Source organism: Actinopolymorpha pittospori, from assembly GCF_014873875.1.
Taxonomy (GTDB): domain Bacteria; phylum Actinomycetota; class Actinomycetes; order Propionibacteriales; family Actinopolymorphaceae; genus Actinopolymorpha; species Actinopolymorpha pittospori.
On the sequence record NZ_JADBEM010000001.1, the window covers coordinates 10,121,918 to 10,562,590 of the forward strand.

Consider the following 440,673-nt stretch of genomic DNA (forward strand, 5'->3'; position numbering starts at 1 on the left):
AATGAAATCCACGAAAGCCACGGAATCCATGGAATTCGGCCACGACTATCGACCGACAAAACTCCCTCACGTTCCCGCAGTGCGTGACTGGTCAGGCGGGCACCCGCGCAGGATCGCACCGCCTGCGCAGAACATTTGTCCAATCCTGCAGCGCACACCGTCGGCGAGGGTGGATCCACCGGGAACCCGGTCCCGCCCCACCCGTGGGACGATCCCCTGGACACCGAGGTACCAGTGAGCAACGTCGACCTGCGCCGGCACCGCGGCACCTACGGCTTCGATGGGGACTTCCGGCTGGTATCCGCGGCCTGGCAGGTGACGATCTTCGGTGCGCTCTGCATCGCCCTGGTGGCGTTCTCCGTTCTCAACATCACCGCGGTCAGAGTCATGGGCGCCGTCATCACCGGCCTGATCACGCTCTGGCTGGTGCTCTCGGCAGCCTCGTACGTCTTCACGACCCGCGTGGGCAAGTTCACGGTGTGGGCGCGCGTCCTCACCGGACTCGGGCTAGGCGGTGACGAGGACCTGCTCGACCTGGGCTGTGGTCGCGGTGCCGTGCTGCTCGCCGCGGCGAAACTGCTCCCCAGGGGACGCGCGGTCGGGGTCGACCTGTGGCGGGCCGACCAGACCGGCAACCCGGCCGAGACGACGCTCCCCAACGCCGAGTTGGAAGGTGTCGCCGGGCGGGTGACGCTGCACAGTGGCGACATGACGAGACTGCCCTTCGACGACCACAGCTTCGACGACATCGTCAGCAGCCTCGCGATCCACAACATCCCGAACGCCGCCGGCCGGGAGGCGGCGATCGACGAGGCCGTACGCGTTCTCCGACCCGGTGGCCGCATCCTCATCGCCGACCTCGGGTCCACCCGGCACTACCTCGCCCGCCTGCGGTCCCTCGGCCTGACCGAGACGGGGCGCCGCAACCTCGGCTGGCGGGTGTGGTGGAGCGGCCCCTGGGCGCCCACCCATCTGGTCACGGCCAGGGCGAAGCAGGCGGTCACCGCCCCGCACGAGGCGGCGTCGTAGGGGTGAGCGAGCGGCTGACGGGACACCCCACCGGCAGGGGGGCGGCCGGCGTCACCGGCTCAGGCCGGAACGAAGTCGGTCTCCCGGTCCCAGTGGCGGTGCTGACGCATCGCCTCGGCGAACATCCGGCAGAAATCCTCCAGCCGGTTCTTGTTCGGGCCGCGCACCTGGGTGACCACTCCCCGGTCACTGATCAGGTCCTCCGCACTGGTGGCCATCCGGACCTCACCGATCGGAGCGACACCCAGCACGTCGAGTCCCTCGGCGACGGCACCCACGGTCTTGCCGTGCTTGAACGCCTCCGCGAGGAAGTGCACCGCGTCGCCGTCCCCGGCGAGCGCACGGGCGGAGTCCGCGCCGCCGGGTACGACCACCGCGTCGTACAACACCGACGACATGGTGGCGATCCGGCGGTCGGCCCGGACAGCGTTGCCGTTCTGGGTCGCGAGCGCTCCGTCGTGCGGTGCCAGTACCTCCACCACCACGCCCATGCCGCCGAGGTTCTCCACGATCGCGTCGACGTGGACTGGGTCGACTCCGTCGCCGGCGAGCAGGGCGACCCTGCGGCTGTCGATGGGGGCGGTCCGGTCCAGCACCTGGCTCAGAGCGGGAGAGGAACGCCCGTGGTTCGGCACGATCTCCCGCTCCGGCGGAGTGACCCCGATGCCGGAGGCCACCATCCCGGCCAGGTCGTGGTCGATGTGGTTGATCTGCTCGACCGCGCGTTCCCTGATCTCCGGGCGGGTGCACTTGCCCAGTTCGAACTGGAACGCCGCGACGATGTGCTTCTTCTCCGGAGCCGTCATGCTGTTCCAGAACAGCGTCGCCTGGCTGTAGAAGTCCTTGAAACTCTCGCTGCGCTTGCGGATCTTCACCCCGTCGACGCGTTCCTGGTAGTGGCTGAACACCGAGGGGTCGGAGCCGGCGCCTTCGGCACCGTCAGGGACCCGCGGATAGTTGCCGGCGACGGAGTTGGGCGAGTAGCTGGACTGGCTGCGGTAGATGCGCATCTGCCCGAAGCCGTCCCGCTGGTTGTTGTGCACCGGGGCGATCGGCCGGTTGATTGGGAGCTGGGCGAAGTTCGGGCCGCCGAGCCGGATCAGTTGGGTGTCGAGGTAGGAGAAGTTGCGCGCCTGCAGCAGCGGGTCGTTGCTGAAGTCGATGCCAGGCACGATGTTCGCGGTGTGGAACGCGACCTGCTCGGTCTCGGCGAAGAAGTTGTCGGGGTTGCGGTTGAGGACGAGCTTGCCGATGCGGCGGACCGGCACCTGCTCCTCCGGGATGATCTTGGTGGGGTCGAGCAGGTCGAAGTCGAAGCTGAACTCGTCCGACTCCGGCACCAGCTGCACGCCGAGTTCCCACTCCGGGAAGTGGCCGCTCTCGATCGCCTCCCACAGGTCACGACGGTTGAAGTCGGGATCCTTCCCGGCCGCCTTCTGCGCCTCGTCCCACACCAGGGAGTGGATCCCGAGCATCGGCTTCCAGTGGAACTTCACGAAGGTGCCACGACCCTCGGCGTTCACGAACCGGAACGTGTGGACGCCGAAACCCTCCATCATCCGGAAGCTCCGCGGGATCGCCCGGTCCGACATCAGCCACATGACCATGTGCATGGCCTCGGGCTGCAAGGAGACGAAGTCCCAGAACGTGTCGTGGGCGGACGCCGCCTGCGGCATCTCGTTGTGCGGCTCGGGTTTCACCGCGTGCACGAAGTCGGGGAACTTGATGCCGTCCTGGATGAAAAACACCGGGAAGTTGTTGGCGACCAGATCGTAGGTGCCGGTCCGGGTGAAGAACTTCGTCGCGAACCCGCGGACGTCGCGCACGGTGTCGGCCGATCCGCGCGAGCCGGCCACGGTGGAGAACCGCACGAACACCGGCGTACGACGTCCCGGCTCCTGCAGGAAGTCCGCGACGGTGTACTCCGCCATCGACTCATACGCCTCGAAGTACCCGTGCGCGCCCGAACCTCGGGCGTGGACCACCCGTTCCGGGATCCGCTCGTGGTCGAAGTGGGTGATCTTCTCCCGGGCGTGGAAGTCCTCCAGGAGCGTGGGACCGCGCTCGCCGACAGTCAACGAGTCGTCGGTGTGGTCGATCCGCACGCCCTGCTGGGTGGTCAGATCGGTGCCCTCGACGTCCACTCGGACCGCCTCGAGCTGCTCGTCCTTGGAGTTCGCTCCGTTCTCGGGCGACGGCTTGGCACCGCTCCTGGTCGGGTCCGCGCTGGGGTCCGCCATCCCAATCCCCTTTCCGTGTGCCAATCTCAGCGATTTCGGTCATGCCGTGACGTCCCGCCCCTACCCAGGTGCCGGGCGGCTACGCCTCACGTCGGCGCGTCGTGCGTCCGAAGGCGGCCAGAGCGGCGTCCTCACCCGACGCGGAACGGCGAGCGGCGGAATCCCTGTGACCGACCGCGAACCTGTGGTGTCGTGAGAGAGAGGAGACAGATCGAGGAACTGGAGGCGGTGTCATGGATTCGGACAAACCGCCCCGCCGCGTGGTGATCGTCGGCGGTGGCTTCGCGGGCCTGTACGCCGCCCGCGCGCTACGCCGCGCGCCGGTGTCGGTGATCGTGATCGACCGGGCCGCCCACCACCTGTTCCAGCCGCTGCTCTACCAGTGCGCGACAGGCATCCTCTCCGAGGGAGAGATCGCCTCCCCGCTGCGCCTGGTGCTGCGCCGGCACAAGAACGTCGAGACACTCCTCGCCGAGGTGGTCGACGTCGACCCCGCGCGCCACGTGGTCATCGCGTTGCGCCCGGGCGGGAGCCGACTGGAGATCCCCTACGACGACCTGGTGTTGACGGCCGGCGTACGCCAGTCGTACTTCGGTCACGACGAGTTCGCGGCCCACGCGCCCGGCATGAAGACGATCGGGGACGCCCTCGCCATCCGGCAACGCGTGTTCGGCGCGTTCGAACTGGCCGAGACCGCCTCCACCGTGGAGGAACGCCGCAAGCACCTCACCTTCGCCCTCGTCGGGGCGGGCCCGACCGGCGTGGAGCTGGCCGGCCAGATCCGCGAACTCGCCACGCACACGTTGCGCAAGGAGTTCCACCGCAGCGCGCCCGGGGACGCGCGGGTACTGCTGTTCGACGGCGGGTCCGAACCGCTCGCGTCGTTCGGGCCGAAACTCTCCGCCCGGGCGGCGGCGGCCCTCACCCACCTCGGTGTGGAACTGCACATGAACTCACGCGTCACCGACGTCGACGCGACAGGTCTGACGGCGCAACGAAAGGACGGCGGCGAGGAGTATCACGAGGCGGGCACCGTCCTGTGGACCGCCGGCGTCGCCGCACCACCTCTGGCGCACGCGATCGCCCGCGCCTGCGGCGTGGAGCAGGACCGGTCCGGGCGGATCAAGGTCCAGCCTGACCTCACCGTCCACGGACATCCCGACATCTCCGTGGCCGGTGACCTGATGAGCCTGGACCGACTCCCCGGCGTCGCCGAGGTGGCCATGCAGGCCGGGCGCTACACGGGCTCCCGGATCCGCCGCGCGGCACAGGGACATGCTCCACCCGGCCCGTTCAAGTACCGCGACCTCGGCTCGGCAGCCTACGTCGCCCGGGGCCGGGCGGTCGTCCTCGTCGGCAGGATACGGCTGAGCGGCTTCCTCGGCTGGCTCACCTGGCTCCTCCTGCACATCGCCTTCCTCACCGGCTTCCGCAACCGCCTCTTCGCCGTCGCGACGTGGCTGGTGGCCTTCACGCGGGAGGTCCGGCCCGAACGCGCGTTCACCACCCGCGAGATCGAGACCGCCCGCAACGTCTACGCCGTCATCGCCGGCGGGGACGCGGCGCGCGCCGGAACCCGGGACACCGGGGCGGGCACCGTGCCGCGCCAAACCACCGCGGAACCCGCGCCGCCGCCGAGCGAGCGGCCGGCCGGCCCCACCAGGCCGGCGGAACGCGGTGGTGTTCAGCGACCCCCGGGGTCCTCCGGGCCGCGGGACACCGGCTCGACGGGCGGCTCCTGAACGTCGACACGTCCACTGAGACGTCCGGCCGCCCCGACCAGGCGCGGCTCGAGATCCCAGACGTAGGCCAACTGTTGGGTGGCCCACAGCTCGTGCAGGGTGTGGGAGATCTGGGCATCACGCTCGGCCGCCCCGACCCGGCGTAGGCATCTCACGATGAACGCGTGGTCGGCCGGGTTGCGCGGCTGGGCCGCGGGAACCGGCATGGCGGGGTCTGCCACGGAGGCGGCGAGGTCGTAGTACCAGCCGCGCAGTGACTCCGACTGACGACCGAGTGGATCAGGGTCGTCAGCCGACCCGGGCGGCTCCCTGTCGTCGATCCGCTCGGCCCGCGCCCGCGCCTGGGTCACGTGGGCGAGCGCGGCCAACGTGTGGCCGGCGAGCAGCAGCCGGTTCGCGCCCGCGACCAGGGCGGCGGCGGCCGAGACCCGCTCGGGTTGGGCGGTCTGCCGGGCGAGGTACTGCCCGAAGGCGTCGTCCAACCGAACGTTGTCGCCACCGGCGGTCCGACTCGCCGACTCGAACGCCGTCCGCGAGTCAGCCGCCCACCCCGCCGCGCGGTCCTTGGACGCCACGAGGTCTCGGACCGCCGCGGTGATGTAGTCGATGCCCGACCGATAGGACTCCGCGACCTGTCGCCACAGCACGGCGTCGGCACCGCGCGGCCACAACATCACGCCGACCAGCAGACTGATCGCACAGCCGATGCCGATGTCCTCCAGGCGGATCAGTCCGACCTGCCAACCGGTCGGACGGACGATGTTGAACAGGATCAACACCATCAGGCTGAAGGAGACCTGTCCCCCGGTGAACGACAGCCCCGGCACGAAACTGGCGAGGAACACCACGAACGGCAGCAGCACCCACAAGAGGACGAGGTGCGGGCCGACGAGGATCACGATGCCCGCGCCGACGACGACACCGATGACGGTGCCCACCAGCGCGCGGAGCACGGTCACACCGGTGCCCGTCGCCGTCGATCGCAGCACCGACAGGGTGGCGAGCACCACCCAGAACGCGTTGCTCACTCCCAGGATCTGGGCGATGTAGACCGCGAGGGCCACACCGACGGCGCCACGGACGCTGTTGCGGAACCACACCGAGTGCGGCGTCAGGTGGCTCAGGGCCCTGACCCAGCGGCCGTTGCCAGGTCTCCGCAGCGGCGGGGTCCTGGCGTAGCGCCCGAGGGGTTCGGCGACCGATCGCTCCCGCACGGTGCTGGCCGCCTCCTCGACCCGGGCCGTACCGCCGGTCGCCCGAAGCGTCGTGGTCGCCACGGCGTACGTCGCGTAGGACAGTGCCCGGATCCGAAGCGGCGGGCCGATCGCGCGAGCCAGGAACGCGTCGTCGTCGATCTCCCGAACGCGCGCGACCACGGCGTTGGCGAGTCTGATCCGGGCGGCGTCCAGCGCCAGGAGGTCCGGCTCTGCCGAGCCGCCCCGCAGCCGGTCGGCGCAGGCGCGGAGAACGGCGACGCACTGGTGGGCGACCTCGTCGTCCTCCCTCGGGGTCAGTGTGGTCGCGGGACTCCGCCCGGCGTCCGCGACGACCCGTACGGTGAGGGAGAAGAGCCAGTCCAGCTCGTTGCCGACGCAGACGAGTGCCCTGTCCCCACCGGGCGTCCTGGACGGCCGGTACGGAGTCGTGACGTACAGCTCCCGCATCTCCGCGACCGTGACGTGGGCGACCCGCGCCGCCTCCCCCGGCTGCCCGCGCACGGTCTTCTCCATCACCTCGGCGATCGCGTCGCAGGCGTTCGCGGCGGCGTTCCACAGCTCGTAGCGGGGGCGGTCGGGCCAGAGGAAGAGCGCGGTGGGGATGGCGACGACGCAGGCCAGCCCCCAGCCGATGAGCCGCGGCGGCACGGCGTCGAGGTTCCCGGGGATCGAGATGGGGAGTACGAAGAGGAGCACCGCTCCGGTCGAGGCCGCCTGGACGTAGCCGTTGAGGACGCCCGCGAAGAGGGCGACGAAGACGATGACCAGCGTGACGATCAACGCGAGCACGGAGTTGCGGGAGGCCAACGTGCCGACCGTGATCAGCACCGCGCCGAGGCCGGCCATCGCGAGATAGGCGAAGAGCCGATACCGCCGCCAGCCTGCCCAGTCGATCAGGACGAGCAGGGCGAACCCGCCGAATGCGGCGAAGACGGAGGCCCGAGGGTCGCCCAGCGCCAGATGGGCCAACCCGAAGGTGAGCGGGATGACGATGGCGGCGCGGGCACCGCGGATGAGCGCGTGCCGGCGTGGGCCGGACAGGTCACGCCACCACTGCCGCCACCACTTCCGCCAGCGCACCGCGTCCTCCTCACCGCCGCCGGGCTCCCCCTCCCAGGCTCTTCCCCGTTTCCCGGGGTCGGCGAGCCGGGGTCGACGAGCCGGGGGCGGGCGAGGGCCTGGGCGGGCGAGGGCCTGGGCGGGGCGAGGGGATGTGCGCTCAGTACATGCGTTTGCCGCCGCCGGCGTAGATCGTCTGACCGGAGACCCAGCGCGCCTGCTCGGAGGCGAGGAAGACCGCGATGTCCGCGATGTCGTGAGGTTGGCCGACCCGGCCGAACGGGCTCAGCGCGTCGGCCTCCGCCCGCATCTCCGCGCTGATCCAGCCGGTCTGCACCGGACCGGGGGCAATGGTGTTGACGGTGATCCCGGCCGAGGCCATCTCCTGGGCGGCCGATCGGCTCAGGCTCTCCAGGGCGTACTTCGTGGCGCCGTAGGACACCTCGCCGGCGAACTGCGGCGCCGCGTCGGTGCTGAGGTTGACGATCCGGCCCCAGCCGCCGGCTCGTTGCAGTACCCGACGGTGGAACTCCGCCATCAGGATCGCCGGGGCGCGGGTGTTGACCGCGAAGTGCGCGTCGAGGTTGGCGGCGTCGACCACGGCGCAGTCGAAGTAGAAGACCGGGTCGCGTTGCGGCACGAACGTGTCCGGGACGCAGTAGGCGGCGTTGTTGACCAGGATCTCGACCGGGCCGAGTACCGCCTCCACCCGGTCGAAGACCTCCACGCACGCCGCCGGATCGGCCAGGTCGACCAGGAAGCGCCGCGCGTCGACATCCGCCTCGTGCAGGCCGGCCAGAACCTCACCGCCGTCGGAGGCGGTCGCGGCGGCGTACATCCGCGCGTCCGGGCCCTCCTCCGGCTCCCCGGCCTGCTCCGGCCGTTCGGCGGTGGGCAGGAAGGCGAGCGCGACGCGTGCGCCTTCCCGCCCGAGCGCGTGGGCGATCGCGGCGCCGATCCCCAGCGGGCTGTTCGAACCGGTCACCATGGCAACCCGCCCGGTCAGTCCGGCATCGATCATGACGCGGACCTCAGCGGACCATGAGGACGTGCTCACCGCGGGGTACGAGTTCGCCGATGACCGGCGCGCCCGGGATCTCGCCCGCGAGCAGCAGCCCACCGGAGGTCTGCGCGTCGGCGAGCAGCAGCGCCTCGTCGGTGCTGACGGCCGACACGTCGGCGTACGGCGCCACCCAGTCGAGGTTGCGCCGCGTCCCGCCGCTGACGTAGCCGTCGCGCAGCGCCTCGCGCGCGCCGGCGAGGTAGGGAACCGCGGCGGCGTCGACGACCGCGCTCACGCCACTGGCCCGGGCCAGCTTGTAGAGGTGGCCGAGCAGTCCGAACCCGGTGACGTCGGTGCCGCATCGTACCCCGGCGTCGACGGCGGCCCGGGACGCCGCCGCGTTGAGGGTGGTCATCGCGGCGACGGCCTCCTCGAAGACCTCACCGGTCGCCTTGTGCCGGGAGTTGAGGACACCGACGCCGAGCGGCTTGGTGAGCGAGAGCGGCTGGCCGGCTCGGCCGGCGTCGTTGCGCATCACCCGGTCGGGGTCGACCAGCCCGGTCACCGCCATGCCGTACTTCGGCTCCGGGTCGTCCACGCTGTGGCCACCCGCGAGGTGACAGCCCGCCTGGCGTGCGACGTCGAGTCCGCCCTGCAGCACCCTGGTCGCGAGGTCGAAGGGCAGCACCTCCCGCGGCCAGGCAAGCAGGTTGACCGCCACCAACGGCGTACCGCCCATCGCGTACACGTCGGAGAGCGCGTTGGTCGCGGCGATCCGGCCCCAGTCGTAGGCGTCGTCGACCACTGGGGTGAAGAAGTCGGTGGTCACGACGACGGCGAGGCCGTCCCGGATCGAGACCACGGCCGCGTCGTCCCCGGAGTCGAGGCCGACCAGGATCTCGCCGGGAGGCTCGGGCACGTCGCCGGCCACGTTGGTGGTGAGGCCGGCGACGATCTCCTCGAGCTCACCGGGGGGAATCTTGCAGGCGCAGCCGCCGCCGTGGGCGTACTGCGTCAGTCGGACCAGGTCACTCGCCGGGGAGGTCGGTGCGGCACTCGTCTGCGTCATACGCCCCATGTTTCCCCTCGGGGCGTATGTGCACCACCGCCGGCCCGCTCACCGCTACGCCGGACGCACGGCTAGCCGAGGTCGTACTCGAAGACGTAGGTGTGGCTACCGTCCTCGTGACGAGTGATCTCGATGTCGCCTCGGAGTCCCCGCAGTTCGCCCGTCCCCGTGTCGGGGACGACGGAGACGTCCGGTGTTCCGGCGCCGTCCTCGGCGGTCATGCGAGCGGAGTGCTGGATCACGAACGTCCCGGCCCGACCGGCGAGGCGCGCGCTCACGCGCTCGATCCCGACGTACGCGGCCGACGTCGGGACCTGGGCGAGAGCGGTGAGCAGGCGGGCGGTGCTCGTACCCTCCAGGTCGCCGTGCCAGTTCTTGCCGACCTCGATGTCGGCGAGTTCGGCGCCCTCGGCCTGGTCGTAGGTGGAGCTGTCCCAGCGGGTGATGTCGAAACTGCCGGTCGCGCGGTGACCCATGGTGGTTCCTCTTCGTCGGTCCGGGTGAACACGCGTCATGCTTCCGCACGTACCTGTCAACTCCTGTCAGGTACGTGCGGTGCCGAGCCGTCTCATTCGGGCCGGGTCAGCGGGCCGGGTCAGCGGGCCGGGTCAACTGGTGCGCGGCCAGCAGCGACGTCCACACCAGAGCGAGCGCGATCGCGACGGCGAGGGCGACGTTGACGGCCCGGGCCCCCTGCAGCCCGAAGAGCGACAGCCAGGTCACCAGGAACAGCGCCCCCGTCGACGCGCTGAAGACGGCCCAGCCGCGGTACCCGGTCGCGGCGAACCGCCGGGCGAACACGAAGCACGCGGCGATGAGGGCGAGGAACGCGACCCCGGAGACGAGGAGGTGCACGACCGCGTGCCAGCTCATGGTCGTCGGCGGGCCGAGCGGCGTGCCAGGCGGGAAACCGTCGGCCGGGTCGGCGGAGAAGCAGCCCGCGGCGACCATCCCGGCCCCGAGGACGCCGATGAGCCGCGGACCCCACGTACCGCCCCGGCCTGCGACGCGACCCAGCATCCGGCGCAGCCCGCTCGCGTACGCGACGAACAGCAGGCCGGTGACCACGAAGGTGGCGATCTGGATCCACCCGCGGTCGCCGTTGCTCAACATGCTCGCCGGGTGTCGGCTGATGTCGAACCCGTCCCTGGTGAGCATCTGCAGGACGACCACGACGACGTAGAGCGGGCCGGCGAGGATGCCGCACGTCAGCAGCGTTCGCGTCGATCTGGCGGCGGCTCTGTCGGGCGCTCTGCCGGCCGTCGTGGTGAGGTTCTCGGTCATCGGTCCGCCTCTCGTCCTCCGGTACCCGCCCGGACGCAGAATGTCAGCGACAACTTATATAAGTCAAGGATGAGTAATCTTGGGACTCGCCGATGCCGGCGCGACCAGATCAGCTCCACACAGCGCCACACAGCGCCAGTGGGTCGCGGCGGTGCGGTGAAGCCGGAGAACTTCCGCGACGCGACATCGGGCCACCGCGAGGTGAGGAGCTGCGACTGGAACAATGTGCGGATGGTTCGTGGAGGCGTCTCCGGCCTGGTGGCCGGCACGGTCTTCAACACCGATGAGCGGCAGGAGCTGCCGCTGGCGGGTTCGATTCCCGTCCGCCTCCGCCACCAGCGGCCCGGCGTCCGTCCGCTACCGCAGGGAGCGCGCCGCCGATGACAGACGCCCGCCGCCACGTCCCGCGCACCGATGTCGTGCTCGCCGATCCCCGGCTTGCCGAGGCGATCCGTGCCCTCGGTCGCACCGCCGTGAAGGCCACGATCGTGGCGACGCAACAGCGCGTACGCGCCGGCGAGGTGCACCCCGAGTCGCTGGTCGACGTCGTACTGTCCGCGCTGCCCGAGCACGCGACGACACTCCGCCGGGTCGTCAACGCCACCGGCGTCATCGTCCACACCAACCTCGGCCGGGCACCGCTGTCGGCGGCCGCTCGCGACGCGCTGGACGTCGCCGCCGGGACGACCGACGTGGAGTTCGACCTGGCCACCGGCGAACGCGCACGACGCGGACGCGGCGCGCTCGCGGCACTCGCCAACGCGGTGCCCGACGCGGGTGCCGTCCACGTCGTCAACAACAACGCGGCAGCGTTGCTCCTCACCGCCCTGACCCTCGCGCCCGGCGCCGAGATCGTGCTGAGCCGAGGGGAGTTCGTGGAGATCGGCGACGGCTTCCGCATCCCCGAACTCCTCGCCGCCAGCGGCGCACGGCTCCGCGAGGTCGGCACGACCAACCGCACCACCCTGCGCGACTACCAGGCGGCGATCGGGCCCGACACCGGGTTCGTCCTGAAGATCCACCCGTCCAACTTCGTGGTCTCGGGCTTCACCGCGAGCGTCGGTGTGCGCGAGCTCGCCACCCTCGACGTCCCCCTCGTCGTCGACATCGGCTCCGGTCTGCTGGCTCCCCACCCACTGCTGCCCGACGAACCGGACGCGGCCAGCACACTGCGGGCCGGCGCGACACTCGTCACCGCCAGCGGCGACAAGCTGCTCGGCGGACCCCAGGCCGGCCTGCTGTTCGGCTCCTCCGAGGTCGTGGAGCGGGTACGCCGGCACCCCGCCGCGCGGGCGATGCGCGTCGACAAGCTGACCCTCGCGGCGCTGGAGGCGACCCTGCGTGGGCCGACCCCACCCGTGCGCGCCGCACTCGACGCGGCCGAGGACGAGCTGCGGATCCGGGCGGAGAAGGTCGCGGCCGGTCTCGCCGGGAGCGGCGTCGACGCCGAGGCGGTCCGGTGCCGCTCGGCGGTGGGCGGTGGCGGCGCACCCGAGGTGGAGCTACCCAGCTGGGGTGTCGCCGTTCCGGCCGCGTGGGGGCAGCGCCTGCGGGTCGGCACACCGCCGGTGGTCGGTCGGGTCCACGGCCACAGGTGTGTCCTCGACCTGCGAACCGTCGACCCGGCCGAGGACGCCACACTCGCCGTCGCCGTGACCGCTGTGGCCGGGGTGGCCGGGGTGGCCGGGGTGGCCGACGGCTCGAGTCACCCGCCCGCGCCGAACCGCGCCGGCGCCCCCGGACCCCGCTGATGCACGTCATCGCGACCGCCGGCCACGTCGACCATGGCAAGTCGACCCTGGTCCGCAGGCTCACCGACATGGAACCCGACCGCTGGGCGGAGGAACGCCGCCGCGGCCTGACCATCGACCTCGGCTTCGCCTGGACGACACTGTCGGACGGGCAGCGACTCGCGTTCGTCGACGTACCCGGCCACGAACGCTTCGTCCCCAACATGCTCGCCGGTGTCGGACCGGTGCCCGCGACCATGTTCGTGGTTGCCGCGGACGAAGGCTGGCGGGAGCAGTCGACCGAACACCTCGCCGCCCTCGACGCCCTCGCCGTCCGGCACGGTCTGCTCGTCGTGACCCGCTCGGACCTGGCCGACCCCGAACCCGCCCGGGCGCGGGCCCTCGAACACCTGGCCGGCACGACGCTCGGCCGGGTGCCCTCCGTCGCGGTGAGTGGCCGCACCGGGGCCGGCCTGGACGAGCTTCGCGAGGAACTCCGCGCACTCACCCGGCGGCTGCCGGCTCCGGATCCGGCGGCCGACGTACGACTGTGGGTCGACCGGTCGTTCACCGTCCGCGGCGCGGGGACGGTCGTCACCGGCACGCTCGCCGCGGGGACCCTCGCGGTCGGCGACGAGCTCGTGGCACACGGGCGCGGAACGCGGCGTGCGGCCGGGGTACGGGTTCGGGTCCGGGGCCTCCAGGCACTCGGGACCGACCAGTCCACCGTCTCCGCGCCGGCCCGGGTCGCGGTCAACCTGCGCGGCGTCGAGCGTTCGGACCTGGCCCGCGGCGACGCCCTCCTCACGCCGGAGTCCTGGGTCACCACCGAGGTCGCGGACGTCATGCTGCGCTACGCCACCGACGAACCACCGGCCGGAACGCTGGTCCTGCACACCGGCGCGGCGGCCGTCCCCGTCCGGGCGCGCCCGCTCGGCCCGGACACCGCCCGGCTCACCCTCGACCGGCCGCTCCCGCTCCGCACCGGAGACCACGGCCTGCTCCGCGACCCGGGCCGGCACGAGGTCGCGGCCGGTGTCCTCGTCCTCGACGTCGCACCCGCGGCACTGCACCGGCGCGGAGCCGCGCGACTGCGGGCCCAGGCGCTGGCCGCCGCGGTGGACGTGGCCGACCGACCCGCCCAACTCGCGGCACGCGTCGCCCACCTGCGGCTACGCGAACACGGCCTCGCCCGCCGCTCCGAGCTGTCGGCCATGGGGCTCCTCGCGGCGGGCCGCGCCCTCGACGAGGAGTGGTACGCCGACGAAGCGCACTGGGCGGAACTGGTCCGCCGGGCACCCGAGGAGCTCGCGGCCTGGCAGCGGGAGCACCCACTGGCCGCGGGCATGCCCGCCGACGTAGTCCGCCAGCGCCTCGACCTGCCCGCGGCGCTGATGTCGACCGTCACCGCGGCGGCCGGGCTCGTGCTGCGTGACGGGCTGGTCCGGCGTCCGGGCGCCGACACGGCGCTGCCCCCACCTGTGGAGAAGGCGGTCCGGGCGCTCGAGGACGAACTCGCCGCCGCACCGTTCGCCGCGCCGGACGCCAAACGCCTGGAGGCGCTCGGACTCGGCACCCGCGAACTCGCCGCCGCCGTCCGCGCCGGACGCCTGGTCAAGGTGGCCGACGGCCTCGTGCTGCTGCCGGACGCGGTGGAGCGGGCCGGGCGCACTCTCGCGACCCTCGATCCGCCGTTCACCCTCAGCCAGGCGAAGAACGCGCTCGGGACCACGCGCCGGGTGGCGGTGCCTCTGCTGGAGCTGCTCGACGAGCGCGGCGTCACTGACCGGCTGTCCGACAGCACGCGCCGACTCCGCTCCTAGAAGCCGCCGGGTCCCACCGGTCGGCACACCGGGGTCTTCGCGGGTCCACGATCAGGTCCGGCCCGACGTCTTTGGGCCCGGGGCGCTAGCCTGGCTACCGCCGGTATCCGGCACGGATCACCCCTCCTGGGTGTTTGTGTCGGTACCGTCCGGGAAGGGTCGACCTCGGGAGGCGATCATGGGCGTACGACAGTGGATCGAAGGTTGGCCCGTCTACCGCCAGCTGACGGGCAGCGACCCGCTCGGCCGCGGTTCGGCGGTGACCTCGGCCCGCACCCGTGAGCTGGAGGCCCGTACGGCGAAGGCCGACTCGGTTGTCCGTTCGGTCTGTCCCTACTGCGCGGTCGGCTGCGGCCAGAAGGTCTACGTCAGGGACGGCCAGGTCACCCAGATCGAGGGCGACCCCGACTCCCCGATCTCCCGCGGCCGGCTGTGCCCCAAGGGCTCCGCGAGCAAGCAGCTCGTCACCAGCCACACCCGCGTCACGACGGTCCTCTACCGCCGTCCGCGCGGGCGCGACTGGGAGCACCTCCCCCTCGACAAGGCGATGGACATGGTGGCCGACCGGGTGATCGAAACCCGCCGGCGCACCTGGCAGCAGGACTTCGAAGGCCGGCGCGTACGCCGCACCATGGGCATCGCGAGCCTGGGTGGGGCGACGCTGGACAACGAAGAGAACTACCTGATGAAGAAGCTCTACAGCGCCATGGGCGCCATCCAGATCGAGAACCAGGCCCGGATTTGACACTCCGCCACCGTTCCCGGTCTGGGAACGAGTTTCGGTCGTGGCGGTGCCACGACGTTCCAGCAGGACCTCGCCAACGCTGACTGCATCCTCATCGAGGGCTCCAACATGGCCGAGTGCCATCCCGTGGGGTTCCAGTGGGTGATGGAGGCCAAGGCCAGGGGCGCGAAGATCATCCACGTCGACCCCAGGTTCACCCGGACCAGCGCGGTCGCCGACACCCACGTCGCGCTGCGGGCGGGCTCGGACATCGTGTTCCTCGGCGGCCTGGTCAACCACGTGCTGAGCAACGGCCTGGAGTTCCGGGACTACGTCACCGCCTACACCAACGCGGGCGCGATCCTGCGCGAGGACTTCCGCGACACCGAGGACCTCGACGGCCTCTTCTCCGGCTACGACCCCGACAACAGGCACTACGACACCCAGTCCTGGATGTACGAGGGCGCGGTGACACCTCCGGCTGCCGGTGAACGCGAGGAGGGCCCGGCCCGGGTCGAACCAGACGGTGACGGGGACACCGGAGGCCAGGGCGCCACGCAGGAGCACGGCGGCGCCCAGCACCGGGCGGCGGCGCGCGCGGAGGCCTACGGAAGTGGTGGGGCCGCCCTGACCACCAAGGCGCGGATCGACCCGACGCTAGAACACCCGCGCTGCGTGTTCCAGGTCCTCAAACGACACTTCGCCCGCTACACACCGGAGATGGTCGAGGAGACGTGCGGCATCTCCCGGGAGCAGTTCCTCGAGGTCGCCCGCGCGATCACCGAGAACTCCGGCCGGGAGAAGACGACGGCGCTGGTCTACTCCGTCGGCTGGACCCAGCACACGGTCGGCGTGCAGTACATCCGTACGGCGTCGATCCTGCAGTTGCTCCTCGGCAACATCGGCCGTCCCGGTGGCGGCATCCTCGCCCTGCGCGGCCACGCCAGCATCCAGGGCTCCACCGACATCCCCACTCTCTTCAACCTGCTCCCGGGCTACCTGCCGATGCCGCACGCCCGTCAGCACCTCGACCTCGATGCCTACGTCGCGACCGACGAGGGACAGACCGGGTTCTGGGGCAACATCCGTAGCTACGCCGTGAGCCTGCTCAAGGCGTGGTGGGGCGACGCGGCCACGCCCGAGAACGACTTCTGCTTCGACTACCTCCCGCGCCTCAGCGGCGACCACGGCACCTACCAGACAGTCCTGAACCAGCTGTCCGGTGAGTGCAAGGGCTACTTCCTGGTCGGGGAGAATCCCGCGGTCGGCTCGGCCAACGCCAAGCTGCAGCGGCTCGGCATGGCCAACCTCGACTGGCTCGTCGTCCGTGACCTGCAGATGATCGAGAGCGCGACGTTCTGGAAGGACGGTCCGGAGATCGAGACGGGTGAACTCGCGGTCGAGGAGATCCCGACCGAGGTCTTCTTCTTCCCCGCGGCGGCCCACACCGAGAAGTCCGGCAGCTTCACCAACACCCAGCGCCTGCTCCAGTGGCACCACCAGGCGGTCGAGCCGCCCGACGAAGCCCGCAGCGACCTGTGGTTCTACTACCACCTCGGCCGGATCATCCGGGACAAGCTCGCGGGTTCGACCGACGAGCGTGACCGCCCGCTGCTCGACCTGACCTGGGACTACCCGACCGAGGGGGAGTTCGACGACCCGAGCGCGGACGCCGTACTCCGGGAGATCAACGGTGTCGGCCCGGACGGCGCCGCACTCTCCTCCTACACCGAGCTCAAGGCGGACGGCAGCACCTCCTGCGGCACCTGGATCTACAGCGGTGTCTACGCCGGCGAGCACAACCACGCCGCCAACCGGCAGCCGGGCCAGGACCAGAGCTGGGTCGCACCGGGCTGGGCGTGGGCCTGGCCGGCCAACCGCCGGATCCTCTACAACCGGGCCTCCGCCGACCCGCAGGGCCGGCCCTGGAGCGAACGCAAGCGGTACGTCTGGTGGGACACCGCGCGGCTGCGCTGGGTCGGCGAGGACGTCCCCGACTTCGAGCCGACGAAGCCGCCGGACTACGTCCCGCCCGAGGGCGCCCGCGCCGAACACGCGCTGGCCGGTACCGACCCGTTCATCATGCAGGCCGACGGCAAGGCCTGGCTGTTCGCGCCCGCCGGTCTGGCCGACGGGCCCCTGCCGGCCCACTATGAACCGGCCGAGTCGCCGATGGACAACCCGTTGTACGGGCAGCAGGCCAACCCGACCCTGCAGGCCTACCCGCGCCGCACCAACCGCTACAACCCGACCAACGGCGAGCGTGGTGCGGAGGTGTTCCCGTACGTCTTCACGACGTACCGGCTCACCGAACACCACACGGCCGGCGGGATGAGCCGGACCCTGCCCTACCTCTCCGAACTCCAGCCCGAGTTCTTCTGCGAGGTGTCACCTGAACTCGCCGCCGAGCGCGGCCTGACCCACCTGGGCTGGGCGACGATCGTCTCCGCGCGGACGGCGATCGAGGCACGGGTGATGGTGACCGAACGCATGAAGCCGCTGCGGATGCGGCGCCGGACCATCCACCAGGTCGGCCTGCCCTACCACTGGGGCCCCAACGGCCTCAGTACCGGCGACGCGGCCAACGAACTCCTGTCCGTCGTCCTGGACCCCAACGTCCACATCCAGGAGTCCAAGGCGGCGACCTGCGACATCCGGCCGGGCCGCAGGCCGCGAGGCAAGGCGTTGTTGAGCATGCTGGCCGACTACCGTGGGCGGGCCGGGCTGCCGACGGACGCCGAGCCGAACGGCGTGGCCGGTGCGGGCGGCACCAGCGGTTTCCTCGGCCGCGGACCAGGGCCGAGCGGGGACACGCAAGGACCGACGACAGGAGGGGCTCCCCGATGAGTAACCGTCTGGCCGGGCCACTGGCCGACCCCGCCACCGACGCCGGCTACCCACCTGACCATCCAGAGCGGGTCGGCTTCTTCACCGACACCTCGGTCTGCATCGGCTGCAAGGCCTGCGAGGTCGCGTGCAAGGAGTGGAATATGTTGCCCGAGGACGGCATCGCCCTCCTCGGGCAGTCCTACGACAACACCGGCGCGCTGGGTTCGAGCACTTGGCGACACGTCGCCTTCGTCGAGCAGCGGGTGTCGGACACCAAAGCGCCCGTCGATCTCGGCATGCCCACCATCGGTACGCCGGGCCGGCTCGACCCGACCACCGCCCGCACCGTCGGCGAGGGCAACGGCGCCGACAGCGGCGCCCTGCGCTGGCTGATGTCGAGTGATGTCTGCAAGCACTGCACGCACGCCGCCTGCCTCGACGTCTGCCCGACCGGTGCGTTGTTCCGCAGCGAGTTCGGCACCGTCGTCGTCCAGGACGACGTGTGCAACGGGTGCGGCTACTGCGTGTCGGCCTGCCCCTACGGCGTCATCGACATCCGGCCCGACAACGGCGGCGCGTTCAAGTGCACGATGTGTTACGACCGGCTCGGCGACGGGCTGGAGCCGGCGTGTGCGAAGGCGTGTCCGACCGACTCGATCCAGTTCGGGCCACTCGACGAACTCCGCGAGCGGGCCCGCGCCCGGGTCGAGACCCTGCGGGAGGCCGGCGTCGACACGGCCCGGCTCTACGGCGAGGACCCGGGCGACGGTGTCGGTGGGGACGGTGCGTTCTTCCTGCTGCTGGACGAACCCGAGATCTACGGGCTCCCGCCCGACCCGGTGGTCACCACCCGCGACATCCCGTCGATGTGGGCACACGCCGCCGTCGCCGCCCTGACCCTGGCCGGCGCGATCGCGGCGTCCTTCCTGGGGCGGCGCCGATGAAGACCCGTGAAGAGCTCCAGGTGCCGAAGGCGGAGTTCCGCTCCTACTACGGCCGTCCGATCCTCAAGCAGCCGCACTGGCGCGTCCCCGACGTACCCCTCTATCTGTTCCTGGGTGGGCTCGCGGGCGCGTCCGCGAGCATGGCGGCCCTCGCCGACCTCACCGGACGGCCGGAGCTGGCCCGGGTCGGCCGGCTCGCCGCGGCCGGTGGGGCCTCGGCCAGCGTGGTGGCGTTGATCCACGACCTGGGTCGACCGACACGGTTCCTGAACATGCTGCGGGTGTTCAAGCCGACGTCCCCGCTGTCGGTCGGTTCGTGGATCCTCGCGCCGTTCTCCGCGGCGGCGACGACCGCCGCGGCCTCCTCGGTCACCGGTCTTCTTCCCCAGGTGGGGCGGGTGGCGGGAATCGGCGCCGGGGTCCTGGGTCCGGCCCTGTCCACCTACACCGCGGTCCTGCTCGCCGACACCGCCGTTCCCGCCTGGCACGAGTACTACCCGGAGCTGCCGTTCGTCTTCGGTGGCAGCGCGCTGGCCAGCGCCGCGGGCGCCGCACTGGTCGCCGCGCCGCCCGCCGAGCAGGCTCCCGCCCGAAAGATGGCGGTCCTCGGCGCCGGCCTGGAACTCGCCGCCATGAGCCGGATCGAACGCCGTGGCGGGGTGGTGGGCGAGCCCTACCGGCAGGGCCGTCCGCACCAGCTGCTGCGCGCGGGTCGGATCCTCACCGGTGTCGGCGCGGGCCTGGCGGTCCTCGGGCGGCGCAGCCGGCTGACCTCGGCGGTCGCCGGAACCGCGCTCCTCGCGGGTGGGCTGTGCACGAGGTTCGGCGTCTTCTACGCCGGGCGGGCATCCGCGGCCGACCCGAGGTACGTCGTCCTCCCCCAGCGCGAGCGGCTGGCCGCCCAGGCGGCCCAGGCCGGCCAGCGCGGGACGGCGGATGGCACAACCCCGTCGAGCACGCCGTAGGTTCAGTGGAGGCAGGATGGGCGGATGCGGATTCGCGCTGTCAGCCCGGACCTCCTGGTCGAGGAGATCGCCGACTCGATCGCGGCACGCCCGGCCGACTCCTGGACTCGGGTGCTGGTCGACGGCGCACCGCCGACCACGCCGGCCGAGTGGGCCGACGCGCTGGCCGCTCCCCTGCGTGCTCGCGGCCGCGCCGTGGTCCGAGTACGCGCCGAGGACTACCTGCGTCCGGCGTCCCTGCGCTTCGAACGAGGCCGCACCGACCCGGACGTGCTCTATGAGGACTGGCTCGACGACCGGGGCCTGATCCGCGAGGTCCTCGAGCCCCTCGATCCGGGCGGCACCGGCCGGATCCTGCCGGCGCTGTGGAACGCCGAGACCGACCGCGCCCACCGCGCCGACTACCTGGTCGTCCCACCGGGCGGCGTGCTGTTGTTGAGTGGCTCGCTGTTGCTGGGTCGCTGGCTGCCGGTCGACCTCGCGGTGCACCTGTCCCTGTCGCCGGCGGCCCTGGCCCGACAGACACCGGAGGAGGAGCACTGGATGCTCCCGGCGTACGACCGCTACGACGCCGAGGTCGAGCCGAGCGAGGTCGCCGAGATCGTCGTACGACTGGACAACCCGCGCCACCCCGCCGTCGTCGAGTCGACCCGCTGAGACCGCGGGCAGCTCCCTCGGGGCCGGAGGCGAGGACGTGTCTGTTCCCGGTCGTTCCCGGTCGACAACGTTGTAATGGCCGCGTACGCGCTACTACGGTGGCACGTCGGAAAGCGCTTCCCGTCCTACGTCGAGCCGCACCGCACTCGCCGGAACCATCGCTGGAGTGATCATGCGCATCCTCGTCCGGGCCACCGCGACGCTGGTCCTCGCCCTCGCCGCTCTCTGGGGAACGGCCGGACCCACCCCCGCCCGACCAGCCGCCGCCGCCCGCCCACCCGCCGTCGAGGGCCAACCCTGTGCCGCGCGGACCGGGGATGACGCCTACCCGAACCCGTTGAACGAGTGCGCCGCGGCCGATCCGGGCATGGTGATCCGGGGCAATACCTGGTACGCGTTCACCACCGGCATGAAGCTCTACAAGTCCAGCGACGCCGGGCACACCTGGAGCGATCTCGGCCGTTTCCTGCAGATCCCGGCCGGCTACGTCGACGCGTGGGCGCCGGAGGTCTACCGGATCGGGAACACCTGGATCTGCTACTTCTCGATGCGTCCGGGCCCGGGCCAGTTCGCCAAGGTGTTCGTCGCGACGTCGGACCGGCTGAAGAGCGGATGGCAGTTGCGGGAGCAGCCACTCGCTGAGGATCCGACCGTCAGCATGATCGACGCCAGCATGTTCCGCGCGCCCGGCGGCCAGCGTTACCTGCTCTACAAGGAGATCGGCAACCGGCGCATCATGATCGACCGACTGTCCGCCGACGGGCTCACCCTCGCCCGCCAGCCCACGCCGATCCTGTCCAACACACTGCCGTGGGAGGGCAACTCCGTCGAGGCGCCGAGCATGGTCTACCGGCGCGCCGACCGGCACTACTACCTCTTCTACAGCGGCAACCTCTACACACCGACCGGCCACTACGGCGTCGGCGTCGCCCGCGCCACCACACCAACCGCGTCCTTCGACGCCGGCAAGCTACCCGAGCCGATCCTGCGCGAGGACGCGGACTTCGCCTCACCGGGCCACCAGTTCCCGACCCAGGCGACGGTCGACGGGCGGCGGACCGACGTGCTCTTCTACCACGCGTACCCACTGCGCGACCCGGCCGGAAACCCACTCCCGAGCCCGGCGCCGCGAGCGCTGATGATGGACGTCCTCACCTGGGGAGCCGACGGCTGGCCGCAGGTTCATGACGGAACGCCCAGCCGGTAGGGGGAGCGCCTGCTAGGGTCCTCCCGTGATCGTGCGCGTGAACGGTTGGTGGTCCGCCTCCTAGGCGGCCCACCCGTTCAGCGCGACACCCAACGGCCGCCTCGACGAGGCGGCCGTCGTCATGTCCGGACCACCATGCCTCGTCGGGCAGGCCCGACCCGAGGATCAGCCGTGACAGCGACAACTCCCCCCGCCGGGACCAGTCAGGAGCCTCGCCCGGCCCCAGGGACCGGCCCGCAGGCCCCTCGCCCAGCGGAGGACCCCACCCACTCCTGGGCCGACCTCGTCACCAGACTGCTTGCCGGCGAGCACCTGAGCGGTGCCCACACGGCGTGGGTCATGAGCCAGGTGGTGAGCGGGATGGCGACCTCCGCCCAGGTCGCCGGGTTCCTGATCGCCCTGCGGGCCAAGGGGGAGACAGGGGTCGAGATCGGTGGGCTGGTCGAGGCGCTGCTTGGTCACGCGACCAGGGTCAGGGTCCCCGGAACGACCGTCGACATCGCCGGCACCGGCGGTGACCGCAGCGGCGCCGTCAACGTCTCCACCATGGCCGCCATCGTCGCGGCCGCGGCTGGGGTCAGGGTGGTCAAGCACGGCGGCCGGGCCGCGTCCTCCTCGACCTCCGGCTCCGCCGACGTCCTCGAACACCTCGGCGTGCGGCTCGACCTCCCTCCGGAGCGGGCCGCCCGGGTCGCCGTCAAGGCCGGCATCACCTTCCTGTTCGCACCGAGATACAACCCTGGACTGCGCCACGTCGCCGCAATACGCCGGGAACTCGCGGTCCCGACGGCGTTCAACATCCTGGGGCCGTTGGTCAACCCAGCCTTGCCCACCCATCAGGTGGTCGGCGTGGCCGACGCGCGGATGGCCCCGGTGATCGCGGACGTGCTCGCCCTGCGCGGCGCCTCGGCGCTGGTCGTCCGCGGCGACGACGGGCTCGACAAACTCACCACGGTGACGACGTCGCGGGTCTGGGTCGTCGGTGCCGGCGTCGCCACCTCGACCCGGTTCGATCCGCGTGCCCTCGCCATCCCGGCCGCGGACCCGGGCGCGCTGCGAGGTGGAGACGCGGCTGAGAACGCGCGCGTCGTCGAGGCCCTGCTGGACGGGAAGCCGGGGCCGGTAAGCGACGTGGTTCTTCTCAACGCCGCGGCCGTCCTGGCCGCGGCCGATCCCACCGGTGCACTCGATCCCACACCCGAGGGGCTGACCGGGCGGCTCGCAGCGCACCTGGTGCGCTGCGCCGAGGCGGTCGACTCCGGCGCGGCCCGCGAAACGCTGCGCCGCTGGGTCGCCGCCACCCACTCCGGGCAGCTGAGGGAGTGAGTGATCCTCAGCTGGCTGCCGGAGGCGGCTCGTCGCCCCCAGCTGATCCGGGTCGGTCACCAGGGCCGAGTCGCTCACCAGGGCCGAGTCGCTCACCAGGGCCGAGTCGCTCACCAGGGCCGAGTCGCTCACCAGGGCCGAGTCGCTCACCAGGGCCGAGTCGCTCACCAGGGCCGAGTCGCTCACCAGGGCCGAGTCGTTCACCGGGATTCGGGCGTTCACCGGGATTCGGGCGTTCGCCGGGACCGGTGTGCTCGCCTGGTCCGGCACGGCCCGGGGGCGGCTCCGCCTCGGCCCCCGTGGGGCCACCTGGTTGGCCGGGAGGAGGCTCGCTCTCCGCCGTGTCCCCCGGCCCGGCACGTCCGGCGGGCGGCGGCATGGAACGGGCGCTCAGCACGTCGCCGATGAACAGGTCGTAGAGCAGCACGCCGATCAGCCCACCGACGATCGGTCCGACGATGGGAATCCAGAAGTACCAACTGAACGCCCCCGCTACCGACCCCGGTAACGCCACGTCTCCCCAGCCCGCGATCCAGGCGAAGAAGCGGGGGCCGAAGTCACGGGCCGGGTTGATCGCGAACCCCGCGTTCGCGCCGAAGGAGATGCCGATCGCACCGACCACCAGTCCGGTCAGCAGCGGGCCCATGTTGGCCTGCGGGGCCATGTTGCGCCGGTCGATCACGGCGACGATCAACAACAGCAGCAGGCCGGCGCCGACCACCTGGTCGATGAAGGGTCCGACCCAACTGCCGTGGAAGTAGGGAGCCGGGAAGGTCGCGAAGATGGAGAACGTCGCGACCGCCTCACCCGACTCCCGTGGGGTTTGCGACGCCGCGTCGAACGCGTTGATCGCCGACCCGTACACCGTGTAGATCACGGCGGCTGCGACGAAGGCGCCGAGCACCTGGGCGACGACGTAGGGGCCGACCTTCCGCCACGGGAAGCGGCGACGTACGGCGAAGGCGATCGTCACGGCGGGGTTGACGTGCGCACCGCTGACCCCGCCGGCGACGTAGACCGCGAACGCCACCGCGAACGCCCACCCGAAACCGATCAGCAGCCAGTCGCCGGGCCCGACGAAGATCGTCGTGGGGCTGATGGTGCGCCCCGATCCGGGGAGTCCGGCCACGGCCATCGCGGTCGCGCCGTCGCCGAGGAGGATGAGCACGAAGGTGCCGAGGAACTCCGCGAGACATTCGCCCCACGTCCCGCCCACCCGTTTGAGCCCGCGCGGGTTCCGCAGAGCGGAGACCTGTTCACTCACCCCTCGCACCTCCCGGGAGCGGCCGGCGCGCGCCTGCCCCGCGCGACACGGGTTCCCCCGATAACTCCCCGGAAGGCACCGACCTAACCGCGTCGGCGTCGTGCGGAGACTCGGGTACGGGTGTGTGACAGCACTTCGACAGCAGCGACGGCGGGCCCCGTCGTCGCGCTCACCAGTCCAGCGGCAGCTCCGAGAGTCCACCTGTCAACAGGTGCCTGCGCGGGTGGAGATCCTCCTCCGACACGGCGAGCCGCAGGCCGGGGAAGCGCTGGAAGAGGGTGCCGAACAGCGCCTCGAGCTCGATCCGGGCCAGCGGCGCCCCGACACAGAACCGCGGCCCGTGCCCGAACGTCAAGTGCGGGTTGTCAGAGCGCGAGACGTCGAAGACGCGCGGTCCGGGGAAGCGGATCTCGTCGTAGTTCGCGTCCTGCAAATCCAGGACTACGAGATCTCCCGCGTTGATCGTCGTACCTTCGACCGTGATGTCGGCGTTGGCGTAGCGGGGCAACCCGTTGGCACCACCACGACCGGCGTCCTGTCCGGGCAGGCCGAACCTCAGCACCTCCTCGACGACCTGCGGCACCACCGAGGAGTCACGCCGGAGTTCGGCGAGCTGGTCGGGGTTGGTCAGCAGCAGGACGACACCGTTGTCGATCGCCGTCACCGTGGTCTCGTGCCCGGCGAACAACAGACCGGCGGCGAGTTGTGCCGCAGCGTCGGTGTCGTAGGCCGGACGCGCGTCGACCTGCGCGGTCACCAGGTCGGAGATCACGTCCTCGGCGGGTTCGGCCCGCCTGGCCTCGACCAGGCCACGCATGTAGGTGTGCAGCGCATCCATGCCCGCCGAGGATCGCCCCGCGTCGGTCATGTCACCGGCGTCGTCGGACCAACGCCGGAAGCGTTCCCGGTCCTCGTACGGCACGCCGAGCAGTTCGCAGATCACGAACGCCGGGAGCGGGAAGGAGATCGCGTCGTGGAAGTCGGCCGGGCGTGACCGCGCGGCGAGTTCGTCGAGCAGGTCCTCGACCACCTGCTGGACCCGCGGCCGCAGCACGGCGAGCCGGCGGGCCGAGAAGGACCGGGCGAGCAGCCGCCGCATCTGCCGGTGCTCGGTGTTCTCCTCGGAGTTCGACTGTTGCGGGCGGCCGAAGACCATCGCGTCGGAGAAGCGGGACGCGTGCTCGGGATCGGGATGGGAACGACCGAGCCTCGGGTCGGCCAGCAGACTCTTCACGGTGTCGTATCCGCTCACCTGCCAGGCAGGATCACCAGCGTGGGTGGTCACTCGACGCACGGTCGTTGTCATCAGTCGCCTCCGGTCCGGGTCGCGATGCCGAGGATGTGCGGGGAACTCGGGGAAGGAATCGTCGTGTCGGGGAACCGCAGACGCGTCAGCCGGTCGATCCGGAAGCCGTTCGCCTCGATCGCGGCGGCGGTGTCCCGGCTGGTGTGGCAGCCCCCGTTCACCACGGGCCACAGGGTCGTGTCGAGCGCTGCCTGCACGTGCCGCAGCCCCGGGGTCTCGGCGCCGACGTGTTCGAGGAAGTACAGCTTCCCGCCCGGGCGCAGCACCCGATGCAGTTCGGCAAGGGCGGCCCGCTGGTCGGACACGGAGCAGAGCACCAGCGAGGTCACGGCGGCGTCGAAGGACGCGTCGGCGCTCGGGATCGACTCCGCCGTCCCGGCCACGAGTTCCACCGGGACGGGCGCGCAGCCCGCCGCAGCGGCGCCGTACTGGGCGAGACTGGGCTCCGGTTCGATGGCGAGCACACCGTTGACGGAGTACGGATAGTGCGGGAAGTTCAGGCCGCTGCCGGCTCCGATCTCCAACACCCTGCCCTGGATACCGGCCAGGAGCTGTTTGCGGTACTCCGCCAGCCCGGCCCGGTCCAGCATCGGTCCCAGCCGCGTCCACAGCCACGCGAAGAACGGGTGCTGCACGTTGTGCGGCGCCGCCGCCTCGCTCTGCTGCCTGGTTGCCGGTTTCGCGGTTGCCTGCGTCGATCTTGCGTCAGCCATCGTCTCGTCCTCAGCGGATCATCGCCCGCCCCCGCAAGCGACCCGGTGGATGCCCTCCTGCACCCGGACTCCGGGTGGCCCAGTTCTCCTCCACTATTGCTCGCCCGACGGACCTGCCAAGCCTGATGTCAGTTGTAGAGACGTCGCCCCGTCGTGGATCCGTCCACCAACGGCCAGGTTATCCACCCCTGTCGATCCCCATTGCGACGTACTCGCCCGGATCGTCACGGTCGTGAGCCGAACGTCGTTCGACACCTATCGACCCGACGCCCGTCGTGGTGGCGGCCGGGCGCGGACGGAGGGTCGGAGCGCGTTCCGGTCACCGGCCGGCGGTCGCGGCTTTAGTCAGGTGAGGGGTTCGTCGGAGGTGAGCCTGGCCGCGGCGGCGGCGATCTTCGCCGGGTCGCCGTGGCTGGGGATCCACGGCAGCCGGCACGGGTCGCCCGGGTAGCGGGGGACCACATGCAGGTACAGATGGAACACCGTCTGCCACGCGGCCGCGCCCGAACTCTGGACGAGGTTGACGCCGGAGGCGCCCAGCCGGTCGCGGAGCAGCCGTGCCATCCGCTGTGCCAGCAGGACGCAGGCGGCGAGATCGGCGGGCTCGGCGCTGAGCAGGTCGCGGGTGTGGGTCCTGGGAACGACGAGCAGGTGACCTTCGGTCGCCGGGAGGACGTCCATGAACGCGATCGCGCGTTCCTCCTCGGCGATCACGGTGCTGGGAAGCTCTCCCGCGACGACCCGGCAGAAGGCGCACTCACTGCTCGCCACCCCCGCAGTGTATGTACGGCCGGACACGGCGGCGAAGACGCGCATGCGCGGCCGCCAGTAGTCCTTACCCGCATGGAGGTCGGGGCCCTCGACCAGGACTCTGGCCGCGACGGCGGCGACGGACCTGCTGGCTCTCGTCGAGGCCGACCGGCTCTGAGCACGCGGCCGGGCACAAAGAGGACAGCACAAAGAGGACAGAAACTGACCGGATCGCCCGCTAGCTTGTGTTCGGGCCCAACGGGGCTCCGTTTCCCCAGCCGGCGCGACCGGCGGACTCGCGGAAACGCCGCGCCTGCACGGAGGAGCCCCGATGGGAAGCGACGACCGCCACTCGAGCGGCCCGGCGAGCACGCTCTCGGCCGCGCCACGTGACCGGGCCGGTGGCAAGATCACCAACCGAGCACTCAACCGGGCTCTGCTCGAACGGCAACTGCTGACCCGGCGTTCGGACCGCACCGCGCTCGCGGCGGTCGAGCAGCTCGCCGGCATGCAGGCACAGGCACCGCAGGCCCCCTACGTCGGCCTGTGGAGCCGGCTTCAGAACTTCCACCCCGACCACCTCGGCGCGCTGATGACCGGGCGCGAGGTCGTCCGGATGGCCATGATGCGAAGCACCGTGCACCTGATCACGGCGGCGGACGCGCTGTCGATGCGCCCGCTGTTCCAGGACTTCCTCGCACGGGGACTCCGCGCCACGGGCTGGGCCCCCGGTGTCACCGACGAGGACCTCGCGAAGGTGGCGTCGGTCGGTCGGGAGTTTCTCGACGAGCGGCCACGGACGAACCCGCAGATCCGGGCGCACCTGGCGGAGTACTGGCCCGACCACGACCCGACGTTCCTCACCCTGGCGGTCCGGAACCTGCTGCCCTGCGTCCAGGTCCCGCCGCGAGGCCTCTGGGGCGCGAGTGGTCAGCCCACCCTGACGACCACGCAGGCCTGGCTCGGCCGACCCGAGGACCCCGAGCCGTCGCCGGAGTGGCTCGTCCACCGCTACCTCGCGGCCTACGGACCGGCCACCGTGCAGGACATGCAGGCCTGGTCCGGGCTGACCCGGTTGGGTGAGGTCTTCGGGCGGCTGCGGCCGAGCCTGCGGACCTACAGCGCCGAGGACGGCCGCGAACTCTTCGATGTGCCCGACGGCCCGCTCCCCGATCCGGACACGCCGGTGCCGGTGCGGTTCCTGCCGGAGTACGACAACTGCCTGCGCTCCCACGCCGACCGCGCCCGGGTGATACCGGAGGACGCCCGAGCCGGCCTGGCCAGCAAGAACGACTCGCCCAGGCCGACGTTCCTCGTCGACGGCCACGTCCGTGGGACCTGGAAGCTGGAACGCAGCCGGACGCGCGCGGCGCTGGTCCTCACACCGTTCCGGTCGCTGTCCAAGCGGCACGCCGCCGAGTTGACCAGTGAGGCCGAGCGCCTCCTGGAGTTCGTCGCGCCCACGACCGGCGACCGCGACGTCCGCCTCACCACGTCCGACTGAACCGAACGTCCGGCTGAACCGAACGTCCGACTGAACCGAACCGCCCGACGCCTGGCCGGCTCCCGTCCGGATCGGCCAAGCAGACTGGGGCGTGTCACATCCGGGCGGGCTGTCTCGTCCACCCGACGTGGTCGATGGCTCGGGCTCGGCGGACATCCGCGGCAGGGACGGCAGAAGCGTGACATCAGGTGAGGATCTGGCCGACACCTTCGACGCGCTCCGACCCCGGCTGATCGCGGTCGCCTACGGCATCCTCGGGAGCGTCGAGGAGGCCGAGGACGCGGTTCAGGACGCCTGGCTACGGCTGACCCGGACCAACCAGAGCGAGATCGAGGACCTCACCGGGTGGCTCATCGTCACGGTGTCCCGACTCGCGGTCGACACGCTGCGCTCGGCCCGGAAACGGCGCGAGGAGTACGTCGGGACCTGGCTGCCCGAACCCATCGTGGCGCGAGACGACCCCGCCGAGCGGGTGACGCTGGACGAGTCGATGAGCATGGCGATGCTGGTGGTGCTCGAGTCGCTGAGCCCGGCCGAGCGGACGGCGTTCGTCCTGCACGACGTCTTCGGCCTGCCGTTCACCGAGGTGGGCAGGGCGGTCGGCCGGACGCCGGCGGCCTGCCGCCAACTCGCCACCCGGGCCAGGAAGCACGTCAGCGCCCGCGCCCCGCGCTTCGAGGTGGACACGGCCGCGCACCGCAGCGTGGTCGAGGCCTTCGCGCGGGCGTCAGCGGGCAGGGACCTGGACGGCCTGCTCGCGTTGTTGGACCCCGACGTGGTGATGCGGAGCGACGGTGGCGGCATCGTGCTCGCGACTCGCAAGCCGGTCGTCGGTGCCACGAAGGTCGCGCGCTTCCTGGTCGGAATCTCCCGCCGCTACGACGGCGCCGGGCGTTCCCTCGTCAACGTCAACGGCTGGCCCGGGATCGTGGTCTTCCGCGGCGACCAACTCGACAGCGTCACCGGCCTGACCGTCGCCGGTGGGCGCATCACCGAGATCGACATCGTTCGGAACCCCGAGAAGCTGAGGAGCATTCAGTGGACAAGCGAATGAGCGTCGTCGACCACGCGAAGAAGGGCTACCAGGCCCTGATGGCGTTGGAGAAGTACCTCCACGACAGCCCTGTCCCGGACGCGACGCTCAACCTGGTGAAGCTGCGGGCCAGCCAGATCAACGGCTGCGCCTTCTGCGTCGACATGCACGCCCACGACGCCAAGAAGGCCGGCGAGACCGACGACCGCCTTTTCACCGTCGCCGCGTGGCGCGAGGCGCCGTTGTTCACCGACGCCGAGCGTGCCGCGCTGGCCCTGACCGAGGCGGCGACGAGGATCGCCGACCAGTCGGCGGGCGTGCCGGACGACGTGTGGGAGGAGGCGAGCAGGCACTACGACGAGGAGTCGCTGGCCGCCCTGGTGATGGCGATCGCGGCGATCAACGCCTGGAACCGCATCAACGTGACCGTCCGGAACCCCGCCGGGTCTCACCGCATGTAGGGACGAGCTGAGGACTCCGTGGCTGTCCGACCGCCCGGCCCGCGCGACCTCTGCGACAAACGCTCCAACGTGGGATCATCGTGCCCTACCGCCATTGCGGGTGCTCATGGCCCGCCCTCGGATGAGGAGGGGCGCACATGAAGTACGTAGGAGTCGTCGTCGCCATCTGGCTGATCATCGGGATCGTCGCGGTCGGCCAGCGCGGATACTTCCGCGGTTCCGACACCAGCTGCGCCAAGGCCGGAACCATCGCCGTCACGGTCGTCGCCGGGCCACTGAACTACCTCGGCGTCAACCCGAAGGTCAGCTGCGACCTACCGGAGCCGTCGTCCTGAGCCGGGTCCGGGTGTCTTGCTCGACTTCGGTGTGCGGTCCGGCTGGGTACGATGCGCAAGCAGCCGACGAAGGCGGCGGCGTGAGTGACCAGCTGACGCACCCGAAGTCGAGGAGTGACCCTCCATGGACGAGAGCACGCTTGCGACCGGGCCGGGCACGGACGGTGACGTGGAGGCTCAGCTCGAGCAGCACCGAGTGGAGCTGACCGCCCACTGCTACCGCATGCTCGGTTCGGCGTTCGAGGCCGAGGACGCCGTCCAGGACACCATGATCCGAGCCTGGCGTGCCTACGACCGGTTCGACGGTCGCTCCGCGCTGCGATCGTGGCTGTATCGCATCGCGACCAACGTCTGCCTCGACATGCTCAACGGCCGGCAGCGGCGGGCCCGTCCGATGGATCTCACCGGTGCGTCGACGGCCAGCTCACCGCTGGGCCCCCCGCTGCCGGAGGTGACCTGGCTGGAGCCCGTCCCTGACGCCCGGGTCCTCCCGACAGACGGCGACCCGGCCGAAGTCGCCGCACTCCGCGACAGCGTGCGGCTGGCGTTCGTCGCCGCCCTGCAGCAACTCGCGCCCCGGCAGCGCGCTGTCCTGATCCTGCGCGAGGTGCTGGAGTGGAAGGCGAGCGAGGTCGCCGAACTTCTCGACACCACCGTCGCCTCCGTCAACAGCGCCTTGCAGCGGGCGCGGGCGACCCTGGCCGCGAGCGGGGCGGCGACCGCCTCGGACCCCATGGACGACGCCCAGCGTGACCTGCTGACCCGCTATGTCGACGCCTTCGAGCGCTACGACCTCGACTCGCTCACCTCGCTGCTGCGCGAGGACGCCACGCTGTCCATGCCGCCGCTGGACCTGTGGTTGCGGGGTGGGGACCAGATCCGCGCCTGGATGCTGGGGCCGGGTCACGGCTGCCGCGGCTCCCGGCTGATCCCCACGATGGCGAACGGTTTGCCGGCCTTCGGCCAGTACCGCCCCAGTGGCCCGGGCGGGGCACACGAACCCTGGGCGCTGCAGGTCATCGAGGTGTCAGGCGGGCGGATCGTCGGGCTCAACTCGTTCCTGGACGTCGCCCGTTGGTTCCCGTTGTTCGGCCTGCCGCTCCGGCTCGACTCCTGACGCCGGAGGCAGCAGAGGTACGACGTCGGCCAGCCCGACCAGCGCCAACAGGTCCTGCAGGCGTGGGCAGGCGCCGCGCAGCCGGATGCGGCACCCGAGCCGCCGGGCGGTGAGCTGCAGCCGCGCCAGGGCCTCGACCGCGGCCGCGTCCGGTTCGGTGAGCGCGCTCACGTCGCAGACGACCCAGCCAGCGTCGGCACCCCGTTCCGGCCCGGACTGCTGAACACCCACCGCACCGCCACGCGGGTCCAGATTCTCGATGTCGCGGGCGCGCGGGACCTCGGCGCGTACCAGCACCCGGAGCCGCTCACACAGGTGCGGGATGTCGGTCCGGTCGATCCGGCCGGGCAGGCTCAGAAACATCACGGTCGCCTCGGCCGGGGAGCGCGGTCGACAGACGGGCCTCATGCACCCGTCCTCTGAACCTGTCGTCCCCGACCCCCCGTGGCGCTGTTCACGCCAAAGAGACTCGCCGGCCGGCGAAAAGTCATCGCTGTGCCGCCAGGTCGTAGCGGCGGGATTTGGCCCCGTGCGCGAGGACGCCTGGCGGCGGGGGCAGGCGATCAGGAAGCTCGCTCTGCTCGCCGGGCCGAACCCCTCGCCGAGCGCGCGGAACACCTGCCAGAAATGCGGTCGAAGAGTTCGAGCGCGGACCGATGAGTTCGGCGCGCTCCCACGGTCCAATGCTTCGACGACGCTTACACCGAAGCTTCCAAGGAGCCACGATGATCGACAGCCCTTCCGCACCGGGCACCCACAGCGCGGCCGCCGCCGGCCACGAGGTTCGCAGCCCGCGGGCGCGCCGCCTGAACGTCACTTTGGGTGATCCAGGTGGCGACCTCGCTCTTCTTCCTCGTCAGTGCGTTCCCCAAGTTGATCGGTCACTCGTCGGAAGCGGTGATCTTCGACAAGATCGGGTTCGGCGACTGGTTCATGTACCTCACCGGCGCCCTGGAACTCGCGGGCGCGATCGGCCTGCTGATCCCGCTGCTGTCGGGTCTGGCCGGACTGGCCTACATCGGCTTGATGGTCGGAGCGTTCATCACCCAGGTGACCGTGATGAACGGCCAGAACGCCGCGACCCCGGTCATCGTCGCGGTCGTGGTCGCCGTCATCGCCTGGGGTCGCCGCCGCAACACCGCAGAACTCTTCGCCCGGCTGACCCGGCGGTAGGCACCGTGCGCTGCCGGAGACGAGCTTCACCGGCACTTCGCGGTCAGCCAGCGCCCCCATCGAATCCGCACCCCATCGAATCCGTCACCCAGTCAGGCCCGCGGCCCGGCAAGAGGGCAGGCCTGACCGGGTGACGGATTCGCCGGGTTCCCGCTGAGAAATGCCGAGGCGCGCGAGCGGCGCGTCAGGCCGTCGGCGTACGGTTGTCAGGTGGGGCGGACGCGCTGCCTGCGGTCCGGCCTGGGGGTCGTTCTGCAGAACCTTTGCGTGGCCGCCGTCTACTACGGCGCCGCGGAGATCGGGCTTGTCCACGCTCTCGACATCGGAGCCATGCGCGTCGTTCGCCCACAGATGGGCGTCGCTGTCGCCGCACTGTTGCTGCTTGGGCTCAGGGTATGGCCAGGCGTGGCGCTCGGGTCCTTCTGCCTCAACCTCTTGGTGCACGACAACGCCGCCGCGTCCCTCGGAATCGCCTTCGGCAGCACGATTGGTGTGGTCTCGGCATGCTTGCTGCTAAAACGCACCGGATTCCGTAACCAGCTCGACCGGCTCCAGGACGCGATCGCCTTGGTCGTCGTTGGCGCACTCGTGTCCGCCGCGGTGAGCGCCAGCGTGGGAGTTCTCCTCCTTGCCGGGTTGGAAGTTCCGGCGGCCTATGGGACGAGATGGCTCGCCGTGTGGATGGGCTCGGCGATCGGCGTCCTGCTTCTCGCGCCGTTCCTCCTCACGATCCGCCATCCACGACTGCCGCCGGGTGCGAGTCCGGTGGAGGCGGCCGGGCTGCTGGTGGTGACGGTCGTGGTCATGGCCCTGGTCAGCAGAAGCTCGATCTCGCTGCTGTTCCTCGCCTACCCGCTGCTGATCTGGGCGGCCCTGAGGTTTCAGGCCCTCGGAGCCGCGACCTGCTCCCTGCTCACCTCCGCCGTGGCACTCTACGCGGCCTCACACGGATGGGGGATCTTCGCCGGTGAACACCTGATCTCCAACCTGATCCTTATTCATGCCTTCATGTGGTCGACGACCCTCACCGCCCTCGTCCTGGCCGCCATCATCGCCGAGCGCAATCGCGCGCGCGTCGAGATCGAATGCGCTGCCGGCCAGCTGTACGCCGCCGTCGAGAAACTCGACCAGTGCCTGCGTCCACCGGGCCTTCCGCCGCAGAGACCGCCGACTCGCGGCCCACGTGAAACCCAGCGTTGACGCATCCCCACTGGATCGTGGCCTGTCCCGTGTGGTGACCGGGCTGGGCCAAAACTCGTTGCGGTGAGGGGAAACCGGCCGTCAGGATGACTCAGTGATTCACGTACGTCCCTACCGTCCGGCCGATCGTCCGCACATCCGTACGCTGCATGACCGAGTGTGGCCCCTGTGGCACAAGGGCCCTGGACCACCCGGGTGGTTCACCGATCTCGAACGCATCGAGGAGTGCTACTCCGCGTTCTGGGTGGCCGTCGAACCACGGGCCGGCGCGGAGGTCCTGGTGGGCATGGTGGGCGCGGACCGGCCCGGGGCCGGACGTCCCGGCTGCCCTGCTGGAGGGGCGCACCGACGTCGTCCACCTCAGCCGGATGCGGATCGCGCCGGAGTGTCGGCGCCAGGGGGTCGGATTGCGCCTGTGTCAGACCCTCGTCGACTGGGCTTACGACAATGGTCTCGAAGCCGTCCTCACCAACACACCGTCCAACAACCCGCCTGCCCGCTCGCTGTACCGCAAGGTCGGGTTTACAGAGGTCGGAACCTCCGTGGTGGGCCCGGCTGAGCTGATGTGGTTCGATCTTCCGCTGCGCGGTGCTGTCAGGACTGCCGTGGCCGCTGGGCTTTCGTGACCGCTGGTCGCTCCTGACTACTTGTCGCTCAGGACGTGACGCGCCTGCCGTCGTGGGAGCGGACCGCCGGACGATCTGATCGGTCGGACAGAGCGTCGAGGACGCGTACGGCATAGACCTCGGCCATCCGTTCGCGGACCTCCGCCACGGTCAACCAGGCGACCTCCGCCGACTCGGCCGTCGGCCGCGGACTGCCGCTGAGAACTTCGCAGCGAAACACCAGCGCGACCACGCCGCGGGCGAGGTTCTCGTAGACCCCGGTGAGCTCGCCGGCCTCGACGAGCAGACCCGTCTCCTCCTCGACCTCGCGGCGCAGTCCGTCGTAGACGGACTCCTCGAGTTCGAGGACGCCGCCGGGCGACTCCCAGTGACCGTTGTCGCGGCGCCGGACGGCGAGGACCCTGCCGTCCGCACCGGTGATCACGGCGGCGACGCTGACGGAGTGGAGCGGGCCGCTCGACATCAGGCCGCCGGGCTGGACGGAGCTACGCGGTCCGTCACGACAGGGTGGTCGTGGGAAGCCCGACGAGGGGGTAAACCAGGTCGGTGTCGAGGTGGGCGTTGATCGCCACGATGCGACCGTCGCGGACCTCGATGACCTGCAGCGCGAACGGCGTGTGGCCACCCTCGGGCCCCGCGGAGCGGTACTGCCCGAACGCCGCGCAGCCGTTGACGGCGACCGGGATGAGCCGCGATCCCTGGCACCCGATCCCCGGGCCGAGCATCCAACGGCCGATGTCAGCCGGGCCGTGCAGCCACAGCGGGAAGGGCGGCATCGACAGGGTGGCGTCTTCGTGCAGCAGCGCGACGAGCGACTCGATGTCGTAGCGCTCGAACGCGTCGACGTAGCGGGCGAGGAGGTCTCGTTGGGCCTCGTCGTCAGGCTGGGTCGACCCCACCGACATGTCACTCGTCGCGAGCGTCGCCCGAGCCCGTTGCAGCGCGCTGTTGACCGAGGCGACGGAGGTGTCGAGCAGGTCGGCGACCTCGCTCGCCCGCCACCGCAGGACGTCGCGCAGGATCAGGACCGCGCGCTGGCGCGGCGGGAGGTAGTGCAGCGTGGCCACGAAGGCCAGCCGGATGGTCTCCCTCGCGACGGCCACCTCGGCCGGGTCACCGCCAGCGGGCACCACCTGGGAGTCGGGGATCGGCTGGATCCACGCGGACTCCGGCAGCGGGGCGGGGAGCGCAGTGTCGAGGGAGGTCCGCGCCGGGCTCAGGTCCATGGGGCGGGCGCGCCGCTGGCTGCCGCTCAGCATGTCGAGGCAGACGTTGGTCGCGATGCGGAAGAGCCAGGTCCGTAGCGTCGATCGTTCCTCGAAGTGCTCGAAACTTCGCCACGCACGAAGCAGCGTCTCCTGGACGGCGTCTTCGGACTCGAAGGCCGAGCCGAGCATGCGATAGCAGTAGCCCGTCAGCTCCAGGCGATGCCGCTCCAGCACGTGTCCAAGCTCCTCGGACCCACGCGGCAGCGCGTCGCGCTCCGCGTGCTCCACGGCCACGAAGTCCGTCATGTCGGACGCTCCTCTCCGCCCCTGTCGCCGGTGACAGGTCGGCACCTCGCACCACCGTAGGTGGCCGCACCGACAACCCGCTGGGAGACACGGGCCGCGGCCGAACCCTTCCGGTGGGCGGAGCGGTCTGGGGCCTGTTTCCGGGGCGCACCCGAGGCTGGATGCCAGATCCTGGACCGACTGAGGCCTCGGCAGCCTTGTCCGCCGGAAGTATTCATCCGGTCCGGGAGGCAGTATTCACTTCCCACCGGTCGGATGCCTCCGTGAACCCACACCCCCAGACCTATCTGGAGACCCTCCGCGCCGCCGCCCTGAGCCGGCACCGGTTCCTGACCGCCACCGGAACGGCGGCTGCCCTCGCGGCGGCCGGCAGCCTGGCCGGCGTCCGCACCGCCGAGGCCGCCACAGGCGGACGCGACCGGCGTGACCTCTTCACCCTCGGCGTCGCCTCCGGCGACCCGCTCCCCGACGCGGTGGTGATCTGGACCCGGCTGGCACCGAGCCCGCCGAACCGTACGGCGGCATGGCCGACCGCGACGTGCCCGTACGGTGGCAGGTGGCCGAGGACGAGAGCTTCCGGCGGATCGTGCGCACCGGTACGGCGACGGCGCGCTCGGCGTACTCCCACACGGTGCACGTGGACGTGCGGGGCCTGCGCCCGTGGCGGCACTACTTCTACCGCTTCCTGGCCGACCGCAAGTTCAGCCCGATCGGCCGCACCCGTACCGCGCCGGCACCGGGCCAGGAGGTCGCGGCGCTGAGCCTGGCGTTCGCCTCTACACCGCGCACGCCGACCTGGCGGCGCAAGACCACGACGTGGTGTTCTTCCTCGGCGACTACATCTACGAGAACGCACTTCCGGCCGACGGCGGAGCGGTGCGCCAGCAGCAGGTCACACCCGACGTGCAGCACGAGTGCCTCTCCCTCGACGACTACCGGCTCCGCTACGCGCACTACAAGCAGGACGTCGACCTCCAGGCCGCGCACGCGTCGGCGCCATGGGTGGTCACGATGGACGACCACGAGGTGCAGAACGACTGGGCGCCGGTCGACTCCGTCGAGTGGACGGTGCGCCAGGCCAACGCCTTTCGGGCCTACTGGGAGCACATGCCGATGCGGCTGGCCCAGGAGCCGGAGGGTCCCGACATGCAGCTCTACCGGCGGTTGACGTACGGCTCGCTGGCGGAGTTCTCCGTGCTCGACACCCGCCAGTACCGCTCCCACCACGACGGCGGCTGGCGCGCGCCCGGCGACGACACCCGCGACCCTGCCCGCATCATCACCGGCGAGCAGCAGGAGCGGTGGATCCTCGATGGCCTGGGCGCCTCGTCCAGCCGATGGAACGTGCTCGTCCAGCAGGTGTTGATGATGCCGCTCGACAACACGGCGGGCGAGGGCGTCGCCTCGCCGATGGGCACCTGGGAGGGCTACTCCGCCTCCCGCGAGCGGGTGCTCGGCGGCCTGGCCGACCGCGGCGTCGACAACCTCGTGGTGCTCACCGGCGACGTGCACGCCAACTTTCGCCGGCGACCTCAAGGTCGACTTCGCCGACCCGGCCGCGCCGGCGGTGGGTGCCGAGCTGGTGGGCACCTCGATCAGCTCCGACGGCGACGGGCCGGCGGAGGACGCCTGGACCCGCACGATCCTCGCGGAGGGCCCGCACCTGGCCTACGCCAACCACGAGCGCGGCTACGTCAGCTGCCGCGTCACCCCGCAGGAGTGGACGGCCGACTACCGCGTGATCGACACCATCGAACGCCCCGGCGGCACCGCCCTCACCCGGCGGACGCTCACCGTGGCCGACGGCGTGCCCGGCATCCAGGCATGAGGCGAGGAGACACGACGATGATCCGACGTACGTCACTGCTCACCGTTGGGGTGGGGGCGCTGGCCGCCCTGACCCTGCTGTCGGTCCCGGGCTCGGCCGGTGCCGCGGAGCGCGACCGCCCGCCCGCCACCACGCCCACGGTCGTGGTCACCGCACCCGAGGTGGTGGAGGCGGCCCAGCCCCTGCCGTGCCTGGCCGGCGGCGCCTTCACCGTCGGACTGACCAACACCTCCGACACGCCGGTGTACGCCAACCTCGACCTGACCGTGGAGGAGCCGCTGAAGCTCTCCCGCCGCCTGTGGTCGACGTACCTGCCGGCGCAGGACCCGGACGTCACCATCACCACGGACGTGGCCGTCGAGGTGCCGGAGGGCACCGAACAGGGCCGCTACCTCGCCACCCTGACCTCCGGCCGCCAGAAGCGGAAGGTCTGGGTCGAGGTCGGGTCCGTCGTCCAGCCCGGCCCAAGCGCCAACCTGGCGCTGGGCCAGCAGGCCTTCGCCTCCTCCACCCACAGCAACGTCCGGCTCTGCGGCGGCGTCGACGGCAACACCGACTCCGGCCAGTGGGGCGCGAGCGGCACCCACGACGCGACCTCGGGGGTCTTCCCGGATACCTACGGCGTCACCCTGGCCGAGCCGGCCGTGGTCGGCCGGGTCGAGGTCTACACGCTCGACTCCACGCAGTACCCCGCCGCCCGGATGGGGGTGCGCGACGTCGACGTGCAGGTGCACACCGCCGCCGGTTGGCAGACCGTCGCCGAGGTACGCGACAACGAGGTGGGCCGGATCACCGCCCGGTTCGAACCGGTCGAGGCCGACAAGGTGCAGGTGGTGACGTACGACTCCAACGACCACAAGTACTCCCGGATCGTGGAACTGGAGGTCTACGCACCCTGAGCCGGGCGGCTCAGGTTCCTTCGATGACGGGGAAGGGCGCTGTCGTGGCCCGCCCGGTCCACGTTCAGCGCGACGAGGCGGACCCTCCGGCGACCTTCTCGTAGTAGGTGCGGGCCCGGCCGATCACCTGGGCCAGGTCGTCGCGGTGGGCGGGTTCGTGGAAGACGCCGTGTTCGGCCGCGAGCTTCTCGAGTTGGGTGAGCCAGTCCAGGCACCATCAGGCGTGCTCGGCACGGGCCACCCGTCGCCCCTCGACGTCGACGTACACCGCGCTCGTGTGTGCCATCGTCTGGTCGGTGAGGACTTCGGGGTGCGACCCGCCGTCGGCCACGGCGACGACGAAGGTGGGTTCGTCGACGGGGAGGGTGACGTCGAGGGTCGCCCCTTCCTCGCCGGGCACGTCGGTTTCAGCGAGGGGACCGTCGGCGGTGTAGATCCGCAGCCGCTGGACGCCCGGGCCGTGCACGGCGGCGTGGACCCGGACCTCCGCGCCGCGGCTCACGTCCACTCGGCCGCCCGGTCCCTGCTCCTGGACCGTGAGCTCGACCCAGGGTCCGTTGGTGGCGATGGTCCGTCCGGCGCGAACGGCGTCCTTGAGCCCGTCGACGCTCAGTGGGCCGTCGACCTGTGCGTACATCCGGGCCCAGCCGGGTGGGTTCGCGTACGTCGAGTCGCGGCGCACCGAGAGCATGCTGTCGGTGCCCACCGTGGCGGCGATCGGGATGCCCGCGCCGAGCAGTCGCCGGAACACCACGGCCGCGCCCTGGTCGTTGAGGTTGGACACGACGTTCATGCCGTCGACCAGGCCGAGCGCGGCGTCCGCGACGAGTTCGCGGCACTCGACGGAACGCACCCGCGCGAAGACGTCGTCCGGGCGTCGACCACGACAGGCTCCGCCAGATGTGAGTCGACCAGGACGTGGCGACGCGTCGGCTCACCGTCCGGAAGCACCCAGGGGAGGACGGCTGGATCCACCTCGACGCCGGCGTCGTTCAGGTGGACCACGGTCAGCTCGTCCGGCTTGCCGTCCTCGCGCACGACGTCACGGACCCAGGCGGGAAACTCCTGGGAGTCGGTCCAGTCCGGATGTTGTCGAACCTGCCTCCACGGCTCCCGACGTCGAGGCTCACCGAGGAAGGGGCAGCGGTAGACGAGGGTTCGCACCCACAGGGCGGCGCGGTCTCCCCACAGCCCGTCCGGGTCACCCTCGCGCATGTCCTGGTAGGACAGGAGCATCGAGGAGACCTCGTCCGGTACGTCGAATCCGATCGGCTCCGTGCAGCACATGTCGGCCTCCGCGTTGAACAGGTGCGAGTCGAGCAGTGTGTCAGAACAGCATGCCCAAGCAGCGTGTCCGAGCAGTCGCCGCCGCGCGGCGCACACCAGGTCGAGGACGGCGGTGCCGCCGTGGGTCAGCCGCGGCGGGTCAGGTGATGCGGCCCCAAGTCTGGTTCCGGGCGCGCACGGTGGACAAGCGGGTTTCGGCCCGGCCGTGAGAAACGTCAGCTCCGTAGGCGGCTCCGGCGGGAACTGAGTACCTGTGCGGATGCCCGCGTGCCATGCGCGCAGGAAAATGACCGCATGACTTCCGAACGTCGCGTGCCGCCGCGGGTCGCGCACACCCGCAGGCCCTTCCCCACGAGTGCCACGCGAGGAGTGCACATGCGGTCGGCGGTGCGCGGGGTCGGAGCTCTGGTGGTGATGCTGGCCATGGTGTTGGTGGCCGGTTGCCAGGCGGACTCGGGGTCGGGTTCTTCGATCCAGGCGAACGCCAACCCGGGCAAGGGGGTAGCGACGCCGAAGAAGACCGTGGCGCCGGCGAAGGTGACCGTCGCACCCGGCGACCGGGCGGAGAACGTGGCGGTGGACGCTCCGGTGACGGTGACGGCCAGCGGCGGAAGTCTGACCCAGGTAGAGGTCACCAACGACGGTGCGCCTGTCCAGGGAACGCTGGACGAGGCCGGGACGTCGTGGTCGACGGCTGCGGGCAGTCTCCTCCCGGACCGGGTCTACCAGGTCCACGCCGTCGCGAAGGACGCCGACGGGCAGGAGACCCAGACCAACCAGACGTTCACCACAGCGAAGCCGGCGAAGGTGCTCGGCACGGACATCCAGCCGCTGAACGGCAGCACGGTGGGTGTCGGTATGCCGATCGTCGTCAAGTTCACCGCGCCGGTGAAGGACCGTGCGGAGGTCGAGAAGCGGCTGGTGGTCGAGACGTCCAAGCCGGTCGAGGGAGCGTGGCACTGGTTCAGCTCGGAGGAGGCTCACTACCGTCCGAAGAAGTACTGGCCGGCCCACACCGACGTCACGCTGAAGGTCAACACCAAGGACGTCAACGCCGGTGACGGCGCGTGGGGCATCAAGGACAAGGTGCGGCGCTTCACCATCGCCAACTCGGTGGTGACCAAGGTCGACCTCGACGACTCCCACAAGGCGCGCGTCTACATCAACGGCGACCTGGCCCGTTCGATCCCGGTGACCGGAGGAAAGTCCGGTTGGGAGACGCGGAACGGCACCAAGGTGGTCCTGGAGAAGCGTCAGAACGTCGACTTCACGAACGAGGCCATCGGGGCTCCGGAGGATTACGACCTGACCGGCCGGTGGGCACTTCGGGTGACCTGGAGTGGTGAGTTCCTGCACTCGGCGCCCTGGTCGGTGGGGTCCCAGGGATACTCCAACACCAGCCACGGCTGCGTCGGCATGAGCACCAGCAACTCCGACTGGCTCTGGCACGTCTCCCACGTCGGCGACCCGGTCGAGGTGGTCAGCAGCAGCGGTGACCAGATGCCGGCCACCGGCAACGGTTGGGGCGACTGGAACGTGTCCTGGAACGAATGGAAGGCCGGCAGCGCGCTATAGATCCGGGACAACGTCTCCGTCTGCTCCGCCGGCGCGCCCGAAACGTCGTGCGAAGAGGTCGAGGGCACGAACAAGTCGAACCAGTCGCGCTGGCGCTGCCCACAGATCACCGCGGTCGGTGTTCCAGTGGTCCAGACGGACCCAGGGCGGGCGGAGATCCTGGCGGCTGGTGACGAAGCCCGAGTAGATGAATCGGCCACAGGCCTCGCAGATTTGCATCGATACGTTCGCATAGTGCACCACGAACCTCGCGTCCGCAGAGTGGCACACGTCGCAGTGAAACGGTGCAGAGCTGGACATCGCCGCCTCCGGAATAGACCCTCCCCCTTCGAATACCTCCACTATCAGTAAGCAGTCTGAGATCAACGTGGGGCCCTTGCGGAATGGGAGCCGTGCCCGCGACCCCAGCCCGCGCTCCCTCGCGACGGTTGAACGGTCACAGCGCCTTCAGGGCTGGTGCTCCTCCCGCAGGAGCGCGTAGATGGCACTGCCGTGGAACGTGCCGTCGTCCTCCAGGGAGTAGCCGCGCCGGATCCCTTCCAGCCGGAAGCCGAGGCGTCGCAGCAGGCGCACCGACGCGTGGTTGTCGGCGATGGTCTCGGTCTCGATGCGGTTGAGCTCCATCTCCTCAAAGCCGAACCGCACCATGGCGGTCGCCGCCTCGGTCGCGAGACCGCGACCGTGGTACGGGCGGGCCAGGTCGTAGCCGATCTCGGCGCGCCGATGGAACCGCTCCCAGTAGTTGAAGCCGAACAGGCCGATCGCCCGGTCCTCGCCCTTGAGGGTGACCGCCCAGTGGATGGCCCGTTCCTTCTCATAGGCCGTGCGCAGCTGCTCGATCAGCGCGCGTGTCTCGGGCAGGTCCTTCACCGGCGAGGTGTTGTACATCTGCTCCACCGGATCGCTGCGGAAGCTGAACAGGTCCTCGGTGTCGGCGTAGGACAGCTCCCGGAGGACCAGCCGGTCGGTCTTCAACGTCGGGAAGGCCGAATACTCGAACGGCATCGCGTCCCCCAACCTCCGCGTCACCACGCGTCGACCTCCGCGTCCGGAACCCTTGTCCCGGCGAACCTGCTCGCATGATGGCAGCGGCGACGGCGTACCTCAAGGTTCATCTCGGACCGGTTGCCCGAACTGTCGTTAGCCGACTAATGTAATCGGACGGGAGGGCTGCCGTCACGGGACGCCGAGCACTCCTCGACCGGCCGACATCCCAGCGCGAAACTTGCCGCGGAAGGAACGCATGACGACCGACTGGAACGCCGAGCAAGTGGACCTTGACGCCTATCTCACCCGGATCGGCTACGACGGCCCGCTGGAGCCCACGGCCCAGACCCTGCGCGCACTGCATCGCGCGCATGCCGCGAGCATCCCGTTCGAGAACCTCGACATCGTCCTGGGACGCACCATCTCCATCGACCTGCCGGACATCCAGGACAAGCTCCTCCGCCATCCACGGGGCGGCTACTGCTACGAGCACAACCTGCTCTTCGCCGGCGTCCTGGCGCGGATCGGGTTCGAGGTGACCGGGCACGCGGCCCGGATCCGGATGGGCAGCGACAAGCTCCGCCCCGCCTCCCATGCCCTTCTGCGGGTTCGCGTCGACGGTACGTCGTGGATCGCGGACGTCGGCTTCGGCGGTGAGGGTCTGCTGGAGCCACTGCCGCTGCGGCCGGGCGAGGTGAGCCAGGGCGACTGGCGCTTCCGGCTCGTCCTCGACGGTGCCGTGTGGCTGCTGCAGTCCCTGCACCCGGAGGGGTGGTTCGACCTGCACACCTTCACCCTGGATCCGCAGTACGCCGTCGACTTCGCGATGCGCAACCACTTCACCTCCACCCATCCGCACTCGCCGTTCGTCACCGGGATCGTCGTTCAACGCACCGGCGCCGCGGCCCGCCACAGCCTCAACCGCGACACGCTCGTAACGAGTCGCCCGGACGGCACCAGCGAGACCCGGACGGTCGAGCCCGCAGACGTGGCCGGGACCCTCTCGGACATCTTCGGAATCCACCTGAGCGAGGCTGATGCCGCACACCTGCGAACGATCCAGAGCCAGGCGAGCGCCCTGACGACCTAGACCCACCGCGGCTCACGGTGTCTCGCGGCCGCCGCCCGCCGGCCTCCGCTGGGAGGATGGCCGGCATGGCGAACGTAGAGACCGCCCACACCGCCGACCTGGGGGTCGCCGCCCGGAAGGCCATCCGTGCACTCCTCGCGGAGGTCTTCGAGGAGGAGGTCACCGAGGACGACTGGGAGCACTGCCTGGGTGGAGTCCACGCCCTGGTCTGGGAAGGGACGGAACCCGGGGCGGAACTCGTCGGGCACGCGTCCGTCGTGCAGCGACGGCTGTTGTATGACGGGCGGGCGTTGCGCGCCGGATACGTCGAGGGCGTCGCGGTGCGGGCCGACCGGCGGCGGCGCGGGTATGCCGCGGCCATGATGGAGGAGCTCGAACGCGTGGTGCGCCACGCCTACGACCTGGGCGCGCTGGGTGCCAGCGACGACGGTGCACGCCTGTACACGGCACGCGGCTGGCAGCGTTGGCGAGGGCCGACCTCGGCGCTCACGCCCACAGGCGTCGTCCGCACACCCGAGGACGACGACTGCGTTTTCGTCCTGCCAGTCGCGACCCGGTTGGATCTGACCCGTGAACTGACCTGCGACTGGCGCGACGGCGAGGTCTGGTGACCTGGCGGCCGTCACCCAATGGGCCGCCCGGATCCCCGGGACCCCCCGGACAACGGCAGCTCCCAGAACATCACCGTCCCACTGGATCCGCCCGACCGCACCGAGCACTCACCACCCAGACGTCGTGCCCTGGACCGCAACTGCGCGAGGGCGCCTTCGATCGGCTGCCGCTCGTCCACCTCACCGTCGTCCCTCACGGTGAGCGCGATCCGGTCGTCTGTCACGCGCACGATCACCTCGGCCTTGGTCACGTTGCGGTGACTGGCGGCGTGGCTGAGCGCCTCGCGGACAGCGCGGACGAGTTCCTGCTGGGGTAGCGGACCGAGGTTTCGGTCGACGGCCCCCTCGACGACGAAGCGGGGCGTGAATCCGAACGTGGCCGCCGCGACGTCCAACTCGTCGAGGACCTTGTCGCTTGCCGACTGTTGTTGCCCGCTGGTGTCGGGGTGCAGGGCGAAGATCGCGGACCGGATCTGCTGGGTCGCATCGTCGAGTCCGTCGATGGCGTGACCCATCAGGTGTTGCGCTTCGTGAGGCTGGACGAGACCAGCGATCCCGTGCAGGTGCGTCCCGATAGCGAAGAGTCGGTCGATCACGGTGGTGCTGAGTTCCTTGGCGATCCGGTCCCGATCCTCCACCACCATGAGACGGGCCTGCACCTGCTGGATGGTCAGCGCCGCCTGACCGGCGAACATCTCCATCATCGGCACCTCGTTGGCGGCGACATCCTCATGCGGCGAACCGCGCCGCCAACCGACCACGAGAACCCCGAGCACCCTGCCTGCCGCGCGGAGCGGGAGATACATGCCCAGCCCGAGCACCGACATCGCCTCGGCCACCTCCGGAGGCGGGTTGTAACCCTCCTCCTCGGTGATGTTGCGGCTGACCACGGGAACACCCGTCGCGACGACCTTGGCGGTCAGTCCCTGCTTGGGCGAAAGCCGTCCGGAAACGTGGTCGACGCCGAGCGTGCCGGCGATCGCCTCGAAGAAACCGGTGCCTTCCGGATAGGCGGGATTGGACAGCCCAATCGCGACATAGTCCGCGCCCGACACGTCGACCAGCCGCTTTGCCACCATCCGCAGCGCATCGCTGCGTTGGGTGTCGGTGTCGGACAGCAGCAGCCGAGAAATGTCCAACGCCGCCTGGAGCCATTGCTCGCGGCGGTATTCGGCACTGTAGGCGTCTACGATGGCGATGGTCCTTTTGTCACTGACGGGCCAGTTCGAAATCGGTCACGAAATGTGGGTCGAATGCCGTTCTGCAGCCGCTTCTTTCCCCATCAAACTGGGCAGGTGCGGACAGTTTGTGCGGACTGAATCGCGCTCTCGCGGGAACCCGACGGTCCGCCTCTCACAGCGATAGGACATTCACGGTATCAGCGCCCACGAACCACCGCTAATACCGTCTGTCGCCGTGGACCGGAGGCCGACGGACAACGTGATGCATCACGGATCCAGCGGCCGGACGCTCCGGTGGGAGTGTCGCCTCACGCGACGGCGGGTACCTCAAGGAGGAGCAGGCAGCCGAGGCGCACCCGTGACGAGAGCGATCAGGTCGATCAAGTGCAGTGCCACTGGCTCCGGCGCTGAGGCGGCCGCCGAAGGGTGTGGGACCGACGGGAGCCGACCGATGGACGCGCAGATCACCCTGCGGATCGACGGGGACGAGCGATCACTCACGGTCGACACCCGCACGACCCTGCTGGACGCGATGCGGGACCGCCTGGGTGTGAACTCCCCGAAGAAGGGCTGTGACCACGGTCAGTGCGGCGCCTGCACGGTCCTTCTCGACGGACGGCGTGCCCTCACCTGCCTGGCGTTGGCGGTGGCGTACGACGGCGCGGAGATCACCACCGCGCACGGCCTGGCGGACGACGAGATCCTCCATCCGATCCAGCAGGCCTTCATCGACTACGACGGATTCCAGTGCGGATACTGCACGCCCGGGCAGATCTGTTCGGCAGTCGGGATGCTGGACGAGCTCAGAGCGGGCCACCCGAGCCACGTCACCGCCAGCCTCACCTCCCTCGCCCAGCTCACCGACGAGGAGATCCGGGAGCGGATGAGCGGGAACCTGTGCCGGTGCGGCGCGTACGCCAACATCGTCGCGGCGATCCGGGAAGGGGTGGTCGCGTGAACCCGTTCGACTACCTGCGGGCGGAGGACGCCGCGAGTGCGGTCGCCACGGTCGCGGGACGCCCCGGCGCCGCCTACCTCGGCGGGGGTACGAACCTCGTCGACCACATGAAGCTCGGGGTGGCGACTCCGGACCTGCTCGTGGACGTCACACGGCTGCCCTTCAACCAGGTCGAGGTACTGCCCAGCGGGGCCGTCCGGATCGGCGCGACCGTACGCAACAGCGACCTCGCGGCGGACCCGATCATCCGCGCGAGGTATCCGGCGCTGTCGCGCGCCCTGCTCGCCGGCGCGTCCGGCCAGTTGCGCAATCTCGCGACCACCGGCGGCAACCTGCTCCAGCGCACACGGTGCGTCTACTTCCAGAACCTCACCACACCGTGCAACAAGCGCGAGCCTGGCTCGGGCTGCTCCGCGATCGAGGGGTACAGCCGCTATCACGCGATCCTCGGCGCCTCGAACCAGTGCGTCGCCGTGCATCCGTCCGACATGGCGGTCGCGCTGGTCGCCCTGGACGCGAGCGTGGTGGTGCTGGGGGCGGCGGGCGAACGCCGGATCCCGGTCGTGGACTTCCACCGGCTGCCCCACGACCAGCCCGAACGGGACACCGTGCTCACCCACGGGGACCTGATCACGGCCGTCGAGGTACCAGAGCTTCCAGAAGGGACCCGTTCGACGTACTGGAAGGTGCGTGACCGCGCGTCGTACGCCTTCGCCCTGGTGTCGGTCGCGGCGGCGGTTCACCTCGACGACGGCATCGTCCGCGACGTCCGGCTCGCGCTCGGCGGCGTGGCGCACAAACCCTGGCGTGCCGGCCGCGCTGAGCAGGTGCTGCGGGGAGGCCCGGCGACGGAGGAGAACTTCCAGCGCGCCGCCGACGCCGAACTGGCCGACGCGCGTCCCCTCGCCGGGAACCGCTTCAAGGTGCCCATGGCCCGCAACACCCTCGTCGCGGTACTGCGCGAACTCGCGCTGGGACAGGGGCGGTGAGCTCTCCGCTCAACATCCACGCCATCGGCCTGGCGTTGCCCCGGCTCGACGGTCCCGCCAAGGTGACCGGGGCCGCGCCCTACGCCTACGAACACGTCGTGGAGCACCCGGCGTACCTGTTTCCCGTCCAGGCGAGCATCGCGCGCGGCCGGGTGGTGGCGATCGACACGAGCGCCGCGGCGGCGGTCCCGGGCGTCCTCGACGTGATGACCCACGAGAACGCTCCGCGGCTGGCCTCCGATGGTGACCTGGAGCTGTGGGTCCTGCAGAGCGACCAGGTGTTCTACCGCGGCCAGTTCGTCGCCGCCGTGACCGCCGAGAGCCCCGAGACAGCCCGTCACGCCGCCGGCCTGGTCCGGGTGGACTACGCACAGGAACGGCACGACGTCGTACTGAACGCCGACAGCGACGAGCTGTACGTCCCCGGCATGCTCACCGTCGGGGAACCCACCGACAGCGACGACGGCGACCTCGACGCCGGACTCGCCGCGGCGGAGATCGTGGTCGACCAGACGTACACGACCCCCATGGAGCACAACAATCCGATGGAGCCGCACGCCGTCATCGCGGCCTGGCACGGCACCGGCGAGGACGCCCGGCTCACGATCTACTGCGGGTCCCAGGGTGTCTCCTGGATGCAGGCCGAGCTGGCCACGATGTTCGGGCTCGAGCCGAGCCGGATTCGGATGGTCTCGCCGTACGTCGGTGGCGGCTTCGGCTCCAAGGCGTTCGTCCACCCGGACACTGTTCTCGCGGCGCTGGCCGCGCAGCGCAGCGGCGGCCGACCGGTGAAGCTCGCGTTGACCCGGCAGCAGATGTTCGCGATCGTCGGCTACCGCACGTCGACGATCCAGCGGGTCCAGCTCGGTGCGGACCGCGACGGACGGCTCACCGCGATCGCCCACGAGGTCGTCCAGCTCACGTCGCGGTTCAAGGAGTGGGTGGAGCAGACGGCCCTCTCGACCCGGACCATGTACGCCGCCCCGAACCGTCGCACCAAACACCGGGTCGCCCGACTCGACCTCCCCCAGCCGACGATCATGCGGGCGCCGGGTGAGTGCCCGGGCATGTTCGCCACCGAGGTCGCCATGGACGAACTCGCGGTCGCCTGTGGCCTGGACCCGATCGAGCTGCGGATCCGCAACGAACCCGACCTCGATCCCGACACCGGCCTGCCGTTCTCCGGTCGGCACGTGGTCGAGTGCTACCGCGAAGGTGCGCGCCGCTTTGGCTGGGAAGGGCGTGATCCCACCCCGCGCGTACGACGCGAGCACGGCTGGCTGGTCGGCACCGGCATGGCCGCCTCGACCTACCCGGCCGTCCGGATGGCTGGATCGGCGGCGTCCATCCGGTTCGGCGCCGACGGGTGCTACGTCGTTCAGATCGCCGCCGCCGACATCGGTACGGGGACCTGGACGACCCTGACCCAGGTCGCCGCCGACGCGTTGGCCGTTCCGGTCACCTCCATCGACCTGCGGATCGGGGACACGGCGCTGCCGCCGGGGTCCGCGGCCGGTCGCTCGTCCGGTATGGCGAGTTGGGGTTCGACCATCGTCGCGGCCGCCTGCGCCTTCCGCGACGCGTACGGCACCGACCCGCCCGTGGACGCCGAGGCGCAGGCGCCGATGCCGGACCACCCCGAGGCGGAGCGGTACGCGGCGCACTCCTTCGGGGCGCAGTTCGCCGAGGTCCGGGTGCACGCCGACACCGGCGAGATCCGGGTCAGCCGGATGCTCGGCGTCTTCGACGCGGGACGGATCGTCAACCCACGCACCGCCCGCTCACAGTTCGTCGGCGGCATGACCATGGGCATCTCGATGGCCCTGCACGAGAACAGTCGTGCTCGACCCGCGGTTCGGCCACGTCGTCAACCAGGACTTCGCCGAGTACCACATCGCCGCGAACGCCGACATCGGCGAGATCGACGCCGTCTGGATCGACGAACCCGACCTGCGTCTCAAGGCGCTGGTTGCGCGTGGCATCGGTGAGATCGGCATCGTGGGCGCGGCGGCAGCGGTCGCCAACGCCGCCTACCACGCCACCGGGATTCGGATCCGTGACCTGCCGCTCACGGCCGACCTGTTCCTGGCGTGAGCGCGCCGGGCCGAGCCGGGCCGAGCGAGCCAAGCCGAGCCGACTGACCTGAGCTGACTCGCCCACCATCGTCAAGGCTCCCTTGACAGTTCGTGCCGCACGGCGGACCGCCGGATTGGTCCCGTTTTGGACAGATCAGGCGGCCCGCGCACGCCCTCGCCCGCTGGCCGGAGGTGTACGCCTGGGGGACAATTGGACCATGACCGAGCGCAAGCCAACGGGGCTCAACTTCGAGAGTTGGGTCGACAAGCAGATCCGCGAGGCCACTGAGCGGGGCGACTTCGACAACCTTCCGGGCGCCGGCAAACCGATCGCCGACCTCGACCGCCCCTACGACGAGGTCTGGGTGACCAACCACCTGCGCCGCGAAGGGCTGTCCAGCGAGGACCTGCTGCCGACACCGCTGCGGCTGCGCAAGGAGGTCGAGCGTTTCCCCGAGACGGCGGCGAAGCTCCGCACCGAAGTTGCCGTGCGCGACGCCGCCGAGGAGCTCAACACCCGGATCATGGCCTGGCTACGCGCACCGTTCGGCCCGCCGATCCCCGTCCGCCCCGTCAAGGTCGAGGAGGCCGTCCAGCGCTGGCGGTCCGACCGGGAGGCGGCGCGCCGCGCCGAACGCCAGGCGGCCCCGACCGCCACGAACACCCCGACCGACCAGCAGGGAAGCACACCGCGACGGCGGCCGTGGTGGAGTCGACTCCTCCGCCGACCGTCCTGACGTTGGACCGTTAGTAGGACTTTGTCATGTCGATCATGGTGGGGCGAGTGCTTCGATGTGGTCGATGGTGACTTCTTGTCGGCAGGTGGGGCATGCGCCGGCGATGAGGGCGAGCACGATTTGTAGCTCGTGTACGACTGCGTACAAGCTCAGGCCGGCGCATCCTGTTTTGGGTCGAGTCTGACCATGGTGCAGAAAGCTTGGGCGATCGCGACGAGTGTGACGTGGCGGTTCCAGCCGGTCCAGGAGCGTCCTTCGAAGTGGTCGAGTCCGAGCCCGGTTTTCAGTTCGCGGTAGTCGTGTTCGATCCGCCACCGGATCTTTGCCAGGTCGACGAGCTGATCGATCGGTGTGTCGGCAGGCAGGTTAGAAAGCCAGTAGTCGGTAGGCTCGTTCGCCTCATCGGGCCATTCGACCAGCAGCAGCTTCGCCGGCAAGGTCCCATCGTCTGCGCGAGGGATGTCGCGGTTGGCCGGACGTACCACGAACACCGCGAACTTCGAGGTCATGGCAGCACTCGGATTACCTTTCGTTTTTCTGGTCCCCTGCCGCCACGCCACCTCCTGGTAGGCATCGCGGCCGGCCGCCATGGCGATCTCGCGCAGACTCGATGCCGGCTTCGGGTAGTGGGGCTTGGGACGTCTGCCAGGACCACCGGTGGGTGGCGGTGTCACCGGCTCCGCTTCGCCGGGGTGGGCGCTGGTGCCGGCTTTGAGTGCGACCACATAGTCCAGGCCACGTTCTTCCACGCCGAGCCGGAACCTGGTGCAATCCCCATATCCGGCATCGGCAACGACGGGAAGCCTCGGCGACCCCCATTCGGTCTGCTCATCAAGCATGTCCAGCGCGAGCCGCCACTTCTCGATATGCCTCACGTCGTCAGGGACTTTGGATTCGGCTCGCTTCCGGCGGACCTTCTCGGCCTGCTCGGGATCATCACAGGCCTTGTCGTCCCAGCTTTCCGGGCAGAACAACCGCCAGTCGACCGCCGCCGAGCAGGTGTCGTTGACCGCGTGAACACTCACCCCGATCTGGCAGTTGGCGGTCTTGCCCAACGTCCCGGAATACTGCCAGGCCACACACGCCGAGGCAGGCCCGTCCTTGGGGAATCCGGTGTCGTCGATCACGTATGCCCGCGGCCCAATCGCCTGCGCAGCCCACGAGCTCAACCTGCGCCGCACCGCGGTGAAATCCCATGTCGAGGAGGTGACGAACTGCTGCAACCGCTGATGATCCACACCCAGCCGCTCCGCCATCGGCTGCATCGACTTACGCCGACCATCAGTCAACAGGCCACGCAGATACAACTCACCCGTGGCACGCTGATCCGAACGCGCAAGACAACCCAGCATGTCGGCTGCGAACTCGCCAAGCCTCGGCCGCAACTCCGCTATCTGATCAGGAGTCATGCACCGACCATGTCAGAACATCAACCACAGAACACGAAACGACACACCTAACAAAGTACTATTAGGGATCCGCCAAGAATCCGCTCGCCACCCTCACTCCGGCGCCCACGCGCGAGATGATCATGATCGCCGTCAGGTACGCCAGCGCCGTCGTGAGGAAGAGGGAGATGTCCGACCCCGCACACCAGCAACGCCAGCACCCCCTACCCAGCCAGGACAACGTCGGGTTGACACCGACCCGAGCGGGTTCCCGGGCGGCGGAGCCGACAGTGGACGGTGTCGAGAAGGAGCTCACCGGCTACGGCGAGTCCGATGACGGCCTGGTGCGGGTCTGGGTGCTGATGGACGGCTCCGTCAAGGACCTCATGATCGATCCCGCGGCGATGGGCCAGAGCGCGGACTCACTCGGCGCCCAGGCGGAAGCCGCACTGGCGCAGGCCTACGGCGACCTCGACCACCAGCTCGGCGGCCGGCAGGCCCGCCAGGACCGGCAACTCCAACGGATCATCGCACTGCTCAGCACGGCCCGCCGCACGACCTGATCCAGAAGCATCCCGCGACCCGCACCGGCCGCGTCCTCCGTGAAGCCGCCGCACTACCCTCGCGCGGCAGCGGACCTCGGAGCCGCGAGCAGCTTCTCCGGAGTCACCGGGAGCTCCCGGACCCGAACGCCGGTCGCGTGGTAGACGGCGTTCACGATCGCCGGCGCGACACCGATCGTGGCGAGCTCGCCGGCGCCCTTGACCCCCAGTGGGTTCACGTGCGGATCGACCTCCTCGACGAACGTGGCGTCCAGTTCGTTGATGTCGGCGTTCACCGGCACGAGGTAGTCGGCGAGGCTGCTGTTGGCGGGCCGGGCGTTGCGTGAGTCGACGACCGTCTGCTCCAGCAGGGCCATGCCGAGGCCCATCACCATTCCCCCGATGCACTGGCTGTGCGCGGTCTTGGGGTTGACGACCCGCCCGATGCCGTACGCACCGACGATCCGCGGCACCCGCACCAGGCCGAGATCCGGATCGACCCGGACTTCCGCGATGACCGCACCGAAGGAGTGCATCGAATAGTTCGCCTGCTGCTCCCCCGCGGTGTTCTGCGCGGTCACCTCGACCGGCTCGCTCAGGGTCCGCATGACCCCGCCCAGGTCGGCCTCAGGATCGGTCACCCCAGCCCGCTCGAAGGCCTGCCGCTTGGCCTGCACGCAGGCTTCCTGGACAGCCGTGCCGATGCTCGCCATGGTCATCGACCCGCCATGCACTGTCGCCTTGGGCAGGCTCGTGTCGCCCAGTTCGAAACGCACCCGATCGATCGACAGACCCAGGGCGTCCGCCGCGACCTGCGTCATCGAGGTGTAGGTGCCCGGCCCCATGTCACTGGACGCGGACGACACGACAGCCGTCCCGTCCGGATGCAGGACCGCCCGAGCGCTCGCCGGAGAGTAGAGGGTCGGGTAGGTGCCGGTGGCACATCCGTAGCCGACAAGGTTGCCTTGCGCGTCGCGCATCGATGCCGGCCTCGGGTCACGCCGGTCCCACCCGAAACGCTCCGCGGCCACGCGATAGCACTCGCGCAGGGAACGGCTGGAGAACGGCAGGTCCCTGTCCTCGTCCCGGTCAGGTTCGTTGCGCATCCGCAGTTCGATCGGATCCATGTCCAGCGCCACCGCGAGCTCGTCCATCGCACACTCGAGCGCGTAGATGCCACTGACCTCACCAGGAGCGCGCATGGCGGTCGGCGTCTGCACGTTCATCGGCGCGAAGCGGTAACGCGTGGCGACGTTCGGACAGGAGTAGAGGTACCTCGTCGGGTTGAGGAGGTTCTCGGCGTACTGCTCGTAGGTGGAGGTCTCGGCCATCCCCTCGTGCCTGATCGCCATCAGCCGGCCGTTCTCGTCGGCGCCGAGCGCGACCCGTTGCACAGTGTGCGGGCGGTAACCGATCAGGTTGAACATCTGCCGTCGCGTCAGGACCAGCTTGACGGGCAGGTCGACGACCCGGGCCGCCATCGCGGCGAGCGCGACGTGCGGCCAGGCTCGTAGCGCCGATCCGAAGGCGCCACCGACGAAGCGGGAAATCACCCGGATGTTCTCGGCCGGAATGTCGAACACCGACGCCATCTCGTCGCGTACGTTGTCGACCCACTGCGACTTGTCCCACAGGATCAGCTGGTCACCCTGCCAGGACGCGATCGTTGCCGGAATCTCGATCGGGTTGTGGTTCTCCCGCGGAATCACGTACTCCGCATCGGTCCGCACCGACGCCTCCCGCATCGCGGCGTCGACGTTCCCGCGGCCCATCTCCTCGCGGAAGCCGAACATGGTCGGCTCCCAGGCGGGATCAGGCGGGAGGGCATGCCTGGCGGCGGCGGCGAACGTCGTCACCGCGGGCTCCTCGTCGTAGGTCACCTCGACGAGTGAGGCCGCGAACGTCGCCTGCTCGAAGGTGCGCGCCACGGCGAGCGCGACCGTCTGGCCCTGGAAGCGGACGCGGTCGTCCTGCAGGTTGTGCAGCCGCTCGCCCGCCGCCGGGTCGACCGGAAGCTGCTGGTGACGCTGGTACGGGAGCCTCGGCGCGTTCTGATGGGTCAGCACCGCCACCACACCGGGCGCCGCCTCCGCGGCCGCTGTGTCGATCGCGGCGATCCGTCCGTTGGCGATGGTGGAGCCGACGATGACGCCGTAGACCATGTCCGGGCCGGGGTCGAACTCCGCCGCGTACGTCGCCCCACCGGTGACCTTCAACCGACCGTCGACCCGGCTCACCGGCTGCCCGACGACGGGACGGACCGCCGCTCCTGGCATGGATGTCATGCGTTACCCCCAACGGTCTGCAGGGCGCGGAACACCGCGCGCCGCATCAGGTCGAGCTTGAACGCGTTGCCCTCGCGCGGCGCCGCGCCGTCGGAGGCCCGTTCGGCGGCCGCCATGAACGCGTCGTCGTCGGGGCGGACGTCGGCGAGCGCCTGCTCCACTCCGCGCATCCGCCAGGGCTTCGCACCCACGCCGCCCATCGCCACCCGGGCCTCGCGGATCCGGTCCCCCTCCATGTCCAGCGCCACCGCCGCGGACACCAGCGCGAACTCGAAGGACGTCCGGTCCCGCACCTTGAGGTAGGTCGAGCGTCGTCCACCCGCGAAGGCCGGTATGTCGATCGCCGTGATGACCTCTCCTCGCCGCAGCACCGTCTCCACCTCCGGTGTGTCACCCGGCATCTGGTGGAGGTCGTCGACGGGGATCACGCGGTCACCCTTCGGCCCGCGGACCAGTACCGCCGCGTCCAGGGCGACCAGCGGTACGGCGAAGTCCGAGGCGTGGCTGGCGATGCAGTGCTCGGAGACGCCGAGAACAGCGTGCATCCGGTTGTCGCCGTCCATCGCCGCGCAACCGGAGCCAAGCTCACGCTTGTTGCACTGCGCGACGCCAGGATCGCGGAAGTACACGCAGCGTGTACGTTGCAGCAGGTTGCCGCCGATGGTCGCCATGTTGCGCACCTGCGCCGATGCGGACAGCAGCAGGGCCTGCGAGACGAGGGGGAAGGCGTCGCGGACCGCGGGGTGGTCGGCCACGTCGCTCATCCGAGCGCCGGCGCCCATCCGGAGCGAGCCGCCGCGTTCGATGCCTATGTGCGCGTCGAGCACACCGCCGTTCAGCGCGACCAGGTGCTCCGGACGCCGGATCTCGTCCGTCAGCAGTTGCATCATGTCCGTGCCGCCGGCGATGAACTCACTGACCGGCGCCGCGCCGAGTTCAGCCGCGGTGGCGAGGTTCGTGGGACGTTCGAGTGTGAACGGATACATCGGTCACGCCTTGTCCTTCGCGGCCGCGCGCGGCTCGGGTACGCGTGGCGCGCGCCCGACCTCGGCGATGGCGGCGACGATATTGGTGTATGCGCCGCAGCGGCACAGGTTTCCGCTCATGAACTCGCTGATCTCTTCCCGGGAACCCGTACGCCCCTCACTCAGCAGGCCCGCGGCGGACATGATCTGCCCGGGCGTGCAGTAGCCACACTGGAAGGCGTCGTGGTCGATGAAGGCCTGCTGGAGTGGGTGGAGTTCGTCGGCACCCGGCGGCGCCATCCCCTCGATGGTCGTGATCTCCTGGTCGTCGTACAACGCGGCCAGCGCGAGACAGGACTTGATCCGGCGGCCGTCCGCGAGAACCGTGCAGGCCCCACACATCCCAAGCCCGCATCCCTTCTTCGTGCCGGTCAGCTTCAGGTGTTCACGAAGCGCGTCCAGCAGGGTGGTGCGCGGGTCGAGGTCGGGAAGAGAGTGTGTCTCCCCATTCACGCGGAGCGTGACCGAGACCGCTTGCGTCACAGGCATACCGGCCTCCCCATCGGTACGGCGGTATTCGTCGAGAGGTCCCGCGACGGGACGTCACCATGAGGGGCCTTCCCGGAACCACCGAGGCATAACCCGTTCCGCCGCGCCACGCCGCCAGACCGAGAAGCCGAGAGGTCGAGAGTTCGAGAAGCCGTACGAAATAAGGCCTGACGCAATCGACGCCGGGACTCCACCCGGCTCAGGCTGGGGGAGAATGTGGTAATGGCCAGGACGTGGAGCGGCGTACCTCTGTTGATGATGGCCGACTACCTCGCCGACCCCATGTGGGTCCGCTCACCCAGTGGACGAGGCGGTCGAATGGTTCCTCTCGAGGAGCTGCCGTTGTCGGCGGACCTGGTGGGACGACTCCGGGCCTGGGCTGGCGTCTTCGACGACTTAGCCCGCACGAACTACGAATGGCCCTCCGCCGAGGCTCATGGGCGCTGGATCGACACGGGCAGGAGCCTGTGCGAGGAGGCGCGCGCCGAACTCGGCGACCTCTACGACGTCACGTACTTCCATGACCGAGATCTCTCGGATCGTCCGGGCGGGTGACGCCTGGCTTCCGCGGCCTGCCGGCACGCGTCATGCTCCGACAGAACGCGGATAGGGTCACCGGAATGCCGCCGCGTCCGCTCGCCCTCCGTCTGCCGTCCATCGCGTTGGCGTGCGTGATGGCGCTGCTCGGGATGCTCACCCTGCCGGCGGCGGTGCTCTACGTGATCGTGTCGAACTACAAGGTGACCCTGGGTCTTCCGGCGTTCCTCGGGTACGCGTTCTCAGGCGTCATGTGGTTCTACTCCCGGCGGACGGCAACGCTGCGCTGGACCTGGCTCCTGGTGGCACTGGGTCTGATCGCGGTGATCGTCGTCTCGTTCGTGCCGGTGAGCGCCTTCGCCCTCGCGGCGTACGACGAATGGAGGGAGACCCAGCCGGGCGGCCGCGGCTACCAGCCCTGAGTGCGACTCAGGTGGTCGAACTCGGGGAGCCGACAGAGATCGTCAGGTGACAGACCACGTGCGGCACCTCGGAACCGACCGCGGCCCACGCGTCCGCGGCGGTGGCGAGGACGTCGGCGAGATCACCGGAGAGCCGGGTCGCGTAGTGCGCCGCCCGCGCGGCCGTTCCCCGCTGCTGGGCGCGCTCGATCGCGCCCTCGATGTGCCGCATGTGCGAGCCGCCTGACGAGCCGCCGTCCAGCAGCGGATACAGCGACCACTGCGCGACCGCGGGCACCCCGGTCGCCGGAACGTCGACCGGAGCCGGCGCGGGGAGACCGGTCACCGAGAGGTCGCAGGTCGCCTCCCCCGGGCAGCCGCGGGACAGCAGCACGTGGGCCACGACGTGGCCGGTGCGGGTACGTCGGGCAGCGGCCGAGATCACGGCGGCGAGGTAGCGGACGAGACGTTCCTCCGCGGGATCCTCCGCCGACCCCACGTAGGTGCTCACGTCGTCGGTCTCGACGACGAGCCGGTCGGTGAGACCCGCGTCGGCGACCTCGGCCAGCGCACCGAGGATGACCTCGACGAAGTCGTCGCAGTGCGGGTGCAGGCTGAAGCGCATCCCGATACCCAGCTCACCCGGCGTGGCGACGGGTAGGGCCGACTCGGCGGTGTGCTGTGTGTCCATCGTCATCCTCGCTCGAACTCGATCGGACCGGGATGGTCGAGACGCGACGCGTGTGACGACACGTGCCCAGCTCCCTACGCCGGTACGAACCGGATCAGGTAAACGGGTCTGCGGACAGGCCGCACTCTCAGCGCCGGAGCGCTCCCCGGGGGACCTGGCCAACATACGACCCGTCGCCGCTGACCCGCGCACCGACCCCGCCGACCCACCTCCACGCAGGGCACCGACGCGCGGACTCTCTGCTAGCTTCGCCCGGCAGTCAGCCGACACGGAAGGATGCTCAGATGAGCGCGCAGCGCAGGTTCGCCGAAGTGGAACACCTCGCCGCAAGGAGGTACGAAGAAGGGCGTCTACCGTCTCCTCCTCGACGACGACTCCTCGGTCATCGTCTACAGCTGGGACACCGGCGAGAACTGCGGCGCGACGTTGGAGTCCCGGCTTCAGGAGAATCCGCAGGCGTCGAGAGCGATCTTGGCGCGTCTTGGTGAGTCGCTCGGCGTGATGCACGAGTGCGCGGCACCGACCTTCGGCAAGGTCGCGTTGGTCGACCGGGGCGGGCGTTCGCGGGGCGGCTCCTGCGAGGAGGTCGTCCTCAGGGGTGCGGTCGACGACCTCGCCGAGGCCGCCTCCCGCGGCCGGTGGATGGCCGGTGCCATGGACGAGTTGGACGACGTCCTCCACAACCTGGCCGCCGAGGTACGTCCGCGTTCACGTTATGGCCTCATCCACGGCGAGCTCGGCCCGGACCACGTGCTGGTGGACAGGCAGGGCGAGCCGGTTCTCATCGACATCGAAAGGTCTTTAATAGTTGAATTTGAGTTGTCATTAGCTGTCGCTAGTTTATAGTAGTGACGTGAACTTGAAGGAATGGGCGACTTCGCAGGGCGTCAGCTACGCCACTGCACTGCGGTGGTACAAGGCTGGGAAGTTGCCCGTTCCGGCGTACCAGGCGGGGCGGTTGATCGTCATCGGTGAGCCTGGAGTCGCTGCACCTGGGACCGTGGCCGTCTATGCCCGTGTCTCTTCAAGCGACCAGAGCGCCGACCTCGACCGGCAGGTAGCTTGGGTGTCGGCGTGGGCCACGACCAACGGCTACCAGGTCGGCAAGATCGTGACCGAGGTCGGGTCCGCGATCAACGGGGACCGTCGGAAGTTCCTCGCGCTGCTCCGTGATCCCTCAGTTTCGACAATCATCGTTGAGCACCGTGACCGCTTCGCCCGCTTCGGTGCCGAATACGTGGAGGCCGCGCTGGCGGCATCAGGGCGCCGTCTGGTCGTGGTGGACCCGTCTGGGGTTGAGGAGGATCTGGTTCGGGACGTGACCGAGATCCTGACCTCATTGTGCGCGCGGCTCTACGGTCGCCGCGGCGCCGCCAACCGCGCGGCTCGTGCGGTTGTCGCCCTCTGCGAGGACCCGGCGTGAGGCTGCTCGCCTACAAGTACGCACTCGACCCGACGCCACGTCAGGCCCGATACATAGCTGGGCACTGCGCGGCCGCGCGTCGCGCGTTCAACTGGGGTCTTGGCCGGGTGAAGGCGAATCTGGACCAGCGGGCAGCCGAACGCACCTACGGCATCCCTGAGGAGTTACTGACCCCTCGTCTCAACTGGTCGTTGTACACGCTACGTAAGGACTGGAACCAGGCCAAGAACGACGAAGCGCCATGGTGGGCCGAGTACTCCAAAGAGTCGTACTCCTCCGGGCTCGATGCTCTGGCGCGTGCCTTGAAGAACTGGGGCGCGTCCCGCACCGGCAAGCGCAACGGTGCCCGCGTCGGGTTCCCGCGGTTCAAGTCCAAGCGACGCGCGGTGCAGTCATGCCGGTTCACCACCGGAACCATCCGCTGTGAACAGCGGCACGCCGTACTGCCGCGCATCGGGCGGGTGAAGCTGCACGAGCACCCGGCCAAGTTGCTCGACGCGCTGAGGGAAGGGTCGGCGCGCATCATCTGCGCCACGATCCGTTTCGAACGTGGCCGCTGGTTCGTGTCCTTCACCGTGGAACAGTCGCTTCCCGAACTCACACCCACTCGGCCCGATGCGGCTGTCGGCGTGGATCTTGGTATCAAGACCCTCGCGACCATCTCCGAAGGCCCACCCGTTGAGAACCCGCGTCACTACATCCAGGCCCAGCAGAAGCTGGCTCGCCTGTCGCGGCGCGTGTCCCGCCGTCGCGGTCCGGACCGGCGTACTGGCCAGGCCGCATCGAAGCGGTGGCAGCGCGCCAACGCCCAGCGCAACCGGGTGCATCACCGTGTCGCTGACCAGCGGCGCGACGCCATACACAAGCTGACCACCCGGCTCGCGTCCACCTACGCCACGGTCGTGGTCGAAGACCTGAATGTCACCGGCATGCTGTCCAACCGCAAACTCGCCCGTCATATCGCTGACGCCGGGTTCGGTGACTTCCGGCGCCAACTGGAATACAAGGCCGAACGGTTCGGCGGCCGGGTAATCGTGGCGGACAGGTGGTTCCCCTCAAGCAAGACATGTTCGGGCTGCGGAACAGTGAAAGCCAAGCTGCTCCTGTCCGAACGCGACTACGTCTGTAACACCTGCGATCTGATCATGGACCGCGACAAGAACGCGGCCAGGAACCTCGCCGCGCTGGCAGTCGCCGCGAGTAGTGCGGAGACACAAAACGGACGCGGAGCCGACCAGAAGACCCGGATTACCGGGCAGGTGGCCGAGAAACGTCAACCGGGCACGGCATCTACCGGTAAGACCCGGACTCCTTTACCAGAAGGTGCAGGTGTATAGCTAATGACTACTCACTTGCAACGGCTGATGTACTTCGACGTCGAGTGGGAGCACGTGTTTCTGCGACTGCGTTTCGACGAGCACTACGACGTGCTGCGCCGGCGTGAACTCGACGAGCATCGCCTGAGGTTCTACCGACTCGCGATGCACATCTCGCTCGTGGCGAAACCGCTGGTCATCCTGGACGGCGACTTCCCGGATCGCCAGGGCATGCTCGACATCGCGGAGCACAACCTCGGGCAGGCGCTGACCTTCCTACGCTGAGTTCGACTCGGGTGCGGGCGGCTCGTCGGGGATGGGCAGCCAGAGGCGCACCTCGTCGTAGCGCACGTCGCCGTGGTCGTGGAAACCGTCCGGGAGTCTTCCCCAGACCCGAAAACCGAGCCCGACGTAGGCATCCTCGGCGTGGGTCCCACCTCGGCAACCGATCTCGAGGATCGAACAGCCCCAGCCACGCACGTACTGGCTGGCCGCATCGAGGATCCGTCGGGCGAGTCCGGTCCCCCGCGATGACGAAGCCACCGATCTCGGCGCGGTGCCGACACATTCGATGCTGCTGCCTGGTCAGGGTGCAGTTGCCGACGACCTCACCGTCGTCCCGCACGGCTACCAGCATCACGGTCTCGTCGTGGTTCTGGTCGGCGAGGGAGGGCTCGACGATCGCCGCGGTCTGCTCGAACGTGCTCTGGGCGAAGCAGTTCCGTCGCAGGCTCTCCGTGTCCTCTTCTCGCACCGGTCGGATGATCATCACCTGACCCTAGTACTCCGGCCGGCCAGAGCCTGCTAATCCAGCTGGCCAGCCGCGCGACGGTGGGGCGCGCGTCGTAGGATCCACCGTTGCTGGTCGACGGAGCACTTGGGAGACGAACGTGGAACGACCCGACGACCGCGTGCCATCCGTCCTGCGCTTCACCACGGAACTCATCGCCTGGGTAGCTACCCCGTGGGCCCTGTTCAGCCACTCATGGCTGCTCGCTGTCGTGGCGGTGGTGGTGCTCATCGGCCTTCCGACCATCTTCGCCACTCCGGGAGACAAGAGGCAGGTGATCATCCCGGTCCCGGGAGCCGTCACGTTCCTGCTCGTGCTGATCCAGCTCGCCGCGGCCGTGACTTTCGCGTGGGTAGCATGGCCCACCCCGGTGGCAGTCCTCGTGTCCGCCCTCGCTGCCGCCACCCTCGTCACGGAGCGCCAACGTTGGCGATGGCTGGTCTCCAAGGATCGACAGATCGCCTGAACAGCTCCTCCTGCGACCACGATCAGGCAGGTTCGAGGAGCAGCGGTTTGCTCAGCGTGGCATCGGTGACGCCCAGGCCGGCCAGAGCCATCCGCACCAAGATGGCCATGCCGCAGCGTCGACCATCGCCTTGCGTCCCTGCTCCCTGCCGCCGTCTCACCTGTCAAGAGGGTGTTGCGAGCGGACCTCGACCCAGGACACACTATGTCCACATATCAAGAGGATTCGTCTCACTATGTAAAACGAGGTGGAGCGTGAGGGACGCGGAGCCCAGCGGTGGCGAGGACGTCGACGTCGTGGTGATCGGCGGGAGTTTCGCCGGACTGCAGGCCGCCCTCACTCTCGGCCGCGCGTGCCGCCGGGTTGTCGTCCTCGACGACGGACGCCCGCGAAACGCGCGCGCCTCCCACGTCCACAACTTCCTCGGCCACCACGATCCCGCGCCCGCTGTACTCCAGGAAGCTGCTCGTACCCACGTCGGGGACTACGACGTGTCTCTCGAGAGCGATCGAGTGGCCAGGGTCGAGCCGGCGGCCACGGATCGTCTCACGGTGACGTCCCAGGACGGCCGGACCTGGCAGACCCGAGCCCTGCTGCTGGCGACTGGTCTGGACGACGAACTTCCCGACGTTCCCGGGGTGAGCGACCTGTGGGGCGAGGACGTCGTGGCGTGCCCGCACTGTCACGGCTGGGAGGTTCGCGATGAACCGCTCGCACAACTAGGATTCCGCGGCATGCCGGCACGAGGGGTCGAGCGCGCGCTGTTGCTGAGTCGATGGAGCCAGGACGTCGTACTCCTGACCGACGGCGACGAGCTCGACACCACGCACCATGCCCGCCTGCGCGCAGCCGGCGTCACGGTGGACACGCGGCGCGTCCGCAGGCTGGTCCACGAGGACGGCCGCCTTCAGACCGTCGAGTTCGCCGAGGGCACCGCCCTCCCCCGGCGCGCCGTCTTCGTCGTCACCCGTCAGCACCAGCAGACCGATCTTGCCCGGCTGCTCGGCTGCGACCACGTGGAGGACGGCCCGGCCGCCTGCGCGGTCGTCACCGACGCGAAGGGCCGTACCAGCGTGCGCGGCGTCTGGGCGGCCGGCACGACGACCCAACCCGCCCTGTTGGCGATCGGCGCGGCCGGGCACGCCAGCACCGTCGCCGTCGCGCTCAACAACGACCTGCTGGAACAGGACCTCCAGGCCGCGACCTCCGCGGCCGATCGCGTGCGGCCCTGACGTGTGTGCGCGCGGATCGTCGGCCTCAGCGGCGAAGTGACTGGTCGGCGACGGCTTCTGGGCGACCGCGATGCCGTTCCCACTCCGGAGCGAGGACGGACATCACGACGTCGTTCACCCACGCGCCGTCGTAGAGAAGGACGTCCCGCTGGACGCCCTCCGCGACGAAGCCGACCTTCTCATACACCCGGCGCGCCCGCGGGTTGAACTCGAACACCGTCAGCGAGATCCGGTGCAGGCCGAGCCGCTCGAACCCGTGGCCCACCATCAGTCTCATCGCCTCGGTACCCAGGCCACGATCCTGGCCCGCGGACGCGAGAGCGATGCGGAGATTGCAACTGCGGTTGAGGCGGTCCCGCTCGTTGAGCACCACCTCGCCCACACAGCCATCACTGGCCTGGTCGACGACGGCGAGGTCGAGCCGGTCCGGCTGATCGTTGCGGGTGTCGTACCAATTCCGCATCCGTTGCTCGGCGACGTCGTTCCAGGGGGCCGCAGCGGAACGGCTGACGCTTCCCGTGAGCCGGGCGACCTCAGGATCCTGGAGGAGCGCCCGCAGGGCGGGCAGATCCTCGTCCAGTCGGAACGGTCGCAGTGTCACCTTCTCGCCGACCAAGGTGGGCTTCGTCGAGAAACTCGCGGCTGCGTCATCGGTCACCGGCTGATTGTCGAGGCGCCCGTACGGTCGCGGCAATCGACTTTCGGCACCCGGTTTCAGGCCGGATGCTGCTGGCTGAGCCAGTGGGCGACGCCGTCCTCGTCGTTGCTGTCGATCACCCCGGTGGCCGCAGCCGTCACCGCCGGGCTCGCGTTGCGCACCGCGTAGGACTCGTCGGCGATGTGGAAGAGCGGGAGATCGTTGTGGTTGTCGCCGAAGCACACGAGCCTGGTCGCACCGATCGACTCGCGAACCGCTTGAACCGCGGTCGCCTTCGTCGCCCCGAGGGGAGTGATCTCGAGCCAGGTGTCAGTCGGGTAGTAGGTGTCGACCTGGACGTTCGCGGTGCAGGCCGAGGTCACCTCCACGGGCAGGGCGGCGGCGAGTTCGGCGATCGGCTCGGCGGCACCGATGATCGAGATGTAGAAGACGTTCCGGGTTGGAAGCTCGTCCCATCCGGTCCTTGGCGACAGGCGCGGATCGCCGGGCCGGTCACGCAGGTAGTTGCGAATGCCCAGGCTCAGCTGGTCGGCGACCCAACACACGTGATCGGCTTCGTGTTCGTAGTGGTAGACGAGCGGAGGAAGACCAAGCCGTCGGCAGTGCGTGATGACGGCTTCCGCGGTCGAGGCCTCGAGGTAGCGGCTGTCGATGACCTTTCCGGTCGTCGCCTCGACGGTGAACGCGCCGTTGTAGACGATCACCGGCAGCCGAAACCGACACTGCGCGAGAATACGGACCGCCGTCGAGTACGACCGGGCAGTCGCGTAGGTCAGGGGAAGCGCCTGATCCTCGATGAGACGGTTGACGGTGTGCGCGGTGAACGGGCTCAACGTCCCCGCCGAGGTGAGGAGGGTTCCGTCCAGGTCCGTGACGTAGAGAGTCTTCGTCATGAGCCTGCTCCTCCTGGCCACCGGGTTCACCAGACGCCGACATCGACGCCCGCCGGGCCGATCGTAGCCCCCACGTACTGTGGCACCGTGACGACGACCGAGCCGATCGAGCCGACAGACTTCCGATGGACGCTCCCGCGTAAGCGGATGGCAGCGGGCGCGCTCCTCTTCGACGAGGACGGCCGGATCCTGCTCGTCGAGCCGACCTACAAGCCGTACTGGGAGATCCCGGGCGGCGTGGTCGAAGCCGACGAGTCGCCCCACACCGCGGCATGCCGCGAGCTGAAGGAGGAGTTGGGACTGGTGCGCTCCCTGCTCCCACTCCTGACGGTCGACTGGGTGCCACCTCACGATGGCCGTCCCGAGGCGATGTTGTTCGTCTTCGACGGAGGTGAGATGTCGGCGGAGGAGATCGCCGGGATCACAGTCCCGTCAGAGGAACTCCACGGCTGGAGGTTCTGCACTCCCGCAGAGGCCGCGCAGCTACTGAAACCCGCGCAGGGTCGCCGGGTGGCCGCGTCCCTGGACGCGCGCGCGGCCAACGAAGTCGTCTACCTCGAGAACGCGTCCACCCTCGACTCACCCGGCCAGCAAGCAGAACCCCTCGGGCCGAAGCGGTGAACGGATCCACGCCCTAGTTGAAGATCCGTTCGACGGCGGCAGCGAACTCGGCGGCCTGCTCGGGCTCGGCGAAGATCTTCGCACCGCTGAAGACCTGGAGTCCCCAACTGCGCCGGCTCGATGCGGCTGTCTCGCGGAGGCTGTCCGGCCCGTCGAGCGCGTCAAGGATGGGTTGCACCTGCCGGTCCTGCGGAACGAACGCCGACGACGCCTCCAGGAACTCCCGCCCCCACGAGCTGTCGCGGCCGCTCTTGGTGCAGTAGATCAGCGGTGTGAAGACGTCGATCGCCGGGGCCAGCAGGGCGTAGTCCTGGGCGAAGATCCGGGTGAGCGCGCGGTCGAACTCATGTGGCTGCCACGGGCACATGTACGCGCCGACGACGCAGTCGGGTAGCTGGGCGTGGATGATGTCGGCGTAGCGGCGGGCGAAGCCGGCGACGCGCTCGCACTTGTGCCGTTCCCACTCCGCGGCGGCGGTGCGGAGGATCTCCTCCGGAGAAGCCACGTCCAGTCCGGTCGCCTCGCAGAAGTCGGCGACGCAAGCTGAGCAGAAGCAGCTGTCCTGCAGGTCAGGGTCGGGTACCTCGAACCAGCCGGCGTAGGTCAGGTAGTCCAGCCAGATCCCCGTGGGACGGAACTGCCGCAGCCCGTCGACGAGGCTGGCCTCGACCTCCGTGAGGTAGTCCTGCTGAGAGAGGCAGACGCCCTGCACGAGTTCGCCGTACCGGATGGGCTTGCCGTCCACTCCGACCGGGATGAGTTCCGGATGGGCGTCGAAGTCGGTCCGTAAGGTCTTGAACTCCACGCACTCCGCGACGTCGTACTTCTGGCACGCTTCGAACGCGGCCGGATCGAACCCGTGAAACCACGCGGCGTTCGCGCCGTACCGCTCGAACCGGTCGGCGAACTCCAGCGCCGGGCTGCCATACGGTCCGAAGAGAGCCGGGACGGTGCTCATGGGTTTCCTCTCACGGGCGGCGCTGTCGGCGGTCAGTATGTCCTACGGGCTCGGCGACCGGCGTGTCCCTTCCCCACCGCGCCCGCCGCCCTCTCCTGCCCCTGTCGACCGTGCACCGACCGCGACCGGATCCGGCCACGCCGCCTACCCGCGACCCGTCGATCGCAGTGCGTCTCGACGAACTCTGACACGATCTGCGGATGGCCGAGCCAGTGTGGGTGCAGCGGTTCCAGGCGACCAACTTCAGCTTCCCCGACGTCGCTCGCGAGGCTCCCGACCGCTACCTCTACCAGTCGAACTCCGGCGGCACCGCCGAGTTGTACGCCTGGGACCGAGGACTCGATCTGCACGCCCAGGTCACCGCGCGTCCTCAGGGGACGCGCATGGGCCGGATCAGTCCGGACGGCGAGTGGGTCTGGTGGTTCGGCGACACCGACGGTGACGAACGCGGTCTCTGGATGCGGCAACCCTTCGACGTGAGCGGGAAGAACAGCACCGACGCGGTGCCTGCCGTTCCCGGATTGGCTCCGGCCCACCCAGCGGGACTCGCGCTAGGACTCCGCTGCGCGGTGGTCGGGCTCTCCGACCGGGACGGGAGCAGGATCGTTCTGCACCGCCACGACGCAGACGACGCCCGGCCCACGACGATCTACGCGGCACCCCGCTACGCGACCGTGGGAGCCCTGTCCTACGACGAGACGTTGGTGGCGATCCAGCACTCCGAGCACGGGGACGCGTTCACCCCCGCCGTTCGGGTCTTCCGGGTCGAGGCAACCGACGGGCCGGGCGCCACGACGGTTGGGGACCTGTGGGACGGCCCCGGGCACGGGCTGCACGTGGTCGGCTTCGCACCCCGCAAGGGGGACGGCCGGCTGCTCCTTCGACACGAGCGCTCCGACCGGTCCGAACCCCTGATCTGGGATCTCCACAGCGACTCCCAGATCACACCGGCCATCGACCTTCCGGGTGAGCTGTACCCGTCGTGGTATCCCGACGGACAGGCCCTGCTGATCCGGCGACACTGGCAGGCACGTGACGAGCTCTACCGGTACGACCTGGACAGCGGGAAGATCACCGCGCTCCCGACCCCGGCGGGAGTCATCGGCGCCTGCGCGGTACGGCCGAACGGCACGGTCGAGTACGCGTGGTCCTCGGGCGAGCGCCCGCGGGTGCTCCTTGCCGACTCGGGTACGCCGGTACTCACCTCGCCGAGGCCGGCCCCGCCGTCGGTGCCGCTGGTCGACGCCTGGGTCGCCGGTCCGGGCGGCCGGGTGCACGCGCTGGTCGCCCGCCCGGACGACGAGCGGCCCGCGGCGACGGTGTTCCTCCTGCACGGCGGACCGGGCGGACAGGTCACGGACAGTTTCTGGCCGGCTCGGGCGGCGTTCGTGGACGCCGGGTATTGCGTCGTCCACGTCAACTACCGCGGCTCTTCCGGCTACGGCGCGAGGTGGCGGGACGCCGACCGCGAGGCGCCCGGGCTGATCGAACTCGAGGACGTCGCCGCCGTCCGCGACTGGGCGGTTCGCAACGAGATCAGCGACCCCGACCGGTGTGTGATCGCCGGGATCTCCTGGGGCGGGTACCTCACGCTGCTCGGGCTCGGTGTCCAGCCGAAGCTGTGGGCCGCCGGAGTCGCCGAGGTGCCGATCGGCGACCTGGTCGCGCTGTACGAAGATGAAATGGAGCCGGTCCGGGAGCACGACCGCTCACTCTTCGGAGGAACGCCTGAGGAGTTGCCCGACAAGTGGCGGCGGTCCAACCCGATCAGCTACGTCGACCACGTAACTGCGCCCGTCCTCGTCCTCGCGAGCCGCAACGACCCGCGCTGCCCCATCCGCGGGGTCGAGAACTACCTGGAGAGGCTCACCGAGTTGGGGAAGGCCTACGAGTCCTACCTCTTCGACGCGGGGCACTTCAGCGTCGTGGCCGACGAACGCATCCACCAGATGCGACTGCAGCTCGACTTCTGCCTCCGCACCGTCCCTCCTCTCGCCCCTGCGACCGACTGACTGTCGATCGGGCCCGATCCCGTTCGTCATGTCGACGAACAGCCCGCACCCCGCGGGCTGCGGGAGGAGAGCCGCACATGGCGAACGGAAGAACCGAACCCCTCACGGTGACCCGCCGAATCGACGCTTCGGCGAGTGACATCTTCGCGATCCTGGTCGACCCCCGCAGGCACGTCGACCTGGACGGTTCCGGGATGCTGCGGGAGGCCGTCTCCGACGGGGTGGTCTCGGCCGTCGGAGACGTCTTCGTGATGAGGATGTACTACTCCGAGCTCGGCGACTACGAGATGAACAACCACGTCGTGGAGTACGAGCCGAACCGGCGTCTCACCTGGGAGCCGGAGGCGGGCCGTCGCCACCCCGACGAACACGCGCCCGACGCCCGGTGGGGTCAACGGTGGGGATTCGACCTGGCCCCCGACGGTCCGGAGGCGACGATCGTGACGCAGACCTACGACTGCTCCGCGTTGCCGGAGAACGAGCGGGTGTCCATGGACGGCGGGCGGATCTGGATCGAGGCCATGACCAGGACCCTGGAGCACCTCGACGAGCTCGTCGCGGGCCGCCGTACGTCGACGAACCCGGCCTAGGGTCCAGGGCCTACGCGCGATACGGCGCCCGGTGGTTGCGGGGGTCCCTCTTGAGCCGGTAGCCGCGCTCGGGCACTGGCAGGGGATCCTCGGCGCGCATCATCCAGGAGGCCAGCTCGGTCAGCAGGTCGACGAGGACTTCGGCGTGCCCGGCCTCGCCCGCCAGGTCGCGGAGTTCGCGCGGATCGGTGTCGAGGTCGTAGAGCCGCACCGACCCCAGCTCGTCCGCGACGAGCTTCCACCGATCCTTGCGGATCATGCGCCGTCGACCGCTCTGGGTGACCGCGTTGAGCTCGTCGAAGCTGGGCGCGTGCGGCCCGCCGTTGTCCACGAGCCCCGGCATCGGATCGGGCACGTCGGCGGCCGTGTAGGGAAGTCCGCCCATCCCCTGTTCGACATAGGCGCTGCGGAACTCGCCGTGAACGTCGTCCGCGCCGACCGCGCCGGTCAGGAACGGCCACAGGCTCCGGCCCTGCACGCCCGGGCCGATCGGAGCACCAAATGCGTCACAGATGGTCGGGTAGATGTCGACGAGGGAGACGTGCTCGGGGCGGGGGCCCTGGTGCGTCACGACCGAGGGGCCGGTGATCAGCAGGGGAACGCGAGTGAGGACCTCGGGCAACTCAGCGCCCTTGCGGACGAGGCCGTACTCCCCCACGTAGTCTCCGTGATCGCTGGTGACCACGATGAGCGTGTCCTCGCTCAGGTGGCGCTCGTCGAGGAACTCCGTGAAGCGGCGCACCTGGTCGTCGATGAGGCGCAGCATCCCGAAGTAACTGGCCCGCGCCCGCGGGACGCGTCCGTCGTAGTCCTCCTCGCCGGCACGACCGAGGTCGTGCAGATACCGCCAGGAGAAGGGCGCGTCCTCGAGCGCGGTCGCGTCGGTGTCGGTGCGCGGAAGGTCGGCTACGGGGAACTGGGAGAAGTACGGTTCGGGAACCTGGAAGGGGTTGTGCGGCTCCGAGAACGACAACAGGAGCGCGAACGGCTGGTCCGGCTCGAGCGAGCTGATCCAGTTCTGTGCATGGTTGACGATCCGCACCGGATTCTGCAGTTCGACCGGGAAGGGCGCGGGCTCGGTGCTCGTCCGGTGGCGCAGCCCACTCAGCCAGCTGTCGAACTCCGCCTCGGCGTCGGTGCACGGGCCGCTGATCTGACCGCCGTGGCTGAACTCGACGAAGGTGTCAACGTCGTCCTTCGTCAGCCACGTGTGGTTCTTGCCGATGAGCGCGGTGGCGCATCCGAGCCCCCGCGCGGTGGAGAACAGGTCGTCCTCGGCAACCGCGAACCTCATGGCCGGATTGGTCGTGACCCGATGTGCGGCCGGGAAGCGGCCCGTGAGCAGGCTCGTCCGGGCCGGGCAGCACAACGGCGAGGACGTGTACGCATGGTCGAACCACGCGCCCTCCCCCGCGATGGCGTCCAGGTGGGGTGTCGTGTCGAGCGCGAACCCCTCCCGCGCGCAGACGTCCGCGCGATGCTGGTCGGTCATGATGACGACGATGTTGCGAGGTGCCCGCACGCTGTCAGCCGATGCCATGAGTGTTCTCCTGTGGTCGATGCGAGTGGGGGACCATTCCGTGCGCCCGCGGGGTTCAGCCGAGGCGGCTCTCGCCGAGGTGGAGATGAAGGTCGATGACGTACGCCTCGCCCGAGCGGATCGCCCAGTGCAGCTGGTAGAGAGTCCAGTGCGCCCAGTACAGGCGAAGGACGTCCGGCTCCAGCGATTCCTCGAGCACGTCGTTCAGCCGGTCGAGTGCCGCGGGGTCGACGTTGCGGCGCCCCTCCTCGGTGGCGAGCGCCCAGGTGAGGTCGAAGTACAGCTTGATCAGGCCGAACCTCCGGTCGCCCCGCGCCAGACCGAGGTTCCAGTCGACCACACCGGTGACCTGGCCGGCGTCGTCGAACAGGACGTTGGGGACGGTGAAGTCGACGTGGACGAGGTCGTCCCCGACCATCTCGTGCGGTTCGCCGCTGCCGATCTCGCGGATGAGGCGCAGCATCCGTCGGCTGCGGTCGCTGTGTTCGGCGAGGGTCTCGTGGCGCGGGAAGACCGGGCCGCTCTCCCGTAGGTGGAGCGGGCGGATCGGCACATCCGGCCGGTCGGCGAGCAGGCCGGCGAACCGCTCGTTCATCGTCACCATCGCCTCGATCACGGCCCGGTCGGTCCGCTTGGCAGGGGAGCCGGGAAGGCGTTCCTGGACAACGGCCACGGCGCCGCCGCCGAGGTCGACCAGGAGGTCGTGGCGTGGGACGGGGAGTCCACGGGAGCGCAGCAGCGCCAACACCTCCGCGTCGTGGCGCGCCTGCTCGATCGAGCGGTCGAAGACGTGGGTCACGACGCCCGCCCGGCCATCCGGCCAGCGCACGTACGCCGCGCCGCCCGTCTCGCCGTGCTCGGCGACGCCGACCAGGTCCAGCCGAGATCCCGTGCGCGCGTTGACGGCCGCCACGAGGTTGCGCGGCCCCGCCTCGCGCGACTCCTCACCCGCCACCGGTCCGCTCCCCTCTCGCGGGTTCCTCCGCCCGCAGACGTAGAGGATCTCAGAGGTTCGTGTTCATCGGTGCGCACCGCATGGTCGGGTTCATTCCTCGACCTCCCCGCCAACGGCACGTAGGTGCTGGCGGAACGTGAGTCCTGGCATTGTCCGTCGCCGCGTGAGGTAGGTGTCAAACCGAACTTGACGGCGCAGGGACACCCCGGCACGGACCTGGTCCGCCTGGCGCCGTTCGGTGTCCCGGATCAGTTCGGCGAGGTGGAAGACGTCCGCCGCGTGGGCGGCGGACACGAAGAGCACGCCGTCGTCGTCGGCGAGCACGAGGTCGTCGTGGTCGACCGTCCACTCACCGACGGTGGCGGATCGCAGCGCGTCGGGGAGACGCTCGTCGAGGCGCCGCGGCCCGACCGGAGTCGCGCCCAGGCTGAAGACCGGTAGCCCGACCGCGTGCAGGTCGGCGGTGTCCCGGTGGAGCCCCCAGATCACCACGCCGTGCAGGCCGGCGGTCTTCGCCCTCGAGCACCACCAGGTCGCCGACGCAGGCCTCGTCGAGTCGTCCATCGTTGTCGACGACGAGCACGTCGCCGGTCGTGGCGTGCTCGAACGCCTCGAGGAAGATGTCCACGCTGCCGCTGTGGCGCGCGGGAAGCACCCGACCGGCGCACCGGCTGCCTGGCACGGCGGCACGGACGGGTGCGGGAGCGCAGCGCACCGAAACGCCCGCACGCGGACAGGCATCGGCCAGATGGGCGGTCGTCAGAGTGGCGAACCGCTGGCGGAGTTCGTGGCGATCCACGCGTCCTCCTCGTTCGTCGTGCGCGCCCCGGACGGCCGAAGCGACTCGGGTCTTCGAGGCACCGGTAGCGCCCACACCCATGGTCGAGACGGGGAGCGCGGGTTCCCAGAGCCAATTCGGCTAGATTGGTTTGCCGATGGATCCAATTGAGCTCACCCAACGCCTGGGCCGCTGGTCGTCAGGCCGTGGCCCGTTGTACGTCCTGCTCGCGACGCGACTGGGCACGCTGATCGACGACGGCGAACTCCGCCCCGACGCCCCGCTGCCTCCGGATCGCGCCCTGGCCTCGGCGCTGGCAGTGGGCCGGAGCACGGTCGTCAACGCCTACGATCGGCTGGCCGTCGAGGGCCGCATCGTGCGGCGACAGGGCAGCGGCACCCGCGTCGCCGGCCCGGCCGGATCCGAGATCCGCGGCACCACCGACGCGCCCGCGTTCCTGCACCTGCTCGAGTCGAAGGACGACGTGATCCTGCTCGCCTGTGCCGCTCCCGACGCGCCACCGCCCGAACTCGTGCAGGCGTACGCGGAGACGCTGCCCGAACTCGCGGCCCTCACCGGCGACATCGGGTACCACCCGACGGGCCACCCGGCCCTGCGTCGCGCGATCGCCGAGCGCTACGAGCGACGCGGAGTCCCGACCACCCCCGAGCAGGTCCTCGTCACCACCGGAGGGCAGCAGGCGCTGTCGTTGCTCGCTCGCGCCTTCGTCAGCCCCGGTGACGTGGTGGTCGTCGAGGCCCCGACCTATCCGGGCGCGCTGGAGGTGTTCCGGGAGGAGGCCGCCGTACTCCGCCCACTCCCCGTCGGGTTGGACGGCCTGGAGACGATCGTCGCCGACCACGACGTGTCGCTCGCGTACGTGATTCCGACGTTCCACAATCCGACGGGCCAGGTGCTGCCGGCGCTGCGACGGCAGCGGCTGGTGTCGACCACCGCGCGGTACGACGTCCGCCTCATCGAGGACGAGGCACTCGTCGAACTCGGGTTTCCCGGGGAGGAACCGCCACCGCCGCTGGCCACGTCCACCGACCAGGTGATCTCGATCGGGTCGCTCAGCAAGGTCGTGTGGGGCGGACTGCGGATCGGCTGGGTCCGCGCGCCGTCGAGCGTCGTCACCCGGCTCGCCCGGCTCCGCGTCGTCCACGACCTTGGCGGCAACGTACCCGCGCAACTCGCGGCCGCGCACCTGCTGGACCGGCTCGACCCGATCCGGCACCGACAGGCCGCCCAACGGCAGGCCCAGTGTGAGCACCTTCGCGCCGAACTCGCCCACCGGCTACCGGAGTGGGAGGTCCCCACGACAGCCCGAGGCGGGCAGACCCTCTGGATTCGGCTACCCCGTGGCGACTCCACGTCGTTCGCGCAGACAGCGTTGCGGAACGGCGTCGCCATCCTGCCCGGACGGGGACTCGACGCGGGCGGCCGGAGCGAGGCGTACCTCCGCATCCACTTCATCGCCCCGCCCGACCAGTTGAGCGAGGCCGTCCGTCGCCTGGCCGCCGCCTGGGCGGACTACGACCCACCGGCGACTCCCAGCCCGTCGGCGCCGGCGATGGCCGTCTGAGGAACGGCGGCCGCGGTCGCGCGCTCGGTGCGCTCAGGAGGTGAGGCGCGCAGCGAGCCGCTTGGCGAGGTCGTCCCGATCCTCGGCGCCGACCTGCTCGTCATCGCCGCGACCGAGCAACCCGAAGATGCCCGGTCCGCGCAGGCTCTGGTCGAGGGCACGCGGGCGTGGGACGACGTGGAAGTGCAGGTGGTAGCCGGGTGCTTCACCGAACTCCGCGACGTAGGTCTTGGGCGCGTCCAGCTCCGCGGCCAGGACGCGAGCGAGCCGCACCTGCCAGGCACCGAGGCCAGCCGCCTCCGCGTCGGTCAGCTCGGCCAACTCCATGACGTGGCGCCGAGGCACCAGGACCAGCCAACCGAGCAGGCCACTTCCGGTCGCGTGGACGACCCGCCAGTGTTCGTCGTAGGCGATGCGCTCCCGTGGCGGCAGCTGGTCGAACTCGGCTTCGCGGTCGCAGGTGTAGCAGCCCGTCGTGGTCATGGGTCGCGACCCTACCGATGGGCGCGGGGCGCGGACCACCGCTCGCGGGCGACCGGGCGGAGGGTGCACCGCGGGCCGCGACAGGCCGGTGGAAACCCGTTGCCCCGCGCAGGGGGAGCACGCTTGGGTGAGCGCATGGGAAACCAGCCGGTCGAGGAGCTACCCGAGCACGTGCGCCGCAACCGGGAGGCGTGGGACACCGACATCAGCGCCTTCTTCGCCGACCGCGCCCGCGCACAGTGGGCAGCCGAGCCGCACTGGGGAGTCTGGGCGATCCCACAGCAGGACCTTCCCGTCCTACCCGCCGACCTCGCCGGTAAGGATCTGATCGAGCTCGGCTGCGGAACGGCGTACGTGTCCGCCTGGGCTGCCCGTGCCGGTGCTCGACCGGTCGGGATCGACAACTCCGAACGGCAACTCGCCGCCGCCCGGGCCTGCCAGGACGAGTTCGACATCCGCTTCCCGCTGCTGCACGGCAACGCCGAGCAGGTCCCCCTTCCGGACGCGAGCTTCGACGTCGCGATCAGCGAGCACGGCGCCTCGTCCTGGTGCGATCCCTACCGCTGGATACCCGAGGCCGCGCGTCTTCTCCGGCCCGGCGGCGAACTCGTCTTCATGCGCAGCTCGGATCTGCTGACGCTGTGCACACCGGCGACGGGCGCGGCCGGCGACACCCTGCTGCGCCCGCAGTTCGGAATGTCGCGGATCGCTGATGATGAGGGCGGGGTGAACTTCGCGCTCCCCCACGGCCCGATGATCCGGCTTCTCCGGGAGAGCGGTTTCGTGCTGGAGGACCTGATCGAGGTGTATCCGGGTGAGAACGCCTCGACCGACTACGACTACGTCGAGTTGGAGTGGGCCCGGCAGTGGCCGAGCGAGGAGGTCTGGAAGGCACGCCGCGTCGCCTCCTGACCGTTGTACGCACGACGACGCGACCCGGCGTGCTACGAGGACGGCGGACCGCCCGGCCATCCGGCACCGAACTGGTCTCCTGGCCTCTCCCCGACGCCCGGGATCTTGTCGTCCTGGCGCCTCCGCTTACGCCGCGGCAGGGCGTTGGCCGCGCCCCACCGGCCGGCGGCGACCAGGGCAACGCCCAGGATCACCACTCCCACAACAATCCACAGGACCATTTCCCAAAGTTGAACCTCGCGACGGGGCACGTCAAGCCCCGCGGGCGGCAGCGTCACGCGTGTGGCAGATGAGGTTCCGACGCGGTCCTACCCGGTCCCACCCAGGCCCTTCAGGGACCGTAGGAGGACATGTCGGACCCGTATCCGGTGTTACTGGAATCACCGGGCCAGTTGCGAAGCGCCCGGACCTGATCGTTGTCGAGTGCGCGTTCGCGCGCGTCGTTCCCCCGCTCCAGCCCACGCCTCCCGCGCACGTAGCCCACGAGAACGAGGACCAGGCCGAGGACGACCACCCCTATCAATATCCCCAAGCCCATGCGAAAAGGCTGAACCTCCTAGCGCCCCGAGTCAATGGGTCGGGCCCGCTCGTTGCACCGGATTCGCGACCACACTGCTGTCGCTGTTCGTGGGATGCTGCAATCGGTTTTCGGTGTGATTCTGTCGGCATGAGCACCGAGCGACCTTCCGACCACGGTCACGGTCACGCTCCTGATCACCACGACGGTCCTGATCCCGGCCACGGTCCTGATCACGGCCACGGGCACAGGCATGGGCACGGGCACGGCTCCCGGTCACGCCCCACCCTGCTGGCGAGGTTCCGGCATCTCCTCACGCCGCACAGCCACGACAGCGCGGACGTGATCGACGGGGCTCTGGAGGCCAGCCGACGGGGCCTGCGCGCTCTGTGGATCTCCTTCGCCGCCCTGCTGGTCACCGCGGTGGTCCAGGCCGGTCTGGTCGTGGTGACCAGTTCGGTGGCCCTGCTGGGCGACACCCTGCACAACGTCGCCGACGCGTTGACCGCCGTTCCGCTCGCGATCGCCTTCGTCCTCGGCCGGCGTGCGGTCACCCGCCGGTTCACCTACGGGCTCGGACGGGCGGAGGACCTGGCCGGACTCGTGATCGTGCTCGTCATCGCGACCTCGGCCGGCCTCGCCGCCTGGGAGGCCATCGACCGGCTGTCCCACCCTCGTGAGGTCACCAACCTCGGCTGGCTGGCGGTGGCGGGCGTCGTCGGGTTCGCCGGGAACGAACTGGTCGCCCGCTACCGGATCAGAGTCGGGCGGCAGATCGGGTCCGCCGCACTCGTCGCCGACGGCCTGCACGCCCGTACCGACGGCTTCACCAGCCTGGCCGTCCTGGTCTCGGCGGGCGGCCTCGCGCTGGGGTGGACCTGGGCCGACCCGCTGGTGGGCCTGGCGATCACGGCCGCGATCGTGAGTGTGCTGTGGAGTGCGGCGCGAGAGGTGTTCGGCAGGCTGCTGGACGCGGTGGACCCCGACCTCTCACGGCTCGCCGAACAGGTCGCGGGCGAGACGTCCGGCGTCCACGCCGTCCAGCACCTGCGTCTGCGCTGGGTCGGACACGCCCTACACGCCGAGGCCGACGTCACGGTCGATGCCAACCTCAGCGTCGTCGACGCCCACGAGATCACCCACGCCGTCGAACACCGGCTCCTGCACGCGTTGCCACGGCTGGCCCGGGCGAGCATCCACGCCAACCCACTCGGGGCCGCCGGGGAGCTTGCCCACTCCCGCGTCACCCACCACAGCCACGCCCGCTGAACCCGGCGGCCGGTCTCAGAACAACCCTTCGGCGATGGGGCCGAGCGACAGTGCCGGCAGGAAGTTGAGCAACGCCAGGATCATGGCGGTGCCGGTGGCGAGGACGACGAAGTTGACGCCCTGAGCCCGCAGCGTGCCCGCGGTCTCGACAACCGGCTGTTGACGGGCGAGTCTTCCGGCCAGGGCGAGCAGGAACACCATCGGAAGGTAGCGTCCGACCAGCATCGCCGCCGACATCAGCAGATTGTGGAAGTCGGTGGCCCCGTTGAAGCCGGCCATCGCACTCCCGTTGCTGTTGACGTTGCTCGTGTAGGCGTAGATGAGTTCGGTGAGGCCGTGTGGTCCGGGATTGCCCATGGAGGACGGTCCGGCCTGGAACGCCACCGCCACCGCGGAGCTGAGGAGGATCGTCGTCGGCGCGACGAGTGCGTACAACACGACGTACCTCATCTCGCCGAAGCCGAGTCGCTTACGGAGGTACTCAGGCGTACGACCGACCATCAGTCCACCGATGAACACCGAGACGAGGACGGCGATCAGCAGGCCGTACAGGCCACTGCCCGTGCCGCCGGGCGCGATCTCGCCGAGCATCATCGCCGACAGCAACACGGCGCCGCCGAAGCTGGAGAAGCTGTCGTAGGAGGAGTTGACCGCGCCGTCCGCGGTGGCGGTGGCGGACACGCCGAACAGTGTGCTGCCAGGGATGCCGATCCGCGTCTCGGTGCCTTCCACCTGACCCCCGACGGCCTCGGTGACCGTACCGTTGTGCGCGCTCTGCGCGAGGTTGGCGGCGAGCAGCAGCAGGCCGAAGAGGATGCCGACGATGGCGAGCAACGTCCACCCCTGCTTGAGACTTCCGATCAGCCGGCCGTAGGTGCGCAGGAACGCCGTCGGGATGAGCAGCATGAGCACGATCTCGACGGTGTTCGACCAGGCCGAGGGGTTCTCGAACGGGTGAGCGCTGCTGACGTTGAAGAATCCACCGCCGTCGCCGGACATCAGCTTGATCGACTCCCACGATCCCACCGGACCGCCGATGAGCGTCTGCTGACCTCCCGCCAGGGTGCTCACGGTGTGGGCTCCGGCGAGGTTCTGCTGGACACCGAGCGCGATCAGACGAGCCCGGAGACGACCGCGATAGGGACCAGGATCCGCAGGATGGTGCGGATCAGATCGACCCAGAAGTTACCGAGTTGGTCGGTGCTGCGACGGACGAAGCCACGCACCAGCGCGAGCGCGACGCAGATGCCGACGGCGGCGGAGGCGAACGCCTGGGTGCCGAGCCCCGCCATCACCGCGAGATGGCCCGTCGTCGACTCACCCGCGTAGTTCTGCCAACTGGTGTTGGTGGTGAAGCTGACCGCTGTGTGCAGGGCCAGCCGCCACGGCATCCCCTCGTGCCCGAGCGACCAGGGAAGTTTGTCCTGGAAGGTGAACAGGGCGAAGAGCGCCGCGATGCTCGCGAAGGTGAACGCGAGCAGCGCGAGCAGGTAGTGGCGCCAGTCCTGTTCCTTGTCCGGATCGACGCCGCACACCCGGTAGATCGCGGTCTCGACCCTGAGGTGACGCGCACCGTCGAGGGCCCTGGCCATGTAGTCACCGAGCGGGACGTGCAGAGCCACGACAAGGGTGACGACGAACAGCGCCTGGATCAGGCCGTACATCTCATGCTCCCTGCACGGGGTGGGTGCGGTCGAGGGCGATGTTCAGCTCGAGCACGTTGACGCTCGGTGCTCCGAGGAAGCCCAGCGCACGGCCGGTGGTGTAGGTGTCGACCAACGCGAGAACGGTCCGCTCGCTGATGCCGCGTTCGCGTGCGACGCGTGCGACCTGCAGCCTGGCATAGGCCGGGCTGATGTGCGGGTCCAGACCGCTTCCGCTGGCGGTGACCGCGTCGGCGGGAACCTTCGGGTCGGCGGGTGCGTCGCCTCGGATCGGCGTGACCACCGCCTGGTGGTAGTCCGCTCCTGGTTGCGCGCACTGGACCGTGACACCTTCGTAGGTGCGGACGAACGGGCGCGCCGGGCATGCCTGGTTGAGGCTGACCACCCGCCGGGCGGTGCCGGTCAGGCCGTCGGCGCGGAAGACGCCGAGGACGGCTCCCACACCGTCCGGCGTACAGAAGGGGCGGCGCCCGTCGACGCGCTCGAGTTCTCCGACCTGCCGGCTCAGCGCGCACACCTGCGTGAGCAGGCTCTGCTTGCCCGAGTCAGGATCATCCGCGCCGGGCAGGGTGTCGACGACGCTTTCCGGACCGAGGTTGCCCGCTGCCGAGGCGGCGGCGTCGTACCCGTCGCCCGCGTTGGACGGCCGCGGCTGGAAGTAGGCGCGCACGGCTTGTCCGTCGGCGTCGCTGAACGACTGACCGATCAGCGAACTTCCGACCTGCCTGCCGTCGGGACCGTCCACCCGCGATCCCTGGGCCCTGGAGCGCAGCCCCGGCACCTGCGCGACGGCGGTCATCGCGAGCGGGTAGGCCAGGCCCACCACCACGGTGATCACCACGACAACCCGGACCGCCGCCAACAACTGGCGGAGCCAGGAGGACTCCACAGACAGACGAGACATGGTCAGATCCCGGGGATGAACGAGACGATGGCGACGTCGATGAACTTGATCGCGAGGAACGGCACGACCAGCCCGCCCAGGCCGTACACCCACAGGTTCCTGGTGAGCAGGTCGGACGCGCCGCTCGGCCGATACAGCACCCCTCGCAGGGCAAGCGGATCAGCGCGACGATGACGACCGCGTTGAAGATGACGGCGGACAGGATCGCCGACGTCGGAGAGTGCAACTGCATGATGTTGACGTTCCGCAGCGACGGGTAGACGCCGCCGAACATCGCGGGAAGGATCGCGAAGTACTTCGCGATGTCGTTGGCGATCGAGAAGGTCGTCAACGCTCCACGAGTGATCAGGAGCTGCTTTCCGATCTCGACGATGTCCATGATCTTCGTCGGGTCGGAGTCGAGGTCGACCATGTTGCCGGCCTCCTTGGCGGCCGACGTCCCCGTACTCATCGCCACGCCGACGTCGGCCTGCGCCAGAGCCGGCGCGTCGTTCGTGCCGTCCCCGGTCATCGCGATCAGGTGGCCGTCGGCCTGCTCGCGCCGGATGAGGGCCAGCTTGTCCTCGGGGGTCGCCTCCGCGACGAAGTCGTCCACGCCGGCCTCGGCGGCGATCGCCTTCGCGGTCACCGGGTTGTCACCGGTCACCATGACGGTACGGATACCCATCCGCCGCATCTCACCGAAACGCGCCGCCAAGCCTGGCTTGACGACATCCTTGAGGTGGATGACGCCCAGCACCCGGGCCGGCTGGTCGTCGACCCGCTCGGCCACCACCAGCGGCGTTCCGCCGGCCGCCGACACCCCTTCGACAAGCGGAGCCAGGGTCGCGGGGACTGTTCCACGACCGCCCTCCACCCAGTCGGCGACGGCGGTCGCGGCACCCTTGCGGAGTTGGTGTCCCTCCGGCAGGTCGACGCCCGACATGCGAGTGGTGGCGCTGAAGGCCACCCAGAGGGCCCCCGGCAGGTTCGTGCCCTCTCCCGACGACGGCGTGCCACGGTGCGCGAGGTCGACGATCGAACGGCCCTCCGGCGTCTCGTCCGCGAGGCTGGACCGAAGCGCCGCGTCCGCGAGCCGCTCCGGGGCGACCCCGTCGACGAGGAGGAACTCCACCGCCTGCCGGTTGCCGTAGGTGATGGTTCCGGTCTTGTCCAGGAGCAGGGTGTTGACATCGCCGGCCGCCTCGACCGCTCGCCCGGACATCGCGAGAACGTTCCGTTGAACCAGCCGGTCCATGCCCGCGATACCGATAGCCGAGAGCAACCCACCGATCGTCGTCGGGATCAGGCAGACCAACAGGGACACCAGGACGATGCCGGTGACCCCGTCGGAGGTCAACGCCTCGGTGTCCCGCGCCGCTCCCATGAAGGCCTTGGAGAAGATCGCCATCGGCTGGACGGTGACCACCGCGACCAGGAAGACGAAGGTCAGCATGACCAGCAGCAGGTTGAGGGCGAGTTCGTTCGGCGTCTTCTTGCGGTTGGCGCCTTCGACGAGGGCGATCATCCGGTCCAGGAAGCTCGCCCCTGGTTCCTGCGTGATGCGTACGACGATCCGGTCGGACAGCACCTTCGTACCGCCGGTCACCGGACCGATCGCCGCCCGACTCACGAATCACCGGGGCGGACTCGCCGCTGATCGCCGACTCGTCGACGCTGGCCACTCCCTCCACGACGTCACCGTCGCCCGGGATGAGTTCGCCGGCCGTGACCAGCACCAGGTCGCCGCGACGCAGGTCGATCGCCGGAACCGTCTCCTCGGCAAGGTCCGACGGCGCGAGGCCTGGCTGCCAGTTGCCGACTCTGCGTCCACTGGTCTGCTGGCGCGTACGCCGAAGCGTGTCCGCCTGCGCCTTCCCACGGCTCTCGGCGACCGCCTCGGCGAGGTTGGCGAAGACCACGGTCAGCCACAGCCACGCGGTGATCAGCCACCCGAACACGCTCGGGTGCACGATGGCGAGGCACGTGGTCAACGCCGCCCCGATCTCGGTGACGAACATGACCGGGTTGCGGATCATGGTGACGGGGTTGAGCTTGCGCAGCGCGGCCGGCAGGGCAAGCCACAGTTGACGCGGATCCAGCAGGCCCGCACCGACGCGGTGCGGGCGCTCCGGTCCCGGCGAGTGGTCGGCCTGGTCGGGCGCGGGCCTCACGGGCGCTGTGGCGCTCATCAGAACCGCTCCGGGACGATGAGGGCGGACAGCAGGTAGCCGGCCAGGACCACGGCGACAACGAGTGCGGCGACGTTTTCGAGAGTCACCAGAACCTCACAGTTACGGGCCAGGTGGGGTTGGCCGGGTTCGGCGCGACGTCGCGCGAACTCCTGACGCCAGAGGTGGTGCGACCGGCCGTCTCCGGCCGGGAGAATCAGGACCCGTACGCCCCGACGCGGCCGGCGCTCGCCCACTCGGGCTCGCCCGGCTGGCAGGAGGCGGAGGGGCTGTTCTTGGCCCGCGCCGCGCGACTCGGATCGGGGGCGGTCGCGGCGCTCCGTCCGGAGGCCTTCACTCCGGGGGCGGCGAACTGTGGGTCCACGGTGACCGTGGCCACGCCCAGTGGTTCGACCATGGCGCGCATCGCGGGCTCGGCGAGCCTGATCCAGGCCTGGTTCTGACCGAGCAGGGCGACGAGGCGCTCCTGGGTGGTGAATCCGACGGCGGTACGACGGCCCAGCGGCGTACGGAAGAGTCGGATCGCACACGAGGCTGAACCCGACCGGACGGGAACGAAGAGCGGCCCGGCCGGGCGCAGTTCCGATGGGTCCGGGTCGTCACTGAGCGTGGCGTCGGTCATGACATGTTCTCCTCAGGTAGCCGAACCCGCCGTCTTCGGCGGGCGCTCCATGACCGTAGAACCGCCGCCCCGACGTGACGCCGACGTTGATACGGCGTTGACGGGCCCGACCGAACCATTGACGGGTTGCTAAGACGGAGCACACTTGCCTAGGACCGAAACGAGGTTGATCAGCTGGGCTGGACGGCGCCAGAGGTGAAGTGGGCGGACGAGCCCTTCACCGGGAATGAGCGCGCGACTCTGGAGGGCTTCCTCGAACGGGGCCGGTCCACCCTCCTCCACAAGTGCGCCGGCCTCACCGCCGAGCAGCTGGCACTTCGGACGGTGTCACCCTCGTCGCTGTCACTGCTCGGCCTGATCCGACACGTCACCGACGTGGAGCGAACCTGGTTCCCTCGACGATTCGCGGGTCGGGACGTCCCGAGCATCTACGGTCGCCCCGACACCCCGAACGCCGCCTTCGATGACGTGGACTCCCCTCACGCCGAAGCGGCGTACCACCTGCTGGTCCGGGAGTGGGAGGTGTCGTGAGGCGGTCCGCGACCGGTCGCTCGAGGAGACGTTCTCCCATCCCCGCTACGGGCCGATGTCCCTGCGCTGGATCATGTGCCACATGTGTTCGGAGTACGACCGCCACAACGGCCACGCCGACCTACTTCGCGAACGCATCGACGGCCGCACCGGTAGTTGAACGCTGCCTCGACGCCTCGTGTGTGGGTCCGCGACTGGCACCAGCCCTGACGCCGTCGGTGGTCACGACCAGGCCTGGCCGTCCACCGGTATGGTCGTCCGGGTGTGTCGCCCGGACGTTCGGAGCGACTCCCGGCGAGACCCGCGACACCCAAGCGTTCGACGTTCAGCCATACGACTGGGAGGTTTCGTGAACCGAGGCTTGCTCCTCAACGGAGTCAACGGCGTCGGAAAGTCCACCATGATCGGCGCGATCGGAGGGGTCCTGACATCGGCAGGCCTTGTCACCGCGGTCGTCGACACGGACGACCTCGCCCAGTTCGGCCCACCACCACCAAGCGGATCGGCCCTGCGTAACGGGTTCTACGACCGGTTGAAGTGCGCGAACCTCGCCGCCGTCTGGCCGAACTACCGGGCGCTCGGCGCCGAGTACATCGTCGTCTCGACCGGCATCGACAGCGCGGCCATGCGAGACGAGTTCGCCAACAGCCTCGGCGACTGCGAGGTTCAGCTGGTCCGGCTCGTTGCCCCCACGGAGCTCGTGCGCGCACGCCTTCGTGGCAGGGACACGGGCGCGCTCCTCGACAGGCAACTGGCACAGCTGACCGAACAGGAGGCGCTGCTCGACGCCGCGGGCCTCGAGGACTTCACGGTGGTCAACGATGTCCGGCCGATTCCGGAAGTCGCGCGCGAGATCGTCGTCCGCGCCGGCTGGATCCAACCGGTCGGCGAGAGCGAGTACGCCAACGCGAGCAGGTGATCGCGCGCCCCGGCCAAGCGGTAGGCGGGGCCGCGCCCCAGGGGTCTTTGGGTGCGGACGTCGCCACAGCCGGCTCAGAGGCGAGTCCGCCCGTCTGCGGCGTTGGCAGCTTCGGTCATGAGGCCGGGGCCCGTTCGCGGATCTCCACCGCCGTCTCGAGCATCTGCTGGGTGTTGGTGAACGAGTCCTGCAGATTCAGATCCAGGATGAGCTCGTTCGCGCCCGCCTCTGCGGCCGTGTGGATGTCCTCCATGATCTGGTCGAGCGTGCCGATGAACGCCGACCGGTCAGGTCCTGCCAGACGGTCGGTGAAGGTGATGTTTCCCACCACGACCATCTCCATCCGGCTCGCGTCCCGGCCGTACTCGGAAGCCATCTCCCGGATGCGGTCCCAGTTCGCGTGCAGTTCCGCGGCTCCGGCCGGCCCGGGTGTGGTGAGGAGCGGCAACCAGCCGTCCGCACGTTTGGCGACACGCTCCATGGCCTTGGGACTGCCACTGCGGCCCAGGTTGGCGGCACCGCCTGCGAGCATCACGGGGATCTTCGAAACGGGCTTGGGCAGGACCGCCGCATTGTTGATGATCACGCGAGGACTCCGGAAGTTCACCAGGTCCGGCCCCCACACGGCCTCGAACACGTCCAGCGTCTCGTCGAGGAAGCGGCCGCGATCCGCTCGGGTGGCGCCGGCCGCCTGGAGTCCGTCGGTGGCCCAGCCTGCGCCCATACCCGCGACCACACGCCCACCGCTGATCTGGTCGATCGTGGCCAGCTGCTTCGCCAGCTGGAGGGGTGTATGGAGAGCGGCGATCAGAACGGCGGTACCGAGGCGGACCTGTTCGGTCACCACCGCTGCCGCCGTGAGGACTGCCAGGGGGTCGGCGGTCTGCCGCCCGCTTTCCGGCCACGGCACGTTCGGCGGAGCATACGGTTCGATGGGCGTCTCGGCGAAGAGGAGCTGTTCATACGTCCACAAACTGGAGTATCCGGCCGCTTCGGCCGTTTTGGCTGCTTCGACCAGGTCGTGTTGCAGGTCGACCCTCAGTCTCTGGGGCAGCCGAAGTCCGAGTTTCATCTGGAGCCTCCGATGTGGTCGTGATTGTCGTGGCCGCCACAGCAGCCGCTCTCGTCACCTCGGGTGCGAGCCTTGAACACTCACACAGATGTGAAGGTCAAGTCGTAGGGTTGAGCAGATGAGAATTGGAGACCTCGCGGAACGTACGGGCGTGTCCCGTCGGCTGCTGCGCTACTACGAGGAGCAGGGAATGCTCACACCCAGCCGCGCCTTCAACGGATACCGCGAATACGAAGATTCACACGTGGACATCGTGGTGCAGATCAAGGGACTGCTCGACGCCGGACTACCGACGCGCATCATCCAGCAGCTCCTGCCGTGCCTGGACAAGCAGCAGACGATCTACGCCACCGACGTGACACCCGAAATGATCGCCACACTGCAACGTGAACAAGCTCGACTGTCCGAACGCATCGAGTGCCTGACCCGCAACAGGGACGCAATGGCCGACTATCTCGACACGGTTCTCAGCGTCAGGTCAGCGAACACCGAGACCACGGCGACATCATGACAGACCCTAACCACACAGCATCAACGTTCAGGCACGCCGCCGTTCGCATCGTCGAGTACGACCCGACCTGGCCGACGCGCTACGCCGAAGAAGCCACACTGCTCACCGAGACACTCGGTTCTCGGCTCCTGCGCGTGGAGCACGTGGGCAGCACGTCCGTGCCCGGCATGCCGGCGAAGCCGATCATCGACATCCTGGCCGCCGTCGCTGGGTACGACGATTTCCCGACGGTGGTAACTGACCTGGAAAAGATCGGCTACCTCTACACGCCCGAGTCCGAGTCCGACGATCCGGATCGACGTGTCTTTCGCAAGGGGCCGGACGACATGACCCGACTCCGGACCCACCACCTGCACGTCACCGAAGCGGGTAGCCCCTACTGGCAGCGCATCGTGGCGTTCCGCGACCACCTCAGACGAACCCCCGAGGTGGCAACCGCCTACGCGGACCTCAAGAAGGGCCTTGCCGCCGAGCACGCGCGGGAACCGCGCAGCTACACGGCGGGCAAGCACGACTTCGTCACCACGGTCGAAAGGATCACTTCGTGACAATGGGGCGGTTTGAGGGATACCGGCAACGCGCGGTTGGCGGCTCAGCTCAGTAGGTTCGGCGCATGGACATCCGAGTCGAACCACTTCACGAGGCGACGGACGAGGCGGTCGAGGCGTTCGGACGCCTGCTGCCACAGCTCTCCTCGTCCGCGACCCCGCTGAGTCACGACGCCCTGGCCACGATCCTGGCCTGCCCCACGAACACCGTGCTCGTCGCCCGAACCGACGATCGGATCGTCGGCGCGCTGACCCTCGTCATGATCCCGATTCCGACCGGGACACGCGCCTGGATCGAGGACGTCATCGTCGACAACGACGCGCGAGGGCTCGGCCTGGGTTCGACTCTCACCACGGAGGCGATCCGCGTGGCGCTGGAGTCCGGGGCCAGGACGGTCGACCTCACGTCGCGCCCCTCGCGCGTCGCGGCGAACCGGCTGTACGAGAAGGTCGGCTTCAAGCGTCGGGAGACCAACGTCTACCGGTTCGAGGTGGCCGACCGTTCGGCCCAGACCTGATCGGTACGGCGGACGCGAGGTTGTGGAGGTTCCCGGCGCCTGACAGGATCGCGTGGTGCTGCCGGCAGACAATCACGTCCACAGCGAATGGTCCTGGGACGCGCTGAACGGGTCGATGGAGCAGACCTGCGCGCGAGCCGTCGAGATCGGTCTTTCCGCGCTCGCGTTCACCGAGCACGTCGATCACACGAAGTGGACGGCGACGGCCGATGACTTCGATGAGGATCTTCGTCCGCTGATCGGGCCGGACGGGCTGCTGACCCCGCCCGTCATGGACGTGGACGGCTACCTCGAATGCATCCAGCGCTGCCGCGAGAAGTTCCCGAGCCTGCGGATCATCTCCGGGATGGAGTTGGGCGAACCTCATCGGCACGAGGCCGCCATCTCCAAGCTGCTCCACGCCGGTAGCTTCGACCGGCTACTCGGCTCCCTGCACTGCCTGCCAGACGGCGACCGTTTCCTCGAGCCGCCAGATCTGTTTCGGAAGCGACCGGCGGCGGAGGTCGTACGCGACTACCTGACCGAACTGCCGCGACTGATCGCGGGCTCCGACGTGTTCGCGGTACTCGCGCACATCGACTACCCGTTTCGCTACTGGCCGGCCGATGCCGGGCCGTTCGATCCGACCGCGTTCGAGGACGAGTTCCGCGAGGCACTGCGGGCGCTCGCTCGCAGCGGTCGGGCGCTGGAAGTCAACACCAACCTGCCCCTCGACCCGCGGGTGGTCCGCTGGTGGCACGAAGAGGGCGGCGAGGCGATCACGTTCGGGAGCGACGCCCACGACCCGACCGGGCTCGCCCGCGGCTTCCGCGAGGCGGCCGCCATGGTCGAGGCCAACGGGTTCCGGCCCGGCCGGCACCCCTTCGACTTCTGGGCCCGTTCAGGCTGACGGCCCACCGGCCGCGGGCCGGCCATCGGATAGCTAGCGAGGGGACCGGTGTCTTTAGGTATGGGGGAATCGCTTGTCTGGGTTGCTCTGGGCTTAACTGTTCCCGCAGGTCTGCATTGTTGATCTCGGCTAGATGTGGGGCGTGTGTATGGTGATCGGATGGCTGTGCCGCGGAGGGTTCGCCGGTACTCCGGTGGTGTGTATGACTTGGGTTTGCACGTGGTGTGGTGCCCGAAGTACCGTCGCCAGGTTCTTGGTGGCCGGGTCGCGGTCCGCCTGCGTGAGTTGATCGAGGCGAAGGCGGCCGAGAAGGGCTGGGAGATTATCGCCCTTGAGGTGATGCCCGACCATGTGCACCTGTTCCTCAAGCACGGGCCGAAGGCTTCCGCCTCCTACGTGGCGAACCAGTTCAAGGGCTTCACTTCCCGCGTGCTGCGCGAGGAATTCCCGCACTTGAAGTCGCGGATGCCGACCCTGTGGTCGTCGTCGTTGTTGGTTGCCTCGGTCGGCGCCCTCAGCGCGGGCACGGTGGAGAAGTACATCGACACCCAGTCCGAACGTCCCTGGGCGAAGGAGCAGGAGGAGGGGCAGGGGTGATACGTGCCTACAAGTTCCTCCTCCGTCCCACTCTCGGGCAGGCGCGGGCTCTCGGTGAGATGCTGGCTGATCACTGCTCCCTGTACAACGGGGCGTTGCAGGAACGCCGCGAGGCCTATCGGCACGTCTCCAAGACCAGCCTCCGGTACGGGGATCAGTCCGCCCAGCTCAAGGAGATCCGCGCCTTCGACCCGGAGCGTCAAGGGCGTTGGTCGTTCTCCTCGCAGCAGGCCACGTTGCGGCGTCTGGACAAGGCGTTCCAAGCCTTCTTCCGGCGGCTGAAGGGCGGGCAGAAGCCCGGTTTTCCCAGGTTCCGAGGCGTGAACTGGTTCGACACGGTGGAGTTCCCCAAGGACGGGGATGGCTGCCGGTGGGACTCCACCCCCCACGATCGCCTCACTCGTGTCCGCCTGCAAGGCGTCGGGCACGTCCGCGTCCACCAGCACCGCCTCGTGAAGGGTCGCGTCAAGACGGTCAGCGTTAAGCGGGAGGGGCGGCAGTGGTACGTCGTTCTCGCCTGCGACAACGTGCCCGCCGAACCGCTGCCCGCCACGGGCGCGGTGACCGGTATCGACATGGGCGTCACGCACTTCCTGACCACCTGCCAGGGTGCCCACGTCGAAAACCCTCGACATGGCAAGCGCAACGCTGACGCCTTGAAGCAGGCGCAGCGGGCGCTCAAGGCGTTCCCCCGAACCAAGCGGGAGAACCGCACCGCCAAGCACCGGCAGACGGTGGAGAAGGTTGCCAAGCTGCTGCGCAAGGTGGCGCGTCAGCGCCTGGACCATGCACACAAGACCGCGCTTGGGCTGGTCCGCGACTACGACCAGATCGCACACGAGCGGCTGAACATTGCGAACATGGTTCGTGCCCCCAGGCCGAAGCCCGACCCCGAGCAGCCCGGCGCGTTCTTGCCGAACGGTGCTGCCTGCAAGGCCGGACTCAACCGCAGCATTCTTGACGCGGGTTGGGGGGTGTTCCTGGGCATCCTCGCGCAGAAGGCTGAAAGCGCCGCTCGCGTCCTGATCCCGGTCGACCCCCGCAACACCTCCCGCACCTGCCCCGAATGCGGGCACGTGGACGGCGAGAACCGCGACGGCGAAAAGTTCCAGTGCACCGCCTGCGACCACCGCGACCACGCGGACCGGGTAGGCGCCTGGAACATCGCGCTCAGGGCCGGGCTGGTCCTTCCCGACGTGGCCTGAGCCACCGACAGGAGAAGCCCACCGGATAAATCCGGGGGAGGAGTCACAATCCGGTGTCCCGGGAACCCGGGTCTGAACTACCGTCCAGCGGATGAGTCCGGAACCCGCGTCCACTCCCCTGTATCTCGTCACCGGCGCAGCCGGAGCCGGAAAGACCACGCTGCTCCCCGAACTCGTCCGGCTCGGGCAGGGCATCGTGGTGATGGACCAGGACGAGCTTCTGGAGGATCGCGCACTCCTCGGCGTACCCATCGCCGTCCCCGAAGCGGCACCGATCTGGCCGGCGTACAACCGGATGTGGGGCCGCATCATCCACATCGTCCGGCGAGCGGGGCATCCGGTGATCCTGCTGTGTCCCACCCCTTCACCCGAGGACGTCATCGCCGGTGCCGACCCGGACGGGTCCGTCCACTGGGTGCTCCTTGACTGCGCCGACGACCTTCGAGAGTCCCGCCTCCATGCCCGCGGCTGGTCCAGCGAGTGGATCGAGGACGCCCTGACCGACGCGGCGCAGGCTCGCGAACTCGTCCCCACCGTGATCACCACGGACGACGAGGACACCGAGAAGATCGCCCGGCGAGTCCTCGCCTGGGTGGAAGCGGAAACACGCTCCCTCCCTAATCTTCCCTATCGATCCCTATTGCGCTCTCTCTGAGGGACGGTTACGGTATTTTCGTGAACGACCGCTTCTACTCCGTCGAACAAGTCGCCGAACGCCTGGGCCTGCACGTGCGCACCATCCGCACCTACGTGCGCGACGGCCGGCTCAAGGCCGTCCGGATCGGCAAGCAGTACCGGATCGCGCACGAGGACCTGGAGGCATTCACCGGCCGCCCGGTTCCGGAGTCCCCCCGCGAGACGGTCGGGCGCCACCGGCGTACCGACGTGTCGAGCATCGTGGAGGTCGACGCGATCAGCCCCGAGACGGCCCACCGCCTGACCACCGCCCTGACGGCCTCGGTCGCCCACCGCGGCCAGGGCGACGAGCCACTGCGGATCGAGACGGCGTACGACGAGGGGCGGGCGCGGATGAAGATCATCATCCTGGGTAGCCCCGGCGACACCGCCCGGCTGCTCGACTACATCGAGGCGGTGCTCGCGTCATGAACACGATCTACAAGTCCGAGGCCGGCGCGAGCGAGATCCAGCGCCGCTACCGGGACATGCTGGCGACCTGGCCGGTCCATGCCGAGCACGTCCGGGTGCCCACCCGCGCGGGTGAGACCTTCGTCGTCGTCTCCGGGCCGCCGGACGCCCCGCCCCTGCTGCTCCTGCACGGATCGGGCGCGAACGCCATCATGTGGGGGGCCGACATCGCCGCCTGGGCCGGGACTTTCCGCACCTACGCCGTCGACCTGATCGGTGAGCCGGGCCTGAGTGCTCCGTCCCGGCCGCCGTTGGCCTCCGACGCCTACGCGTTGTGGCTGGACGACGTGCTGGAGGGACTCGGCATCACGACGACCTCGATCGTCGGGGCCTCCCTCGGCGGCTGGATGGCACTCGACTACGCCACCCGGCGACCGGAGCGGGTGACGAAGCTGGCCCTTCTGTGCCCGGCCGGCATCGGCAGGCAGAAGATCGGATGGCTCTTCAAGGCGCTGCTTCTGCGCCCGTTCGGACGCTGGGGAATACGCCGGTCGGCCCGATCCGTCACCGGCTCGACGACACCCGAGAGCGGAGCTGTCCTCGACTACCTGGTCCTGACGTTCACGCAGTTCAAGCCGCGCATGGATCGCCTGCCCGCGTTCCCGGACGAGGCGTTGCGCCACCTGACCATGCCGATCCTGGTGATCGTCGGTGGCCGCGATGTCATGCTCGACTCCGAGGGAACGGCCCGGCGGGTGCGTCAGTGCCTCCCACACGCGACCGTGAACCTCCTGCCCGAGGTGGGACACGCGATCCTCGGCCAGACCGATTCCGTCCTGGCGTTCCTCCGCGGCTGACCACCGATGGAGCGCGCAACCCCGCCTTGCCACCCACTGGGCCGGCCCATGACCTTCGACATCGACGCGTGTCAGTACCGAGTTGACACCGAACCCGACCACCGTGCGATCGGTGCGGTCGTGGATGCCGAGATCAAGAGGTACTTCATGGGCCGGACCGTGGTGGTGCGCGGCATCGGTTCCCAGGACCATCCCGGCAGGACCGTCGACGAACTCGTCGAGATCATCAGGTGGTCCGGCACCGACCGTTACGACCCGACCCGCAAGGGGCTCGGGTATGAGAACCTCGAGAACAAGCACATCGACCTGTTCGCCATCCGGCGCAAGGTCACACCGCGGATGCGGCTGTTCAAGGACCTGAGCTGGGGCTTCTACCACGGGTCGATCGCCGTTCACGGCAAGCCGACCCGCCTCGACATCCTCACGATCTACGACGCCGCGAAACTCAGGCAGGTACTCCACCAGTACGAAGGTCGGACTGACCGGAAGCGGGACGGGTTCGTGTTCAGGCACCCCGAGCGTCGGCAGGAGGCAGTGCTCGGCATAGCCAAGCTGTCCCGGTGACGGCGTGCCTACCGGCGACGACGCGTCGATCTGGCGAACATGCTCCTCGGAGTGAAGACTCGTGTCCCTTTCTCCGAAGGAGCAGGACTGTGATCGAGAGCGTGCCCCGGCCCGACGTCCGCCGTGACGACCTCGCCGAATGGTGCGCCGTCAACCTCGGCGCCGAAGCGGTCGAGGAGATGTTCGCCACCGGACACCTGTCCCAGGTCGTGGGGCTGCGCCTCGGCGACGGGCGGCAGGTGGTCGTCAAGGTGCGCCCTCCAGCCCCTCGCCTGGCCGGCTGCGTCGAGGTGCAGCACGTCCTGGGGACACGAGGGTTCCCGTGCCCGCGACTCCTTGCCGGACCCACTCCCCTCGGCGCCCACACCGCCACCGCGGAGGCCCTCCTTCCGGGCGGCGCGATCCTCGCCGCGTCACCGGCGACCACTCGGCTGTCCGCGCGGGCGCTGCGGCACCTCATCGTCCTCGCACCAGGCGCCGAGACCGTTCCGACGTTGGAACCCACGCCCCCGTGGGCCGGCTGGGACCACACCGAGGGCGGCGTCTGGCCGATACCCGACGACCGGGCCGCCGACCTCAACGCCCATCCAGGACCGGCCTGGCTCGACACCGTTGGCGAGCGCGTACGAACCCGCCTCACTTCGAGTCCGCTCCCCCACGTCGTGGCCCATGTGGACTGGGAGATGCAGAACCTCCGATGGCGCGGAGAGCACCTGCACGCCGCCCACGACTGGGACAGCGTGGCGGTACGGCCCGAAGCGGGCATCGTGGGCCTGGCCGCAGCCGTTCACACCGTGACCGGCGAACCGTCGAGAGAAGCGAGCGACGACCAGGTCGAGGACTTCCTGCTGGCCTACAAAGACGCACGCCGACGGGCGTTCACGCGAGAGGAACGGGAGGTCGCCTGGGCGGCAGGGTTGTGGGTCCGGGCGTTCAACGCGAAGAAGGACTCACTCGACGGCGACGGGCCAACCCTGGCTCGACTCGCGGCGGAGGCACCAAGGCGGCTGGAGCGCGCTTCCGCCTAGCGGCGTAGGGTGCCGCCGACCAGAACCGGATCTTTCGGCTGCAGCTGCCGGTCGAGGCGGATGATGTCCTCGAAGTCGCCGAAGGAGGGTGCTCATGCGTAAGCCCGACGTGGACCTCCGAGCGCTGGACAGACTGCTGGCGGTGGTCTTCGGCTCGAGCGTCGAGTACACCTGCCGCCGGACGGCGACGGGATCCTCCACCCAGGTCTATCGGGTGGACCGGGGTACGGGAACGTTCTACGTCCGCATCGCTGAGAGCGCGGGGGACAGCTTCGCCCCGGAGGTCGCACTGCACCGGGCCCTTCGTACCGCCGGCGCGAACGTACCCGCGGTCGTCCACTACGAGCCCTTCTGCGCATCGCTTGCCCGATCAGTCATGGTGACCACCGAGATCGCCGGCGGCCCCATGAACAGGTCGACACCGGGGGCCGCGGCAGCGAAGATCGGCCGGGGTGCGGGTCGTGACCTGGCCAGGATCCATGGCGTCGCTGTCCAGGGCTTCGGTTGGATCATGCGCGAGCACGCCACACCCGGCTGGCCCCTGCGCGCCGAACACGCCACCTACGCCTCGTACGTCGACCCGGCGAGTGTCGGCGATCCCCTTCTGGGGATCGGCTTCGACCTCGCCCAGGCCCAGCGTGTCGAGTCGTTGTTGGAGGAAGCCATCGCCGTGGGTCCCGCGGCCGGTGTTGGTCGGGTCGCGCACGGCGACTTCGACACCAGCCACATCTTCCAGTCGCGCGCCCTCTACACGGGGCTGATCGACTTCGGCGAGATCAGAGGAACCGACTACACCTTCGACTTCGCGACCCTGATCCTGAGTTCCGACGAGCACCATCCGGCGTCCCAGATTCGCCGTCACGTCGAAGCCGGCTACTCAGAGATCCGAGCTCTACCTGAGGACCACGAACGTCGGCTCTACCTTGCCTGCATACTCAGCGCCACGCATCGGCTGTGTGGCTGGTTTCGCCGCGACGGACCTGATGCCGCCCGTGGACCGTTCTTCCGGTGGATCCGAGACCGCCTGGCGGACCTTCTCGACAGCGAGCGCCTCGCCGTCCGGGACTGACCCGCTCGGTCGCGGCATCCCGCGGGGCTGGACGTACGCGCGGGTCGATGTAACGATTGCCCGCCTCGCGAACGATGCTGGAACGACGAAGCTGACCAGCTCACGGAGGAGGACTCTGATGCCCGCAGACCCAGGCACGTCGGTGGCGGTGGCCGCCTTGCGCGAGCAGCGTCTCGCGCCCAACGGTTCGAAGCTCGTCCTGGTCGAGTGGACCATCCCAGGCGCCTCGTCCGACTCCCCGGAGTGGGTGGCACCGGTGCACATCCATCACGATGACGATGAGGCGTGGTACGTCCTCGAAGGATCCCTCCGCGTCCGCATCGGCCAGGACGAGCACGACGTAGCCGCCGGTGGCGCGGTGATCGGGCCACGCGGCATACCGCACACCTTCTGCAACCCGGATCCCGCGCCGGCCCGATACATCCTCGTCATGTCCGACCGAACCAGCGCGCTGCTCGACGACCTGCACAGCGGCAAGCGCCTGGAACCAGCGGAGCTTCGCGATCTCTACGCCACCTACGGATGCGAGCTGCTTGGCTGACCAGTGCGCCAGGCACCACTCGTCCCCGGCGGCGACCAGCCCACTGGAGGGATCGTGTACACCCCAACCCCGGAAGTGGTCGCGCAGGCGTTCGACCTCGGGCGTCCGCTCGGTGACCTCGTGCTCGTCAGGCGCGGCGACACCGACACCTGGCGGCTCGACACCGCCGAGGGCAGCTACCTCGTCAAGGGGTACTGGTCGAGCTCAGCCGGACGGTACGCGGGTCGACAACTCCTCGATCAGCTCGAGGCCGCGATGGCCTTCGAGCGCCGTGCACTCGAAGCCGGCATCGACATGGCCGAACCGATCCCGCCGACCGACCCCACGGCGGGTTGGGTGACCCGCCTCGACGAACGGCTCTTCCGGGTCTACCGATGGGTCGAGAACCGAGAGCTTCGACCCGACGACGACCTCGCCGGCTGGCTCGGCCGCACCATGGCGCGGATCCACCAGCTGAAGCCGCTGAGCCAGGTGGGCTTACCGGACTGGTGGCGCTCGCCGGTCTGGCCGCGGGCGACCTGGGAGGAGTGGTTCGCCGAGGCGCGGCGGCGCGACAAATCCTGGTCGGACCTCGCACAGGAACGCCTGCCGTCCATCCTCGAGATGTCGGAACGGATCGAACGTCTCTGCGAAGTCGCTGCGGACTGCGTGACGACGCATGGCGACTTCAAGACGCACAACATGGTCATGGCACCGACCGGCCCGGTGTTGGTCGACTGGGACAGTGTGAGGGTCGACAGCGCGGCCCTGGAGGCTGGTCGGGTCGCCTACATCTTCGGGGCGGCGGGGATCGAACCGATCAGGCGAATCCTGGCCGCGTACGTCGCGGCCGGCGGTGAGGTCAGCTGGGCCGGACGCGACCTCTTCCTCAGTGTGGCAAGGCACGATCTGCAGGTTCTCTTCGAGCGGATCCTGGTCTCGCTCGAACGAGCGCCTGCCGCCCGGTGGATGGGCGACAGCCAGACGACCGAGCACACCATCGGCGAACTGCTGCGTGAGCTGCCCGACACGTTCGAGCACCTGGGCCGTCTCGCCGCGGAGATGAGCGACATCGGGTCAACCGGTCAGATCGGCCGCCCGTAAGCGGGTGGTAGGGACGACCCGGATGTCGGTCAGAATGGTCGGCGGCTTCGTTCACCGTGGACGAGGGAGATCACCGTGGACGAGGGAGATCACCGTGGACGAGGGAGATCACCGTGGACGAGGGAGATCACCGTGGACGAGGGAGATCACCGTGGACGAAGGAGAGAGCGCTGGTGGGTGAGGTACCCGAGATGGAGCGGGGACGGTTCTCGGCGCCCGTACGCCACGGCGACGAGGTGCACCGGCGCCCCGCCCGCGACAACACGCAGGTGCACAGACTCCTGGAGCACTTCGAATCGGCCGGATGCACGCTGACTCCTCGTTTCCTGGGCATGACCGCCGATGGTGCTGAACGGTTGACCTTCATCGAGGGCGTCACGGGATATCCGCCGCTTTCGCAGGACATCCGATCCGAGGAGGCCCTGGTCAGCGTCGCGAAGGCGATCCGGCAGGTCCATGACGTCAGCCAGAGCTTCGTACCGTCCGGCTCCACCGAGTGGCGCGGCTACGAGATCGCCCGCCCTGCCACGATCGACTGCATCGGACACCACGACCTGGCGCCATGGAACTTCGTCTTCGACTCGACGGGCGTACGCGGCATCATCGACTGGGACACCGCGGGGCCATCCAGCCGGGTCTGGGATCTCTCCTACGCCGCGTATCAGTTCGTCCCGTTCCACCCGACCGCTGATCTGCAGGGGTGGGGCTGGTCAAGCGAACCGGATCGGCGTCGACGGCTGCGCCTGTTCCTCGACAGTTACGCGGCGGGTATGTCCTCGGCGGAGATCGTGGACACGGCGGTCACGAGGATCTACAGCATCGGCGCGTACATCGATCGCGAGGTGGCCAGGGGCAACCCCGCGTTCGAGGTTCATGCCCGCGAGGGGCACGCGGCGGGGTACTTCAGGGCGGCTTCCGCACTCATGGCGATGCGGGTGTCCAGGGTCCAGTGACGCCGGCATGAGGAGCGGGGCCGATCCACTGCACGAGTTCGGTCAACACTCGCTCATAGGCTCGGTGAGTCAGGTGCACGCCGTCGGGCTCATGGACGTCGACACTCATGCCAGACAGAGCGAATCGAACGTCAAGCGTCGTCCCGCCGTGCTCGGCGAAGATCGTCGCTGCCGCGGCCGAGTATCGCTGGATCGCAGCGTTCGTCCTGTCACCAGGTCCGGTGGGACCCCGTTCGTCCACGCCGGGCGAAGTGAGGTAGATGAGCCTGGCCTCGGGCAGGTCCGAGAGCAATCTCGTGAGTTCTCTCCTGAAGCGTGGCAGCGGGACCTCTTTCCAGGGCGCCGCGTCGTTCGTTCCCACTGACACGACTACTGTGTCGGCCGGCCGATGGCCGTTGAGCTGGCGTGCCAGATCGAGACTGTTCGCCCCGCCTACCGCGGCATTGACGACCCGCCGGCCGGTCTCGCGCTCGATATGGCGTGTGCGTGCACCACGAATACGGGCGAGGTGGCTATCGCCAAGGAGGAGAACCTCGGACATGCCGAGACCCTAGCTGGATCCAGCCGCCCGTACGTCGTGAAGCTGGCCCTGCGCGGCGGTCCACCAAAGTGGCTCTTCGTAGATCCGTCCGTGTCAGCGATCGCGGCGGGCGTTGATCCGGGCGGCCCGGCGCGTCAGGTGATCGCGTTCGGCGAGGTTGGGTGCCTTCTGCGCCGCCTCGGCGTACAGCCGTGCCGCCGTGGCCAGGTCGCTGTCGCGCTCATGGAGGTACGCCGCCACCGCGGCGCGGCGGGGCAGTGCGTCGTCCAGCGCCGCGAGGGCCGCCAGCCCGGCGCGCGGTCCGTCTGCCTCCCCGACGGCCACGGCGCGGTTGAGCCGGACCACCGGGCTGTCGGTCAGGCGCGCGAGTTCGTCGTACCACTCGACGATCTGCACCCAGTCGGTCTCCTCAGAGGTGGGCGCGTCAGCGTGGAGTGCCGCGATGGCGGCCTGGGCCTGGAACTCGCCCAGCCGGTCGCGGGCGAGGGCCGCCTGCAGGATTTTGACGCCCTCGGCGATCGACCGCGTGTCCCACCGGCCGCGGTCCTGCTCGGCGAGTGGCACCAGGCTGCCGTCGGGTGCGGTCCGGGTGGCGCGCCGGGCATGGTGGAGCAGCATGAGGGCCAGCAGCCCCGCCACTTCGGGGTGGTCGATCGCGGCCGCGAGCTGGCGGGTGAGCCGGATGGACTCGGCGGCGAGGTCGACGTCGCCGGAGTAGCCCTCGTTGAAGACCAGGTAGAGGACGCGCAGCACTGTGGCGACGTCGCCGGGCTGGTCGAATCGCACGTCGGAGACCGTGCGCTTGGCCCGGCTGATGCGTTGCGCCATGGTCGCCTCGGGCACCAGGTAGGCCTGGGCGATCTGGCGGGTGGTGAGCCCGCCGACGGCGCGGAGCGTGAGCGCGACGGCCGAGGACGGCGTCAGCGACGGGTGGGCACACAGGAAGTAGAGCTGGAGCGTGTCGTCCACCGCCGGCGCGGGCCCGGGTGCCGGCTCCTCCGCGACGAGGTCCTCACGCCGGCGGCGGGCGGCATCCGAGCGGGTGGCGTCGAGGAACTTGCGCCAGGCCACGGTGACCAGCCAGCCCTTCGGGTCCCGCGGCGGGTCGGCCAGCCAGACGCGGACCGCCTCGACCAGCGCGTCCTGGACGGCGTCCTCGGCCGCCGCGAAGTCGGCTCCGCGGCGGACGAGGACCCCGAGCACGCTCGGTGTGAGGCTCCGGAGCAGGGCCTCGTTCATCTGAGGTGGCACTCCGTGATGGTGGGCGGCTCGGCCAGGAAGGGGCGCAGCTCGAGCCACTCGTGAATCGGCTCCCCGCCCTTCCCGGGGGCGGCCGACAGCTCCCCGGCCAGCTCGAGCGCGCGCTCGTGGCTGTCGACGTCGATCACCATCCAGCCGGCGATGAGGTCCTTGGTCTCGGCGAACGGGCCGTCGGTGACCGGCGGGCGCCCCTCACCGTCGTACCGGACGAACGTGCCCTCGGGGGCGAGCGCCTGACCGTCGACGTACTCGCCGGTCTGCTCCAGCCGGGCCGCGAAGTCGTGCATGTACTGCACGTGCGCCGAGATCTCCTCCGGCGTCCACTGGTCCATGGGCACGTCGTTGGCCGGAGCCGGGGCGCCGCGGTAGTGCTTGAGCAGGAGGTACTTGGCCATCGTGTGTCTCCTCAGTGCTGGTGGGACCATTTTGGTCACCTTCACCGCGGGGACGGAGCCAGGCTCGGGTTCTCGACATCGCCGGCAAAAAATCTTGCTCCCGTGGCTGAGCCGCCCTCCCCGTGGCGCCTACGAGAAGCGGTCGGCCGGCGGAGGTTCTAGGCTGGTGCGCCTGATGACGGTCTGTGCCGACAGAATCGGGTGATCAGTGATGCGGCTGTATCGGGTGATCGTGCCAGTCCCCCACATCGACCAGGCCGCCGTCTACTACGAGTCTCTGCTCGGTCTTCCCGGCAAGCGCGTCTCATCGGGACGGCACTATCTCGACTGCGAAGGCACGATCCTCGCCTTGTTCAGCCCCCGAGAAGACACCGATCCCTTCGACCCGCGCTCGAACCAGGGACATCTGTACCTCGCCGTGGACGACCTTGCGGCAGTTCATGAGCGCGCCCTCGGCCTGGGTCACGAGGTGGATGAGACGATCGAGACACGTCCCTGGGGAGAGCGCTCGTTCTACCTCGAGGATCCCTTCGGTAATCCGTTGTGCATGGTCGACCAGAACACTCTCTTCACGGGTTGAGAGCGAAGGCTGCCCAACACCAGAGCCGCACCAGCGGCCGACCAGGTCACGGCGGGCCGTCGACTTACTTCAGCCAGTCGATGTCGAGGTCGACGAAGGTGTCGTTGACGGGATCTGCTCCGTACTTCTTGGCGGGGTCGTTGTCGACGTTGAGCTTTTCGAAGCGACCGTTCTCGGAGACCTCACCCATCTTGGAGCCGTAGGCTATGAGCTCCAGGCAAAGAGAACCGACCGTGAGGCCGGCCGCGAGGGCATTGATGCGGGTCAGAACAGTTTGTGCTACCGCTGCGGGTGCCCGGTACAACGGAAACAGCCCCGCCACCCACAAGACAGCCAGCCCTCCGACCGTGATGTAGTCCTGGGTGCGCATCGCGTGTTGAAGGTCCTTGACCGACTCCAGCGTCTGCTCCAGCGCTGCCATCGCGTTGTAGGCAGCCGTCGAGGCATTGTCGACCTCGGTTTCGAAGTTGGCCACCCAGACGTCAAAGGCTTCCCGCGCGTCGTCGTCCCACGCGGTCTTCGGCAGCAGCGCACCGCCACCCTCGCCGGTGAACGTCTTGAGCGTGCTGATCGAGTCGAGTTCGTCCGCGACCGAGAACCACGCCGACTTGGCCCTGCCGATCTCCTCGTCGTCAGGCTGGACGGTCACCCACATGGCCAACGACAGCATCGATCCAGCGAACGGCACGACCATCAGCGGCGCGAAGGAGCATTTCAACAGCGCGGATGCGCGCCACATGAGACGGAGGTAAGCAAACGTCGACCACGAAAAGGCGCGAGAGAGCGGAGAAGCCGGTGATCACGTCCTTCGGCGCGTCGGGTTTCGTGACCGGGACTCGGGGGGTCTTGGTGAGGTCGATCGTGTTGGCCTTCTCCGTGACCGCCATGCGGAAGGCCACCTCGTTCATCCCCGCGATCATCTTCGCGAGTCGGTCCAGGCCGTCCTCGAGGTTCTTGATCTGACTTTCCCTGGCCGGGTTGTAGCGAGGCATCAGAATTCTCGAGGGGACACTGCCGAAAGCGTTCGGACCGAGTGAGGTGTAGTCCTTCGCGTACTGAAGCGCCGCCCTCAGATGCGGATAGTCGTCAGTGGCGACCGCACTCGCCGCCTGCTCGATCCGTGCACGGTCCTGCTTCTTGTCCGCCGACACCTTGACTCCTGTCGTGAACCCTCCAAGATCGCTCCGAAGCCTAACGACTGCATCGCCTCGGCCGCGTGACGCGACGCGCGGCTGTGGACAACCCTTCGCGACCGGCGGTGAGACGGCGACTCCTGTCGGCAACGGCGTCGACGTTTTCTCGCCAGCCGTACGTCGCGGTCGGGCGGTCAGTCGCTTCGGGGTTGGAAGGTCGCGAACATGCCGAGGAGGGCGGCCAGCGAAGCGACCGCCAGGACGGCTCTACCGAGGAGCGGGTGGTGGCTCGCGAGCCCGGCAACACCGGCGAGGGCAAGCGTCGCCACGGTCGCCCCGTAGACGACGCGAGAAGTCATGGGAGGGAGTTTAGGTCATGGCTGTTCCGCCACAGGAAGGCTCCGAGGGGCGGGCGGGTGTGGCCGGTTGGGGTTGTACCGTGGCTCGGTCTGACTGGCCATGCTGGGTGGCGATTCGACGAGGAGGACGCTCGTGCCGCGACGACTACCTGTCACTGCCGATGATGTCGATCGCGTCGTTGATGTCGTACTCCAGTGTCTGCGGCCCGGGACAAACCTTGACTGGACGGTGCCGGCCGGATCTTTGGAGTTGACGTGTCGCCAGACGGTTGAGCACATGCAGGGCCTTCTGGTGTACGCCGGCCAGCTCGCCATCCGGAAGCAGGAGGCACGCTACGTCCGGCTGTTCCCTCGCCCGACGACCGACACCATGCCGCCGAGCGAGCTTCTCGAAGGCTTCGAGGCTGCGGGGCGTTTGCTGGCGATGGTTGTACGAGGAAGCCCGCCGGAGGTGAGAGCCTGGTCGCCGCGAGGCTGTGCCGATCCCGAGGGTTACGCGGGCGCGGGCTGCGTCGAAGCTCTGGTCCACGGCTGGGACGTGGCGACCGGCCTGCGCCTCTCCTACGACCCACCTCGCGACGTCTGCGCACGCGTCCTGGCCAGGATGTTCCCCGACCTGGGGGCCGGAACCGATGATCCGTGGGCCGCGATCTTGTGGGCCACCGGCCGTGCTGACCTGCCGGGCCAGCCCACTCAGACCGAATGGCGCTGGGACGCTACCCCTCAACCGCTTGACTGATCCTCATCGTCCAGCGCTCGTGTCAGCAGTCGCCTCGGCGGGGAGCGACGCGTCCGCTGTGGGTTCCCGCCTGCCGCTCAGCGCCAGCCAGAGGGCCCCCGCGCGGCGCGGGAGCCCTTGGTGTTCAGGTCAGAACCTTCTCCTTCGCTTTCTGATACTCGCCTTCTGAGATGTCACCGTGCTCTCGAAGTTGCGCGAGCTTGGCCAGCTCGTCCGCCCGAGTCGGCGTCCCAGCGGTGGTACGAACGTAGTCCTGGAAGGCCTCCTCGTGCCTCTTCGCCTCATCCATCGTGCGCTCACTCATGGCCTCGCCACGCGCGACCAGGTAGGTGAGGGCTCCGATGAAGGGAAGAACGAGCACGAACAGACACCATGCAGCCTTGCCCCATCCGCGGAGGTCCGAGCTGCGGAAGATATCAACGATGACCCTTACCATGAGGAAGATCCAAAGGACCGCAAACGTAAAGACGGTCACCGTGAGAAGTGCGCCCAAGATTGGATAGTCCATAGCTTTCCCTCCCGAAAGAGATGTCGACGCGAACTGAATCCTTCTTGCTCATGCCGACGCGGCCAACCGCCGGAGGGCGCCGCCACCGGACTTCTCCGTCAGCGTTCGCGCCGCCTCAGCCCGAAGAGGCTGACGAGCAGCCCAAGGACCCAGGCGATCAGCAGTGCACCCCACAACGGCATCGTCACCACGGGAACGAGAAGCCGGACCGTCGTCTCCGCCGTGTTCTCGAAAATGAAGATTAAGGCGACTATGGCGATGAATAACATGCTTAGGGAGCGACGTACGAAGGCAGAACTAAAGAAAGGCTTTGAGCGTGATTGCTGCTCTTGAGTGGCGCGATTCATGTCGTCCCCCAACCAATTGACATCGCGTCTTTATTTAGCATGCGCCTCGCCCACATTGAGTGCAACAGGCGGACGAGCGCCGGTGCGGTCGACGGCGACAGGATGGCGGGACCGCATCGGTGTAGTACGGTGCCCGCCGTGACCAAGGCAGTGATCGTTCCAGGGGGGAGCGTTCGGACCTGCGGCCGGTTTGCTCATGTACGCGTCCGCCGTCGCCCAGCGCCGGGGCGCGGCGATACATCGTCACTCGTGGTCGCAGGCCCGCCCGGATCCGTTCGAACCGGCTGTTGAGGGCTGGGTGCGCGGCGAACTCACGCCGTTGCTCGACGAGTTGGGCGGCAACCCACTGCTGATCGGGAAGTCGCTGGGTACGAATGCCGCGCTGCTCGCCGCCGAACGCTCCCTTCCGGCGGTGTGGCTTACGCCCGTACTCACCGCACCGTGGGTGGTTGCCGCGCTGGGTCGCGCGACGGCGCCTTGCCTTCTCGTCGGTGGGACCGCGGACACGCTCTGGGACGGCGGCTTGGCTCGCCGGCTGTCGCCGCACGTCCTGGAGGTAGACGGTGCCAACCACGGCATGTTCACACCCGGCCCTCTTACCGACTCGATCGCGGTGCTAGGCCGGGTGATCGTCGCGATGGAGGAGTTCCTCGACGCGATCGACTGGCCGGACCGGTCCGCATCCTGAGCCCGCGCGTCGGGTTCCACCCGATCCAGGGCACTCCCACGCCGCGGGGGCCGCAGGCCTCACCAGACGAACGTGAAGTTGCTGATGAGGACGTACCACCCATAGAGAAGGAGCAGCGCTGCGCCCAGTAAGGCGCCAGCCGACCGCGGCGAAGCCGCGTGCCCGCACCCGCATGGTGGCGACAATCCATCTCACCATGGCACCTGCTGCGAGGACGCCGGCAATGAGGGCAGCCCAGATCTCCAGCTCGACCTTGGACCGATGGTTGGCCCGCCAGTCCTGCGCTGAGTTCGCGTAACGCACGGCGAACTCAGCCTGGATGAACCAGTACCACACCAGCGGTGCCAGGACAATCACGGTGAACATCAGCAGGACGGCCCCGCCGTACGACTGCTGCGCCTGCCACCGTGGCTGGCTCCATCCTCGGGCGCCTTCTCCACTGCACGCATCATGCGGTCATCGTGGACGCACGACCCCATCGGGTCTATCCGTACAAGTACCCAGTCCGGCATCTGCGTGGCAGGAGAGTCGGCCTCATCCAGGTGCGACTCTCCTGCCACGAGGGACATGCTCAGGCTCAGGAGGGCTTGTTCTCCCGAGGATTCGGCTTGGTGGCTCGGATGATCGCGGAGTGCATGCCGTCGGCGACCTCATGGGTGGGTTCGACCTGGACGTCGCTGAACCCCGCCCGGGTGAGGCCTTCGTGATACTCGTCGATGGACAGGGCGCCGGCGATGCAGCCGACGTAGGGGCCGCGTTCGGCTCGTTCGGCCGACGTCAGGCGGTCCTCGGCAACAACGTCGCTGACACCGATGCGGCCGCCGGCCTTGAGGACTCGGAACGCCTCTGCGAACACTGCCGGCTTGTCGGTCGAGAGGTTGATGACGCAGTTGGAGATGATCGCATCGACCGTCTCCGCGGGCAGCGGGATGTCTTCGATGGCGCCCTTGAGGAACTCGACGTTGGTCGCGCCGGCCTTGGTCTTGTTGGCCAGCGCGAGGGCGAGCATCTCCTCGGTCATGTCCAGGCCGTAGGCCTTCCCACTGGGACCGACCCTGCGGGCGGACAACAGGACGTCGATGCCGCCTCCGGAGCCGAGATCGAGTACGGTCTCGCCCTCGCGTAGCTCCGCGACCGCGAGCGGGTTACCGCACCCAAGGCTCGCAAGCACCGCTTCGGCGGGAAGCTGGTCCCGGTCTTCCGCGGCGTACAGGCCGGCCCCGAACCCTTCCTCGACCTCCACGCCACCGCAGCAACTTCCCGTCTCGGCCGACCCGGCCGAGGTGTCCCCGCAGCAGCTGGTTGTGGTCGCACTGGCGGTGCCGCAACAACTCGCTTCCGCCGGCCCGGCGTCGCGGGTGGTGACGGCCAGGGCGGAGGCGGCGTACCTCTGCCGCACCTGCTCGCGGAGCTCGAGTTGCTCCGCGCTGACCTCGCTGGTGTCGCTCACGGTCGTTCTCCTCGCAGCCTGATTCGATGTTCGTCTAGATAGATAGTTTGCGCGCTGCTTAGATGGACGTCAAGATAGACGCATGTCGAGGAAAGAACTGCCGTTGGTCGGCCAGGCGGGTTGCTGCACACCCCTGGCGGCGGCGCCCCTCAGCGAGGACGACGCCACCGAGCTGGCACGCGGCTTCAGGGCGTTGGGTGACCCGGTGCGGCTACGACTGCTGTCGCTGATCGCCTCCTTCGCCGGCGGCGAGGCGTGCGTGTGTGATCTGACGGACGCGTTCGACCTGACCGGACCGACGATCTCCCACCACCTTCGGGTGCTGCGGGAGACCGGGCTGGTGGAGTCCGAACGCCGAGGCACCTGGGTCTACTACAAGGTCGTGCCCGAGAAGTTGGCGTCCTTGTCGGTGCTGCTGCAGGTTCCCGAGGCTACCTTGACCGCGACGCCGGCGTGACCGGCACCGAACTCACCCCGGCAGCCCAGGACCGGACCGCCACTCCGACGGATGTGGCGGGCCGCCTGTCGACGCTTGATCGCCTGCTGCCGGTGTGGATCCTGGCCGCGATGGTGGTGGGCCTGGGTGCCGGGCGGGCCGTGCCCGGGCTTGGCGCCGCTCTCGACGCGGTGCAGGTCGATCGGGTGTCGCTGCCGATCGCGGTCGGGCTGCTGGCGATGATGTACCCAGTTCTGGCGAAGGTCCGCTACGACAGGCTCGGCGCGGTCACGGCCGACCGCAGACTGCTCGTGCCGTCGCTGGCACTCAACTGGCTCGTCGGCCCCGCGGTGATGTTCGCCCTGGCCTGGGTGTTCCTGCCGGACCTGCCCGCCTACCGGACCGGGTTGATCGTCGTCGGCCTGGCGCGCTGCATCGCCATGGTGATCATCTGGAACGACCTGGCCTGCGGTGACCGGGAGGCTGCCGCCGTCCTGGTGGCCCTCAACTCCGTCTTCCAGGTGATCGCCTTCGGCGCGCTCGGCTGGTTCTACCTGTCCGTGCTCCCCGGCTGGCTCGGCCTGCCCCAAACAGACCTGGCCGTGTCGGGGTGGGCGATCGTCCGCAACGTCGTCCTCTTCCTCGGCATCCCCCTGGCGCTCGGCTACCTGTCCCGACGGGTCGGAGAGAAGGTCAGGGGTCGCGGCTGGTACGAGGGCCGCTTCCTGCCGAAGGTGGGACCCGTTGCCCTGTACGGGTTGCTGTTCACCATCGTCATCCTGTTCGCCCTGCAGGGCCGGCAGATCACCAGCGCACCCTGGGACGTCGCCCGGATCGCGGTGCCGCTGCTGGCGTACTTCGTGCTGATGTGGTTCGGGTCGTTCGGGCTCGGGCGCCTGGTGGGTCTGGGTTATGAGCGGGCCACGACACTCGCGTTCACCGCGGCCGGCAACAACTTCGAACTGGCCATCGCGGTGACCATCGCGACCTTCGGCGTCACCTCCGGCCAGGCACTAGCGGGCGTGGTCGGTCCGCTGATCGAGGTACCGGTCCTGCTCGGCCTGGTCTACGTCTCTCTCGCCGCCCGCCGCCGGTACCCCCGGACGGCCGCACACGTCATCGCTGCCGCCACATCACAGGTTCAGCGTTCGGAGACCCCATGACCGACACCACCAGCCACAGCACCGGCAGGCCGAGCGTGTTGTTCGTGTGCGTGCACAACGCGGGCCGCTCCCAGATGGCCGCCGGCTGGCTGCGCCACCTGGCCGGCACTGGCGTCGACGTGCGCTCCGCCGGCTCCGAACCAGCCGACCAGATCAACCTTGTCGCCGTGCAGGCCATGGCTGAGGTCGGCATCGACATCACCAGCAACACGCCCCGTCTGCTCGACAACGACGACGTAGAAGCCTCCGACGTCGTGATCACCATGGGCTGCGGCGACACCTGCCCCGTCTACCCCGGCAAACACTACGAAGACTGGGACCTCCCCGACCCTGCCGGAAAGAACCTGGAAGCCGTGCGCCCCATCCGCGACGAGATCGAACGCCGGATCCGACTGCTCCTCGAGCAGCTCGGCACGCACAGGTGAGCCGAACGACGACCGACGGTCAACGGCTTGCTTTGACGAGCTGACCCGCTACGGTCGGCACGGACGAGGGAGGACCGATGATCGACCGGGACCACCTGGCCGAAGCAAAGGCGCGCTATGAACAATCCGTCTACACCGGCGACGTCTCAGTACTGGCCGCCGAGCGCGGACTGGACGCGGTCGAGGCCGATGTAGCGCTGGACCGGGGCCGGCTCCTGCACGCCCGATACCTTGCCGCGCGCGCCACGGAAGGGGCGCCACCGGTCGAGGACCCAGCCGAACTGTCGCTGTTCCAACGCGCAACCAAGCTGTACGCCTCCCTGGGCGCCACCCGCGGTGAGGCCGAGGCCACATTCTGGATCGGCTGCCTCTACCAGGTGGTACGCGGTGACGACGAGACGGCTGTACCTCACCTGGAACGAGCCCGCGACCTGGCCGTACGGGCCGGCGACGCCGCCACCGAAGCGGAAGCGTTGCGGCACCTGGGCATTGCCGCTCACAGGGCCGGCCGGTTGGACCAAGCACGCGACCTGCTGACCGAATCCACCCGACTGCGCCGCGAGATCGGCAACCTCTCCGGAGTTGCCTCCAACATGGTCGGCCTGGCATACATCGCCTCCGCGCAGGGCGAGACCGCCAAAGCCCGCACCGTGCTCGACGAAGCCCACGAGATCGCCACCGTACGCAGCGCCCACGCCGTCATCAGCCACATCGAACAAGCCCGGGCAACCCTCCCCGACTGACCGACAGCCGGCATCCATCGACGTCTGTCGCGCGAGAACGAACGGCTAGGACCTCCGCCGAGTCCCACGCCGACCAAAGCTCCTGCCGGCACATGATCGGCCCTGGCATTGGCACACGGAGGGCTCGCCGACCTTCTGTCGCGGACAGCTGAGTTCGAACGTGCTGGCGCCGGCCAGGACTGAAATCGGGGCGCTCGGGGTCACTGGCTCCATGGGAGGGGATGTGGGAGATCTGTCGCATGTTCTTTGGATCGGCGGCCCGGCTGCTGCTGGCAAGACAACGGTGAGCCGCCTGCTGGCGAGGCGGCACGGCCTGCGCTGGTACAGCGTTGATGCCCACACCTGGCAGTACTGGGACCGGGCCGCAGCGGAAGGTGTGACGTTGCCGAGCAGTGGCCCGGGCGAGTTCGACCGTGGTCCCATGATCCGTGATGACCTGCTGTCTCTCCCCCGGCCTCTGGTCGTGGTCGAGGGCGCCCTCATCACTCCCGATCTGGCCACGCCATCGAGCAACGCGGTGTGGCTGATGCCCTCGCAGGAGGAACAACGAGCCAGGCTCGAAAAGCGCCACCCGGAGGGCGTACACCATGGATATCTGTGGGGCTGGCAGCTGATCCGGACTCAACTCGATGCCGCCCCGGACGCGGCCACGATCGTCGTCGACAACCAGACTGTGAACCAGACAATCGCCGCTGTGGAGCATCGTTTCGCTGAGCTCATTGCGGCCGGACCGACGGCGCGAAGCAAGCGTGAGCGGCAGCACCTGCTGCGCTACGCCAACGAGGTCGCCGTCACTCACTCCTTGACCGGACTCGCGCGTCAGCCAGCACCACCTGATGTCAGCACACTCGTCCGTGCGTTCGACTGCGAATGCGCCGAACCAACCTGTGACGCCCTGGTGGACTTACCCGTCAGTGACGCAGCCGCTGTACTGACCGACCCGCCGCCGGCACTCTTCGCTCCCGGACACTGCGCTCTGTAGGCAGAGTGGACGATCAGGCTCGCGACAGTCCTGATTGGGTGGGCCACCAGCTCAGCGGTTGAAGACCGACCAGCAGATGTCGTTCCGCAGTTGCTGGTCGTCAAGGACGAGTTCGCGAATCGCCTCCGGGAGCAGGTCGCGCTGCCACTGGCACTCGAGTCGACCCGCGGCCTCGGCCTCGCCGTCCGGTGCAGCAGCTCGCGCGGCCTTGATCGCATACGCTGCCGCACCGAGTTCGTGGGCGGCGACGTGCGCCACGGCACCAGCCTGGCCAGCCGCGTACGCGGCGTGCCCTGCTGCCCCTCCCTTGTCTCGCGCTGCCCCCATGGCATGGCCGCCAGCCGCGCGAGACTCCATCATCTTGACCTCGCCACGAACCCAGGCGCGGACATGCTCGATGGCCTGACGCGGACGTGGATCATCAGGGTGAGCGGACTCGAACAGATGCAGGACGTGCTCGGCGCACGAGGCCGCCCAAAGAGCGAGCAGATGATGATCGGAATCCGTCAAGGTCCCCCCGCGGCGGATCGTCACGAAGCGCGGGTCGCGGACCTTTGGGAGGATCATGGTTGGCGCTCCTCTCCGTACGTCCGCCCGACAATGCCATGGCGGCGCGTTCTGATCGACACCGCCTGGTCGAGATGCTCAACCTCGGAGGTGGAGGGTTTGGCCGGTGGCCTGGGCTGGCCCGGGGGGAGCGGTTGGCGTAGTCCGGGCCAACCGAGGTGGCTACAGCCTCCGGCGCGACTGCCGATCTTCGACACGTTCACACGACCGACGCTGCTGCTGGCGAGTGTCCCGGCTCACGTCGTGGCCGAGCGGCTAGGGCATGCCGATCCCTCGATCGCTCTCCGGGTCTCTGCACTCCTCCGCCAGCACGCGGCCGGTGTCGCGGACGTCTTCGCCCGCGCGATCGAGGACGAGGCGGCGGCTGCTGTTGGCAACGGCCTCAGCAAGCTCGCCGCCAGATGAACATGGTTGCCAACGAAGAAGGCCCCCGATCAGGCGTTTTGCCTGGTCAGGGGCCTTCTTGTTGCTGCGCGCTCGGAGGGATTCGAACCCCCAACCTTCTGATCCGTAGTCAGATGCTCTATCCGTTGAGCTACGAGCGCCGGAACGGTTGGAGAGTCTACAGGTACCCCCGCGCGAACACCGAACCAGTTACCCCACCCCGCCCGAAGTGCCCGGTCGGCCCGGGTCTGGCCGGGTCCTCCACTGGTTCCACGGTACGGCGATTCCCCAGGTCAGGGACCTCTGCCCGTACTTATCCGCCCGTACCCCACCACGGAACGCAGTCGGATGTGTACGGCGCTCAGCAGCGGGCAGCACCTCGAACATGCTGGGCAACGCGAGCGCCGAGCGCAGCGCCGGCGCCGCCCCCTCTCGCGTGCTCGTCACCGGAGTGACCGGATATGTCGGCGGCCGGCTGGTCCCCGAACTCCTGCGGCGCGGCCACCACGTCCGGGTCCTCACCCGGTCCACCGGCCGGATCCGGGAGCGGCCCTGGTTCGACCAGGTGCAGGTGATCGAGGGTGACGCCAGCGAGCCCAGGGTGCTGACCCGGGCGTTCAAGGATCTCGACGTCGCCTACTACCTGATCCACGCCATGGGCCAGTCGGGATCGTTCGAGGAACGGGACCGGACCACCGCGACGGCGTTCGCGACCTACGCGGAGCAGGAGCGCGTGGGCCGCATCGTCTACCTGGGTGGCATCACCCCGCAGCGGCGGGACGGCGGCCTGCCGGAGGACCTGTCGCCACACCTGCGGTCGCGGGAGGAGGTCGGCCGGATCTTCCTGGACGGAACCGTGCCCGCGGCGGTACTTCAGGCGGCGGTGATCATCGGGTCGGGTTCGGTGTCGTTCGAGATGCTGCGCTACCTGACCGAGCGGCTGCCGGTGATGGTGGCGCCGTCGTGGGTGCGTACGCGGATCCAGCCGATCGCGATCCGCGACGTCCTGTGGTACCTCGCCGAGGCGCCGCGGCTCTCCTCGGAGGTCAACCGGACGTTCGACATCGGTGGCACGGACATCCTCACCTACGAGGAGATGATGCAGGGCTTCGCGGCCATCGCGGGTCTGAACCGGCGGGTGATCGCGCCGGTGCCGGTCCTCACGCCGCACCTGTCCAGCCTCTGGGTGGGCCTGGTAACGCCGGTCCCGAGCCGGATCGCCATCCCGCTGGTGGAGTCGCTGCGGCACGAGGTCGTCTGCCGGGAGAACGACATCACCGGCCAGCTCGGCGAGCCGCCGGAGGGTCGGCTCGGTTTCCGGCAGTCGGTGGAGCTCGCCCTGAAACGGATCCGCGACGCCGACGTCACGACCCGGTGGTCCTCGGCGTCGGTACCGGGCGCACCGAGTGATCCGTTGCCGAGCGACCCGGACTGGGCGGGCGGCAGCCTGTACGCCGACGAGCGCTCCCGGCCCGTGCACGCGTCCCGGGAGGCGCTGTGGTCGGTCATCGAGGGCATCGGCGGCGACCGCGGCTGGTACTCCGTGAATGCACCGTGGCGGGTCCGCGGACTCCTCGACCGGCTGGTGGGGGGCGTCGGCCTACGGCGGGGCCGGCGGGATCCCGACCGGCTCCAGGTCGGCGACGCCCTGGACTGGTGGCGGGTCGAGGCCCGCGAACCGGGGGAACTGCTGCGGCTGCGCGCCGAGATGCGGCTGCCCGGGCTGGCGTGGCTGGAGTTCCGGATCGAGGAGCCGGAGGAGCCCGCGGAGCCGGAGGGACCCGCCGAGGAGGTGCGGCTGGTCCAGCGCGCCGTCTTCTACCCGCGTGGGCTGCTCGGTCAGGCGTACTGGTGGAGCATCTGGCCGTTTCACGGGCTCGTCTTCGGCACGATGATCACTAACATCGCTGGGGCGGCCGAGGACGGTCGTCCGCGTCCGCTGCGTCTTCGCGAGCTGCGGCCCGGAGGCCTTCCACGGGGAACCGCGCACTACGGCGACCACGGGGACGGTCATCAGCACGAACGTCGAGGGGAACGCCGAGGCGAGAGACGCCGCGGCCAACGTCGAGGCGAGGGAGGACCACGATGAGCGTGCTGCGAACCCGTCGTCCGCGCCGAGTGGTGATCGTCGGCGCCGGACTCGGCGGACTGTCGGCCGCCTGCCATCTCGCCGGCTCCGGCCACGAGGTGACGGTGGTCGAGCAGGCTGACCAGCCCGGCGGCCGGGCGGCCCGGATCGTCAAGGACGGCTTCACCTTCGACACGGGGCCGACGGTCCTCACCATGCCGGAGCTGTTGGAGTCGACGTTCGCGGCGGCCGGGTCCCGGATGGAGGACCTGCTGACGTTGCGTCCGCTGGACCCGTCGTACCGCGCGAACTTCGCCGACGGTTCGACGATCGCGCTGCGGCACGGGCGCGAGGCGATGGCCGCGGAGATCCGCGAGGCGTGCGGGCCGGTCGAGGAGGCCGGCTTCCGGCGGATGTGCGACTGGCTGGAGTCGCTGTACCAGCTCGAGATGCCGGCGTTCATCGACCGCAACTATCAGCGGTTCTGGGACCTCGCGGTGCCGCTGCAACCGGCGCTGCGGCTCTTCCGGCTGGGCGCCGTCCGCTCGCTGGAGGGCGCGATCCGCCGCTACTTCACCGACGAACGCCTGGTGCGACTGTTCAGCTTCCAGGCGATGTACGCCGGCCTGGCGCCGCAGCAGGCGCTGGCGGTCTTCGCGGTGATCACCTACATGGACTCGGTGCGCGGCGTGTACTTCCCCGAGGGCGGGATCGGCGCGGTGCCGATGGCCCTCGCCGCCGCGGCGAAGAAGGCGGGAGCGACGTTCACCTACGGCCGGCAGGTCAGTCGGGTCCTCTACGACGGGAACGGCAGCCGGCGCCGGGGCGGCCAGGTCACCGGCGTACGCCTCATGGACGGGACCGAACTCCCCGCGGACGCGGTGGTCGTCAACGCCGACCTGCCGGTCGCCTACCGCACGCTGCTCCCGGACCTGCCTCCGCCGCCGGTGCTGCGGAAGGCGAGGTACTCCCCGTCGGCGTTCGTCTGGCACGCGGGTGTGCGTGGCCTGCCGCCGGCGCACGCGAGCCACCACAACATCCACTTCGGCGCGGAGTGGTCCTCCTCGTTTCGCACCCTGCTGCACGAGGGACGGCTGATGCCCGACCCGTCGGTGCTGGTCACGGTTCCGACGCTGAGCGACCCGAGTCTCGCGCCGGAGGACTCGTCGGTGCTGTACGTGCTCGAGCCGGTGCCCAGCCTGGCCGGCAAGGTGGACTGGACGAAGGAACGCCGCGCGACCCGGGAGCGTCTCGGCGGGCTGCTGGAACACTGGGGCTATCCGAGCGACGTCATCGTGGAGGAGGCGATGGACCCGACGGACTGGGCGCGGCAGGGCATGGCGCTCGGTACGCCGTTCGCGTTGGCCCACACGTTCTTCCAGTCCGGGCCGTTCCGTCCGGCCAACGTCGACCGGCGGGTGCACGGCCTGGTGTTCGTCGGCAGCAGCACCGTGCCGGGGGTCGGCGTCCCCATGGTCCTGGTCTCCGGCCGGCTCGCCGCCGAACGCGTGGAGCAGCTGTGACCGGACTCGATCCGGCGTTGGCGAGCGCCTACGCGCGGTGCGGCCGGATCGCGCGCGAGCACGGGAAGACCTACTCCATGGCGGCGCGGCTGCTCGACCGTGAGCAGCGTCGGCACGTCCACGCGGTCTACGCCTTCTGCCGGGTCGCTGACGACATCGTGGACGAGGCCGGTGGGCGTGACGTGGAGGAGACGCGGGCGGCGCTCGCGGACTTCGGTGGGAGGTTCCGGGTGGACCTCGCCGCCGGGCACTCGGACCATCCGGTGCTCGCCGCGGTGGTCCACACGGCGAGCACGCTCGGCATCGACCCGGACTGCTTCAGCCGCTTCCTGCGGTCGATGGCGATGGACCTGGACACCGCGAAGTACGCCACGTGGGACGACCTGCTGGACTACATGGACGGGTCCGCGGCCGTCGTCGGGGAGATGATGCTGCCCGTCCTGCGTCCCACGGACGCGGCGGCGCTCGCCCCGGCGCGCGATCTCGGGGTGGCGTTCCAGCTCACCAACTTCCTGCGCGACGTCGGCGAGGATCTCGACCGGGGCCGGATCTACCTGCCCCAGGAGGATCTGGAGAGGTTCGGCGCCGACCCGCAGGCACGCACCACGTCACCGGAGTGGCGTGCGCTGATGCGGTTCGAGATCGCCCGCAACCGGGAGATCTACGCCTCCGCCGACCGCGGGATCCCGATGCTGCCGGACCGCTCCGCCCGGTGCGTCCACACCGCCCGGGTGCTGTACGCCGAGATTCTCGAGCGCATCGAGGCCGCCGACCACGACGTGTTCAGCGTTCGCGCGCGGGTTCCTGGTCGGCGGAAGCTCGCGGTCGCCGTCCGTTCGCTGCTGCGGCCCGCTCCCGGCTCGCCCGGCGATCCCACAGCAGCAGGGTGAGCGTCATGAGGCTGAAGCCGAACGCGAAGTCCTCGACCGGGATGTCCCAGGGGAAGCGGATCCCGCTGGCGTGCTCGTCGGCGTACAGCACGATCGGCGCGCTGAGCTTGGTCAGCCATCCGTCGACGGGGATCTGGAAGCCGAGCACGATGACGACGGTGATCCAGTACGCCGGGCGGCGGAAGAGCCCGGTGCGCAGCAGGAGGAGTTCCAGCGCCACCACCACGACGACGGAGACGACCGCGGCGAGGGTGTACTCAGGCATCGGTGGCCTCGCCTCCGGGTGCCCGTTCCGGCCCGTGCTGCCCCTCGCGCCGGCCACCGCGCCGGGAGCGCAGGACGGTGAGCATCGTGCCGACCGCCTCGTAGGTCAGCAGCGCGCACAGCGGGATCGTCACGAAGAACGCCAACTCCTCCACCGGGACGCCGAACGGCAGCAGCCAGCCGGTGGTGTAGCGGTCGCTGAAGTGCCAGTGCCCGCGTCCCACCGCGATCGCGTCCCAGATCAGGAAGACGACCAGCAGCGGTACGAGGACACGGACGAGCCGGCGGGGCCGTCGGTAGACCCGGGCCCGGAACACGAACTCCAGGGGCAGGGTCAGGGCGAGGCAGGCCGCCATCAGCAGGAGGTACTGGAACCTGTCGATCGGCGCGCTCCTCACCGGTCGTTTCGACGAAGCCGCTCCGTCCCTTCGAGGGTAGTGACCCGGTACGTCTCGCGCGAAGGACCGCCGCCGTGAGTCGGACGACGGTGGTCCTGTTCACCCGTGACCTGCGGGTCCGGGACCATCCCGCACTCGCCGACGCCTGCCGCAACTCCGGGCGGGTGGTGCCGCTGTTCGTCCTGGACGAGAAGATCCTGCGCGGCCCGTTCGCCTCCCCCAATCGCGGGATGTTCCTCGGCGAGGCGCTGGCCGACCTGCGGGAGAGCCTGCGCGAGCGGGGCGGTGACCTGCTCGTCCGGGCCGGCGATCCGGTCGAGGAGGCGCTGCGGGTCGCGTGCGAGGTCGGCGCGGAGCGGGTGGTGTGCAGTGCCGACGTCACGGCGTTCGCCCGGCGGCGGGAGCGGCGGCTGGACCGCGCCTGTGAGGAGGCCGGACTCGAGCTGGGGTTGTTCCCCGGCGTCACCGTCGTACCCGCGGGCGACCTGCGCACCGGCGGAGGCGGGCACCACCAGGTCTTCACGCCGTACTGGCGGGCCTGGGAGGCGGCGACGTGGCGGTCGGTGGTCCGGGCACCCGAGCGGGTCGAGGTGCCCACCGGCCTCGCACCCGGCAGTCTCCCCTCGCGCACCGACCTGACCTGTGGGGGCGAGACCTCACCGAACCTCCCGAAGGGCGGGGAGAGTGCCGCGCGGGCCCGCCTGGACGCCTACGCCCGCCAGCGCACCGACGCCGGCTCCCTCGACCGCGAGAACCTCGCCGCGGACCAGACCACCCGGCTCAGCCCCTATCTCCACTTCGGGTGCGTGTCGCCGCTGACGGTGGCGACCCGGCTGCGTGGGAGCGCCGAGGACGTCGTGCGCCAGTTGTGTTGGCGGGACTTCTACCACCAGGTCACCGCATGCTTCCCCGGTATCGCGCGGCAGGACCTGCGCCCGCGGAGGCGGGAGTGGGTCAGCGATGCGGGCGACGCGATCGAGGCCTGGCGGGCCGGGCGGACCGGCGTCCCGATCGTCGACGCCGGGATGCGACAACTGCTGGCCGAGGGGTGGATGCACAACCGGGCCCGGCTGGTGGTCGGCTCGTTCCTCACCAAACAGCTCGGCGTCGACTGGCGGGTCGGGGCGGCGCACTTCTTCCGCTGGCTGGTCGACGGTGACGTCGCGAACAACGCGGGGAACTGGCAGTGGGTCGCGGGCACCGGCAACGACACCCGGCCCAACCGGGTACTGAACCCGCTGCGGCAGGCGGCCCGCTTCGACCCGGACGGAGACTACGTTCGCCGGTACGTGCCCGAACTCGCCGGCATCGACGGCGCCGCCGTGCACGAGCCGTGGAAGCTGCCCGAGGACGTACGCCGTGGGCTCGACTATCCGGAGCTGCTGATCGACCCCGTGCCGCGCCGCACCGGTTAGCCGGGTCCTGCGGGCACGACGCGTGGGACCGCGAGTCAGGCGACGCGCTTGGAGACATGCCCTAGGGTCGACGGCGTGCCAGGTGAGCTGCAGCGGGCCGAGGTGGTGGCGGGTTTCGACCGGGCCGCACCGGCCTACGACCGGTTGGTCGGCGCGAACCCCGGCTACCACGCGCACCTGCGCAGGTCCGCCGAACGGCTCGGCCTGCCGCCCGGTGACGGCAGCGGCCTGCGGCTGCTCGACCTCGGCTGCGGCACCGGCGCCTCCACCGCCGCCCTCCTGTCGGTGGCGCCGCGGGCCGAGATCGTCGCGGTCGACGGCTCCGCGGGGATGCTCGAACAGGCGCGCCGCAAACGCTGGCCGGCCGGGGTGAGCTTCGTCCAGGCGGACGCGAGCGATCTCGAGGCAGCCGGCGTGCAGGGACCCTTCGACGGCGTGCTCGCCGCGTACCTGCTGCGCAACCTGCCCGACCCCGACCCGACGTTGCGGCAGCTGCTCGGGTTGCTGCGGCCAGGTGCGACGCTGGCCGTGCACGAGTACTCCGTCGCCGACTCGGCGCTGCGACGCGCGATCTGGAACGCCGTGTGTACGACGGTGATCGTGCCGGCGGGGCGGCTGCTGTCCGGCGATCCGTCGCTGTACCGCTACCTACGGCGCAGCGTGCTCGACTTCGACAGCATCGCAACGTTGTCGGCGCGGCTGCGGCGGGCCGGCTTCACCCGCGTCCGGGTCGCCCCGATGTCGGGCTGGCAGCGCGGGATCGTGCACACCTTCCTCGCCACCCGGCCGATGGTCGCGGGCGCCGTGGACCCCGCGACCCGGCCCGTCCGATCCGCCCCGTCCGCCCCGGCGGGTCGCGCGCAGCCCCGGCGTCAGGAGCAGACCGGGCGTCAGGAGCAGACCTGGCGTCGGGGGTATGCGGGACGGCCCGGGCGGGACCGACGCGCCATCCTCGTTCCGACCCCACCCGTCGAGCGCGCCGCCGTCGTACCGGAGCGGCCCCGGGTGGGTGTGGTCGGCGGCGGCATCGCGGGCGTCACCGCGGCGGTCGCGCTCGCCGAGCGCGGCGTCGAGGTCGTGCTGTTCGAACGCGAGCCGCAGCTCGGCGGCCGGCTGGCCGGCTGGCCCACCCAGCTGGCCGACGGCAGCACGGTCACGATGAGCCGCGGCTTCCACGCGTTCTTCCGGCAGTACTACAACCTCCGCGCGCTCTTCGCCCGGATCGACCCAGGGCTCGGCGGTCTGGTTCCGCTGCGGGACTACCCGCTGATGCACGCGAACGGCACGCAGGACAGCTTCTCCGGGGTCCCCCGCACCCCGCCGTTGAACGCCGCCGTCTTCGCCGCGACCAGCCCGACGTTCGCGCCCCGGGACTTCACCCGGCTCGACCCGCGGGCGGCGCTGCCGATGGTCGACGTGACGGTGCCCGACATCTACCACCGGCTCGACGACGTGGACGCGCTGGCGTTCCTGGAGCGGATCCGCTTCCCCGCGGCGGCCCGGGACCTGGCGTTCTCGGTGTTCTCCCGGAGCTTCTTCGCCGATCCGCGGGAGCTCTCCGCGGCCGAACTCGTGACGATGTTCCACCTGTACTTCCTCGGCTCCAGTGAGGGCCTGCTCTTCGACGTTCCGTCCGCACCGTTTCCGCGTGCGCTGTGGGACCCGCTCGGTACGCGGCTGGGTGAGCTCGGCGCGCAGGTGCACCTTGACACGCCTGTGCGGGAGGTCGCGCCCGGCGGGCCGCGTGCGCAGATCGTCCGCACCGACACCGGCAGCCACGACGTGGACGGCGTGGTGCTGGCGGCCGACGTGCCCGGGCTCCGGGCGGTCGTGGAGGGGTCGCCCACCCTCGGGACCCCGCACTGGCGGGACCAGCTCGCCGGCCTGCCGAGCGCACCGGCGTTCCTGGTGTCCCGGCTCTGGCTGGACCGGCCGGTCCGGGGTGACCGGGCGGCGTTCGTCGGCACCGCGGGGTTCGGGCCGCTGGACAACGTGAGCGTCCTGGACCGGTACGAGGACGAGGCGCGGGCGTGGTCACGGCGGGTCGGCGGCTCGGTGGTCGAACTCCATGCCTACGCCGTGCCGTCGGGGGTGAACGTGGCGGACCTGCGGGCAGACCTGCTCGCCCAGCTGCATCGGGTGTTCCCCGAGACGGCGGCCGCGACGGTGATCGACGAGCGGCACGAGTTCAGGGCGGACTGCCCGCTCTTTCCGCCGGGCGGTTTCGGCCGGCGGCCGACGGTCACGACTCCCGACCCGGACGTCGTGGTCGCGGGCGACCTCGTCCGCGTCGACCTTCCGGTGGCGCTGATGGAACGCGCCGCGACCAGCGGACTGCTCGCGGCCAACCACCTGCTGGGTCGGTGGGGACGCGAACCGCACCCGGTGTGGAGCGTTCCGAACGCCGGCCGCTGGCGGGCACTGCGGGCGCTGTCGCGACGCTTCGGCGATGACGCGCACCGGCGACCCGTTCGGACCGCCCGCGCTCGCACGCACCTGCAGGTGCCGGCTGGGCTACTCCGCCCGTAGCCCCCCGGTCTTCTCGGCTGAGGTCACGCGGTCCAGCCCAGGAACACGTCCCCGAACCACAGGACCGCGAACCACCCCGCCAGCCCCAGGAGAGGCAGAGCGAGGGCCAGCAGGGGCCGGCGGCGGAACGATCGTAAGGCGGTGAGGAGCAACAGGCACCAGGCCAGGACGAAGCCCGCCACCGCCCACCATGGCGCGACGAGTCCGCTGACGACGTAGAGAAGCAGCAACGGGACGAGGCCGACCAGCCCCACCCAGCCCAGGGCGACCCGCGCAGGGTTGTTCACCCACTCATGGTGGCGGGTGACCGATCCCGGCGCCAGCGCCGAGCTCCCTGAGATCAGGCCACCGCCTGGACCGTGGTGTAGTCCTCCAGGGTGATGGCGTTGGCGGCCTTGGTGGTCAGCTTGTTGAACACGCCGGCGAGCATCGGTGCGGAGAGCATGCGCCAGGTGAGGTTGCGGCGCCGGATCTTCCCCGCCGTCGCGGGCGCGAGGAAGGGCCCGGCGCCGCCGGCCAGCTTCTGGCAGCCACGCGCGTAGTCCTTGATGCGTTCCTCATAACGCGTGAACGCGATCTGGTGGTCACCACCGGCCCGCGCGAGCTCACCGGCCAGGACGTAGGCGGCGACGATCGCCAGGCCGGTCCCCAGGCCGCCGACGGTGGCGCCGTAGCCGGCGTCGCCGAGAAGCACGACCCGTCCGGTGGAGAAGTGCTCCAGGTGGATCTGGCTGATGGAGTCGAAGTAGAGGTCGGGTGCGTCCCACAGCCCCTCGAGCAGGCGCGGCACCTCCCAGCCCACGCCCGCGTACAGGTCGGCGAGGAGCTTCTTCTGCGCCGCGACGTCACGGCGGTCGTAGTCGAGTAGCTGTGAGCTGAAGACGAGTCCCGCGCCCGCGACGCGTGGGTCCCGGGTGGCGGCCAGGGTCACGCCCTTTCCGGGGACGTTGTAGATGAGCCCGGTGCGGTCGAGGCCGAGGTGGTTGGGCACCTCCCACCCGGCGATGTAGTGGCCGAAGAAGCGGAGGAACCCCGACTCCGCACCGAACGCCAACCGCCGGACGTTGGAGTGCAGGCCGTCGGCTCCCACCACCAGGTCGAAGGTGCGCGGTTCGCCGCGTTCGAAGGTCACGTCCACCCCGTCCGGGGTCTCCCGCATCGAGGTGATGGAGTCGTCGAAGACGTAGTCGACGTTGTCCTTGCTGCGGTCGTACAGGATGCGGCTGAGGTCACCGCGGTAGATCTCCACCTCGCCGCTCATGAACTCCGAGGGCAGGGCGGCGAGACGCCTCCCGGTCTCGTCGACGACGACCTGCTCGCCCATGCCGGTCTGCTGCCTGCGGACCTCCTCCAGGATCCCCATCCGGCGGAGCACGGTCAGGTGCGCCGTGCCGCGGAAGTCGACCGCGAACCCTCCCTCGCGCAGCGCTGGTGCCCGCTCGACCACGGTCGGGCGGAAGCCGTACCTGTCCAGCCAGTAGGCGAGGGCGGGGCCGGCGACGCTCGCGCCGGAGATCAGGACGGTGGGGTTCTTCATGGCTGGCTCCTCGGCTCGCGCTGGTCATTGACGTCCGACGGGGCTTCCCGTGCGGCGCTGTGGCGACTGTACGCAGGATTTGGGCGCTTGCGCAAGACGATTGCCTAATTCGTACGCATCATGCGTTCGCACGAGTGGGCGGGTACGATCCCGCACATGGGAAACCGTGAGGACCTGCTCGCCGGCGCCAAGGCATGCCTGATCGAGAAGGGCTGGGCACGCACGACCGTCCGCGACATCACAGCGGCGTCAGGCGGAGTCAGCATGGCGGCGATCGGCTACCACTTCGGGTCGCGGGAGGCCCTCCTCACCGCGGCGTTCACCGAGGCCATGGACGAGTGGGGGCAGGAGATCGGCCGGGCACTGGCCGGGCAGGCCCGACCGGGCGGGGGTCCCGTCGAGCAGTTCGAGGCGATGTGGTCGCAGATGATCGAGTCGTTCAACGTCCTTCGGCCGCTGTGGCTCGCAAGCGTCGAGGCGCTCGTGCAGGCCGAACACTCCCCCACGCTGCGCCCGTTGATGGCCTCCTCCCAGGCGGAGGGACGCCGGGGCATCGCGGCCTGGTTCACCGGCGTGGAGGAGGCGGCGGTCGACGAGGCGACGGTCCGCACCGTCGGCTCCGCGGGGTTGGCACTGCTGTCCGGGACGATGATGCAGTGGCTGGTCGACCCCGACAGCGCGCCGAGTGGCGCGGATCTGGTGGCCGGCCTACGGACGATCGCGGCTGGTCTGGAGTCCTAGGGCGCGGTCGACGGCGGCCTCGACGTGGATGCGGGTGGAGTCATACATCGGGAGCGCACAGTCCGCCTGGTCGACCAGCAGGGTGATCTCGGTGCAGCCGAGGATGATCGCGTCGGCACCACGCTCGGCCAGCCGCGCCATCACGCCCTGGTACGCGACTCGTGAGGCGGGCTCGACCCTGTTCCTCGTCAGTTCCTCGTAGATCACGTCGTGGACGAGCGCGCGGTCTGGTTCCTCCGGGACGAGCACCTCGACTCCGCGGCTGCGCATCCGCTCGCGGTAGAAGGCCGACTCCATGGTGTAGCGCGTGGCGAGTAGCCCCACCGTGCGATGACCCGCGGCGGCGATCCGGTCGGCCGTCGCGTCCACGATGTGCAGGAAGTCGGCGTCGATCGCCGCGCTGATCACGTCGGCGACCCGGTGCATGGTGTTCGTGCACAGCAGCACCACCTCCGCACCCGCGGCCTCGAGGGTCTTGGCGGCGCCGGCCAGGAAGGCGCCGGCGGTGTCCCAGTCCCCGGCCCGCTGCATGGCCTCGATCTCGGCGAAGTCCACGGTGAGCATCAGACTGGGCGCGCAGTGGTGACCGCCCAACCGACGCCGTACCTCCTCGTTGAGGAGCCGGTAGTACTCGGCGGAGGACTCCCAGCTCATCCCGCCGATCAGCCCGATCGTCCGCATCGACCGCCCCTTTCGCCCATCGCCGATCACGTGAGCGTGATTATCGCCGCGGCCCGGGGCGGCCGCCGCGGCCGAGTGCCCACCGAAACTATCCTGAACACCTCTGTTCAAGTTAGCCGCTTCGCCCTTATTCTTGACACTGGTGTTCAGGTATCGATCTGACCCCGACCTGGTCGCTGTGGGCCGCGTTCCACGGCGTCCCCCAACAGACGTGTGACAGAAGGGAGAGCCCGGATGCAGGCTGTCGTCAACACCCACCAGGCGGAGGCGTGGAACGGTTACGAGGGCGAACACTGGGCCGCCCATCAGGACCGTTGGGATGCTGTCAACGTCGACCTGACGCGGCACCTGTTCGCGGGCGCCGCGGTCGGCGGGCGGGACCGCGTACTCGACATCGGTTGCGGCAACGGGCAGTCCACCCGGCTGGCGGCGCGACGGGCGGTGGACGGACACGCCGTCGGCGTCGACCTGTCCGGACCGATGCTCGGCCGGGCCCGCGCCACCGCGGCGCAGGAGCACCTGACCAACGTCTCGTTCGAACAGGGCGACGCGCAGGTCCATCCGTTCGAGGCCGGCGCGTTCGACCTCGCGATCAGCCGAGCCGGGATCATGTTCTTCGGCGATCCGGTCGCGGCGTTCACCAACATCGGGCGGGCGCTGCGCGCTGGTGGCCGCTTCGTGTTCGTGTGCCCCAGGGACGTTCACCTGCAGGACTGGTTCGTCGCCCCGATGACCGCGCTGCTCGGTCATACGCCTGGGCCGGCCGTACCCGGCGAGCCCGGGATGTTCTCCCTCGCCGACCGGGCCCACCTCGACGACGTACTGCTGCGGGCCGGGTTCGAGACGGTGACGGCGGCCGAGGTCGACGTCGAGATGGCGTACGGGCGAAACGCCGAGGACGCCGCCGACTTCTTCCTCGGGATGGGACCGGCCAGGTTCTCGCTGGGCCAGACCGACCGTGCGGCTGCGGACCTACGCGACACGGTCGTCGAGGCGCTGCGGGCCTACGAGACGGTCGAGGGAGTTGGGCTGCCGGGCAGCTTCTGGCGAGTGAGCGCAACCCGACCTTGACCCGGGGAGACCGTGCGGCCGCCGTATCCTCACCACCATGACCCGGGAGACGGCCAGCCGTCCGGCCGCCCCACGGCGGCGACGCGCCGACGCCGAACGCAACGTCACGGCGATCGTCGAGGCGGCCCTGGACGGGATTCTCGCGGGCGAGGAGGTCACCATGGCGGCCCTCGCCCGGGCGGTCGGCGTCAGCCGGGTCACGCTCTACTCGCACTTTCCCACCCGGGAGGCGTTGCTGGACGCCGTCACCGACCGCGCCGTCACCGACGCCAGGGACATCGCGCGTGAGCTGAGGCTCGACGACGGCCCGGCCCGCGAGGCGCTCGCCCGGATGGTGGGGTCGCAGTGGCAGACGCTGAGCCGCTACCGCGACCTCTACGCCGTCGCCGTGGCCGAGCTACCCCCGGCCCGGCTCCGCGCCCTGCACGCTCCGTTGTTCGGCAGCGTGAAGAAACTCATCACCCGCGGTCAGGCGGAGGGTGACTTCCGCACCGACCTGCCGCGGGACTGGCTGCTCGCCACGGTCTACGCCCTGATGCACCAGGCCGCCGAGGAGGTCAACGCCGGCCGGCTCTCGGCGCGCCGGGCCGGCGACACGGTGACCGAGACGATCCTCTCCGCCCTGCGCACTCCGTGATCACGAACCTGGTCACGGGGTGACGCGGGCGACGGAACCGCTCTCGAGCGCGACCCAGACCGCTCCCGCGTCGTCGACGACGAGACCGTGCGGTTCGTTGCCGGCCGCGGACAGGTCGTACTCCTCGATCGCGCCGTCCGGGGCCAGGCGGCCGAGCCGGTTCGCGCCCCACTCGGTGAACCAGCACGCCCCGTCGCGGTCCAGGGTGATCGCGTGGGGCCGGCAGGTCCGGTCCGGGAGCGGGTGCTCCGTCAGGTCACTGTCCAGGGTGAGCCGACCGACCTGCCCGGCACCGATCTCGGCGAAGTACACCGCGTCCCGACCTGCGCAGATTCCCACCGGGGCCGTGCCCTCCGCGAGCGGGAACAGCGCGAGTTCACCGCCGACGCTCAGCCGGCCGATCGCGGGTGCCTGGTTGAGCGTGAACCACAGCGCACCGTCCGGACCGGCCGTGATGTGGGAGGGCATCGCACCGGTCGTGCCGAGCGGAAACTCCGTGACGTCGCCCTCGACCGTGATCCGGGCGATGCGGTCGACGTTGAGGAGCGTGCACCACAGCGCGCCGTCGGGACCGGCGGTGATGCCGTAGGGGCCGGCGTCGGGCGTTCCGACCGCGAAGTCGGTGAGTTCGCCGCTGGGGTCGATCCGCCCGACGCGGTGGTCGCCGTAGCGCGTGAACCACAGGGCGCCGTCCGGACCGTTCGTGATGACGGTCGGCCCGCCCTTCGCCTCGACCGCATAGCGGCGTACGTCGCCGTCGGGGCGCAGGCGCACGACCTCACCGGATCCCACGAGAGTCACCCACAGGGTGGAGTCGCTCCCGCACGCGATCCCGTACGGCCCGGTGTCCGGTCCGCCGACCTCGAACCAGGCGAGGGAGGGCTGGCCGGGCGAGGTGTTCATCGGACCTCCAGACGATGGGCGGGCGGCGGACCCGCCGCCCACTTAATGCGACGTTTGTTGCGTTAGGATCGTGCCATGAGCGACCGGGACCACGCAAACCCGAGCCCCGACGCCAGCGACCCGACGCCCCTCGGTGACCCGCCACCCCCCAGCGGGACGGCACCGAGGGGGCCGGGCGCGCGGCCGGGCGGACGGAGCGCCCGCAACCGTGCCGCCGTCCTCGCGGCCGTCGAAGGGGAGTTGGTCGAGCACGGGTTCGACGGGCTCACCGTCGAAGGGGTCGCCGCCCGGTCCGGTGTCCACCGGACCTCCGTCTACCGGCGGTGGGGTGACGTCGGCGGCCTGCTCGCCGACCTGCTGCGCGCGGGTCAGGAGGACGATTGGCGACCCTCCGACACCGGCAGCCTCGGCGCTGACCTGGCGGCGCTCGGGCGGGAGGTCCTCACCGCCCTGCACGCCGAGCCGCCAGTGATGCGGGCGGTCGTCGGTGCGTCGTTCCGCTCGGCCGCCGCGGCGCAGGCGCTGCGGGACTTCTGGGCCGACCGCTACCGGCGCTGTCGGGTCGTCGTCGAGCGAGCGATCTACCGCGGCGAGGTTCCGCCCGGAACGGACCCGGACACGGTTCTGGTCGCGGCGACCGCGCCGTTGTTCCACACCGGACTGCTGCTCGGCACGACGTTCACCGACGCCGACGTCCTACGCCACGCCAACGGGACGACGATCGCCGCCCGCGCCGGCGCCTACGCCGACAGTGCGACCGCCGACAGTGCGGCCGCCGACGACGTGAACGGCCACGACGACGCCGTGACCCCGGCGCGCTGAACGGCGACGGCGCCTCGGCTCAGCCGGGCCAGCGGCCCGCGGCCCGCAGCGCGTAGCGCCGTTCGGCGTAGGCCAGGTCGTCCTTCCACAGCCGGCGCGCGGCGGTGCGCATCATCGGTCGCACGGCCGGCGCCAGCCGGCGGGCCAGTGCGAACCCGCGCCGGTCGGAGTACGCGATCGTCGCCTCGATCACCGCCGTCTGGGGGATACCGCGATCGTCCTCGCCGAGTGGGGTGGCGTGGGTCTCCACCACACTGCTCGCGCCCTCGCCGTCGAGGATGTGCATGACGACGGTGCGGGGTTCGGGACAGCTGAACGCCACCGCCACCGGCACCCCCATCCGACCCGCGACTTTGAACGTCACCTCGACGAGGAGCTGGTCCTCGCCCGGCGCCGGGTCGACCGGGGCGTCCAGGACCCGCAGGTGCGCGAAGGAGTACGGGTGGAACCAGGCCCCGTGCCAGGGATCGAGCCGGTTCGCCACCACGTCGGCCGGTTCGCAGCGACCGACCAGGGTGGTGACGGCGCCGATGCTCGCGGGTACGTCGGGGCGGCGGGGCAGGACGGGTGCCGCCAGTGGTTCCTCACCGCCCGGGCCGTCGAGGCGTACCCAGGCGAGTACGCCGTCGTCGTGGGCGGGACAGGGGTCCCAGCCCGGGAAGCCGTTCGGGCCAAGGGCGAGACCGTGCCATCGGCAGATGAGCCGGCCGGCGTCAACCGCGCCTTGGCACAGCGGGGCGCCGAGGTGCGGGCAGGCGCCCGGGCCGACGTGCAGCCGGCCGTCCGGCGTCCGCCAGGCCACCAGTTCCACCCCGGCGACGGTACGACCGAACGGGCGGTCGGCGCGGATCTCGGTGCTCGCCGCGAGGACGTACCAGTTGCCGGAGGGCCGGGCCTCGGCGCGTTTGAGGGCGGCCTCGATCAGGCCGGGGCGGGCGTCGCTCCAGGTCGGGGTCTGCTCGGCCCACCGGGTCGCGGCCATCCTGCGCAGCGGGATCCGGCCCACGCCGGTGCGCCCGGTGCGTCCGGGCGCCGGCGTGTTGGCGTTGGTGGGCCGAAGCGTCGGAGGGTCGCCCGTCCGCCCGAGATCCCCGTCGTCGTTCGTAGGCCCGGCCATGCGCTCACCCTTCGAACTTCCCCACCGCGAGAGCCCACGCTACCCGGTGAGCTGGGTGGCGCTCCGGCCGAAGCTACTTCGCGCCGAGCGTGTCCAGCGCCTTGGCGGCGCCCGCGTTCAGCGGGATCGGCTCGGTCTGCTTCGCGGTGTCCAGCGAGATGTCCTCGGCGGCCGGGTTGACCTTCTCCAGGTCGGCCCGCTTGTCGAAGATCAGCTTGACGAGCTCACCCGCGAGGTCGGGGTCGAAGCCCTTCTTCACCACGAGAACGTTGGGAACGACGATGGTCGGGATGTCCTTGGCCTGTGAATAGGTGTCGGCCGGCAGGTTTCCCGCCTCATAGATCTTGCCGTACTCCTCCTGCAGTCCCGGCAGTTCCTTGGACAGGTCGAGGAACTTCACCTTGTCCCGCAGGGACGTCGTGAGGTCGGTGATGCCGCCGGTCGGCAGGCCACCGGACCAGAACATCCCGTCGATGCTGCCGTCCTTCATGCCGTCCTGGGTCTCGGGCAGGCCGAGGCGCTGCGCCTTCACGTCCTTGGCGGGATCCAGGCCGGCGGCGGTGAGCAGGCGCTGGGCGATCACCTCCGTGCCGGAGTTGGGCGAGCCGGTCGAGATGCGCTTGCCCTTCATGTCGGCGATGGAGTCGATGCCCGCGCCGCTGCGGACGAGCACGTGGGTGTAGTTGGGGTAGAGCCGGGTGAGCGCCTCCACCGGCTGCGGCGAGTTGAAGCTGCCCTTGCCCTCCACGGCGTCGTTGGCGGTGTCGGCGAGGGAGAACGCGATGTCGTAGCGTCCGCCGACCACACCCTGGATGTTCTGCACCGAGGCGCCGGTCTCACTCGCGGTGGCCTTGTAGCCGTCGAGGTTCTGGTCGATCAGGCGGGCCAGGCCGCCGCCGAGTTGGTAGTAGACGCCGGTGGTGTTGCCGGTGGCGATGGTGAGCCGGCCACCGGCGCTGGCCTGCGGACCGCCGCCGTCGGAGGTTTCGGTACCGGTGTCGTTCCGCTTGCCACCGCAGGCGCCCAGCGCGAGTGCGCCCGCGAGGGCGGCAACCGCTATCCGGACGAACTTTCCACGCGGCATGGTCATGTCGTGCTCCCTTGGCTGTCCGCGACCGGCGTACGGATCCGGCGGCGGAGGAGATGGACGGCCACGGCGACGACGAGCAGTGCGACACCGAGACCAACGGTGAGCGGTTCCAGGTAGAGAAGCAAAAGAGCGCCGGCGAAGGCAAGCACCCGCTCCGCGGCGTTCGCGGGTCCGAGGATCCAACCGCCCGCCGCGGCGGCGAGCGCGGCGACGGCGAGGATCGACACCAGCGTCACCAGCAGGATCCGGGGCAGGGGTCCCTGTGCCAGCAGGGCGGAGCCGTTCTCGGTGAGCACGAACGCGAACGGCACGAGGAACGCCGGAAGCGAGTACCGCCAGGTCGCCCACATCGTGCGGATGGCGTTCCCGCCGGTGATCGCGGCGGCGGCCACGGCGGCCAGTGCGGTCGGCGGGCTCACCTCCGACAGCACGGCGTAGTAGAAGACGAACATGTAGGCCTCGGGCCGGCTGACCCCGAGTTCGACCAGCGCCGGGGTGATGATGACGGAGGCGATGATGAACGACGCGGTCACCGGGACCGCGAGGCCGAGCACGGCGACCGCCACCGCGGCGAACACCGCCGTCAGCACCAGGACCAGCGTCGGATGGTCGGAGACCACCTGTGCGGTGTCGATGATGATCCCGGCGAGGTTCAGGCCGAGACCGGTGAGGGTGACGACCGCGACGATGATCCCGGCCGCCGCGCACACCGCCGCGACGGGCAGCACGCTGCGGACACCGGTCGCCAACGCCTCGAGCAGCCGACCGGGCATCATCCGGTGTTCGCGGTCGAGGAAGGAGAACAGGAACTGCATGATCGTGGCGTAGACGACCGCGCGGAACGGCGGGATGTCGGCGGCCATGAACGCCACGATGAGGAACAGCGACAGGAAGTGGTAGCCGAACCGGAGCAGCAGCCGCAGCGCCGACCCGTGCGCGATCTCCACCGCCTGCGCGCCGTGGCGGCGGGCGTCGATCTCGATCGCCAGGATGATGCCGACGTAATAGAGGATCGTGGGGATGATCGCGTAGACGAGGACGGTCAGGTAGCTGGTGCGCAGGAGTTCGGCGATGATGAACGCCGCCGCGCCGAGCGTGGGCGGCGACAGGATCGCACCGATGCCGGCCGCGGCCAGCACCCCGCCGCCCTGCTCCTTGCCGTAGCCCGCGCGCCGCAGGATGGGCCAGGCCACCGAGCCCAGGCTGACCGCGGTCGCCGTACCCGAACCGGAGACCGTGCCCAGCAGGAACCCCGCGAGCGTCACCGTGCGACCCGGCGCGGTGGGCGACTGCCGGCCGCGCCGGCCCTGGAACGCGGCGAAGGACAGGTCGATGAAGAACTTCCCCGCCCCCGACATGTCGAGCACGGCACCGTAGATCGTGAACAACACGATGTAGGTCGCGGCGACCCCGAGTGGCGTACCGAAGAAGCCACTCGTGCCCATGAACAGCTGCGGCACGATCTCGTCGATGTTGAAGCCCACGTGCGCGAGTGACCAGTCGACCGGCAGGTAGCCGCCGTAGTAGGCGTAGCCGAAGAACGCCAGGCAGATCGCCGGCAGCCACCAGCCCGTCGTCCGCCGGCAGGCCTCGAGGATCAGCACGGTGAGGACCAGGCCGGCCACGAGGTCCAGCGTGGTCGGGATCTGGCGGCGTTCGAGGAAGGCGTCGAAGTCCAGCAGCGGGTAGACCGCGACCACGATCGAGAGGACGGCGAGCGCCCAGTCGAGCAGGCCCGGGTTGTCGCGCGGCCGCACGGACGCTTCGCCGGGACGCGAGGATCCGGCGTCAGCGGCGCTGCCCTCGTCGGCTTTGCGGCGCCAGGTGAAGCCCGATCGGTAGCACAGGAACGTCAGCGGCAGCACCGCGGCGAGGAAGATGACCAGGTAGTACTGCGTACCCCGGGCGAGCGGGAAGAAGATCGTGTAGAGGACGAACAGGCTCACCAGCGCACAGATGACGGTGACCGCGAATCCGGTCCGACCAGACAGCCGGCGCGCGGGGCGTTCCTCGTCGTACTCCGCGAGGATCTGGTCGACGTCGGGACGGTCCGTGGCGTCCGGCGGGGTCGCCCCGGCCTGCGTACTACCCGGGCGATCACGCTCTGCCATATGTCACGCTCTCCCCATGAACGAGCTTGCGCACGCGGGACTGGATCCTCGGCCGTTCTCCCGGTGGGCTGGACCGGAACACGAGGTGGTGCCTTCAGGCAAGGTCCTAGTGTGGCTTGCTCGCCACCTCGGTGCGCTGACCGCACGTTCGGCCGTGCCGGTGTCGGTCATTCCCGTCCCGCAGAGCGGGCTACCGGTCGCGGCGGCCGACGCGTTGCGTGCCGTGGTCGGGGCGGACTACGTCGAAGAGGACCCGCGGGCACGGCTGGCGCACGCGGGCGGGCAGTCCTATCTCGACCTGGTGCGGCGCCGTACCGGTCATGACGTGGCGTTGCCGGACGCGGTCGTACGCCCGGGCGATCACGAGGAGGTGGCCGCCGTCCTGACCGTCGCGGGCGAGCACGACATCGCGGTCGTGCCCTATGGCGGGGGTACCAGCGTGGTCGGCGGTGTCGAACCCGTCGACGCGGGGCCCATCGCGCGGTGGTGACGCTCGACCTGTCCCGTATGGCAGAACTCCTCGAGGTGGACGAGACGTCTCGGACCGCGACGTTCCAGCCGGGCATCAGCGGCCCGCGCGCGGAGGAGTTGCTGTCAGCACGCGGGTACACCCTCGGCCACGTGCCGCAGAGCTTCGCCCGCGCGACGCTGGGCGGCTACGTCGCGACCCGTTCCGCGGGGCAGGCGTCCACCGGGTACGGCCGGATCGACGACATGGTGGTGGGGCTGCGGGTGGCGACACCGGTGGGCGAGCTGCGACTCGGTACGGGGACACCGAACGCCGCCGGGCCCGATCTGCGGGCGCTGTTCACCGGGTCCGAGGGCGCGTTCGGCGTCCTCACCGAGCTCACCCTGCGCGTGCGGCCCGAGCCGGCCGAGCGGCGGTACGAGGCGTGGGTGTTCCCGTCGTTCGAGCGCGGGCTGGAGGCGATCCGCGGCCTGGTGCAGGACGGCGAGCCACCGGACCTGGTGCGGCTCTCCGACGAGGAGGAGACCTCCTCCAACCTGGCGTTGCAGGGGCGGAAGGGGCAGGCCGTGACCCTCCTGGCGCGGGCCCGAGGTGTGCGGAGTCCGGCGTTGTGCGTCGTCGGTTGGGAAGGCGCCACCGGCACCACGCGGCGCCGGCGCTCACTCGCCCTCCCGGCGCTACGCGCGGGCGGGGCGAGGTTCCTCGGCGTCCGGGTCGGTGAGGCCTGGCGGCGGCACCGCTTCGTCGGGCCGCACCAGCGCGACGCGCTGCTCGACGCTGGTGTCATGGTCGAGACCGTGGAGACCGCGACCAGCTGGGCCCGGCTGCCGGCCCTGTACGCCTCGGTTCGTTCTGCCCTGCGGGACAGCCTGACCAGCGCCGGCACCCCGCCCCTGGTCTTCACCCACGTGTCGCACGTCTATCCGACCGGGGCCTCGCTGTACTTCACCGTGCTGGCCCGCCAGGTCGAGGATCCCGCCGCCATGGTCGACCAGTGGGAGCGGGCCAAGGCCGCCGCGAGCGAGGCGATCGTGGCCGGGGGCGGGACGATCAGCCATCACCACGCGGTCGGCCGGACCCACGCGCCCTACCTGGAGGCGGAGGTCGGTCCCGTCGGTGTCTCGGTGCTGGCAGCGGTGAAGGCCGCGCTGGACCCGCACGGGATCCTCAACCCCGGCACCCTGGTAGCCGAGGCGCCCCGGCTACGTCCGGAGGCGTAGCCGAGGAAGCGTGGAGGACGCCGGTCGCGGTAGCCGCGGGCACGTCGCGCGGGTGACGCCGACGTCCAGGTTGTTCGGGGATCCTGGTGGTTAGGGACACCCCGACCTAGGAGAGCCTGATGTCCACACGATCGTTCCGATTCGGAGTCGTCGCCGCGCTCGCACCCACCGCCAACGCCTGGGCGGCGACGGCCCGCCGGGCCGAGGACCTTGGCTTCACCAACCTGCTGGTCCCGGACACCCTGGGCACGCTCTCGCCGCTGCCGGCACTGGCCGCCGCCGCGACCGCCACCACCTCGCTGCGGGTGGGCCCGTTCGTGCTCAACACGCCCCTGTACGCACCGGCCGCGGTCGCGCACGACACCGTGAGCATGGACGTCCTGACCGGTGGGCGGTTCGAGCTGGGCCTGGGCGCCGGCCGGCCGGGCGGTGAACGGGACGCCGAGCGGCTGGGCCTGTCCTTCGGTACGCCGGGCGAACGCGTCCGCCACCTCGCCGAGACGATCCGGGTGGTCAAGGCGGCCCTGGACAAGCAGGACGGGGGGTCGCAATCGCCGCTGCGCGCCGTCCAGCAGCCGGGTCCGCCGATCCTGGTGGCGGGGGCGGGACGCCGGCTGCTCACCCTCGCCGCGCGGGAGGCCGACATCGTGGCTTTGGGTGTGGCCCCGCAGGGGACGGAGTACGACCTCGCCGCGAAGGTCGGCGAGCTGCGCGACGTCGCGGGCGACCGGTTCGACGCGCTGGAGCTGAGCGTGAACCTCGCCGGTGTCGGCGCCGACCTGCCGGCGTGGATGGCACGCCAACTCGGCGGGGACCCGGCCGAGCTGGTACGCCGCGGCTCGGCGGCCATCCTCACCGGCACGCCCGCGGAGATGGCCGACACGTTGCTGCGGCGCCGGGACGCCCTCGGGATCTCCTACGTGTCGGTGAACGGGATGTTCATGGAGGAGTTCGCCCCCGTGGTCGAGCGGCTCGCGGGTCGCTAACCTGGGGCCGGCTGTCGCAGGCGTGGCTTTCCGGCGTGTCCTTGTGTCTGGCATTAATCGGGCGGTCGCCGCCACCGCGGGGCATGCTCCCTCATCCGGGATGAACGGCGAAGCTCCGGCTTAGGTATGGCCTGGACCAGACCGGTCAGACCAACTTGCGGATGGCCGCCAGGCTTTCTGACGGGTTCTCGCAAGAGCTTGCGGCCATTTCGCAAGGACCCGTAGGACAGCCCTTTCCAGCTGCCGCCGGTGTCGTTCTGATCTCGTCGGACCTCGCGGTTCGACACCTAGCGTGACCGCATGTCCATCACAACTACGCCGAGCGGCCGGGTGATCGACGCCTGGGGCGACGTACCCGCCGAGATCCCCACCCGACACTCGCGGCTGCGCACCTGGGTCCGCGACATCGCCGAGCTGTGCGAGCCGGACCAGGTCTACTGGTGCGACGGCTCGGAGGATGAGTGGACCAGGCTCACCGCCGAACTCGTCGACGCCGGGACGCTGGTCCGCCTCAACCCGGCGAAGAAGGTCAACTCCTTCTGGGCGCGTACCGACCCCAGCGACGTGGCCCGGGTGGAGAAACGCACCTTCATCTGCTCCCGCCGCGAGGCCGACGCGGGTCCGACCAACAACTGGATGGACCCGCAGCAGATGAAGGCGACGATGATCGACCTGTACCGCGGCAGCATGCGCGGTCGGACGATGTACGTCGTGCCGTTCTGCATGGGTCCCCTCGAGGCGGACAAGCCGCTGTTCGGCGTGGAACTCACCGATTCGGCCTACGTTGTCGCGTCGATGCGCATCATGACCCGGATGGGGCAAGCCGTCCTTGACGGGATGGGTGAGGATGGGGCCTTCGTCCCGTGCCTGCACTCCGTCGGCGCGCCGCTGGAGCCGGGCGACACCGACGTGCCGTGGCCCTGCAACGAGACCAAGTACATCTCGCACTTCCCGGAAACCCGCGAGATCTGGTCCTACGGCTCGGGCTACGGCGGCAACTCCCTGCTCGGCAAGAAGTGCTACTCGCTGCGGATCGCGAGCGCGATCGCCCGCGACGAGGGCTGGCTGGCCGAACACATGCTGATCCTCAAGCTGACCTCGCCGCAGCAGAGCGTCCACTACATCGCGGCGGCGTTCCCGAGCGCCTGCGGCAAGACCAACCTGGCGATGCTCGAGCCGACGCTGCCCGGGTGGAAGGTCGAGACGCTGGGCGACGACATCGCCTGGATGCGGTTCGGGCCAGACGGTCGGCTCTACGCGCAGAACCCGGAGTACGGGCTGTTCGGCGTCGCGCCCGGCACCGGCTGGAAGACGAACCCGAACGCCATGCGCACCATCGAGCGTGGCAACTCGATCTTCACCAACGTCGCGCTCACCGACGACGGCGACGTGTGGTGGGAGGGCTACAGCGACGAGCCGCCCGTCCACCTCACCGACTGGAAGGGCCGCGACTGGACCCCGGCGTCGCAGGAGACCTCCAGCCACCCGAACAGCAGGTTCTGCACGCCGCTGCCCCAGTGCCCGATCGTCGCGCCGGAGTTCGACGATCCGGCGGGTGTGCCGATCTCCGCGCTGTTCTTCGGTGGGCGGCGGGCGACCACGGTCCCGCTGGTCACCCAAGCGCGGGACTGGACGCACGGTGTGTTCATGGGCGCCACCCTGTCCTCGGAGACGACCGCGGCGGCCGAGGGCCAGGTGGGTGTCGTACGCCGGGACCCGATGGCGATGCTGCCGTTCATGGGGTACAACGCCGGCGACTACTTCGACCACTGGATCAGCATGGGCAAGCGGCACGACGCCGCGAAGCTCCCGCAGATCTTCTACGTGAACTGGTTCCGGCGCGACGAGGACGGCTCGTTCCTGTGGCCGGGCTTCGGCGAGAACGGCCGGGTGCTCAAGTGGGCGATCGACCGGATCGAGGGCCGGGCGGAGGCGATCGAGACGCCGATCGGCTACGTTCCGACGCCCGAGGCGCTCGACCTGTCCGGCCTGTCCATCGACCGCGACGCGGTGGAGGCGTTGGTGGGCGTCGCTCCCGAGGAGTGGCGCGCCGAAGTCCCGGGGATCACGGAGTGGTTCGAGGCGATCGGCGAGAGCGTCCCGGCCGCGCTGTGGAGCGAACTGGACGGCCTGAAGCAGCGCCTCAACACCGACTGAGCGCGCTACCTACCTACCCGCCTACCCCCCGCCCCGGACCCGTTGTGCGGTGGGGACGACCACGTCAAGCGTGCGGCGCTGGAGCTCCGGGTCGGGGTAGGAACGGTGAAGGGGGCAACACCAGATGAGCGGCCAAGAACCCGACCAGGTCATGGAGCCGGTCAGGAACCACCACCTCTTCTTCTGCGGCTTCCACGTTGCCAAGAACAACCCCACGTTCCAGGTCACCACCATGCACTACTGCGGGATGCGGGGCGATGGCGACCACGAGATGCACCAGTGCCTTTTGTACGACTCGCCAGGTCCAGGGGCGAAGTTGCTCGGCGTCGAGTACATCGTGTCCGACGAGCTTTTCCGGTCCCTCCCGGATGAGGAGAAGAAGTACTGGCACCCGCACACCTACGAGGTGCTGGGCGGCGGGCTGGTCGCCCCGGTCATGAGCGAGCAGGCAGAGATGGACTTCATGACGTACCTGCTCACCACCTGGGGCAAGACGTGGCAGACCTGGCCCGACCCGACGACCCCGGTGCCAATGGGCGAGCCGTTGCTGATGTGGTCGCTGACCGGCAGCGGCCAGGCGAACACTGAGCTGGTCGCCGAACGGGACAAGGAGTTCGGGGTGTCCACCGCGAAGGTCCAGGCGGAGCGGATCGAGGCCATGGGGTACGAGGTGCCGCAGGTGCCACTGCCGAAGTCCGTCGCAACCATCGGCCGGCAATGGACGGCCAGCGGAGAGGACAGGCCGACGCCCTTCAAGAAGTCCTCTCACTGAGCCCCACCGCCGGGATCGTGATCATGATCACCGGGTCCGCCGGTTCGCCGAGGACACGACCTAGCCCCAGACCCGCTGCGCCGTGGAGACGACCAGATCCAGCTTCCGCCGCTGGTCGTTCCAGGTCAGCGGGTTGCCTTGAACCTCGGAGGCGAAGCCACACTGCGGGCTGACGGACAGGTTCTCGATCGGCACCAGCCGCGACGCCTCCTCGATGCGGCGGAGGAGTTCCTCACCGTCCTCGAGCTCACCCGACTTGGTGGTGACCAGGCCCAGAACGACGCCGGTACCGGCCGGAACGTGCCGGAGAGGTTCGAAGGTCCCGGCGCGCTCGGTGTCGTACTCGAGCAGCCAGTGGTCGACCGGAACCTGACCGAACAGGTCGCGGGCGATTGCGTCGTAGCTGCCCTCGTTGAACCACTGTCCCCGGTAGTTGCCGCGGCACAGGTGCATGCCGACGGTCACACCGGCCTCGCGCAGTCCGGCGACGATCTCGCGGTTCGCGTCGATGCAGGTCTGCAGCAGTTTCCGCGCGTCGATGCCCTCGGCCTCGAAGACGGCCAGCATGGGTTGACGAACGCGGTGAAGCTGGGTGCGTCCAGCTGGATGTGCCGTACGCCGTCTCGGACGAGGGCGTCCACCTCGGTCCGGACGATGCGGGTGAGGTCGTCGACGATGTCGGAGCGCACCGGGTAGTGCCCGCCGCTGACGCCCCGCTCCCAGTTCGCGACGACGAAGTTCGTCGGGTCGGGCAGCGTCACCTTGTAGGGGCCCGGCGCGTGCCGGTCGAGGAAGGACGCCTCCGCCTCGGTGAACCTGTCGCGGTACCGCAGCGGGCCGCCGATCAGGTTGAGGATGGTGTCGTCCTTGCGGCTCTCGCCTTCCGCGGCGTTCCAGTCCAGGACGGGTGCCTCGTTGACGAAGCCGTCGGTGGCGGCGGTCAGGTGGCTCATGAAGTCGTTGCGTCGGTACTCACCGTCGGTGAAGATGCCGATCCCGCTGTCGTGCTGCAGGTCGAGCGCCATCCGGACCGCGTTGTCCTCGGTCTCCCGCAACGTGCCGTCGTCCATGCGACCGGCCGCGTGCTCGGCGCGGGCGTCGAGGAGTTCGGTGGGTCGCAGGAGGCTTCCGACATGCACGGCACGGATGACAGAGGACACGGTGACACGCCTTTCGATGAGCGGGCCCGAAGGTGCGGGGGTGCGGGATGTGCGGGAGGTGCGGGAGGTGCGGATGCGACGAAAGCGCACCGTCCTGAGCGGATCATGGACGTGAAGTGACCGCCTCGGGACGATCCCGGGTCAGGTCTCTGCTCCTGCTGCACGGCTCCCCGCCGCGGCGCTCCCTGCTGCGGCCGTGGGTCCGTACGCGTCCGACCACGCGGTGCCGGTGTCGGTGCCGGTGTCGGTGCCGGGGTCCGGCGGCGGGTTGCCCACAGGGAAGCCTCCCGACCGGCCCGCAACGGCGTCCGGATGCGGCACACTGTGCTCACCTGTGGATCATCGCCGGGGGCACAGGTGCCGGCCCGACCTCACCCATGCCTCACGTGAGCTCGGCTCACACCAACGCGTCGGCCCGGCGGGATCCGCGCCCACGAGCAGAAGGAGCTGCTGCGCGGATGAGGAAAACCGCTGTCCTGGGCCTGGCCATCGCGGTCGCCGCCGTCGGTGTGCTCAGCGGATGCACCAGCATCAACACCCAGCCCGACGAAACCGGTCTCACCTACAACGCCGGCCCCATCTCCGACACGAGGTTCGACGCCTGCGTCACCCCGAGCACCCGCACGTGGGACGGACCAGGCGACAAGCACTACACCTACCCGTTCGGACAGCGCACCTACGACTTCAGCGGGGGCGAGGGCACCGACGGCAACCCGATCAGCGTGGTCACCAGCGACAACGTGACGATGACCGTGACCGGTGTCGCGACGTTCTCCCTCAACACCGACTGCAAGACGCTGCGCCAGTTCCACGAACGGATCGGCATCAAGTTCCAGGCCTGGATGGTCGACGGCCGCACCACCGACGGCTGGCGCACCATGCTCAACGTCTATCTGAAGCAGCCGCTCGACAAGGCGATGGACGCCGTGTCGAAGAAGTACGGCTACAAGGACCTCTACTCCGACCCAGCCATCAAGGAGCGGTGGGAGGACGAGGTGGGCCGGCTGGCCTCGCAGTTCATCAAGGACCAGGCCGGCTCGGACTACTTCTGCCAGCCGTCCTACGCCGGTACCGGTCCGTGCGGCAACGCCGTCCTCACCCTGCAGGCGCCGGTGCCTCCGGAGAACATCCGGGCGGCCCTCACCGCCGAGCAGGAGGCGGTCGCCCAGAACAACGCGCAGAAGCAACGCAACGAGACCGTCCGCACCGAACTCGAGTCGATCCGGGAACTCGTGAAGGTCCTCGGACCCGACGCCTACGTGCTCTACAAGGCGGTCCAGGAAGGCAAGGTCAGCGTGCTGCCCGTCCCGGCCGGGAGCGGCATCGCCATCCCGCCGACCATAGCGGGCGGAGGCGCGCCGGTCGCGCCGGGCGGGGGCGCGGGCGCGCCGGTCGCACCGGCCAGGTAACGACCCAGGTCAGCGGCTCACGACACAGCACCACCCGCTCGGCCCGGCCCCTTCCCTCAGGCCGCAGTGGCTCAGCGCGGACCGGTCTCCCGCAGCGACGCGGCCGGCTCGGGCCGGTGCACACCCTGCGGGTGGTAACCCAGCGCGCTGCTCTCGCCGAGGTAGTCGGCGAGCAGCCAGATGATCGCCAGCCACATCTCGGTGCCCTGCAGGCCGGGCGTACGTTCCCGCTCGTTTCCGTGGCCCAGCGCGAAGGAGAAGCCCTCGCCGTCACGCCAGTGCGACAGGGCCCGCCCCAGCTGCCACCGGGCCCAGACCTCACCCTCGTTCCGGCGGGAGCGGGTCTGCTTGCCCGTGAGCCAGAGCGGGTGGATCACGTCCAGGACGTTGCAGGCGTTGCCCCGGTCGTCGGCGAAGTACGCCGGGTCCTTGCTGTGTGCGAGGACCGTGTCGAGGGCCTGCTCCGGATACGGCAGCGGCAGCCCGAACTGCGCGTAGGTGCCGCGAGTGAGCCGGTAGAAGCCGTTGACCGGCTGCAGCCAGCGCTGTACGGCGTCCGGCTGGCTCCACATGCCGTGGAACCCGTCGGCGTTGGCGAGCAGCCAACCGAACAGCGGCTCAGACGGGCTCCGGACGCCGAAGTCGAGGAGGTTGCGGTAGATCGCGGTGCCGAACGCGTCGACCCAGGCGCCCGAACTCCAGCCCCGGGTGTTCCACGCGAGCCCCTGCAGCCGGGCGATGAGTTCGGCTGGCTCCATCTCCGAGACGGCCCGAATCGGATGCTCGAACGACGTTCCCAGCAGCTGCAACGCGTAACCCACACAGAGAATGTGGTAGCTCGCCCCGGCGTCAAGCGAAGGTTGCCCGGTCTCGGCGTAGTCGGGCAGCAGCCCGCTGTCGGCGTCCTGGCGTGAACGCAGGTGCGCGGCGATCTCCGCACCGGACGCCTGCGGCGGTGCCGTACCCAACAGCAGGTCGGCGATCTCCACCGCGTCGCACCAGGCGCGGACGGTCGGGGCCGCGCCGGGCCGGTCGAGGAAGCGACCGCCGGCGAGGATCCCGGAGGCGAACGGGTCATCGGTGCCGCGCGCGTCCGCAGCCTCGGGCTCAGGCTTCCAGTAGCGGGCCAGCACGTCCTCGGCCTGCGCGCGGGCCTTGTCGCCGAACGCCGCCAGCCGGGACGTGAGGTCACCGGCCGAGCCGGCCGAGCCGCCGGAGGTGCGGCGGACGTCTCGGCGGTCGCGGATCAGGCGGGCCGGGTTGCCACCGACCACCGCCCACGCGGGCACGTCCTTCGTCACCACGGCACCGGCGCCGACGACGGCGTGGTCACCGATGGTCACCCCGTCGACCACGACCACGTGCGAACCGATCCAGACGTCGTCGCCGATCGTGATGCCCTTGGTGGTCACCGGCTGCTTGCACACCGGCCGGTCCGGCGCCATGGAGTGGTTGAAGCCGAGGAGGGAGGTGTGCGCACCGACACGCACCTGGTCACCCATCCGGACCGTACCCCGGACCACGCTGTAGGGGTTGAGGGTGCTCTCCGACCCCATCTCCAAGTCGTCGACCAGCACGTAGGCGTTGGCGGCGATGTAGGAGTTCACCCCGACGTGCAACCGCTTGGGGAAGATGTGGGCCAGGGAGGAGACGAAGGCGCCCTCGGCGAGGACGACATCTCCTCGGCCGAGGAGTTCGGTCTGCCACTCCAGCTGGGCCTTGCGTTCCTGCTCGGTCCCGTCGCGGCGGAATCCCCAAGGCGCGTAGTCGTGGTAGGTGTCGGGTTTCGCCGTGCTGCCGTCGTTCATGGAATCCCTCCGGGAAAACGCTATCCCGTCCAGTTTGGGCCACCGGCATGGTGACCGACAACGCGTGCTTCAGGAACTGGACGGAGAAGGTTCCGCCTGAGGGCCGGTGCCCGGTCAGCTGTGGACGCGTTCCTGATCAGCTACCCTCCCCCGACCGAAGGCCCAGTGACCGACGAACCCGATCACGAGCGCCGCGAGGACGCCGAGGTTCGCGTAGGTCCACGGTCCCTCGAGTTTGGGTCCGAGCCCGAGCGGGTCGAGCAGGAAGCCCTGCCAGGCGAGCGCGGAGGAGTTGGTGTTGACGACCAGTCCCCACCCGACAACGGTCGCCGCCACCATGGACGCGAGCGCGGACGGGCCGAAGGCGCCGTAGCGTCCAGCGCTGTCGTACAGGTCCGCCTGTGCGTAGGGCCGGCGGCGCAGCGCCAGGTCGGCGACGAAGACACCGCACCACGCGGTGATCGGTACGCCGAGCGTGATCAAGAAGCCCTGGAACGGCCCGATCACGTCGGTGGCGAAGAAGACGATCCAGACCGTGCCCGCCACCATCAAGAGGCCGTCGACCAGGGCGGCCTTCCACCTGGCGACCCGAAGTCCGAGGGTCAACAGGGTGAGTCCGGAGGAGTAGATGTCCAGGACGGCGCCCGCGACCAGGCCGAAGACCGCGACGAACGCGAACGGCACGAGGTACCACGTGGGCAGGACCGAGGTCAGCGCCCCGATGGGGTCGGCACCGACAGCCGCGGCGAGCTTCTCGTCGCTGCCGGCCAGCAGGAGGCCGTCGACGACGAGGACGACGGGAGCCAGGCTCGCACCCAGCGTCGTCCAGCCCACGACCGCCCGCGAGGACACCGATCGCGGCAGGTAGCGGGAGTAGTCGGCGCCCGCGTTGACCCAGCCCAGTCCCAGGGCGGTGGCGGCGAGGACGAGCGCGCCGAGCAGCGCGGTGGTCGACCCGCTCGGCAGGCTGCCCACGCTGGACCAGTCGATGTGGGAGGCCGACAGCGCGACGTAGCCGACGGTCAGCACCGCGAGCGCGACCGTCAGCCACGACTGCAGCCGCATGATGGCGTCGAAGCCCAGGCAGCCCGCGACGATGATCACGGCGGCCACGACGACGAACGCCACGACCTTCGTCGCCGTACCGTCGGACCAGCCGAGCCGGCCGAACACCGTCGCCGTCGCGAGGGTCGCCAACGCGACCAGCACGGTCTCCCAGCCGACCAGCAGCAGGTAGGAGACCGCCGAGGGGAGGGCGTTGCCGCGGACGCCGAACGCCGCGCGGGACAGCACCATCGTCGGGGCGGAACCGCGCTTGCCGGCCAGCGAGACGAGGCCGACCAGCAGGAACGACAGGACGGTGCCGACCACGCCTGCCACGAGGGCCTGCCAGAAGCTGATCCCGAACCCGAGCAGGAAGCTGCCGTAGCTGATCGCGAGGACCGAGATGTTGGCCGCGCACCAGGGCCACCACAGATCGCGCGGGCGACCTCGGCGTTCGTCCTCGGCGATGACGTTGATGCCGTTGTGCTCCACCCGAGATCGCGAGGTGGGAGAACTCCGCTCCGTCGTGGCCATGCCCCTCCCGGTGTTCGGGTGCGACTACGAGAGTCGGACGTAGGCGCCGTCAGGTCGGCCACCGCCGCGTGCGGTTCCCCACCAGTGCAGAAACAGCTCGCGCAGATCGGCTCCGGTGGCTACGGTCGCCCACCATGATCGAGTTTCACCCATCGCATCGGACCCTAGAGCACATGCGACGCTCTTGAGGAGACCAACGTTGTGACCGACAGCGCTCCTGCTGAGTCAGCTGACCCGCTCGAGGCACTTGCACGAACGGTGCTGGCCGCCTACGACCTGCCTCCGATCAAGGGGCTACGGGCGCTGCGGCTCGAGAACAACGCCACCTTCGAGGTCCTCACCGATGGCCCATCCGCCGGCCGGTTCGTTCTTCGGATCCATCGACCTGGCTACCGAACAGTCGCGCACACCCGCTCTGAACTGCGGTTTCTCCAGACGGTCCATGAGTACCTGGCTGGCAGCGACGTAGAGGTTCCCCAGCCGGTACCTGCCCGTGACGGACGTCTGGTCGTGGAATCGAAGCTGCCCGCAAGCGAGGCCTCGCCCGGTGGGCTGCGTCACTGCGATCTGCTGACGTGGGTGGCAGGCGATGCCCTCGTGCCTGGGAACGGACTCGGTCCGAACGCCGTCCACAGCCTTGGACGAGCCCTGGCGCTCCTCCACAACGCCGCCGAACAGTTCGAGCCACCGGCCGATTTCGAGCTGCCGCGCTGGGATGCCGATGCCATGTTCACCACGCTGGCCTCCCCCTACCGTCCGATGCTCAGCCTCGACGAGCTCCTCTCGCCGACAGATCGCGGTCTCTTCGACGAGATCGCCGACCGGACACGGGCCGCGTTCGCCGCGCTGGACGCTGAATCGGGCTCGTCCTTCGGCGTCATCCACTGCGACTACATCCTGGGCAACTGCCACCTCCGCAACTCCGGCGGAGCGTGGAGGGTCGGAGTGATCGACTTCGACGACTGCGGCTGGAGCTACTTCCCCTACGACCTCTGCCCGCTGCTGGGGAACCTCGCCGGATACCCGGGCGCCATCGCCGACAATCCCGCCTACCCCGCCCTACGGTCCGCGTATCTGGACGGCTATCGAACTGCCCGTCCACTGCCGGCCGCCTGGGAAACCCACCTCCCGGTCCTCATGGCGGCGCGCAACGCCAATCACTGTCTATTGACCGCCCGCCTCGACCTGTCGCCAACGCCGAGAGAGGACGCCGCGTGGCGGATGGACCTCGCCCGGCGCTGCCTTGAACTGCCCTCCGCCTAGGGACTCGCTCCCGGCGACGACTCTTCCGGTGGTCGTACTGCGGGGTCGGGCGAACGGACACACATGAGACGGGCCCTGAAACGGACGACGCCGGGCCGACCCCGTGTGAGGAGTTCGGCCCGGCGGAGACCTGCGTGTCTGCGCAGGTCAGGGCGGAGGCGGCGGGATTTGAACCCGCGAGAGGGTTTGAGCCCTCAACCCGCTTAGCAGGTGTGCCGAATGGGGTTCACCAATGATCATCCAGGCCCCCGCACGCGTGAGCCGCGTGCACCAGGTCCTGCCCGGACGGCCGCGAACAGAGATGAATGAGACGAGAACTGAGACTGAGGCTTCCCTCATCGAACCGCCAGCGGTGCCGATTCAGGAACAGTGCGGCCTCCGGCGGAGGCTCCAGCGCAATAGGCTCACGCGCATGAGCGATGTCTATCCATTCTTAGCCGTCCGGGACGTCGACGCCGCGGTCGCGTTCTACACGCAGGCGTTTGGCGCCATCGAGGAAGGCGAACGAGTGCGCGCCTCTGACGGGCCGCAAGTGGCAGTGCTCTCGATCGCAGGTCATCGTCTCGGCGTGGCGACCGAGGCGCCGGACCTCGGCACGCCGAGCCCGGAAACGCTCGGCGCGACGACGGTCCGGATCTCGCTCGACGTCGATGATCCCGACGCGCTCGCGGCACAGGCAGTCACCGCTGGCGCACGCGAGATGTTCGCCGTCGCCGACCAGCCCTACGGGATGCGCCAAGGCCGCGTGGTAGACCCGTTCGGCCACCACTGGCTGATCGGCCGCCCGCTCTAGAGAGCCAGCGTCAGGATGGGTCAGACTGAAAAGCGGAAGGTCGGCGGTTCGACCCCGCCCCTGCCCACCATCCTGACCAGGCAATATGGCGGAGCGTGACTGACCGCCAATGCCCGTTGATCATCCTCTTTGACCGCCCGCTGTTGCACGTGGATTGCACGGGACAGCGGGCGGTTCTGCGTCCGGCCTGACCTTGTTATCCGTAGGAACGGGCAGCCTGATCGCGAGCTGCTCGTCCGCGCTCGGGAGGTCGTCGGCCTGGTGCTCCTCGTCGCCCGGTGTTTCAGCTCGTTGGGGTCAGACTGGGGTCAGGTCGTCAGCCGCGAGTCAGCCTGGTGATGTCGACCAGTGCCCGTACCGACAGCATCGCGCGTATGTACACACGCAGTGCGTGTTGCCGAGGAGTCAGGTCTCCTGGCATGCTCGCGGCCGGAATCGTCGAGGATGGGAGCAGCGATGGGGATCGTGAGGTGCGACGTCACCGTGTCCCTTGACGGGTGCATGGCGGCTCCGGGGCAGAGCCTGGAGAATCCGATGGGTGAGGGCGGGATGCGGACGATGGCGTGGGCGGGCTCCGCACCGGACGCATCTCCCTTCACCGGCACCCCGAACCTGACGGGAGCGTTCGTGATGGGGCGGAACATGTTCGGCCCGGGCGGGGGTGAGTGGGACCTGTCCTGGCGCGGGTGGTGGGGTGAGGAGCCGCCGTATCACGCCCCGGTGTACGTGCTCAGTCACTACGCGCGCGAGCCATTGCCGATGAAGGGCGGCACGACGTTTCACTTCGTCACTGACGGCATTGAGGCCGCACTGGAACAGGCGCGCAAGGCGGCCGATGCGGGCGACGTGCAGATCGCCGGTGGCGCTAGCACGGTGCGGCAATATCTCAGGGCCGGGCTGCTGGAGGAGCTGGTGCTGCACGTCGCGCCGGTAACGGTGGGCGGCGGCGAACGGCCGCTGGACGATGTTGGCGCCCTGGACTTCGATCTCGTCGACGTGGCCTCAGGTCCGGCAGTGACGCACCTGAAGTACCGGCCCACGCGATAGACAGCACGTGGCTCTGGTTGCAGGTGCACGAGCCTGCACTTGGAGGGCTCCTCTTCCGTCGGTCGGACAGCTTGTCCACACCCGGGTTCTGGACAGGGGCGCAAGGCTCGACGCGTCGACCGTCAGGCTTGGCCTTGCGCCCCTGTCCGGGTTCCGGGTATGCCGCGTGCGGTGGCCGGCCGATGGGAGAGGAGCCCAGCGGCTCCCTTCCGGAGAGAGGACTGGGGTTCGGGGCGAAGCCCTGAGGTCTTCGATGAGTGCTGTGCCCCCCACCGGCGTCGGCCGTCCGAGGACGGCCCCCCCAGGGCCGCCCGCAAGGGCGGCACGGCGAGCGCCGCGCCAGCGGCGCCTTGACTTCTAAGAGGTCAACACAGCAACGCAGAGGTCAGGCCGCTTGTCCTGTGCCACCTGCTGCTTGACACTCGTGTGCCACCACATGCTTGACACTGACTGGTTCGGCCATTCTGGGCGCTGGCGTCTCCGCGGGGCGTCGGTGACTCGGGGAGGCTGGGATTGGCACTGGTTGTGTTGTCGGTTGTCGAGCAGCTGAGAATGACAAGCCCATCTGGCCCCGTTGTGCTGTGGCGGATTCCAGTCAACGTCGCAACATCCAGGGCTTTTGGAGGTTGCGATGGGACAGGGGCGAGCGAGGCGTCCGAGCCGTGGGCTGACGGAGAAGCAGAACAGGTTCCTCCGGCTGATCGCGCAAGGCGTGAGCAACGCTGAGGCTTGCCGCACGGTCGGGATCAACCGGCGAACAGGGACACGCTGGCGGTTCGGGCGCACCATCCTCAACACCGTTGGGGAGGCGGTGCAGTATCCGCCCGTGTGTAACCCGACGCCGAAGCCGCGGCATCCTCGTTACTTGTCCCTGGCTGAGCGGATGACAATCGCCGATCTGCGGCGGGAGAAGTGCACGGTGCGGGAGATCGCGAACGAGATCGGCCGTTCGCCGTCGACGGTCAGCCGGGAGCTGCGCCGCAACGCCGATCCCTCCGGCCGCTACCTCCCCCGCAACGCGGACAGGATCGCGGCGCAACGCCTGCCTCGCCCGCGCAAGCGGCGCCTGCTCGCCGACGCCGAACTACACGCGGTGGTGATGGAACTTCTTGGCAAGCGGTGGAGCCCCGAACAGGTCGCGCACCAACTGCGCGAGCGGTTCCCCGACGAACCCGAGCGCTACTTATGCGCGGAGTCGATCTACCAGGCCATCTACGACCCGGAAGTGCCCATCGCCCGACCGGCCAAGCGCAGGCGGCGCCGCCGGCGGCGGCGGGTCCAGGGGCTGGAGCGGCGCGGACGGTTGACCGCGATGACGATGATCGCCGACCGGCCGCCCGAGGTGACCGACCGGGTCGAGATAGGGCATTGGGAGGGCGACTGCATCACGGGCGCCGGGAACCGGTCCGCGATCGGCACGCTCGTCGAGCGACGCACCCGCTACCTAATACTCGTTCACGTTCCTACCGGCAGGCCGACCGCGGACGCGATGCGCGAAGGCATAACGACAGCGTTGGGTGTCCTCCCGGCCTGGCTGCGCCGGACGTTGACCTGGGATCAGGGCAAAGAGCTCGCGCTGCATCAACAGATCACCGAACAGACCGGCACGAGAGTGTTCTTCTGTGACGCGCATTCGCCGTGGCAGCGCGGCAGCAACGAGAACATGAACGGGCTCCTGCGCGACTACTTCCCCAAGGGCACCGACCTGCGCCACGTCACACCCGAAGAACTCAAACAGGTGGCTGAGGAGGTCAACACCCGACCGCGCAAGAGCCTCGACCGGGCCCAACCAGCTGACCTGATCGCCGACGCGATCACCTCGGCCACCGCCTAACAGACGACGGGGACGGACTCCGCCAGCGTCAGCCCCAAAAGATCGCCGTCGGGTCGCGATCGACCTCCGCGAGCAGATCCTCGACGCTCTGGCTCGCGGGCACCCGGTCATACTCGTGGAAACGCAGGTGGCGATCGCGCCAATACAGCGACCACAACCCGGTGGACTTCGTGTACCGCAGCCGCGCGATCGGGAACCGAGTCCACTCACCGTCCACGTCCTCCCGCCATGGCGGCCGGCACTCCACGATCGTCACGTGACGCTCGGCGACGTCCAACTCGACCCGAACCTGGTCACGCACCTGCGCGGGCACACGGTCGCGACACCACCGCTGAACCCGGGCAACATCCGTCTCCGGCAAACCCAACATGCCACTAGTCTGCCGACCAGACGAGATCAACACAGACCCGCCGTGTTGCGACGTTGACTGGAATCTGCCCCAGCACTAAAGGTTGTCCCGTAATCGGCGTGTCGGGTCGGTAGACCCGCCGGTCGGGGTTGACCATGTCGTGGTGCAGGTGATCAGTGCTTCCTCGGATGGCTGGATTCCACCGTTTACGGGGTTGTCGGTGCGGCAGTTCCGCAAGCTGGTGGGCATCGTGCGGGCTCGTGGCGCCGAGCAGACGGGTGCGGGTCGCCGGTGGGGGCTGCCGCTTGAGGACCGGGTGTTGCTGGTCGCGGTGTACTACCGCACGAACCTGACGTTGCGGCAGGTGGCGTTGCTGTTCGGGATCTCCAAGTCCGCGGCAGGGCGGGTCGTCGACCATCTCGCTCCGTATCTGGTGCTCTCGCCCCTGCGGCGCCGTCGCGGCCCGGAGCAGGTGTTGATCGTGGACGGCACCCTGGTTCCCACCCATGACCGCAGCATCGCGGCGTCGTCGAAGAACTACCGGTACTCCACCAACCTGCAGGTCGTCATCGACGCCGACACCCGCCTGGCGGTCACAGTGGGCAAGCCGGTGCCGGGCAACCGAAACGACTGTAAAGCGTTCGCCGAGTCCGGCGCTGATGCCGCCTGCGCGCAGATGGCGGTGATGGGCGATGGTGGCTACCAGGGCACCAGGGTGATCACACCGTTCCGTAAACCAGCTGGCGCCACGTTGCCGGCAGGGAAGGAGCAGATCAACACCGTTCACCGCAGGATCCGCGCCCGAGCCGAACACGCTCTGGCCGGCATGAAGAACTACAACATCCTGCGTAACTGCCGACGCAAACGCCAAGGCGTCTACTACGCCACCTCAGGCATCGCCCTCATGCGCAACCTCACCCTCACCACCGACTAGCCACCACACCCACGGTCGACCCACCCAACCCCAGCGCGCCACAAGATCATTACGGGACAACCTTTAGGCCTCCAAGTGGGGCCAATTCAGACTGGCACACTCAAGCAGCGGTTGGACGCGGTTCGGGCGGTGTTGGCGGGTGCGACGGCCACGGAGGTCGCGGCCTCGATGGGGGTCTCGCGGCAGTCGCTGCATACCTGGCTCGGTAGGTATCTGGTCGATGGGGTGGCTGGGCTGGCGGATCGGCCGCGCCGGCCGAAGGCCTGTCCGCACCAGTCCTCACCTGCGCTGGAGGTGGCGGTGGCTGAGATGCGGCGCAACCATCCGCGGTGGGGTGCGAAGCGGATCCGGATGGAGCTCCTGCGGCAACCTCTCGACGGGTTGGAGGTGCAGCCCTCGGAGCGGACGATCAACCGGATCCTGACCCGGCACGGGTTGCTGACGCCCCGTCCCCGCAAGAGACCCAAGAGCAGCTATGCGCGGTGGGAGCGGGCGGAGCCGATGCAGCTGTGGGGCATCGACATCGTGGGTGGGGTGATGCTGGTCAACCCCGACACCGGCGAACTGCGGGAAGCCAAGGTGGTCACCGGTGTCGATGACCACTCCCGCTACTGCGTGATCGCGACGGTGGTCGAGCGTGCCACTGCCCGGGCGGTGTGCCTGGCGCTGGCGCAGGCGCTGACCCGGTTCGGAGTGCCCGAGGAAGTCCTTACGGACAACGGGAAACAGTTCACCGACCGGTTCGGGAAACGCGGGGAGGTGCTGTTTGACAAGATCTGCCGCAAGAACGGGATCACCCATCGGCTCACCCAGCCCGCCTCACCGAACCAGAACGGGAAGGTGGAGCGGTTCCACGGCACGTTCCGGCCTGACTTCCTCGACGTGGCCGAGCCGTTCACCTCGATCGAGGCCGCGCAGACGGCGGTGGACGTCTGGGTGGCCGACTACAACGCCAGCCGCCCGCACCAGGCCCTGGATGACAAGCTGCCGGTCACCCCGGCCGACCGGTTCACCCCCATCCCAGCCGAGCAGCGGGACCTGGTGGAGTTGTGGCTGCCGCCCGCGTTGCAGGTCGCCGAAGACGCCAGGCAGGCCGACCCGGCCCAGCCCGAGGACCAGACGGCGCAGCCGCAGCCGGAGCCCGACGTGCTGCCGGCTCCGGTGAGGTGGGCGGGCGATCCGGTGGAGTTCGATCTGGTGGTGCCGCCCTCGGGCAACATGTGCGTGGCGCAGAAGCAGTTCTGGCTCGGCCCAGTACGAGCCGGGAAGGTGGTCCGCTTCTGGGCCAGCACCGAGGTCATCCACCTGTCCATCGCCGGCGCCCGGGTCAAGTCTATGCGTTCGCATCTGACCGTGGCCGACCTGGCGAAACTGGCCGCCACCGGCGCCGTCAACGCCGGACCCCCACCACTGCCACCAGGTGAGCACAGCGGAGCGGTCGAGGTCGACCGGGTGGTCTCCCCGGCCGGCACCATCACCCTCGGTGCGAAGGTGCTCCTCGCCGCGGAGATCCTCGCTGGCCGTCAGGTCGGCGTGCGGATCGAGGGCTCGAGCTTGCACTTCTTCGACCTCGACACCCGCGAGCTGCTGCGCACCCGGGCCAACCCACTCACCCCCAGCAGGTCCAGCGGCTACGCGGCCTGCGCCCCGCCGGACCGCCGCCGCGACCTGCCGTCGAGCCGATCCGGGTGCAGCGGATGGCCGACAACACCGGCGTGATCTCCATCTGCGGACAACGCATCGGGCTGGGCCGCGGCTACGCCCACCACACCCTCACCATCGCCGTCTCCGACACCACCCTGGCCATCGAACTCGACGACGCCGACGTCCGCGTCATCCGACGCACCACCACCCAGCCCGTGCGTAACATCAAATCCAGGCCGCCACGGACAGCCACAGCTTCCACATCCGGGCGGGAGCTATAGAGGCGAGGAACGGAGATCCTCACTGGTCGCTGGTGCGGTGTCGCTCAGCCCGTTCTCGTCAAGAGCGTTGAAGATGTGCAGGCCAGGTCCAGTCGTCTGTAGCCAAAGCGCGCTGGTCAGCCAGACTTCTGCGCGTTCCCCGGTCGGGGGTTCGACCTGGGTCGTCACGAATCGGTGCATTGTTGCGGCGACACCGATGATTCTCGATCCCTCGTTCGCCAGTAGAGCCGGATGGCCAGCGCGTCTCCACGACAGCGGCCAGTAGGGCCACGGCCAGCGCGGTGACACCTGCGTGTCGATGGTGTTCCAGGTGATGGACAGCTCGTCGAACTTCTGCCAGGACACCTCAAGCTGACGGCCGTCATCGAGGTTCAACACGACCGGAAGGTCCGCGAACCACTCGTCATGCTCCTCGTTCCAGACCAGCCAACTCGAGTCGATGAGCCGGCCCGACAAGGCAGTGAGATCAGCTCTTTGGAGCTGCAGCTGGTCCGCCGCTGCCCGCCAGTCAGCGGCCCACCCAGACATGTCCGGATCACCCACCAGAGCATCGTGGCACAAGCCGACGTCACCCAAGCCCCTGGGCGACGCTCGGACGCTGCCCGCCGGTGTCCGCCTACGCCGCGCCACCACGCAGCCAGTGCGCAAGCTCAGGTCCGGCCGACCACGGACGGCTACCTCAGTTTCCCAGACGAAGTGTCAAGCATCAGGTGGCACAGATCCGTCAAGCATCACCTGGCACACGACAAGAGGTCGGGCCGCTGTCCTGCGCCACCTGATGCTTGACACTCGCGCGCCAGGTGACAGTGCGAGGGTAGTCCCGATTACGTCTGGGACAGGACCCGTAAGCAAGTCAGAGGGGCAGGTCGCGGGACTCGCTGACCTCATCCCACGGGTAGGACCACAGGAATATCCCGGCAAGGACGAAGAGAACGAGCAGGACGATGCCTAGCCATGTCCAGCCGAAAACCAGCGCCAAGATCCCGCCCACGGCCATGGCGGCAACCGTGGACAACACCAGAACTCTCAGCCACACCCTGGCCTCCTCTCCGACCCCACGGAGACCGGGCCCATCATTGTGCACCGCGAAGACATAGCGAGGTGACAACTTCTGTCAGGTCAGCAGAGCAACGCAGACCTTGCGCCCGCCGGCGCCTCCTCTAGTCTAGGTCGCCGGGAGTGTCAAGTTAACGGTTGATCTTGGTTTGTAGGGGTTCAGTTGTTGGCCGGGGTGAGGCGGCCTTCGAAGGCGATCTGGAAGGCGTTCAGGGGTGCCTTCCAGCGCTGGGTCCATCGTTTGCGGCCCTGGCCGGTGGGGTCCAGGCTCATCAGCGCCATGTAGACGCACTTGAGTGCGGCTGTCTCGTTCGGGAAGTGGCCGCGGGCTCGGACGGCCTTGCGTATGCGCGCATTCACGCTTTCGATCGCGTTCGTGGAGCAGATCACCTTGCGTATCTCCACATCGAAGGAGAGAAAGGGCACGAACTCCGCCCACGCGTCCTCCCACAGGCGCACGATCGCCGGGTACTTGGTGCCCCAAGCCTCCTGGAACTCCAGGAACCGTTCCATGGCCGCGTCCTCGTTCGGCGCGGTGTAGACGGGCTTGAGCGCCTTGGCGATCTTGTCCCAGTCCTGGCGGGCCGCGTAACGAAAACTGTTGCGCAGCAAATGGACCACGCAGGTCTGGACGATCGTGCGAGGCCAGACAGTCTCGACCGCCTCGGGCAGGCCCTTCAGCCCGTCGCAGACCAGCATCAGCACGTCCTGCAGGCCGCGGTTCTTCAGCTCGGTGAACACGTGCAGCCAGTACTTGGCGCCCTCGCCGCCCTCACCTGCCCAGATCCCGAGGATGTCGCGATGGCCGTCCACGGTCACAGCCATCACGACGTAGATCGGCCGATTGGCGACCTGCCCGTCGCGGATCTTGACGTTGATGGCGTCCACGAACAAGACCGGGTAGACGCGGTCCACCGGCCGGTTCTGCCATTCGGCCATGCCGTCCATCACCTTGTCGGTGATCGTGGAGATGGTCTGCTTGGACACCTCGGCCCCATAGACCTCGGCCAGGTGCGCGCAGATCTCCCCGTGGGTGAGCCCCTTCGCCGACAACGACAGGACCATCTCCTCCACCCCGGTCAGGCGCCGCTGCCGCTTGCGGACGATCTGCGGCTCGAAGGTGCCGGCCACATCGCGCGGGACCTTCACCTCCACCGGGCCGACATCGGTCAGCACGGTCTTGACTCTGGCGCCGTTACGGCTGTTGCCGCTGTTCTTCCCCACCGCATCGTGCTTGTCGTAGTCGAGGTGGTCAGTGATCTCGCCCTCCAAAGCCGACTCCAGTACCCGCTTGGTCAGCTGCTGCAGCAGCCCGCCTTCCCCGGTCAGCTGCAGGCCTTCGCTACGGGCCCGGTCCAGGCTGTGTCTGGGGTTCGCCGACCTCGTGAACCTCGGCCCGTGCCCGGCCTGCCAGCCGGACCGGTTCACCGAGTATCTGGCGATGCTCGCCGCGACCGCCCGCCACCACCACGAGACGACCGAGGAGGGGTTGTGAGGGCTGCGAGCTTGAACCGGTCGAGGATTCCGCATCTGGCGGAGGCGACGGTGCGGGCCGGTGCGGTGCAGGCCGGGGTGTGTGTCCGCCCGATCGTCCGCCAGCTCGTCGACACCCACACCGGGGACGTGCGGTTGGTGCCGATCCCGTGCCAGTCCACCCTCGCCTCCCAGTGCCCGCCGTGTGCGGACAAGGCGCGCCGGCTACGGATGCAGCAGTGCCGGGAGGGATGGCACCTCGAGCACGAACCCGAACCCCCGCACCGGACCTCACCCGTGTGGTGGCTGGCACATCCGGAGGTGTTCGGCGCCGTCGCCCTGGTCGCCACCGTCGCCGCCGCACTCCGCGCCAACACCGAGCGGCGGAAGCGGTCCACCCGGCGACGTGATGATGTGCCCGAGCTGCCTCGGTTGAAGGTGGAGGACCGCACCCTCGGGCGTACGTTCACCGGGCGGGACGGGAAGACGTGGCGGCCCTCGATGTTCGTCACCTTCACCATGGGCTCCTACGGACCCGTCCACTCCGACGGCAGACCGCTGGACCCGGCCCGCTACGACTACCGCCGCGCCGCACTCGACGCCATGCACCTGTCGAAGCTGTGGGACCGGCTCACCCAGAACCTGCGCCGTGCCGTGGGCTGGGAGGTGCAGTACTTCGCCGCCATCGAACCCCAGAAGCGGCTCGCGCCGCACATCCACGCCGCGATCCGGGGTGCGATCCCCCGGGAGATCCTGCGGCAGGTCATCGCCGCCACCTACGCCTCCGTCTGGTGGCCCCGGCACGACCGCATCGTCTACCGGGGTGACCACATCCCCGTCTGGGACAGCGACACGGGCGGCTACGTCGACCCGCACACCCACCAACCGCTGGCCACCTGGGACCAGGCGCTGGACGACCTGGACGCCGACGAGACCGCCGAGCCGGCCCATGTGGTGCGGTTCGGCCGCCAGTCCGACATGCAAGGACTGGTCGGCGGCACCGACAAGGCGGACCGTCGGGTCGGGTACCTGACGAAGTACCTCACCAAGGCCATCGTCGACCCCCTCGACGACCAGGAGAACGGGGCCGTTTCGCCGGCGAGGGAGGCCCACATCGACCGGCTACATGCGCAGGTGCGGTGGTTGCCGTGTTCGCCGCGCTGCTGGAACTGGCTGGCCTACGGCATCCAGCCCAAGGACGCCGCCGACGGCGCCGTCCCCGGCCAGTGCCCCTCCAAAGCACACGACCGGGAACACCTCGGCTGCGGCGGCCGCCGCGTCCTGGTCTCCCGCAAATGGACCGGCAAGACGCTGACCGGGCACCGTGCCGACCGGCTCCACGCTGTCCGGGCCGTGTTGGAAGCCGCAGGCATCGACGCACCCGAGGTCGACTGCTGTTCAGCAAACGCACTCGATGCCGACGGGCGACCCCGCTACATCTGGCAGGCCATCGACATCGAAGGCCTCCCCACCTACACCGAAGTCATCGCCCAGACCGTCACCGAACGACAACGCTGGCGCACCCAGTACGAAGCGGCCAAGCACCGCGCAGGTCCGATAGACCTCGGCGCGTTCGGCAGTTCAGCAACTCGTCAAGCTGTGCGAGGAGTGGTGATGGAGAACGATCTGGCTGACGGCCCGCCGATTCCACGAGATGAGCTGCTCTTGACAATCGAGGAGGCCGCGAAGGTCCTCAAGATCGGGCGCACCAAGATGTGCGCTCTCCTGGGATCCGGGGCGGTTGAGTCTGTCTACATTGGCCGGCTTCGGCGTATTCCCTTCACGTGCATTCAGCAATACGTCGCGTCTCTCCTGGACGACGCTCGCAAGTCCGATCGAGCAGCGTGAGGGCGAGGGTCATGGGACGTAGGCCGAACGGCGCATCGAGCATCTACCTCGGCAACGATGGCAAGTGGCACGGCCGGGGTCACTGTCGGGGTGAGGGATGACGGCCGTCCTGATCGACGGCACGTGGAAGCGAAGACAGAATCGGAGGTGATCAAGAAGGTTCGCAGGCTGGAACGTGAGCGTGATACCGGGAAGGTGCGGGTGCGGGTCAACGCTGGACCGTGGCGAAGTGGCTTGCGCAGTGGATCGAGAACATCGCCGTTCCACCTGCCATCGGGGACAACACGCACGCCGGCTATCGCGGAGACATCGAGAAGCACCTCATTCCGGGTCTTGGCGCGCACCGGCTTGAACGGCTGGCGCCGGAGCACCTTGAGAAGCTCTACACGACGATGCAGAGGAACGGGAGTGCGCCCGGGAACGCTCATCATGTCCACCGAACGATTAGAACCGCGCTGAATGAGGCCGTACGTCGAGGGCACATCGCGTCGAATCCCGCGTCGGTCGCGAAGGCACCTGTGCTCCCTGATGCCGAGGTTGACCCGTACGACGTCGATGAGGTGAAGCGTCTCCTGAAGGTCGCGGCGGGGCTGCATAGAAACAGCGCGCGTTGGGCGCTCGCCTTGGCACTGGGGCTCCGGCAGGGCGAGGCGCTAGGGCTGCGGTGGGAGGACGTGGATCTCGACGGGGGTGTCCTGTGGGTGCGGCAGAGTCGGCTTCGGCCGAAGTACCTTCATGGCTGCGGCGGCAAGTGCGGCCAGCGGGCGGGGTCCTGCCCGAAGCGTGTTGCCGCTCGCCCGATCACGAAGGCCACCAAGTCACGGGCTGGGAGGCGGAGGATCGGGCTGCCGGCTCAACTCGTGGGCTTGCTGGCACGGCATCGCGAGGAGCAGGCCGCCGAGCGTGCCAGGGCGCTCGACATGTGGCGAGAGGGTGGCTGGGTCTTCACGTCGCCGACAGGCGAGCCGGTGAACCCGAGCACGGACTACCACCAGTGGAAGGCACTGGTGAGGAAGGCTGGTGTTCGGGACGCACGGCTGCATGACGCTCGCCATTCTGCTGCGACCGTGCTCCTGGTCCTGGGCGTGCCTGAGCGTACGGTCATGTCGATCATGGGCTGGTCAACGACGGCGATGGCCGCGCGGTACCAACATGTCACGGACCCGATTCGCCGCAGCGTGGCCGAGCGGGTTGGCGGCCTGCTCTGGGACAGCGAAGCCGAGGGCGACTCGGGCTCGCCCGTTAGCACTGCTGACGTGGGCGAGCGCACGTGAATGAGACGGGAACTGAGACGGACCCTGCCGGGCCGACCCCGTGTGAGGAGTTCGGCCCGGCGGAGACCTGCGTGTCTGCGCAGGTCAGGGCGGAGGCGGCGGGATTTGAACCCGCGAGAGGGTTTGAGCCCTCAACCCGCTTAGCAGGCGGGCGCCATAGACCGGACTAGGCGACGCCTCCCTTGGCGAAAGCCAAGATGCCGGATCAGGGTAGCGGTCCCGCGGTCAGGCGGGCAAAGCGCACCACCCGTACCGTTTGACCCCCCGGCGTGTCACGCGGACGTGGGTCACACCCCGAAGTCCCCTTCGCGGCTGCCCCAACCGGCCTGATCAGCACGAACGCTACCCGAGGGACCTGTGCGGGCGGCCCACCGGCCGGGTAGCGTGCCAGGTGTCGCCATGACCGAGCCAACCGGAGGTGGCACCGTCGGTTACGCCGACCGGTTCGACGCGGGTCGCCGACTGGCCGAGCATCTGAGTGCCTACGTCGGCCGGCGCGACGTGACCGTGTTAGGCCTGCCGCGCGGCGGCGTGGCGGTCGCGGCCGCCGTCGCGAGCCATCTGGGTGCCGATCTCGACGTCTTCTGCGTCCGCAAGCTCGGCGTTCCCTGGCACCGGGAGCTCGCCATGGGCGCGGTCGCCAGCGGCGGCGTACGCGTGCTGAACAGGGACGTCGTCGAGCAGTTGGGGATCGACCCCGAGGCGGTCGAACGCGCCACTGCCGACGAGGCCGCCGAGCTGACGCGGCGGGAACGCTCCTATCGCGGCGACCGTCCAGCCCTCGACCTGGCCGGCCGGGTCGCCGTTCTCGTGGACGACGGCATCGCGACCGGCGCCACTGCCCGGGCCGCGGTGACGGCCGTCCGCCGGCTCGGTCCCAGCCGGGTGGTGCTCGCGGTGCCGGTGGCGCCTCCGGACACCCTGCTGACCTTCGCCGACATCGCCGACGAGGTGATCTGCCCGCTCACCCCGGACACCTTCGAGGCCGTTGGCCGCTGGTACCAGGACTTCACCCCGACCACCGACACCGAGGTGCGAGCGCTCCTGGCGGGCGTACCGCCGGACGAACCATGTAACTAACCGGCTACCCCGGACATCCCGGCGAATCCGGTGAATCCGGTGAATCCGGTGAATCCCAGCGTGCCGTCCGGCCCCACACCGCGACTGACCGGTCGCGTACGGCCAGGACGTCCCGTCACGGATCGCCAACGTTTACTTGCGCACAGTTTCGGCGGTGTCCTGCCGTATGACTTCCGCGCACGGTTCGTCCCGTTCGTCCCCGTTCACTTCGTGATCCACGTGCCGATCCCTGCCGATATGGCGTACCGTGCGCAGATCCGGCCGCGTCTTCGCGATTGCCGGAAGCAGGACCGCGTTGACGACGGCCGGGCCTCCACTGCCCCCGGAGCCGACGCCAGTGGTGAACGGAGTCGGATGAGCACCGGACGGAGCGAGCCGCACCAGGCGGGTCGCGTCGCTGCCGGAAGCGCCCGAAATCCTCGCAAAAAACCGTTTTGTACGCGTCGTCCCGTGCCCGACCGACGCCGGCAAAACTCGCGGATGAGTGCAACTTCATCGGAACGTCGGACGTCGAGGTTTCAGAGGAACCGCACCGAATGGCCCCTGGGGCGCTACTTCGTCCCCGAACGAGTGGGATTGAATACGATCCATGTCTGAGCTGGTGAAGGACGATCAAGGGACCTCGTCACGGCCGACCGCGACGAGTCGGCGACGACGCCGTCCCATGTCCTTCACCAAGGCACTCCTCCTCACGATCCTCGGCACGCTGATCCCCGGAGTCGGCCTCCTGGCCGCGGGTCGCCGCAAGCTCGGCGCGGCCGTCCTCGCCATCGCGATCCTGCTGGCCGGGTTCGGCGCCTACCTCGCCGTCGCCCAACAGCGGGCGATCCTGCACTGGGCGGTCCAGTCCGAGGCGCTGCTGGTGATCGGCATCTTGCTGCCGACCATCGGGCTCGCCTGGATGATCGTCATCGTCGGCACCTACCGTTCACTGCGCCCGTGGAAGATCAGCCCGCTCCAGCGCATCGGAGGCTCGGCGCTGGTGACGCTGCTCGCGCTCGCCGTGCTGGCCCCGCTGGCTGTGGGCGGCCGCTACGCCCAGGTCCAGAAGGGCGTCGTCGAGGACGTCTTCGCCGGCGCGACCAGCAAGAGCGCGACCCGGCCGAAGAACGCCACCGCGGCCGACCCGTGGGCCGGGCAGGACCGGGTCAACCTCCTGCTGCTCGGCGGCGACGGTGGTGACGACCGGCAGGGCATCCGGCCCGACAGCCTGCAGGTCGCGAGCATCGACACCCACACCGGCAACACCGTGCTTTTCAGCCTGCCGCGCAACCTGGAGAAGGTGCCGTTCCCGCCCGACTCACCGCTCGCCGACGCCTATCCCAACGGCGTCTACGCCGGTGGCGGCGACCAGCTCGAGTGGATGATCAACTCGATCTACCGCAACGTCCCGGCACAGCACCCGGGCCTGCTCGACAGCGACAACCCCGGCGCCGACGCGACCAAGCTCGCGGTGGGCGCCGCCCTGGGCATCAAGCTCGACTACTACGTCCTGATCAACCTCAAGGGCTTCCAGGAACTCGTCAACGCGCTCGGTGGCATCACCGTGAACATCAACGAGAAGGTCGCCATCGGTGGCGCGATGGACGAGGGCATCCGACCCCACGACTACCTCCAGCCCGGACCCGACCAGCACCTGGACGGCTACCACGCATTGTGGTTCGCACGTGGCCGCTACGGCGCCGACGACTACCAGCGGATGGAACGCCAGCGCTGCGCGATGAAGGCGATCATCGACCAGTCCAACCCGGCCACCGTTCTGACCCGTTACGAAAGAATCGCCAAGACCTCCAAGCAGATCGTGCTCACCGACATCCCGGGTTCGCTGCTTCCGGCGTTCGTCGACCTGTCGATGCGGGTGAAGGGCGGCGAGATCAAGAGCATCGCCTTCACCAACAAGATCATCAAGCCGTGGAACCCCGACTACGACCTCATCCACTCGAAGGTCCGCACCGCGATCAACGCGAGCACCGCCACGAAGGCTCCGGCCAAGCCGCGGCCGTCCACCTCGGACCCGGCGAAGCCGACCCCGACGAAGGCTCCCACGAAGGCTCCGACGCCGAACGGCACGCCGGACCCGAAGACGGCCCCGGCCGACAACCTCGCCGACGCCTGCGCCTACCGGCCCGTGAGCTGAGCCGCTGACGTCGGGCGTCACTGAAGCGTCGGACAGACTCGCGGAATTCGACTACGGCCAAGATTTCTCCTGGCACTTTGCGTAACCTATGGGTGAGGTGCTCGTTAGGGATGAGTGGACGCACCAACCCTCCCAGGTGCATCGAAGCGCCGCTCCAGGTCTTGAGCCCCCCAAGGCCTGGGGCGGCGCACCCCTTTCCCGGCTCTGTGCGCGACCCCGACATCTCCCCCGGCGACGCGTGAACTCCCCGTGTGAGCAGATCCAACACATAGCCGCGCCCTACGCGTGACGACGACAACGCCGCCAGCCGGGATGCTGGGACTGCCCGCGTGAGCGAGTCATCCGCGCCCGGCTGGCAAGGCCGAGGAGGAGCCAATAGCGGTGTCCTATTGGCGACGACGAGAACGCCGCCAGGCGGGATGCGGGGGCTCGCTCAGAGGGGGCGGTAGCCGTGGGCGGTGTTGAGGTGCCCCTGAAGTTGTTCTTCGAGCGTGGCCACCGGCACGTCCAGCAACCGTGAGACGACCAGGCTGCGCCGCCCGTCCGCGAGGGCGACGACGAAGACGGTGCCGGCGCTGCCGTCGGCGCGTCGTACGTCGGCGACGTCCGTCCAGCGTGCCGAGCGGACGCTCTCCCGTGCCCAGTTGGTGCGGTTGCGGAAGCCGTCGCCACTCAGAACCAGCCCCGACCGCCCGAGGAGCGTCCACAGGCCCCAGCCGGCGGCGATGACGAAGACCGCCAGGAAGATCCACTCGAAGACCACGACCACGGGGGCGTCGAGTGCGGACACTCCCCGGCGCAGGACTTCGAGGACGACAGCGAGGGCGAGCCACACGCAGGCCATGCCGAGCATGCGGACGCCCAGCGCTGGGCGCAGGCGGTAGCTCACTGGTACGTCGGGCATGCGCAGGAGTCTGTCACGTCCGGGGTGAACCGCTGTCGACGGCTTCGGGACGTCGCGTACTCGCTAAATGTGGTAATTCCTCATGAAGACTCCGGCACGGGCCGCAGCCGGGCCCTACCATGACTGATCAGTCTGCTCCGGAAGGGACGACATGAGTGATGTCGGGCTCGTGCACAAGACAATCTGGATTCTGCGGACGGTGGCCGCACATCCGGAGGGCATCGGACTGTCAGACGTCGCCCGCGCCTGCGGAATTCCGAAGGCGACCTGCCATCGGATCCTTACCGTGCTGGAGAAGGAACGCTGGCTGACAGCCGATCCGACGTCTCGGCGCTTTCGGGTCTCACTCAGCATGTTGTTCCTGGTCGGCGGTCTGCTCGACCAGGAATCCGTCTATGCACACGCCCAGAGCGTGTTGAAAGAACTCGCCGCGGACACCCGCGAGACAGTGGGCCTGGACCAGTTGGTCAGCCCTTCCGTCGTCGTTCTCACCCAGGTCGCGGGGCCTTCCCTGATGGGCCTGCACTCCGGTCCGCGACGAAAGTCACCGGCGTGGCGAACCTCCACCGGAAAGGCACTTCTGGCCTGGCACGACGCCGAAATGGTGCGGTCGGAGTTCGTGGCCGACCTGCGTGATCGCCCGGCTCGGAAGTTCGCCGACTTCGACGCGTTTCTCGCCGAACTCGGCGAAGTGCGAGAGCGCGGCTATTCGGTCGCCTATGACGAACTCGAGGAGGGCGCCGCGGCGGTCGCCGCTCCGGTCCACGTCGGCGACGCGGTTCCTTACGCCATCTGGGTCGGCGGACCGACCTACCGGGTCACCCGGGAGCAGGTTCCCGCCCTCGCCGACCAGGTCATCGCGGCCGCCGGCAAGGTCGGTCAGGTCCTCGAGATGAGCGGCCGGCGCGAGTTGGCCGCCGAACATCTCCGCTCGTTGCCGGGCCTGCTGGTCAGCCAGCGTTCCGCCTCCGACGGCGCCAGCGAGGCTTGACGCTCGACCGAAAGAGTCGCCCGCCGTCACTCCGTCGACGGCTGCTCGCCCTCGATCAGCTTCTGCATGCTCGGGCGTAGCAGGTTGGTGATCTGCTCGGGGGTGGCGTCGCGGAGGTAGTCGATCTCGAAGGCGTGTCGCCCGATCGACACACCGAGCAGTACGGAGAAGATGAGCGCGGCGCGCAACTCCGGGTTGTCGCCCCGAATCGCCGGGCGCGCCTGCTCGATCTGGCGTCCGATGGACGCCCGGATCTCCTCCGCCGCCTCCGGATGGGTGAACGCCGAACGCAGTAAGGGAAGTGAGGTTCCCGGAAGCTCACCCAGCTTGACCCCGAGGATGGACAGGACCAGCTCGGCGAACTCCGCCGGCTCGGCCGGGAGTGACTCGTCCCCGGGCACCCGGATGGCCTCGCGGAACAGCCCCTCCTTGGACCCGAAGTACTGCATCACCAGGGCGGGGTCGACGCCGGCCGCCGAGGCGACGGCGCGGATCGTCGTGCGTTCGTAGCCGACCTCGGCGAACTTCTGGCGGGCCGACGCCAGGATCCGGTCCTCCGTCTGCTGTCGCCGCTCCGCCCTGGTCAGTCGGGGTTTCTCCGGTCCGCTCACTCCCCGACTCTACCGGCGTTGACCGAACGGCGATTTCGCTCTACGCTCGTTGAGTCTCAACACTCGTTGAGCGAAAGGATGATCTCTCATGCCTTCGACCACCCCACCCGACCAGATCGGCGCGGACACCTTCACCCCCCGTGAGGCCTTCGCGCGCTTCCAGCGAGCCCTCCTGGACGGCTCCCCCACCGACGCCACCCACATCGCCGAGGACGTCCTCGTCGAGTGGCCGTTCAGCCCACCCGGACGGCCACGCAGCGTTCAGGGGCGGGAGACCTACCTGGCCTTCGCCGCAGCCGGACGCGAGGCACTGCCGGTGCGGTTCGACGAGTTCCGCAACGTCGTGATCCACGACACGACCGATCCCGAGGTGATCGTCGTGGAGTGGGACCTGACCGGCACCCACAAGGTGACCGGCGTGCAGGCGACGGCGTCGTTCGTGACGATGCTGCGCGTGCGCGACGGCGAGGTCGTGCACGTCCGTGAGTACCAGGACGTGCTGACCATGGCGACAGCGCTCGGGCAACTTCCCGACCTGATGGCCGAACTGGCGGCCCGATGAACGCGCCCCGGTCCGAGAGTCTTCGCGCCCCGGCGTCACACACCGGAGCCGACACCTCCGCGTCCGGGCCTCGCGCCGTGTTCGCGAGGTACCAGCAGGCGGTGCTGGCGAACTCCGCCGACCAGATGGCCGAGGTGTTCGCACCGGACGGCGTCACCGAGTTTCCGTTCCGGTTGCCCGGGATACCGCCGAGGGTCGAGGGCCGCGAAGGAATCCGCGCCTGGCTCACCCCCGCGGTCGGTACAGCGTTCCGCTTCGAGGAGTACCGCGACGTGGTCGTCCACGACACCACGGACCCTGAGGTGATCGTCGTCGAGCACTCCATCGCGGGCACCACCGCCGCGAACGGACAGCCGGCCCAGATCTCCTACGTCTACGTCCTACGGGCCCGCGACGGCGAGATCGTGCACCTACGCGACTACGCCAACCCCATCGAGGGAATGCGGGCCGCCGAAGGAATGGGTCTCGGCGCCACGGCGAGCCCCGCGGACCAGCCAGACCACCCGGCCCCGAGAGACCCGGGCGACCCGGGTGACCCGGGCGACCCGGTTAGCCGGAACGACCCGACGGTCCCGGATCCGATGGCGGAACCCACCACCCCACGGGAGGTCTACGCCGCGCTCGTCCGTGCGATCGTGGCGGCCGACGCGGATGCGGCCGCCGACCTGTACGCCGAGGACGGCGTACTCGAACTCGTCTTCACCCGACCCGGGATCGTTCCGCGACGACAGGGCCGAGAGGACATCCGGGAGGCTGCGCGCGCCGGTTGGGACGCTCTGCCCCTCCGGTTCGAGAGCCACCGCACGGTCGCCCTCCACGACAGTCCCGATCCCGAGGTGGTCATCGCGGAGTTCGAACTCGCCGGTACGAGTCTTGCCGGCGGGCGTGCGTTCACCTTGTCGATGTTGGTGATCCTGCGGGTCAGGGATGGACACATCGTTCACCAGCGGGAGTACGTCGACGTCCTGGGCATCGCCGCCGCGAGTGACCGACTGCCCGCGGTGCTGGCGAGCCTCACCCCTTGATCCCGGTCTCGGTGACGCCCCGCACCAGGTAGCGCTGCAGGAAGACGAAGATCAGCACGAGGGGCAGGATGGAGACTGCGGCGGCCATGAAGAGTTCGTGGATGTTGATGGTCTGCGCCGTGATGAAGGTCGACAGGGCGACCTGCACGGTCCACGACGAGGAGTCCTGACCGATCACCAGCGGCCACAGGAACGCGTTCCAGTTGCCGATGAAGGTGATCGCCGCGATCGCCGCGAAGAACGGCAGTGAGTTCGGAACGACGATCAGCCAGAACGTCCGCCAGTAGCCCAGCCCGTCGACCCGGGCCGCCTCCTCGAGTTCCCTCGGGAAGTTGAGGAAGTACTGCCGGAACAGGAACGCCGCGAAGCCGCTGAACAGGCCCGGCACGATGAGGCCGCGCAGCGAGCTCACCCAGCCGAGGGAGGAGACCAGCACGAAGCTCGGAATGAACGTCACCGCGGCCGGGATCATCAGGGTCGCCACGATGAGGTAGAAGACGGTGTTGGCCATCCGGTGCGGAATGCGGGCCAACCCGTAGCCGGCCATCGAGGCCAGCAACAGTTGTCCGCCGGTCCCGAGCACGCCCACGACGACGGAGTTCCACAGGGCGCGTGCCATCGGCACTTCCTGGTCGTTGAACAACTCGCCGATGTTCTCCCAGTGGAGCGTGCTCGGGAACACCGTCCAGGTGGGGGCCGTGATGTCCGCCTCACTGGACAGGGCGTTACGCACGATGAGATAGAACGGCAGCAGGAAGATCACGGACGCGACGACGAGCGCCACCCACCGGGCGACCGCACCGACCTTGCCGAGGGTGCCCTGCCCGTGTCCGATCGGGCGTGGCGTGCCGGTTCGTTCGGCGGCCCGCCGACCGGGACGTACGGTGGCTCGTTCGGTGGCTCCTTCGGTGGTCGTCGCCATCAGTCCGCCTTACCGAAGCCGAAGAGCCTGCTCTGCACCAGCGTGACGAGCATGATGATCATCGCCAGGATGAGCGCGCCCGCGCTACCAAGACCGAGATCCTGGATCGAACCGAGCGAGACGCCATACAGGTAGACGAGTGGTGGTCGGGCGTAGTTGACGTTGCCCACGAGGTTGTAGAACTCGTCGAACGCCTGGTACGCCGCGATCAGGTTGAGCAACAGCACGGCGATCGACGTCGCCCGCAACTGTGGCAGCGTGATGTGCCGGAACACCTGCCAACCGGGCTTCGCGCCGTCGACGTAGGCGGCTTCGTACAACTCGGTCGGGATGCGCTGCAGGCCGGCGATGAACAGGATCATGTAGAAGCCGAGTTGGAGCCACAGCCGCACGGTCACCAAGGGGAGCCAGTACCACGGTGGGTCGACCGTGCTCAGCCAGGCGATCTCGCTGATCCCGAACCAGCCGAGCACGGTGTTGGCGAGCCCGAAGCGTACGCCGTTGAAGATCGAGAGTTTCCAGATCAGCGACGCGACGACGTAGGAACACGCGGTCGGAATGAAGAACACCGAACGGAAGAACGCCCGCGCGACCCGCACCTGGTTGACCAGCAGGGCGAGTCCGAGCGACAGGGCGAACGTCAACGGCACGATGAAGACCGCGAAGACCGTGAACGTCAACAGGCTGGAGAGGAAGTTGGGGTCGGTGAGCATGTCGGCGTAGTTGCGCAGGCCGACGAAGTCGGTGGGCGTGACCGTGTTACGGGCGTCGAAGAAGCTGAGGAAGAGGCTCCAGAGGATCGGCACGTAACCGAAGATCAGCAGGCCGACCAGGAAGGGCCCGACGAAGATCCAGAACGCCAGGGAGTTACCCCTGATGCCCCGGCGACGTCGTCGGGGCTTGTCGCTGCCCCTGGTCGTGGACGGGTCGGCGACCGCACTCATCGGCTCACCCGAACAGCCGGTCGAGTTCTGCCTGCGCCGTCTTCTGCGCCTTGTCTGCCTCCTTGGCCGGATCAGCGCCCTTCTTGATGATGTTGGTGAGCATGTCACCGAACGCCGTACCCATCTTCGGCGTCCAGGCCGGGTTGTCGGTGAAGCCGTGGTCGGCGGCCAACTTCACCGCGTCGGCGGCGGCGCCGCTCTGCAGCTTCGTGGCCTTGGCGGCAAGGCTCTTTCGCGGCGGGATGTGGAATCCGTAACTGAGGTTCCAGTCCTCCTGGAAGTCGGTCTTGTCGATCCACAGCCAACGGACGAAGGCCTTGGCGGCCTCGACGTCGCGACTCTTCGCGGAGACGAACTGCGTCCAGCCGCCGGAGTAGACGCTGTCCTTGCCCTGCGCGTCGAGTTTGGGGAACGCCAGCACGCCCACGTCGTCGCCGAACTTCTTCAGGATGGCGGGCATCGCCCACAGGCCGATCCACTGCATGGCGACGAGTTCGTTGAGGAAGGCGCCCGGGTCGGTCCAGTCGGTCGGCGCACCCAGCAGAATCGACTTGCTGGCATTGAGTTCGTGCAGCTTGGCGTAGGCCTGGAGTGCCCGCGGCCCCGCGAAGTTGGGCTTCTCGTCGTCGGTGAGGTAGCTGCCTCCGGAGGACCACAGTGCCGGTCCGCCCAGTGCGAGCCCGCCGTCGTTGCCGACGAACATGCCCTTCATGGTCTTGGTCGTCAGTGCCTTGGAGGCCTCGATCAGGTCGTCGATCGTGGTCGGCGGCTCGATCCCGGCCTTGTCGAGCAGACTCTTGCGGTAGTAGATGAGCTGGGGGTCATCGATCATCTTGATGCCGTAGACCTTGCCGTCCACGGTGTTCTGGGCGAGGTCGTTGGGGTTGAGGTCGTCCTTGACGTCCTCGATGATGTCGTCGAGCGCGACGACCTGCTTGCTCTGCACCATGGCGATGTTGAGCTGGCTCTCGAAGACGTCCGGCCCCTTGTCGGAGAGCAGGCCGGAGGAGAGCTTGGAGGCGTAGTCGCCCGGTGTCCACTGCACGTTGACACCGGCTTTGGTGTAGGCCTTCGCGTAGCGCAGGGCGGCTTCCTTGGTGCCGGCCTCGCCGTACTGGTGATACCACTGCGACAACGCGACACCATCACCATCACCGCCGCCCCCGCCACCCGACGGGCGACCGGTGTTTCCGCCGCACGCCGCGGCCAGGGCGCCGAACGCGGCCAGTCCACCCGCATGGCGGAGGAAGTGCCGCCGGTTCAGACCGCGAGAGGGTTCGGTGGGGCTCATGCGGACACCTCCGATAGACCTTGGCAGCCGGGGAAGTCACGGCTTTCGAATCGTCCTCGCTGGTGCGATCCGGCGCGGCCACCAAAGGTGGGGCGCCGATGATCTTGCCACGTTGGAGAACGTTCGCAGGCCATCGGAACGACGTCAAGACGTAATTCGCGGTGAACCTGGAGTTGGCCAGGGAGGGCACGCTCTCACCGGACAGAGCTGAGCCCGCGCCAGGGCGGCCCAGATCGCGGAGGCGGGCGATCTGGACCTTCCGAGCGCGGGCTCAGAAAGCTCCTGCGGTGGTGCCTGGGGTCCTACGGTGACACTGGCTCCTGCGGTGACACTGGCTCCTGCGGTACCGCTGCGGCCACGCCTACGCCATGGCCCCGGTGCTGCTCACACTTCCCCGGCGCGGGTCTGCACACTCGTCACGCTACGACGAGGGCTCCTCGACGGCCTGCCCTCGACCGTTTCGGTCGCCCCGGTCGTCCAACCAGTAGATGCCGCCGAACCCTCCGGTCCCGTCGCTCACGCAGAAGACCAGCGAATCGCGAGGCTGGCCACGCGATCCCCAGACCTCAGACGTCGGATCAGCGCGCGACGCGCCCTCACCCACGAACCTCGCGGACTCGCGCTCAGTCGGCTCCTCCATGGTGCGCCTTCCGTGCACAGGCCGGTGCGCGGCCACCCGAAGTTCGGCGATCCACAACCTACGGTGTGGCCACCTCAGCTTTGGTCGATCGCGCCCGTACGAATTCTGCGTGAGAGCGCGTCGTTGACGAACTCTCACCCCGTTGGACGAACTCGTACGCCGGGAGCGGGTCTTGGCCCACGACGCCGTACACAACCCGGCGGGGCTTCGTCGCGTTGGACTCCACTTGCCGGAGCCTCGAATTGTGCACCCCTCCGAAGGCGGTCCGCTACCCGGCCCGACACTTCGAGTGTCCAGCCGATCGGATCAGCGACCGCATCCGCCGCGTTGGTCCCACACGCCCATCCGGAAGCGGAGCCGCCGTCGATGTGGACGGCCGAGGTTGCTCACATCTCCGGGAGCGCTGCACCCATCGTGGCCTGTACGGAGCGTCGGGACCGGGCGTTTCCGCAAATTCCCTGGCCACGGCGACACGCAAGTCGTCACCCGGCTGGCCGTCACGGGCCGGTGCTCATGGGCCGGTGGTCACGGGCCGGTGGTCACGGGCCGGTGGTCACGAACTCCAGCACCCGAGCGATCCGCCGCGCCGCGTGGCTCAGCTGGGAACGCCGCTCGAAGAACCGGGGTAGGCGACGTCTGGAGACCGAGACGGCCAGCGCGCCGAGCAGGGAGTGCCCGCGGACGGGGGCGGCGACCCAGATGGCGGTGCCGCCCGCGTACTCCTCCTCCGTCTCGGGGTCGGTGGGAGAGGGCTCGGCCAGCCGGTCGTAGAGGGCCGTCGGGTCGGTGTAGGGCTCCACCCGCGGTGAGGTGACGCCCTGCCGGCGAAGGTGGGCGGCACGCTCCGGCGCCGGCAGGCAGGCCAGCAGGCAACTGCTCAACGCGGCCGCGTGTGCCGAGTCGCGGAGACCGAGGGAGTCGCCGAAGCGCGGCAGCGCCGGGGTGTCGACGACATCGAGGAGCCTGAGCTCACCGTCGGCGTAGGTCGCGAAGTACGCCGGGCAACCCAACTCGTCGTTAAGCATCCGCAGGGTCGGATGAGCGCGCGCCGCGATCAACTGGTCGCGTCCTCGGCGCAGCAACGCGTGCACCCGGTCTCCGAGCAGGTAGCCGTCGTCGACGCGGCGCAGGTGCCGCTCGTGGACCAACGTGCGCAGGAGGTGGTTGGTGGTCGGCAGCGGCTCGCCGGTCTGATGGGCGAGTGCGCGCGCGGGCAGCGGACGGTCGGAGGCGGCGACGACATCGAGGAGGCGCAGCGCCCGGCGTACCGATCCGATCGGCGTGTACTCGTCGTGCCGCACCGTCGACCTCCTCCTGACGTGAACGGAACCGTATCGCCGCGACCAGGACATCGACAACGATACGTGCTCAATCGATCACGAATCGTGTCCAAACCGTGCCGCCGGCGCGACGGGGAGTCGGCCTACTCGTGAACCGCGTGCTCGTGGGCGCGGTGCTTCGTCGACTCGATCTGGAACGTCGAGTGTTCGAGGTCGAAGTGGCCGGCCAGGCACTCACCCAACGCGTCCAGCACGCGTCCGGTGTCGCCGCCGGCGATGGTGGTCTCGGTGACCACGACGTGCGCGGACAGGACGGGAAGCCCTGAGGTGATGGTCCAGGCGTGCAGGTCGTGGACGTCGACGACGCCGTCGGTGCGGACGATGTGGCGGCGTACGTTCTCCAGGTCGACGCCCTTGGGTACCGCCTCCAGCAGCACGTCGACGGCATCCCGCAGCAGCGCCCAGGCGCGGGGCAGGATCATCAGGGCGACCGCGAGGGAGGCGATGGCATCGACCTGCCGCCAGCCGGTCAGGACGATGACCAACGCCGCCACCAGGACCGCGACCGAGCCGAGCAGGTCGCCGAGCACCTCGAGGTAGGCGCCGCGCAGGTTCAGCGAGGTGGACTGCTCGCGGTGGAGCAGCAGCAGCGACGCGGTGTTGGCCACCAGGCCGACACTCGCCACCACCAGCATCAGTGTCGAGCCGACCTCGGGCGGTGCGAACAACCGCTGGACCGCCTCGACCACGATGAACAGCGCGAGCGCGAAGAGGACGACGGCGTTGGCCGCGGCGGCGAGGATCTCCACCCGCTGCCAGCCGAACGTACGCCGCACGGTCGGTGCCCGCTGGGCCAGCGTCACCGCGACCAGCGCCAGGACGATCCCGGCGGAGTCCGCAGCCATGTGTCCGGCGTCGGCGAGCAGCGCCAGCGAACCGGACAGCACCGCGCCGACGACCTCGACGACGAACACCGAGGCGGTGAACCCGAGCACCAGCGCGAGGCGGCGGCGATGGGCTCCCGTGACCGTCACGTGCCCGTGGCCGTGGCCGGCGCCCATCAGTCGGACTCCTCGGCCGAGGTCGACCTGCGGCCCGGCCGGTGGTGGGCACGGGTCGGCGCGGCCTCGTGGGACCGCGCCGGACGGGAGCGGTGTGAGCCGTGCGGTGCACCCGACACGGGTTGGGTGGGGCGCCGTCCGGCCTCGGTCGCCGCGGACGATGCCGCGGGCGGCACCGCGACCTGGGACTCCACCTCCACGTCGCAGACGTCGGGGCGGTCGGCCTCCCCGACCACCTGGAGGAACTCCAGGAGGGCGTGGGCGAGGTGCGGACTGGCGAGCTCGTAGCGCACCTGGCGCCCCTGCGGCGTCGCCGCGACCAGGCCGCAGCCGCGCAGGAAGGTGAGGTGGTTGGAGACGTTGGAGCGGGTCAGGTCGAGCGCCTCCGCGAGCTGGGCGGGGTAGACCGGGCCGGCGACCATGGCGAGCAGCATGCGGCAGCGCGTCGGATCGGCGATGGCCCGGCCCAGGCGGGACATCGCCTCGACGCCGGCGGAAGGTGCGGACACGCCTCCGATAGTACAGCCATAGCTGTACCGTCAACGGGTCGTCGTCGAGGCCGGGTCGTCGCCGCGGCACGAATCCGTCCCCACGGTACGGACCGCCCCCACAGCACAAATCCATCCACAACTCGCAGGGACCCGGCCAAGCAGGCGCCTACCGGGCGAGCCATCCTCCGTCGACCGGGATCACCGCACCCGACACGTAGTTGGAGGCGGGCGCGGCCAGGAAGACCACCGCGCCGGCCAGGTCCTCCGCGCGGCCCCACCGGCCCGCCGGGATCCGGTCCAGGATCGCCTTGCTGCGCTCCGGGTCGGCGCGCAGCGGACCGGTGTTGTCGGTGGCGATATAGCCGGGTGCGATGGCGTTGACGTTGATGCCGTACGACGCCCATTCGTTGGCGAGAGCGCGGGTCAGCCCCGCGAGCCCACTCTTCGCGGCGGTGTAGGCGGCGACGTTGATGCCGCCCTGGAAGCTCAGGACGGACGCGGTGAAGATGACCTTGCCGCTTCGCCGCGCGACCATCCGGCGGCCCAGCTCGCGGGTCAGGGCGAACTGCGCGGACAGGTCGACCGCGAGCACGTCGTCCCAGTCCTCGTCCGGGTAGTCGACCGCGGGGGCGCGGCGGATCGTTCCGGCGTTGTTGACGAGGATGTCGACCGGCCGCTCACGGGCCGCTACCCCACGGGCGAAGCCCAGGACCGCCGCCCGGTCGGCGAAGTCGACCTGGTGCGCCTCGAACTCACGGCCGAGGCCCGTCACCGCGCGCTCGACCTCGCTCCCGCTCGGCTCCAGCTGGGCGCTCACCCCGATGACGTCCGCACCCGCGCCGGCCAGTGCTGTCGCCATCGCCTGGCCGAGGCCCCGCCGCGCGCCGGTGACGAGCGCGACCTTGCCGGTCAGGTCGAACAGGCCGGCGGACGCGGGTGTCTCGTGCGGTCCGGTCACGAGGTGGCCTGGCAGTCGATCAACACCTTCATGACGCCGCCGCCGGACTCCAGTGCCTCGAACGCCTCGGTCGCGCCGGAGAGCGGCACGACGCGGGAGATGAGTTCCTTGGCGGGGACCTCGCCGCCGGCCACGAGCTTCACGGCGGTCTCGAAGTCCTCGCGCGTGTAGACGCGGGTGCCGAGGATGGTGAGCTCCCGCAGGAAGAGGCGGTTCAGGTCGACGAGGCGTGGCTCGGAGTGGATCGCGACGACTACCATGCGGCCGCGGACGCCGAGGACGTCCGTCGCGGTCCGTACGCCGGCGGCCGCTCCCGAGACCTCGAAGGCCACGGGCGCACCGGCGCCGGAGGTCCAGTCCTGGACGTAGGCCGCGACGTCGGTCTGCCCGGGGTCGATCACGGTCAGGCTGAGCTGCTCGGCGACGCCTCGGCGGTGCGGGTCGAGTTCGAGGACGACGACCTCCGCGCCCTGCGCTTGCGCGACCCGGGCGACCAGCAGACCGATCGGCCCGCCACCCACGACCACGGCCTGCTCGCCGGCCCGCAGGTCGGCCCGGCGTACGTCGTGCACGGCGACCGCGGTCGGCTCGACCAGTGCCGCCTGGTCGAGCGGCAGGTCCGAGGGCAGGCCCAGGACGACCTCGGCCGGGACCGTCCAGCTGCCCTGCATCGCCCCGGCGATGTCGACGCCGATGACCTTCAGCGTCTGGCAGACGTGCGTGTGCCCCGCACGGCACGCGGCGCAGGTGCCGCACCACCGCAGCGGCATGACGGTCACCGGGTCGCCCACCTGCCACGGCGTCACACCTTCGCCGACCTCGGCGATCCGGCCGGAGGACTCGTGGCCGAGGACCGCCCGCTCCGGCACCCGGTCGTCCATCGCGCCGTGCCGAATGTGCAGGTCGGTGCCGCAGATCCCGGCGTAGGCGACCTCGATGCGGACCTCACCAGGTCCGGGCGGGACAGGGTCCCGCTCCTCCACGAGAAGGGTCGGGTCACCTGTGTAGATCGCTGCGCGCATCCACTCTCCTCGGTCGTCGTGTCCGGCTCGGCGGAGCAAGCCTGCAGCGATCATCCTCCAGCCCGGGCCGTGGCGTCCGCCCAGCGGCTGACGAATGGGGCGAGTCGGACGCCCGAGGCCGGCCAGTTCAGGCCCCCCGGACGCAGGAATATTGAATCTTCAACTATCGTTCTGACCGGCAGGACACCCCGACAGGGTTCCGGCCACATCCGAGTGAAGGAGCCAGCTATGCCAGCGGTCAGTGTCGACAACATCCTCGTCCTGCCCCGCGTCCCCCAGGTCCCGGCGACGGCGACCGACCGCAAGGTGGTGTCCGTGACCACGGCGCCGAGCGGCTTCGAGGGCGAGGGGTTCCCTGTCCGCCGCGCCTTCGCCGGTGTGGACATGAGCCAGCTCGACCCGTTCATCCACATGGACCAGATGGGTGAGGTCGAATATGCCCCGGGAGAGCCGAAAGGCACGGCGTGGCACCCCCACCGTGGTTTCGAGACCGTCACCTACATGATCGACGGAACGATGCGGCACCAGGACTCCAACGGTGGCGGTGGTGTCATCAGCGACGGTGACACGCAGTGGATGACCGCCGGTGGCGGCCTCCTGCACATCGAGGCGCCGCCGGAGGAGCTCGTGATGAGCGGCGGCCTGTTCCACGGTTTCCAGCTGTGGGTCAACCTGCCGGCGCGGATGAAGATGACGGCACCGCGGTACCAGGACATCAACCGTGGGGACGTCTCCCTGCTCAGCACCCAGGACGGCGGTGCCCTGCTCCGCGTCATCGCCGGCGACGTGGCGGGACACAGTGGTCCCGGCATCACCCACACGCCGATCGCGCTGCTGCACGCGACCGTCTCGCCGGGCGCCGAGGTCAGACTGCCGTGGCGGCCGGACTTCAACGCGCTCGTCTACGTCATGAGCGGGTCGGGAACGGTCGGCTCCGACCGGCGGCCGGTCCGGACGGGCCAGCTCGCCGTCTTCGGTTCGGGTGACGCGATCACCCTCGCCGCCGACCAGGCGCAGGAGAGCCGGAGCCCGCAGCTGGACGTTCTGGTCCTCGGTGGGCTGCCCATCCGCGAGCCGGTGGCGGCGTACGGGCCGTTCGTGATGAACACCAGGCAGGAACTGCTCCAGGCGTTCGAGGACTACCAGGCCGGGCGGCTGGGGAGCATCCCTGCCCAGCCGCACCCGGGGCACGACGTGCTCTGAGCGACCCTCGGAGCCGCCGCCTCGACGACGCCGGCCAACTCAGGCGACTCACTTCGCCTGGGCTGGCCGGCGTCCTGCTGTCCGGACGACGACCCGCGCCACCCGTGGATCACCTCCGTGGCTGCAGGACGAAGATCGTGTTACCGAACGGGTCGAGCACGTCGAAGGTGCGCGCGCCCCACGGCTCGTCCTTCGGCGGCTGCCGGATCTCCACCTTCGACCGCCACTCGGCGTAGTAGGCGTCCGCGCTCTCGACCTCCAACGACACGCACGCCTGCCTGCCGTGGCCGGCCATCGGAGCATCGATCGTCAGGCGGATCGTGCCGCGCTCGAGCCCCAGTAAGCCGGTCATGCCGTCGTCTGAGGCTTCGAGGACGACGCGGAAACCGAGCGCGTCGACGTAGAACTTCCGGGCCGTACGGAGGTCGTCGGCGGGCAGGATCGGGATCGCTCGCTCTGTCATGGATCGACTGTAGGTCTGGCGAAACGCCGCACGACAGACCAGCGACCCAGCTCACCGGGTTGGCCGGCCTCGCTGCTACGTCCGACGGGTACGCGCTGAGACCAGGCCCGCGAGCAGACGCGCGGCCGCGCCACGCGGATCCCGCCCCGGCAGCCACACGGCCCGGAACCGGCGTTCGAACGACACCCCTTCCACCGGGATGGCGACCAGCCGGCCGTCGGCGAGTTCGGCTCCGACGGCGAGGGCGCTGAGCACGCCCGGCCCCTCCCCCGCCATCACCGCCGCCTTGATCGCGGTCGTCGACCCCAGCTCGAGACCCGGACGCGCCTCGTAGCCGGCGCCGGCGAGCCGGTGGACGAACACGTCGCGCGTACCGGAGCCGCGTTCGCGCAGGACGAGCCGCTCGGCGCCGAGTTGGTCCGGGCGGACGCCGCGAGCCCGCCGCGACCGCGCCCACGGATGGGTCGGCGCGACGATCAGCAACAGTTCGTCGGTTCCGACGGTGCGGGACCGCAGCCCGGTCGGCGCCGTGACCCCCTCCACGAAGCCGAGGTCGGCCCGACGTTCGCGCACCATCGCCGCGACCTGCTCGGAGTTTCCGACCTGCAAGGAGACGGCGAGGTCGGGTTCGCCTCCGTGCAGCCGGGACAGCCAGCCCGGCACGAGGTACTCCGCCACCGTCATCGACGCGGCGAGCCGGAGCCGGTCGGCCTGTTCGGCGCGGAGCGCCGCCACGCCGAGGGTGAGCTCGCGGGCGGCCTCCAGAACCGGACGCGCCCAGTCGACCACGGCCACCCCTTCCGGCGTCAGCCGGGAGCCCACGGTCGAGCGCTCCAGCAGACGCAAGCCGAGCTTGCGCTCCAGTCCACGAATCCGCTGACTCACCGCGGGCTGGCTGATGCCGTGCAGCCCGGCGGCCCTTCGCAAGCTGCCGGTCTCGGCGACCGTCACAAGAAGTTGCAGGGTCGCGAGCTCGGGCGTCGCGGGTGGAAGCACACCCTCAGCGTAGGTGACGTCAGCCCTCACCCATATAAGCGTCGCTTACCACCTGCGCCGAAAACGACGGCTACCCCCGCACACCGACAACGAGCATCGTGATCAGTGGCCGCGGAACACGACCGTGGACAGGCGGAAGGAGCGGGCGTGGTCGGCGTAGTCCTCCCGCTGGCCGTGGCCGCGACGGCGACCGTCCTCGGCCGTTTCGTCCCGGTGGCCGGCGCACCGGTGCTCGCCCTGGCGTTGGGCGTGGTGGTGATCACGACGGTGCCGAGGTTGGGACGTTTCGGGTCCGCGGTCGTGGGCGCCGGCAGATGGTCGATCCAGGCCGCGGTCGTCGTACTCGGCGCGAACCTGTCCCTGCACCAGATCGCACACACCGGAGCGAGTTCGCTGCCCGTCCTCGCCGGTACCCTCGCCGTCGCGTTGGGAGGCGCACCGCTCCTCGGTCGGGCGATGGGCGTCAGCGGCGGACTGCGCACCCTGATCGGTGTGGGAACGGGCATCTGCGGAGCGTCCGCGATCGCGGCGACGTCGCGTGTCGTGGTCGTCACCGAGGCCGAGATCGCCTACGCCGTGTCCACGATCTTCGCGTTCAACGTCGCCGCCGTACTGGTGTTCCCGCTGCTGGGTCACCTGCTGGGACTGTCCGCACCAGGGTTCGGCCTGTGGGCGGGCAGCGCCGTGAACGACACCTCCTCCGTGGTCACGGTCGGGTACGCGTTCAACGCCACCGCGGGCGATCACGCGGTCGTCGTCAAGCTGACCCGGACCCTCGCCATCATCCCCGTGACGATCGGGCTCGCCCTCGCGCGCGCCCGTGCCGAGCGGGGACCCGCCGGCCCCTCGGCTGCCGGGTCGAGCGAACCGAGCGGGCGGCCCGGGCCCACCGGGCCGGCCGGGGCACGTTCGTGGCCGTTCCGGTTGGTGCCCGGCTTCCTCCTCCTCTTCCTGTGCGCGGGTCTGGCGAACACGGTCGGGCTGGTCCCCGCCGTCGCCCAGGCACCGCTGTCCACGGCGGCCGGGTTCCTGGTCACGGTCGGACTCGCGGCGGTCGGACTGGGTACGCGGCTGCACGACCTGCGGCGTACCGGGCCACGCCCGATGCTGTTCGGTGGGCTCCTCTGGGCAGCCCTCGCCTGCACCGGTCTCGCGATCCAGGCGGTCACCGGCCAGTGGTGACCCACGGCGAGGAGGCGAGTCGTCCGGGCGGGATATGGCATGAAACGTCCGGGCTCGCCCCGCTTCAGCGCCTGCCGGTGTTCGGCCAAGACCCTAGAATCGGCCTCACCACGCCGCGCACCCGCCGGCGACGGCCTGCCGCTCCCACCTCTCGCGCAGTCCGGAAGCTCGAGCCGTCGCCCAGGCTCCGAACCAGGGATGAGTGCCGACATGCTGGTCATCGCCAACAAGGCAGCGGGCAGCACCGAGCAGGAGGCTGTCAGCGAAGCGCTGGAGGTTCTCCGCGGCGATGGTCCGGCCGAGCTGTGCTACTCCGAGTCCCGCGAACAACTCGAGGAGCTTCTCGACCGGCTCGACGGTCGCACCCTCGTCGTGGTCGGCGGGGACGGCTCGCTCCACACGACGGTGGCCGCCCTGCACGCACGGGGCGAACTCGGCTCGGTCCGCATAGGCCTGGTCCCACTCGGCACCGGCAACGACCTCGCCCGTGGACTCGACATCCCCCTCGATCCACGTGAGGCCGCGCGACTCGTCCTCGACGGGAAGCCGACCCCGATGGACCTGCTCGTCGACGACACCGGCGGCGTGGTCGTCAACGCGGTCCACGTGGGCGTGGGAGCGGATGCCGCGCAGGCGGCGAGACCGATGAAGTCCCGCCTGGGTCCGCTCGCGTTCCCGGTCGGTGCGGTCATGGCCGGGCTGCGGACGAAGGGGTGGCGGCTGGAGGTCGTGGTCGACGGTAGGACCATCGCGGTCCCCCGGCGCAAGGCACTGATGGTGGGGCTGGCCAACGCACCGAGCATCGCGGGGGGAACGGCACAGCTCCATCCGCACGCGGACCCACACGACGGCCTGGTCGACGTCGTGGTGTCGCACTCGGTCTCCCCGCTGGCGAGGCTCGGCTACGCCGTCCGGCTCCTGCGTGGTGACCACACTTCACGCGACGACGTTGTCACGACGCGGGCCAAGGAGGTCAGTGTGGCCGGTGAGCCGTTCTGGCTGAACGCCGACGGCGAGGTCACCGGCCCGACTCGGAGCCGTTCGTGGACGGTCGCCGCCGGCGCGTGGAAGCTGATCCTGTCCAGCGACGAGAATCAGCCCGGCTGACCTGGGCGGATCAGCCCTTCCGGTAACGCGCGTCGAAGAGGCAGTAGACGCCGTAGCAGGCGACTCCGACCGCGATCGCCCCGAGCATCACGGTGCCGTGCGGTTGCCGCGCGAGCGTCGAGAGCGTGGTGTCGAGTCCGGTGGCCTTCTGCGGGTCGAACGTCACCGCCGCGACCACGATCAGCGCCCCCACCAGGCCGTAGGCCACACCGAGCGCGGCGTAGCCGACCTGGCCGAGTGTCAGGGCGATTCGGCGTCCGGGATCGCTTGCCCGGGCGAGATCGAGGTCCTCGGTGAACTTCTTCTTCAGGCCGCGGTAGACGAGGAACCCCGCGACCACGACGACGCCGAGGCCGACCAGCCCGACCAGCACCTGTCCCAGCGGCAGCTTGAGCACCTTCGCGGTGAATGCCTCCTGGGTGCCGTTGGAGCTGCCGCCGCCACCACCGCCCGCGGCGACCTTGCCGGCGCTGAAGGCCAGGACGCCGAACACGACGGCCTCACCCGCACTCGCCAGTCGGCGCATTAGACGCCGCCGGTCAGAGCCCGCACCTGAGTAGCCCCACGCCGCCTCGGCCAACTGCCACAGCACCAGCGCGACCAGCCCGACGCAGATCGCCCAGAGGAGCACCTGACCGCCGGGCTGGTTGGCCAGCGTCTGCAGGGCTCCGGACTTGTCGGGCTTGCCACTGCCGCCGGTCGCGACCTTGAAGGCGAGGTAGGCGAAGGCGAGATTGACGACGCCGTAGGCGGCCAGGCCGACCCGGCCGAGCAGCTTCACCGGCCGGCTGTCGGCCGCCTGCTGGGCCTTACGGCCGGCATCCCGACCTTGCCCTGTCCGCGTGACCATTACGCGCTCCCGCCTCTTGTTCGTTCCGGGTTGTCCGAGCGACGTTCGAGGTTGTCCGAGCGACGTTCTCTTCGCGGCCGTGCTCAGAGCGCGGGAGGCGGCGGGCCGTCGTCGTACACCCGACGCTCCTCGACCCGCGCGGTCGCCGCACGACGCCGCGGACCCCAGATCACCAGGGTCAGGATGATGCCCAACACACCGACGATCAACAGGATCCAGCCGACCACCGAGAGTTCGAGTCCCGAGATGTCGTAGTCGACCGCGAACGCGAGGATGGCGCCGACAGCGATCAGAAGGATGCTGACGCCGATTCCCATGGAGACCACCTCACAGCTGGTTGGTCAGGTCTGGTAGCTCAGGTCCGAAACATCCCCGTTGCCCCCTGCTCTCACACGCTAGGGCACATTCGAACTTGACGCGAACCGACCAGGTCCGGCCGTACGGAACCACCCACAGCACCCGGCCGAACACGCACCACGCGCAACAGGAGACACAAAAGCGGTGCCCGCGCCGTGTGGCGCGGGCACCCGCAGTGAACTCAGAAACTCAGGACGCGAAGGCTAGTCCTTGTCGAACATCTTCTTCGCGGAGTCCTTGGCATCGCCCGCCGCGTCGCCTATCTTTTCGCCAGCCTGCTTCGCGTGGGCCTGCGTCTGCTCCGTGCGGCCCTCTTCGCGCATCTCTTCGTCGCCCATGACCTGGCCGACCTTCTCCTTGGCCTTGCCCTTCATGTTCTTGGCCTTGTTCCTCATCTTGTCGCCCATCGCGGAGGTCTCCCTTCCCAGGCGCCGCGGCTTCGGGACCTGCTGGCCGCGACCTCACGCTCACAGCACATACCCGTGACGGTGTCTAAGGCAACCGGTCTTCGACTGTTCGACTCGGACACTTCCCTTTGACTCGGACACTTCGGTTCGGTACGACGGTGGTGAGTGGCCACCAGGGCCGCCCGCGACATGCGTGTCGCTCACGTATGGGAGGAAGTGAAGGTCTGGTGCGTTTCCGCGACGCGAGTCATCTCCTCGTCGCCCGTGGGCACTTCCTGCCACGATGAAGGCGCTTCACCCGCCAGGGACGACGAGACTTCTTACCTGACAGGGATTCGCGCTCTCACCCGGTGAGGGCAACGTAGGTGCGCCACGGAACACCAATGACGTAACCAAGTCGTCGATTGGCGCGCAGGGACGCCTCGTTCACCTCCGCGCCGCCGGTTCCAAATCTCCGTACGCCTTCCGCGGCCAGCGTCAGGACCGCCTGTGACTTCACCACCGTCGCGAACCCACGACCACGAAAGAGTCACGACGTACCAGCGGTGGATTCCCTGCTCGCGGAGGCGTTCCGTCACGGCATCGTGCATGGCGAACCAGGACCTGTCGTCGGCGGCCACGATCTGCACGCGACACGTGTTCGCAGCGTCGTTCATCCCGGACAGCGAGGCCGCGGCCACGACCTCCGGCGTGGATCCAGCGAGCTCACCGACCAGGACCTGCGTCGCGGAGGGCAGCGTGGCGAGGTCAGGGCCGTCGGAGGCGAGACGGGGAAACGTACGCCGCCAGAGCATACGGACCTGGTCGACGTCGGAGGCGGGCTGCGCCGGCCGGACACTGAGCACCGGGTCGGCCGGGTTCAGTGAACCTGGGTGCGGTCGTGGACCCGGTGGTCACGGTGGCCAGGACTGCATCGCCGAAGTCCAACGTGATCTGGTAGTTGTCGGGAGTTTCGACGTCGATCAGCTCACCGTCAACCACACGTTGCGGGCGAAGGCGGCCGGTGAACGCCGAGACCCGGCGTACGGGACCGAGCAGCCCGGCGAGCGCGGTGATGTTGTAGACGCCGAGGTCGAACAGCGGCCCGCCACCCGCGCGGTAGAACCACGGGCCCCAGTCGGGACCGTCCCAGCCGTAGCGCCCTCGGGCCAGTGCCGGCCGGCCGATGTCGCCGTCGCGGATGTGGCGCCACATCGCCTGGAACGTCGGGCTGAGGATCACGAACGGTGCACACACCAGGTGGCCCGCGCTCGTCTTGGACAGTTCGACGAGTTCGGCCGCCTCCTCCAGCGTGGTCGCCATCGGCTTCTCCACCAGCACGTGCTTGCCGGCCAGCAAGGCGGCCTTGGCAAGCCGCCCGTGCTCGGGCATCGAGGTGAGGACGAGAACGACGTCGACCTCGGGGTCGTCCAGGACCTCGGTGTGGTCGGTGGTGAACCGCTGAACTCCTGGCTCACGGAGTACGACGTCGCGCAGGTCCGGGTTCACGTCACACGCGACCAGGTCTCCGACCTGGCCGCGGCTGCGCAGCTGCCGGATCAAGGACATGTAAGGGCCGCGCATCACGCGACCGCATCCGACCAACCCCAGCTTCAACGGCCCACCCACCACGACCTCCGTCGACGAGACAGCTCGATGTCTGCTGGACGCTAGAGACCGGCCGCGCGGGCAGTCAACCGGGCCGCGCGCAGGTGGCACTGATCGGACTTCCTTGCAGCGCCGGCCCTACGGCTGGGGACGGAGCCGGGTGAGCTTGTCGGGATTCAGGACGCAGTAGATGCCGTGGACGAGGCCGTCGCGGGTGTGGACGGAGACGACCTGGTCGATACCGTCGACGGTGACCCAGATGGCGGGCCGGCCGTTGACCTCGACCAGCCGGAAATCCTCGAACGGATACCTTCGGACCAGGCCCGCGATGAAGGCGACGACGTTGGTCAGTCCGGACACCGGACGCAGCGCGGCGCGCACCTTGCCGCCGCCGTCGTTCCAGGCGACGACGTCGTCGCTGAGCATCGAGGTCAGCGCGTCGATGTCGCCGCCCTGAGCGGCGTCCATGAAGCTCAGCAGCAGCTTCGCGTGGTCCTGTGAGGACGGCTGGAACCGATCACGGCCCTCGGCCAGCCGTGCGGCGGCCCGGTGTGGATCTGGCGGCAGTTCGCGACCGTGGCGCCGATGATCGGCGCGATGTCGTCGTAGGGCAGGTCGAACGCCTCACGCAGGAGGAACACCGCCCGCTCCGGCGGCGAGAGGCGCTCCATCAGGTGCAGGGCGGCATAGGACAGGGTGTCGCGGAGTTCGGCGGTGTCGAGGGGCCCGAACGCGGCGCTGTCCACGGGTTCGGGCAGCCACGGTCCGGTGTATGCCTCGCGGGTGACCCGGGCGCTTCGCAGCTGGTCCAGGGCGAGCCGCGACACGATCGTGAGGAGGAACGCCCGGGGCTCCCGGACGTCCACCCGGTCGGCGGCGGTCCAGCGCAGGAAGGCGTCCTGAACCACGTCCTCCGCGTCCCACATGCTGCCGAGCAGGCGGTACGCCAAGCCCAGCAGCAGGGTCTGTCTTTAATAGTTGAATTTGAGTTGTTATTAGCTGTCATATAGTAGTGACGTGAACTTGAAGGAGTGGGCGGCTTCCCAGGGTGTCGGTTACGCCACTGCTCTGCGGTGGTACAAGGCTGGGAAGTTGCCCGTTCCGGCGTATCAGGTCGGGCGGTTGATCGTCATCGGTGAGCCTGGAGTCGCCGCTGGTAGGGCTGTGGCCGTTTATGCCCGTGTCTGTTCAAGTGACCAGAGCGCCGACCTCGACCGGCAGGTTGCGCGGGTGTCGGCGTGGGCCACGACCAACAGCTACCAAATTGGCAAGGTCGTGACCGAGGTCGGGTCCGCGCTCAACGGGAAGCCTCAGAAGTTCCTCGCACTGCTTCGTGACCAGTCGGTGCAGACGATCATCGTTGAGCGCCGCGACCGCTTCGCTGGCTTCGGTGCCGAGTATGTGGAGGCCGCTCTCGCGGCGTCGGGCCGCCGCATGGTTGTGGTGGACCCGTCTGAGGTTGATGAGGATCTGGTTCGGGACGTGACCGAGATCCTGACCTCATTGTGCGCACGGCTCTACGGTCGCCGCGGCGCCGCCAACCGCGCGGCTCGTGCGGTTGCCGCCCTGTCCGAGGACCCGGCGTGACGCTGCTTGGGTACAGGTACGCACTGGACCCGACGCCGCGTCAGGCCCGATACATGGCTGGGCACTGCGCGGCCGCACGTCGTGCGTTCAACTGGGGTCTTGGCCGGGTGAAGGCGAATCTGGACCAGCGGGCAGCCGAACGCACCTACGGCATCCCTGACGAGCTAGGGACGCCCAGCCTCACATGGTCGCTCTACAGCTTCCGCAGGGACTGGAACCAGGCCAAGAACGACGTAGCGCCATGGTGGGCCGAGTACAGCAAAGAGGCGTATTCGTCCGGGCTCGATGCTCTGGCGGCTGCCTTGAAGAACTGGGGTACTTCCCGCACCGGCAAGCGCAACGGTGCCCGCGTCGGGTTCCCGCGGTTCAAGTCCAAGCGACGCGCGGTGCACTCGTGCCGGTTCACCACCGGAACCATCCGCTGTGAACAGCGGCACGCCGCACTTCCGCGCATCGGGCGGGTGAAGCTGCACGAGCATCCGGCCAAGTTGCTCGACGCGCTGAGGGAAGGGTCGGCGCGCATCATGTCCGCCACGATCCGTTTCGAACGTGGCCGCTGGTTCGTGTCCTTCACCGTGGAACAGTCGCTTCCCGAACTCACACCCGCTCGGCCCGATGCGGCTATCGGCGTGGATCTTGGTATCAAGACCCTCGCGACCCTGTCCGAAGGCCCACCCGTTGAGAACCCGCGTCACTACATCCAGGCCCAGCAGAAGCTGGCTCGCCTGTCGCGACGCGTGTCCCGTCGTCGCGGCCCGGACCGGCGTATCGGTCAGGCCGCGTCGAAGCGGTGGCAGCGCGCCAACGCCCAGCGCAACCGGGTGCATCACCGTGTCGCTGACCAGCGGCGCGACGCCATGCACAAGCTGACCACCCGGCTCGCGTCCACCTACGCCACGGTCGTGGTCGAAGACCTCAACATCACCGGCATGCTGTCCAACCGCAAACTCGCCCGTCATATCGCTGACGCCGGGTTCGGTGAGTTCCGGCGCCAACTGGAATACAAGGCCGAACGGTTCGGCGGCCTGATCGTGGCGGACAGGTGGTTCCCCTCAAGCAAGACCTGTTCGGGCTGCGGAACAGTGAAAGCCAAGCTGCTCCTGTCCGAACGCGACTACGTCTGTAACACCTGCGATCTGATCATGGACCGCGACAAGAACGCGGCCAGGAACCTCGCCGCGCTGGCAGTCGCCGCGAGTAGTGCGGAGACACAAAACGGACGCGGAGCCGACCAGAAGACCCGGATTACCGGGCAGGTGGCCGAGAAACGTCAACCGGGCACGGCATCTACCGGTAAGACCCGGACTCCTTTACCAGAAGGTGCAGGTGTATAGCTAATGACTACTCACTTGCAACGGAACGTGCCAGTAGATCTTGGTGGTGGTGCGACCTTCCGTCACACCGGCCTCGCAGGAGCCGCCGAGGCGTGCCGCGCGAGCGGTGAGAGCCCGCAGGTAGCTCGCCGCCTCGTCGCTCCCGGCGACGGCACCGTCGTCCAGCACCACGAGCGCGAGTTCGTCCGGGCTGGCTCGCACCAGCATCTCGACCTTCGTGGCCGACCCGCGCTCGGCGATGTAGGTCAGTGCGTCCCGCACGACGAGTGGCAGTGACTGTTCGACCTCCGGCGGCATGGCCGGGTCGAACGTTCCCTCCATGACGAGCCGCGGGGTGAAGCCCAGTCGTCGACCCGCGGCATCCACCTCCCGCCCGAGGCGGTCGCACACGGACGGGTCCAGGTTCGCCTCCTCGAGATGGAAGACGCTGGAGATGAGGTCTCTCGTGGTTCCGTCCAGGTCCTGGATGGCGTCCTCGACGCGTTCGCGCACCGCCGACGTGGGCGCCAGGCCCGCCGCGCTGTGCAGGCGGGTACCGATGGCGAACAGCCGCCCGATGACCCCCTGCCGCAGCTCTCGGGCGATGCGCTCACGGTCCTCGAGAACGAGCGCTCGCGTACGTTCCTGGTGCTGCTGAACCCGCTGCAGGGCGAGAGCGGCCGACTGGACGAAGGACTCCACGTGGCGTGCCTCTCGCGCGGCGACCGTCTCCATAGCTGATCCACGACGCCAACCGACGAAGGCCACGCCGAGGACCTCCTCCGGAGCAGAGAGGGGAACCACCATCGCCAGGGTGATGTCGGCGAAGGCGTCGATCCACTCCTGCGGCGGCTCGTAGCCTTCCTCCCAGAGTACGTCCTCACCGACCGCGGTCTGACGGGTGCGAATGAGCTCGGCCGCGGGGGCGATCTCACGGAGGGTGAACCTCGTTCCGGTGGCGTACTCCATGCCGAGACCGTCCGCCGCTTCGAGCGAGCAGACGCCCGGGTATGCGGGATCGACCAGGACCAGTCCGACGTAGTCGGCCGCGGACACCTCCCGTAACCTCCGCGCGATGGCACCCGCCGCCGCCCGCGGACTGTTGTGGGACAAGGGGATCCCGCTGACGTCCGCGATCGCGTCCAGCCACTGCTCGCGGCGTGCCGTGGTCTCCGGCTGGCGGACGTCGGCCAGCCTCATGGCCGCGGCGTCAGCGAAGGCCACGGCGACTTCCTCGTCGGCGGAGTCGAACCCGCCGTCCTTGTCGACGAACAGCAGGTGCGCGGAGGGCCAGGGACCCGCCTGGATCGGAACGCCGAGCAGGTTGTTCATCATCTCCCCGCCCAGGAGCGGGCCGGACCGCGATGCGGTCGTGAGGCGGACGGGGCGTCGTTCCTGGTCGAGAAGGCGCATCACCCGCGAGAAGTCGGGCGTCTGGGTGAGCTGAGCAGGTTCCTCGTCAGTGAGACCGAACGTCACGACCTCCACCAACCGCTCATCCGGGCCGACCTGGACGAACAGGCCGTAGGAGCAGCCGATGGCGGCGCAGGCCGAGCGGAGAAGTCCGCGAAGTACGTGTTCCACCTCGGCCGACCCCCGGCATGTCGTTTCCGCGTGTGCCGACCGTCCTCGCTGCCCAACCTCGTCCGCTGGTGGGCTACGCGGCAACTCGGCCCATGAGCGCACCTCGATGGTAGACACGCCGCTTCCGCTCGGAGTAGGTACGGACGTCCGGCTGTCCCGCGGGTGAGCGGTGATCGCGGGCGGGAGATCACGGGCGCCGGTGTGCGGACTCCCGCCGGTCAGGTGTGCGCTTCGGGGTGACGCCAGAACCATGTCTCCGGGTCGTAGACCGCCGGTGTCGGATGGCTCCACGGTCCGGCGAACCCGTTCAGGGCAAGCTGTTCCCGTCGGGGGACGTTTCCCAGGTCCTTGTGCGCGAGGATCGGCACCGGCGTGTTCGCCACCGGCCCCATGAAGAACGGCCCGTCCTTCACGTGGATGCTCACCATCTCCCAGACGAGCTGGTATCTCTTCAGTGTGTCGGTCTCCACCTTCGCCTGGTCGTGCAACGCCCAGAGGCGTTCGATGGGGCCGCCCTTCACCGGCTCGATGCTCGGTGGTTTCCGCTGGTACGGATCGACGTCCCTGACCTTCTCGGCCGCGGGCGTGTCCCGGATCGCGTGGTAGTTGGCGTGCAAGGGTGCCCACCAGTCCGCGAAGCCGGACAGCGGGACCAGCACCTGCGGCTCGATCAGGATCTCGTGGATGCCGCCACCGTTCTCCCACGCCGTCGTGGACATGAGCTCGCCGGCCTGCCACTTGATGGAGAAGGCGTCCGGCGCGATGGGGTTCTGTCGTGCCTGGATCCCGATCGCCTTCCAGTCGCGTTCGAGCAGGGCGTTCTTGTGGATGTGCTCGGGTGAGGTTCCGGCCGGGTAGTCCAGGCTGATCACCAGCTTCCCGCCGTCCGGGAGCTCCCGAAGGCCGTCGCCGTCCTTGTCGACCACGCCGAGTTCGTCGAGCAGGGCCTTCGCCCGCTCCGGGTCGTGGCGAGAGAAACTGTCCCGCCAACCCGCGTAGGCGCGCGTGGCGCCGGCCCCGCTGTGCAGGTCACTCGCCTTGGGACTGTAGGTCCCGGTGGTGATCTCGCCGGTGTTGAAGTAGATGGACTTGCGGGCGTCGGCGCGGTCGAAGGCGAGGGACAACGCCTGCCGGAACCTCGGCTCCCTGATCAGCGGTCGCAGCTTCGGGTCGCGGTAGTCGTAGTTGAGGAAGAAGATCGAGCTCGTCCCTGACCCGCCGTCCCAGAGCAGCACCTCCAGCCCGGTCCGCGCCTCGGTCCGTTTCAGTCCGGACACGTCGGCCAACGTCAGGGAGAGGAACGGTCCGTGCGCGTGATCGACCTTGCCTTCCTGCAACTGCAGCTTGGTGACCTCGACGTCCTGCGCCGCCACCATCGTGACGGTGTCGAGGAAGGGCAGTTGGTTGCCGGATGTGTCGACGCAGTAGTAGTACGGGTTGCGTTCCCATACGACGCTGCGTCCCTCGCTGTAGGTCCGCACCCGCCAGCCCGTCATGGTCGGACAGGCCGGGTTGACACCGAAGTCGCGGCGCCGGTCGAACTGTCCCGCGGCGCTGGCCCAGTTGGCCGGAACCTTGGGGTTGTAGCGCGGGTGATATGGCGCGAGGTAGTGCTTGGGAGCCATCCAGGCCGGGCCGACCCCGCCGTTGACCCACCGCGCGAGATGGAACGGCGTGAGCGGGGCCGGCGTCTCGAAGCGCATGACCAGCGTGTGGGGGTCGGGGGCGCTCATGTCGACCAGCGCGCCGTTCGCCGAACGTGTCTCGTCCGGCGGTGCCTCGGAGTGGTCCTCGTTCAGGACCATGTCCTCCCACCAGAACATGATGTCCGCGGTCGACCAGGGTTCACCGTCGGACCAGCGCAGGCCCTGCCGGAAGTGGAACGTCCACTCCGAGGCGTCGTCGTTGGACTCCCAGCTCTCCACCAGGCCCGGCCCGACGTCGAGCCCGTCGTTGAGCCAGCGCAGGAGTGAGTGCCCGTACATGTACTCCTTGTTCGCCGCGCCCGCGGTCTCCGTGGTCGGCATCCGCAGGTTGCCGCCGTACGTGCCGGGTGTCACCCAGTGGTGAGGCATGACGTAGGGGTTGCGCGGCAGACGGTCTCCGACCGGCGGCAGGCTGCCGGCCTTGACCTGGGCGGCCAGCTCGGGCGCTTCGGCGAAGGAGGACGGGCGGGGCGGCGGCTTGGTCGCGGACCCGCTCGGCCGGCCCTTCGTCGTGGCCGGGCTCGTCGCGGCAGGGGTGGCACCCCCGTCACCACCGTCCCCGCTGCATGCGCACAGGGCCGCGAGACCTGCCATCGCGGAGGCGGTGAGGAAGGCGCGCCGATCAGGGTGTGTCGTCACACCTGGGAAGCTAGGCGCAACGCTTCGCGCCGGGCGTTCGCGAATCGAGGGAGGAAAGTACAGGATCACCCGATGGCCAGAGCCAGCCACGGGGGTTAGCATCTCTAACTTCAGCAACGGCTACTCACGCAGGGTGGAGGACCGAGCGGTCATGGCGGTCGACGGCAGGAGCACCCCACGCCAGCGTTACCGCGACCAGGTGCGGGCGGAGATCAAGCACGAGGCGCTGGAGCAGATCCGCGCCGGCGGTATTCCCGCCCTGAGCCTGAACGCCGTGGCCAAGCGGCTCGGGCTCACCGGGCCGGCCCTCTACAAGTACTTCCGCAGTCGCGACGACCTCCTCACCGAGTTGATCGGCGACGCCTACGACGAGGCCGCCGCCGCCATCCGACGCGCGGGCGAACGCGTCGCCGACGCACCGGCCCGGGAGCGACTCCGCGCCCTCGGGGCGGCCTACCGGCAGTGGGCGCTGGAGGCTCCGCACCTCTACCTCCTGCTCGCGGGTACGCCGTCGCCCTCCTACGCGGCGCCCGCCGAGATGGTCGAGCGGGCCCGGGTGGTCCTCGGACCGTTCCTGCCGGTGCTCGCGCAGGGGAGGCTCCGCCCCGGCGCCGAGGAACTCCGGGCGCAGCTGCGGCGCTGGCTGGAGGAGACGCCGGCGGTGGTCGAGTGGGTCACGAGCCACACCTCGGCCGGCGACCCGGCCACCGCGCTCACGGGAACGATCATCGCCTGGACCCGCCTGCACGGCGTGGTGAGCCTGGAGGTCCAGGGGCAGTTCGCCGGGATGGGGCACCAGCCGGCGACCCTGGTCGAGGTCGAGATGGACACCCTCGCCGACGTGATGGGGCTTCCGGCGCCGACGGGCGACACCGACCGCTGAGCCGGCGACACCCGGCTCCACCCGGCTTCACCTCCCCCTTCCCGCGCCCCTCTTGACGAGCACGGGCATGCGCGTCACACTCTGGTTAGACCTTCTAACTCCAGAACCAGTACCAAACCAGGTCGAGGGAGATCGCCATGATCACGCAGGCAACGGACCAGCGGATGGTGACCGAAGTGGTCCTGCCCGGCGTTGTCGCGCCCGAGGGACTCCAAATCCGGCAGCGACCAGTCGCAGGCCCACGAGCCGGCCAGGCGCTCCTCGCCATGGAGGCGACCGGCGTGTCCTTCGCCGAGCAGCAGATGCGACGGGGCAAGTACTACGACCAGCCGCCGTTCCCGTTCGTACCGGGCTACGACCTGGTCGGCCGGGTGGAGGCGGTGGGCGCCGGCGTCGACCCGGGACTGGTCGGACGCCGGTTCGCGGCGCTCACCAAGACCGGCGGATGGGCCAGCCATGTCGTCGTCGACGCCGCGGACCTGGTGCAGGTGCCGGACGCGGTCTCGTCGGCCGACGCCGAGACGCTCGTGGTCAACGGCATCACCGCCTGGCAGATGCTGCACCGCGTCGCCCGGATCCGGGCCGGACAGACCGTGCTCGTGATGGGCGCGAACGGCGGGGTCGGCTCCACCCTGGTTCAACTCGCCCGCTCCGCCGGCGTACGCGTGATCGGCACCGCCTCACCGCGTCACCACGACACCCTCCGGCACCTGGGCGCCACGCCTGTCGACTACCGCGACCCCGACCTGTGGGCGCACCTGCGCGAACTGGCGCCGGACGGTGTCGACGCCGTGTTCGACCACGTGGGCGGCGAGGGGATCCTCGACTCGTTCCGCCTGCTCGCCCCCGGCGGCACGCTCGTGTCCTACGGCACCGCCTCCACCCGCGACGACGCCGGCTCGTCCAGGATGCCGGTCCTCAAGCTGGTCGCACGACTCTTCCTGTGGAACCTGCTGCCGAACTCGCGGCGCGCGCACTTCTTCAACATCTGGGCCGGACGCGGGCGCCCGGACGCGTTCCGTGCAAGGCTCCGCGCGGACCTCGGCCAGGTCTTCGCCCTGCTCGCCGACGGCGTGGTCAAGGCACAGGTGGCCGGCCGGATCCCGTTGTCGCGGGCGGTCGAGGCGATGCGGCTCGCCGAGTCCGGCACGGTCACCGGCAAGGTCGTCCTCGTCCCCGACCCCGCATCCGCACCGTGCTCCTGAGACCACGAGGTGTATCTTCGAGGTCGGCTTCAGGGAGGACATCTTGCCGCTCTCCGCCTCGCAGGTCTTCGCCGACATCAGCGCCCAACAGCCGCCCGCGCAGCACACCGCCCTCATGGGGACCGCTGCCGTTCTTGGTGGCAGCGTGGCGGGCCTGCTCGCCGCCCGGGTGCTGTCCGACTACGCCGAACGCGTCGTTCTCATCGATCCCGACGGTCCCGTCACCGCCGACGACGCGCGACCGGGTGTGCCGCACGGGACGCAGGTGCACGCGCTCCTGCCCGGCGGTCGTCGCCAGCTCGAGCGCTGGTTCCCGGGCTTCACCGCCCAGACCGTCGCCGCGGGGGCGCTGGAGGCGGGCCCGGAGAGCAGGCGCACCTACGTCGACGGTCGGTTGAAGCAGTGGCCGCTGGCAGAGATCCAGCTGACCGCGAGTCGGCCGTTCCTCGAGGCCGCCATCCGGCGCCGTGTCCTCGCGCTCCCCAACGTCGTGGTGACCACCGGGCGCGCGACCGGCCTGGAGTTCAGCGACGGCGCGGTGTCGGGCGTGCGGTTCGACACCGCGGAGGGCGGCGGCGTGGAGAACGCCGACTTCACCGTGGACGCGATGGGACGCTCCAGCCGGCTCAGCAGCTGGCTGGAAGAGGGTGGCTGGGAGCGTCCGTCCATGCGGCGCATGACCGTCAACCTCAACTACTCCACGGCCATCGTGTCCCGCGACGAGGACGTCCCGAAGATCAGCATCGCCCTCGCCCTGAACACCCCCGCCTCCGCGCAGTCGCCTGAGGTCGCGGGCGCCATCTTCCTGCCGATCGAGAAGGACCGCTGGATCGTCATGATGGGCGGCTACGAGGACCCCGACCTGGCCGGACCATCGAGGACATGCGGGCGCGGCTGCGGCGAGACTTCCCGCCGGAGTTCGGAAGCGTGATCGGCAACGACCTCCTGGGCGACATCACGACCTACAGGCACTCCGACAGTCGGCGGCGCGACTTCCACCTGCTGGAGAGGTTTCCGGCCCGCCTGGTGAGCGTCGGGGACGCGGTGGCCTCGGTCAACCCGATCTACGGCCAGGGAATGTCGTCGGCCGCCCTGCACGGGGCGGCGCTGGCGAGCTTCCTGCGTTCCCACCCGGATCTGAGCTCACCGGCACGTGAGTTCTTCGACCTGCAACGCGTCGTGGTCGACGCCGCCTGGCAGACCTCCACCTCGGCCGACCTGGCGTTGCCCCACGTGGACGGGCCCTATCCGCGCGGCTACCGGCTGACGCGCTGGCTCAGCGGCCAGATCATGAGCGCGTCCATCACCGATCGGGCGGTCTCCCAACGCTTCGACGCGGTGACCACCATGCTCAGCCATCCGAGCACCCTCGCCACACCCGGCGTCGTGCTACGCGCGGTGCGCGCCAACCTGCGGGCGCGCGGCCAGGGCTGACCGGTCTGGGTTCAGGCCCAGGACCTGGTCGAGGATCCCCCGCAGCCGCGAGGAACGGGTTCTGGCTGGCCCCTTCAGGTCCGGGCGGACTCCGCGAGGGCGTAGGTGCGGACGTGGCCGATGGCGGCGTCCAGCGCGGTGCGCAGCGGGTCGAGGGAGCCGATGGCCTGCCCCATGGCGACGCCGCCCTGGACGGCGACGAGGACGGCGGTGGCCAGTTCGTCGGTGTCGGCGTCAGCGCGCAGCAGGCCCCCGGCCCGCATGGTCGCCAGCCCCTTGGCCAGGCTCGCCTGCCAGCTCTCGAAGAGCCCGGAGATCAGCTCCCGGATCCGCGGGTCGTTGCGCGGGAACTGGCTGGTCAGGGCCGCCAGCGGGCAGTACTCGATCTTGGGGGCGTAGAGCCGCAGGATCAGCTCCTTCCAGCGCTGCCACGCCTCCCAGCTGGTGAGCTCGTCCAGCAGGGGAAGCTGGTCGTCCAGCACCCGCCGCGCCTGCTCTTCCGCGACCGCGAAGAGGAGCTGGGCCTTCCCGTCCGGGAAGTAGTGGAACAGCTGACTCTTGCTCGTTCCGGTGGCGGAGCGGATGTCGTCGAGGCAGGTGTTGGCCGCCCCGTTGGCCGCGACGAGCTCAGCGGCGGCGTCGATGATGCGCGCCCTGGTCGCCGCACCCTTCTTGGTCAGCATGTCTCCACCGTAGGCGTCTGGACCGGTCGGTCCACCACCTGCGACCCTCCTCCCCAGTTCTGGACTTGACAGTCCATTCTTGACGGGGCACGCTGAATGGACCAGGGAGTCCAGAATACTCGCGGCTCCCGCGGCCATTGGAGCAGCACGCACATGCCTGTGGACCAGTACTACCTGCTCGGACGCTCCGGGCTGCGCGTCAGCCGACTGGCGTTGGGCACGATGAACTTCGGTACCGGCGGTTTCCACGCCGCCTACGGGAAGACCGAGGACGAAGCCCGCCCCCTCCTCCGTCGCTACCTCGACTCGGGCGGCAACTTCCTCGACACGGCGGACTTCTACACCGCCGGCGAGAGCGAGTCCATCCTCGGCAAGCTCATCGCCGAAGCCGGGGCCCGCGACCGGGTGGTGCTCACCACCAAGTTCACCAACAGCGTCGACCCCGGTGATCCGAACGCGGGCGGCAACGGCCGCAAGCACATGATCAGAGCGGTCGAGGCCTCGCTACGGCGCCTGCGCACCGACTACATCGACCTGTTCCTGCTGCACACCTGGGACCGGATCACTCCGGTCGAGGAGGTCCTGCGCACCTTCGACGACCTCACCAGGGCGGGCAAGATCCGCTACGCGGGCCTGTCCGACGTACCCGGCTGGTACGCGGCACGGGCCCAGACCTACGCCGAGGCCCACTCCCTCGTCCCGCTGGTCAGCCTGCAACTGCCCTACTCCCTGGTCGAGCGGACAATCGAACTCGAACACGTCGCGATGGCACAGAACCTCGGACTCGGCATCACCGCCTGGAGCCCGCTCGGCGGAGGGTTCCTCACCGGCAAGTACCGCCAGGGCGAGCAGGGACTGGCCGGAGCGGGCCGGCTCAGTACGGCGGGTTCGCCCGGGCGTTCCTGGACCGACCGGGAGTGGCGACTTCTGCGGACCCTCGAAAACGTCGCCGACAAGCTCGGGGTGACGATGGCCCAGGTCGCGGTCAACTGGGTGGCCACCCAGCCCGGCGTCGCTTCGGCGATCATCGGGGCGAGCAGCACCGACCAGCTCGACGCCAACCTGGCCGCACTCGACTTCGACCTGCCGAGCGAAGTGCGCGCCGACCTCGACGAGGCGAGCGCCACACCACCGCCGTCGGTCTACCGGATGTTCACACCGGACTACCAGGGCTGGTTGGTCAACCCGGGCGCCAAGGTCGGCGACAAGCCGGCCGGATACGCCCCCGCGGTCCGCAACTGGCTCCCCGAAAGCACCGAAAGCAGAGGTTGACAGGCGTCAACGGCGACGGACGCGGCGGGCTCTCCGGAGTCGCTCAGCCCGCGGGTTCCAGCACCGCCACACTCTCGACGTGGTGGGTCATCGGGAACGCGTCGTAGGCCGACAGGTCCCGCAACACCCAGCCGAGTTCGGCGAAGTAGCCGAGGTCGCGCGCCAGCGTCGCCGGATCGCAGGAGACGTAGGCGATGCCGCGACCGGCGAGTCCCGCGATCTGGCGTACGACGTCGCGACCGGCACCCGCCCGGGGCGGATCGAGGACGACCAGGTCGACCGGGTCCAGCCGGCCCAGCACCCGGTCGACGCGGCCCTGCTCGACGCCGACGTTGGGCAGGTCGCGCAGGTTGTGCCGGGCGTCGCGGACGGCCAGTGCGTCCTCCTCCACCCCGACGAGGGTGCCGGTCGGCCCGACCTCCCGCGCCAGCGCACCGAGGAACAGGCCGACGCCGCAGTACAGGTCCAGGACCTGTTCACCCGCCCGTGGCCGTAGGCCTTCGACCACCGCGTCGACGAACGCCTGCGCCGCGCCGGGATGCACCTGCCAGAACCCGGCGGCACTCACCTGCCAGGTACGCCCGGCGGCGACCTCCCGTACGTAGGGCAGGCCGGGACCTGGTTGGGGCTCACCGCGTACGACCCGGACCGGCGCGTCCAGGTGCGGAACCCGGACCCGGCGAGCGCGTTCGGAGACCGCGACGACCCGGTCACCCGTGGCGGCCGACCCGACCGCCTCGACGCGCTGCGCCCCGGGCCAGCGGTTGCGCTCCACGCCGAGCCGCTCCACCTCCGGGTGCGCGATCAGGCAGTGGTCGACCGGCTCAATGTCATGGGAGCGGTGCCGTCGGAAGCCGACGACGCCGTCGCGGCGGACGGCGAACTGCACTCGGGTGCGCCAGCCGAGACCGTCGTCGGGTTCGGGCCCGGTGGGCAAGCCCGCCACGGAGGGCTCCGACAGCGGCAACGCCCGTACGGTGACCGTGCGCTCGATGCCGGCGATGCGGTGGAGCTGGTCCTCGACGACGGCGGCCTTCAGCCGCCGCTGCGCGGCCAGCGAGGCGTGCTGCCAGTCGCAGCCGCCGCAGCGGCCGGGTCCGGCGTAGGGGCAGGGCGGCGTCACCCGGTCGGGCGAGGCGTCCAGCACCTCCACGACCTCGGCGCGCACCAGCCGCGCGGTCTCCTCGGTCACCTTCGCCCGGACCCGCTCGCCGGGCAGTGCGTGCCGGACGAACACCGCCTTGCCGTCGTGGCGAGCCACGCACCAACCGCCGTGCGCGACAGGGCCGATCTCCAGCTCGAGCACCTCGCCGACGTCGAGCCGCCCCGGCTCACCTGGGTGGGGCCGGTCCTGGGGTGCGCCGGGGGGTTGCGTGCCGGGCGTGGACGGGGAGCGTTGCTGGCCTGCGGCGTCGTTGTTCATAGCGGAACGAGTCTGCCGGTGCGCGGCTCCTGGCGTACGCGCGGGTGTCAGTCCGACCCGCCCGACCCGCCCGTCGCACCCGTCCCGGACGACCCGGACGCGGGACCGACCGCCTCGGCGTACCGCTCGTGCAGCCTCGACCGGATCTGCTCCGGCGTGTAGGCGCGTCGGCGCCGCTCGGCACGGGCGACCACGACCCCGGTCGCCGCGACGCCGACGATCCCGGCCAGTCCCACCAACTTCCACCACTTCCACGAGCGCATCTGCCCAGGCTATGCGGCGCGGACTCCCCCGTGCCGGACATACGTGCCGGACATACGGGCCGGGACGGGAGGAAGCGGTTCTCGCCGAACCGCTCGCGGCCCGCACAGCACGTAGGTTCGGTGGGGTGATGGCGTCGCCGCGGTGAGCGGGCGGGGTGCCATGTCGGCGCCGTGTGCCGATTCCTCACGGCGAGACGTATCTCGGGAGGAGGGGAAGGTCGGATGTCAGCGAAGGGCGTGAAACGCGAAACGGTCGAGGTCGACGGCGTACCCGCCAGCTACCTGACGGCGGGCGACGGTCCGGTCGTGGTGTTGGTGCACGGAACCTTCTGGAGTCGGGTCTGGCTCCCGGTCCTGGACAAGCTCGCGGCCGCGGGAGTGCGGCCGATCGCCGTGGACCTGCCGGGGTTCGGCCGCTCCGGCGGTGAGTTGACGCTGGAGACCGCGACGATTCCCGCGCTCACGACCTGGGTGGTGCGCTTCCTCCACGCGCTCGGCGTGGACGGGCGCGTCTCGGTCGGCGGACACGACATCGGTGGGGCGATCGCCCAGCGGCTGCTCGTCTCCGACACCCTCGACGTCGACGCCTTCGCCCTGGTCAACGGCGTGACCTACGACTCCTGGCCGTTGCCGAGGATCGCGCGTTTCCGGGACCCGGACCTGCGTGCGACGACGTCCGCCCGCGACCTGGTCGAGATCCGGCGGGATCCGGTGCGCGCCTCCTTGCCGCCCACACCAGGAGACGCCCTGGTGAAGGTGTACCTCGATCCGCTCACCGAGGAACGTGTGGCGCGGTCCTGGATGGCCCTGGCCGCCGCGGCGGACTGCCGTTACACCACGGAGTTACTGCCGGCGCTGCGTGCGTCGACCACACCGAAGCTGCTGGTCTGGGGCGAGGACGACACCGCACAGACGGTCGACTACGCCGAGCGTTTCGCCGCCGAGGTGCCCCACACCACCCTCGTACGCGTCGCCGGCGCCGGCCACATCCCGACGGAGAACGACCCCGAGGCCGTGGGCCGCCCGCTGGCCGAGTTCTTCGCCGCCCATGCCGTCAAGGCGGGCTGACGCCGCACCTGGGCGGGCGTATTCCAGAGGATGGACGAATGGGAGACGTTCCCCGTTTTTGCGGCTTACCGGAACCTCGCGAACATGCCCGGACAGTGATCGTCAGGTGATCGGCTTCCACCGGTCCTCGTGTACCCGTTGATGCCGCCGTATGCAGGACCTATTCCTGTCGACTTCCTCGACGACGCCGATGAGACTGGTCCTGCGAGGAGGTTGACAGATGGGCTATGCCGAAGCTGCGCAGCTGGAGTCGGACGACTACCTACCGATCGCCGACCACGGCCTCATCGGCGACATGCGCACGGCCGCGTTGGTGGGGACGGACGGAACGATCGACTGGTACTGCTGCCCGCGGTTTGATTCACCGAGTGTCTTCGGCGCGATACTCGACCGCGAACACGGCGGCCGGTTCGTCCTGTGTCCACGTAATCCGTCAAAGACGAAACAGCTATACTTTCCTGACACGAATGTTCTGATCACGCGTTTCTTCACCGTCGACGGTGTGGCCGAGGTAGAGGATTTCATGCCCATCTCCGCGGAGTCGACGCAGACGAACACGCGTCGGCATCGGGTGATCCGGCGCATCCTGTGCACCCGCGGAACCGTTCCCTTCGGGGTGAAGGTCGCACCGCGCTTCGACTACGGCCGGGAAGAACACGATCTCTCCTTCCAGGACGGACATGCCGTCTTCACCTCTTCCTCCATGACCCTGGCGCTGTCCACGTCGATCGACCTCGGTCGCGACGGCAACGACGTGACCGCGGAGTTCACCCTGTCCGAGGGGCAGTCGACTGCGTTCGTCCTCGACCAGCTCACCGACGGAATGCCGCCACGCGGATGCGAGCCCGGCGAGGCGGACCAACAGTTCCGGGAAACCGTGGCGTACTGGCGCAAGTGGCTGTCGCACTCCCGCTACACCGGCCGCTGGCGTGAGACCGTCCACCGTTCGGCACTGGCCCTGAAGCTCCTCACCTACCAGCCCACGGGAGCCATCGTCGCCGCGCCGACCACGAGCCTGCCCGAGCAGATCGGCGGCGAACGTAACTGGGACTACCGCTACACCTGGGTCCGCGACGCCGCCTTCTCGGTGTACGCCCTGTTGCGCCTCGGTTTCACCGACGAGGCGAGGGCCTTCATGGACTGGTTGGGAAACCGGATGCGGGAGTGCCGCTTCGGCCAGGAGCACGGCCCACTGCAGGTGATGTACGGCATCGACGGTCGCACCGAGCTCCCCGAGGAGACCCTCGACCACCTCGAGGGCTATCGCGGTTCGGCGCCGGTCCGGATCGGCAACGGCGCAGCGAAACAACGCCAGCAGGACATCTACGGCGAGCTGATCGACTCGGTGTACCTCTACAACAAGTACGGCGAGGCCATCGGCACCGACCTGTGGGAGGAGGTCACCGACATCGTCGACTGGGTCTGCGACCACTGGGACGAGGCCGACGAGGGCATCTGGGAGACCCGCGGTGGCCGCGAACACTTCACCTACTCGCGCCTGATGTCCTGGGTCGCCATCGAGCGAACGATGCGGGTCGCCAGGCAGCGCGGGCTTCCCAGCAACTTCGCCGTCTGGTCGACCCAGCGCGACGCCATCTACCGGCAGATCCTGGACCGCGGCTGGTCACCCAAGCAGCAGGCGTTCGTCCAGCACTACGACAGTGACGTCCTGGACGCCTCGCTGCTGATGATGCCGTTGGCGAAGTTCATCGCGCCGACCGACCGCCGCTGGTTGTCGACTCTCGACGCGATCGGGAACGGTCTCGTGTCCGACTCCCTCGTCTACCGCTACGACCCCAACATGAGCCCCGACGGACTCGGCGGCCGGGAGGGAACCATCTCGATCTGCACGTTCTGGTACGTCGAGGCCCTCACCCGCGCCGGGCGGGTCGACGAAGCTCGGCTGATCTTCGAGAAGATGCTCACCTACACCAACCACCTCGGCCTCTTCTCCGAGGAGATCGGCCCGACCGGCGAACAGCTCGGCAACTTCCCCCAGGCGTTCACCCACCTGGCGCTGATCAGCGCCGCCTTCAACCTCAACCGCGCCCTCGGCTGAGAACCTCCGGGCTCCACCCTCGACCGGCCCTTCCTGCCCTGGGTCGAGCCTCCATCTGGCGACCGTTCCCTGGCTGTGCCATACTCCGAACAGTTCTAGAACAGGTTTCGGAGTTCTAGACCACTGGAGGTGGAGATCATGAAGGACGTACTGCCGCGAAGGGCGCGGCCCGTGGACCGGCCGGGCGGCATGGGCGACCCCGGCACGCCTGGGAAGTTCGGCGCCTACGGGGGCAGGTTCGTGCCGGAGTCGCTGGTGCCGGCGTGCGCGGAGCTGGAGGAGGCGTTTCGCGACGCCTGGTCCGATCCTGGCTTCCAGTCCAGCCTGGCCACGCTGCTGGCCCTGCACGTCGGCCGCCCCACTCCCCTGACCCCGGCGTGGCGGCTGTCCGCGGAGCTGGGCGTGAACCTGCTGCTCAAGCGCGAGGACCTGGCCCACACCGGTTCACACAAGATCAACAACGTGCTCGGGCAGGCACTCCTTGCCCGCCGGATGGGTCGGACCCGGCTCATCGCGGAGACCGGCGCCGGGCAGCACGGCGTGGCCACTGCCACCGCAGCCGGCCTGCTGGGGCTGCGGGCGACCGTGTTCATGGGCGAGCGAGACATCGAACGCCAAGCCCTGAACGTGTTCCGGATGCGCATCCTGGGCGCCGAGGTGGTGCCCGTCCACAGCGGCAGCCGTACTCTCAAGGACGCCACCAGCGAGGCCATGCGGCACTGGGTGAGCTCCCTGGAGGACTCCCACTACTGCGTCGGTTCCGTCGTCGGCCCTTATCCGTACCCGTGGATCGTGCGGGAGTTCCAGCGGGTCATCGGTGACGAGGCGCGCGGCCAGTGCGCCACCGCCCTCGACTCCGGATCGCCGGACTACGTCGTGGCCTGCGTCGGCGGCGGCTCCAACGCGGCCGGCACCTTCGCCGGCTTCGTCAACACCTCCGCGAAGTTCGTGGGCGTCGAGGCCGAGGGTGGCGCGGGCGCATCCGCGGGCCGGGTCGGCGTACTCCACGGCTTCCGATCGCTGTTCCTACAGGACGACGACGGCCAGATCAGCGAAGCACACTCGATCGCCGCCGGACTGGACTACCCCGGCGTGGGCCCCGAACACGCCTACCTGCGCGACCTCGGCCGGGCGCGGTACGTCACCGTGACCGACGCGGAGGTGGTCGACGCGACGCTGCGGCTCGCGCGCACCGAGGGGATCGTCCCCGCACTGGAGTCCGCGCACGCGGTCGCCTGGGTGATCCGGGCCGCCGAGAGTGGCGAGCTACCCGCCTGCGCCAACGTCATGCTCACGTTATCCGGCCGAGGTGACAAGGACCTGTCGACGCTGATGGAGCTGCTGTGAATCCCGACCTGCTCACCTCCGGATCACTCGAAACCCACCTCCGGGGCCGCCGCGACGGCGGCCGCAAACTGCTCATGCCCTACGTCACCGGCGGAGTGAGTCCAAACTGGACCGACTACCTGCGCGCGTTCGTCGAGGCCGGTGCCGACGCCATCGAGGTCGGCTGCCGTTCTCCGACCCCACCGTGGACGGCGCCACCATCCAGGAGGCGTCGGACGTGGCGCTGGCCCGCGGCGCGTCCGTGCGCCGGACTCTCACCGAACTCACCGCGATGTCCGACGGCGCGGGCGCGTCCGGCCTGGGCATCCCCCTCGTCGCGAGCACCTACTACAACCTGGTCCTGCAGGACGGCCCGAAGCAGTTCTGCGCCGCGCTTCGCGAGGCGGGCGTCAGCGGCCTCATCGTGCCTGACCTTCCGCTGGAGGAGGCCGGTGAACTCCAAGCCGCGGCCGCCGCCGTCGACGTCGACCTGGTCCTGCTCGCCTCGCCCGCGACCCCGCCGGCCCGGCTGGAGGAGATCGCCCGGCGCGCCCGCGGCTTCGTCTACGCGGTCTCGCTGATGGGCACCACCGGGGAACGCACGACGCTCGCCGACACCGCGGCCGGCCTCGCCGTCCGCATCAAGGCACGGACCGACCTGCCCGTCTTGCTAGGCTTCGGGATTTCCACGCCCGAGCAGGCCAGGCAAGCGACGACCGACGCGGACGGCATCATCATCGGCGCCGGCGTCATGCGCCAGGTGCTCGACGGCGCGGGCCCGAACGACATCAGCGCCTACCTCGCCGCGATGCGGCGCGCGATCGACATGGGGTGACACACCACGATGACCCGTGAGGCGGGACGCGAGGCGAGATATCGCTCCATCGCCGCGGACATCGCCGCGAAGATCCGGGCCGGGGAGTACGCGCCCGGTGAGGCGCTGCCCACCCAGCGGGCGTTGAGTGCCTCCTACGACGTCACCTTGATGACCCTGCGCCAGGCGCTCCGCCAGCTCAGCGACGAGGGTCTGATCAGCCAGCAGCCCGGCCGGGGGACGTTCGTGGCGCCACATCCCCTGGCCTACCAGCTCGGCCCGCTGCGCAGCCTCGCCGACGACCTCAAGGAACAGGGCCACCAGGTGCACACCACGGTGCTCGGGCGGTCGGTGCGCCGCGTCCCGGCCGAGGTCGCCGGCCAGCTGCGGGTGCGTCCGGGCGAGAGCGCGCTGCGGCTGGAACGGCTGCGCGCCTTCGCCGGTCGCCCGGCCATCCACCAGGTCTCCTGGATCCGTCCACCCCACGGTGAGGCGATCCGCGACCAGGACTTCACCAGCGTCTCCCTCTACACCGCGCTCGCCGAGGCCGGGATCCTGGTGGCGCGGGCGGCGGAGACGATCCAGCCGGCCCTGCTCACCCCGGCCACCGCCCGGCACCTCGGCGAACCCGAGGGCAGCCCGGTGTTCGTGAGTCAACGCGTCAGCCACACCCTCGACGGGACCGCCGTCGTCGTCGACCGCGCGACGATCCTCGGCAGCATGATGGAGATCCGCACCGACCGGGCCGCCACCGGTCTGTCCCTGCAGTGGGAAGCGACCAGGTGAACCATCCCGGCAGCCGAACCACCACCACGGCTGAACCATCCCGGCAGCCCGCGCCGCGGCGCCCACGAACCCGAGAAGATCCCTAGGGTGGGTGCATGCCGGGTACGTCCATCAGCCTCGACGAGGCCGCCGAGCTCACCCGTACCGGAGACGTCTGGCTCTTCCGCGGCCGGTCGGCGGCCGACCGTGCCATCCGGGTCACGACCAACAGCCCGGTCAACCACGTCGGCATGTCCGTCGTCATCGAGGACCTGCCGCCGCTGATGTGGCACGCCGAGCTCGGCCGGTCACTGCCCGACCTGTGGACGGGTACGCACCAGCGCGGCGTCCAGCTCCACGACCTTCGCGACTCCGTGCTGGTCTGGTCCCGCAAGTACGGCCAGCGCGCGTGGCTGCGCCAGCTGGAGCCGCCGGTCACCCGCTCCGGTGAGGACGCCGTCCTGCGGACGGTCGCACGGTTGGACGGTACGCCGTTCCCGTCGACGGCCCGGCTCGCCGGGCGTTGGCTGCGGGGCCGGGTCCCCACGGTTCGGCGCCGGCGGCGGGAGGGGTCGAAGCTGCCCGGCGTCGCGATCGAGTCCCGCGGCACCGACCTCGAGACCGCGTACTGCGCGGAGGTCGTCGCGGTGACCTACGAGGCGATGGGGCTGCTCCCGGGCGGCCGCCGGTCGAGCTGGTACGACGCGGGCCGGTTCTGGAGCGGGGACGACCTCGCCCTGGCGGAGGGCGCACGGCTCGGCGGCGAGATCTCCGTGCGCACCCCGTCCTGAGCCACCCCCGTCCGAGCCACACCACCGTCCGAGCCACACCACGTCCGAGCCACACCCCGTCCGGCTGGACCGCCGCGCCTCGTGGCCGGCCCCGGGTGCGGGCATGCTGGGCCGATGCGCATCCACCTCGACACCGACCTCGGTGGGGACCCCGACGACGCGTGTGCCCTCGCCCTGCTGCTCGGGTGGCCGGAGGTCGAGCTCGTCGGCATCACCACGGCCATCGATCACGGTGGGCGGCGGGCGGGTTACACGCGCCACCTGTTGGACCTTGCGGGCCGCACCGACGTTCCTCTCGCGGCCGGCGCCGCGGCGTCCCTGTCCACCCGGCGGCTGGCCGACCCGGTGGTCGGCGACCCGCGGTACTGGCCGGCCAGCGCCGTCCCCCTGCCTGGACCGCCCGGTGCCGCGCTCGACCTGCTCGCCGCCAGTGTCGAGGCGGGCGCGACGGTCGTGGCGATCGGGCCGTGCACCAACCTCGCCCTGCTGGAGATCGCCCGTCCTGGGTCGCTTGCCGGTGCCCGGGTTGTGATGATGGGTGGTTGGGTCCGACCGCCGGCGGAGGGCCTTCCCGCCTGGGGGCCCGAGATGGACTGGAACGTCCAGTGGGACACCGTCGCGGCCCGGATTGTGGCGGAGACGGCCAACCTGACCCTCGCGACCCTCCCCGCCACCCTCGCCGGCCAGCTCCGCTCCGCCGACCTGCCCCGCCTCGCCGCCTGTGGCCCCCTCGGTGAGCTGCTCGCCCGCCAGTGCGAGGTCTACGGCCCCGAGGCGGGCATGCCCGACCTCGGCAGAGCCCACCCCGGCCTGCCGGACGACCTGCTGAACTTCCACTACGACCCGCTCGCGGCCGCGGCGGCGGTCGGGTGGCCGGGAGCGGTGATCCGCGAGGAACGGCTACGACCGGTCCAGGAGGGACAGTGCCTGCGGTTCGTGCCCGACCCGGACGGGCGGAGCATCGGGGTGATGGGTGAGGTCGACGGGCCCGGGTTCACCGAAGCGTGGCTGGCCGCCGTCGAGCGAGTCGGCCGAGTGGGCCACCCCCGGTCGAACGCCTGAGCTTCTGCCGCCACCGGCGTACCGTGCTCACCGGAAGTACCGTCATCGCCGCGGACGTTTCGTCGTGCCCCCTCCGGCGACCACCGGTCCGACCTGACCGCTCGGCCACGTCTGGGTCCCGCCCGGCCCTACCCACGGCCGGGTGGTCGGGAACGAGCAACGGAGGACGCGATGAAGCTCTACGCCGACGCGCCGGGCCGCCGTAACGCCCAGGTGCTCATGGACCTGCTGACCGTCGTCTGGATCTGGGTGTCGATCCGGATCGCCGTCTCCGTCCACAGCTGGCTGAACGGTTTCGCCACCGCGGGCCAGGAACTGGAGGACGCGGGCAGCGGGATCGAACAGAAGGTGTCGCAGGCCAGTGGCCAGATCTCCGGGCTGCCCGCCGTGGGTGATGCACTGCAGGCGCCCCTCGACGCGATCGCGGGGACCGGCCGCTCCATCGCCACCGCCGGGCAGACGCAGCAGGACGTCGTACACAACGCGGCCCTGATCGCCGCCCTGGTCTGTGCCGGCCTGCTGCTGCTCGTCGCCGCGATCCGGCTCGTCTTCCGGATCAGGTGGATCGTCCGCGCCAGCCACGCCGCTCGGATGACCACGACCGAGGCCGGCTACACCATGCTCGCCCTGCGTGCGCTGGTCAACCAGTCCTGGTCAGCCCTGACCTCGGAGGTCCCCGACCCGGCGGGGTCCTGGCGGCGTGGAGACCCCGACGACATGCGCCGGCTCGCCGGCGTCGAGCTGCGCTCCCTCGGCCTCCGCGCCGCCGCCGCGCCCAGCGCCCCCCTCGAGCGCTGGAGCTAGGGTGCGTCTCCCACATCCCGCCGAACACGCACTGTGGCGGCCGGTGTCGATCGCCAGGTGACCGTTGCCCGTTGCGCCGATGAACGTTGTCCTGCCAGCCGTGTAATTCGCCCGGGAAGCTGTTCCGGTACTCCTCGAAGGGTCCCTAGCGTCGAGAGGTAAGCGCGTAAGTGGGCGCGAAATGAGGAGGGAACGCTGCATGGCAGCAAAGGACGTCTCGCGGCGACGGGTTCTTGGGACAGGCCTCGGTCTGGGCATTGCGGCGGCGGTCGGTGGTGGGGAGCTACCGTCCGCCTTCGCCGCGACCGCGACGCCGGCGGTGCAACCATCCGCGTACGAGCCGGTCAGCATGGTGCTGCACACGCACTCCTGCTTCAGTGAGGGCGGCAGCTACGCCGAAGGCGGCGGCGGCGCCAGCATGCTCTCGCAGCTGGACCAGGTGACCAAGAACAACATCGACGTGGTCTGGTGGACCGACCACGACTGGCGCATGGAGGCGTACGGCTACTACGACGGCATCGCGTTCGACGGCACGAACGAGGACGGCGGCCTGGCGTGGAGCGTCCAGAACGAAGGCACCGTCACCGGCGCCACGCACGCCTTCGTCGCTGACCCGCACAGCCCGAACGAAGAGGGCAAGGCGATGCGGGTCGCCGCCACCGGGCCCTCCGCGCAGTGGGGCGTCTCCTACCTGTTCGGCAAGCCCGGCAACAGCTTCTACTCGACGAACCTGTCCGACACGACGCTCACCATCGACGTGCTCGGCGAGAAGATCGGCCCCGACGCCGAGCTCGTGGTCCAGGTCGAGACCTCCTACCGGCCCACGATCGCCGGCCGACCGGCGGGCGTGTACGTCCTGGAGTACCGCGTCGGCACCACGGCGACCCGGGTGCTGGAGAAGCCGCTGACCGGTGTGGTGTCGGTGCCGGTCGAGGACGGCTGGCAGACGCTGACGATGCACCTGCTCGACGACATCAAGGCCTTCTGGCCGGACATCATCGCCGAGGACTCCGGGCTCGCCCGGCTGCGGTTCGGCGTACGGGCCCGCAACAACGCCACCGCCCAGGCGGTGTTCGACCACCTGCAGATCGACCGTACCCGCGACCCGCTGCGCTGGCCGGTCAAGCTCCAGCGGAAGCTGATGAAGGAGTACGCCAAGCAGTACCCCAACGTGACACAGCTGCTGGCCGCAGAGGTGTCGATGGTGCGGCACCTCAACGTGTTCATGGAGCACTTCGAGCTCTACCCCTACCCGGACAAGGGCAAGGCGCCCTCCCTCGACAACTCGGTGGCGGGCACCGAGAAGGTCGTGAAGTGGTACCAGGAGCGCGGCGCGATCGTCCAGTACAACCACCCGGACATCAACCCCACCGAGTTCGTGCAGACCCGGGCGCTCGGGACCGACATGACCGAGGTCGCCGACTACGGCGGCAACTTCGACGTGATCCACGACCGGGTCAACCAGTACGACGCGGCGGCGCGCAACGCGATCTTCCTGACCGCGACCAGCCAGGTCGACGACCACGCCGGACGGAACTGGGCCAACAAGGCCCACCTCTACACCACCTCGGTGTGGTCGCCGTCGAAGAAGGCGAAGGACCTCATCGCGGCGTTGCGGTCCGGGCAGGCCTGGTGGTTCCACCAGGAGCTGTGGCCGACCGCGCGGCTCGACCTCAACGTCGACGGCCGCCGGGCGATGGGCCGGGTCATCCGGACCACCGCGGCCAGCGTCCCGGTCGAGGTGGTCGTGCAGAACCTGCCCGCGGACTTCACGGTGCAGGTCGTGGTCGGCCTGTGCGACCGTACGGGTGCCAGCACGCCCTCGATCGAGAAGCACGCCTTCGCCGCCGACGCGTTCGCGCAGGGGTCGATGACCTTCGACCTCGAACGCGGCCAGGGCAGCTACCTGCGGGTGGAGGTCTACGACTCCGAGGACGTTCTGGTGGGCTTCGGTAACCCGCTGTGGGTGCTCTCCCCCAGGGACGACGTCGACGTGCCGCTGGCGCGCCGGTTCTCCTACGTGGCTCGCTGACCCGCTCCAGGGTCACCCTCCGCGTACCGGCTGGTCACGCCGGTACGCGGAGGTGCGGGAGTCGCACGGAACGCGAGCCGCCGCGATTGTGGAGCCCCTTTCAGCCGCCCGGCATAGGCTCCCTCCATGGACGGCTTCCTGACGTTCCTCGTCATCGTGGCCGTCTTCGCAGCCATCCTGGGCGGCATGGCCTGGATCGCGGCCCGCGCTCGGCGCCGCGGTATCGGCGACTCGATCACCGGACCGTGGGACGAGATCTGGCATCCGACCGCCCACCAGGCTCACATCGAGATCCGGGAGCAGGAGGAGCGTGCGACGCCGAGACCGTCTCCAGACGACAAGTGACCCAGAGCCCCGTGCCCGCCTGATCGATCGGCTGAACGGCTGGGCGTGGCGGGCGTTGTCCCGTTCCGAGCGGGCCGAGGTCACGCGCTACGCCGCCCTGGTGCGGACGGCGGGCGAGCACGAACAGCGCCTCCAGGGCCTCTCCGACGCTGACCTGAGCGCCGAAGCCGCCCGGCTGCGTGGCTCGGCGAAGGCGGGCCGTCCGCCGTTCGGCAACGAGGAACTCGTGGCCTGGTGCGCGCTCGGTCGGGAGGCCGCGCGACGGGCGGTGGGCCTGCGCGCCTTCGACGTCCAGCTGCTGGGGATGGCGCGGATGCTGGCCGGCGACGTCGTGGAGATGGCCACCGGCGAGGGCAAGACCCTGGCAGGGGCGCTGGCCGCGGCCGGGTTCGCCCTTCGTGGTCGGTCGGTGCAGGTGCTGTCGGTCAACGACTACCTGGCCCGCCGGGACGCGGAGTGGATGGGCCCGCTGTACCGGCTGCTCGGCGTGTCCGTGGACTGGGTCACCGCCGAGTCCACACCGGCGGAACGGCGTGACGCCTACGCCGCGGAGGTCACCTACGCCTCGGTCAGCGAGGTCGGTTTCGACGTACTCCGCGACCGGGTGTGCACCGACGCCGCTGAGTTGGTCGCCCCGCGACCGGACGTGGCGCTGGTGGACGAGGCCGACTCCGTGCTCGTCGACGAGGCACGGGTCCCGCTGGTGCTGGCCGGTTCCACCGAGGAGACCACCCCGGGTGAACGGATGGCGCGTGTCGTCGCGTCCCTGCGGGCGGGTCGGCACTACCAGACCGACACCGAAGGCCGGAACGTCTTCCTCACGCCGGCCGGTGAGCGTGCCGTGGAGGCCGCGCTGGGTGGCATCGACCTCTACGCCGCCGAGCAGGTGGAGACGATCACCCAGGTCAACGTCGCCTTGCACGCCCACGTTCTGTTGCACCGGGACGTGCACTATCTCGTCCGCGACGGCGAGATCAAACTGATCAGTTCCTCCCGCGGCCGGGTCGCCACGCTGCAGCGCTGGCCGGACGGACTGCACGCGGCCGTCGAGGCCAAGGAAGGGCTCTCCGCCACCGGTAGCGGAGAGATCCTGGACACCATCACCATCCAGGGCCTGTTGACCCGCTACCCGACGCTGTGCGGGATGACCGGCACCGCCCTGGTCGCGGAGGAGCAGCTGCGGACGTTCTACAAGCTGTCGGTCACGGTGATCCCGCCGAACACGCCCTGCCAGCGGGTCGACGAACCCTCCCGCGTCTACACCAGCACCGCTGCGAAGGAGGAGGCGGTCATCGCCGAGATCACCGCGGCGCACGCGACCGGTCGCCCCATCCTGGTCGGCACGCTCGACGTGGCCGAGTCCGAACGGCTGGCCGCGCTCCTGGCCGAACGCGGGTTGGCCTGCGTGGTGCTCAACGCCAAGAACGACGCCGAGGAGGCGGCCATCATCGCCCACGCCGGCGAGGAGGGCGCGCTCACCATCTCCACCCAGATGGCCGGACGGGGCACCGACATCCGGCTGGGCGGCCCCGACGGCGCCGACCACGACAACGTCGCCGCGCTCGGCGGCCTGTACGTCATCGGAACGGGTCACCACCCCAGCCGCCGGATCGACGACCAGCTCCGCGGCCGGTCCGGGCGCCAGGGAGACCCGGGCGGATCGGTGTTCTTCGCCAGCCTGGAGGACGAGCAGGTCCTGCAGTACGGCAGTGCCCACGACCCCTCGGCCCCCGTTGGCGCGGACGGGCGGGTCGAGGACCGGGCCGCGCACCGGCAGGTGGCGCACGCGCAGCGCGTCGCCGAGGGGACCAACCTCACCATCCACAGCACCACCTGGCGCTACAACCAGCTCATCGAGCGCCAACGCGAGCTGCTCGGGGAGTTGCGCGACCAGGTTCTGCACACCGACCACGCGACCGAGCTGATGGCCCAACGTTGTCCCGACCGGTGCGCCGAACTCCGGCAGGCCGTTCCCACCGCGGTGCTCGACGAGGCCGCCCGGCTCGTCGTCCTCCACCACGTGGACCGGTGCTGGGCCGACCACCTGGCCTTCCTGGCCGACGTTCGCGAGAGCATCCACCTGCGCTCCCTGGCCGGGCAGGACCCCCTCGCGGAGTTCCACCGCACCGCGATCCCGGCGTTCAAGCGGCGCCTCGCCGACGCCCTCACCGAGGCGGCCGACACCTTCGAACGGGTCACGATCACCGCGGACGGGATCGACCTCGACGCCGCCGGGCTTCGTCGCCCCTCCGCCACCTGGACCTACCTCGTCAACGACAACCCGTTCGGGACGCCGTTCGAGCGGGCGCTGAACCGGATCGGCCGCGCGCTGCGGGGATCCAGGTCCGCTCCCGCCGAGGAGTCCTCCAGCTGACCCGCCTCGGCTCGCGGCCCGCGGCCCGGCACGTCAGGATCATCGTTCGCCCGTCCGGCCTCTGACGGTTTTCGGGGGCTTCGGGGACAACAACTAGGGGCACTTCCGGATGCGTCCGCCCCCCTGCTTTGTCAGGTTTGCTCCTGACGAACTACTCACAGGGAGGTCTGGATGAAGCGAGCGCTTCGGGCGCTGTTGACGGCGACGACAGCGTTGGCGGTGCTTGCGGCACCGACCGCTGCCGCTGCCGCGCCGGAGAAAGCGGATCGCGCCGCGCTACAGAAACGGCTGGACGACGTCGTAGCCGCCGGCGCGGTGGGCGCGCTGGCGGAGGTGCGTGACGAGCATGGCGTGTGGCGAGGCACCAGCGGTGTCGCCGAACTGGGCACGACACGGGCGGTACCGGTCCAGGGCCGGTTCCGGGCGGGCAGCATCACGAAGACCTTCGTCGCTACCGTCGCCCTGCAGCTCGTCGACGAGGGGCGGCTACGGCTGGACGACCCGGTCGAGACATGGCTGCCCGGAGTCCTCCCAGACGGTCACCGCATCACCGTGCGCCAACTGCTCAACCACACCAGCGGGTTGTACGACTATCTGCACACGTTGCCGCTGCCGCCGACGCCAGAATTCCTGGACAACCGGTGGCGAACCTGGTCCGCGACCGAACTGGTTCAGCGCGCGGTAGCCAACCCTCCGACATTCGAACCGCCGGGTTCGGCCTACGCGTACTCCAACACCGACTACCTCCTACTCGGCCAGATCATCGAGAAGGTGACCGGCCGGCCGTACGGCGAGGAGATCGAGCGCCGGATCATCCGACCGTTGCGGTTGCGCGGCACCTCGGTGCCGGGGACGTCGCCGTTGATTCGCGGGCCGCGTCCGCACGGCTACGTGCCGGCGCTGCAGGACGGCGAGACGCACCTCCTCGACTACACGCAGATGAACCCGTCGGTGATGGGCGCCGGTGGCGAGATGATCTCAACGACAGCGGATCTCAACCGGTTCTTCGCCGCGCTGCTCGGTGGGCGGCTGCTGCCGGCCTACTTGCTCGACGGAATGAAGACGCCGGGTGTCGAGGGCGGGACGTACGGGCTTGGGCTGTTCTTGCGGGACACCTCGTGCGGGGTCCGTGTGTACGGCAACGACGGCGACGCCCTGGCCTACCAGTCTTGGTCGTACTTCACGGAGGACGGGCGCCACCAGGTCACGGTCGCGCTCACGCCCGACTTCCGTGGCGACCCCGACGACGCCGTCGACGCGTTCCTGGACAAGGCCCTCTGCGGCTGACCAGTCGCCGTCTTGGCCCGTCGCCCTCGCCGGGGTTGGCGGCCACGTTCGTCGCGCCTGGCAAGGCACGCTTGACAGTGGGGTCGTCAACCCAGACGGAGCCGACGGCCGTCGGCGCGGATCGAGACGCCGAGCCGGTCGGTGTCGGGTCCGAATGGGAAGGAGAACGTCACCTTCTGCCGCGCGGTGAGGGTTGCCGGCCTCAGTGTCCGGCGCGGACCGCGCGGGGCGAGGCGCCGAACTCCCGGCGGCAGGCCTTGTTGAACGCCTGCAGGTCGGCGATCCCGACCGAGGCGGCGACGGTGGGAATGGACAGGGTCGACTCGCGCAACAGGTGCCGCGCGCGTTCGAGCCGGCGGCGGCGGATGTGGGCGACCACGGTGTCACCGGTCTCCGCGCGGAACAGTCGGGTGAGGTGGTTGTGGGAGACACCGGCAGCCCGGGCGACGTCGGGGACGGTGAGCGGACTCGCGAGGTTGGACGCGATGTAGGCCTGGGCCTTGGCCACCGCGGCGTGCGGACCTCCGGCCGCGGTCGTCACCCCCAGCCGCGCGATCCGCCACAGGGCCGCCCAGACGTCGGCGGTCGCGCGGGCCGGCGTGTCCGGCCAGGCCGCGACCGCCTGGGACAACAGCTCCGTCAGCTGAGGTGTCTCCGCGCCCGCCTCCTGCATGACCGGGACCCGGTGCGAGTGGCCGGACCCTGACATCCGCAGGTGCGCGTACAGGTGCTCGGAGCGGCCGCGGTAGAGGAACTGCACCTGGACGCCGGGCGGGATCAGGCTCACCCGGCCCGGGCGGATGGCGTAGGAGGAACCCTGAAAGCTCAGCTCCGCGGCGTAGCGGTAGAGGTGCAGCTGCCACATGTCCGGCAGCCGGAACACGTCGCGCCTGCGTGCGGTGCCGTGGATGCCGACGCCGAGGCTCACGACCTGCGGCGGCTCGTCGAGGTGGACCGTGACGTGTCCGTTCGAGGCCACCTCACCCTCTCCTGGCATGGTGAAAAACTACCAGTAATGGTGAATGGAACCCACGCATCACTTGGGGATGCGGATCTACCGTGGACGAGTGGCAACCAGCACCTGCCGGAGTGCCGCTCCCTTTCGCCTGCCCTCTGGAGAGGACATGACCTTCCAACCCGCCCGTGAGCACCTGCTGACCTCGGTGCAGATGGCGCACTTCGTGGCGCACGGATCCCTCATCATGGAGGCGGTCGTTCCCGAGGAGCTGAACTCCCAAGCGATCGACGTCTTCCGCGCCGGAATCCCCGCCGTGCCCTACGGAACGCCGGTCGAGGAGGCGTTCCCCGACGGATCGTTCGCCCGCCGCCTGGTCGAGATCCCCACCGTCGCCGGTGCGATCCAGAGCCTGGTCGGTCCCGGGCCGACGATCGACCACCACGCCGTGCACATCCGCAAGCCCAAGGAAGGGCACGCGCAGCCGCTGCACGGTGACGCCATCATCGACGTCCGACTCGACGCCTTCGATGTCCAGCTCATGTACTACCCGCAGGACGTCACCCTCGACATGGGCGGGACGCTCAGCGTGCCGGGCAGCCACCTGCGGCGGACGAACGAGAGCGACACCGGGCGCTACCAGAACCTGCGTGGCCAGACCCGGCTCGTCTGCCCGGCCGGCACCGTGGTGCTCGTCCACCACGGCATCTGGCACGGCGGTCGCCGCAACGACAGCGACATCGAGCGCTACATGTTCAAGATCCGCTTCAACCCCACGGTCAAGCAGCGGCTGCTGTGGAACACCGACGACCTGGACAATCCCGAGGTGGGCAAGACGCTTCGCCAGCGCTTCCCGTGGTACGAACTCGCGACCGGTCGGCTGGAGATCTACAACCGGATCAAGATGTGGCAGGCGCTGACCGGTGACGACACCTTCGACCTCGACTACTGGGCGACGCGGGTGAGCAACCGGCCCCAGCGCGTGGTCGCCGGGGCACGCTGACCGGATCTGGCCACCGCGCTGGTCCTCCGGCGACGGCGTTGTCCAAGCTCGTTCCCCGCTCTCGTTTCGCCTTCCCGCTTCCACGTCCGCGCGGATGTCGCACCCACGTCCCGGCGTCCGCGCACCCTCTACCTGGAGTTCCGCATGACCATCACGACCGAGCAGGCCGTGCGCCAGCAGGTCCTCGTTCTCTACCTGAACACCTCCGCTCTCGACAGCACCGTCGTCGGCTGGTCGGTGTACGACGGGACGGGTGAGTCTTCGCCGACCACCGGTGACAGCGACCAACCGCCTTACGACACAGGGGTTGCCGCGTTGCGGGACGGCTGGCGGCTGATCCAGGCCTCGCAGCTCATTCCGCCCTACCCGGGGCATGAGTACGACGTGTCGTTCCTGAAGCACGAGTTCCTGTTCGAGAAGCTCGTGACCGTCACGGCCTGACACGACACTCGACGCGAGGCGCGTCGGACCAGCAGCGGTCCCGGCGGCCCCCGGCGTGGGTGCCACGGGGCCGCTCGCTGCGTTTTCGGGCAGAAACCCCGGGCAGGAGAGTGCCAGACTGGATCAAGATCTGGTCGTCGGACGCAGTGGCGTCGTACGGTTACCCAAATGGTTGCTCACAGCGGTCATCACGTGCGGAGCTGGGGACTGTGGTCCCTTCCGGCCCCTGCCCTGACGTTCTTCCTGCTGGTCGACGCGGCCGCCGTGACCTATGCCCTCACGATCCTGGCGAGCAGTCCGAGGGTGGCCGATCTCTCCACGGCGGCGACGCTGTGCGCCTGCGCCGTCGTGTGCATCGAGGGCGCGCGACGTGTCGAACGCCGTCGCCGCCGCGGTGGTGCGCTGCACAAGGACCTGCAACCGGTCTGGATGATCGCGGCCGCGATCGTGTTGCCGCCGACCACGGCGTTGCTGTGCGTCATCCTGTTGCGCACGTGGTGGCGCGTGCGGGCGAGCCGTTGCATCCCGCACCGGTGGACGTTCTCCACCGCGGTCGTCGTCATCGCCGCGGTCTGCGCGCACTCGACCTACGACGCGGTGGCAGGTGTGTTGGGTGACGCCGGCTGGGCGCAACACCAGGTCGTCACGGTCGCGACCATGCTGGCCGCACTTGCGTTCCTCGCCACCGACGCGTTGCTGTGCGCGGTGGCGATCCGCCTGTTGGCGCCGACCAGCACGCTGCGGGAGATGTTCGGCGACTCCGCCGACCTCGCCGTCGACGCGGTGACGGGCGGGCTCGGCTGCCTGGTCGCCGCGGCCTCGATGGTGACGCCGTGGGCCGGTGTCCTCGGCATTCCCATCACCCTCGCCGGCCAACGGGCGCTGCTGCTCGCGCAACTGGAGTCCGAGGCCAGCACCGACGGCAAGACCGAACTCAGCAACTTCCCCCACTGGCGGCAGGAGGTGGAGGACCTCCTCGACCGCGCCCGGCGCCGGGAGGCACGCTTCGCGATCCTGCTCGCCGACATCGACCACTTCAAGCGCATCAACGACACCCACGGTCACCTGGCCGGCGACCACGTCCTGCGTGAGGTGGCGGCCAGGATGCGGGCGGTGATCCGCACCGAGGACGTCGCGGGCCGCTTCGGAGGCGAGGAGTTCGTCATCGGGATGCCGGGCGTCGACGTCGCCGACGCGGTGGGCGCGGCACACCGGCTCCGGACCGCGATCTCGGGGAGCCTGCTGCCCATCCGGCCGGCCGAGGCCGGCGCCGACGGAGCGGAGGTCGTACGCCTGACCATCTCCGTCGGTGTCGCCGTCTACCCCTCCGACGGCACCACCCTCGATCAACTCCTCGACCACGCCGACCGGGCGTTGTACGCCGCGAAGGCCGCCGGACGTAACCGCGTCTCGCGAGGGCAGGGCATCGAGCCCGACGTCGTGGCGTTGGCGCAGCCCACCGACCTCGACGCCCCCGGGCAACGCCGAGCGACCGTGCCGTAAGGAAAACCGGTACCCCCAGGGACGTCGCCGAGCCAGGCTTGCGGCATGGACTACGACTTCCTCGTCCGTCCCTACGAACTGAACCTCCGCCACCAGACCCCAACAGGGCCCAGGCGGCTGTCCTTCGACCGGGCCGGGCTGTCGCTGGCGGCCTGGCGGGAGCAGGCCAGGAGCAAGCTGACCGAACTGGTGTGCGTCGACGAACACCCGGCGGGCGGGACCGTCACCGAGCTACGCCAGGCCGTCCACCAGGGAGTGGACGTCACCGCGCTTGTCATGCGGGTCGACGACGACCTGTCGGTACCGGGCTACCTGCTCCGCCCCAGCGGTGTCCCACCGGCGAGTGACGCAACCGCTGTGCTCGCACTGCACGGCCACGGACAGGTGGACGAGTGCCTGGGCGTGGCCGGCGTCCACGAGGACTACCACCATCACTTCGCCCTGGCCCTGGCCCAGGCAGGGCACACCGTGTTGCTCCCCGAACTGCGAGGATTCGGTTCCCTCCACGACCTGGCGGCGCAGCGCGACGGGGAGAGCCTGACCTACTGGCGCTGGGGCAGCCACATGGCCTACACCGCCCTCACCGACGGCTTCCAGAACGGTCGCACCCTCATGGGCGACACCATCGAGGACCTGCTGCGTTGGGAACGCTGGCTCGCCACGAGGCACGGCGTACAACACGTGGACGTCGCGGGCATCTCCTGGGGCGGCGACCTCGCCTGCACCTACCCGGTGTTCAGCACGCGCGTACGCTCGATCTTCGCCAGCGGAACCCTCGGCTCCTTCACGGCAGTCTTCTCCGGCGGCGGGAACGCTCCTGCACACTGCGTTCCCGGTGTGCTCGGCTGGTTGGACCGGGCGGACATCGCGGGGTTGAACGCTCCGCGCCGGCTGGCGGTGCACTACGGCGAGCTCGACGTACCCGGGCCGGACAACGCCTCGGCCTCCTACAACGAGACCGTCCCCGACGCCTACCAGCGGCTACACCGCATCTACGCGGCCGCGGGCGCGGCCGACGCGGTGTCCCTGCACGTCAGTCCGTCCCGGGGTCATGAGATGGACAACGAGCTCCTGCTGCGCTTCCTGCAGCAACAGACCGAGCGACGTCGACACGGCGCGCAGCCCGTGTCGGAGCGAACCGTCCATGGGTCGGTGGACGATGCCTGACTGTGTGTTCTGCGAGCTGCTCGACGGCGGCGACGCACGCTGGGTCGCTCGGGAGGACCGTGCGGTCGCGTTCCTTCCGCGGCCCGGCGGCGAACTCGCACCGGGCCACACCCTGGTGATCCCCCGCGCCCACGCGGTCGGTGTGCTCGACTGCGAGCCCGCCGACCTCAACGCGACGATCGCCCTCGTCCAGCGGGTCGGTCAGGCGATGGAGCGCGCGTTGGGCGCGACCGGTGTCGTCGTGTTGAACGCCAGCGGGACCGACAGCGGGCAGAGCGTTCCGCACCTGCACTTTCATGTCGTTCCGTGCTGGGCTGACGACGAGGCGACGTTCTGGCCGGCGGAGGTGTCCGCGCACCGCATGGACGGGCCGGTGCACGAACTCCTCGCCGCCGACCTGTCCGCGCCGAGCGCCGGTCGGGATCGGCTATGAGGACACGACCTACTCCGGGCGGGCCGCCAGGAAGTCGGTGACCGAACGGCGGATGCCGGCCGGGTCGAGGCCGTGCAGCGGATCGTGCTCCTCCGGGGTGCCGTACCGGCGTAGCTCCACCCGGCCGACGCCCAGCGAGTGCGTGCGGTGCGGGCGGTCGTTCAGCGCCTCGTCGACCAGCCGGGTGGAGGTCCCGGCGAGGTAGGGCTCGACGAGGACGACGTCGCCCGAACGGGCGAGCGTCCGGATGGCGTCGAGGTCGAGCGGGCGTACGGTCGCGACCTAGCCGACGGTGACGTCCAGCCCTTCGGTCGCCGCCAGGACCGGGTCGAGCATCGGGCCCACGGCGAGGACCAGCGCCGCGCCGCCGTCGCGTACGACGTCGATCGCGCCTTCCGTCGCCGCCGGGTGTGCGGTGGCGTTGGTGCGGTTGGACAGCCGGACGTAGGCCGAGCGTTCCGCGCCGACCGCGTGCCGCAGCAGCGGGCCGACCTCGTCGGGGTGGCCGGGTACGTGCACCGCCCATCCGGGCAGCGTGTCGAGCAGCGCCACGTCGCCGGGCGCCTGGTGGGTGCGGCCGCCTTCGGTCCAGTCGTAGGACGCCCCGACGCTGACCAGCACGGCCTTCGAGTCCTGGTGACCGAGGTCGAGCTTGATCTGCTCGAAGGAGCGCTCGACCAGGAACGGTGCGTAGGAGTGGGCGATCGGGCGCATGCCGGTGAGGGCGAGGCCGCCCGCGACGCTCACCATGAGCGCCTCGCGGATGCCGACGTTGACCACCCGGTCCGGATGGCGACTTGCCGACTCCTCGAACTGGTCCGCTGAGATGTCGGCCAGGACGACGGCCGTACGGGGATCCTCCTCGATCAGGTCCTCGACGGTCTCGACGAACCGGGTCCGCATGTCCCTCATCGTGCTCATCCCTTCGGTTCCACGACCGCGACCACGACATGGGGTCGGTGCGGTGCGTATGTGGTCAACGCGGCCTCGAGCTCCTTGTGGTCGCGACCGCTCACCGTGTCCGTCAACCATCCATTGACACCGAAGCGGCTGGCGACACCGCCGGGCCAGCCCTGCGTCGCCGACTGGTTGTCCACCACGACGACGGTGAGGTTGTCGAGCCCCTTCGAACCGGCGTAGGCGATCGCCTCGTGATTGGTGCCCTCGTCGAGTTCGGCGTCGCCGACCAGGACGACGACGCGGCTGTCGGTGTTTCCCTGTGCCCGCAGGCCGAGTGCCACGCCCACGCCGAGTGGGAGGCCGTGCCCGAGCGACCCGCTGGAGATCTCCACGCCCGGCACGAGTATCCGGTCGGGGTGGTGGCCCAGTGGCGAGTCGAAGCGGCCGAAGCCGGTGAGCCACTCGAGCGGGATGAATCCCTTCGCCGCGAGTACGGCGTAGTACGCCATCGGCCCATGGCCCTTGGAGAGCAGGAACCGGTCCCGGGCCGGGTCGTCCACCGTCGTGGGTGACACCCGCAGCACCCTGTCGTACAACACCCACAGGACGTCGAGGGTGGAGGTCGCACTCGGTCCGTGCTTCTCGTCCCCGGTCATCATTGTCAGCAGCCGGGGAAGGTCGTCGTATCCGAGGTCCTTCGCTGTGGTCTTCACGTTCTCGAGGTTGGCACGACCTGCGCCGCCGCCCATCGGTCAGAGGGCGGCCGGGGACTCCGTCGTTGGACCTACGCCCGGCCGGCGACCGATTTGCCCGGCCTGCGGTCACCGGGACGCGAGGCGTGTCAGCGTTGTCCGGCTTGGTTCTTGCGCCACACCAGCGTGTAACGCCAGAACAGGCGACGGTGCAGACGTGCACCCGGGAGCACCTGACGGGCTTCGCGGAGGACGTCGGGAAAGTGCATCTGCGCGGGGCGAGCACGCGCGGACATCGCGACCGGTTTGGTGCCGGCGCGTCCCCGGTGCTTCACCCATCCCATGGCGAGGTTCGCCGGGATGGAGACGACGCCGAGCAGGTGCTCGGTGCGGGTGGAGTCCTGGGTGAGACCGACGACCACCAGAGTCCCACCCGGTGCGAGGTGTGCCCGGAATCGGGTGAGCGTCTCGACGAACGGCAGGTGATGGAGTGCGGCGACACAGGTGATGACGTCGTAGGGACCGGACGGGAGGGTGGTGGACGCGTCCGCCACGGTGAAGGTCACCGGAGCGGCCGGAGACGTCAGTTCGCGAGCCCGCGCGACGATCTGCGGGTCCGCGTCGATCCCACGTACGACGTCGGCGCGGGAGGTCAGACGTCTGGCAAGGTCTCCGGTGCCGCAGCCGACGTCCAGCGAGCTGTCGAACCGTTTCGGTAGCTGCCGCAGGATCCAGCCGTGGTAGTGGGCGTTGTGGTCCCACGGGTGCGCGGCGTTGAACCGGTTGATCGCCGTCAGGGTGCGCTCTCCCATAGTCGTCACGCCGACATTCCAGCAGATCGCCGCGTCCGTGGCGATCACGCCGGAAGTCGCACTGGTGGTGGCGTCTTGACACCTCGGGGGCCTAACCGTTAGATATAACGGTTAGGGAGGCCTGGATGCAGCGAGAAGTAGTTCTGGCGATGCTTGCCAAGGAGCCGTCGCACGGTTACCAGCTGGGGGCGCGGCTGCGCGACGCGCTCGGCCCCCTCGGTGACGCGATGAACGCCGGGCAGGTCTACGTCACGCTCACCCGGCTGGAGAAGGCCGGCCTCGTAAGCGTCGAGCAGGCCACGGACGGCGCCGACCAGTCGGATCGCAAGGTGTATGCGCTCACCCCCGCCGGTCAGCAGCGGGTCGCCGAGTGGATCGCCGAGGTGAGCTGGCCACGACCCGACCTCGTGGACTTCCATCTCAAGCTGATCGCCGCCACCTCGGCAGGGCTGTCCGATCCGCTCACCATCGTCGACACTCAGCGCCGCGAACTGCTGCGTCGGCTGCGTGACGCCCAGCGCGCCGCCATGGCCGAGCCGGACCACTCCAACGCGGCCCTGTTACTGGAGGGCGTCGTCCTGCGGCTGCAGGCGGACCTGCGCTGGCTCGAGGCATGTGAGAAGAACTGGACCCACCGAAGGAGTGGATCGTGAGCGACGCCGCCGACAGGCCCGTGCTTCGCGCCCGCGGGTTGCGAAGGGACTACGGCAAGGGGGAAGGACTGGTGCGGGCCGTCGACGGGGTCGATCTCGACATCGCGGCGGGTGAGACCGTCGCGATCATGGGGCCCAGCGGGTGCGGAAAGTCCACGCTGCTGCACCTGCTCGGCGGGCTCGACCGGCCCAGCAGCGGCGAGGTGGAGGTCAACGGCCGGCGCATCCACGACATCAGCGAGAGGGCCTTGGCCCGCATGCGACGGACCGACGTCAGCTACGTCTTCCAGTCCTTCCACCTGATGGAGGAGCTCACCGCCGTGGAGAACGTCGAGCTGTCCGTGCTGCTGGCCGGGGGCTCGCCCCGGGCGGCGCGGCGGCGCGCCGAGGAACTGCTGGAGCAGGTCGGGCTCGCCGACCGTGCCCATTTCCTGCCCTCGGCGCTGTCCGGTGGTCAGCGGCAGCGGGTCGCGGTCGCCAGGGCGTTGAGCAACGAGCCGTCGGTCGTCCTCGCCGACGAGCCGACCGGCAATCTGGACAGCGCCGCCACCCTGGACGTCCTTCGGCTCTTCGAGGGCCTGCACGAGTCCGGGCAGACGCTGGTCATCGTCACCCACGACGCGCGGATCGCGGCCACCGCGGACCGGATGTTCTCCATGCGCGACGGCGCGTTCGTGGACGAGACCAGGTTGACCGGTGGCACCACCGGGCAGCTCGGCACCATCGTCGGGCTGGAGGACTGAGGCGATGGGTCGCATCGTGTTCGTCTGTCGCGTCGCTGTGCGCGACCTCCGGCGGCGCCGCACCGAGGCCGCGCTGCTGCTTCTCGCCATCATGGCGGCCACGGCGACGTTGACGCTCGCGCTCGTGCTGCGCGACGCGGCCAGCGACCCGTACCAGAGCACCCGGAAGGCGACCAACGGGCCCGACGTGGTCGCCTCCGTCCAGTCCGCCGGGCTCGACCGGCTCGAGAAGTTGGTGAGCGCGGCCGGTGTCACCGACCACAGCGGGCCCTATCCGGTCACCGCGGCGAAACTGCGGGCCTCCGGCAAGACGTCAGACGTGCAGGCCGTGGGGCGCGACGCCGCGTCCGCGTCGGTCGACCAGCCCAAGGTGATCCAGGGCGACTGGGTCAGCGATGGTGGCGTGGTGGTCGAAGCCGCGTTCGCCAACGCGGTCGGCGTGCACATCGGTGACACGGTCACCCTGGAAGGCCGGTCGTTCACGGTGGTGGGCGAGGCGGTCTCCGCAGCCATGCCGCCCTATCCGGGGTCGTCCTGCCTCGTCGCTCCCGGTTGCGTGAACGGCGCGGTACCCGACGACGGCACAGCGCCAGCAGGGCTGCTCCACAACCCCGGGCTGGTCTGGCTCACCCAGGCCGACGTCCGAAGCCTCGAATCGGATCCCGCCTCCCTGTCCTACGCGTTGAACCTGAAGCTCGCCGATCCGGCCCAGGCTCCGGCGTTCGTCGACACCAACCAGGGCGACCGCGGCCACCCCCTGCCCATGCAGAGCTGGCAGAACATCCTCAACGACGCCACCGAGCTGGCCCGCGACTCGCAGATCCTGCTGCTGCTCGGCGCGTGGCTGCTCGGCCTGCTCGCCATGGCGAGCCTCTCGGTGCTGGTCGGCGGCCGGATGGCCGATCAGACCAGGCGCGTCGGGTTGCTGAAGGCCGTCGGCGGCACCCCAAGCCTGGTCGCCGCGGTGCTGCTCGCTGAGTACGTCCTGGTGGCCATCGTCGCGGCAGCGGCCGGACTGACGATCGGCTCGCTGACCGCACCGCTGCTCGCCGGGTCGAGCGCCGGCCTTGTCGGTAGTGCGGGCACGCCGGCACTGACCGCGTCCACGGTCGGTCTGGTGCTCGGCGTGGCACTCGTCGTCGCGACCGTCGCGACCGCCGTCCCGGCCGTGCGAGCGGCCCGCTCGAGCACCGTCGACGCGCTGGCCGACGCGCCCCGCCCGCCCCGCCGCCTGGGTTGGCTGATCTCGCTGTCAGCGCGGCTTCCCGTGCCGCTGCTGCTCGCCCTGCGGGTCGTCGGCCGCCGGCCGCGACGCGTCGTGCTGGCGATCCTCAGCGTCGCGATCACCGTCGGCGGCATCTACGTCCTGCTGATCCTCAACGCCTTCCTCGCGACGCAGCCGGGCGAGGGCGGGTACGACGAAGCCCAGGTCGGCGTGTTGCGTCACGTGCTGCTCGTCTGGTCGGTCGTTCTGCTCTGCCTCGCGGCGATCAACGCCATCGTCATCACCTGGGCAACGGTGCTCGACAACCGCCGTTCGTCGGCGCTGGCGCGTGCGTTCGGCGCCACCCCCAGGCAGATGAGCACGGCACTCGCGACCGCGCAGGTGCTGCCCGCGCTCGTCGGCGCAGTCCTGGGCATCTTCCCGGTCGGCTTCGCTTTGTTCGTGGCCATCGACGCCATCACCGGTGGCGACAGCGCGGAGGCCACGTTCCCCTCGCTGTGGCAGATGCTCGTCCTGGTGGGGGCGACACTGATCGTGGTGGGGGTGCTCACCGCGGTTCCCGCTCGCCTCGGCACTCGCCGGCCCGTGACCCACTACCTCTGAGGAGGCGTCCCCGGACCCCGTTGCCCGGTTCGATCGGTCCGAGGGTGCGCTCCCCCCGGGGCGTCACGCCGACATTCCAGCAGACCACCCCCTCAGAGGCGATCACGCCAGAAGTCGCACTGGTGTTCACGGGCGGCGTCGACCGTGCTGATCCCGCCCACGCCGGGCGCCAGGCCGAGCTCGCCGGTGCCGGCCGGCTCGTCGCGGTGCCACACCGGTCGACCGCCGCCGTTGGGGTCGGAGGTCCAGGCGAAGCGCGTCCAGTAGCCGACCATGGTCGCCGCGAGCGCGCGTTGCTCCGGTGTGTACTCGACCGGCTGGAAGTGATCGTCGATGGGCAGTCCGGGGATGTCGAACAGGTACAGCAGGTCGGCCGCGTGGGAGGCGCCGGCGGGGAAGTCGGCCGCAACCGGTGCGAGCGGTGGTGCGTGCTCGTCGGCGAACTCGTAGGTGTAGGTCGGGACCCGCCGCGACAGCGCCCGGCTGGTCTCGAGCTGCGTACACACGAACATCCGGTCGGTGTCGATGCTCGCCCAGGCGATCCCCGGGATCTGGTCGCCGCGGGGATAGTGCCGGTCGACCGCCGCGGCGTCGTCTCCGTAGGCCTCCTCGATCAGCCCCGGGTACTCCGCCGCGGTGATGGGTTGGCCGAGGAAGGCGCGGGAGCCCGCGATCAGCCGGGCCTCGTCGCGGGTGTGGCCGGAGATCGCCGGGACGTGGTGGAAGTGGCCGGCGCGTATGGCGACACCGGGGTCGAGCGGGAGGATCGGTGTGCCCGTCGCGGCGGCGATGAAGGCGCCGTTGCGGGTGAGGAGATCGTCCTTGTCGAGCCCGCGTAGGCACCGCAGTTCGGCGGCGTCTGTGTCGCGTGCGCAGTCGAGTTCGCTGGCGGTGCGGGCGCCGGCCGCGTTGGCCTCCCCCACCGGCGTCCAGAAGGACCCGGCGGCCGTGCCGATGGCCGGGCCGTTCTTCGGCCAGTCCAGCGTGCACGAGCCACTCATCAAGACGACCTTGTCGAAGAGTCCGGCCGCCGACGGGGAGGTCAGTTGGCCGCACGCACCCACGGCCCCGCCGGACTGGCCGAAGAGGGTGACGTTGTGCGGGTCACCGCCGAACGCGGCGATGTTGGTGCGTACGAAGCGCAGCGCTGCCTGCTGGTCGGCCAGTCCGAACGTGCCCGAGCCGGGCAGCCCTGGGTGGCCGAAGAACCGGAAGATGCCGAGGCGGAAGTCGACCGTGACCACGATGACGTCGCCCTGGCTGACCATCCGGGTCGGGTCGTAGCCGCTGCCCGCGCCGCTGGACAGGCCGCCTCCGTGCAGCCACACCATCACCGGAAGGGGACGACGTCCACGGGCGGTGTCGGCGGTGTCGGCGGTCTCGGTGGTGTTGGTGGTGTCTCGCGGCACGGTCACGTCGACGTAGAGGCAGTCCTCGCTGTCGGTGCCCGGGGTGATCGAGCCGGGCGACTGGGCGCAGGGCGGTCCGGACTTCTTCGCCGGCCGCACGCCTAACCAGGGTCGCACCGGTTGGGGCGGTCGCCAGCGCAGGTGACCCACGGGTGGCGCGGCGTAGGGGATCCCCAGGAAGCGGGTGGTCTGCTCACCCCTCACGCCCTCGACCGGGCCGGCGCGGGTGCGGACGACGTTGTCCGCGTCGGGCGGTGCGGACGCGGAGGCCGGAGGTGTACCGGCGCCGGCGAGCAGGGGGATGGCGAGGATCGTCGCGGCCAGCGTGGTCACGCGCCGCAGAACATGGAATCTCGTCATGCCCGACATCCTCCGCGGACAGACCGCCGGCACGCCCCTGTCATCCGGTGCGAGCTGGTTCCCCCGAAAGTCAGACCGCCACCTCGACGATCGACAGGGAAGGTGCCTGTTCACCGCGCCCGCCCGGCCGCCCGACCCCAGACGGAGCAGGAATCCCGGTGGCATGTTGCGCCGAATGGACCAAGAATGGAGGTTCGACGCAGCCGTACGAACCGCGTGCGAACGCGGCCGAGATGCCAATGGGGGTGTCCGCAGTGGCAGTCGAGCTCAACCACACCATCATCCACGCGCAGGACCGGCAGGCTTCCGCCGAGTTCCTGGCCCGGATCCTCGACCTCGAGGTCGGTGCGCCCACCGGACCGTTCGTGCCGGTGACGACCTCCAACGGCGTCACGCTGGACTTCATGAACGCCGACCGGGACGCGATCTCCGCGCAGCACTACGCCTTCCTCGTCACCGAGGAGGAGTTCGACGGGATCTTCAAACGGGTCCAGGAGGGCGACGTCTCCTACTACGCCGACCCGGCCATGCGGCAGGCCGGTCAGATCAACACCCGCGGCGGCGGACGAGGCTTCTACTTCGCGGATCCGGTCGGACACGCCATGGAGGTCCTCACCCGCGCCTAGGGGTGGCACCCGCAATCGAGCGAGCCGCGCGGGCGAGTGGTTCGGCCGTGCCCGGCTGGCCGTGGATGACCGCGAGTCAGGACATGTCCGGACACCCGCCCGACGCATGCCGGGCTCATCCTGAGCGTTTCCGTACGAGCGAATAGCCGACCGACCGCCCGGGTACCTGCACTGAGCAGGCCATGTGAACGCATGGTGTGAACACACGGCCCTTGGGCGCGCGAACCACATGTCGGGAGCTCGTATGACATCAGGTGACGGCATGGACCGCTGGGGTGCCGGCGTGATCCCGTATGCGGAGATGGGTTACTGGCAACCCGACTACGCGGTCAAACCGTCGGACATTCTCGCGGCCTTCCGGATCACACCGCAGCCCGGTGTTCCCGCGGAGGAGGCGGGCGCCGCGGTGGCGGGTGAGTCCTCGACCGCGACCTGGACCGTGGTGTGGACCGACCGGCTCACGGCCTACGACCAGTACCAGGGCAAGTGCTACCGCGTCGACCCGGTGCCCGGGAAGAGCGGTGAGTACATCGCCTACGTGGCCTATGACCTGGACCTGTTCGAGGAGTCCTCGATCGCCAACCTGACGTCCTCGATCATCGGCAACGTCTTCGGGTTCAAGGCGCTCAAGGCGTTGCGGCTGGAGGACATGCGGATCCCGCCGCACTACACGAAGACGTTCCAGGGCCCGGCGCACGGCATCGTGATGGAACGCGAGTACCTCAACAAGTACGGCAGGCCGCTGCTGGGCGCCACCGTCAAACCGAAGCTCGGGCTCTCCGCGCGCAACTACGGCCGGGTCGTCTATGAGGCCCTGCGTGGTGGGCTGGACTTCACCAAGGACGACGAGAACATCAACTCCCAGCCGTTCATGCGCTGGCGGGACCGCTACCTGTTCTGTATGGAGGCGGTCAACCGGGCCGAGGCGGAGACCGGTGAGATCAAGGGCCACTACCTCAACGTCACCGCCGCCACGATGGAGGACATGTACGAACGCGCCGACTTCGCCAAGGAAATCGGCAGCGTCATCGTCATGATCGACCTCACCGTCGGCTACACCGCGATCCAGTCGATGGCGAAGTGGGCGCGCCGCAACGGCGTCCTGCTCCACCTACACCGCGCGGGCCACTCGACCTACACGCGACAGAAGTCCCACGGTGTGAGCTTCCGGGTCATCGCGAAGTGGATGCGACTCGCGGGCGTCGACCACATCCACGCCGGCACCGTGGTCGGAAAGCTCGAGGGAGATCCCAACACCGTCGGGGGTTTCTACGACACCCTGCGCCTGAACAAGGTGGAGCCGGACCCGGTCAAGGGCCTGTACTTCGAACAGGACTGGGCCTCCATGCCCGGCGTCATGCCGGTCGCCTCCGGTGGCATCCACGCCGGCCAGATGCACCAACTGCTGCACTACCTCGGTGAGGACGTCGTACTCCAGTTCGGTGGCGGGACCATCGGGCACCCGATGGGTATCGCGGCCGGCGCCGCGGCCAACCGGGTCGCGCTGGAGGCGATGATCAAGGCCCGCAACGAGGGCCGCGACTATCTCGCGGAGGGCGAGGACATCCTGCGTGCGGCCGCCCGGCACAGCCGCGAACTCGACATCGCGCTGTCCACGTGGGGAGACATCACCTTCAACTACGCGTCGACGGACACCCCCGACGTGGTCGAGGTGCCGACGTCGATCTGAAGGACGGACACGACATGCGCATCACCCAGGGCACCTTCTCCTTCCTGCCCGACCTCACCGACGCCGAGGTCGAGGCACAGATCCAGTACGCCCTCGACAACGGCTGGTCGCTCGCGGTGGAGTTCACCGACGACCCGCATCCCCGCAACCACTACTGGGAGATGTGGGGGCTGCCGATGTTCGACCTGCGCGACGCGGGTGGGGTGCTGTACGAGGTGAACGAGTGCCGCAAGGCGTACCCGACGCGCTACATCCGGCTCAACGCCTACGACGCCCGGCACGACCGCCAGTCGATCGCCTTGTCCTTCATCGTCAACCGGCCACCGGAGGAGCCTGGCTTCCGCCTCGACCGCCAGGGCGGCAACGACCGGCGGATGCGCTACACCCTCCATCCCTACGCGGCCGACTATCCCTCCGGTGACCGCTACCCGGTCGACCGTCCGACGGGTGACGGGCACCCGCCCAGCGCGCCGCGGCCATGACGGGATCGGACCAGCGCCGCCCGGGATTCGGCATGCCGACGCCCGGTGATCGCAGCCGGGCGGACGTTTCGCCCGGCGCCGACGGTCCTGATCCGGACACCTCGGTGCCGGAGGCTCGGACCGACGAGGACGTACCGCCGCTGCCCTCCGACGCGACCGTCGACTTGGTCGCCGAGCGGCAGGCCGCCGGGATCGACGCCATCCTCGACGCCCTCGACCGCGAACTCGTCGGCCTGGCCCCGGTGAAGACCCGGATCCGGGAGATCGCTGCGCTGCTGCTCGTGGACCGGGTACGCCAGCGCTTCCGGCTGAGCTCCTCCCGGCCCAGCCTGCACATGTCGTTCACCGGGAGCCCGGGCACCGGCAAGACGACGGTGGCGTTGCGGATGGCCGAGCTCCTGCACCGGCTCGGCTGCATCGACAGGGGTCATCTCGTCGCCGTGACCCGCGACGACCTGGTCGGGCAGTACGTCGGGCACACCGCGCCGAAGACCAAGGAGGTGATCAAGCGTGCCATGGGCGGCGTGCTGTTCATCGACGAGGCCTACTACCTCTACCGCGAGGACAACGAACGCGACTACGGCCAGGAAGCGATCGAGATCCTGCTCCAGGTCATGGAGAGCCATCGCGACCGGCTGGTGGTGATCCTCGCGGGATACAAGGACCGGATGGACTCCTTCTTCGGTTCCAACCCGGGCATGAGCTCGCGCATCGCGCACCATCTGGACTTCTCTGACTACGACCTGGCCGAGCTGATGGGGATCGCGGGACTGATGCTCGAACAGGAGCACTACCACTTCTCCCCGGCGGCCGAGCAGACCTTCCATGACTATCTCGTACGCCGGATGCGGCAACCCCGCTTTGCCAACGCGCGCAGCGTGCGCAACGCGCTCGAGCGCGCGCGGCTGCGGCAGGCCAACCGGCTGCTCGACGCGCAGGGACGCACCTGGCACAAGGACGACCTGATGCGCTTCGAGCCAGAGGACTTCCTGGTCAGCCGGGTCTTCTCGGAGTGAGGGCACCGAGTGACCGGGGCGGGTCGGAGCCGCGTTCACTCCCCCGGCAACGAGGAGTTGACAGCTGGACCGGCGGCGGAAGCCAGGTCGCGGAGCATGGCGGTGAAGTCGGCCCGGCCGGAGGCGAGCGGGGAGAAGAACCGGCGGTCGGTGTCCTCCACAGCGGCGTTGGCCCGTCTGGCGAGGTCCGCCCCCTCGGGCGTGACGGTGACCGCTCGCGCGCGCGAGTCGCTCGGGTGCGGACGGCGTCGGAGGAGCCCCCTGGTCTCCAGGGCGCGCAGAACCTGGGAGGTCATCATCGGATCGGTTCGGACGTGGGCGGCGAGGTCGCTCTGGGTCATCGGGCCGGCCGCCTCCATCCAGGTGAGGGCGGCGAGGAGCACGAACTGCACGTGCGTGAGCCCGAAGGGCTTCAGCGCCGCCCGTTGCGCCGCCTGCCAGGAGTTGGTGACCTGCCACAGGATCAGGCCGGTGCTGTCGTCGGCGCGGGAGAACTCACTTCCGAGCGGGTTCGATCCGGTCATGGTTCGCCCTGGCGCATGGCCTGGTGGATGAGGGTGAAGTCGTGGTCGCTGAGCGGGACGAGTCCACGGCGTAGCTGCTGACCCCAGTTCGGGGGTGCGGTGAGCTCGAGAAAGGGTTTCAGCGTGTCGATCGGTACGGGTCGAGCGCTCAGATCGTAGGAGACGCGGCGCCGGAACGGTTTGAACGATCCTTCGTCCGCCTGCCAGATCTCGTCGTCGCTGATGGTTCCGAGCGCGGTGAAGCAGCGCAGGCGGGACGGCTCACCGAGGCGTTCCTGTGCGGAGTAGTAGACCAGGCTGTCGCCGGCCTTCATCCTGGCGAGTCCCGCGCGTTTGCCGTGGCCGATCTGTGCGATCGACAGGCTCACGCCGCGTCGTACGTGCTCGGCCGAGACGACTCCGAGCCAGGCGGTCATGCCCGCTCCGACGGTCCGCACGAGATCGTCAACGTCGTCAAGGTCGCCCTGCACCGACGTGTGGTGGTGTCGCGGTCGGTTCGAGGTTCGGTCACCCGGCTAGTATGCGCGCTTAGTATCTTCTGGTCAAGACACGGCGGAACCGACGGGAGCCAGGCGGGAGTCGACCTACTCCACGGCGGCGAGCAGGTGGTAGAGCAACAGGAGTTGGGTGATCGCGAGCGGTTCGCTGCGGTCACCGTTGCCGAGCGCGCCGAGCGTCTCGGCCGGATAGCCCGCGTCAACCCCGAGTTGCGCCCAGAGGGCCTTCTCGACCATCCGGCTCTCCTCGCGGGGGACGTAGCCGTGGATGTGCAGGGCGTCGACGGGAAGGCCGTCCTCGTCGCGGCACAGCCGCAGGTGGATCGCCCGCTGGTCCCGCTCGGCGAGGATCCCGTGCAGGTCCGGATGCCGGATCGTCGGCCGCAGCATGAGTTCCGCCGACAGCGGCGTACCCGGTGGATCGTCGCGCCCGACGACCGGGCTGAACCTCGCCACCACGTCGGCGAAGCCGCGCTGAGGCCGGATGAACGCGGCGGACTCGGGCTCGCGGGCCTCGAGTTCGGCGCGTACCTGCTCCACGTCGTACCCCCGCTTCTGGGTGTCGCGTCGAAGCTTCCAGCGGCGTCTGATGTCCTCGGGCGGGTCGAGGTAGACGGTGATGTCGAAGCAGGCACGCATCAGCCGGGAGTGCAGCGGCAGGAGTCCCTCGACGATGACGAACTCGCGGGGCTCCATGAGTTCGGGCCGGGTCAGCTGGCCGGTGTCGTGGTCGTAGACGGGCTTGAGGATCGGCTGCCCGGTGGCGAGGAGCTGCAGGTGCTGCTCCATGATCGCGATGTGGTTGCAGTCGGGGTGCAACGCCGTGAACGGCAGGCCCTTGCGTTCCTGGCGGTCGTAGCGGTGGTAGTCGTCCACGCAGATGGTGGTGACCCGCGACGGCCCGAGCGGCTCGGCGATTCCTTTGGTCAGCGTCGTCTTCCCGGCCGCGCTGTCGCCGGCGATGGCGATCATGATGGGTCGCCTGCTCGGCGGTTCCGGACGCACCCGTTGCATCCGGATCAGCTTGTGCGGCATGTCGTTCCTCCCCCCGGAAACGGACGTGTCGCCAGTGTCGTGAGGTTGGCCACCTTCATGGACAGACCTACGCGATGACGTCGGGACAGACCCTGTGGAGACGAAGCCGCCAAGCGGCGACCCGGCCCCCGTCCGCTTGCACCGACCGTAGATCGACGGCCGCCCGAGGGGCATCCCCCCGGCAGGGGGTGCGGTGGGGGATCAGGAGATGCCCCTGATCGCGGGCGGGGGACCTGTGAACCGGCCAAGATCTGTCGGACACGCCTCTAGTCTCATCCCATGGGCAGCAAGCCGCTGCGGCTCGTCCTGGTCGATGACCACGAGATGGTCCTGGAAGGCCTGAAAGCCCTTCTCGCACGGTTTCGGGGCCGAGTCCGCATCGTCGCACAGTCGGTCAGCGCGGACGACGCCGAACCTCTCGTCGCCGCGCTCGACCCGGACGTCGTCGTGTCCGACGTACGGCTGCGCGGCTCGGCCAGCGGTCTGGACCTGTGCCGGCGCCTGGTCGAGACCGACGCCACGCGTCGCGTCGTCCTCCTCAGCGCATACGACGACGAGCAGTACCTCTTCCAGGCACTCCGGGCAGGAGCCGCGGGTTACCTCCTGAAGTCCATCGACCGGGAGGAACTGGTACGCCAACTCGAACGCGCGGCGACGGGCGAGACGGTCGTCGACCCGTCGATGGCCGGCCGGGCGGTGGCCTCGGCGGCCCGCCTGCAGGCCGGGGAGTTCTGGCCCGGCGCGCATCTGAGCCTGACCCAGCGCGAGAGCGAGGTCCTCGGTTTCCTGGTCTCCGGGCTGACCAACCGCGCGATCGCCGGGAAGCTCGTCCTGGGCGAGGAGACCGTGAAGAGTCACGTCCGCGCGATCTTCCGCAAGCTGGACGTGAACGACCGCGCTGGCGCGGTCGCCGTGGCCCTGCGGGAAGGGATCTTCCAGTGACCGGGCCCGAGCCGCGGATCGGGGCGGTGGGCCGGTTGGGCGGCGCCGGCGCGGGTCCCAGAGGCGGCGGCACCGGGACAGGGCTCGGGCTGGGCGACACCGCCTCGGAGAACGCCCTGCTCATCGGGATCATCGAGGCGATCTCCGCCGGCCCCGAACTCGAGGTGCTCGCGGCCAAGGTCGCCCCGCTCATCGTGGCGGCGACGGCCACCGACGAGTGTTTCGTGCACGTCCTCGACGACACCGATCGGTCGCTCACCCTGGCGGGGGCGACACCGCCGTTCGACCGTGAGGTGGGGCGGATCAGGTTGCTGCTCGGTGAGGGGGTGACCGGGTGGGCGGCGAGTCACCGGGAGCCGGTCGTCATCGTCGAGGACAAGGCGACCGATCCTCGCTACCGCTACTTCCCGCAACTGCACGGCGAGGACTACACGTCGATGGCCTCGGTGCCGATGGCGAGTTCACCGGGCGGCCTGGTCGGCGTCCTCAACGTGCACACCCGGGCCCGCCGCGAGTTCACAGACCGCGACGTCCGGCTGCTGACGTCGATCGGGAGCCTGATCGCCGGGGCCGTGCACCAGGCCCGTCTGCACCGCCGGCTGGCCGCCCGTGAACGCGCGCACGAGAGGTTCACCGAACAGGCCATCGCGGTGCAGGAGTCCGAGCGCCGCAGGCTGGCCGCCGAGATCCACGACGGCATCACCCAACGCCTGTGCAGCCTGCGTTTCCACCTGGACGCGGCGGCCGAGGCGCTGACGGAGGAACCCACCTTCGCCGGCGAGCAACTCGTCCTTGCCCGCCGGCTCACCCACCTCACCATCGACGAGGCGCGGGCCGCCATCAACGACCTCCGCCCGCCGGTCCTGGACGACCTGGGCCTCGCCGACAGTCTGGCCAGCCTCGCCCGGTCGACCGTGGGCGTCGAGGTGTTCGTGGAGGTCGACCACTGCGTACTGCCCGAGCACGTCGAGATCGCGCTGTACCGCATCGCCCAGGAGGCGCTCCAGAACGTCGTGAAGCACGCGCGCGCGAGCAACGTCCGGCTCAGCCTGCGCCGGGACGGGCACGAGGTCTCCCTCGAGGTCACCGACGACGGACGCGGCTTCCCCGACGACGGGGCACCCTGCGACATCGACGGCGCGGCGGGCGTCGACGGCTTCGACGGCGTTGACGACGTTGACGGCGCCGACAGAACCGGCGGCGACAGAACCGGCGGCGCCGATCGCGCTGACCGGGGTGAGGGTGCGTACGGCGGCTACGGCCTGGGCAGCATGGCCGAGCGGACGGAGCTGATCGGCGGGCGGCTGGACGTACGGTCCCAACCGGGGCAGGGCACGACGGTGGTCGCGAAGGTCGCGGTTCACCCGCCGTAGGGTCGCGCCTCCCGTCCGGCTCGCAGTGTGAAGGCCCACCAGGCGAGCTGGTCGAGGAGTACGTGGGCGGCGACGCCGACCCCTTCCTGGTCGCGGGGCACTCCCGCGGCGTCGAACTCCCCACGCGCCCGGTGGAAGCTGACCGACTCGCGCACCGTGACCGCGTGGAGTTCGGCGAAGACCAGCCGCAGCCCCTCCGCGGCGCGCAGGCCGCCGGAGACGCCGCCGTAGGTGACGAATCCGACGGGTTTGGCGTACCAGCCGGTCTTCACCGAGTCGATGGCGGTCTTCAGCGGTCCGGGATAGGCGTGGTTGTACTCCGGCGTGATGACCACGAACGCGTCGGCCGCGTCGATCCGGGAGGTGAAGTCGACGGAGGGCCAGGGAGTCTCGGCGAGGTCGATGACGTCGAGTTTCACGTCCGTACGGGCTGCGACCTGGCCGAGGAACCAATTGGTCACGACGGGGGCGAACCGACCTTCTCGCACGCTGCCGACGATGACCGCGAGCTGGTATTGATCTTCGGGCACGAGGGATCCTTCCTGGACCGGTGCTCTCGTACGCGGATCGGCGTTGACCCGTCGTTGCTGTGGACACGTACGCTAAGACCTGAACTATTGTTCAGGTCAATTGAACAAGCGCAGGACGAGGAAGTCATCGGAGGTGGCAGAAAGTGGACGAGCCGAGCTGGGATCAGAAGGAGCTCACCGTGGGCCAGCTCGCCGCCCGCAGCGGTGTGGCCGTCTCGGCCCTGCACTTCTACGAACGCCAGAACCTGATCACGAGCCGGCGGACGAGCGGCAACCAGCGCCGTTACCGTCGGGACACTCTCCGCCGCGTCGCCCTGATCCGGGTCGCGCAGCGGGTCGGCATCCCCTTGGCCGACATCAGTGCCGCCCTCGCCGAGCTCCCCAACGGCCGCACGCCCACCCGGCAGGACTGGGCCCGGCTCTCCGAGCGCTGGCGCGCCGAGCTCGACGAGCGGATCCACCGCCTCCAGCAACTGCGCGACGAGTTCGCCGAGTGCATCGGCTGCGGTTGTCTCACCATCGACAGGTGCCTGCTCGCCAACCCCTACGACCGGCTGTCCGAACACGGCGCCGGCCCTCGTCGCCTGCTCGAGTCCTGACCGACGGTAGCCGCGGGACCAGCCGCGGCCGTTGCACCGACGTCCGGCCTCCTCCCACACCGCGCTAATCCGGTGGCGACGACCGGCGCGCCTCCTGCAGGCTGGCCGATCATGACGTCACGGATGAGAACGTGGTGGACGGACGACCCGAACGACCCTGACGTACGGAGCGCCGACGACCCGGACGTCCGCGCGCTGGTCGAACAGATCGCGCCGGGCTCGCCGGTGAGTGACCTGGGTGGCTGCTTCAGCCTGAACCTCCGGCTGCACGATCTCGGCCTGGTGCTGCGGGTGCAACAACCGTTCGTGTCCCGGGGGCGTGTCCTCGCGATGCGGGAGCTACGCCGTGGGCTGCTCGCTCGCGGACTCCTGACGGCTTCCCCGCGGAGCTGGCACGATCGCGACCTGCTCAGTTGCCGCGGCCGCTGGAGCGAACTGGAGTCGTTTGTTCCGCACGAGAAGCCCGACCCGACCTGGGCGTCGTACCGCTGGATGTATCGCGGCATGGGTCGACTGCACCGCACCTTCGCCGATCTCGACCCCACGCTCCCCCGGCCGGTCGTCGCCACCTACGCCGCGCCCCGCACGCTGCGGCGCTGGCTCGCGGTCACCGGGCCGGCCGCGGCCCACGACGAGGTCGCCGAGGAGATGGCTCGGCTCGCCGGCGAACTCCTCCCCTCCTTGGCGGCGCGGTGGACCCCCGCCACCGCCCTGCCGACGCAGGTGGTTCACGGCGACGTACGCCTGGGCAACGTCGGGTTGACATCAGCGGGAGAGACCGTCTACCTCGACTTCGGCTTCGCTGCGACCAGGCCGCGCATCCACGATCTCGCGTATTCCCTGGCGTGGATCCTGCTCCGGCCCGACAACACGGGCAGCGCCGAGGCGTTCCCGTGGCAGCGACTCCCCGAGTTGCTGGGCGAGTACGAGGACGCGGCCGAAACCACCCTGAGCGACGCGGAGCGCCGGGCCCTTCCCGCTTACGTCGCGGCGGTCCCGATGTACCACGTCGCGGTCGCCGGATACACGGCCGATCCGGTGGCGAAGCTACATGAGGAGGCGGGCCGCAGGTCCTTTCTCCGGATCGCGAAGTGGCTCCTCGCCCATCCGGATGTGTCCTTCCGTTGAGGCGCTGCCGAGTCGGGCGCTACCCGCACCTGGTCAGCGTCACCTCCATGGCGGGAACCCAGCGGTGGCCGTCCTCCGACGCCTCGTGATGGGCCGTCTGGACCAGGCCGTCGTCGCTGAACACCGCCGTGCACCGGGTGTGCTCGCCCTGCCAGGTCCAGGTGCCTTCGCGGAGTACCAACGCGTGGGTGCTGACCTCCCCCGCCCCGGAGAAGAAGTGCGATCGGAAGCACTGGGCGCTCGCGTCGTAGCCGATGATCTCGACGCCGCCGCCAGGGGTGTCTCCGATCCGCCCGTACGCCGTGTGCAGCAGGAAGGAACCGCCGGGCACCCACTCGTAGACGTCGCTGGTCAGGATGCGCTCGTCCGGTCGGCCGTCGGGACCGATCACGTGTCCCTCGTTGATCCACTTGCCGATGAAGATCCCCAGCGGTGCCAGGTCGGGTCCTGCCGCCGCGGCGTGGGCGGCATGGCTCGCGTGGGCGGCGCGGTCGGTGTGGGTCGTGCTGGTCATGGCTGTCTCCCGTCGTCGAGTGGGTGCCGGGTGGTGGCGCCTCTCGAAGAGGTCGGAGCCGAGGCCGTGAGTTTGACGTCCGGCCAGGAGGTCCTGGGTCAACTGGCTGTGCGGGTCATGCGGAATCGAGCCCGCCGAGGTCAGCGCCGGTCACCTGGAGGTCGGCGACGCCGGCTTGGCCACGGTGCCAGTCCCCGACCAGAACCGACACGTAGGCCGCGTCGGCGTCGAAGTGGAACTCCTGGGACCTGCCCGGCTGGGCCGGCGAGGTGGCCGCGCGGGTCCAGGTCACCCCGTCCTCGGAGGTCTCGACGACGTAGGACGGAGCGCGCGGGGAGGTCCAGTGGAACACCGCCCCGCTCACCCGGTGCGTCCCGCCGAGGTTGACGACGAGTCGTCGCTCGCCCGCACCGGGCGACCAGGAGGTGCGGGGGTCGGCGTCGACCGCGAGGTCCGGGTCGCTCATGCCGGGCGGCAGCGGGGAGGACGGGTAGGTGATCCGGTCGCGGGCGAGATCGGTGGTCGGGGTGAGCACGCCGTCGCGGAACCGTGCGTCCCGGGTCTGGCCTGCCGGCACGCGTACGGTGACCCGCTCACCGGTCCCGACCGATGTCAGGGCAACGTTGACGGACGCGCCCGCCGCGACGTTGGTGAGCCTCGCGTGTTGGGAGTCGAGCACCTCGACGTCCAACCCAGCGGGCGATCCGCTGGTCGACAGCCGGAAACGCGGCACCTGGACGGCGGCCGACGCGGACGGTAGGTCCACCTCGTAGCTGAGGCCCGCCTGCGTCGTCTGCTGCCGGCCGAGGTAGACGGTGCGTCCCGCTCCCTGCTCCGGCACCGTCAAGGATTCCTTGGCGAGGGTGGTGCCGCTCAGGTTGAACAGGCTGAGGTAGCCATCCGACACCGCGGCGCGCAGGGATGCCGGTCCGCCCGTCGGCTGCGGCTGCGCCGCCAGCTGCGCGGTCCGTGCGGGCGGCTGTGCCGGGAAGCCCTGGACGACCATGCCCGCCGAGCCGGTGGCCGGTCCGTGCGACAGGGCGAGAGCGGTCGGAGACACCGCGATCGGGTTGGTGCTTCCCCGTACGACGAAACCGGCGCGTCCGTCGACGTTCAGCCAGGAGCCGTCGAAGGTCTGCCAGCGCGGCACGCTCGCGACGGTCCGCCAGGTCTGTCCGTCGTCGGAGACCTCGATCCGGTAGTTGAACGGCCAGGCGTCCTCCTGCCAGCGGATCGTCACCTCCGACAGGGAGCGCGGGCCGCCGAGATCAACCGCGAACCAGCCCTTCATGCTCGGTCGTTCGGCCGCGGAGTTGGCCCACCGGGTGGCGGGGTCGCCGTCGACGGCCATGGCGGGCACCGAGGCCTCGCCGTAGCTGGTGGATGCCGTGGCCGGCCTGCCGAGGGCGAGGTTCGTGTCCTCGCCAGGTCCGCGCACCTCGAACTCATACATCGAGTAGCCCCACTGCGAGGCCGCCTGCACGCCGCTCATCCGGACGTGGCGTGCCTGCGTCGGCGCGAAGGTGAGTCGTTCCGTGCCGCCCGCGCCGTAGCCGTCGGGGGAAAGCGTCGTACTCCCGGCCGCCGTGGTGAAGGTCCGGTCGCCGTCGAGCCCGGGCACACCGGGCATGTCGAGGTTGCGCAGCCGCAGCGACCCCTCGTCGTCACCCGTGCCGGTGGTCGCGTAGACGACGGACCCGTCGGGCAGGGTGGTGTAGCCGGCGTAGGAGTCGCCGCGGCGGACGACGCTGGCCGACGCGTCCACCCCCTCACGCAGCCGGGTGTAGGTGCGGGACGTGGCGGAGTCGACCCTGGTGATGGAGGGGAGGAACGACGGCGACTTGTTGCCCACGTCGAAGAGCCAGTCGTCGTGTTGCGGCAGGAACGGAAACTTCACGTAGTCCGGCTTGAGTACCGCCGACATCAGGGACTTCTCCGACTGGTGGTTGACCAGACCCGGGACCGGGCCGAAGTCGGTGACCTTCGAGGCCCGCGCGAAGTACTCCGCCTCGCTCACCGGCTCGACGTCGCCGGCCAGCCTTTCCCGCCAGTAGTGCAGGAGGTAGGCGATCGCGACCTCCGCCCGCGCCTCGGTCTCATACGTCGTACCCGGGCGGAACTTCACCAGCATGCCCGCCGGCGGGTAGTCGACGTAGGGCCCGAGCCGGCGCGCGAGCATCAACTCCGCGCGGGCCGCCATCGGGTCGCCGGTCACCATGCTGCGATAGGTGAGCGGGATCAGGCTCCGGCCGTAGAAGTGTGCGCGGTCGGCGATGGCCGGTTCGTACGGCACGCCCGCGTCGGTCCCGAACTGGTCGAGGACGTCGAAGATCTCGTCGTTGTTGGGCAGGCTCCGCTGGCTCGCCGGCACCGGGCGGCCCGCGATCAGGTAGTGCACGACGTTCCGCGCGGGGTAGGTGGCCGCCGACTGCTGGTACATGCCGTTGAAGCTGCCGTGGTTCTCGCTGGTGAAGGTGTCGAAGATGTTCTGCGCGCTCGCCCACTCCGAGACGGGGCGTCCCGCGATCACGGTGGGGTTGGCCTGGTCGGCGACGGGGAGCCCGTCCATGTTGAGGGTCCAGCGGTTCAGCCACTCCTGCCAACGCCCGTTGGCCGGATCGTCGGGCAGATAGGCGTCGGCCGCGGCCAGCATCATGGTGCGGGCGCCCATCTCCTCCATCTTGGTGTCGCTCACGAACCCGCCCCGCAGGCCGTTGGTGGTGCCGCCCTCGCGGCTGGGGTCGGTGGGTTCTGCGCCGGCGTCGGCGAGGTAGCCGGCCTCCCCGCGCAGGATGGTGTCGACGCCGGCCCGGGTGTCGTCGTCCAGGTCGTCCCACATCAGGTGGGCGGCGGCGATGACGTAGGCCTCGGCGGTCGCCTCCCAGTAGACGTAGGCGCCCCAGGTGCCGGTCTCGGGGTCGACGAACCTGTTCTGTGCGACGGCCGCCTGGATGCTGCGCACGGTGTGGTCGTGCAGAACCTCACGGGAGACACCGGCGACGGTCGCGTCGTAGGTGCCGAACCTCAGCAGGACGGCGTTGCCGAGGGTGCCCACGACGTCCCAGTTGGCGATGCCGTAGCTGCCCTGCTGCTCGTTCCAGGTGCTCTCCTGGAAGCGCGTGTTCCGCAGCAGCAGGTCGTAGTAGACGCGCGCGAGGTCGTCCTGCGAACCGTCCGGGAGTGCGGCGACCGTGGGCGGGGGTGACGGAGCGGCGGCCGCGCTCGGGGCGGGCCGGGCCAACGCCAGCGGGAGGACGAGCGCGGCGACTCCGACCGCGAGCAGCAGGCGTACGGCACGACTCATGGGCGGGTCCCTTCGGTCGCCGGCGGCCCCTTCCAGGTCGTGGGACAGGTCCGCGCGACCGCGGGAAAGGACACCTCGAGGGGGTGGGAGAGCGATTGCCGAGCGTGCCTGATCGTAGTCGCTCGATACGTCTACGTCTCTGCGGCGGCGGCCCAGGTCGGCATATGTCCGGAACGCGCCGGTGCTCAGGGGCGCGGGGACCGCTTGAGCTCCCGCTTGCGTTCGTCGCGGGCATGGAGTTCGGCGGTGAGGTGCTGGGATCGCGTGGCGACCAGCATGACCCCGGCGGCCACCACGAGCAGGGAGACGACCTCGCCCAGGTTGCACAGGGCGCCGCCCCTGATGCTCTCTCCCAGCCAGGCGATGCCGATGCCGATCGAGACGGCCGGGTCTCCCACGGTGATGATCGTCACCGTGAACACACCGAGGAGGCCCTTCTGGAAGGCCTGCTGGTTCAGCATGAATCCGGTCGGTCCGACGATCATCGCCGCGTACAACTGCCAGTCGCTGAACAGCGCGCCCACGTCGCCGTTGAACGACGTGACAAGACTGCGGACGAGCCCTGCCATCACGCCGTAGCAGACCGCGGCCGCCACCGAGATGGGGATGACCCGCGCGTCGCCCCGCAGCCAGGTCGCCAGCAGCAGCGAGCCACCCACGATTGCGATGAGGCCCAGCCCGAGTGGCAACGCGGCCGAGGTGTCGAAGGTGTCCCGCCCGTTCGAGGGCTGCGCGATGAGCAGGAACGCGCTCAGGCCCACGAGCGCCATCGCCACCCCGATGATCAAGGTGAGGTCGGGGCGCATCCGCATGCGGGCCGAGATGAAGAGGATGTAGAAGAAGGTGCCCGTGATGAGGAGCGGCTGGACGAGAATCAGCGGCCCGAGCCGCAGCGCCAGCGCCTGCAGGGCGAAGCCCAGGACGCCGAGCCCGATGCTGAAGACGAAGCCTTCCTGCTTCAACAGTTCAAGCAGCAGGGGTGGTCCGAGTCCGACATCGCGGGCGCGGCGCGCGGCCGAGTGCTGCAGGCTCGCGGCGCCGCCGAAGGACGCCGCCGCCGCGATCGCAATCGGTATCGCCAAAGCGGTGCCGAGGTCCACGCTCACGCCTCCACGAACTCCCGGAAGGCACCCTGCGTCGCCGCCACGACAGCCGCCGGGTCGAGCCCCAGGCCGCGGTCGGCCACCAGCCCGATCGCGGCGGTGTCGTCCGTGGTGAGGATGCCGACCGCCAGCGGCACGTTGGCCGACAGCGGCAGGATCGGATAGATCGCCCGCACGAGCGCGCCGGCCAACCGTCGAGCCCCACGTGGACCTGGCGCGTAGGACACCACGAGGTTGAAGAAGCGCTCGGTGTAGCTGTACCGGGCGAACCGGGCGAGCGCGGCCGGCGGCAGGAGGCCCGCCATTCGCAGCACCTTTCCCGCGGCTCGCGGCTCGCTCCGTGCGAGACCGCGCCGGATCTCCGCGCAGGCGCGGTCCAGGCGTTCCTTCGCCGACATCTCCCCCATCACCAGGTCGAGCGGGACCGCGCCGCTCCAGTTGCCGGAGATCTGGTCGATCCGGTGGGGTCTGGTGATCGGGACCATGGCGCGCAGGGGGTGGCCGGGCGTGACCAGGCCGGTGCCGGCCAGGAGGTGTTCCAGCGCCTGGCCGACGACGCCGATCGCGAGTTCGTGCTCGCTGACGTCGAACTGTTCTGCCGTACGCCGGAACTCCTTGCCGGGCAGCGGTACGAAGACGACGGAGCGGCGCTCGGTCGTCAGCGGCTGGTTCAGCGGATGGCGGGGCGCCCGGCCACGGGTGGCCAGGTGCCACAGGCCGCGGAGCAGTTCGGCCGGGTTCCCCGACTCCGCGGGCGGTGACGCGGGTGCGCTACCGGCGCCCTCCGTCGCGGGTTCGAGGTCACTGGGGTCGGCGTCGAGAAGGCTCTCCAGCAGGCCCAGCGCGGAGGTTCCGTCGCCCATGGCGTGGTGCAGTTTGATGCCGACCAGACTCCGGCCGCCGTCACCGCGACGGAAGAGCACCACCTGCCAGGCCGGCCGGTCCCGTGGCGCGGCCCGCGACCAGACCTCCTCGATCGCCTCGGTCGTGGCGGTGTCGGACATCAGCGGCCCGCCGGGGTACTCGGTGACGTGCGCGTCGACGTCGATCTCGTCGTGCCACATCCAGCCCATCCGGTTGCCGCGGTGCACCGGTTGCCGGTGCAGCGGTGGCAGGTGCCGGATCCGGGCGGACACCATCTCGCGCACCTGCCGCAGGGTGACCGGCCCGGCGGTCCCCTCCTCGACGGGGTCGAGTTCGAGTACCGCGCCGACTTCCTGCGGGGCCGTGGCGTCCTCCACGTGGGCGAAGTACGCATCGGCCGACCGCATCGGCCAGGCGTTTCGACGCAGGTTCTGTCCGGCGGACGGCGCGCGTCGACGGTTCAGGGCCGGCTCCCCCGGTGGTGCGAACGAGGCGACGTCCGCGGCAAGGTCGTGGTTGACGACGTGGGCACGCGCGGTGCTGCGCAGCGACCGCAGCGTCCCCTCCTCCGTCACGAACGCCCTTATCCGGTTGGTGACCTGCGCTTTCGACATGCACAGGTCGGAGAGCCCGGCCTTGGTCATGAGGCGGGCGTTCGCGACACCGTGCGCCGCGATCGGCTCGGCCATGAGGACCGGGACACCACACGCGATCGCCTCCAGCGCGGTCGCCCCTCCGGCGTTGGTCACCACCACGTCCGCGGCCTGGTTGAGCGTCGCCATGTCCTCGACCCAGCCAAGGGGCAGCAGGCGCGTTCGGTAGAGGCCCAGGGCCTCCAGGCGGGCAAGCGCCGCCGTGTTGCGTCCGCACACGGCCACGACCTGGACCCGTTCGTGTGCGTCGAGGATCGCGCGGACCAACCCTTCGGCGATACCGAAGCCGAACGCGCCGCCCGCGACGAGGACGACGAACGCATCGGGGTCGAGGTCGAAGCGCTGGCGCGCGGCCACCTGGTCGCCCGGCCGGAACTCCTGACGCACCGGCAGCGCCGAGGCGCGGATGTCGGCCGACGGCTCCGACGCGCGCGCCACCGGGACGGCCTCCTCGTGCATGACGAACGTCGCGTCGAGTTCGGTGTGCACCCAGAACGGATGAGGGGAGAAGTCCGGAACCCACGCGGCGATGGGGACGGCGAGTCCACGACGTCTGCGCAGCCAGGCCAGCCCTCCGCTCCCCAACGGATAGGTGCTGAGAATGGCGTCGGGTTGGAAACCATCGATCTCCTCGGCCATCCGTAAACCCGCCCAGGTGGAGGTAAACAGTTTCGAAGACCGCATGAACCATCGATAGTGCCAGGTTGCCTGATAGAAGAACTCATAGAGCCACGGCGCGCGTTCGACACTGGACACGTAGATCCACCGGAATGCCGCGCCGACTCCGGGCCCCATCGCGTCGAGTGTGTCGACCCAGCGAACCTCGGAATGGGGCCAGTGGCGCCGCCATGCCTCCTCAAGGGCACGTCCTGCCGCGTCGTGTCCGCCGCCGAGCTTCGCCGAAACGATCATCAAGCGTCGCCGAGCGGGATCCGCCGCGCCCATGCCGTCCTTTTCTGGAGCGATACCGCCCACCTTGGCGTTCCTCCCCGGTGATCTGCTTTCTCAACAGCTTCTCAGGGTCCAGGCATTCCTGTGCCCGTATTCGCGGGTGAAGGGTGTGGCGAGAAACAATGCGTCACATTTTGCTTGGCTTCGACGACGGATGCGCTGTTCCCCCGCGGCTGATCCGTCAAACAACATCACGCGACGGGCGGGCCCTCGCGCCACGATCCTGTCGCCGCCAAGGTCGCCTTGACGATCTTGGTGTGGTGGGCTTCGTGTGCTCGTCGGTGTCGATCACCGTCAATCTTCGCTGAACGGCGGCGCGTCACTCGCCGTTGAACTGCCTGATCGCGGCCTCCCACTGGTCCAGCGCGCGCTCGACGATGCTGCGCGGGCCGGACGGGAGCCAGTGGTTCGCCCGTCGTACGCCGGCAGCTGCCATGCGCTCGAACAGCGCCGCGTCGACCGGTGTGTCCAGGAACTGGATCTCGATCGGACGGTCCGCCCGGGCCTGAACCTCCTCGATCCGGTCGAACACCTCGGCACCGGTGAAGTGCGGTAGCCAGCCGTCGCCGTAGGCCAGCACCCGGTCCAGGACGGTGGGGCCGTCCCCGCCGACGAGGATCGGAGGGTGCGGCCGTTGCGCGGGCTTGGGGTAGGACCAGATCCGATCGAACGACACGAACCTTCCCTGGTAGCTGGCCTCGTGCCGCGTCCAGATCTGCTTCATCGCCTCGACCCGCTCCCGCATCAGCGCCATCCGGGTCCGCGGGTCGGTGCCGTGGTTGCGCATCTCCTCGCGGTTCCAGCCGGCCCCGACACCGAACTCGAAGCGGCCACCGGACATGTGGTCGATGCTGGCGACCTCCTTGGCGGTGACGATCGGGTCACGCTCGACGACCAGCGTGACCCCGCTGCCGATCCGCAGCGTCGTCGTCGCGGCGGCCGCCGCGGCCAGGGCCACGAACTGGTCGTAGATGTGCACGTACTTCCGCTGGAGCGTCCCGCCCGTCTGGGTCACCACGGCCGCCGGGATGTGGGTGTGGTCGGGAATGAACAACGCGTCCTGTCCACGCTCCTCGACCATCCGTGCCACCTCGGCTGGCCGTATCCCGTCGTGTGTCGGGAAGTAACCCACTCCGAAGTCCACCGGGTCAGCCGCCGTTGAACTGACCGATGGCGGCTTCCCAGCGCTCGAGCGCCGGCTCGACGATGCTGCGCGGGCCGGACGGGAGCCAGTGGTTCGCCCGTCGTACGCCGGCAGCCGCCAGGCGTTCGAACAGCGCGGGGTCGACGGGCGTGTCCAGGGTCTGGATCTCGATCGGACGGTCCGCCCGGGCCCGTAACTCCTCCATCCGGCCGAACATCTGGTCACCGGAGAAGTCGGGGATCCAGGCGTCCCCGAAGGCGAGCACCCGGTCCAGGACGGTGGGGCCGTCCCCGCCGATCAGGATGGGCGGGTGGGGCCGTTGCGCCGGCTTGGGGTAGGACCAGATGCGATCGAACGACACGAACCTTCCCTGGTAGCTGGCCTCGTGCTGCGTCCAGATCTGCTTCATCGCCTCGACCCGCTCCCGCATCAGACCCGTCCGGGTCCGCGGGTCGGTCCCGTGGTTGCGCATCTCCTCGCGGTTCCACCCGAGACCGACGCCGAACTCGAAGCGGCCACCGGACATGTGGTCGACGCTGGCGACCTCCTTGGCGGTGACGATCGGGTCGCGCTGGATGATCAGGGTGACCCCGCTGCCGATCCGCAGGGTCGTGGTCGCCGCGGCGGCCGCGGTCAGCGCCACGTACAGGTCGTAGCAGTGGCTGTACTTCCGCGGGAGTTCACCGCCACCGGGATAGGGAGACTCGCGACTGGCCGGTATGTGGGTGTGCTCGGGAAAGAACAGCGCGTCCTGACCACGTTCCTCGACCATCCGCGCGACCTCGCCAGGGCGCATGCCGTCATGTGTTGGGAAGTAACCCACTCCGAAGTCCACCCGGCTTCCCTACCCGGCGCGAATGGGTTCGACTCGCGGGCTCCTGCGATGGGGTGGGTCGTGAGTTTCTCACACGACCATGCGCAAATGTCCATTTATGAACGAAAAAAACCGGTCGGGAGGTTTGTGAGGCCACACAACGTGGCCATTGTTTCCGCAGCGCACTCCGCCCGAGATACCGACGGAACGTCATGAGCGTTCGGCAATGTTTCAGGAAACGATGGGGAGCAAATGCCTCGAGCTTGGAAATCGCTAATCGTAGGTCTCGTTGGCGTCGCCTTACTTTCCAGCGCGCAGTACGCCGGCGCCGAACCCCTCGGACTCTCGGCTGACCCTGGGCACGCGCATGGCGACGACGGCTCGGGCGGTGCGTCGCAGTACAAGCCCAGCATCTCGACGGTCACCCTGATCACCGGCGACCGGGTCCGGGTCACCACCCAGCCCGACGGCACCAGGTCGGTCATCCCGATGCCGGGGGCGGGCCGCGCGGCCAACCCGGTCAGTATCCGTTATCGGGGCGACGCGATCGACGTCGTACCCGCGGACGCTGGAGCGTTCGTACGCGCTGGTCGCCTCGACCCGCGACTCTTCGATGTGGCGGGTCTCGTCGCCGCGGGGTACGACGACGCCTCATCTCCTGAACTGCCACTCCTCGCCCGCCACACCCCCGGTCGGACAGCCCTGGAAGGGGTTCCGGCGGGAGCGACCGTTGGGCGAACGACCGGCGGCGACTCCTCCACCGCGCTCGGCCTCGGGAAGAAGGACGCGGCGTCGTTCTGGAAGTGGCTCGTGGGGTCGCAGCAGCCCAAACCGGCCGGGTCGCGGTCCACCGGCGATGCGCTCGCCGCCGGAATCCAGCAGGTCTCCCTGCGCCCGCTGGCGTCGACGCATCATGCGGGCGGGGGCGCCATGCCCATGTCGTCCGGCGCCACTTCGGCGCGAAAGGCGGCACCTCCTGCCGCGAACGCGACCACCGCCAACCTCCTCATCAAGCTCATCGACCGGAACGGAAGGCTCATCACCAAGGTCGACGAGGCCTTCTTCACCGAACCCGTCGTGCTCAACCGCGACACCGAGGACGTCTACCCGTTGGAGCCTCGACCGGCTGGCCTCGGAGTGGCTCTTCCTCCCGGGTCGTACAGCTTCGGCGAGATCATCGTGACGACGCAGCGTCTCCAGCCGACGAGCTACACGCTGCTGGCCCGGCCCAACTTCACCGTCAGCGGCAACCTCACCTTGACGCTGGACGCCCGCCAGGCGCACGAGATCCGGGCGACGGCCCAGGCCCCGGACCCCACGCCGATCGTGACGACCTTCGGTGTCATCGAGCTGTTCGCGGGCCGGCCGTGGACCACTCTGGTCACCCTGCCGGGGGCGACGCCCTTCCGCGCCTTCGCGCTGCAGACCGCCGCGGTGACCGACAGACCCTACAACTTCGCGATGTTCCAGTCCTCGAACTCCAGTTGGGGCGTCTACGACCTGCTTGTCGGTGAGTCCGGAGCGGTCCCCGCGAACCCGACCTACCACCTCCGAAACGCCGACCTGGGTCGAATCAGCTCCAGGTACAACGCGGCCGGGACCGGGCTGGGGCTCAAAGGGACGCTGTTCCGCGAGGCACAGCTCCCCGGGGATGTTCAGGTCGGGCTCGGATGGTTCTATCCGACGGGCATCCCTTCCACCCGGGTCCGGTTCACCAGCTCGGCGTATGGCGGCGCGCCCCTGCCATGGTTCGCGTCCGTGGACGTCGGCCGCGACCCGGCCGTCCCGATCTACTCGGAGGTGCGCGCTCCCGCGGTCATTCCCATCGGCGTCACCACTCTGGGGCTCTGGAACCCAGCCACCTTCCGGCCGGAAGGTCACGGTGTGCGTCGTGACGATCTCTCGATGAACGTCACCCTCCAGCCGTTCGCCTCCGGAGATGTCGGCACGACCTTCTTCATCCTGGACGAGGCCGGGGTGACCGGCAGTGCCGTACTGGAAAGGCGTGGTGAACCCGCCGCCCGGGCGAACGATCCCAACTTCCTGAGAACCGAGCCGCAGCCGGCTGCCACCACGTCGTACTCACTCGATCTTCTGGCGAGACGAAACGTGTCGTGGTCGAGGTACGCCACCTCCATCCACGCCTACTGGAAGTTCACCTGCCACCGCCCCCCGACGGGGCATGACGGGCACCCGATGCGGCTGCTGAACATCGGCATCAACGGTGACTACGACCTGTACGGAAGAGCGCCGGCGGGTCGACCCTTCCGGCTCGACCTCACGGTCGCCGAGGTCGAGGGCACCGGCACACCGCAGTCGGCGACGGTGGCGGTGTCGTTCGACGAGGGCAAGACCTGGAGGAACGTCCCGACCGTACGGGACGCGACCAGGAAGTGGCACGTCATCATCAACCATCCGAACACGCCCGGAAAGTTCGTCGCGCTCCGCGCCAAGACCCAGACCGACCACGGAGACGTGTACAGCATGACCACCATTCGGGCCTACGGCATCGGCCCGGCGGCCACAGTAGGGGCACCCGGGTGGAGCCACCGGCTCCGTAGTGACCGATCGCGTGCGGCTGGCGCACTTCCGTCGCCACCCGCACGCGGATTCAGTGATGTCGTGTCGCCTGTGCGGGAGAGTCATCGGGAGACGGTACGTGGGGATGCTCGCTGAGCGGTTTCTGGTAGCAGCGGCTCAGCGGATCGGTGACGTACTTGCCGTAGGGAGGGACGGACGTGAAGCCGCTGGCTTCGTAGAGCGCGATCGCCTCCGGCTGACGTACTCCCGTCGCCAGCCGCAGCACGTCGTACCCGAGGGCGCGCGCGAGGTCCTCCAACGCACGCAGGAGCGACCGCGCCACTCCCCGCCCGCGATGCCCCGGCAGCACGAACATCCGCTTGAGCTCACCGGCAGTGGGCCCGGCCGGCTGGACGACGCCGCAACCGACGGGCTGGTCATCGACGAGGGCGACGAGGTACCTCGCGTCCGGGTGGACGCCTGACCGCCCCTCCGCGCCGTACCGGCTCACCATCTCCTGAAACGCCGCGTCGAGCAGCAGCCTCAGGCCGGCGTCACCGAGGGTGCGTCCCTCGATCAGCACGCCAACGCCTCCTCGCCGCCCCGCCTGGGCGAAAGCTGTGTCGGACACGGGTACGAACGTTGGGCCCGCCCCGAAACCGTATCCTGACGTTGACGCGCCTCACGCGCCCGGCGGATAGGGTGCGCGCTGTGACCTCGGTGCGCACGCGGTGGAGGATCCTGGGCGAACGGGTCGTCGACGATAACCGCCACATCCGGTTGTCGAGCGTCGACGTCGAGCTTCCGGACCGAACGCGGTTCACGCAGTACGTCGCTCGGATGCCGCGGAGCGCGATGACCGTCGTCCTCGACGAGCAGCGCCGGGTCCTCCTGATGTACCGGCACCGGTTCGTCATCGACCAGTGGGTGTGGGAGCTCCCCGGCGGCTACGTCGACCAGGCCGAGGACATCGCGGCCGCTGCCGCCCGGGAGGTCGAGGAAGAAACCGGCTGGCGCCCCCGCTCGATGCGACACCTGGTGACGTTCCAGCCGTCCGTCGGTTCGCTCGACCAGCCGCAGGAGCTCTACCTCGCCCGCGGCGCCGACCAGGTGCACGACACACCGGACATCAACGAGGCCGAACGGGTGCGCTGGGTCCCGCTCGAGGAGGCCGTCCACCTGATCGACACCGGCGAGATCGTCGGGGCCGCCACCGTGGTCGGCGTCTACCGCGCGCTGACGCTTGCTCCCTGACCCGACTCGCGGTCCTTCGCGGCGAGCAGGACGTAGCCGCCGGGAAGCCTGGACACCTCCCGCTCGGCCGCCTGGCCGTCGGGGCTCTCGCTCGGGTACTCCTCCACCAGTTCGATCCGCAGGCCCGCCCGAGCGATCGCCGTGACGACATCGCCGAGGGGCCAGCGGAACTCCACCGACTCCGGCATGACGTCACCAGCTCCGGTACCCGCCAGGCAGGAGGGCCCCGCGGCGTTCCACTGGGGTCGACCACGGCGGAAGTAGTCATCGACGGCGGCGAGCCGACCGCCGTCGACCCTCAGGCAGCCGTTGAGAGGGTGGATCTCGTCCATCAGCAGACGGCCGCCCAGCTTCAGCGCGGACGCCACGATCGCCGCCCAACGATCGAGGTCCGGTAGCCAGCAAAGGGCTCCGCAGCTGACGAAGACGACGTCGAACGTCCCGGCCCGCAGGTCGGGCGGCAGGTCGTAGACGTCCGCGACGACGAACCTCGCGGCCAGGCCCGCGGTCTCCGCCTTCCGCCGCGCGTGCCTGATGTTCTGCGGCGCGATGTCCACCCCGGTGACGTGGGCGCCGACGAGGGCCAGGCTGAGCGTGTCCTCCCCGGACGCGCACTGCAGGTGCAGGACGTCGAGGCCCTGCCAGTCCGAGATCGGCAGCTCCTCGGCAGCGAGGTTCGCGACACCCTCCGCGAACAGGTCGCCCGGGTGCAGGCCGTCACCTCGCACGACGGCGATGACGTCCCAGGCACGTCGATTGATCTCGGTGAGGCGGGCGATCTCGGCGCGCTCCATGCGGGCGAGGGTAGGAAGGCGACGGGAGCCTCGGCCAGTGGTTTTCCGGCGGGAGACGCCGCCGGGTCATCCGCCGCGCGGAAGCTAGGCGGGCTCGCCGGCGAGCCGCTGGAGTACGGAGAGCAGCGTCTTCCGCTCCCGGTCGCTGAGCTCGCCGAGTAGTTCCTCCTCCATCGCGCGGATGTCGGCACGTGCCTGTGCCAGGCGGCGTTCACCGGCCGGTGTGAGTCGCACGATGCGCGCTCGGCGGTCGGTGGGGTCGGCTTCGCGGACGAGGAGACCTTCGCCCTCGAGATCGTCGAGCAGCCTGATCAGGCGCGTCTTGTCGTAGGCGATGGCCTGGGCGAGCGCGAGCTGGGTGGGGGCCTCCTGCTGCGCGAGCTGGGACAGGACGACGTAGTCCCACATCTTCAGGTCGCGGGCGGCGAGCAGCGGCGTTTCGGCGTCGATGAGGCGGCGGGTGATACGCGCGAAGAGTGCGCCCAGATCCTGCCGCTCCATCCGGCAATCCTACAAATCCCGCGACACGGGCCCGGTGGGCACGGACCGGGAGCACCTCGGCCGAGACACCTCCTCGCCCGCCTCGCCCGGTTCGACGGCAGCACGACCTTGACAGGATAATAAGCAGATGTAGATTATCTACGTCTGCTTATTACTTGGAGGGATGGACAATGGATCTCGTGGATCTCAACCGGCGTGCGGTCGATCGCTGCGTCGAACTCGTCGCCGGCGTGGATGCCGCGGCGCTGGAGCGACCCACTCCGTGCGCGGGTTGGACGCTCGGCGACCTGCTGGCGCACATGATCGCCCAGCACCGGGGTTTCGCCGCCGCGGCCGACGGCAACGGTCGCGATCGGGCGGCGTGGGAGGTACGGCCGCTCGGCCCGGATCCGGCCGTCGACTACGAGGCGGCGGCGCGGGGAGTGCAGGCGTCGTTCGGCGCCGACGGCGTACTGGACCGGGAGTGCTGGCTTCCCGAGTTCAGCGAGGACAGCCCGTTCCCGGGCCGGATGGCGCTCACCTTCCACCTGGTCGACTACGTGGTGCACGGCTGGGACGTCGCCGCCAGCCTCGGCGTCGAGGCGGACTTCGCCGCCGACCTCGTCGCGGCCGCGCAGCGGATCGCGGAGCAGGTGCCGACGGGCTCCGTCCGCGAGGAACCCGGAGCCGCCTTCGGCCCCGCGCTGCCGGCGGAGCCGACCGCGTCGCCGATGGACGCGTTGCTCCTGCACCTCGGACGTAACCCGTCCTGGCCGAAGGTGGGTTGAGCCCCCGGCCGAGAGCCCGGCCAGGACGCCGGTCGCGGCGCCGGTCAGAGACGCCGATCCAGGACTCCGGTCAGAACGTCGGCACCGGGACGCGTTCGCCGTCGCGCAGCGCGGACTCGTGCGCGCAGATTCCCGGTGCGGTCCAGGCGGCGGACGTCGCGGCGTCGATGGCCGGAGCCCGGCGTTCGACGATGCTGGAGACGAACTCGTGCACGAGGTAGGGGTGCGAGCCGCCGTGCCCGGCGACCTTCGTGACCGGCGGTCCGCCGTCGGCAGGTGTCAGGGTGTATTTCCGCACGTAGCGGGCGAGGGCCTCGGGCAGCCGGGACGCGAAGTCGGGCGGCTCCAGTTCGGTCTCCCGGGCGGACCGCCCCCGCCCCTGCGGGCCCAGCGGGAGGAGTTCGAACATCCGCATGGGCTCGTCCGGCACACCCGACCACTCCAGGCTGCGCTGGTCGCCGTATACCGAGAAGCCCTCGACGTAGGACCGTGCGATCTGGAAGAACGACATCGTGATGTCGGCGACGACGTCGGAGTCCCGCAGCCGGAACAGCCCCACCTCGGTCGGGAACGGGTTACCGAAGTGCGCGGTGCGTTCCTCGCTCATCCGGGCGGAACCAAGAGCGGTGACGTCGGCGACGGTGCTGCCGGTCAGCGCCAGCAGTGGCGAGAGTGCGTGGGTGATGTACTTCATCGGCGGGTAGCCCTGCCAGTAGTCGGGATACCCGTCGAGGTTCTGGATGTGGTAGCCGCGGTAGAGCGTGAGCGCGCCCAACTCGCCGGCGCGGTACATCTCCTCCGCGAGGAGGTACTCACGCCCGTAGGCCGAGGTCTCCATCATCATGTAGTTCTTGCCCGACTCCCGCTGCGCGGCGACGATCGCGCGCAGGTCGTCGAGTTCGGTCGCCATCGGGACGGCGCAGGCGCAGTGCTTGCCGGCCCGGAGCACGGCGAGGGAGTACTCCGCGTGGAACGCGACCGGCGCGAGGATGTGCACGGCGTCCCAGCGGTCGTCGGCGAGTACGTCGTCCAGCCGGGTGTAGCGGTCGGTGATGCCGTACCGGTCACCGACCGCGGCGAGGCGTTCGGGTGAGGAGTCGACGAGCCCGACCCGGCCGACGTGGGGGTGGTCGGCGTAGAGCGGGACGAAGTCCGCGCCGAAGCCGAGCCCGACCACGGCGACGTCGAGCGGTCGGCCGTCGGCCCCGCTCCCGTCCACCCGACCGTCGTTCATGCGAGCGTCCTCCGTCCGACCGGCACCTGCGTCGAGCGGGCAGTTTTCCATAGCCGCGACCAGCCTGGCCATCCCGGTCGGCGAGTAAAGTCCAAGCCCGCAAGGACGACTACAGTGCCAGGCGGGCAGGCCATCCCGTACGGGCCCGTATCCGGCGCGACCACAGGAGACACGGACTCATGAGCGACCATGATCCGATCCGCGACCTTCCGACCATCGCATCCGGCGCGCAGGCCGCACCGCCCGCGTGGGCCCGGTCGCAGCGTGAGCTCCTGCGGGAGTTCGAGGAGGCCGCACTGACCTTCGTCGACCGCTACGCCCGGCCCGACGGAACGCTGCCGTGGCGGACGCAGTGGCCCGGCATGGACGGCTCGGACGACCCCTACGAAGGGTTCCAGGGCCTGCCAATGCTCTACCTGCTCGGCGGTGGGGAGCAGCTGCTCTCCCTCGCCCGCCGGCAGTGGGAGGCGGTCACCTGGCAGTGGACGGAGTACGGCCAGATCCACCGCGAGTTCGACGCGTACTACGACTGGATGCACCACGGCGAGGCCAACAACCTGCTCTACCTGCTGGCCCAGGCCGACCCGACCAGCTTCCGCGAACGCCAGCGCGCCGTGACGTTCGCCCGGCTCTACACCGGCGAGGACCCGGCCGCGCCGAACTACGACCCGACGCGCCGGCTGATCCGCTCACCCCTGACCGGCTCCCGCGGGCCACGCTTCACCTGCACGGCCGAGGACTGGTCGACGCACCGTGAGGTGCTCGACAACTACCCGCCGCCGTTCGAGGACCTGCCCGGCGTCACGGGGCCGAAGTGCCAGTGGACCGACGACCCCGTCTACGCCGAGATCCTCGACCGGATGAACGCCCGGATGACCCGCGGCGACGTCCCGCTCAACCTCACCTCGACCAGCCTGATGGCGCACGCGTACCTCTACACCGGCGACGCCCGCTTCCGCGACTGGGTGCTTGACTACCACGACGCGTGGCGGGCCCGCGCCGAACGCAACGGCGGCATCATCCCCGACAACGTCGGGCTGGACGACGTGATCGGGCAGTACATGGACGGCGCCTGGTGGGGCGGCTACTACGGCTGGCGGTGGCCGCACGGCGCCTCCCAGCTCGTGGAGGCGGTCGCGATCGGGTCAATCAACGCCGTCCTGCTGGACGGGAAGACCGCGCACCTCGACCTGGTCCGCTCCCAGCTCGACGAGCTGTGGGCACTCGGCCGGGAGGAGGACGACGGCTGGGTCACGCCGTACAAGCACCTCGACGCCGGCTGGACCGACTTCCGCCCGCCGGACTATCGGATTCCGGTCGCCTGCTGGAGCCTCAGCCACGAGCAGCAGGACCTCGACCGCGTACTCCGGCTGCCGGGATCGGAGCGCTGGGGCGAGCCGACCGACCGGATGGTCAAGGGCAACGGCGCGGCCAACAGCCAGCACTGGTTCGCCTACGTCCAGGGCGGCAGCCCCGACTACCCCAACCGCATCCTCGAGGTCAACCACCGCCAGCTCCACGAGCGGATGGAGCAGATCCGGCACGACGACGGCGATCCGGCGGAGTGGGACGTCCACCACTGGCAGAACATGAGCCCGGTCTTCCCCGAGGGTCTGGTCCAGCTCATGCACGGTACGCCGCTGCACCTGTATCACGGCGGGCTGCAGTTCGCGACGGTCCGCTACTTCGACGCGGTGGCTCGGCGGACGGGGCTGCCGCCGGAGGTCGCCGCGCTGGTCGAGCGGGTCGACGGCTCCTCGGCGACCGTGCACCTCGTCAACTGCGGAAACGCCCACCGCGACCTCGTCGTCCAGGCGGGTGGCTTCGGGGAGCACGTCATCGAGCACGCGACGGTCCTCACCGGCGACGGGTCGAGCGAGCGGCAGCAGGTGGAGGGGAAGTGGCTGCGGGTGCGGATCGGGCCGGGCGCCCAGGTCCGACTCCGCCTCGCCCTCCGCCGCTTCGCCAACGACCCGTCGTACGACACGCCCTGGTCCACCCGCGCCGACCGGCCCGCGCTGCTTCGTGGCCGCGACCTCGACGGGCCCGCCGCCTAGCGCGGGTCCGTCAGGGTCAGCCGTCGCCTTGGCCGGGTAGCACGCAGCCGTCCGGGGTGCACACGCCGTCGGTGCCGGCCACACCGGGCAGCAGCGAGATCGTGGCGGGGTGGCTCTCCTGCCAGGCGGTGGTCAGGGCCGAGAGCAGGTCCTGCGTACCGATCGCGCCTGGGATGGCGTATCGGCCGTCCAGGACGATGAACGGGGTGCCGCGAGCGCCGAGGCGCTGGGCGGCGCGCTGGTCGGCGGCCACCCGGTCCCGGTAGCGCCGGCTGTCCATGGCCTCGGCGGCCCCTTCCCGGTCCAGACCCACCTCGGCGGCGAAGGCAAGGACCTGCTCGGCGGTCCACAGCTTGCGGGCCGTACCGAAGTGTGCCTGGAACATCGCCGACCAGACCTCGTCGCCGCGGCCCTGGTCTGTCGCGTAGGCGAGGAGTTCGTGGGCAAGGTCGGTCGGGCCGAGCGTCCGCTCCAGCGCGTGGTAGGGCCGGAGTCCCTCGCTTCGGGCTACCGCTTCGATCGAGGTGAGGATCTGCTCCCCGGTCGCCTGGGGCATCCCGGCCACCTCGAACAGCTCACGCTGGGTGATGCCTTCGCGGGGCAGGTCGGGGTGTATCTGGAACGAACGGTGGGTCACCGTCACCTCCGAGGCGTGCTCGAAGCGGTCCAGGGCCAGGCGCAGCCGGTGGTCCATCAGTCCGCAGTAGGGGCAAACGATGTCGGACCAGAACTCGATCTTCATGAAGATCACCCTTGCTCTGCTTGATACATACCTTCTGTTCGTAGCCACATCGTGCATTAGAATCAGGGGCCTACAAAAGGCACACTCATGTGCGTGGGCCACGACGACGAAGGACGATGACCATGGCGACGCTCCGGAAGACGCGGACCGGCGTGCGAAAGAACGTGCGCAGCGTGCCGGGTCCGTGCGCACAGTGGAACGACTCCGACGCGGACTTCATCCGCGAGATCCTCGATCTGGTCGGCGACAAGTGGAGCGTGCTGATCATCGGAACCCTTGCCAACGGTCCGATCCGCTACTCCGACCTCGCCGACGCGATCCCCGGCATCTCCCAGCGCATGCTGACGTTGACACTGAGGCAACTGCAGCGCGACGGCCTCCTCACGCGAACCGCCTACCCCGAGGTGCCGCCTCGGGTCGAGTACGCCCTGACCGACCTCGGCACCTCGTTGCTGTCCACCGTCCTCGCACTGGCCGCGTGGTCAGCCGACCACCACGCCGAGATCCGCCGTCACCAACAGGCCTTCGACACCGACGCCGAGACGACACCTGCCCGGGTCTGAACCGAACGCCCCCTGCTCGCTACATCGCGAAGCGACCGGCGGCGACCAGATGGGCCGCGCGGCGTACGAGCTCGCCCGCCACGTCGATGTCGAGATCGTCGAGCCGTCGGAAGCGGATGCAGCTCTTGCCGACGCTGACCCTGCCGAGCCGCTCGGCGTTGGCCTCCGCGAGATACCCCTCCTGGTCGGCGGCGCAGATGTAGAGGGAGACGTACTGCTTGTTGTTGGTGAGGCCGACCGGGAACCAGTCGCCTTCCCGGCCAGAGGCGTACCGGTAGTGGTAGTGGCCGTAGCCGATGAAGCGGGTCCACATGCGAACCTCGAGTTCGGGGACCTCGACCCGGATCCGTTCGTGGACGGCGCGCACGATCTCTCGCCGACCGTCGGGTAGTCCGGCGATGTAGTCGGCGACCGCCGAGTCGACAGCCATCGCTACCGCACCCACCCCAGCGCGCCGAAGGTGCAGAACATACCCATCGGCGGGTGCTTCGGTGGGCAGCTTCTACCCCCTCGTCCTCGCGGGTTCATCGCTCCTCCTTCGATCCGCCGGCTCGGCCCAAGGATGGCACGCTGCACCCCCGGCCGAGGGAGCTCATCGAGCTTCGTAGGAGTGGCCGATCGAGCCCGCGACCACGGCCAGGCTCGACTCGTAGGCGTAGCACGCGGTCCGCATGCCAGATTCGAGCTTCGCGACGGCCCGCGCATCGCCGGCAGCGGCTGCGGCGGCCAACGCCCTGGCGGCGTTACGGAGGCCCACGTCCATCGCGTGCGCATCGAACCCAGCAAGGACATAGGCGCGCACCCCGTCGGTCAGGTGGGTCCGGAACACCGCACACGTCAGGAGCGCCCAGTCCGGCCTGGTCACTTCGAGGCCGCTCGACTCGATCTCGATGACGCTCTTCGCGGCGGGCCGTTCCTCGGGCGCAGCTTCCAGGGCGGGGGTCTGAGTACACCCGGTCAACACCGCCAACGCCGCCAACACGGCTGCCGCGACGGCGCACCCGCTGATCATCTGCCGCTTCATGCGTTCCCCGTTCTGTGGTGCCGGTCGCGTTCCCCGCGCGACTTCTACCACCGGCCGGCCGACTCCGGGACCCCAACGCGCACACCCGTGACCGCACCGAGGCAAGGCTCGCCGTCAACCTTCCGGAAACGCGCGGTGTGGGCCGCCGGGACGAACGCCCGCCGGCCCACACCGCGCCACCACCGTCAACCCTCACTTGCCCGCGGTGCTTCGGCGCAACCGACGTCCCCGCGACCGACGTCCCCGCGATCGACGTCCCCGCGATCGATTCCCGCACGGTCGATCGCCAACCGGGGCAGTCGCCGACCCAGCCAGTTCGGCAGCCACCAGGCCCTGTCACCGAGTACCTGCATCACCGCGGGAAGGATGAGGCAGCGGATGACGAGGGCGTCGAGGAGGATCGCCACGGCGAGACCGAGCCCGAACTGCTTCAGCATCCGGCTCGGGTCGAGCAGGAACGCCGCGAAGACGACGACCATGATCGCCGCGGCGGCGGTCACCACCCGGGCGGTGGTGGCCAGGCCCTCGCTGATCGCGCGGGACGCGTCGCGGGTCCGCTCCCACTCCTCGTGCATCCGGGACAGCAGGAACACCTCGTAGTCCATCGAGAGCCCGAAGACGATCGCGAAGATCATCACCGGGACGAACGCCTCGACCGGTCCCGGTTCGACACCGAGCAGGCCGCCGGCCACGCCGTTCTGGAAGACCAGGGTGATCACGCCGAGGGACGCGCCGACGCTCAGCAGGTTCAGCACGGCCGCCTTCAGCGGGATCAGCAACGAACGGAACACCGCCATCAGGAGCAGGGCGGAGAGTCCGACGACGACGCAGACGAACAGCGCCATCCGGTCGGCGACGGCATCGGAGAAGTCAACCACTGCCGCCGTGGCCCCACCGACGAGGTAGGTCGCACCGGTGTCCGCCGCGACGTCGGGCAGCACGTCCGCGCGCAGTCGGTCGACCAGGTCCACCGTCGCGGTGTCCTGTGGCTTGGAGTCCGGGAAGACGAGCAGGGTGGCAAGGTCGTCTTGCCCCGAGGGCATCGGCGGCGACACCGCGGCGATTCCCCGCGTGTCCGCGAGAACGTCGTGCGCGGTGCGGGCGGCCTGTGCATCGCCTTCGGCGAGGACCAGCAGCGGTCCGTTGAAGCCCGGGCCGAATCCCTTGCCCAGCAGGTCGTAGGCCTGCCGGCTGGTACTCGAGTCGCTGTCGTTCCCAGCGTCGGCGAAACCCAGATGCATGGTGCCCAGCGGTACGCAGAGCGCGCCCAGGGCGAGGACCGGGACCAGAACCGCGGGCCACGGGTGACGCTGGACGAAGGCCGACCACCGCCGCCACCGATCGCCGTCGGCGGACCTGGCACGGCTGGCCTGGCGGTGAACGGCACGCTCGATCCGGCGGCCCATGATCGCCAGCAGGGCGGGCAGCAGGGTCAGGGACGCGAGCATCGTGACCAGGACGGTCAGCGCGACCGCCACCGCGACGCCCTGCAGCGCGCCGAGCCCGAGGACGACCAACCCCATCAGCGCGATGATCACCGTACAGCCGGCGAAGAACACCGTCCGCCCGGCCGAGTCCAGTGCCCTGCGCACAGCCCGCTCACGGTCGACCTTCCTCACCAGCTCCGAGCGGTAGCGGGAGAAGACCAGCAGCGCGTAGTCGATGCCCACGCCGAGACCGACCAGGATCATCAGCGGGGTGGTGAAGTCGGCGACGACCGCGACATGGGAGGCGAGCCCGACCAGGCCGACAGCCGCGCCGACGGCGAACACCGCGATCACGATCGGCAGGCTCGCGGCCAGCAGGGAACCGAACAGCAGCACGAGGATCACGAGCACGGCCAGGATTCCGGCACCCTCCGCCGCGCCGCCGCCCTCCGCCTGGGCCCCGCGGACCGCCTCGCCGCCCAGTTCGACGCGCAGGCCGTCGCCGTTCGCCCGCTGCGCCGTGTCCATGACACGGTGGACGTCCTCGACGGGCACCTCGGTGGGCGGTGCGTCCAGCAGCACCGTCGCGTAGGCGATCGTGCCGTCCCGCGAGATGGCGTACCCCCCGGAGTAGGGGCTCTCGACGGCGGCGACGTGGGGCAAGTCCCGGACCGCGGCGAGCATCGAGGTCACGCGGGCCTGGGTCCCGGCCGACCGCACTCCGTCGGGGTGCTCGAGGACGATCTGCACGGTGCCGCCGGCCTGGTCGGGCGCGTCCGCCGCCAGCTTGTCCGCGACCTGTTGGGACTGGGTTCCGGGTAGGGAGAAGTCGTTCTGGTACGCCGAGCCCACGGCCTGGGCGGCCACGGTGGCGCCGACGAGGACGACAGCCCACAGGGCGAGCGCGCGCCACCGGTGCCGACCGGACCAGCCGGCCAGCCGCTCGAAGACGCTGCGCCGTCCCGGCCCGCCGTTGGAGGAGCCGGCCGGGGTGGCGTCTTCGTGGTGCGGTCCGGGAGCTGAGTCGGGCCGGGTCCCAGTCGGGGACTGCGATCGGGAGCGGGACTCGGCCCGCGGCTGTTCTGTCATCGCTGCGCCACCTCCTGTGGTTGCGCTGCGACGCTACGAACGCCGGGCACTCCCCGAGAACGCTCCACGGGGTGGTCTCGGCGTCCCCCCACGGGAGTAGGCCGGATGCTCCCGGCGAGGGATCCGGCGGGCGGCCGATCGACTTACGCTTGGCGTCGTGAACCGGCGAACCGTGGCAGCGGCCACGCCCCTCTCCCGGCTGACGGTCGACGTGGCCCTCGCCGCGCTGGCGTTCATCGTCTCGATGGGCGTTCTGCAGTCCGGCGGGTTCGGCAGGCCCGACCCCACCGCACGGACCCTCGACGTACTGGCGTTCGCGCTCGGCGCCGTGGCCTCCCTCCCCCTCGCGGCACGCCGGATCGCGCCCCTCACCGTCTACCTGCTGACCGCCGCCGCGACGGTCGTGCTCCTCTACCTGCGCTACCCGTTCGAGCTGCCGCTCGGCGCGATGGTCGCGGCCTACACCGTGGCGCTGACCTACGGCGGGGCCGGACGGACCCGGCGGGCGGTGGCCATGGCCGCGGTCGCGTTGTTCGTCCCGGCGATCACGCTCGCCTACCTCCTGGTGGGCGTCGACGTCGCGACGATCACCTCGGGCCTGTTCCTGTGGGCTGCGGTCAGCGTCTGTGTCTGGATCGGCGGTGACCTGACCCGGCTGCGGCGGGAGAGGATCGCCGGGCTGGAGGAGCAGGCGCGGCGTTCGGCCCGGGAGGCTGAACGCGAGCGTCGCCTGGCTGTCGCCGAGGAACGCACCCGCATCGCGCGGGAGTTGCACGACTCGGCCGGCCACGCCATCAACGTGATCCTGGTCCAGGCCGGCGCGGCAAGGCTGCTGCAGGACCGGGACCCGGAGGGCACCCGACACGCGATCGGCACGATCGAGGACGTCGCGCGGACGACCGTCACCGAGATCGACCGGCTGGTGCACGCGTTGCGTGAGGAAGATCCTGCCGCGCCGCCGACCCCGGCGGATCCGGGTGCCCTGGAGCAACTGCTGCGCGAACGCCGAGGCGACGGGCTGGCCATCGCCACCAACATCCACGGCGAGCCCCGGCCGCTGCCCAGTGGCGTGGCCTGGGCGGCCTACCGCATCCTGCAGGAGGCGCTCACCAACGCGGCCCGGCACGGCAGCGGGACGGCGGACGTCGCGCTGGCGTTCGGAGCCGACGCCGTGGAGATCGCCGTGACCAACCCGACTGTCCGCAACCCGGGCGTCCCGAATCCGAGCGGCCGCGGTCCGGCCATGCCCAACCCTGCGACGTCCGGGCGCAGCGCCGTCGGCGTGGGTGGCCACGGGATCATCGGGATGCGCGAACGTGCCACCCTGCTGGGCGGGTCCTTCGACGCCGGCGCCAGGAACGGCGCGTTCCTGCTGCGGGCGCGGCTGCCCATCGGTGGAGCTGCCACGTGACCGCCCGGCTGCGGGTCCTCGTGGTCGACGACGACGACCTGATGCGTGCGGGGCTGCGAGCCGTCCTGTCCAGTGACGAGACGGTGGAGGTGGTGGGTGAGGCGGGCAACGGCTTGGAGGGGGTGGAACAGGTGCGGCGGCTGGTGCCGGACGTCGTTCTGATGGACGTCCGGATGCCCGAACTCGACGGCATCGCCGCGACCCGCGCCATCGTCACCGCCGCTCCCGACGCCAGGATCCTCATCCTCACGACGTTCTCCGACGACGAGTACGTCTTTGAGTCCCTGGCCGCGGGCGCCTCGGGATTCCTGCTCAAGCGCACCCGACCCGAAGACCTCATCGCGGCCATCCACACGATCGGCGCCGGTGAGTCGCTTCTCTCCCCCGCCATCACCCGCACCGTGATCGACCGGATGACCAGCCACGGGCACCATCCGGCCGACCCGGCGGTCCTGAGCCGGCTGCGGGAGCTGACCCCGCGCGAGCGGGAGGTGCTCGAACTCATTGGGCGCGGCCTTTCCAACACCGAGATCGCGGCGGCGTTGTTCGTGGAGGAGTCGACGATCAAGACGCACGTGAAGCGGCTCCTCGCCAAACTCCACCTGCGCGACCGCGTGCAGGCGGTGATCCTTGCCTACGAGACGGGGCTGGTCCGCCCGGGTGAACGTCCACGGGCTGGCGCCTGAGCAGCCGTAAGGTGGAGACGTGTCGGAGTCGATCGTCCCCTCGGGGGACGAGCACCTCACCACGGGCTGGGCGCCGGACCTGCCGGCGGCGGACACCCTCGTGCGGCAGGCGGTGCTCGTCAACGCCTCGTTGGCGGTGGAGGTCCCCCGGTGCGCCGGCCGTGCGTGGCGTTCCACCGACGCCTGGGCGGGTGGCTGGACGGGTGACCGGGGTGCCCTGACGAATCCGGTCGTACTTCGCCAACCTCTCGCCGAACCCGACGGGGTCCTGGACGAGATCGGTTCCCTCCTTCCTCCGCGCAACGGAACTTCCTGGTCAGTGCTTGACGTCCTCCCTGGCGTGATGCCGGGGATTCCAACCGATCGCTCCTATGTGGAGCGGAGGACAGGTTGAGGTTCGCGGTTCAGCGGCTCACCCAACGGCGAGCCTCCCCGCGCAGTCACGGCACGCCCTGCCGCGATGTTGCGTGCCGCGTTGACGTCGGCGTGGGCCGCGTGCCCGCAGGCGCGACAGACGAAGACCGCTTGGCTCTGACGGTTCCTCGCGTCGCGGTGCCCGCAGGCGTTGCAGGTCTGAGACGTGTACGCGGGGTTGATCTTCTCCACCCGGCCAGGAGCCTTCTGCTCCAACCGGGTCACCAGCCGCCCCCACCCAGCCGCAAGGATTGACCGGTTGAGTCCAGCCTTGGCCCGCACGTTGCTCCCGGGCTCCTGCATGGTGCCGTGCGCGGACGCAACCATGTTTCGGATCTTCAGGTCCTCCACTCGGATCACATCGAAGCGGCGGGCCACATCGGTGGACGTCTTTTCCACCCAGTCCTTACGGCGGTCGGTTTCACGCGCCTTGATCCGCGCGATCGCCGCCTTGACGGCTGCTCGGCGGTTCGATCCACGGCTGGCGCGCGCCAGCCTTCGTTGCAGCCGCAGCAGACGCTTCGCCTCGGTCGTCCGCAGCCCAGGTATGGAAAGCAGTTCACCCGAGGACAGGGCAGCAGAGGTGGCCACACCCCGGTCCACCCCGACAACCGCACCCGTCCCAGGTGCGGGGACCGGCTCGGGGATCACAGCGAACGCCACATGCCAGCGGCCGGCCCGGTCCCGGACAACGCGAAAAGACTTGACCCCATCAGGGACCCGGCGAGACCAGCGGAACCGCACCCAGCCGACCTTCGGAATCCGCACCTGGCCTGTATTGCGCGACACCCGCCGCACATCCCAGCATCTGCCGCGCTCCCCAACGATCCGGAACCCCTCATGCCGTCCGGCTTTACGCCACGTCGGCCGGCGATGAGTCCCAGCGAAGAAGCCCGCCATCGCCCGGGCGAAGTCCCGCAACGCCTGCTGCTGCACGGTCTGCGACCCGGCCGCCAGCCACTCGAACGCTTTTCTCGCCTCCGTCAACTGGCGGGACTGCTCCCCATAGCCCGGCGCACTCGACCGCCCCGGCCGCCAATGCTGATGCTGCTCACACGCGAGGTTCCACACGAACCGAGCGTGCGCGCAATGCCTCAGCAACACCCGCTCTTGAGCAGGCGTCGGCACAAGACGAAAGCGCATCCCAACACGCTAACCACCACCACCGACATCTCAAGGAGGAGGCAGTGCCCACCTCCGCTCAGGTCTGGACTGGGATGCGCTCACAGCCGCACACCCGCGAAGCCTGACCATCGGGCGGGCCGCGGCCGCGCGGTGACCGCGCCCGCTACCGCACCCCCTCGCGACCAAAGGTGTGGACGCCAGTGCTCCCGGTACGGCGCCGCGAGCGACTCTCGACGATCATCCCGATCGCCATGATCACCCCGAGTGCGGCGAGTTGCGCCGCCGCGACGACCTGGCCCAGGGGGATCGCGGCGAGGACCGCGACCGCGACTCCGACACGGTGGGCCCCGCCGCGGATCCCCAGGATGCGCAGGAACCACGCGTGGCCAAGGAAGAACAGCGCGATCCCGGCGCTCAAGGCGACCGCTGGTTGCAGGGCAAGCGGCTCGAACGCGTGCCCGACCGCCTTCTTCACTCCGGCGGCGAGCACGATGACGCCCAGGATCATCGGATAGTGGGCATATCCCCAGCCGCGCATGGCGACCTGTGCCTTGCGCAGTGGCTGGAGGATCGCGTCCAACGCGTGCTCGGCCCGCTCGTCGTCACCGGCGAAGTAGGCCCACCACAGGTAGAAGGCGAGGGCGAGGCCGAGCACCGCCACGGCCACCGCACCGGCGTCGATCGGCAGGCCGGCGAAGCCCACCCCGATCGCCACGATCGACTCGCCGATCGCGATCATCACGACCAGGCCGTGCCGCTCGACGAAGTGTCCGGCCACGATCGAGTGCCACCCCAGTCGGTGCAGGTACGGCGTGACGATCTGCAGGGCGAGCGCGGCGGCCCACAACACGTACCGCAGCGGTCCGGGTACGAACCCACCGACGAGTACCAGCAGCGCCGAGGCGAAGTTGAACGGCGCGAGGCTGCGCATGGCCAGTGCAGAGCCGCGGTTGTCGGCCCGGAAGAAGAGCACGGTGTGCACGAGGTTTACCACCATGTAGCCGACTCCGAACGCCCACCCCGAGGCGCCGAAGGCCTCCGGGATGGCCAGTGCCATCACCAGGAAGCCCGCCATGCCGGTGAGGAGAAGTGTGCGGCGGACGTTGCTGCTGGGCGCGACGGCGTTGGTGAGCCAGGCGTATCCGCCGTACATCCACCAGATGACCCCGAGCATCAACAGCACGCGGGTGACCCCGGCCGCGTCGAGGTGGTGCACCAGGACGTCGGTCAGCTGGGTCAGCGTAAACACGAAGACCAGGTCGAAGAACAGCTCCAGCGTGGACACGTGGATCGTGGGCTCGATCGTCGGGACGGGGCCGACCTCGGTCGCCGCCGCGGTCTGGGGCTCGGATGCGCTCACGGACGCATGGTGCCACGTGGGTTCGGCCCACCCCGTTCGACGCCCTGTCCGGGCCGCGGCGTCACTCCTTCCTCACCAGCTGTGTCGACCGCGCGGAACCGCGGCCAGGGCTGCCGTCACGTCCGCGACCCGCTCACCTACTTCAGGCCGGTGTGGCTGAGCGCCTGCAGGAACTGGCGCTGGAAGATCAGGAACACGACCAGCATCGGGACGATCGAGGACGTGGCACCCGCCATCGCCAGTCCGGCCGAGAGGCCACCGTCGGCGTCGACGAACTTCGTCAGACCGAGCGGGAGGGTGTAGTGGCTGTCGGTGGAGAGCATGATCAGCGGTGTCTCGTAGGAGTTCCAGGAGCTGACGAAGCCGAGGATCGCGAGCGCCGCGAGGATCGGTCTGGCCAGCGGAAGGTAGACGCTCCAGTAGATCCGCCACTCGTTCGCACCGTCGATCCGGGCCGCCTCGCCGAGTTCGCTCGGCAGGGAGGAGAAGTACTGCCGCATGAGGAAGGTGCCGAAGACGGTGAAGACCCCGGGCAGGATCAGCGCCCAGAGCGTGTCGTAGAGGCCGAGGCCACGAAAGAACATGAACCGCGGCACGAGCAGCAACTGGACGGGGACGATCGACGTCGCGATGTAGAGCAGGAACACCTTGTCGCGACCCCGGAAACTCAACCGTGCGAAGGCGTATCCGGCGAGGGAGGACGTGAGGAGCTCACCCGCGACGCTGACCACGGCGACCAGGAGGGAGTTGCCGAAGTAGCGGACCAGCGAGCTCTCCCCGAACCACACCTCGGCGTAGTTGGCCCAGCGCACCGGGTCGGGGATCCAGCGGGCGGGGATCGCGAAGACGTCGATGTTGCGTTTGAGTGAGGAGGAGAGCATCCACAGGAACGGCAGGGCGAACAGGATCGCGACGATCCACAGCAGCGCGCTCAGGACCCAGATGCGCGCCGTCCGACCCCGCCGTGACCCGCCCACCACGGGACGGGTGCCCACTGGTCGTGCGGCTCCGCCGGCCGCCGTGGCCGGATCGGCCGCGGACGTGGCGTTCAGCCCGGCGACACGGATCTCGCTCATGTGTACAGCCCCCGTCCCCGCTGGTATCGCCACATGAGGAGGGTCAGCACGAGAACGCCGACGAAGGTGACGACACCCATCGCGGCGGCGTAGCCGAACCGGTAGAACTGGAAGCCGTTCTGGTACATGTAGTAGGCCAGCACGGTGGTGGAGGAGTCGCCCGGCCCGCCCTGGGTGAGGAAGGCGATCAGCCCGAAACCCTGCGACGTCCCGATCAACGACGTGATCGCGAGGAACGTCGTGGTCGGCATCAGACCCGGCCAGGTGACCGTCACGAACCTCCGCCAGACTCCCGCCCCGTCGACCATCGCCGCCTCGTAGAGGTCCTGCGGCATGTCCTGCAGGGCGGCGAGATAGATGACCGCGGTGTATCCCACGGTCGCCCAGACGTGGATGAGGACCAGCGCCGGCAGCGCCCAGGTGTCGGAGACCAACCAGCCCGGCGGGTGGCCGACGCCGAGCACCTGCAGGCCGCGGTTGAGCAGGCCGGAGGTCGGGTGGAGGACGAGCAGCCAGACCATCCCGATCGCGACCGCGTTCACCATGCTGGGAACGAAGAAGACCGCCCGGAGCAGCCCTCGCCCTAGCACGGGCTGGTTCAGGGCGAGGGCGAGCAGCAGGCCGAGACCGATCGAGAGGGTCACGCCCATGCCCGCGTAGAAGACCGTCCGGGCGAGAGCCCGCCAGAACTCCACGTCGCTGAACAGGTTCGTGAAGTTCGTGACGCCGGCGTACTGGATGCCGCCGAGCCCGGAGACGACGTTCCAGTTGGTGAAGGAGATCGCGAGGCCGGCGAACACGGGCACGAGGGTGAAGACGAACAGGCCGATCAGGTTCGGCGCGATGAAGGCCCACGGGACCCAGCGGCGGATGCCACCAGGTCCCGTCGACCCCGTCGACCCCGACGAACGCGGTGAACGCGCGGCCGTGGGAGGAGCGGTCAGTGGCCCGGCGACCATCAGCTCGCCTTGGCGATCGCCGCGTCGCAGCGACGCTTCGCCTCGCTCGCCCACTTCGCCACCGACAGCTTGCCCATGTAGACCTGCTGGTCCAGTGACGTCATGATGGTGGTCATCTCCGGTGCCGCGGTCTGGATGGTGTCGATGGGCATCTTCAGGCTGTCGTCGAACAACGCGCTCCGGACCGAGTCGACGTCGAAGAGCCGGTCCCCTTCGGCACCGACCGACGCCTTGACCATGGAGTCGACGTCGAGGTTCTCCCGCAGGATCGGGTAGCGGCCACCCTTGACCATGTACTGCCCACCTTCGGTCGCCCACCACTTGAGCAGCGTCCAGGCCGCCTCCTGGTTGGTCGAGCGTGTGGTGATGGCCACGTGGTCGCCGTAGGCGCCGGAGTTCCAGTACTCCTTGCCCTTCTCCGCCACGGGCAGCGGCTTCATGGTGGTGCGGAAGTCGTGCGGGTACTCCTTGGTGTCGGTGATGTAGCGCAGCAGGTACGGCTGGTTGATGAGCATGCCGACCTTGCCGGTGAGGAACGGCGCCTGGGAGTAGACCTGCAGCTTCTGCGCCAGGATCTCCGTCATCGGGATGGCCGACTTCTCGCCGATCATGTCAACGCGCAGTTGCGTGCCCTGGGCGAACAGCGGGTTGTCGTAGTTGGACTCGGTCCCGCCGTTCTTGTAGGTGTAGTCGGGACCGAGTTCCTGACGGGCCACCGGTGGGGTGTCGAAGGTGCCATAGATCCCGTCGGCGGAGAGTTCCTTGGCGATGGCGCGGAACTCCTCGTGGGTCCAGTTGTCCGGGATGGTGATCTTCTTCGCGTCGAGCATCGACTGGTTGATCATCACCGTGACCGGGTTGACCACCATCGGGACGGTGTAGACCTTCCCGTCGAAGACGTAGTTCGACGAGCCCTCCTTCGGCGTGTACGCCGAGAACGCCGACTCGGCCGCGATGCGGTCGGTGAGGTCGACCAGCAGACCCGCGGTCGCGCGTTTGGTGAGCGCCGAAGGCCCGTAGGACACGATGACGTCGATCGGCACGCCGCCCTGCAGGGACGTGTCCACCTTGAGGTTGCCGGGGTCGTCGTTCACGTAACGGGTGTAGGTGACCTTGATCTTCGGGTACTTCTTCATGAACGCCGCGAACATGTCGTCCGGGCCGCTCTCCGGGGGTACGCCGCCCCAGACGCTGAGCGTGCCCGACTCGGCCTTGCCGGCGGATCCATCGCCACCGGCACCGGACGAGGGCTGATCCTTGGCGTTCGTTCCACCGCACGCGGCCAGGAGGCCGAGCGCGCCCGCGCCGGCGAACCCCTTGAGGACGGCGCGACGGTCGAACGTGGTGCTCTCTGCTCGTACTGCGCTCATGATCGTGACTCCAATGTCGCGATGGTCAGGGGGCGCCAACTGCAGGAACTTCTCCACTACTGCAAGGACTTCTCCACCGCACGGCGGATCTGGAGCAACCAGAGCCGCACCTTGTCGTCGGTGGCTACCTCCCGCGGCCCGGCCAGGGACAGGGCGACCGGATGGTCGCCCGGGTAATCGATGAGGGTGGCCGCGCCGAACCGGTCCGGCTCGTGCCAGTCGTCGATGATGAGGATGTCGTGGTCGAAGAGTGCCCGGGCCCGCTCGAGCGCCTCGACCTCCGTTGCCGGGGTCGCGTCGGAGCCTCGTGGCCACCCGTGCCGGACCCGCGACATGGCGAGCATCTCCAGGGCGTCCTGCTCCGGTAGTTCGAGCAGCATCCGCATGCCGGGGGCCGACTGGTGCAGAGGAAAGCCCGTCCCCCAGAAGTCGACCGTCTCCTCACCCTGCACGGTGCGCAGGAAGTACAGGATCTGGCCACGCCACAGGATGGACAACGAGATCAGGCAGCCCGGACACATCGAGGCCGCCTCGGCCATCGCCGCACGGGGCTTGCGTACCAACGGAAAGGCGGTGACCGCCGAGGCGAGTGTGAGGACGCCGAAGTCGGGTTCGAACCGGCGGCCCGCGACCTTGCGGACGTATCCCGCGGTGGCCAGAGTCGACAGGATCCTGGAGACCGAACTCTGGTGCACACCCACCGCCTCGGCGAGTTCGGTGGGCGACATCGGCCGTCCGGACTCGACGAGAAGCCGCAACGTGTCGAGGCCGCGCATCAGAGCCTGGATGCCTGAGGAGACGGAGCCCGTGGGCCCGGTCGGTCGCATGGTCGGAAGCTACGATGCGCCCTGCGCATAGTCAACGGATTCCATGCGCGCCGATGGCCTGTTGCGGACGCGCCTCACCGCAACCGGGAGCCGCGTTCCCGCCAGGCCCGCGGCGACATCCCCGTCACCGTCTTGAACTGCCGACTGAACAGAAAGACATCCGGATAGCCGAGGTCGCGAGCCACCATGCCGACCGGTCGCGACGACTCGTCCAACATCAGCATCGCGACCTGGATCCTTCGCCGCACCACCCACGACCGGGGCGCGACCCCGAACGTCTGCCGGAACCTCCGCACGAAGTAGTCCTCGCTGAGTCCGACAGCCGCCGCCAGCTCGGCCGCGTCCGGGCGGCCCGCCGGCCGCTCGTCGACGTACCGCTCGAGCAGGACGCGTTGGTCGGCGTCGAGCGGCGGTTGCCGCGAACGCCGCGCCGCCGCCCGGAAGATGCCGGAGAACAGGACGACCAACAGGGCGCGCAGTCGTTCGGCACGGAAGGGAAGTGCGCCGGAGAGTTCGATGACCAGTGCGTCGAAGGATGCCCGTAGGTCCCACATCCCCGCGAGCAGCACATGGCCGTCGGGTCCCATCAACGGTGGCGTCGCCAACCGGATCCGGTAGAGGGTCAGCCCGCCGTCCCCGGTTGCATGCAAACGGAACCGGATCCGAGGCGGCACCCAGAACAGCGAGCCGGCGCTGAGTTCGACAGCCTGCTCCGACACCACACCCGCGGCGGCACCCGCCACCACGAGATAGACCAGATGCTCGGGCAGTCCGCGTGGGAAGTCCAACGCCCAGTCACCGGGCAGCCGGTCGTATCCGAACAGGTCACCGACCAGCTGGTCACCGCGAGCCGCCATCAGGTCGAGCCAGGACTGCTCCCGAGACGTCGCCATCCGCGATTGTCACACCGATCGGCTCGTCGTCGCCAGGCACCGATCCGGTCCAAAAGCTGCAACGGAACAGGCCATGGAACCGATAGCCGCGGGGCGTCACCATCGGGTCATGCAGACATCAGTGCCCCTTCAGCCGGTGCCAGAACGGTCCGCTCCCAGCCTGAGCCGCGAGGAGGTACGACAGTTCCATCACCTCGGCTACCTCGGGCCGTACACCGCCATGGGGGTCGAGGACATGGCCGCGATCCGCGACCGGATCGAACGTGAGGTCCTGCCGACGACGGGATGGAACACCCGGAACCCACTGCAGTCGCGCCACCTCGACCAGCGCCTGGTCCACGACCTCATCGCCTCCCCGGAGATCCTGGGCAGGCTGCGCCGGCTGATCGGCGACGACATCGTGGTGTGGGCGTCGTACTTCTTCACCAAGGAACCCGGTGGCAAGGAGATTCCGTGGCACCAGGACGCCAACTTCTGGCCGATCGAGCCGCCGCTGAACATCTCGATCTGGATGGCGGTGGACGACGTCACCACGGAGAACTCCTGCGTCCAGATCGTCCCCGGCTCCCACCGTCGGGTGATTCGGCATCTGCCCGCACGCGAGGGGATGGCGTTCAGGGAGGAAGCCGACCCCGCCGAGGTCGACACCGACGCCGCGCTCGACATGGAGCTCTCACCCGGGCAGTTCTTCATCTTCAACGAACGACTTCTGCACCACTCGAACACCAACACCTCCGACCGCCGCCGGATGGGCCTGTCCGCGCGATACACGGTGCCGTTCGTGAACATCCTCGACCAGGACGGGCCGCCGCTGTTCCCCGGACACGCCTGTGTCCTGGTCAGCGGAAGCGACCGGTTCACCCTGAACCGGATGGCGGAGCCGCCATCTGCCTGACCAGGTTGCGGAACCGACGCAGGAGCAAGTGTCGTACCCACGCGCGACCCCCGTCCCACCGACGTCGTTCCCGACCCACCGCCCGCGGGTATATGCAGGTGAACGGAGAACGAACGACGGCGGGACGGAGTGGGGGACTGACATGGAACTGCCATACAAATCGGCACTCGTCACGGGCGGAGCTCGCGGCCTCGGCGCCGCCATCACCCGTCGGCTGACCGCGACCGGGACGGCCGTGTGGATCGCCGACCTTCGGGTCGACATGCTGACCGAACTGTGCGACGAACTCGAGACCACAGGATCGATCGCGACCCCACTGCCCCTGGATGTCCGCAACGCGGACCGGGTCGCCGAGGCCGTCGAGGGGATCTGCGACGAGGCGGGGTCGCTCGACATTCTGATCAACTGCGCGGCCATCGACGTGTCGAAGCCGATCGAGCATCTGACCCCGGACGAGGTGAGTCAGGTGATCACCACCAACCTGGTCGGACCGATCAACCTGTGCCTGGCCACGTACCGGCGGATGATCGACCACGGCTCGGGTCACATCGTGAACATCCTGTCCACCGCCTCGCTGCGGACCTGGCCCGAGGCGGGCCCCTACGCCGCGAGCAAGGCCGGGTTGCGTGCCTTCACACACACGCTGTTCCAGGAGGCGCGGCGTGACTGCATCGGTGTCGGGGTCACCGGCATCGTCGCGGGCGGCTCAGGCTCGCCCGCACATCTGGACCGGTTCCCCGAGACCGACACCTGGACGACGAAACATCCTGACGTCGTGGCCGACACGGTGATGTACGCCCTGTCGGTTCCGCCGGGCAGTGCACTGCCGGAGGTGGTCGTCGTCCCGCGCACGGAGACCTCCTGGCCCTAGGGTGCGTGTCAACGGTCGGTTGTCAGCAGGCTGCTCGAGACGAACTCGTTCGAGTCGTCTCCTACCAGGAAGGTGTAGCCACTGACGGTGAGCCGGTTGCCGGACGCGGAGACCGTCCACACGCCTCGCCCGGTCCGCGGGTCGTCGCTCTGCGGCAGTCCCAGCGACCGCCACTTCCCTCCGACCAGGCGAAGCCCGACCACGCCGTCGTCGCCGCCACCGACGACCACCACACCGTTCCTGGTCGCCGCGACCGAGGTGACCATGAACGTTCCTGCAGGCAACGGCACCTCGTTCCACTTCCGACCGTCGTAGTGCAGGACCAGGCCGCGCGGCCGCTCCTTCTCCTCCTCGCGGTACCAGCCGACCGCCCACACGTCCCGGCCCGAACCCGAGGTGACGTTGATGAGAATCCCGCTGTCCTTGTAGCTGGGCGCGGGCACCCGCTTCCACGAGACACCGTCGTAGTGCACCGTGAGGGGCTGGCCCTGGGCGTTGTCGGTACCCACGGCCCAGACGTTCTTCGCACTCACGGCGGTGGCGCCGCTCAGCGACCAGTTCTTCGAACCCGGGATGTCGACGTGCCGCCAGCGAGCGCCGTCCCAGTTCCGCACCAGCGGCTTGACGTAGGAGCCCTCCTCGGGTGAGTCGATCTGCACGTCACCCACCGCCCACGCGTTCTTCGCCGTGAGCGCGTCCACGGCCAGCAGGGAGCCCGCGATGGCCCCGGCGTCGACCGCGTCGGTGACGACCCGCCAGGTGCCGCGCTCACGGACCTCGGTGAGCAGGACGCCCGCCTTCGAGTCAAGGTCACCGACCATGAACCCCACGTTCGCGGAGACCGCGTCGACGTCGTTGAGGCGACTGTCAACGGTGGTGGACGGAAGCGTGACCCGCCTCCACCCGCCGACGCCTCGCAGGTCGCGCGAGTACAGCGCCGGTATGAAGGTGACGAAGCCGGGCGCGCCGCCCTCGACCACCTTCATTCCCGAGGCCCAGGTCGTGTGTCCATCGGGCTCGGCCAGACCCTGGATCGACACCGTGCCCACCGATGTCTCGTTCCAGACCAACGGGCGTCCCGATCCGGCCGGCGCGGCCTCGGCGGCACCGGCCGGGGACGCCAACGCCGAGCCGCCGAGAGCGATCGCGGTGGCGATCGCCAACACGGCCACACCGGGCAAAGACCTGCTGTTGCCGCGCATGCGGGATGTCTCCTCTTTCTTCGCAGACGTTGCGTACCCCTCTAAGACGCCCTGGGACCACCGCGGTGTCACACCGCGACGGCGAGTACGAACCTGAGTTGGTCCGGGAGTGGTTCGGTCGGCCATGATGGCTGGACAGGCACAGGCCTCGTGGTCGCCGCAACAGGGGGTGGCTGATGCGCTATCTGACCTTCGGCCGCAGGACGGGCCTGCGCGTCTCGGAGTACGCCCTCGGGACCGCCGTCTTCGGCACCCGGTGGGGCTACGGCGCCAAACCCGACCAGGCCAGGAAGATCTTCGAGCGGTTCGCCGAGGCCGGAGGCACCTTCGTCGACACGGCCAACGCCTACCAGTTCGGCGAGGCGGAGGAGATCCTCGGCAGCCTGCTCGGAAGTGAACGCGACTCGTTCGTGCTCGGCACAAAGTACTCCATCGGCACCAACCCGCAGGTGGGGATCTACGGCACCGGAAACAGTCGAAAGACGATGACGCGTACAGTGGAGGCGAGCCTGCGGCGGCTGCGCACGGACCACGTCGACCTGCTCTGGGTGCACTTTCCCGACCAGGTCACTCCCACCGAGGAGATCATGCGTGGCCTGGACGACCTGGTCCGAGCGGGCAAGATCCTGCACGGTGGGCTGTCCAACTTCCCGGCCTGGCGGGCGGCCCGCGCCGCCACCCTGGCCGACCTGAACGGCTGGTCGCCGCTGGTCGGCGTGCAGTTCGAGTACAGCCTGGTAGAACGCACCGCCGACCGCGAGATCCTGCCCATGGCCGACGCGCTCGGTCTCGGCGCGGCACTGTGGTCACCGCTCGGGGGTGGCGTCCTCACCGGCAAGTACCGCGGCAGCAGGGAGGGTCGGCTCTCCGCCGGTCGGCGGGTCCGGACCGAGGAGACGTCGCTGCGGGTCGCGACCGTCGAGGCCGTCCTCGCCATGGCGGACGAGGTGGACGCGACGCCGGCACAGGTGGCGACGAACTGGCTGCGGGCGCGCGGGGCGCACAGCAGTACGGCGTACGTGCCCATCATCGGTCCGCGCACCCTCGCGCAGCTAGAGGAGTACCTCGCCGGGCTGGACGTCACGCTGACACCCGAGCAGGTCGACCGGCTCACCCGGGCGAGTGCGATCCCGCTCGGCGAGCCCTATGAGGAGTACGACAAGTACCGCTCGGCGCTGCTCGGCGGCGACGACGTGGCCCGCGGTTTCGTCGCCCCGATCGTTCCGGTCGCCTAGCTTAGGGCGCGGACGCGACCTGGGTCCCGTCCGACAAAGAGCGGCAATCCGGACTTGCGGTCCGGCCGCCGCGAGCTACGGCGCGAGCCCACTGTCAACCTCTCCCTGACGCATCGGTCGGCGGCGGAAGTTCGTGCGTGGGTGCGAGGCATCGGGATACCGTGAGGTCTTCCAAGCGCGGCGGGCACGCACATCCGGCGGTTCCGGACGAAGACGGGGGACGCGCATGGGAGTCCCGACCATCCACGTGACTCGTCGTGGGCGCGGCACGCGAGGTCGCCGACGCGCGGGGCAGGTGTCGTGATGAGGATCAGCATCGTCTCCGACCACGCCAGCCCGCTGGCGCCCCTCGGCGCACCCGACGCCAGCGGCCGGAACGTCCACGTCTCCGACCTGGCGCGCGCTCGGCCGGTTGGGCCACCAGGGTGACGGTCCATACCCGGCGCGACTCGCCGGACCCGGCAGAGCGGGTCGACGTCGCGGACGGCGTTGTCGTCGACCACGTGCCCGCCGGGCCGCCCCACCCGGTCGGTCGGTGGTCAGCGGCCGGCCGGCAAGGACGACTTTCTCCCGTTGCAAGTGAGTAGTCATTAGCTACACACCTGCACCTTCTGGCAAAGGAGTCCGGGTCTGACCGGCGGATGCCGTGCCTGGTTGACGTTTCTCAGCCACCTGCCCGGTGACCCGGATCTTCTGGTCGGCTCCACGTCCGTTTTGTGTCTCCGCACTACTCGCGGCGACTGCCAGCGCGGCAAGGTTCCTGGCCGCGTTCTTGTCGCGGTCCATGATGAGACCGCAGGTGTCACAGAGATACTCGCGTTCGGACAGGAGCAGCTTGGCTTTCACTGCTCCGCAGCCCGAACAGGTCTTGCTTGAGGGGAACCACCTGTCCGCCACGATCAGGCCGCCGAACCGTTCGGCCTTGTACTCCAGTTGGCGCCGGAACTCACCGAACCCGGCGTCAGCGATATGACGGGCGAGTTTGCGGTTGGACAGCATGCCGGTGATGTTGAGGTCTTCGACCACGACCGTGGCGTAGGTGGACGCGAGCCGGGTGGTCAGCTTGTGCATGGCGTCGCGCCGCTGGTCAGCGACACGGTGATGCACCCGGTTGCGCTGGGCGTTGGCGCGCTGCCACCGCTTCGACGCGGCCTGACCGATACGCCGGTCCGGGCCGCGACGACGGGACACGCGTCGCGACAGGCGAGCCAGCTTCTGCTGGGCCTGGATGTAGTGACGCGGGTTCTCAACGGGTGGGCCTTCGGACAGGGTCGCGAGGGTCTTGATACCAAGATCCACGCCGATAGCCGCATCGGGCCGAGCGGGTGTGAGTTCGGGAAGCGACTGTTCCACGGTGAAGGACACGAACCAGCGGCCACGTTCGAAACGGATCGTGGCGGACATGATGCGCGCCGACCCTTCCCTCAGCGCGTCGAGCAACTTGGCCGGATGCTCGTGCAGCTTCACCCGCCCGATGCGCGGAAGTGCGGCGTGCCGCTGTTCACAGCGGATGGTTCCGGTGGTGAACCGGCACGAGTGCACCGCGCGTCGCTTGGACTTGAACCGCGGGAACCCGACGCGGGCACCGTTGCGCTTGCCGGTGCGGGAAGCGCCCCAGTTCTTCAAGGCAGCCGCCAGAGCATCGAGCCCGGACGAATACGCCTCTTTGCTGTACTCGGCCCACCATGGCGCTACGTCGTTCTTGGCCTGGTTCCAGTCCCTGCGGAAGCTGTAGAGCGACCATGTGAGGCTGGGCGTCCCTAGCTCGTCAGGGATGCCGTAGGTGCGTTCGGCTGCCCGCTGGTCCAGATTCGCCTTCACCCGGCCAAGACCCCAGTTGAACGCACGACGTGCGGCCGCGCAGTGCCCAGCCATGTATCGGGCCTGACGCGGCGTCGGGTCAAGTGCGTACCTGTACGCGAGCAGCGTCACGCCGGGTCCTCGCAGAGGGCAGCGACGGCAGAAGCCGCCCGGTTGGCCGCGCCACGGCGACCGTAGGCCCGCGCGCACAATGAGGTCAGGATCTGCGTCACGTCCCGAACCAGATCCTCATCAACCTCAGACGGGTCCGCCACGACCAGACGGCGCCCTGATGCCGCGAGAGCGGCCTCTACGTATTCGGCACCGAAGCGGGCGATGCGGTCACGGCGCTCAACGATGATTGTCGAAACTGAGGGGTCACGAAGCAGTGCGAGGAACTTCGGTCGCTTCCCGTCGAGCGCGGACCCGATCTCGGTCACGACCTTGCCGACCTGGTAGCCGTTGGTCGTGGCCCACGCCGACACCCACGCAACCTGCCGGTCCAGGTCGACACTCTGGTCACTTGAACAGACACGGGCATAAACGGCCACAGCCCTACCAGCGGCGACTCCAGGCTCACCGATGACGATCAACCGCCCGGCCTGATACGCCGGAACAGGCAACTTCCCAGCCTTGTACCACCGCAGAGCAGTGGCGTAGCTGACACCCTGGGAAGCCGCCCACTCCTTCAAATTCACGTCACTACCATAAGCTAATGACAGCTAATAACAACTCAAATCCAGTTATTAATGACCCTTCATGCCGGACTTCGGCTCCCACCTCGCGACCCAGTGGGCCACCGAGCCGCCCGACGTGGTGCACGCCCACTTCTGGTTGAGCGGACTCGCGGCCATGGCCGCCGCCGCGCATCTCGACATTCCAGTGGTGCAGACCTTCCACGCGCTCGGCACCGTCAAGAGCCGCCACCGGGGGCCGAAGGACACCAGCCCGCCGTCCCGGCAGACCATCGAGGCCGCGCTGGCCTGCGAGGTCGATCTCGTCGTCGCGAGCAGTTCGCACGAGGTCGTGGAGCTACGGGCGATGGGCATGCCGACAGGCCGCGCGGTGGTGGTGCCCTCCGGCGTGGACGGCGACGCGTTCGGACCCGAAGGGCCATCCGCGCCGCGGAACGAGCGGGCGCGGATCCTCAGCGTCGGACGCCTCGTGGAGCGCAAGGGACTCGACACGGTGATCCGGGCGCTGGTCGGCGTACCGGACGCGGAGTTGCTGATCGCGGGCGGCCCACCGGCGTCGGGTCTGGCCGAGGATCCCGAGGTGCGCCGGTTGACCGGGATCGCACGGGCCCACGGCGTCGCGGACCGGGTGTGTTTCCTCGGCGGCGTCCCCGGGCCGCGCTGTACCGGTCGGCGGACGTGGTCGTGAGCGTGCCGTGGTACGAGCCGTTCGGGATGGTGCCCATCGAGGCCGCGGTGTGCGGCGTACCGTCGATCGTCTCCTCGGTGGGCGGTCACCTCGACACCGTTGTCGACGAGGTGACCGGGCTCCTCGTGCCGCCCCGTGACCCGGCCGGCCTGGCCCGGCGACTACGGCGCCTGCTCCGAGGCGCCGACCTCCGCGCCCGGCTCGGCGCGGCCGGGACCCACCAGGCTCGGGCCTACACGTGGGAGTCGCTCGCCCGCACGATGCAGACGCACTACCAGGAAGTCCGCGAGTCGGTCGCCCACCTGGTCCCCCGGATCGCGCCGTCGACGGCGTGAGGCAACCCCATTGGTACGCCCGGTGCCACCGAGTCACCAGGGTCCTCTCCGCGCGGGAGGTGCGCGCCAGGGCTGTCCGAGGGTGGTGAGAGTCTGTCCGGATGAGCGAGCGCTTCCGGGTGGTCCCAGCCGCCTACATCGTCTTTCGTCGTGACGACCGCGGTGAGGACCAGATCCTGCTCCAGCTGCGTCAGGGCACCGGCTACATGGACGGGCACTGGGCGGTGGCGGCGGCCGGGCATGTCGAGGCCGACGAGTCGGCGGTGGCCGCCGCGTGCCGGGAGGCCGCCGAGGAGTTGGGCGTCACGATCAAGCCGAACGACCTCACTCCCCTGACCGCGATCCACCGCACCGGCGGCAACCACCAGTCCATCGACGAGCGCGTCGACTTCTTCTTCGAGTGCCGGAGCTGGACCGGCGAGCCGCGGCTGCTCGAGCCCGAGAAGGCCGCCGACCTGCGGTGGTGTCCGCTCGACGCCCTGCCCGGTCCCGTCGTCCCCCACGAGCGGTTCGTGTTCGACCACCTGCGCGGCGGCGCCGTCCCCCCGCCGATCCTCACCTACGGTTTCTGATCGCGGCCTCCGACCACGACGGTCCGGCCGCCCTCTTCGAGCGGGATCTGCTGACCGTCGACGGCGACCTCGCGGTCGGTCGGCGAGAGGTGGACGTCGACGTCGTGTCCGCGGAAGCGCAACCCGCGCAGGGTGACGTGGCCGGGCGGGGTTCCGGGGGAGATCACGAGGCTGCCGTCGGGCTGTGGCCGTAGGCCGGCCAGGCCGGTCAGGATCGCCTCCGCGCCGGCCAGGCCGGCGACGATGTTCCCCCGCCGGCCGACCGGTGGTGTGCCGGGCCGGTCGCAGTAGTGCTCCTGCGGGAAGTACGGGAAGTGCTCGCCCATCCAGAGCAGTCGGCGCAACACGTCCCAGGCGAGGTCGGGCTCGCCGCGTTCCCACAGGGTCAGGGCGAGCAGCGGCCCCTCGCCGGTGTAGGCGCCGCCGCCTGACCAGTCGACGTCGCCGAGTTCGTAGTGCACGTCGTCCTCGGCGCTGACGCTGCTCACGCCGTAGGTGCCCAGGAAGGCGCCCGGCCGGATCCGTTCGAGGAGGGCCGCGGCCATGGCCGGTGTGCACGCCCCGCTGCGCAGCGCGTCGAACGCCTGGATGGAGTACACGATCTCGGTGTCGCCGTCGGGGTAGCGGCTGGCGAACCAGCGCGCGTCGGGGTCCCAGAGGTCGTTCGCGACCGCCCGGCGAATGCGGTCGGCGCGCTCCCGCATCGACGTGACGGGCAGCCCCGCCCCGGACGCCTCGGCCAGCGCGGCGAGGGTGTCGAGGGACCATGCGCGTTCGGCGTTGGGACTCGCGACGACGTGCTCCCAGCCGGAGGACCGCATCTCCAGCAGGTTGTGCTGGGTGCCGTAGTCGCACAGCTCCCCCACGGCCGGGAAGTGGGCGTCGATGGCGGTCACCGTCTCGAAGAGCCGACCGACCAGCTCGGCGGAGATGCCCTGCTGGGCGGCCATCGCGTTGGCCAGCGCGACCAGGGACGAACCGCTGTAGGCGTAGGGGACGCCCAGGCCGGTGCCGTCGGGGGCGATCGCGTAGCTCTTGCTGAGGTCGGCCGCCATCAGGGCTTCCAGCACCTGCGGGGTCGACTCGCCCAGCAGCAGGCTCAGGGTGTGGGGTGCGTATCCGCCGGTGTCCCAGGCATAGCTGCACAGCGCCCCGCCGTCCACGCCCGAGGTGGCGACGAAGGGGCTGGTGACGAAGCCGGGGTGGTCCCACAGGCAGACCAGGCCGCTGGCCAGGGACCGCCGCCAGTACGCGTCGAGGCCCGGCACGTCGGTCTCCAGCCGTGGGAGGTTGGCCAGCGCGGTCTCGGCGCGTGCCCCCCACCGTCGTACGGCGGCCTCGTCCCACGTCCGGATCGACGTGGCGGGCGGGAGCTCGCCGACGGCACCGAGGCGTACGGCCAGGACGACGTCGACTTCGGCGCCGGCGGGCACGACCTGGCTGAGGTCCTCGGTCGACAGCTCCACCGCGACGTCGCCGGCACGCCACCGCCCACGGCCGACCTCGCTCGCCGGCGTGCCCGGGGTGGGCGGAGACCAGCCCCACTCCCCGAGTGGCACCTGGCACGGACCGCCCGGATCGAGGACCGGACGCACCGTCAGGGTCACCGGATGGTCCGCCCGGTTGCGAACGGCGATCCGCAGCGCGTAGCCCGCCTGCTCGTGCAGCGGGGTGAGGGTGCTGTGGACGCCGAGGGACATCAGGCGCCCGTCGCGGTACTGGTGGTAGGTGCCACGGCGGGTCACCTGGTGCGGCCACCACGTTCCTTCGGCGTGGAGCAGTCCACGGCCGGCCCCGGCGATGCCCGCCCGGGTCCCGTCCGGGATCCGTACTCCGTCGACCTCGAACTCCACCCGCAGCGAGGAGTCGGGTGCGGCGTAGGGCGGTGCGAACGAGCCGCGGACGCCGCAGACGGTGGCGGCGTCCACGCCGACCGTCGTTCGACCGCTGCCGACCCACAGGTGTGCGGGGGCGATGCCCTGGCGAAGGTCGAAGGCGAAGTCCTCGAGGGTGTAGCGCGCAGGCATGAAGTCCTCTGTCCAGGAAGGAGAAGTCCGGAGGTGAAGACCGGGCGTTGGGATCGCGGGGACCGCGACCGCCCGCCGGGAGCCTGCCACCACTTCGTGGTCGGCCGCAACGACGGCGACCAAGTTACCGCCACTTTACGATCACGTGTTGTCGTTGGACCGGTCCAGTGCTACGGTGCCGGACAGGCGTTGGACCGGTCCAGCAGTTGATGTCGTCGCTCCGCCCGGACGGTTCCACGCAGCACCGTGCTCCATGCAACTCCCAGGCAACTCACACCGCCTTTCCCCCTTGTGGTGAAGGCGTGTTCGACGGACCCGATTTCCTCTCCGAAGCCGAGGTGTCCTGCGCATGGCCAGGCTGACGATCCGCGACATCGCTCGAATGTCGGGGCTTTCGAAGTCGACCGTCTCCTTGGTCCTCAACAACAGCCCACGGGTCGATCCGGCGACGCGGGAGCGGGTGCTGGAGCTGATGCGTCAGCACAACTACGTCCCCAACTACGCCGCGACCGCACTCGCCCGTGGCAACACCCGGCTGATCGGGATGATCGTCCCCGGCCTCACCTGGCGGCTCGTCGCGGCCATCAACTACGGCGTCGCCTCGGTCGTCGAGGGCAGCGAATACGAGATCATCCTCTACACGAGTACGAACGACCGAAACTACGACCGGGTCATCGAGCGGATCCTGGCCTCGAAACTGTCGGCGGGACTCCTCGTCGTCACCCACAACCAGCCCCTCGAGCCGCTGGAGAAGCTGCATCGCGACGGCCTTCCGGTCGTCCTCGTGGACACGCTCGCCACCCATGCGGACCTGCCCGCGATCGTCACCGACAACTACGGCGGGGCTCACGCCGCGGTGCGGCACCTCCTCGAACTCGGCCACCGGCGGATCGCCTGCGTGGAGGGTCTGATGGAGTACCCGTGCTGTCAGGAACGCACCCGCGGCTACACCGACGCACTGGCCGAGGCCGGGATCAGCCACCGCCCCGAGCTCGTGCAGGCCGGTGGGTTCAGCGCCGAGACCGTCGCCGACAGCACACGCGCCCTGCTCTCGTTGCCGAAACGGCGGCGACCCACCGCCGTCTTCGCCCACAGCGACATCACCGCCTACGCCGTCATGGAGACCGTCGAAGACTCCGGCCTGAAGGTGCCGGACGACATCTCCGTCGTCGGCTTCGACGACCTCGCCTCCTCCGAACACGTCCGCCCCGCCCTGACCACGGTCCGCCAACCCTTCGAGGAGATGGGGCGGCAGGCCGCGGAACTCCTGTTCGCCACGATCGAGGGTGGCCCGGGTGAGACGGAGGCGTCGCGGCAACCGCCGCGGCTCAGCCTGCCGACCAGCCTGATCGTCCGGGACAGCACCAGCACCGTCGCCTAGGACGAGCCGCACCGCTGGTGCCCCGCGACGTGGGCGCCAGGCACCACTCACCGCATCACCGACGCACGACCCCACGTCACACACGCACGTCTCGACGCGTGCGGAGTCATCGCGTCGCGCGAGACCACCAACAGGTTCGACCCTGCCCTGCGGTACCCCAGCTTGAAAGGAGTGGGGCCGATGAGGCGTCCCACCACCAGCATGAAACGACGTGACCTGCTCCGCGCCGGAGGGGCCGTCGCCCTCACCGCCTTCGCCGGTGGGCTGACCGCCTGCTCCAACTCCGGCGAGCGCACGGTCTCCTCCACCGCGGTGACGTACTGGGACTGGTACGTCAGCCAGGCGGCCTGGGTGGACAACGAGATCAAGCTGTTCGCGCAGGCGCACTCCGACTCCCCCATCAAGAAGACCACCCAGGTCACCGACAAGTACGCCGACCTGTTCGCGCTGGCGAGCCGCAGCAAGACCACGCCTGACATCTTCATGATCCCCAAGACGCCGACCATCCAGGAACAGGTGGCCAAGAAGTGGTTGCTCCCCCTGGACAAGTGGGCGACGAGCGGCTGGCGGTCGCGGTTCCCGGCAGACCAGTTCGTCGAGGGCGTCAACATGTTCGACGGGAAGGTCTACACCGCACCGTTCGCGGCACCGGCGCCGTCCCTGCAGCTCTGCTGCCACAAGGGTGTGTTCAAGAACGCCGGACTCACCAACGCCGACGGCAGCATCCAGGTCCCCAAGACCTGGGACGACGTGACGCGGGCCGCGCAGACCATCACCACCAAGAGCGGCGGCAAGGTGTACGGCCTGGGCTTCGGCAACGCGCAGAACTTCGCGCTGGCGTGGTGGATCGACCTGTTCACCCGCGGTGCGGGCTCCCCCGGTGGCACCAACTCGATGGACTTCCGGACCGGAGCCTGGACCTACGGAAGTGACCGCAACTACGCCGACTTCCTGAACCTCCTGCTGGACTGGAAGAAGCGCGGCTTCGTCTACCCCAACTCCATGTCCAGCTCCGACGAGCAGGCCCGCGCGTTCTTCTCCCAGGGCGCGTTCGGTATGACGGTCGGCGGCGTGTGGAACCAGCCCACCTGGACCGAGGCGAAGTTCACCGACTACAGCCTCGTCACCCTGCCCTCGCCCACCGGAAGCCCCAAGGCCTTCTTCTACGGGCCTCCCGGCGGATCCTTCGTCGCCATCTCCGCCGGCGCCAAGGAACCCGACCGGGCGTGGGCGTGGTTCGACTGGCTCTACGGCAAGGCCGCCGGCAAGCGCTGGGTCGAACAGGGCCTCGGGCTGTCGGTCTACCCGGAAAACAACGACCCGAGCCTGGTGAAGTTCGCACCCTTCGCGGAGTACGTCGCCATGGCCGACACGGCGATGGTCGGGCCGACACCGACCGTCCGCAACCCCGAGGTCGCCACGGTGACACTCAACGCGGTGAAGCCGGACATCAACGACGTGGCCGCCGGCCTCTACACCGGTCAGCTCAAGGACACCGGCGCGGCGCTGAGCGAACTCCAGGACCGGATGAACCAGGCCCAAAGCGACGCGGTCAAGGCGGCGGCGGCCCAGGGCGCCAAGGTGAGCATGGCCGACTACGTGTTCGCCGACTGGGACCCGACCAAGCCCTACGTCCACAAGTCAGCCTGACCCGAGCGCGGCTCGCGGACCAGTGGTTCGCGAGCCGCCCGATGCCCGGAGGTGACGCCGATGGCCGTCTCCACACATCCCGGCGAGGCCACGGTGAGCGCACCCGCACCGTCGCCCGCGTCCGGCCCGAACCGTTGTAGGCAACCCAGCCTTGCGCGCAGGACCTGGGCGGCCCGCTGGTCCTACCTGTACGTCGGCCCGATGATGGTGCTGCTGCTGGCGTTCGTGGTGTATCCGATCGGCGCCTCGCTGGGCTACACGTTGTACCAGTGGAACGGCATCGGCGACCCGAGCACCTTCGTGGGCCTGGACAACTTCGTCCTGGTGATGGGCGACCACATCTTCTGGGGCGCGGTGCGGCACACCTTCGTCTACGTCGCCATCGTCACCCCGGTGCAACTGGTGCTTGCGCTCGCCCTCGCACTGGTCCTGAACAACCGGCGGCTGCGCTTCGCGACCTTCTACCGCACGCTGTTCTTCCTGCCGGTGGTGACCTCCGCCGCCGTCATCGGGGTCGTGTTCCAGCTGCTGTTCTCCAACTTCGGGGCGACGATCAACAACGGCCTGACGGGGCTCGGGCTCACCCACGCACCGATCGACTGGCTGGGCGACCCGACCTTCGCGATGGGCATCATCATCGCGGTCGGCATCTGGCACACCCTGGGCTACAACCTCATCTACTTCCTCGCCGGGCTGCAGACCATCCCCAAGGAGTTGTACGAGGCGGCCAGGCTGGACGGCGCCGGCCGGATCGCACAGTTCTGCTACATCACCATCCCGATGCTGCGTTCGGTCGGCGTGGTGATCCTGCTGCTGGCCGTCATCGGCGGGTTCCAGGTCTTCGACCTCGTTCAGGTACTCACCAACGGAGGACCCTTCTTCGCCACCGAGGTGGTCAACACCTACATCTACCACCTGGCCTTCGGCGGATTCGGGTCGAGCGCCGTCCAACCCAACGTCGGGCTCGCCTCCGCGGCGTCGTTCTTCTACGGCCTGCTCCTGATCGGATTCAGCGTCGTCCAGGTGCTGGTCATCCGTTCACTGGCTCGCCGCCGCGCCGGACAGTAGGGACGAAAACCATGACCTCGATCGCTCTCACCGACCGGCGCCCCGGCGTACCCGCCTCCCGCCAGGCCACCCGCGGCCGCGGCATGCGGGCACTCGCCCACGTCGCGCTCCTGGTCGCCGGGATCGCCTGGATGTACCCGTTCCTGTGGACGCTGGGCAGCTCCCTCAAGGACAACGGCGAGTTCTTCAACCGCGGCCTCAACCCGCTGCCGGAGAACTTCGTGTGGTCCAACTACGCCCAGGCGTGGCAGCAGGCCTCCTTCGGGAGGTACTTCCTCAACACCCTGCTCATCACCGCCGGCACCACGGTCGCGACGCTGGCCGTCACCGCCATGGCCGGGTACGTGTTGGCCCGCACCACCTTCCCGGGCAAGAAGGTCTGCCTGGTGCTGATCTCGACGACGCTGTTCCTTCCGCACGGGTACACGATCATCCCCACCTTCGACCTGGTGGACCGGCTCGGCCTGCTCAACAGCCTGTGGTCGATCATCCTCGTCCAGGCGGCGGGCGGGATCGTCTTCGGCACGTTCCTGTTCATGGGCTACTTCATGACCATCGCACCCGAACTCGAGGACGCCGCACGCATCGACGGCGCGAACTTCCACCAGATCTTCTGGCGGGTCATGCTCCCGCTGTCCGGTCCGATGATCGCCACCGTGGGACTGTTCACCGCGATCAGTGCATGGAACAGCTTCTTCATCCCGTTGGTGTTCACGCTGGCCCGACCCGACCTGCGCACGCTCGCGGTCGGGATGTACTCCTTCATCGGCGAGAACTCCACCCAGTGGACCCTGCTGTGCGCCGGCTCGGTGATCACCCTGGTGCCGATCATCGTGTTGTTCCTGCTGTTGCAGCGGTTCTTCGTCAACGGCCTCGCCGGCGCCGTCAAGCAGTAGTGGACCGGTGGCCGAGGTAGGAGGCGTCCCACGAACGCGGCCCGGTCCACACGGACCGGGCCGCCGCTTCGGTGGACGTCTCACTCGGCCACGGGCTCACCCCAGAATGCTCACTCTGGGACGTTCACTCCAGGACGAGGAGGTCGAAGCGACCAAGGGAGGGCAGCACGACCTGGGTACTGCCCGTCCCGGAGGTCACCTCGAGATCGGTGTCCAGACGGGCCGAGCGTGCCTTCGTCGCGGTGACCCCGTGCAGGGAGATCGTGATGTCGCGGATCTCCAGCGGCTCGTGGAACGCGCGCCCGTGGTGCCCGGAGTAGTTGATCAGATGGACGAGGGTACGGCCCGACTCCTCCTGACTCCCGACCGCGATCTCGACCTGCGGTGGCGCGTCGGTGGTGAGCTGCGGACGCCGGGGCAGCACCTGGTGAACCGCGTCGATGATCACCTTGCGATGGTCGGGCAGGCTCAGGTCGTGGTAGAGCGAGCCGACCGGCCAGGGCAGGTAGGCCGTGCTCCCGTGACCGAACCGGTGCAGGAGCAGGCCGGGGTGTTCGGTCTCGATGTCCCAGTAACACTTCTCCGGTGGGCCGTACCTCGACGGCGGGACGAGATGGAGTCCGGTCTCCGCGTCCGGCTTCGCCTCCACGTAGAGGAAGGCCCGATCCAGCATGATCATGCCGGTGCCCTGCGCCCGCGCGTCCTCACCGGAACCGCCGGACCCACCGGGCACACCGGACCCGCCGGCCGGCTTCGTGCGTAGGTAGGCCGAGCGCATCGCGTGCGGCCCCTCCCGGCGTTCGAGGATCCTGGCCGCGCCCAGGCTCTCCAGCCCGAGTTCGGCGCGGGCCTGCCCGGTCGGGTCGAACGCCGCGGTGTCGGAGGTGGCGATGAGGCCACCGCCGCCGTCGACGTAGGCGTCGAGCACCGCCCGCTGTTTCTCGTCCAGGACGGCGACGTTGGGCAGGATCAACGCGTCGTAGCCGGCGAGTCGCCCGGACTCCGCCAGTTCGGCGAGCTTGTCGTCGGGAAGGATGTCGAAGGGCAGGTGGCTCTCGACCAGGGCGCGGAAGATGCCGCGGAGCTCCCGGGTGACCTTCGCCTGACCGGTCTCGCCGAAGTGCAGGGCGCTGCGCTCGGAGGAGACCAGGGCGATCCGCGCCGCCGAGCGTAGTCCTTCGTAGTAGTCCTGGTGGTCGCGGTGGAACCGCAGGACGTCGGCGACCACGTCGAAGTCGCCGCGCCCGAACAGGTCCGGCGTACCGATCATGTAGGCCGAGGGGTTCCCGCCGTGCGCCATCGCCTGGGTCAGGTGCAGGCCGAGGTAGCCGGGCTGTTCGACGGTGAAGCGGTAGGGCAGGTCGAGGAACATCACCGTGTTGACCCACACCGGCTTGTCCGGCACCGCCGTCCGTGACTCCCGGACGAACTCGCCGACGCCGTACACCCACAGCGGCTCGGGTCGTTCGATCGCGTTGTTCGCCTCGTAGAAGACGACGTCGGGGTCGGCGCGCAGGATCAGTGCGACGTCGGGACGCCGGCTCGCGAGGAACTCCCGGATCCGGCGGGCCAGGTCGTCGAGGACGGACTTGGTGTAGCCGTGCCACTGCGTGTAGGCCGGGTCGGACCAGTCCGGGTCGCGTGGCAGGGAGACGCCGTAGGTGGCCGCGAACCTGGTCTGGCAGTGCACGCACTGGCAGATGCCGTGGTAGCGGCGGGAGTAGTCGCGCTCGTTGAAGCCGAACCAGTTGAAGAAGAACCCGTCCACCGGGTAGCGGTCGAGCACCTCACCGAGGATCTCGAACGCCCGCTCCTGGTAGTAGGGGGCGCTGGGGCAGGTGCTGTACAGGCCGTTGTAGATCTGCCGCTCGCCCTTCGGCGAGACGAAGCACCAGTCCGGGTGTGCCTCGGCGACGTCCTGGTGGACCTTGGAGAAGTCCACCCGGGAGATGACCCGGACGCCCCGGGCGTGCGCGGCCGTCACCGCGTCGCCGATCAGGTCACCGCTCGCGCGTTCGGACAGCCACGGGCTCGGGTGCTGGAACGGCAGTGCGGAGGGGAAGAACGACACGATGCCGGCGGTGTTCAACAGCCAGGTGTCGGCACCGATGTCCTGGATGTGGTCGAGGACGCGCTCCACGTCCAGGCCGGCGTCGATCTCGCGCAGGTTGGTCTGGAACGTCCGATAGGGCTTGGTCCACCACCGGTCCGTCGTACTCATCGGCTGCATCAACCTTCCTCTCGGCCCGGCGGACGGCGCCGCCACGTCGCTGCTGGTAGTTGGCGTTCACGTCGGTTCACCGAAACTCAGGAACTGAGCAGACGCTTCGCTTCGGTCATGAATCCGGAGACGGCGGCCGGGATCTTCTTCCGGCCGTAGGCCACGTCCTGGCTGGTACGCCGGATGGCGTCGTTGACCTGCTCACTCCCCTCGGGGCGGACTGGATTCGGTCGCTGTGGGTTCTTCATTTCCCGGCTGATCTGCTCGACGAACGCCGCTTCGGGTTCGGACAGATCCGGAACCAGGAGCTCCCGGATCTTCTCCGACGACGGGGCGCCCTGGTTGACCTTGGTGATGTCGGCGGCCTTCTCGTCGTTGAGGAAGAAGTTGAGCATCTTCGCGGTGAGCTCGGGCTCCTTGGTCTTCGCGCTGACGGAGATCAGGATGGGCGGGAAGAACCACCAGTCCTTGGACCCGCCGGCCAGCGTCGGCATGCTGTACATCTCCAGCGGCCCCTTGAGCAGCGCGCTGACCTGCGGGTAGTGGTTCGAACTCTCCCACAGGATCGCTGCCTTACCGGTGACCAGGAGGTTCTGCTCGCTGCTGGCGTCGGCCTCGATCTCGACGTCGGGCGGAGGGATCGTTCCGTCGGCGCGGAGCTTGGCCCAGTAGTCCAGCCAGTCGCCGAGGACGTCGGCGCCGAAGCCGACCTGGCCGGAGGTGTCGAACAGCTCCGCCCCTGACTGGCGGACGTAGGCCTCGAAGTGTCGCTGGGTGTCGCCGAGGGTCGGGTCGGTGCAGCCCCAGAAACTTCCCTTCCTGGTGAGGCCACGGGCCAGCTCGGCGATGGCGTCCCAGGTGGCCTCCGTGGGGTAGGTCGCACCGGCCTTCTGGAGCTCGGCGCCGGCGACGAACACCGCCTGACCGACGTAGTGGGTCGGCAGCGCGTAGACACCGCTGCCGACCTTCCCGTCCGCGACCGCGGCGTCGCCGAGCGCGCCGACGTCGATCGTGTCACCGACGTACTTGCTCAGGTCGAGGAGCGCACGCGAGCTCGCGTACCGGCCGACGTGGGTGTCTCGCATCCACATGACGTCGGGGAGTTCACCGGCCGCCGCCTGGGTGGCGAGCCGCTTCAGGTAGGGGTCGAGGTCGGCGAACTCCGAGGTCACAGCGGTGCCGGAGTTGTCGGTGGTGAAGAGCTTCAGAGCCTTGCGGTAGAGCGCTGCCCGGTCCGCGTCGCCCCACCACGCCACCTTGAGGCTGCCGCTCCCCTCCGAGCCGCCGCCACCGCCGCCGAATCCCGCGCAGCCGGCCGCCCCGAGCAGTCCGGCCGAGAAGACGATCGTTCTGAGCAGGTCCCGCCTGTTGAGTACGTGTGCCATGTCCTCGCAACCTTCCGCGAACGCCAGACCGGACGATCCACCGGCTACTTGAGACCTGTCGTGGCGATGCCTTGCACCAGATGCCGCTGGGCGACCACGAACACCAGAAAGATCGGCGCCAGCGAGAGGATCGACATCGCGAACATGCCGCCCCAGTCGGACTCACCCGTCGAGTCCAGGAAGGAGTTGAGTGCCACCGGGGCGGTGTAGAGCTGCTGATCGGTGAGGTAGAGCAACGGGGTGAAGAAGTCGTTCCAGGACCAGATGAAGGTGAACACGGCGGTCACCGCCAGTGCCGGCCGCATGAGCGGGAAGATGATGCGCCAGAAGATGCCGAACGCGCCGCAGCCGTCGACCGCCGCGGCGTCGTCCAGTTCGCGTGGAATCCCGCGGATGAACTGCACCATCAAGAAGACGAAGAAGGCGTCGACGGCGAGGAACTTCGGCACGATCAGCGGGTAGAAGGTGTTCACTCAGCCGAGTGCGTGAAAGAGGATGTACTGCGGCACGACCACGACGTGGAACGGCAGCATGATGGTGCCGAGCATCAGCGCGAACATCGGTCGCTTGAACCGAAACGACATGCGCGCGAAGGCGTAGGCGGCAAGCGAACACGACACGAGGTTCGCGAGAACCGAGATCACCGCGATGGTGAAGGAGTTCATGAAGAACTGGCCGAACGGGATGCCGAGCTGGTTCCAGCCGTCGACGTAGTTGCGGAGGGTCCAGGCCCCGCTCAGCAGCCCAGGTTCGGTGAAGATCAGGTTGTTCGGCTTCAGTGAACTCGAGGCCATCCACAGCAGCGGGTAGATCATCACGATCCCGAAGAGCACCAGCAGGCCATGGGTGGCCAACTGCTGGCTACCACCGGCCGTCCGCTCCGTGTCGCTTTCCGTCGTACTCAACGGTCACCGCCGTAGTAGACCCAGTAGCGCGAGGTGGAGAACGCGATCGCGGTGAACGCCGCGATCACGACGAGCAGCACCCACGCCATCGCGGAGGCGTAGCCCATGTCGAAGTCCGTGAATGCCTTCTGGTACAGGTACAGCGTGTAGAAGAGTGTGGAGTCCACCGGCCCACCGTTCCCGCCGCTGATGATGTAGGCCTGGGTGAACGCCTGGAACGCGTGGATCATCTGCAGGATCAGGTTGAAGAAGATCACCGGCGTCAACAACGGCACCGTGATCATCGCGAACTTCCGGGCCGAGCCGGCGCCGTCCACCGAGGCGGCCTCGTAGAGTTCCGTCGGTATCTGGCGGAGGCCGGCCAGGAAGATGATCATCGGTGAGCCGAAGGTCCACACGTTCAGGACGACGAGGGTCTGGAGCGCGTGTTGTGGTGTCGCGATCCAGTTCGGCAGGTTCTCGAACCCCACGACCTCCAGCGCCCGGTTGACCAGCCCTGACCGGCCGAACACCTGTCGCCACAGGATCGCCACCGCGACACTGCTGCCGAGCAGGGACGGAAGGTAGTAGACGGAGCGGTAGATCGACAGACCGCGCACTCCCCGGTTGAGCAGCAGCGCGAGGGCCAGGGCGAAGGCGAGTTGCAGCGGGACGGAGAGAAGGACGTACCGGAAGGTCACCCCGGCCGCGGCGAAGAAGCGCGGATCGTCGGTGAACATCCGGCGGTAGTTGTCCAACCCAACCCAGTTGAGCCGGCCGACGAGGTTGTAGTCGGTGAACGACAGGTAGAGCGACGCCGCCATCGGTCCGAGCGTGACGGCGATGACCCCGACGATCCAGGGAAGCAGGAAGAGGTACGGCGTGAGCGCCCGCCGCACTCTGCCCGGACGTCCCGCGGTCCGGCGTCGGCCGGCCCCGTATCGCGCAACTCCGGCGCCGGGTGTCGGCCCCGGCAAGGTCGCCTTGTCGGTCACTGGTCCTCCCATCCTGTCCACGTAGGAGGGGGACCGTCGCCGCCCGACGGGCGGGCGGCGACGGAACGGTTGCCGCGGAGGCTCTGCGGCTCGGCCGGGTCAGGACCGGCGTCAGTACCCGGCTTGCTTGTCCACGATGTTCAGCATCGGCTCGCCGGCCTGGAACCGGCGGAGGTTCTCGGCGAAGATCTCGATCCCGCGCCGCCGCGTGCCCGGGGTGGTCGCGCCGTTGTGCGGGGTGATGATCGTGTTGGGCGCGGTCCAGAACGGACTGTCGGACGGGAGCGGCTCCACGCCGTGCGCGTCGATCCCAGCGCCGGCGATCCACCCCTCCTGCAGGGCGCGCAGCAGCGCCGCGTCGTCGGCGATACCGCCGCGGGAGATGTTGACGTAGTAGGCCGTCGGCTTCATCGCGCGGAACTCCGCCTCGCCGAGCATCCCGATGGTCTCCGGCGTACGCGGGGCGGTCACGACCACGAAGTCGGAGGCCTCGAGCAGCGCCGGCAGCTCCTCCCGCCGGTACAGCTGGTCGACGAACGGCACCGGCCGGTCGACCTGGCGCCGGGTGCCGAGCACGTTCATGTGGAAGGCCTTCGCCTTCTTCGCCAGGTCGGCGCCGGAGTAGCCGAGGCCGATGATGCCGCAGGTGAGGCCGGCGAGTTCGGGATGGGTGAAGCGTTCCCACCTGTTGTCGCGCTGGGCGTCGACCCAGCGCATGGCGTTGCGGTTGAGCATCATCATGAGGAGCATCGCCTGCTCGGCGAGCGGGATGCCGCCGTTGCCCTTGGACGACGTCAGCGTCACCGGGCTCGCGAGCATCTCCGGGTAAAGGTCACGGTCGGGGCCGGCGGCCCAGCTGTGCACCCACCGCAGCCGCTCGGCCTTGGCCAGCGCCTCCGGGCTGACGTGTCCGGCGACGCCGTCGGCGGTGGCGACCCGCCCCTCCACGTCCTTGTCAGTGTCGAGGAACTCCAGCGTCGCGTCGGAGGCCACCGCCGTGATGCGCGCGCGTTCCTCCTCCGAGAAGCTCCCGCACACCAGAACGTTCACTCGTTCGGTCATCACGTCTCCTCTTCCAAGCGGTGAGCACGCTCCCTAGGCCGGGTCGTCCTCCCGTGAACGCCCGGACAGTTCCTCCACCAACCTCAGCAGTGCGGTGTGGTCCAGTCCCCCGTCGCCGCGGGCGACCATCGACCCCACCAGCTGTGCGGCGACGGAGCCGAGTGGTGTGGCCACCCCGGCGTCGCGGGCCGCCGCGGAGACGATGCCCAGGTCCTTGTGGTGCAGGGCCAGCCGGAACCCGGGCGCGAAGTTGCGGGCCAGCATGCCCTCGACCTTGCGGTCGAAGATGGCGTTGCCGGCCAGTCCGCCGGCGAGCACCTCGACCGCCGAGCGGGTGTCGACGTCGTGGGCGTCGAGGAAGACGAGCGCCTCCGCGACCAGGCCGATCGTGCCCGCGACGATGAGCTGGTTGGCCGCCTTGACGGTCTGCCCGGAGCCGGCCGGCCCGACGTGCATGATGGTGCGGCCCAGCTTCTCCAGAACGGGGCGGGCCGCGGCCACGTCGTCGGGGGCGCCGCCGACCATGACAGAGAGAATGCCGTCAACCGCGGCTTGCTCGCCGCCGCTGACCGGGGCGTCGAGGACCCGGAGTCCGTTCGCCGAACCGTCCTTGGCGAGTTTCGCGGCCACGTCCGGGCGGATCGTGCTCATGTCGATCACCAGCGTGCCGGGCTTGGCGTTGGCGAAGACGCCGTCGGATCCGTACATCACCGCCTCGACGTCTGGAGAGTCCGGCAGCATCGTCACCACCACGTCGGCGTCGCGGACCGCGTCCGCGATGCCGTTGGCGGCCCGGCCACCGCGTTCGGCGAACGTCGCCACCTTGCCGGGACTGCGGTTGTGTCCGATGACCTCGAAGCCCCCGGTGACCAGGTTGGTGGCCATGGGCAGACCCATGATTCCCAGCCCGATGAATCCCACCGTCGTCACGCCGTGTCCTCCCGCTCGCATAGCTCGAGAACCGCATCGTCGAGCTGGGTACGACGTTCGACACTCGAATCCGACCTGATTGGTCCAACCACCCAGCCAGTTCCGGACTCTAGGGAGACGGTTACCACCCGTCAAGGCAGGCTGACCGTTGCCGGTCGAGCCGACTGGTTTTCGCTTGGCGGGAGGCGGCTTCCCGTCGGAGGAGGGTGGTGAACAGGTCCGGTGGTCCAACCAACTGATGCCTTCCGCGCGGTCGAGCGTTCCAAGGTCTACGCGGCGGTGGTCGACCAGATCCTGCGCGCCATCTCCGCCGGCACCTTTCCCCCTGGTAGCGCGCTGCCCGCCGAACGGGCGCTCGCCGACCAGCTGTCGGTGAGTCGCGGTTCGCTGCGGGAGGCGATCCGGGTGCTGGAGCACGCCGGCGTGCTGGACGTCCGCGTCGGCAGCGGCACCTATGTCGCGGACGGGGGCCGCTCCCCGACGGCCATGCTGCGCGCCCAGGCGGCGGCCATCGGCGAGCACAGCCCCCTCGACCTGATCGTCGCCCGCGCGGCCATCGAGCCCGTCTGCGCCGCACACGCGGCGACGGCGCACCAGCCGGCCGACCTGGAAGAGCTGGAGTCGGCGCTGCGTGAACAGGCGCGGCTCACCCAGCAGGGCGAGGACCCCACGGGAGCGGACCTGGCGTTCCATCTGGCGGTGGCCGCGGCGTCCCACAACGGCGTCCTGCTGGCGCTGGAGCAGAACCTCATCGAGCTCATGCACGAACAGACGTGGAGCGACCTCAAGCACCGCTCCCGCAGCCGGGTCCACGCGGCCGAACAGTTCCTGGAGCACCACGAGCTGGTGCTGGGCGCCATCAGGCAGCGTGATCCGCGCCGGGCCAGCCAGTTGATGTCCATGCACATGAGCGCGATCGAGGCGGGTCTGGTCGCCGAACTCGAAGGCCCGGACCGCAGCGGTGGCTGACGGTCCGGGCCTTCAGGTGTGCGGGAGTCGCTTTGCTCGCTATCCCTTGAGTCCGGTCATCGTGATGCCCTGGATGAAGTACTTCTGGGCGAAGATGTAGACCAGGATCACCGGTAGCACCGCGATGGTCGCGCCCGCCATCAGCAGCGTGATCTGGGTGAAGTACTCGTTCTGGAACTGCGCGAGGGCCACCGGCAGGGTCTGCAGGTTCTCGGAGTTGATGTAGATCAGCGGCCCGAAGAGGTCGTTCCAGGAGTCGAGGAAGGTGAAGATGGAGATCGCCGCGAGGGCCGGAGTGGTCTGCGGCAGCATGATCCGCCAGAACACCGTGAACGTCCCGGCTCCGTCCACCCGGGCGGCGTCCTCGAGTTCCTGCGGCAGGGTCTTGAAGTACTGCCGCATCAGGAACGTCGCGAAGACCGGTGTGAAGACCCGCGGCACCCACAGCGGGAACTGGGTGTCGATCCAGCCGATCTGCCGGAAGATGAGGTACTGCGGGATGAGGTAGGCGATGCCGGGGATCATCGCGGTGGCCAACACCACCAGGAACAGGATGTCTCGGCCCGGGAAGCGCAGCCGCCCGAACGCGAACCCCGCGAGGGACGCGACGATCAGCAGTCCGAAGACGTTGATGAACGCGAGCTTCACGCTGTTCCAGAAGAACACCGGGATGAGTTCGAGCACCTGCACGTAGTTGGCCCACTGCGGCTGGCTCGGGAACAACGTCGGTGGGACGGCGAGGACCTGACCCTCCTCCTTCAGCGACGCACCGATCATCCACAGCAGTGGCAGTACGAACGCGATGGCGAGGCCGATCATCACGATGTACGTGATCACGTCCAGCACTCTGGCCAACGTGGGGTTGGTACGTTGGTCAGCCATAGAACACCCACCTTCGCTGAAGCTTCCACTGTCCGTAGGTCACCAGGCCGAGGATGATGAACAGCAGCCAGGCCATCGCCGAGGCGTAGCCGAGCCTCCCGGACGCGAACGCCATCTGGTACAGGTAGTAGATGTAGACGCTGGTCGAGTGACCAGGGCCACCGTGGGTCATGACGTAGATGACGCCGAACACCTGGAACGACGTGATGAACTGCGTCACCGCCACGAAGAAGATCTGTGGCGTGAGGAGCGGGAGCGTGATCTGCGAGATGCGCTTCCAGGCGCTCGCGCCGTCGATCTCGGCCGCCTCGTAGAGGTCCTTCGGGATGCCCTGCAGACCGGCGAGGAAGATCACCATCGGATACCCGGCGCCCTGCCAGACGCTGACGATGACCACCGCGGGCAACGCCCAGGTGGAGTTCGACAGCCAGGCCGGACCGTCGATACCGACCATGCCCAGCACGGCGTTGATCGGTCCGCGCTCGGGGCTGTAGAGCCAGAACCAGATGTAGCCGACCGCCACCACGTTGGTGATGTAGGGCGCGAAGTAGGCCGCCCGCATCAGCGCGATGCCGCGCAGCTTCCGGTTGCACAGCAGGGCGAGGATGAAGCCGAGCCCGGTCGTCAACGGGATCGCGAGGACCGTGAAGACGATCGTGTTGCGCAGCGTCTCCAGGAACAACGGGTCGGCGGTGAACATCTCCTGGTAGTTGCCCAGGCCCACGAACACCGGTGGGGTGATGCCGTCCCAGTCGGTGAACGACATGTAGATCGAGACGAAGATGGGGATGGCCTGGAAGGCCACGATCCCCAGAATGAGTGGGGCGATGTAGAGGAACCCCTCGTACTTCGCGAGTTGACGCATACGTGGACTGGAGCGCAGGCCTCGGACCCCGGAGGGGCGAAGCTCTGCGCTCCTTTCCTTAGTGACCGTTGGGTTCATGAGAGTTGCTGACCGCCTCAGCCCTTGTTAATGATCTTCTCGACCTGTGCCTTGACGGACTGGAGCACGCCGCTTGCCTGGGACTCGCAGTTGTAGACCTTCTCCAGGGCCGGCCGGTAGATCTGACGGGCGCCGAGGGTGTCGAGCGTCTGGTTCGGGAGGGTCGAGTGGCCGACCGCCTCCTTGAACAGCTCGATGTGCTGGGGCGGCCCGGCGAGCGCGGACAGGGCGTCCTTGTTCATCGGCAGCCACTGCTTACCCTTGGCGAAGGTCTCCCCGCCCTCCTTGCTGGTGAGGTAGGCGAGCAGCTTGAAGGCGGCTTCGGGGTTCTTGGCCTTCTTCGGGATGGCGTAGGTCATGACGCTGGACTCGGTGAGCTGACCGGAGGGTCCCGCGGGTGGCGGGGCGACGTCCCAGGTCATGCCCTTGACCGCCTGCTCGAGGTAGGGGACCACGCTGAACTGGGCGAACATCATCGCGAGCCGGCCCTGCGCGAACATCTGCAGGTCGGCGTTGTCGCCCTGGATGTCACCCCAGGCCGGCTGGACCTTCGCCTTGCAGGTCAGGTCGGTCGCCCACTGCACCGCCTCGGCGCCCTTGGGGTCGGCGAGGGTGAACTTCGTCCCGTCCTTGGAGTAGATGCCGTCCGGGCTTCCGTTGTTGATGCTGAAGGTCTGTTCGAAGCCGGTGTCGAGGTAGACCAGGGCGCCGTACTGCTTGCCGGGAATGGTCAGCTTCTTGGCCGTCTCCTGGAAGTCGTCCCACGTCCAGTTCTCGGCCGACCAGGTCGTCGGAGGCAACGGGAGACCCGCCGCCTTGAACATCGCGGGGTTGTAGAAGATCAGCCGGGGCGAGTGACCGATCACCCATGCCGTGTGGCTGCCGTCCTCCTGCTTCGGGAAGTTGTAGAGGTTCTGCTCGAACTTCGAGGTGTCGACCTTCTCCTTCTCGATCAACTCCCGCAGGTCGAGCAGTGCGCCCGAGGCGGAGATGCCCTTGACGTAGTCGTCGTTGATCTTCACGAGGTCCGGCGGTGCGCCGCTGGCGAGCACCGTGCGGAACTTCGTGTCGTACTCGGCTGGCACCGGCTGGACGGTGACCTTGATGCCGCTCTCCTTCTGGAAGGCGTCCACCACCGACTGGAACGGTGTGCCCTTCAGGGCGGCGTCGTTGAGGAAGGTCATCGACTTGTTGTCGCCGCCGCCTCCTCCGGCGCCCATCCCACATCCGGTGAGCATGGCCGACCCGGCGAGCGCAGCAACGCCACCGACGAACTGCCTACGACCTACTGGGTTGCCGACGCGTGTCATGACAGGGGGCCTCCTCGCCTCGCCATTTCGGTCGCCCCGATTTCGACCTTTCGTACCTCGGTACGCCACCACCTCGGGGCGTCCCGCCTGGATTCGATGCCATTTCGAAGACCGGACTTCACGGTCGTGGAGAACCGTCGGCAGATTCGACAGAGCCGAGTCCGACGGCGGCCAGATCCGATGGTGGCCAGATGTTGTGGAGACGTCGTTGCTTCCAGGACATCCGGGTGCCGGTTTCCACGTTGTAAGAGGGCCCGGCGTCCGGTCTGTTCTCTCGTCAGGGAGGCACATACGTGAAGGTCTTTGCCACGACCTCCTCGCAGATACGTGTCCCACCCAGGCGAGCGCGCATGTTTCGCAGAAGAACCGTGATTCCCCGCACCGACGCAATTACCCGTCAGGCAGTCAGGCTGTTATACCAACGTGCGTTCAGAAGGGTCAATCGTTCTGGCCAGGTTCGCCAAGCTCCCTGTGGGGCTTGGCAGATCGTGCCCGGCGTGCAGGCTGGAGACAGGTCCGAAGGGGTCTGTGCATGTCGGAGGCTAAGCAAGTAGGCAGGTACGGGACAACTTCGGACACAGACTGGCTGCGGCATGTTGAGGTAATGGTGTTATTACAACTCGGGCCTTTCCAGGAGAGTCCATGCCGATCGACAGAGCGAGCTTCGTTCCGCTCCACGCGCAGCTGAAGAACCTCTTCCAGCGCCACATCATGGCCGGTGACTGGGCCCCGGACGCCACGATGCCGTCGGAGGCGGCGCTGTGCGAAACCTACGGCGTCAGCCGCATCACCGTTCGGCGAGCACTCAGTGACCTCGAGGCGGAGGGATTCATCCGGCGGGTGCGCGGCCGGGGCACCTTCGTGGCCGCGTCCACACCGCGCAACGGTCCCACCATCGGACTGCTGTTCGGCGGGTTGACCAAGCGCACCTTCGGACGGCGCAACGACGCCGCCTTCGGCGACATGGTGCACGGGGCCGCCGAGGCGGCGAGCCGGCAGAGTGCGCTCGTCCATCCGATGTCGGTCGGTACGAGCGACCTCCAGACCATGCTCGCCACCCCGACCGTGTGCGGGCTGACCGGGCTGCTCGTGCACCTCACCCGCACGATCACCGAGGAGACGCTGCGGTTGCTCGACGCGACCGGCGTTCCCTACGTCGTGATCAAACGACGCCTCGACCCCGGGCGAGCCAACTGCGTCTACTCCGACGACGTGTCCGGCGGAGAGACGGTCACCCGACACCTGTTGTCCCTGGGCCACCTCCGGGTCGGTCTGCTGCTCGGTCCGCCGGAGGTGGGTGTCTGGGCGGACCGCGCGACGGGGTACGAGCGCGCCCACGCGGCCGCGGACCTGCGGGTGGACCCGGACCTCGTACGGCAGGTGCGCTACCCGATGGACGAGGGCGGCCACGTCGGGGCGGGCGTGCTCCTGGACTCAGCGGACCCGCCCACCGCGATCTTCGCCGGGAACGACTACATCGCCCTCGGGGTCTACCGCGCGATCCGGGAACGTGGCATGGAGCCGGGTCGGGATGTTGCGGTGGCCGGATACGGAACGAACCCGTTCTCGCTCACGATGTATCCCGCGCTGACCACGCTCGGCACACCGGCCTGGAACCTCGGCAACGCGGCCGCGGAACTGCTGTTGGACGTGATCGCCGGTCGGGCCCAGGCGCCGGCCCACCGCGTCCTCCCGTGGCAGTTCGAGGTACGGCAGTCGACCGTCTGGGACCCCGAACGCTGGCAGAAGGGTCCGCGGGACTCCTACCCTCCGCCAAGGATGGCCGTGCTGCCCGAGTGAGGACGCGCCGTTCGCCGGCCGGACCCGTCGTGGGCTGCCGACCAGATCCGGTCGGAGCCGCCCGGATCCGGGCGGAGTCGTGGGCCCGCGGCTACCGGCCGCCGACCCGGACGGTCTGGCCCTGGCGCGCCGACTCATAGATGGCCTCGCTGAGTTCGGCGACCGCGATTCCGGCCGCGGGAGGCGACTCGTTGGTCGCTTCGCCGCGGATGGTCGCCGCCCAGGCCGCGTGGATCTCCGGGCCTTCCGGCAGCCGCAGCGGCTGCACGATCTCTCCGGCGCGGTGGTGGGTCACCCGTCCGCCCGCCACGGGTGCTGGGGCTCGGTCTCGTAGCGCAGCAGCCCGGTCGACCCGGACACGATGACGTGCTCCATCCAGGTGGTGGCCAGGTCCCCGACCACGCCGAACTGTCCCTGCACCCCGCCGGCGAAGGACACCGTGGCCGCCGTGTTGATGTCGACCGGCGAACCGGCGTTGTCCACCAGCGCGGACACCGTCTCCACCGGCTGTCCGACCAGCCACAACAACATGTCGGCCAGGTGGGAGCCGCTGTCCATCAGCATGCCGCCGCCGGACAGGCTCGGATCCTGCCGCCACGAACCCGCGGTGCCGCGCAGCCAGCGCTGGCCGCAGGAGATCATGATCGAGCGCAGCTCGCCGATCTCGCCGTTCGCGATCGCCTCACGCATGTACCGGTACGGGGAGAAGAACCGGCGCTGGTAGCGGACCATCACGGTCACGCCCGCGGCGTCGGCGGCCGCCTCGATGTCGCGGGCGTGCCCCGAGACACAGGTCAGCGGCTTCTCGCACAGCACGTGCAGGTTCGCCTTGATGGCGCTCATCACGATCGGGTGGTGCAGCGTGTGCGGGGTGACGACGGTGACGGCATCGAGTTCGACGCCGTTGAACATCTCCTCGGCGTCCTTGAACGCGGGGACCTCGGCCACCATCGGAACTCTGGTGCGGAACAGGTCCAGGTGCTCCGGGTTCGGCTCCGCCAACCCGACGATCTCGAAGTCCGACCCGCTCGCCATCGCCGCCGCGTGTCCGGTCGCCGCACCGCCACAACCGATCACGCCCACCCGAAGCCTGCCCACTGGGACCCCTCCCGCACGAGGACTGCACAACTGCCACGAAGGCACTGCATACGACTGCAGTAACGACCATCCCACAGGACCGGTGGCCGCGAGGGGCATGCGCTCGGCCTAGTTCGGACAACAGCCAGCCAGGTTGCGGCACGGTGTTTTCGGCAGCCGGCCACGTCGAGGGCCGCGCGCGGTCAGCTCGACCGGGCCACCTCGGGGCGGGTCGCGTGCGGGTGAGCCGCCCTCGGGCCGACCGTCTCCCGGGCGACGGTGGCGAAGATGACGGTGGCGGCGAGCATCACACCCGCGAGCGTCAGCACGGCCGCCTGGTAGCCCGTGTGGTCGACGAGCCAGCCCAGCCCGATCGGGCCGATGACGGCCGCGAGGTCACCGAAGGTGCGGTAGATGCCGACGGCGGTGCCCCGGCCGTCGGCGGGGGCGACGTCGGCCATGTAGGCGGCGGGCGTGGGCCCGGAGAAGCCGAGCGCGATGCCGGTGAGCAGGGTGACGAGGACGAAGGCCATCGGGCTCGAGGTCAGGGCGTACACCGGCTGGCTCACCGCGACCACCAGCAGGCCCGGGACGATGACCCGCTTGCGACCGATGCGGTCGGAGAGCCGCCCGACGATGGTCACCAGGATGAGATTGGTGAACGTCACCGCGCCCATCAGCCCGCCGAGCTGTCCGACCGAGAGTCCGACCACGGTGTAGGCGATGATCGGGACCAGCGACTGGGTACCCGCGAAGCGGTTGAGGAAGACCGAGAAGCCGACCGCGCAGATGGCGAGGAAGCTTCCGTCGCCGAGCAGCCTGCGGAGCAGGCTCCGCTCGGGTGCCGCCGGCTGGGCCGAGCCAGGCTGGGCCGGTTCCGGCTGGACCGCGCCGGACTGAACCGCGCCGGACTGAACCGCGGCAGGCTCCACCGCGGCGGGTTCCACCGTGGCGGGCTCCCGGCTTAGCGCGTCGGAGCCGACCGCCGCGCCCTCGACCGTCGCGGGTGCGCGGAGCAGGATGCGGGCGCCGAAGACCAGCACGAGCGTGGCGAGCAGACCGCAGGCCAGGAACGGCGCACGGTAGCCCCACAGGCTGGCGACCAGCCCGCCGAGCGCCGGCCCGAACGCTCCACCGATCAGCTGGCAGCCCTGCAGCAGCGACATCGCCCGGCCCCGGTCGGCGGAGCTGGTGAGGTGCACCACCAGCGTCATGCCGGACGTGATGGCCATGCCACCCGCGAGTCCGGCGACGAAGCGGAGCACGAGCAGGACGGTGAGGCTGGGCGCGAACGCCGTGACCGCCTGCAACACGACGACGCAGGCGACGGAGACGAGCAGCATCTTGCGCGGGTCGAGGCGCTCGCTGAGCATGCCGGCCGGGATGTTGACGACCAGCCGGCCGATGCCGAACAACGCGATCAGCAGGCCGAGTTGGGTGGCGTTCGCGCCGAACTCCGTGGCGTACAGCGGAAGGACGGGCACCACCACCGACCAGGCCGTCTGGGTGGAGGCGATGGCCATACAGACGATGACCAGGACGGGGTCGACGTTGCCCACCCGGGCGATGAGAAGGCGGCGAAGCCCCGCCTGTCCACGGCGCAGGAGGCCGCGCCGGCCGTCCGACTTCAGCGTCGCCACAGAGTGCTCTCACACACTGCCGTGACCACCACCGCGAAGTTCACCGCCTGGACGACTGAGCCCCCGCCGGCCTCGACCAGCCGACGCTCGCACCTGCTGCTGCCAGGCGCGAGGCCTGGGCTCTCTCACGGTAGCGGTGTCGACGGCGGTGGCGTCCCGTGAGTCCGGTACCGGCATTCCCGAGGTGCGGGTGGGATGTCGCCCGCGCCGGGTCAGTGCTGGTCGCGACGGCGACGCGTCGGACGGCGGAGGCCGTTCAGTGCCGTCTCCACGATCGAGTCGGCGTAGTGGGGCGTGAGCGGTCCGCTGCGTTGCAGCCACCGGTTGAGGAGGGGGCCCCACACCATCTCGACGGCCACGTCGAGGTCGAGGTCCGCGCGGAGTTCGCCGGCCCGTTGGGCGCTGCGCAGCCGCTCCTTCTTCGCCTCCTTCAGCGGGCCGTCCAGGCGTTCGGCGTAGGCGGCCGCGAGCGCGGGGTCGTGCAGGATCTCGGTGTTGAGCGCGCGCATGGGCTCGTCGTAGCGCGGATCGTTCAACTCCGCCACCGTCGAGCGAAGGACCGCCTTGAGGTCGGCCTCCAGGTCGCCGGTGTCGGGCAGGGCGGGTCGACCGGTCTCGCCCTCGCTGAGCATGAGGAACGCGTCGAAGAGCACCGCTCCCTTGGACGGCCACCAGCGGTAGATCGTCTGCTTGCCGACGCCGGCCCGGGCGGCGATGCCCTCGATGCTCAGCCTGGCGTATCCCACCTGCCCGACCAGGTCGAAGGCCGCGGCGAGGATCGCCCGCCGGGACTCCTCGCTGCGTCGGGTGGCGTCCGGTGCGGCTCGACGTCGCGTCGTCATGGGTGAACGCTAGCAGCAAGACGAGACGGTCCGTCTTGACAGTCGGGTCGACCCGATGCAGAGTAGGCGACGTGGCGAGACGGTCCGTCTCGTCTTCCGATCCGGCGAGATCCGACAGGAGCAGTCCCATGGACGACCCGACCCGCCGTAGCGGCCGCGTCTGGTTCATCACCGGCGCCGGCCGCGGCCTCGGCCGAGCGTTCGCCCAGTCCGCCCTGGACGCGGGCGATCACGTGGTGGCCGCGACCCGAACCACCGCCGTCCTGGACGATCTGGCCGCGCGGGCCGGGGAGCGGCTGCTCGTCCTCCCCCTCGACGTCACCGACCGGGAGGCGGTCTTCACCGCGGTCGACACGGCGGTGCGGCACTTCGGCCACCTCGACATCGTGGTGAACAACGCCGGCATCCTCGTCGTCGGGATGGTCGAGGAGTTCACCGAAGCCGAGGCCCGGGCGCAGCTGGAGACGAACTTCCTCGGTGCGTTGTGGGTCAGCCAGGCTGTCGTCCCGGTGCTCCGGGCCCAGGGATCGGGGCACATCGTGCAGATCTCCAGCATCGGCGGCCTGGGCGGCTTCCCCACCACCGGGCTCTACAGCGCGAGCAAGTTCGCGCTCGAAGGTATGAGCGAGGCGCTGGCCATGGAGGTCGCGCCCCACGGCGTGCGGCTCACCATCGTCCAGCCCGGCGGATACTGGACGGATCTCTACCGCGGCATGCGCTCGACGACGCCGCTGGAGGCGTACGCACCCCTGCGCGCCGAGCTCGCCGACCAACTGGCCGAGAACTCCGTCGACAGCCAGCCGCGCCTGGCCGCCGAGGCCCTGATGAAGGTGGTCGACAGCGACGATCCGCCGCTGCGCGTCGTGTTCGGCAGCATGGTCTACGACCTCGCCTTCGAGCTCACCCGGCAACGCATGCGCACCTGGGCGGGCTGGGAGGACGTCAGCCGCGCGGCCGAGCACGCGGTGCCCGAACCGGTCGGGGCGAGCCACGCCGGCGGAGGCCAGGACACGACCTAGTGGGTCACCGTCGAGTGACTCGTGGCGTCCGCCGGCCCGCGGGTCGCCTCGGTCAGGACGTCGCCGATCCGGGCGGCGGTGGGGCTGGTCCGGAGTTCGTCGAGGGTCACCGGCAGGGCCAGCGACCAGTTGGGGCGCAGGTCGTCGGCGCCGGGAATGTTGGGCCGCTCCGCTTCGACCGCCGCGTCCTCCAGCGTCGCGGTGAGCATGACCGAGGGTGCGCGGGCCAGAAGCTGGTAGGCGGCCACCACCGCCTCCGCGCCGGTGGCGTCCGGAGCGAGCGGGCCGGTCGCGGCCAGCCGGGCCTGGATCGCCGCCGTGCTGCGTTCGTTCGGGTTGAGCCCGAGACGCCGCTGGGTCTGCAGGTCGGAGCCGTCCCACAGCCCGGCGACGGTCGGCAGGTCGTGCGTGGTGACCGCGGCCATCGACGTGGGCGGCCAGGTGGAGGGGTCGTCCTCCTCGAACCACAACAGCCGGTAGGACAGGATGTCCCGCTCGGCCAGCATCGGTCGTACCCCTTCCTCCACGGTGCCGAGGTCCTCGCCGACGACGACGGCTCCGCTGCGCTGGCTCTCCAGCGCCATCAGGGCGAGCAGGTCCTCCGCGGGGTAGCGCACGTAGGCGCCGTCGGCCGGGCTTTCGCCCGCCGCGATCCACCAGAGCCGGAACAGCCCCATCACGTGGTCGACCCGCAGTCCGCCACCGGCGGCCATGCTGGCCCGGATCGTCTCGACGAAGGGCTGGTAGCCCGCGGCGCGCAGCTTCCACGGCACGAACGGCGGCAGCCCCCAGTACTGCCCCTGCCGGTTGAACTCGTCCGGCGGAGCGCCGACCGAGACGTCGAGGGCGAGCAGGTCCTGCCACTCCCAGGCGTCGAACCCGTCGGGGTCGAAGCCGATGGGCAGGTCCTGGACGACCGGCAGGTCGCGGGCGACCGCACCGAGCTGACGGTCGACGAGCCACTGCAGCCAGGCGTGGAACCGGACCCGGTCGCCGGATTCGGCGGCGGCAGCGGCGACCGCCGACGCGTGTGGGTCGTGCAGGTCGGTCGGCCAGTCGCGCCAGCGTGGCCCGTGTCGTTCGGTCAGGACGGCCCAGGTGGCGAAGCGGCGCAGCGAGAGAGGCTGCTCGTCGTACCACCGGTCGAACGCCGCACCGGCGCCCGCCGTACGCCAGATCGCCTCGAGCGCCTCCAGCTTGATCCGCCAGACGGCGTCCCGGTCGATCTCGCGGTACTGGTTCAGCGAACGACCGGCGGCCGCCGCCCCCTCGACCACCTCCGGCACCAGCTCGGCGCCGGGTACGTCCTCGACCCGCAGGTACAGCGGGTTCTGGAAACGGCGGCTGGCCGGGAAGTACGGACTCGGCTGCTGGGGTCCCGCCGGCGCGACGGCGCCGAGGGGGTTGACGAGGACGAACCCTCCTCCGTGCGCCCTGGACCAGGCGGCGACGCCGGCCAGGTCCCCGAGGTCGCCCATCCCCCAGCTCCGCGACGATCGGGTGGCATAGACCTGCGCCGCCCATCCCCACGCCCGCCAGCCGGCCGGCAGGTGGCAGCGAGGCGGCGTCACGATGAGTCGCCGCGACCTGCCCTCCGGGTCGACGAACGCGTGGTAGCCGAGCGGGAGGTCCGTCGGCGCGGAGTCGGCGGTCGCGTCCACGGAGATCGGCGTACCGTCCTCCAGCACGATCTCGCCGGGACCGGTGGGCGCCGGACGACCGGCCTGGACGATGAGCGGGCCGTCCTCACGCGGGCGGCCGATGATGTCCCGCAGCCGCGCCACCGTACGGTCGGGGACCGCCCGGGTCGCCCCGTCGGCGTCCTCGTAGGAACTCTCGACACCCCACTCGTCCGGCATCCCACCTGCCCCGCATCCCGCCTGGCGGCGTCGTCCTCCGGTTCGGTCTGGGAGACACGCCCCCAGGGTGTGCCTGACGGATCATGGCCGGTTCACCCACGATCCGCAGGACATGCCCTAGGCCCGGGCCAGGACCACGGGGAACGCGTCGTCGGTCATGAGTTCACCGTCGGGGACCGTCACGAAACGCTTCATGACGTGCTCGCCGCTCGCGACGTAGCGCGTGTCCTCGCCCATGACGTGCAGGGCGATGGCGCGGCGGGGACGGTTGCTGGTGTTGCCGTGCGACCCGTGCCACGTCAGCGAGTGGTGGTAGTGGACCTCACCCTTGGCGACCGGGCGCAGCACCACCTCGACGGGTTTTCCGTCGTACGTCTGGGGCAGGACGGGGTTGTCCCTGATGCTGTGGAGGTAGTCGATGCGGTCGCCCCACGTGTGGGAGCCGCGCACCATGCTCATGCAGCCGTTCGACTCGTCCACGTCGTCCAGGGCGACCCAGGCGGTGACCTGCGTCATCGGCGCCAGGATCGGCCACAGCGGCGCGTCCTGGTGCCAGTGCAGCAGACCACCCTGTTCGGCGGGCTTGTACTGGATCTGGTCGTGCCAGATGCGCAGCTCCGTCGCGTCCATGAGCTGCGCGAGCTCCTCGGTGATCCGCTGGTTCCCGGTCAGCCGCGCGAAGGGTTTGCTCGCCTGCCAGATGTTCACGATCTGCCAGATCGGACGCTCGTCGGTTCCGAGGTTGGACAGCAGGACGGGCTGTGGCTGGTCGGCTCGCTCGCGCTCGGCGATGACCCGCTCCATCTCGGCGCGAAGCTCGTCCACCTCGTCGTCACTGAGTACCCTGCCGCCCTTCACGAACCCGTCGGCGTGAAAACGCGCCACCTGCTCCTGCGTCAGCATCCCTCTCGCCTCATCCCGAACCGGGGGAACGGAAGCCACCCGGCGCGGCCTCCGGTCCCCACGTGATCTCGTCGGCAACGTCTCCCGGGCGTAGGACGGATGTCAAGCCGCGTTCACGGAGCTGTCCGGCACGGGCCGTCCAGAACATCGGGACCACGTCGAGACCGCGCCGGGCCTTGTCGGCGCCCGGGACCCTGGCTAGCCTCGATCGTGACCCCGTGACCAGATTCGAAATCCGGTCATCCGGTCATTCGGCACCGCTCGGCTGATCAGCTCCCGGTCGTCGACATCTCCGTCCAGGGCCGGCGGCATCGGAGGCGCCCATGCCCGAGACGTCACAAGGCTCGCCCACGCGGGCCGACCGGATCCTCGACGCGGCCGGCAGCCTGCTGCTGCGGCACGGCTACCGGAAGGTCAATGTCGAGGACATCGCCCGCCGGGCCGGGATCGGCAAGGGCACCGTCTACCTGCACTGGCGGACCACGTGCTGGAAGCACTGCTGCTGCGCGAGTCCGTCTCCCTGGTCGAGGAGCTCCTGGACCGGATCCGGGAGGACCCGGCCGAGATCACCCCGCACCGGTTCGTCCGCAGCACCTACCTCGCCACCGTGCGCCGCCCGCTCGTCTCCGCCCTCGTCACCGGCGACGCCGAACTGCTCGGCCGGCTCATGGACAGCGCCGTACGAAGCAAACAGCTCCTCGCGAACGAACGGTTCGTCACGGTGCTGACGCGGAACGGCCTGCTCCGCAGCGACATCGACCATCTCGGCTACGCGATGCAGGCCACCTCCGCCGGCTTCTACCTGATCGACAACCTCGCCACCCGGCAACCCGAGCTTGCACTCGACCTGGAGGCGCGGGCGGACGCCTTCGCCCACACCATCCGCCATGCCTTCGAGCCGCCCGGCGAACCCGACCCCGGCGCCCTGAAGGCAGCCGCCACCGAACTCGGCACGGTCCTGGAGGAACTGGTGGCGACCTACCGAGCCTGGATCTACTCCGCGGGACCGGGCCGCCCGCCCGGCTGAGCGCGGACCGCGGGCCGTCGCGGCTGATGCCCACGGCCCGCACCCGACATCCAACAGAACGGGGAGAACACCATGACTGTCTTCGCCGACACGTGGGGCGTCCACGAGCGCCAGTTCTGGCTGCGTGAGCGGACGCCGAGCCGACCGGTGGAGTTCGACGACGCGCGCGGTGTCTGGAACGTCTACGGCTATCCGGAGTGCCTGCAGATCCTCGCCGACCCCGGGACGTACTCCTCCGACACGAGCCGCGTGGTCCCCGAAGGGCGGCCGTTCCGCGAGGGCAACCTCGTGACAATGGACCCGCCTGACCACCACAAGCTCCGCAGGCTGGTGAGTCACGCCTTCACCCCCAAGGTGATCGCGGATCTCGAACCCCGCATCGCCGAACTCACCGAGGAGATGCTCGAGGAGGTGACCGACCAGGACCGACTGGAGCTGGTCGCCGACCTCGCCTACCCGCTGCCGGTCACCGTCATCGCCGAACTGCTGGGAGTGCCGAGCAGTGACCGGCACCTGTTCAAGAAGTGGGTCGACGCGCTGTTCGACCGTACCCAGGAGGTGTCTCTGCTCACCAGCGAGGAGGAGCGCAAGCGCGAGATGGACATCGGCCTGGAGAAGATCCGGCACCTGACCGACTATCTCGGCGAACACGCCGCGGAGCGCCGGCGGCAGCCCCGGGAGGACCTGCTCAGCAAGCTCGTCCAGGCCGAGGTCGACGGTGAACGCCTGAGCGACGCGGCCGTGGTGAACTTCGCCAACGTCTTGTTGATAGCCGGACACATCACGACCACCATGCTGCTGGGCAACACGGTGTTGTGCCTGGACGCACACCGAGAGCAGGCGGCGCGGGTGCGCGCCGACCGGTCGATGGTGCCCACCGCGATCGAGGAGTCGCTGCGCTTCCTCAGTCCGTTCGCGACACTTGCCCGGGTGACCACCCTGGACGTCGAGATCGGTGGCCACGCGGTTCCGGCCGACCAACTGCTCCTGGTGTGGGTGGCCGCCGCCAACCGGGACGAGCGGGAGTTCGCGCGTCCGCACGTGTTCGACCCGACTCGCGACCCCAACCCGCACCTCGCCTTCGGGCGCGGCATCCACTTCTGCATCGGTGCGCCCCTTGCCCGCCTCGAGGGCCGGATCGCGTTGAACATCCTGCTGGACCGTTTCCCGCACCTGCGCACCGATCCCGACCACCAGCCGACGTTCACCCCATCGCCCAACATGACCGGCGTCAAGACCCTGCCCCTGCGCACGCACGCCGCTGCCTGAACCCCGCCACCCGGCCGCCGGCGAATGCGGGAGAGGTCTCCACATGCCGGCGGCCGGTCCCTTTCCGCGACCCCGAACAGGCCGAGATCCGCGCGGAAAGCCACAAGCTGCCAGCGGTGCTAGGGTCGCCAACGGAGCCTTGCCACCCAGGCGTCCCGGGCGAAGACCCCTGCTCCGTCGGGTATCCACGGGCTCGTGCACGCGTCGACCAGCCACTGGAGCGAGGCGGAGGTGCCGGACATGAGCGAGGCCAGTAGGAGCAAGGACGTCCTGGCGACACTGGACGAACACGTCCCCACCGCCTTCTACTGGAAGCTCACCCTCCTCGCCACGGTGGGCGGGTTCCTGTTCGGGTACGACACGGCGAATATCGGATCAGTCCTGAACTTCGTGCCATACGAACTCAGTGACCTGGCCACCGGCTACCTCGTCGCGGGAGCTTCGCTGGGCGCCGCCGTCGGCGCCTTCTTCGCCGGACCACTGACCGACAAGTTCGGGCGAAAGTCCTTACTGGTGGCGGATGCCGGCATCTATGCGGCCGGCGCGATCCTGTCGGCCGTGGCGTGGAACGTCGAGGTCCTGTTGATCGCGCGTACCCTCATCGGACTCGCGGTCGGCGCCGACTCCGCGATCGCGACGGCCTACATCGCCGAGTACGCACCGAAGAACCGGCGCGGAGCGCTGAGCATCCTGCAGCAGTGGATGATCACGGTCGGAATCTTCGTGTCCTACGTCATCGCCTTCGTGGTGCTGCGGGCGATGCCGCAACACACCAGCACCGTCGACTGGCGGTTGATCCTCGGTCTCGGCGCGATCCCCGCGCTGCTCGCACTCGTCCTGCGCACCCAGATGCCCGAGTCGCCGCGCTGGCTGCTGAAACAGGGCCGTTTCGACGACGTACGCAAGGCGGTCGCCCAACTCGGACACGAGGTCACCACCGAGCAGATCCGGGCGAGCGCGCAGGCGACCCTCACGCCGGCGGAGCAGGAGGGCGAGCAGAAGCGGTCCCGGATCCGCGACTGGACTCCTGGCGTACGCCGGGCGCTGATCGTGGTCGTGGTGTTCTTCGTCTTCCAGCAGATCACCGGCATCAACGTGCCGTTCTACTACGGGCCGCGCATCCTCGATCCCTACTTCGGTGGAGGGTCGGAGGTCGACGCCGCGACGTTGGCTGTCGGAGTGACCGCCATCATGGCGGCGGTCAACGTGATCGCGACCTACTTCGCGTTCCGGTTCATCGACCGGATCGGCCGCCGCCGGCTCGCCATCGCCGGCTTCACCGGCATGGCGGTCTTCATCCTGGTGGGCGCCATCGGCGACGGGCTCCTGGCGGGCATCGCCAAGATCATCGTCGTGCTGATCGCGCTGGACTTCTTCATCGCTTCGTTCGCCGTCGGCGTCGGTGGAACGGGCTGGCTGATCCAGGGCGAGGTGTTCCCTACCGCCGTGCGTGGGCGGGCCGCCGCGATCGGCGCCACCGCCGACTGGCTCGCCAACTTCGCGCTGATCCTGCTGTTCCCGATCTGGACGAGTGCCATCGGCCTGTCCTGGGTGATGGTCTGCTTCGCCGCGCTGTGTCTGATGGCGGTCGCCTTCGTCGCGGCGTACCTCCCAGAGACCAAGGGGTTGTCGGTCGAGCAGACCACCGAGGTGTTCACCAAGGCGGCCTCCGCCGGTGTGCTCGCGCATCCCAAGCGTCTGCACGGGCAGGACGAGACCCAGCAGAAGGGGGCGGGCTGAGCCCCCGCCCGCGCACGAGGCGGGGTCGCGGTCGGCGTAAGGCGGGCTTGCGCCGACCGACGCGCGAGCGGTGCGGGCTCAGTGGGCCGTGAGCTCAGTGGGGCAGCCCCGCGGCGAGCTGCACGTAGGCACGCTTGGCGTCGTCGGTGGGCATCCCCGCGACCGAGGCCCACGAGTCGTACTTCGCGCGCCCGACCGGGTTGGTGAAACCGGGACGCCTACCGTCGACGTCCCCGCTGGTCGCCTGCTTGTACAGCGCGTACAGGCGCAGCTTGATCTCGGTGCCGGGATCCTTGACCTGACCGTTGACCGCGGACACCGACGCGTCGAACTCCGCGTCCAGATCGCTCATGCGCTCCTCCGTTGGACCATCGCCTGGGCAAGCACGGTCTATCCGGTTACCTCCGCGTAGGCAACGGCGCGGAGCGAAACCCCGACTTCGCACGCCGAGTTCGCAGACGGACCTCCGCATCCCGCAGCGCGGGCGCTCGCCGGCTGGCCCCTCGGTCAGGCGTCGGCACAGGCGACTCCGACCGCCCATCGCCGCGACAGGTGGTGGAGGTGGTCGAGCAGGCCCTGCCGTTCGGCCGGTTCGGCGAGCAGCAGGTGGGTCGGCCAGCCCAGCAGGAGCAGTCGGATCTCGGCGGCGAGGATCGCCCGCTCGAGCACGACGTCGGATCGGATCCCGCGGGCGCGGACGTAGGCGTCCAGCATCGCCTCCCGGGGCGGCCGCGCGCCGTCGAACTCCGCCCGCTGCCACAGCAGCGCGAGGTCCTCCGGACCGTGCCCGACACCGACCTCCTGCCAGTCCGCCCACACCAGGCCCTCCTGGTCGAGCAGCAGGTTTCCCGCGTGCCAGTCCCCGTGCAGCAGGCAGACCGGCAGCCCGGCGACCGCGGCGTCCAACTGCCCGAGCTGGTCCAGCAGCGGCCCGGCGATGCTGTCCAGACCCAGCTGACGCCAGGCGGTCAGGGCGGTGGCCGCCTCGGTGCGCGCGACCCGACGGGGCCGGTTCAGCCAGGAGTACCGATCATTGCCCACGGCGAGAGAGGGCTGGTGGAGGGCGCCGAGTTCCTCCGCCGCCGCGACCCACTCCCGCGGCGCCCACCGCTCCGCAGGAGGCGTCGGCTCGGCGGCGGACAACAGCAGACACGTCAGGTCGGCGGTGTCGGCCGCGGCCAGGAGTCGGGGCGTGCGGACCGGCAGCTGCGCCGCCAGCGCCTGGTAGAACCAGAACTCCCGGCGGGCCCGGTCGTTCAACACCGGTGTCGTGGTGACCTTGAGCACCGCGACGCGTCCGTCGCCGAACACCAGCCGGTGCACGCCGGCGCCGGACGCCGCGCCGGTGAGGCGTTGACGGTCACGCAGTGACTCTGGACCGTGCCGCATCACCCGAAGACACCGCGCGATGAGCTCCTCGTCATCGTGCATCGAACCGATTCCCGCCCCGCGGAATCACCGCGTTCGTCGTGCCGGACCGCCCATCGTTCCTGCCATCGGAGCGGATTGCACCCCAATATCCCCCGTGGAGCCCGTCGTAGTCAGTGACTTCTGCCGACTGATCATGTTCAGTCCGACATGCAGGACATGTTGCCTACTGTTGACAGTTCTCAGAGGGCGGGGCAAGCTGGCGGCCCATCGAACCGGTTACGGGGCCCATCGATGAGGGCGGCCATTGACGAACCCTTCGGCCCGGACGCACAACGCGGCCCAGCCACTGGCCCAGTTGTCACCAAAAGTGGTGGTTGCCGGCGCCGTCGGCTCGATCGTCGAGTACTACGACTTCGCTCTATACGGCTACGTCGCGACGATCCTGGCGGCGCAGTTCTTCGCCAGCGGCGACCCGACCGCGGCCCTCCTGAACACCCTCGCGACCTTCGCGCTCGCCTTCGTCCTGCGCCCGCTGGCCGGGATCCTGTTCGGCCACCTCGGGGACCGCTACGGCCGCAAGAACGCGCTCGCCGCCACGGTGTTGGTGATGGCGGTGGCCAGCGGCCTGATCGGCTTCCTCCCGACCTACGCCGCGATCGGTGTCGGCGCCAGCGCTCTGCTGGTCCTCGCGCGCTGCGTCCAGGGTGTCGCGGCCGGCGGTGAACTCGGTGGTGCGGCGTCCCTGGTCGCGGAGTACTCCCCCAACCATCGGCGCGGGGTGCTGTGCGCCACCACCCAGACGGGCGCGCTCACCGGAGCGCTCCTCGCGTCACTGCTGGTCAGCGCGCTGAACCAGCTTCTCGGTACGGCCACCATGGCGGACTGGGGCTGGCGGGTGCCGTTCCTGATCGCCATCCCGCTCGGCCTGGTCGGGCTGTGGATCCGGACCCGGCTCGCGGACTCACCGCACTTCGCCGAGCTCGAGCGCGGTGAGGAACAGGCCAAGGCCCCCGTCCTGGAGCTGTTCCGGAACCACCGGAGCGGCCTGGCGAAGACGATCGGGCTGTCGATCCTGCTGTTCGCCGGTTATTACGTCGCCTACGTCTACGTCAACATCCACCTGCAGAAAGTGGTCGGCGTCGACCCGCGGCTGGCGTTCTGGTCGACCACCCTGACCCTCGCGGTCTCCGTCGCGGCCACGCCGTTGTTCGGGAGGTTGTCAGACCGGGTGGGCCGCAAGCCGGTCTTCGTCGGAGCGAGCGTCGCGGCCGGGATCCTCGCCCTCCCGTGCTTCGTGCTGCTGAACCAGGGCGGCGCGATCGCGGTGGCCTCCCACGTGGTGCTCGGGATCACCGACTCGGCGCTGATGGGCGTGGCGTTGGCGGCGTTCGCGGAGATGTTCCCGACCCGGGTCCGCTACACCGGCGTCGCGCTCGGCTTCAACGTCGGTGCCGCGCTGGCCGGCGGGACCGCCCCCTACGTCTCCACCTGGCTCGTCAACACCACCGGCTCGGCGCTGTCGCCGGCGTACTTTCTCATCTGCACCGCGGCGGTCACCCTGCTGACCGCCCTGAAGCTCAGGGAGACTGCGGGAAGTGCACTGCGCGACGTCTGAGGAGGAAGAGTGAGTTCAGTCGACATCTCTCGCCGGCTGGAGCGGAACGGCACGTTCTCCCGGCGTACCGAGGCGGTCATCCGGGAGATGATCCTGGACGGCAGCCTCGCTCCGGGCGACCGGATCAACGAGGTGGAGCTGGCCGGCGAGCTCGGCATCAGCCGTGGGCCGCTGCGGGAGGCCATCCAGCGGCTGGCGGGCGAGGGGCTGTTGACGGTGATCAGCCACCGCGGCGCGTTCGTGCGCACCTTCGAGCCGCGCGAGATCGTCGAACTCTACGAGCTGCGGGCCGCGCTGGAGCTGCACGCCATCCGGCTGCTGGCCGAACGCGCGAGCGACGACGGCCGCACCGACGTCGATGCGGTGCTGGCCGGGGCGCGAGACGGGATGGCCACCCCGAACGGACACGCGTACCCCGCCGAGCCCGACTTCCACCAGCGCCTGGTCATGCTGGTCGACAATCAGGCGTTGCTGCGGTCCTGGCTGGAGGTGCACCGCCAGCTCTCCCTCGTACGAACCCGGTCCGGCCAGGAGCCGCTGCGGGACCGCGCGACCGTCCTCGAACACGACGAGATCCTGGCCGCGCTGAGCAAACGCGACGCCGAGCGTGCGGTGGCGCTGATGCGGGCCCACCTGACCTGTGCCATGCACCACGCCCTTGCCGTGCTCGGGCTTACCGACGAGCGGCCCACCACCCAGGAGTAGCTCCCTTGTCCCCCGCGTCTCCTCCCTCCCGCGCACCCACCACCCGGCTCCGCCGTCGCCTCGCCACCGGGAGTCCCCCGCTCCTCCTTCCGGGCGCGCCGAACGCGCTCACGGCACGGGTGATCGAGGAGAGCGGCTTCGAGGCCGTCTACGTCTCCGGCGCGGGAGTGACCAACACCTTCCTCGGGTCACCCGACCTCGGGCTGCTGACCCTCGACGAGCTCGTCGCCCACGCCGCCGCGATGAGGGACGCCGTGGAACTGCCGTTGGTCGTCGACGCCGACACCGGCTTCGGCAACGCCATCAACGTGCGGCGCACCGTACGACGGCTCGAACGCGCGGGTGCCGCCGCGATCCAGATCGAGGACCAGGTGAACCCGAAGAAGTGCGGCCACTTCGCGGGCAAGGAGGTGATCGCCGCGGCGGAGATGGTCGGGAAGGTCGCCGCCGCCGTCGACGCGCGGACCGACGACGATCTGCTGATCATCGCCAGGACCGACGCCCGTGCCACCGACGGACTCGACGAGGCGTGCGAGCGCGCCAACGCCTACCTCGCGGCGGGCGCCGACATCGCCTTCGTGGAGGCGCCACGCAGCATCGAGGAGATGCGGCAGGTCACCGCCCGGGTACCCGGTCTGCACGTGGCGAACATGGTCGAGGGCGGACTCACACCACTGCAGCCGCTGGGGACGCTGCGGGATCTGGGCTTCGCCATCGCGCTGTACGCCAACACCGCCATGCGCGGCGCCATCCTCGGGATGCGAGACGTACTGCTCCACCTCGGTGAGCACGGCGACACCCTCGCCGCGGGCGAGCTGATGGTCACCTGGGAGGAACGGCAGGCCCTGGTCCGCAAGCCGTACTTCGACGAACTCGACCAGCGCTACGCCGGCGACACCCAGGGGCCGACGCCGCCGATGCGCTCGACGGAGTAGCGAATGATGAAGCCAGGACCCTTCGGCGCCGGGAACTCCGCGTCCGGGCCGATGTAGACCTTCGCCAGGCCGTTGAGCAGATCCCAGGCCTGCTCGCTCGGCTCGATGCTCGCCCGCGCCCGCACGACGGCGTACGGGTTCATGAACACGCCAGGCTCCCGCGGCGCGTCGAAGGACAACACGACCCGCGGGTCACGGTCGATGTTGCGCAGCTTCGCGTACCACCCCATGTGAGCGCTGACGAGATCGTCGCCGTCCACCGCGATCCACATGACGGTCACCTGCGGGCTTCCGTCGGCGTTGATCGTGGTCAGGTGAGCCATCGGGCCGGACGCGACCAGCTCCTCGAGTTCACGCGGAAGACGGGTCATGGCCTGATCACTTCTCTCACGCCCTTCACCGTACCCGAGCGTGTCGACCCGACCTGCCTCACCGCGAGCAGGCCTCCCACCAGCACCGCGAGGACCCCCAGGACGAGGCAGCCGAGCCCACCGGTCAGGAGCACACTGAGCGGCCAACTGGTCATCTCGGTGTCGAACACCCCGTCGGCCGAGCGGGCTCTTGGCCTCTTGTCACGGCATACTCGCGTACGTATGCTCGTGGACGAGTAATTGGGAGAGGTGACCTCCATGGCAAAGCGTCGAAGGGTCGGCAACATCCTGGCTCTCGCCGTGCTCGCCACGCTCGTCCAGCGACCGATGCACCCCTACGAGATGGCCTCCCTGCTCCGCGCCCGCGGCAAGGAGCAGGACATGCGGATCAAGTGGGGCTCGCTCTACACGGTGGTGGGGAACCTCGAGAAGCACGGCCTCGTCGAGGCCACCGAGAGTGTGCGGCAGGGCGGCCGCCCGGAGCGGACGATCTACCGGATCACCGACGCCGGGCGGGAGGAGCTCCTCGACTGGACGCGGGAGTTGATCTCCACGCCCGAACGCGAGTTCCCGCGGTTCGAGGCCGGCCTGTCCGTGCTCGGCGTCCTCCCGCCGGAGGAGGCGATCGACCTGCTCCGGCAACGATTGGGCCTGCTGGAGCAGGAACTCCACCGCGATCGGGACGCGCTCGCGGAGCATGGCAAGGACGTGCCCCGGCTGTTCCTGGTCGAGATGGAGTACGACCTCGCGGTCCGCGCCGCCGAGGCCACCTGGACCCGCTCGCTGCTCGACGAACTCACCAGCGGATCCTTCCCGGACCTCGACGTGTGGCGGGCCTGGCACGAGACGGGCGAGGTACCCCCTGAGATGGCCGAGCTCGCCGACAGGGGCCGACCCCAGGACTGACCACCGAAGGGCCTGACCACCAAAGGACCCTGAACGCCAAAAAGGACCCTGACGCGGTGCGGCAACACCGCGGCCAGGGCCCTCGAACCTCGAACCGGAATCCGCGCAGCGGACCCAGCCACAAGGTGGCAACCGCAAGACTAGCTGGGCATCGTCTCCGCGCCGGTTCGGACATCCGTGATCCATGGACACCCGTGATCCACACCTGTGATCCACACCGGAGGAACCCATGAACGCCGTACGTGAGAAGCGGTTCAGGATGCTCGCGATGGAAGGGCCGATAGCCCGGTGGTACGCCCAGCAACGTGGCTCGAAGAGCCAGCTCCAGCAGTACCACGACCAGGCCGCCCAGCTCACCGCCGACCTACCGAGCGGGTCCGACGTACTGGAGGTCGCGCCGGGGCCGGGATACCTGTCCATCGAGATCGCGCGGCTGCGCCGGTTCCAGGTCACCGGACTGGACATCAGCCGCTCCTTCGTGGAGATCGCCGACGAGAGCGCGCGTCAGGCCGGTGTGCGCGTCGACTTCCGGCACGGCAACGTCGAGCGCATGCCCTTCGACGCCGACTCCTTCGACCTGATCGTCTGCCAGGCCGCGTTCAAGAACTTCCAGCAGCCGGTGGTCGCGCTCGACGAGATGTACCGCGTCCTTCGCCCTGGTGGAACCGCCGTGATCCACGACATGAGTCGCGACGCCTCGGGCGGCGACATCGAGGAGGAGGTACGCCGGATGAGGCTCAGCCACGTCAACGCCTTCATGGCGAAGTCGGCACTGACGATGCTCCGGCTCCGCGCCGCCACGAACGCGCAGTTCGAACGTCTCGCCGCGCAGAGCAGGTTCCGAACCTGCGCGGTCCGCTCCGAGGGGATCCTCATGGACGTGCGATTGACCAAGCCCGCGGGCTGAGGAAGGCCGTTCGGCGTCAGGGGCACATCAGGTCACCAGAGACCGCGACCGCAGCGCGCCCGCGCTCTCCCACGCGTGCGGGAGGAGATGGGCGTGGTCGTTGATGCGGTTGAGGCGGGCCTTTATGTCGCCGCCGTCAGGAAGCCAGCCGTCCGTGACCCACTCGGTGATCCCCGTCTTCGTCCACTCGGGATAGACGACAGGGCGTGGAACGGAAGGCTGAGGAACGCCCACAGGCTGGCGCGGAGCGGCACGGTGTGCGTGACGATCACGACGGTCCCGCCCTCGCTGTCGAGCACGGTCTCGATCAGGGCACGGGTGGCGCGTTCGACGGCTTCGCGATACGACTCACCGCCCGGCGACTTGGGTGCGTACGGCGTCCAGTTGGCCAACCGGTCCAGGGCGAGCGTGTTCAGCCAGTCCCGGATAGTGGAGGAGCAGGTGGACGTGGTCGGTGTCGCCGTTGAACTCCCGCAACTCCGCTCCGAAGTCGGTGCACACGTCCCGCATGACTTCCTCGCAGCGTCGAAGGATGTCGTCGGTGAACGGTCCGCGCCGGTACTTCGGAGTGAAGACCAAGTGTGCATGGAGGGTGGAGACGACCGTGCGACCCCTGCGGACATCGGGGTTTGGCTCCCATCGTGGTGACATAGACAAACGATAGGATCATGTCCGTGGAGATCGTCGTGCAGGTGAAGCTGATACCGGAGGCCGACCAGGCCGCCGCGTTGTCGGCGACTCTGCACACGGTCAACGAGGCCGCGAACTGGGTGTCTTCGGTGGCGTTGGAGCGTGGTGTTCCGCGTGAGTACGAACTGCGCAAGCACACCTATGCGCAGCTGAGGTCGTGGGGGCTGGGTGCCCAAGCCGCCCAGCACGTGATCAAGAAGGTCCGTGACGCCTACACGGCGCTCAACGCCAACGTCAAGGCCGGGCACCTCGGTAAGCCCGGATCGAAGCGAGGTCGAAAGGCCGAGACGAAGCCGATCGTGTTCCGCCCCGAGGCGGCCCAGCCATACGACGACCGCTGCCTTTCCTGGCAGTACGACACGCAGACGGTGTCCATCTGGACTACCGCAGGCCGGTTGAAGAACGTGCGGTTCGCGTGTTCTGCGGGCGCGCTCAAGACACTGCGGGAGCACCGGCAGGGCGAGTCCGACCTGATCGAAGGGGACGGCGTCTTCTACCTGTACGCCACCTGCAAGGTTCCCGAGGCCGAGCAGTACGAGCCCAACGGCTTCATCGGCGTGGATCTCGGCGTCGTCAACATCGCCACCACCTCCACCGGCTACAAGGCTGCCGGGCGCGGCCTGAACCGGCACCGCAAGCGGCAGCTCGACCTGCGCCGCAAGCTGCAGCGCAAGGGCACCAAGTCCGCCAAGCGCCTCCTCAAGAAGCGCAACCGGCGCGAACAGCGCCACGTCGCCAACACCAACCACATCATCTCCAAGACGATCGTGATCGAGGCTGAACGCACCTCAGCCGGGATCTCCCTGGAAGAACTCAAGGGAATCCGGCAGAGGGTACGGCTCCGCAAGCCCCAACGGGTCGCACTCCACTCTTGGACCTTCGCCCAACTCGGAGACTTCATCGTCTACAAAGCCCGCAGGGCCGGCGTGCCCGTGGTCTTCGTCGATCCCGCCTACACCTCTCAGCAGTGCTCGGAGTGCGGCCACGTCGACAAGCGCAACCGTGTCGACCAGGGGCTTTTCATCTGCCGGAACTGCGGGGTCGTTGCCCACGCCGACCGGAACGCTTCCCACAACATCGCCCGCAAGGGCGAGGCTGTGTGGACTGCGGGGCGTGAGTCACGCGTCCCTGCCACCCCATAAGGAGTGTCTGGACGGAGGAGCCAACCCAGCAGCCAGTTGGGCGCTACCTCCAAACCCGGTCCTTCAGGGCCGGGTTAAGTTGACCTCGTGTGCGTTGCGGACAGACGTGTCTGCGCGAGTTCCCGAAGCTTCACCATCAGGCGATTCTCGACCCGCCATCACCCCAGGCCGACGAACGTGACCGCCCTCGGTCTGTACCAGCACCCCACGCGGTGACCGGCTTACTTGCCCACGTTAATGCCTTGCTGGTTATATAGCTCTATCCGAATGAGCCGGGAGGACAGCGAGACATGGCAGACCCGCCCACGACCAGCATCCGCACACCGGATCTGTCCACGAGACCGCACGCGCTGAGCGTCGAGCGCACCGTCGCGGCGTCGCCTGCGGCGGTCTTTTGCGCCTGGACCGAGGGATTCGACACGTGGTTCGCCGCGCCCGGGTCGGTGCTGATGAGGCCCGACATCGACGTGCCGTTCTTCTTCGAGACCGAGTTCGAAGGCGGACGCCACCCGCACTACGGCCGCTTCCTCCGCCTCGAACCCGACCGCCTCGTCGAGCTGACCTGGGTGACCGCCGGAACCGACGGCGCCGAGACGGTGGTGACCGTCGAACTCGCGCCGAAGGACGGCGGGACGCACGTACGGCTCACCCACAGTGGTTTCCCGACCGAATCATCGCGGGACGGGCATGCGGAGGCGTGGCCGCGCGTACTGGCGCACTTCGACGAGTGCACCCGGCCGGGTCGGTAGACCGCCGCGGAAAGTTCCTCGAAAGTCCTCGGGGCGAAGTGTCCAGAAGGGCGACCGGGCTTTCGTCCCTAGAGTGAGGTCGGCGATCGGCGCCGGCCGCGAACTCGAGGAGCAGTCAGTCATGCCCAGCTACGTCGCACTCACCTACACCTCTGACATCGACTGGTCCGACCCGCAGTACGCGGAGGAGATGAAGGACTACCGCGAGTTCGGCCAGGCGGCCGCCGCGGTGATCAGGGGCGGCAACGCGCTCTACCCCACCGCGACGGCGACGACCGTCCGGGTCTCCGGCGGCAAGGGCGGGGACGTGATCACCAGCGACGGCCCGTACGCCGAGACCAAGGAGGCGCTGACGGGCTTCTACCTGCTGGAGTGCGCCGATCTCGAGGAGGCGGTCGCCCTCGCGGCCAGGATTCCCGCCGCCTGGAACGGCGCGGTCGAGGTCCGCCCGGTCCTCGAGTTCGAGCAGAAGTCCTGAGGCCAGCCTCAACGGCTCGGCCGAACGACGGTGGACATCGACGCCGGTGACGCGGCGGCGCGGCTGGTCCGTGAGGAACGCGCTCGCGTCCTCGCCACCCTGGTCCGCGTCACCGGCAGTGTCGACCTGGCGGAGGACGCCGCACAGGACGCTGTCGTCCGCGCCCTGGAGACGTGGCCCCGCGACGGCGTACCGGACAATCCGCGGGCCTGGCTACTGGTCACCGCGAAACGGCGGGCGATCGACGTCATCCGTCGGGAGTCACGGCGGGCCGGGAAGGAGGCCGAGGCGATGAGGTTCCTCGACCCGACGCCCGAGCCCGCGGAGGTCGTCCGGGACGACATGCTCCGGCTGGTGTTCACCTGCTACCATCCGACTCTCGCTCTGGAGGCGCAGGTCGCACTCGCGCTGCGGATCCTCGGCGGGCTGTCCACCGCGGAGGTCGCCCGTGGGCTGATGGTGCCCGAGGCGACCATGGCCAAGCGGCTCACCCGGGCAAAGCAGAAGATCGCGCAGGCTCGAATTCCGTACCGCGTGCCGGCCGCGGAGGAGCTTCCCGGCCGGCTCGCGGGGGTCGCGGCGACGGTCTACCTGATCTTCAACGAGGGGTACGCCGCGGGCAGTGGCGCCGACCTGGTGCGGGTCACCCTGACCGCCGAGGCGATCCGGCTGGCCCGGCTCCTGGCCGTACTGATGCCCGACGAGCCGACCGTGCTCGGACTCCTGGCGTTGTTGCTGCTGCACGACTCCCGGCGCGATGCCCGCCTGGACGACACAGGCCGGGCGGTCCTGCTCGCCGACCAGGACCGCGCCCGGTGGGACGCCGCCGCGATCAGGGAGGGCGTCGAGCTGGTGGGGGTGGCCTTGCGGCGTACGCCGGACCGCCCCAACCGGTACGTCGTGGAAGCGGTCATCGCGGCGTGCCACGCGCTCGCGCCGTCCTACTCCGACACCCACTGGGACGCGGTGGTCTCGTGGTACGACGTGCTCCTCACCGTCAACGACGTCCCGGTCGTCCGGCTCAACCGAGCGGTGGCGGTGGCCGAGCGGGACGGCGCCGCGGCCGGGCTCGCCCTGGTCGACCAACTCGGCGACCTGAGGAGCTATCCCTGGTGGCACGCGACCCGGGCCGAGTTGCTGCTCCGGCTGGGCCGCGGTGACGAGGCGCGGTCGGCGTATGAGCAGGCGCTCGCGCTCGGGATGAGCGACCCGCAGGTCGAGCACCTGCGCCGCAGATTGGCGAAGCTGTAGACCGGGACGACGCGTTCGCGAGCAGACGATGAGGTCGACCCGCCAGTGGTCGCGGTTGGTCCGCTGCGACCGGCGGGTCGACACTTCGTCACACCAGGTTCAACCCGGAAAGGCTGACGCTGAATTCGGGGAAGGACTCGTCGGTGGACGGGCCGTAGATTCGCGTCTCCAACGTGTTCCGGCGCGTGTTGATTTCGACCAGCCGGACTGGGTTGGTGGTGTTGGAGTGGAAACACTCCAGGAAGGAATGGATGACATTCCCGTGAACACCCACATCGGTGCGGTGCGCGGCCGTCCCGACATGCCCGGAGAACACGAGCTTGATGTTGGGATACAGCTTGATGAGATTGTCGTAGAGGTACTGCCCAGACGTCGAGCCGTATCCACCGTTCGTGGGTTCGATCGAGCCGCTCGCCGTCAGGTAGGAGTGCGTCTGCACAATCACGTTGCTGTCAGGGTGGGCCTCAACGACCTGCCGGGCCCAGGCGACAGCCTCCGGACGGGGCCACAGTTCGAGCGTGAGGACGAGCCACTTCTTCCCACCCGCCTGGTAGGTGGTGAACATGTTGTCGGACTTGCCGGCCTCGAAGGTGCCACCCAGCGCGCTGATGCGACTCGGCGGGAAGACCGCGTTCCACTCCTCGGTGTGCCGGACGAGCTTCTTGGTGTCGCACTCCGCAGGGGAGAAGCGTTGCAGGCACTCGGGGTTCTTGACGTAGGCATCGCCGCCGTAGCCGCCGGCGCCGTTCCAGCCCACGGCCCGGGTGTCGTGGTTGCCGATCGAGAGTGCGTACGGAATCTTCGCCTCCTCCAGCGGCTTCATCGCCGCGGAGGCCACCGTGTACTGCGAAGGTGTCAGCCATCCCCAGTTCGTCACGTCGCCGGAGTGCAGGACGAAGCGCAGGTCAAGCCGCTTGCGTTCGCTGGCCAGCCACTGCGTGCGCTGGAGGAACCGGTCGTCGTCCGCCTGGAGCACCTCCTGCTGGGTGTCAGGAAGAACAGCGAAGGAGAACACCGGGTCCGCGGGCCGGCTGTCGGCTTGGGCCGGCTCTCCCGTCGGCGTGGTCCCGTCCGCTGTCGACGCGGACGCCTTGGCGCTGTTGGCCGCGGTGAGTGCCAGCACCGCCATCACCAGGGCGATGACGACGGCCATGACGCGGGACATTGACAGACGTGGTTGTAGCGACTGCATCGAACTCCTCTGGTCGGTCGAGCCGCGGTGCCAAGGCATGACACACCGCAGCTTTCTCATCCGAAACTTATGCGGATCTCAGAAACCGACAAAGCGGAGCCGAGCGAATTCAGGGCCTCGACGTCATGCCGTCAGCGGCAGTTCACCGCGGATCACCCACGCTCCTCGATCGGGGCCGGAGCCAACTCCTTCTTGCGGGTGTAATTGAGGATGATGGCGCCGCTCTCGAGCGTTCGGCTCTCACTGAGCTCGAAGAGTGTGGGTGAGAAGTCGGTCGTGAACATGGGCAGGCCCGCTCCGGCGACCACCGGATAGAGCTTGACGAGCAACTCGTCGATCTCGGGCAGCAGAGTTCCCGCGAGCCGACTGCCGCCGATGAGGAAGATGTCCCTGCCGTCCTCCGCCTTGAGCTCGCGAACCCTGTGAAGCACATCGTCGGAGATGATCTCGACCGCAGGATCGGGACTGTCGGTGATGGTCTGGGAGACCACGTACTGGCGCAGGTGCGCGAACGGACTGGTCACCCCGACCTCCAAGGCCACGTCGTAGCTGCGACGCCCCTGTATCGCGATGTCGAAATGCTTGTTGTCGGCGTCCATCCCCAGCTGCTCGCGAATGTGCGTGGGGACCGTCTCCGGATAGTCCTCACAGATGACGTCCACGACGTCCTGGGTCAGTGGGTAGAAGTCGGCGTTGCCATCCGGCGCGGCGATGTAGCCGTCGATGGAGATGGCGACGTAGTAGACGAGCTTGCGCATCCATACCTCCGTAAATCACTCCGCCTGTAGTGGTCTGAACGTAGTACTACACTTGGAGTGGTGTCAAGCTGACCAGAGGGAGACCCAATGCGGCAGAACCCGGCACGACGTGCGGCACTGCTGGACGCGGCCATCGAGGTCCTGGCCCGAGACGGCTCGCGCGGACTGACCTTCCGAGCCGTGGACGCCGCGGCGAAGGTGCCCAACGGCACGGCGTCGAACTACTTCGCCAACCGCGACGACCTCCTCACCCAGGTGGGCGGGCGGGTCTATGAGCGACTGCGACCCGACGATTCGACGATCGCCGACGTGTCGAAGGGGCCACGCGACCGGTCCAAGGTCGCCGCGCTCATGCGGGACCTGGTCGAGCGGATCTCAGCGTTTCCGACTGGCTTCCTCGCCCTGCTCGAACTACGACTGGAGTCCACCCGCCGTCCCGCCCTACGCGAGGTCCTCACCCGTCAGATACGCGAGGACCTGGACGCAAACATCGACTTCCACCTGAAGTCCGGTCTGCCCGGGGACGCCACCGGGGTCGTCCTGCTCTACCTGGGCCTGAACTGGCTCATCCTGGACCGGCTCACCCTGCCCGACGTCAACCCCGAGGCGGAGATCCCCGCACTCGTCGACGAACTCGTCGAACGCGTCCTGGGACCAGGCCTCGCGGAGTCCTGACCCGCCGAGCTAGGACACGACCTAGCTCCCGTGACCTTGTGACAAGATCACGGGATGTTGCGACTCACCGACTTCATCATCGACTGCCCGGACACGATGAAGCTGGCGGCGTTCTACTCCGAGGTGACGGGCCGCCCGATCAAGGAAGGCGGCCACGCGAACTGGGCCGGCATCAAGTTCGGCGAGATCGAGCTGGCCTTCGTTCGGGTGGACGACTACCGCGCTCCGCAGTGGCCCGACGGCGAGCACCCCAAGCAGTTCCACCTCGACTTCGAAGTGGACGAGATCGAGCCCGAGCAGCGCCGCGTCCTCGACCTCGGCGCGACGTTGCAGCAGGACTTCATCGGCCCCGACGGCTACGGCTGGCGGGTCTACACCGACCCGATCGGCCACCCCTTCTGCCTATGCCGCAATAGGGGCGTCATCTGGACTGACCAGGGCCTGATCTGGCCCAAGCACGACTAGGGCCTGTCTGAAAGCCACCTGCCCTACTCCGGCCGACGACTTTGAAACACGCCCTTAGCCTCAATCCGTGGACTCGCTGGGTTGATGGTTTTGGTTGCGGGTCGCTCGTGGTTGGTGGTGGGTGGGCAGGCGGGGGCTGCTGGTCTGCCCAGCTTTCCTTTGGTCTCCGGTCGGGCCTTGGTGGCGGGTGGGTAGTTTCAGGCGACGCGTGGTGGGCCGGTTGCGGGGCGGAACACGTTGTGCCAAAGGGTGTTCCACTGTTCCGCCCAGGGCCAGTGCTCGGGTAGGTGCAGGACGGGCCGGCGCTGTGGGCGGGCGATTCTGGCGGGGACGGTGACGATGTGGCGGCGAAGCGTCGCGCCGCGGGCGGTGGCGTGGCGGGGGCTGGTGAGGGTGCCGGCGGCGCGGAGCAGGTTGTGGGTGATGGCTGCGCAGATCGCCCAGGCGCTGTTCGCGGCGAACCGGCCTGAGGGCAGGTGCGCCAACGGCCCGTCGATCAGATCGGCGAACACGGTTTCGATGATCGCGTGCCGACGGTGGGTGATGTCAGCATCGGCTGTGGGTTCGGTGTTGTTGGTGAAGAACGGGTGATGACGCCAGACCGGGAACAGCTCCTGATCGCCGGCCTGGTCGTGGGCTTGGTCGCGGGCGCGGTCACGGACCCTGCGCACGACCAGCCGGGCGGTGACCGGGTGCTTGGTCGAGGCGAACGCGGTGAACTCCGTCTCGGCGACCTCGGCGTCCGAAATCAACTCACCGGTGTCAGGATCGACCACCGCACCGGGGTAGTGCACCGGTGTCCAGGCGTCCTCGGCGATGGAGGCGATCCCAGCGGTCACTGCCGGGTTCTTGGTCAGCACCACCGAGAACCGCGCCCCTGCTTTCACACACGCGGCGACCACGGCGTGGTTGCCATACGCCGAATCGCCCCGCATCAGGATTTCGCCGGCCGCCCCGGCGGCGCGGGTGGTGGCGATCGCTTCGACCACCATGCTCGCCGCACCTTTCCCAGACCCGGCCCGCCCGGACCGGAGCCGGATCCCGGCCACCACCGGCGCGCCCTGGCTGGTGCTGATCGTGGTCGCCAGCGGTGACAAGCCGCGGCGCAGCACCTGCCGGCCGGCGATCTTGGTGTGCCCGAAACTCCCGCCCTGCTTGGCGTGCCCATAGACCGGGCGCAACAGCGAGTCGATATCGATGAACGCCTGGGTCTCGATGCCGGGCAGCAGCCCGCTGGCCTGGACAAGGTTGACCAGATGAGCCCGCGCGACCGAGGCCAACTGCATGCAGTGGCCGTGGGTGAACTCCCGCAGAAACTGGCCAAGCGTCGCCGGCGCGTACACGCCATCGAACAGCCGGCGCATCCCACCAGACCGGATCACATCCAGATCATCGATACAGTCCGCGCCGGCAGCCATCCCGGCAATGATCGAGGTGAGCTTGCCCGCCGGGTTGGCCGCCGCCGACCTCACCGTCGTGGTCCGGATCGCGACCCGCTCCTCCACCAGCTCCGACAGGCCCGCCCGCTCGGCCAACGCCATCACCGGCACCAGCCCCGCACACGACACCAGGTTCTGATCATCGAACACCGGCGTGGCCCGCGACCACCCATACGGTAGTTTCACTCTCAGTGCCTTTTGGATCGGGTTGGATCAGGACCTAGACACTCCAGATTCTCCCGATCCAGAAGGCATTTCTTCTACTCCGACCCGCCGACGATCAGCCATCAGTCCACGGATCGAGGCTTAGGTCGATCCTTTGACCTGGATTCGCTCGACTGTCGGTAGTTGGTGGCTCGTCGGTGACCCAACCGAACTCCAGGGCGGAGAGCCTGTCGTCCTGCACCCAAACTAGAACTGTGCCGATGGGCGCTCAGCTGGCGAGCGGCACGCGCCATTCGAGGATCGTTCCGGTCGGCCGTCGTGGCCGTACGGTGCACGCACCACCCAGGCTCGCCGCCCTGGTGTGGACCCGGACGAGAGCACCGTGCAGCGTCGAGTGTTCCATCAGGTGGCTGTCGTCGGTGACGACGAGGGCGACTCCGCGAGGCGTCATGTCGACGTTGACCTCGACGGTCGTCGGTGTCGCATGGGCGGCGGCGTTGGCGAGGGCCTCACGGACAGCTCGGACGAGCTCACGTTGCACGCGCGCGGGCATCGGACGATCGAGCGGGCCGTGCACGACGAGCCGCGGGGTGAACCCGAACGTGTTTCGCGCGGCGTCGATCTCCTCCAGGATCTGGCCGCTCGGCGTCTCCATGGCGCGCGCCTCGGCCTCGCTCTCGTGGCGGAGGGCGAAGATCGCGGTCCGGATCTGTCGCGTCGCCTCGTCGAGTTCGTCGATGGCCTCGTGCATCTGCTGCTGGATGTCCGTACGGGTGATCTTGCAGGCGACGCCGTACAGATGCGAGGCGATGGCGAAGAGCCGGTCGATCACCGAGTCGTGCAGGTCGGTGGCGATGCGCTCGCGGTCCTCCATGACCAGCAGACGGGCCTGCACCTGCTGCAGGGCCAGCGCCGCGTGACCGGCGAACATCTCGACGAGCGGTGCCTCCTCGGCAGCGACGCGTTCGTGGGGGGATCCGCGCCGCCACCCGACGATCAGGGCGCCGAACATCCTCCCGGCCGCGACCAGCGGGAGGTACATGCCGAGCCCGAGCGCGGACAGGGCCTCCGCGACCTGCACCGGAGGGTCGTAGCCCTCTTCGTGGGTGATGTCCTGGCTGACGACCTTTGCGCCGGTTCGGATCACCTCGGCGGTGAGACCCTGCTTGGGGACGGGCGTGCCCTCGTACCATTCCAGACCCAGGCCGTCGACCGCCTCGAACACGACGGTGTCCTCGGGATAGATCGGCTCATCGGAGACGATCGCCGCATAGTCGGCGCCGGAGACCTCGCGCAGCTTGCCGGTGACGACCCGCAACGCCTCGCGCCGGTCGACGTCGCCGAGCAAAAGCCGTGTCATCTCCAGCGCTGCCTGCAGCCAGCGTTCGCGTCTGTGTTCCTCGGTGAGGAGGTTCGAGGTGTCGATGGTGAGCGCCGCCCCTCTTGTCCACGCTGACGAAGAGTTCACCTCGATGGTAGGCAGACGAGCCCCGGATGGGGTGGGGCGCGGTGCGAATGTCGCCGCGACCGACCCGTGCCCGAAATGTGGCGCCGGTTGCCCGCATTGCCCGCGCTTGACCCTTCGCTGACGCACCCGGGGAACGACGTTCACGTGAGTGCCGGGTGGCGTGCGGACACCATTCCTCCTCGGCTGATGTCATCACCCCCGTGCCGAAGCGGGACCGGAGGGAATCGAGGAACCGGTGACAACCGCCCGGACCGAGTTCACCCGTGTTCACGCGTTCGTGGCCCGTCGGTCCTTCGTTGGCCCTAGCTTCGGTCCACGTCTCAACACTGATCACCGGAGGAACGCATGTCTGCTGGGAGTTTCAGTCGGCGCAACCTGCTGCGAGCGGGTGGGGTCCTGACCGCCGGCGCGGCGGTGAACCTGCTGCCCGAGGTCGCCTTCGCCGAGCCGGGCACGGACACCAAGACCCAGACCCGCACGGTCACCGGCACCTTCCCGCCGAGCATCTCCGACTGGTTTTACCTCCCGGTCAAGGTGCCCAACGGCGTCAACCAGATCGACGTCGTCTACTCCTACGACAAGCCGACGGTTCCGGCCGGGACGCGCGGGAACGCCTGCGACATCGGCATGTTCGGCCCCGAAGGCATCCAGCTCGGCAACGAGCGGGGGTTCCGTGGCTGGTCCGGTGGTTTCCGGGACCGGTTCTCGATCAGCGCGTCGGACGCGACGCCGGGCTATGTTCCCGGGCCTATCAAGCCGGGCACCTGGCACGTCATCCTCGGCCCCTACACCGTGGCTCCGCAGGGCCTCAACTACAAGGTCGACATCACCCTCACGTTCGGCCCGCAGGGCAAGGCGTTCAAGGCGAACCCTGCTCCCACCAGCGCCCCGGCCAAGGAGCGCGGCAAGGCGTGGTACCGCGGTGACTCCCACCTGCACACCGTCCACTCCGACGGTAGGCGTACGCCGGACCAGCTGGTGGCCGCGGCCCGTGCCGCCGGGCTGGACTTCATCACCTCCACCGACCACAACACCCAAAGCGCCCAGCTGCACTGGGGTGAGTTCGCCACCGACGACCTGCTGATCGTCAACGGCGAGGAGGTCACCACCCGGTCCGGGCACTGGCCGGCGATCGGGCTTCCGGCCGGCACGTGGATCGACTGGCGCTACCGCGCCTCCGACCCGCAGGACTTCCGCCGGTTCGTCAACGAGGTCCACCACGCGGGCGGGCTGGTGACCGCCGCGCACCCGTTCGCGAACTGTTTCGGCTGCGCCTACGAGTACTCCTACGAGCTGGCCGACCTCGTCGAGGTGTGGAACGGCCCGTGGGACATCGCCGACGAGGCCGCCGTGACCCACTGGGACGGGCTGCTGCGTGGCGGGCAGTGGGTCCCCGCGATCGGCAACTCCGACGCGCACAACCCGGACAACACCGTCGGCCTTCCGCACACCGTCGTCCTGGCCAACAGTCTGGAGCGCAAGGACCTGATGGCGGGACTCAAGGCGGGCCGGTCCTACCTCGCGGAGTCGACGGCGGTGTCGCTGGAGTTCACGGCCAGTGCCGACGGGCGGAAGGCGGGCATCGGTGAGCGCCTTCGCGCGAGCAGCGGTACGCCTGTCACGGTCGAGGTCACGGTGAAGGGAGCTCCCGACACCAGCGTGGCGATCAACGACCAGCTCGGCCCTGAGCGGAGCGCGACGGTGCCCGCGAGCGGCGAGGCGACGCTGACCTGGACGACCGATTCGCGCTACACCCGCTGGGTCCGCGCCGAGGTGCGCCGTGCCTCCGGTGGCCCGAACAGCACCACCCCGAACGCCATGGTGGCGATGACCAATCCGATCTTCGTCGGCGACGAGTGACGTCACGCACGCGTTGACGCCCTGGCTGCCGGCCGGTTCGGTCGGCAGCCAGGGTGCCGTCAGATTCGGCTTGACACCCGGCGTACGGGCGGGGTTCCACGCGCCGGCGATCACATGGTGAGGGGCGCGGGTCCCTCGGAGAGGAAGCGGTTCAGGACGTTGGCGGTCAGGCGGGAAACGTTGTTGTCGTAGTTGTTGTAGGACAGCGAGCCGCAGTAGGCGATGGAGCTGGCGGACCAGACTCCTCCACCTTCGGGGGTGGGGAAGTAGACGATGTCGGCGCGGACCTTCGGGTTCTGACTACCGTTGGTGCCCGGTACGGGGAAGTACTGCTCCTCCAGTACCTCGAGAACGACGTCGGTGTGGTCCTGGGAGGTCGCCGCGATGATGGTCTCCGGAGGTGTGCCAAGACTCGCGTCGTAGATGTCGAGCTCCAGACCGGCGGCGCCGTCTCCGACGAGCCCGAAGTCACCGATCCGCTCGTTGGGTTCGATGCCCTCCAGCATCCAGGAGGCCAGACCGGTACGGCCGTCCGGAGTTCGAAGGTAGTAGGAGGAGACGTCGAAGCCTTCGGAGGCCCACCCCACACCGACGAGGCGTTGCGGGGCACGGCCCCGGAATCGCCAGATGGTGCCGTACTCCCCGGTGAATGACAGGTGGTACTCCCCGGCCCTGGCCCGCCAGGCCTGGGAACCGTGCCCCTTGCGAACCTCGATGACGTTCTGGTTCTCCGGGTCGAAGTTGATGACCCAGTAGAAGCCGTTCGCCCCCATGTACATGAGGCGGCCGCCGGTGTCGAGATAGCTGTGGAGCGCGTCGAGCATCTGCTCGGAGCTGTACTCCGGGTGGGATCCGGTGATGACGACACGGTAGGGGTCGAGTACCTCCCTGCCCTCGTGGTGCAGGTCCTGGTCGGTCACGACGTCGAAGTCGTATCCCTTCTCGATGAGCCAGTCGATCAGGTAGAGGTCGGCGTTGAACTGCCACAGTGACGGGGACAGCCAGTGCCGGAAGCCTGGCCGCATGTTCAGAATGGGGCGCAGCCGGGTGGAGTAGGCCACGCCGGAGCCGTCGCTGTGGATGTCATAGGTGGACAGCCCGAGCTCGCGGTGAGCGCTCAGGACGATGTTCTGCTGTTGCAGGACGGGTACTCGGGCGATGAAAAGCTGCGCGATCGGGGTCCACAAGGTGACGTGGTCGTTCGCGTAGGCAATGTAACTGGCCGTCGGGGCCAGGAAGCAGATCTTGTTCTCCCGCCCGGGCCGCGGCCGCACGTAGAAGGGCACGTAGTCGGTGTCGAGTTCGGGGTCCTCGCCGGGATTCTGGCCCGTCGCGCCGGTGTCGTCGTCGGCACGCAGCCGAGCGGCGTACAGGCCGGAGGGCAGCTCGTCGGGGACGCGCAACGTGAAGCTGACCCGCCACCTCACGTCGTCGAGGTCGTCGTCGTGGAAGTGGATGGCGCCGTACTGCTCGGGGGCGTGGACGAAGTTCTGCTCGCGCCCCTGCCAGTTGTAGCCGGTGGCCGCCCGGGTGGGCACGTTCAGGGCGTGGCCGTCCAGCCGGTGCGGTGAGACGTCGCTGATGTGGCGGGTCTGCCGGATTCCGTCGCTGGTGATCTCCTCCTGGAAGTTCCACGCGGCCACCAGGGTGCGCCCGCCGGGGGCCTCGACCTGGGTGGCGGTCTGCTCTGGTGTCAACGCGCCGCGGTGCAGGCGTGGGCGGTCCAGTTTGCCGTTGTAGTGACCGCCGACGACGACGCCGATGGGTTCGTCGGTCAGTGCCTCCACGTAGCCGGCCATCACCAACGGCACTCCGTTGTCCGACGCCGGGATGACCCGAACGGGCTCGGTGACTACCGCGGTGGTGGACGCGAGCGAGGAGGCGATCGTGAACCGGCCGTTGGTCGGGGTCACGTACGGCTCCTGCCGCAGGTGGAGCGCGCCCGCGGTGTCAACCGAGGCGGACACGAAGTACCAGGTACCTTCGAGCAGGGGCTTGCCGGCGGTGACCTTCTGTACGGCGCCCGACCCGTCGCCAAGCCAGAGTTGCACCGCGCCGTCCGCACCGATGAACAGCCCGTACCCGGCCTGCCGTCCCTCCCGCCACTTGGTGACCAGCCCCTGGACGCCCTTGCGTGGCGTCGTCGGCGCGATGTAGGCCTGCAGCGTGAACGACGTCGCGACCCGCAGCAGCGGGTGGTCCTCGACGAGTACGTGGGAACCCGCGTAGGTGCGCTGGACCTGGCCGGGGAAGTCCGAGTCGATCCCGGTGCGCACCGGCGTGACCTTGAAGCCGGGCCCTTCCGGGTTGGTGTCGCCGTGCACCAACCGGACGATGTCGGCGTGGTAGCTCTCGGCGTCGCAACTGACGAAGAAGTCCACGTCGGAGCCGGGGCGAACACTCAGTTGCCTGCTGTAGCCGATCACCTTCATCGCGCATCACCCCGTGTGGTCGGTGAGCAGCCCGGCGTCGCGGAGGCGCCTGACGAACACCGCGTGCTCAGCCTCGTACCGATCATGGAACGTCTCGTCGAGCAACCGCGGTGGCGCGTCATCGGTGATCACCCCGATCCGCCACTCCTCATGCGGTTTGGTGCAGACCAGGAGGTACTTTCCGGCCATCTCCCAGTGACGCCGGCGCAGGTAGACGAGGACGCGTTCGAGTGCGTCGCTGTGCCTGCCGATCGGGCGCCGGCGATGTTCCTCGATGATCTCCGGGCCCACCCGCGGCTTTATCTCGGTCTCGAGAATGTGGGCGTCGACCTGGAGATAGACGGCGTGTTCACGTGCGTTCTGCTGGTCGAGCGATGGAAGCGTCATCACACGACCTCCTCAAGCGTCGAAGAGAGGACGCGGATTCGGTTGTCTGAGGATGACTCAGATCACGCGGATGCGGGCGCGGAGGCAACGTGGCTTCGCGTCTTGCCGTCACTCTACCGACGGCATCGACATGACGCGTTGGTCGAGCACAGAGGGCCATCCAGTTCTGCGAGGTACCTCAGAACCGGCCGCGCCTGACACAGAAGGGCAAACATCCTGAATCCGTGGCGAAAGCTGAGCTTGCCCTTCCAGCGTTCTCAGTACGGGTGCTTGTCCGGCCGCTTCGCCCACACCTCGTAGGCCTGCGCGCCCAGTTCGGGACTGATCTGTTCGAGCCGGATGCTCCGCTGGTGCAACGGCTTCTTGAAGTCGTCGTACTGGAACGCATCGTCGAAGCCGATCGCTCTGGTCGTGGCCAGGTCGCTGCTGTAGTAGACCGTCCCGATGCGGGACCAGTAGATCGCACCCATGCACATCGGGCACGGGATTCCACTGGTGTAGAGCGAGCATCCCGTCAGCATCCGGGCGCGAAGGGGCTCAGGATCACTGGAGCCCTCCGGGCGTGGCAGGAGTTGGAGGGTCGACTCGTTCCGGTGCTTCGGCGCGATGCAGGGCTCCCAGGGGTTCAGGACCCGGACCGCCTGGCGGATGGCCTCGATCTCCCCGTGGGCGGTGGGATCGCCGGTGAGCAGGACGCGGTTCTGGCCGCGCGCCACGATCTCAGCGTCGCGGGCGACGACCGCGCCGAACGGGCCGCCCCAGCCGCGTTCGACGGACTCGATCGCGAGGCGGGCGGCCTCGGCCATGAGTTCCTCGTGTCTCATACCGAAAGCCTCCCTTGCTTCGCGGCAGGGCACACATCACGAGGGGTTGTCGACGCACTTCGTCAGGTGACAGAAGCACGACCGCATTCTACGGATCGTCACCGCATGAGCGGCATGGGTGACGCCGAGTATCGCGATGCCCGATCCGGGTCAGAAGCTTGCTAACGTTGCGGCGGTCATGAGTTCCAGCGTCAAGCCCCGGCTGGCTGGGCGGCAACCCCTCGTCCGCGTAGGGGTGCCCCGGGTGAGGACACGGCCGTTGCTCAAAGTGGCGCAGCGGCAAGCGCGGGCCTGGCGCAGTGCTCAGGTCCGAACTAGACCTGGGGACGGTTAACGTGCAGCACGACGAATCCTCACCGAACCGCGGCGCTCGAGCCGCGAGCGATCGGCCCGGACGCTTCGGGCGCAGAGCCCGCGTCCTCGCGGTCGCCGCCGCGATCCTCCTGCTCCTGGGCGCCTGCGGCGTCGACACCGCCAAGACCGGTGACTCCGGCGGCAGCGGCAAGGGTGGCGGGTCCGGCTCGGGTCAGGAGATCACCGTCACCGCGTTCGCGGGCGAGTGGGGCGACCTGTTCCGGTCCTCCTTCGTCCAGCCGTTCGAGCGGGAGACCGGGATCAAGGTCAACCTCGTCTTCGGCGCCAACGCCGAGTGGCTGACCAAGCTTCGCGCGGCCAACGGCAAGAACCCGCCCTTCGACGTCATCGCGTTCACCCCGGACGCCGTCCGTCAGGCGGTCCCGGCCAAGCTGCTCCAGCCCCTCGACACCGCCAAGCTCGAGCACTGGAAGCAGCTGGACCCGACGCTGACCGAGCACGCCGGCGTCGACGGCACGCCCTACGGTGTCCCGCTGACCACCGGGTCGACCGGCCTGATGTATCGGACCGACAAGATCAAGACGCCGCCGAAGGACTGGCGGGACATCTTCGACAAGCAGTACTGCGGTCATGTCGCGTTGCCGCCGCTGACGTACAACCCGGGTCTGGAGTTCTTCTCAGCGCTGGTGCGCAGCCAGGGCGGGACACTGTCCAACCCCAAGGACGTCGACAAGGGCTTCCAGACACTGGCCAAGCTCAAGGGCTGCGTGTCGTCCTACCCGGCCAACGCCGGCAACGTGCAGACCGTGATGGAGAACGGCGACGCGTGGATCGTGCCGTTCTGGGACGGACGCGCGTTCGCGATGGAGCAGGCGGGTAGCCCGATCGGCTTCACCTATCCCACCTCGGGTCCGGTCGGCGCGCTGACGTCGTACTACATCGCGAGCGGGAGCAAGCACACCGACGCCGCGTATGAGTTCCTCAACTACGTGAGCGCGGCGCAGTACCAGAAGAAGTTCGGCGAGGGCACGTGGTACGCCGCGGGCAACGACACGATCAAGTACAGCGCCACCTTCGAGGACCGGATCAAGCACGGCGAAGCGGTCTACAAGAAGTTCACCTGGGTCGACTACAACGCAGCGACCCCCAAGCTGGACGAGTGGCAGCAGCGTTGGAACCAGATCTTCAGCTGACCGGCCTCACCGCCGGTTACGACGGTCACCCGGTCCTCGACGTCCCGGAACTCTCGATCGCCAAGGGCGAGTTCCTGTCCATCCTCGGGCCGAGCGGTTGTGGCAAGACGACCTTGCTCAACTGCCTGGCCGGGTTCGTGCACCCCACCAGTGGGCGCATCGACCTCGGGGGACGAGACATCAGCGGAGTTCCGGCGTACAAGCGCGGACTGGGCATGGTGTTCCAGAACTACGCCCTGTTCCCGCACATGAGCGTCGCCGACAACGTCGCGTACGGCCTGAAGGTGCGCAAGGTCGGCAAGGCCGAGCGCGAGGAGCGGGTCGCCGAGGCGCTTCGCCTGGTGGGCCTGGAGGAGTACGCCCACCGGCGGCCCCGCCAGATGTCCGGCGGGCAGCAGCAGCGCGTGGCGGTCGCCCGGGCGCTCGCCATCCGACCGGCGGTGCTGCTGCTGGACGAGCCGCTGTCCAACCTGGACGCCAAGCTGCGCCGGGAGATGCGGGTCGAACTGCGTACCCTCCAGCAGCGCATCGGCACCACGACGGTCTTCGTCACCCACGACCAGGAGGAGGCCCTGTCGATGTCGGACCGCATCGCCGTGATGAACGGCGGGCGGATCGAGCAACTGGGCACCCCACACGAGATCTACCGGGCGCCGGCCACCAGGTTCGTGGCGGAGTTCATCGGCGCCGCGAACGTCCTGGACGCGCACACCGCACCGGGCCTGGTCCCCGACACCGCCGCCGTGGTCGCGGTACGCCCGGAGCGGGTGCGGATCGGGCCGACCGGGCAGGGCCGGCTCACCGGCACCGTCACCTACCGCGCGTTCGTCGGCGACGCCTGGCAGCTGCGGATCTCCATGAAGAGCGGCGAGACGCTCAGCGCGGAGGTGCCCGACGTCGCGACAAGCGCGGGTGACCCGCCTGAGGTTGGTGCCGCGGTCGGCGTCTGGTGGGACCCGGGCGATGTGATCCCGCTCTCCGACGGGCGGGATCCGCGTTGAGTTCAACCCCAACCGGTAACGCGCCGGCGGCGCCCTCGGGCCTCGCGTCGGGTCGCCCCTCCGGAGGCGGTCGGGCGACGGGTGAGGCCAGGCGCTGGCGGGGTGCGGCCTACGCCGTTCCGCTGGTGGTGTTCCTGGTCGCGTTGTTCCTCGTCCCGCTCGTCCAGATCGTGGTGCTGAGCTTCCGTCCGGTCGACTCGGTCACCGGTCAGGTGCGGTCCGGTTTCACCACGGAGCAGTACACCCGGGTCTTCACCGAGTCCTTCTTCTCCGGTGCGCTGGTGACGTCGATCCTCACGGCTGTGCTCGTGATGGTCCTGTGCGTGGTGCTGGCCTACCCGGTGGCCTACGTGCTCGCCCGCCGACGGCCCGGTGTGGTGCGCACCGTCTTGTTCGTCATCGTCATCTCCCCGCTGCTGACCAGCGTGGTGGTCCGGACGTACGGCTGGGTGGTGCTGTTCTCCGCGAACGGCCTGGTCAACCGGGTCCTGGTCGGTCTCGGCATCCTCGACCAGCCGGCGCACCTGCTCACCAGCTACACCGCGGTGGTCGTCTCGGTGACGCACGTGCTGCTGCCGTTCGCGATCATCCCGCTCACCACCGCCCTGGGCGGCATCGACGAGAACGTGCGCCGGGCCTCCCAGATCCTCGGGGCGGGCCCGCTGCGGACGTTCTTCCGGATCACTGTCCCGCTCAGCCTGCCGGGCATGGTCACCGGCGCCCTGGTCGTCTTCGCCCTCGCGATGGGGATCTACATCACGCCGCTGCTGGTCGGCGGCTCCAACCAGCCACTGGCCGGGATCCGGGCCTACAACCAGATCACGAGCGTCTTCAACTTCCCGGTGGCGGCGGCCCTGAGCCTGACGCTGCTGGTGATCACGGTGCTGTCGACCTCGCTCCTCGGGTTCGCGTTCCGGACCTGGCAGCGGCGGCTCTCGGGGACGGCACATGGCTGAGCGCGTCGTACGGGTCCTCGGCCGGCTCTTCGCGGCGGCCGTCTTCCTCTTCCTGGTCGCACCGCTGCTGGTGCTGGTGGTCAGCTCGTTCAACTCCGGAACCTCGGTCGCGTTCCCGCCGACCGGTCTGTCCCTGCGGTGGTACTCCTACGTGCTCGGCTCACCGGACTGGCTGGTGTCGTTCCAGCTCAGCGGGGTCCTGTTGCTGCTGGTGGTGCCGACGACCGTGGTGATCGGCACCCTCGCGGCGTACGGGCTGAGCCGGGGCCACTTCCCCGGGCGCGGCCTGCTGAGCGGGCTCGCGCTGGCACCGCTGATGGTGCCGGAGATCATCGTCGCGCTCGGGCTGCTCTACTACTTCCAGGGCATCGGGCTGATCAACACCATTCCGGGGCTGTGGCTCGCGCACTCTCTCGTGGCGCTGCCCTACGTCGTCCGCGCCGTCATGGTCAGCGCGTCCGGGCTCGACGCCACCCTCGAACGCGCCGCGGAGAGTCTCGGCGCGAGCCGGGCGCGGGTGTTCCTCACGGTCACGCTGCCGCTGCTGCGGCCGGGTGTGCTCGCCGGCGCGATCTTCGCCGCCGTCACCTCACTCGGCGAGGTCGCGCTCACCGCGCTGGTCGCCGGTGCGAACACCACGACGGTGCCGCTGCGCATCTTCTCGGCGGTGCAGTTCCAGCTCGACCCGTCGATCGCCGCCGTGTCGACACTCCTGATGGCCGCGAGTGTGCTGATCATGCTCGTCGTCGAACGGTTCTTCCACATCTCGGAGGTCCTGTGAGCAGTCCCGGAGGTACGGTGCGCCCGGGTGGCCGTCCCCGGGGCGGTGTGACCGCGCGGGTGGGCATCGACGTCGGCGGGACGTTCACCGACTTCGTGCTGACGAGCTCCACTCCCGGCGGGGAGGAGGCGGTGTTCCACCACAAGGAGCCGAGTACGCCGGAGGACCCGTCGATGGCCGTCGCGGTCGGTCTCGCCGCCGCCGTCGAGCGGGCCGGGCTGCTGCCGGAGCAGCTGACCAGCTTCACCCACGGCACCACGATCGGCCTCAACACGATCATCCAGCGCAGCGGTGCCCGGATCGCGCTCGTGGTCACCGACGGCTACCGGGACATCCTGGAGATCGGCCGCAGCCGGATGCCGTCGTCGTTCGACCTGCACGCGAGCAAGGAGGAGCCGCTCGTGCCGCGGGAGCGGATCGTGGAGATCGGGGCGCGGCTGCGTCCCGACGGGACCCCGCTGCTCGTACCCGACGACGCCGAACTCGCCCGGGTGGCCGCCGACCTGGCCCGCACCGGCGCCGAGGCCGCGGCCGTCGTTCTCCTGCACGGCTACACCAACCCGGCCCTGGAGGCGGAGGTGGCCGCCCGGATCCAGGAGCGGTTGCCGAAGCTGCCGGTGGTCTCCTCCGCGGCGATCTGGCCGGAGATCCGCGAGTACGAACGCACCCTCGTGACCTGCCTGAACGTCTACATCCAGCCGCTGATGCGGGCGTACTTCGGTCGGCTGGAGTCCCGGCTGCGCGACCTCGGCGTCGACGCGCCGATCTACATCACCGCCTCCAACGGCGGGTCGCTCGGGCTCGGTTCGGCGACGCAACGGCCGATCGACACGGTGCTGTCCGGGCCGGCGGCCGGGGTGATGGCGGCGGCCCGACTGGCGCGGGAGGCCGGGATCGAACGTGTGGTGACGTTCGACATGGGTGGTACGAGCAGCGACATCGCGATCTCGGTCGCCGGGGAACCGGAGTTCGCCACCCACACGACCGTCGGCGGGCTGCCGCTCATCCTGCCCGTCGTGGCCGTGAGCGCGATCGGCGCCGGCGGCGGGTCGGTGGTGTGGGTGGACGCGCACGGTGTGCTGAAGGTCGGCCCGACCAGTGCGGGCGCCGACCCGGGACCGGCGTCCTACGGACGTGGCGGAGTCCAGCCGACCGTCACCGACTGCTATCTGGCGACCGGGATCATCGACCCCGACACCTTCCTGGGCGGGCGGATGCGGCTCGACCTGGACGCTGCGAACGCCGCCCTCGGCAAGGTCGCCAGCGGGCTCGGCGCCGACAGTGCGCACGAGGCGGCCGACGCGGCTCTGCGGGTCGCGACCGCGGAGATGGCGACCGAACTGCAGAAGCTGCTGGCCAGCCGGGGTCTCGACCCGGCCGACTTCACCCTGGTCCCCTACGGCGGCGCCGGGCCGACCCACGCGGCGATGCTCGCCCAGGAGGTGGGGATCCGGCGGGTCGTCGTACCTCCTGACGCTGCGACGTTCTGCGCGCTCGGCGCGGTCGGCGCCGACCTGCGCCGCGACTTCGCCCGCAGCCTGCGGCGCTGGCTGGACGAGGAGAGCGCGACCGCCCTGCGGGACACCGTCGGGGAGCTGGCCGACCAGGCGCAGGACTGGCTTGACAGTGAGGGGCAGGCGGCCGGTGCGCCGGTGTTCCTGCGGTCGGCCGACATGCGCTACGCCGGGCAGGCCTACGAACTACGGGTCAAGCTGGACGCCGCGATGGACGAGCTCGACCAGGCCAGCATCGCCGAGGCGTTCCACCGCGAACACGAACGCCTCTACGGCTTCCGCGACACCAGCGCCCCGATCGAACTCGGCACCGCGCGACTGGCGATCATCGCGCCGGTCGGTGAGGTGTTCTCGACCCGGTTGCCCGACGGGACGGGCGCGGTCGAGCCGAGGGGACGACGCCAGGTCCTGCTGCACGCCACCTCGGTCAGCGTCGACGTCTATGACCGAGCGACCCTGCGCGCGGGCGACGCGTTCGACGGTCCGGCGATCGTCGAACAGGACGACACGACGGTCGTGGTGCCTCCCGGATGGGCGGTCACGGTCGACGGCCCGGGCAACCTGAACCTCGCAAGGAACGATTGACGATGCAGCTCGACCCTGTCACGCTGGAGATCCTCGGCAACAAGCTGGGTGCGCTCACCGAGGAGATGTGCCTGACGCTGCAGCGCACCAGCAGGTCGCTGTACGTCAAGGAGACCGCGGACTTCTGCTGCGCCCTGGCCGGGACCGACGGCAGGTTCGTCGCCTACCCGAAGGGCATCGGCGTCTCCGGGTTCGTCGGCCTGGACTGCCGTACGGCGATCGAGCGGGTCGGCCCCCTGCAGGAGGGCGACGTGATCATCACCAACGATCCGTACCACTCCGGCGGCCTGGCCACCCACCTCACCGACATCCAGCTCATCGAGCCGTACTTCCACGACGGCGAGATCATCGGCTACGGCTGGGCGTTCATCCACTGCTCCGACATCGGCGGCCGGGTACCCAGCAGCCTGTCCCCGCTGAACACCGAGATCTACCAGGAAGGGCTGCAGATCCCGCCGGTCAAGCTGCTGCGGGCCGGAGAGCTCAGCCAGGACGTCGAGGCGATCCTCTCCGCCAACACGCGGACGCCGGACGCCAACATGGGCGACATCCGCGCCATGCTCGCCGCCCTTCGCACCGGCCGGCAACGGCTCGCGGGTGTGGTCGACCAGCACGGCGTCAAGGACGTCCTGACGGCACAGACGGATCTCGTCGACTACACCGCCAGCAAGGCGCGGGCGGCGCTGGCGCGGCTGGGCGAGGGCACCTACCGGTTCGTGGACTACCTCGACGACGACGGCGTCTCCAGGCTGCCGGTACGGATCTCCATCACCGCCACCCTGCGCGAGGGCACCCTGCTGCTGGACTTCGAGGGCACCGACCCGCAGGTGGCGGCGGCGTTCAACATCGCGAGCTTCGGCAAGACCCACGCCTGGCTCACCACCCGGGTGCTCGCCCTGATCGGCACCCTCGACGACACCATCCCGCTCAACGCCGGCCTGCTGGAACCCATTGACGTGGCGGCACCGGCAGGGTCGGTGGTGAACGCGATCCGGCCGGCCGCAGTCGGTATCCGGCACGCCACCGCGTCCCGCGTCAACGACACGTTGTCGGGCGCGCTCGGGCTCGCCGCGCCGACGGTGGTGCCGGCCGCGAGCAGCGGTCTGGTCGTCCCGGTCGTCGTCGCCGAGCGTCGCTCGGGCGGGGAGAACGTCCAGGTCCTCGAACCCATGGTCGGCGGTACCGGCGCACGTCATGGAGCCGACGGCGTGGACGGTCGCGACAGCGGCATCTCCAACCTGGCCAACAACCCCGTGGAGACCGTGGAGACCGAGATCGGGGTGGAGATCCTCCGCTACGGGTTGCGCCGGGACTCCGGTGGAGCCGGCCAGTGGCGGGGCGGCTGCGGCCTCGAACTCACCTTCCGGATCCTCGGCCAGGACGCCCGGTTGCTCGCCCGCGGACTCGAGCGGATGTGCTTTCGCCCCTGGGGCATGCGTGCAGGTGGACCGGGCGCGCCCGCCGAGCTTCTCCTCAACCCCGGGACAGCGGAGGAACGGCGCCTGGACAAGATCGACGTCCTGCCGCTGCGGGCCGGTGACGTGGTGACGCTGCGGACCTCCGGCGCCGGCGGCTACGGCGATCCGTTCCTGCGTGACCCGGCCGCCGTCCTGCGCGACGTCTCCCGCGGTATCGTCTCGGTGGAGGCCGCGGCACGTGACTACGGCGTCGTGGTGGGTTCGGTGGACCACGACGCCGGCGAAGCTCTGGTGGTCGAGGAGGACGCGACCGCACGGACCCGCGACCAGCGCGGCGAGGGCGGCGAGGGCTCGGTCAGCGGCCGCGAGGTCGGGCCCGAGCGCGCCGCGTGGGACGCGGTGTTCGAGACCCCGCTGGTCGACCGGCTGGTTCACGTCCTGTTCGACCTGCCAAGCGAGCAACGCTCGACCCGTCGTAGCGCCGTCTACGCCGCGGTGCTGGCAGGCCTGCCGCCGGAGTTCCCGCGCGTGGCCGGCACACCCGACCAGGTACGCGCCGCGCAGAAACGGCTGCTCGCCGAGATCGACGCGCTCGCCTAGGACACGACCTGGTCAGCCCTCGAGGGCAGCCGCGCACTGAGCCCAGGTCATCGGTGGGCCCCAGAACCCGGCGAGGGTGTCGAGGAACTCGAGCTTGCGTCGCTGGTCGCCGTCGTAGGTGTCGACACCTTCCACCAGCACCGCGGCCGAGTAGCCGCGCAGTCCGATCTCGATCAGACTCGCCAGCACACACACCTCCAGCACAAGCCCCATGATCACCACCGGTCCGCTGCGGGCCGGCGGACCGATCGCTGCTTCCAGCCAGGTCCCGAACCCGGTCGGATCAGGCCGCGCCGGTCCGGGAACGGCGTCGGCTCGTCCGCCGCCGTCGCGTACCCAGGTCGGCGCGATGGACGCCTTCACCCACGGCGCGGCCGGCTTCAGGTCCGCTGGGATCGCTGACTCATACCCCCACTGACCGGGCACGCAGGTGGCATCGGCATCGTCGCCGCCCGGACTGCGGTAGTCGGAAACGATCTCGGCCACCGCGATGCCGCGCGCACGAACGAACGGCACCACCGTGCCCGTGACGAACCCGACGCAGGGCTGCCCGCGATAGTGAACCCCGCCAGGGGAAACGAAGTCGTGCTGGAAATCAACGCTGATCAGCCGCATCCGATCAGCCAACCAGGAGCCACCGACAGCGCAGGTTCTCCGAGGCGCCCGGTCGATCGTGGTCCTCTTCGCCTCCTACCTGCGAGCCTCGTCCTCACGAGACGGCGCACGCCAACTCTCCACGTGTCGTCCCGCACGGTCCCGCAGGCTCATCACATCCGAGAGATGGATGACAGCGCGTTCGACCTCCCGATAGGTGTGGTTTCGCTCGGCGATCACTGCCGCCAACAACAGTCCCGTCAGCGCGGCGGACGCGTTGAACGCCTGCAGTGTGACCAGCTCCGTGAACAGGCGGCCCTCGGCGAACGTCCCTGTTCGGCCCTCGGCGGCAAGCGTCACCACCACCGATGCGATCAGCACGCACGGTGCCGAGCCGGCGAGTTGGAAGCGCCACGCTGCCCAGAACAGGAACGGGAAGACCAGGAAAAGCACCTCGAACCTGGTGTGACTCCCAAGGCCGGCCACGAGGAGGGTGCCGGCCAGGAGAGCGGCGATCTCAGCGACTCGAGCGAGGCGGAAGGACCCCGGCCGGTGCGGTTTGTGCAGCAGCAGAAGGAGCGGTGTGACAACGAGGACGCCCGTCGCGTTGCCCATCCACCAGAGCAGCCACGGATTCTCGCTGGTGTGAGCCAGCGCGTCGCCGCTGAGGACAAGCACGCTGGTGCCCACGGTCGCGCTCACCGTCATCGCCGCGAACGCGCCAAGGAACACCAGCGCCAAGCCGTCCCTGAGTCGGTCGAGGTTGGGATGGAAATCCACCCGATGCAACAGATAACAGGCCAACATCGGTGCAAGCATGTCGCCGATCGCGATGGGCACCGCCTCGTATATCGCCATACCGTCGAAGACGAGCGCGATGAACGCACCTGCGGCGATACCGGGCGCAACCCGCCAACCGAGCAGCAGAAGGGCCGCCAGCGCGATACCGGTGGACGGCCAGAATGGCGTGAGATGCCCCCGGAGCAGCTGGTCGAGCAGCCCCAACTCCGCGCCGGCGAAGTAGGCGGCGGCAACGCCGACGTTCCACAACACCGCCACGGCAGAGCGCCGACGGACCGATGGCACGATGGCCACCGTACGCGAGGCGGCGTCCAGGGCCCACCCGGTTGGTCCTTCCCGGCTCTCCTCCCTCGAGTGTGATCTTCCACTGCGTCGTTGCTGACACGCGTCGTACGCGTAACACTGGCGCCGTGGCTCGGACCTCTCCCGTCGGTGACTTTTCGCGGCGGTCCGGAGGTGCTTGGTTCTGGGGAGGGACATGCCCAGTGAACTCACCAGGCAGGTGTTCGCTGCCGTCAATGCCGGTGACGTGACCGCTCTTGTCAGTCGGTTCCTGCCCCCCGATGGGCGCATCGTCTTCGGCAACGCCGAGCCGATGGTCGGCCCCGCCGCCATCAAGGCTGGGCTGAAGGATTTCTACGGCACGATCAAAGGTCTGCACCACACCGTTGTCAACGAGTGGGTCGTCGGGCCGGACACGATCCTCGAGCTGTCGGTGCGCTACGACCGGTTGGACGGGCGGAGCGTCACCATACCGGCGGTCACGTTGTTGCACCTCGATGACCAGGGAAGGATCCACGACTACCGGGTGCTGGTCGATCTGGCACCGGTTTACACCTGACCGCCCGCCTCGGAGGTGGATCAGGGGGCCACGAACCGGGCTGTGGAGGCAGGCCCGCCGCGACACGATGTGGCCATCCCGATCGGCGTGGGTCGTGGAAGGGTTGGGGTATGACGACTACCGGCAAACCACTGAAGTTCGCCGTCCTGGGACTCGACCACGCCCACGTCCTCGGCCTGATCCGCGGACTGACCGAAGCGGGCGCCGAGTTCGCGGGGCTGTGGAGCGAGACCGACACCAAGCTGAGCGCCGGCGTCGCGGAGCGGGCGCCCGAGGTGCCGCGGGTCGCCGACGCCAGGCAGCTACTGGAGGACCCGAGCATCGAGCTGGTCGTGACCGCGGCGGTTCCCGCCCGTCGGGCCGAGATCTCGGTCGAGGCGCTGCGCCACGGCAAGGACGTGGTGGCCGACAAGCCGGGCGCGCTCACCCTGGACCAGCTGGCCGAGGTGCGTGCGGCGGTGGCGGAGTCCGGCAAGTTCTGGTCGGTGGCGTTCTCGGAGCGGACCGGCTCCCGCGCAACGCTGCACGCGCGGAAGCTGATCGAGGAGGGCGCGATCGGCCGGGTCGTCCAGACGGTGGGCTTCGGCCCGCACCACCTCCGCCCGGAGACGCGGCCGGCGTGGACGTTCGATCCCGGGCTCGCGGGCGGCATCCTCGCCGACATCGCGTCCCACCAGGTCGACCAGTTCCTCTATCTCACCGGTTCGACGTCGGCGCAGGTGGTCTCCTCGACCGTCGGCAACTTCGCCCACCCGGACCGGCCGGGCTTCGAGGACTTCGGTGAGCTGGTGCTGCGCAGCGAGCAGGCGCAGGGCTACGCGCGCGTCGACTGGTACACGCCGAACGGTCTCGGCGTGTGGGGCGACGTACGCCTGACGATTCTTGGGACCGAGGGCTACATGGAGCTCCGCAAGAACGTCGACCTGCTCGGCCGCCCCGGCGGCGACCACCTCTTCCTCGTCAACGGCGAGGGCACCAACTACCTGCGAAGCGATGACGTGGAGCTGCCGTACTTCCCGGCGATCCTCGCCGACGTGGTCGAGCGTGGTGACACCGCGATTCCGCAGGAGCTGGTGTTCACCGCGACCGAGCTCGCCCTCACCGCGCAGCGTGACGCGAACCGGGTGGGCAACCTGCGCTGACCCGCGCCGGCTCTGAACCGGAAGGCTGTGCCCCCGTGGAGGGGGATCGACGACGTTGGCGATCCCCCTCCACCAGGAACGTTCCAGAGCCCCCGAAGTTACGGCCCGGGGCATAAATCGGCCAGGTATGACGGTGCGTGTTCGCCCGGTGCCCGCGCCGTCACGGCCGTCCGGCTCCGTCCGCACGGCTCCGCTTGACATCAACCGCACTTGAGGTTTCAGGGTGTTCTGGTCAGCGAGAGCCCGGGCCGCGGCTGCCGACAACTCGTCGTCGGCCCGTACACGTGCGGAGGTCGGAAGACCACGATGTCATTCACGCAGGCCGAGATCGCCTACCTGACCAGCCAGCGTCTGGGCCGGTTGGCCACCGCCCAACCGGACGGGACGCTTCAGGTCAGCCCGGTCGCCTTCCGCTACAACGCCGACCTCGCGACGATCGACGTCAGTGGCTACAACATGGCCGCCAGCAGGAAGTACCGCAACGTGGTCGGCGGTGCCCCGGTCGCCTTCGTCGTCGACGACGTACCGTCCACGGATCCGTGGCGGGTTCGCTGCCTGGAGATCAGGGGCCTGGGCGAGGCGGTCGAGTTCCCGGCCGAGTCCGCGACGGGAAGCCCCAGGGCCGCCATCCGGGTGCACCCGCGACGGATCATCAGCTTCGGCCTGGAGGCGGAGGACGTCGACCCGCACCTGCTGGTCCCGAACAAGCGCAACGTGGCGTGACGGAGAAGTCCCCGGCGGTGGCCACGAGGTCGGGCCGACGAAAGCGAACATCGGATGAACAACGCCCGACGAACAAGGACGATGGGCCGCATGTACGGGCCGGCTTTCCGCTGGCTCCGTAGCAATTGAGCACTCTGGGTGCTGAAAGCGAGCGATCCCCGTTGTTGGACGCGTGGCCGTGTCAGCCAGATGATGGAGGTCATGGAATTCACCCACCTCGGCCGAACCGGCCTCAAAGTCAGCCGCCTGTGTCTCGGCACCATGAACTTCGGACCGCTCACGTCCGAGGCGGACTCGCACGCGATCATGGACGCCGGCCATGACAAGGGCATCAACTTCTTCGACACCGCCAACGGCTACGGCGGTGAGGGCCACCGGGGCCGTACCGAGGAGATCGTCGGCCGCTGGTTCGCCCAGGGTGGGGGCCGCCGCGAGCGGACCGTCCTGGCCACCAAGGTCTACGGCGACATGGGCGACGACTGGCCGAACTCCGGCAAGCTGTCCGCGCTGAGCATCCGTCGCAACCTCGACGCCAGCCTCAAGCGTCTGCAGACCGACTACGTCGACCTCTACCAGTTCCACCACGTCGACCGGGACACGCCGTGGGACGAGATCTGGCAGGCCCTCGAGGTGGCCGTCGCCCAGGGCAAGGTGCTCTACGTCGGCAGCAGCAACTTCGCCGGCTGGCACATCTCGCAGGCGCAGGCCGCCGCCGAGAAGCGGAACTTCCTCGGCCTGGTCAGCGAGCAGTCGAAGTACAGCCTGCTCACCCGGGCCATCGAGCTCGAGGTGATCCCGGCCGCGGAGCACTACGGCCTCGGCATCATTCCGTGGTCGCCGCTCGCCGGTGGCCTGCTCGGTGGTGTGCTCCGCAAGGAGAACGAGGGCAAGCGTCGCCAGCAGGCGGACGCGATCGAGCGGCACCGCTCCCAGCTGGAGCAGTTCGAGAAGCTCGCCGCCGAGCTCGGGCACGAGCCGGGCGACATCGCGCTGGCCTGGATCCTCGCCCAGCGCGCCATCACCGCCCCGATCATCGGGCCACGCACCATGGAGCAGCTCGACGCCGCCGAGCGGGCGCTCAGCGTCAAGCTCGACGAGGAGGCGCTGGCCAAGCTCGACGCGATCTTCCCGGGTCACAAGACCGCGCCCGAGGACTACGCCTGGTAGACAGGCGCCCCCGGTCCTCGCGCCAGACAGCTGTTCTCGCGCCCGGTCCCCGCGCCAGCAGGTGAAGGGGCGTCCGACGTTCGCGTCGGGCGCCCCTTCACCTTGTCCGCCCCTCCCCGATCGCCCTCCGGTTGGCTCGATCGGCAATCCAATTCGGTGGAACTGGCTCTTCCACCGCGGTGTAGCCGCTCCCAGCATGGAGCCATGACCACGTTCGCGCCCAGTGCCATGACCGCCCTGACCGACAGCGCGGTGCGCTACGACCTCGCGGAAAGTACCTGCCCGGGGCTGACCCTCGAGGAGCTCGTCGACCCGCGCGAGCTCGCCGAAGTGGCGCTCGGTTACGGCACCTCGCGTGGCGACCTGCGGCTGCGCGACCTGGTCGCCGCGGGCGTCGGGGTGGACGCCGACCAGGTGTTGGTCACGGTCGGCGCGATCGAGGCGATGTTCCTCCTCGCCCAGACGACATGCCGTCCCGGTGACCGGGTTCTCCTCACCACGCCGTGCTTTCCGCCCGCGCGGACGGTCCCGGAAAGACTCGGTGCCCAGGTGGAGGTCGTGCCGCTGTCCTTCGACGACGGCTACCGGCTGCCGCTGGACAGGTTCACCGCCGCGCTCACGCCGAGGACCCGGCTGGTGTCGCTGGCCTCGCCGCAGAATCCCTCCGGCGTCCGGCTCACCGACACCGACCTGCGCGCCTTGCTCACCGCGGTGGACAGACGCGCACCCGAAGCGGTCGTGCTGATCGACGAGACCTACCGCGAGGCCACCTACGGCGACGATCCGACACCTCGGTCGGCGGCCACGACGGCGTCGCGGGTCGTCACCTGTTCCTCGCTGTCCAAGGCGCACGGCGCTCCCGGGCTGCGGGTCGGGTGGCTGACCACCACCGACGTCGACCTGTACGAAAGGCTGCGCGCCGCGAAGTTCAACACCACCATCGCCTGCCCCGCGCTCGAGGAGTTTCTCGCCGTAGGAGCACTCCGCCGCAGCGCCGAGATCCTCGCGCCACGCGCCAAGCGACTCGGGCAGGGGCTTGCCGAACTGTTGGACTGGGCACAGGACCAGCCCGTGGACATCGTCGCGCCGGACGGCGGAGCCATGTGCTGCCTCCGGCTGCCCGCCGACCGGTTCTCAGACGACGCGGTCGTGGCCTTCTACGCCCGCCTCAACGACCTCGACACCCGAGTGGCACCGGGCTCCTGGTTCGGCGAGCACGACCGGGTCTTCCGGCTCGGTTTCGGCCACCTCCCCGCCGAGGACTTCACCGCCGCGCTGGGCCAACTCGCCCGCGCTCTGTCCGACCATCGGTGAGGACGCGAAGGGCCGGTGCGTGAGCGGAACGCCGATCGTGGACCTCACGCGCGTTCCGGATCAGGTGGTGCACCGCTGGGCGGCTCGGTCGGAAACAGGATCGGGCTGAGCAGGTGCCGCGTCCGCCCGGGTTCGGGTTCGTTGCCGATGTGGCGCACGATCACCTCGCGAAGCTCGCTGATCAGCTGAGCTCGCTCGTCCTCGTCGAGCCAGATCGCGTGCTGGCGGTAGCCGACCAGATCGGCGGCCGGGTCGGCGTCGTCCCGGTCGAGGTAGGCGTTGAACTCGGCGAGCAGGATGGCCATGGCCAGCGCGAACACGCGACGGTGGTCGTCCGGCGTCGCGGACGCGGCCTTCCCGGCGTCGACCACGGCGCGTTCCGGGCGTAGGCGGTAGCGGCGTTCGACGGCGCCGCGCACCCGGTGTTCGCCGTCCACCTCGAGGATTCCGCCGTCGGCCAGCAGTCCGACGTGCCGGTAGACGGTGGCCTTGGAGACGTCCGGGAGGAGGGCGCACAGCTCGGTGGTCGTCAGTGCACGGCCGCCGGTCATGGCGTGCACGACGCGGAGCCGCACCGGGTGCAGGAGCAGGTCCACCGTGTCCATCGCCCTACGATCTCACATCTGATACGTTTCTCAAACTTGAGAACGTTCGGTCGAGGGAGACGCCCATGCCCACCCAGTCGTCCGCGGCCCGCCCACCGGCGGCCGTCATCCCCGAACCCCCGTTGGGTCGCTGGTACGACGTCGACGGACGGCGGCTGATGCTGTACCGCTCCGGCGCCGGAGGTCCGGCCGTGGTGTTCGTACCCGGGTCCGGCCTGGTCGGCCTGGACTACCTCAACGTCCACGACCGGGTCGCCGAGCTGACCACCAGCGTCCTCTACGACCGGGCCGGGACGGGGTGGAGCGAACCGGTCCAGCTCCCCCGCACCGCCGGGGAGGTCACCGACGAACTCCGGGACCTGCTGCGCGTCGCCGACGTGCCCGCCCCCTACGTCCTGGTCGGCCACTCCCTGGGCGGAGGCTACGCACGCCACTACGCCCAACGCTTCCCCGACGAGGTGGCCGGCCTGCTCCTGCTGGACCCCACGCACGAGGAGATGCTCAACCGCGCTCCCGAACAGGTGGTGGAGCTGCTGGCCCAGATGAAGAGCCAGGAGCTCCCCGAGGCGACACCGGAACAACTCCAGGCCGCCCGCGGCCCCATCGTCGATCTCCTGGCGACGTGGCCGGACTCGGTCCGGGACGCTCTCGTCGACCGCCACCTCGCGACCTACCGGGCCAGTTGGGAGGAGGACAAGAACCTCTACGGCGAGGTCGCCGACGAACTCCGGAACGCACCGGCGGTCCCCGACATACCGATGATCGTGGTCAGCGCCGTCGGTCACGACGAGACCCAGGCCCGGATATGGCCCGCCGAACTCCTGGCGGAGATCAACGAGCGCAAGCTCGCGTTGCACGCCGAACTGGCCGCGTCGGTTCCCCGCGGCGAGCACCGTGTCCTCGACGACGCCGGGCACGCCTGGATGCACGAGGAACGCCGGCACGCCGTACTGCAGGCGATCGGCGACCTCCTACGCCTGACAAGGAAACCGGTCCGGGAATAACCCTTTGCGACGTCCAGGCCACGTCACGAAACTGGGGAGATGCTCACCGCAGAACAACGCGCGGAGTTCGATCTAACCGGGATCGTCAAGCTCGAGGGCGCCTTCTCGGCCGCCGACGCGAGCGCCATGCGTGCGGTCGTGTGGAAGGAACTCGCCGTACGCCACGGCATCCACGAGGACGACCCGTCGACGTGGACGCCGCACTACGTCAGTGGCATGAAAACCACCAAACGGCACCCGGCGTTCCAGGCGATCCTCGGCCCGCCCCTGCGCGCGGCACTCGACGACCTGCTCGGGCCAGGGCGATGGCAGGAGCCCAAGCATCAGGGCCAGGTGCTGGTGACCCTGCCCAACGCCGACAGCTGGCGGGTGCCGCACCACATGTGGCACACCGACGTCGGCTACGACACGCCACCCGGGCAGCTCATCGGCGTGAAGCACTGGGCGTTCGTCGACGCCGTCGAGCCGGGTGGCGGCGGGACGGTCCAGCTGGCCGGCTCCCACCGCCTGCTGGAGCGCTACGTGTCCCAACTGCCGGCCGACAAGCGGGAGTACAAACACGTCCGGGACAGCTTCCTCAGGTCCCACCCGTGGCTGCGAGGACTCAGCAAGCCCGACGACGACCCGGACCGCAACCGTCGCCTGATGGACGTCGACACCGACATCGACGGCCTGCCCGCCCGCGTCGTCGAGCTCACCGGCCGGCCGGGCGACGTGTATCTCACCCACCTGTGGGTGATGCACGCCGCGGCTCCGAACGCGAGCGCCCGACCCCGCATGATGCGCAGCCGGCCCTTTTACCCCCTCGACGCCGGGCCCGCCCCGGAGTAGCCGCGCACGACGCCGGGCCACGGCGCTGCGGCACGGCGTGGACTACGCCGTTCCGGGAACACGTCAGCGGCGTATCAGGCCCCGAACTCCGACGTCTCCGCAGCTCAGAGCGGGTACGAACGGCTCGAACACCCGGCGTAACCAAACGCATACCAGAGCGACACCGCCCTGCAACCTCACCGCCGGACCGTCTTACCAGCGGCACGGATGAGGGGAGTACGGAATGTTCGCGGTTCCCGATGTGCACGAGGTGACAGCGGCGGCGAAGGCGCTGGGGATCCACCTCGGAGCCGACGAGGCGATCCTCTATCAGAAGTACCTCGTGGAGCAGTTGAAAGCGCTCGACAGTTTCCTGCAGTCGCGGCTGGAGGAAACACGCCCACCTTCGGTCCACCCAGAACGCGCGCCCGGCTATCGGCCCTCGGCCGAGGAGGACCCGCTCAACGCCTGGCTGTGGAAGTGCGACATTCCCGGTGCGCCCGAAGGGCTGCTCGCCAGGAAGACAGTGAGTTTCAAGGACCACATCGCCGTAGCAGGGATTCCGCTGACGTTCGGTTCGTACGTCATGGAGAGCTTCGTTCCGGACTTCGACGCCACCGTGGTCACGCGGGTCCTCGAGGCGGGTGGGCGGATCGTCGGCAAGAACGCCATGAACGGCTTCACCGGCGGGTTCGGGTTCGGTGGCGCCATCGGTGACTACGGGCGGCCGAAGAACCCGCACAATCCCGCCCATGTGACGGGCGGTTCGTCCTCCGGATCCGGCGCGGCCGTGGTCGCCGGCGAGGTCGACATCTCCTTCGGAGGAGACCAGGGCGGATCCATCCGCATTCCCGCGGCCTGGTCGGGCAACGTGGGACTGAAACCGACGTTCGGGCTGGTCTCACACTTCGGCATCGGCTTCGGTTCCGACCAGAGCATCGACTACACGGGCCCGATGACCCGAAGCGTCGAGGACGCCGCGGCGGCCCTGGACGCGGTCGCCGGACACGACGGGCTCGATCCCCGCCAGGGCCGCGATGTCCCGGAGCGGCTCGACGCGTCGAGCAGGTTGACGATGGGCATGGCCGGCATGCGCGTCGGCATTCTCGAGGAGGCCTTCGAATCGGCCGAGGACGACGTTCGCGACCTTGTGCTGGCCGCCGCCGAGACCATGGCCGACGCCGGAGCGAAGGTGTCGAAGGTCTCCGTACCCGAGCATCTCAGGGTGGGCGAGGCGGCCACCGCACTCGGTGCCGAGGGGTCCCGCGCGGTGTTCGACACCGGCTTCTTCGGCGCGTTCACGAGGACGTACTACCCCGCCTCACTCATTGCCGCCGTCCACAAGATGTTGACGATGCACGCGGACGTGCTCAACCCGCGGACGAAACTCAACTACCTCACCGCGGAGTTCAGCCGCCGCAACTTCCATGGCCAGGTCTACGCCAAGGCACAGAACGTGCGGAAGTCCTTCATCAAGGCCTACGACAAGGCGTTGACCGACGTCGACGTCCTGCTGATGCCGACCTGTCTCATGAAGGCACCGGAGTACGACCCGCCGACCGACCACCTGGCGGCGCTCGAAGAGAACCTCATGATGACCACCCGCAAGGCGGTGCGAAACACCCAACCGTTCAACTACACCGGGCATCCCGCTCTCGCCGTCCCCTGCGGCAAGTCGAACGGCCTTCCGGTGAGTATGCAGCTCGTGGGCCGGTTCTTCGACGATCCGCTGCTGCTGCGGGTGGCCTACGCGTACGAGAAGTCGGTGCCGTTCGCGGACATCATCGCCGTCGACGCACCGTGACCGACGAGGGACACCGCTGCTGACCCGGGGGAGTTTGGGGACGGTCGAGAGATGCGGGTCAGGCGAAGTCCAACCGACGCGACACCCGATGACGCCTGCCGGCGTTCCGGATCGCAGAGCGGGCGCCGACAGAGCGCGGTACGTCGCGTCCGGGACATACTCCGCGCCGAGATCGGGGGCGCGCGGAGTGGCAGTGTTCTGCACAGTGAGAGCCAACTCGTCGCGGAGTACGGCGTCAGTCGTGGGGTGATCCGCGAGGTCCTGGCCCTGCTCCGTGCGGAGGGGTTGATCGAGCGGCTGCAGGGCGCGGGGACCATTGTGGTCGCGCCGCAACGATCCGGACTCGGTATCGACGTGGCGCAAGGTCTTCCTGACGGTCTCGAATCGGGCCCGGCCCGGGTCTGTTGGGAGGTGCTGGACCTGGGCCGGATCCCGGCACCACCGCTGGTCGCGGCGCAACTCCAGCTTGCCCGGCCGGGGGAAGCGGTGGTCGTGGAGCACCGCACGAGTCTCGACGGGCGTCCGGTCGCGGTCCGGTCGCTCTGGCTCCCACTCGATCTGGGCGAGCCGCTGCTGCGGCCCGCCGCCCGCCTCACGATCTCCATCTATGACCTGCTGGAGCAGGAGCTCGGCTGCGAGGTCGGCGTCTCCGAGCTCAAGCTGCAGGCGACCACGGCCGACCCGGTGACCGCACCCGTGCTCGGTGTTCCCCCGGGTGCACCGCTGCTGCTGATGGAGCGGCTTGTACGTGGCATCGACGGTCGCCCCATCCAGTACAGCTTCGGGCGCATCCGGGCCGACCGGATCGTGCTCACCACCCAGGCGTCGCGGCGGGACTGATCTCCCGCCGGCCAGATAGGGAGAAGACATGAGCCTCACGCTCGTGAACACGCAGTCCGGCGAACAGGTGACATCGGACGCCGTGCTCGAGGTCCGCGACCTGTCCGTGGAGTTCAGGACCGAACGAGGCCCGCTCCGCGCCGTGAACGACGTGTCGTTTCGTCTCGAACAGAACAGGGTTCTCGCGGTGATCGGCGAGTCCGGGAGCGGCAAGAGCGCCATGCTCCGTTCGGTTCTGGGTATCCAGCCAGGTAGCGCGTCGATCACAGGCCAGGTGCTCCTGCAGGGTCGGGACCTGCTCACCCTGTCCAGCCGCGAGCGGGCGGCCACCCGGGGTCGCGACGTGTCCATGGTCTTCCAGGACCCGCTCACCGCGCTCGATCCTGTGTTCACCGTCGAACGTCAACTGGTGGAGACGCTGCGCAGACATCTCGGCCTGAGCCGACAGGCGGCACGTGCCCGGGCACTCGAACTCCTGGACCTCGTGCAGATCCCCTCCCCCGAACAGCGACTGCGGGCCTACCCGTTCGAGCTCAGCGGCGGTATGCGCCAGCGGGTCGTCATCGCCATGGCCCTCGCGTGCGAACCGAGCGTGCTGCTCGCTGACGAGCCGACCACCGCGCTTGACGTCACCGTCCAGGCGCGGATCCTGCGACTGCTGCGTGAGGTCCAGCGGCGCGGGACCATGAGCGTGGTCATCGTGACCCACGACCTCGCCGTGGCCGCCGAGATCGCCGACGAGGTCGCGGTGATGTATGCCGGGCGAATCGTGGAGATGGGCCCGGTCAACCAGGTGCTCCTGGATCCGGCTCACCCCTACACACGTGGCCTGGTGGAAGCCAACGTCCAGCCCGGCCAGCAGGCGCGTCCGCACTCGATTCCCGGCGCACCGCCCAGCCTGAGCAGGCTTCCCCGCGGATGCGCGTTCGCGCCGCGCTGCGAGGTCGCCACCCTCACCTGCTGGGAGGAGCGGCCGCAACCGGTACCCGCCGGCGGGACGCGCTGGAGTCGTTGCCATCTGTTGCGGTCCGCGTAGGCGGGTGTCGGCCACGTTCGTACCCCTCGGCGTGCGGCCGTCGGGTCGTCGATGCCCACGACGTCGTCGGCATCGACGGCACTGACCGCCAGACACGTTTCAGTCGAAGGCAGGTTCTGATGGGACAACCCTCGAAGGTGGGTCGGCCACGGCCCAGAGGTGTCGACCGCTGGAAGGTGGTCGCGGGCATCGCCGTCCTCGCCATGGTCGCCCTCGCCGCCTGCGGCGGCGGAGGAGACCGCGCGGCGAGCGGGACGGCACACAAGGGCAGCGGCGGCACCCTCCGGATCGCGATGTCGGCCGGGAACATCCCGTTCCCGGCCACCCCGCCGAACGAGGGCTATGAGGGGTACCGGTTCGTCGGGAACAACATCTACGACGGGTTGACCCGACTCAATGTCGAGCAGGCAAAGGAGATCGCGACGCCACACCCGGCCCTCGCGACCTCATGGCGGATCTCGCCCGACAAGCTCACCTGGACGTTCACACTCCGCGAGGGTGTCACCTTCCACGACGGGACCCCCTTCGACGCTGACGCCGTCCTCTTCCAGTTCGAACGCGTGAAGAACCCGGGCTTCGAGCTCTACGCCGACGTCGACGCGCCCCGGTACGCGACCTACTTCCGCTACTTCAGGACGTGGAAGAAGATCGACGACCACACGGTCGCGCTCACGACGACCCAGCCGTACGCCTGGGTGTTGTGGGACCTCGCCCACATCTACTTCCCGAGCCCCACAGCGGTGCGGAAGTACGGCAACGACAACTACAACGCGCACGCATCGGGCACCGGACCGTTCCGGATGACCAAGTACGTCGACGGTGAGGTCATGGAACTCAGCGCCAACGAGAAGTACTGGCGAGGCCGTCCCAAGCTCGACAAGATCGTCCTGTATCCGCAGCCGGAGGCGGCGGCCCGAATGTCGGCGCTGCAGTCCGCCGAGGTCGACTGGGCCGAGGTCCCCTCACCGGACGCGCTGGACCAGTTGAAGGGCGACGGTTTCCGGATCTACCTTGGCAAGTACCCGCACGGGATCATGCCCCGCTTCAACATGTTCCGGCCACCGTTCAAGGGCAACCTCAAGTTGCGCCAGGCGCTCAACTACGCACTGGACCGAGAGGGGACCGCCGCCCTCATCAACAACGTCGGCTATCCGGCGAAGCAGTACGTCTACCAAGGGCATCCCGACTACGACTCGTCGTTCCCGGGCTACACCTACGACCCGGCCAAGGCGAAGCGGCTGCTGGCCGAGGCCGGCTACCGGCCCGGTGAACTGAAACTGACCATGGGCTACACGACCGGCGGCTCCGGCAACATGTTCCCCGAGCCGATGATGCAGAAGCTCCAGGCCGACTTCAAGGCCGTTGGTGTCGACGTCGAATTGAAGCCGATGGAGTGGAACACGCTGATCACCGTCGGCCTCGAGGGCCTGGACAAGCAGCAGTGGTCCGACATCGACATCCTCTGGGCGTCTCCGGCGGCGGGGATGACTCCCAACGGCTACAGCACGACATTTCTGTGCGAACGTCCGGGCGGGTTGCCCAATGCGGCCGGCATGTGTAATCCCGACGTCGATCGGAACTATCTCGCGGCAGCTTCCTCCTTCGACCAGAAACAGTCACAGGCGGACCTGCGCGCGATGATGGATGCCGCGTTGAAGGACGCGGACTTCCTCTTCTGGATGCATGACCTGAACCTGAGGGTCATGTCACCGAAGGTCCACGGATACGTCCAACCGAAGTCCTGGTGGGTCGACTTCACGAAGATCTGGGTGGAGGAGTAGGCATGCTGCGTATTGGACTTCGACGGGCGGCCATGGCGGTCCCCATCCTGCTCGGGGTCACCGTCATCGTGTTCCTCCTGATGACGGTCCTTCCCGGTGACCCGGCCGCCGCGTTCATCGGTGAGGCCACGTCCGCGCAGGAGATCGCGAAGATCCGGGACGAGCTGGGACTGAACGACCCGCTCTCGGTGCGTTACGCGCATTGGCTCGTCGACGCCGCCACCGGCGACCTCGGCTACTCGCCGTACCGGCGGCGCGATGTGACCGACCTGCTCGCCCAGGCATGGATCAACACCGCCATCCTCGCCGGATGTTCGGCGGTGCTCGGCCTGGTGGGCGGCGTCGTCCTGGGCTTCGCCGCAGGCGTTCGGCGGGGCCGGCTGACAGACCGGGTGATCTCCGCGGCGAGCCTGACCGGGCTGAGCATTCCCTCGTTCTTCGTGGCGATCCTGATGCTCATCCTCTTCTCGGCGAAGCTCGGTGTCCTCCCCTCCGGGGGCGCGGTCCTCGACCAGGGGCCGCTGGTGTTCCTCCGGCATCTGCTGATGCCGATGGTCGCGGGGTCCCTCGCGACGATGGCGATCACGGCGCGGGTGACCCGGGCGAGCATCGTGCAGACCTACGCGGCGGACTTCGTCCAGACCCTGCGGGCCAAGGGGCTGGGCACCGTCGAGATCCTCCGGCACGTCCTGAAGAACGCCATCTCGCCGGTGCTCACGACTTCCGGGCTGCAGATCGGTTACCTGCTCGGAGGCTCGGTCCTCGTCGAGACGATCTTTCGGTGGCCGGGGATGGGCATGTTGGTCTTCAGCGCCATCAGCGCACGCGACCTGCTCGTGGTCCAGGGCGCCACGCTCGTCATCGCGCTCACCTTCGTGTTGGTGAACCTGATCGTCGACCTGCTGCAAGCCACCATTGACCCCCGCCTGCGGCGGGCCGTCGCCTGAGGGAGGAACCATGGCTGTGAACGACGCGGCCCCTCGCACCGTCCAGTCGCTGCGGGAGGAGTGGCACCGCCAGGAGGTCGGTGTCCAGGTGCGGTCCTTCTGGTCGGAGACGGTCCGACGGTTCCTACGGAACCGAGCCGGGGTGGTCGCCCTGGTCGTGCTGCTCCTGCTCATCGGCTCGGCCGTCCTCGCGCCCCTGTTGACGTCGTACGACCCACTCATCGGGCGACCGGTGGAACGCCTGCAGGGCCCGTTCAGTCCCGGCCACCTCCTCGGCACCGACGAGCAGGGCCGCGACATGCTGGCACGTCTCCTCTACGGCGGCCGGCTTTCCCTCGCCGCTGGGTTCGTCCCGCCGGTGGCGGCGACCATGATCGGAACCCTGATCGGCACCTGGGCCGGGTTCGTGGGCGGCGCGACCGGCGCGGTCCTGATGCGGATCATGGACATGCTGTACGCGTTCCCCGCGATCCTGCTGGCCATCGCGGTCGGCGCGTCACTTGGACCGGGCCTGCTGAACTCCATCGTCGCGGTCACGATCGTGTTCGTTCCGCCCGTCGCCCGGGTCGCGGAGTCGGCCACCCGCGAGGTGGCCACCCAGGAGTACATGGAGGCGGCGCGGCTGACCGGCGCACGACGTTTCACGCTGGTGCGGACCCAACTACTGCCGAACGTCCTCAACAACATCATCGTCTACGCCTCCGGCTTGGTGGGCGTCGCCATGATCGTCGCCGCGAGTCTCAGCTTCCTCGGGCTGGGTTCACAACCGCCCGCCCCTGAGTGGGGCGCCATGTTGAACAGCCTGCGGGGTGCGATCTATGCCGCTCCCGCGGTGGTCGCCCTCCCCGGACTGTTCATCTTCGTCACCTCGGTTGCCTTCAACACCGCGAGCGACGCGTTACGCGAGGCGATGGACTCCAGGCTCGACTAGGACGTTCACCTCAGAGCCCCGCCCTCAACCGGTACCGCCCGAAGGAGGAACAACCGATGCCAACCACCGACACCGCCCCGACGCCGGGCACCGCCCCCGACCCGCTGGTGGAGCTGGACCGCATCGTCAAGTCGTTCAGTGTCAAGGTCGGCCTGCGCCGGGCGCGGGTCTCCGCGGTGGACCAGGTCACCCTGGTCGTACCCGAGGGAGCCACGCTGGGGATCGTCGGCGAGTCCGGCTGCGGGAAGTCCACGCTCGCCAGGGTCGTGCTCGGCCTGCACACCCTCGACAACGGTCAGATCAGCTTCGACGGCCAGGCCCTCGCCAAACGACGGCGCCCCCGCAGGATCGTCGAACAGATGCAGATGGTCTTCCAGGACCCCTACTCCGCCCTCAACCCCCGGGCGTCGGTCGGAGAGTCGATCGCGTTTCCGCTCCGTGTCCAGGGTGTGGGAAAGCAGGAGGTTCGGCAGCGGGTCGCGAAGGTCCTCGAGGACGTCGGGCTGCACCCCAACTACGGCGGCTACTACCCACACCAACTCAGCGGTGGCCAGCGCCAGCGCGTCAACATCGCACGGGCGCTCGCCCTGCAACCACGGCTGATCGTGCTCGACGAGGCCGTCTCCGCACTCGACAAGTCGATCCAGGCGCAGATCCTGAACCTGCTGAAGGATCTTCAGGCGGAGTACAACCTCACCTACGTGTTCATCAGCCACGACCTGAACGTCGTGGAGTACATGAGCGACCAGGTCGCCGTCATGTATCTCGGTCAGGTCGTGGAGCTGTGTCCCGCCGAGGATCTCTACCGACAACCTCTGCACCCCTACAGTCAGGCACTCCTGGCCTCGATACCAGTCCTGGATCCAGGTCGCCGATCCAGCGACGAGGCGGGCCTGCGCGGTGAGATGCCAAGCCCACTGAACCCGCCGAGTGGGTGCCGGTTCCGTACCCGCTGCGCCTTCGCGATGGACGTGTGCGCGCAGCAAACGCCCGTCCTAACCAGGGCCGACGACGAGCACATGGTCGGGTGCCACCTCTACGCCCACGGAAGCCCCGAGCCCAACCACGGAGGATGACATGGACCCCCTCAGCAGCGCCGAAGCCGTCAAGGTGCTCCTGGCAACGGCGCGCCTCACCGTTTCCCCCGACGAGTTCGACCGCCTGGTCGGTGTCTATCCGCTCCTTCGGGCACAGGCCGACGGTCTGTACATGCCCGAACTCGAGTCGGAGGATCCCGCGCTGTCGTTCGATCCCACCGTCGCTCACGCATGACGTCACCCGGCGACCGGCCGACCTCACCCACGATCGGAGTATCGATGCCACAGGAACTCCCCCTGACCATCAGGGATGCCGCCGCAGCGTTGCGTTCGGGCACGTTGAACTCGGTCGAACTCACCACCGGAATCCTCAAGCGGGTCAGCGCTCTCAACGAGGCGGTCGGCGCCTACGTCACCGTCATGGAGGAGAGCGCTTTGGAGGCTGCGACCGCGGCCGACCAGGCGTTCACAGGCGGCGTCGACGCCGGACCCCTGCAGGGAATCCCGTTGGCCGTCAAGGACATCATCGCCACCAAGGACGCACCGACGACCGCCAACAGCCGGGTGCTGGACCCGGAATGGGGCAAGGGGGTGGACGCGCCGGTCGTGGCCCGGCTTCGCGACGCCGGAGCGGTGGTCGTCGGCAAGAGCACGACGAGCGAGTTCGCTCTTGGCCTTCCCGATCCGGAGAAGGGCTTCCCCGTTCCGCGCAATCCGTGGAACACCGCCCACACGGCGGGCGGCTCCAGCTCCGGCACCGGCATCGCCGTCGCCGCCGGACTGGCGTTGGGAGGGCTCGGCACCGACACCGGCGGGTCGGTCCGGTTCCCGGCCGCGATGAACGGACACACCGGGTTGAAGGTGACCTTCGGGCGGGTCCCCAAGAACGACGTCGTGCCCCTCGGCTACACCCTCGACTCGATCGGGCCAATGGCCCGAAGCGCCCACGACTGCGCGGTCATGCTTGAGGTGATGGCGGGCTACGACCCGGGCGACTCCTATGCCGCGGGGGTGGAGGTTCCCCCGTACTCCGCCGCGTTGACCGGGACCTTGGAGGGAGTCAGGGTCGGTGTGCCGATTCCGTACTTCTTCGACGCCGAGGGGCTCGACGACGAGGTACGCGACGCGGTATTCGCCGCCGTGGAGGTCCTGCGGGGAGCTGGCGCATCGGTCGCCGAGACGGTGGTGCCGTACGCACGACAGGCCAAGGAAGCCAACAGCATCACCATGGCGGGTGAGTCCTACGCCTACCACCGCGACAACCTCGTCCATCGCTGGACCCACTATGGGCGCTTCACTCGGCTCAGTCTCGGCCGTGGTGCCCTGTTCACGGCCGGGGACTACGCCCAGGCGCAGCGGTTCCGCTCCTTCTTCCGGCGGGCGGTCGCGGAGGTGTTCTCGTCGTTCGACGTTCTGGTCACCCCCACGTGGGCGAAGCCGGCGCCCCGCAGTGAGGAGATGTCGGCCGAGGCGATGGTGACCGCGCCGAGCTTCACCGGGCCGTGGAATCTCACCGGCCTCCCGGCTGCGGCCGTGCCCTGTGGCTTCAGCTCCTCGATCCTCCCCATCTCCATGCAGATCGTCGGAAAGCCGTTCACCGAGGCGACCGTGCTCAGAGTGGCCGACGCCTACCAACGGCAGACCGACTGGCACCTACGTGTTCCACCGCTCGCGGTTCAGGCCGCCGCCTGACCGTTGCCCGCAGACGCGTCCGGTCGCGCTCCGGAGCCGAGCTTCGTTGCTCGACCCCGGGCGCGACCGGACCGGATGTGCGTTGTTCAGTTGTCGCTGTCCGAGGTACCTGTCGCGGGGATCAGCCGAAGCAGTTAGGAACCTCCTCGAACTCCGGCCCGTCAGCACAGTTGGTCGGGCGGTTCTTGATGATCGTCGACTCGTCGTCCACGAAGACGTTGTCGTTGGTGGTCGCGAGGCCACCAGGCGGCTCGGTCGAGGCGTTCTCGACGACCCGGGTGTCCCTCAGGGTGAGGCGGCCGTTGGCGATGTTGACGATTCCGCCGCCCACCGCGTCGTCACCGAAGGCGGTGTTCTGCTTGACCTCGCTGTCACGCAGGACGAACTCGCCGCTGTTGAAGACACCACCGTCTTGGGTGAGGGCCTTGTTCTCGTTGATCTCGCTCTTCTCGACCACGACCTCGCCACCGAGGTTGAAGGCACCGCCGCCGCTCTCGGACGCGGTGTTGTGCTTGACCACGCTGTCACGCACAAAGGTGGTCGATCCGCCGTTCCAGAACCCACCGCCGTCGTTGCCGGCGGTGTTGTCGGTCAGGGCGCTGCCCTTGATCTCGGTGATGGTGTCGGCACCGGAGGTGAAGACGCCACCGCCGGCCGTGAGCGCGTCGTTGTCGTCCACCTTGGTGTCGGTCACCTTGGCGACGCCGCGGAAGTTCGCGAGCGCGCCACCCAGGTCAGCGCTGTTGCGGTCCAGTCGGGCGTCCTCGACGGTGAGGGACCCGACGTTGTAGATCGCGCCGCCGTTGTCCTCGGCACTATTGTTGGTGATCTTCGTGGCGCCGTCCCGGACACCATCCTTGCCGTAGCTGTCCTCGGTGCTGTCGGTGCTGTCGGTGCTGTCGGTGCTGTCGGTGCCGTCCTTGCCCGACCAGTCGTCGCCGTGGTCGTCCTTCTTGCCGTCGTCCTTCGGGTCGTCCTTGCGATTCTCGTCACCGAGGATCCTGGTGACGCCACGATTGGCGATCGCACCGCCGTTGGAACTGGACCGGTTGAGGGCGAACGTGCTGTCCTCGACGCTCGCCCGACCGCCCTCCCGAACGAGCAGACCACCGCCGCCATGGTCGCTTCGCGTGTCGCCACCCTTGACGGTCAGGTCACGCAGGGTCAGGTTGCCACCTTCGCCGACGGTGAAGATGCGGAACGGGTCGGCGTTGGCCGCACGCACGATGGTCGCACCGTTTCCGTTGATGCTGACCCGTTCTTTGATCTCTGGAAGGCCGCTGCGGCTGTCGGTGTCGTCGTACGCGGTCAGGGTGTAGGTGCACTTGGGGTCGAGTTCGAGCTTCTGTCCCCCCTTGGCGTTGGCGCGGACGATCGCCTCGATCAGGTCGTCGGAATCGCAGGGCACCTCCCTGACGTCCTCTTTGCCGTCCTTGCCGTCCTTCCAGTCCTCACCTGCGTCGTCGGAGCCTCCGTCGGCCGCCGGACGTGCGATCGACTGGCCGGCCGGTCCGTGCACGTCGACCAGCCCACTCAGGCCGGCCGTGGGTCCGACAGCAGCCACCACACTTACCGCCGCCAGGCCGCTTGCGCCGATCAGGCCTCCGACCGCGGCCTGATACCAGCGTCTCTTCCTGTGTTCCGAACCGAACTCCATAACCGTCCCCCGATTTTGGAACTGCGGACACCGACACGTTATTAGGCCCCCGTAATCAACTCCCGGGAAATCGTCGGATCGGCTCTTCTGCATTACCGGGAAGAAAAGGTGACGACAATTCTCCTGACCGCTGACAGGGAACAATCGGCGCACCGCCCGTCATTGCTCCCCTGGTTTTGGGTGACCGACCGAACATGTGCCTGACACACCGGCGAGTTCGCACAAACAGAATCCGGTCGCGCACCGGAACCGAGCTGAGGCTCGATCCCGGGCGCGACCGGAGAGATGTGTGCGCTGTTCAGTTGTGTCGTTCACCGGCCGCGGTGCGAGTCCCGGCCGGCCCGTGGAATCATCCGAAGCAGTTCGGGACCTCCTCGAAAATCGGCCCGTCGGCGCAGTTGGTCGGACGGTTCTTGATGATCACCGACTCGTCGTCCACGAAGACGTCGTCCAGAGCCGCGATGCCACCAGGTGGCTCCGTCGACGCGTTCTCGATGACCCGCGTGTCGGTCAGGCGCAGGTCGCCGCTCACGTGGAAGATGCCGCCACCGACAGCACCCACGCCGAAGGCGGTGTTGCGATTGACCTCGCTGCGACGCAGGACGAGATCGCCCAGCGCGTTCGCCGCGCCTCCGCCGTCGCCGGTGAGGGCCTTGTTCTCGTTGATCTCGCTCTTCTCGACAACCGCCTCACCACCGATCTGCTGGAGCCCGCCGGCGTCGTCCCGTGCGGTGTTGTGCTTGATCTTGGTGTCGCGGACGTAGAGCGACGCGGCGCCGTTCCAGACACCGCCGCCGTCCTCGCCGGCGTTGTTGTTGGTCACCGAGCTCTTGTCGATCTGGGTGATCGTGCCCGCGTTGATGGAGGCGACGCCGCCACCGACCCCGAGTGCCTGGTTACCGTCGATCTTCGTCTTGGTCACCTTCGCGACGCCGGCGACGTGCAGCAGTGCCCCGCCCGCGTCTTCGGTGTCGTTGCGGGTCAGCTTCGCCTTCTCCACCGTCAAGGACCCGGCGTTGAAGACCGCACCGCCACCGTCCTCCGCGTTGTTGAAGGTGAGCTTGCTCGCGCCGTCCCGAGAACCGTCCTTGTCGTCGTATGAGGAGTCGTCCTCGTACTCCTTCTTGTTGCCGTACTCCTTCTCGTCGCCCTTGCCGGGGTCGTCCTTCTTGGGGTCGTCCTTCTTCGGGTCGTCCTTGTGGTCGTCGGACTTCTCACCGACGATCCTGGTGATGCCGAGGTTGCTGACGGCACCGCCGACCGAGTCGGTCCGGTTGAGGGTGAAGGTGCTTCCCTCCACCGTCGCGCGGCCGCCCTCCTGGACCAGCAGCGCACCGCCCCCGAGGTCGCCGCGAGCGTCGCCGCCCTTGACCTTGAGGTCGCTGAGTGTCAGGTCACCACCGACCCCGACGGTGAAGATGCGGAACGGAGCCGCGTTGGCCGCGCGCACGATGGTCGCACCGTTTCCGTTGATCTTGACCCGGCCGAGGATCTCCGGCAGGCCGGTCACCTCGCCCATGTCGTTCTCGATGTCGTCGTAGGCGGTGAGGGTGTAGGTGCACTTGGGCTCGAGTTCCAGCTTGGCGCTGCCCTCGGCGTTGGCGTGGACGAGCGCGGCGATCAGCTCGTCGGGGTCACAGCGCACCTTGATGTCCCGGTGCTCCTTCCCCTTCTCGCCGTCCTTCCCCTTGTCGCCGTCCTTGCCGTCCTTGCCGTCCTTGCCATCCTTGGCCCAGTCGTCCTTGCCCGAGCTTCCGCCTTCCTCACCGTTGTCGCCGTCATTGCCAGCACTCCGACCGTCGGCCTGCTCCTTGGAGCCGCCGTCGACCGGCGGACGCGCCACCGTCCGCCCCGAGGAAGACTGCCGATCAGCGGGATTAGACGTGCCCGCATCGGGCGTGACCATCGTCATCACACCCACCGCCGCCAGGCCACTCGCGCCGACCAGACCGCCGACGGCGGCCATGTACCAGCGTCTTTTTCTGCGTGAGCCAAACTCCATAACCGTCCCCCGAAATTGGAAGGTGCGGACAATGGCTACGCTATTAGTCGCCAGTATTCAACTCCAACGAATCGGCGGATTCGCGCTATTGCAATACCTGATTTCCTATCCGAACGGCATTTTCCAAACCGGACAACAGGTCCGAACAAGTCTGTCCCGGGCCAGCCACGGTGTGCACTCTCAGAAGCTGTCCGACGCAAACTGAAAGGAGCCGACATTCCTTGGGGCAAGGGCCCAGAACACGGATCCGGTCGCGCACCGGAGCCGAGCTTTGTGCTCGACCCCGGGCGCGACCGGAATGGGACTTCCGTTGTTCAGTTGTGTCCGTCGACCTGACGGACCCTGAGGATCAGCCGAAGCAGTTCGGCACTTCCTCGGGGCTGCCCGCACAGTTGGTCGGACGGTTCTTGATGATCTTCGAGTCGTCGTCCACCGTGACGCCATCCTCGACCTCGTTGAAGATGCCGCCAGGCGCTTCGGTGGAGGCGTTCTCGATGACGTCGGTGTCGGTCAACCTGAGGTTGCCCTCGTCGCCGTTGTCGACGAAGTTGGCGATGCCGCCGGCGACGGCATCCTCGGCGAACGCCGTGTTCTTGTTGACCTCACTCTTGCGCAGTACCGCATCGCCGGCGTTGGCGAAGCCACCCGCGCCGTCGCCGAGCGCCTTGTTCTTGTTGAACTCGCTCTTGTCGGCCACGAACGTGCCGAAGTTGACGGCACCTCCGCCGATGTCCGCCGCGGTGTTGCCCTCGACCTCGGTGCGCTGCAGGTAGAAGGTGCCACCGAAGTTCCCGATACCGCCGCCGTCATCGCCGCTGGTGTTGTCCTTCACCCAGCTGTCCTTGACCGTCGTGATCGAGTCCTCTTCGTTGTCGATACCGCCGGAGTCGTCCACCGCCTGGTTGTGGTCGATGCGCGTCTTGCTCACGGTCGCGACCCCACCGTCGTTCTCGAGTCCACCACCGAAGTTGCCAGCGGCGTTACGACTGATGCGAGCGCCCTCCACCTTCAGCGACCCGGTGCTGTAGACCCCTCCGCCGTCGACCTCGGCGAAGTTGTTCGTGAGCTCGGATCCGCTGTCCTCGCTGTAGTCGTCCTTCTTGCTGCCGTCCTTGCCGTACTCGTCCGAGCCGTCCTTGCCGTAGTCGTCCTTCTTGGGGTCGTCCTTCTTGCCGCCGTCCTTCTCGGACTTGTCCCCACCGTTGATCTTGGTGATGCCGAGGTTGGTGATCGCGCCACCGAAGCTGTCGGACCGGTTGAGCGTGAGCTTGCTGTCCTCGACGGAGGCCCGGCCACCTTGCCGGACCAGCAGCGCACCACCACCCACGTCGCTGTCGCGCGCGTCGCCACCCTTGAGCGTGAGATCACGCAGGGTCAGGTCGCCTCCGACACCGACGGTGAAGATGCGGAACGCCTCGGCGTTGGCGGCGCGGACGATCTTCGCACCGTTGCCGTCGATCTTGACCCGCTCCACGATCTCCGGGAGGCCGCTGACCTCCTCGTCCTCCTCGTCGAACGCGGTCAGGGTGTAGGTGCACTTCGGCTCGAGTTCGAGCTTGACACCACCATCGGCATTGGCGCGGACGAGAGCCGCGATCAGCTCGTCAGGGTCGCACCCGACCTTCTTGACGTCCTCGTCCTTGCGCTTGTCGTCGTCCTTCTTACCGTCGTCCTTGGACCCGCCGTCGGCCGCCGAACGCGCCACCGTCTGCTCGGCCGCCGCGGCCGGAGCCGCCGACGGCGTGACGATGGTGACCACTCCCGCAGCCGCCGCCAGCCCACCAGCACCGACGATGCCGCCAACCACGGCGACGTACCACCGCTTCTTTCTGTGTTCCGAACCGAATTCCATTACCGTCCCCCGATTTTGGAACCTACGGACAACGCCACAGTATTAGGCGCCCGTAATCGGTTCTGGAGAACGGCGCAACCCATTGTTTTGCAACACCGCGAGAATGTGTCGGACGAGACGGTTCTACGAGCCGGTTAATGGCCGTCGGGATGCGACGACAGACATGTCGGCGGCAGGGGCCGGAGGTGGCGCCGAAATCGATCCGCGCGTCCCTGACATGCATCCGGTCGCGGCCGGGATCGAGTCTCCTGCTCGTCCCGGCCGCGACCGGATGGTCGTGGGTTCTTTCAGTTGTGTCTACCGGTTCTGCCTGGTGGTCCCGAGCGTCAGCCGAAGCAGTTCGGCACGTCCTCGGGGCTGCCCGCGCAGTTGGTCGGACGGTTCTTGATGATCGTCGACTTGTCGTCCACCAGAACCCCGTCCTCGACGTCGTTGAGGATGCCGCCAGGCGCCAGGGTCGAGGCGTTCGCGATGACCTCGGAGCGCGTCAACCGGACGGTGCCCTCGTCGATGTTGGCGATGCCGCCAGCGGTCCCAGCCTCACCGAAGGCGACGTTCTTGTTGACTTCGCTGTTGCGGAGCACGGCGTCGCCCAGGTTCAGCAGGCCACCACCGATACCCGTCAGGGCCTTGTTCTCGTTGATCTTGCTCTTCTCGACCGTGAGCGGGCCCTCGATGTTCAGCACGCCACCGCCGAAGGTCCGGGCAGTGTTGTGAACAACCTTGCTGCGCTCCACGAAGAACTGCCCCTCGTCGTTGAAGAAGGCACCGCCGTTCTCCGCGTTGTTGTCGTGCACGTAGCTTTCCTTGACCTGCGTGATCGCGCCTTCACCCTCGGAGGAGATCGCGCCACCTTCGTCCAGGGCCTGGTTGTGGTCGATCTCGCTCTTGGTCACCTTCACGACACCGGCGAAGGTGGCCAGCGCGCCACCGTTCTCGGCGTCGTTCCGGCTCAGGCGCGTCTTCTCGATGGTCAGCGCGCCCACGTTGGCGATCGCACCGCCATCCTCGACGGCGCTGTTGTTGATGATCTCCGAACCGCCGTCGCGGTGGTCGTCGTCCTTCTTGCTGCCGTCCTTGCCATAGTCGTCCTTCTTCGGATCGTCCTTCTTGTCGTCGTCTTTCTTGCCGTCGTCCTTCTCGGACTTGTCCTCACCAGAGATCTTGACGATGCCGAGGTTGGTGATGGCACCACCGAAGCTGTCGGACCGGTTGAGGGTGAGTTTGCTGTCCTCGATGGTGGCCCGGCCGCCCTCCTGGACCAGCAGCGCGCCACCACCCAACTCGGTCTCACGGGCGTCACCGCCCTTGACCGTCAGATCGCGAAGCGTCAGGTCGCCACCGACACCGACGTTGAAGATGCGGAACGGCACCGCGTTCGCCGCACGGACGATCTTCGCGCCGTTACCGTCGATCTTGACCCGCTCCACGATCTGCGGAAGCCCACTCAGCTCGTTCTCGTAGCCGGTGTCACCCACGTCGTACGCGGTCAGGGTGTAGGTGCACTTGGGCTCCAACTCGAGCTTCGCACCACCATCGGCATTGGCACGAACCAGCGCCGCGATCAGCTCGTCAGGGTCACAGCCGATCTTCTTGACGTCCTTGCGCTTGTCGTCGTCCTTCTTGCCGTGATCCTTGCCGTCGTCCTTCGACCCACCGTCGGCCGCCGAACGCGCCACCGTCTGCTCCGCGGCCGATGCCGGACCAGTAGACGGTGCGATGATCGTCACCACACCAGCCGTCGCCAGACCACCAGCACCGACGATGCCGCCAATCACGGCAACGTACCACCGCTTCCTTCTGTGTCCCGAACCTAATTCCATTACCGTCCCCCGATTTTGGAACCTGCCGACAACACACACGGTATTAGCCGCCGATAAGACGTTCCAACGGAATAGCCAGATCGAGGCTTCTGCAATACCTGAAAAGAATATGGATAGACACGGCCCTCGCTATTAATTGAGAGACGAGTAGCGACGACAAAGGGGCCTTTTCGAACAAGAATGAGGTCCACACAGGGCGTAAGACCAAACGCCTCCGGCCGCGCACCGGAGCCGAGTATGTGCTCGGCTCCGGGCGCGACCGGACTTGTTCCCGCGGTGTTCAGTTGTTCCTGTCACATGCGTGAGCCAGCCTGCGGGTCAGCCGAAGCAGTTCGGCACGTCCTCGGGGCTGCCCGCGCAGTTGGTCGGACGGTTCTTGATGATCGTCGACTTGTCGTCCACCAGAACCCCGTCCTCGACGTCGTTGAACACGCCGCCAGGTGCCTCAGTCGAGGCGTTCTCGATGACGTCGGTCTTCGTCAGCCTGAGCGTCCCCTCGTCGACGTTCACGATGCCGCCACCGAACCCGCTGAACTCGCTGAACGGGGCGAACGCCGTGTTCTCGTTGACCTCGCTGTTGCGCAGAACGGCCTCTCCCGCGTTTCCGAAGCCGCCGGCGACGCCGCCGATGGCCTTGTTCTCGTTGAGCTTGCTCTTCTCGACCACGAACTCGCCGAAGTTGTTGATGGCGGCTCCGCCATCGTCCCCAGCGGTGTTGTGCACGACCTTGCTGCGCTCCACGAAGAACTGCGAGCCCTCGCTGAAGAACGCACCGCCGTCTTCCCCAGCGGTGTTGTCGTGCACGTAGCTTTCCTTGACCTGCATGATCGTGCCATCGCCCTCGGCGAAGACGGCACCGCCGTCCTCGAGCGCCTGGTTGTGGTCGACCTCGCTCTTGGTCACCTTCGCGACGCCAGCGAAGGTGGCCAGCGCGCCACCGTTCTCGGCGTCGTTACGGCTCACGCGCGTCTTCTCGACCGAGAGCGCACCGACGTTGGCGATCGCACCACCGTCGAGCACGGCACTGTTGTTGGTGATCTCCGAGCCGTCCTCGCGGTGATCGTCCTTCTTGCTGCCGTCCTTGCCGTAGTCGTCCTTCTTCGGATCGTCCTTCTGGTCGTCGTCCTTCTCGGACTTGTCCTCACCAGAGATCTTGGTGATACCGAGGTTGGTGATGGCACCACCGAAGCTGTCGGACCGGTTCAGGGTGAGCTTGCTGTCCTCGACGGTGGCTCGGCCGCCCTCCTGGACCAGCAGCGCACCGCCACCCAACTCGGTCTCGCGCGCGTCGCCGCCCTTGAGCGTGAGGTCGCGAAGCGTCAGGTCGCCGCCGACGCCGACATTGAAGATGCGGAACGGCTCGGCGTTGGCCGCGCGGACGATCTTCGCGCCGTTGCCATCGATCTTGACCCGCTCCACGATCTGCGGGAGCCCACTCAGCTCGTTCTCGAAGCCGGTGTCGCCCTCGTCGAAGGCAGTCAGGGTGTAGGTACACTTCGGCTCGAGCTCGAGCTTCGCACCACCATCGGCATTGGCGCGGACGAGAGCCGCGATCAGCTCGTCAGGGTCGCAGCCGATCTTCTTGACGTCCTTGCGCTTGTCGTCGTCCTTCTTGCCGTCGTCCTTCTTGCCGTCGTCCTTCTTGCCGTCGTCCTTCTTGCCGTCGTCCTTCTTGCCGTCGTCCTTCTTGCCGTCGTCCTTCTTGCCGTCGTCCTTGGACCCGCCGTCGGCCGCCGAACGCGCCACCGTCTGCTCCGCGGCCGATGCCGGACCAGTAGACGGTGCGATGATCGTCACCACACCAGCCGTCGCCAACCCACTGGCACCGACCATGCCGCCGACGACGGCGACGTACCACCGCTTCCTTTTGTGTTCCGAACCGAATTCCATTACCGTCCCCCGATTTTGGAACCTACGGACAACGCCACAGTATTAGGTCGCGGTAATCAACTCCACGGAAATGCTAGATCGATCCTTTCGCAATACCACCCAGGAATTCGGCCGTCACATTCTTCAAACCGAAGACGGTGGCGGCTGTAAGCGAATACGAGGCCACAGGTGAGCCTGGACCTCAAAGCGGGAAGCTGGGGACTCATTCGGCCCGCCGGTACCCGGATTTGCCGCGTTCGGACGGCTCCCCCGAACACGAAGTCCGGCCGCGCCCGAGGGCCGAGCACCGTGCTCGACCCGGGCGCGACCGGACTGGGACTCGCGCTTCTTCGTGGTGTCCGCCGCAGTGCGTCACACCGTTTCGACCAGGCGCTGGGCGGTTGCGACGTCTAGCGGGTGAAGCCGCCGCCCTGCTGGTCCTCGGTCATCGACTCCTCGCCCATCGCGGCGTTGGCGGCATCGTCACTGTCGTCTGCAGCCCGCTCGCCCATGGCGCCGGAGAGTTGGCCGAGCAGGGACTCCCGAGCCTTCTCCGCCTGTCCGCCGTGGCCGTCGGCGAGATCGTCGCCAGCTTGGTCGAGGAAGCGGCGTAGCTCGTCTCCAGGTGCCTCAGCTTCTGCCTTACCGTCCTCAGCCGCCGCCATGTCGTCCTCGGCCGCCGCCATGTCGTCCTCGGCTGCCGCCTTGCCGTGGTCCGCCTTGCCGTGCTCCGCCTTACCGTCCGCGGCATCTGCCATGCCGTCTGCCGCCTCCGCCTTGCCGTCCTCAGCCGCCGCCATGTCGGCCCCGGCCGCCGCCTTGCCGTGCTCCGCCATGCCGTCCGCTGCCGTGGCACCCTCGTCCATGGCGCCGTCCGGTCGGGCGGAAGAGTCACCCGCACCGAACCCACGTGCGTCGGTCGAGGCTTCGTTGTCGCTGTTCGCCGCGGCCGCATCGTCGCCCCACGCGGCCGCGAGGAGGCGGCTGCGGTTGGGCTCAAAGCCTCCCGCCAGGACGCGGTCCTCGAAGCTGCTGATCATGCCCCTCACCCGGGCCGCCGCTTCGGTCGCTCCGGCGCTGGCCTCGTCGCTGGGCCCGGTGCTTGGTTGGCTGGGCACGGCCCGCATGCTCGCGCCGGCCTCGCCGAGGAGATCCTGGCCGAGCCCGGGCGCACTGTGGTCGAGGCGGAGTCGCGCCCGGAACGCGTCTGCCTTACCCGACGCCGCGCTCATGTCGGACCGAGCGCCGGCCGCTCTCTCGGAGCCATCATCGGCGACCGTGCGTGTGACCTGCTGGTCCAGCGGTCCTGTCGGATCTGTTGGGCCGTTCGCGGCGCCCGCCGGCGTGACGCACGTCATCACGCCCAAGGCCGCGAGACCACTCGCACCGGCCAGGTGTCCGGCGGCGACCAGATACCAGCGCTTCCTGCGTTCTGTACCGAAGTTCATAACCGTCCCCCGAAATAGAACTTCCCGATACGGCCACGCTATTAGCCGCAAGTAATGGATCTGAAAGGATCGTCATATCGGTGATTGGCAACACCTACCTTTGCCCGCAAGCCGCGATTGTGCGGGGCACCCGTTTCTTTGGGCCGAGCGCCCCGTCGCAGTCGATGCTCAGCCGAAGCAGTTGGGGATGTCGTTCGGACTTCCCGCGCAGTTGGTCGGACGGTTCCTGACGATCGTCGAGTCGTCGTCGACCGTGATCTGGGTGTTACTGAACACGCCCCCGGGGGCCCGCGTGGACGAGTTCTCGACGATCGTGGTGTTGATGAGAGAGAGGTCTGCGTCGACGTTCTCGATTCCACCGGCGACTCCCGTCGAGGCGGGCGCCCGGTTGAGCTTCACTTCGGTGTCCCGCAGCACGGCAGGACCCGCGAGGTTGGAGAACCCTCCACCTCTGCCAGTGAGCGTGACATTCTGAGTGATCCTGCTCCTGTCGACGGTCACCAGGCCGGTGCTGTTCGCAATGCCACCACCATCGAAGAGCGCGGTGTTGTGGCTGACGTCTGTCTCCTGCACGGACAGATGACCGCCGATGGTGGAGATGGCGCCGCCAGTCTCGTTGCTGGTGTTCCCGGACAGGGAACTGTCCCTCAGTTCCGTTATCGCGTCAGGGGCGTCCACGACGATCGCACCACCGGTCTGGACCGAGTGGTTGCGCTCGAACGCCGTCCTCGACACCCTTGCGACACCCAGGTTCAGGAAGGCACCACCGTCGTCGAGGCTGGAGTTGTCGCTGAGGCGGACCCGATCCATCGTGAGGAGGCCGACGTCGTTGGAGATCGCGCCGCCTTCGCCTTCTGAGAAGTTGTGCGTGATCTCCGTGAGCGTGTCGCCTGCGCGGTCCTCACCGTGCGCGTGGGAGGGTTCGCCGCCGGCGATCCGGGTCACACCGAGGTTGGAGATCGCACCGCCCGCGCCGGCCGACCGGTTCAGGGTGAACGTGCTGGCCTCGATGGTGGCTCGGCCGGCCCTCTGCACCAGCAGTCCGCCGCCACCCTGGCCGTCCTCAGAGTCGTAGCCACCTTTGACCGTCAGGTGCCGCAGGGTCAGGTCGCCACCCGAACCCACGTTGAAGATGCGGAACGGCTCGGCGTTCGCGGCGCGGACGATGGTCGCACCATTCCCCTCGATGCTGACCCGCCCGAGGATGGCCGGCAGACCACTGCGCTGCCCGGTCTCGTCCTCGTCGAACGCGGTGAGGGTGTAGGTGCACTTCGGCTCGAGTTCGAGCCTGCCGACGCCTTCGCCGTTCGCCCGTACCAGCGCCGCGATCAGCAGGTCCGAGTCGCAGGGCACCCGCCTGCCCCCGGCCTCACTGTCGTGCCCTTCGTCCTTGCGCGTGTGCTCGCCGCCCCTGTCAGTGTTCCTGGCGGTGGCTGGGGTGGCGTCTCCCCCGCTCGCGTTCATGGACGACGCCACTCTCCGCGCCGGGTCGGCGTCGACCGCCGTTGGCGGACCGCTGACCACCAGACCCATCGCCGCCAGACCGCTCACGCCGGCAACGCTCCCGATCGCGGCCAGATACCAGTGTTTCCTGCGTACCGAACCAATGCTCATTGAGCGTTCCCGACTCCAGAAGCTACAGATGGGCCCACGCTATGAGGAATTGCCAAATCAACTTCGAGAAATCCCCGGACCGGGTCTTGTGCAGCACCATCCCGATGACGACGGCGAAACAGCGCGCATAAAGAAGACACCCGTACATGTGTCCGGCCCAGCACCTGACGCGGTCGCGCCCGCAGCCGAGCTTTTACTCGACCGCGGGCGCGAACCGGACCCGCGCTCTTCAGTTGTCGTCCATGAGGCCTTCGGCCGAGCGAAGCCTCGCGTGCGATGTCCGCTCAGCCGAAGCAGTTCGGGACGTCCACCGCGTTGCCCGCACAGTTGGTCGGACGGTTCTTGATGATCGTCGAGTCGTCGTCGACAGAGATCGGGCCGTCGGTGGAGATACCACCGGGCGGGAGTGTCGACGCGTTCTCGACGACCCGCGTGTCGGTCAGCGTGAGGTCACCCTGAATGTTGAGGATGCCGGCGCCGAGGCCCGCCGGACCGAAGGCGCGGTTCAGCTTGACCTCGCTGTCTCGCAGAACCGCAGTACCGCCGAGGTTGGCGAAACCACCGGCCTGCCCGACGAGCGCGGAGTTCTCACTGATCCTGCTCTGATCGACCGTCACTATTCCGACCAGATTCTGGACGCCTCCGGCATCGTCGGCCGCGGTGTTGTGGCGGACCTCCGTACGCTGCAGGTAGAGCCGACCATTGTCGTTGGCGATGCCTCCGGCATCCCCGCTGCTGTTGCCGGTGACAGAGCTGTCCTGAAGCTCGATGATCGCCGCCGCGCCGAGGGCCGCGATGGCGCCGCCCTCCTCGATCGAGTGGTTGCGATCGAGCTTGGTCCTGGACAGTTTGGCGACGCCGCTGTTCACCAGCGCACCCCCGTCGTCGAGGCTGGTGTTGTCGCTCAGACGAGCACGATCCACCGTGAGTGACCCGACGTTGAGGATCGCGCCACCGTCGCGCACAGCGCTGTTCCGCGTGATCTCGGTGGTCGCGTCGTGCTTGCCGTCCTCAGCTTCTTTGTCATCCGTGCCGTGCTTGCCGTCCGCCGTGTCGCCGCCAACGATCCTGGTGACACCGAAGTTGCTGATCGCACCGCCACCGGTAGCGGATCGGTTGAGGGTGAGATTGCTCTCCTTGATGGTGGCTCTGCCGCCTTCCTGCACCAGCAGAGCACCGCCACCCAGCTCGTTTCGGGTGTCGCCACCCTTGACCGTGAGGTTCCGCAAGGTGAGGTTGCCACCAAAGCCCACGTTGAAGATGCGATAGGGCTCGGCGTTGGCTGCGCGGACGATGGTCGCACCATTTCCCTCGATGCTGACCCGCCCGAGGATGGCCGGCAGACCGCTGCGCTGGTCGGCCTCGTCGTCGTCGAACGCGGTGAGGGTGTAGGTGCACTTCGGCTCGAGTTCAAGCCGGCCGACACCCTTGGCGTTCGCCCGTACCAGCGCCGCGATCAGCAGGTCGGAGTCACAGGGCACCCGCCTGGCCCAGTCCTCCTCGCCGTACTCCGTGCCGTCCTCATCGCCGTCGTGATCCTTGCCCTTGTCACCGTCCTCGGAGCCGCCATCCTTCGAACCACCGTCTCCCCCGCGCGACCCCGCGGCCGGCACGGCCTGCCTGGCCGCCTCGTTGGCGCCCACCGCGGGCGGACCACTGAGTACCACACCAATCGCCGCCAGGCCGCTGGCGCCGGCCACACCTCCGATCGCGGCCAGATACGAGCGTTTCCTGCGTACCGAACCAAAGTTCATTTAGCGTTCCCCCGACTCCAGAAGCTACAGATGGGCCCACGCTATGAGGAATCGGCAAATCAACTTCGAGAAATCCCCAGACCGGGTCTTGTGCAGTACCTTCTCGATGCCGACAGCGAAACAGCGCACATAAAAACAGCACCGCTCATATATGTCTGGCCAGCCCCTGACACGGTCGCGCCCGGAGCCGAGTTGCATACTCGACTCCGGGCGCGGACCGGGCCTGCGTTATTCAGTTGTCGTGCGCCTGCATGTCCGACGAAGGTGCTGTGTCACCTGGCCCACTCAGCCGAAACAGTTCGGGACGTCGTTCGGGCTCCCCTCACAGTTGGTGGGACGGTTCTTGATGATCGTCGAGTCGTCGTCCACGGTGAAGGCGTCGTTGTTGTTGAAGATGCCTCCGGGCGCCATGGTCGAGGCGTTCTCGACGACCTGGGTGTCCGTGAGGGTCACGTCTCCGTCGATGTTCGCGATTCCACCGGCCTGACCAGCCGGGCCGAACGCCCTGTGCTGGCTGACCTCACTGTGGCGCAGGACGAGTTCGCCCGCGACGTCGAACACACCGCCGGCCATCCCCGTCAGTGCGTTGTTCTCGTTGATCTTGCTTCGCTCGATCACGGTCGTGCCGTCGATGATGGCGACGCCGCCGCCATCGTCGGTCGCCGTGTTGTGGCTGACGTCGACCCGCTGCGCGTACAGCTGGCCCCCACCGAGGTTCGTGAGGCCGCCGCCGTCGTTGCCGGCGGTGTTGCCCGTGACGGAGGAGTCCCGCAGCTGTGTGTTGGTGTCGGTGTTGACGGAGGTGAGGCCGCCGCCGTCGACGGACGCGTGGTTGCCGTCGATCTCGGTTCGCGAGATCTTGGCGACGCCACCTTCGACGTTGGCCAGTGCTCCACCCGAAGCCAGGCTGTTGTTGTACGTCAGGCGCGCGTTCTCCACGGTGAGTGCCCCGGTGTTGGCGATCGCACCACCGTCACCCACGGAGGTATTGAGGGTGAGCTCCGACCCACCGCTCCAGGAGTCGTCTTCTCCGTGGCTGTTCTTCTCCGCGTCATCCTTGCGCTCGCCGCCGCCGACGATTCTGGTGACGCCACGGTTGAAGATCGCTCCACCCAGTCCGGTCGTCCGGTTGAGTGTGAAGTCACTCGCTTCGATGGACGCCTTGCCGCCCGCCTGGACCAGGAGGCCACCACCACCTTCCGGGGTCCGCGCGTCGCCACCCTTGACTGTCAGATCACGCAAGGTCAGGTTGCCGCCAGATGCCACGTTGAAGATACGGAACGGCTCGGCGTTGGCCGCCCGGACGATCGTCGCGCCCTTGCCGTCGATCTTGATACGTCCGACGATCACCGGGAGCCCGTCGTCATCCTCGAACGCGGTGAGCGTGTAGGCACACTTGGGCTCGAGTTCGAGGTTGGCAACTCCTTCTGCGTTGCCGCGGACGAGCGCCGCGATCAGTAGGTCCGGATCACAGGGCACCTGCTTGACCTTGTCATCCTTGCCCTTGTCACCGTCCTTCGAGCCACTGTCACCACCCATGGGCTGGGCCGCCGAGGCCGCCCGGCGGGCCACCTCACTCGTGCCCGTCGTCGGCGCGTCGGTCGCCAACGCCACACCGATCGCCGCCAGGCCGCTCGCCCCGGCAAGTCCCCCAATTGCTGCCACGTACCAACGTTTCCTACGATCAGAACCGAAGTTCATATCATCCCCCGCTTCGGAACTTGGAAGTAAAGAAACGCTATGAGGCTTTGGGTGCACAACTCCCGGGATTCCCCCGCATTGGTTCTTCTGTAGGACGCCAAGGTCCGGCCAGGAAAGGCTGACTGGATCGGATAACGGCACACCTGGGTGCACTGCGCCGCCTTCTACGGGTTGGTGAGGATGACACCGGGATGCCCCTCCTCACCCGATCGGGGCGACGGCTGCGGTGCTTGGTGCGACGCGAGGTCGGCACCCGTTCGAGACAGACAAACCGGCCCCGAGGAGACCCTCGAGGCCGGTTGAGAAGAACCCGCTGATGTCAGTCGAGATATGTCACGTCGTCGACCTGGAAGCGTGGACTCCACGGCGTGTCAGACCCGAGGGCTCGGAAACTGACTTCCATGCCGGTGATCCGGTCGCGGTAGGGCCAGTCCTCGACGTCGAGACTGATTTCGTTCCACCGGTCGGCTTGGAAGCTCGAGACTGTGGTGGTCCGGGTCTGCGTTCCACTCAGCAGGATGAACCTGACTTCGTAGCCGGTTGCTCCCGTCGCCCCACCATAGGCGTCCACCCAGGCAACGACCGTACGCGCGGCGGACAGGTCCAGCGGTGTCGCGGTGTGCACGGCCACCGTCTTCGGGGTGGAGGCCGGAACCGCCGCGGCGGTCGCCTCGAGGGCGCGGCGGCCACCGTGCGGGGCCTGCGGACCGTTGGCGAACCTCTCCACGGCAGCGACGGACGTGACGTTCTCACCTGCCGCCCAGCCGTCGGTTCCGGTCTCGAAGCCGTAGATCTGGGTGGGTGTCGCCGGCGGGACGGTGAACGTCGTCCGGATGACCTGCCGCAGATATGTCGCACAGATGGTCGGGTGGTCGGCGTCCGCCGGGTCGAAGGCGGTCACGGTCGTCTGGTAGGTCCTGCTCTCGCCGGTGCCGAGCCCGGTCACGTCCAGGCTGCTTGGTGTGACACTCACCCCGTCGCATGGCCGGAGTTCGAGGACGTGGTCCAGGCCCCGCGCATCGTTGTTGGTGACGGTGACCGACAGGGCGGCACCCACCGCGTGGTGGTCGGACAAAGTGGCCGACACGTCGAGGTTGCGCAGGCCGCTCGGCGCCGGTGCGACACTTCGCGCCAGGGTGACGTGGTCGAGGTCGAAGCTGCCGCGCCAGTCGTCGTTGCTCGTACCACGAACCCAGACCTTGATCCGCTGGATCGCCGAACGCCCCTCCCAGTCCGACAGATCCAGGGACAGCGACGTCCAGCCCCGCTCGGGATCGAGTCGCGCCACGCCGTAGGCCACCTGCCCGTCCCGCGCGTAAACCTGCACCTTCGCAGAGAACACGTTGCCCGCCTGGAACTGGCCCGGGGCCGGTTCGGGGACCTTGACGGCGAGGTTCAGGTGGGGTGTCCCCGTGGCGTCCAGCGGCTCGGGCAGGACGACGTCGGCGCCCTTCCAGGTCTTGGCGTCGCGTGACCAGGCCGGCAACTGGGCGGCGTTGTCGAAGCGCACCCGCAGCGCACCCGCCCCGGTGTAGCCGCCGGTGACGCCCTGCACCGCCGAGGCGTTGTCGGAGGGACGCCAGCCATCCGGCCCGTCCTCGAAGTCGGCGACCACGCTGCTCCCGACGGGTCGGGCATCAAGGAGGGTGGCCACCTGTGTGGGCACGGCGCGTTCGGCGAGCTTGGCCGGGTCGAAGCCGGGTATGACATCGGCCCAGTCGTCGATTCCTATGATCTGCTTGGCGAAGTCGGTGGCCCGCGTCGAGCCCGCGGTGTCGATCTGGGTGAGGACGTCGTAGATCTCCTTGTGCCGGCCCGGCAGGGCGGCCTCGGTCCGCTCGTCGTCCCAGGTCCACAGGCCGAGGCGGAGTCCGCCCTCCTGCTGGTGGTCGACGTGGCGGTGCAGGATGAACGCGTCGACGCTGTCGAGGAACCGGACCTTGTAGTAGGCGTAGGCATAGCAGGCCGCCTGGAGGCGTTCGGCGTCCGCGGTGTCACCGGGGGTGTTGCAACCCTGTTCGGACAGGATGATCCGCCTGCTCCCACCGTCGTAGCGGAGGTCGTCCTGGCTGAGGTACTCCGGCAGCACCTCGATGTTCTTGAAGGTGATGCGCTGTGTGTCAGGCCCGGGTTGCGCGGTCGTGTCGTTCCAGAAGGCGGGATCGAAGAGGTCCTCGGGATAGGGATGGTAGGCGACGCTCCAACCCACGTCGCCGGTGTGCTTGGTGAGGGCGTTGAGCTGGTCGATGACGTCTCGGCCCGCGTAGTAGCGGGTCGGGTTGTCCGGGTCCGGATTGGTGCCACAGACGATCGTCCAGCAGTGGGTGAGGGAGATGTAGGTACGGGCGCCGGCCCAGTATTTCTGTGTCGCCTGCCAGGCGATCCGGACGGCCTTCGCGTAGTAGCTCAGGAAGTCGTCCAGGGGCATGTCGCCGGAGTTGGCCCACACCCACTGGGCGTCGACCTCGTTACCGACGATGTAGCCGACGGCCCGGCCGTACTTCTCGTCCGCTCTGGTGTAGCGGTCGGCGAGGAACTCCATGGCGGCGGTGAAGTGTGCGAGACCGTCGGCGGTCTTGGTGTTGAACGCGTAGACGGTGCCGCCCCCCACCTCGGCGTCGGGGTGGTGCAGGATCGGCCAGGCAGAGGTCGGGTCGGCGTCCTGGTAGAGGATCAGGATCAGGTTGACGAGGACGCCGTTGTCCGACAGCGGCTTGATCTGTCCGTCCAGACTCGCGACCGCGTCGGCGTCGAAGTAGAACGTACGACCGTTGGACTCGAACGGCACCACGGCGCCGGGATCCTCGCCCGGGCCGTTGCGCATGAGCTCGTTGAAGGCGACGTTGATGCCGGCATGCTGGACGCCGAGTTCCTCGGCGTCGTCGGTCATCTCGACCTGCAACCCCTTCTTGCTCGCCGCCTTCGGGTAGGCGAAGTCGCGGGCTCGGGTGAAGTCCAGCCTGTCGACGTAGTGAGGGCCCCCAACGGGCTGGGCGGAGTCTCCGCCGCCGGCGACGACGACGTACTGGTCGTAGAGCCGGTCCTGCCCGGCCGCGTCCATGCGCGGCAACGTCGCGGTGAACCCGCCCGAGGCGTCCGCGGTGGTGGACGCGGCCGGCTCGGTCCCGGTGTAGCTGTCCGGCGGCGCCTGCGCCCCGAGGGCGTAGACGGCCACAGGTGTCGACGCGTCGGGCACCGTGCCGGTGACGACGATCGTGGTGTCGCGCGCCGAGACCGAGGTGATGCCTGCTTCCGCGGCGCTGGTGCCGGCTGTCGTCGCCGCCCGCGGCGGCGTGCTCGCCACGGCCGACAGGGCCGGAACCATGGCGACCAGCACGCAGGCCACGACCGTCAGGATCCGATGTCCGCGCCGTCGAAGGAACCGCCTTGACATGACTGACCTCCAGGTCGGGTGGTCCGTGCGAGGGGTGGTGGCTCGTGGCCTACGGGTCGCCGGCATCCTCTGATAGGGGGAGGTCACCGGTTGCCCCCGACGCCGGGCAGGCCGCCCTGGAGCCCGGCGAGGAAGTACTTCGACAAGAGGACGAACAACAGCAGCAGCGGGACACTGGCGATGGCGTAGCCGGCGAACAGCGGGCCGTACTCGGTGGCGTTCTGGGTCTGGAAGAACTGCAGACCCGCCGACACCGTGCGCAGCTCGTTCTCGGTGACGGTGAGCAGCGGCCAGAAGAAGTCGTTCCACACCCCGATCACGGTCACCAGCGCGATGGTTCCAAGGATCGGCAGCGACAGCGGCAGCATGATCGAGACGAACATGCGCGGTCCTCCGGCACCGTCCACCCGCGCCGCGTCGAACAGCTCCTGGGGCAGCTGTTCGACGAAGGTCTTCATCAGCAGCGTGCCGAGTACGGCACCCCCGACGATGTGAGGGATGACCAGGACGGCGCGTGTGTTGAGCAGGCCGAGGTCGCGCATGAGCACGAACATCGGGATCAGGCTGGAGATGCCCGGCACCATGAGCAGGGCGGCGACCAGTCCGAACAGAACCTTGCGGCCGAAGAACTCGTAGCGGGCGAAGACGAACGCGGCCAGCGAGCACAGCACGACCGCGCCGACGATCGCCGCGGCAGCCACGATCACCGAGGTGACGAAGTACGGCCGGATCTGTTCCCAGGCTCGGGTGTAGTTCTCCAGGTGGAGCGGGAGCGTCGGCAGCCACCAGGACTCGTAGTACTGCTGGTTGGTCTTGAACGACGTCGCCAGCATGAACAGGAACGGAAACAGGCCCACGAACACGATCAGGGCGAGAACGGCCTTGATCAGCAGCTGGTTTCGCCGACGGCGCGAGCGGAGGGGCCTGGCACCCGATCCCGTCATACCTCTTCCGGGAGGGTGTCGCCGCGACGGCGCTCGGCGCGCCGGCTGGCTCCCACCGGGTCGTGTGTCGGTGATCTCAGAGCGAACGGACATCCGTGGTGTCCTTCCTCCGCACGTAGACGATCACGATGCTGAGCAGGATGGTCATGACGAACAACGTCGTCGACAACGCGGCCGCGTAGCCCCAGTCGCTGCCCTGGAACGCGACGCCGAGCATGCGCAGGACTGGGACCTGGGTGGCGTTGTCGGGGCCGCCGCCGGTGAGGAGGTAGGCGGCGAATCCGTACTGCAGGACGCTGATGGTCGCGAGGAACACCAGGAGCTTGAGCTGGCTCGCCATCAGGGGCAGGTCGATCGCGGTGAGCCTGCGGAGCCGTCCGCAGCCGTCCAGTGCGGCCGCCTCGAAGACCTCGCTCGAGACGTTCTGCAGGGTGGTGAGGAAGACGAGGAACGGCAGGCCCGCGACGAACGGGAACCCGATGAACAACAGGGACAGCAACGCGAAGTGCGGGTCGCCCACCCAGTTCTGGGCCAGCCCGCCGAGTCCGACGCCCTTGAGGACTCGGTTGATGACACCGTTGTTGGGTTCGTACATCGCCGCCCACAGCAGGACGGTGACCACGCCGGGGAAGGCCATCGGCGCGATCAGCAGGGTGCGGAACACGAACTGTGCCCGCTTGCTCTCCAGGCTGATGACGAGTTCGGCGGCGAGGAGTGGGATCGCCCAGGCGATGGTGACACCGAAGACGAAGATGAAGCCGAGGTTGCGGAACGACCTCCACCACAGGTCGTCCGCGAGCATCGTGACGTAGTTGTCCAGGCCGACGAAGGGCGAGTCGAAGCCGGGTCGCCATTCGTAGAACGAGTGCCAGATCCCGCTCACCGCCGGGTAGTAGGCGAACATCGCCAGCGTCACGAAGAGTGGCAGAAGCGCGAGATAGACGTACCAGGGGAAGCGTCTGCGCCCTTCGGGCATGGTTGCTCCTTCGACGCGGTCCGGTCGCGGGGTCTACTGCTTCGCCCAGGGCTCGTTCTCCCACTTGTTGTCCTTGACCGCCTGGCGTTGCCCCTTGATCCACAGGTCCTGCAGGTAGGACTCCTGTGCGGTCTGCGACTTCGTGCCGAGCAGCCACCCTTCGTAGAGGCTGAGCGTGGTCACCCCGGGTGGTCCGCCGGGAACCGCGAGCGGGATCGAGTCACCCCACGTGCCGTCGGCGAAGGCCTTGGTCTCGTCGGCGCCGGTCGCTCCCTCGACCGCGGAGATTCCGCCGGTCGCGGCGAGCCATGGCTGGATGTTGGCCGGGGTACTGACGAACTGCAGGAACTTCACCGCGGCGTCGAGTTTGTCGCCCTTGATCGTCGACGGGATCATGTAGCTGGTCCCGCCGACGCTGGCACCGAACCGGGCCGGCGCGCCACTCGCCACCGGTGTGGACTCGGTGGTGATCTGCGGGAACGGCGTGCTGGCGAAGTCGAACTTCACGTCCTTCAGAGCGCTCACTCCGAAGTTGACGCCCCATGCCATGCCGGACCTACCGGCGGCGAAGTCGCGCAGGCCGACGACGGCGCCGTTGAGGCCCTCGGTGTTGCCGGACCAGTTCTTGTCCACGCAGGCGTCCCACATCCGCTTGATCAGCTTGTGGGATTCCACGACCTCGGGTGTTTGGGTGGTGAGGTCACCGGACAGGACCGCTTTGGCCATGGCCTTTCCGGCCACGGTGGGCTTTCCGGTCGACGACATCGCCTTACCCGGCTTTCCGTCGACGGTGTAGGTGTTGAGCTTGTCGACGTACTTGTCGAGGAGCATGCCGCTGATGGTCGTCATCGTCCACGCGGGGCCGAGGTCGGATCGGTCCATCGCGAGGGGCGTGTAGCCCGCGGCCCGGAGCTTTCCGCACCCGTCGAGGAGGTCCTCGAAGTTCTTGAACGGCGCGGTCACTCCGGCCTTCTGGAACGCGTCCTTGTTGTAGAAGAGACCGATTCCGACCAGGTTGAAGGGGACGAACTCGATCTTTCCTTCGGCGTTGCGGCTGGACGGGTTTCCGGTCCCGTAGTAGCGCTTGCGGAAGACGTCGAGCCAGCGTTCGCTGCCGGGACCGTCCTTGATGTAGGGGTTCGGCTTCTGAAGGTACTCATCCAGCGGGTGCACCATGTAGGGCTGGTGGGGTGCCTGGTTGAACACCAGTTCCGGCGCCGTGCCCGCCGACAGGTGCGTCGAGATCGTCTGGCCGAAGCTGGTCAGCGGCAGCACCACGGTCTTCACCTTGATGTGCGGCTCCGCCTTCTCGAACCTCGCGATCAGGTCCTCCCACGGCTGGCCGAACGACGAACCGCTGTCGTTCCACTGGTTCGGGCCTTCCAACGTGATGGTCGCGTCACCGCCGTCGGAGGCTTCCTCACCGCCACCACAGGCCGACGCCGCCAGTGCCAACGCGGCAATGCCCACGAGCATGCGCGTCAGGGTCGAGCCACCGCGCCGCGAGCGCGTGACGTGGTTGAGTGCGAACATGCGCGGGCCCTCCCGGTTTCAGGCCACTGCCGCCGAATGGGATCACGTGCCGAGGAGGAATGCTGTATCGATTCAAATCGAAGCTCGGACAGTGTTCATCGCGACTCGGACCGTGTCAACCACTCGGCACGTCCCTGAACGCGAGCGCTACGAGAGGTTTCCTGCATCGGCCATCGCCCCTGACCTCGTGCGGAGTGCAGGTCGGTGAGTGGGTGCGTCGGCCTCAGGTCCGGACGGCCGCGCCGCGCTCCTCCTGGATCTGTTCCAGGGACTTCCCAGCCGTTCGTGGCATGAACACAATGCCGACGACACCGCTCACGATCAGGAGCAGCAGCAGGATCAACGCGAGCGTACGGAATCCGGTGGCGGCCAGCACCGGGACCATGAAGCTCCATCCGCCGATCAGGATGCGCACCACTCCGTAGAGCAGGGCCTGCGAGGTCGCCCTGATCTTGGTGGGGAAGAGTTCGGTGGACCACACCCGGAAGAACGGACCCTGCCCGAATCCGCTGCCGATGTTGTTGACGAGGATGTAGGCGAACGCGACGCCCACGCCCAGCGGGAAGCTGAACAGCAGACCGTAGGCGATCGCCTGCAGCGCCGCGCCCACGGCGAACAGCAGCCTGCGGTGCCTGGTGTCGCTGAACGGCATGAAGATCAGCGACGTGGTGATGGTGACGACCAGGAAGCCCAACGCCTGCAGACCGACGCTGACACCCTGGCCCTGCCCCCCGACGGTGCGCAGGATGTAGGGGAAGAAGAAGCCGGCGGTCCCGGCGACCAGGTTCCACGGCAGGAACATCGCGAAGACGAACGCGAAGGCTCGCAGGTTGGCGCGGGTGGTGAAGTCTCGCAGCCGCATCCGCTGCCGCGTCGTCGTGGCGGTCGCCTTCCAGCGTTCGGACTCCACCATTCCGCGGCGTAGGAACCACGTGACCACGGCCACGACGAACAGGTGCGCGAAGACGATCCGGATACCGAGCAGGCCGAGCGGTGCCAGCGCCCAGGCGAGGGCAAGGGTCAGTACCGGCCCAAGAGACCAGAACACGTTCGTCAGGCCGAGCAGCCTGCCGCGGGCACGGTCGGGTGAGAACTCCGCGATGAGCGTCCAGGACGTCGGGATGTCCGCGCCGACCGCGAGCCCGACGATGACGAAGCCGATCAGGAGCCCCACCAGGTCGGGGGAGAAAATGATGAACAGCGTGCCGAACGCGTAGATCAGCAGGTCCCACTGGTAGACCGCCTTCCGGCCGACCCGGTCCCCCAGCCAGCCGCCGATGAGGCAGCCGATTCCCGCGGAGATCGCGTTGGAACTGAACGCCGCGATGAGGCCGACCGTGCCGCTACTGAGGTGGTACGCCGTCGCCCACAGGGCCAGGCCGGCCGACCCGGCGACGATCGAACCGGCGTCGATGTAGTCGGCCATGGAGGCCAGCACCGCCCACCGCCACTGCCGCCGATCCACCCCGCTACCCCGGGTCGACACGGCACTGCTGGTACGTCCGCTCGCACGACCGCTCATGCGCAAGGCTCCGTCCCACCCCGCCCCGCGCGCCAGCACACCGCGCTCCAAGCCGGCAGTGCTCCGCGCTCACATTCTGGCCGGGGTCGATCAGGTCGATGAGTGCGTGTCCGCGCGCGACCACTCACCCCGGTGTGAAAGCGCGGGCACGGTGGAGAACGCCCCGATCGTTCTCAGCCCGGCATCCGTCGTCAAGCCGACTCGGCAACTTCGGCCACACCCCGGCTACGACCGGCCAACCGCCCTCGGGACCGGCCCGGCATACAAGCGCTGTTCGGAAACTGGCTCCGAGCGGACCCTTCCTCCGTTGTCGTCATGCCTGCCTTGACGGTGCCGCCAGCGCCCTACAGGCGCGGGTCGACCGGCTCGGACTCCAGGGCCAGCAGCGCGAACACGGGTTCGTGCACACGCCACAGCGGTTCGCCCCGGGCGAGGCGCTCCAGCGACTCCAGGCCCAGCGCGTACTCCCGCAGCGCCAGGGAGCGTTTGTGTCCGAGCTCGCGGTCGCGCAGCCGGGTCAGGTTGGCTGGCTCGGTGTAGTCCGGACCGTAGATGATGCGCAGGTACTCGCGGCCACGGACCTTGAGGCCGGGTTGCGCCAACCCCTTCCCGACTCGGGTGAGGTTGGCGTACGGCTTGACGACCATGCCCTCGCCACCGGCCGCGGTCAGCTCCTCCCACCAGTCCACGCCCGCGGCCACGGACTCCGCCGAGCCGGTGTCCACGACCAGCCGCCGAGTCGGGCGGACCAGCGCCGGGTCGGCCTCGACCAGACGGTCGGCGACGCCGAGATGCCAGTCGTGGTCGCGCTGGTGCCAGGTCGCGCCCTCACTCGCCAGGACCTGGAACGGGGCCACCATCACTCCGTCGAGACCGCTCACGTCCCAGCAGTAGCGGCGGTACGCGGCAGCGAAGGCGTCGGCGTTCGTCGTGCGGGCGTGGGTACGCAGGGTCAGGTCCGCGACGTCCAGCCCACGGGCCGTCGCGCCCGCGAGCGCGTCCATGGCCGCCGGGAGCATCGCGCGTGACGCGGCGCCGACGGCGGCGTACTGCTCACGCAGCAGCGCCACCGCCTTGACCGACCACGGCAGGAGTTCGGCGTCCAGAAGGACCCAGTCGGCGTCGAGTTCCTGCCACAGGCCAGCCGAGGTGGCCGCGGCCCGGATCCGGGCGAGGAGCGTCTCGGTCAGGTCGGGGGCGAAGAAGGACCGGCCGGTCCTGGTGTAGACCGCACCACTCTCGCCAGCCGGCGCACCGAACCGTCGTGCCGCCACCGCCTCGTCGCGGCAGATCAGCAGGACCGCTCGGGAGCCCATGTGCTTCTCCTCGCAGATCACCTGCCCGACGCCCGCGGAGGCGTACGCAGCGAAGGCGTCCTCGGGGTGTTCGAGCAGGTCCGCGCGCTTCGACGTCGCGACGGGCGCCATCGTCGGCGGCAGGTAGGGAAGCCAGCGGGGGTGGAGCGCGAATCGGCTCATCACCTCCAGGGCGCCGGCGGCGTTCTCCGCGCGCACCGAGATCCGCCCGTGGTGGCTGGTCTCGACGATCTGCTTGCCGAGGACGTCGGTGATGTCGAGCTCGTCGCCGGCCCGGTCGCGGCCGCCGGCCGTCGCCTCGCCGGTCTCCGCCGCTACCGGGAACGGCTTGGCCGGCTCGTACCAGACCTGCTCGGCGGGCACCCGCACGATCTCCTTCTCCGGGTAGCGCAGGGCGGTGAGGTGTCCGCCGAAAACGCAGCCGCTGTCGAGGCACATCGTGTTGTTGACCCACTCGGGTTCCGGGGTCGGCGTGTGGCCGTAGAGCACCATGGCCCGGCCGCGGTAGTCGTTCGCCCAGGGATAGCGGACGGGCAGGCCGAACTCGTCGGTCTCGCCGGTGGTGTCGCCGTACAGAGCGAAACCACGGACCCTGGCCGAGGCGCGCCCGTGGTACTCCTCCTTCAGGCCCGCGTGGGCAACGACGAGCCGGCCGTCGTCGAGGACGAGGTGGGAGATCAGGCCGTCGCACCACGTCTCGACGTCCTTACGGAAGTCCTCCGGCTCGGCGGCGAGCTGCTCCAGCGTCTCGGCGAGGCCGTGGCTGACTCGGACGTTCCGTCCGATGAGGGCCCGGACCAGCTTGTTCTCGTGGTTACCCGGGACGGCGAGGGCGTGCCCCGCGGCGGTCATGCCCATCGCCAGCCGGAGCACGCCGGGCGAGTCAGGTCCGCGGTCGACCAGGTCCCCGAGGAAGACGACCTGACGTCCCTGCGGGTGCGCCGCGTCGACCGCTCGGCCCTCCTCGTCGCGGGTGAGCACGTAGCCGAGCCGGTCCAGGAGCGACTCGAGCTCCGCGCGACAGCCGTGGACGTCGCCGATGACGTCGAAGGGGCCGTGCTGGTCACGCAGGTCGTTGAACAGCTTTTCCCGGACGATCCGGGCCGAGTCGATCTCCTCGACCGAGCGCAGGACGTGGACCTTACGGAAACCTTCGCGGTTCAGCCCCTTCAGCGAACGCCGCAGTTGGTCGCGCTGGCGACGTACGACGTGCGCGCCGAAGTCGCGGTCGGTCCTGGCTCGGTTGCGGGCGACGCACACGCTCTCCGGCGGGTCGAGGACGATGGCGACCGGGAGTACGTCGTGGGCTCTGGCCAGTTCGACGAGCTGGCGGCGGGCGTCCCCCTGGACGTTGGTCGCGTCGACGACGGTGAGCCGGCCGGCCGCGAGGCGCTTACCGACGATGTAGTGGAGGACGTCGAAGGCGTCCTGGGTGGCCGCCTGGTCGTTCTCGTCGTCGCGGACCAGCCCACGACAGAAGTCGCTGGAGACGACCTCGAACCGGCCGAAGTGGCGGGCGGCGAAGGTGGACTTGCCCGAACCGGAGGGGCCGATCAGCACGACCAGGCACAGGTTCGGGACGTCGAGCAGCCGGCCACTCTGCCCGTCGACTGCCTGGTGGTCGGTGCCGCTGGTCTCGTCGGCGTTGTCGGTGGGTTGGGTGCTCACGCGCTGACCTCCGCTCGCGGTTCGCCGTCACTGGTCTCCAGCGCGTCGGTGATGCGGGTGAACACCGCCATCTGGGTCGGTGGTCCGAGGTCGGGGTCGAGTTCGCCGATCGGCACGAACCGGACGTCGTAGCCGTGCGCGTTGCCCGCCCGTCTCGCCCACGCCTCGAACTCCGCACGGCTCCACTCGAAGCGGTGGTCGGGGTGGCGCATGCCCCCGGCGCGCAGGCTCTCGTACCGCGCGTTGAACTCGACGTTCGGTGTCGTCACCACCACCGCGCTCGGCCGGGCGTGCGCGAACACGGTTCGCTCCAGGGCCGGCAGCCGCTCCGGGTCCAGGTGCTCGACCACCTCCATCAGTACGATCGCGTCGTAACCTTCGAGCCGGGAGTCCCGGTAGGTCGCCGAGGACTGCAGGAGCGACAGCCTCGCCCGCTGGCTGTCGGGCATGCGGTCCAGGTCGAGGCGTCGGGCGGCCCGGTCGAGTTCCCTCGGCGCGACGTCGACACCGACGATCTCGGTGAACGACGGATCCGCGATCAGGTCCCGCAACAGCGCGCCCTCACCGCATCCGAGGTCGACGACGCGCGTCGCGCGGAGTGTCCTGAGCTCGGCGAGTACGGCGGCTCGACGTATCCGGACCAGCGGCTCGCGCTGCTCGCTCTGTTCGTTCGTCGCGGTGTCGGCTTGTTCCTCCACCTGCGCGCTCATCGTGTCGTCGAGGGCGGCGAGGCGCTCGGCCGCGTCGCTCACGTAGCCGCTCTGATGGGCGAGGTAGCGGCGCATGATCAGGTCACGTTCGGGATGCGTGCGCAGCCAGGTCCCACCACCACGGACGAGCTTGTCGATCTCCTCGGTGCTGACCCAGTAGTGCTTCGCGCCGTCGAGGACCGGGAGCAGGACGTAGAGGTGACTCAGCGCAGCGTCGAGGGTCATGGTGCCGGCGAGGTGGGTGTCGACGTATCGGGACTCTCCCCAGCTGGGCACTTCGGGGTCAAGAGGGTGTGTCGAGGCGGTGACCCGCCAGCCGAGCGGCGCGAAGAGCCGCTCGACCAGGTCGGCGCCGCCGCTGCTGGGCAGGGAGGGCAGGTGGATCTCGAGTGGGAGTAGGGCACCCTCGAGGTCGGGGCGCTCCTTGCAGCGGCCGCGCATCGCCGAACGGAACACTCGCCCCAGTGCGACCGCGAGCATCGAGGAGGCGGCGTGTGGCCGGTCGTTCACGTACTGCGCCAGCGCGAACCCGTCGCCGCCGAACCGTCTTCCGCGCACCAGTCGGATGGGGTCGACCTCGACCAGCAACGCCACCGTGCACCGATCGTCGTCCGCCCGCGGGTAGAACACGTGGGCGGTCCCGACGGACAGGTCGAAGCTCTGCACCCGGTCGGGATGCTTGTGCAGCAGGAACCCAAGATCGGTGGCGTTCGGTGCGGTCGAGGTCAGCGTGAGGAACACGGGCGCCATTCTTCACCCAGGTACGCCCGCGTGGTGTGTCCGGTCGGACCGGCGGTTACGCCCCAGTGGTGTCCGCCGGCTCGAGGCCGATGATGGCGGCGTCGCGTGCGCCCACCTCGACCTTGACCGTCCGGTGGTCGACGACCGGGTCCTTGTCGGTTCCCCACCGGACCGTCGTGGTGCCGATCGGTGCGCATACCTGGGACAAGGTGACCGTGACGGTGCGCGGGTTCCTGGTCTGGTTGATGAGCCAGAGGTATCGCCCGCCCGCCCCCTCGTGCAGCCGCGCGGTGATCGCGGGATCGCTCACCTGGACCCGTTGCTCGCGTCCGGTCCAGTGGAGGAGGTGGGTGTAGTAGGTGGTGGTGTGGGGGTGGTGGTGTTGGTGGTAGCCGAGGGAGGGGTGGGTGCCGATGAGTCGGGTTTTGCCTTTGCCGTGAGTGTTGTCGATGGTGGCGGGGGTGTGGTCTTGGTAGTGGGCGGTGGTGGTGCCGGTGGTGGGTTGGAGGGTTTGTTTGAAGCAGGCGCCGTGGGGGGTGATGTTGTCGTGGGTGGTGAAGGTGAGGTTGGTGAGGATGTCGGGGGTGAATTCGACGTCGGTTTGGGTGGCGCCGAAGAGGTGGTGGAGGTTGTTGCCGGGTTGGGTGGTGTTGGCTTTGGCGTGGTCGGTGAAGTAGGCGGGACAGCCTTCGCTGATGAGGGTGCCGCCTGCTCTGACCCAGTTGGTGAGTTTGGTGGTGGTGGTGTGGTTGAGCATGATCGGGTAGGGCAGGTAGACGGGGATGTCGGTGTGGGTGGGGTCGAGGTCGTCGATGTGGAGGAAGTCGGCGTGGATGTTGGAGTCGAAGAAGGCTTGGTAGGTGCCTTGGAGTGCGTGGGCGTGGTGGTCGGTGGAGTGTTGTTGGGCGTAGGTGAACAGTTGGGTTTCGGGGACGTAGAGGATGTGGATGTCGGCGGGGGCTGGTTGGGAGTTCCACAGGGGCTGTTGTTCTGGTGCGGTGGCCCACGCCGCGATCTGGGACACCATCTGCGACCGGTCGGTGCGTGACCCGTCCATCCCGTAGGCACCAAACGCACCGAACAACGGACCATCCAACAACGGACGCCAACGTGGATACAGGAGTCCGCGGGCGCCTCCGCAGAACGTGATCATGTTCCACAGTCGGACGTCTTCTGGTCTGGGGACTCGCCCGTCCTCCTTCGGCCGACCGATGACCTGCGGTTGCATCCACAGGGGACCCGCCTGCGCCTCGGCGTGCCAGAAGTCCTTTCCTCTGGACGCCGAACGGACGAGGTCGAGAGCGTGGAACTGTTTCCAGGGCTCGTCTCCCTTTCGAGACGCGACCCAGGTGAGTCCGTAGGTGTCGACGTGGGAGGCGGCTTTCCAGTCGTCGGTGCCGCGTGGCGCGGCGTGGGTGAGGGACCCGGCCACACCATGAGCGGTCAACTTGTGGTGGGGGTCCAACGACCGGACGATCCCCGCCCGCCAGGCCATCAACTCATAGGCGTTGTCCTGCCGGAAACTCAACCAGTCCAACACCTCGGCAAACGGCGCCAACGTCCGCGGGGGAACGATGTCGTCCCACTCGCTGTAACTGTGGCGACCCCACACCCGACCCAACGTGGCCAGATCACCGTAACGCGCCCGAAGCCACACCCGGAACTTCCCCGCCGTCGCCGGGCAGTAACAGGTGTCCTCCGCATACCCACACTCGTTCCAGATGTCATACCCACCCGTACCCGGATGGTCCCGATACCGCGTCACCAACTCCGTCAGGAAGTTCCCCGCCAACTCCCTGGCATCATCGTTGTCCAGACACAACCCCGGGAACCCACCCACCGCCGAACTGCCTGGGACTCCACACGGCTACCATCACGACGCTCGAACCGGGCATGCGCCAACCTCGCGAACGCCCACTCCGGCGCCGACGTCATCATCTCCGCGATGATCGTGGAGATCCCGTTCGCCGCCGCCAACTCCAACTGCCGGTCATAGTCACCCCAGTCGAACACCCCCGGAGCAACCTCCACCGCCGACCACATGAACCAGTGCCGAAACACATTGTGCCCATCCTCGGCCGCCACCCCGTAATCCCGCTCCCAATCAGCAGCCGGCGGATTCGACTTCCGAAAATACACAGCACCATAAGGAAACCCAGGAAAACCCACAGACAACACCATCATTTCAGGTTGGCCGGTAGGCGCGTCACGCCTTGGTCATGAAGTACTGGCACGGATTCGTCGGAGCGGGGCTCGGATACTGCCAGGCGTCGAAGACGACCGGGGGCACGTTGTGGAAGTTGTTCCGCTGGATGCCGTAGGCCCCCTGGCGCATCGCGATGCCCATCGCGTAGAACTCCTCGGCGGAGATCTCCAGCAGTTCGGCCATGAGGTCCTGCTGGCGCTGGGGATCGATCGTGGTCTTGATCTGCTCGTACAGCTGCTGTTGCCGTTGTGCGGCGGCCGGCGGTTCGGTGCCCTCCTCGCCCTCACTCTGGTACCACTGCACCCAGCGGTAGGCGTTGTCGCTGGAGTTGTACGGGAAGAACCAGCGCGGGTCGAGCAGGACGTCGAAGCCGCCTCCGAAGCCGAGCGACACCGACGCGTCCTGTTTGTTGGCGTCGCGGCGGTCGTCGAGGATCGACCGGTCGAGGTTGCGGACGCGGGTCTGCACACCGACGGCCGCCCAGTAGTCCTTCACGAGCTCCATCAGGTCGACCCACTCCGGACCCTCGCCACTGATCGTCGCCTCGACCACGAAGAAGATCGGGTTGCCGTCGGGTCCGATCCTTCGGCCGTCGCTGTCCCTGCGCGGGTAGCCGGCCCGGTCCAGGTGCTGGTTGGCCTTGGCGACGTCGTAGTCGAGGTACTGCCGGGCGAGCCGCTCGTTGTAGTACGGCGAGTCCGGCCGCGGGCCGACCTGGTAGGGCTCGCCGACGCCGAGGTAGATGACATCGATGATCTCCTTGCGGTCGATGGCGTAGGACAGGCCGATCCGGAAGTCCTTGTTGGTGAAGATCTCCCGCTTGACCGGGTCGTCGTGGGTCAGGTTGAGCGCGATGACGGCGGAGTTCATGTACGCCTGGCGGGTGTCGTAGAAGTGGTACCCGCCAGACCTGCGTTTCTTCGCGAAGATCGGCTTGTTGTTGAGCGTTCCGATGTTGCGGTCCATCATGTCGATCTCGCCGTTGAGCGTCTTCAGTGTGAGGAGTTCCACGTCGGGAACGACCGAGTAGGTGACGCCGTCGAGGTAGGGCAGTTGCCGGCCCTGCGTGTCGACCTTCCAGTAGTAGGGATTGCGTTCGGCGATCACCCGGGATCCCTGCCCGATCGGAGTCGTGATCACCCACGCGAACAGCACCGGATGGACCGTGGTCCACAGGGTGCTCGAGGAGCCGCCGTGCGACTCGAACAGCTCCACCCAGTCCTTCGCGCCGCTCTCCCGCACCAACGAGTCGACGTCTGGGTTGTGCTTCTTGTGGAAGCGCCGCAGGTACTCGAAGGGGTACATGGTCAGCGCCGCGCCGTCCGGGGTCGCGAGGCGCTGGAGGAAGAGGCCGTTGGGCTGGGAGAAGGTGAACCGGACGGTCTGGGCGTCGAGTTTGGTGACGGTGGCGAAGCCACCCTTGTCGGAGAAGAAGACCGGCCGGGTGGTGCTGAGCTCCTCGTTGCCCAGCACGTCGTTGTAGGCGAAGACGATGTCGTCGGCGGTGAAGGACGAGCCGTCGGACCAGCGCATGCCCTTGCGCAGCGTGAAGGTGAACTCCGTGCCCTCGTCGTTGACGTCGTAGGACTCCGCGACGTTCGGAACGACTCCACTCCAGTCCGGCTTCCAACGTAGGAGGTTCTCATAGCCGAGGGTGCGGGTCAGCCAGGAACTGTCGGCTCGCCCGAGCAGGCCGGTGCGCCACACTCCGCCGTACACGCCGGCTCGCTCGACTGGCGTGACCACCATGGGGTTGGCCGGCAACCGCTGGGCGAGCGGAGGAAGCTCACCGCGGCCCACGCGCGCGGCCAGTGCCGGCGCCTCCGGTCCCTGGGCCGCGGACTCGTCGATGTCGGATGCCGTGTCTCCGAGCGGGTCGATGCTCACGAAGTCGCAGGCTGAGGACGCCGCGAGGGTCGCCGCGACGAGTCCGCCGGCTCGCAGCAGACTCCGCCGGTCGACCACCCGGGCGCCGCGCTGACCTTCCACCGCATGCCTCCCTTTCGGCCTCGCCGGGAAGGAGCAGAAGCGTGAACTGGTTCGCCGCCACCACGAACTCGCCTTCGACGGGCGACACGAAACGTCGTAGGGAAATGCGGCTTTCGCGATTCACGCTACGTCGGCGACGTGAGGCCCGCAAGGGCGCGCGCCCGATGCGGCTTTCCCTGGCCAGCCAGGAATCGAGGGGGGTTGGGCGATGACCGGATGTCCTGACCGGGTGCGGTCACGGGCACGCGTGCGTGCCGTCCGGGGGTCTTGCGGGGGCGCGTACGGCTGGCTAGCGTCTCAAATCGTAGAGGCTTGGTTCCGTTATTCGGAACGTTTGGTAGCCGCGCCGGGTGCGCGCCCCAGCCTGCCCTGGCGAACCGTCCCGATGGCGTCCTGATCCTGAAATACCGTCCCGCGATTCGTCCGAGAGCAGCTCGAGATGTTGGGGTGATGGCGTGGGTTTTCCTGGGTTTCCTTATGGTGCTGTGTATTTTCGGAAGTCGAATCCGCCGGCTGCTGATTGGGAGCGGGATTACGGGGTGGCGGCCGAGGATGGGCACAATGTGTTTCGGCACTGGTTCATGTGGTCGGCGGTGGAGGTTGCTCCGGGGGTGTTCGACTGGGGTGACTATGACCGGCAGTTGGAGTTGGCGGCGGCGAACGGGATCTCCACGATCATCGCGGAGATGATGACGTCGGCGCCGGAGTGGGCGTTCGCGAGGTTGGCGCATGCCCGGTTCGAGCGTCGTGATGGTAGCCGTGTGGAGTCCCAGATCAGTGGCAGTTCGGCGGTGGGTGGGTTCCCGGGGTTGTGTCTGGACAACGATGATGCCAGGGAGTTGGCGGGGAACTTCCTGACGGAGTTGGTGACGCGGTATCGGGACCATCCGGGTACGGGTGGGTATGACATCTGGAACGAGTGTGGGTATGCGGAGGACACCTGTTACTGCCCGGCGACGGCGGGGAAGTTCCGGGTGTGGCTTCGGGCGCGTTACGGTGATCTGGCCACGTTGGGTCGGGTGTGGGGTCGCCACAGTTACAGCGAGTGGGACGACATCGTTCCCCCGCGGACGTTGGCGCCGTTTGCCGAGGTGTTGGACTGGTTGAGTTTCCGGCAGGACAACGCCTATGAGTTGATGGCCTGGCGGGCGGGGATCGTCCGGTCGTTGGACCCCCACCACAAGTTGACCGCTCATGGTGTGGCCGGGTCCCTCACCCACGCCGCGCCACGCGGCACCGACGACTGGAAAGCCGCCTCCCACGTCGACACCTACGGACTCACCTGGGGGTCCAGCCGGCACGGTGACGAACCGTGGAAGCAACTACACGCGATGGACATGGTGCGCGCCGCCTCCCGCGGGAAGCCGTTCTGGCACGCGGAGGCCTACGCCGGCCCGCTGTGGATGCAGCCCCAGGTGATCGGCAAACCCCGCGACGAGGGTCGGATCGCGAGTGTCGAGGACATCAGGTACTGGAATCTCGCGAGTTTCGCCGGCGGCGCGTCGGGTGTGTTCTACCTGCGTTGGCGTCCGTTGTTGGATGGTCCGTTGTTCGGTGCGTTTGGTGCCTACGGGATGGACGGGTCACGCACCGACCGGTCGCAGATGGTGTCCCAGATCGCGGCGTGGGCCACCGCACCAGAACAACAGCCCCTGTGGAACTCCCAACCAGCCCCCGCCGACATCCACATCCTCTACGTCCCCGAAACCCAACTGTTCACCTACGCCCAACAACACTCCACCGACCACCACGCCCACGCACTCCAAGGCACCTACCAAGCCTTCTTCGACTCCAACATCCACGCCGACTTCCTCCACATCGACGACCTCGACCCCACCCACACCGACATCCCCGTCTACCTGCCCTACCCGATCATGCTCAACCACACCACCACCACCAAACTCACCAACTGGGTCAGAGCAGGCGGCACCCTCATCAGCGAAGGCTGTCCCGCCTACTTCACCGACCACGCCAAAGCCAACACCACCCAACCCGGCAACAACCTCCACCACCTCTTCGGCGCCACCCAAACCGACGTCGAATTCACCCCCGACATCCTCACCAACCTCACCTTCACCACCCACGACAACATCACCCCCCACGGCGCCTGCTTCAAACAAACCCTCCAACCCACCACCGGCACCACCACCGCCCACTACCAAGACCACACCCCCGCCACCATCGACAACACTCACGGCAAAGGCAAAACCCGACTCATCGGCACCCACCCCTCCCTCGGCTACCACCAACACCACCACCCCCACACCACCACCTACTACACCCACCTCCTCCACTGGACCGGACGGCGCCAGCACGTGCGGGTCAGTGACAACCGGGTGACGGCCCGCCTGCATGAGGGCGACGGAGGCCGCTATCTGTGGCTGCTCAATCCGTCCCGGCTGCCGCTGCAGGTGTCGGCGACGCTGTCGACCAGGTGGAAGCCCTTCGCTGACATCGACGTGCGCTGGGGAGACAAGGACAGCGTGACCCTGGTCGACGGGCGCAGCCTCGACGCCGACATCCCGGCACGCGACGCGATCGTGGTGCGGCTCCTGTGAGGTGACCCCCGGTCGACGTACCCGCCCTGGTGTCGTTCTCCGAGCAGTCCTCCCCCGGAAGGCAGGCCGTGGATGACCAGGTTCGTGATCCGGCGGATCCTGTACATGATTCCGACGCTGTTCGTCGTCTCGGTGGCGGCGTTCGCGATCATCCAGCTGCCTCCGGGTGACTACCTGACGACCCTCAAGTCGCAGCTCGAGGCGCAGGGCCAGACGATCGACCAGGCGCAGCTCGCCGCACTGGAGGACAGGTACGGCCTCGGTGACCCGTTCTACGTGCAGTACCTCAGCTGGATGGGCGCGATCCTGCTGCACGGGGACTTCGGTCAGTCGTTCGAGTGGAACCGGCCGGTCAGCGAGCTCCTCGCCGACCGGCTGCCGCTCACCATGACCATCGCGATCGCGACGCTGCTGTTCACCTGGCTCGTGGCGTTCCCGATCGGGGTCTACACCGCGGTGCGGAAGTACTCCCTGGGCGACTACACGATGACGTTCGTCGGATTCCTCGGTCTCGCCGTGCCGAACTTCATGCTGGCGTTGATCTTCTCCTACGTCGGCCTGGAGTACTTCGGCCAGAGTGTGGGCGGACTGTTCTCCCCGGAGTACGTCGACGCCCGGTGGAACATCGGCAAGATCCTGGACCTGCTGCAGCACCTGTGGGTTCCGATCCTGGTCCTGGGGGCAGCCGGAACGGCGGGGATCATCCGAATCCTGCGGGCCAACCTTCTCGACGAGCTCCGCAAGCCCTACGTGGTGACCGCCCGCGCCAAGGGGCTACGAGAACGCACCCTGCTCTTCCGCTATCCGACCAGGATCGCGCTCAACCCGTTCGTGAGCACCGTCGGCTGGGTGCTGCCGAGCCTGGTCGGCGGCGAGATCATCGTCTCCCAGGTGCTCGGCCTGGACACCACGGGGCCGCTGCTGCTGCGCGCCCTGCAGAGCCAGGACATGTACCTCGCGGGCAGCCTGATCCTCGTCCTCAGCGTCCTCACCGTGATCGGCACCCTGCTCTCCGACATCCTGCTCGCGCTGATCGACCCACGGATCCGTTACCGCTACCAGTAGAGGAGGGGATGGATTCAGATGAGTCAGATCAGCGGTCCGTTGGCGGTCGACGCGGGTGAACAGTCCACGGGGCCGGCCGACGGCGACGGAAGTCTCTACTTCGCCTCGCAACGCCGGCTGATCATCCGCAGGTTCCGGCGCCACCGGCTGGCCGTCCTCGGGACCGTCGTCGTCGCCCTCATCTACCTCGTCGCGCTGTTCGCGGAGTTCCTCGCGCCGGGTGTCCCGGACTCCTCCGACGCCCGCTACGCCTACGCCCCACCGCAGCGCCTGCACCTGTTCGACGGCGGCCGGCTCGATCCGCACGTGTACGGCTACCAGACCCGGGTGAACGACGAGACCCTGGAACGCAGCTACGTGCCCGACCGCGCCCAGAAGATCGACGTGGGCTTCTTCGTCCGCGGTGAGCCCTACCAGCTCTGGGGTCTCATCGGCTCCGACATCCACCTCGTCGGTCCCGTCCAGCGTGACGCGCCCTTCCACCTCATGGGCGCCGACCGGCAGGGACGCGACGTCCTCACCCGCACCATCTACGGCGCCCGCATCTCCATGTCGATCGGCCTGGTGGGCGTCGGGTTGAGCGTCATCCTCGGGATCCTGCTGGGTGGAGCCTCGGGCTACTACGGCGGACGGGTGGACACCCTCGTCCAACGGCTCATCGAGTTCTTCATGGCGATCCCGTCCATCCCGCTCTGGCTCGGCCTGGCAGCCGCGCTCCCACCTTCGTGGGGACCGGTGCAGACCTACCTCGGCATCACCGTGATCCTCTCCCTGATCTCCTGGACCGACCTGGCCCGGGTCGTGCGGGGTCGGTTCCTGAGCCTGCGTTCGGAGGACTTCGTCCTGGCCGCCGAGCTCGACGGGATCGGCAAGCCACGCATCATCGTGCGGCACATGCTGCCGTCGTTCGCGAGCCACATCATCGCCTCGCTCACCCTCGCGATCCCCGCGATGATCCTCGCCGAGACGGCGCTGTCCTTCCTCGGGCTGGGCCTTCAGGCACCGGCGGTGAGCTGGGGCGTGCTGTTGCAGGAGGCCCAGAACATCCGGGCTCTCGCGACGGCGCCGTGGCTGCTCTTCCCCGGCGTCGCGGTCGTCATCGCCGTACTGGCACTCAACTTCGCCGGCGACGGGCTGCGCGACTCCGCCGATCCGTACGGCAGCTGAGGAACCAACGTCCGAGGAGGTCCCATGGCCCGTCACGTGGCAGCCGAGCCGCCGGCGTCGTCGCCGGACACCCCGACCGAGGCCGGGCGCGACCTGGTACTGGAGATCAAGGACCTGCGGACGCACTTCCACACCGACCATGGGGTGATCCGCGCCGTCGACCACGTCGACCTCACCGTTCCACGCGGCTCGACGGTGTGTCTGGTCGGCGAGTCCGGATCGGGCAAAAGCGCGACCGCGCGCTCCGTCCTGCAGCTCGTCGACGAGCCGGGGCGAGTCGTCGGCGGTCAGATCCTCTACACGCCGCGGCCGGGCCAGCGGCCGATCGACCTTGCCTCGTTGGGAGCACGAGATCCACGCATCCGGGCGGTACGCGGCAAGGAGATCGCCATGGTCTTCCAGGAGCCGATGTCCTCCCTCAGCCCCGTCCACACGATCGGCCGGCAGATCGGGGAGGTGCTACGCCTGCACGAGGGCATGGACAAGCGGCAGGCACGGCAACGGGTGATCGAGCAGCTCACGAGCGTCGGGATCCCCGAGCCGCAGGACCGCGTCGACTCCTACACCTTCCAACTGTCCGGTGGAATGCGACAACGCGCCATGATCGCGATGGCGCTGATCTGCCACCCGAAGCTGCTGATCGCCGACGAGCCCACCACCGCGCTCGACGTGACGACGCAGGCCCAGATCCTGGACCTGCTCAGCGACCTCAAGCGGCGGCTCGGCATGACGATGCTGTTCATCACCCATGACCTCGGCGTCGTGGCGGAGATCGCCGACCAGGTGGCCGTCATGAACCAGGGCAGGATCGTGGAGTACGGCGACGTCGACCACGCACCAGACCACGACTACACCCGTGCCCTGCTGAACGCCCTGCCGCGACGGCGGTACTCCCACGGGCCGGGCGCCCACGCCTCCACACCTGCCGCGCACGTACGCACGACGCCCGTGGCTGTCGCGACCGCCACTCGCCAGGACGGGCCGGAGGAGGCGGCGAACGGGGCCGAGCGCGAACCTCTCGTCACGTTGACCGACCTGCGCATGGCGTTCGCACCTGCTCCGCGCGGGTTCTTCTCCCGCCGCGGCGGCGCGGTGACCGCCGTGGACGGGGTGTCGCTGGAGATCCGCGCCGGGGAGACGCTCGGGCTGGTGGGTGAGTCCGGCTGCGGCAAGACGACCCTCGGACGCTGCCTGCTCGGGGTGTACCGACCGACCGCGGGCCGCATCCTCTACACCCGGACGGACGGTTCCAAGGTCGACCTCGCGACCCTTGCCGGCCGGGAGCTTCGGGCCTTCCGTGGCGAGCTGCGGATGGTCTTCCAGGACCCCTACAGCTCACTCAATCCGAGGATGACGGTCCGGCAGATCATCGGTGAACCTCTGCGCGCCCTGCGGGGCGTCGCCGGTCATGACGCCGACGACCAGATCGCCGACATGCTTCGCCGGGTCGGGCTGCGGGCGGAGTACATGAGCCGCTACGCACACGCCTTCTCCGGCGGCGAACGTCAACGGATCGGTATCGCCCGGGCGCTGATCACCAACCCACGACTGGTCGTGGCGGACGAGGCGGTCAGCGCTCTCGACGTGTCGATCCGCGCCCAGGTGCTGGACCTGCTGGGGAGTCTGCAGGACCAGCTCGGGCTCACCTATCTGTTCATCTCCCACGACCTGTCGGTGGTCGAGAACATCGCCGACCGGGTGGCGGTGATGTACTTCGGGAAGCTCGTCGAGCAGGACGACACCGAGGCGGTGTATACCAACCCGCGCCACCCGTACACCCAGGCGCTGCTGTCCGCGGTGCCCGTCCCGGATCCGCGGATGCGTGGAGAACGCAGCCGGCTGCTCACTCCTCCCACCGACATCGCGAACTGACCTGGACGAAGCGTCGCCCGTTTCCTCGATTTTAGAGAAACTCGTGAACGGCGTTTCCCACACGTCCGCAAGTTCGGGTTGACAATAAGGTTCGTCGGGGTCGCGGGCGCATTTCGAGTGTCAACCCGACCCGGTCACGGGGACGGGCTGAAACGGCACCCCCGATGGGGTGCCGTTTCGCTCAGCCGCGACGACTATGCGCCGAGGTCGTACTCCCCCACCTTCACGTCGTGGATAAACTCCGACCACAGAGCCGCCGGGACAACCAGCGTGCCACCGTCACGATTCTTCGTGTCACGGACGCCGACCAGGCCGGACGCGCTGCCGACCTCGACACAGTTTCCAGAGCCATTACTACGGCTCGGCTTCTTCCAGTTGCTAAACTCCATGTCCCGAGACCTCCATCTCGTCGGCGGCTTTCGCTAGTAGGTACGCACTGTCTTCCGGTGACAGTGCGGCCTTGCGAAGGCGGCAATACAAATGTTCATACCGCTCGACCTCCCCCTCGTCCACAAGAATGAGGTCGGATGTCACAGTATCCACGGCCGCGACCCGCGGATCCTTCGGATCACCAAAGCTGTAAAGGCTGAAGGGTGATCTCGGCACCGTGTAGGCATCGATCCGCGCGTCGACCGGGAGAATTCTGACACTCGCCGTTCCGCTATTGGCGGCGAGGTGGCGTAGCTCGGCGACGTGCACATTCGGTGGCACACTGAGGCGCCTGATGACCACCTCGTCGACGATGACCTCATACGTCGCACCGTTGAGACGCAGCATGCGCTGACGTTCGGCCCGCGCCCGGGTCGCGACGTCCGGCGCGGAGGTGTCGGCACCGAAGCTGAGATCGTCGTTGGCAGCCACCGCCTTGGTGTACTGCGGGGTCTGGAGAAGCCCGGGAATGACCGTGTCCTGGTACTCCCGAATGGCGACCGCTCCCGCCTCCAGTGCGGCGTAGAGCGCCTGGCGCGCATCCATGGGGATCGACTCCCACCAACCACGGCCGGCTGCTTCCTGGGCGATCGTGAGGATCTGGTGGCGCTCGCCGTTCTCGGGAACCTCGAGCCCGTCGAGCACTCTGATCACGTCGCCTTGGTCGGGACGGTAAGGTCCGCTCTCCAGGCGGGAGATCTTGGACTGGCTGAGGCCGGTCCTGGCGGCGAGCTTGGCGTGGGTGAGACCAGCTCGTTTCCGGAGCTGGGTCAGCTCACGCCCGAGCCGTAAGCGGCGCACGTACGGACTGATCAAGAGCCCCCCTCGTTCACTCCCACGTCCTATGCAGCCCGGCGCAGATGCTGTCCGTGCGCCGGATTCAGGACCTGTGACGACTTTTTATCACCAAATCGGTAGCAGTTGGGTGTAAGCGGACGAACTGCGGTGCATAATTCAGCACGACGCTTCTTGCGGCGCACAACATGATCTATCCAGCCGGAGAAGTCGCACGGCCTGCCGTGCCAGGAGCCTCAAGGGGGGAGGTCCTCGAATGCCGATCCGCGCAGCGATCGAGTCGGTCCGGACGCGCCTTGGGAGACAACGTGCGAGCAACCGGCACCGCGCCGGAATTCCGAAAGAACGGCTCGCAGGTGTCTACACCACGACCCTGGCCGCGCGCGCAGGGGGTGCCGCCCCACAGGCGAAAGTCCCGACCACGCACACCGCTCAGATCACCGGCCGCCGCGAGCGGCTGGTCGCCCGGACCCAGTGAAGGTCAGCTCCAGTGCAAGATCACCGACGTTCCGATGACGGCTGCCGCGAGCCTCGCTCTGGCGGCGAGTCGGGCGTCCTCGACAACGCCCGTAACTCGCACCTCATCCATGACCGGCCCGAGAAACTGGACGAATTCGTGATCGACATCGACGGAGCCGTCCCGCTGCGCTGGGCACCATACGAGCAAATTTGCATTGCTCTTCTCCACCCGCCCGGTCGCACAGCGGGCGCGTCGCTCGCGGAGTACCGCCACCCCCGCGACGGCCGCCAATTCCGGCAAGCCCGGACCCTGCCCACATCAGGGATCTGGGCCGCCTTTCGCCCCGTCGAATAGAGCACGTCACCTTCGAAATGGATCTTCCCGAACGGACCGCCGCACGCGCGCGCATCAGGCGGTCCCCACAGCGTGGACCTGGCCCCGGTCGTCAATGGCGCCGGTCGGAGCCAGGCTCCCGACCCCACCTGGCGGAGTGTCGGACTCTGCGTGCAGATCGACGCCCCGCCTCACTGGATGTCCCCCGCCGAGAGCCCCGGCCCCAAACGGGTCTCGCTACGGAAGCGGTGGGTGGGCGGCAAGAAAGGAAGCGCTCGGGGACGCATCGGTCGCCAAACCCCATCCCCGAGCGCCGCATCCCCCCAGAAAGGTATGTCTCATCATGCGCAAGATCAACACCCCCGGCAATGGTTCCTCTTCGTACGACGGCGGACTCGGCGATCACAACGACCCCCGCAGCCTCGGCCTGACCAACGAGGGTGAGCCGCAGGGCTTCCTCGCCGACGGCGAGGGCAAGTCCCAGCTGTAAGTCCGTCGGGAGGTTTTCCGTCGCACAGCGGCCCGGGTGTCGGTGGACACCCGGGCCGCCTCCCTGTTCCGCGGGGGTGAACGGGCCCGCGGAACACCACCGTGGTCTCAGCGCAGGACGCCGCGCAGCCGTGCCGCGAAGGCTCGCGGGTGGGTGAGGTTGGCGTTGTGGCCACCCTGGAACTTCGTCAGGCCGACTCCGAGAAGTTCGCTGAGCTGGTCGGCGCACTGACGGTCGAACACGTGCCGCGGCGTCGCGGCACCGGCCGCGGGAACGATCCGGGTCGGCGTACGGACCAGCTCCTTCGGGTCGAGGTCGTCGACCTGGACCGCGGTGAAGTCGTGCTCGAGAAAGTGGTGGAAGTTTCGGGTCCGCTCCGGCGTCATGGGTTGCGGCGTGAGGTCTGGCTCACGGTCCTGGCCGGCGGGGTCGATACCGAGGATCTCGGCCACCTTCGGGAAGGCCGCCTGCACTCCGTCGAGGCGGTAGAGCTCCTGGATCTCCCGGAGTTCGTCGCGGTGCCGGTCGCGCAGCGGCTCGGGCAGCAGCCAGGGAGCGACCGGCTCGAACGCCACCAGCGTGCTCAGCCGGCCCGGGTGCTCGACCGCGAGGTGGAACCCGATCACGGCGCCGATGCTGAGGCCGAGCATCAGGGCGGGCTCGTCGGTCACCGCCGCCAGCACCTGGCTGGCGTCGTCGGCGTGGACCGACAGCGTGGCCGGCGGTCCGTCCGCGATCGGCGTACTCCGCGAGAGCCCGCGGCGGTCGTAGGTGACCACGGTGTAGGTGTCGACGAGTTGGTCGACCAGATCCTGACTGCGTCGCGCGTGTCCCTCGCCGCTCTCTCCGACCAGGAGCACCGGGCCGCGTCCGCGGACCTCGTAGTACAGCCGCGCGCCCTCGACCTCCACCAGCCCTGACTCGACCTGACTCATGCGCCTGTCCTTCCTTGCGTTCGTGGGTGTTCACCGGTCATGTCGGCCGGGCACGTCGACGACGATAATCCATCAACTTCGATCTATCAACATTGATGCATCGGTTGTGATGTACCTTGCTCGGTGTGAACGGTGTCGACTTGTTCCTGCTCGGCCGGACGCTGATGAAGATCGGCGAGGAGGCCATGCCCACCGAGGGCCTCGGCGAACACACCCGTGGCGTGCGCTCGGTCCTGGTCGTGGTCGGTGACGTCCGCGAGCACCCCGGGAGCTCGGTCGGCGAGATCGCCGAGCGGACCGGCCTGCCCCAAAGCGCCGTCTCGACGGCGATCGCCAGGTTGCGTGAGACGGGCGCCGTCGTCACGACGCCCGACCCCGCCGACCGGCGCCGGGTGCTCATCGAACCCGCCGCGCGGATCTCCGCCAGAGTCGCGAAGGTGCGCTCGACGAGCGTCGACGGCGCCCTCGGCGAGGCGCTGGGCAGCGACGATCCCGACGACATCGCCGAGGTCGTGGGCCTGCTCGAGCGGCTGGCCTCACGTTTGGGCCCGCGAGCCGGCACCCACCCGCGTTCCTGAGCATCCGCCCGCACTGGCCGCGGTCGGTCGGCCGGTTGCTGTCGGAGTCGATCTTCCCCCGCTCCCCGATGACTAGGGTTCCACCCGCGATACGGTGCCGAGCCGCGTCGACACAGCCCGGACAGGGGCTGAGCTGGATGGAGGGGAGACCACTCATGCGGGTCAGGACCGTTCTCACCGTCTGCACGCTCACGGCGGCGACCGCCCTGGTGGCGCCGTCAGCGCTGGCGGCGCCGGCCGGGACAGGGGTCACCGGAGGGAGCGCGGGTGTGGTGAGCACCGACGCCGCGACGCCGGCCAAGGCCAAGCCGGCGCCTCGCCTGGGCCGGCCCGCCGCCGACGTCGTCGCCGCGGCCCGTCAGGCGCCGCTCGTCCGCTACGCGCGCGGCCTGCCCGGTGGGGCGTACACCAACGCGGGCAACTCCGGCGGCGGCGCGATCACGTTGGCCTTCGCCGCCCTCGCCGGTGACCACTCCGCCGACACGCGGCTGCTCCAGCAGGCCCGCTACACCCTCACCGGCGGGAACGACATCGCCGCGAACGGCGGCTATCCGGCCCAGCACGAACTCCAGGTGACCGGGATGTTCGCGACCGCCAAGCTGGTGCCGCGGGTCTGGAATCGGCTGCGGCCCGCCGAGCGGGCCCGGGTCGACACGCTGATGGAGGCGTCCCTGATCGGCTCGGCGTTCACCACCAGTGACCAGAACCCGTTCGTCCTCTCCGGCGGCCAGCAGTACACGATGGACGGCGACGGCAACGTCAACCGGGACTGGAACCCCAACTACCGCGAGGGGATGGGCGGGTCGATCCTGGTCGCGACGGCGTACTTCGGGGTCGACCGGGCGAGGGAGATCCTGCGGACCTACGACCACGACGCCTTCGTCGCCCGACTCGCCGCCGACGGGCTGACCAACGCCTACGGGACCTTCACCTGGAAGGCGGCGCATCCGGACTCCGCCGCGCCGACCGGTGCGCAGATCGAGTCGGCGGTGCACAACTGGTCCTTGCACGGGATCACTCTGGACCAGGTGATGGACCTCGACGCGCAGCTGAGCGAGAACACCTACGGCGGCACCGTCGAGTGCGGCCTGAACGGGACCGGCATCCTGATGCCCGACGGCACCTACGCGGGCGTGATCGACAGCGGCTGCGAGGACCTGCCGAACCTCGGCCGCCCGGGCATGCTGCTGGAGTTCACCTCCGTGGACGCCGAGGGGCAACGCAGTTCGGCCGACTACGCCTACGGCGGCTACAAGCCCAACCTGATCACCCAGGCCGTCCTGATCGCCAACGGTCTGTGGGAGCCCGGCCCGACCGCCGACCGCATCGTCGCCCTGATGAGCGTCGGGGTGACCGACCTCTGGTACAAGCTCGACCACGGGTACCGCGAGTACTCTCACGCCCGTTTCTCCGGCATCCTCCGCAGTGACGACCCCGACTTCGGGTTCGTCTACCTGCGCTCCCTGTGGAACGACGTCGTCCGTCCCTACCACCGCATCCAGCAGCCGAGCTGACCCCACCGGTCGACAGCGCCAGCCTGGACGGCCACGAGAACCACCTACCCGCGCCTTGGCGGAGGAGACAACCCATGGAGTTCGCAGCACCATTCTCCCGGCGTACGGCTCTGCTGGGAGCCGCGGCTTTCGCCCTTCCCCTGGGCGACGGGCCGCACGGGGCGGGATCGGCCGCACCCACCGCGGAGACGACCGGGCAGGGCGCCGCCGCGGGTGAGGCGGGCTTCGGGTACGACGCGAGCGGCGTCGTCTTCACCGGACCGCCGCCTGGGCGCGCCCGAGGGCGGGTCAGCGGTCCGCCGAGCGAGCGGAGGCTCACGCTGTCCAACTTCGCGATCGAGGCGACGTGGCAGGTCCGCGGCGACTCGGTCAGCCTGGCGCGGTTGTTCAACGGTGTGACCGGGCAGGTCGTGCCGGTGACCAGCACCGGCTGGCTCACCCTCTCCCTCGCCGACGGCGGCCAGATCACCGGCGCCGATCTCACGATGACGCAGGCGCCGCGGCTGGTTCCGGTGCGCCGGCGAGGCGATGCCGCCCGGCTCGCCGAACGCGACGGCGGCAAGTCGATCCACACCGAGTTCCGATACGACAGGGACGGGCGCACCCTCGAGGTGGGCTGGACCGTCTCGTTGCGCGACGGCGCCAACAACGTGCAGCAGGAGTTCAGCCTGCGCTGTGTGGCCGGCACGTTCGCCATCACCAGCCTGCGTCTGCTCGACCTCGACGTGCCCGACGCGCGGGTGCTCGGGCGGGACGACGGCAACCCGGTCGTCCTCGGCCCGTCCGGCCAGGAGACCCTCTTCCTCGGTGTCGAGCATCCGATGGCCAGGGCCTCGATCACCGGGAACGCTGTCACCGTCTCCCTGCCGCGCTCAGCCGCCCTCGCGGCCGGGGAGACCTGGACCTCCACCACGGCGTTCGGCGTCAGCCCCGCCGGCCAGCTGCGCCGGTCGTTCCTGTACTACCTCGAACGCGAACGCGTCCACGCGCGGCGGCCCTTCCTGCACTACCAGAGCTGGTACGACCTCAAGCCGCCCGGCCTGGTGATCGACCCGGCCCAGCTGAGCGAGGCGATCGACCTGTTCGGCACCGAGCTCACCCGGCGTGGGGCGAGCATCGACAGCTTCTGGGTGGACGACGGGTGGGACTACCTGCGCTCACCCCAGCTCGATCCGGAGCCGGACCTGTGGTCGCTGGACCCGACCGCCTTCCCGGATGGATTCAGCGAGCAGCAGGCGGCGGCCTCGGCGTACGGCGGCGCCTCCCTGTCGTTGTGGATGTCGCCGTTCGGCGGGTACGGCGACAGCGCCTCGCGGCGGATGGCGCTGAACGCCAGCAAGCCGGCCGACCAGCGCTACGGCACCCACCCCAACGGGCGGTTCAGGCTCAGCAATCCGCGTTACTACGAACGGTTCCGCACGGTCGCGTTCGAGATGATGGACCGGTACGGCGTACGCGGGTTCAAGTTCGACGGGATCGGTGGAGGACTGCAGCAGACCGGGCCGAACCCGACGTACCTCGCCGACTACGAGGCGCTGCTGCAGTTGATGACCGACCTGCGCGCGCACCAGCCGGACGTGTGGATCAACGCGACCGTGGGGACGTGGGGATCGCCGTACTGGCTGTGGTTCACCGACTCGATCTGGCGGGACGGGGAGGACGCGGGTCAGGCCGGGTCCGGCTCATCCCAGCAGGGTTACGTCAACTACCGCGACTCCCAGACCTACCGCAACCTCGCGGTGGAGAACCCGTTGTTCCCGGTGACCGGGGCGATGGTGCACGGCATCATCTTCTCCGACCGGGCCTCGCGGGTCAGGGCCGACCACGACCTGTCGAAGGCGTCGGTCCGCGACGAGGTGAGTCAGGACATCCGGGCCTACTTCGCGCTGGGGCTCGGGCTGCAGGAGCTGTACGTGCGGCACACCCTGGTCGCGCCGGACCTGCCGGGGGCGGAGTGGTTCTGGGACACGATGGCGGCGAACGCGTCGTGGTCACGGGCCAACTTCCACCTGCTCACCGACGTGCACTGGGTCGGTGGGGACCCGGCCGACGGGCAGGTGTACGGAACCGCGGCCTGGAGCGCGGCGAAGGGCACGCCCGAGGGCATGCTGATGCTGCGTAATCCGGCGGCGGTGGCGCAGACGTTCCAGGTCGACCCGGGCGCCGTCTTCGAACTCCCCGCCGGCAGCCACCCGACCTACGCCTTCACCGAGCGCGACGATCCTCGCCCGACCGTGGTGGTCCGGGCCGGGGAGCCGTTGCAGGTCACGCTCGCGCCGTATGAGGTGGCGGTCTTCATGGCGACACCGAGCGAGGCCGACCCCACCGGCGAGTGAGTGCCTCCATCGAGCGCACATCGCATCGACGACCTGGCTGGCCGCGGACCGACGTGAGGTGTCCGCGGCCTGCCATGTCGAGGAGTCTGGCTTTACAGGGAGATTGGGCGAACCTAGCCTGCAGATAGACATCAGATGTCTTAGGCGGGTGACGGGAGACGGTGACCGGGCATTGACCACCATCGACTCGCAGGTACACAACGAGGTTCCGAGCATCGATGACCTGTTGCCCTATCTGCCGGACCTGTGGGTGGAGCAGATCGCCAACACGGTCTTTCGGGGGGCCTCCGACGGCGACGCGCCGTATCCACCGAAGTCCGCTCTCGCGGTGCGGCCGGACAGCCGGGTCGACGGCGGCCCGCCGGACCTGAAGACGGTCCAGCGCCAGGCACTCGACGACCGGGTGGACGCGGCGATTCTCCTGTGCACGTACGCGGTCGACGGCCTGCACAACCCTGAGCAGGCCGTCGCCATGGCACGGGCGGTCAACGACTGGCAGATCGCGCAGTGGCTGGACCAGGACGACCGCCTCCGCGGCTCGATCGTCGTACCGTCGCAGATCCCGCAGTTGGCCGTGGAGGAGATCGAGCGGGTGGGCGGGCATCCTGGTTTCGTCCAGGTCGCGCTCCCGGCTCGGTCGCAGCATCCCTGGGGCAGCCGCCTCAACCACCCCCTGTGGGAGGCGATCACGCGTCACGACCTGGTGGCCGGGATCTACTTCGGTGGCGCGCCCGGCAACCCGTCGACTCCGGCCGGTTGGCCGTCGTACTTCATCGAGGAGTACGTCGGGATGGCGTCGGTGTTCGCCGCGCAGGTGACCAACCTCGTCGTCGAGGGGGTCTTCGACCTGTTCCCCTCGGCCCGGGTCACCTTCCTGGAAAGCGGTGTGACGTGGCTGCCCGCGCACCTGTGGAGGTTCGACAAGGAGTGGCGCAACCTGCGCATGCAGACGCCGTGGGTGAAACGGCCGCCCTCGCAGTACATCCGTGACCACGTACGCCTGACCGCCCAGCCGTGGGACATGCCCGTCGACGACCGGTTGGCGTTGGACCTGTTCGACCAGTTGGGCTCGCAGGATCTGCTGCTGTACTCCACCGGCTTCCCGCACCAGACCGCGGGCAACCTCGAGCACCTGCTCAGCGTGGTCCCGGAGGAGATGGCGCGCAGGATCCGGTCGACCAACGCACACGAGTGGTATCGCGGCTTCGGCAGGTAGCCAGATCACGAGGACCGAAACGCAGGCAGGGAACGAAAGGGCACGATCGGAAGGTCAGAGATGACAGCGGTGACCGAAGCACCACGACACACGCGAACACGCCCGGTCCAGGTCGGCATCGTCGACTGTGACACGCACAACTACTGGGACGACCAGTCCGAGCTCAAGCCCTTCCTGGACCCGAGGTGGCACGAACACCTCGACACGCTCGGCCTTCGTCGCTACTCCGGCGGCTCCTACCCGCGGTTCTGGGACGACGCGATCGACACCAGGCCACCCTCGGGCCGCAGGTCGGGTTCGGACGTCGGCTTCATGGGGACCGACCTCCTCGACCGACACCACATCGCCTACGCCGTCCTCATTCCGCTCACCTCCGTGTCGGGCCTGCTGAACCTCGACCTCGCGAACGCGATGGCGACCGCGATCAACGACTGGCAGGCCGCGCAGTGGCTGGACAAGGACGACCGCATGCGCGCGTCCATCTCGGTGGCGACCGAGGATCCCGTCGCGGCGGCGGCCGAGGTACGGCGGGTGGCACAGGACCGGCGGTTCGTGCAGGTGCAGTTCAGTGGCCGCCCGGCCGAGCCGATGGGCCGGCGTCGCTACTGGCCCATCTACGAAGCCTGCGCGGAGTTCGGGATCCCGGTGATGTCACACGCGTTCGGATCCAGCGGGCAGCCGATCACCGGCGCCGGTTGGGCGTCGTACTACATCGAGGACCACGTCGGGCCGGCGATCTCGGTCCAGGCCAACATCGTCAGCATGATCATGGAGGGCGTGTTCGACCGCTTCCCCGGCCTGCGGTTGGTCTCCGTGGAGAACGGCTTCGCGTGGGCCGCGTCCCTACGCTGGCGCATGGACCAGGCCTTCGAGCTGCTGCGCTCAGAGGTGCCCCACCTGTCCCGTAGGCCCTCGGAGTACTTCGAGGAGCACGTCTACCTCGCCACCCAGCCGGTGGAGGAGCCGGAGAAGCGGGAGTACTTCCAACAGATGCTGGAACAGTACCCCGGCTACGTCGACCGGTTGCTCTTCTCCAGCGACTACCCGCACTGGGACGGTGACGCACCCAACCGCGCGGTGCCGCTGCTGCGCGACCCGGAGGCACGCGACAAGGTGCTCCGGCGAAACGCCCGCCGACTCTACGGACTCGCGTGAAGTACGTCGTCGCGACCCTGGAGGAGATCGCGCCCGGTGACCGCAAGATCGTCGAGGTCGCCGGGCGCTCGATCGGCATCTTCAACGTGAGCGGGGAGCTGTTCGCCCTGCGCAACCGCTGCCCGCACCAGGGCGCGCCCCTGTGCCAAGGATCGTTGTGGGGAACGGTCACGGCGTCGGTGCCGGGCCAGATCGAGTACACCCCGGGTGGGGAGATCCTCAGCTGTCCCCACCACGGCTGGGAGTTCCACATCAGGACCGGTCAGTCGTGGTGTGACCCGGGACGACTCCGGGTGGGCGGCTACCGGGTCGATGTCGAGAGTGGGAAGGACCTGCTGGAGGACGATGCGCCGGACGCGGCTGGGCCGGGTGGCGAGGCCCCGGCGGGGAGGGTGAAGGGTCCCTACGTCGCGGAGACCATCCCCGTCACGATCGAGGGCCACTACGTCGTCCTCGACGTCGCCTAGCCTCGATCCTGGATCCGACCATTCATGGTCTTCGTTGTGGGCTTGATGGCGTGGGCGTGGTGCTGTGGGCTGCGCTCGGAGAGCGCCCTGCCCGCGTCGTGCTAACGGCTGCCAAGATCGTCCGGCGCCAGATCTATGAAGCCTTCGGCTCGGTGTCAGCAGCGAGCTGCGCGGCGCGCTGATGGGAGATTCCAAGCAACTGCCCGATGTCACGCAGCGGCAGGCCGGCATCAACCAGTTCACGCACGGCCGCCCGCGACTCCTCTGCCGCACGTGACTTCGCCAGGTCAGATTCCACCCGCAGCTTCTCCGCACGGGCAAGATGTGCATGAACCGAGTCCGGCAACCGATGCGAGACCACCAGCTCGAAGGAGTCGGGTTCGACGTCACGCATGACCGCGATGAGGTCGCGGGCCATGGCATCGACCTCGCGCAGATGCCGTGCCTGGGTCGAACGGTCAATCTCCCGAATCCGGATCAGCCAGAAGCGGCCGTCGCGTTCGACGCTCGCATGGTAGGTATCCATCACCGCCACCATCCCCTCCCCAGGACAGGCTCGCACTCTTTGAAGATCTCCCGCCCGACCTCCCACTGCTTACCCTGAGCCTTGGCCTCGCGGTCGATCTTCGGATCAGGTCTCGGCGCTTCATGACACCTCCGTCTAGATCACACTTGACAAGCAAGGCAAGTGCACACTAGACGACACGCCGCCGGGTCCACGATGCGTACGGCTGTAGGCCCGCAGCGGCAGGCCGGCGGTTCGGTCGCCCGTGTCCGGGAGATCATCGAACCGCCGGCCCGGGAAGCGTCGCTCAGTCGACGACCGGGGTGGCGCCGAAGTCGTAGAGCTCCTGCAGTGAGTGGGTGATGTCCACGACCGGCTCACCCTCCTGGATGTCGCCCCGGCGGTAGGCGAGGGCGTAGGCCGGGAACTGGCCGAAGATGCTCGGCACCATCGTGGTGAACTTGCCTGGGCTGCCCTGCCAGCCGATCCGGTCCAGGGCGAAGAACTCGATGCCGCCCATGCCCTGCAGCGCGCCGTAGGCGGCCCACAACGGGACGGACTCGGCCTTGAAGCGGTTCGGGTTCGGCCACCCGGTCTCGGAGACGGTCTGTGGATGCCCGGCGATGCGGTGGAACTTCACCACCGTGGCGTCGGGGTCCCTGAGGGTGGAGCGGCTCTCGAAGGTCTGGCCGATGTCGATCATGTAGTCGGCGCCGAACCCCTCGTGCCGGCCGGTGAAGTACGCGTCGTGGCGGTCCACGACGTCGCCGGCGGTGTAGGTGTAGCGCTCGAGCGCGTCCATCGTGGAGGGCTGCGCGGTGATCCAGTTGCTCGGGGTGACGAGGCTGCGGACTCCGAGTTCCTCGCGGTAGTAGCGGGCGGTGTCGGCGTAGAAGCCGCGCTGCTGCTGGGTGAGGAACTCCCGCTGGTCGCGCATCCGGTGCTTCATCGGGCTGTCGGTCGGGTGGGCGTCGGAGGTCATCATCCACGCCTCCTGCACCACCATCCGGCCCTCGGCGGGCACGTCGCCGTCGACTCCGCTGCCGGCGCCCCAGGCGGACAGGGCCGCGGCCGGCGAGCCGTAGCACCTGGCCAGGAAGGCGCCGAACGCCGCGTCGAGCACGCGCAGGTGGACCTCCGGGATGTTGGTGCGGGTGAAGGTCCAGAAGAAGAAGCTGTCCTCGTTCTGGATCTCCACCATGGCCACCGCCGGGTCCGCGGCCAGCGCCAGACCTGTGTGGGGGTTGGGCGTGGTGAGCAGGGCCCGCGCCCAGGACCGGTGCACGGCCTGGAAGTCCGGGTCGAACATCACCAGGGCGAACGGTGTCCTGTTGGCGATGTCGTCGTAGCCGGGGAAGCCGGTGGCCGAGCCGAGCTGGACCCACAGCGGGAAGTAGTAGCTGAGGTTGACGTAGATGCCGGCCCGCTTCATCGCGGCGACGAAGGCGTGCAGTTGGTCCAGGTAGTGGGCGTCCACGCTGAGGTCGGAGGCGCCGTCGGCGAAGATCTGCCCGTGGATGCGGACCAGGTTGACGCCCCGCTTGGCGAGGAACCGCGCGAGGTAGTCGACCGAACCGGGGTCCTGCCGGACGATCTCGGGTCCGGCGTTCACGGCCCAGAACCGCACCGGCCTGCGGTCGCCCAGGACGAAGCCGCCACGCCGCGCGGTGACGAAACCGTTCCGGCCCGCGACGTCCTCGTTGAGGTGGGACAGGTCGATCGGTGAGGAGGCGAACGCGTCGGCGCCGACCTCGAACGGTGCGAACCCCTCTGCCGCCTCACCGCCGTACTCGCCTGGTTTGAACTTCCCGCGGGGGACGAACTGGCCCGGCGTGAGCAGGAACGCGTCGAAGCAGGCGGTCAGCGCCTCACCGGGGCCGGCGAGCAGCCGGAGTTCGAAGGACCGGCGGCCGGCGGCGAGCCGGACGGTACCGGCGTGGAACCAGTTCGCGTTGAGGAACCGCCGGATGTAGGTGTTGTCGGCCAGACCGAAGGAGTCGTCGAGGACATGCCACTCCCCCTCGTCGAAGCGCCACCGGAACGGCCCGTGGTGCCAGAACTTGCGGATCCACAGGTGGTACTCCCCCTCCTCCGCCACGTCGACGTCGTACCGCGCGAAGGCCTCCGGATCGTCGGCGCCACGGGTGCCCTCGTTGCTGAGCCACTCCCCTCCGGAGAGCAGGTGACGCTCCTGCTCGGTGGGCGAGAACTCCGTGTGCGAAGGGAAGTTCGTCTCGGCCGGGGCCTCACCCTCCCACCAGACGAAGGGGATGTCCTCGCCGTCGGGGCCGTCGTCGCGCAGCGGCGACCGCGAGATCACCGTGTAGAGAGTGTCGGCCGGCAGGCTGATCCGCCCGCCGCCCTGGACGTGCTCGATCGGCAAGGAACGGTTGACGTACCCGTTTCCGTCGAGGGCGTAGGCGTGGGCGCCGGGAAGGTGGGCGAACTCGAGGCTCGCCTCGATCCTGCGGATGCCGACGGGGTGGTCGCCGACGCCGGTGATGGTGTCACCCTCGACCTGCCAGCCGAGGGGCTGCTCCTCCGTCACGGCCTGCACCAGGACCCGTGCGGACCGGCCGATCGGCTGGCCGTCGAGGGCGGTCACCACGATCGAGGCGTACTCGTTGGCGCAGTCGATCACCACGTCGGACAGCTCACGTCGCCCGGCGGCGCCGAGAAAACCGAACGCACCCTGTGTGCACGGAGTGTCCACGCTCACCACGCCATCGCCGTAGGACCAGGTGAGCTGGCCGGAGGCGCTGCGAATCGTCTTCGCATCCCTGTCGATCAGGGCGGAGAGGTCCTTCGCCCGCACCGCGGCGGTGTCGGCGGTGAACGTGTTGCGAACGGGCCCGACGAGGAAGCTCCAGGGGTCGACGTCCACCGCGGCCGTGGCGGCCTGGGCCGCGCGTTCGGTGCTCAGCCAGGGAACCGACAGCGCCGATCCTCCGGCCACCCCGAGGACGAACGCGCGTTGGACGAACGCCCGGCGGGACAGGTCGTTCCTGGGTTCTTCGACTGGCTCCTGCGGGTGGAGCGGGCGCATCTTCGTGTCTCCTTCGGGTCGGTCACCTTCTGGTCGGTCAACTCGCGGCAGGACACGTCGGTGATGACAGGTCTTACTGGCCGACCCAGGGCGGCTCGGCGCCGGAATCGCTCATCGCAAGGTCGCCTTGACAGTTGTGCGTCGGCTGGTGGCAGCACGGTCCGCGCGCCGGTGGCCACTGGCCGGTGAGCGCGATCGGCTGGAACCGTGAGCGTACGCCGCGATCTGTGACGGACCAGGGATTCGGCCGTGGCCGATATCGGGCGGCAGCTTCTCCTGCATTCCCTCGCTACCTAGCCTGACGACGAACCTGAGGACCCACGACAGCTGACGACAGCTGATCGACCCTGAGCCGACCTCGCCGTTCCGACGGGACGCCGAGCGCGGGTGCAGCCGGAAAGGAGCGCCAGCCATGGCGGAAGCCACAACGACGGACTCCAGGAGGCAGGCCTGGCGGGGAACACTGACCCGCCGGAGCGCGCTTCGCGCGTTCGCCGCCGGTGGCGTGTGGCTCGCGGGTGGCGCAGTGCTGTCTGGATGTCAGCGGGAGACCAGTGGTGGCTCCTCCTCCGAGGTCACCCTCAAGATCGGTGGCGCGACCGGCGCGGAGCCCTATCCGGTGATGCCGAGCGCGGCGATCCAGAAGAAGGACGCGAACGCCAAGGGGTACGCCGAGGCGCTGACCAGCTGGCTGGACGACAACCCCGGCGTCAAGCTCACCCACATCAAGGCGGACGTGCAGAACACCGATGCGCTCGTCGCCTCGATCGGTGGCGGGACGGCACCCGACCTGTTCATCGGCAACGTGCTCGGCAGCTGGGGTACCGGTCCGATCCGGGACGCGTTCGTCCAGGGTCTCGCGGCCGACGTCACCGATCTGGCGAGCAAGTACGGCTTCGCCAAGAAGCTCAACCCGGTGGTCAAGCCGGCGTGGGACTTCTGGGCGGTCGACGGCAAGCGCTTCGGCCTCCCGTATGAGTACTCCGGCGCCGGCCAGGGGCTCTACTACCGGCGGGACTTCCTCGAGGCCGCCGGCATCGAGGACATCCCCTTCGACCACACGTGGACGTGGTCGCGGGTGCGGGAGATCGCCAAGGCGACGACGGCCGGTGACCGCAAGGGCATCGCCCTGGTCAACTGGAACTTCTGGGCGCCGTTGTCGGCCAACGGGCACGGCCTGCTCACCCAACTGCCCGCACCGGACCAGAAGTGGCACTGGAAGGCGGACTACGCGACGTACCGAGACACGTGGGTGAAGGCCGTCGAGCTCTTCCGCGGCATGCTCTACACCGACCAGTCGGTACGCACCGACATCACGTTCACCGACCAGCAGGCCAGCGACGCCTTCGGCCGGGCCCAGGTCGGCATGTGGATGGGCAACCCGGCCGCGCTCACCCACAGCCCGAACGACCCGTCGATGTCGAAGTTCGTCTCGCTGAACAAGAAGCCCTACGAGGAGGTCGTCAGCTGGATCCCGGTGCCCTACGGCGACCAGGGCTACTTCGACGGCACCGCCCGCTACAGCGCGGCGATGATCTCCTTCCGGCCCGACGCCGACGACGCCGTGCTCGACAAGGCGGTCAGCCTGCACGCGTACATGATGGGGCCGGGCCTCACCACGCAGATGAAGGTCATCAACGATCAGACCAAGGACCTGCGCAACGTGTACGGCGGCTACGTCGGCGGCTCGATGATCCCGACCAACACGATGATCCCGATCTTCGCCGAGAGCCTGACCGACCTGCCCGGAAGCGCGGAGGAGGCGTGGGGCAAGTCGATCGTGGACGCCTACTCGGCCGGGACGAAGCTCGCCCCGACCCCGCCCAGGGAGCTGTTCTTCCCCGCCGAGCAGAACCCCGGGCCTTCCGGTACGGCATCCGACGACGCCATCAACCGCTTCGCCTTCGAACGCAGCGGTGTCGACGTGGCCGCGGACTTCGCGAAGCTGGAACGCACGCTGAACAAGACGTATGGGAGTTTCAGTTCGAGCATCGAGGCGGACACGTTCTCGGCGGCGGCCAAGAAGTACTACGGCGAACTCGACAAGCTGTTCCGCGAGGAGGCGACGGAGTTCCACACCGAGGTCTACGGACCGTGGTATTCCGACAAGGTTCTCCCGGCACTGAACTGACGACTACGAGCGACGACGCCTCACCTGGACCTGTGCAGTGCGGTGCGCGCTGTCCTTCCGCGCTGCCGACGGATGCCAACGACCGTGACCGTGAGGATCCCGGCGACGGCGAGCGCCCCGGCGAGAGTCAGGGCCAGCGGGAGGGGTTCACCAAGAGTCGCGGGTAGGCCAAACGCTCCACGTTCCTCAGGAAAAGTGAGTGTGCCGGCGGCCGTACGGGTGATCTTCCCGCTCTTCAGGATGAGCTGGAACTTCCACTCGCGGTCGGGCAGGTCCTTCTCCGTCACCGCGACGGCGACCTTTCCGCGCTGGTTGGGCGCCAGGGTCAGAGTGCCGATGGTGCGGTAGGGGCCGACGCTGAGGGAGCCGTTGTTGTCCTTGAGGCTCAGCTGGCCGGTGATGTCGAGCGCGCGTTTGCCGTTGTTGTGGGCATCGGCCACGACCTGTGGAACGCCGTCCTCGGTTCGCTGCGGAATGACCTGGCCGATCTTGAAGTCCGACGGCGGTTCGCCGCCTGGTCCGACGTCGAGGTACGTCCGGATGCCGACCCGGTGCACCTGTGCGACGTTGCCGTTCGGGCCCGGCTTGGCCGAAGACACCTCCGCCCAGATCACGGCGTACCGCTCCCCCTCACTCGCCTTCTTGGGGACGGCGATCCGGGTCGTCACGGTCGCCCGGCCCTGTGGCTTCAAGTCGAGCTTGGTGTGGTCGAGGCTGATCCAGGTGGTCAGCTCGTTCGGAGTACGGCCCGGTGCGAAGACGAACTTACCGTCCTTGAGTTCGGCGGCCGCAGCGTAAACCTGCGCGCGGAGCTTGTTGCTCGAGGTGCTGACCACCTGAAAGCGCCGAGTGAACGCGGTGCCCGGGTTGACGTGATCGACGATGTAGATCCGCGCGCGCGGATCGTCGGCTCGGCTCATCGGAGCTTCGAGCAACCTCACGCCAAGGTCGCCGTCGACCTTCGAGTGGGGCGGGCGACCCTGGTCAGGGTCGCCCGCATCACCGTCGGCCGCGGCTGGGACGGCGGCCGCTGCCTGAAGGAGGACGACAAACAGCACTGCGAGTCCGCCCAGTCGGCCGACCACTCCGGCCGCTGGTCTTCTAGGCAACGGAGTGGTTGACCGTGCCGGTGTAGATGCCGGCCACAGCAGTGGCTGGAACGTTGACCACGAGGGTCGGGTTCCAGGTCGCCGAGTTGGGGCCGTCCCCATCGGTCTTGCTGAACGCGGTCTGCTCCGTGTCGATCGCCACCGCATCACCGGCGAGGGGCTGACCGGCCACGAACGTTCCGTCGCCTGTCTCCGCGGTGGAGTCGCCGGACCAGTAGTCCACGGCGGTGTTCGGGACGGTCTCGGCCGGCGTGCCAGCGCCGGTGGTCCATCCACCCGTAGCCGCGATCACGGTGGCCTCCCACGTCGCGTCCAGCGTTGCGCGGCCGTCGTCGACCGTCACCGGTCCGAGCGGCCCGGTGATCACTGTGCCGGCGGCACCGGACCCGAGGTCAACAGTGTCGGGCACCGTGATCTCCAACTCGCCCGCGGTGATGGTGAAGGTCACCGTGGTCGGACAGGTCGTGGCCTCGGCGCAGGTGGCTGCCTGGGCGGGTGCGGCGAACACCGCGGTTGCAGCCACCAGGGCTGCGGCACCCACCAAAGGCATGAGAATACGTTTCGACACTACTGTTCCCCCCGTCGCAATTCCGGTCCTGGTAGGACCGGCGGCTTTCGGTCCGAATCCTGCACTCAACACACTTGGGGCAAACGCCGGTTATGCAGAATGTGGACACGCTCATTGCCTTGGGAAACTGACCGGCTTGCCGCCGTCGTCTCAGGGCGGGTCCAGTCCTCGCACTCGGCCGGAATACCCAGCAATTCGACGTCCTGCGGACTGTGAGGCCGGAGTGCGGTCTACGCCCTCCGTTGCCGCGAACGGCGAGCTGTCCGGTCCCGGCCAGGCCTTGCGTGTAACGAAAATCGGTCCACCTCGTTGACCCCGCTGGGAGCCGGGCCCGGCGAGCGGCGCGGCCCCGACGCATGAGTTCAGGAAGGGCCGCTGACCCAGATGCTGCGCCTCGTTCGGGGCCTGGTCGCCGCCTGGCTGGCGCTGCTGGCGGTCGTCCAACTCGCCGTCCTCGGGCTCGTATGGTGGATCTTCATTCGAACCCCGCACGGCCAGGTGCTCGACGCGAGTGTGCTGCGCGCGACCCGGATCGGGCGTGCGCAGGTCGAGGGCATGGTCGACGCGTTGCTCAACGCGGTGTCGGTCGCCTCCCTGCTCGTGGCGACGGTCGTGATCGGCTTCGTCGCGCTCGCCCGCCGCCGGTACCGCCTCGCCATCGTCGCGACGCTGCTCATCGCGTGCGCCAATCTGAGCAGCCAGATCCTGAAGCGGTACGCGATCGACCGGCCCGACCTGGGCATCGCGGGGACCGACATCGGTGCGCCCAACAGCATGCCGAGCGGTCACATGACGGTGGCCACGTCGATCGTCGTGGCCGCCGTCCTCGTCCTGCCGCCACAGCTGACCAGCCTGACCGCGGTGCTCGGCGCCGGCTACGCGGCGGCCACCGGAATCGCCACCCTGTCAGCGGGCTGGCACCGGCCCAGCGACGCGCTGGCGGCACTGCTCGTCGTCGGCACGTGGGCGTCGGGGGCCGGCACCATCCTGCTGCTCGGCCAGAAACGTGAGCCGGTCACCGAGCCCGCCGCCACTCACCACCGGACCGTCGCCATCCTGGCGCTGGCCGGGGCCAGCCTGCTCGTCGTGGCGGTCCTGGCGATCGGGCTCACCGATCATGGTGAACTCACCGCGCCGGTCGATCTCGGCCCGGGCCGCCTGGTCGGCGCCTACGTCGGTGGTGCCGCCGGCGTCGCGGGTGGCACCGGGCTCATGATGGCCGTGGTGTTGTCGACGGTGCATCGGGTGGTTCCCACCCTGCACCGGCCGACTCTGATCGACACGATCGTCGACACCCTGCCCCTGCCGAACCATCCCTCCGGGGACGACGCGTCAGGCTCGACGGACGAGACCAGGACGGCCTGAGGACATGGTCGGTGCAGGCAGGGCGAGGACAGTGACGACACTTCTTGTTTCTCACCGCGCGGGAGATTCGCTGATCCCGGGTGACGGCTGCGAGCGGCGGAGGCGCCAGCATGTGGAATGACCTGGACGCGATCCTGAGTCTGACGGTGGGGTTCATCGCCGCGATCGCGTTGGTGGTTGTCGTCCTCAGCGTCATCGAGGACGACCTCGTCGCCGATGCCAGGCGCGAGCCTGTCACGGACACACCGGGAACCGATGCCAAGGAACTCGCGGTTGAGCGCGTGGCCCTGGACGACCAGTAAGACTCCTCGACGGTGACGGTGCCGGTGCGGTTACCTCACGCTCCGGCGGTCAGCCCCGGCTCCGGCGACCGGCCGCTGGGACGAGGTCCCCGGAGCGCGCCTGCCGACCTACCTGGTCATGCTTCTGCGCCATGGCGAGCACCTGGGTGCGCGCCTTCCCCTCCGCGACTCCGCGCGCGTAGGCCGCCCGCGCCTCCGCGGATTGGTCCCAGGTGTCGTGCCCCTCGAATTCAGCGGGTCCCCGCCCGAGACGCTCGTTCATGAGCTGGTCGTACAACGGCGTGTCGCTCATCAGTTGACTGCTCCCATATCCGCATGACCGCACCGGCAGATGGATCACCGGCCTGGGGGAGATTACCGGCTTCGAGAGATCTGCGCATGTCGCGGCTGCCGGCGGATCTTGTTCTTCCAGCGTGTGCCGCGATTTGGCACGTTGAGTAATGAAGAAGACTCGGAGTGCTCCGCGCCATTGCGTGCTCGTTGTGAACGACCATATCCGGCGGTATTCGCGACGGGTTCGGAGGACCGCCCTTGTGAGGGCCTTTCCGGTCAGACCGAATGTCTGACCGGATGTCAGACCGGATAAGGACATCGTTCATGTCCGGACCGATCGTGCCTCCCGGTCCGAAGGGCTGGGAGGCACGATCGGTGTACTGGTGTGGACCGCCGCGCCGTACGCGCCCGGGGTCAGCGGCCCCTGGGCACCATCAGGTCGGTCACGACCGGACGGTGGTCCGACGCTGTCGTCGCGACCTCGTGGGCGCCACGCACGGTGATGTCGGGTGAGACCGACACCACGTCGATGCGGCTGACCGGGTTGGTGGCTGGGTAGGTCTTCCCGCCGTTGGGTGCCGCGTCCACCAGGCCCTGTTCCCACAGCTTCGCCAGCTCCGGCGCGGTGGCTTCGGCGTTGAGGTCACCGACCAGGACCTTCGGCCCCTTGTCGGCGGCCAGGATGGCGAGCATGTCGTCCACCTGCATGCGACGGACGGCAGGGTCGGGCCGGTAGTCCAGGTGCGTGGAGTAGACGTGCACGCGCGCACCTCGGACGGCGAGGGTGACCTCGGCGAAACCGGGGGCCGGGGCGGGAACCGGGTTGGGGTCCTGGGTGGACAGCCGGGTGATGTCGTGGTTCTCGGCCTGCACGATCGGGTAGCGGCTCAGCACCGCGACGCCGTACTGCCGGCGCGGCGCGCCCTCGGTCGCGGGCTCGAAGTCGTAGATCGGCGCGAAGAACACCCGCATCCTCAGCTGGCGGGCCAGCTCGCGAGCCTCGTCGACGTAGTCGCTGCGCGTGTCCCAGTGCACGTCGACTTCCTGCAGGCCGATCACGTCGGCGTCCAGCGAACGGATCGCGTCCGCGGTGCGGGCCAGGTCGAAGACGCCGTCCTGCCCGGCTCCGGCGTGGATGTTGTAGGTGGCCACGCGCAGCGCCACCAGACGAGGCGCCGACGGTGTGGACTCGGCGGCCAGGGCGGCCGGTGTCGCCGCGCCGAGCACGGCGGTGGCGGCGAGGGCGGCCGCGGCGGCGAAGGCCCCACGCCGCGAGATTCCGATACTGCGTGTCACGCCGATCCTCCAGATCAGGTCGTGGTGAGCCCCGCACCGAACGGGAACAACGGCGTTCCCGGCTGGTCGGGGTCGGGGATGGTCACCGGAAGGTGGCCGGCGGGTTGGATCGACCCCGTCAGCACGCCGGCGAGGGAGGTCATCGCCACGTCGTTGAACACGTAGGTGGCGAGGTAGGTGGGTACCTGCGGGAAGCCGGTCGCGTCGTAGGGGTCACGGACCGCGACCGCGACGACGCGGGCGCCCGAGGCGAGCAGGGCCCGCACCAGGGCGAGCTGACCCTGGTCACCGGGTGCGCGGTTGGTGACCACGACCGTGACGTCGTGGGTCCGGGCGGCTGCGACGGCGGCGTCGATCCGCTGTTGGGTGGGCTGGACGCCGGTGCTGAGGACGTCGACGGCGCGACCGTGTTCGGTCAGGGCCGCGCCGAGGGCGGCGGTCGTCGTCGGAGCCGCCGGGTCGTCCCAGCCGGTGACCAGGACGCGCGCGTCCGCTGCGAAGGGGAGCGCGTTCGCGTCGTCGCGGAGCAGGGTCGTCGTCTGGTCGGTGATGCGCTGGGCGATGGTCAGGTGCTCCGGCGTCCCGACGACGTGCGGGAGGGCCGCGGTGTCGGCGTACGGCGACCGAACGATCCCCCGCCGCCACTTCAGCCGCAGCACTCTGGTCACCGACTGGTCGAGGCGTTCCTCGCTGAGCTCTCCCCCACGAACGGCGGCCACCACCGCCTCCCAGGCGACCTGCATCACGGGCGGGTTGACGAGCACGTCGACACCGGCTTTGAGCGCGAGCACCGGCACCCGGTCGTCGCCGTACTTCTCGCGGACCCCGGCCATGCCGAGGGAGTCGGTCACCACCAGGCCGTCGAAGCCGAGTTCCTCGCGCAGCAGGCCGGTCAGGATCGGGTGGGACAAGGTGGCGGGGTTGCCGGAGGAGTCGAGGACGGGTACGACGATGTGCGCGGTCATGATCGCGTCGACGCCGGCCGCGATGCCGGCGCGGAACGGCGGCAGGTCGATCTGGTCCAGTTCGGTCCGGGTGTGGCTGATGACGGGCAGGCCGCTGTGGCTGTCGACGGCGGTGTCGCCGTGCCCGGGGAAGTGCTTGAGGGTCGCGGCGAGGCCGGCGTTCTGGTAGGCGTTCACCTGGGCGGCGACCAGCTGGGCCGTGAGCTCAGGGTCCTCACCGAAGGACCGGACACCGATCACCGGGTTGGCGGGGTTGACGTTGACGTCGGCCACCGGGGCGAAGTCCTGGTTGATGCCCACGGCCCGCAGCTCCTGGCCGGTGATGCGGGCGGCGGTGCCGGCGGCGGCCACGTCGCGGCCGGCAGCCAGCGCCATGTTGCCGGGGAACTGTGTGGCCGGCGGGCCGAGCCGGACCACCGCGCCCTGCTCCTGGTCGACGCTGAGCAGCAGCGGTACGCCCAGGCGCCGGCCACGGGCGACGCGCTGGATTCCGTTGGACAGGTCGGCGACCTGGTCGGGGGCGCGGGTGTTGCCGGCATAGGCGAAGTAGACGAAGCCGCCGAGGTGGTAGCGGGCGATCGCCTGCGCGGCGTTGTCCACCTCGAGGAAGGACCGGTTCATCTGGACCGCGCTGGACTCGGCGGTGTCGGCGGTCTCGCCGTACACGCGGGTCGTGAAGAGTTGACCGACCTTCTCCTCGAGCGTCATCCGGCGCAGGGTGGAGGTCACCCAGCCGTGCTCGGCGTTGTCGGCGGCGGCGGTGTCAGTGGTCGCGGCCTGCGCGTGCAGCGGGTTGACGGTGGCTGCGGCGGTCGCGGTGAGGCCGGCGAGTAGAACGGAACGGCGGGACAGCGGACGTTCGGGCAGGGGTCTTTAATAGTTGACTTTGAGTTGTCGTTAGCTGTCACTAGAGTAGTGAGGTGAATTTGAAGGAATGGGCGGCTTCCCAGGGTGTCAGTTACGCGACTGCTCTGCGGTGGTACAAGGCTGGGAAGTTGCCTGTTCCGGCGTATCAGGCGGGGCGGTTGATCGTCATCGGTGAGCCTGGAGTCGCTGCACCTGGGACCGTGGCCGTCTATGCCTGTGTCTGTTCAAGCGACCAGAGCGCCGACCTGGACCGGCAGGTAGCTCGGGTGTCGGCGTGGGCCACGACCAACGACTACCAGGTCGCCAAGATCGTGACCGAGATCGCCTCCGCGCTCGACGGGAAGCGACGGAAGTTCCTCTCGCTGCTGCGTGATCCCTCAGTTTCGACGATCATCGTTGAGCGCCGTGACCGCTTCGCTGGCTTCGGTGCCGAATACGTGGAGGCCGCTCTGGCGGCGTCAGGGCGGCGTCAGGGCGGCGTCTGGTGGTGGCGGACCCGTGCGAGGTTGAGGAGGATCTGGTTCGGGACGTGAGGGAGATCCTGACTTCGTTGTGCGCACGGCTGCACGGTCGCCGTGGCGCGGCCAACCGCGCGGCTCGTGCGGTTGCCGCCCTCTGCGAGGACCCGGCGTGACCCTGCTCGCGTACAAGTACGCACTCGACCCGACGCCCCGTCAGGCCCGATACATGGCCGGACATTGCGCGGCCGCACGTCGCGCGTTCAACTGGGGTCTTGGCCGGGTGAAGGCGAATCTGGACCAGCGGGCAGCCGAACGTACCTACGGCATTCCTGACGAGCTAGGGACGCCCAGCCTCACATGGTCGCTCTACAGCTTCCGCAGGGACTGGAACCAGGCCAAGAACGATGTTGCGCCGTGGTGGGCCGAGTACAGCAAAGAGGCGTATTCGTCGGGGCTCGACGCGCTGACACGTGCTCTGGGCAACTGGGGCGACTCCCGGCAGGGCAAGCGCAAGCCTCGTGTGGTGGGCTTTCCTCGGTTCAAGTCCAAGCGACGCGCTGTGCACTCGTGCCGGTTCACCACCGGAACCATCCGCTGTGAAGAGCGGCACGCCGCACTTCCGCGCATCGGGCGGGTGAAGCTGCACGAGCATCCGGCCAAGTTGCTCGACGCGCTGGCTGAAGGGTCGGCGCGCATCATCTGCGCCACGATCCGTTTCGAGCGTGGCCGCTGGTTCGTGTCCTTCACCGTGGAGCAGTCGCTTCCCGAACTCACACCTGCTCGGCCCGATGCAGCTATCGGCGTGGATCTGGGTATCAAGACCCTCGCGACCCTGTCCGAAGGACCGTCGGCACCAAACCCGCGTCACTACATCCAGGCCCAGGCGAAGTTGGCTCGCCTGTCGCGACGCGTGTCCCGCCGTCGCGGTCCGGACCGGCGTACGGGCCAGGCCGCATCGAAGCGGTGGCAGCGCGCCAACGCCCAGCGCAACCGGGTGCATCACCGTGTCGCTGACCAGCGGCGCGACGCCATGCACAAGCTGACCACCCGGCTCGCGTCCACCTACGCCACGGTCGTGGTCGAAGACCTGAATGTCACCGGCATGCTGTCCAACCGCCGCCTTGCCCGTCATATCGCTGACGCCGGGTTCGGTGAGTTCCGGCGCCAACTGGAATACAAGGCCGAACGGTTCGGCAGCCGGGTAATCGTGGCGGACAGGTGGTTCCCCTCAAGCAAGACATGTTCGGGCTGCGGAACAGTGAAAGCCAAGCTGCTCCTGTCCGAACGCGACTACGTCTGTAACACCTGCGATCTGATCATGGACCGCGACAAGAACGCGGCCAGGAACCTCGCCGCGCTGGCAGTCGCCGCGAGTAGTGCGGAGACGTTAAACGGACGTGGAGCCGACCACAAGACCCGGGTCACCGGGCAGGTGGCTGAGAAACGTCAACCGGGCACGGCAGTAGCCGGTCAGACCCGGACTCCCTTGCCAGAAGGTGCAGGTCTGTAGCTAATGACTACTCACTTGCAACGGCATGCACGGCTCCTTCCGACCGACCGACCCCGCGGGCAACGCGTGTGGACAGAGCGGCGGCGCGGCGCGGGTGGGCACACAACGAGCACAACGGACACATGGTGCGTTTGGACGTTAGGCCGCGTCATGAACTGATCAATACGTGCCGACGAAGCCTGTCCGACCGGGGCGTGTCAGGCCGATCACGAGGAGGAGTTCCCCCCTCGGGGGCAGGGCCCCGGCAGGGCGGGAGCGCGTCGGGCCACGGGCTTTGGGGCTTCGCCACTCCCACCTGCGCCGCCGAAGGTGCAGAAGGTGACCACCGAAAGCGCGTCCGGTGGTCGTCTTCTGCACCGCCGACGCGTCACGGAAGGTAGGAGCGGGCCAGGGCCCTGCCCGGTCAGACGTCGCGGTGCCGCAGCGAGAGGTAGCCCGCGACAAGGGCCGCGGCGGTCCAGGCCACCAGCACGAGCAGTCCCTGGCCCGGCTGGAGTGCACCGTTCTTCAGTGGCCCCACCGTCATGACCTGGGCTCCGGCCTGTCCGGGCAGATACCGCGCCAGCGCCTCGGTCAGGGGGATCCGGCCCAGGATCGGTTCGACGACGTAGAACAGCGGGATGAGGATGCCCAGCGCCAGGGCCGAACTGCGGACGACGGTGGCCACACCGATGGCCAGCGCGCAGACCAGCATCAGGTACACGGCGGCGCCGGCGACCGCCCGCGCCACGCCGGGATCGCTCATGGCCGCACCGTAGGGACCCAACCCGGCCTGGTTCGCCGGCCAGGAGATGAAGGCGGTGGGGACGGAGACAACCAGCGCCGCTCCCATGCCCGCCGCGACCTTGCCCGCGAACAGGCGGCTGCGCTGGGGCACCGCGGCCAGCGTCATCCGGATCGTTCCGCTGCCGAACTCGGTGCCGACCAGCAGGACGCCGAACACCACGAGGCTCAACTGGCCGTACAACAGGCCCACGAAGCCGGAGTAGACCGGGTCGAAGTCGGGCCGGACGAGGTCGGCGTTGCCGCTGGTGTAGGCGTTGCGTACGGAGAACCCGCTGGTCCATGCGAGGCCGACGCTGATCACGAAGGTCAGCGCCAGCGCCAACGCGGTGGACCGGATGGTGCGCAGCTTCGCCCATTCGGAGCGCATGACGGCGTACATGACGGTGCTGTCACCTGGCCTCGTCCTGCTGGTCGGTGGTCGGTGTTCGCCGGCCATGCTTCCGGAGAGTCGGCGGCCGACACATCGGAGCGCGGACCGATGTCGTGCTCCGCCCGGCGCATGACGCCAGACGGTCAGGTCGGGGTCGTCTCGTTCCTGCGAACGACAGCCTCCGGGTTGAGGTGCGCCCGCGAAGGGGCGGGTCTCGAAGTCGGTCGTGAGTGAGGCGGATCCCTAGAGGGCGGAGTAACCGCCGTCGACCTCGAGGATCGCGCCGGTGCAGATGCTGGCGTCGAGTGCGAGATAGACGACCGCGGCGGCGACCTCCGCGGGTTCGGCGATCCTGCCCAACAGGAGCCGTGACTGGCCTAGGATCGCCTCGGTTTCACGCTCGCCGGTGTCGAGCGGGCCGTAGTAGTCCTCGGCGGCCTGGGCGAGCATCGGCGTGTCCGTGGCGCGGCGGGCAGGACGCAGTTGACGCGGACCCTCGGCCCGAGTTCGACCGCCAGGCTCAGGGTCAGCCCGAGCAACGCGGCCTTGCTGGCCGAGTAGGCGGCATGGCGATCCCGTCCGTGCCGGGCCGACACGCTGCTGACGAACACGACCCCCGAACCCTCCTCGAACCGGGGCGCCAGCGCCTGGGTGAGGAAGAACGGACCGCCCAGGTTCACGTCGATCAACGTGTCGAACACCTGCCGGGTGGTGGCCGCCAAGCTGTGGACGCCCGCGATCGCCGCGGCGTGCACGAGAGCGGACACGGGAGCCTCGCCGACCGCGTCCGCCACCGCGGCGACTCCCTCTTCGGTGCCGATGTCGGCGGGGACCACCATCGCCTGGTCCCCGATCAGCCGCGCGGTCTGGGCCAGTGGACCCTCCCGCCGTCCGACACAGTGGACGCGCAGGCCCCGGCCACCCAGGGCTAGCGCGGTGGCCTGGCCGACTCCGCTGCCCGCTCCGGTCACGATCGCGATCCCGGCGGTCCCGGTCATGGACACCTCCTCGCCCACCTGCCCTACCCCGCCATCGCGGACCCAAGCGGTGGGTAGCAGCGACCCCGGCGAACGGGCCCACGACCCGCCGGTCAGGGTCGGAGCGCGTCGAGGGTGCAGGTCGGTACGGCGATCCAGCCCTCAGTGCGGGCGCTGGCCGCTTCCTCCGGTGTGGGTGTGCCGACCAGTCCGAGGGAGGCGGCGCGGGCCGCGAGCGCGGCGACCACCGCGTCGAACGCGTCGTCCCAGCGGCGGCAGGTCTCGTCGTGGCGCCCGAGGTCCAGCCACGGGGCGGCGCCCAGCAGCGCGTCGAGGATCTCCGACAGGTGCGCGAGGTTCTCCCGCCCCTTGTAACGGCGGTACGGAAGGTGCCACGTCTTCAGCGTGGCCGCGGGATAGACCTCGACGACGATGCCAGCTCCGGAGCGGTCGACCGGCGTGCCGGCCCGGGCGAGCTTGGCGAGGATTCCCGCGCAGCGCATGGCGGTGTGGCCGATCAGGTCGGCGGCCACGCTCAGCGGGATCAGCCCGGTCTCGCGGCGTACGACCTCATCGGTGACCCGGTAGGCGAGCCCGCGGCGCCACGCGCTTCCGGCGAGTTCCTCCGGCACCACCACGTCACCGTCTCGGTGGGCCCGGACGAACTCCACGAACGTGTCGGGCCAGCCGAACGGGCAGTCGATGCCGGCCTTCTCGGCCTCCATGACGGCGCGCAGGACCAGGTCGTCGTCGGCGCCGACCCTGACCTCACGAACGCTCGCCCGTCCCCGCGACCAGTCGATCATGGCGACGGCCGTCTTGGTGGCCTCGGCGGCCAGATCGACGCCCACGGTCAGCACGGACTACCGGGTCTCCCGCTGGCGACGCTCGACCTGCCACCGCTCGATGAGGGCGGGCAGTTCGCTGAACATGTAGCTGTAGAAGTCGCGCATCTCGGCCAGGCGCATGGCCGCGAGACTGTCCTGCCCAGCGGCTTGGATACCTTCCTCGGCCACTTCGAACATGGCCTGGACGACGCCGTTCTGAGCGGACATCAAGGTGGCCCAGGCGCCGTCGCGCAGGCGGTAGTGCTCGCGGCGACTGGTCGGGGCGGGCACGCGCTCGATCAGGCCGACGGTGAGGAGCATCTTGATCGCTCCGGACACCGCTCCGGAGCTGATTCCGAGCTGCTCCCCGAGTTCGGGAGCGGTGACGCTGTCCTGGTCAGCGAACAGGAACGCCGTCATGACACGTGCGGTCGCCTTCTGCATGCCGTTCTGAGCCAGGACGAGCGCCATCCGCTCGGCCGCCGCCGTGGTGTCAGCCACCTGTGCGCCTCCATCGATGGTCCTGACGGAACCCTAACACCTCTGAACCTTCAGAAATCTCTGAACACTCTGATATTTTCGCAGGCATGGCGACAGCGATCGAGCTCCATGAGCTCAGCAAGTCCTACGGGTCCCGTCGTGGCCTGGCCGGCCTGTCCCTCCAGGTGCGCACCGGAGAGGTCTTCGGCTACCTCGGACCCAACGGCGCGGGCAAGTCCACGACGATCCGGCTGCTGCTGGACCTGATCCGACCGACCGGTGGCAGTGCCCGGGTGCTCGGGATGGACCCCCGCGCCAACGCGGTCGACCTGCACCGCCGGATCGGCTACCTCGCGGGTGACTTCGTGGTCGACGGCCGGCAGCGGGTGGGCGAGTGCCTGACGTTCCTCGGTCACCTTCGCGGCGGCGTCCCGAGCACGCGGATCCAGGATCTGGCCGAACGTCTCGTCCTCGACCTGGACGCCCGGATCAGGAGCCTGTCCAAGGGAAACCGGCAGAAGGTCGGTCTGATCCAGGCGTTCATGCACCACCCCGACCTGCTGATCCTGGACGAGCCGACCTCAGGACTCGACCCACTCGTCCAGCAGACGTTCCTGGAGCTGGTACGTGAGGCGCGCGGCATCGGGCAGACGGTGTTCATGTCCAGCCACATCATGAGCGAGGTCGAAGCGGTCGCCGACCGGGTGGCCATCATCCGCGCCGGCGAACTCGTGACGCTCTCCACGGTCGCCGAACTGCGGGCCCGCTCCCTCCTCCAGGTCCAGATCACCTTCGCCGGCCCCATCGATCCCACCCGCCTGCGTGGTGAGTTCGCCAGCCTTCCGGGCGTGAGTGAACTCGACGTCGCGTCCGCCGCCGGCGGAGCGGTCCTGACCTGCCGCCTGAACGGCTCACCCGATCCGCTGGTCAAGGCCGCCGCCGGATACACGGTCACCGGACTGCGTGCCGACAACCAGGACCTGGAAGACCTCTTTCACAGCTACTACAACGCCGAGGAGCCCGTCCATGTCGCGCGCTAAACCTCTGACCCAGCCAGACGTCCAGACGCTGCACGCACCCGCGTTCGCGACCACGGTGTTCACCAAGACCCTGTGGGACAACCGGCGGGTCCTCACGGTCTGGGCACTGGCCACAGGGCTCCTGACGATGATGTACGGCGCCTTCTATCCGCAACTGTCGGCCGACTCCCTGCCGAGCATGCCGGAGGCGATGGAGGGGTTCGGTCTGGCCGACATGTCCTCCGCCGCGGGGTACCTGCAAGGTGCGGTGTTCGGACTGTTGGCGCCGTTGTTGCTCGTCTTCTACGGCGCGGCGACCGGCGCCCGCATGATCTCCGCCAACGAGGAGTCCGGCTACCTCGATCTGTTGCTGGCCCATCCACTGAGCCGCACCCGGCTTCTGCTGCAGCGCTTCGCGGCGCTCACGGTGGGCGCCGTGGTCATCGCCGCGGTGACGCTGCTGGCCATGATCGCCATCCGCTCCGGCGCCGAACTCGACAGCATCGGCGTCGGCGACTTCACGGCCCAGGCGATCAACCTGGCGCTGCTGGGCGTCACGTTCGGCGCGCTGGGCACCGGCATCGGCGCGGCCACCGGCCAGGGGCGAGCCGTCGTGTTCGGCACGACCGCGGGCATCGGGGTTCTGGCGTACGCGGTCAACGGCTTCGCACCCCAGATCCACGCGGAGTGGCTGCGGTACCTGAGTCCCTTCCACTACTACATCGGCGGCGAGCCGTTGAAGAACGGGCTCCAGCTCACCGATGCCTGTGTCCTGCTGGCCATCTCGGTCATCCTGGTCGCCGCCGGGGCATGGCGCCTGAACCGCCGCGACATCGCCCGCTGAGTTGGCGATCCAGCCACGGTCGGGTCGGTCCTGGTGCTAGGAACGAACGTACGAGGGGACGGCGGCCCGGGCGATGCCCACCGCCGCGGAAGACTGATCGGGCTGGAGGAGCGAGATGACCGCTGTCGGCGTGCGTGGAATCGACAACGTGCTGTTCACCGTCGGGGATCTGGACACCGCTGTCGAGTTCTACGCCGGTCGGCTCGGTCTACCGTTGACGTTCCGGATCGACGAGGCGGGCGTCGCGCTGTTCCGGATCGGCGCGGAGGCACCCGGTCTGCTCCTACGACGGGGGCCGATCACCTGGACGACGCAGGGCGCGCCGCGGGTGTGGCTGGAGGTCGGTGACGCTCGGGCGACCGCGGCCGCCCTCGGCAGTGCCGGCGTGAAGGTATTGGCCGACCCGTTCCAGGTGGCGACCGGATGGACGGTCGAGGTCGCCGACCCGTGGGGCAACGTGATCGGCTTCACCGACTACACGAGGATGCCGGAGCGGGGCCGCCCCGCCTGATCGCCGCCTCGTCGTTCCGGTCAGTTCCGTCAGTCAGTCTCGGGTTCGAACCAGCCCACGTGAGTCACTTCGTCGCAAGCGGACCTGCCCGTTCGACTGACGGGTCACGAACGGCCGCGCTCATCGTAGGCAGTTCTCGAAGTGTCTGGATCAGGACGCGCAGCCCTGGGAATGTCTTCCAAATATCAGATACGTTGTCCACATCATGCATGGCTGGCTCAACCTGGACGGGGTGGCGCGTGCGCATCGTGGAGGTCCGAACGTGTGTGCTCCGGCTCTCCACCACCGACGTCTACCTGGGCCCACTGACCAACGGCCAGCAGCTACGAGACGAGGACGGCTACGTCGTCCGGGCGCCGTGGCGCAGCCTGTACTCCGCTCGCAACGAGACCGTACTGGTCCGGCTGCGCACCGATGACGGCTCCGTTGGCTGGGGAGAGGCGCTCGCACCGGTCGGACCAGAGGTCGTGGCGACCGCCATCGACCAGCTGCTCGCTCCGCAGTTGCTAGGTCGCGATCCACGCCGGGTCCGGCCCGCATGGTCGGAGCTACGCGACCTCATGCGCGAACGCGGCCACCTCGTCGGGCATCAAGCCGACGCCCTCGCCGCGGTCGACATCGCGCTGTGGGACCTCGCCGGGAAGGTCCACCAGGCTCCCCTCGCGGACCTGCTCGGCGGCGCGTTCCGTACCGCGGTCCCGACCTACGTCTCCGGGCTGCCGAAGCCGACCGACACCGAACGCGCCGAACTCGCGGAGCGCTGGGCGAAGGACGGCGCCACAGCGATGAAGCTCCATCTCGGTCAGGGCGTCGAGGCCGACCTGGCGACCTTCGACGCGGTCGCCGCGGCGGCCCCCGCCGCTCGGATCGCCGTGGACGCTCACTGGGCCTACAGCAAACCTGAGGCGCTGCGCCTGGGTCAGGGGCTCGACGCGCGCGGCGCGCTGTTCCTCGAAGCGCCGGTCGCCCCCGAGGACGTGCGCGGTCACGCCGACCTCGCCGCCCGGTTGGTCACTCCGGTCGCCGTCGGGGAGTCACTGCGAAACCGCTACGAGTTCCTCGCCTGGATGAGCGAGGGCGCTCTCGGCCTCGTCCAACCCGACGTCGCCCGCACCGGGGTCACCGAGGCGATGGTGATCGCCGAGCTGGCCGCCGCCCACCACCTTCCGGTCGCGCCGCACCACTCGGTGGGGCTCGGGATCGCGATCGCGGCAGGCATTCACCTCGCCGCGGCGGTGGACAACCTGCTTGCCCTCGAATACCAGCCGACACCCTTTTCCGTGGCGCAACGGATCCTTCGGACGCCCTTGCGTGCCGACGCCTCGGTCCTGCACCTGCCCAACGGGCACGGGCTGGGCGTGGACGTCGACGAGGACTTCGTTGTGAGGAACGCCGTCCGCCAGCACACCGTGAAGGAGAACGAGACGTGACCGACCTGCGTGGCCTGGTGCCGATCCTCGCGACGCCGTTCGACCAGCGCGGCGCGCTCGACGTGGGATCCCTTCGCCGGCTGGTGGAGTTCGTCTGCGCCGCGCGCGTCGACGGCATCGCGACGTTCGGTATGGCCAGTGAGGGGTTCGCCCTCACCGGGCCCGAACGCGAGACGGTGCTCGCGACCATCACCGACGTCGCGGACCCTGACCTCCTGGTCGTCGCGGGCGTCAACGCGACGAGTACGGCGACGGCGCTGGAACAGGCAGCGGCGGCCCGCGACGGTGGCGCGGATGCCTTGATGGTGCTGCCGCCGTACCTCGTGAAGCCGAGCGCCGCGCAGATCGTCGACTTCTACGGCAGTGTCGCCCAGGGGTCCGGCCTGCCCGTCATGGTGCAGGACGCGCCGAACGCCACGGCGGTGACGATGCCCACTGCGCTGATCGTGGAGTTGAGCAAGCTCGACGGTGTGACCTCGGTGAAGGTGGAGGCGCCACCGACCGCGCCGAAGGTGGCGGCCGTGGCCGAGGCCGTCGAAGCCGGGTTCGCCGTACTCGGGGGGCAGAACGCGTTCTTCCTGCTGGAGGAGTACGCCGCGGGAGCGGTCGGCACGATGCCCGCGTGTGAGTTCGTGGATCCGCTGCGGGAGGTCCTGGACCTGTGGACCGGTGGCGATCGTGCCTCGGCGCGTTCGGCGTTCACTCGGCTGCTGCCGCTGATCAGGTTCGGCATGCAGGGCCCCCTTGCCTGGGCGGTGCACAAGGAGGTGCTGGTCCAGCGTGGGGTGATCCAGACGGCTGTCGTGCGGGCGCCGGCCGCTCCCCTGGACTCGAGGACGTCGCGGTTCCTGAGCGACATCCTCACCGATCTGCGGCTCCCGGCGTTCCAGGCATCATGAGCCGCGGTGTCCTTCTGGTCGGTAGCTCCTCACCGATCGGTCGCGCCGTCGGCCGCGCCTTCGCCACCGCCGGTGACCGGGTGGTCGGCACCGCGCTCGAACCCGTCGACGACGGTGTCTTCGAGACCTCCGTCGTGTGTGACTGTTCGACGACAGAAGGCGCGGAGGCCGTCGTCGCGACGGCCATGGAGGTGCTGGGCCGGCTGGATGTCGTGGTGACGGCGGCGGCCAGAATGCCCGCCGCCGCGCTGTCCTCGATCACCGACGAGCAGTGGGCTGCGACGTTCGACGCGGTCCTCGGTACGGCCTACCGGGTGGTGCGGGCCGCGCTTCCGCAGCTGCACGAGGGGGCGGCGATCGTGGCGGTGAGCTCGATCAACGCCTCCCGTACGGCGCCGGGTTTCCCCGCGTACGCGGCGTCGAAGGCGGGGTTGGAGGGACTCGTGCGCCAGCTCGCGCTGGAGTACGGACCGGTGGGAATCCGGGTGAACGCGGTGGCTCCCGGGCTCATCGGGGGTCACAGTTTCGAGGGGGCCGCGGAGGGCTATCCCCTGGGCCGGACGGGCACGCCTGAGGAGGTCGCCGCGGCGGTGCGGTTCCTCGCCTCGCCGGAGTCGTCGTTCATCACCGGAGTGGTGCTGCCCGTGGACGGTGGTCTGTCGATCGCTTCCCCGGCGGCCTTCCTCCGACCGGACCTTCGTCGCCGTTTCCTTCCGGTCGCGGGCCGGGACTGATGTCGCGGCTCGGGACCGGTGGGCCGTACCGGCAGCTTTATCGCCTGCTCGAGTGGGCGGGTCGGCTGGCCGGCCTGAACGTGGTGTGGCTGCTCGGTGTGCTCGCCGGGTTCGTCCTCGGCGGGCTGGCACCAGCGACCGTGGCCGCGGCAGCGGTCGTCCGCGCTCACCTGGTCGGCCAACCGGTGCCGTTGTGGTCGGGGTTCTGGCGGTACTGGCGCGCCGAGCTGCGTCGTTCGCAGGTGCGCCTGGGTATCCCGATCCTGACGGTGTGGGTGATCGTCTTCTACGTCCTGGCGGCCAGGCACTCCCCGCTCGGGATCGGGCTGGGTGTCGTCGGCGTCGGCTATCTCGCCACGCTGGTCCACCTGCCCGGCGTCCTCGCCCACGTCGAGCTGTCGGCCCAGGATGCCTGGCTGGTGACCCTGCACGTGGCGTGGAGCCGCCCGCTGGGCACGCTCGCCCTCGCCGCGGGAACGATCCTCGCCGTGACCGCGGTGGTGTTCTGGGTTCCGGCCGCTCTGCCCTTCGCGTTCCCGTCGGTTCCGTTGGCGGTCGCCACCTGGCTGGGTCTGCGGTCCCCGGTGCTCGCGGGTGGCCGCGGCGAGGGCGGGGGCACGGTCACGGGCGTTGGGCGGCGAGGCTGATCCCGCTGTAGCCGAGGGCGGTGGAGATCTGGTCGGCCTGCTCGATGACCCGGGTGGCGAGCTCGGCCTGCCGGTTGGGCAGGTCGAGTGCCGACAGCGGCCCGGACACCGACAGCGACGCGAGGACGCGCCCGGACCTGTCCCGCACCGGCGCGGCGACGCAGGCGCGGCCGAACGCCAACTCCTCCACCTCGGTGGCGTATCCCCGGCTGCGCACCTCCTCGAGGGCGTCGAGCAACTCCGAGAGCTTCGACACGGTTTTCGGTGTGTATGTCGGGAGGGTCGTGCCGAGCAGGGCCTCGATCTCGGCCGCTGGCAGTTCGCTCAGCAGCGCCTTGCCGAGCCCGGTCGCGTGCAGCGGGCCACCCTGGCCGACCATGGTGAAGGTCCGCGGCGCCAGGTGCCCCTCGAAGTGGCACAGGTAGAACAGCCTGGCGCCGTCGCGCTCGGCGACGTTGGCGCCGAGGCCGAGCGCCGCCGCGAGGTTCTGCGCCACCTGCCGCGCCTGCCGGAACACCGGCGACTGGTTGAGTCCCAGGGAGGACAGTCCGACCACCCGGGGGCCGATCCGGTACAGCCCGGAGCGGGGGTCGTGAGCGAGGAATCCGTAGGACTCCAGCGCGCCCACCAGCCGGGAGACCGTCGACTGCCCGAGTCCGGTCTCCTCGACGAGTTCGGAGACCCGACGCTCTGGGTGCTCGGGGGTGAAGGCGTCGAGCAGCGAGAGCGCCCGCTCGACGCTCTGGGTGCCGCCGGGTTCGCGCTCCTTGCCCACGGCTCGGACCATGTGACTTCCTCCGCTCTGCCTGGGGCGCCCCCGTAAGGACGCCCCAGCTCAACTCTATTCGGCCTGCTCGGGGCTACCCGGCGGCCGCGAGGGCGCGCACCCTCTCCTCGTCGACGATCACGCCGAGGCCAGGTCCCTCCGGCAGCAGCAGCCGGTCCGGCTCGGCGAGGATGGGCTCGGCCAGCATGGTGTTGGCCAGCGCCACCGTCGCGGGGCCGTACTCGAAGAACGGGGCGTTCTCGGCGGCCGCGGCGACGTGCAGCCCGGCCGCGAGCGCCAGCCCCAACGCGGCGGAGTGGTGCGGGAGGATCGGGCGGTAGGCGGTGTTGACGAGGGTCGCGATCGCGTCCCCCTCGGTGATGCCGGTACGTCCGATGTCAGGCTGGACGATGTCGAGTGCGGCGCTAGCGAGCCACTCGCTGACCTCGAACCGGTTGCGGAACGCCTCGCCACCGGCGATGGGCAGGTCCAGTCCGGCGGCGAGTTCGGCGTGACCGCGCAGGTACTCCGCGGGGAGTGCCGATTCGAGGAACCAGGCGCCGCGCGCCTGGAGTTCGCGGCCGAGGCGGAGCGCGTCGGGGAGGTCGTACACGCAGTGCACGTCGACGGCGATCTCGGCCTCGGGTGCCGCCCGGTGTGCCGTGTCGAAGCTCGCGAGGTCGGCCCGCACGCCGTTGCCGAGGTGCAGCTTGAAGCGGCGCGCTCCGCCGTCCCACAGGGTGCGGATCGACGTGGCTCGTTCGGCGTCGGTGGCGCCCGCGACGCTGGTCACATAGCTCGGGATCGCCCGCCGGTACGCGCCGCCCAGCAGGGTCGCGACGGGCAGTCCGCTCGCCTGCCCGAGCAGGTCCCACAAGGCGATGTCCACCGCGGCCAGGGCGTCTGCCTGGTGGCCGACGAGGTGTCCACGCTCACGCATCAGCTCGCCGAGCCGATGCCGCAGCGGTTTCACGCCGGCGGCGTCGGCTCCCACCAGCGCGGGTGTGAGCAGGTCCTCCACGATCGCGCCCGGGACGCGGGGCGCGACCGGCGCGAGCCCTTCTCCCCAGCCGACGTGTCCGTCCTCGCTGGTGATCCGGACGAACAGCGTCTCCCGCCCGGCCGCGTAGATCGTCGGCCTGTTCTGCGCCACGACGTAGGCGGATCGGCCCGGGCTCGCTTCGCCGGCCGCGTCGAGCCGGAGCGGAAACACCTCGACGGAAGCGATGACGATCGGTTTCATGAACCCTTCTTCCCAGCTGGGTGGACGGCGGGCCGGGTGGTCAGGACTTGACCGCACCGGCGATCCCTTCGACGAAGGTGCGTTGGAGGAGCAGGAACACGGTGACGATGGGCAGCAGGCTGATGCAGGCGGCCGCGGCCAGGCCGGTCCAGTCCGCGGTGTACTGCCCGAAGAAGCTGTACATGCCCACGCCGAGGGTGCGCAGGTCGGGCCGCCCGAGTGTGAACACCAACGGCACCATGAACGCGTTCCACGCCGAGATGAAGGTGAACAACGTGACTGTCCCGATGATGGGCTTGGCCAGGGGCAGCATCACCTGCCAGAAGATCCGGACGTAGCCGGCGCCGTCGATGCGGGCCGCGTCCTCCAGTTCCTGGGGCAGGCCGGCGAAGTACCCCATGAACAACAGGATCTGGACGACGTGTGCTGGTCCGGCCGCCGCCAGGACGGCACCGATCAGCCCGTTGTTGAGTCCGAGCGCGTCGACCAGTTTGAAGACCGGGATGATCGTGTAGCCGTGGGGGATGAACATGGTGGCGAGCAGCACCCCGACCACGATCCTCTTCCCCGGCATCTGGCCGCGCCCGAGCGCGTAGCCGGCGGTCGCGGAGACGAACACCACGACCACGACGACGGCGGCGGAGAAGACCACGGTGTTCATGGTGTACGCGCCGAAGTTCGCGACCTGCCAGGCCCGGGTGAAGTTGTCGAGGGTGACCTCCTGTGGCAGCACCGAGATGCCGCCGAGCAGCATCTCCCGCTGGGACTTGAAGGCGCTGGAGACCACCCAGACGAAGGGGTAGATCCACACCAGTGAGAACGGCACCAGGAACAGGTGCCACAGGGAGACCCGGTGCCGGGCCAGCCGGCGCGCCGGGCCGGGTCGGGTGTGGTCGGGTGCACCGGGGGTGAGGTCGACGTTGCGGTCCCGGGTCGTCGTCATGGCCATCACGCGTTCCCCTTGATGTATCGACGCTTCAGCAGGGGCGCCTGCAGGAGTGTCAGCAGGAGCGTGAACATCCCGAACACCACACCGGCCGCGCAGGCGAAGCCGTAGCGGGGCGCGGACATCTGCGGGTCGAAGGCGTACCGGTAGATGTAGGTCGCCACGACGTCGGTGCCGTAGTTGGGGCCACCCTTGGTGGTCGCCTGGATCAGGTCGAACGGGTTCATGCTCGACTGGAACGTCAACAACAAGATGACGATGGCGATCGGTACGAGCATGGGCACCGTGATGTGGAGGAGGACCTGCCGGGCGGAGGCACCGTCCACCCGGGCGGCCTCGTAGACGTCTGGTGGGATCGTCTGCAGGGCAGCCAGCCAGTAGATCAGGGTGACCCCGAAGCCCTTCCACAGGTCGATGACGAGGACGCTCGCCAGCGCGGTCCGGTCCGAGCCGAGGAAGTTGATCGGCTGGTTGATCAGCCCGATCCTGGCCAGCACCTCGTTGACGAAGCCGCCCGAGGGGTCGAGCATCACCGCGAACACGATGCCGACCACGGCGGTCGTGGTCACCACGGGCAGGAACATGAAGAGCCGGTAGAGGTTGCGGCCGCGCAGCCGCGGGTTGTTGAGCAGGATCGCGAACAGCAGCGTCAACGGCATCTGGACGAAGATCGCGACCAGGGAGAAGACGAAGGAGTTCTTGAACGCGTTCCAGAACGCCTGGTTGGTCAGGACCTCGGTGAAGTTGGCCAGGCCGACCCAGTTCGTCGGCGGGCCGAGACCGTCCCAGTCGAAGAACGCGTACCACCAGCTCGCCAGCATGGGCCACAGGGTGAAGCCGACGAACAGGATCGTCATCGGCGCCAGGAAGAGGTAGTGCCAGCGGTGCTGGGCGATCCGGGTCGCCAGGCGCGCCCCGGTGGGGTTCGTCGTGCTCACGCGCTCGGTGTCCAGTTCTGCAACGGATCCCAGTCGGGGTAGGTGAGGTCCTCGCGGGAGACCTTCGTGCCGGCCGCGGTGAGCTTGCCGATCTCCTCCTCGAGGAACGCGTCGAGTTTGCTGTCGAGGTCCTTGGCCAGCGGCGCGAACGGTTGGTTGCGGGTGATGGACAGCAGGGAGTTGTCGCCGTGGGAGAGTTCGGGTTTCCCGCTTCTCGCGGCCATGAGTTTCTGCACGCCGGGCGTGCCGTCGGTGGCCGGTGAGGGTGCCCGTCGGATGGACTCGTCGAACGCGGTGATGATGCCCTTCTCCGGTTCGGTCAGGTCCTTGGCGTCCCGCCAGACGCTCTCGACGGCGGTGAAGGTGCGGAACGTGTCGAAGTAGGCCTGTTGGAACTCCTGCGAGACGAGGAAGTCCATCAGCTTCCACGCCTCGTCGGGGTGCTTGGTCTTGGCCGACATCGACCACAGCGGCGCGAACGCCGAGCCCTGTCCGTAGTAGCCGCCGCGTCCGCTCCCCGGGACCGGGACGGTCGTGACTCCGAAGTCGAGGGAGGGGTTGAGCTTCTTGATCTCGTTGACGTTCCAGCCGCCACCGATGTAGAAGGCGCTCTTCTCCTTGGCGAACTCGGTGAACACCCGGGAGCCGTCCCAGCTCTCCCAGCCCGGCTGGTAGATCCTGGCGGCCTGCATCCGGCGGATCAGTTCGACCTGCTCCACCAGGGACGGGTCGCTGAAGGCGACCTTGCCGGTGCGCAGGTCGATGCCCGAGCCGATCGAACCGGGCCCGGCCTGTGCCTGTAGGGCGTTGATGTCGGCTGGCCTGGCTCCCGACAGTGCCGCACCGTAGTACTTGCCTGCTCCCTTGGCGGTGATCTTGCGGGCGTAGGACTCGTACTCCTCCCTCGTCGCCGGCGGCTGGGAGTAGCCGCTGGCGGCCAGCAACGCCTTGTTGTAGACGAGGAACCCGCCGGAGGACCACTGTCCTGAGACCAGCGGCAGCGACATCAGCTTGCCGTCGCGGTGCAGCCCGGACGTGCGGGGGGCGAGCGCGTTGTCGGGGAAGCGGGACGCGATACCGCTGCTGGTGGCCTGCTCGTCGAGCGCGGCCGTCCAGCCGCGGCTCCAGAACCGGTCCAGCGCCTCGGGTCCCTGGCAGCGGAACACATCAGGTGGGTTGTTCTGCTGGAACATCAGCTCCACCGCGTTGAGCTGTTGGTCCGTGGGGTTCTCCAGCACGTCGACGGCGATCCCGGTCTTCGTGGTGAACGCGTTGAACTGCTGGCGGTAGAACTCCGACGCGCCGGAGGGGTCGGGCACGATCGCGACCTTCAGCCGGACCTTTCCCTTGGCCACGTCGGTCGTCGGGTTGGGGCTGCCGATGAGGCTGCACGACGAGATCGACGACGCGGCTCCCAGCGCGGCGCCCGCGCCCAGGCCGCGCAGGAGCGACCGACGAGAGATCACACGACGGTTCACGGCTGTTCTCCTTGGGGGTATGGCATGGTGGGGGCGGCCCTCATGGGCCGACGTAGACGAACTGGGCCGCGCTGAGGCGGTGGAACTTCTCGTTGCGTACCTCGAGCCGGACGCTGCCGGACCTGCCCTGCTCGAAGCGGAAGCGGCCGAGCGGGCTCCAGCGGTTGGCGTTCTCCTGCTGGTTGACGATCACTTCGTCCGTCCCGCCGGCGTGGGTGATGACGTAGGCGGCGGCGGTGGTGGTGTCGGCGTTGCTCGGGTACCAGACCGAGACGTCGTACTCGCCCTCCTCGGGCAACTCCGGTGCCCAGGTGGCGCTGCCGCCGAGGACCTCGGGGGCGCTGTAGCGCGACTGGACGCCGTTCCAGCCGGCGAGGCCGCTGCCCAGCCACTCTCCCGCCTCTTGGTAGCTGGGGTAGTAGGAGAAGTTGTTGACGATGATCCCGGCGTCGGACACCTTGATGTTGAGCGCCTTGGAGCCCGACCCCGTACCCGTCGACGTCACGCTGAACCGGTACTGGTTGCCTGGCACCACCGAGGTGGAGGAGGTGGCCACGAAGGTGCGGGTCTGCTCGGATCGGGCCGGAAGTTCGACGGTGACCAGCGGTGTGTCAACGGTCCATCCGGCCGGGGGTGTGAGCCGAAGTTGTGCGCTGAGCGGGATCGGGCCCTGGTTGAGGACGGTGGCGACCAGGCTGGCCTGGTCGCCGGGTCGTGCGATCGATGTGGGCGCGCTCAGGCTGGTGACCTTGCGCGGCTGACGCACGAGGATCGAGGTCGCGTCGAGGTCGATGTGCCCGCCGGTCCAGGTGGCGGTCGCGGTCAGCGGGTGGTCGGCGAGGGCCGCGTCGGCGGGCACCGTGACGGAGAAGTCGAGGTCGGCGACGCCTCGCGCCGGGACCGTCGTGGTGGGTTGGTCGGAGTGGACGGTCCACCCCGAGGGTGCGGTGAGTGCGACCGTCAGGCCGGTGACGTCGGCGTCGGTGCCGTTGCGTACCCGTGCTGTCAAGCTCACCTTGTCGCCGGGTGTCGTGGTCGGTGAGCAGACGAGCTCCCCGCCCACCCCGTCGACGACACCGTTCACCGAGGACGGCAGCCGCAACGTCACCTCCGCCGTGGTGAGCGCGCCCGCGACGATCTGGTAGCGGAAGGTGTCGGTCAGGCCGTCCACGCCGATCGTCCACTCGTAGGGGAACGGTTTGGGCGGCGTCTCCTGGACGGGGCCGTCACCGACGCGGTAGCGAAGCGTCGAGGGTTCCTCGGTGTCGAGGGAGACGTAGGCGTCGTAGCCGGAGCGGTCGGGCCGCACCAACAGCAGCCCGCTCGCCAGGCCGAAGTCGGTGCCGGGGTCGGTGTCCTCGAAGTGGTAGCTCGCGTCGCTTCGGTCCGCGCCGGGTACGCCGGTGTGCCAGGGCACGTCGATGTCGACGTCGCGGACGACCAGGGCCGCGATCCCCCTGGCCGGGACCGTGACGGTCGTGGTGGTGCCACGCAGCTTCCGCGGTCGGCCGACGCGGCCGGCGCGGACCGGGTGCACCGTGAGGCTGGCTCCCTTGTCGATGCCGGTGAGCGGCGAGGCGAACTCGACCGTGACCTGTTGGTCTTGTCGGCTCTCGTTGGTGAGGCTGAGGTAGAGCGAGGAGTTGCCGACGGCGGTGAACCAGTTGACGGCGGGGTTGTCGACGCCGATCAGGCCCTTCGGGAAGTACGGCCACACTCCGGTCTCGCCGTAGAACGTCCCGGGCGCGTGGCCGTAGACGGAGAACTTGAAGTACACGAAGTTCGACTCGAAGAGCCGCGGGAAGTCGATCTGCCCGCCGGAGCGGACGAACTGCTCGCTGAGCAGGTAGTCGATGGCCAGGCCCAGCTGCGCCGGAGCGTGATGGAAGTAGATGCCGGTGATGCCGGGCGGCCCCTGAAGCGGATAGTCGGGCTTGAGCCGGTCCACGCTGAACTGCCGGTTGTAGTAGCCGGGATAGTTGGTGAACCGGCCCACCACCATGTTGTGGGCGACGTCGGCGATCAGGTCGTCGCCGGTGTGGTGCGCCAGCCGCAGCAGGAACGGAACCCAGCAGGGGTTGGAGACGAAGCCACCTCCCGCGGTCGGCTGGCTGCCACTGGTGCCGATCTTGAACGTCGTCAGCTGTTCGAACGTCGCGCCGCTCGTCGAGACGTACCACGCGGGGACCGTCTCGGTCACCGGCTCCTCGCGCGGGTAGTCGGGCAGGACGCCGTTCGGCCAGTCGAACTGGGAGTCCGAGACCGGCGGGATCGGCACCGTCACCTCGATGTCGGGGACGGGCCGCACCTCGGTCTGGGTGATGAAGCGACGCGCCTCCTTGTGGGCGCCGTCGAGGAAGCGCCGGTCGCCGGTGACCTCGAAGAGCACGAGCAGTTCGGTCCAGCCCTTGGAGTAGCTGTAGCCGAAGCTGTTGTCGGCGAGGTTGGTCGTGTAGGGGGTGTCGATGAGGTCCCTGATGTAGCGCAGGGCGGTGGTCTTCGCCTCGGCCAGGTAGGCGGGGTCCCCGGTGAGCAGGTAACCCGCGAGCGGGACGCTGACGGGTGTGCGTTCGAGGCCCTGCCGGTCCGCGAGCAACACGTCCATCGCGAGTTTGTGGATGCCGGCGTTCTGCCCCCGCGTCTGCAGGTACAACGGGACGAGGGTGGCGGCGTCGCCGGGCACCTTGCCGACCCGGTACTGCGTCGCGTCGCCGTAGACCGCCTTGCCCTTGATCGGGGTGTAGCCGATGCCCTTACGGGACAGCTGGTACTCGATCAGGTGGCGGGCGCGGGCCTGGTACAGGTCGTGCTCGGGCGTGGGTGGCGAGGTGAGGTTGTACGCCGCGAGCAGCACACCGGACACGGCGGTGCGCACACACTGGTCGTTCTCGACGTCGGCGAAGCCCTTCGCGCGGTTCCACCAGCCGGAGAAGGAGGGTACGAAGTCGGTGGAGTCGTCGCGGTCGGGCTCGATCGACACGAGATCGGTGATGTTGTGGATGGTGTCGGTGAGTGAGTTGTCGTAGACGTTCTCGCGGTAGGCGGTGTAGTCGTACTCCCTACGGCACATGTCCTCATAGGCCGCGGTCAACTCCGTCGGCAGTGCGCACAGGCCGAAGGCGTATCCGCGTTTCTCGCCGGCCCGCATCGCCGAGCGCAGGCCGAACTGTGGGGCGTACACGGCCGTCGTCACACCGTCGGTGTCGTTGCGCAGGCTCATCCCGAACGGCTGCTTGTCCGAGGCCAGGGCCCGCTCGTGCTCGAAGGCAATCACCTCGGCCGGGATGTAGACACCGGTCGTCACGCTGGTCCGGGCGACCTCGCGCTGCACGAGCGCCATCGGGGCGAACAGCTCCCATGCCGACAGGGCGGCGGCGCTGCCGATGACACGCGCGTGTTGGAGGGCGCCGCACAGCACCTCCTCGACGTCGGAGTCGGTCAGGGCGTCGAACGCCTGGTAGCCGACGACGTAGTGGGTGGACTCCTTGGCGGTCAGGGTCCACTGCAACTCCGGGTTGTCGCCGTCCAGGGTCCAGCGGAGGACGAGGTCGAAGGCGTCGTCACCGGCTCGTAGCTCGACGGTTCGGGTGCCGACCTGGGTCAGGGAGTCGAACGCGATCCAGTGCGGCTCCATCGGACCGTAGTAGTAGAAGGGGCCGCCCGGGAACGCGCCGGTGAAGACCACCCACTGCTCGTCGAAGCGGTGGTCGGGATCGGTGACGGCGAGCCAGGTCCCGTCGGACGTCCTCACCTCCAGGTCGCGGACGTAGGTGCGCCCGCCGTCCCACTCGGCCTCGTGGAAGGTGACGCGGTGGCGACTGCCGGTCAGCCGAGCCACCTGGCGCAGCCGCAGGTTCGGTTTGTCGATCCTGCGCAGGGCGTCCGGCAGCCGCGCGGTGGAGGCAGCGGACGCGCCGCCGCGAGGGAGCGGCTCGGCCCTCGCGGCCGCGGGTCGAGCCCCCACGACCGGTGGCAGGACAGCGGCCGACAGGAGCAGCCCGATCGCGGCCCGCCGGCTCAGTCGACCCGTCGAATGTGACATCCACATAACCGACTCGTCATCCATTTTTGAGATGGAACATCGACGACACGCATTCGTCAAGCAGATGATCAGCCGATCGTCCCGGTGGTCCGCTTCCGGCCAGCACGTGCCGTCGGCCCTGCGCACGGGAGTTCACATCGCGACGGTCCGGGCGCTCGCGGGCAAGGACGGCCAGGCGTCCGCTTGCACGGACGGGTCCGGGAGGACAGGCTGGGCGGGCCATCGCAGACCGGAGGTCGACTTGCCGCCGTTCCCCGCGACCATCGAGATCGACCGCTCCACCGAGACCGGTCGCATCGACGCCAACATCTACGGGCACTTCCTCGAGTCCTCGTTCTTCGGCAACATCGAGGGCGGCGTCTTCGACGAAGGATCCTCGCTGTCGATCGACAGTCGGGACGCGCGCGCGGGTCTGCGCAAGGACGTCCTGACGCTGTGCCAGGACCTCGGGGTCCCGGTCGTGCGCTGGCCGGGCGGCAACTTCACCTCGCCGTACCACTGGGAGGACGGCGTCGGCCCCCGCGACGCTCGTCCGAGCCGGCTGGAACTCGCCTGGGGTGGTGTGGAGACGAACCGGTTCGGCACCGACGAGTTCCTCGCCTGGTGCGCGGAGGTCGGCGCCGAGCCCTATCTCGTGCACAGTTGCCGCGACGTGGACGAGGCGGTGCGCTGGGTGGAGTACGTCAACTCCCCCGCGGAGACGGCCTACACCAGGCAGCGCGCGCGGAACGGCCACCCGGACCCCTACGGCGTGAGGTACTGGGGCATCGGCAACGAGGTCTATGGCCCCTGGCAGCTGGGCTACCGGTCGGCGCCGGAGTACGCCGCGGCCGCGCGCGAGCACGCGAGGTTCATGCGACTGGTCGACCCGTCCCTCAAGCTCGTCGCCGTCGGAATCCCCTGGCGGCAGGAGGAGTGGACCCGACCACTACTCGAACAGGCCGGGCGACTCCTCGACTACGTCTCCTTGCACCTCTACGGCGCGAGCACCCACCTGTCCGCCGCGGCCGACGGCAGCAGCGGCGACGACTACGACGACTACGACGCGGTTGTCGCCCAGCCGCTGTACTTCGAGCAGCAGATCAACGACTACGCCCACCTGGTCGCCGACCTCGCCGCCGACGCGGGCCTGGAGCGGCCGCTCGCGCTCGCCCTGGACGAGTGGAACATCCGCCACCTGGAGCCAACCGGCTGGCCCGAGCCCCAACCGGGCGAAGACGGAGGCTTCGCGCCGCGCGAGCTTTCGGCGCCCGACGCCGAGGCGGGCTCGCTGCGGGTCAACCGTTGGAGCCCGCGCACCCTCGCGGACGCGTTGTTCTATGCGGGTGTCTTCCATGGCCTGCATCGAGCCGCCGGGCTGGCCGTGGCGCCGACGATGGCCAACACGGTCAACCTGGTCAACGCCAACGGCCTCGTGGTGGCGCGACCGACCGGCGCGACGCGGTCCGCGTCCTACCACGTCTGGGACCTGTACCAGAACCACACGGGACCGATCGCGGTCGCCGCCAGGGTCGAGGGACCGGCCGTCTCCGCGCAGGTACGCCAGGGCGACAACCGCACGCCGGGTGGCGGATTCCAGACCCGTCCCGGCGTCGTCCCCTACCTGGACGTCAGCGCGACGCTCACCGAGGACCGGCGTTCCCTGCGGCTCGCGGTGATCAACCGGCACCGGTCGGCACCCGTGCGCGCCACGATCGTGCTGGACGGCCGGACGCAGAACCTGCCGCGCCGTGCGGGTGTGCACGACCTCGGGGTAGGGGTGGACGACGTACTCGCGACGAACCGGATCGGCGAGCCCGACCGGGTCGCGCTGGTCGACCGCGGCGAGATCGAGGTTCCCGCCGGGGACTACGACTTCCCGCCGCACTCGGTCACCGTGTTGTCGTTCACCCTGGCGCCCCGACCGCAACGCCCGGTTGACGTCAGAGTGCGCAGCAGCGCACCGGCAGCCCGGCCACGCCGACCTTGGCGTGGAACACCGAGCCGGCCACGGGCTGCTCGTCGTCGGGGAGGTTCTCCCGCGACGTCGTGATGTAGAGGGTGCTCAGGTCCTCCCCGCCGAAGGTGCAGGAGGTCACCTTGGTCGCGGGCAGGGTGATGACGTCGGCGAGGTTTCCCTCGGAGTCGTAGTGGTAGACGGCCGAGCCGCCGTAGAGCGCGACCCAGACGCCGCCCTGCGCGTCGACGGTGAGCCCGTCGGGGTTGCCGACCCCTTCGGCGATCTTGACGAACGGGCGGCGGTCGACCAGTTCGGTTCCGTCGACGTCGAAGACGTCCACTCGCCTCGTGCGTGAGTCGACGTAGTACATCCGTGATCCGTCGGCGGTGAAGCCGAGGCCGTTGGAGATCGTCACGCCGCCGAAGAGCCGCTCGGTGGAGCCGTCGAGCCCCAGCCGCCACACCTCACCGGCCCCTTCCACGCGGTCATAGGACAGCGAGCCGCACAGGAGCGCGCCGGAGGGATCACAGCCGCCCTCGTTGAAGCGCCGCCGCTCGGCGCTCTCCCACAGGTCCGGGGTCGACCACTCGGGGCCGTCGGGCCCCCACACCGAGAAGCCGCGCTCGGTCGCCACCACGAAGCCGGCGCCCACGCGGGGGCGGACCATGGCCGCGACCGGGGAACCGACGTGGAGCCGGGTGACCTTTCCGCTCCCAGCGTCGAGGGACAGGATGTCTCCGGCGAGCATGTCGACCCACTTCAGGCCGCCCCAACCGGCGAACCAGACGGCTCCTTCGCCGTGGTAGGCGACCGGATCGGTGAGTTGCTGGGCCAGGGGCATGTCGTCTCCTCGACTGTCGGTTCTCCTCGATCTCACCTGATGTTACAATAACAACATCATATGTTCTTTATGCAACATAGAGTGTGGTGATAGCGACATCATGGTCCATTCCTGCTGGCCCACGAAGGAGCGCTCATCCCGATGAGGATCGCCGCCTTTCCCAAGGCATTCCTGAGCGCCATGGTCGTCGAGCGCACGATGAGCGTGTTCGACTGGATCGATCAGGCACGCGCTGTACTCCCCGTCGACGGGTTGGAGCTGCACACCGGATTCTTCTGGGAGCGCACTCACGAGGAAGCGGACCGTGTCCGCGACGCCCTCCAGGCCGCCGGGTTCGACATGCCGATGCTGTGTGCGTCCCCCGACCTGACCCACCCGGACCCGGACGAGCGCCGCCGCGAGTTCGATCTTCAGGTCGAGATGATGCACACCGCCCGGCGGATCGGGGGCCCGGGCGTGAGCTGCCGGGTGCTCAGCGGCCAGGCCCACCCGGAGGTCCCGGTGGAGCAGGGCCTCGACTGGGCGAGCCAGGCCATCCTGGACCTGGTTCCGATCGCCCGCGAACTCGACATCGTCCTCGCCCTGGAGAACCACTACAAGGCCTCGACCTGGCAGTACCCGGAGTTCGCGCAGCGCCAGGAGGTCTACCTGCAGCTCCTGGAGCGCATTCCCGAGCGGGCCTACTTCGGTGTGCAGTACGACCCGTCCAACGCGATCACCGCGGGTGAGGACTCCGCCGACTTCCTCGAACTCGTCCTCGACCGCGTCGTCACCATGCAGGCCTCGGACCGCTTCCTCGCCGACGGCACCACGCTTGCGTCCCTGCGGCAGGCCGACGGCACCCTCGGCTACTCACCCGCACTCCAGCACGGGGTGATCGGCAAGGGACTCAACGACTACCCGCGGATCTTCCGCCGCCTCGTCGACGCCGGCTACGACGGCTGGATCAGCATCGAGGACGGCGTCAACGGCATGGACGAGATGCGTGAGTCCGCCGAGTTCCTGCAG

The 440,673-nt window shown here is 69.1% G+C and carries 412 protein-coding genes, 3 tRNA genes, 9 pseudogenes and 2 riboswitches; of the genes and pseudogenes, 226 read left to right on the forward strand and 198 right to left on the reverse strand.

Annotation, left to right across the window (positions count from 1 at the left end; translation table 11 throughout):
- Positions 1-234: 234 nt before the first annotated feature.
- Positions 235-1,029, forward strand: coding sequence for a methyltransferase domain-containing protein (locus HEB94_RS46775; protein WP_202896910.1), 795 nt, complete (start codon positions 235-237; stop codon positions 1,027-1,029).
- Positions 1,030-1,088: 59 nt separating this feature from the next.
- Here the strand turns inward: HEB94_RS46775 and HEB94_RS46780 are convergent, their stop codons facing one another.
- Positions 1,089-3,269, reverse strand: coding sequence for a catalase (locus HEB94_RS46780; RefSeq protein WP_192755805.1), 2,181 nt, complete (start codon positions 3,267-3,269; stop codon positions 1,089-1,091).
- Positions 3,270-3,502: 233 nt separating this feature from the next.
- Between HEB94_RS46780 and HEB94_RS46785 the strand changes: the two genes are divergently transcribed.
- On the forward strand, positions 3,503-5,011 hold the full coding sequence (locus HEB94_RS46785; protein ID WP_192755806.1) for an NAD(P)/FAD-dependent oxidoreductase: 1,509 nt from the start codon (positions 3,503-3,505) through the stop codon (positions 5,009-5,011).
- Here the strand turns inward: HEB94_RS46785 and HEB94_RS46790 are convergent.
- From HEB94_RS46790 to HEB94_RS46810, 5 genes are all read right to left on the reverse strand, one after another.
- Positions 4,954-7,308 (reverse strand): FUSC family protein, encoded by a 2,355-nt coding sequence (locus HEB94_RS46790; RefSeq protein WP_192755807.1) that lies wholly within the window; start codon positions 7,306-7,308, stop codon positions 4,954-4,956. The genes HEB94_RS46785 and HEB94_RS46790 overlap by 58 nt on opposite strands.
- A gap of 139 nt (positions 7,309-7,447) precedes the next feature.
- Positions 7,448-8,308: an SDR family oxidoreductase gene (locus HEB94_RS46795; RefSeq protein ID WP_192755808.1), complete on the reverse strand. Its 861-nt coding sequence runs from the start codon at positions 8,306-8,308 to the stop codon at positions 7,448-7,450.
- A 10-nt stretch (positions 8,309-8,318) separates the two neighbouring features.
- Positions 8,319-9,359: a selenide, water dikinase SelD gene (gene selD / locus HEB94_RS46800; protein ID WP_192755809.1), complete on the reverse strand. Its 1,041-nt coding sequence runs from the start codon at positions 9,357-9,359 to the stop codon at positions 8,319-8,321.
- A gap of 71 nt (positions 9,360-9,430) precedes the next feature.
- Positions 9,431-9,835, reverse strand: coding sequence for a DUF3224 domain-containing protein (locus HEB94_RS46805; protein WP_192755810.1), 405 nt, complete (start codon positions 9,833-9,835; stop codon positions 9,431-9,433).
- 106 nt (positions 9,836-9,941) lie between these two features.
- On the reverse strand, positions 9,942-10,643 hold the full coding sequence (locus HEB94_RS46810; RefSeq protein WP_192755811.1) for a DUF998 domain-containing protein: 702 nt from the start codon (positions 10,641-10,643) through the stop codon (positions 9,942-9,944).
- A 240-nt stretch (positions 10,644-10,883) separates the two neighbouring features.
- Here HEB94_RS46810 and HEB94_RS46815 point away from each other — a divergent pair.
- From HEB94_RS46815 to trpD, 10 genes and pseudogenes are all read left to right on the forward strand, one after another.
- A tRNA-Sec gene (locus HEB94_RS46815) sits at positions 10,884-10,978 on the forward strand.
- A gap of 45 nt (positions 10,979-11,023) precedes the next feature.
- Positions 11,024-12,394 (forward strand): L-seryl-tRNA(Sec) selenium transferase, encoded by a 1,371-nt coding sequence (gene selA / locus HEB94_RS46820; RefSeq protein WP_192755812.1) that lies wholly within the window; start codon positions 11,024-11,026, stop codon positions 12,392-12,394.
- The gene (selB, locus tag HEB94_RS46825; protein ID WP_192755813.1) at positions 12,394-14,196 is read left to right on the forward strand and encodes a selenocysteine-specific translation elongation factor; all 1,803 of its coding nucleotides are present in this window, start codon (positions 12,394-12,396) and stop codon (positions 14,194-14,196) included. Before selA ends, selB begins: the two co-directional genes overlap by 1 nt.
- A 178-nt stretch (positions 14,197-14,374) precedes the next feature.
- Positions 14,375-14,941 carry a molybdopterin-binding domain-containing protein gene (locus HEB94_RS55140; RefSeq protein ID WP_192755814.1) on the forward strand — a complete coding sequence of 189 codons (567 nt, stop codon included), beginning with the start codon at positions 14,375-14,377 and terminating at the stop codon, positions 14,939-14,941.
- Positions 14,942-14,953: 12 nt separating this feature from the next.
- Positions 14,954-17,767: pseudogene (gene fdh / locus HEB94_RS46835) on the forward strand (formate dehydrogenase); the annotation flags it as partial.
- On the forward strand, positions 17,764-18,693 hold the full coding sequence (locus tag HEB94_RS46840; RefSeq protein ID WP_192755815.1) for a 4Fe-4S dicluster domain-containing protein: 930 nt from the start codon (positions 17,764-17,766) through the stop codon (positions 18,691-18,693). The pseudogene fdh and the gene HEB94_RS46840, both read left to right, overlap by 4 nt.
- On the forward strand, positions 18,690-19,658 hold the full coding sequence (nrfD, locus tag HEB94_RS46845) for an NrfD/PsrC family molybdoenzyme membrane anchor subunit (protein ID WP_192755816.1): 969 nt from the start codon (positions 18,690-18,692) through the stop codon (positions 19,656-19,658). Before HEB94_RS46840 ends, nrfD begins: the two co-directional genes overlap by 4 nt.
- Before the next feature lie 24 nt (positions 19,659-19,682).
- Positions 19,683-20,315 carry a nucleoside/nucleotide kinase family protein gene (locus tag HEB94_RS46850; RefSeq protein WP_192755817.1) on the forward strand — a complete coding sequence of 211 codons (633 nt, stop codon included), beginning with the start codon at positions 19,683-19,685 and terminating at the stop codon, positions 20,313-20,315.
- Positions 20,316-20,487: 172 nt separating this feature from the next.
- Positions 20,488-21,522: a family 43 glycosylhydrolase gene (locus HEB94_RS46855; protein WP_192755818.1), complete on the forward strand. Its 1,035-nt coding sequence runs from the start codon at positions 20,488-20,490 to the stop codon at positions 21,520-21,522.
- Positions 21,523-21,693: 171 nt separating this feature from the next.
- Positions 21,694-22,848, forward strand: coding sequence for an anthranilate phosphoribosyltransferase (gene trpD / locus HEB94_RS46860; protein WP_337918461.1), 1,155 nt, complete (start codon positions 21,694-21,696; stop codon positions 22,846-22,848).
- Between the two features lie 7 nt (positions 22,849-22,855).
- On the opposite strand, the gene HEB94_RS46865 is transcribed toward trpD, so the two are convergent.
- The 4 genes from HEB94_RS46865 to HEB94_RS46880 all read right to left on the reverse strand — a co-directional run bounded on the left by HEB94_RS46865 (position 22,856) and on the right by HEB94_RS46880 (position 26,902).
- Positions 22,856-24,112, reverse strand: coding sequence for an MIP family channel protein (locus HEB94_RS46865; protein WP_192755820.1), 1,257 nt, complete (start codon positions 24,110-24,112; stop codon positions 22,856-22,858).
- A gap of 169 nt (positions 24,113-24,281) precedes the next feature.
- Positions 24,282-25,418 (reverse strand): cytochrome P450, encoded by a 1,137-nt coding sequence (locus HEB94_RS46870; protein WP_192755821.1) that lies wholly within the window; start codon positions 25,416-25,418, stop codon positions 24,282-24,284.
- Positions 25,418-26,131, reverse strand: a complete 714-nt coding sequence (locus tag HEB94_RS46875; protein WP_192755822.1) for a class I SAM-dependent methyltransferase — start codon at positions 26,129-26,131, stop codon at positions 25,418-25,420. The genes HEB94_RS46870 and HEB94_RS46875 overlap by 1 nt, the downstream gene beginning before the upstream one ends.
- Before the next feature lie 345 nt (positions 26,132-26,476).
- Positions 26,477-26,902: an HIT family protein gene (locus tag HEB94_RS46880; RefSeq protein WP_337918462.1), complete on the reverse strand. Its 426-nt coding sequence runs from the start codon at positions 26,900-26,902 to the stop codon at positions 26,477-26,479.
- A 310-nt stretch (positions 26,903-27,212) separates the two neighbouring features.
- Here HEB94_RS46880 and HEB94_RS46885 point away from each other — a divergent pair, with 310 nt between their 5' ends.
- The 5 genes from HEB94_RS46885 to HEB94_RS46905 all read left to right on the forward strand — a co-directional run bounded on the left by HEB94_RS46885 (position 27,213) and on the right by HEB94_RS46905 (position 31,331).
- Complete coding sequence (locus HEB94_RS46885) at positions 27,213-28,385, forward strand: winged helix DNA-binding domain-containing protein (RefSeq protein WP_192755824.1); 1,173 nt, start codon at positions 27,213-27,215, stop codon at positions 28,383-28,385.
- 178 nt (positions 28,386-28,563) lie between these two features.
- Complete coding sequence (gene sigJ, locus HEB94_RS46890; protein WP_337918463.1) at positions 28,564-29,439, forward strand: RNA polymerase sigma factor SigJ; 876 nt, start codon at positions 28,564-28,566, stop codon at positions 29,437-29,439.
- The gene (locus tag HEB94_RS46895) at positions 29,424-29,879 is read left to right on the forward strand and encodes a carboxymuconolactone decarboxylase family protein (protein ID WP_337918464.1); all 456 of its coding nucleotides are present in this window, start codon (positions 29,424-29,426) and stop codon (positions 29,877-29,879) included. Before sigJ ends, HEB94_RS46895 begins: the two co-directional genes overlap by 16 nt.
- Positions 29,880-30,016: 137 nt before the next feature.
- Complete coding sequence (locus HEB94_RS46900) at positions 30,017-30,214, forward strand: hypothetical protein (RefSeq protein WP_192755825.1); 198 nt, start codon at positions 30,017-30,019, stop codon at positions 30,212-30,214.
- A gap of 124 nt (positions 30,215-30,338) precedes the next feature.
- Positions 30,339-31,331 carry a sigma-70 family RNA polymerase sigma factor gene (locus HEB94_RS46905; RefSeq protein WP_192755826.1) on the forward strand — a complete coding sequence of 331 codons (993 nt, stop codon included), beginning with the start codon at positions 30,339-30,341 and terminating at the stop codon, positions 31,329-31,331.
- Here HEB94_RS46905 and HEB94_RS46910 read toward each other — a convergent pair.
- Positions 31,242-31,739: an STAS domain-containing protein gene (locus tag HEB94_RS46910; protein WP_202896911.1), complete on the reverse strand. Its 498-nt coding sequence runs from the start codon at positions 31,737-31,739 to the stop codon at positions 31,242-31,244. The two genes, HEB94_RS46905 and HEB94_RS46910, sit on opposite strands and share 90 nt — an antisense overlap.
- 423 nt (positions 31,740-32,162) lie before the next feature.
- On the opposite strand from HEB94_RS46910, the gene HEB94_RS46915 reads away from it, so the two are divergent.
- The 3 genes from HEB94_RS46915 to HEB94_RS53125 all read left to right on the forward strand — a co-directional run bounded on the left by HEB94_RS46915 (position 32,163) and on the right by HEB94_RS53125 (position 34,330).
- Positions 32,163-32,504 (forward strand): DoxX family protein, encoded by a 342-nt coding sequence (locus HEB94_RS46915; protein WP_337918465.1) that lies wholly within the window; start codon positions 32,163-32,165, stop codon positions 32,502-32,504.
- Between the two features lie 210 nt (positions 32,505-32,714).
- On the forward strand, positions 32,715-33,704 hold the full coding sequence (locus tag HEB94_RS46920) for an MASE1 domain-containing protein (protein WP_192755828.1): 990 nt from the start codon (positions 32,715-32,717) through the stop codon (positions 33,702-33,704).
- A 149-nt stretch (positions 33,705-33,853) separates the two neighbouring features.
- Positions 33,854-34,330, forward strand: coding sequence for a GNAT family N-acetyltransferase (locus HEB94_RS53125; protein ID WP_273377471.1), 477 nt, complete (start codon positions 33,854-33,856; stop codon positions 34,328-34,330).
- Between the two features lie 28 nt (positions 34,331-34,358).
- On the opposite strand, the gene HEB94_RS46930 is transcribed toward HEB94_RS53125, so the two are convergent.
- On the reverse strand, positions 34,359-34,793 hold the full coding sequence (locus tag HEB94_RS46930; protein ID WP_192755830.1) for an NUDIX hydrolase: 435 nt from the start codon (positions 34,791-34,793) through the stop codon (positions 34,359-34,361).
- 34 nt (positions 34,794-34,827) lie between these two features.
- The gene (locus tag HEB94_RS46935) at positions 34,828-35,844 is read right to left on the reverse strand and encodes a sigma-70 family RNA polymerase sigma factor (protein ID WP_192755831.1); all 1,017 of its coding nucleotides are present in this window, start codon (positions 35,842-35,844) and stop codon (positions 34,828-34,830) included.
- 161 nt (positions 35,845-36,005) lie between these two features.
- On the opposite strand from HEB94_RS46935, the pseudogene HEB94_RS53130 reads away from it, so the two are divergent.
- The 4 genes and pseudogenes from HEB94_RS53130 to HEB94_RS53145 all read left to right on the forward strand — a co-directional run.
- Positions 36,006-36,320: pseudogene (locus HEB94_RS53130) on the forward strand (hypothetical protein); the annotation flags it as partial.
- Positions 36,321-36,367: 47 nt separating this feature from the next.
- Positions 36,368-36,511: pseudogene (locus HEB94_RS53135) on the forward strand (PhoD-like phosphatase N-terminal domain-containing protein); the annotation flags it as partial.
- A gap of 152 nt (positions 36,512-36,663) precedes the next feature.
- A pseudogene (locus HEB94_RS53140) lies at positions 36,664-37,299 on the forward strand (alkaline phosphatase D family protein); the annotation flags it as partial.
- A 112-nt stretch (positions 37,300-37,411) separates the two neighbouring features.
- On the forward strand, positions 37,412-37,672 hold the full coding sequence (locus HEB94_RS53145; RefSeq protein ID WP_337918591.1) for an alkaline phosphatase D family protein: 261 nt from the start codon (positions 37,412-37,414) through the stop codon (positions 37,670-37,672).
- 1,116 nt (positions 37,673-38,788) lie between these two features.
- On the opposite strand, the gene HEB94_RS46950 is transcribed toward HEB94_RS53145, so the two are convergent.
- Both HEB94_RS46950 and HEB94_RS46955 read right to left on the reverse strand, forming a co-directional pair.
- Positions 38,789-39,424, reverse strand: a complete 636-nt coding sequence (locus HEB94_RS46950) for a CehA/McbA family metallohydrolase (protein ID WP_192755833.1) — start codon at positions 39,422-39,424, stop codon at positions 38,789-38,791.
- Entirely contained in the window at positions 39,361-39,858 is a 498-nt protein-coding gene (locus HEB94_RS46955) for a hypothetical protein (RefSeq protein WP_192755834.1), read from the reverse strand. The genes HEB94_RS46950 and HEB94_RS46955 overlap by 64 nt, the downstream gene beginning before the upstream one ends.
- Before the next feature lie 294 nt (positions 39,859-40,152).
- On the opposite strand from HEB94_RS46955, the gene HEB94_RS46960 reads away from it, so the two are divergent.
- Entirely contained in the window at positions 40,153-41,433 is a 1,281-nt protein-coding gene (locus HEB94_RS46960) for a L,D-transpeptidase (protein WP_238361810.1), read from the forward strand.
- Between the two features lie 447 nt (positions 41,434-41,880).
- On the opposite strand, the gene HEB94_RS46965 is transcribed toward HEB94_RS46960, so the two are convergent.
- On the reverse strand, positions 41,881-42,438 hold the full coding sequence (locus tag HEB94_RS46965; RefSeq protein WP_192755835.1) for a GNAT family N-acetyltransferase: 558 nt from the start codon (positions 42,436-42,438) through the stop codon (positions 41,881-41,883).
- Positions 42,439-42,676: 238 nt separating this feature from the next.
- On the opposite strand from HEB94_RS46965, the gene HEB94_RS46970 reads away from it, so the two are divergent.
- A complete protein-coding gene (locus tag HEB94_RS46970; RefSeq protein ID WP_192755836.1) occupies positions 42,677-43,510 on the forward strand; it encodes an arylamine N-acetyltransferase family protein in 834 nt (277 codons plus the stop codon).
- A gap of 65 nt (positions 43,511-43,575) precedes the next feature.
- Positions 43,576-44,121: a GNAT family N-acetyltransferase gene (locus tag HEB94_RS46975; RefSeq protein WP_192755837.1), complete on the forward strand. Its 546-nt coding sequence runs from the start codon at positions 43,576-43,578 to the stop codon at positions 44,119-44,121.
- 11 nt (positions 44,122-44,132) lie between these two features.
- Here HEB94_RS46975 and HEB94_RS46980 read toward each other — a convergent pair whose 3' ends face one another.
- Positions 44,133-45,260, reverse strand: coding sequence for a GAF domain-containing sensor histidine kinase (locus tag HEB94_RS46980; protein WP_192755838.1), 1,128 nt, complete (start codon positions 45,258-45,260; stop codon positions 44,133-44,135).
- A 493-nt stretch (positions 45,261-45,753) separates the two neighbouring features.
- Here HEB94_RS46980 and HEB94_RS46985 point away from each other — a divergent pair, with 493 nt between their 5' ends.
- From HEB94_RS46985 to HEB94_RS47000, 4 genes are all read left to right on the forward strand, one after another.
- A complete protein-coding gene (locus HEB94_RS46985) occupies positions 45,754-46,260 on the forward strand; it encodes a 2Fe-2S iron-sulfur cluster-binding protein (RefSeq protein WP_192755839.1) in 507 nt (168 codons plus the stop codon).
- Entirely contained in the window at positions 46,257-47,249 is a 993-nt protein-coding gene (locus tag HEB94_RS46990; RefSeq protein WP_192755840.1) for an FAD binding domain-containing protein, read from the forward strand. The genes HEB94_RS46985 and HEB94_RS46990 overlap by 4 nt, the downstream gene beginning before the upstream one ends.
- A complete protein-coding gene (locus HEB94_RS46995; RefSeq protein ID WP_337918466.1) occupies positions 47,246-49,237 on the forward strand; it encodes a xanthine dehydrogenase family protein molybdopterin-binding subunit in 1,992 nt (663 codons plus the stop codon). The genes HEB94_RS46990 and HEB94_RS46995 overlap by 4 nt, the downstream gene beginning before the upstream one ends.
- A 305-nt stretch (positions 49,238-49,542) precedes the next feature.
- Positions 49,543-50,061 carry a DnaJ family domain-containing protein gene (locus tag HEB94_RS47000; RefSeq protein WP_192755841.1) on the forward strand — a complete coding sequence of 173 codons (519 nt, stop codon included), beginning with the start codon at positions 49,543-49,545 and terminating at the stop codon, positions 50,059-50,061.
- Positions 50,062-50,210: 149 nt separating this feature from the next.
- Here HEB94_RS47000 and HEB94_RS47005 read toward each other — a convergent pair whose 3' ends face one another.
- Complete coding sequence (locus tag HEB94_RS47005) at positions 50,211-51,470, reverse strand: IS701 family transposase (protein WP_192748428.1); 1,260 nt, start codon at positions 51,468-51,470, stop codon at positions 50,211-50,213.
- Between the two features lie 167 nt (positions 51,471-51,637).
- Between HEB94_RS47005 and HEB94_RS47010 the strand changes: the two genes are divergently transcribed.
- Positions 51,638-52,012, forward strand: coding sequence for a YbaB/EbfC family nucleoid-associated protein (locus tag HEB94_RS47010; protein WP_192755842.1), 375 nt, complete (start codon positions 51,638-51,640; stop codon positions 52,010-52,012).
- A 53-nt stretch (positions 52,013-52,065) separates the two neighbouring features.
- Here the strand turns inward: HEB94_RS47010 and HEB94_RS47015 are convergent, their stop codons facing one another.
- Genes HEB94_RS47015 through HEB94_RS47025 form a run of 3 tightly spaced genes read right to left on the reverse strand, consistent with a single transcriptional unit; the run spans position 52,066 to position 55,790 of the window.
- Positions 52,066-54,267: a xanthine dehydrogenase family protein molybdopterin-binding subunit gene (locus HEB94_RS47015; protein ID WP_192755843.1), complete on the reverse strand. Its 2,202-nt coding sequence runs from the start codon at positions 54,265-54,267 to the stop codon at positions 52,066-52,068.
- A 5-nt stretch (positions 54,268-54,272) separates the two neighbouring features.
- Positions 54,273-55,262 (reverse strand): FAD binding domain-containing protein, encoded by a 990-nt coding sequence (locus HEB94_RS47020; protein WP_192755844.1) that lies wholly within the window; start codon positions 55,260-55,262, stop codon positions 54,273-54,275.
- Between the two features lie 3 nt (positions 55,263-55,265).
- Positions 55,266-55,790, reverse strand: coding sequence for a (2Fe-2S)-binding protein (locus tag HEB94_RS47025; protein WP_192755845.1), 525 nt, complete (start codon positions 55,788-55,790; stop codon positions 55,266-55,268).
- 222 nt (positions 55,791-56,012) lie between these two features.
- Here HEB94_RS47025 and HEB94_RS47030 point away from each other — a divergent pair, with 222 nt between their 5' ends.
- On the forward strand, positions 56,013-56,345 hold the full coding sequence (locus tag HEB94_RS47030; RefSeq protein WP_192755846.1) for a hypothetical protein: 333 nt from the start codon (positions 56,013-56,015) through the stop codon (positions 56,343-56,345).
- A 65-nt stretch (positions 56,346-56,410) separates the two neighbouring features.
- Positions 56,411-56,749: a hypothetical protein gene (locus HEB94_RS47035; RefSeq protein ID WP_192755847.1), complete on the forward strand. Its 339-nt coding sequence runs from the start codon at positions 56,411-56,413 to the stop codon at positions 56,747-56,749.
- 7 nt (positions 56,750-56,756) lie between these two features.
- On the opposite strand, the gene HEB94_RS47040 is transcribed toward HEB94_RS47035, so the two are convergent.
- Positions 56,757-57,419, reverse strand: a complete 663-nt coding sequence (locus tag HEB94_RS47040) for a YkoF family thiamine/hydroxymethylpyrimidine-binding protein (RefSeq protein ID WP_202896912.1) — start codon at positions 57,417-57,419, stop codon at positions 56,757-56,759.
- Between the two features lie 52 nt (positions 57,420-57,471).
- Positions 57,472-57,577, reverse strand: a riboswitch (TPP riboswitch).
- A gap of 226 nt (positions 57,578-57,803) precedes the next feature.
- Here HEB94_RS47040 and HEB94_RS47045 point away from each other — a divergent pair.
- From HEB94_RS47045 to HEB94_RS47060, 4 genes are read left to right on the forward strand one after another with little or no spacing between them, the layout of a single operon-like run.
- Positions 57,804-58,265: a phosphotransferase gene (locus HEB94_RS47045; RefSeq protein WP_192757138.1), complete on the forward strand. Its 462-nt coding sequence runs from the start codon at positions 57,804-57,806 to the stop codon at positions 58,263-58,265.
- Between the two features lie 7 nt (positions 58,266-58,272).
- Positions 58,273-58,842, forward strand: a complete 570-nt coding sequence (locus HEB94_RS47050) for an IS607 family transposase (protein WP_192755849.1) — start codon at positions 58,273-58,275, stop codon at positions 58,840-58,842.
- Positions 58,839-60,179, forward strand: a complete 1,341-nt coding sequence (gene tnpB / locus HEB94_RS47055; RefSeq protein WP_192755850.1) for an IS607 family element RNA-guided endonuclease TnpB — start codon at positions 58,839-58,841, stop codon at positions 60,177-60,179. Before HEB94_RS47050 ends, tnpB (HEB94_RS47055) begins: the two co-directional genes overlap by 4 nt.
- Positions 60,180-60,182: 3 nt before the next feature.
- Positions 60,183-60,443 (forward strand): hypothetical protein, encoded by a 261-nt coding sequence (locus HEB94_RS47060; RefSeq protein WP_192755851.1) that lies wholly within the window; start codon positions 60,183-60,185, stop codon positions 60,441-60,443.
- Here the strand turns inward: HEB94_RS47060 and HEB94_RS47065 are convergent.
- Entirely contained in the window at positions 60,435-60,701 is a 267-nt protein-coding gene (locus HEB94_RS47065) for a GNAT family protein (RefSeq protein ID WP_192755852.1), read from the reverse strand. The genes HEB94_RS47060 and HEB94_RS47065 overlap by 9 nt on opposite strands.
- A gap of 347 nt (positions 60,702-61,048) precedes the next feature.
- On the opposite strand from HEB94_RS47065, the gene HEB94_RS47070 reads away from it, so the two are divergent.
- Together HEB94_RS47070 and HEB94_RS47075 are read left to right on the forward strand one after the other, a co-directional pair.
- A complete protein-coding gene (locus tag HEB94_RS47070) occupies positions 61,049-61,414 on the forward strand; it encodes a hypothetical protein (protein ID WP_192755853.1) in 366 nt (121 codons plus the stop codon).
- A gap of 254 nt (positions 61,415-61,668) precedes the next feature.
- Complete coding sequence (locus HEB94_RS47075) at positions 61,669-62,646, forward strand: FAD-dependent oxidoreductase (RefSeq protein ID WP_192755854.1); 978 nt, start codon at positions 61,669-61,671, stop codon at positions 62,644-62,646.
- 25 nt (positions 62,647-62,671) lie between these two features.
- Here the strand turns inward: HEB94_RS47075 and HEB94_RS47080 are convergent, their stop codons facing one another.
- Both HEB94_RS47080 and HEB94_RS47085 read right to left on the reverse strand, forming a co-directional pair.
- The gene (locus HEB94_RS47080) at positions 62,672-63,304 is read right to left on the reverse strand and encodes a GNAT family N-acetyltransferase (protein ID WP_192755855.1); all 633 of its coding nucleotides are present in this window, start codon (positions 63,302-63,304) and stop codon (positions 62,672-62,674) included.
- A gap of 56 nt (positions 63,305-63,360) precedes the next feature.
- On the reverse strand, positions 63,361-64,197 hold the full coding sequence (locus tag HEB94_RS47085) for an HAD family hydrolase (protein WP_192755856.1): 837 nt from the start codon (positions 64,195-64,197) through the stop codon (positions 63,361-63,363).
- An 87-nt stretch (positions 64,198-64,284) separates the two neighbouring features.
- Here HEB94_RS47085 and HEB94_RS47090 point away from each other — a divergent pair, with 87 nt between their 5' ends.
- Positions 64,285-64,818, forward strand: coding sequence for an NUDIX hydrolase (locus HEB94_RS47090; RefSeq protein ID WP_337918467.1), 534 nt, complete (start codon positions 64,285-64,287; stop codon positions 64,816-64,818).
- A 13-nt stretch (positions 64,819-64,831) separates the two neighbouring features.
- Here HEB94_RS47090 and HEB94_RS47095 read toward each other — a convergent pair whose 3' ends face one another.
- Positions 64,832-65,776: a hypothetical protein gene (locus tag HEB94_RS47095; RefSeq protein WP_192755857.1), complete on the reverse strand. Its 945-nt coding sequence runs from the start codon at positions 65,774-65,776 to the stop codon at positions 64,832-64,834.
- A gap of 200 nt (positions 65,777-65,976) precedes the next feature.
- On the opposite strand from HEB94_RS47095, the gene HEB94_RS47100 reads away from it, so the two are divergent.
- Together HEB94_RS47100 and HEB94_RS47105 are read left to right on the forward strand one after the other, a co-directional pair.
- Positions 65,977-67,788, forward strand: a complete 1,812-nt coding sequence (locus HEB94_RS47100) for a S9 family peptidase (protein ID WP_192755858.1) — start codon at positions 65,977-65,979, stop codon at positions 67,786-67,788.
- 77 nt (positions 67,789-67,865) lie between these two features.
- The gene (locus HEB94_RS47105; RefSeq protein WP_192755859.1) at positions 67,866-68,378 is read left to right on the forward strand and encodes an SRPBCC family protein; all 513 of its coding nucleotides are present in this window, start codon (positions 67,866-67,868) and stop codon (positions 68,376-68,378) included.
- Between the two features lie 10 nt (positions 68,379-68,388).
- Here the strand turns inward: HEB94_RS47105 and HEB94_RS47110 are convergent, their stop codons facing one another.
- From HEB94_RS47110 to HEB94_RS51965, 3 genes are all read right to left on the reverse strand, one after another.
- Positions 68,389-69,918 (reverse strand): sulfatase family protein, encoded by a 1,530-nt coding sequence (locus tag HEB94_RS47110; protein WP_192755860.1) that lies wholly within the window; start codon positions 69,916-69,918, stop codon positions 68,389-68,391.
- Between the two features lie 55 nt (positions 69,919-69,973).
- Positions 69,974-70,873: a phosphotransferase gene (locus HEB94_RS47115; RefSeq protein ID WP_192755861.1), complete on the reverse strand. Its 900-nt coding sequence runs from the start codon at positions 70,871-70,873 to the stop codon at positions 69,974-69,976.
- A gap of 90 nt (positions 70,874-70,963) precedes the next feature.
- The gene (locus HEB94_RS51965; protein WP_238361812.1) at positions 70,964-71,437 is read right to left on the reverse strand and encodes an RraA family protein; all 474 of its coding nucleotides are present in this window, start codon (positions 71,435-71,437) and stop codon (positions 70,964-70,966) included.
- A gap of 371 nt (positions 71,438-71,808) precedes the next feature.
- On the opposite strand from HEB94_RS51965, the gene HEB94_RS47125 reads away from it, so the two are divergent.
- Entirely contained in the window at positions 71,809-73,236 is a 1,428-nt protein-coding gene (locus HEB94_RS47125) for an aminotransferase-like domain-containing protein (RefSeq protein WP_192755862.1), read from the forward strand.
- 33 nt (positions 73,237-73,269) lie between these two features.
- Here the strand turns inward: HEB94_RS47125 and HEB94_RS47130 are convergent, their stop codons facing one another.
- Positions 73,270-73,719: an HIT family protein gene (locus tag HEB94_RS47130; protein WP_192755863.1), complete on the reverse strand. Its 450-nt coding sequence runs from the start codon at positions 73,717-73,719 to the stop codon at positions 73,270-73,272.
- A gap of 123 nt (positions 73,720-73,842) precedes the next feature.
- On the opposite strand from HEB94_RS47130, the gene HEB94_RS47135 reads away from it, so the two are divergent.
- On the forward strand, positions 73,843-74,631 hold the full coding sequence (locus HEB94_RS47135) for a class I SAM-dependent methyltransferase (RefSeq protein ID WP_238361813.1): 789 nt from the start codon (positions 73,843-73,845) through the stop codon (positions 74,629-74,631).
- Positions 74,632-74,663: 32 nt separating this feature from the next.
- Here HEB94_RS47135 and HEB94_RS47140 read toward each other — a convergent pair whose 3' ends face one another.
- Both HEB94_RS47140 and HEB94_RS47145 read right to left on the reverse strand, forming a co-directional pair.
- The gene (locus HEB94_RS47140; RefSeq protein ID WP_192755864.1) at positions 74,664-74,852 is read right to left on the reverse strand and encodes a hypothetical protein; all 189 of its coding nucleotides are present in this window, start codon (positions 74,850-74,852) and stop codon (positions 74,664-74,666) included.
- Positions 74,853-74,962: 110 nt separating this feature from the next.
- On the reverse strand, positions 74,963-75,169 hold the full coding sequence (locus HEB94_RS47145) for a hypothetical protein (RefSeq protein ID WP_192755865.1): 207 nt from the start codon (positions 75,167-75,169) through the stop codon (positions 74,963-74,965).
- Positions 75,170-75,298: 129 nt separating this feature from the next.
- Here HEB94_RS47145 and HEB94_RS47150 point away from each other — a divergent pair, with 129 nt between their 5' ends.
- Positions 75,299-76,417, forward strand: coding sequence for a cation diffusion facilitator family transporter (locus tag HEB94_RS47150; protein WP_192755866.1), 1,119 nt, complete (start codon positions 75,299-75,301; stop codon positions 76,415-76,417).
- A 15-nt stretch (positions 76,418-76,432) separates the two neighbouring features.
- Here the strand turns inward: HEB94_RS47150 and kdpA are convergent.
- From kdpA to HEB94_RS47175, 5 genes and pseudogenes are all read right to left on the reverse strand, one after another.
- Positions 76,433-78,081, reverse strand: a pseudogene (gene kdpA / locus HEB94_RS47155) (potassium-transporting ATPase subunit KdpA).
- A 1-nt stretch (position 78,082) separates the two neighbouring features.
- Positions 78,083-78,985 carry a potassium-transporting ATPase subunit C gene (locus HEB94_RS54060; protein WP_192755867.1) on the reverse strand — a complete coding sequence of 301 codons (903 nt, stop codon included), beginning with the start codon at positions 78,983-78,985 and terminating at the stop codon, positions 78,083-78,085.
- 2 nt (positions 78,986-78,987) lie between these two features.
- Positions 78,988-80,985, reverse strand: a pseudogene (gene kdpB, locus HEB94_RS47165) (potassium-transporting ATPase subunit KdpB).
- 170 nt (positions 80,986-81,155) lie between these two features.
- On the reverse strand, positions 81,156-81,245 hold the full coding sequence (gene kdpF / locus HEB94_RS47170; protein ID WP_192755868.1) for a K(+)-transporting ATPase subunit F: 90 nt from the start codon (positions 81,243-81,245) through the stop codon (positions 81,156-81,158).
- Positions 81,246-81,352: 107 nt separating this feature from the next.
- The gene (locus HEB94_RS47175) at positions 81,353-81,778 is read right to left on the reverse strand and encodes an SAV_915 family protein (RefSeq protein WP_202896915.1); all 426 of its coding nucleotides are present in this window, start codon (positions 81,776-81,778) and stop codon (positions 81,353-81,355) included.
- Between the two features lie 195 nt (positions 81,779-81,973).
- Between HEB94_RS47175 and HEB94_RS53150 the strand changes: the two genes are divergently transcribed.
- The 3 genes from HEB94_RS53150 (at position 81,974) to HEB94_RS47185 (ending at position 83,228) form a co-directional block, all read left to right on the forward strand.
- Positions 81,974-82,309: a mycothiol transferase gene (locus HEB94_RS53150; protein WP_202896916.1), complete on the forward strand. Its 336-nt coding sequence runs from the start codon at positions 81,974-81,976 to the stop codon at positions 82,307-82,309.
- Positions 82,242-82,469, forward strand: a complete 228-nt coding sequence (locus HEB94_RS53155; RefSeq protein ID WP_202896917.1) for a mycothiol transferase — start codon at positions 82,242-82,244, stop codon at positions 82,467-82,469. Before HEB94_RS53150 ends, HEB94_RS53155 begins: the two co-directional genes overlap by 68 nt.
- Before the next feature lie 189 nt (positions 82,470-82,658).
- The gene (locus HEB94_RS47185) at positions 82,659-83,228 is read left to right on the forward strand and encodes an ATP-binding protein (RefSeq protein WP_192755869.1); all 570 of its coding nucleotides are present in this window, start codon (positions 82,659-82,661) and stop codon (positions 83,226-83,228) included.
- 115 nt (positions 83,229-83,343) lie between these two features.
- On the opposite strand, the gene HEB94_RS47190 is transcribed toward HEB94_RS47185, so the two are convergent.
- Positions 83,344-84,300, reverse strand: a complete 957-nt coding sequence (locus tag HEB94_RS47190) for an LLM class F420-dependent oxidoreductase (protein WP_192755870.1) — start codon at positions 84,298-84,300, stop codon at positions 83,344-83,346.
- 118 nt (positions 84,301-84,418) lie between these two features.
- Here HEB94_RS47190 and HEB94_RS47195 point away from each other — a divergent pair, with 118 nt between their 5' ends.
- From HEB94_RS47195 to HEB94_RS47265, 15 genes are all read left to right on the forward strand, one after another.
- Positions 84,419-84,811: a MerR family transcriptional regulator gene (locus HEB94_RS47195; RefSeq protein ID WP_192755871.1), complete on the forward strand. Its 393-nt coding sequence runs from the start codon at positions 84,419-84,421 to the stop codon at positions 84,809-84,811.
- Positions 84,808-85,359 carry a GrpB family protein gene (locus HEB94_RS47200; protein WP_192755872.1) on the forward strand — a complete coding sequence of 184 codons (552 nt, stop codon included), beginning with the start codon at positions 84,808-84,810 and terminating at the stop codon, positions 85,357-85,359. The genes HEB94_RS47195 and HEB94_RS47200 overlap by 4 nt, the downstream gene beginning before the upstream one ends.
- A 65-nt stretch (positions 85,360-85,424) precedes the next feature.
- A complete protein-coding gene (locus tag HEB94_RS47205; RefSeq protein ID WP_192755873.1) occupies positions 85,425-85,877 on the forward strand; it encodes a GNAT family N-acetyltransferase in 453 nt (150 codons plus the stop codon).
- A 55-nt stretch (positions 85,878-85,932) separates the two neighbouring features.
- Complete coding sequence (locus HEB94_RS47210) at positions 85,933-86,766, forward strand: PHP domain-containing protein (protein ID WP_337918468.1); 834 nt, start codon at positions 85,933-85,935, stop codon at positions 86,764-86,766.
- 159 nt (positions 86,767-86,925) lie between these two features.
- On the forward strand, positions 86,926-87,363 hold the full coding sequence (gene tnpA / locus HEB94_RS47215) for an IS200/IS605 family transposase (RefSeq protein ID WP_192755875.1): 438 nt from the start codon (positions 86,926-86,928) through the stop codon (positions 87,361-87,363).
- The gene (locus HEB94_RS47220; RefSeq protein WP_192755876.1) at positions 87,360-88,568 is read left to right on the forward strand and encodes an RNA-guided endonuclease InsQ/TnpB family protein; all 1,209 of its coding nucleotides are present in this window, start codon (positions 87,360-87,362) and stop codon (positions 88,566-88,568) included. The genes tnpA (HEB94_RS47215) and HEB94_RS47220 overlap by 4 nt, the downstream gene beginning before the upstream one ends.
- 91 nt (positions 88,569-88,659) lie before the next feature.
- Entirely contained in the window at positions 88,660-89,223 is a 564-nt protein-coding gene (locus tag HEB94_RS47225; protein ID WP_192755877.1) for a P-loop nucleotide/nucleoside kinase family protein, read from the forward strand.
- Positions 89,224-89,243: 20 nt separating this feature from the next.
- A complete protein-coding gene (locus HEB94_RS47230) occupies positions 89,244-89,675 on the forward strand; it encodes a helix-turn-helix domain-containing protein (RefSeq protein ID WP_192755878.1) in 432 nt (143 codons plus the stop codon).
- Positions 89,672-90,511: an alpha/beta fold hydrolase gene (locus HEB94_RS47235; protein ID WP_192755879.1), complete on the forward strand. Its 840-nt coding sequence runs from the start codon at positions 89,672-89,674 to the stop codon at positions 90,509-90,511. The genes HEB94_RS47230 and HEB94_RS47235 overlap by 4 nt, the downstream gene beginning before the upstream one ends.
- A gap of 48 nt (positions 90,512-90,559) precedes the next feature.
- Complete coding sequence (locus HEB94_RS47240) at positions 90,560-91,075, forward strand: hypothetical protein (protein WP_192755880.1); 516 nt, start codon at positions 90,560-90,562, stop codon at positions 91,073-91,075.
- 89 nt (positions 91,076-91,164) lie between these two features.
- Complete coding sequence (locus HEB94_RS47245) at positions 91,165-92,103, forward strand: aminoglycoside phosphotransferase/kinase family protein (protein ID WP_192755881.1); 939 nt, start codon at positions 91,165-91,167, stop codon at positions 92,101-92,103.
- Between the two features lie 94 nt (positions 92,104-92,197).
- The gene (locus HEB94_RS47250; protein ID WP_192755882.1) at positions 92,198-93,172 is read left to right on the forward strand and encodes an aminoglycoside phosphotransferase family protein; all 975 of its coding nucleotides are present in this window, start codon (positions 92,198-92,200) and stop codon (positions 93,170-93,172) included.
- Positions 93,173-93,290: 118 nt separating this feature from the next.
- Positions 93,291-93,713 carry a cupin domain-containing protein gene (locus HEB94_RS47255; protein ID WP_192755883.1) on the forward strand — a complete coding sequence of 141 codons (423 nt, stop codon included), beginning with the start codon at positions 93,291-93,293 and terminating at the stop codon, positions 93,711-93,713.
- A gap of 54 nt (positions 93,714-93,767) precedes the next feature.
- Positions 93,768-94,796, forward strand: a complete 1,029-nt coding sequence (locus tag HEB94_RS47260) for a phosphotransferase (RefSeq protein WP_192755884.1) — start codon at positions 93,768-93,770, stop codon at positions 94,794-94,796.
- 173 nt (positions 94,797-94,969) lie between these two features.
- Positions 94,970-95,749 carry a phosphotransferase gene (locus HEB94_RS47265; RefSeq protein ID WP_192755885.1) on the forward strand — a complete coding sequence of 260 codons (780 nt, stop codon included), beginning with the start codon at positions 94,970-94,972 and terminating at the stop codon, positions 95,747-95,749.
- On the opposite strand, the gene HEB94_RS55015 is transcribed toward HEB94_RS47265, so the two are convergent.
- The 3 genes from HEB94_RS55015 to HEB94_RS47280 all read right to left on the reverse strand — a co-directional run bounded on the left by HEB94_RS55015 (position 95,718) and on the right by HEB94_RS47280 (position 97,945).
- Complete coding sequence (locus tag HEB94_RS55015) at positions 95,718-96,290, reverse strand: SGNH/GDSL hydrolase family protein (protein WP_192755886.1); 573 nt, start codon at positions 96,288-96,290, stop codon at positions 95,718-95,720. The two genes, HEB94_RS47265 and HEB94_RS55015, sit on opposite strands and share 32 nt — an antisense overlap.
- Before the next feature lie 93 nt (positions 96,291-96,383).
- Complete coding sequence (locus HEB94_RS47275; RefSeq protein WP_192755887.1) at positions 96,384-97,529, reverse strand: RNA polymerase sigma factor; 1,146 nt, start codon at positions 97,527-97,529, stop codon at positions 96,384-96,386.
- Positions 97,526-97,945 carry a YciI family protein gene (locus HEB94_RS47280; RefSeq protein ID WP_192755888.1) on the reverse strand — a complete coding sequence of 140 codons (420 nt, stop codon included), beginning with the start codon at positions 97,943-97,945 and terminating at the stop codon, positions 97,526-97,528. Before HEB94_RS47280 ends, HEB94_RS47275 begins: the two co-directional genes overlap by 4 nt.
- A 211-nt stretch (positions 97,946-98,156) precedes the next feature.
- Here HEB94_RS47280 and HEB94_RS47285 point away from each other — a divergent pair, with 211 nt between their 5' ends.
- A complete protein-coding gene (locus tag HEB94_RS47285; RefSeq protein ID WP_192755889.1) occupies positions 98,157-98,525 on the forward strand; it encodes a VOC family protein in 369 nt (122 codons plus the stop codon).
- 64 nt (positions 98,526-98,589) lie between these two features.
- Here the strand turns inward: HEB94_RS47285 and HEB94_RS47290 are convergent, their stop codons facing one another.
- The 3 genes from HEB94_RS47290 to HEB94_RS47300 form a co-directional block, all read right to left on the reverse strand.
- The gene (locus HEB94_RS47290) at positions 98,590-99,195 is read right to left on the reverse strand and encodes a hypothetical protein (protein WP_192755890.1); all 606 of its coding nucleotides are present in this window, start codon (positions 99,193-99,195) and stop codon (positions 98,590-98,592) included.
- A complete protein-coding gene (locus HEB94_RS47295; protein WP_192755891.1) occupies positions 99,158-99,676 on the reverse strand; it encodes a hypothetical protein in 519 nt (172 codons plus the stop codon). Before HEB94_RS47295 ends, HEB94_RS47290 begins: the two co-directional genes overlap by 38 nt.
- Before the next feature lie 176 nt (positions 99,677-99,852).
- Positions 99,853-100,017, reverse strand: a complete 165-nt coding sequence (locus HEB94_RS47300; protein ID WP_192755892.1) for a hypothetical protein — start codon at positions 100,015-100,017, stop codon at positions 99,853-99,855.
- 277 nt (positions 100,018-100,294) lie between these two features.
- Here HEB94_RS47300 and HEB94_RS47305 point away from each other — a divergent pair, with 277 nt between their 5' ends.
- Positions 100,295-100,756 carry a maleylpyruvate isomerase N-terminal domain-containing protein gene (locus tag HEB94_RS47305; RefSeq protein ID WP_202896918.1) on the forward strand — a complete coding sequence of 154 codons (462 nt, stop codon included), beginning with the start codon at positions 100,295-100,297 and terminating at the stop codon, positions 100,754-100,756.
- Between the two features lie 124 nt (positions 100,757-100,880).
- Here HEB94_RS47305 and HEB94_RS47310 read toward each other — a convergent pair whose 3' ends face one another.
- Entirely contained in the window at positions 100,881-101,264 is a 384-nt protein-coding gene (locus HEB94_RS47310) for an SHOCT domain-containing protein (RefSeq protein WP_192755894.1), read from the reverse strand.
- 98 nt (positions 101,265-101,362) lie between these two features.
- Positions 101,363-101,533: a LapA family protein gene (locus HEB94_RS47315; protein ID WP_202896919.1), complete on the reverse strand. Its 171-nt coding sequence runs from the start codon at positions 101,531-101,533 to the stop codon at positions 101,363-101,365.
- 274 nt (positions 101,534-101,807) lie between these two features.
- Here HEB94_RS47315 and HEB94_RS47320 point away from each other — a divergent pair, with 274 nt between their 5' ends.
- Entirely contained in the window at positions 101,808-102,299 is a 492-nt protein-coding gene (locus HEB94_RS47320) for an alpha/beta fold hydrolase (protein ID WP_192755896.1), read from the forward strand.
- A gap of 577 nt (positions 102,300-102,876) precedes the next feature.
- Here HEB94_RS47320 and arsM read toward each other — a convergent pair.
- Complete coding sequence (gene arsM / locus HEB94_RS47325; protein ID WP_192755897.1) at positions 102,877-103,749, reverse strand: arsenite methyltransferase; 873 nt, start codon at positions 103,747-103,749, stop codon at positions 102,877-102,879.
- An 82-nt stretch (positions 103,750-103,831) separates the two neighbouring features.
- On the opposite strand from arsM, the gene HEB94_RS47330 reads away from it, so the two are divergent.
- The 5 genes from HEB94_RS47330 to HEB94_RS47350 all read left to right on the forward strand — a co-directional run bounded on the left by HEB94_RS47330 (position 103,832) and on the right by HEB94_RS47350 (position 107,498).
- Positions 103,832-104,206 carry an ArsR/SmtB family transcription factor gene (locus HEB94_RS47330; RefSeq protein WP_192755898.1) on the forward strand — a complete coding sequence of 125 codons (375 nt, stop codon included), beginning with the start codon at positions 103,832-103,834 and terminating at the stop codon, positions 104,204-104,206.
- Positions 104,203-105,348 carry an ACR3 family arsenite efflux transporter gene (arsB, locus tag HEB94_RS47335; RefSeq protein WP_192755899.1) on the forward strand — a complete coding sequence of 382 codons (1,146 nt, stop codon included), beginning with the start codon at positions 104,203-104,205 and terminating at the stop codon, positions 105,346-105,348. Before HEB94_RS47330 ends, arsB begins: the two co-directional genes overlap by 4 nt.
- Complete coding sequence (locus HEB94_RS47340) at positions 105,345-105,773, forward strand: arsenate reductase ArsC (RefSeq protein WP_192755900.1); 429 nt, start codon at positions 105,345-105,347, stop codon at positions 105,771-105,773. Before arsB ends, HEB94_RS47340 begins: the two co-directional genes overlap by 4 nt.
- A 77-nt stretch (positions 105,774-105,850) precedes the next feature.
- Positions 105,851-106,516 (forward strand): tetratricopeptide repeat protein, encoded by a 666-nt coding sequence (locus HEB94_RS47345; protein ID WP_192755901.1) that lies wholly within the window; start codon positions 105,851-105,853, stop codon positions 106,514-106,516.
- 160 nt (positions 106,517-106,676) lie between these two features.
- A complete protein-coding gene (locus HEB94_RS47350) occupies positions 106,677-107,498 on the forward strand; it encodes a P-loop nucleotide/nucleoside kinase family protein (RefSeq protein WP_192755902.1) in 822 nt (273 codons plus the stop codon).
- A 51-nt stretch (positions 107,499-107,549) separates the two neighbouring features.
- Here HEB94_RS47350 and HEB94_RS47355 read toward each other — a convergent pair whose 3' ends face one another.
- The gene (locus HEB94_RS47355) at positions 107,550-108,065 is read right to left on the reverse strand and encodes a putative immunity protein (protein WP_192755903.1); all 516 of its coding nucleotides are present in this window, start codon (positions 108,063-108,065) and stop codon (positions 107,550-107,552) included.
- Positions 108,066-108,308: 243 nt separating this feature from the next.
- Between HEB94_RS47355 and HEB94_RS47360 the strand changes: the two genes are divergently transcribed.
- Complete coding sequence (locus HEB94_RS47360; protein ID WP_192755904.1) at positions 108,309-108,470, forward strand: hypothetical protein; 162 nt, start codon at positions 108,309-108,311, stop codon at positions 108,468-108,470.
- A 67-nt stretch (positions 108,471-108,537) separates the two neighbouring features.
- Here the strand turns inward: HEB94_RS47360 and HEB94_RS47365 are convergent.
- Positions 108,538-108,610: transfer RNA gene (locus HEB94_RS47365), tRNA-Arg, on the reverse strand.
- Positions 108,611-108,834: 224 nt separating this feature from the next.
- Between HEB94_RS47365 and HEB94_RS47370 the strand changes: the two genes are divergently transcribed.
- The 3 genes from HEB94_RS47370 to HEB94_RS47380 are packed head-to-tail and all read left to right on the forward strand — an operon-like array spanning position 108,835 to position 112,930.
- On the forward strand, positions 108,835-110,538 hold the full coding sequence (locus HEB94_RS47370; protein ID WP_192755905.1) for an SDR family oxidoreductase: 1,704 nt from the start codon (positions 108,835-108,837) through the stop codon (positions 110,536-110,538).
- On the forward strand, positions 110,535-112,040 hold the full coding sequence (gene crtI / locus HEB94_RS47375) for a phytoene desaturase family protein (RefSeq protein WP_192755906.1): 1,506 nt from the start codon (positions 110,535-110,537) through the stop codon (positions 112,038-112,040). The genes HEB94_RS47370 and crtI overlap by 4 nt, the downstream gene beginning before the upstream one ends.
- Complete coding sequence (locus HEB94_RS47380; RefSeq protein WP_337918469.1) at positions 112,037-112,930, forward strand: phytoene/squalene synthase family protein; 894 nt, start codon at positions 112,037-112,039, stop codon at positions 112,928-112,930. The genes crtI and HEB94_RS47380 overlap by 4 nt, the downstream gene beginning before the upstream one ends.
- Here HEB94_RS47380 and HEB94_RS47385 read toward each other — a convergent pair.
- On the reverse strand, positions 112,824-113,195 hold the full coding sequence (locus tag HEB94_RS47385; RefSeq protein ID WP_192755907.1) for a lycopene cyclase domain-containing protein: 372 nt from the start codon (positions 113,193-113,195) through the stop codon (positions 112,824-112,826). The two genes, HEB94_RS47380 and HEB94_RS47385, sit on opposite strands and share 107 nt — an antisense overlap.
- Positions 113,188-113,592, reverse strand: coding sequence for a lycopene cyclase domain-containing protein (locus HEB94_RS47390; protein WP_337918470.1), 405 nt, complete (start codon positions 113,590-113,592; stop codon positions 113,188-113,190). The genes HEB94_RS47385 and HEB94_RS47390 overlap by 8 nt, the downstream gene beginning before the upstream one ends.
- 74 nt (positions 113,593-113,666) lie before the next feature.
- On the opposite strand from HEB94_RS47390, the gene HEB94_RS47395 reads away from it, so the two are divergent.
- Together HEB94_RS47395 and HEB94_RS47400 are read left to right on the forward strand one after the other, a co-directional pair.
- Positions 113,667-115,007 (forward strand): FAD-binding domain-containing protein, encoded by a 1,341-nt coding sequence (locus tag HEB94_RS47395; protein ID WP_192755908.1) that lies wholly within the window; start codon positions 113,667-113,669, stop codon positions 115,005-115,007.
- A gap of 75 nt (positions 115,008-115,082) precedes the next feature.
- A complete protein-coding gene (locus tag HEB94_RS47400) occupies positions 115,083-117,536 on the forward strand; it encodes an FAD-dependent oxidoreductase (RefSeq protein WP_192755909.1) in 2,454 nt (817 codons plus the stop codon).
- A 23-nt stretch (positions 117,537-117,559) separates the two neighbouring features.
- Here HEB94_RS47400 and HEB94_RS47405 read toward each other — a convergent pair whose 3' ends face one another.
- Together HEB94_RS47405 and HEB94_RS47410 are read right to left on the reverse strand one after the other, a co-directional pair.
- Positions 117,560-117,823 carry a hypothetical protein gene (locus HEB94_RS47405; protein WP_337918471.1) on the reverse strand — a complete coding sequence of 88 codons (264 nt, stop codon included), beginning with the start codon at positions 117,821-117,823 and terminating at the stop codon, positions 117,560-117,562.
- A gap of 53 nt (positions 117,824-117,876) precedes the next feature.
- A complete protein-coding gene (locus HEB94_RS47410) occupies positions 117,877-119,073 on the reverse strand; it encodes an FAD-dependent monooxygenase (RefSeq protein WP_192755910.1) in 1,197 nt (398 codons plus the stop codon).
- Positions 119,074-119,229: 156 nt separating this feature from the next.
- On the opposite strand from HEB94_RS47410, the gene HEB94_RS47415 reads away from it, so the two are divergent.
- Complete coding sequence (locus HEB94_RS47415) at positions 119,230-119,814, forward strand: TetR/AcrR family transcriptional regulator (RefSeq protein ID WP_192755911.1); 585 nt, start codon at positions 119,230-119,232, stop codon at positions 119,812-119,814.
- Here HEB94_RS47415 and HEB94_RS47420 read toward each other — a convergent pair.
- Positions 119,782-120,495, reverse strand: coding sequence for an aspartate/glutamate racemase family protein (locus tag HEB94_RS47420; RefSeq protein ID WP_192755912.1), 714 nt, complete (start codon positions 120,493-120,495; stop codon positions 119,782-119,784). The two genes, HEB94_RS47415 and HEB94_RS47420, sit on opposite strands and share 33 nt — an antisense overlap.
- A gap of 234 nt (positions 120,496-120,729) precedes the next feature.
- On the opposite strand from HEB94_RS47420, the gene HEB94_RS47425 reads away from it, so the two are divergent.
- Both HEB94_RS47425 and HEB94_RS47430 read left to right on the forward strand, forming a co-directional pair.
- Positions 120,730-121,566, forward strand: coding sequence for a class I SAM-dependent methyltransferase (locus tag HEB94_RS47425; protein ID WP_192755913.1), 837 nt, complete (start codon positions 120,730-120,732; stop codon positions 121,564-121,566).
- 37 nt (positions 121,567-121,603) lie between these two features.
- The gene (locus HEB94_RS47430) at positions 121,604-122,203 is read left to right on the forward strand and encodes a TetR/AcrR family transcriptional regulator (protein ID WP_192755914.1); all 600 of its coding nucleotides are present in this window, start codon (positions 121,604-121,606) and stop codon (positions 122,201-122,203) included.
- A gap of 12 nt (positions 122,204-122,215) precedes the next feature.
- On the opposite strand, the gene HEB94_RS47435 is transcribed toward HEB94_RS47430, so the two are convergent.
- Positions 122,216-123,106 (reverse strand): Vgb family protein, encoded by an 891-nt coding sequence (locus tag HEB94_RS47435; RefSeq protein ID WP_192755915.1) that lies wholly within the window; start codon positions 123,104-123,106, stop codon positions 122,216-122,218.
- Between the two features lie 75 nt (positions 123,107-123,181).
- On the opposite strand from HEB94_RS47435, the gene HEB94_RS47440 reads away from it, so the two are divergent.
- A complete protein-coding gene (locus HEB94_RS47440; protein ID WP_192755916.1) occupies positions 123,182-123,928 on the forward strand; it encodes a TetR/AcrR family transcriptional regulator in 747 nt (248 codons plus the stop codon).
- Positions 123,929-123,947: 19 nt separating this feature from the next.
- On the opposite strand, the gene HEB94_RS47445 is transcribed toward HEB94_RS47440, so the two are convergent.
- The 3 genes from HEB94_RS47445 to HEB94_RS47455 form a co-directional block, all read right to left on the reverse strand.
- Positions 123,948-125,045: a Rieske (2Fe-2S) protein gene (locus tag HEB94_RS47445; protein WP_238361814.1), complete on the reverse strand. Its 1,098-nt coding sequence runs from the start codon at positions 125,043-125,045 to the stop codon at positions 123,948-123,950.
- 73 nt (positions 125,046-125,118) lie between these two features.
- Positions 125,119-126,135, reverse strand: coding sequence for a TAXI family TRAP transporter solute-binding subunit (locus HEB94_RS47450; RefSeq protein WP_202896920.1), 1,017 nt, complete (start codon positions 126,133-126,135; stop codon positions 125,119-125,121).
- Positions 126,132-128,246, reverse strand: a complete 2,115-nt coding sequence (locus HEB94_RS47455; RefSeq protein ID WP_192755917.1) for a TRAP transporter permease — start codon at positions 128,244-128,246, stop codon at positions 126,132-126,134. Before HEB94_RS47455 ends, HEB94_RS47450 begins: the two co-directional genes overlap by 4 nt.
- 16 nt (positions 128,247-128,262) lie before the next feature.
- Between HEB94_RS47455 and HEB94_RS49910 the strand changes: the two genes are divergently transcribed.
- The 5 genes from HEB94_RS49910 (at position 128,263) to HEB94_RS47475 (ending at position 133,850) form a co-directional block, all read left to right on the forward strand.
- The gene (locus HEB94_RS49910; protein WP_202896921.1) at positions 128,263-128,736 is read left to right on the forward strand and encodes an FAD-binding protein; all 474 of its coding nucleotides are present in this window, start codon (positions 128,263-128,265) and stop codon (positions 128,734-128,736) included.
- Entirely contained in the window at positions 128,730-129,935 is a 1,206-nt protein-coding gene (locus HEB94_RS47460) for an FAD-linked oxidase C-terminal domain-containing protein (protein WP_202896922.1), read from the forward strand. The genes HEB94_RS49910 and HEB94_RS47460 overlap by 7 nt, the downstream gene beginning before the upstream one ends.
- A gap of 119 nt (positions 129,936-130,054) precedes the next feature.
- A complete protein-coding gene (locus HEB94_RS47465; RefSeq protein WP_192755918.1) occupies positions 130,055-130,921 on the forward strand; it encodes a TIGR03621 family F420-dependent LLM class oxidoreductase in 867 nt (288 codons plus the stop codon).
- 300 nt (positions 130,922-131,221) lie between these two features.
- Positions 131,222-133,078 (forward strand): phosphoenolpyruvate carboxykinase (GTP), encoded by a 1,857-nt coding sequence (locus HEB94_RS47470; RefSeq protein ID WP_192755919.1) that lies wholly within the window; start codon positions 131,222-131,224, stop codon positions 133,076-133,078.
- A gap of 124 nt (positions 133,079-133,202) precedes the next feature.
- Positions 133,203-133,850, forward strand: coding sequence for a DUF1264 domain-containing protein (locus tag HEB94_RS47475; RefSeq protein ID WP_192755920.1), 648 nt, complete (start codon positions 133,203-133,205; stop codon positions 133,848-133,850).
- 60 nt (positions 133,851-133,910) lie between these two features.
- Here HEB94_RS47475 and HEB94_RS49915 read toward each other — a convergent pair whose 3' ends face one another.
- Both HEB94_RS49915 and HEB94_RS49920 read right to left on the reverse strand, forming a co-directional pair.
- Positions 133,911-134,417, reverse strand: coding sequence for a uroporphyrinogen decarboxylase/cobalamine-independent methonine synthase family protein (locus HEB94_RS49915; RefSeq protein ID WP_202896923.1), 507 nt, complete (start codon positions 134,415-134,417; stop codon positions 133,911-133,913).
- Positions 134,312-135,010 (reverse strand): uroporphyrinogen decarboxylase/cobalamine-independent methonine synthase family protein, encoded by a 699-nt coding sequence (locus HEB94_RS49920; RefSeq protein ID WP_202896924.1) that lies wholly within the window; start codon positions 135,008-135,010, stop codon positions 134,312-134,314. Before HEB94_RS49920 ends, HEB94_RS49915 begins: the two co-directional genes overlap by 106 nt.
- 458 nt (positions 135,011-135,468) lie before the next feature.
- Between HEB94_RS49920 and HEB94_RS47485 the strand changes: the two genes are divergently transcribed.
- On the forward strand, positions 135,469-136,419 hold the full coding sequence (locus tag HEB94_RS47485; protein ID WP_192755921.1) for an SPFH domain-containing protein: 951 nt from the start codon (positions 135,469-135,471) through the stop codon (positions 136,417-136,419).
- A gap of 71 nt (positions 136,420-136,490) precedes the next feature.
- Here HEB94_RS47485 and HEB94_RS53160 read toward each other — a convergent pair whose 3' ends face one another.
- On the reverse strand, positions 136,491-138,227 hold the full coding sequence (locus HEB94_RS53160) for an acyltransferase (protein ID WP_192755922.1): 1,737 nt from the start codon (positions 138,225-138,227) through the stop codon (positions 136,491-136,493).
- Positions 138,228-138,341: 114 nt separating this feature from the next.
- Positions 138,342-139,805, reverse strand: coding sequence for a purine-cytosine permease family protein (locus HEB94_RS47495; RefSeq protein ID WP_192755923.1), 1,464 nt, complete (start codon positions 139,803-139,805; stop codon positions 138,342-138,344).
- A 201-nt stretch (positions 139,806-140,006) separates the two neighbouring features.
- Here HEB94_RS47495 and HEB94_RS47500 point away from each other — a divergent pair, with 201 nt between their 5' ends.
- The 4 genes from HEB94_RS47500 to HEB94_RS47515 all read left to right on the forward strand — a co-directional run bounded on the left by HEB94_RS47500 (position 140,007) and on the right by HEB94_RS47515 (position 144,742).
- A complete protein-coding gene (locus HEB94_RS47500) occupies positions 140,007-141,068 on the forward strand; it encodes a phosphotransferase (protein WP_192755924.1) in 1,062 nt (353 codons plus the stop codon).
- A gap of 412 nt (positions 141,069-141,480) precedes the next feature.
- A complete protein-coding gene (locus HEB94_RS47505; RefSeq protein WP_192755925.1) occupies positions 141,481-141,861 on the forward strand; it encodes a VOC family protein in 381 nt (126 codons plus the stop codon).
- Positions 141,862-142,317: 456 nt separating this feature from the next.
- Positions 142,318-142,908 (forward strand): dihydrofolate reductase family protein, encoded by a 591-nt coding sequence (locus HEB94_RS47510; RefSeq protein ID WP_192755926.1) that lies wholly within the window; start codon positions 142,318-142,320, stop codon positions 142,906-142,908.
- A 631-nt stretch (positions 142,909-143,539) separates the two neighbouring features.
- Positions 143,540-144,742, forward strand: coding sequence for an IS30 family transposase (locus tag HEB94_RS47515; protein WP_192755927.1), 1,203 nt, complete (start codon positions 143,540-143,542; stop codon positions 144,740-144,742).
- A 28-nt stretch (positions 144,743-144,770) separates the two neighbouring features.
- Here the strand turns inward: HEB94_RS47515 and HEB94_RS47520 are convergent, their stop codons facing one another.
- A complete protein-coding gene (locus tag HEB94_RS47520; RefSeq protein ID WP_192755928.1) occupies positions 144,771-145,112 on the reverse strand; it encodes a DUF3024 domain-containing protein in 342 nt (113 codons plus the stop codon).
- A gap of 139 nt (positions 145,113-145,251) precedes the next feature.
- Between HEB94_RS47520 and HEB94_RS47525 the strand changes: the two genes are divergently transcribed.
- From HEB94_RS47525 to HEB94_RS49925, 3 genes are all read left to right on the forward strand, one after another.
- Entirely contained in the window at positions 145,252-146,025 is a 774-nt protein-coding gene (locus tag HEB94_RS47525) for a transposase (RefSeq protein ID WP_192755929.1), read from the forward strand.
- 75 nt (positions 146,026-146,100) lie between these two features.
- The gene (locus HEB94_RS47530; RefSeq protein WP_337918475.1) at positions 146,101-147,744 is read left to right on the forward strand and encodes an IS481 family transposase; all 1,644 of its coding nucleotides are present in this window, start codon (positions 146,101-146,103) and stop codon (positions 147,742-147,744) included.
- Positions 147,723-147,950, forward strand: a complete 228-nt coding sequence (locus HEB94_RS49925; protein WP_202896929.1) for a hypothetical protein — start codon at positions 147,723-147,725, stop codon at positions 147,948-147,950. Before HEB94_RS47530 ends, HEB94_RS49925 begins: the two co-directional genes overlap by 22 nt.
- Here HEB94_RS49925 and HEB94_RS47535 read toward each other — a convergent pair.
- From HEB94_RS47535 to HEB94_RS47545, 3 genes are all read right to left on the reverse strand, one after another.
- Positions 147,945-148,493: a hypothetical protein gene (locus tag HEB94_RS47535; protein ID WP_192755930.1), complete on the reverse strand. Its 549-nt coding sequence runs from the start codon at positions 148,491-148,493 to the stop codon at positions 147,945-147,947. The genes HEB94_RS49925 and HEB94_RS47535 overlap by 6 nt on opposite strands.
- 310 nt (positions 148,494-148,803) lie before the next feature.
- Positions 148,804-148,986: a hypothetical protein gene (locus HEB94_RS47540; RefSeq protein ID WP_192755931.1), complete on the reverse strand. Its 183-nt coding sequence runs from the start codon at positions 148,984-148,986 to the stop codon at positions 148,804-148,806.
- A gap of 179 nt (positions 148,987-149,165) precedes the next feature.
- Positions 149,166-150,536, reverse strand: coding sequence for an IS256 family transposase (locus HEB94_RS47545; RefSeq protein ID WP_420481565.1), 1,371 nt, complete (start codon positions 150,534-150,536; stop codon positions 149,166-149,168).
- Here HEB94_RS47545 and HEB94_RS54065 point away from each other — a divergent pair.
- Complete coding sequence (locus HEB94_RS54065) at positions 150,498-152,327, forward strand: replication initiator (RefSeq protein ID WP_192755932.1); 1,830 nt, start codon at positions 150,498-150,500, stop codon at positions 152,325-152,327. The two genes, HEB94_RS47545 and HEB94_RS54065, sit on opposite strands and share 39 nt — an antisense overlap.
- Before the next feature lie 221 nt (positions 152,328-152,548).
- Positions 152,549-153,601, forward strand: a complete 1,053-nt coding sequence (locus tag HEB94_RS47555) for a tyrosine-type recombinase/integrase (RefSeq protein WP_202896930.1) — start codon at positions 152,549-152,551, stop codon at positions 153,599-153,601.
- Positions 153,602-153,691: 90 nt separating this feature from the next.
- Here HEB94_RS47555 and HEB94_RS47560 read toward each other — a convergent pair.
- Positions 153,692-153,782 (reverse strand) — tRNA-Ser (locus HEB94_RS47560).
- A gap of 218 nt (positions 153,783-154,000) precedes the next feature.
- On the opposite strand from HEB94_RS47560, the gene HEB94_RS47565 reads away from it, so the two are divergent.
- Together HEB94_RS47565 and HEB94_RS47570 are read left to right on the forward strand one after the other, a co-directional pair.
- A complete protein-coding gene (locus HEB94_RS47565) occupies positions 154,001-154,681 on the forward strand; it encodes a phosphoribosyltransferase (protein ID WP_192755933.1) in 681 nt (226 codons plus the stop codon).
- Positions 154,682-155,345: 664 nt separating this feature from the next.
- The gene (locus tag HEB94_RS47570; protein ID WP_192755934.1) at positions 155,346-156,818 is read left to right on the forward strand and encodes an LCP family protein; all 1,473 of its coding nucleotides are present in this window, start codon (positions 155,346-155,348) and stop codon (positions 156,816-156,818) included.
- Positions 156,819-157,251: 433 nt separating this feature from the next.
- On the opposite strand, the gene HEB94_RS47575 is transcribed toward HEB94_RS47570, so the two are convergent.
- On the reverse strand, positions 157,252-157,722 hold the full coding sequence (locus HEB94_RS47575) for a hypothetical protein (RefSeq protein ID WP_192755935.1): 471 nt from the start codon (positions 157,720-157,722) through the stop codon (positions 157,252-157,254).
- Between the two features lie 151 nt (positions 157,723-157,873).
- On the opposite strand from HEB94_RS47575, the gene HEB94_RS47580 reads away from it, so the two are divergent.
- Positions 157,874-158,713 (forward strand): IclR family transcriptional regulator, encoded by an 840-nt coding sequence (locus HEB94_RS47580; protein WP_192755936.1) that lies wholly within the window; start codon positions 157,874-157,876, stop codon positions 158,711-158,713.
- A gap of 26 nt (positions 158,714-158,739) precedes the next feature.
- Here HEB94_RS47580 and HEB94_RS47585 read toward each other — a convergent pair whose 3' ends face one another.
- Entirely contained in the window at positions 158,740-159,324 is a 585-nt protein-coding gene (locus HEB94_RS47585; RefSeq protein WP_192755937.1) for a TetR family transcriptional regulator, read from the reverse strand.
- 88 nt (positions 159,325-159,412) lie between these two features.
- Between HEB94_RS47585 and HEB94_RS47590 the strand changes: the two genes are divergently transcribed.
- Both HEB94_RS47590 and HEB94_RS47595 read left to right on the forward strand, forming a co-directional pair.
- Positions 159,413-159,886, forward strand: coding sequence for a nuclear transport factor 2 family protein (locus tag HEB94_RS47590; RefSeq protein ID WP_192755938.1), 474 nt, complete (start codon positions 159,413-159,415; stop codon positions 159,884-159,886).
- Positions 159,883-160,911, forward strand: coding sequence for a nuclear transport factor 2 family protein (locus tag HEB94_RS47595; protein ID WP_192755939.1), 1,029 nt, complete (start codon positions 159,883-159,885; stop codon positions 160,909-160,911). Before HEB94_RS47590 ends, HEB94_RS47595 begins: the two co-directional genes overlap by 4 nt.
- On the opposite strand, the gene HEB94_RS47600 is transcribed toward HEB94_RS47595, so the two are convergent.
- The 9 genes from HEB94_RS47600 to HEB94_RS47640 form a co-directional block, all read right to left on the reverse strand.
- A complete protein-coding gene (locus HEB94_RS47600) occupies positions 160,901-161,833 on the reverse strand; it encodes a carbohydrate ABC transporter permease (protein WP_192755940.1) in 933 nt (310 codons plus the stop codon). The two genes, HEB94_RS47595 and HEB94_RS47600, sit on opposite strands and share 11 nt — an antisense overlap.
- The gene (locus HEB94_RS47605) at positions 161,833-162,777 is read right to left on the reverse strand and encodes a carbohydrate ABC transporter permease (RefSeq protein ID WP_192755941.1); all 945 of its coding nucleotides are present in this window, start codon (positions 162,775-162,777) and stop codon (positions 161,833-161,835) included. The genes HEB94_RS47600 and HEB94_RS47605 overlap by 1 nt, the downstream gene beginning before the upstream one ends.
- A gap of 4 nt (positions 162,778-162,781) precedes the next feature.
- Complete coding sequence (locus HEB94_RS47610; protein WP_192755942.1) at positions 162,782-164,068, reverse strand: ABC transporter substrate-binding protein; 1,287 nt, start codon at positions 164,066-164,068, stop codon at positions 162,782-162,784.
- A gap of 421 nt (positions 164,069-164,489) precedes the next feature.
- Complete coding sequence (locus HEB94_RS47615) at positions 164,490-164,708, reverse strand: hypothetical protein (RefSeq protein WP_192755943.1); 219 nt, start codon at positions 164,706-164,708, stop codon at positions 164,490-164,492.
- Positions 164,709-165,247: 539 nt separating this feature from the next.
- Positions 165,248-166,009 carry an IclR family transcriptional regulator gene (locus tag HEB94_RS47620; RefSeq protein WP_337918478.1) on the reverse strand — a complete coding sequence of 254 codons (762 nt, stop codon included), beginning with the start codon at positions 166,007-166,009 and terminating at the stop codon, positions 165,248-165,250.
- 122 nt (positions 166,010-166,131) lie between these two features.
- Entirely contained in the window at positions 166,132-167,049 is a 918-nt protein-coding gene (locus HEB94_RS47625) for a cation diffusion facilitator family transporter (protein ID WP_192755945.1), read from the reverse strand.
- Positions 167,049-167,558, reverse strand: coding sequence for an ArsR/SmtB family transcription factor (locus HEB94_RS55145; protein ID WP_337918479.1), 510 nt, complete (start codon positions 167,556-167,558; stop codon positions 167,049-167,051). Before HEB94_RS55145 ends, HEB94_RS47625 begins: the two co-directional genes overlap by 1 nt.
- A gap of 148 nt (positions 167,559-167,706) precedes the next feature.
- Positions 167,707-168,498, reverse strand: coding sequence for an SDR family oxidoreductase (locus HEB94_RS47635; protein WP_337918480.1), 792 nt, complete (start codon positions 168,496-168,498; stop codon positions 167,707-167,709).
- A complete protein-coding gene (locus HEB94_RS47640; protein WP_192755946.1) occupies positions 168,495-169,520 on the reverse strand; it encodes a zinc-dependent alcohol dehydrogenase in 1,026 nt (341 codons plus the stop codon). The genes HEB94_RS47635 and HEB94_RS47640 overlap by 4 nt, the downstream gene beginning before the upstream one ends.
- A 228-nt stretch (positions 169,521-169,748) precedes the next feature.
- On the opposite strand from HEB94_RS47640, the gene HEB94_RS47645 reads away from it, so the two are divergent.
- Complete coding sequence (locus HEB94_RS47645) at positions 169,749-170,723, forward strand: pirin family protein (RefSeq protein WP_192755947.1); 975 nt, start codon at positions 169,749-169,751, stop codon at positions 170,721-170,723.
- Positions 170,724-170,832: 109 nt separating this feature from the next.
- Here HEB94_RS47645 and HEB94_RS47650 read toward each other — a convergent pair whose 3' ends face one another.
- Positions 170,833-171,228, reverse strand: a complete 396-nt coding sequence (locus HEB94_RS47650; protein ID WP_273379016.1) for a glyoxalase superfamily protein — start codon at positions 171,226-171,228, stop codon at positions 170,833-170,835.
- A 33-nt stretch (positions 171,229-171,261) separates the two neighbouring features.
- A complete protein-coding gene (locus HEB94_RS47655; RefSeq protein ID WP_192755949.1) occupies positions 171,262-172,212 on the reverse strand; it encodes a LysR substrate-binding domain-containing protein in 951 nt (316 codons plus the stop codon).
- Positions 172,213-172,329: 117 nt separating this feature from the next.
- Here HEB94_RS47655 and HEB94_RS47660 point away from each other — a divergent pair, with 117 nt between their 5' ends.
- Together HEB94_RS47660 and HEB94_RS47665 are read left to right on the forward strand one after the other, a co-directional pair.
- Positions 172,330-173,364: a putative sulfate exporter family transporter gene (locus HEB94_RS47660; protein ID WP_192755950.1), complete on the forward strand. Its 1,035-nt coding sequence runs from the start codon at positions 172,330-172,332 to the stop codon at positions 173,362-173,364.
- Positions 173,365-173,562: 198 nt separating this feature from the next.
- The gene (locus tag HEB94_RS47665) at positions 173,563-174,471 is read left to right on the forward strand and encodes a diacylglycerol/lipid kinase family protein (protein WP_192755951.1); all 909 of its coding nucleotides are present in this window, start codon (positions 173,563-173,565) and stop codon (positions 174,469-174,471) included.
- 10 nt (positions 174,472-174,481) lie between these two features.
- Here the strand turns inward: HEB94_RS47665 and HEB94_RS47670 are convergent, their stop codons facing one another.
- The 6 genes from HEB94_RS47670 to HEB94_RS49940 form a co-directional block, all read right to left on the reverse strand.
- Positions 174,482-175,321 carry a DUF1206 domain-containing protein gene (locus HEB94_RS47670; RefSeq protein ID WP_192755952.1) on the reverse strand — a complete coding sequence of 280 codons (840 nt, stop codon included), beginning with the start codon at positions 175,319-175,321 and terminating at the stop codon, positions 174,482-174,484.
- Positions 175,322-175,404: 83 nt separating this feature from the next.
- Positions 175,405-175,638: a DUF6458 family protein gene (locus HEB94_RS47675; RefSeq protein ID WP_192755953.1), complete on the reverse strand. Its 234-nt coding sequence runs from the start codon at positions 175,636-175,638 to the stop codon at positions 175,405-175,407.
- A 243-nt stretch (positions 175,639-175,881) separates the two neighbouring features.
- Positions 175,882-176,085 (reverse strand): CsbD family protein, encoded by a 204-nt coding sequence (locus HEB94_RS47680; protein WP_192755954.1) that lies wholly within the window; start codon positions 176,083-176,085, stop codon positions 175,882-175,884.
- A 747-nt stretch (positions 176,086-176,832) separates the two neighbouring features.
- On the reverse strand, positions 176,833-177,783 hold the full coding sequence (locus HEB94_RS47685) for a Gfo/Idh/MocA family protein (protein ID WP_337918482.1): 951 nt from the start codon (positions 177,781-177,783) through the stop codon (positions 176,833-176,835).
- Positions 177,784-177,810: 27 nt separating this feature from the next.
- A complete protein-coding gene (locus HEB94_RS49935; protein WP_202896931.1) occupies positions 177,811-178,140 on the reverse strand; it encodes a sigma-70 family RNA polymerase sigma factor family protein in 330 nt (109 codons plus the stop codon).
- A 5-nt stretch (positions 178,141-178,145) separates the two neighbouring features.
- A complete protein-coding gene (locus tag HEB94_RS49940) occupies positions 178,146-178,634 on the reverse strand; it encodes a sigma-70 family RNA polymerase sigma factor (RefSeq protein WP_337918592.1) in 489 nt (162 codons plus the stop codon).
- Between the two features lie 55 nt (positions 178,635-178,689).
- On the opposite strand from HEB94_RS49940, the gene HEB94_RS47695 reads away from it, so the two are divergent.
- Positions 178,690-179,259, forward strand: a complete 570-nt coding sequence (locus HEB94_RS47695) for an IS607 family transposase (RefSeq protein ID WP_192755956.1) — start codon at positions 178,690-178,692, stop codon at positions 179,257-179,259.
- Positions 179,256-180,593 carry an IS607 family element RNA-guided endonuclease TnpB gene (gene tnpB, locus HEB94_RS47700; RefSeq protein WP_192755957.1) on the forward strand — a complete coding sequence of 446 codons (1,338 nt, stop codon included), beginning with the start codon at positions 179,256-179,258 and terminating at the stop codon, positions 180,591-180,593. Before HEB94_RS47695 ends, tnpB (HEB94_RS47700) begins: the two co-directional genes overlap by 4 nt.
- On the opposite strand, the gene HEB94_RS47705 is transcribed toward tnpB (HEB94_RS47700), so the two are convergent.
- Both HEB94_RS47705 and HEB94_RS47710 read right to left on the reverse strand, forming a co-directional pair.
- Positions 180,594-182,156: a sensor histidine kinase gene (locus HEB94_RS47705; RefSeq protein WP_192755958.1), complete on the reverse strand. Its 1,563-nt coding sequence runs from the start codon at positions 182,154-182,156 to the stop codon at positions 180,594-180,596.
- A gap of 218 nt (positions 182,157-182,374) precedes the next feature.
- Positions 182,375-184,501: an ABC transporter substrate-binding protein gene (locus HEB94_RS47710; protein ID WP_337918483.1), complete on the reverse strand. Its 2,127-nt coding sequence runs from the start codon at positions 184,499-184,501 to the stop codon at positions 182,375-182,377.
- 133 nt (positions 184,502-184,634) lie between these two features.
- Here HEB94_RS47710 and HEB94_RS47715 point away from each other — a divergent pair, with 133 nt between their 5' ends.
- The 4 genes from HEB94_RS47715 (at position 184,635) to HEB94_RS49950 (ending at position 188,023) form a co-directional block, all read left to right on the forward strand.
- Positions 184,635-185,384: a WHG domain-containing protein gene (locus HEB94_RS47715; protein WP_202896933.1), complete on the forward strand. Its 750-nt coding sequence runs from the start codon at positions 184,635-184,637 to the stop codon at positions 185,382-185,384.
- Positions 185,385-185,521: 137 nt separating this feature from the next.
- Positions 185,522-186,589 carry a medium chain dehydrogenase/reductase family protein gene (locus tag HEB94_RS47720; protein WP_238361815.1) on the forward strand — a complete coding sequence of 356 codons (1,068 nt, stop codon included), beginning with the start codon at positions 185,522-185,524 and terminating at the stop codon, positions 186,587-186,589.
- Between the two features lie 43 nt (positions 186,590-186,632).
- Entirely contained in the window at positions 186,633-187,520 is an 888-nt protein-coding gene (locus HEB94_RS49945) for an FAD-dependent oxidoreductase (RefSeq protein ID WP_202896934.1), read from the forward strand.
- Positions 187,472-188,023: an FAD-dependent monooxygenase family protein gene (locus HEB94_RS49950; RefSeq protein WP_202896935.1), complete on the forward strand. Its 552-nt coding sequence runs from the start codon at positions 187,472-187,474 to the stop codon at positions 188,021-188,023. The genes HEB94_RS49945 and HEB94_RS49950 overlap by 49 nt, the downstream gene beginning before the upstream one ends.
- Before the next feature lie 74 nt (positions 188,024-188,097).
- Here HEB94_RS49950 and HEB94_RS47730 read toward each other — a convergent pair whose 3' ends face one another.
- The gene (locus HEB94_RS47730) at positions 188,098-188,706 is read right to left on the reverse strand and encodes a TetR/AcrR family transcriptional regulator (RefSeq protein WP_202896936.1); all 609 of its coding nucleotides are present in this window, start codon (positions 188,704-188,706) and stop codon (positions 188,098-188,100) included.
- A gap of 153 nt (positions 188,707-188,859) precedes the next feature.
- Between HEB94_RS47730 and HEB94_RS47735 the strand changes: the two genes are divergently transcribed.
- Positions 188,860-189,978, forward strand: a complete 1,119-nt coding sequence (locus HEB94_RS47735; protein WP_192755959.1) for an aldo/keto reductase — start codon at positions 188,860-188,862, stop codon at positions 189,976-189,978.
- Between the two features lie 43 nt (positions 189,979-190,021).
- Here HEB94_RS47735 and HEB94_RS47740 read toward each other — a convergent pair whose 3' ends face one another.
- Positions 190,022-191,401, reverse strand: coding sequence for a class I SAM-dependent RNA methyltransferase (locus HEB94_RS47740; protein WP_192755960.1), 1,380 nt, complete (start codon positions 191,399-191,401; stop codon positions 190,022-190,024).
- A gap of 47 nt (positions 191,402-191,448) precedes the next feature.
- Positions 191,449-191,664 carry a hypothetical protein gene (locus HEB94_RS47745; protein WP_192755961.1) on the reverse strand — a complete coding sequence of 72 codons (216 nt, stop codon included), beginning with the start codon at positions 191,662-191,664 and terminating at the stop codon, positions 191,449-191,451.
- 222 nt (positions 191,665-191,886) lie between these two features.
- On the opposite strand from HEB94_RS47745, the gene HEB94_RS47750 reads away from it, so the two are divergent.
- The 12 genes from HEB94_RS47750 to HEB94_RS47805 all read left to right on the forward strand — a co-directional run bounded on the left by HEB94_RS47750 (position 191,887) and on the right by HEB94_RS47805 (position 206,391).
- Complete coding sequence (locus HEB94_RS47750; RefSeq protein ID WP_192755962.1) at positions 191,887-192,732, forward strand: alpha/beta fold hydrolase; 846 nt, start codon at positions 191,887-191,889, stop codon at positions 192,730-192,732.
- A gap of 220 nt (positions 192,733-192,952) precedes the next feature.
- On the forward strand, positions 192,953-194,791 hold the full coding sequence (locus HEB94_RS47755) for a glycoside hydrolase family 15 protein (protein WP_192755963.1): 1,839 nt from the start codon (positions 192,953-192,955) through the stop codon (positions 194,789-194,791).
- 138 nt (positions 194,792-194,929) lie between these two features.
- Positions 194,930-196,138 (forward strand): tryptophan synthase subunit beta, encoded by a 1,209-nt coding sequence (gene trpB, locus HEB94_RS47760; RefSeq protein ID WP_192755964.1) that lies wholly within the window; start codon positions 194,930-194,932, stop codon positions 196,136-196,138.
- A gap of 163 nt (positions 196,139-196,301) precedes the next feature.
- Positions 196,302-196,952 carry a tryptophan synthase subunit alpha gene (trpA, locus tag HEB94_RS47765; protein ID WP_273379026.1) on the forward strand — a complete coding sequence of 217 codons (651 nt, stop codon included), beginning with the start codon at positions 196,302-196,304 and terminating at the stop codon, positions 196,950-196,952.
- A gap of 9 nt (positions 196,953-196,961) precedes the next feature.
- Complete coding sequence (locus HEB94_RS47770; RefSeq protein ID WP_192755965.1) at positions 196,962-197,717, forward strand: GntR family transcriptional regulator; 756 nt, start codon at positions 196,962-196,964, stop codon at positions 197,715-197,717.
- Between the two features lie 95 nt (positions 197,718-197,812).
- On the forward strand, positions 197,813-198,487 hold the full coding sequence (locus HEB94_RS47775; RefSeq protein ID WP_192755966.1) for a hypothetical protein: 675 nt from the start codon (positions 197,813-197,815) through the stop codon (positions 198,485-198,487).
- A gap of 114 nt (positions 198,488-198,601) precedes the next feature.
- The gene (locus HEB94_RS47780) at positions 198,602-199,549 is read left to right on the forward strand and encodes a nucleoside hydrolase (protein WP_192755967.1); all 948 of its coding nucleotides are present in this window, start codon (positions 198,602-198,604) and stop codon (positions 199,547-199,549) included.
- Between the two features lie 171 nt (positions 199,550-199,720).
- A complete protein-coding gene (locus HEB94_RS47785) occupies positions 199,721-200,353 on the forward strand; it encodes a hypothetical protein (RefSeq protein WP_192755968.1) in 633 nt (210 codons plus the stop codon).
- A 199-nt stretch (positions 200,354-200,552) separates the two neighbouring features.
- Positions 200,553-202,385, forward strand: coding sequence for a CehA/McbA family metallohydrolase domain-containing protein (locus tag HEB94_RS47790; RefSeq protein ID WP_192755969.1), 1,833 nt, complete (start codon positions 200,553-200,555; stop codon positions 202,383-202,385).
- A 126-nt stretch (positions 202,386-202,511) separates the two neighbouring features.
- Positions 202,512-202,730, forward strand: coding sequence for a hypothetical protein (locus tag HEB94_RS47795; RefSeq protein WP_192755970.1), 219 nt, complete (start codon positions 202,512-202,514; stop codon positions 202,728-202,730).
- Entirely contained in the window at positions 202,696-205,104 is a 2,409-nt protein-coding gene (secA2, locus tag HEB94_RS47800) for an accessory Sec system translocase SecA2 (RefSeq protein ID WP_202896938.1), read from the forward strand. Before HEB94_RS47795 ends, secA2 begins: the two co-directional genes overlap by 35 nt.
- A 171-nt stretch (positions 205,105-205,275) precedes the next feature.
- The gene (locus tag HEB94_RS47805) at positions 205,276-206,391 is read left to right on the forward strand and encodes a serine hydrolase domain-containing protein (protein WP_192755971.1); all 1,116 of its coding nucleotides are present in this window, start codon (positions 205,276-205,278) and stop codon (positions 206,389-206,391) included.
- A gap of 202 nt (positions 206,392-206,593) precedes the next feature.
- Here the strand turns inward: HEB94_RS47805 and HEB94_RS47810 are convergent, their stop codons facing one another.
- A complete protein-coding gene (locus tag HEB94_RS47810; RefSeq protein ID WP_192755972.1) occupies positions 206,594-207,388 on the reverse strand; it encodes an AraC family transcriptional regulator in 795 nt (264 codons plus the stop codon).
- Positions 207,389-207,515: 127 nt separating this feature from the next.
- On the opposite strand from HEB94_RS47810, the gene HEB94_RS47815 reads away from it, so the two are divergent.
- The 5 genes from HEB94_RS47815 (at position 207,516) to HEB94_RS47835 (ending at position 211,893) form a co-directional block, all read left to right on the forward strand.
- Positions 207,516-208,349, forward strand: coding sequence for a phytanoyl-CoA dioxygenase family protein (locus tag HEB94_RS47815; RefSeq protein ID WP_192755973.1), 834 nt, complete (start codon positions 207,516-207,518; stop codon positions 208,347-208,349).
- A 144-nt stretch (positions 208,350-208,493) separates the two neighbouring features.
- The gene (locus HEB94_RS47820; protein ID WP_192755974.1) at positions 208,494-208,790 is read left to right on the forward strand and encodes a hypothetical protein; all 297 of its coding nucleotides are present in this window, start codon (positions 208,494-208,496) and stop codon (positions 208,788-208,790) included.
- 168 nt (positions 208,791-208,958) lie between these two features.
- The gene (locus HEB94_RS47825; protein WP_192755975.1) at positions 208,959-210,293 is read left to right on the forward strand and encodes a GGDEF domain-containing protein; all 1,335 of its coding nucleotides are present in this window, start codon (positions 208,959-208,961) and stop codon (positions 210,291-210,293) included.
- 45 nt (positions 210,294-210,338) lie between these two features.
- Positions 210,339-211,460 carry an alpha/beta fold hydrolase gene (locus HEB94_RS47830; RefSeq protein ID WP_192755976.1) on the forward strand — a complete coding sequence of 374 codons (1,122 nt, stop codon included), beginning with the start codon at positions 210,339-210,341 and terminating at the stop codon, positions 211,458-211,460.
- A complete protein-coding gene (locus tag HEB94_RS47835) occupies positions 211,453-211,893 on the forward strand; it encodes an HIT family protein (protein WP_192755977.1) in 441 nt (146 codons plus the stop codon). Before HEB94_RS47830 ends, HEB94_RS47835 begins: the two co-directional genes overlap by 8 nt.
- 282 nt (positions 211,894-212,175) lie before the next feature.
- On the opposite strand, the gene HEB94_RS47840 is transcribed toward HEB94_RS47835, so the two are convergent.
- From HEB94_RS47840 to HEB94_RS47850, 3 genes are all read right to left on the reverse strand, one after another.
- Positions 212,176-212,796, reverse strand: coding sequence for a transketolase family protein (locus HEB94_RS47840; protein WP_202896939.1), 621 nt, complete (start codon positions 212,794-212,796; stop codon positions 212,176-212,178).
- Positions 212,797-212,810: 14 nt separating this feature from the next.
- Positions 212,811-213,506 (reverse strand): thiamine pyrophosphate-dependent enzyme, encoded by a 696-nt coding sequence (locus HEB94_RS47845; RefSeq protein WP_337918484.1) that lies wholly within the window; start codon positions 213,504-213,506, stop codon positions 212,811-212,813.
- Between the two features lie 128 nt (positions 213,507-213,634).
- Positions 213,635-214,297, reverse strand: coding sequence for a class I SAM-dependent methyltransferase (locus HEB94_RS47850; RefSeq protein WP_192757153.1), 663 nt, complete (start codon positions 214,295-214,297; stop codon positions 213,635-213,637).
- Between the two features lie 125 nt (positions 214,298-214,422).
- Between HEB94_RS47850 and HEB94_RS47855 the strand changes: the two genes are divergently transcribed.
- The 3 genes from HEB94_RS47855 to HEB94_RS47865 are packed head-to-tail and all read left to right on the forward strand — an operon-like array spanning position 214,423 to position 217,521.
- Entirely contained in the window at positions 214,423-214,950 is a 528-nt protein-coding gene (locus tag HEB94_RS47855) for a PadR family transcriptional regulator (protein WP_192755979.1), read from the forward strand.
- Entirely contained in the window at positions 214,947-215,693 is a 747-nt protein-coding gene (locus HEB94_RS47860) for an ABC transporter ATP-binding protein (RefSeq protein ID WP_337918485.1), read from the forward strand. Before HEB94_RS47855 ends, HEB94_RS47860 begins: the two co-directional genes overlap by 4 nt.
- Before the next feature lie 4 nt (positions 215,694-215,697).
- On the forward strand, positions 215,698-217,521 hold the full coding sequence (locus HEB94_RS47865) for an ABC transporter permease (RefSeq protein WP_192755980.1): 1,824 nt from the start codon (positions 215,698-215,700) through the stop codon (positions 217,519-217,521).
- Between the two features lie 92 nt (positions 217,522-217,613).
- Here the strand turns inward: HEB94_RS47865 and HEB94_RS47870 are convergent, their stop codons facing one another.
- The gene (locus HEB94_RS47870) at positions 217,614-219,290 is read right to left on the reverse strand and encodes a carboxylesterase/lipase family protein (protein ID WP_202896941.1); all 1,677 of its coding nucleotides are present in this window, start codon (positions 219,288-219,290) and stop codon (positions 217,614-217,616) included.
- Between the two features lie 254 nt (positions 219,291-219,544).
- Here HEB94_RS47870 and HEB94_RS47875 point away from each other — a divergent pair, with 254 nt between their 5' ends.
- The 4 genes from HEB94_RS47875 to cbbX all read left to right on the forward strand — a co-directional run bounded on the left by HEB94_RS47875 (position 219,545) and on the right by cbbX (position 223,104).
- The gene (locus HEB94_RS47875; RefSeq protein ID WP_192755982.1) at positions 219,545-219,916 is read left to right on the forward strand and encodes a VOC family protein; all 372 of its coding nucleotides are present in this window, start codon (positions 219,545-219,547) and stop codon (positions 219,914-219,916) included.
- A 244-nt stretch (positions 219,917-220,160) separates the two neighbouring features.
- Complete coding sequence (locus HEB94_RS47880) at positions 220,161-221,606, forward strand: form I ribulose bisphosphate carboxylase large subunit (RefSeq protein ID WP_192755983.1); 1,446 nt, start codon at positions 220,161-220,163, stop codon at positions 221,604-221,606.
- Positions 221,607-221,620: 14 nt separating this feature from the next.
- Positions 221,621-222,088, forward strand: a complete 468-nt coding sequence (locus HEB94_RS47885; RefSeq protein WP_192755984.1) for a ribulose bisphosphate carboxylase small subunit — start codon at positions 221,621-221,623, stop codon at positions 222,086-222,088.
- A gap of 32 nt (positions 222,089-222,120) precedes the next feature.
- Positions 222,121-223,104 (forward strand): CbbX protein, encoded by a 984-nt coding sequence (gene cbbX / locus HEB94_RS47890; RefSeq protein WP_202896943.1) that lies wholly within the window; start codon positions 222,121-222,123, stop codon positions 223,102-223,104.
- Positions 223,105-223,139: 35 nt separating this feature from the next.
- Here cbbX and HEB94_RS47895 read toward each other — a convergent pair whose 3' ends face one another.
- From HEB94_RS47895 to HEB94_RS47905, 3 genes are all read right to left on the reverse strand, one after another.
- The gene (locus tag HEB94_RS47895; protein ID WP_192755986.1) at positions 223,140-223,628 is read right to left on the reverse strand and encodes a MarR family winged helix-turn-helix transcriptional regulator; all 489 of its coding nucleotides are present in this window, start codon (positions 223,626-223,628) and stop codon (positions 223,140-223,142) included.
- On the reverse strand, positions 223,625-224,098 hold the full coding sequence (locus tag HEB94_RS47900; protein ID WP_202896944.1) for an EVE domain-containing protein: 474 nt from the start codon (positions 224,096-224,098) through the stop codon (positions 223,625-223,627). The genes HEB94_RS47895 and HEB94_RS47900 overlap by 4 nt, the downstream gene beginning before the upstream one ends.
- Before the next feature lie 114 nt (positions 224,099-224,212).
- Positions 224,213-225,160: a phosphoribulokinase gene (locus HEB94_RS47905; protein ID WP_192755987.1), complete on the reverse strand. Its 948-nt coding sequence runs from the start codon at positions 225,158-225,160 to the stop codon at positions 224,213-224,215.
- 279 nt (positions 225,161-225,439) lie between these two features.
- Between HEB94_RS47905 and HEB94_RS47910 the strand changes: the two genes are divergently transcribed.
- Entirely contained in the window at positions 225,440-226,102 is a 663-nt protein-coding gene (locus HEB94_RS47910; protein ID WP_192755988.1) for a response regulator, read from the forward strand.
- Positions 226,099-227,475 carry a GAF domain-containing sensor histidine kinase gene (locus tag HEB94_RS47915; protein WP_337918487.1) on the forward strand — a complete coding sequence of 459 codons (1,377 nt, stop codon included), beginning with the start codon at positions 226,099-226,101 and terminating at the stop codon, positions 227,473-227,475. The genes HEB94_RS47910 and HEB94_RS47915 overlap by 4 nt, the downstream gene beginning before the upstream one ends.
- Here HEB94_RS47915 and HEB94_RS47920 read toward each other — a convergent pair.
- Positions 227,463-228,005, reverse strand: coding sequence for an NAD(P)H-dependent oxidoreductase (locus HEB94_RS47920; protein WP_192755989.1), 543 nt, complete (start codon positions 228,003-228,005; stop codon positions 227,463-227,465). The two genes, HEB94_RS47915 and HEB94_RS47920, sit on opposite strands and share 13 nt — an antisense overlap.
- A 143-nt stretch (positions 228,006-228,148) precedes the next feature.
- On the opposite strand from HEB94_RS47920, the gene soxR reads away from it, so the two are divergent.
- Both soxR and HEB94_RS47930 read left to right on the forward strand, forming a co-directional pair.
- Positions 228,149-228,604 carry a redox-sensitive transcriptional activator SoxR gene (gene soxR, locus HEB94_RS47925; protein ID WP_192755990.1) on the forward strand — a complete coding sequence of 152 codons (456 nt, stop codon included), beginning with the start codon at positions 228,149-228,151 and terminating at the stop codon, positions 228,602-228,604.
- Positions 228,605-228,727: 123 nt separating this feature from the next.
- Positions 228,728-229,732, forward strand: coding sequence for a phosphotransferase enzyme family protein (locus HEB94_RS47930; RefSeq protein WP_192755991.1), 1,005 nt, complete (start codon positions 228,728-228,730; stop codon positions 229,730-229,732).
- A 19-nt stretch (positions 229,733-229,751) separates the two neighbouring features.
- Here the strand turns inward: HEB94_RS47930 and HEB94_RS47935 are convergent, their stop codons facing one another.
- From HEB94_RS47935 to HEB94_RS47960, 6 genes are all read right to left on the reverse strand, one after another.
- Positions 229,752-230,246 carry a DUF1579 family protein gene (locus HEB94_RS47935; protein ID WP_192755992.1) on the reverse strand — a complete coding sequence of 165 codons (495 nt, stop codon included), beginning with the start codon at positions 230,244-230,246 and terminating at the stop codon, positions 229,752-229,754.
- 115 nt (positions 230,247-230,361) lie between these two features.
- On the reverse strand, positions 230,362-233,550 hold the full coding sequence (locus HEB94_RS47940; RefSeq protein ID WP_192755993.1) for a discoidin domain-containing protein: 3,189 nt from the start codon (positions 233,548-233,550) through the stop codon (positions 230,362-230,364).
- Positions 233,551-233,735: 185 nt separating this feature from the next.
- Positions 233,736-234,656, reverse strand: coding sequence for a DMT family transporter (locus HEB94_RS47945; protein ID WP_192755994.1), 921 nt, complete (start codon positions 234,654-234,656; stop codon positions 233,736-233,738).
- Positions 234,653-237,145, reverse strand: a complete 2,493-nt coding sequence (locus tag HEB94_RS47950; protein ID WP_192755995.1) for a wax ester/triacylglycerol synthase domain-containing protein — start codon at positions 237,143-237,145, stop codon at positions 234,653-234,655. Before HEB94_RS47950 ends, HEB94_RS47945 begins: the two co-directional genes overlap by 4 nt.
- A gap of 295 nt (positions 237,146-237,440) precedes the next feature.
- On the reverse strand, positions 237,441-238,265 hold the full coding sequence (locus HEB94_RS47955; RefSeq protein ID WP_192755996.1) for a TIGR03619 family F420-dependent LLM class oxidoreductase: 825 nt from the start codon (positions 238,263-238,265) through the stop codon (positions 237,441-237,443).
- A 4-nt stretch (positions 238,266-238,269) separates the two neighbouring features.
- Entirely contained in the window at positions 238,270-239,061 is a 792-nt protein-coding gene (locus HEB94_RS47960; RefSeq protein WP_202896946.1) for an LLM class F420-dependent oxidoreductase, read from the reverse strand.
- A gap of 270 nt (positions 239,062-239,331) precedes the next feature.
- Between HEB94_RS47960 and HEB94_RS47965 the strand changes: the two genes are divergently transcribed.
- The gene (locus tag HEB94_RS47965; RefSeq protein ID WP_192755998.1) at positions 239,332-241,755 is read left to right on the forward strand and encodes a hypothetical protein; all 2,424 of its coding nucleotides are present in this window, start codon (positions 239,332-239,334) and stop codon (positions 241,753-241,755) included.
- Here the strand turns inward: HEB94_RS47965 and HEB94_RS47970 are convergent.
- Positions 241,691-242,182: a GNAT family N-acetyltransferase gene (locus HEB94_RS47970; RefSeq protein WP_192755999.1), complete on the reverse strand. Its 492-nt coding sequence runs from the start codon at positions 242,180-242,182 to the stop codon at positions 241,691-241,693. The genes HEB94_RS47965 and HEB94_RS47970 overlap by 65 nt on opposite strands.
- A gap of 128 nt (positions 242,183-242,310) precedes the next feature.
- Here HEB94_RS47970 and HEB94_RS47975 point away from each other — a divergent pair, with 128 nt between their 5' ends.
- Complete coding sequence (locus tag HEB94_RS47975) at positions 242,311-242,853, forward strand: NUDIX hydrolase (RefSeq protein ID WP_337918488.1); 543 nt, start codon at positions 242,311-242,313, stop codon at positions 242,851-242,853.
- Here HEB94_RS47975 and HEB94_RS47980 read toward each other — a convergent pair.
- A complete protein-coding gene (locus HEB94_RS47980) occupies positions 242,826-243,647 on the reverse strand; it encodes a class I SAM-dependent methyltransferase (RefSeq protein WP_192756000.1) in 822 nt (273 codons plus the stop codon). The genes HEB94_RS47975 and HEB94_RS47980 overlap by 28 nt on opposite strands.
- Before the next feature lie 84 nt (positions 243,648-243,731).
- Entirely contained in the window at positions 243,732-244,148 is a 417-nt protein-coding gene (locus HEB94_RS47985) for a MarR family winged helix-turn-helix transcriptional regulator (RefSeq protein WP_192756001.1), read from the reverse strand.
- A 170-nt stretch (positions 244,149-244,318) separates the two neighbouring features.
- Between HEB94_RS47985 and HEB94_RS47990 the strand changes: the two genes are divergently transcribed.
- Positions 244,319-244,915 (forward strand): TIGR03086 family metal-binding protein, encoded by a 597-nt coding sequence (locus HEB94_RS47990; protein ID WP_192756002.1) that lies wholly within the window; start codon positions 244,319-244,321, stop codon positions 244,913-244,915.
- A 70-nt stretch (positions 244,916-244,985) separates the two neighbouring features.
- On the opposite strand, the gene HEB94_RS47995 is transcribed toward HEB94_RS47990, so the two are convergent.
- On the reverse strand, positions 244,986-246,149 hold the full coding sequence (locus HEB94_RS47995; RefSeq protein WP_192756003.1) for a Gfo/Idh/MocA family protein: 1,164 nt from the start codon (positions 246,147-246,149) through the stop codon (positions 244,986-244,988).
- A gap of 179 nt (positions 246,150-246,328) precedes the next feature.
- On the opposite strand from HEB94_RS47995, the gene HEB94_RS48000 reads away from it, so the two are divergent.
- Positions 246,329-248,206, forward strand: coding sequence for a DUF8034 domain-containing protein (locus HEB94_RS48000; RefSeq protein ID WP_192756004.1), 1,878 nt, complete (start codon positions 246,329-246,331; stop codon positions 248,204-248,206).
- Positions 248,207-248,222: 16 nt separating this feature from the next.
- On the opposite strand, the gene HEB94_RS48005 is transcribed toward HEB94_RS48000, so the two are convergent.
- The gene (locus tag HEB94_RS48005; protein ID WP_192756005.1) at positions 248,223-248,948 is read right to left on the reverse strand and encodes a DsbA family oxidoreductase; all 726 of its coding nucleotides are present in this window, start codon (positions 248,946-248,948) and stop codon (positions 248,223-248,225) included.
- Positions 248,949-249,070: 122 nt separating this feature from the next.
- Here HEB94_RS48005 and HEB94_RS48010 point away from each other — a divergent pair, with 122 nt between their 5' ends.
- The gene (locus HEB94_RS48010) at positions 249,071-249,511 is read left to right on the forward strand and encodes a winged helix-turn-helix transcriptional regulator (RefSeq protein WP_192756006.1); all 441 of its coding nucleotides are present in this window, start codon (positions 249,071-249,073) and stop codon (positions 249,509-249,511) included.
- 19 nt (positions 249,512-249,530) lie between these two features.
- On the opposite strand, the gene HEB94_RS48015 is transcribed toward HEB94_RS48010, so the two are convergent.
- The 3 genes from HEB94_RS48015 to HEB94_RS48025 all read right to left on the reverse strand — a co-directional run bounded on the left by HEB94_RS48015 (position 249,531) and on the right by HEB94_RS48025 (position 253,051).
- A complete protein-coding gene (locus tag HEB94_RS48015) occupies positions 249,531-249,941 on the reverse strand; it encodes a DUF1801 domain-containing protein (RefSeq protein WP_192756007.1) in 411 nt (136 codons plus the stop codon).
- A 162-nt stretch (positions 249,942-250,103) separates the two neighbouring features.
- The gene (locus HEB94_RS48020) at positions 250,104-250,535 is read right to left on the reverse strand and encodes a hypothetical protein (RefSeq protein WP_192756008.1); all 432 of its coding nucleotides are present in this window, start codon (positions 250,533-250,535) and stop codon (positions 250,104-250,106) included.
- Positions 250,536-250,720: 185 nt separating this feature from the next.
- On the reverse strand, positions 250,721-253,051 hold the full coding sequence (locus HEB94_RS48025; RefSeq protein WP_192756009.1) for an MMPL family transporter: 2,331 nt from the start codon (positions 253,049-253,051) through the stop codon (positions 250,721-250,723).
- A gap of 157 nt (positions 253,052-253,208) precedes the next feature.
- On the opposite strand from HEB94_RS48025, the gene HEB94_RS48030 reads away from it, so the two are divergent.
- The 3 genes from HEB94_RS48030 to HEB94_RS48040 are packed head-to-tail and all read left to right on the forward strand — an operon-like array spanning position 253,209 to position 255,542.
- Positions 253,209-254,462 carry a histidine kinase gene (locus HEB94_RS48030; protein ID WP_192756010.1) on the forward strand — a complete coding sequence of 418 codons (1,254 nt, stop codon included), beginning with the start codon at positions 253,209-253,211 and terminating at the stop codon, positions 254,460-254,462.
- Complete coding sequence (locus HEB94_RS48035) at positions 254,459-255,148, forward strand: response regulator (RefSeq protein WP_192756011.1); 690 nt, start codon at positions 254,459-254,461, stop codon at positions 255,146-255,148. Before HEB94_RS48030 ends, HEB94_RS48035 begins: the two co-directional genes overlap by 4 nt.
- A 19-nt stretch (positions 255,149-255,167) precedes the next feature.
- On the forward strand, positions 255,168-255,542 hold the full coding sequence (locus HEB94_RS48040; RefSeq protein ID WP_192756012.1) for a hypothetical protein: 375 nt from the start codon (positions 255,168-255,170) through the stop codon (positions 255,540-255,542).
- On the opposite strand, the gene HEB94_RS48045 is transcribed toward HEB94_RS48040, so the two are convergent.
- From HEB94_RS48045 to HEB94_RS48075, 7 genes are all read right to left on the reverse strand, one after another.
- A complete protein-coding gene (locus tag HEB94_RS48045; protein WP_192756013.1) occupies positions 255,518-256,705 on the reverse strand; it encodes an RNA-guided endonuclease InsQ/TnpB family protein in 1,188 nt (395 codons plus the stop codon). The two genes, HEB94_RS48040 and HEB94_RS48045, sit on opposite strands and share 25 nt — an antisense overlap.
- A gap of 145 nt (positions 256,706-256,850) precedes the next feature.
- Complete coding sequence (locus HEB94_RS48050; RefSeq protein ID WP_202896947.1) at positions 256,851-258,047, reverse strand: low temperature requirement protein A; 1,197 nt, start codon at positions 258,045-258,047, stop codon at positions 256,851-256,853.
- A 137-nt stretch (positions 258,048-258,184) separates the two neighbouring features.
- Complete coding sequence (locus HEB94_RS48055; protein WP_192756014.1) at positions 258,185-259,123, reverse strand: carbohydrate ABC transporter permease; 939 nt, start codon at positions 259,121-259,123, stop codon at positions 258,185-258,187.
- Entirely contained in the window at positions 259,120-260,082 is a 963-nt protein-coding gene (locus HEB94_RS48060) for a carbohydrate ABC transporter permease (protein ID WP_192756015.1), read from the reverse strand. The genes HEB94_RS48055 and HEB94_RS48060 overlap by 4 nt, the downstream gene beginning before the upstream one ends.
- Positions 260,082-261,452: an ABC transporter substrate-binding protein gene (locus HEB94_RS48065; protein WP_192756016.1), complete on the reverse strand. Its 1,371-nt coding sequence runs from the start codon at positions 261,450-261,452 to the stop codon at positions 260,082-260,084. The genes HEB94_RS48060 and HEB94_RS48065 overlap by 1 nt, the downstream gene beginning before the upstream one ends.
- A gap of 56 nt (positions 261,453-261,508) precedes the next feature.
- Positions 261,509-262,279, reverse strand: coding sequence for an IclR family transcriptional regulator (locus tag HEB94_RS48070; protein ID WP_192756017.1), 771 nt, complete (start codon positions 262,277-262,279; stop codon positions 261,509-261,511).
- A gap of 74 nt (positions 262,280-262,353) precedes the next feature.
- Positions 262,354-263,172, reverse strand: a complete 819-nt coding sequence (locus HEB94_RS48075; RefSeq protein WP_192756018.1) for a helix-turn-helix domain-containing protein — start codon at positions 263,170-263,172, stop codon at positions 262,354-262,356.
- A 109-nt stretch (positions 263,173-263,281) separates the two neighbouring features.
- Here HEB94_RS48075 and HEB94_RS48080 point away from each other — a divergent pair, with 109 nt between their 5' ends.
- Positions 263,282-264,067: a phytanoyl-CoA dioxygenase family protein gene (locus HEB94_RS48080; RefSeq protein ID WP_192756019.1), complete on the forward strand. Its 786-nt coding sequence runs from the start codon at positions 263,282-263,284 to the stop codon at positions 264,065-264,067.
- Between the two features lie 142 nt (positions 264,068-264,209).
- On the forward strand, positions 264,210-264,938 hold the full coding sequence (locus HEB94_RS48085; RefSeq protein ID WP_192756020.1) for an SDR family oxidoreductase: 729 nt from the start codon (positions 264,210-264,212) through the stop codon (positions 264,936-264,938).
- Between the two features lie 8 nt (positions 264,939-264,946).
- Here HEB94_RS48085 and HEB94_RS48090 read toward each other — a convergent pair whose 3' ends face one another.
- Positions 264,947-266,140: a hypothetical protein gene (locus HEB94_RS48090; RefSeq protein WP_192756021.1), complete on the reverse strand. Its 1,194-nt coding sequence runs from the start codon at positions 266,138-266,140 to the stop codon at positions 264,947-264,949.
- A 176-nt stretch (positions 266,141-266,316) separates the two neighbouring features.
- Between HEB94_RS48090 and HEB94_RS48095 the strand changes: the two genes are divergently transcribed.
- Positions 266,317-267,375: an aldo/keto reductase gene (locus HEB94_RS48095; RefSeq protein ID WP_192756022.1), complete on the forward strand. Its 1,059-nt coding sequence runs from the start codon at positions 266,317-266,319 to the stop codon at positions 267,373-267,375.
- Between the two features lie 303 nt (positions 267,376-267,678).
- A complete protein-coding gene (locus HEB94_RS53175) occupies positions 267,679-267,804 on the forward strand; it encodes a hypothetical protein (protein WP_273377502.1) in 126 nt (41 codons plus the stop codon).
- A gap of 165 nt (positions 267,805-267,969) precedes the next feature.
- Here the strand turns inward: HEB94_RS53175 and tnpB (HEB94_RS48100) are convergent, their stop codons facing one another.
- Complete coding sequence (tnpB, locus tag HEB94_RS48100; RefSeq protein ID WP_192756023.1) at positions 267,970-269,307, reverse strand: IS607 family element RNA-guided endonuclease TnpB; 1,338 nt, start codon at positions 269,305-269,307, stop codon at positions 267,970-267,972.
- Positions 269,304-269,873, reverse strand: coding sequence for an IS607 family transposase (locus HEB94_RS48105; protein ID WP_192756024.1), 570 nt, complete (start codon positions 269,871-269,873; stop codon positions 269,304-269,306). The genes tnpB (HEB94_RS48100) and HEB94_RS48105 overlap by 4 nt, the downstream gene beginning before the upstream one ends.
- A 61-nt stretch (positions 269,874-269,934) precedes the next feature.
- Between HEB94_RS48105 and HEB94_RS53180 the strand changes: the two genes are divergently transcribed.
- The 3 genes from HEB94_RS53180 to HEB94_RS48120 all read left to right on the forward strand — a co-directional run bounded on the left by HEB94_RS53180 (position 269,935) and on the right by HEB94_RS48120 (position 271,465).
- Positions 269,935-270,558 carry a glycosyltransferase gene (locus HEB94_RS53180; protein ID WP_192756025.1) on the forward strand — a complete coding sequence of 208 codons (624 nt, stop codon included), beginning with the start codon at positions 269,935-269,937 and terminating at the stop codon, positions 270,556-270,558.
- Positions 270,555-270,893, forward strand: coding sequence for a glycosyltransferase (locus HEB94_RS53185; protein ID WP_192756026.1), 339 nt, complete (start codon positions 270,555-270,557; stop codon positions 270,891-270,893). Before HEB94_RS53180 ends, HEB94_RS53185 begins: the two co-directional genes overlap by 4 nt.
- Positions 270,894-270,994: 101 nt before the next feature.
- On the forward strand, positions 270,995-271,465 hold the full coding sequence (locus tag HEB94_RS48120; protein WP_192756027.1) for an NUDIX domain-containing protein: 471 nt from the start codon (positions 270,995-270,997) through the stop codon (positions 271,463-271,465).
- On the opposite strand, the gene HEB94_RS48125 is transcribed toward HEB94_RS48120, so the two are convergent.
- On the reverse strand, positions 271,453-273,492 hold the full coding sequence (locus tag HEB94_RS48125; RefSeq protein ID WP_192756028.1) for an MGH1-like glycoside hydrolase domain-containing protein: 2,040 nt from the start codon (positions 273,490-273,492) through the stop codon (positions 271,453-271,455). The genes HEB94_RS48120 and HEB94_RS48125 overlap by 13 nt on opposite strands.
- 349 nt (positions 273,493-273,841) lie before the next feature.
- Between HEB94_RS48125 and HEB94_RS48130 the strand changes: the two genes are divergently transcribed.
- The 4 genes from HEB94_RS48130 to HEB94_RS48145 all read left to right on the forward strand — a co-directional run bounded on the left by HEB94_RS48130 (position 273,842) and on the right by HEB94_RS48145 (position 278,487).
- Positions 273,842-274,873 (forward strand): LacI family DNA-binding transcriptional regulator, encoded by a 1,032-nt coding sequence (locus HEB94_RS48130; RefSeq protein WP_192756029.1) that lies wholly within the window; start codon positions 273,842-273,844, stop codon positions 274,871-274,873.
- A gap of 180 nt (positions 274,874-275,053) precedes the next feature.
- Positions 275,054-276,523, forward strand: a complete 1,470-nt coding sequence (locus tag HEB94_RS48135) for an ABC transporter substrate-binding protein (protein WP_238361816.1) — start codon at positions 275,054-275,056, stop codon at positions 276,521-276,523.
- Positions 276,524-276,583: 60 nt separating this feature from the next.
- A complete protein-coding gene (locus HEB94_RS48140) occupies positions 276,584-277,591 on the forward strand; it encodes a carbohydrate ABC transporter permease (RefSeq protein ID WP_192756030.1) in 1,008 nt (335 codons plus the stop codon).
- A gap of 11 nt (positions 277,592-277,602) precedes the next feature.
- Positions 277,603-278,487 (forward strand): carbohydrate ABC transporter permease, encoded by an 885-nt coding sequence (locus HEB94_RS48145; RefSeq protein ID WP_192756031.1) that lies wholly within the window; start codon positions 277,603-277,605, stop codon positions 278,485-278,487.
- 124 nt (positions 278,488-278,611) lie between these two features.
- Here the strand turns inward: HEB94_RS48145 and HEB94_RS48150 are convergent, their stop codons facing one another.
- The 7 genes from HEB94_RS48150 to HEB94_RS48175 form a co-directional block, all read right to left on the reverse strand.
- On the reverse strand, positions 278,612-280,708 hold the full coding sequence (locus HEB94_RS48150; RefSeq protein WP_192756032.1) for an alpha-amylase family protein: 2,097 nt from the start codon (positions 280,706-280,708) through the stop codon (positions 278,612-278,614).
- 86 nt (positions 280,709-280,794) lie between these two features.
- The gene (locus HEB94_RS48155) at positions 280,795-282,093 is read right to left on the reverse strand and encodes an ABC transporter substrate-binding protein (protein ID WP_192756033.1); all 1,299 of its coding nucleotides are present in this window, start codon (positions 282,091-282,093) and stop codon (positions 280,795-280,797) included.
- Positions 282,094-282,137: 44 nt separating this feature from the next.
- Complete coding sequence (locus tag HEB94_RS52010; RefSeq protein WP_337918489.1) at positions 282,138-282,566, reverse strand: carbohydrate ABC transporter permease; 429 nt, start codon at positions 282,564-282,566, stop codon at positions 282,138-282,140.
- On the reverse strand, positions 282,567-282,998 hold the full coding sequence (locus tag HEB94_RS52015) for a carbohydrate ABC transporter permease (RefSeq protein WP_238361817.1): 432 nt from the start codon (positions 282,996-282,998) through the stop codon (positions 282,567-282,569).
- The gene (locus HEB94_RS48165) at positions 282,995-283,972 is read right to left on the reverse strand and encodes a carbohydrate ABC transporter permease (protein WP_337918490.1); all 978 of its coding nucleotides are present in this window, start codon (positions 283,970-283,972) and stop codon (positions 282,995-282,997) included. The genes HEB94_RS52015 and HEB94_RS48165 overlap by 4 nt, the downstream gene beginning before the upstream one ends.
- 111 nt (positions 283,973-284,083) lie before the next feature.
- Positions 284,084-285,034, reverse strand: a complete 951-nt coding sequence (locus HEB94_RS48170) for a D-2-hydroxyacid dehydrogenase (RefSeq protein WP_192756035.1) — start codon at positions 285,032-285,034, stop codon at positions 284,084-284,086.
- Between the two features lie 33 nt (positions 285,035-285,067).
- Positions 285,068-285,964 (reverse strand): NAD(P)-dependent oxidoreductase, encoded by an 897-nt coding sequence (locus HEB94_RS48175; RefSeq protein WP_337918491.1) that lies wholly within the window; start codon positions 285,962-285,964, stop codon positions 285,068-285,070.
- A 222-nt stretch (positions 285,965-286,186) separates the two neighbouring features.
- Between HEB94_RS48175 and HEB94_RS54070 the strand changes: the two genes are divergently transcribed.
- Entirely contained in the window at positions 286,187-286,933 is a 747-nt protein-coding gene (locus HEB94_RS54070; protein WP_192756037.1) for an FCD domain-containing protein, read from the forward strand.
- A 39-nt stretch (positions 286,934-286,972) separates the two neighbouring features.
- Here the strand turns inward: HEB94_RS54070 and HEB94_RS48185 are convergent, their stop codons facing one another.
- From HEB94_RS48185 to HEB94_RS48195, 3 genes are all read right to left on the reverse strand, one after another.
- Positions 286,973-287,815, reverse strand: a complete 843-nt coding sequence (locus HEB94_RS48185; protein ID WP_192756038.1) for a carbohydrate ABC transporter permease — start codon at positions 287,813-287,815, stop codon at positions 286,973-286,975.
- A complete protein-coding gene (locus tag HEB94_RS48190) occupies positions 287,808-288,680 on the reverse strand; it encodes a carbohydrate ABC transporter permease (protein WP_238361818.1) in 873 nt (290 codons plus the stop codon). The genes HEB94_RS48185 and HEB94_RS48190 overlap by 8 nt, the downstream gene beginning before the upstream one ends.
- A gap of 95 nt (positions 288,681-288,775) precedes the next feature.
- A complete protein-coding gene (locus HEB94_RS48195) occupies positions 288,776-290,068 on the reverse strand; it encodes an ABC transporter substrate-binding protein (RefSeq protein ID WP_192756040.1) in 1,293 nt (430 codons plus the stop codon).
- A 642-nt stretch (positions 290,069-290,710) separates the two neighbouring features.
- Between HEB94_RS48195 and HEB94_RS48200 the strand changes: the two genes are divergently transcribed.
- Complete coding sequence (locus tag HEB94_RS48200) at positions 290,711-291,868, forward strand: GntR family transcriptional regulator (RefSeq protein ID WP_192756041.1); 1,158 nt, start codon at positions 290,711-290,713, stop codon at positions 291,866-291,868.
- Positions 291,869-291,959: 91 nt separating this feature from the next.
- On the opposite strand, the gene HEB94_RS49955 is transcribed toward HEB94_RS48200, so the two are convergent.
- The 4 genes from HEB94_RS49955 to HEB94_RS48215 form a co-directional block, all read right to left on the reverse strand.
- Positions 291,960-292,163 (reverse strand): hypothetical protein, encoded by a 204-nt coding sequence (locus HEB94_RS49955; protein ID WP_202896948.1) that lies wholly within the window; start codon positions 292,161-292,163, stop codon positions 291,960-291,962.
- Positions 292,160-292,966, reverse strand: a complete 807-nt coding sequence (locus tag HEB94_RS48205; RefSeq protein ID WP_202896949.1) for a Gfo/Idh/MocA family protein — start codon at positions 292,964-292,966, stop codon at positions 292,160-292,162. The genes HEB94_RS49955 and HEB94_RS48205 overlap by 4 nt, the downstream gene beginning before the upstream one ends.
- Positions 292,967-293,148: 182 nt before the next feature.
- A complete protein-coding gene (locus tag HEB94_RS48210; protein WP_192756042.1) occupies positions 293,149-294,585 on the reverse strand; it encodes an MFS transporter in 1,437 nt (478 codons plus the stop codon).
- 212 nt (positions 294,586-294,797) lie between these two features.
- Positions 294,798-295,427 carry a TetR/AcrR family transcriptional regulator gene (locus HEB94_RS48215; RefSeq protein WP_192756043.1) on the reverse strand — a complete coding sequence of 210 codons (630 nt, stop codon included), beginning with the start codon at positions 295,425-295,427 and terminating at the stop codon, positions 294,798-294,800.
- A 128-nt stretch (positions 295,428-295,555) separates the two neighbouring features.
- Between HEB94_RS48215 and HEB94_RS48220 the strand changes: the two genes are divergently transcribed.
- A complete protein-coding gene (locus HEB94_RS48220) occupies positions 295,556-296,446 on the forward strand; it encodes an SDR family oxidoreductase (RefSeq protein WP_192756044.1) in 891 nt (296 codons plus the stop codon).
- Here the strand turns inward: HEB94_RS48220 and malQ are convergent.
- Complete coding sequence (malQ, locus tag HEB94_RS48225) at positions 296,443-298,305, reverse strand: 4-alpha-glucanotransferase (RefSeq protein ID WP_192756045.1); 1,863 nt, start codon at positions 298,303-298,305, stop codon at positions 296,443-296,445. The two genes, HEB94_RS48220 and malQ, sit on opposite strands and share 4 nt — an antisense overlap.
- Before the next feature lie 117 nt (positions 298,306-298,422).
- Positions 298,423-299,208: a phytanoyl-CoA dioxygenase family protein gene (locus HEB94_RS48230; protein WP_192756046.1), complete on the reverse strand. Its 786-nt coding sequence runs from the start codon at positions 299,206-299,208 to the stop codon at positions 298,423-298,425.
- A gap of 323 nt (positions 299,209-299,531) precedes the next feature.
- Between HEB94_RS48230 and HEB94_RS55025 the strand changes: the two are divergent.
- The 4 genes and pseudogenes from HEB94_RS55025 to HEB94_RS48245 all read left to right on the forward strand — a co-directional run.
- A pseudogene (locus HEB94_RS55025) lies at positions 299,532-299,678 on the forward strand (TetR/AcrR family transcriptional regulator); the annotation flags it as partial.
- A gap of 14 nt (positions 299,679-299,692) precedes the next feature.
- Positions 299,693-300,235 carry a hypothetical protein gene (locus tag HEB94_RS52020; protein ID WP_238361819.1) on the forward strand — a complete coding sequence of 181 codons (543 nt, stop codon included), beginning with the start codon at positions 299,693-299,695 and terminating at the stop codon, positions 300,233-300,235.
- A gap of 72 nt (positions 300,236-300,307) precedes the next feature.
- Entirely contained in the window at positions 300,308-301,504 is a 1,197-nt protein-coding gene (locus HEB94_RS48240; protein ID WP_192756047.1) for a cytochrome P450, read from the forward strand.
- Positions 301,505-301,744: 240 nt separating this feature from the next.
- Positions 301,745-303,244, forward strand: coding sequence for a sugar porter family MFS transporter (locus HEB94_RS48245; RefSeq protein ID WP_192756048.1), 1,500 nt, complete (start codon positions 301,745-301,747; stop codon positions 303,242-303,244).
- Between the two features lie 94 nt (positions 303,245-303,338).
- Here the strand turns inward: HEB94_RS48245 and HEB94_RS48250 are convergent, their stop codons facing one another.
- Positions 303,339-303,596: an acyl-CoA-binding protein gene (locus HEB94_RS48250; RefSeq protein WP_192756049.1), complete on the reverse strand. Its 258-nt coding sequence runs from the start codon at positions 303,594-303,596 to the stop codon at positions 303,339-303,341.
- A 155-nt stretch (positions 303,597-303,751) separates the two neighbouring features.
- On the reverse strand, positions 303,752-304,675 hold the full coding sequence (locus HEB94_RS48255) for an aminoglycoside phosphotransferase family protein (RefSeq protein ID WP_192756050.1): 924 nt from the start codon (positions 304,673-304,675) through the stop codon (positions 303,752-303,754).
- A gap of 244 nt (positions 304,676-304,919) precedes the next feature.
- Between HEB94_RS48255 and HEB94_RS48260 the strand changes: the two genes are divergently transcribed.
- The 3 genes from HEB94_RS48260 to HEB94_RS48270 are packed head-to-tail and all read left to right on the forward strand — an operon-like array spanning position 304,920 to position 307,870.
- Positions 304,920-306,230 (forward strand): MFS transporter, encoded by a 1,311-nt coding sequence (locus tag HEB94_RS48260; protein ID WP_202896951.1) that lies wholly within the window; start codon positions 304,920-304,922, stop codon positions 306,228-306,230.
- A 9-nt stretch (positions 306,231-306,239) separates the two neighbouring features.
- Positions 306,240-306,935: an FCD domain-containing protein gene (locus tag HEB94_RS48265; protein ID WP_202896952.1), complete on the forward strand. Its 696-nt coding sequence runs from the start codon at positions 306,240-306,242 to the stop codon at positions 306,933-306,935.
- Positions 306,936-306,940: 5 nt separating this feature from the next.
- Entirely contained in the window at positions 306,941-307,870 is a 930-nt protein-coding gene (locus HEB94_RS48270) for an isocitrate lyase/PEP mutase family protein (protein ID WP_192756051.1), read from the forward strand.
- Here the strand turns inward: HEB94_RS48270 and HEB94_RS48275 are convergent.
- Entirely contained in the window at positions 307,819-308,241 is a 423-nt protein-coding gene (locus tag HEB94_RS48275) for a PPOX class F420-dependent oxidoreductase (protein WP_192756052.1), read from the reverse strand. The two genes, HEB94_RS48270 and HEB94_RS48275, sit on opposite strands and share 52 nt — an antisense overlap.
- A complete protein-coding gene (locus tag HEB94_RS48280) occupies positions 308,238-308,396 on the reverse strand; it encodes a hypothetical protein (protein WP_192756053.1) in 159 nt (52 codons plus the stop codon). Before HEB94_RS48280 ends, HEB94_RS48275 begins: the two co-directional genes overlap by 4 nt.
- A 103-nt stretch (positions 308,397-308,499) precedes the next feature.
- Here HEB94_RS48280 and HEB94_RS48285 point away from each other — a divergent pair, with 103 nt between their 5' ends.
- A complete protein-coding gene (locus HEB94_RS48285; RefSeq protein WP_192756054.1) occupies positions 308,500-309,147 on the forward strand; it encodes a PadR family transcriptional regulator in 648 nt (215 codons plus the stop codon).
- 229 nt (positions 309,148-309,376) lie between these two features.
- The gene (locus HEB94_RS48290) at positions 309,377-310,054 is read left to right on the forward strand and encodes a class I SAM-dependent methyltransferase (RefSeq protein ID WP_192756055.1); all 678 of its coding nucleotides are present in this window, start codon (positions 309,377-309,379) and stop codon (positions 310,052-310,054) included.
- A gap of 122 nt (positions 310,055-310,176) precedes the next feature.
- Here HEB94_RS48290 and HEB94_RS55030 read toward each other — a convergent pair whose 3' ends face one another.
- Together HEB94_RS55030 and tnpA (HEB94_RS48300) are read right to left on the reverse strand one after the other, a co-directional pair.
- Entirely contained in the window at positions 310,177-310,446 is a 270-nt protein-coding gene (locus tag HEB94_RS55030) for a histidine phosphatase family protein (RefSeq protein WP_192756056.1), read from the reverse strand.
- A gap of 31 nt (positions 310,447-310,477) precedes the next feature.
- A pseudogene (tnpA, locus tag HEB94_RS48300) lies at positions 310,478-310,705 on the reverse strand (IS200/IS605 family transposase); the annotation flags it as partial.
- 17 nt (positions 310,706-310,722) lie between these two features.
- Here tnpA (HEB94_RS48300) and HEB94_RS48305 point away from each other — a divergent pair.
- The 4 genes from HEB94_RS48305 (at position 310,723) to HEB94_RS48320 (ending at position 314,364) form a co-directional block, all read left to right on the forward strand.
- Complete coding sequence (locus HEB94_RS48305; RefSeq protein WP_192756057.1) at positions 310,723-311,886, forward strand: RNA-guided endonuclease InsQ/TnpB family protein; 1,164 nt, start codon at positions 310,723-310,725, stop codon at positions 311,884-311,886.
- Positions 311,887-312,176: 290 nt separating this feature from the next.
- Positions 312,177-312,635 carry an SRPBCC family protein gene (locus HEB94_RS48310; RefSeq protein WP_192756058.1) on the forward strand — a complete coding sequence of 153 codons (459 nt, stop codon included), beginning with the start codon at positions 312,177-312,179 and terminating at the stop codon, positions 312,633-312,635.
- A gap of 121 nt (positions 312,636-312,756) precedes the next feature.
- Complete coding sequence (locus tag HEB94_RS48315) at positions 312,757-313,113, forward strand: YciI family protein (RefSeq protein WP_192756059.1); 357 nt, start codon at positions 312,757-312,759, stop codon at positions 313,111-313,113.
- A gap of 30 nt (positions 313,114-313,143) precedes the next feature.
- Positions 313,144-314,364 carry an RNA polymerase sigma factor gene (locus tag HEB94_RS48320; RefSeq protein WP_337918492.1) on the forward strand — a complete coding sequence of 407 codons (1,221 nt, stop codon included), beginning with the start codon at positions 313,144-313,146 and terminating at the stop codon, positions 314,362-314,364.
- A gap of 88 nt (positions 314,365-314,452) precedes the next feature.
- Here the strand turns inward: HEB94_RS48320 and HEB94_RS48325 are convergent, their stop codons facing one another.
- Together HEB94_RS48325 and HEB94_RS48330 are read right to left on the reverse strand one after the other, a co-directional pair.
- Positions 314,453-315,556, reverse strand: a complete 1,104-nt coding sequence (locus tag HEB94_RS48325) for a metallophosphoesterase (protein WP_192756060.1) — start codon at positions 315,554-315,556, stop codon at positions 314,453-314,455.
- Positions 315,557-315,708: 152 nt separating this feature from the next.
- A complete protein-coding gene (locus tag HEB94_RS48330) occupies positions 315,709-316,314 on the reverse strand; it encodes a dihydrofolate reductase family protein (RefSeq protein ID WP_192756061.1) in 606 nt (201 codons plus the stop codon).
- An 87-nt stretch (positions 316,315-316,401) separates the two neighbouring features.
- Here HEB94_RS48330 and HEB94_RS48335 point away from each other — a divergent pair, with 87 nt between their 5' ends.
- Positions 316,402-316,989 (forward strand): TetR/AcrR family transcriptional regulator, encoded by a 588-nt coding sequence (locus HEB94_RS48335; protein WP_192756062.1) that lies wholly within the window; start codon positions 316,402-316,404, stop codon positions 316,987-316,989.
- 54 nt (positions 316,990-317,043) lie between these two features.
- On the forward strand, positions 317,044-317,454 hold the full coding sequence (locus HEB94_RS48340; RefSeq protein WP_192756063.1) for a VOC family protein: 411 nt from the start codon (positions 317,044-317,046) through the stop codon (positions 317,452-317,454).
- Positions 317,455-317,651: 197 nt separating this feature from the next.
- Here HEB94_RS48340 and HEB94_RS48345 read toward each other — a convergent pair whose 3' ends face one another.
- Together HEB94_RS48345 and HEB94_RS48350 are read right to left on the reverse strand one after the other, a co-directional pair.
- A complete protein-coding gene (locus tag HEB94_RS48345; RefSeq protein ID WP_192756064.1) occupies positions 317,652-319,079 on the reverse strand; it encodes an IS1380 family transposase in 1,428 nt (475 codons plus the stop codon).
- Positions 319,080-319,326: 247 nt separating this feature from the next.
- Positions 319,327-320,526 carry a GAF domain-containing protein gene (locus tag HEB94_RS48350; protein WP_192756065.1) on the reverse strand — a complete coding sequence of 400 codons (1,200 nt, stop codon included), beginning with the start codon at positions 320,524-320,526 and terminating at the stop codon, positions 319,327-319,329.
- 345 nt (positions 320,527-320,871) lie between these two features.
- Here HEB94_RS48350 and HEB94_RS48355 point away from each other — a divergent pair, with 345 nt between their 5' ends.
- On the forward strand, positions 320,872-322,386 hold the full coding sequence (locus tag HEB94_RS48355) for a CehA/McbA family metallohydrolase (protein ID WP_192756066.1): 1,515 nt from the start codon (positions 320,872-320,874) through the stop codon (positions 322,384-322,386).
- A gap of 110 nt (positions 322,387-322,496) precedes the next feature.
- Here HEB94_RS48355 and HEB94_RS48360 read toward each other — a convergent pair whose 3' ends face one another.
- The 3 genes from HEB94_RS48360 to HEB94_RS48370 all read right to left on the reverse strand — a co-directional run bounded on the left by HEB94_RS48360 (position 322,497) and on the right by HEB94_RS48370 (position 326,029).
- Positions 322,497-324,818 (reverse strand): LamG domain-containing protein, encoded by a 2,322-nt coding sequence (locus HEB94_RS48360; RefSeq protein ID WP_192756067.1) that lies wholly within the window; start codon positions 324,816-324,818, stop codon positions 322,497-322,499.
- Between the two features lie 6 nt (positions 324,819-324,824).
- The gene (locus tag HEB94_RS48365) at positions 324,825-325,205 is read right to left on the reverse strand and encodes a N,N-dimethylformamidase alpha subunit family protein (protein WP_192756068.1); all 381 of its coding nucleotides are present in this window, start codon (positions 325,203-325,205) and stop codon (positions 324,825-324,827) included.
- A 257-nt stretch (positions 325,206-325,462) separates the two neighbouring features.
- On the reverse strand, positions 325,463-326,029 hold the full coding sequence (locus HEB94_RS48370; protein WP_192756069.1) for a nucleoside deaminase: 567 nt from the start codon (positions 326,027-326,029) through the stop codon (positions 325,463-325,465).
- Positions 326,030-326,203: 174 nt separating this feature from the next.
- Positions 326,204-326,321: riboswitch (SAM riboswitch) on the forward strand.
- A 43-nt stretch (positions 326,322-326,364) separates the two neighbouring features.
- Between HEB94_RS48370 and HEB94_RS48375 the strand changes: the two genes are divergently transcribed.
- From HEB94_RS48375 to HEB94_RS48400, 6 genes are read left to right on the forward strand one after another with little or no spacing between them, the layout of a single operon-like run.
- Positions 326,365-327,537 (forward strand): extracellular solute-binding protein, encoded by a 1,173-nt coding sequence (locus HEB94_RS48375; protein ID WP_202896954.1) that lies wholly within the window; start codon positions 326,365-326,367, stop codon positions 327,535-327,537.
- Positions 327,504-328,538 (forward strand): ATP-binding cassette domain-containing protein, encoded by a 1,035-nt coding sequence (locus HEB94_RS48380; RefSeq protein ID WP_202896955.1) that lies wholly within the window; start codon positions 327,504-327,506, stop codon positions 328,536-328,538. Before HEB94_RS48375 ends, HEB94_RS48380 begins: the two co-directional genes overlap by 34 nt.
- Complete coding sequence (locus tag HEB94_RS48385) at positions 328,535-329,494, forward strand: ABC transporter permease (protein WP_192756070.1); 960 nt, start codon at positions 328,535-328,537, stop codon at positions 329,492-329,494. Before HEB94_RS48380 ends, HEB94_RS48385 begins: the two co-directional genes overlap by 4 nt.
- Positions 329,487-330,275, forward strand: a complete 789-nt coding sequence (locus HEB94_RS48390; protein ID WP_192756071.1) for an ABC transporter permease — start codon at positions 329,487-329,489, stop codon at positions 330,273-330,275. Before HEB94_RS48385 ends, HEB94_RS48390 begins: the two co-directional genes overlap by 8 nt.
- Positions 330,272-332,374 (forward strand): hydantoinase/oxoprolinase family protein, encoded by a 2,103-nt coding sequence (locus HEB94_RS48395; RefSeq protein ID WP_202896956.1) that lies wholly within the window; start codon positions 330,272-330,274, stop codon positions 332,372-332,374. The genes HEB94_RS48390 and HEB94_RS48395 overlap by 4 nt, the downstream gene beginning before the upstream one ends.
- A 2-nt stretch (positions 332,375-332,376) precedes the next feature.
- Positions 332,377-334,392, forward strand: a complete 2,016-nt coding sequence (locus tag HEB94_RS48400) for a hydantoinase B/oxoprolinase family protein (protein WP_192756072.1) — start codon at positions 332,377-332,379, stop codon at positions 334,390-334,392.
- Positions 334,393-334,404: 12 nt separating this feature from the next.
- On the opposite strand, the gene HEB94_RS48405 is transcribed toward HEB94_RS48400, so the two are convergent.
- Positions 334,405-335,007: a cysteine hydrolase family protein gene (locus tag HEB94_RS48405; RefSeq protein ID WP_192756073.1), complete on the reverse strand. Its 603-nt coding sequence runs from the start codon at positions 335,005-335,007 to the stop codon at positions 334,405-334,407.
- Between the two features lie 75 nt (positions 335,008-335,082).
- Entirely contained in the window at positions 335,083-336,072 is a 990-nt protein-coding gene (locus HEB94_RS48410) for an MASE1 domain-containing protein (protein WP_202896957.1), read from the reverse strand.
- A 193-nt stretch (positions 336,073-336,265) separates the two neighbouring features.
- Here HEB94_RS48410 and HEB94_RS48415 point away from each other — a divergent pair, with 193 nt between their 5' ends.
- From HEB94_RS48415 to HEB94_RS48435, 5 genes are all read left to right on the forward strand, one after another.
- On the forward strand, positions 336,266-336,628 hold the full coding sequence (locus tag HEB94_RS48415) for a nuclear transport factor 2 family protein (RefSeq protein ID WP_192756075.1): 363 nt from the start codon (positions 336,266-336,268) through the stop codon (positions 336,626-336,628).
- A 110-nt stretch (positions 336,629-336,738) separates the two neighbouring features.
- Entirely contained in the window at positions 336,739-337,770 is a 1,032-nt protein-coding gene (locus HEB94_RS48420; RefSeq protein ID WP_192756076.1) for a Gfo/Idh/MocA family protein, read from the forward strand.
- A 306-nt stretch (positions 337,771-338,076) separates the two neighbouring features.
- The gene (locus HEB94_RS48425; RefSeq protein ID WP_192756077.1) at positions 338,077-338,493 is read left to right on the forward strand and encodes a PPOX class F420-dependent oxidoreductase; all 417 of its coding nucleotides are present in this window, start codon (positions 338,077-338,079) and stop codon (positions 338,491-338,493) included.
- A 201-nt stretch (positions 338,494-338,694) separates the two neighbouring features.
- Complete coding sequence (locus tag HEB94_RS48430) at positions 338,695-339,660, forward strand: aldo/keto reductase (protein WP_192756078.1); 966 nt, start codon at positions 338,695-338,697, stop codon at positions 339,658-339,660.
- Positions 339,661-339,864: 204 nt separating this feature from the next.
- A complete protein-coding gene (locus HEB94_RS48435; protein ID WP_192756079.1) occupies positions 339,865-340,974 on the forward strand; it encodes a pyridoxal phosphate-dependent aminotransferase in 1,110 nt (369 codons plus the stop codon).
- A gap of 44 nt (positions 340,975-341,018) precedes the next feature.
- Here the strand turns inward: HEB94_RS48435 and HEB94_RS48440 are convergent, their stop codons facing one another.
- Positions 341,019-341,579, reverse strand: a complete 561-nt coding sequence (locus HEB94_RS48440) for a helix-turn-helix domain-containing protein (protein ID WP_192756080.1) — start codon at positions 341,577-341,579, stop codon at positions 341,019-341,021.
- Between the two features lie 65 nt (positions 341,580-341,644).
- On the opposite strand from HEB94_RS48440, the gene HEB94_RS48445 reads away from it, so the two are divergent.
- The 11 genes from HEB94_RS48445 (at position 341,645) to HEB94_RS48495 (ending at position 353,461) form a co-directional block, all read left to right on the forward strand.
- Positions 341,645-342,583 (forward strand): alpha/beta fold hydrolase, encoded by a 939-nt coding sequence (locus tag HEB94_RS48445; protein ID WP_202896958.1) that lies wholly within the window; start codon positions 341,645-341,647, stop codon positions 342,581-342,583.
- Between the two features lie 39 nt (positions 342,584-342,622).
- Positions 342,623-343,414 (forward strand): phytanoyl-CoA dioxygenase family protein, encoded by a 792-nt coding sequence (locus tag HEB94_RS48450; protein WP_192756081.1) that lies wholly within the window; start codon positions 342,623-342,625, stop codon positions 343,412-343,414.
- Between the two features lie 223 nt (positions 343,415-343,637).
- On the forward strand, positions 343,638-345,197 hold the full coding sequence (locus HEB94_RS48455) for an amidase family protein (RefSeq protein WP_192756082.1): 1,560 nt from the start codon (positions 343,638-343,640) through the stop codon (positions 345,195-345,197).
- A 51-nt stretch (positions 345,198-345,248) separates the two neighbouring features.
- Positions 345,249-346,037 (forward strand): GntR family transcriptional regulator, encoded by a 789-nt coding sequence (locus HEB94_RS48460; protein ID WP_192756083.1) that lies wholly within the window; start codon positions 345,249-345,251, stop codon positions 346,035-346,037.
- Between the two features lie 28 nt (positions 346,038-346,065).
- Positions 346,066-347,073 (forward strand): ABC transporter ATP-binding protein, encoded by a 1,008-nt coding sequence (locus HEB94_RS48465; protein ID WP_192756084.1) that lies wholly within the window; start codon positions 346,066-346,068, stop codon positions 347,071-347,073.
- Positions 347,074-347,192: 119 nt separating this feature from the next.
- A complete protein-coding gene (locus HEB94_RS48470) occupies positions 347,193-348,854 on the forward strand; it encodes an ABC transporter substrate-binding protein (protein ID WP_192756085.1) in 1,662 nt (553 codons plus the stop codon).
- 2 nt (positions 348,855-348,856) lie between these two features.
- A complete protein-coding gene (locus HEB94_RS48475) occupies positions 348,857-349,801 on the forward strand; it encodes an ABC transporter permease (protein ID WP_192756086.1) in 945 nt (314 codons plus the stop codon).
- Positions 349,802-349,811: 10 nt separating this feature from the next.
- A complete protein-coding gene (locus HEB94_RS48480; protein WP_192756087.1) occupies positions 349,812-350,732 on the forward strand; it encodes an ABC transporter permease in 921 nt (306 codons plus the stop codon).
- Between the two features lie 56 nt (positions 350,733-350,788).
- Positions 350,789-351,808, forward strand: a complete 1,020-nt coding sequence (locus HEB94_RS48485) for an ABC transporter ATP-binding protein (RefSeq protein ID WP_192756088.1) — start codon at positions 350,789-350,791, stop codon at positions 351,806-351,808.
- Position 351,809: 1 nt separating this feature from the next.
- Entirely contained in the window at positions 351,810-352,004 is a 195-nt protein-coding gene (locus HEB94_RS48490) for a hypothetical protein (RefSeq protein WP_192756089.1), read from the forward strand.
- A gap of 44 nt (positions 352,005-352,048) precedes the next feature.
- A complete protein-coding gene (locus HEB94_RS48495) occupies positions 352,049-353,461 on the forward strand; it encodes an amidase (protein WP_192756090.1) in 1,413 nt (470 codons plus the stop codon).
- 121 nt (positions 353,462-353,582) lie between these two features.
- Here the strand turns inward: HEB94_RS48495 and HEB94_RS48500 are convergent, their stop codons facing one another.
- From HEB94_RS48500 to HEB94_RS48590, 19 genes are all read right to left on the reverse strand, one after another.
- The gene (locus HEB94_RS48500; RefSeq protein ID WP_192756091.1) at positions 353,583-355,211 is read right to left on the reverse strand and encodes a hypothetical protein; all 1,629 of its coding nucleotides are present in this window, start codon (positions 355,209-355,211) and stop codon (positions 353,583-353,585) included.
- Between the two features lie 256 nt (positions 355,212-355,467).
- Positions 355,468-357,084, reverse strand: coding sequence for a hypothetical protein (locus HEB94_RS48505; protein ID WP_192756092.1), 1,617 nt, complete (start codon positions 357,082-357,084; stop codon positions 355,468-355,470).
- A gap of 385 nt (positions 357,085-357,469) precedes the next feature.
- Positions 357,470-358,972, reverse strand: a complete 1,503-nt coding sequence (locus HEB94_RS48510) for a hypothetical protein (RefSeq protein ID WP_192756093.1) — start codon at positions 358,970-358,972, stop codon at positions 357,470-357,472.
- Positions 358,973-359,298: 326 nt separating this feature from the next.
- On the reverse strand, positions 359,299-360,834 hold the full coding sequence (locus tag HEB94_RS48515) for a hypothetical protein (RefSeq protein ID WP_192756094.1): 1,536 nt from the start codon (positions 360,832-360,834) through the stop codon (positions 359,299-359,301).
- Between the two features lie 279 nt (positions 360,835-361,113).
- Positions 361,114-362,685 (reverse strand): hypothetical protein, encoded by a 1,572-nt coding sequence (locus HEB94_RS48520; RefSeq protein WP_192756095.1) that lies wholly within the window; start codon positions 362,683-362,685, stop codon positions 361,114-361,116.
- 389 nt (positions 362,686-363,074) lie between these two features.
- Positions 363,075-364,112, reverse strand: coding sequence for a hypothetical protein (locus HEB94_RS48525; RefSeq protein ID WP_192756096.1), 1,038 nt, complete (start codon positions 364,110-364,112; stop codon positions 363,075-363,077).
- 168 nt (positions 364,113-364,280) lie between these two features.
- On the reverse strand, positions 364,281-365,726 hold the full coding sequence (locus tag HEB94_RS48530) for a hypothetical protein (protein WP_192756097.1): 1,446 nt from the start codon (positions 365,724-365,726) through the stop codon (positions 364,281-364,283).
- A 284-nt stretch (positions 365,727-366,010) separates the two neighbouring features.
- On the reverse strand, positions 366,011-367,480 hold the full coding sequence (locus tag HEB94_RS48535; RefSeq protein ID WP_192756098.1) for a hypothetical protein: 1,470 nt from the start codon (positions 367,478-367,480) through the stop codon (positions 366,011-366,013).
- Between the two features lie 285 nt (positions 367,481-367,765).
- Positions 367,766-369,145, reverse strand: a complete 1,380-nt coding sequence (locus HEB94_RS48540; RefSeq protein WP_192756099.1) for a hypothetical protein — start codon at positions 369,143-369,145, stop codon at positions 367,766-367,768.
- Positions 369,146-369,500: 355 nt separating this feature from the next.
- Positions 369,501-372,575 (reverse strand): DUF5722 domain-containing protein, encoded by a 3,075-nt coding sequence (locus HEB94_RS48545; protein WP_192756100.1) that lies wholly within the window; start codon positions 372,573-372,575, stop codon positions 369,501-369,503.
- A gap of 83 nt (positions 372,576-372,658) precedes the next feature.
- Positions 372,659-373,519 (reverse strand): carbohydrate ABC transporter permease, encoded by an 861-nt coding sequence (locus HEB94_RS48550; protein ID WP_238361820.1) that lies wholly within the window; start codon positions 373,517-373,519, stop codon positions 372,659-372,661.
- 76 nt (positions 373,520-373,595) lie between these two features.
- Positions 373,596-374,495, reverse strand: coding sequence for a carbohydrate ABC transporter permease (locus HEB94_RS48555; RefSeq protein ID WP_192756101.1), 900 nt, complete (start codon positions 374,493-374,495; stop codon positions 373,596-373,598).
- A gap of 33 nt (positions 374,496-374,528) precedes the next feature.
- Entirely contained in the window at positions 374,529-375,971 is a 1,443-nt protein-coding gene (locus HEB94_RS48560; protein ID WP_192756102.1) for an ABC transporter substrate-binding protein, read from the reverse strand.
- Positions 375,972-376,251: 280 nt separating this feature from the next.
- Positions 376,252-377,550 (reverse strand): MFS transporter, encoded by a 1,299-nt coding sequence (locus HEB94_RS48565; RefSeq protein WP_192756103.1) that lies wholly within the window; start codon positions 377,548-377,550, stop codon positions 376,252-376,254.
- 344 nt (positions 377,551-377,894) lie between these two features.
- Positions 377,895-380,534: a polynucleotide kinase-phosphatase gene (locus HEB94_RS48570; protein ID WP_192756104.1), complete on the reverse strand. Its 2,640-nt coding sequence runs from the start codon at positions 380,532-380,534 to the stop codon at positions 377,895-377,897.
- The gene (locus HEB94_RS48575; RefSeq protein ID WP_202896959.1) at positions 380,531-381,994 is read right to left on the reverse strand and encodes a 3' terminal RNA ribose 2'-O-methyltransferase Hen1; all 1,464 of its coding nucleotides are present in this window, start codon (positions 381,992-381,994) and stop codon (positions 380,531-380,533) included. The genes HEB94_RS48570 and HEB94_RS48575 overlap by 4 nt, the downstream gene beginning before the upstream one ends.
- A gap of 46 nt (positions 381,995-382,040) precedes the next feature.
- Positions 382,041-383,825: a beta-galactosidase gene (locus HEB94_RS54075; protein WP_202896960.1), complete on the reverse strand. Its 1,785-nt coding sequence runs from the start codon at positions 383,823-383,825 to the stop codon at positions 382,041-382,043.
- Entirely contained in the window at positions 383,759-384,169 is a 411-nt protein-coding gene (locus HEB94_RS55035; RefSeq protein WP_420481566.1) for a beta-galactosidase, read from the reverse strand. Before HEB94_RS55035 ends, HEB94_RS54075 begins: the two co-directional genes overlap by 67 nt.
- 22 nt (positions 384,170-384,191) lie before the next feature.
- Positions 384,192-386,180 (reverse strand): ABC transporter substrate-binding protein, encoded by a 1,989-nt coding sequence (locus HEB94_RS48590; protein WP_192756108.1) that lies wholly within the window; start codon positions 386,178-386,180, stop codon positions 384,192-384,194.
- A gap of 485 nt (positions 386,181-386,665) precedes the next feature.
- On the opposite strand from HEB94_RS48590, the gene HEB94_RS54080 reads away from it, so the two are divergent.
- From HEB94_RS54080 to HEB94_RS48610, 4 genes are all read left to right on the forward strand, one after another.
- Complete coding sequence (locus HEB94_RS54080) at positions 386,666-388,738, forward strand: beta-galactosidase (protein WP_202896961.1); 2,073 nt, start codon at positions 386,666-386,668, stop codon at positions 388,736-388,738.
- Positions 388,739-388,810: 72 nt separating this feature from the next.
- Positions 388,811-389,803 (forward strand): ABC transporter permease, encoded by a 993-nt coding sequence (locus HEB94_RS48600; RefSeq protein ID WP_192756110.1) that lies wholly within the window; start codon positions 388,811-388,813, stop codon positions 389,801-389,803.
- Positions 389,804-389,821: 18 nt separating this feature from the next.
- Complete coding sequence (locus HEB94_RS48605) at positions 389,822-390,970, forward strand: ABC transporter permease (protein WP_192756111.1); 1,149 nt, start codon at positions 389,822-389,824, stop codon at positions 390,968-390,970.
- A gap of 24 nt (positions 390,971-390,994) precedes the next feature.
- Entirely contained in the window at positions 390,995-392,842 is a 1,848-nt protein-coding gene (locus HEB94_RS48610) for an ABC transporter ATP-binding protein (protein WP_192756112.1), read from the forward strand.
- Between the two features lie 194 nt (positions 392,843-393,036).
- Here HEB94_RS48610 and HEB94_RS48615 read toward each other — a convergent pair whose 3' ends face one another.
- On the reverse strand, positions 393,037-393,231 hold the full coding sequence (locus tag HEB94_RS48615; protein ID WP_192756113.1) for a DUF397 domain-containing protein: 195 nt from the start codon (positions 393,229-393,231) through the stop codon (positions 393,037-393,039).
- The gene (locus HEB94_RS48620) at positions 393,221-394,072 is read right to left on the reverse strand and encodes a helix-turn-helix domain-containing protein (protein WP_337918593.1); all 852 of its coding nucleotides are present in this window, start codon (positions 394,070-394,072) and stop codon (positions 393,221-393,223) included. Before HEB94_RS48620 ends, HEB94_RS48615 begins: the two co-directional genes overlap by 11 nt.
- 250 nt (positions 394,073-394,322) lie before the next feature.
- Here HEB94_RS48620 and HEB94_RS48625 point away from each other — a divergent pair, with 250 nt between their 5' ends.
- Together HEB94_RS48625 and HEB94_RS48630 are read left to right on the forward strand one after the other, a co-directional pair.
- The gene (locus tag HEB94_RS48625) at positions 394,323-394,544 is read left to right on the forward strand and encodes a hypothetical protein (RefSeq protein WP_192756115.1); all 222 of its coding nucleotides are present in this window, start codon (positions 394,323-394,325) and stop codon (positions 394,542-394,544) included.
- A gap of 658 nt (positions 394,545-395,202) precedes the next feature.
- Positions 395,203-395,349 (forward strand): hypothetical protein, encoded by a 147-nt coding sequence (locus tag HEB94_RS48630; protein WP_192756116.1) that lies wholly within the window; start codon positions 395,203-395,205, stop codon positions 395,347-395,349.
- 107 nt (positions 395,350-395,456) lie between these two features.
- Here the strand turns inward: HEB94_RS48630 and HEB94_RS48635 are convergent, their stop codons facing one another.
- Positions 395,457-396,284, reverse strand: coding sequence for an alpha/beta fold hydrolase (locus HEB94_RS48635; protein ID WP_192756117.1), 828 nt, complete (start codon positions 396,282-396,284; stop codon positions 395,457-395,459).
- A 125-nt stretch (positions 396,285-396,409) separates the two neighbouring features.
- On the opposite strand from HEB94_RS48635, the gene HEB94_RS48640 reads away from it, so the two are divergent.
- The 6 genes from HEB94_RS48640 (at position 396,410) to HEB94_RS48665 (ending at position 403,550) form a co-directional block, all read left to right on the forward strand.
- The gene (locus HEB94_RS48640) at positions 396,410-396,862 is read left to right on the forward strand and encodes a MarR family transcriptional regulator (RefSeq protein ID WP_202896962.1); all 453 of its coding nucleotides are present in this window, start codon (positions 396,410-396,412) and stop codon (positions 396,860-396,862) included.
- Positions 396,863-397,017: 155 nt separating this feature from the next.
- Positions 397,018-398,376, forward strand: coding sequence for a lyase (locus tag HEB94_RS48645; RefSeq protein ID WP_192756118.1), 1,359 nt, complete (start codon positions 397,018-397,020; stop codon positions 398,374-398,376).
- A gap of 74 nt (positions 398,377-398,450) precedes the next feature.
- Complete coding sequence (locus HEB94_RS48650; RefSeq protein ID WP_192756119.1) at positions 398,451-400,712, forward strand: alpha-galactosidase; 2,262 nt, start codon at positions 398,451-398,453, stop codon at positions 400,710-400,712.
- Positions 400,713-400,884: 172 nt separating this feature from the next.
- Positions 400,885-401,928: an amidohydrolase family protein gene (locus tag HEB94_RS48655; RefSeq protein WP_192756120.1), complete on the forward strand. Its 1,044-nt coding sequence runs from the start codon at positions 400,885-400,887 to the stop codon at positions 401,926-401,928.
- Between the two features lie 60 nt (positions 401,929-401,988).
- A complete protein-coding gene (locus HEB94_RS48660) occupies positions 401,989-403,083 on the forward strand; it encodes an amidohydrolase family protein (protein WP_192756121.1) in 1,095 nt (364 codons plus the stop codon).
- Positions 403,080-403,550 (forward strand): Rieske 2Fe-2S domain-containing protein, encoded by a 471-nt coding sequence (locus HEB94_RS48665; protein WP_192756122.1) that lies wholly within the window; start codon positions 403,080-403,082, stop codon positions 403,548-403,550. Before HEB94_RS48660 ends, HEB94_RS48665 begins: the two co-directional genes overlap by 4 nt.
- A gap of 133 nt (positions 403,551-403,683) precedes the next feature.
- Here HEB94_RS48665 and HEB94_RS48670 read toward each other — a convergent pair whose 3' ends face one another.
- Together HEB94_RS48670 and HEB94_RS48675 are read right to left on the reverse strand one after the other, a co-directional pair.
- Positions 403,684-404,088 (reverse strand): hypothetical protein, encoded by a 405-nt coding sequence (locus tag HEB94_RS48670; protein WP_192756123.1) that lies wholly within the window; start codon positions 404,086-404,088, stop codon positions 403,684-403,686.
- Between the two features lie 274 nt (positions 404,089-404,362).
- Complete coding sequence (locus tag HEB94_RS48675; RefSeq protein ID WP_192756124.1) at positions 404,363-407,101, reverse strand: hypothetical protein; 2,739 nt, start codon at positions 407,099-407,101, stop codon at positions 404,363-404,365.
- Positions 407,102-407,513: 412 nt separating this feature from the next.
- Here HEB94_RS48675 and HEB94_RS48680 point away from each other — a divergent pair, with 412 nt between their 5' ends.
- On the forward strand, positions 407,514-409,232 hold the full coding sequence (locus HEB94_RS48680; RefSeq protein WP_192756125.1) for an ABC transporter substrate-binding protein: 1,719 nt from the start codon (positions 407,514-407,516) through the stop codon (positions 409,230-409,232).
- 20 nt (positions 409,233-409,252) lie between these two features.
- Here the strand turns inward: HEB94_RS48680 and HEB94_RS48685 are convergent, their stop codons facing one another.
- Together HEB94_RS48685 and HEB94_RS48690 are read right to left on the reverse strand one after the other, a co-directional pair.
- The gene (locus tag HEB94_RS48685; protein WP_192756126.1) at positions 409,253-410,152 is read right to left on the reverse strand and encodes a DUF4388 domain-containing protein; all 900 of its coding nucleotides are present in this window, start codon (positions 410,150-410,152) and stop codon (positions 409,253-409,255) included.
- A gap of 181 nt (positions 410,153-410,333) precedes the next feature.
- Positions 410,334-410,891 (reverse strand): hypothetical protein, encoded by a 558-nt coding sequence (locus tag HEB94_RS48690; protein ID WP_192756127.1) that lies wholly within the window; start codon positions 410,889-410,891, stop codon positions 410,334-410,336.
- A gap of 402 nt (positions 410,892-411,293) precedes the next feature.
- On the opposite strand from HEB94_RS48690, the gene HEB94_RS48695 reads away from it, so the two are divergent.
- On the forward strand, positions 411,294-412,274 hold the full coding sequence (locus tag HEB94_RS48695; protein ID WP_192756128.1) for a phosphatase PAP2 family protein: 981 nt from the start codon (positions 411,294-411,296) through the stop codon (positions 412,272-412,274).
- Positions 412,275-412,384: 110 nt separating this feature from the next.
- Positions 412,385-412,576, forward strand: coding sequence for a hypothetical protein (locus HEB94_RS48700; protein ID WP_192756129.1), 192 nt, complete (start codon positions 412,385-412,387; stop codon positions 412,574-412,576).
- 49 nt (positions 412,577-412,625) lie between these two features.
- Here the strand turns inward: HEB94_RS48700 and HEB94_RS48705 are convergent, their stop codons facing one another.
- From HEB94_RS48705 to HEB94_RS48715, 3 genes are all read right to left on the reverse strand, one after another.
- On the reverse strand, positions 412,626-412,868 hold the full coding sequence (locus tag HEB94_RS48705) for a hypothetical protein (protein WP_192756130.1): 243 nt from the start codon (positions 412,866-412,868) through the stop codon (positions 412,626-412,628).
- A 395-nt stretch (positions 412,869-413,263) separates the two neighbouring features.
- Complete coding sequence (locus HEB94_RS48710; RefSeq protein WP_192756131.1) at positions 413,264-414,145, reverse strand: endonuclease/exonuclease/phosphatase family protein; 882 nt, start codon at positions 414,143-414,145, stop codon at positions 413,264-413,266.
- 14 nt (positions 414,146-414,159) lie between these two features.
- Positions 414,160-415,818 carry a glycoside hydrolase family 3 protein gene (locus tag HEB94_RS48715; protein WP_238361821.1) on the reverse strand — a complete coding sequence of 553 codons (1,659 nt, stop codon included), beginning with the start codon at positions 415,816-415,818 and terminating at the stop codon, positions 414,160-414,162.
- 212 nt (positions 415,819-416,030) lie between these two features.
- Here HEB94_RS48715 and HEB94_RS48720 point away from each other — a divergent pair.
- Both HEB94_RS48720 and tnpB (HEB94_RS48725) read left to right on the forward strand, forming a co-directional pair.
- Positions 416,031-416,611, forward strand: a pseudogene (locus tag HEB94_RS48720) (IS607 family transposase).
- Positions 416,608-417,948, forward strand: coding sequence for an IS607 family element RNA-guided endonuclease TnpB (tnpB, locus tag HEB94_RS48725; RefSeq protein WP_192756132.1), 1,341 nt, complete (start codon positions 416,608-416,610; stop codon positions 417,946-417,948). Before HEB94_RS48720 ends, tnpB (HEB94_RS48725) begins: the two are co-directional and overlap by 4 nt.
- Positions 417,949-418,351: 403 nt before the next feature.
- Here the strand turns inward: tnpB (HEB94_RS48725) and HEB94_RS48730 are convergent, their stop codons facing one another.
- From HEB94_RS48730 to HEB94_RS48750, 5 genes are all read right to left on the reverse strand, one after another.
- Entirely contained in the window at positions 418,352-419,113 is a 762-nt protein-coding gene (locus HEB94_RS48730) for an ABC transporter permease subunit (protein ID WP_192756133.1), read from the reverse strand.
- A 234-nt stretch (positions 419,114-419,347) separates the two neighbouring features.
- Positions 419,348-419,464, reverse strand: coding sequence for an SDR family oxidoreductase (locus HEB94_RS55040; protein WP_192756134.1), 117 nt, complete (start codon positions 419,462-419,464; stop codon positions 419,348-419,350).
- 17 nt (positions 419,465-419,481) lie between these two features.
- Complete coding sequence (locus HEB94_RS48740; protein ID WP_192756135.1) at positions 419,482-420,102, reverse strand: SDR family NAD(P)-dependent oxidoreductase; 621 nt, start codon at positions 420,100-420,102, stop codon at positions 419,482-419,484.
- A 92-nt stretch (positions 420,103-420,194) separates the two neighbouring features.
- A complete protein-coding gene (locus tag HEB94_RS48745; RefSeq protein ID WP_202896963.1) occupies positions 420,195-420,932 on the reverse strand; it encodes a DUF429 domain-containing protein in 738 nt (245 codons plus the stop codon).
- Between the two features lie 12 nt (positions 420,933-420,944).
- Positions 420,945-421,409: a GbsR/MarR family transcriptional regulator gene (locus HEB94_RS48750; protein ID WP_337918495.1), complete on the reverse strand. Its 465-nt coding sequence runs from the start codon at positions 421,407-421,409 to the stop codon at positions 420,945-420,947.
- An 86-nt stretch (positions 421,410-421,495) separates the two neighbouring features.
- Between HEB94_RS48750 and HEB94_RS48755 the strand changes: the two genes are divergently transcribed.
- From HEB94_RS48755 to HEB94_RS48785, 7 genes are all read left to right on the forward strand, one after another.
- The gene (locus tag HEB94_RS48755) at positions 421,496-422,428 is read left to right on the forward strand and encodes an ABC transporter ATP-binding protein (RefSeq protein ID WP_192756137.1); all 933 of its coding nucleotides are present in this window, start codon (positions 421,496-421,498) and stop codon (positions 422,426-422,428) included.
- The gene (locus HEB94_RS48760) at positions 422,415-423,251 is read left to right on the forward strand and encodes an ABC transporter permease subunit (RefSeq protein ID WP_192756138.1); all 837 of its coding nucleotides are present in this window, start codon (positions 422,415-422,417) and stop codon (positions 423,249-423,251) included. Before HEB94_RS48755 ends, HEB94_RS48760 begins: the two co-directional genes overlap by 14 nt.
- Positions 423,252-423,366: 115 nt before the next feature.
- Positions 423,367-423,762, forward strand: a complete 396-nt coding sequence (locus HEB94_RS48765) for a VOC family protein (RefSeq protein WP_192756139.1) — start codon at positions 423,367-423,369, stop codon at positions 423,760-423,762.
- A gap of 239 nt (positions 423,763-424,001) precedes the next feature.
- A complete protein-coding gene (locus HEB94_RS48770; protein ID WP_337918496.1) occupies positions 424,002-425,192 on the forward strand; it encodes a mandelate racemase/muconate lactonizing enzyme family protein in 1,191 nt (396 codons plus the stop codon).
- On the forward strand, positions 425,189-426,091 hold the full coding sequence (locus HEB94_RS48775; RefSeq protein ID WP_192756141.1) for a dihydrodipicolinate synthase family protein: 903 nt from the start codon (positions 425,189-425,191) through the stop codon (positions 426,089-426,091). The genes HEB94_RS48770 and HEB94_RS48775 overlap by 4 nt, the downstream gene beginning before the upstream one ends.
- Complete coding sequence (locus HEB94_RS48780) at positions 426,088-426,825, forward strand: SDR family NAD(P)-dependent oxidoreductase (RefSeq protein ID WP_192756142.1); 738 nt, start codon at positions 426,088-426,090, stop codon at positions 426,823-426,825. The genes HEB94_RS48775 and HEB94_RS48780 overlap by 4 nt, the downstream gene beginning before the upstream one ends.
- Entirely contained in the window at positions 426,825-427,472 is a 648-nt protein-coding gene (locus HEB94_RS48785; protein WP_192756143.1) for a DUF624 domain-containing protein, read from the forward strand. The genes HEB94_RS48780 and HEB94_RS48785 overlap by 1 nt, the downstream gene beginning before the upstream one ends.
- Here HEB94_RS48785 and HEB94_RS48790 read toward each other — a convergent pair.
- The 6 genes from HEB94_RS48790 to HEB94_RS48815 all read right to left on the reverse strand — a co-directional run bounded on the left by HEB94_RS48790 (position 427,447) and on the right by HEB94_RS48815 (position 436,885).
- Entirely contained in the window at positions 427,447-428,259 is an 813-nt protein-coding gene (locus tag HEB94_RS48790; protein WP_192756144.1) for an IclR family transcriptional regulator, read from the reverse strand. The genes HEB94_RS48785 and HEB94_RS48790 overlap by 26 nt on opposite strands.
- 73 nt (positions 428,260-428,332) lie before the next feature.
- Positions 428,333-429,481: a mandelate racemase/muconate lactonizing enzyme family protein gene (locus HEB94_RS48795; RefSeq protein WP_192756145.1), complete on the reverse strand. Its 1,149-nt coding sequence runs from the start codon at positions 429,479-429,481 to the stop codon at positions 428,333-428,335.
- 40 nt (positions 429,482-429,521) lie between these two features.
- On the reverse strand, positions 429,522-430,430 hold the full coding sequence (locus tag HEB94_RS48800) for a carbohydrate ABC transporter permease (protein WP_238361822.1): 909 nt from the start codon (positions 430,428-430,430) through the stop codon (positions 429,522-429,524).
- Positions 430,430-431,365, reverse strand: a complete 936-nt coding sequence (locus HEB94_RS48805) for a carbohydrate ABC transporter permease (RefSeq protein WP_337918497.1) — start codon at positions 431,363-431,365, stop codon at positions 430,430-430,432. The genes HEB94_RS48800 and HEB94_RS48805 overlap by 1 nt, the downstream gene beginning before the upstream one ends.
- Positions 431,362-432,843, reverse strand: a complete 1,482-nt coding sequence (locus HEB94_RS48810; RefSeq protein ID WP_192756146.1) for an extracellular solute-binding protein — start codon at positions 432,841-432,843, stop codon at positions 431,362-431,364. The genes HEB94_RS48805 and HEB94_RS48810 overlap by 4 nt, the downstream gene beginning before the upstream one ends.
- Positions 432,844-432,883: 40 nt before the next feature.
- Positions 432,884-436,885, reverse strand: coding sequence for a golvesin C-terminal-like domain-containing protein (locus HEB94_RS48815; protein ID WP_192756147.1), 4,002 nt, complete (start codon positions 436,883-436,885; stop codon positions 432,884-432,886).
- 31 nt (positions 436,886-436,916) lie between these two features.
- Here HEB94_RS48815 and HEB94_RS48820 point away from each other — a divergent pair, with 31 nt between their 5' ends.
- A complete protein-coding gene (locus HEB94_RS48820; RefSeq protein WP_238361823.1) occupies positions 436,917-438,917 on the forward strand; it encodes an alpha-L-arabinofuranosidase C-terminal domain-containing protein in 2,001 nt (666 codons plus the stop codon).
- Here HEB94_RS48820 and HEB94_RS48825 read toward each other — a convergent pair.
- The gene (locus HEB94_RS48825) at positions 438,808-439,665 is read right to left on the reverse strand and encodes an SMP-30/gluconolactonase/LRE family protein (protein ID WP_192756148.1); all 858 of its coding nucleotides are present in this window, start codon (positions 439,663-439,665) and stop codon (positions 438,808-438,810) included. The two genes, HEB94_RS48820 and HEB94_RS48825, sit on opposite strands and share 110 nt — an antisense overlap.
- Before the next feature lie 141 nt (positions 439,666-439,806).
- Between HEB94_RS48825 and HEB94_RS48830 the strand changes: the two genes are divergently transcribed.
- Positions 439,807-440,673 (forward strand): sugar phosphate isomerase/epimerase family protein (locus HEB94_RS48830; RefSeq protein WP_202896964.1); only part of this gene is annotated, 867 nt, incomplete at its 3' end.

Excerpts from the sequence above, each read along its gene's own strand:
- HEB94_RS47145 (WP_192755865.1), bottom strand. The coding sequence starts at position 75,169 with ATGGGCTTGGGGATATTGATAGGGGTGGTCGTCCTCGGCCTGGTCCTC.
- HEB94_RS46810 (WP_192755811.1), bottom strand. The coding sequence starts at position 10,643 with ATGACCGAGAACCTCACCACGACGGCCGGCAGAGCGCCCGACAGAGCC.
- HEB94_RS46930 (WP_192755830.1), bottom strand. The coding sequence starts at position 34,793 with ATGTCGAGCGGCCCGCTCCACTCCGTCAGCGTCGCCGCCGTGATCACC.
- HEB94_RS48340 (WP_192756063.1), top strand. The coding sequence starts at position 317,044 with ATGTTGCGACTCACCGACTTCATCATCGACTGCCCGGACACGATGAAG.
- HEB94_RS48280 (WP_192756053.1), bottom strand. The coding sequence starts at position 308,396 with ATGACCAGTTGGCCGCTCAGTGTGCTCCTGACCGGTGGGCTCGGCTGC.
- HEB94_RS48070 (WP_192756017.1), bottom strand. The coding sequence starts at position 262,279 with ATGCGACCGACCGGGCCCACGGGCTCCGTCTCCTCAGGCATCCAGGCT.
- HEB94_RS48600 (WP_192756110.1), top strand. The coding sequence starts at position 388,811 with ATGACCAGGTTCGTGATCCGGCGGATCCTGTACATGATTCCGACGCTG.
- HEB94_RS47675 (WP_192755953.1), bottom strand. The coding sequence starts at position 175,638 with ATGGGAATCGGCGTCAGCATCCTTCTGATCGCTGTCGGCGCCATCCTC.
- HEB94_RS48555 (WP_192756101.1), bottom strand. The coding sequence starts at position 374,495 with ATGCCCGAAGGGCGCAGACGCTTCCCCTGGTACGTCTATCTCGCGCTT.
- HEB94_RS47415 (WP_192755911.1), top strand. The coding sequence starts at position 119,230 with ATGGGAAACCGTGAGGACCTGCTCGCCGGCGCCAAGGCATGCCTGATC.
- HEB94_RS46850 (WP_192755817.1), top strand. The coding sequence starts at position 19,683 with ATGCGGATTCGCGCTGTCAGCCCGGACCTCCTGGTCGAGGAGATCGCC.
- HEB94_RS48055 (WP_192756014.1), bottom strand. The coding sequence starts at position 259,123 with ATGAGCGAGATCCGTGTCGCCGGGCTGAACGCCACGTCCGCGGCCGAT.
- HEB94_RS47910 (WP_192755988.1), top strand. The coding sequence starts at position 225,440 with ATGGGCAGCAAGCCGCTGCGGCTCGTCCTGGTCGATGACCACGAGATG.
- HEB94_RS47455 (WP_192755917.1), bottom strand. The coding sequence starts at position 128,246 with ATGGCAGAGCGTGATCGCCCGGGTAGTACGCAGGCCGGGGCGACCCCG.
- HEB94_RS46870 (WP_192755821.1), bottom strand. The coding sequence starts at position 25,418 with ATGACAACGACCGTGCGTCGAGTGACCACCCACGCTGGTGATCCTGCC.
- HEB94_RS47345 (WP_192755901.1), top strand. The coding sequence starts at position 105,851 with ATGATCGACCGGGACCACCTGGCCGAAGCAAAGGCGCGCTATGAACAA.
- HEB94_RS48420 (WP_192756076.1), top strand. The coding sequence starts at position 336,739 with ATGACGACTACCGGCAAACCACTGAAGTTCGCCGTCCTGGGACTCGAC.
- HEB94_RS47140 (WP_192755864.1), bottom strand. The coding sequence starts at position 74,852 with ATGGTCCTGTGGATTGTTGTGGGAGTGGTGATCCTGGGCGTTGCCCTG.
- HEB94_RS48190 (WP_238361818.1), bottom strand. The coding sequence starts at position 288,680 with ATGCGTCAACTCGCGAAGTACGAGGGGTTCCTCTACATCGCCCCACTC.
- HEB94_RS47645 (WP_192755947.1), top strand. The coding sequence starts at position 169,749 with ATGCCAGCGGTCAGTGTCGACAACATCCTCGTCCTGCCCCGCGTCCCC.
- HEB94_RS48535 (WP_192756098.1), bottom strand. The coding sequence starts at position 367,480 with ATGAACTTTGGTTCGGTACGCAGGAAACGCTCGTATCTGGCCGCGATC.
- HEB94_RS48825 (WP_192756148.1), bottom strand. The coding sequence starts at position 439,665 with ATGCCCCTGGCCCAGCAACTCACCGATCCGGTCGCCTACCACGGCGAA.
- HEB94_RS46905 (WP_192755826.1), top strand. The coding sequence starts at position 30,339 with ATGGACGAGAGCACGCTTGCGACCGGGCCGGGCACGGACGGTGACGTG.
- HEB94_RS47105 (WP_192755859.1), top strand. The coding sequence starts at position 67,866 with ATGGCGAACGGAAGAACCGAACCCCTCACGGTGACCCGCCGAATCGAC.
- HEB94_RS47410 (WP_192755910.1), bottom strand. The coding sequence starts at position 119,073 with ATGAAGAACCCCACCGTCCTGATCTCCGGCGCGAGCGTCGCCGGCCCC.
- HEB94_RS48045 (WP_192756013.1), bottom strand. The coding sequence starts at position 256,705 with ATGCGCTTTCGTCTTGTGCCGACGCCTGCTCAAGAGCGGGTGTTGCTG.
- HEB94_RS47820 (WP_192755974.1), top strand. The coding sequence starts at position 208,494 with ATGACCATCACGACCGAGCAGGCCGTGCGCCAGCAGGTCCTCGTTCTC.
- HEB94_RS47250 (WP_192755882.1), top strand. The coding sequence starts at position 92,198 with ATGCGTAAGCCCGACGTGGACCTCCGAGCGCTGGACAGACTGCTGGCG.
- HEB94_RS48085 (WP_192756020.1), top strand. The coding sequence starts at position 264,210 with ATGGAACTGCCATACAAATCGGCACTCGTCACGGGCGGAGCTCGCGGC.
- HEB94_RS48305 (WP_192756057.1), top strand. The coding sequence starts at position 310,723 with ATGTCCGTGGAGATCGTCGTGCAGGTGAAGCTGATACCGGAGGCCGAC.
- HEB94_RS47965 (WP_192755998.1), top strand. The coding sequence starts at position 239,332 with ATGCCTCGAGCTTGGAAATCGCTAATCGTAGGTCTCGTTGGCGTCGCC.
- HEB94_RS47340 (WP_192755900.1), top strand. The coding sequence starts at position 105,345 with ATGACCGACACCACCAGCCACAGCACCGGCAGGCCGAGCGTGTTGTTC.
- HEB94_RS47200 (WP_192755872.1), top strand. The coding sequence starts at position 84,808 with ATGACAGACCCTAACCACACAGCATCAACGTTCAGGCACGCCGCCGTT.
- HEB94_RS47730 (WP_202896936.1), bottom strand. The coding sequence starts at position 188,706 with ATGCTGACCAAGAAGGGTGCGGCGACCAGGGCGCGCATCATCGACGCC.
- HEB94_RS47505 (WP_192755925.1), top strand. The coding sequence starts at position 141,481 with ATGAGCGATGTCTATCCATTCTTAGCCGTCCGGGACGTCGACGCCGCG.
- HEB94_RS47485 (WP_192755921.1), top strand. The coding sequence starts at position 135,469 with ATGAGGAAAACCGCTGTCCTGGGCCTGGCCATCGCGGTCGCCGCCGTC.
- HEB94_RS47545 (WP_420481565.1), bottom strand. The coding sequence starts at position 150,536 with ATGCGGAATCCTCGACCGGTTCAAGCTCGCAGCCCTCACAACCCCTCC.
- HEB94_RS48800 (WP_238361822.1), bottom strand. The coding sequence starts at position 430,430 with ATGGCCATGACGACGACCCGGGACCGCAACGTCGACCTCACCCCCGGT.
- HEB94_RS48730 (WP_192756133.1), bottom strand. The coding sequence starts at position 419,113 with ATGTACGCCGTCATGCGCTCCGAATGGGCGAAGCTGCGCACCATCCGG.
- selD (WP_192755809.1), bottom strand. The coding sequence starts at position 9,359 with ATGACGCAGACGAGTGCCGCACCGACCTCCCCGGCGAGTGACCTGGTC.
- HEB94_RS48435 (WP_192756079.1), top strand. The coding sequence starts at position 339,865 with ATGACCACGTTCGCGCCCAGTGCCATGACCGCCCTGACCGACAGCGCG.
- HEB94_RS48365 (WP_192756068.1), bottom strand. The coding sequence starts at position 325,205 with ATGACGCTTCCATCGCTCGACCAGCAGAACGCACGTGAACACGCCGTC.
- HEB94_RS47515 (WP_192755927.1), top strand. The coding sequence starts at position 143,540 with ATGGGACAGGGGCGAGCGAGGCGTCCGAGCCGTGGGCTGACGGAGAAG.
- HEB94_RS47810 (WP_192755972.1), bottom strand. The coding sequence starts at position 207,388 with ATGCCAGGAGAGGGTGAGGTGGCCTCGAACGGACACGTCACGGTCCAC.
- HEB94_RS48630 (WP_192756116.1), top strand. The coding sequence starts at position 395,203 with ATGCGCAAGATCAACACCCCCGGCAATGGTTCCTCTTCGTACGACGGC.
- HEB94_RS47595 (WP_192755939.1), top strand. The coding sequence starts at position 159,883 with ATGAACGCGCCCCGGTCCGAGAGTCTTCGCGCCCCGGCGTCACACACC.
- HEB94_RS47670 (WP_192755952.1), bottom strand. The coding sequence starts at position 175,321 with ATGGTCACGCGGACAGGGCAAGGTCGGGATGCCGGCCGTAAGGCCCAG.
- HEB94_RS48140 (WP_192756030.1), top strand. The coding sequence starts at position 276,584 with ATGGCCGTCTCCACACATCCCGGCGAGGCCACGGTGAGCGCACCCGCA.
- HEB94_RS47720 (WP_238361815.1), top strand. The coding sequence starts at position 185,522 with ATGATCACGCAGGCAACGGACCAGCGGATGGTGACCGAAGTGGTCCTG.
- HEB94_RS48525 (WP_192756096.1), bottom strand. The coding sequence starts at position 364,112 with ATGAACTTCGGTACAGAACGCAGGAAGCGCTGGTATCTGGTCGCCGCC.
- HEB94_RS47175 (WP_202896915.1), bottom strand. The coding sequence starts at position 81,778 with ATGACCGACGCCACGCTCAGTGACGACCCGGACCCATCGGAACTGCGC.
- HEB94_RS47130 (WP_192755863.1), bottom strand. The coding sequence starts at position 73,719 with ATGACCACGACGGGCTGCTACACCTGCGACCGCGAAGCCGAGTTCGAC.
- HEB94_RS48495 (WP_192756090.1), top strand. The coding sequence starts at position 352,049 with ATGCCACAGGAACTCCCCCTGACCATCAGGGATGCCGCCGCAGCGTTG.
- HEB94_RS48400 (WP_192756072.1), top strand. The coding sequence starts at position 332,377 with ATGCAGCTCGACCCTGTCACGCTGGAGATCCTCGGCAACAAGCTGGGT.
- HEB94_RS53175 (WP_273377502.1), top strand. The coding sequence starts at position 267,679 with ATGAGGATCAGCATCGTCTCCGACCACGCCAGCCCGCTGGCGCCCCTC.
- HEB94_RS47190 (WP_192755870.1), bottom strand. The coding sequence starts at position 84,300 with ATGAAACTCGGACTTCGGCTGCCCCAGAGACTGAGGGTCGACCTGCAA.
- HEB94_RS47095 (WP_192755857.1), bottom strand. The coding sequence starts at position 65,776 with ATGAGCACCGTCCCGGCTCTCTTCGGACCGTATGGCAGCCCGGCGCTG.
- HEB94_RS48430 (WP_192756078.1), top strand. The coding sequence starts at position 338,695 with ATGGAATTCACCCACCTCGGCCGAACCGGCCTCAAAGTCAGCCGCCTG.
- HEB94_RS46960 (WP_238361810.1), top strand. The coding sequence starts at position 40,153 with ATGACTTCCGAACGTCGCGTGCCGCCGCGGGTCGCGCACACCCGCAGG.
- HEB94_RS47420 (WP_192755912.1), bottom strand. The coding sequence starts at position 120,495 with ATGCGGACGATCGGGCTGATCGGCGGGATGAGCTGGGAGTCCTCCGCC.
- HEB94_RS47940 (WP_192755993.1), bottom strand. The coding sequence starts at position 233,550 with ATGAGTCGTGCCGTACGCCTGCTGCTCGCGGTCGGAGTCGCCGCGCTC.
- HEB94_RS48195 (WP_192756040.1), bottom strand. The coding sequence starts at position 290,068 with ATGACACGCGTCGGCAACCCAGTAGGTCGTAGGCAGTTCGTCGGTGGC.
- HEB94_RS49950 (WP_202896935.1), top strand. The coding sequence starts at position 187,472 with ATGCGGGCGCGGCTGCGGCGAGACTTCCCGCCGGAGTTCGGAAGCGTG.
- HEB94_RS47005 (WP_192748428.1), bottom strand. The coding sequence starts at position 51,470 with ATGACTCCTGATCAGATAGCGGAGTTGCGGCCGAGGCTTGGCGAGTTC.
- HEB94_RS46900 (WP_192755825.1), top strand. The coding sequence starts at position 30,017 with ATGAAGTACGTAGGAGTCGTCGTCGCCATCTGGCTGATCATCGGGATC.
- HEB94_RS46985 (WP_192755839.1), top strand. The coding sequence starts at position 45,754 with ATGGACGCGCAGATCACCCTGCGGATCGACGGGGACGAGCGATCACTC.
- HEB94_RS47960 (WP_202896946.1), bottom strand. The coding sequence starts at position 239,061 with ATGCGCCCTGGCGAGGTCGCGCGGATGGTCGAGGAACGTGGTCAGGAC.
- HEB94_RS48145 (WP_192756031.1), top strand. The coding sequence starts at position 277,603 with ATGACCTCGATCGCTCTCACCGACCGGCGCCCCGGCGTACCCGCCTCC.
- HEB94_RS47740 (WP_192755960.1), bottom strand. The coding sequence starts at position 191,401 with ATGAACAACGACGCCGCAGGCCAGCAACGCTCCCCGTCCACGCCCGGC.
- HEB94_RS48370 (WP_192756069.1), bottom strand. The coding sequence starts at position 326,029 with ATGAGACACGAGGAACTCATGGCCGAGGCCGCCCGCCTCGCGATCGAG.
- HEB94_RS47870 (WP_202896941.1), bottom strand. The coding sequence starts at position 219,290 with ATGACGAGATTCCATGTTCTGCGGCGCGTGACCACGCTGGCCGCGACG.
- HEB94_RS47275 (WP_192755887.1), bottom strand. The coding sequence starts at position 97,529 with ATGAACGAGGCCCTGCTCCGGAGCCTCACACCGAGCGTGCTCGGGGTC.
- HEB94_RS48185 (WP_192756038.1), bottom strand. The coding sequence starts at position 287,815 with ATGGCTGACCAACGTACCAACCCCACGTTGGCCAGAGTGCTGGACGTG.
- HEB94_RS47330 (WP_192755898.1), top strand. The coding sequence starts at position 103,832 with ATGTCGAGGAAAGAACTGCCGTTGGTCGGCCAGGCGGGTTGCTGCACA.
- HEB94_RS46795 (WP_192755808.1), bottom strand. The coding sequence starts at position 8,308 with ATGATCGATGCCGGACTGACCGGGCGGGTTGCCATGGTGACCGGTTCG.
- HEB94_RS47020 (WP_192755844.1), bottom strand. The coding sequence starts at position 55,262 with ATGTATCCGTTCACACTCGAACGTCCCACGAACCTCGCCACCGCGGCT.
- trpB (WP_192755964.1), top strand. The coding sequence starts at position 194,930 with ATGAAGGACGTACTGCCGCGAAGGGCGCGGCCCGTGGACCGGCCGGGC.
- HEB94_RS47855 (WP_192755979.1), top strand. The coding sequence starts at position 214,423 with ATGCAGCGAGAAGTAGTTCTGGCGATGCTTGCCAAGGAGCCGTCGCAC.
- HEB94_RS48820 (WP_238361823.1), top strand. The coding sequence starts at position 436,917 with ATGGAACATCGACGACACGCATTCGTCAAGCAGATGATCAGCCGATCG.
- HEB94_RS47605 (WP_192755941.1), bottom strand. The coding sequence starts at position 162,777 with ATGAGTGCGGTCGCCGACCCGTCCACGACCAGGGGCAGCGACAAGCCC.
- HEB94_RS48615 (WP_192756113.1), bottom strand. The coding sequence starts at position 393,231 with ATGGAGTTTAGCAACTGGAAGAAGCCGAGCCGTAGTAATGGCTCTGGA.
- HEB94_RS48080 (WP_192756019.1), top strand. The coding sequence starts at position 263,282 with ATGCAGACATCAGTGCCCCTTCAGCCGGTGCCAGAACGGTCCGCTCCC.
- HEB94_RS48020 (WP_192756008.1), bottom strand. The coding sequence starts at position 250,535 with ATGAAGCGGCAGATGATCAGCGGGTGCGCCGTCGCGGCAGCCGTGTTG.
- HEB94_RS48470 (WP_192756085.1), top strand. The coding sequence starts at position 347,193 with ATGGGACAACCCTCGAAGGTGGGTCGGCCACGGCCCAGAGGTGTCGAC.
- HEB94_RS48015 (WP_192756007.1), bottom strand. The coding sequence starts at position 249,941 with ATGGCTGTCGACTCGGCGGTCGCCGACTACATCGCCGGACTACCCGAC.
- HEB94_RS48475 (WP_192756086.1), top strand. The coding sequence starts at position 348,857 with ATGCTGCGTATTGGACTTCGACGGGCGGCCATGGCGGTCCCCATCCTG.
- HEB94_RS48445 (WP_202896958.1), top strand. The coding sequence starts at position 341,645 with ATGCCCACCCAGTCGTCCGCGGCCCGCCCACCGGCGGCCGTCATCCCC.
- HEB94_RS48795 (WP_192756145.1), bottom strand. The coding sequence starts at position 429,481 with ATGAAACCGATCGTCATCGCTTCCGTCGAGGTGTTTCCGCTCCGGCTC.
- HEB94_RS46780 (WP_192755805.1), bottom strand. The coding sequence starts at position 3,269 with ATGGCGGACCCCAGCGCGGACCCGACCAGGAGCGGTGCCAAGCCGTCG.
- HEB94_RS48285 (WP_192756054.1), top strand. The coding sequence starts at position 308,500 with ATGGCAAAGCGTCGAAGGGTCGGCAACATCCTGGCTCTCGCCGTGCTC.
- HEB94_RS55035 (WP_420481566.1), bottom strand. The coding sequence starts at position 384,169 with ATGATGGTGTTGTCTGTGGGTTTTCCTGGGTTTCCTTATGGTGCTGTG.
- HEB94_RS48755 (WP_192756137.1), top strand. The coding sequence starts at position 421,496 with ATGGCGACAGCGATCGAGCTCCATGAGCTCAGCAAGTCCTACGGGTCC.
- HEB94_RS53180 (WP_192756025.1), top strand. The coding sequence starts at position 269,935 with ATGCCGGACTTCGGCTCCCACCTCGCGACCCAGTGGGCCACCGAGCCG.
- HEB94_RS48815 (WP_192756147.1), bottom strand. The coding sequence starts at position 436,885 with ATGTCACATTCGACGGGTCGACTGAGCCGGCGGGCCGCGATCGGGCTG.
- HEB94_RS48740 (WP_192756135.1), bottom strand. The coding sequence starts at position 420,102 with ATGACCGGGACCGCCGGGATCGCGATCGTGACCGGAGCGGGCAGCGGA.
- HEB94_RS48090 (WP_192756021.1), bottom strand. The coding sequence starts at position 266,140 with ATGCGCGGCAACAGCAGGTCTTTGCCCGGTGTGGCCGTGTTGGCGATC.
- HEB94_RS48780 (WP_192756142.1), top strand. The coding sequence starts at position 426,088 with ATGAGCCGCGGTGTCCTTCTGGTCGGTAGCTCCTCACCGATCGGTCGC.
- HEB94_RS47575 (WP_192755935.1), bottom strand. The coding sequence starts at position 157,722 with ATGCCCGACGTACCAGTGAGCTACCGCCTGCGCCCAGCGCTGGGCGTC.
- HEB94_RS47580 (WP_192755936.1), top strand. The coding sequence starts at position 157,874 with ATGAGTGATGTCGGGCTCGTGCACAAGACAATCTGGATTCTGCGGACG.
- HEB94_RS47370 (WP_192755905.1), top strand. The coding sequence starts at position 108,835 with ATGCTGGGCAACGCGAGCGCCGAGCGCAGCGCCGGCGCCGCCCCCTCT.
- HEB94_RS47665 (WP_192755951.1), top strand. The coding sequence starts at position 173,563 with ATGAGTGCCGACATGCTGGTCATCGCCAACAAGGCAGCGGGCAGCACC.
- HEB94_RS48000 (WP_192756004.1), top strand. The coding sequence starts at position 246,329 with ATGAGCGACCATGATCCGATCCGCGACCTTCCGACCATCGCATCCGGC.
- HEB94_RS47755 (WP_192755963.1), top strand. The coding sequence starts at position 192,953 with ATGGGCTATGCCGAAGCTGCGCAGCTGGAGTCGGACGACTACCTACCG.
- HEB94_RS47320 (WP_192755896.1), top strand. The coding sequence starts at position 101,808 with ATGTACGCGTCCGCCGTCGCCCAGCGCCGGGGCGCGGCGATACATCGT.
- HEB94_RS48360 (WP_192756067.1), bottom strand. The coding sequence starts at position 324,818 with ATGAAGGTGATCGGCTACAGCAGGCAACTGAGTGTTCGCCCCGGCTCC.
- HEB94_RS48150 (WP_192756032.1), bottom strand. The coding sequence starts at position 280,708 with ATGAGTACGACGGACCGGTGGTGGACCAAGCCCTATCGGACGTTCCAG.
- nrfD (WP_192755816.1), top strand. The coding sequence starts at position 18,690 with ATGAAGACCCGTGAAGAGCTCCAGGTGCCGAAGGCGGAGTTCCGCTCC.
- HEB94_RS48790 (WP_192756144.1), bottom strand. The coding sequence starts at position 428,259 with ATGGTCCGAGCCGTGGGCAAGGAGCGCGAACCCGGCGGCACCCAGAGC.
- HEB94_RS47565 (WP_192755933.1), top strand. The coding sequence starts at position 154,001 with ATGACCGAGCCAACCGGAGGTGGCACCGTCGGTTACGCCGACCGGTTC.
- HEB94_RS48130 (WP_192756029.1), top strand. The coding sequence starts at position 273,842 with ATGGCCAGGCTGACGATCCGCGACATCGCTCGAATGTCGGGGCTTTCG.
- HEB94_RS53155 (WP_202896917.1), top strand. The coding sequence starts at position 82,242 with ATGACGTGGACTCCCCTCACGCCGAAGCGGCGTACCACCTGCTGGTCC.
- HEB94_RS46855 (WP_192755818.1), top strand. The coding sequence starts at position 20,488 with ATGCGCATCCTCGTCCGGGCCACCGCGACGCTGGTCCTCGCCCTCGCC.
- HEB94_RS48125 (WP_192756028.1), bottom strand. The coding sequence starts at position 273,492 with ATGCCTGCGCGCTACACCCTCGAGGACTTCGCCTTCGACCTTCGCCAG.
- HEB94_RS48670 (WP_192756123.1), bottom strand. The coding sequence starts at position 404,088 with ATGGTGGCGGTGATGGATACCTACCATGCGAGCGTCGAACGCGACGGC.
- HEB94_RS47995 (WP_192756003.1), bottom strand. The coding sequence starts at position 246,149 with ATGAACGACGGTCGGGTGGACGGGAGCGGGGCCGACGGCCGACCGCTC.
- HEB94_RS48605 (WP_192756111.1), top strand. The coding sequence starts at position 389,822 with ATGAGTCAGATCAGCGGTCCGTTGGCGGTCGACGCGGGTGAACAGTCC.
- HEB94_RS47305 (WP_202896918.1), top strand. The coding sequence starts at position 100,295 with ATGCAGGGCCTTCTGGTGTACGCCGGCCAGCTCGCCATCCGGAAGCAG.
- HEB94_RS47030 (WP_192755846.1), top strand. The coding sequence starts at position 56,013 with ATGGCCAGGACGTGGAGCGGCGTACCTCTGTTGATGATGGCCGACTAC.
- HEB94_RS48390 (WP_192756071.1), top strand. The coding sequence starts at position 329,487 with ATGGCTGAGCGCGTCGTACGGGTCCTCGGCCGGCTCTTCGCGGCGGCC.
- HEB94_RS47570 (WP_192755934.1), top strand. The coding sequence starts at position 155,346 with ATGTCCTTCACCAAGGCACTCCTCCTCACGATCCTCGGCACGCTGATC.
- HEB94_RS47750 (WP_192755962.1), top strand. The coding sequence starts at position 191,887 with ATGTCAGCGAAGGGCGTGAAACGCGAAACGGTCGAGGTCGACGGCGTA.
- HEB94_RS47285 (WP_192755889.1), top strand. The coding sequence starts at position 98,157 with ATGCGGCTGTATCGGGTGATCGTGCCAGTCCCCCACATCGACCAGGCC.
- HEB94_RS46805 (WP_192755810.1), bottom strand. The coding sequence starts at position 9,835 with ATGGGTCACCGCGCGACCGGCAGTTTCGACATCACCCGCTGGGACAGC.
- HEB94_RS48440 (WP_192756080.1), bottom strand. The coding sequence starts at position 341,579 with ATGGACACGGTGGACCTGCTCCTGCACCCGGTGCGGCTCCGCGTCGTG.
- HEB94_RS55140 (WP_192755814.1), top strand. The coding sequence starts at position 14,375 with ATGGGCGTACGACAGTGGATCGAAGGTTGGCCCGTCTACCGCCAGCTG.
- HEB94_RS47935 (WP_192755992.1), bottom strand. The coding sequence starts at position 230,246 with ATGACCAGCACGACCCACACCGACCGCGCCGCCCACGCGAGCCATGCC.
- HEB94_RS47195 (WP_192755871.1), top strand. The coding sequence starts at position 84,419 with ATGAGAATTGGAGACCTCGCGGAACGTACGGGCGTGTCCCGTCGGCTG.
- HEB94_RS49925 (WP_202896929.1), top strand. The coding sequence starts at position 147,723 with ATGGCCGACAACACCGGCGTGATCTCCATCTGCGGACAACGCATCGGG.
- HEB94_RS47225 (WP_192755877.1), top strand. The coding sequence starts at position 88,660 with ATGAGTCCGGAACCCGCGTCCACTCCCCTGTATCTCGTCACCGGCGCA.
- HEB94_RS48675 (WP_192756124.1), bottom strand. The coding sequence starts at position 407,101 with ATGCGCCCGCTCCACCCGCAGGAGCCAGTCGAAGAACCCAGGAACGAC.
- HEB94_RS47125 (WP_192755862.1), top strand. The coding sequence starts at position 71,809 with ATGGATCCAATTGAGCTCACCCAACGCCTGGGCCGCTGGTCGTCAGGC.
- HEB94_RS47590 (WP_192755938.1), top strand. The coding sequence starts at position 159,413 with ATGCCTTCGACCACCCCACCCGACCAGATCGGCGCGGACACCTTCACC.
- HEB94_RS48240 (WP_192756047.1), top strand. The coding sequence starts at position 300,308 with ATGACTGTCTTCGCCGACACGTGGGGCGTCCACGAGCGCCAGTTCTGG.
- HEB94_RS47110 (WP_192755860.1), bottom strand. The coding sequence starts at position 69,918 with ATGGCATCGGCTGACAGCGTGCGGGCACCTCGCAACATCGTCGTCATC.
- HEB94_RS48025 (WP_192756009.1), bottom strand. The coding sequence starts at position 253,051 with ATGACAGAACAGCCGCGGGCCGAGTCCCGCTCCCGATCGCAGTCCCCG.
- HEB94_RS47205 (WP_192755873.1), top strand. The coding sequence starts at position 85,425 with ATGGACATCCGAGTCGAACCACTTCACGAGGCGACGGACGAGGCGGTC.
- HEB94_RS48490 (WP_192756089.1), top strand. The coding sequence starts at position 351,810 with ATGGACCCCCTCAGCAGCGCCGAAGCCGTCAAGGTGCTCCTGGCAACG.
- HEB94_RS48550 (WP_238361820.1), bottom strand. The coding sequence starts at position 373,519 with ATGACGGGATCGGGTGCCAGGCCCCTCCGCTCGCGCCGTCGGCGAAAC.
- HEB94_RS47895 (WP_192755986.1), bottom strand. The coding sequence starts at position 223,628 with ATGACCGGATCGAACCCGCTCGGAAGTGAGTTCTCCCGCGCCGACGAC.
- HEB94_RS48505 (WP_192756092.1), bottom strand. The coding sequence starts at position 357,084 with ATGGCCGCCGTCGGCGGTCTGGTCGGCGCGAGTGGCCTGGCGGCGGTG.
- HEB94_RS47865 (WP_192755980.1), top strand. The coding sequence starts at position 215,698 with ATGGGTCGCATCGTGTTCGTCTGTCGCGTCGCTGTGCGCGACCTCCGG.
- HEB94_RS47780 (WP_192755967.1), top strand. The coding sequence starts at position 198,602 with ATGCGCATCCACCTCGACACCGACCTCGGTGGGGACCCCGACGACGCG.
- malQ (WP_192756045.1), bottom strand. The coding sequence starts at position 298,305 with ATGCCGGACGAGTGGGGTGTCGAGAGTTCCTACGAGGACGCCGACGGG.
- HEB94_RS46965 (WP_192755835.1), bottom strand. The coding sequence starts at position 42,438 with ATGCCGTTCGAGTATTCGGCCTTCCCGACGTTGAAGACCGACCGGCTG.
- HEB94_RS47150 (WP_192755866.1), top strand. The coding sequence starts at position 75,299 with ATGAGCACCGAGCGACCTTCCGACCACGGTCACGGTCACGCTCCTGAT.
- HEB94_RS48135 (WP_238361816.1), top strand. The coding sequence starts at position 275,054 with ATGAGGCGTCCCACCACCAGCATGAAACGACGTGACCTGCTCCGCGCC.
- HEB94_RS47040 (WP_202896912.1), bottom strand. The coding sequence starts at position 57,419 with ATGGACACACAGCACACCGCCGAGTCGGCCCTACCCGTCGCCACGCCG.
- HEB94_RS48290 (WP_192756055.1), top strand. The coding sequence starts at position 309,377 with ATGAACGCCGTACGTGAGAAGCGGTTCAGGATGCTCGCGATGGAAGGG.
- HEB94_RS47610 (WP_192755942.1), bottom strand. The coding sequence starts at position 164,068 with ATGAGCCCCACCGAACCCTCTCGCGGTCTGAACCGGCGGCACTTCCTC.
- HEB94_RS48465 (WP_192756084.1), top strand. The coding sequence starts at position 346,066 with ATGAGCCTCACGCTCGTGAACACGCAGTCCGGCGAACAGGTGACATCG.
- HEB94_RS46885 (WP_192755824.1), top strand. The coding sequence starts at position 27,213 with ATGGGAAGCGACGACCGCCACTCGAGCGGCCCGGCGAGCACGCTCTCG.
- HEB94_RS48405 (WP_192756073.1), bottom strand. The coding sequence starts at position 335,007 with ATGCGGCTGATCAGCGTTGATTTCCAGCACGACTTCGTTTCCCCTGGC.
- HEB94_RS47435 (WP_192755915.1), bottom strand. The coding sequence starts at position 123,106 with ATGAACACCTCGCCCGGCCAGCCCTCCCTCGCCTGGTTCGAGGTCGGC.
- HEB94_RS47930 (WP_192755991.1), top strand. The coding sequence starts at position 228,728 with ATGAGAACGTGGTGGACGGACGACCCGAACGACCCTGACGTACGGAGC.
- HEB94_RS48685 (WP_192756126.1), bottom strand. The coding sequence starts at position 410,152 with ATGAGCCGAGCCGACGATCCGCGCGCGCGGATCTACATCGTCGATCAC.
- selA (WP_192755812.1), top strand. The coding sequence starts at position 11,024 with ATGACAGACGCCCGCCGCCACGTCCCGCGCACCGATGTCGTGCTCGCC.
- HEB94_RS46955 (WP_192755834.1), bottom strand. The coding sequence starts at position 39,858 with ATGTGCTGCACGGAGCCGATCGGATTCGACGTACCGGACGAGGTCTCC.
- HEB94_RS48760 (WP_192756138.1), top strand. The coding sequence starts at position 422,415 with ATGTCGCGCGCTAAACCTCTGACCCAGCCAGACGTCCAGACGCTGCAC.
- HEB94_RS54060 (WP_192755867.1), bottom strand. The coding sequence starts at position 78,985 with ATGTCTCGTCTGTCTGTGGAGTCCTCCTGGCTCCGCCAGTTGTTGGCG.
- HEB94_RS47010 (WP_192755842.1), top strand. The coding sequence starts at position 51,638 with ATGTCCGACCCCGCACACCAGCAACGCCAGCACCCCCTACCCAGCCAG.
- HEB94_RS48230 (WP_192756046.1), bottom strand. The coding sequence starts at position 299,208 with ATGCTGACGCAGGAGCAGGTGGCGCGTTTTCACGCCGACGGGTTCGTG.
- HEB94_RS48005 (WP_192756005.1), bottom strand. The coding sequence starts at position 248,948 with ATGAAGATCGAGTTCTGGTCCGACATCGTTTGCCCCTACTGCGGACTG.
- HEB94_RS48545 (WP_192756100.1), bottom strand. The coding sequence starts at position 372,575 with ATGTCAAGGCGGTTCCTTCGACGGCGCGGACATCGGATCCTGACGGTC.
- HEB94_RS48330 (WP_192756061.1), bottom strand. The coding sequence starts at position 316,314 with ATGCGCAAGCTCGTCTACTACGTCGCCATCTCCATCGACGGCTACATC.
- HEB94_RS46840 (WP_192755815.1), top strand. The coding sequence starts at position 17,764 with ATGAGTAACCGTCTGGCCGGGCCACTGGCCGACCCCGCCACCGACGCC.
- HEB94_RS55015 (WP_192755886.1), bottom strand. The coding sequence starts at position 96,290 with ATGTCCGAGGTTCTCCTCCTTGGCGATAGCCACCTCGCCCGTATTCGT.
- HEB94_RS48610 (WP_192756112.1), top strand. The coding sequence starts at position 390,995 with ATGGCCCGTCACGTGGCAGCCGAGCCGCCGGCGTCGTCGCCGGACACC.
- HEB94_RS47990 (WP_192756002.1), top strand. The coding sequence starts at position 244,319 with ATGGATCTCGTGGATCTCAACCGGCGTGCGGTCGATCGCTGCGTCGAA.
- HEB94_RS47475 (WP_192755920.1), top strand. The coding sequence starts at position 133,203 with ATGAGCGGCCAAGAACCCGACCAGGTCATGGAGCCGGTCAGGAACCAC.
- HEB94_RS47520 (WP_192755928.1), bottom strand. The coding sequence starts at position 145,112 with ATGTTGGGTTTGCCGGAGACGGATGTTGCCCGGGTTCAGCGGTGGTGT.
- HEB94_RS48695 (WP_192756128.1), top strand. The coding sequence starts at position 411,294 with ATGCTGCGCCTCGTTCGGGGCCTGGTCGCCGCCTGGCTGGCGCTGCTG.
- HEB94_RS48215 (WP_192756043.1), bottom strand. The coding sequence starts at position 295,427 with ATGACGACGCGACGTCGAGCCGCACCGGACGCCACCCGACGCAGCGAG.
- HEB94_RS48065 (WP_192756016.1), bottom strand. The coding sequence starts at position 261,452 with ATGAGCGCAGTACGAGCAGAGAGCACCACGTTCGACCGTCGCGCCGTC.
- cbbX (WP_202896943.1), top strand. The coding sequence starts at position 222,121 with ATGCCGACGCCCGGTGATCGCAGCCGGGCGGACGTTTCGCCCGGCGCC.
- HEB94_RS48310 (WP_192756058.1), top strand. The coding sequence starts at position 312,177 with ATGGCAGACCCGCCCACGACCAGCATCCGCACACCGGATCTGTCCACG.
- HEB94_RS48255 (WP_192756050.1), bottom strand. The coding sequence starts at position 304,675 with ATGCACGATGACGAGGAGCTCATCGCGCGGTGTCTTCGGGTGATGCGG.
- HEB94_RS47745 (WP_192755961.1), bottom strand. The coding sequence starts at position 191,664 with ATGCGCTCGTGGAAGTGGTGGAAGTTGGTGGGACTGGCCGGGATCGTC.
- HEB94_RS48275 (WP_192756052.1), bottom strand. The coding sequence starts at position 308,241 with ATGACCCGTCTTCCGCGTGAACTCGAGGAGCTGGTCGCGTCCGGCCCG.
- HEB94_RS47355 (WP_192755903.1), bottom strand. The coding sequence starts at position 108,065 with ATGATCCTCCCAAAGGTCCGCGACCCGCGCTTCGTGACGATCCGCCGC.
- HEB94_RS47310 (WP_192755894.1), bottom strand. The coding sequence starts at position 101,264 with ATGGACTATCCAATCTTGGGCGCACTTCTCACGGTGACCGTCTTTACG.
- HEB94_RS48530 (WP_192756097.1), bottom strand. The coding sequence starts at position 365,726 with ATGAGCATTGGTTCGGTACGCAGGAAACACTGGTATCTGGCCGCGATC.
- HEB94_RS47495 (WP_192755923.1), bottom strand. The coding sequence starts at position 139,805 with ATGGCCACGACGGAGCGGAGTTCTCCCACCTCGCGATCTCGGGTGGAG.
- HEB94_RS47770 (WP_192755965.1), top strand. The coding sequence starts at position 196,962 with ATGACCCGTGAGGCGGGACGCGAGGCGAGATATCGCTCCATCGCCGCG.
- HEB94_RS47735 (WP_192755959.1), top strand. The coding sequence starts at position 188,860 with ATGCCTGTGGACCAGTACTACCTGCTCGGACGCTCCGGGCTGCGCGTC.
- HEB94_RS48650 (WP_192756119.1), top strand. The coding sequence starts at position 398,451 with ATGGAGTTCGCAGCACCATTCTCCCGGCGTACGGCTCTGCTGGGAGCC.
- HEB94_RS48170 (WP_192756035.1), bottom strand. The coding sequence starts at position 285,034 with ATGACCGAACGAGTGAACGTTCTGGTGTGCGGGAGCTTCTCGGAGGAG.
- HEB94_RS47315 (WP_202896919.1), bottom strand. The coding sequence starts at position 101,533 with ATGTTATTCATCGCCATAGTCGCCTTAATCTTCATTTTCGAGAACACG.
- HEB94_RS47905 (WP_192755987.1), bottom strand. The coding sequence starts at position 225,160 with ATGCCGCACAAGCTGATCCGGATGCAACGGGTGCGTCCGGAACCGCCG.
- HEB94_RS47840 (WP_202896939.1), bottom strand. The coding sequence starts at position 212,796 with ATGCGGACCCGGTTCGTCGAGACCGTCGAGGACCTGATCGAGGAGGAT.
- HEB94_RS48335 (WP_192756062.1), top strand. The coding sequence starts at position 316,402 with ATGCGGCAGAACCCGGCACGACGTGCGGCACTGCTGGACGCGGCCATC.
- HEB94_RS51965 (WP_238361812.1), bottom strand. The coding sequence starts at position 71,437 with ATGGACGACTCGACGAGGCCTGCGTCGGCGACCTGGTGGTGCTCGAGG.
- HEB94_RS48060 (WP_192756015.1), bottom strand. The coding sequence starts at position 260,082 with ATGGTCGCCGGGCCACTGACCGCTCCTCCCACGGCCGCGCGTTCACCG.
- HEB94_RS48520 (WP_192756095.1), bottom strand. The coding sequence starts at position 362,685 with ATGGAATTCGGTTCGGAACACAAAAGGAAGCGGTGGTACGTCGCCGTC.
- HEB94_RS49935 (WP_202896931.1), bottom strand. The coding sequence starts at position 178,140 with ATGGACGCCGCTCAGGGCGGCGACATCGACGCGCTGACCTCGATGCTC.
- HEB94_RS48075 (WP_192756018.1), bottom strand. The coding sequence starts at position 263,172 with ATGGCGACGTCTCGGGAGCAGTCCTGGCTCGACCTGATGGCGGCTCGC.
- HEB94_RS48510 (WP_192756093.1), bottom strand. The coding sequence starts at position 358,972 with ATGGAATTCGGTTCGGAACACAGAAAGAAGCGGTGGTACGTCGCCGTG.
- HEB94_RS47290 (WP_192755890.1), bottom strand. The coding sequence starts at position 99,195 with ATGCTGTCGTTGGCCATGTGGGTGACCGTCCAGCCTGACGACGAGGAG.
- HEB94_RS47430 (WP_192755914.1), top strand. The coding sequence starts at position 121,604 with ATGACCCGGGAGACGGCCAGCCGTCCGGCCGCCCCACGGCGGCGACGC.
- HEB94_RS48220 (WP_192756044.1), top strand. The coding sequence starts at position 295,556 with ATGGACGACCCGACCCGCCGTAGCGGCCGCGTCTGGTTCATCACCGGC.
- HEB94_RS48155 (WP_192756033.1), bottom strand. The coding sequence starts at position 282,093 with ATGGCACACGTACTCAACAGGCGGGACCTGCTCAGAACGATCGTCTTC.
- HEB94_RS47680 (WP_192755954.1), bottom strand. The coding sequence starts at position 176,085 with ATGGGCGACAAGATGAGGAACAAGGCCAAGAACATGAAGGGCAAGGCC.
- HEB94_RS47450 (WP_202896920.1), bottom strand. The coding sequence starts at position 126,135 with ATGACCATGCCGCGTGGAAAGTTCGTCCGGATAGCGGTTGCCGCCCTC.
- HEB94_RS48200 (WP_192756041.1), top strand. The coding sequence starts at position 290,711 with ATGCCGATCGACAGAGCGAGCTTCGTTCCGCTCCACGCGCAGCTGAAG.
- HEB94_RS47440 (WP_192755916.1), top strand. The coding sequence starts at position 123,182 with ATGAGCGACCGGGACCACGCAAACCCGAGCCCCGACGCCAGCGACCCG.
- HEB94_RS48460 (WP_192756083.1), top strand. The coding sequence starts at position 345,249 with ATGCGGGTCAGGCGAAGTCCAACCGACGCGACACCCGATGACGCCTGC.
- HEB94_RS48500 (WP_192756091.1), bottom strand. The coding sequence starts at position 355,211 with ATGCAGAAGAGCCGATCCGACGATTTCCCGGGAGTTGATTACGGGGGC.
- HEB94_RS47510 (WP_192755926.1), top strand. The coding sequence starts at position 142,318 with ATGGGGATCGTGAGGTGCGACGTCACCGTGTCCCTTGACGGGTGCATG.
- HEB94_RS47035 (WP_192755847.1), top strand. The coding sequence starts at position 56,411 with ATGCCGCCGCGTCCGCTCGCCCTCCGTCTGCCGTCCATCGCGTTGGCG.
- HEB94_RS47240 (WP_192755880.1), top strand. The coding sequence starts at position 90,560 with ATGACCTTCGACATCGACGCGTGTCAGTACCGAGTTGACACCGAACCC.
- HEB94_RS47815 (WP_192755973.1), top strand. The coding sequence starts at position 207,516 with ATGACCTTCCAACCCGCCCGTGAGCACCTGCTGACCTCGGTGCAGATG.
- HEB94_RS47880 (WP_192755983.1), top strand. The coding sequence starts at position 220,161 with ATGACATCAGGTGACGGCATGGACCGCTGGGGTGCCGGCGTGATCCCG.
- HEB94_RS46875 (WP_192755822.1), bottom strand. The coding sequence starts at position 26,131 with ATGGCTGACGCAAGATCGACGCAGGCAACCGCGAAACCGGCAACCAGG.
- HEB94_RS47830 (WP_192755976.1), top strand. The coding sequence starts at position 210,339 with ATGGACTACGACTTCCTCGTCCGTCCCTACGAACTGAACCTCCGCCAC.
- HEB94_RS48485 (WP_192756088.1), top strand. The coding sequence starts at position 350,789 with ATGCCAACCACCGACACCGCCCCGACGCCGGGCACCGCCCCCGACCCG.
- HEB94_RS48425 (WP_192756077.1), top strand. The coding sequence starts at position 338,077 with ATGTCATTCACGCAGGCCGAGATCGCCTACCTGACCAGCCAGCGTCTG.
- HEB94_RS47980 (WP_192756000.1), bottom strand. The coding sequence starts at position 243,647 with ATGGAGCGCGCCGAGATCGCCCGCCTCACCGAGATCAATCGACGTGCC.
- HEB94_RS48245 (WP_192756048.1), top strand. The coding sequence starts at position 301,745 with ATGAGCGAGGCCAGTAGGAGCAAGGACGTCCTGGCGACACTGGACGAA.
- HEB94_RS47300 (WP_192755892.1), bottom strand. The coding sequence starts at position 100,017 with ATGACTTCTCGCGTCGTCTACGGGGCGACCGTGGCGACGCTTGCCCTC.
- HEB94_RS48415 (WP_192756075.1), top strand. The coding sequence starts at position 336,266 with ATGCCCAGTGAACTCACCAGGCAGGTGTTCGCTGCCGTCAATGCCGGT.
- HEB94_RS47790 (WP_192755969.1), top strand. The coding sequence starts at position 200,553 with ATGGCAGCAAAGGACGTCTCGCGGCGACGGGTTCTTGGGACAGGCCTC.
- HEB94_RS47785 (WP_192755968.1), top strand. The coding sequence starts at position 199,721 with ATGAAGCTCTACGCCGACGCGCCGGGCCGCCGTAACGCCCAGGTGCTC.
- HEB94_RS48765 (WP_192756139.1), top strand. The coding sequence starts at position 423,367 with ATGACCGCTGTCGGCGTGCGTGGAATCGACAACGTGCTGTTCACCGTC.
- HEB94_RS47775 (WP_192755966.1), top strand. The coding sequence starts at position 197,813 with ATGCCGGGTACGTCCATCAGCCTCGACGAGGCCGCCGAGCTCACCCGT.
- HEB94_RS47600 (WP_192755940.1), bottom strand. The coding sequence starts at position 161,833 with ATGGCGACGACCACCGAAGGAGCCACCGAACGAGCCACCGTACGTCCC.
- HEB94_RS48095 (WP_192756022.1), top strand. The coding sequence starts at position 266,317 with ATGCGCTATCTGACCTTCGGCCGCAGGACGGGCCTGCGCGTCTCGGAG.
- HEB94_RS48785 (WP_192756143.1), top strand. The coding sequence starts at position 426,825 with ATGTCGCGGCTCGGGACCGGTGGGCCGTACCGGCAGCTTTATCGCCTG.
- HEB94_RS48355 (WP_192756066.1), top strand. The coding sequence starts at position 320,872 with ATGTCTGCTGGGAGTTTCAGTCGGCGCAACCTGCTGCGAGCGGGTGGG.
- HEB94_RS47640 (WP_192755946.1), bottom strand. The coding sequence starts at position 169,520 with ATGCGCGCAGCGATCTACACAGGTGACCCGACCCTTCTCGTGGAGGAG.
- HEB94_RS48250 (WP_192756049.1), bottom strand. The coding sequence starts at position 303,596 with ATGAGCGATCTGGACGCGGAGTTCGACGCGTCGGTGTCCGCGGTCAAC.
- HEB94_RS48645 (WP_192756118.1), top strand. The coding sequence starts at position 397,018 with ATGCGGGTCAGGACCGTTCTCACCGTCTGCACGCTCACGGCGGCGACC.
- tnpA (WP_192755875.1), top strand. The coding sequence starts at position 86,926 with ATGGCTGTGCCGCGGAGGGTTCGCCGGTACTCCGGTGGTGTGTATGAC.
- HEB94_RS48120 (WP_192756027.1), top strand. The coding sequence starts at position 270,995 with ATGAGCGAGCGCTTCCGGGTGGTCCCAGCCGCCTACATCGTCTTTCGT.
- HEB94_RS47825 (WP_192755975.1), top strand. The coding sequence starts at position 208,959 with ATGGTTGCTCACAGCGGTCATCACGTGCGGAGCTGGGGACTGTGGTCC.
- HEB94_RS47025 (WP_192755845.1), bottom strand. The coding sequence starts at position 55,790 with ATGCCTGTGACGCAAGCGGTCTCGGTCACGCTCCGCGTGAATGGGGAG.
- HEB94_RS47470 (WP_192755919.1), top strand. The coding sequence starts at position 131,222 with ATGTCCATCACAACTACGCCGAGCGGCCGGGTGATCGACGCCTGGGGC.
- HEB94_RS47235 (WP_192755879.1), top strand. The coding sequence starts at position 89,672 with ATGAACACGATCTACAAGTCCGAGGCCGGCGCGAGCGAGATCCAGCGC.
- HEB94_RS48575 (WP_202896959.1), bottom strand. The coding sequence starts at position 381,994 with ATGGCGCCCGTGTTCCTCACGCTGACCTCGACCGCACCGAACGCCACC.
- HEB94_RS46970 (WP_192755836.1), top strand. The coding sequence starts at position 42,677 with ATGACGACCGACTGGAACGCCGAGCAAGTGGACCTTGACGCCTATCTC.
- HEB94_RS46935 (WP_192755831.1), bottom strand. The coding sequence starts at position 35,844 with ATGACGGACTTCGTGGCCGTGGAGCACGCGGAGCGCGACGCGCTGCCG.
- HEB94_RS53125 (WP_273377471.1), top strand. The coding sequence starts at position 33,854 with ATGACCGAGTGTGGCCCCTGTGGCACAAGGGCCCTGGACCACCCGGGT.
- HEB94_RS46785 (WP_192755806.1), top strand. The coding sequence starts at position 3,503 with ATGGATTCGGACAAACCGCCCCGCCGCGTGGTGATCGTCGGCGGTGGC.
- HEB94_RS47445 (WP_238361814.1), bottom strand. The coding sequence starts at position 125,045 with ATGGCCGGGCCTACGAACGACGACGGGGATCTCGGGCGGACGGGCGAC.
- HEB94_RS47615 (WP_192755943.1), bottom strand. The coding sequence starts at position 164,708 with ATGGAGGAGCCGACTGAGCGCGAGTCCGCGAGGTTCGTGGGTGAGGGC.
- HEB94_RS48625 (WP_192756115.1), top strand. The coding sequence starts at position 394,323 with ATGCCGATCCGCGCAGCGATCGAGTCGGTCCGGACGCGCCTTGGGAGA.
- HEB94_RS47465 (WP_192755918.1), top strand. The coding sequence starts at position 130,055 with ATGTCCACACGATCGTTCCGATTCGGAGTCGTCGCCGCGCTCGCACCC.
- HEB94_RS48480 (WP_192756087.1), top strand. The coding sequence starts at position 349,812 with ATGGCTGTGAACGACGCGGCCCCTCGCACCGTCCAGTCGCTGCGGGAG.
- HEB94_RS47985 (WP_192756001.1), bottom strand. The coding sequence starts at position 244,148 with ATGGAGCGGCAGGATCTGGGCGCACTCTTCGCGCGTATCACCCGCCGC.
- HEB94_RS48315 (WP_192756059.1), top strand. The coding sequence starts at position 312,757 with ATGCCCAGCTACGTCGCACTCACCTACACCTCTGACATCGACTGGTCC.
- HEB94_RS47255 (WP_192755883.1), top strand. The coding sequence starts at position 93,291 with ATGCCCGCAGACCCAGGCACGTCGGTGGCGGTGGCCGCCTTGCGCGAG.
- HEB94_RS46910 (WP_202896911.1), bottom strand. The coding sequence starts at position 31,739 with ATGAGGCCCGTCTGTCGACCGCGCTCCCCGGCCGAGGCGACCGTGATG.
- HEB94_RS47885 (WP_192755984.1), top strand. The coding sequence starts at position 221,621 with ATGCGCATCACCCAGGGCACCTTCTCCTTCCTGCCCGACCTCACCGAC.
- HEB94_RS53160 (WP_192755922.1), bottom strand. The coding sequence starts at position 138,227 with ATGAACGACGGCAGCACGGCGAAACCCGACACCTACCACGACTACGCG.
- HEB94_RS48680 (WP_192756125.1), top strand. The coding sequence starts at position 407,514 with ATGGCGGAAGCCACAACGACGGACTCCAGGAGGCAGGCCTGGCGGGGA.
- HEB94_RS48705 (WP_192756130.1), bottom strand. The coding sequence starts at position 412,868 with ATGAGCGACACGCCGTTGTACGACCAGCTCATGAACGAGCGTCTCGGG.
- HEB94_RS48450 (WP_192756081.1), top strand. The coding sequence starts at position 342,623 with ATGCTCACCGCAGAACAACGCGCGGAGTTCGATCTAACCGGGATCGTC.
- crtI (WP_192755906.1), top strand. The coding sequence starts at position 110,535 with ATGAGCGTGCTGCGAACCCGTCGTCCGCGCCGAGTGGTGATCGTCGGC.
- HEB94_RS47385 (WP_192755907.1), bottom strand. The coding sequence starts at position 113,195 with ATGCCTGAGTACACCCTCGCCGCGGTCGTCTCCGTCGTCGTGGTGGTG.
- selB (WP_192755813.1), top strand. The coding sequence starts at position 12,394 with ATGCACGTCATCGCGACCGCCGGCCACGTCGACCATGGCAAGTCGACC.
- HEB94_RS48560 (WP_192756102.1), bottom strand. The coding sequence starts at position 375,971 with ATGCTCGTGGGCATTGCCGCGTTGGCACTGGCGGCGTCGGCCTGTGGT.
- HEB94_RS47000 (WP_192755841.1), top strand. The coding sequence starts at position 49,543 with ATGACCGAGCGCAAGCCAACGGGGCTCAACTTCGAGAGTTGGGTCGAC.
- HEB94_RS47795 (WP_192755970.1), top strand. The coding sequence starts at position 202,512 with ATGGACGGCTTCCTGACGTTCCTCGTCATCGTGGCCGTCTTCGCAGCC.
- HEB94_RS48690 (WP_192756127.1), bottom strand. The coding sequence starts at position 410,891 with ATGCCTTTGGTGGGTGCCGCAGCCCTGGTGGCTGCAACCGCGGTGTTC.
- HEB94_RS48455 (WP_192756082.1), top strand. The coding sequence starts at position 343,638 with ATGTTCGCGGTTCCCGATGTGCACGAGGTGACAGCGGCGGCGAAGGCG.
- HEB94_RS47835 (WP_192755977.1), top strand. The coding sequence starts at position 211,453 with ATGCCTGACTGTGTGTTCTGCGAGCTGCTCGACGGCGGCGACGCACGC.
- HEB94_RS47060 (WP_192755851.1), top strand. The coding sequence starts at position 60,183 with ATGACTACTCACTTGCAACGGCTGATGTACTTCGACGTCGAGTGGGAG.
- HEB94_RS48700 (WP_192756129.1), top strand. The coding sequence starts at position 412,385 with ATGTGGAATGACCTGGACGCGATCCTGAGTCTGACGGTGGGGTTCATC.
- HEB94_RS47085 (WP_192755856.1), bottom strand. The coding sequence starts at position 64,197 with ATGACGAAGACTCTCTACGTCACGGACCTGGACGGAACCCTCCTCACC.
- HEB94_RS47280 (WP_192755888.1), bottom strand. The coding sequence starts at position 97,945 with ATGGCCAAGTACCTCCTGCTCAAGCACTACCGCGGCGCCCCGGCTCCG.
- HEB94_RS49915 (WP_202896923.1), bottom strand. The coding sequence starts at position 134,417 with ATGCTGGCCGTCTTCGAGGCCGAGGGCATCGACGCGCGGAAACTGCTG.
- HEB94_RS48635 (WP_192756117.1), bottom strand. The coding sequence starts at position 396,284 with ATGAGTCAGGTCGAGTCAGGGCTGGTGGAGGTCGAGGGCGCGCGGCTG.
- HEB94_RS48010 (WP_192756006.1), top strand. The coding sequence starts at position 249,071 with ATGGCGACGCTCCGGAAGACGCGGACCGGCGTGCGAAAGAACGTGCGC.
- HEB94_RS48715 (WP_238361821.1), bottom strand. The coding sequence starts at position 415,818 with ATGACGCTCGAGGAGAAGGTCGGTCAACTCTTCACGACCCGCGTGTAC.
- HEB94_RS47850 (WP_192757153.1), bottom strand. The coding sequence starts at position 214,297 with ATGGGAGAGCGCACCCTGACGGCGATCAACCGGTTCAACGCCGCGCAC.
- HEB94_RS46975 (WP_192755837.1), top strand. The coding sequence starts at position 43,576 with ATGGCGAACGTAGAGACCGCCCACACCGCCGACCTGGGGGTCGCCGCC.
- HEB94_RS47625 (WP_192755945.1), bottom strand. The coding sequence starts at position 167,049 with ATGGGCGCCGGCCACGGCCACGGGCACGTGACGGTCACGGGAGCCCAT.
- HEB94_RS47015 (WP_192755843.1), bottom strand. The coding sequence starts at position 54,267 with ATGCCAGGAGCGGCGGTCCGTCCCGTCGTCGGGCAGCCGGTGAGCCGG.
- HEB94_RS47805 (WP_192755971.1), top strand. The coding sequence starts at position 205,276 with ATGAAGCGAGCGCTTCGGGCGCTGTTGACGGCGACGACAGCGTTGGCG.
- HEB94_RS47425 (WP_192755913.1), top strand. The coding sequence starts at position 120,730 with ATGCAGGCTGTCGTCAACACCCACCAGGCGGAGGCGTGGAACGGTTAC.
- HEB94_RS48565 (WP_192756103.1), bottom strand. The coding sequence starts at position 377,550 with ATGAGCGGTCGTGCGAGCGGACGTACCAGCAGTGCCGTGTCGACCCGG.
- HEB94_RS48660 (WP_192756121.1), top strand. The coding sequence starts at position 401,989 with ATGACAGCGGTGACCGAAGCACCACGACACACGCGAACACGCCCGGTC.
- HEB94_RS48325 (WP_192756060.1), bottom strand. The coding sequence starts at position 315,556 with ATGCAGTCGCTACAACCACGTCTGTCAATGTCCCGCGTCATGGCCGTC.
- HEB94_RS49910 (WP_202896921.1), top strand. The coding sequence starts at position 128,263 with ATGAACGAGCTTGCGCACGCGGGACTGGATCCTCGGCCGTTCTCCCGG.
- HEB94_RS47100 (WP_192755858.1), top strand. The coding sequence starts at position 65,977 with ATGGCCGAGCCAGTGTGGGTGCAGCGGTTCCAGGCGACCAACTTCAGC.